This window comes from Paraburkholderia sp. HP33-1, assembly GCF_021390595.1.
GTDB lineage: Bacteria > Pseudomonadota > Gammaproteobacteria > Burkholderiales > Burkholderiaceae > Paraburkholderia.
The window spans coordinates 1-461373 of record NZ_JAJEJR010000003.1 but is presented as its reverse complement, the minus strand read 5'-3'; the positions used below and the strand labels follow the sequence as shown (position 1 = coordinate 461373).

General features: G+C 61.8%; 404 protein-coding genes, 1 tRNA gene and 12 pseudogenes (1 of these 417 only partly in view). 213 read left to right on the top strand and 204 right to left on the bottom strand.

The genetic code is table 11. From position 1 onward, the window contains the following. Positions 1-1331 carry the 3' portion of a carbohydrate porin gene (locus L0U81_RS29130; RefSeq protein WP_233808811.1) on the top strand. Its footprint begins 118 nt before the window's first position, so only the last 1331 of its 1449 coding nucleotides appear in the window; the start codon falls outside the window, past its left edge; the stop codon is at positions 1329-1331. 165 nt (positions 1332-1496) lie between these two features. Here L0U81_RS29130 and L0U81_RS29125 read toward each other — a convergent pair whose 3' ends face one another. From L0U81_RS29125 to L0U81_RS29070, 12 genes are all read right to left on the bottom strand, one after another. Then, a complete protein-coding gene (locus tag L0U81_RS29125; protein WP_233808809.1) occupies positions 1497-1790 on the bottom strand; it encodes a hypothetical protein in 294 nt (97 codons plus the stop codon). Between the two features lie 283 nt (positions 1791-2073). Continuing rightward, positions 2074-3633 carry a methyl-accepting chemotaxis protein gene (locus L0U81_RS29120; protein ID WP_233808807.1) on the bottom strand — a complete coding sequence of 520 codons (1560 nt, stop codon included), beginning with the start codon at positions 3631-3633 and terminating at the stop codon, positions 2074-2076. Positions 3634-3876: 243 nt separating this feature from the next. Next, positions 3877-4968, bottom strand: coding sequence for a porin (locus tag L0U81_RS29115; RefSeq protein WP_233808806.1), 1092 nt, complete (start codon positions 4966-4968; stop codon positions 3877-3879). 96 nt (positions 4969-5064) lie between these two features. After that, positions 5065-5382 carry a high-potential iron-sulfur protein gene (locus L0U81_RS29110; protein ID WP_233808804.1) on the bottom strand — a complete coding sequence of 106 codons (318 nt, stop codon included), beginning with the start codon at positions 5380-5382 and terminating at the stop codon, positions 5065-5067. A 60-nt stretch (positions 5383-5442) separates the two neighbouring features. Next, on the bottom strand, positions 5443-5832 hold the full coding sequence (locus tag L0U81_RS29105) for a c-type cytochrome (protein ID WP_233810037.1): 390 nt from the start codon (positions 5830-5832) through the stop codon (positions 5443-5445). After that, entirely contained in the window at positions 5832-7472 is a 1641-nt protein-coding gene (locus L0U81_RS29100; protein ID WP_233808802.1) for an FAD-binding oxidoreductase, read from the bottom strand. Before L0U81_RS29100 ends, L0U81_RS29105 begins: the two co-directional genes overlap by 1 nt. A 19-nt stretch (positions 7473-7491) precedes the next feature. Continuing rightward, positions 7492-7767: a hypothetical protein gene (locus L0U81_RS29095; protein WP_233808800.1), complete on the bottom strand. Its 276-nt coding sequence runs from the start codon at positions 7765-7767 to the stop codon at positions 7492-7494. Between the two features lie 238 nt (positions 7768-8005). Then, positions 8006-9481 carry a benzaldehyde dehydrogenase gene (locus L0U81_RS29090; protein WP_233808798.1) on the bottom strand — a complete coding sequence of 492 codons (1476 nt, stop codon included), beginning with the start codon at positions 9479-9481 and terminating at the stop codon, positions 8006-8008. Positions 9482-9499: 18 nt separating this feature from the next. Beyond that, positions 9500-10948, bottom strand: coding sequence for a carotenoid oxygenase family protein (locus L0U81_RS29085; RefSeq protein ID WP_233808796.1), 1449 nt, complete (start codon positions 10946-10948; stop codon positions 9500-9502). A 218-nt stretch (positions 10949-11166) separates the two neighbouring features. Next, the gene (locus tag L0U81_RS29080; protein WP_233808794.1) at positions 11167-13950 is read right to left on the bottom strand and encodes a LuxR C-terminal-related transcriptional regulator; all 2784 of its coding nucleotides are present in this window, start codon (positions 13948-13950) and stop codon (positions 11167-11169) included. A 332-nt stretch (positions 13951-14282) separates the two neighbouring features. Continuing rightward, positions 14283-15233 carry a PDR/VanB family oxidoreductase gene (locus tag L0U81_RS29075; protein WP_233808792.1) on the bottom strand — a complete coding sequence of 317 codons (951 nt, stop codon included), beginning with the start codon at positions 15231-15233 and terminating at the stop codon, positions 14283-14285. Further along, a complete protein-coding gene (locus L0U81_RS29070) occupies positions 15230-16279 on the bottom strand; it encodes an aromatic ring-hydroxylating dioxygenase subunit alpha (RefSeq protein WP_233808790.1) in 1050 nt (349 codons plus the stop codon). Before L0U81_RS29070 ends, L0U81_RS29075 begins: the two co-directional genes overlap by 4 nt. 193 nt (positions 16280-16472) lie before the next feature. Here L0U81_RS29070 and L0U81_RS29065 point away from each other — a divergent pair, with 193 nt between their 5' ends. Both L0U81_RS29065 and L0U81_RS29060 read left to right on the top strand, forming a co-directional pair. After that, entirely contained in the window at positions 16473-17414 is a 942-nt protein-coding gene (locus tag L0U81_RS29065) for a LysR family transcriptional regulator (protein ID WP_233810035.1), read from the top strand. Between the two features lie 402 nt (positions 17415-17816). Next, a pseudogene (locus tag L0U81_RS29060) lies at positions 17817-18242 on the top strand (phage integrase N-terminal SAM-like domain-containing protein); the annotation flags it as partial. An 870-nt stretch (positions 18243-19112) separates the two neighbouring features. Here L0U81_RS29060 and L0U81_RS29055 read toward each other — a convergent pair. The 15 genes and pseudogenes from L0U81_RS29055 to L0U81_RS28985 form a co-directional block, all read right to left on the bottom strand. Beyond that, positions 19113-20324 (bottom strand): MFS transporter, encoded by a 1212-nt coding sequence (locus L0U81_RS29055; RefSeq protein ID WP_233808788.1) that lies wholly within the window; start codon positions 20322-20324, stop codon positions 19113-19115. Between the two features lie 106 nt (positions 20325-20430). Beyond that, positions 20431-21075 (bottom strand): annotated as a pseudogene (locus tag L0U81_RS29050) (CoA-transferase). Positions 21076-21086: 11 nt separating this feature from the next. After that, entirely contained in the window at positions 21087-21554 is a 468-nt protein-coding gene (locus L0U81_RS29045; protein WP_233808786.1) for a MarR family winged helix-turn-helix transcriptional regulator, read from the bottom strand. A 164-nt stretch (positions 21555-21718) separates the two neighbouring features. Then, a complete protein-coding gene (locus tag L0U81_RS29040) occupies positions 21719-22009 on the bottom strand; it encodes a hypothetical protein (RefSeq protein ID WP_233808784.1) in 291 nt (96 codons plus the stop codon). Positions 22010-22042: 33 nt separating this feature from the next. Next, positions 22043-23761, bottom strand: coding sequence for a methyl-accepting chemotaxis protein (locus L0U81_RS29035; protein WP_233808782.1), 1719 nt, complete (start codon positions 23759-23761; stop codon positions 22043-22045). 229 nt (positions 23762-23990) lie between these two features. Continuing rightward, positions 23991-25262 (bottom strand): NADH:flavin oxidoreductase, encoded by a 1272-nt coding sequence (locus L0U81_RS29030; protein ID WP_233808780.1) that lies wholly within the window; start codon positions 25260-25262, stop codon positions 23991-23993. A 3-nt stretch (positions 25263-25265) separates the two neighbouring features. Next, positions 25266-26090 (bottom strand): SDR family NAD(P)-dependent oxidoreductase, encoded by an 825-nt coding sequence (locus tag L0U81_RS29025; protein ID WP_233808778.1) that lies wholly within the window; start codon positions 26088-26090, stop codon positions 25266-25268. A 7-nt stretch (positions 26091-26097) separates the two neighbouring features. Beyond that, a complete protein-coding gene (locus L0U81_RS29020) occupies positions 26098-26442 on the bottom strand; it encodes a c-type cytochrome (protein ID WP_233808777.1) in 345 nt (114 codons plus the stop codon). Next, positions 26439-28115: an FAD-binding oxidoreductase gene (locus tag L0U81_RS29015; RefSeq protein ID WP_233808775.1), complete on the bottom strand. Its 1677-nt coding sequence runs from the start codon at positions 28113-28115 to the stop codon at positions 26439-26441. Before L0U81_RS29015 ends, L0U81_RS29020 begins: the two co-directional genes overlap by 4 nt. Positions 28116-28119: 4 nt before the next feature. Next, positions 28120-28563 carry a hypothetical protein gene (locus L0U81_RS29010; RefSeq protein ID WP_233808773.1) on the bottom strand — a complete coding sequence of 148 codons (444 nt, stop codon included), beginning with the start codon at positions 28561-28563 and terminating at the stop codon, positions 28120-28122. Further along, positions 28553-29371: an SDR family NAD(P)-dependent oxidoreductase gene (locus L0U81_RS29005; RefSeq protein ID WP_233808771.1), complete on the bottom strand. Its 819-nt coding sequence runs from the start codon at positions 29369-29371 to the stop codon at positions 28553-28555. Before L0U81_RS29005 ends, L0U81_RS29010 begins: the two co-directional genes overlap by 11 nt. Before the next feature lie 60 nt (positions 29372-29431). Beyond that, the gene (locus tag L0U81_RS29000) at positions 29432-30901 is read right to left on the bottom strand and encodes an NAD-dependent succinate-semialdehyde dehydrogenase (RefSeq protein WP_326489875.1); all 1470 of its coding nucleotides are present in this window, start codon (positions 30899-30901) and stop codon (positions 29432-29434) included. A 10-nt stretch (positions 30902-30911) separates the two neighbouring features. Further along, positions 30912-31922 carry a dihydrodipicolinate synthase family protein gene (locus tag L0U81_RS28995; protein WP_233808769.1) on the bottom strand — a complete coding sequence of 337 codons (1011 nt, stop codon included), beginning with the start codon at positions 31920-31922 and terminating at the stop codon, positions 30912-30914. A 24-nt stretch (positions 31923-31946) separates the two neighbouring features. Continuing rightward, on the bottom strand, positions 31947-32951 hold the full coding sequence (locus L0U81_RS28990; protein WP_233808767.1) for an ornithine cyclodeaminase family protein: 1005 nt from the start codon (positions 32949-32951) through the stop codon (positions 31947-31949). Positions 32952-33015: 64 nt separating this feature from the next. Beyond that, entirely contained in the window at positions 33016-33549 is a 534-nt protein-coding gene (locus tag L0U81_RS28985; RefSeq protein WP_233808765.1) for a YceI family protein, read from the bottom strand. A gap of 88 nt (positions 33550-33637) precedes the next feature. Between L0U81_RS28985 and L0U81_RS28980 the strand changes: the two genes are divergently transcribed. From L0U81_RS28980 to L0U81_RS28940, 9 genes are all read left to right on the top strand, one after another. Beyond that, complete coding sequence (locus tag L0U81_RS28980) at positions 33638-34306, top strand: FadR/GntR family transcriptional regulator (protein ID WP_233808763.1); 669 nt, start codon at positions 33638-33640, stop codon at positions 34304-34306. A 110-nt stretch (positions 34307-34416) separates the two neighbouring features. After that, entirely contained in the window at positions 34417-35346 is a 930-nt protein-coding gene (locus tag L0U81_RS28975) for a 3-keto-5-aminohexanoate cleavage protein (protein ID WP_233808761.1), read from the top strand. A 38-nt stretch (positions 35347-35384) separates the two neighbouring features. After that, positions 35385-36497, top strand: coding sequence for an FAD-dependent oxidoreductase (locus tag L0U81_RS28970; RefSeq protein ID WP_233808759.1), 1113 nt, complete (start codon positions 35385-35387; stop codon positions 36495-36497). Positions 36498-36539: 42 nt separating this feature from the next. Further along, positions 36540-38186 carry a DUF1302 domain-containing protein gene (locus tag L0U81_RS28965; protein WP_233808757.1) on the top strand — a complete coding sequence of 549 codons (1647 nt, stop codon included), beginning with the start codon at positions 36540-36542 and terminating at the stop codon, positions 38184-38186. Positions 38187-38214: 28 nt separating this feature from the next. Next, positions 38215-39585, top strand: a complete 1371-nt coding sequence (locus L0U81_RS28960) for a DUF1329 domain-containing protein (protein ID WP_233808756.1) — start codon at positions 38215-38217, stop codon at positions 39583-39585. Between the two features lie 25 nt (positions 39586-39610). After that, entirely contained in the window at positions 39611-40168 is a 558-nt protein-coding gene (locus L0U81_RS28955) for a cupin domain-containing protein (RefSeq protein WP_233808754.1), read from the top strand. 22 nt (positions 40169-40190) lie between these two features. Further along, positions 40191-41126: a VOC family protein gene (locus L0U81_RS28950; RefSeq protein ID WP_233808746.1), complete on the top strand. Its 936-nt coding sequence runs from the start codon at positions 40191-40193 to the stop codon at positions 41124-41126. Next, a complete protein-coding gene (locus L0U81_RS28945) occupies positions 41127-41495 on the top strand; it encodes a Rieske (2Fe-2S) protein (protein ID WP_326489874.1) in 369 nt (122 codons plus the stop codon). 252 nt (positions 41496-41747) lie between these two features. Beyond that, the gene (locus tag L0U81_RS28940; RefSeq protein WP_233808729.1) at positions 41748-42149 is read left to right on the top strand and encodes a hypothetical protein; all 402 of its coding nucleotides are present in this window, start codon (positions 41748-41750) and stop codon (positions 42147-42149) included. A gap of 547 nt (positions 42150-42696) precedes the next feature. On the opposite strand, the gene L0U81_RS28935 is transcribed toward L0U81_RS28940, so the two are convergent. Further along, entirely contained in the window at positions 42697-43866 is a 1170-nt protein-coding gene (locus L0U81_RS28935) for an MFS transporter (protein WP_233808727.1), read from the bottom strand. A 264-nt stretch (positions 43867-44130) separates the two neighbouring features. Between L0U81_RS28935 and L0U81_RS28930 the strand changes: the two genes are divergently transcribed. Next, a complete protein-coding gene (locus L0U81_RS28930; RefSeq protein ID WP_233808725.1) occupies positions 44131-44754 on the top strand; it encodes a TetR/AcrR family transcriptional regulator in 624 nt (207 codons plus the stop codon). Here the strand turns inward: L0U81_RS28930 and L0U81_RS28925 are convergent. The 4 genes from L0U81_RS28925 to L0U81_RS28910 form a co-directional block, all read right to left on the bottom strand. Next, positions 44696-45169: a PaaI family thioesterase gene (locus L0U81_RS28925; protein WP_233808723.1), complete on the bottom strand. Its 474-nt coding sequence runs from the start codon at positions 45167-45169 to the stop codon at positions 44696-44698. The two genes, L0U81_RS28930 and L0U81_RS28925, sit on opposite strands and share 59 nt — an antisense overlap. A 14-nt stretch (positions 45170-45183) precedes the next feature. Beyond that, positions 45184-46191: a fumarylacetoacetate hydrolase family protein gene (locus L0U81_RS28920; protein ID WP_233808715.1), complete on the bottom strand. Its 1008-nt coding sequence runs from the start codon at positions 46189-46191 to the stop codon at positions 45184-45186. A 255-nt stretch (positions 46192-46446) separates the two neighbouring features. Next, positions 46447-46887 carry an azurin gene (gene azu, locus L0U81_RS28915; protein ID WP_233808713.1) on the bottom strand — a complete coding sequence of 147 codons (441 nt, stop codon included), beginning with the start codon at positions 46885-46887 and terminating at the stop codon, positions 46447-46449. 35 nt (positions 46888-46922) lie between these two features. Continuing rightward, positions 46923-47558, bottom strand: coding sequence for a TetR/AcrR family transcriptional regulator (locus L0U81_RS28910; RefSeq protein WP_233808711.1), 636 nt, complete (start codon positions 47556-47558; stop codon positions 46923-46925). Positions 47559-47729: 171 nt separating this feature from the next. Between L0U81_RS28910 and L0U81_RS28905 the strand changes: the two genes are divergently transcribed. Genes L0U81_RS28905 through L0U81_RS28890 form a run of 4 tightly spaced genes read left to right on the top strand, consistent with a single transcriptional unit; the run spans position 47730 to position 52946 of the window. Then, a complete protein-coding gene (locus tag L0U81_RS28905) occupies positions 47730-48797 on the top strand; it encodes a WD40/YVTN/BNR-like repeat-containing protein (protein WP_233808709.1) in 1068 nt (355 codons plus the stop codon). Beyond that, a complete protein-coding gene (locus L0U81_RS28900; protein WP_233808701.1) occupies positions 48794-51208 on the top strand; it encodes an efflux RND transporter permease subunit in 2415 nt (804 codons plus the stop codon). The genes L0U81_RS28905 and L0U81_RS28900 overlap by 4 nt, the downstream gene beginning before the upstream one ends. After that, positions 51187-51966, top strand: a complete 780-nt coding sequence (locus tag L0U81_RS28895) for an ABC transporter substrate-binding protein (protein WP_233808693.1) — start codon at positions 51187-51189, stop codon at positions 51964-51966. The genes L0U81_RS28900 and L0U81_RS28895 overlap by 22 nt, the downstream gene beginning before the upstream one ends. Further along, entirely contained in the window at positions 51963-52946 is a 984-nt protein-coding gene (locus L0U81_RS28890; protein WP_233808691.1) for a fumarylacetoacetate hydrolase family protein, read from the top strand. The genes L0U81_RS28895 and L0U81_RS28890 overlap by 4 nt, the downstream gene beginning before the upstream one ends. Before the next feature lie 214 nt (positions 52947-53160). Here L0U81_RS28890 and L0U81_RS28885 read toward each other — a convergent pair whose 3' ends face one another. From L0U81_RS28885 to L0U81_RS28865, 5 genes and pseudogenes are all read right to left on the bottom strand, one after another. Next, the gene (locus L0U81_RS28885; protein ID WP_233808690.1) at positions 53161-53349 is read right to left on the bottom strand and encodes a hypothetical protein; all 189 of its coding nucleotides are present in this window, start codon (positions 53347-53349) and stop codon (positions 53161-53163) included. A gap of 339 nt (positions 53350-53688) precedes the next feature. Continuing rightward, positions 53689-53826: pseudogene (locus L0U81_RS28880) on the bottom strand (VOC family protein); the annotation flags it as partial. A gap of 123 nt (positions 53827-53949) precedes the next feature. Further along, positions 53950-55569 carry a bifunctional 3-(3-hydroxy-phenyl)propionate/3-hydroxycinnamic acid hydroxylase MhpA gene (mhpA, locus tag L0U81_RS28875; protein WP_233808686.1) on the bottom strand — a complete coding sequence of 540 codons (1620 nt, stop codon included), beginning with the start codon at positions 55567-55569 and terminating at the stop codon, positions 53950-53952. A 54-nt stretch (positions 55570-55623) separates the two neighbouring features. Continuing rightward, complete coding sequence (hmgA, locus tag L0U81_RS28870; RefSeq protein WP_233808684.1) at positions 55624-56928, bottom strand: homogentisate 1,2-dioxygenase; 1305 nt, start codon at positions 56926-56928, stop codon at positions 55624-55626. A gap of 110 nt (positions 56929-57038) precedes the next feature. Further along, entirely contained in the window at positions 57039-58025 is a 987-nt protein-coding gene (locus tag L0U81_RS28865; RefSeq protein WP_233808682.1) for a fumarylacetoacetate hydrolase family protein, read from the bottom strand. A gap of 118 nt (positions 58026-58143) precedes the next feature. On the opposite strand from L0U81_RS28865, the gene L0U81_RS28860 reads away from it, so the two are divergent. The 4 genes from L0U81_RS28860 to L0U81_RS28845 all read left to right on the top strand — a co-directional run bounded on the left by L0U81_RS28860 (position 58144) and on the right by L0U81_RS28845 (position 62689). Further along, the gene (locus L0U81_RS28860) at positions 58144-58923 is read left to right on the top strand and encodes an IclR family transcriptional regulator (protein WP_233808680.1); all 780 of its coding nucleotides are present in this window, start codon (positions 58144-58146) and stop codon (positions 58921-58923) included. A gap of 185 nt (positions 58924-59108) precedes the next feature. Continuing rightward, the gene (locus tag L0U81_RS28855) at positions 59109-59699 is read left to right on the top strand and encodes a helix-turn-helix transcriptional regulator (protein WP_233808678.1); all 591 of its coding nucleotides are present in this window, start codon (positions 59109-59111) and stop codon (positions 59697-59699) included. 44 nt (positions 59700-59743) lie between these two features. Then, the gene (locus tag L0U81_RS28850) at positions 59744-60409 is read left to right on the top strand and encodes a hypothetical protein (protein WP_233808669.1); all 666 of its coding nucleotides are present in this window, start codon (positions 59744-59746) and stop codon (positions 60407-60409) included. 600 nt (positions 60410-61009) lie between these two features. Further along, positions 61010-62689: an ABC-F family ATP-binding cassette domain-containing protein gene (locus L0U81_RS28845; protein WP_233808667.1), complete on the top strand. Its 1680-nt coding sequence runs from the start codon at positions 61010-61012 to the stop codon at positions 62687-62689. Between the two features lie 324 nt (positions 62690-63013). On the opposite strand, the gene L0U81_RS28840 is transcribed toward L0U81_RS28845, so the two are convergent. Next, entirely contained in the window at positions 63014-63244 is a 231-nt protein-coding gene (locus L0U81_RS28840; RefSeq protein WP_233808664.1) for a hypothetical protein, read from the bottom strand. 426 nt (positions 63245-63670) lie between these two features. Between L0U81_RS28840 and L0U81_RS28835 the strand changes: the two genes are divergently transcribed. From L0U81_RS28835 to L0U81_RS28825, 3 genes are all read left to right on the top strand, one after another. Next, entirely contained in the window at positions 63671-64630 is a 960-nt protein-coding gene (locus L0U81_RS28835; RefSeq protein ID WP_233808662.1) for a DNA-binding protein, read from the top strand. Then, positions 64627-66111 carry a tyrosine-type recombinase/integrase gene (locus L0U81_RS28830; protein ID WP_233808660.1) on the top strand — a complete coding sequence of 495 codons (1485 nt, stop codon included), beginning with the start codon at positions 64627-64629 and terminating at the stop codon, positions 66109-66111. The genes L0U81_RS28835 and L0U81_RS28830 overlap by 4 nt, the downstream gene beginning before the upstream one ends. Before the next feature lie 466 nt (positions 66112-66577). After that, positions 66578-67054 carry a hypothetical protein gene (locus tag L0U81_RS28825; protein ID WP_233808649.1) on the top strand — a complete coding sequence of 159 codons (477 nt, stop codon included), beginning with the start codon at positions 66578-66580 and terminating at the stop codon, positions 67052-67054. 366 nt (positions 67055-67420) lie between these two features. Here L0U81_RS28825 and L0U81_RS28820 read toward each other — a convergent pair whose 3' ends face one another. Next, a complete protein-coding gene (locus L0U81_RS28820) occupies positions 67421-67663 on the bottom strand; it encodes a DUF6429 family protein (RefSeq protein ID WP_233808647.1) in 243 nt (80 codons plus the stop codon). A 5-nt stretch (positions 67664-67668) separates the two neighbouring features. Beyond that, positions 67669-68754, bottom strand: a complete 1086-nt coding sequence (locus tag L0U81_RS28815; protein WP_233808645.1) for an IS630 family transposase — start codon at positions 68752-68754, stop codon at positions 67669-67671. Positions 68755-68975: 221 nt separating this feature from the next. Between L0U81_RS28815 and L0U81_RS28810 the strand changes: the two genes are divergently transcribed. Continuing rightward, on the top strand, positions 68976-70298 hold the full coding sequence (locus tag L0U81_RS28810; RefSeq protein ID WP_233808643.1) for an IS5 family transposase: 1323 nt from the start codon (positions 68976-68978) through the stop codon (positions 70296-70298). Positions 70299-70411: 113 nt separating this feature from the next. On the opposite strand, the gene L0U81_RS28805 is transcribed toward L0U81_RS28810, so the two are convergent. The 4 genes from L0U81_RS28805 to L0U81_RS28790 form a co-directional block, all read right to left on the bottom strand. Then, entirely contained in the window at positions 70412-70672 is a 261-nt protein-coding gene (locus tag L0U81_RS28805) for a hypothetical protein (RefSeq protein WP_233808641.1), read from the bottom strand. Continuing rightward, a complete protein-coding gene (locus L0U81_RS28800) occupies positions 70654-70935 on the bottom strand; it encodes a hypothetical protein (RefSeq protein WP_233808639.1) in 282 nt (93 codons plus the stop codon). Before L0U81_RS28800 ends, L0U81_RS28805 begins: the two co-directional genes overlap by 19 nt. A 562-nt stretch (positions 70936-71497) precedes the next feature. Continuing rightward, entirely contained in the window at positions 71498-71986 is a 489-nt protein-coding gene (locus L0U81_RS28795; RefSeq protein ID WP_233808631.1) for a hypothetical protein, read from the bottom strand. Then, positions 71983-72891 carry an endonuclease/exonuclease/phosphatase family protein gene (locus L0U81_RS28790; protein WP_233808629.1) on the bottom strand — a complete coding sequence of 303 codons (909 nt, stop codon included), beginning with the start codon at positions 72889-72891 and terminating at the stop codon, positions 71983-71985. The genes L0U81_RS28795 and L0U81_RS28790 overlap by 4 nt, the downstream gene beginning before the upstream one ends. 587 nt (positions 72892-73478) lie before the next feature. On the opposite strand from L0U81_RS28790, the gene L0U81_RS28785 reads away from it, so the two are divergent. The 4 genes from L0U81_RS28785 to L0U81_RS28770 all read left to right on the top strand — a co-directional run bounded on the left by L0U81_RS28785 (position 73479) and on the right by L0U81_RS28770 (position 75158). Then, complete coding sequence (locus tag L0U81_RS28785) at positions 73479-73814, top strand: ArsR/SmtB family transcription factor (RefSeq protein WP_233808627.1); 336 nt, start codon at positions 73479-73481, stop codon at positions 73812-73814. Beyond that, positions 73807-74286: an SRPBCC family protein gene (locus tag L0U81_RS28780; protein ID WP_233808625.1), complete on the top strand. Its 480-nt coding sequence runs from the start codon at positions 73807-73809 to the stop codon at positions 74284-74286. The genes L0U81_RS28785 and L0U81_RS28780 overlap by 8 nt, the downstream gene beginning before the upstream one ends. A 69-nt stretch (positions 74287-74355) precedes the next feature. Beyond that, on the top strand, positions 74356-74784 hold the full coding sequence (locus L0U81_RS28775) for a VOC family protein (RefSeq protein ID WP_233808623.1): 429 nt from the start codon (positions 74356-74358) through the stop codon (positions 74782-74784). A gap of 2 nt (positions 74785-74786) precedes the next feature. Beyond that, positions 74787-75158 carry a YkgJ family cysteine cluster protein gene (locus L0U81_RS28770; protein WP_233808621.1) on the top strand — a complete coding sequence of 124 codons (372 nt, stop codon included), beginning with the start codon at positions 74787-74789 and terminating at the stop codon, positions 75156-75158. Here the strand turns inward: L0U81_RS28770 and L0U81_RS28765 are convergent. Further along, positions 75104-75430, bottom strand: a complete 327-nt coding sequence (locus L0U81_RS28765) for a DUF190 domain-containing protein (protein ID WP_233808619.1) — start codon at positions 75428-75430, stop codon at positions 75104-75106. The genes L0U81_RS28770 and L0U81_RS28765 overlap by 55 nt on opposite strands. Before the next feature lie 188 nt (positions 75431-75618). Beyond that, a complete protein-coding gene (locus L0U81_RS28760) occupies positions 75619-76401 on the bottom strand; it encodes an ABC transporter substrate-binding protein (RefSeq protein ID WP_233808616.1) in 783 nt (260 codons plus the stop codon). 140 nt (positions 76402-76541) lie between these two features. On the opposite strand from L0U81_RS28760, the gene L0U81_RS28755 reads away from it, so the two are divergent. From L0U81_RS28755 to L0U81_RS28725, 7 genes are read left to right on the top strand one after another with little or no spacing between them, the layout of a single operon-like run. Further along, on the top strand, positions 76542-77069 hold the full coding sequence (locus L0U81_RS28755) for a Na+/H+ antiporter subunit E (RefSeq protein ID WP_233808614.1): 528 nt from the start codon (positions 76542-76544) through the stop codon (positions 77067-77069). Next, positions 77062-77322, top strand: coding sequence for a monovalent cation/H+ antiporter complex subunit F (locus tag L0U81_RS28750; protein WP_233808604.1), 261 nt, complete (start codon positions 77062-77064; stop codon positions 77320-77322). Before L0U81_RS28755 ends, L0U81_RS28750 begins: the two co-directional genes overlap by 8 nt. 3 nt (positions 77323-77325) lie before the next feature. Beyond that, entirely contained in the window at positions 77326-77568 is a 243-nt protein-coding gene (locus L0U81_RS28745) for a hydrogenase subunit MbhD domain-containing protein (protein ID WP_233808603.1), read from the top strand. A 3-nt stretch (positions 77569-77571) separates the two neighbouring features. Next, positions 77572-77916 (top strand): monovalent cation/H(+) antiporter subunit G, encoded by a 345-nt coding sequence (mnhG, locus tag L0U81_RS28740; protein WP_233808602.1) that lies wholly within the window; start codon positions 77572-77574, stop codon positions 77914-77916. Further along, positions 77913-78617, top strand: coding sequence for a Na(+)/H(+) antiporter subunit B (locus tag L0U81_RS28735; RefSeq protein WP_233808601.1), 705 nt, complete (start codon positions 77913-77915; stop codon positions 78615-78617). Before mnhG ends, L0U81_RS28735 begins: the two co-directional genes overlap by 4 nt. Positions 78618-78647: 30 nt before the next feature. Continuing rightward, positions 78648-79022: a sodium:proton antiporter gene (locus tag L0U81_RS28730; RefSeq protein WP_233808600.1), complete on the top strand. Its 375-nt coding sequence runs from the start codon at positions 78648-78650 to the stop codon at positions 79020-79022. Continuing rightward, positions 79016-82120 carry a complex I subunit 5 family protein gene (locus L0U81_RS28725; RefSeq protein WP_233808599.1) on the top strand — a complete coding sequence of 1035 codons (3105 nt, stop codon included), beginning with the start codon at positions 79016-79018 and terminating at the stop codon, positions 82118-82120. The genes L0U81_RS28730 and L0U81_RS28725 overlap by 7 nt, the downstream gene beginning before the upstream one ends. A gap of 23 nt (positions 82121-82143) precedes the next feature. On the opposite strand, the gene L0U81_RS28720 is transcribed toward L0U81_RS28725, so the two are convergent. Beyond that, positions 82144-82818, bottom strand: a complete 675-nt coding sequence (locus L0U81_RS28720) for a Vgb family protein (protein ID WP_233808598.1) — start codon at positions 82816-82818, stop codon at positions 82144-82146. Positions 82819-82832: 14 nt separating this feature from the next. Further along, positions 82833-84062: a helix-turn-helix domain-containing protein gene (locus L0U81_RS28715; RefSeq protein WP_233808596.1), complete on the bottom strand. Its 1230-nt coding sequence runs from the start codon at positions 84060-84062 to the stop codon at positions 82833-82835. A 168-nt stretch (positions 84063-84230) separates the two neighbouring features. Here L0U81_RS28715 and L0U81_RS28710 point away from each other — a divergent pair, with 168 nt between their 5' ends. The 3 genes from L0U81_RS28710 (at position 84231) to L0U81_RS28700 (ending at position 86291) form a co-directional block, all read left to right on the top strand. Then, on the top strand, positions 84231-84995 hold the full coding sequence (locus tag L0U81_RS28710) for a DUF899 domain-containing protein (protein ID WP_233808595.1): 765 nt from the start codon (positions 84231-84233) through the stop codon (positions 84993-84995). After that, on the top strand, positions 84992-85825 hold the full coding sequence (locus L0U81_RS28705; RefSeq protein ID WP_233808592.1) for a DUF2182 domain-containing protein: 834 nt from the start codon (positions 84992-84994) through the stop codon (positions 85823-85825). The genes L0U81_RS28710 and L0U81_RS28705 overlap by 4 nt, the downstream gene beginning before the upstream one ends. Positions 85826-86024: 199 nt before the next feature. Beyond that, positions 86025-86291 (top strand): DUF4148 domain-containing protein, encoded by a 267-nt coding sequence (locus tag L0U81_RS28700; protein WP_233808590.1) that lies wholly within the window; start codon positions 86025-86027, stop codon positions 86289-86291. Positions 86292-86437: 146 nt separating this feature from the next. Here L0U81_RS28700 and L0U81_RS28695 read toward each other — a convergent pair whose 3' ends face one another. From L0U81_RS28695 to L0U81_RS28645, 11 genes are all read right to left on the bottom strand, one after another. Continuing rightward, a complete protein-coding gene (locus L0U81_RS28695) occupies positions 86438-87880 on the bottom strand; it encodes an aldehyde dehydrogenase family protein (RefSeq protein WP_233808588.1) in 1443 nt (480 codons plus the stop codon). Positions 87881-87919: 39 nt separating this feature from the next. Beyond that, complete coding sequence (locus L0U81_RS28690; RefSeq protein ID WP_233808587.1) at positions 87920-89107, bottom strand: fumarylacetoacetate hydrolase family protein; 1188 nt, start codon at positions 89105-89107, stop codon at positions 87920-87922. Between the two features lie 93 nt (positions 89108-89200). Next, positions 89201-90985 (bottom strand): IlvD/Edd family dehydratase, encoded by a 1785-nt coding sequence (locus tag L0U81_RS28685; protein WP_233808586.1) that lies wholly within the window; start codon positions 90983-90985, stop codon positions 89201-89203. Positions 90986-91296: 311 nt separating this feature from the next. Further along, positions 91297-92292, bottom strand: a complete 996-nt coding sequence (locus L0U81_RS28680) for a LacI family DNA-binding transcriptional regulator (protein ID WP_233808584.1) — start codon at positions 92290-92292, stop codon at positions 91297-91299. Between the two features lie 155 nt (positions 92293-92447). Beyond that, the gene (locus L0U81_RS28675; protein ID WP_233808583.1) at positions 92448-93332 is read right to left on the bottom strand and encodes an SMP-30/gluconolactonase/LRE family protein; all 885 of its coding nucleotides are present in this window, start codon (positions 93330-93332) and stop codon (positions 92448-92450) included. Beyond that, a complete protein-coding gene (locus L0U81_RS28670) occupies positions 93329-94096 on the bottom strand; it encodes an SDR family NAD(P)-dependent oxidoreductase (protein ID WP_233808582.1) in 768 nt (255 codons plus the stop codon). The genes L0U81_RS28675 and L0U81_RS28670 overlap by 4 nt, the downstream gene beginning before the upstream one ends. A 65-nt stretch (positions 94097-94161) precedes the next feature. After that, positions 94162-96567, bottom strand: a complete 2406-nt coding sequence (locus tag L0U81_RS28665) for a glycoside hydrolase family 3 N-terminal domain-containing protein (protein ID WP_233808581.1) — start codon at positions 96565-96567, stop codon at positions 94162-94164. A 192-nt stretch (positions 96568-96759) separates the two neighbouring features. After that, positions 96760-97890: an ABC transporter ATP-binding protein gene (locus L0U81_RS28660; protein WP_233808580.1), complete on the bottom strand. Its 1131-nt coding sequence runs from the start codon at positions 97888-97890 to the stop codon at positions 96760-96762. Between the two features lie 70 nt (positions 97891-97960). Next, positions 97961-98791, bottom strand: coding sequence for a carbohydrate ABC transporter permease (locus tag L0U81_RS28655; protein ID WP_233808579.1), 831 nt, complete (start codon positions 98789-98791; stop codon positions 97961-97963). A 3-nt stretch (positions 98792-98794) separates the two neighbouring features. Beyond that, positions 98795-99712, bottom strand: coding sequence for a carbohydrate ABC transporter permease (locus L0U81_RS28650; RefSeq protein WP_233808578.1), 918 nt, complete (start codon positions 99710-99712; stop codon positions 98795-98797). A gap of 59 nt (positions 99713-99771) precedes the next feature. Then, on the bottom strand, positions 99772-101004 hold the full coding sequence (locus L0U81_RS28645) for an extracellular solute-binding protein (RefSeq protein WP_233808577.1): 1233 nt from the start codon (positions 101002-101004) through the stop codon (positions 99772-99774). Positions 101005-101312: 308 nt separating this feature from the next. Here L0U81_RS28645 and L0U81_RS28640 point away from each other — a divergent pair, with 308 nt between their 5' ends. After that, the gene (locus L0U81_RS28640) at positions 101313-102389 is read left to right on the top strand and encodes a LacI family DNA-binding transcriptional regulator (RefSeq protein WP_326489872.1); all 1077 of its coding nucleotides are present in this window, start codon (positions 101313-101315) and stop codon (positions 102387-102389) included. Here L0U81_RS28640 and L0U81_RS28635 read toward each other — a convergent pair. From L0U81_RS28635 to L0U81_RS28590, 10 genes are all read right to left on the bottom strand, one after another. Continuing rightward, positions 102368-102757 carry a type II toxin-antitoxin system VapC family toxin gene (locus L0U81_RS28635; RefSeq protein WP_233808573.1) on the bottom strand — a complete coding sequence of 130 codons (390 nt, stop codon included), beginning with the start codon at positions 102755-102757 and terminating at the stop codon, positions 102368-102370. The two genes, L0U81_RS28640 and L0U81_RS28635, sit on opposite strands and share 22 nt — an antisense overlap. Continuing rightward, positions 102757-102987, bottom strand: coding sequence for a type II toxin-antitoxin system Phd/YefM family antitoxin (locus L0U81_RS28630; RefSeq protein ID WP_233808571.1), 231 nt, complete (start codon positions 102985-102987; stop codon positions 102757-102759). Before L0U81_RS28630 ends, L0U81_RS28635 begins: the two co-directional genes overlap by 1 nt. 407 nt (positions 102988-103394) lie before the next feature. Beyond that, complete coding sequence (locus L0U81_RS28625; RefSeq protein ID WP_233808570.1) at positions 103395-103634, bottom strand: hypothetical protein; 240 nt, start codon at positions 103632-103634, stop codon at positions 103395-103397. Positions 103635-103680: 46 nt separating this feature from the next. Further along, complete coding sequence (locus tag L0U81_RS28620) at positions 103681-104811, bottom strand: ABC transporter ATP-binding protein (RefSeq protein ID WP_233808569.1); 1131 nt, start codon at positions 104809-104811, stop codon at positions 103681-103683. 111 nt (positions 104812-104922) lie between these two features. Continuing rightward, on the bottom strand, positions 104923-106260 hold the full coding sequence (locus tag L0U81_RS28615; RefSeq protein WP_233808567.1) for a GH1 family beta-glucosidase: 1338 nt from the start codon (positions 106258-106260) through the stop codon (positions 104923-104925). Positions 106261-106318: 58 nt separating this feature from the next. Then, entirely contained in the window at positions 106319-107149 is an 831-nt protein-coding gene (locus tag L0U81_RS28610) for a carbohydrate ABC transporter permease (RefSeq protein ID WP_233808565.1), read from the bottom strand. After that, the gene (locus tag L0U81_RS28605) at positions 107146-108168 is read right to left on the bottom strand and encodes a carbohydrate ABC transporter permease (protein WP_233808564.1); all 1023 of its coding nucleotides are present in this window, start codon (positions 108166-108168) and stop codon (positions 107146-107148) included. The genes L0U81_RS28610 and L0U81_RS28605 overlap by 4 nt, the downstream gene beginning before the upstream one ends. A 119-nt stretch (positions 108169-108287) precedes the next feature. Next, entirely contained in the window at positions 108288-109535 is a 1248-nt protein-coding gene (locus L0U81_RS28600) for an ABC transporter substrate-binding protein (protein ID WP_233808563.1), read from the bottom strand. A 149-nt stretch (positions 109536-109684) separates the two neighbouring features. Continuing rightward, positions 109685-110776 (bottom strand): LacI family DNA-binding transcriptional regulator, encoded by a 1092-nt coding sequence (locus L0U81_RS28595; protein WP_233808562.1) that lies wholly within the window; start codon positions 110774-110776, stop codon positions 109685-109687. A gap of 206 nt (positions 110777-110982) precedes the next feature. Next, complete coding sequence (locus L0U81_RS28590; RefSeq protein ID WP_233808560.1) at positions 110983-112143, bottom strand: porin; 1161 nt, start codon at positions 112141-112143, stop codon at positions 110983-110985. 839 nt (positions 112144-112982) lie between these two features. On the opposite strand from L0U81_RS28590, the gene L0U81_RS28585 reads away from it, so the two are divergent. Together L0U81_RS28585 and L0U81_RS28580 are read left to right on the top strand one after the other, a co-directional pair. Then, positions 112983-113294 (top strand): BON domain-containing protein, encoded by a 312-nt coding sequence (locus tag L0U81_RS28585; RefSeq protein ID WP_233808556.1) that lies wholly within the window; start codon positions 112983-112985, stop codon positions 113292-113294. A 290-nt stretch (positions 113295-113584) separates the two neighbouring features. After that, entirely contained in the window at positions 113585-114769 is a 1185-nt protein-coding gene (locus L0U81_RS28580) for an endo-1,4-beta-xylanase (protein WP_233808555.1), read from the top strand. 51 nt (positions 114770-114820) lie between these two features. Here L0U81_RS28580 and L0U81_RS28575 read toward each other — a convergent pair whose 3' ends face one another. The 3 genes from L0U81_RS28575 to L0U81_RS28565 form a co-directional block, all read right to left on the bottom strand. Next, on the bottom strand, positions 114821-116386 hold the full coding sequence (locus L0U81_RS28575) for an alpha/beta hydrolase (protein WP_233808554.1): 1566 nt from the start codon (positions 116384-116386) through the stop codon (positions 114821-114823). Positions 116387-116672: 286 nt separating this feature from the next. After that, positions 116673-116888, bottom strand: a complete 216-nt coding sequence (locus tag L0U81_RS28570) for a YMGG-like glycine zipper-containing protein (protein ID WP_233808553.1) — start codon at positions 116886-116888, stop codon at positions 116673-116675. An 11-nt stretch (positions 116889-116899) separates the two neighbouring features. Next, complete coding sequence (locus L0U81_RS28565; RefSeq protein WP_233808552.1) at positions 116900-117274, bottom strand: hypothetical protein; 375 nt, start codon at positions 117272-117274, stop codon at positions 116900-116902. 843 nt (positions 117275-118117) lie between these two features. Between L0U81_RS28565 and L0U81_RS28560 the strand changes: the two genes are divergently transcribed. The 3 genes and pseudogenes from L0U81_RS28560 to L0U81_RS28550 form a co-directional block, all read left to right on the top strand. Next, positions 118118-118588: a helix-turn-helix transcriptional regulator gene (locus L0U81_RS28560; protein ID WP_233808551.1), complete on the top strand. Its 471-nt coding sequence runs from the start codon at positions 118118-118120 to the stop codon at positions 118586-118588. A 2-nt stretch (positions 118589-118590) separates the two neighbouring features. After that, a complete protein-coding gene (locus L0U81_RS28555) occupies positions 118591-119916 on the top strand; it encodes a type II toxin-antitoxin system HipA family toxin (protein WP_233808550.1) in 1326 nt (441 codons plus the stop codon). A gap of 66 nt (positions 119917-119982) precedes the next feature. Next, a pseudogene (locus tag L0U81_RS28550) lies at positions 119983-120138 on the top strand (MFS transporter); the annotation flags it as partial. Positions 120139-120239: 101 nt separating this feature from the next. Here L0U81_RS28550 and L0U81_RS28545 read toward each other — a convergent pair. The 8 genes from L0U81_RS28545 to L0U81_RS28515 all read right to left on the bottom strand — a co-directional run bounded on the left by L0U81_RS28545 (position 120240) and on the right by L0U81_RS28515 (position 127115). Then, positions 120240-120581: an RcnB family protein gene (locus L0U81_RS28545; protein WP_233808547.1), complete on the bottom strand. Its 342-nt coding sequence runs from the start codon at positions 120579-120581 to the stop codon at positions 120240-120242. Positions 120582-120956: 375 nt separating this feature from the next. Beyond that, complete coding sequence (locus tag L0U81_RS28540; RefSeq protein WP_442793482.1) at positions 120957-122147, bottom strand: arginine deiminase; 1191 nt, start codon at positions 122145-122147, stop codon at positions 120957-120959. Between the two features lie 115 nt (positions 122148-122262). Beyond that, complete coding sequence (locus L0U81_RS28535) at positions 122263-123684, bottom strand: basic amino acid/polyamine antiporter (RefSeq protein ID WP_233808541.1); 1422 nt, start codon at positions 123682-123684, stop codon at positions 122263-122265. A 471-nt stretch (positions 123685-124155) separates the two neighbouring features. After that, complete coding sequence (locus L0U81_RS28530) at positions 124156-125499, bottom strand: ATP-binding protein (RefSeq protein WP_233808538.1); 1344 nt, start codon at positions 125497-125499, stop codon at positions 124156-124158. Continuing rightward, complete coding sequence (locus L0U81_RS28525) at positions 125496-126236, bottom strand: response regulator (protein WP_233808536.1); 741 nt, start codon at positions 126234-126236, stop codon at positions 125496-125498. The genes L0U81_RS28530 and L0U81_RS28525 overlap by 4 nt, the downstream gene beginning before the upstream one ends. 7 nt (positions 126237-126243) lie before the next feature. Continuing rightward, complete coding sequence (locus L0U81_RS33605; protein WP_267957329.1) at positions 126244-126366, bottom strand: hypothetical protein; 123 nt, start codon at positions 126364-126366, stop codon at positions 126244-126246. Beyond that, positions 126363-126734 (bottom strand): GFA family protein, encoded by a 372-nt coding sequence (locus L0U81_RS28520; protein WP_233808533.1) that lies wholly within the window; start codon positions 126732-126734, stop codon positions 126363-126365. Before L0U81_RS28520 ends, L0U81_RS33605 begins: the two co-directional genes overlap by 4 nt. Positions 126735-126848: 114 nt before the next feature. Next, positions 126849-127115, bottom strand: a complete 267-nt coding sequence (locus L0U81_RS28515) for a hypothetical protein (protein ID WP_233808531.1) — start codon at positions 127113-127115, stop codon at positions 126849-126851. A 214-nt stretch (positions 127116-127329) separates the two neighbouring features. Between L0U81_RS28515 and L0U81_RS28510 the strand changes: the two genes are divergently transcribed. After that, positions 127330-128373: a patatin-like phospholipase family protein gene (locus L0U81_RS28510; protein WP_233808529.1), complete on the top strand. Its 1044-nt coding sequence runs from the start codon at positions 127330-127332 to the stop codon at positions 128371-128373. Positions 128374-128375: 2 nt separating this feature from the next. Then, complete coding sequence (locus L0U81_RS28505; protein ID WP_233808528.1) at positions 128376-129872, top strand: GntP family permease; 1497 nt, start codon at positions 128376-128378, stop codon at positions 129870-129872. A 105-nt stretch (positions 129873-129977) separates the two neighbouring features. On the opposite strand, the gene L0U81_RS28500 is transcribed toward L0U81_RS28505, so the two are convergent. Continuing rightward, positions 129978-131381, bottom strand: a complete 1404-nt coding sequence (locus L0U81_RS28500; protein ID WP_233808526.1) for a replication initiation protein — start codon at positions 131379-131381, stop codon at positions 129978-129980. Positions 131382-132434: 1053 nt separating this feature from the next. On the opposite strand from L0U81_RS28500, the gene L0U81_RS28495 reads away from it, so the two are divergent. Together L0U81_RS28495 and L0U81_RS28490 are read left to right on the top strand one after the other, a co-directional pair. Continuing rightward, on the top strand, positions 132435-133646 hold the full coding sequence (locus tag L0U81_RS28495) for a ParA family protein (protein WP_233808524.1): 1212 nt from the start codon (positions 132435-132437) through the stop codon (positions 133644-133646). Next, positions 133643-134617 (top strand): ParB/RepB/Spo0J family partition protein, encoded by a 975-nt coding sequence (locus L0U81_RS28490; protein ID WP_233810031.1) that lies wholly within the window; start codon positions 133643-133645, stop codon positions 134615-134617. The genes L0U81_RS28495 and L0U81_RS28490 overlap by 4 nt, the downstream gene beginning before the upstream one ends. Positions 134618-136734: 2117 nt before the next feature. Here the strand turns inward: L0U81_RS28490 and L0U81_RS28485 are convergent. Next, positions 136735-138789: an esterase/lipase family protein gene (locus L0U81_RS28485; protein WP_233808522.1), complete on the bottom strand. Its 2055-nt coding sequence runs from the start codon at positions 138787-138789 to the stop codon at positions 136735-136737. A 1352-nt stretch (positions 138790-140141) separates the two neighbouring features. Between L0U81_RS28485 and L0U81_RS28480 the strand changes: the two genes are divergently transcribed. The 21 genes from L0U81_RS28480 (at position 140142) to L0U81_RS28380 (ending at position 174184) form a co-directional block, all read left to right on the top strand. Continuing rightward, entirely contained in the window at positions 140142-141179 is a 1038-nt protein-coding gene (locus L0U81_RS28480; RefSeq protein ID WP_233808520.1) for an efflux RND transporter periplasmic adaptor subunit, read from the top strand. Beyond that, positions 141176-144235, top strand: coding sequence for an efflux RND transporter permease subunit (locus tag L0U81_RS28475; protein WP_233808518.1), 3060 nt, complete (start codon positions 141176-141178; stop codon positions 144233-144235). Before L0U81_RS28480 ends, L0U81_RS28475 begins: the two co-directional genes overlap by 4 nt. Continuing rightward, positions 144232-145728, top strand: a complete 1497-nt coding sequence (locus L0U81_RS28470) for an efflux transporter outer membrane subunit (protein WP_233808516.1) — start codon at positions 144232-144234, stop codon at positions 145726-145728. The genes L0U81_RS28475 and L0U81_RS28470 overlap by 4 nt, the downstream gene beginning before the upstream one ends. A 172-nt stretch (positions 145729-145900) precedes the next feature. After that, complete coding sequence (locus L0U81_RS28465; protein WP_233808514.1) at positions 145901-147337, top strand: basic amino acid/polyamine antiporter; 1437 nt, start codon at positions 145901-145903, stop codon at positions 147335-147337. A 131-nt stretch (positions 147338-147468) separates the two neighbouring features. Beyond that, positions 147469-148896 carry a basic amino acid/polyamine antiporter gene (locus L0U81_RS28460; RefSeq protein WP_233808507.1) on the top strand — a complete coding sequence of 476 codons (1428 nt, stop codon included), beginning with the start codon at positions 147469-147471 and terminating at the stop codon, positions 148894-148896. A 758-nt stretch (positions 148897-149654) separates the two neighbouring features. Further along, a complete protein-coding gene (locus L0U81_RS28455; RefSeq protein WP_233808506.1) occupies positions 149655-150305 on the top strand; it encodes a response regulator in 651 nt (216 codons plus the stop codon). A 257-nt stretch (positions 150306-150562) separates the two neighbouring features. Continuing rightward, the gene (locus L0U81_RS28450; RefSeq protein WP_233808504.1) at positions 150563-151108 is read left to right on the top strand and encodes a fimbrial protein; all 546 of its coding nucleotides are present in this window, start codon (positions 150563-150565) and stop codon (positions 151106-151108) included. Between the two features lie 90 nt (positions 151109-151198). Beyond that, positions 151199-151972 carry a fimbria/pilus periplasmic chaperone gene (locus L0U81_RS28445; protein WP_233808503.1) on the top strand — a complete coding sequence of 258 codons (774 nt, stop codon included), beginning with the start codon at positions 151199-151201 and terminating at the stop codon, positions 151970-151972. Positions 151973-151984: 12 nt separating this feature from the next. Continuing rightward, positions 151985-154822, top strand: a complete 2838-nt coding sequence (locus L0U81_RS28440) for a fimbria/pilus outer membrane usher protein (protein ID WP_442793480.1) — start codon at positions 151985-151987, stop codon at positions 154820-154822. Positions 154823-154835: 13 nt separating this feature from the next. After that, complete coding sequence (locus tag L0U81_RS28435; RefSeq protein ID WP_233808500.1) at positions 154836-155459, top strand: fimbrial protein; 624 nt, start codon at positions 154836-154838, stop codon at positions 155457-155459. Positions 155460-155484: 25 nt separating this feature from the next. Further along, positions 155485-157728, top strand: coding sequence for a DotU family type IV/VI secretion system protein (locus L0U81_RS28430; protein WP_233808498.1), 2244 nt, complete (start codon positions 155485-155487; stop codon positions 157726-157728). A gap of 212 nt (positions 157729-157940) precedes the next feature. Then, a complete protein-coding gene (gene tssB / locus L0U81_RS28425; RefSeq protein ID WP_233808496.1) occupies positions 157941-158474 on the top strand; it encodes a type VI secretion system contractile sheath small subunit in 534 nt (177 codons plus the stop codon). Positions 158475-158517: 43 nt separating this feature from the next. Continuing rightward, on the top strand, positions 158518-160023 hold the full coding sequence (gene tssC, locus L0U81_RS28420; RefSeq protein ID WP_442793466.1) for a type VI secretion system contractile sheath large subunit: 1506 nt from the start codon (positions 158518-158520) through the stop codon (positions 160021-160023). Positions 160024-160132: 109 nt separating this feature from the next. Continuing rightward, the gene (locus L0U81_RS28415) at positions 160133-160615 is read left to right on the top strand and encodes an Hcp family type VI secretion system effector (protein WP_233808488.1); all 483 of its coding nucleotides are present in this window, start codon (positions 160133-160135) and stop codon (positions 160613-160615) included. A 146-nt stretch (positions 160616-160761) separates the two neighbouring features. After that, complete coding sequence (tssJ, locus tag L0U81_RS28410; RefSeq protein ID WP_233808487.1) at positions 160762-161307, top strand: type VI secretion system lipoprotein TssJ; 546 nt, start codon at positions 160762-160764, stop codon at positions 161305-161307. Between the two features lie 5 nt (positions 161308-161312). Continuing rightward, a complete protein-coding gene (gene tssK, locus L0U81_RS28405) occupies positions 161313-162662 on the top strand; it encodes a type VI secretion system baseplate subunit TssK (protein WP_233808486.1) in 1350 nt (449 codons plus the stop codon). After that, positions 162659-163993, top strand: a complete 1335-nt coding sequence (gene tssL, locus L0U81_RS28400; RefSeq protein WP_233808484.1) for a type VI secretion system protein TssL, long form — start codon at positions 162659-162661, stop codon at positions 163991-163993. The genes tssK and tssL overlap by 4 nt, the downstream gene beginning before the upstream one ends. Positions 163994-164006: 13 nt before the next feature. After that, entirely contained in the window at positions 164007-167972 is a 3966-nt protein-coding gene (gene tssM, locus L0U81_RS28395; protein ID WP_233808482.1) for a type VI secretion system membrane subunit TssM, read from the top strand. Positions 167973-168040: 68 nt separating this feature from the next. After that, positions 168041-170380 (top strand): type VI secretion system Vgr family protein, encoded by a 2340-nt coding sequence (locus L0U81_RS28390; RefSeq protein WP_233808476.1) that lies wholly within the window; start codon positions 168041-168043, stop codon positions 170378-170380. Between the two features lie 86 nt (positions 170381-170466). After that, positions 170467-170733, top strand: coding sequence for a PAAR domain-containing protein (locus L0U81_RS28385; protein WP_233808473.1), 267 nt, complete (start codon positions 170467-170469; stop codon positions 170731-170733). Between the two features lie 16 nt (positions 170734-170749). Continuing rightward, positions 170750-174184, top strand: a complete 3435-nt coding sequence (locus L0U81_RS28380; RefSeq protein ID WP_233808471.1) for an RHS repeat-associated core domain-containing protein — start codon at positions 170750-170752, stop codon at positions 174182-174184. On the opposite strand, the gene L0U81_RS28375 is transcribed toward L0U81_RS28380, so the two are convergent. From L0U81_RS28375 to L0U81_RS28340, 8 genes are all read right to left on the bottom strand, one after another. Continuing rightward, on the bottom strand, positions 174089-175492 hold the full coding sequence (locus L0U81_RS28375; protein WP_233808469.1) for a UDP-N-acetylglucosamine-transferase: 1404 nt from the start codon (positions 175490-175492) through the stop codon (positions 174089-174091). The two genes, L0U81_RS28380 and L0U81_RS28375, sit on opposite strands and share 96 nt — an antisense overlap. Positions 175493-175532: 40 nt before the next feature. After that, entirely contained in the window at positions 175533-176543 is a 1011-nt protein-coding gene (locus tag L0U81_RS28370; RefSeq protein WP_233808467.1) for a fimbrial protein, read from the bottom strand. A 65-nt stretch (positions 176544-176608) separates the two neighbouring features. Continuing rightward, a complete protein-coding gene (gene tssA, locus L0U81_RS28365; RefSeq protein ID WP_233808465.1) occupies positions 176609-177670 on the bottom strand; it encodes a type VI secretion system protein TssA in 1062 nt (353 codons plus the stop codon). Between the two features lie 17 nt (positions 177671-177687). Next, positions 177688-178734: a type VI secretion system baseplate subunit TssG gene (tssG, locus tag L0U81_RS28360; RefSeq protein ID WP_233808457.1), complete on the bottom strand. Its 1047-nt coding sequence runs from the start codon at positions 178732-178734 to the stop codon at positions 177688-177690. Positions 178735-178736: 2 nt separating this feature from the next. Continuing rightward, positions 178737-180617 carry a type VI secretion system baseplate subunit TssF gene (tssF, locus tag L0U81_RS28355; protein WP_233808455.1) on the bottom strand — a complete coding sequence of 627 codons (1881 nt, stop codon included), beginning with the start codon at positions 180615-180617 and terminating at the stop codon, positions 178737-178739. A 1-nt stretch (position 180618) separates the two neighbouring features. After that, on the bottom strand, positions 180619-181137 hold the full coding sequence (tssE, locus tag L0U81_RS28350) for a type VI secretion system baseplate subunit TssE (RefSeq protein WP_233808453.1): 519 nt from the start codon (positions 181135-181137) through the stop codon (positions 180619-180621). After that, on the bottom strand, positions 181134-181970 hold the full coding sequence (locus L0U81_RS28345; RefSeq protein WP_233808447.1) for a type VI secretion system accessory protein TagJ: 837 nt from the start codon (positions 181968-181970) through the stop codon (positions 181134-181136). Before L0U81_RS28345 ends, tssE begins: the two co-directional genes overlap by 4 nt. Beyond that, on the bottom strand, positions 181954-182871 hold the full coding sequence (locus L0U81_RS28340) for a TagK domain-containing protein (protein ID WP_233808446.1): 918 nt from the start codon (positions 182869-182871) through the stop codon (positions 181954-181956). The genes L0U81_RS28345 and L0U81_RS28340 overlap by 17 nt, the downstream gene beginning before the upstream one ends. Before the next feature lie 311 nt (positions 182872-183182). Between L0U81_RS28340 and tssH the strand changes: the two genes are divergently transcribed. Beyond that, positions 183183-185852 carry a type VI secretion system ATPase TssH gene (tssH, locus tag L0U81_RS28335; protein ID WP_233808445.1) on the top strand — a complete coding sequence of 890 codons (2670 nt, stop codon included), beginning with the start codon at positions 183183-183185 and terminating at the stop codon, positions 185850-185852. 29 nt (positions 185853-185881) lie between these two features. Here the strand turns inward: tssH and L0U81_RS28330 are convergent, their stop codons facing one another. Further along, the gene (locus L0U81_RS28330) at positions 185882-189256 is read right to left on the bottom strand and encodes a hybrid sensor histidine kinase/response regulator (RefSeq protein ID WP_233808443.1); all 3375 of its coding nucleotides are present in this window, start codon (positions 189254-189256) and stop codon (positions 185882-185884) included. 459 nt (positions 189257-189715) lie between these two features. Between L0U81_RS28330 and L0U81_RS28325 the strand changes: the two genes are divergently transcribed. Together L0U81_RS28325 and L0U81_RS28320 are read left to right on the top strand one after the other, a co-directional pair. Continuing rightward, positions 189716-190099, top strand: coding sequence for a PLDc N-terminal domain-containing protein (locus tag L0U81_RS28325; RefSeq protein ID WP_233808441.1), 384 nt, complete (start codon positions 189716-189718; stop codon positions 190097-190099). 197 nt (positions 190100-190296) lie between these two features. Then, the gene (locus L0U81_RS28320; protein WP_442793465.1) at positions 190297-190851 is read left to right on the top strand and encodes a hypothetical protein; all 555 of its coding nucleotides are present in this window, start codon (positions 190297-190299) and stop codon (positions 190849-190851) included. A 21-nt stretch (positions 190852-190872) separates the two neighbouring features. Here the strand turns inward: L0U81_RS28320 and L0U81_RS28315 are convergent, their stop codons facing one another. Beyond that, positions 190873-192459 (bottom strand): phospholipase D family protein, encoded by a 1587-nt coding sequence (locus L0U81_RS28315; RefSeq protein ID WP_233808440.1) that lies wholly within the window; start codon positions 192457-192459, stop codon positions 190873-190875. A 285-nt stretch (positions 192460-192744) separates the two neighbouring features. On the opposite strand from L0U81_RS28315, the gene L0U81_RS28310 reads away from it, so the two are divergent. Then, positions 192745-193533 (top strand): hypothetical protein, encoded by a 789-nt coding sequence (locus tag L0U81_RS28310; RefSeq protein WP_233808439.1) that lies wholly within the window; start codon positions 192745-192747, stop codon positions 193531-193533. 102 nt (positions 193534-193635) lie between these two features. Here L0U81_RS28310 and L0U81_RS28305 read toward each other — a convergent pair whose 3' ends face one another. After that, positions 193636-194922, bottom strand: a complete 1287-nt coding sequence (locus tag L0U81_RS28305) for a hypothetical protein (RefSeq protein ID WP_233808438.1) — start codon at positions 194920-194922, stop codon at positions 193636-193638. A 460-nt stretch (positions 194923-195382) separates the two neighbouring features. Here L0U81_RS28305 and L0U81_RS28300 point away from each other — a divergent pair, with 460 nt between their 5' ends. The 3 genes from L0U81_RS28300 (at position 195383) to L0U81_RS28290 (ending at position 197739) form a co-directional block, all read left to right on the top strand. Then, a complete protein-coding gene (locus L0U81_RS28300; RefSeq protein WP_233808436.1) occupies positions 195383-196456 on the top strand; it encodes an AI-2E family transporter in 1074 nt (357 codons plus the stop codon). 351 nt (positions 196457-196807) lie between these two features. After that, on the top strand, positions 196808-197329 hold the full coding sequence (locus L0U81_RS28295; RefSeq protein WP_233808435.1) for a helix-turn-helix domain-containing protein: 522 nt from the start codon (positions 196808-196810) through the stop codon (positions 197327-197329). Then, positions 197326-197739, top strand: a complete 414-nt coding sequence (locus tag L0U81_RS28290; protein ID WP_233808433.1) for a VOC family protein — start codon at positions 197326-197328, stop codon at positions 197737-197739. The genes L0U81_RS28295 and L0U81_RS28290 overlap by 4 nt, the downstream gene beginning before the upstream one ends. Before the next feature lie 105 nt (positions 197740-197844). Here L0U81_RS28290 and L0U81_RS28285 read toward each other — a convergent pair whose 3' ends face one another. The 4 genes from L0U81_RS28285 to L0U81_RS28270 all read right to left on the bottom strand — a co-directional run bounded on the left by L0U81_RS28285 (position 197845) and on the right by L0U81_RS28270 (position 203517). Further along, positions 197845-198240: a 2-oxoglutarate dehydrogenase gene (locus L0U81_RS28285; RefSeq protein ID WP_233808432.1), complete on the bottom strand. Its 396-nt coding sequence runs from the start codon at positions 198238-198240 to the stop codon at positions 197845-197847. A gap of 51 nt (positions 198241-198291) precedes the next feature. Then, positions 198292-200127 (bottom strand): S10 family serine carboxypeptidase-like protein, encoded by a 1836-nt coding sequence (locus L0U81_RS28280; RefSeq protein ID WP_233808431.1) that lies wholly within the window; start codon positions 200125-200127, stop codon positions 198292-198294. A 551-nt stretch (positions 200128-200678) separates the two neighbouring features. Next, complete coding sequence (treA, locus tag L0U81_RS28275; RefSeq protein ID WP_233808430.1) at positions 200679-202355, bottom strand: alpha,alpha-trehalase TreA; 1677 nt, start codon at positions 202353-202355, stop codon at positions 200679-200681. Positions 202356-202716: 361 nt separating this feature from the next. Further along, a complete protein-coding gene (locus tag L0U81_RS28270) occupies positions 202717-203517 on the bottom strand; it encodes a transporter substrate-binding domain-containing protein (protein ID WP_233808429.1) in 801 nt (266 codons plus the stop codon). 634 nt (positions 203518-204151) lie between these two features. Here L0U81_RS28270 and L0U81_RS28265 point away from each other — a divergent pair. Beyond that, a complete protein-coding gene (locus L0U81_RS28265) occupies positions 204152-207322 on the top strand; it encodes an autotransporter family protein (RefSeq protein ID WP_233808428.1) in 3171 nt (1056 codons plus the stop codon). Positions 207323-207553: 231 nt separating this feature from the next. Here L0U81_RS28265 and L0U81_RS28260 read toward each other — a convergent pair. Further along, positions 207554-208104: pseudogene (locus L0U81_RS28260) on the bottom strand (DeoR/GlpR family DNA-binding transcription regulator). A gap of 31 nt (positions 208105-208135) precedes the next feature. On the opposite strand from L0U81_RS28260, the gene L0U81_RS28255 reads away from it, so the two are divergent. Then, on the top strand, positions 208136-208735 hold the full coding sequence (locus L0U81_RS28255) for an NUDIX domain-containing protein (protein ID WP_233808427.1): 600 nt from the start codon (positions 208136-208138) through the stop codon (positions 208733-208735). Here the strand turns inward: L0U81_RS28255 and L0U81_RS28250 are convergent. The 6 genes from L0U81_RS28250 to L0U81_RS28225 all read right to left on the bottom strand — a co-directional run bounded on the left by L0U81_RS28250 (position 208718) and on the right by L0U81_RS28225 (position 215269). Continuing rightward, entirely contained in the window at positions 208718-209452 is a 735-nt protein-coding gene (locus L0U81_RS28250) for a haloacid dehalogenase type II (protein WP_233808426.1), read from the bottom strand. The genes L0U81_RS28255 and L0U81_RS28250 overlap by 18 nt on opposite strands. Positions 209453-210004: 552 nt before the next feature. Next, entirely contained in the window at positions 210005-211096 is a 1092-nt protein-coding gene (locus tag L0U81_RS28245) for a porin (protein ID WP_233808423.1), read from the bottom strand. A gap of 56 nt (positions 211097-211152) precedes the next feature. Further along, positions 211153-211938: a 2-keto-4-pentenoate hydratase gene (locus L0U81_RS28240; RefSeq protein WP_233808422.1), complete on the bottom strand. Its 786-nt coding sequence runs from the start codon at positions 211936-211938 to the stop codon at positions 211153-211155. 79 nt (positions 211939-212017) lie between these two features. Then, positions 212018-213559 carry a bifunctional 3-(3-hydroxy-phenyl)propionate/3-hydroxycinnamic acid hydroxylase gene (locus tag L0U81_RS28235; protein ID WP_233808416.1) on the bottom strand — a complete coding sequence of 514 codons (1542 nt, stop codon included), beginning with the start codon at positions 213557-213559 and terminating at the stop codon, positions 212018-212020. Further along, positions 213556-214386 (bottom strand): alpha/beta fold hydrolase, encoded by an 831-nt coding sequence (locus tag L0U81_RS28230; RefSeq protein WP_233808415.1) that lies wholly within the window; start codon positions 214384-214386, stop codon positions 213556-213558. The genes L0U81_RS28235 and L0U81_RS28230 overlap by 4 nt, the downstream gene beginning before the upstream one ends. Continuing rightward, positions 214373-215269 (bottom strand): VOC family protein, encoded by an 897-nt coding sequence (locus L0U81_RS28225; RefSeq protein ID WP_442793464.1) that lies wholly within the window; start codon positions 215267-215269, stop codon positions 214373-214375. The genes L0U81_RS28230 and L0U81_RS28225 overlap by 14 nt, the downstream gene beginning before the upstream one ends. A gap of 479 nt (positions 215270-215748) precedes the next feature. Between L0U81_RS28225 and L0U81_RS28220 the strand changes: the two genes are divergently transcribed. Both L0U81_RS28220 and L0U81_RS28215 read left to right on the top strand, forming a co-directional pair. Next, on the top strand, positions 215749-217548 hold the full coding sequence (locus tag L0U81_RS28220) for a sigma-54-dependent Fis family transcriptional regulator (RefSeq protein ID WP_233808406.1): 1800 nt from the start codon (positions 215749-215751) through the stop codon (positions 217546-217548). A gap of 30 nt (positions 217549-217578) precedes the next feature. Continuing rightward, positions 217579-218025: an SRPBCC family protein gene (locus L0U81_RS28215; RefSeq protein WP_233808403.1), complete on the top strand. Its 447-nt coding sequence runs from the start codon at positions 217579-217581 to the stop codon at positions 218023-218025. A 49-nt stretch (positions 218026-218074) separates the two neighbouring features. On the opposite strand, the gene L0U81_RS28210 is transcribed toward L0U81_RS28215, so the two are convergent. Both L0U81_RS28210 and L0U81_RS28205 read right to left on the bottom strand, forming a co-directional pair. After that, entirely contained in the window at positions 218075-218767 is a 693-nt protein-coding gene (locus tag L0U81_RS28210) for a CBS domain-containing protein (RefSeq protein ID WP_233808401.1), read from the bottom strand. A gap of 650 nt (positions 218768-219417) precedes the next feature. Continuing rightward, positions 219418-220323, bottom strand: coding sequence for a cation diffusion facilitator family transporter (locus tag L0U81_RS28205; RefSeq protein ID WP_233808397.1), 906 nt, complete (start codon positions 220321-220323; stop codon positions 219418-219420). A gap of 532 nt (positions 220324-220855) precedes the next feature. On the opposite strand from L0U81_RS28205, the gene L0U81_RS28200 reads away from it, so the two are divergent. The 15 genes from L0U81_RS28200 to yicI all read left to right on the top strand — a co-directional run bounded on the left by L0U81_RS28200 (position 220856) and on the right by yicI (position 237185). Next, positions 220856-222127 (top strand): MFS transporter, encoded by a 1272-nt coding sequence (locus L0U81_RS28200; RefSeq protein WP_233808393.1) that lies wholly within the window; start codon positions 220856-220858, stop codon positions 222125-222127. 120 nt (positions 222128-222247) lie between these two features. Continuing rightward, positions 222248-223177, top strand: a complete 930-nt coding sequence (locus L0U81_RS28195) for a LysR family transcriptional regulator (RefSeq protein WP_233808391.1) — start codon at positions 222248-222250, stop codon at positions 223175-223177. A gap of 115 nt (positions 223178-223292) precedes the next feature. Beyond that, positions 223293-223787, top strand: a complete 495-nt coding sequence (locus L0U81_RS28190) for a hydroxyquinol 1,2-dioxygenase (protein ID WP_233808389.1) — start codon at positions 223293-223295, stop codon at positions 223785-223787. A 40-nt stretch (positions 223788-223827) separates the two neighbouring features. Then, on the top strand, positions 223828-224847 hold the full coding sequence (locus L0U81_RS28185) for a hydroxyquinol 1,2-dioxygenase (RefSeq protein ID WP_233808387.1): 1020 nt from the start codon (positions 223828-223830) through the stop codon (positions 224845-224847). A 46-nt stretch (positions 224848-224893) separates the two neighbouring features. Continuing rightward, positions 224894-226360, top strand: coding sequence for an aldehyde dehydrogenase family protein (locus L0U81_RS28180; RefSeq protein WP_233808386.1), 1467 nt, complete (start codon positions 224894-224896; stop codon positions 226358-226360). Positions 226361-226367: 7 nt separating this feature from the next. Further along, positions 226368-227435: a maleylacetate reductase gene (locus tag L0U81_RS28175; protein ID WP_233808377.1), complete on the top strand. Its 1068-nt coding sequence runs from the start codon at positions 226368-226370 to the stop codon at positions 227433-227435. 47 nt (positions 227436-227482) lie between these two features. Then, positions 227483-228355, top strand: coding sequence for an intradiol ring-cleavage dioxygenase (locus L0U81_RS28170; protein WP_233808375.1), 873 nt, complete (start codon positions 227483-227485; stop codon positions 228353-228355). 5 nt (positions 228356-228360) lie between these two features. Beyond that, on the top strand, positions 228361-228672 hold the full coding sequence (locus L0U81_RS28165; RefSeq protein ID WP_233808373.1) for a YciI family protein: 312 nt from the start codon (positions 228361-228363) through the stop codon (positions 228670-228672). Between the two features lie 3 nt (positions 228673-228675). Next, positions 228676-229032 carry a Rieske (2Fe-2S) protein gene (locus L0U81_RS28160; RefSeq protein ID WP_233808368.1) on the top strand — a complete coding sequence of 119 codons (357 nt, stop codon included), beginning with the start codon at positions 228676-228678 and terminating at the stop codon, positions 229030-229032. 279 nt (positions 229033-229311) lie between these two features. Continuing rightward, positions 229312-230349: a substrate-binding domain-containing protein gene (locus L0U81_RS28150; protein ID WP_233808362.1), complete on the top strand. Its 1038-nt coding sequence runs from the start codon at positions 229312-229314 to the stop codon at positions 230347-230349. A gap of 278 nt (positions 230350-230627) precedes the next feature. Next, on the top strand, positions 230628-231839 hold the full coding sequence (locus tag L0U81_RS28145) for an ABC transporter substrate-binding protein (protein ID WP_233808360.1): 1212 nt from the start codon (positions 230628-230630) through the stop codon (positions 231837-231839). A 92-nt stretch (positions 231840-231931) separates the two neighbouring features. Further along, on the top strand, positions 231932-232870 hold the full coding sequence (locus tag L0U81_RS28140) for a carbohydrate ABC transporter permease (RefSeq protein WP_233808359.1): 939 nt from the start codon (positions 231932-231934) through the stop codon (positions 232868-232870). 1 nt (position 232871) lies between these two features. After that, complete coding sequence (locus L0U81_RS28135) at positions 232872-233684, top strand: carbohydrate ABC transporter permease (protein WP_233808358.1); 813 nt, start codon at positions 232872-232874, stop codon at positions 233682-233684. A gap of 43 nt (positions 233685-233727) precedes the next feature. Further along, complete coding sequence (locus L0U81_RS28130; RefSeq protein ID WP_442793463.1) at positions 233728-234798, top strand: ABC transporter ATP-binding protein; 1071 nt, start codon at positions 233728-233730, stop codon at positions 234796-234798. A 62-nt stretch (positions 234799-234860) separates the two neighbouring features. Continuing rightward, entirely contained in the window at positions 234861-237185 is a 2325-nt protein-coding gene (gene yicI, locus L0U81_RS28125; protein ID WP_233808355.1) for an alpha-xylosidase, read from the top strand. Between the two features lie 100 nt (positions 237186-237285). Here yicI and L0U81_RS28120 read toward each other — a convergent pair whose 3' ends face one another. From L0U81_RS28120 to L0U81_RS28100, 5 genes are all read right to left on the bottom strand, one after another. Further along, positions 237286-238053, bottom strand: coding sequence for an ABC transporter ATP-binding protein (locus tag L0U81_RS28120; RefSeq protein ID WP_233808352.1), 768 nt, complete (start codon positions 238051-238053; stop codon positions 237286-237288). A 37-nt stretch (positions 238054-238090) separates the two neighbouring features. Beyond that, positions 238091-238804 carry an ABC transporter permease gene (locus tag L0U81_RS28115; RefSeq protein WP_233808351.1) on the bottom strand — a complete coding sequence of 238 codons (714 nt, stop codon included), beginning with the start codon at positions 238802-238804 and terminating at the stop codon, positions 238091-238093. Next, positions 238801-239490 (bottom strand): ABC transporter permease, encoded by a 690-nt coding sequence (locus L0U81_RS28110; RefSeq protein ID WP_233808350.1) that lies wholly within the window; start codon positions 239488-239490, stop codon positions 238801-238803. The genes L0U81_RS28115 and L0U81_RS28110 overlap by 4 nt, the downstream gene beginning before the upstream one ends. A gap of 82 nt (positions 239491-239572) precedes the next feature. Next, a complete protein-coding gene (locus tag L0U81_RS28105; protein WP_233808349.1) occupies positions 239573-240346 on the bottom strand; it encodes an ABC transporter substrate-binding protein in 774 nt (257 codons plus the stop codon). Positions 240347-240642: 296 nt separating this feature from the next. Beyond that, positions 240643-241560: a LysR family transcriptional regulator gene (locus L0U81_RS28100; protein ID WP_233808348.1), complete on the bottom strand. Its 918-nt coding sequence runs from the start codon at positions 241558-241560 to the stop codon at positions 240643-240645. Between the two features lie 444 nt (positions 241561-242004). On the opposite strand from L0U81_RS28100, the gene benA reads away from it, so the two are divergent. From benA to L0U81_RS28075, 5 genes are read left to right on the top strand one after another with little or no spacing between them, the layout of a single operon-like run. Next, the gene (gene benA, locus L0U81_RS28095) at positions 242005-243372 is read left to right on the top strand and encodes a benzoate 1,2-dioxygenase large subunit (protein ID WP_233808347.1); all 1368 of its coding nucleotides are present in this window, start codon (positions 242005-242007) and stop codon (positions 243370-243372) included. Continuing rightward, positions 243369-243860 carry a benzoate 1,2-dioxygenase small subunit gene (gene benB / locus L0U81_RS28090; RefSeq protein WP_233808345.1) on the top strand — a complete coding sequence of 164 codons (492 nt, stop codon included), beginning with the start codon at positions 243369-243371 and terminating at the stop codon, positions 243858-243860. The genes benA and benB overlap by 4 nt, the downstream gene beginning before the upstream one ends. Positions 243861-243885: 25 nt before the next feature. Beyond that, positions 243886-244908: a benzoate 1,2-dioxygenase electron transfer component BenC gene (gene benC / locus L0U81_RS28085; protein WP_233808343.1), complete on the top strand. Its 1023-nt coding sequence runs from the start codon at positions 243886-243888 to the stop codon at positions 244906-244908. Beyond that, complete coding sequence (locus L0U81_RS28080; RefSeq protein WP_233808342.1) at positions 244905-245696, top strand: 1,6-dihydroxycyclohexa-2,4-diene-1-carboxylate dehydrogenase; 792 nt, start codon at positions 244905-244907, stop codon at positions 245694-245696. Before benC ends, L0U81_RS28080 begins: the two co-directional genes overlap by 4 nt. Positions 245697-245728: 32 nt before the next feature. Beyond that, complete coding sequence (locus L0U81_RS28075) at positions 245729-246946, top strand: benzoate/H(+) symporter BenE family transporter (RefSeq protein WP_233808341.1); 1218 nt, start codon at positions 245729-245731, stop codon at positions 246944-246946. Positions 246947-247042: 96 nt separating this feature from the next. On the opposite strand, the gene L0U81_RS28070 is transcribed toward L0U81_RS28075, so the two are convergent. The 4 genes from L0U81_RS28070 to L0U81_RS28055 all read right to left on the bottom strand — a co-directional run bounded on the left by L0U81_RS28070 (position 247043) and on the right by L0U81_RS28055 (position 249334). After that, positions 247043-247432 (bottom strand): lysozyme inhibitor LprI family protein, encoded by a 390-nt coding sequence (locus L0U81_RS28070; protein WP_233808340.1) that lies wholly within the window; start codon positions 247430-247432, stop codon positions 247043-247045. A gap of 123 nt (positions 247433-247555) precedes the next feature. Then, positions 247556-247939 carry a lipocalin-like domain-containing protein gene (locus L0U81_RS28065; RefSeq protein WP_233808338.1) on the bottom strand — a complete coding sequence of 128 codons (384 nt, stop codon included), beginning with the start codon at positions 247937-247939 and terminating at the stop codon, positions 247556-247558. A 265-nt stretch (positions 247940-248204) separates the two neighbouring features. Further along, positions 248205-248579, bottom strand: coding sequence for a VOC family protein (locus L0U81_RS28060; protein ID WP_233808335.1), 375 nt, complete (start codon positions 248577-248579; stop codon positions 248205-248207). 32 nt (positions 248580-248611) lie between these two features. Continuing rightward, positions 248612-249334, bottom strand: coding sequence for a helix-turn-helix transcriptional regulator (locus L0U81_RS28055; protein ID WP_233808328.1), 723 nt, complete (start codon positions 249332-249334; stop codon positions 248612-248614). 534 nt (positions 249335-249868) lie between these two features. Between L0U81_RS28055 and L0U81_RS28050 the strand changes: the two genes are divergently transcribed. Further along, positions 249869-251395, top strand: a complete 1527-nt coding sequence (locus L0U81_RS28050; RefSeq protein WP_233810027.1) for a methyl-accepting chemotaxis protein — start codon at positions 249869-249871, stop codon at positions 251393-251395. Positions 251396-251425: 30 nt separating this feature from the next. On the opposite strand, the gene L0U81_RS28045 is transcribed toward L0U81_RS28050, so the two are convergent. Genes L0U81_RS28045 through L0U81_RS28025 form a run of 5 tightly spaced genes read right to left on the bottom strand, consistent with a single transcriptional unit; the run spans position 251426 to position 256714 of the window. Further along, positions 251426-252934, bottom strand: coding sequence for an efflux transporter outer membrane subunit (locus L0U81_RS28045; protein ID WP_233808327.1), 1509 nt, complete (start codon positions 252932-252934; stop codon positions 251426-251428). A gap of 12 nt (positions 252935-252946) precedes the next feature. Further along, complete coding sequence (locus L0U81_RS28040) at positions 252947-254098, bottom strand: ABC transporter permease (RefSeq protein ID WP_326489871.1); 1152 nt, start codon at positions 254096-254098, stop codon at positions 252947-252949. Beyond that, positions 254095-255078, bottom strand: a complete 984-nt coding sequence (locus tag L0U81_RS28035) for an ABC transporter ATP-binding protein (protein ID WP_233808326.1) — start codon at positions 255076-255078, stop codon at positions 254095-254097. The genes L0U81_RS28040 and L0U81_RS28035 overlap by 4 nt, the downstream gene beginning before the upstream one ends. Further along, positions 255075-256040 (bottom strand): HlyD family secretion protein, encoded by a 966-nt coding sequence (locus L0U81_RS28030; RefSeq protein ID WP_233808323.1) that lies wholly within the window; start codon positions 256038-256040, stop codon positions 255075-255077. The genes L0U81_RS28035 and L0U81_RS28030 overlap by 4 nt, the downstream gene beginning before the upstream one ends. Next, positions 256037-256714, bottom strand: coding sequence for a TetR/AcrR family transcriptional regulator (locus L0U81_RS28025; protein WP_233808321.1), 678 nt, complete (start codon positions 256712-256714; stop codon positions 256037-256039). Before L0U81_RS28025 ends, L0U81_RS28030 begins: the two co-directional genes overlap by 4 nt. Positions 256715-257028: 314 nt before the next feature. Here L0U81_RS28025 and L0U81_RS28020 point away from each other — a divergent pair, with 314 nt between their 5' ends. The 4 genes from L0U81_RS28020 (at position 257029) to L0U81_RS28005 (ending at position 260642) form a co-directional block, all read left to right on the top strand. Beyond that, the gene (locus tag L0U81_RS28020; RefSeq protein WP_233808319.1) at positions 257029-257307 is read left to right on the top strand and encodes a DUF883 family protein; all 279 of its coding nucleotides are present in this window, start codon (positions 257029-257031) and stop codon (positions 257305-257307) included. Between the two features lie 144 nt (positions 257308-257451). Then, positions 257452-258141 (top strand): potassium channel family protein, encoded by a 690-nt coding sequence (locus tag L0U81_RS28015; protein WP_233808317.1) that lies wholly within the window; start codon positions 257452-257454, stop codon positions 258139-258141. 216 nt (positions 258142-258357) lie between these two features. Further along, positions 258358-260043 (top strand): methyl-accepting chemotaxis protein, encoded by a 1686-nt coding sequence (locus tag L0U81_RS28010; protein WP_233808313.1) that lies wholly within the window; start codon positions 258358-258360, stop codon positions 260041-260043. 59 nt (positions 260044-260102) lie between these two features. Then, complete coding sequence (locus L0U81_RS28005; RefSeq protein WP_233808310.1) at positions 260103-260642, top strand: SRPBCC family protein; 540 nt, start codon at positions 260103-260105, stop codon at positions 260640-260642. 39 nt (positions 260643-260681) lie between these two features. On the opposite strand, the gene L0U81_RS28000 is transcribed toward L0U81_RS28005, so the two are convergent. Further along, positions 260682-261431, bottom strand: coding sequence for an SDR family oxidoreductase (locus L0U81_RS28000; RefSeq protein ID WP_233808308.1), 750 nt, complete (start codon positions 261429-261431; stop codon positions 260682-260684). 99 nt (positions 261432-261530) lie between these two features. Between L0U81_RS28000 and L0U81_RS27995 the strand changes: the two genes are divergently transcribed. Further along, positions 261531-262445, top strand: a complete 915-nt coding sequence (locus tag L0U81_RS27995) for an AraC family transcriptional regulator (RefSeq protein WP_233808304.1) — start codon at positions 261531-261533, stop codon at positions 262443-262445. 90 nt (positions 262446-262535) lie between these two features. Further along, positions 262536-263861, top strand: a complete 1326-nt coding sequence (locus L0U81_RS27990) for a DUF1214 domain-containing protein (RefSeq protein ID WP_233808303.1) — start codon at positions 262536-262538, stop codon at positions 263859-263861. A 121-nt stretch (positions 263862-263982) separates the two neighbouring features. On the opposite strand, the gene L0U81_RS27985 is transcribed toward L0U81_RS27990, so the two are convergent. Continuing rightward, positions 263983-264231, bottom strand: coding sequence for a hypothetical protein (locus tag L0U81_RS27985; RefSeq protein ID WP_233808302.1), 249 nt, complete (start codon positions 264229-264231; stop codon positions 263983-263985). 458 nt (positions 264232-264689) lie between these two features. Here L0U81_RS27985 and L0U81_RS27980 point away from each other — a divergent pair, with 458 nt between their 5' ends. Further along, a complete protein-coding gene (locus L0U81_RS27980) occupies positions 264690-265073 on the top strand; it encodes a TraR/DksA family transcriptional regulator (protein ID WP_233808301.1) in 384 nt (127 codons plus the stop codon). 65 nt (positions 265074-265138) lie between these two features. On the opposite strand, the gene L0U81_RS27975 is transcribed toward L0U81_RS27980, so the two are convergent. From L0U81_RS27975 to L0U81_RS27965, 3 genes are all read right to left on the bottom strand, one after another. Further along, on the bottom strand, positions 265139-265441 hold the full coding sequence (locus L0U81_RS27975) for a type II toxin-antitoxin system RelE/ParE family toxin (RefSeq protein ID WP_233808300.1): 303 nt from the start codon (positions 265439-265441) through the stop codon (positions 265139-265141). After that, positions 265438-265695, bottom strand: a complete 258-nt coding sequence (locus L0U81_RS27970; RefSeq protein ID WP_233808299.1) for a type II toxin-antitoxin system ParD family antitoxin — start codon at positions 265693-265695, stop codon at positions 265438-265440. The genes L0U81_RS27975 and L0U81_RS27970 overlap by 4 nt, the downstream gene beginning before the upstream one ends. Before the next feature lie 103 nt (positions 265696-265798). Next, positions 265799-266548, bottom strand: a complete 750-nt coding sequence (locus L0U81_RS27965) for an SAM hydrolase/SAM-dependent halogenase family protein (RefSeq protein WP_233808298.1) — start codon at positions 266546-266548, stop codon at positions 265799-265801. Between the two features lie 450 nt (positions 266549-266998). Here L0U81_RS27965 and L0U81_RS27960 point away from each other — a divergent pair, with 450 nt between their 5' ends. Continuing rightward, positions 266999-268111, top strand: a complete 1113-nt coding sequence (locus tag L0U81_RS27960) for a CapA family protein (protein WP_233808296.1) — start codon at positions 266999-267001, stop codon at positions 268109-268111. Positions 268112-268232: 121 nt separating this feature from the next. Here L0U81_RS27960 and L0U81_RS27955 read toward each other — a convergent pair whose 3' ends face one another. Next, complete coding sequence (locus L0U81_RS27955) at positions 268233-269183, bottom strand: acetamidase/formamidase family protein (RefSeq protein ID WP_233808294.1); 951 nt, start codon at positions 269181-269183, stop codon at positions 268233-268235. A 214-nt stretch (positions 269184-269397) separates the two neighbouring features. Here L0U81_RS27955 and L0U81_RS27950 point away from each other — a divergent pair, with 214 nt between their 5' ends. Both L0U81_RS27950 and L0U81_RS27945 read left to right on the top strand, forming a co-directional pair. Then, the gene (locus tag L0U81_RS27950) at positions 269398-269841 is read left to right on the top strand and encodes a GNAT family N-acetyltransferase (RefSeq protein ID WP_233808292.1); all 444 of its coding nucleotides are present in this window, start codon (positions 269398-269400) and stop codon (positions 269839-269841) included. A gap of 179 nt (positions 269842-270020) precedes the next feature. Further along, positions 270021-270410 carry a GFA family protein gene (locus tag L0U81_RS27945; RefSeq protein WP_233808289.1) on the top strand — a complete coding sequence of 130 codons (390 nt, stop codon included), beginning with the start codon at positions 270021-270023 and terminating at the stop codon, positions 270408-270410. 178 nt (positions 270411-270588) lie between these two features. Here the strand turns inward: L0U81_RS27945 and L0U81_RS27940 are convergent, their stop codons facing one another. Further along, positions 270589-271233 carry an HD domain-containing protein gene (locus L0U81_RS27940; protein WP_233808286.1) on the bottom strand — a complete coding sequence of 215 codons (645 nt, stop codon included), beginning with the start codon at positions 271231-271233 and terminating at the stop codon, positions 270589-270591. 367 nt (positions 271234-271600) lie between these two features. Between L0U81_RS27940 and L0U81_RS27935 the strand changes: the two genes are divergently transcribed. The 4 genes from L0U81_RS27935 to L0U81_RS27920 all read left to right on the top strand — a co-directional run bounded on the left by L0U81_RS27935 (position 271601) and on the right by L0U81_RS27920 (position 275197). Further along, positions 271601-272182 (top strand): hypothetical protein, encoded by a 582-nt coding sequence (locus L0U81_RS27935; RefSeq protein ID WP_233808284.1) that lies wholly within the window; start codon positions 271601-271603, stop codon positions 272180-272182. Next, on the top strand, positions 272179-272760 hold the full coding sequence (locus tag L0U81_RS27930) for a hypothetical protein (RefSeq protein ID WP_233808282.1): 582 nt from the start codon (positions 272179-272181) through the stop codon (positions 272758-272760). The genes L0U81_RS27935 and L0U81_RS27930 overlap by 4 nt, the downstream gene beginning before the upstream one ends. Positions 272761-273038: 278 nt before the next feature. Then, positions 273039-273692, top strand: coding sequence for a glutathione S-transferase family protein (locus L0U81_RS27925; RefSeq protein ID WP_233808280.1), 654 nt, complete (start codon positions 273039-273041; stop codon positions 273690-273692). A gap of 455 nt (positions 273693-274147) precedes the next feature. Beyond that, the gene (locus tag L0U81_RS27920; RefSeq protein ID WP_233808278.1) at positions 274148-275197 is read left to right on the top strand and encodes an NAD(P)H-dependent flavin oxidoreductase; all 1050 of its coding nucleotides are present in this window, start codon (positions 274148-274150) and stop codon (positions 275195-275197) included. A gap of 513 nt (positions 275198-275710) precedes the next feature. Here L0U81_RS27920 and L0U81_RS27915 read toward each other — a convergent pair. Then, a complete protein-coding gene (locus tag L0U81_RS27915) occupies positions 275711-276016 on the bottom strand; it encodes a DUF1330 domain-containing protein (protein WP_233808276.1) in 306 nt (101 codons plus the stop codon). A 158-nt stretch (positions 276017-276174) separates the two neighbouring features. Between L0U81_RS27915 and L0U81_RS27910 the strand changes: the two genes are divergently transcribed. Then, positions 276175-277074, top strand: a complete 900-nt coding sequence (locus L0U81_RS27910; protein ID WP_233808275.1) for a LysR family transcriptional regulator — start codon at positions 276175-276177, stop codon at positions 277072-277074. A 787-nt stretch (positions 277075-277861) separates the two neighbouring features. On the opposite strand, the gene L0U81_RS27905 is transcribed toward L0U81_RS27910, so the two are convergent. Beyond that, complete coding sequence (locus tag L0U81_RS27905) at positions 277862-278572, bottom strand: FadR/GntR family transcriptional regulator (protein ID WP_233808274.1); 711 nt, start codon at positions 278570-278572, stop codon at positions 277862-277864. Between the two features lie 246 nt (positions 278573-278818). Between L0U81_RS27905 and L0U81_RS27900 the strand changes: the two genes are divergently transcribed. From L0U81_RS27900 to L0U81_RS27875, 6 genes are read left to right on the top strand one after another with little or no spacing between them, the layout of a single operon-like run. After that, complete coding sequence (locus L0U81_RS27900; protein ID WP_233808273.1) at positions 278819-279841, top strand: zinc-binding alcohol dehydrogenase family protein; 1023 nt, start codon at positions 278819-278821, stop codon at positions 279839-279841. Positions 279842-279879: 38 nt separating this feature from the next. Then, entirely contained in the window at positions 279880-281010 is a 1131-nt protein-coding gene (locus tag L0U81_RS27895; RefSeq protein WP_233810023.1) for a mannitol dehydrogenase family protein, read from the top strand. A 26-nt stretch (positions 281011-281036) separates the two neighbouring features. Then, positions 281037-282320, top strand: a complete 1284-nt coding sequence (locus L0U81_RS27890) for an MFS transporter (RefSeq protein ID WP_233808270.1) — start codon at positions 281037-281039, stop codon at positions 282318-282320. A 48-nt stretch (positions 282321-282368) separates the two neighbouring features. Further along, entirely contained in the window at positions 282369-283916 is a 1548-nt protein-coding gene (locus L0U81_RS27885; RefSeq protein WP_233808269.1) for a UxaA family hydrolase, read from the top strand. A 60-nt stretch (positions 283917-283976) separates the two neighbouring features. Then, positions 283977-285254: an alpha-hydroxy acid oxidase gene (locus L0U81_RS27880; protein ID WP_233808267.1), complete on the top strand. Its 1278-nt coding sequence runs from the start codon at positions 283977-283979 to the stop codon at positions 285252-285254. After that, on the top strand, positions 285254-286672 hold the full coding sequence (locus L0U81_RS27875; RefSeq protein WP_233808265.1) for an FAD-binding oxidoreductase: 1419 nt from the start codon (positions 285254-285256) through the stop codon (positions 286670-286672). The genes L0U81_RS27880 and L0U81_RS27875 overlap by 1 nt, the downstream gene beginning before the upstream one ends. Before the next feature lie 32 nt (positions 286673-286704). Here L0U81_RS27875 and L0U81_RS27870 read toward each other — a convergent pair whose 3' ends face one another. After that, on the bottom strand, positions 286705-287109 hold the full coding sequence (locus L0U81_RS27870) for a DUF3564 domain-containing protein (protein WP_233808263.1): 405 nt from the start codon (positions 287107-287109) through the stop codon (positions 286705-286707). A 142-nt stretch (positions 287110-287251) separates the two neighbouring features. Here L0U81_RS27870 and L0U81_RS27865 point away from each other — a divergent pair, with 142 nt between their 5' ends. From L0U81_RS27865 to L0U81_RS27855, 3 genes are all read left to right on the top strand, one after another. After that, complete coding sequence (locus tag L0U81_RS27865) at positions 287252-288238, top strand: zinc-dependent alcohol dehydrogenase family protein (RefSeq protein WP_233808261.1); 987 nt, start codon at positions 287252-287254, stop codon at positions 288236-288238. Positions 288239-288348: 110 nt separating this feature from the next. Continuing rightward, on the top strand, positions 288349-289350 hold the full coding sequence (locus L0U81_RS27860) for a universal stress protein (protein ID WP_233808258.1): 1002 nt from the start codon (positions 288349-288351) through the stop codon (positions 289348-289350). A gap of 50 nt (positions 289351-289400) precedes the next feature. After that, the gene (locus tag L0U81_RS27855; protein WP_233808253.1) at positions 289401-289862 is read left to right on the top strand and encodes a universal stress protein; all 462 of its coding nucleotides are present in this window, start codon (positions 289401-289403) and stop codon (positions 289860-289862) included. Between the two features lie 34 nt (positions 289863-289896). Here the strand turns inward: L0U81_RS27855 and L0U81_RS27850 are convergent, their stop codons facing one another. From L0U81_RS27850 to L0U81_RS27840, 3 genes are all read right to left on the bottom strand, one after another. Then, complete coding sequence (locus tag L0U81_RS27850) at positions 289897-290997, bottom strand: PAS domain-containing sensor histidine kinase (RefSeq protein WP_233808251.1); 1101 nt, start codon at positions 290995-290997, stop codon at positions 289897-289899. A 123-nt stretch (positions 290998-291120) separates the two neighbouring features. Further along, positions 291121-291903, bottom strand: coding sequence for a helix-turn-helix domain-containing protein (locus tag L0U81_RS27845; protein WP_233808249.1), 783 nt, complete (start codon positions 291901-291903; stop codon positions 291121-291123). Positions 291904-291919: 16 nt separating this feature from the next. Continuing rightward, entirely contained in the window at positions 291920-292327 is a 408-nt protein-coding gene (locus L0U81_RS27840; RefSeq protein WP_233808246.1) for a two-component system response regulator, read from the bottom strand. Positions 292328-292566: 239 nt separating this feature from the next. On the opposite strand from L0U81_RS27840, the gene L0U81_RS27835 reads away from it, so the two are divergent. Continuing rightward, positions 292567-293028, top strand: coding sequence for a universal stress protein (locus L0U81_RS27835; protein WP_233808245.1), 462 nt, complete (start codon positions 292567-292569; stop codon positions 293026-293028). 46 nt (positions 293029-293074) lie between these two features. Here the strand turns inward: L0U81_RS27835 and L0U81_RS27830 are convergent, their stop codons facing one another. Beyond that, entirely contained in the window at positions 293075-293914 is an 840-nt protein-coding gene (locus L0U81_RS27830) for a universal stress protein (protein ID WP_233808244.1), read from the bottom strand. 190 nt (positions 293915-294104) lie between these two features. Between L0U81_RS27830 and L0U81_RS27825 the strand changes: the two genes are divergently transcribed. From L0U81_RS27825 to L0U81_RS27800, 6 genes are all read left to right on the top strand, one after another. Continuing rightward, positions 294105-294452 carry a polyketide synthase gene (locus L0U81_RS27825; RefSeq protein WP_233808243.1) on the top strand — a complete coding sequence of 116 codons (348 nt, stop codon included), beginning with the start codon at positions 294105-294107 and terminating at the stop codon, positions 294450-294452. Between the two features lie 64 nt (positions 294453-294516). Continuing rightward, the gene (gene phbB / locus L0U81_RS27820) at positions 294517-295263 is read left to right on the top strand and encodes an acetoacetyl-CoA reductase (protein ID WP_233808242.1); all 747 of its coding nucleotides are present in this window, start codon (positions 294517-294519) and stop codon (positions 295261-295263) included. A gap of 140 nt (positions 295264-295403) precedes the next feature. Then, positions 295404-295718, top strand: coding sequence for a hypothetical protein (locus L0U81_RS27815; RefSeq protein WP_233808241.1), 315 nt, complete (start codon positions 295404-295406; stop codon positions 295716-295718). A gap of 215 nt (positions 295719-295933) precedes the next feature. Next, complete coding sequence (locus tag L0U81_RS27810) at positions 295934-296542, top strand: TetR/AcrR family transcriptional regulator (protein ID WP_233808240.1); 609 nt, start codon at positions 295934-295936, stop codon at positions 296540-296542. A gap of 118 nt (positions 296543-296660) precedes the next feature. Then, positions 296661-297470 (top strand): oxidoreductase, encoded by an 810-nt coding sequence (locus L0U81_RS27805; RefSeq protein ID WP_233808239.1) that lies wholly within the window; start codon positions 296661-296663, stop codon positions 297468-297470. 49 nt (positions 297471-297519) lie between these two features. After that, on the top strand, positions 297520-298521 hold the full coding sequence (locus L0U81_RS27800) for an NADP-dependent oxidoreductase (RefSeq protein WP_233810021.1): 1002 nt from the start codon (positions 297520-297522) through the stop codon (positions 298519-298521). Positions 298522-298630: 109 nt separating this feature from the next. On the opposite strand, the gene phaZ is transcribed toward L0U81_RS27800, so the two are convergent. Then, positions 298631-299965, bottom strand: coding sequence for a polyhydroxyalkanoate depolymerase (phaZ, locus tag L0U81_RS27795; protein ID WP_233808237.1), 1335 nt, complete (start codon positions 299963-299965; stop codon positions 298631-298633). Positions 299966-300214: 249 nt separating this feature from the next. Here phaZ and L0U81_RS27790 point away from each other — a divergent pair, with 249 nt between their 5' ends. Next, a complete protein-coding gene (locus tag L0U81_RS27790) occupies positions 300215-300454 on the top strand; it encodes a hypothetical protein (protein WP_233808236.1) in 240 nt (79 codons plus the stop codon). A 50-nt stretch (positions 300455-300504) separates the two neighbouring features. On the opposite strand, the pseudogene L0U81_RS33865 reads toward L0U81_RS27790, so the two are convergent. Continuing rightward, positions 300505-300609, bottom strand: a pseudogene (locus L0U81_RS33865) (transketolase family protein); the annotation flags it as partial. On the opposite strand from L0U81_RS33865, the gene L0U81_RS27785 reads away from it, so the two are divergent. The 9 genes from L0U81_RS27785 (at position 300582) to L0U81_RS27745 (ending at position 308334) form a co-directional block, all read left to right on the top strand. After that, positions 300582-300749: a hypothetical protein gene (locus L0U81_RS27785; RefSeq protein ID WP_233808235.1), complete on the top strand. Its 168-nt coding sequence runs from the start codon at positions 300582-300584 to the stop codon at positions 300747-300749. The pseudogene L0U81_RS33865 and the gene L0U81_RS27785 sit on opposite strands and share 28 nt — an antisense overlap. A gap of 247 nt (positions 300750-300996) precedes the next feature. Beyond that, positions 300997-301833 (top strand): RNase A-like domain-containing protein, encoded by an 837-nt coding sequence (locus L0U81_RS27780; RefSeq protein WP_233808232.1) that lies wholly within the window; start codon positions 300997-300999, stop codon positions 301831-301833. Between the two features lie 8 nt (positions 301834-301841). Continuing rightward, positions 301842-302135, top strand: a complete 294-nt coding sequence (locus tag L0U81_RS27775; RefSeq protein ID WP_233808231.1) for a contact-dependent growth inhibition system immunity protein — start codon at positions 301842-301844, stop codon at positions 302133-302135. A 296-nt stretch (positions 302136-302431) separates the two neighbouring features. Beyond that, entirely contained in the window at positions 302432-302884 is a 453-nt protein-coding gene (locus tag L0U81_RS27770; protein WP_233808230.1) for a hypothetical protein, read from the top strand. Positions 302885-303046: 162 nt separating this feature from the next. Next, a complete protein-coding gene (locus tag L0U81_RS27765; protein ID WP_233808229.1) occupies positions 303047-304039 on the top strand; it encodes an ABC transporter substrate-binding protein in 993 nt (330 codons plus the stop codon). A 25-nt stretch (positions 304040-304064) separates the two neighbouring features. Continuing rightward, complete coding sequence (locus tag L0U81_RS27760) at positions 304065-305111, top strand: ABC transporter permease (RefSeq protein ID WP_442793479.1); 1047 nt, start codon at positions 304065-304067, stop codon at positions 305109-305111. Next, positions 305105-305896, top strand: coding sequence for an ABC transporter ATP-binding protein (locus tag L0U81_RS27755; RefSeq protein ID WP_233808228.1), 792 nt, complete (start codon positions 305105-305107; stop codon positions 305894-305896). The genes L0U81_RS27760 and L0U81_RS27755 overlap by 7 nt, the downstream gene beginning before the upstream one ends. 59 nt (positions 305897-305955) lie before the next feature. Further along, a complete protein-coding gene (locus L0U81_RS27750; protein ID WP_233808227.1) occupies positions 305956-306993 on the top strand; it encodes an ABC transporter substrate-binding protein in 1038 nt (345 codons plus the stop codon). 186 nt (positions 306994-307179) lie between these two features. After that, entirely contained in the window at positions 307180-308334 is a 1155-nt protein-coding gene (locus L0U81_RS27745; RefSeq protein WP_233808225.1) for a hypothetical protein, read from the top strand. 23 nt (positions 308335-308357) lie between these two features. Here L0U81_RS27745 and L0U81_RS27740 read toward each other — a convergent pair whose 3' ends face one another. The 7 genes from L0U81_RS27740 to L0U81_RS27710 all read right to left on the bottom strand — a co-directional run bounded on the left by L0U81_RS27740 (position 308358) and on the right by L0U81_RS27710 (position 315478). Beyond that, entirely contained in the window at positions 308358-309590 is a 1233-nt protein-coding gene (locus L0U81_RS27740) for an acyl-CoA dehydrogenase family protein (RefSeq protein WP_233808222.1), read from the bottom strand. A gap of 47 nt (positions 309591-309637) precedes the next feature. Beyond that, complete coding sequence (locus tag L0U81_RS27735) at positions 309638-310573, bottom strand: ABC transporter substrate-binding protein (protein ID WP_233808221.1); 936 nt, start codon at positions 310571-310573, stop codon at positions 309638-309640. Further along, on the bottom strand, positions 310570-312177 hold the full coding sequence (locus L0U81_RS27730) for a rhodanese-related sulfurtransferase (RefSeq protein ID WP_233808220.1): 1608 nt from the start codon (positions 312175-312177) through the stop codon (positions 310570-310572). The genes L0U81_RS27735 and L0U81_RS27730 overlap by 4 nt, the downstream gene beginning before the upstream one ends. Beyond that, positions 312177-312770, bottom strand: coding sequence for a cysteine dioxygenase (locus L0U81_RS27725; protein ID WP_233808218.1), 594 nt, complete (start codon positions 312768-312770; stop codon positions 312177-312179). Before L0U81_RS27725 ends, L0U81_RS27730 begins: the two co-directional genes overlap by 1 nt. Beyond that, positions 312770-313585: a class II aldolase/adducin family protein gene (locus tag L0U81_RS27720; protein ID WP_233808215.1), complete on the bottom strand. Its 816-nt coding sequence runs from the start codon at positions 313583-313585 to the stop codon at positions 312770-312772. Before L0U81_RS27720 ends, L0U81_RS27725 begins: the two co-directional genes overlap by 1 nt. Positions 313586-313603: 18 nt before the next feature. Then, positions 313604-314680 carry an LLM class flavin-dependent oxidoreductase gene (locus tag L0U81_RS27715; RefSeq protein WP_233808212.1) on the bottom strand — a complete coding sequence of 359 codons (1077 nt, stop codon included), beginning with the start codon at positions 314678-314680 and terminating at the stop codon, positions 313604-313606. A 273-nt stretch (positions 314681-314953) separates the two neighbouring features. Next, positions 314954-315478 (bottom strand): GlcG/HbpS family heme-binding protein, encoded by a 525-nt coding sequence (locus tag L0U81_RS27710; RefSeq protein WP_233808211.1) that lies wholly within the window; start codon positions 315476-315478, stop codon positions 314954-314956. Between the two features lie 564 nt (positions 315479-316042). Here L0U81_RS27710 and L0U81_RS27705 point away from each other — a divergent pair. The 5 genes from L0U81_RS27705 to L0U81_RS27685 all read left to right on the top strand — a co-directional run bounded on the left by L0U81_RS27705 (position 316043) and on the right by L0U81_RS27685 (position 320783). Then, positions 316043-317854, top strand: a complete 1812-nt coding sequence (locus tag L0U81_RS27705; protein ID WP_233810017.1) for an ABC transporter transmembrane domain-containing protein — start codon at positions 316043-316045, stop codon at positions 317852-317854. Between the two features lie 226 nt (positions 317855-318080). Further along, on the top strand, positions 318081-318449 hold the full coding sequence (locus L0U81_RS27700; RefSeq protein WP_233808209.1) for a YciI family protein: 369 nt from the start codon (positions 318081-318083) through the stop codon (positions 318447-318449). Further along, positions 318446-319708 carry an RNA polymerase sigma factor gene (locus L0U81_RS27695; RefSeq protein WP_233808207.1) on the top strand — a complete coding sequence of 421 codons (1263 nt, stop codon included), beginning with the start codon at positions 318446-318448 and terminating at the stop codon, positions 319706-319708. Before L0U81_RS27700 ends, L0U81_RS27695 begins: the two co-directional genes overlap by 4 nt. A 261-nt stretch (positions 319709-319969) precedes the next feature. Further along, entirely contained in the window at positions 319970-320419 is a 450-nt protein-coding gene (locus L0U81_RS27690) for a hypothetical protein (protein ID WP_233808205.1), read from the top strand. A gap of 13 nt (positions 320420-320432) precedes the next feature. After that, positions 320433-320783 (top strand): glycine zipper family protein, encoded by a 351-nt coding sequence (locus L0U81_RS27685; protein ID WP_233808203.1) that lies wholly within the window; start codon positions 320433-320435, stop codon positions 320781-320783. A gap of 139 nt (positions 320784-320922) precedes the next feature. On the opposite strand, the pseudogene L0U81_RS27680 reads toward L0U81_RS27685, so the two are convergent. Continuing rightward, positions 320923-321483 (bottom strand): annotated as a pseudogene (locus tag L0U81_RS27680) (LysR substrate-binding domain-containing protein); the annotation flags it as partial. A gap of 98 nt (positions 321484-321581) precedes the next feature. Between L0U81_RS27680 and L0U81_RS27675 the strand changes: the two are divergent. From L0U81_RS27675 to L0U81_RS27660, 4 genes are all read left to right on the top strand, one after another. Beyond that, positions 321582-321953, top strand: a complete 372-nt coding sequence (locus L0U81_RS27675; protein ID WP_442793462.1) for a DUF4148 domain-containing protein — start codon at positions 321582-321584, stop codon at positions 321951-321953. Between the two features lie 56 nt (positions 321954-322009). Continuing rightward, positions 322010-322876 (top strand): NmrA family NAD(P)-binding protein, encoded by an 867-nt coding sequence (locus tag L0U81_RS27670; RefSeq protein ID WP_233808201.1) that lies wholly within the window; start codon positions 322010-322012, stop codon positions 322874-322876. Positions 322877-322956: 80 nt separating this feature from the next. Further along, positions 322957-323976, top strand: coding sequence for an aldo/keto reductase (locus L0U81_RS27665; protein ID WP_233808200.1), 1020 nt, complete (start codon positions 322957-322959; stop codon positions 323974-323976). A gap of 377 nt (positions 323977-324353) precedes the next feature. Beyond that, positions 324354-324439 (top strand) — tRNA-Cys (locus L0U81_RS27660). 266 nt (positions 324440-324705) lie between these two features. Here L0U81_RS27660 and L0U81_RS27655 read toward each other — a convergent pair. Further along, positions 324706-325422, bottom strand: coding sequence for an SDR family oxidoreductase (locus L0U81_RS27655; protein WP_233808199.1), 717 nt, complete (start codon positions 325420-325422; stop codon positions 324706-324708). A gap of 223 nt (positions 325423-325645) precedes the next feature. Here L0U81_RS27655 and L0U81_RS27650 point away from each other — a divergent pair, with 223 nt between their 5' ends. Continuing rightward, positions 325646-326512 (top strand): helix-turn-helix transcriptional regulator, encoded by an 867-nt coding sequence (locus L0U81_RS27650; protein ID WP_233808198.1) that lies wholly within the window; start codon positions 325646-325648, stop codon positions 326510-326512. Between the two features lie 78 nt (positions 326513-326590). On the opposite strand, the gene L0U81_RS27645 is transcribed toward L0U81_RS27650, so the two are convergent. From L0U81_RS27645 to L0U81_RS27620, 6 genes are all read right to left on the bottom strand, one after another. Beyond that, entirely contained in the window at positions 326591-327310 is a 720-nt protein-coding gene (locus tag L0U81_RS27645; protein WP_233808196.1) for a DUF899 domain-containing protein, read from the bottom strand. A gap of 188 nt (positions 327311-327498) precedes the next feature. After that, the gene (locus L0U81_RS27640) at positions 327499-327666 is read right to left on the bottom strand and encodes a hypothetical protein (protein WP_233808195.1); all 168 of its coding nucleotides are present in this window, start codon (positions 327664-327666) and stop codon (positions 327499-327501) included. A gap of 303 nt (positions 327667-327969) precedes the next feature. Continuing rightward, on the bottom strand, positions 327970-328380 hold the full coding sequence (locus L0U81_RS27635) for an ester cyclase (protein ID WP_233808194.1): 411 nt from the start codon (positions 328378-328380) through the stop codon (positions 327970-327972). Positions 328381-328383: 3 nt separating this feature from the next. Further along, positions 328384-329091 (bottom strand): NADPH-dependent F420 reductase, encoded by a 708-nt coding sequence (locus tag L0U81_RS27630; protein WP_233808193.1) that lies wholly within the window; start codon positions 329089-329091, stop codon positions 328384-328386. After that, positions 329088-329744, bottom strand: coding sequence for an NADPH-dependent F420 reductase (locus tag L0U81_RS27625; protein WP_233808191.1), 657 nt, complete (start codon positions 329742-329744; stop codon positions 329088-329090). Before L0U81_RS27625 ends, L0U81_RS27630 begins: the two co-directional genes overlap by 4 nt. Further along, positions 329741-330454, bottom strand: a complete 714-nt coding sequence (locus tag L0U81_RS27620; RefSeq protein ID WP_233808190.1) for an aldehyde dehydrogenase family protein — start codon at positions 330452-330454, stop codon at positions 329741-329743. The genes L0U81_RS27625 and L0U81_RS27620 overlap by 4 nt, the downstream gene beginning before the upstream one ends. 102 nt (positions 330455-330556) lie before the next feature. Between L0U81_RS27620 and L0U81_RS27615 the strand changes: the two genes are divergently transcribed. After that, complete coding sequence (locus tag L0U81_RS27615; RefSeq protein WP_233808189.1) at positions 330557-331549, top strand: LysR family transcriptional regulator; 993 nt, start codon at positions 330557-330559, stop codon at positions 331547-331549. A 125-nt stretch (positions 331550-331674) separates the two neighbouring features. Here L0U81_RS27615 and L0U81_RS27610 read toward each other — a convergent pair whose 3' ends face one another. The 5 genes from L0U81_RS27610 to L0U81_RS27590 form a co-directional block, all read right to left on the bottom strand. Beyond that, a complete protein-coding gene (locus tag L0U81_RS27610; protein ID WP_233808187.1) occupies positions 331675-332679 on the bottom strand; it encodes a substrate-binding domain-containing protein in 1005 nt (334 codons plus the stop codon). Between the two features lie 29 nt (positions 332680-332708). Next, positions 332709-333749 carry an ABC transporter permease gene (locus L0U81_RS27605; protein WP_233808185.1) on the bottom strand — a complete coding sequence of 347 codons (1041 nt, stop codon included), beginning with the start codon at positions 333747-333749 and terminating at the stop codon, positions 332709-332711. Further along, positions 333746-334567 carry an ATP-binding cassette domain-containing protein gene (locus L0U81_RS27600; RefSeq protein WP_233808182.1) on the bottom strand — a complete coding sequence of 274 codons (822 nt, stop codon included), beginning with the start codon at positions 334565-334567 and terminating at the stop codon, positions 333746-333748. The genes L0U81_RS27605 and L0U81_RS27600 overlap by 4 nt, the downstream gene beginning before the upstream one ends. 272 nt (positions 334568-334839) lie before the next feature. Next, positions 334840-335472, bottom strand: a complete 633-nt coding sequence (locus L0U81_RS27595) for a LysE family translocator (protein WP_233808179.1) — start codon at positions 335470-335472, stop codon at positions 334840-334842. 121 nt (positions 335473-335593) lie between these two features. After that, entirely contained in the window at positions 335594-336526 is a 933-nt protein-coding gene (locus tag L0U81_RS27590) for a LysR family transcriptional regulator (RefSeq protein ID WP_233810013.1), read from the bottom strand. 342 nt (positions 336527-336868) lie between these two features. Here L0U81_RS27590 and L0U81_RS27585 point away from each other — a divergent pair, with 342 nt between their 5' ends. Together L0U81_RS27585 and L0U81_RS27580 are read left to right on the top strand one after the other, a co-directional pair. Further along, entirely contained in the window at positions 336869-337378 is a 510-nt protein-coding gene (locus L0U81_RS27585; protein WP_233808177.1) for a sigma-70 family RNA polymerase sigma factor, read from the top strand. Positions 337379-337521: 143 nt separating this feature from the next. Next, positions 337522-337965: a universal stress protein gene (locus L0U81_RS27580; protein WP_233808175.1), complete on the top strand. Its 444-nt coding sequence runs from the start codon at positions 337522-337524 to the stop codon at positions 337963-337965. Positions 337966-338044: 79 nt separating this feature from the next. On the opposite strand, the gene L0U81_RS27575 is transcribed toward L0U81_RS27580, so the two are convergent. Beyond that, complete coding sequence (locus tag L0U81_RS27575; RefSeq protein WP_233808173.1) at positions 338045-339412, bottom strand: NAD(P)-binding protein; 1368 nt, start codon at positions 339410-339412, stop codon at positions 338045-338047. A gap of 324 nt (positions 339413-339736) precedes the next feature. Between L0U81_RS27575 and L0U81_RS27570 the strand changes: the two genes are divergently transcribed. Next, on the top strand, positions 339737-340456 hold the full coding sequence (locus L0U81_RS27570) for an SDR family oxidoreductase (RefSeq protein ID WP_233808171.1): 720 nt from the start codon (positions 339737-339739) through the stop codon (positions 340454-340456). 63 nt (positions 340457-340519) lie between these two features. Here the strand turns inward: L0U81_RS27570 and L0U81_RS27565 are convergent, their stop codons facing one another. Beyond that, positions 340520-342193, bottom strand: a complete 1674-nt coding sequence (locus tag L0U81_RS27565) for an FAD-dependent oxidoreductase (protein ID WP_233808168.1) — start codon at positions 342191-342193, stop codon at positions 340520-340522. 163 nt (positions 342194-342356) lie between these two features. Between L0U81_RS27565 and L0U81_RS27560 the strand changes: the two genes are divergently transcribed. From L0U81_RS27560 to L0U81_RS27520, 8 genes are all read left to right on the top strand, one after another. Next, complete coding sequence (locus L0U81_RS27560; RefSeq protein ID WP_233808167.1) at positions 342357-342548, top strand: hypothetical protein; 192 nt, start codon at positions 342357-342359, stop codon at positions 342546-342548. 236 nt (positions 342549-342784) lie between these two features. After that, on the top strand, positions 342785-344671 hold the full coding sequence (locus tag L0U81_RS27555) for a pyruvate kinase (RefSeq protein ID WP_233808165.1): 1887 nt from the start codon (positions 342785-342787) through the stop codon (positions 344669-344671). Between the two features lie 118 nt (positions 344672-344789). Next, on the top strand, positions 344790-345827 hold the full coding sequence (gene pstS / locus L0U81_RS27550; protein WP_233808163.1) for a phosphate ABC transporter substrate-binding protein PstS: 1038 nt from the start codon (positions 344790-344792) through the stop codon (positions 345825-345827). A gap of 160 nt (positions 345828-345987) precedes the next feature. Further along, entirely contained in the window at positions 345988-346185 is a 198-nt protein-coding gene (locus L0U81_RS27545; RefSeq protein WP_233808161.1) for a DUF3562 domain-containing protein, read from the top strand. A gap of 304 nt (positions 346186-346489) precedes the next feature. Beyond that, complete coding sequence (locus tag L0U81_RS27540) at positions 346490-347503, top strand: Gfo/Idh/MocA family protein (RefSeq protein ID WP_233808159.1); 1014 nt, start codon at positions 346490-346492, stop codon at positions 347501-347503. 233 nt (positions 347504-347736) lie between these two features. After that, on the top strand, positions 347737-347994 hold the full coding sequence (locus L0U81_RS27535; RefSeq protein WP_233808157.1) for a hypothetical protein: 258 nt from the start codon (positions 347737-347739) through the stop codon (positions 347992-347994). A gap of 132 nt (positions 347995-348126) precedes the next feature. Then, positions 348127-348474 (top strand): hypothetical protein, encoded by a 348-nt coding sequence (locus L0U81_RS27530; protein WP_233810011.1) that lies wholly within the window; start codon positions 348127-348129, stop codon positions 348472-348474. Between the two features lie 473 nt (positions 348475-348947). Next, complete coding sequence (locus tag L0U81_RS27520) at positions 348948-351110, top strand: TonB-dependent siderophore receptor (RefSeq protein WP_233808155.1); 2163 nt, start codon at positions 348948-348950, stop codon at positions 351108-351110. 15 nt (positions 351111-351125) lie between these two features. Here L0U81_RS27520 and L0U81_RS27515 read toward each other — a convergent pair whose 3' ends face one another. From L0U81_RS27515 to L0U81_RS27495, 5 genes are all read right to left on the bottom strand, one after another. Then, positions 351126-351956 (bottom strand): ATP-binding cassette domain-containing protein, encoded by an 831-nt coding sequence (locus L0U81_RS27515; protein ID WP_233808154.1) that lies wholly within the window; start codon positions 351954-351956, stop codon positions 351126-351128. Beyond that, positions 351956-352966, bottom strand: coding sequence for an ABC transporter permease (locus L0U81_RS27510; RefSeq protein ID WP_233808151.1), 1011 nt, complete (start codon positions 352964-352966; stop codon positions 351956-351958). The genes L0U81_RS27515 and L0U81_RS27510 overlap by 1 nt, the downstream gene beginning before the upstream one ends. Continuing rightward, complete coding sequence (locus tag L0U81_RS27505) at positions 352966-354075, bottom strand: sugar ABC transporter substrate-binding protein (RefSeq protein ID WP_233808150.1); 1110 nt, start codon at positions 354073-354075, stop codon at positions 352966-352968. The genes L0U81_RS27510 and L0U81_RS27505 overlap by 1 nt, the downstream gene beginning before the upstream one ends. A gap of 352 nt (positions 354076-354427) precedes the next feature. Next, entirely contained in the window at positions 354428-355054 is a 627-nt protein-coding gene (locus L0U81_RS27500) for a uracil-DNA glycosylase family protein (protein ID WP_233808149.1), read from the bottom strand. Positions 355055-355105: 51 nt separating this feature from the next. Continuing rightward, positions 355106-355648 carry a DUF488 domain-containing protein gene (locus tag L0U81_RS27495; RefSeq protein ID WP_233808148.1) on the bottom strand — a complete coding sequence of 181 codons (543 nt, stop codon included), beginning with the start codon at positions 355646-355648 and terminating at the stop codon, positions 355106-355108. A 237-nt stretch (positions 355649-355885) separates the two neighbouring features. Here L0U81_RS27495 and L0U81_RS27490 point away from each other — a divergent pair, with 237 nt between their 5' ends. Then, a complete protein-coding gene (locus L0U81_RS27490) occupies positions 355886-357286 on the top strand; it encodes an MFS transporter (protein WP_233808146.1) in 1401 nt (466 codons plus the stop codon). A gap of 17 nt (positions 357287-357303) precedes the next feature. Here L0U81_RS27490 and L0U81_RS27485 read toward each other — a convergent pair whose 3' ends face one another. From L0U81_RS27485 to L0U81_RS27470, 4 genes are all read right to left on the bottom strand, one after another. Beyond that, the gene (locus L0U81_RS27485; protein WP_233808145.1) at positions 357304-358269 is read right to left on the bottom strand and encodes a sulfonate ABC transporter substrate-binding protein; all 966 of its coding nucleotides are present in this window, start codon (positions 358267-358269) and stop codon (positions 357304-357306) included. A 275-nt stretch (positions 358270-358544) separates the two neighbouring features. Next, positions 358545-358985, bottom strand: coding sequence for a MarR family winged helix-turn-helix transcriptional regulator (locus L0U81_RS27480; RefSeq protein WP_233808143.1), 441 nt, complete (start codon positions 358983-358985; stop codon positions 358545-358547). A gap of 27 nt (positions 358986-359012) precedes the next feature. Next, on the bottom strand, positions 359013-360908 hold the full coding sequence (locus L0U81_RS27475) for an FAD-binding monooxygenase (RefSeq protein ID WP_233808141.1): 1896 nt from the start codon (positions 360906-360908) through the stop codon (positions 359013-359015). Positions 360909-361010: 102 nt separating this feature from the next. After that, positions 361011-361214, bottom strand: a complete 204-nt coding sequence (locus tag L0U81_RS27470) for a hypothetical protein (protein WP_233808139.1) — start codon at positions 361212-361214, stop codon at positions 361011-361013. A gap of 153 nt (positions 361215-361367) precedes the next feature. Here L0U81_RS27470 and L0U81_RS27465 point away from each other — a divergent pair, with 153 nt between their 5' ends. From L0U81_RS27465 to L0U81_RS33600, 3 genes are all read left to right on the top strand, one after another. Further along, a complete protein-coding gene (locus tag L0U81_RS27465; protein WP_233808137.1) occupies positions 361368-362987 on the top strand; it encodes a glycoside hydrolase family 43 protein in 1620 nt (539 codons plus the stop codon). Positions 362988-363035: 48 nt separating this feature from the next. After that, positions 363036-364334 (top strand): MFS transporter, encoded by a 1299-nt coding sequence (locus L0U81_RS27460; RefSeq protein WP_233808135.1) that lies wholly within the window; start codon positions 363036-363038, stop codon positions 364332-364334. A 322-nt stretch (positions 364335-364656) separates the two neighbouring features. Continuing rightward, complete coding sequence (locus L0U81_RS33600) at positions 364657-364788, top strand: hypothetical protein (protein WP_267957321.1); 132 nt, start codon at positions 364657-364659, stop codon at positions 364786-364788. A 5-nt stretch (positions 364789-364793) separates the two neighbouring features. On the opposite strand, the gene L0U81_RS27455 is transcribed toward L0U81_RS33600, so the two are convergent. After that, positions 364794-365213: a WYL domain-containing protein gene (locus L0U81_RS27455; RefSeq protein ID WP_233808133.1), complete on the bottom strand. Its 420-nt coding sequence runs from the start codon at positions 365211-365213 to the stop codon at positions 364794-364796. Between the two features lie 680 nt (positions 365214-365893). Here L0U81_RS27455 and L0U81_RS27450 point away from each other — a divergent pair. Both L0U81_RS27450 and L0U81_RS27445 read left to right on the top strand, forming a co-directional pair. Beyond that, complete coding sequence (locus tag L0U81_RS27450) at positions 365894-366325, top strand: hypothetical protein (protein ID WP_233808131.1); 432 nt, start codon at positions 365894-365896, stop codon at positions 366323-366325. A gap of 40 nt (positions 366326-366365) precedes the next feature. Then, positions 366366-366836 (top strand): cell wall hydrolase, encoded by a 471-nt coding sequence (locus L0U81_RS27445; protein ID WP_233808129.1) that lies wholly within the window; start codon positions 366366-366368, stop codon positions 366834-366836. Positions 366837-367844: 1008 nt separating this feature from the next. Here the strand turns inward: L0U81_RS27445 and L0U81_RS27440 are convergent. After that, on the bottom strand, positions 367845-369170 hold the full coding sequence (locus tag L0U81_RS27440) for an MFS transporter (RefSeq protein WP_233808127.1): 1326 nt from the start codon (positions 369168-369170) through the stop codon (positions 367845-367847). 125 nt (positions 369171-369295) lie between these two features. Next, positions 369296-370255, bottom strand: coding sequence for an MBL fold metallo-hydrolase (locus L0U81_RS27435; protein ID WP_233808125.1), 960 nt, complete (start codon positions 370253-370255; stop codon positions 369296-369298). A 204-nt stretch (positions 370256-370459) separates the two neighbouring features. Between L0U81_RS27435 and L0U81_RS27430 the strand changes: the two genes are divergently transcribed. Together L0U81_RS27430 and L0U81_RS27425 are read left to right on the top strand one after the other, a co-directional pair. Then, positions 370460-371263 (top strand): IclR family transcriptional regulator, encoded by an 804-nt coding sequence (locus L0U81_RS27430; RefSeq protein ID WP_233808124.1) that lies wholly within the window; start codon positions 370460-370462, stop codon positions 371261-371263. Between the two features lie 5 nt (positions 371264-371268). Then, a complete protein-coding gene (locus L0U81_RS27425; RefSeq protein WP_233808123.1) occupies positions 371269-372120 on the top strand; it encodes an IclR family transcriptional regulator in 852 nt (283 codons plus the stop codon). A 19-nt stretch (positions 372121-372139) separates the two neighbouring features. On the opposite strand, the gene L0U81_RS27420 is transcribed toward L0U81_RS27425, so the two are convergent. Both L0U81_RS27420 and L0U81_RS27415 read right to left on the bottom strand, forming a co-directional pair. Next, entirely contained in the window at positions 372140-372349 is a 210-nt protein-coding gene (locus L0U81_RS27420; protein ID WP_233808122.1) for a DUF2783 domain-containing protein, read from the bottom strand. Between the two features lie 5 nt (positions 372350-372354). Then, entirely contained in the window at positions 372355-374040 is a 1686-nt protein-coding gene (locus L0U81_RS27415) for an FAD-dependent oxidoreductase (protein WP_233808121.1), read from the bottom strand. A gap of 817 nt (positions 374041-374857) precedes the next feature. Between L0U81_RS27415 and phbB (L0U81_RS27410) the strand changes: the two genes are divergently transcribed. Together phbB (L0U81_RS27410) and L0U81_RS27400 are read left to right on the top strand one after the other, a co-directional pair. After that, the gene (gene phbB, locus L0U81_RS27410; protein WP_233808120.1) at positions 374858-375601 is read left to right on the top strand and encodes an acetoacetyl-CoA reductase; all 744 of its coding nucleotides are present in this window, start codon (positions 374858-374860) and stop codon (positions 375599-375601) included. A gap of 709 nt (positions 375602-376310) precedes the next feature. Next, positions 376311-376686: pseudogene (locus L0U81_RS27400) on the top strand (hypothetical protein); the annotation flags it as partial. A gap of 188 nt (positions 376687-376874) precedes the next feature. Here the strand turns inward: L0U81_RS27400 and L0U81_RS27395 are convergent. After that, the gene (locus L0U81_RS27395; RefSeq protein ID WP_267957318.1) at positions 376875-377912 is read right to left on the bottom strand and encodes a LacI family DNA-binding transcriptional regulator; all 1038 of its coding nucleotides are present in this window, start codon (positions 377910-377912) and stop codon (positions 376875-376877) included. A 282-nt stretch (positions 377913-378194) separates the two neighbouring features. Between L0U81_RS27395 and L0U81_RS27390 the strand changes: the two genes are divergently transcribed. The 5 genes and pseudogenes from L0U81_RS27390 to L0U81_RS27370 all read left to right on the top strand — a co-directional run. Next, the gene (locus L0U81_RS27390; protein WP_233808117.1) at positions 378195-379226 is read left to right on the top strand and encodes a Gfo/Idh/MocA family protein; all 1032 of its coding nucleotides are present in this window, start codon (positions 378195-378197) and stop codon (positions 379224-379226) included. Then, on the top strand, positions 379226-380296 hold the full coding sequence (locus L0U81_RS27385; protein WP_233808116.1) for a Gfo/Idh/MocA family protein: 1071 nt from the start codon (positions 379226-379228) through the stop codon (positions 380294-380296). The genes L0U81_RS27390 and L0U81_RS27385 overlap by 1 nt, the downstream gene beginning before the upstream one ends. Then, on the top strand, positions 380283-381695 hold the full coding sequence (locus L0U81_RS27380; protein WP_233808113.1) for an MFS transporter: 1413 nt from the start codon (positions 380283-380285) through the stop codon (positions 381693-381695). The genes L0U81_RS27385 and L0U81_RS27380 overlap by 14 nt, the downstream gene beginning before the upstream one ends. Before the next feature lie 122 nt (positions 381696-381817). Next, positions 381818-384037, top strand: a complete 2220-nt coding sequence (locus tag L0U81_RS27375; RefSeq protein WP_233808112.1) for a hypothetical protein — start codon at positions 381818-381820, stop codon at positions 384035-384037. 81 nt (positions 384038-384118) lie between these two features. Beyond that, positions 384119-384271, top strand: a pseudogene (locus tag L0U81_RS27370) (IS5/IS1182 family transposase); the annotation flags it as partial. A 36-nt stretch (positions 384272-384307) separates the two neighbouring features. Here the strand turns inward: L0U81_RS27370 and L0U81_RS27365 are convergent. Further along, positions 384308-384652: pseudogene (locus L0U81_RS27365) on the bottom strand (GNAT family N-acetyltransferase); the annotation flags it as partial. Positions 384653-384880: 228 nt separating this feature from the next. Further along, a complete protein-coding gene (locus L0U81_RS27360) occupies positions 384881-385573 on the bottom strand; it encodes a phosphatase PAP2 family protein (protein ID WP_233808111.1) in 693 nt (230 codons plus the stop codon). 269 nt (positions 385574-385842) lie between these two features. Between L0U81_RS27360 and L0U81_RS27355 the strand changes: the two genes are divergently transcribed. Next, positions 385843-386631: a class I SAM-dependent methyltransferase gene (locus L0U81_RS27355; RefSeq protein ID WP_233808108.1), complete on the top strand. Its 789-nt coding sequence runs from the start codon at positions 385843-385845 to the stop codon at positions 386629-386631. Here the strand turns inward: L0U81_RS27355 and L0U81_RS27350 are convergent, their stop codons facing one another. From L0U81_RS27350 to L0U81_RS27300, 11 genes are read right to left on the bottom strand one after another with little or no spacing between them, the layout of a single operon-like run. After that, a complete protein-coding gene (locus tag L0U81_RS27350) occupies positions 386632-388143 on the bottom strand; it encodes an efflux transporter outer membrane subunit (protein ID WP_233808107.1) in 1512 nt (503 codons plus the stop codon). Between the two features lie 2 nt (positions 388144-388145). Beyond that, positions 388146-391370, bottom strand: coding sequence for an efflux RND transporter permease subunit (locus L0U81_RS27345; protein ID WP_233808106.1), 3225 nt, complete (start codon positions 391368-391370; stop codon positions 388146-388148). After that, positions 391367-392473: an efflux RND transporter periplasmic adaptor subunit gene (locus L0U81_RS27340; protein ID WP_233810009.1), complete on the bottom strand. Its 1107-nt coding sequence runs from the start codon at positions 392471-392473 to the stop codon at positions 391367-391369. The genes L0U81_RS27345 and L0U81_RS27340 overlap by 4 nt, the downstream gene beginning before the upstream one ends. Before the next feature lie 5 nt (positions 392474-392478). Continuing rightward, complete coding sequence (locus L0U81_RS27335; RefSeq protein WP_233808105.1) at positions 392479-394149, bottom strand: fatty acyl-AMP ligase; 1671 nt, start codon at positions 394147-394149, stop codon at positions 392479-392481. Positions 394150-394180: 31 nt separating this feature from the next. Further along, positions 394181-395170: a fatty acid desaturase gene (locus L0U81_RS27330; RefSeq protein ID WP_233808104.1), complete on the bottom strand. Its 990-nt coding sequence runs from the start codon at positions 395168-395170 to the stop codon at positions 394181-394183. Positions 395171-395221: 51 nt separating this feature from the next. Beyond that, positions 395222-397999 (bottom strand): phosphoenolpyruvate synthase, encoded by a 2778-nt coding sequence (locus tag L0U81_RS27325; protein ID WP_233808102.1) that lies wholly within the window; start codon positions 397997-397999, stop codon positions 395222-395224. Between the two features lie 15 nt (positions 398000-398014). Continuing rightward, positions 398015-399676: a nucleotidyltransferase domain-containing protein gene (locus tag L0U81_RS27320; protein WP_233808100.1), complete on the bottom strand. Its 1662-nt coding sequence runs from the start codon at positions 399674-399676 to the stop codon at positions 398015-398017. A gap of 18 nt (positions 399677-399694) precedes the next feature. Beyond that, positions 399695-400777, bottom strand: coding sequence for an SDR family oxidoreductase (locus L0U81_RS27315; RefSeq protein WP_233808097.1), 1083 nt, complete (start codon positions 400775-400777; stop codon positions 399695-399697). Between the two features lie 26 nt (positions 400778-400803). Continuing rightward, positions 400804-401721 (bottom strand): hypothetical protein, encoded by a 918-nt coding sequence (locus L0U81_RS27310; RefSeq protein ID WP_233808095.1) that lies wholly within the window; start codon positions 401719-401721, stop codon positions 400804-400806. After that, a complete protein-coding gene (locus L0U81_RS27305; protein ID WP_233808092.1) occupies positions 401718-402047 on the bottom strand; it encodes an acyl carrier protein in 330 nt (109 codons plus the stop codon). Before L0U81_RS27305 ends, L0U81_RS27310 begins: the two co-directional genes overlap by 4 nt. 17 nt (positions 402048-402064) lie before the next feature. Next, positions 402065-402835, bottom strand: coding sequence for a ubiquinone biosynthesis protein COQ4 (locus L0U81_RS27300; protein WP_233808090.1), 771 nt, complete (start codon positions 402833-402835; stop codon positions 402065-402067). A 594-nt stretch (positions 402836-403429) separates the two neighbouring features. Between L0U81_RS27300 and L0U81_RS27295 the strand changes: the two genes are divergently transcribed. The 7 genes from L0U81_RS27295 to L0U81_RS27265 all read left to right on the top strand — a co-directional run bounded on the left by L0U81_RS27295 (position 403430) and on the right by L0U81_RS27265 (position 411271). Then, positions 403430-404539 (top strand): hypothetical protein, encoded by a 1110-nt coding sequence (locus L0U81_RS27295; protein WP_233808089.1) that lies wholly within the window; start codon positions 403430-403432, stop codon positions 404537-404539. A gap of 49 nt (positions 404540-404588) precedes the next feature. Next, positions 404589-407615 (top strand): tryptophanase, encoded by a 3027-nt coding sequence (locus tag L0U81_RS27290; protein WP_233808088.1) that lies wholly within the window; start codon positions 404589-404591, stop codon positions 407613-407615. Positions 407616-407624: 9 nt separating this feature from the next. Further along, positions 407625-408368, top strand: a complete 744-nt coding sequence (locus tag L0U81_RS27285; protein ID WP_233808087.1) for a dTMP kinase — start codon at positions 407625-407627, stop codon at positions 408366-408368. 58 nt (positions 408369-408426) lie between these two features. Beyond that, on the top strand, positions 408427-408624 hold the full coding sequence (locus L0U81_RS27280) for a hypothetical protein (RefSeq protein WP_233808085.1): 198 nt from the start codon (positions 408427-408429) through the stop codon (positions 408622-408624). Between the two features lie 47 nt (positions 408625-408671). After that, a complete protein-coding gene (locus tag L0U81_RS27275) occupies positions 408672-409253 on the top strand; it encodes a hemerythrin domain-containing protein (protein ID WP_233808083.1) in 582 nt (193 codons plus the stop codon). Positions 409254-410199: 946 nt separating this feature from the next. Further along, on the top strand, positions 410200-410865 hold the full coding sequence (gene phaP / locus L0U81_RS27270) for a TIGR01841 family phasin (RefSeq protein ID WP_233808082.1): 666 nt from the start codon (positions 410200-410202) through the stop codon (positions 410863-410865). Between the two features lie 193 nt (positions 410866-411058). Further along, positions 411059-411271 carry a hypothetical protein gene (locus L0U81_RS27265; protein ID WP_233808074.1) on the top strand — a complete coding sequence of 71 codons (213 nt, stop codon included), beginning with the start codon at positions 411059-411061 and terminating at the stop codon, positions 411269-411271. Between the two features lie 604 nt (positions 411272-411875). Here L0U81_RS27265 and L0U81_RS33860 read toward each other — a convergent pair. After that, a complete protein-coding gene (locus tag L0U81_RS33860; RefSeq protein WP_442793461.1) occupies positions 411876-412097 on the bottom strand; it encodes a molybdopterin cofactor-binding domain-containing protein in 222 nt (73 codons plus the stop codon). 614 nt (positions 412098-412711) lie between these two features. On the opposite strand from L0U81_RS33860, the gene L0U81_RS27250 reads away from it, so the two are divergent. Further along, the gene (locus tag L0U81_RS27250; RefSeq protein ID WP_233808072.1) at positions 412712-413722 is read left to right on the top strand and encodes a GDSL-type esterase/lipase family protein; all 1011 of its coding nucleotides are present in this window, start codon (positions 412712-412714) and stop codon (positions 413720-413722) included. A gap of 578 nt (positions 413723-414300) precedes the next feature. Here the strand turns inward: L0U81_RS27250 and L0U81_RS27245 are convergent. Further along, positions 414301-415443 carry a DNA-binding protein gene (locus tag L0U81_RS27245; RefSeq protein WP_233808070.1) on the bottom strand — a complete coding sequence of 381 codons (1143 nt, stop codon included), beginning with the start codon at positions 415441-415443 and terminating at the stop codon, positions 414301-414303. A 294-nt stretch (positions 415444-415737) separates the two neighbouring features. On the opposite strand from L0U81_RS27245, the gene L0U81_RS27240 reads away from it, so the two are divergent. After that, on the top strand, positions 415738-417003 hold the full coding sequence (locus L0U81_RS27240; RefSeq protein ID WP_233808061.1) for an MFS transporter: 1266 nt from the start codon (positions 415738-415740) through the stop codon (positions 417001-417003). A 25-nt stretch (positions 417004-417028) separates the two neighbouring features. Here the strand turns inward: L0U81_RS27240 and L0U81_RS27235 are convergent, their stop codons facing one another. Beyond that, positions 417029-417832: a LytTR family transcriptional regulator DNA-binding domain-containing protein gene (locus tag L0U81_RS27235; RefSeq protein ID WP_233808059.1), complete on the bottom strand. Its 804-nt coding sequence runs from the start codon at positions 417830-417832 to the stop codon at positions 417029-417031. A 358-nt stretch (positions 417833-418190) separates the two neighbouring features. Between L0U81_RS27235 and L0U81_RS27230 the strand changes: the two genes are divergently transcribed. From L0U81_RS27230 to L0U81_RS27195, 8 genes are all read left to right on the top strand, one after another. Beyond that, complete coding sequence (locus tag L0U81_RS27230) at positions 418191-419057, top strand: FAD binding domain-containing protein (RefSeq protein ID WP_233808057.1); 867 nt, start codon at positions 418191-418193, stop codon at positions 419055-419057. A 23-nt stretch (positions 419058-419080) separates the two neighbouring features. Beyond that, the gene (locus L0U81_RS27225; RefSeq protein WP_233808055.1) at positions 419081-419602 is read left to right on the top strand and encodes a (2Fe-2S)-binding protein; all 522 of its coding nucleotides are present in this window, start codon (positions 419081-419083) and stop codon (positions 419600-419602) included. A gap of 16 nt (positions 419603-419618) precedes the next feature. Then, positions 419619-422030, top strand: a complete 2412-nt coding sequence (locus L0U81_RS27220; RefSeq protein ID WP_233808054.1) for an aerobic carbon-monoxide dehydrogenase large subunit — start codon at positions 419619-419621, stop codon at positions 422028-422030. Positions 422031-422116: 86 nt separating this feature from the next. Next, complete coding sequence (locus L0U81_RS27215; RefSeq protein ID WP_326489888.1) at positions 422117-422737, top strand: SRPBCC family protein; 621 nt, start codon at positions 422117-422119, stop codon at positions 422735-422737. Positions 422738-422752: 15 nt separating this feature from the next. Continuing rightward, positions 422753-423646, top strand: coding sequence for an AAA family ATPase (locus L0U81_RS27210; protein ID WP_233808052.1), 894 nt, complete (start codon positions 422753-422755; stop codon positions 423644-423646). Next, on the top strand, positions 423640-424848 hold the full coding sequence (locus L0U81_RS27205; RefSeq protein WP_233808051.1) for a vWA domain-containing protein: 1209 nt from the start codon (positions 423640-423642) through the stop codon (positions 424846-424848). Before L0U81_RS27210 ends, L0U81_RS27205 begins: the two co-directional genes overlap by 7 nt. A 10-nt stretch (positions 424849-424858) precedes the next feature. After that, a complete protein-coding gene (locus L0U81_RS27200; protein WP_233808050.1) occupies positions 424859-425917 on the top strand; it encodes an XdhC family protein in 1059 nt (352 codons plus the stop codon). Next, complete coding sequence (locus L0U81_RS27195) at positions 425914-426567, top strand: nucleotidyltransferase family protein (protein WP_233808049.1); 654 nt, start codon at positions 425914-425916, stop codon at positions 426565-426567. Before L0U81_RS27200 ends, L0U81_RS27195 begins: the two co-directional genes overlap by 4 nt. A 29-nt stretch (positions 426568-426596) precedes the next feature. On the opposite strand, the gene L0U81_RS27190 is transcribed toward L0U81_RS27195, so the two are convergent. Continuing rightward, complete coding sequence (locus L0U81_RS27190; protein ID WP_233808047.1) at positions 426597-427289, bottom strand: TetR/AcrR family transcriptional regulator; 693 nt, start codon at positions 427287-427289, stop codon at positions 426597-426599. Between the two features lie 409 nt (positions 427290-427698). On the opposite strand from L0U81_RS27190, the gene L0U81_RS27185 reads away from it, so the two are divergent. The 7 genes from L0U81_RS27185 (at position 427699) to L0U81_RS27155 (ending at position 436178) form a co-directional block, all read left to right on the top strand. Further along, positions 427699-428976 carry a Zn-dependent hydrolase gene (locus L0U81_RS27185; RefSeq protein ID WP_233808045.1) on the top strand — a complete coding sequence of 426 codons (1278 nt, stop codon included), beginning with the start codon at positions 427699-427701 and terminating at the stop codon, positions 428974-428976. A 115-nt stretch (positions 428977-429091) separates the two neighbouring features. After that, the gene (locus L0U81_RS27180) at positions 429092-430441 is read left to right on the top strand and encodes an NAD(P)-dependent oxidoreductase (protein ID WP_233808044.1); all 1350 of its coding nucleotides are present in this window, start codon (positions 429092-429094) and stop codon (positions 430439-430441) included. 62 nt (positions 430442-430503) lie between these two features. Next, positions 430504-431814, top strand: coding sequence for an NAD-dependent dihydropyrimidine dehydrogenase subunit PreA (preA, locus tag L0U81_RS27175; protein ID WP_233808043.1), 1311 nt, complete (start codon positions 430504-430506; stop codon positions 431812-431814). A gap of 47 nt (positions 431815-431861) precedes the next feature. Continuing rightward, complete coding sequence (locus L0U81_RS27170) at positions 431862-433373, top strand: NCS1 family nucleobase:cation symporter-1 (RefSeq protein ID WP_233808039.1); 1512 nt, start codon at positions 431862-431864, stop codon at positions 433371-433373. Positions 433374-433405: 32 nt separating this feature from the next. Then, complete coding sequence (hydA, locus tag L0U81_RS27165) at positions 433406-434857, top strand: dihydropyrimidinase (RefSeq protein ID WP_233808037.1); 1452 nt, start codon at positions 433406-433408, stop codon at positions 434855-434857. 197 nt (positions 434858-435054) lie between these two features. Continuing rightward, positions 435055-435477: a hypothetical protein gene (locus tag L0U81_RS27160; RefSeq protein ID WP_233808034.1), complete on the top strand. Its 423-nt coding sequence runs from the start codon at positions 435055-435057 to the stop codon at positions 435475-435477. Between the two features lie 176 nt (positions 435478-435653). Beyond that, entirely contained in the window at positions 435654-436178 is a 525-nt protein-coding gene (locus L0U81_RS27155; protein ID WP_233808032.1) for an AAA family ATPase, read from the top strand. Between the two features lie 214 nt (positions 436179-436392). Here the strand turns inward: L0U81_RS27155 and L0U81_RS27150 are convergent, their stop codons facing one another. Both L0U81_RS27150 and L0U81_RS27145 read right to left on the bottom strand, forming a co-directional pair. Next, positions 436393-437187 carry an SDR family NAD(P)-dependent oxidoreductase gene (locus L0U81_RS27150; protein ID WP_233808030.1) on the bottom strand — a complete coding sequence of 265 codons (795 nt, stop codon included), beginning with the start codon at positions 437185-437187 and terminating at the stop codon, positions 436393-436395. Positions 437188-437579: 392 nt separating this feature from the next. After that, on the bottom strand, positions 437580-438047 hold the full coding sequence (locus tag L0U81_RS27145) for a hypothetical protein (RefSeq protein WP_233808028.1): 468 nt from the start codon (positions 438045-438047) through the stop codon (positions 437580-437582). Between the two features lie 37 nt (positions 438048-438084). Here L0U81_RS27145 and L0U81_RS27140 point away from each other — a divergent pair, with 37 nt between their 5' ends. Continuing rightward, positions 438085-438555 carry a hypothetical protein gene (locus L0U81_RS27140; RefSeq protein WP_233808026.1) on the top strand — a complete coding sequence of 157 codons (471 nt, stop codon included), beginning with the start codon at positions 438085-438087 and terminating at the stop codon, positions 438553-438555. Positions 438556-439192: 637 nt separating this feature from the next. Here the strand turns inward: L0U81_RS27140 and L0U81_RS27135 are convergent. From L0U81_RS27135 to L0U81_RS27110, 6 genes are all read right to left on the bottom strand, one after another. Continuing rightward, on the bottom strand, positions 439193-440020 hold the full coding sequence (locus L0U81_RS27135) for an ABC transporter permease (RefSeq protein WP_233808024.1): 828 nt from the start codon (positions 440018-440020) through the stop codon (positions 439193-439195). A gap of 39 nt (positions 440021-440059) precedes the next feature. Continuing rightward, on the bottom strand, positions 440060-441316 hold the full coding sequence (locus L0U81_RS27130; RefSeq protein WP_233808022.1) for an ABC transporter permease: 1257 nt from the start codon (positions 441314-441316) through the stop codon (positions 440060-440062). Positions 441317-441358: 42 nt separating this feature from the next. Further along, positions 441359-442414, bottom strand: a complete 1056-nt coding sequence (locus L0U81_RS27125; RefSeq protein WP_233808021.1) for an ABC transporter substrate-binding protein — start codon at positions 442412-442414, stop codon at positions 441359-441361. Between the two features lie 2 nt (positions 442415-442416). Further along, positions 442417-443619, bottom strand: a complete 1203-nt coding sequence (locus L0U81_RS27120; protein WP_233808020.1) for an ABC transporter ATP-binding protein — start codon at positions 443617-443619, stop codon at positions 442417-442419. Positions 443620-443663: 44 nt separating this feature from the next. After that, positions 443664-444815: an SRPBCC family protein gene (locus tag L0U81_RS27115; protein ID WP_233808018.1), complete on the bottom strand. Its 1152-nt coding sequence runs from the start codon at positions 444813-444815 to the stop codon at positions 443664-443666. A gap of 119 nt (positions 444816-444934) precedes the next feature. Next, the gene (locus L0U81_RS27110) at positions 444935-445858 is read right to left on the bottom strand and encodes a LysR family transcriptional regulator (protein WP_233810007.1); all 924 of its coding nucleotides are present in this window, start codon (positions 445856-445858) and stop codon (positions 444935-444937) included. Between the two features lie 173 nt (positions 445859-446031). Between L0U81_RS27110 and L0U81_RS27105 the strand changes: the two genes are divergently transcribed. The 5 genes and pseudogenes from L0U81_RS27105 to L0U81_RS27085 all read left to right on the top strand — a co-directional run bounded on the left by L0U81_RS27105 (position 446032) and on the right by L0U81_RS27085 (position 450513). Then, positions 446032-447384 carry a flavin-containing monooxygenase gene (locus L0U81_RS27105; protein ID WP_233808012.1) on the top strand — a complete coding sequence of 451 codons (1353 nt, stop codon included), beginning with the start codon at positions 446032-446034 and terminating at the stop codon, positions 447382-447384. Next, entirely contained in the window at positions 447384-447815 is a 432-nt protein-coding gene (locus tag L0U81_RS27100) for a RidA family protein (RefSeq protein ID WP_233808011.1), read from the top strand. Before L0U81_RS27105 ends, L0U81_RS27100 begins: the two co-directional genes overlap by 1 nt. 11 nt (positions 447816-447826) lie before the next feature. Next, positions 447827-448504 carry a DUF1028 domain-containing protein gene (locus L0U81_RS27095; RefSeq protein ID WP_233808010.1) on the top strand — a complete coding sequence of 226 codons (678 nt, stop codon included), beginning with the start codon at positions 447827-447829 and terminating at the stop codon, positions 448502-448504. Between the two features lie 48 nt (positions 448505-448552). Then, positions 448553-448705 (top strand): annotated as a pseudogene (locus L0U81_RS27090) (acetylornithine deacetylase); the annotation flags it as partial. An 89-nt stretch (positions 448706-448794) separates the two neighbouring features. Beyond that, the gene (locus L0U81_RS27085; protein WP_233808009.1) at positions 448795-450513 is read left to right on the top strand and encodes an alpha/beta-hydrolase family protein; all 1719 of its coding nucleotides are present in this window, start codon (positions 448795-448797) and stop codon (positions 450511-450513) included. Positions 450514-450578: 65 nt separating this feature from the next. Here L0U81_RS27085 and L0U81_RS27080 read toward each other — a convergent pair whose 3' ends face one another. From L0U81_RS27080 to L0U81_RS27055, 6 genes are all read right to left on the bottom strand, one after another. Further along, on the bottom strand, positions 450579-453635 hold the full coding sequence (locus L0U81_RS27080; RefSeq protein WP_233808005.1) for an ATP-binding protein: 3057 nt from the start codon (positions 453633-453635) through the stop codon (positions 450579-450581). A gap of 146 nt (positions 453636-453781) precedes the next feature. After that, a complete protein-coding gene (locus L0U81_RS27075; protein ID WP_233808004.1) occupies positions 453782-454939 on the bottom strand; it encodes an enoyl-CoA hydratase/isomerase family protein in 1158 nt (385 codons plus the stop codon). Then, positions 454936-455727, bottom strand: coding sequence for an enoyl-CoA hydratase (locus tag L0U81_RS27070; protein ID WP_233808003.1), 792 nt, complete (start codon positions 455725-455727; stop codon positions 454936-454938). The genes L0U81_RS27075 and L0U81_RS27070 overlap by 4 nt, the downstream gene beginning before the upstream one ends. Further along, positions 455727-456620, bottom strand: coding sequence for a 3-hydroxyisobutyrate dehydrogenase (gene mmsB, locus L0U81_RS27065; RefSeq protein WP_233808001.1), 894 nt, complete (start codon positions 456618-456620; stop codon positions 455727-455729). The genes L0U81_RS27070 and mmsB overlap by 1 nt, the downstream gene beginning before the upstream one ends. Positions 456621-456680: 60 nt before the next feature. Next, the gene (locus L0U81_RS27060; RefSeq protein ID WP_233807999.1) at positions 456681-458210 is read right to left on the bottom strand and encodes a CoA-acylating methylmalonate-semialdehyde dehydrogenase; all 1530 of its coding nucleotides are present in this window, start codon (positions 458208-458210) and stop codon (positions 456681-456683) included. Between the two features lie 95 nt (positions 458211-458305). After that, the gene (locus L0U81_RS27055; RefSeq protein ID WP_233807997.1) at positions 458306-459439 is read right to left on the bottom strand and encodes an acyl-CoA dehydrogenase family protein; all 1134 of its coding nucleotides are present in this window, start codon (positions 459437-459439) and stop codon (positions 458306-458308) included. 309 nt (positions 459440-459748) lie between these two features. Here L0U81_RS27055 and L0U81_RS27050 point away from each other — a divergent pair, with 309 nt between their 5' ends. After that, on the top strand, positions 459749-460315 hold the full coding sequence (locus tag L0U81_RS27050; RefSeq protein ID WP_233807990.1) for a TetR/AcrR family transcriptional regulator: 567 nt from the start codon (positions 459749-459751) through the stop codon (positions 460313-460315). 61 nt (positions 460316-460376) lie between these two features. Beyond that, a pseudogene (locus L0U81_RS27045) lies at positions 460377-461373 on the top strand (squalene--hopene cyclase); the annotation flags it as partial.

The window sequence follows — 461373 nt, the reverse complement described above, 5'->3', positions numbered from 1 at the left end:
CGCCCGGCATGGCTACGCCGGGGACGACCCCTCCCGCGGGAATGACGCCTCCGCCCGGAATGGCGCCGCCGTCGGGAATGACGCCTCCGCCGGGAATGACACCCCCGCCGGGGATGGCGTCGGGGTCAGAGGGATGCTCCAGGTTTGATGCGCTTGCCACTACGGTCAATGCTTACCGGATGGCCCCCCCACCGTGCCTCACCTTCGAACCGAACGCCTGGGGGTTAAGACCGGCACTGGCGGAAAGGGGCATCGGCTTTAGTATTCAGAGTTCGGTGACGTTTACATACGATCTGCTGGGACATAATGCAAAGCCACAAACCTACGGCGGTCAGAATCCGACGTGGCAGGCCCAGTTTATTCAGCTTGACACAACGTACGATCTGAATCGAATAGGATTCACACCGGGCTCGCAGTTCCAGTTTTCGGCAAATTGGGGCTGGTCGACGTATCAGGCCGCCTTCCCGAACTTGACAAGTGTCTCCGCGATTGCAGTTCGCCAGCCGCTCGCTGATGGGTTGGTAGAGCTGCGATACGGCCTCCTTCCGCTCATCTTCAATTTTTATGGGTTGTCGCTGGCGGCGATTGGCTTCGGCGCGGCCCAGGGGCCGCTTAGCACCATCCCCTACGAAGTTGGCCTGAGTTTGCAGGAGCCTTCGCTTTCGGGGGAAGTTACGGTCCGCTACCCGGGAAACCGATTGTTCTATAACAGCTTCGCCGTAAGCCAGAGTACGACGCCAATGGCTGAACACCAGAATAATCCCTACGGGATCCGGCTCACGCCAGGTGGGACTCGCCCGCTCGTAATCGATGAGTTTGGATACGGGTCACCAACGGGGTCGACGTGGGTGCGCGCCGGTGCGATCTTCAACTGGACGCGCTATACCCATTTCGCAACCCAGGCAGACGTAAGCGGGAACTACGCGTTCTATGTGGGCCTGACACAGCAGCTGACCCAACTGGGGAACCCGATGCGGGGCCTCTTCATGGATCTGAAGTTGGATTATTCGCCTCAGGACCGCAATGTGTTTGCGCGGGACGTGCTACTGAGCCTTTACTACAAGGGCCCATTTGCCAACAGGCCGTTCGATATGGCTTCCCTAGGATTCGGATACGCTGCCTTCAGTAAAGATCTGCACAATGTATTGTCGATGATGACGTCCGGCCTCCCCACGAACACGAAGTCCGTCACAGCGTCGTACGCAGCACTTGTCAGAAGAGGGATATTCGCGATTACGACCCTCTCCTACACGACGGCTCCTGCAGGGCCTTTTTATGCACATCCGAAGAGTGCACTACTCTTCAGCGAGAATCTCTCGTTCGCGTTCTAAGGTCGGTCGGAATCAGCAGATAGCCCGCGATTCCAACTCTGAAAAAGTCTTTTATGGATGACCGCGAACTGGCACCGAACGGCCAGTTTGCGCGTCAGTGGCCTGTGTCGAAGCCCGAGCACGGGGCACTTCCCGAGAACAGCGTACTCCGTGCTGAAGAGCACCTCACGTCGACTCGTACTGCGCGGTGCGAATCGCATCGTCAAAGCTTCGACTGGTTGCGACATGTTTATGGTCGACCGTGACCAGCCAGGAGTCGTCGGCGTGTAGCCATCGGATCCGCCTGTCCTCCATCAATTCCGAAAACCAGCGCCATAGTGCCGCGTCCTCAGCATTCGCCGCGGCGCTCGCTACGCGTCGCTGGCTCTTCATATTTTCAGGACGTTCGAGCATTTGCAAAGAACAATCACGCTCGTGCGTAGGCGTCCAAGTTTGCGGGAATGTGGCTCTCTTGTTCACGAATAATCTCCAATCCATTGATCGCCCTCTTGTGAAACAGCGCGACCTCGTCTACTCGTTGGCCGGATCAGCTCGTTGGGGTGAGTTGACGAGCTGATGAACAGCGTGCTGCACAGTTGAGCATTCTTGTTTTGCGCGCTACACCAACTTCTACCAGCAGTTTACTTTCCACCGGATACCGGACAGGCAGCCGATGGATCACTTGCCCTTGCAATGTAGAGGCTGCACTGATGAAGTCCCCAGTGCGAGCGTCTCCCTCTTATGCTTCGCGGTAGCTGGGCTGTCATCGGCTAGCAGTTTCCAGCGTGAATTCATTGATAGAGTTCTTAAGTCTGCCCGCCTGTTCCTCCATCGACCGGGCCGCAGCAGCAGTCTGTTCAACCAGCGCAGCCTTCTGTTGGGTCACCTCATCCATCTGAGTCACGGCCTGTCCAACCTGCATGATGCTTCTGTTCTGCTCGTCCGATGCCGATGCGATCTCCGCCATGATGTCCGTCACGCTCGTGACTGCGCCAATGATATCGGTCATTGCGGTGCCAGTCCGATTAGCCAATTCATGCCCTTGGGCTGACACGGATACTGCAGCATCGATCAGCTCCTTGATTTCTTTCGCCGCCATTGCGGCACGCTGAGCAAGTGCACGTACCTCGGTCGCCACCACTGCAAACCCGCGACCCTGCTGGCCGGCCCGCGCCGCCTCGACGGCTGCATTCAGTGCAAGGATATTCGTCTGGAAGGCAACGCTTTCAATCATCCCCGTAATCTCGGCAATTTTTGCCGAGCCTTCGCTGACTTGCCGCATCACACCGACGACCTGCGCAACAACCGCGTTGCCGCGGCCCGCAGTCTCTGAAGCGTCAACGGCCAGTCCCGCTGCACGTTTGGCATTCTCCGTGTTTCGCCGGGCAATACCTGTCAGTTCCTGTATGCTCGCCGCCGTTTCTTCCAGAGATGCTGCCTGCGTTTCTGTGCGTGCGGATAAATCCGCATTGCCTGACGCAATTTCCATCGACGCGATAGTGACGGATTCCGCCGAGTTGCGCACAGCGCACAGCACCGCCGACACCCGCGCCATCAACTGGTTGAACGCATTGGCCGTCTGGCCAAGTTCGTCCAGGCGTTCGACTGGCGCGCGGTGCGTCAGATCGAGTGTCTGGTACGCCTTATGGAGCGTCGTTTGTATTCCGCTGACGCTGCGGCGAATCGTTCGAAGTTGCATCCACGCGTACCCGCCTACCACCAGCCCGCCCGTAACCAGCAGCGCGATCATCAGGGTCAGGATGTGTCGATAGGCGACCACATCGCGATCGTGAACGGCTCTCGCTTCAACATCCAGTACGCCGCCGAGTCTTACCACGTCCTGGAACAGCGCCACACCGGCGGGGCGAGCCTCGTCCGCTTCCGTTGCGATTGCATCCTGAGCTTTTCCTGCGCGGATCAAGCGCTCTACTTTCGAGAGGGCGGTGACAAACCGCTGGCGTTCCATCACGAGATTTTCCGCGATCGACTTGATAGCGTCCGCCTTTTCGCCGCGCTGGAACCGGTCGAACTGTTCATCGCTACCCTTTCGCAATTCCTGAATGATTTGAAGGCGCTGCTGCCTGGCCGCTTCATCCGTCGAACCCAGCACTTCCATCAACTGAACGCTTTGGCCCAGCGTCATGATGAACGAGTTTTCGATGTATTGTCCCGGGCGCGTGATGAGCTCGTAACTACGTTGCGCCCGCATGTTTGCATCTGCAAGGCCCCTGATTCCAAGAATCGCAACGAAAATTGAGAGCAGCCCGAGAGAGCACCACGCAGTTATGAGGCGTTGCTTCAGACTGAAAGTGGATCCGTTCATGCAACAGCCCTCCATTCCTGATTATTCATTTCAACGCTGCCACGCTGGCTGCACCGTCGAAGGTCAGATGGAACCAGTAAAGCCGGTTTGTGGAGGAGAACCTGAAAAAGCCTGCTTCAGCGTCCGGCGCCTGCGTGAATCCGACTTAGGACGTAGCCAAAGTGCTACCAATCGGCGCGGCACAGGCGACAACGCCCGCCGGCGGGCGGGCTGATTCGCGCATCTTCGGGCGGGTAGATTGCTCTAGAACGTGGTGCGTATGCCCACGCGAGCGATAAATTGCGTCGGCGTGGTAGATGCTCCCATCGGGTCCAGGATCCCGTTGATATTGGCGTTAGCGCCGGAGTTCGCGCGTTGATAGACGCCCGCGACGTAAACCCCCGTGCGCTTGGAAAGGTCGTAGCTGAGGGACGAACCGATCTGGTTAGCGTGATCATTGCCAAGCGCTGCGTTGCCCTTCATGTACATATAACTGACACCAACGGCCATCTCTGGCGACATGTGCAAGGATGCACCGATTTGCGCAGCATAGGCCGCAGTGCCGTTCAGGCTGTTTCGCACGGTAACGAGGTCGGCTGCCGTGAACAGCGGACCGAATGCGTAGTGCGCGCCAACACCCCAGTTCGTGATCGTCGTGAACGGTTCACCTCCAGTGAGGCTCGGATATTTCTTGTCGGTATAGGCCGCACCTAGCCCGAACGGGCCCGCTGTGTAGTTGAGGCCGAAACTGACTGCAGAGTTTCCCGAGAAATTTCCAGGCATGCCACCCGGTGCGTAAAGTGCGCCAACCTGCAGACCTGCAATGACAGGGGACTGATAGCGGATCGAGTTCGAGAGTGGAAGACCCGTGGTTCGGCTCCAGTCAAAGTAGCCCGTCGGATTCTGAGGAATTGCGAGTTTCTGGAAGGGACCTGACGCAAAGTTATAGAGACCACCTGAAAGCACCCCTGGAGCGTTTCCGGCTTGGGTCAACGAGGTAAACATGAATTCGTAGACGTTACCGAGCATCAAGGTTCCGAGCTTGACGCTCTCTAGTCCCACGTATGCCTGCCGACCGAACAGACCCGGCTGAAGAATCGATCCGGTACCTAGCTGAAACTGGTTCTCGAGCTTGAAAACTGCCTTAAGGCCACCGCCAAGATCTTCTTTTCCTTCCAGACCAAAAATGTTCGGTGTGTAAACGCCGTCGTCGAACTTCAGGACGGAATGTCCACCCTGGTTCGATACATAAGAAATGCCGGAATCAATCATTCCGTACATCGTGACGCTGCTTTGTGCTGTGGCGTCGACGCTGATGAGTGTTCCCAAAGCTATTGCGAGAGAGGTCTTACGCATTCATGTCTCCAATCGTTGTTCTGGTAATTTTGTGCCAAGAGCCAGTTCACCTCGCCGTGTCTATCCGACGAGGTGACAACATCGTTTCGGCGTCAATCAGGTTTTTTTGTTGTACACGCTACACCAACCTCTGCCAGCAACCTGCTTCGCACCGAAAACCGGACAGGGGGCCCATGCGTCAGTTGCCTTGCCGCCGTAGAGTCTGCAATTTCTGCAGTCCTGCCCGGCGACATAATTCGGGTTCCTGCTCTTGTCGACCGTGGTGGCATCCGCCACATAGTGCATCGTTTGAGCAGTGGGATCGGTTTCCGCAAGCCTGGCCGCTGCGCCTGACGAAAACGCCGGGCGCGAAATCAGAAGTGCCGATGCTGCACCAAGGCTCGTGAAGATAAAGGTTCGACGGGATGATTCCATGAAGATTGATCGTTTTGTAGGTGATGCTTTCTTGCAAATAGGTCTGTGCAGGCCCGAGTTCTATCGGGTCTGCTGAAGCTTGGCTGCACTGTCATTCAGATAAGCTGCGAGCGCTTCGATGTCGGAATCGCTGAGTTCCGTCTTGCGGAAGGAAGGCATCATTGATACGCCGCGGCGGACGAAGACCCGCAAAAGATCTGGCGTAAGGTTGCCCCGCTGTTCGAGCAACGGGGACACCGTATCGTTGTATTTGAAATGCAGCGCCATGGTCCCCGGCATATTCGGTCCTGCCCCGTGGCATGAGGCACACGAATGTGCGAATACCGCGTGGCCTCGCGCGATGGCCGCAGCCGGTTCTACCGCGGCGGCCGTGTGCGCATTTCCAGCGACTACAATACCAACCAACCACGCCGCCGGTAGTGCGGCTTTCCTACGAGTGTGAGCTGTCATCATGCGCTCCTTGCGTTGCGTAATTGCTTCGGCCAGATCCCATATCGGCCTGCCGCGAGAATTCCGTTCGGATCCACCGCATCTTTGAGCGCTTCGCAAAACCGCCGCAGCGAGTGATCATTGAAGCTATAGCTATCCATGATGTAGTCCTGCAGCACGGGGTGGGCGCGATATTCGCCCCAACCATTGGCCGCGCCGACGTCGACGAGATGCCTCAAGAGCTCTAGCCCCTTCTTGTTCGCGGCCTTATCGGATTTGAACAGGTAAACCGGGAAGATCATGAAGAACAGATGCGGGGCATAGGCGAGTGGCATCGGCGCGTTGAAGCCGATGTAGACGCCCATGTCCGAAATCGCTTTGCAGAACACGTTTTGCGCGCGCATTACCCCTTCTCCGGAGCGCGGAATCACTGGCGAAAACCAGAGATGGCCGTCCGCTGGCTGCGGAAACGCGGGTGAACGGGCCCCCACAGCGAAAATCTCCAGGTTGGGGATGCCGAAGTTGACCTTGCGCTCGTGGTCGAGCTCAGTCACCGCAAGTGCATCCTCCTGGTCCCGCGTCAGCGGAACTTGGTGCATCGTCTCGCCGAAGAATCGGCAATCGGGGATGGCCTTCCGGAATTCGCTCTTGGCGTATTCCCACTTGCCCTTCGCAATGTCCACCGGGCCATACGCACGAACGCGTAGGTTCCAATACGGCTTGCCCTTGGCGATGCGCTCCAGATCGGCTGGTCGGGCCCCTCCGGGAGTACCCAGAACTCTTGTGATTTCCGGATCGGGCGGCGCCATCAGGCCACCCAGTGCAGGGCTCGCCAACTGAGGCATGCCATCGCATAGGCCGGACGCTTCCAGACGGTTGAGTACGGCGATCAGGGGCACGATATCTTCGTATCGGGTGACTTCCACATAGCCCGCAACCATCGTTTCCGGCGCCGGCATCATGTGGATGCCCATTTTCGTCACGATGCCGAAGTTGCCCTGAGAAAAAAGTCCGTCGACGTAGGGCCCAAAACCATAGCGGTAGTCCTGCCATGTCGTGGCACCAGGCAGCGCGCCCATGCCCGTGCGCATCAGTTCGCCATTGGGGAGCACGACTTCCATGCCGCAGTGCGCACCGAAATGGTCCCGATAGTTCTGGCTCGTGTAACCGACGCCACGATCCAGCGCATTGCCCATTACGCTGCCCCAGCCTGGCTCCGGGCAATCGATCCAGAGCGGCAGTTTATGCTCCTGGATATGGTGATACAGATCGAAATACGACACCCCCGGCTCGACGAGGGCCGAGCAGCGTGTCGCATCGACCTCCAGGATGCGGTTCATGCGCTTGAGATCGACGACCACGCTGCCTGAGAGGTTGGGAGCCGATCCCCCGTAGCCGAGGTTCTTGCCGGTAGAGATCGGATATAGCGCGACGCGCAACTCGTTGGCGATCCGCACGATCTTCTGAACTTCTTCGACTGTAGCCGGGGCCACGGCGGCCGCGGCCCGACGCTCCTGCGGGTCGTCCCAGAGCGGTGAATACGAATCGCGATAGGTTTCGAGATCTTCTGCGCTGGTGAGTACCCATTCGCTCCCAACGGCCTCGCGAAATCGCTTGAGCGCTTTGTCAAACTTTTCAGCTGTAGTTCCTGGCGGAATCATTTGTATTTCCAAGATAGTTTCAAGTGGCCGAACGCGGCACGAGAGTCCAGGCGTAGGTTCGGCTCGACCAGCCGGCGACGCTGGGCGTTGGCTCCTCGTTGTAGCCTCCGATCTCGTGGCAGCCTTCGACTTTCCAGCCCATGTCGGCGGCCAACGTGCGCAGGCAAAACATCGCGTCTCCACGTGTGACTCCGACAAGCCGCGCGTCGCCGTTCGCGATGCGCGGGCGCAGTACGTCGAACCACGCGCGGGTTACGTCGCCATCGATGGGACACAGAGCGCCACCCTGCTTCACCTGCTCTCTCAGGGCCTGCGCGGCCGCGTCCCCGCAGCGTTTGTCGTAAACGAATATGGCGGCGGGTCGCGACGGTACCGCGGTCAACCTGGGGCTGGCGTGCGCGAACCCGAGCGCCGCCAGCGCGACGCCAGGTGTAGATCGCACTCCTAAAGAGAGAAAACTTCGACGATTCATTGTTGTTCCCGGTAGAGCGTTGCACCAGTGAGCGTGGGGCCCGTTCCGCGCGTGGGTAAGATCAGAAGGGATAAGCCGGCGGCGTGTCCTTGATCGTGAGCCACTGCCACTGGGTGTACTCTTCCCAATCGGCAGGCCCACCCACGCTGGTACCGTTGCCGGCGATACCGGGTCCGCCGAACGGGTTTACGCACTCGTCGTTCACGGTCTGGTCATTGATGTGAACCATTCCGGCGCGTAGGCGCTCGCCGATGGCCATGGCGCGGCCCACAGATTTCGAAATGACGCCTGCAGCCAGCCCGCCTTGCGAATTGTTCGCCAAAGCCACCGCTTCGTCGTCATCTTTGAAAGTGATCAGATTCAGCACAGGGCCGAAGGTCTCGTCGTCGAATACGGGCATGCCCGGCCGCACGCCTGATAGCACGGTCGGCTGATAGAAGAGGCCCTTGTAGGTTCCACCGGCCTCCAGCTTCGCCCCTGCCTTGACGCTGTCCTGCACGATGGCGTGTACCCGCTGCAACTGCTTCTCGTCGATGATTGGACCAAGAGCTACCTGGCCGCTCGCGCCGTCGCCTACCGGCAGGTTGCGCGCCTTGGCGACCAGCCGCTCGGTAATCGCCGCGGCAATGCGCTCATGCACCAGAATGCGGTTGGACGCCATGCAGATCTGACCTTGATGCAGGTAACCGCCCCAGGCGGCGTTGCTGGCGGCGAGATCGGGGTCCGCGTCGTCAAGGATGATCAGAGAGTTGGCACCACCCAGTTCGAGGGAAACCTTCTTCAGGTGCTTGCCGGCCAACTCGCCAATGCGCCGCCCCACCCCGGGCGAGCCGGTGAAACAGATCATCGGTACTCGTTGATCGACTATCAGCGCTTCGCCGGCGTCAGCACCGCCTGGCAGCACATGAAGCAGGCCGGAAGGCAATCCGGCTTCCTCGAACACGCGGGCGATCAGGATGCCGCCACTCACGGGCGTACGCACATCGGGCTTGACCACGACCGCGTTGCCCACGGCCAATGCGGGCGCAATGTTGCGCAGGCTGAGCACCAGCGGAAAGTTGAATGGCGAGATCACACCAATCACGCCGTGCGGAACACGTCGCGCGATGCTCACACGACCGGGTACGCTCGGCAGCACTTGGCCCTGCGCCTGAAGCGGCATGTTGGCGGCCAGATGACAGAGCGTGATGGCCTCGCGCACTTCGTGTTGCCCCTTGGGCAGGATGCCGCCGGTTTCCCGGGTGACGCACAGCGCCAGTTCATCAAAATGCTGCTGAAAAAGGGCCGCGGCGCGCAGAAACACTGCGGCACGTTCGCGCGGTGGCACGGCGGCCCAAGCTCGTTGTGCAAGTGCCGCCGCAGCGGTAGCTGCGCGCACGTCGGACTCCACGGCGAGACCAACCCGCGACAGGCGCTCGCCGGTAGCCGGCTCTGTCACCTCGACGGTTCCTCCCGCGGCCGCCACCCAGCTTCCGTTGAATACTTTGTCCGCCCAGCGTTGGTCGCCCAGCAACGTCGCGTTGGTGATTTCTGACATGTTCGTTTCCTTTCGGGTTTAGAAGCCGGGAATTTCGTGCGCAGGCACCCAGGTGCCGTGCAACGCGCCGCGAAGACGAATCGGCAAGTTGACGCGTGCGATGGGGCCGCTTTGCAGATCGTCGGCTTTGAAGACCATGACCGAAGCCAGCACGCCGTTCGCATGGTGCTCGGCCACGACCACGAGATAGCCCGGCCCACCATCGGCCGAAGGAATAAACTGCGGCTCCTGGAACACGGTGAACTGATCGGGCGCGAACACCTGCATCGCACCGTTTCGGACGTCCAGCCGCACCAGCTGGTTGGGGCCGATCGGAGCGGGGCCGGACGGGATGGCGGACAGTTCCGGATTGATCGCGACGTAGAAAATCGCTTCCGTGGGCTGAAAGGCTTTGCGGTCATCAATGCGCGGCAGCTCGCCCGGCAGCGGACTCAGCGGGACCACTTCGACCTCATCGTTGTCCGAAGAGAGGTCGTAGGAGAAGCGCGTGACCACGGGTACCAGTTCCATGGGGTCGAACGGCGCGCCATTGCTGTCGGGGATGTAGGTAAAGCCCACGCGCCGGGAAACGCACAGATCGACATGGACCTTCGGACCTTCATTGAATGCATTGGCAACATGGAAGGCGAAGCATGCCGGCTGGCGGAACCAGCGCAAATCCTTGACGCTACCCTTGCGCGGCATGATTCCGACCCACGTATCGAGCGAGCGGTCCCACGCCCAATGCGTGCCACCGGCCTTCATCCGCTCCAGATCCGCAGCACATGGGAACACCGGGAAGATGACGTAGTCGCGCGTGACCGCAAAGTCGTGCAGCATGCTGGTGTACGGAACGTCGAACCACTCTTCGCGGGTCAAGCGACCCTTGGCATCCGCGGTGCAGAACGCCACTTTCGTGCTCGCGAGGCCATCAGCCTCGTAGCCGAAAAATAGCCACTCACCGGTCTCAGGATCCACCTTGGGATGGGCTGTCACCGTGAGACTGCGCAGCTCGCCGCCGAAGTCCCACCGGCCTTTGGTGTCCAGGGTTTGTGCGTCCAGCTCGTAAGGCAGTCCGTCTTCCTTTAGCGCGAACAGCCTGCCACCGTGCCAGAACGCGGAGGTGTTGGCCGATGTACGGTCCTTGCCCGCTGCCTCGGGGTCGTCAGTGAAGGGATTGCGATACAGGCCGAACAGTGAACGGCGCGCGGCGCGCTCGGCGACAAGCCGCTCGGTGCGCACATAACGCGTCTTGTAATCAATGTGCCCGTTCTCGAAGCGGAATGCACTCATCATCCCGTCGCCATTGATGTAAATGTCGTCGCCAGTCTTTGGCGGGTATTGCGGATCCGGCCCGCAGCGAAACCAGGTGCCGCGTATCTCGGGGGGCAGCGTACCGACGACCTCGAGGTCGTAGAGATCGCCTTCCATGCGGAAGGGGGCGTTAGCACCGCTGAAGTCCGGCGTCGCCGGAAATGGGATAGTCATGGGGCGTCTCCTGCATGAGATTCGACGGGGCTGCTTCGCCCCGCTTTTTGTCGCAAACTCGACAACGAATCTTCGCCAGGAGCATTCGGTCCGCCACCTTTCGAAAGGAGGGGGGAGAAGGTAGGGCTAGTGCTGATAGCGCTTTCCCGCGCGATTTCGCGGGTGCTATGCGCTGGTGGTGCCGCCGCGGGAGATGCAGTCAGACGCCCGCAGCGGCGTCAGATCAGAGCGAGCTTGCGCGCAACGGAGATAGCTTCGGTACGGTTACCGACGCCGAGCTTGCCGAAGACATTGCGCAGATGCCACTTCACGGTGGTTTCGGAAATCTGCAACGTGGCGGCCAGGGCCTGGTTAGTCAGGCCACGCTCAAGGCATGCAATGATTTGCAGTTCGCGTTCGGTCAAGCGATCGGGCGACGCCTTGGCGCCGGACACTGCATCGGCAACCGGTGCGCGGCGCAATGGCTCTCGCGCGGGCGCAACGTGGCCCTTGCCGTGCACACTGCGAGCGACGCCCAGAAGGTACTCGTAGCGGGACTGCAGCGCATGCGATTCGTGCGGCGCCAGCCCCGCAATGAAACTGGGGCCCGCGTCTTCGATCAACGCGGCAGCATCCGGCCCTTCGTCGATGAAGGCACGGACAGCGCCGCCCTTTAAACCGACACGCAGGGCGGCACACATCTCGCCAATCGCCGCGCCGCCGCTTCCGTTCATCTGCAGCGCGATCGCATGCAGGATCGTGAGCTTGAGCCATCGCGGCCGGGAGCCGCCCGGCCTGAGCCGCGCCTTTAGATGAGCCAGCGCGTTGGTTACGCCTTCAGGCCGGCCTTGCCATAAAGCCATGCGCAAAGGGGCGATGTCGCGCACCAACTCATCCACCGGCGTCAGCAGCCCGCCAGTATCGGTGTCCGGAGGAATCTGGGCGGCCAAACGGGCTACTTCATCGTGGTCACCCTGGCTGCAGGCCAGGCGCACCATTTCCCATCTCACTGCGTTCACGATCCGCCGCAACCTGCGGCGAAGGCCGATTGTTTCGGCATCGAGCAGATAGGCCCACGCAGCCGCGACGTCACCCTCGTGCAAAACGATTCGCGCCATTGTGACGTGTGCCACGTAGATGGCGTCTGGCAAACCGCTTTCGCAGATCAAAGGCAAGTGGCCCTTCAGGACTTGTCGAGCGCCGGCCAGATCGTTCGTTTCATATAGCGTTTCTCCGAGAAATCCGGCGATGACCGCGCTGGCGTGCGAATAGGTTGGCCCGTCCTGGCGCGCCATCTCCATGCCGCGCCGAAGATGAGCCAATGCCGCATGAAGGCGCAACTCGGAGCCGAGCGCGACTCCCTCCAGCATTTCGAAGAAGACATTCCCGAATAGCTGCCCTCTTTCCATCACCACGGCACGAGCGTCGAACAACACGTTACGGGCGCGACCGAAGTCCCCCTGCGCCAGATGGCCATGGGCCACCGCCAACGCCAGCGCGCTGTGGTGGAAGGCGTCGCGCCGGGCCATATAGGAAAGAGCTTGCGGCCCTTCACGGCAGACTTTTTCCATATCATCGCTGCGTCCGGCCACGATCAGTTCAACGACGATCGCCGAATGCTCGAGCATACTGATGAAGGCTTCGCCGGACGCGCATTGGCGCAAGGTCTCTAGCATCTCGAGCGCCCGTCGCGGCTGCTCCGAGAAAGCCAGCGCCCACAGGTACGCGATTGACAGGTGCGGGTAGCTTTGCCAATCCCCCGGCGATATCGCCTCCGCCCAAGACACGACGACATTGAATTGCCCCCGCTGCATGGCCGCCATGGCAATGCTCTCGAGCAGTTCGATGCTGCGCTCACGTTGCCCACCGAGCCGCGCGTAGTTGGCCGCTTCAAAAGGCATCCCATTCGCGGCATACCACTCGCACGTGGCACGATACAGCTGTTGGGCCCGCTCGGGCTCCTTCGAGAGCCATTGATGCCGAAGGAAATCCGCGAACAGTGTGTGATACCTGTACCAACGTCGGCCGTCCTGTCCATCCACCCGCTTGATGAACAGGCGGCGCTCATGGAAATCGGCCAACAAGGCCTCGCTGTCCCGGCGCCCGGTGATGGCGTAACACAAGTCCCCATTGACATCTTTCAGTGCCGCAGTCAGAAAGAGGAACTCCCGCTCTGAGTCGTCGAGCCCAGCGATGACCTCGTGAGCGAGGTAATCCGCGATATGCCCCTGGCTGGCGTCAAACGTGCGCAGGTACCGGTCACCGTCGTCCTGCTCGAGCGCCGCGAGGCAGGCCAGTTGCAACCCGGCGACCCATCCGTCCGTGCGTTCGCACAGGAGCCTTGCATCGTCGTTGCCAATCGGGTTGCCCAGGTACGACTCCATCAGTGCGCGGGTCTCTTGAAGGTCGAAGCGCAGATCGTCCCCGTCCACTTCGAGCAGCGCGTTTTGCAACCGATGTCGAGCCTGGCCGAGGGCTGGCGTGCTCCTGCAGGTCACAAAAGTTCTGAAGTTCGACGAAGCCGTTCCAATGAGCGCGCGGATAGCAGCTAATGCGTCGTCCTGCACCAGCGCGTCACATTCGTCCAGGAACAGGACCACGCGTCGGCCCTGCTCCAATTGATGCTGCAGGTTCGCGATGACAGCGACCGATGAAGAAACGGGTGCGGACGAGGATGGCGCAGGTGAATTCTCCCAAACGCCCGCAGCGCTGAATGCGGCCTGCAACCCCTGTGACAGACGCTGCACATCGTTGTCCGCATCGTCGAGCGTGAGCCAGGCGCACTGCCACCCCCTGCGCTCGAGGTACCGATGGCATTGCTGCATGAGCGTGGACTTTCCTGAGCCCGCGGCAGCGCACAGCACCGTCAACTTCAAGGATTGCGCGCACAACTTTTCCACGAGGCGTCGTCGCGTCACATCTACAACGTCCTCTCGGGGGACTGTGATTTTGGTGACCAGTAGTGGCTCGACATTGACGGTACGCCCCTCGATGGGTGCGACGGGATCGGTCGGATGATTCATGCAAGTGATCTGGATTTGAATTTGCCCGCTAGTTCGAGAATTCCGACCGTACTTCTGGGGCCGGATGACGCCTGCGCCTTGCAATCAACTGCACTGCGAACGCACGCAGCTGTTCCGGACTTAGGGAGTCAAGATCGGTGGGTAAGATTAGGCAGGACAGTTTGCCAGAAGCCCCCACAGCGGTGAAGCGGGAACCATCCCATTAACACAGTCGTATGCCTACCCGCTATTTTAAGTGGGAGACTGTGTCCGGAGTTTGAGGGGGCCGCTCCAGCTCCGATCTCTTGCATTCCCCCTTGAAGGTTGCGAAGTATCAGTTGGCCAAACCATTTTCAGAGATCGATAACGATTTCTGGTGTGCGAGCCCGCGAAACGCAAATCATCAGCGCCTTACCCTCGCGCTGTTCATCCATGCTCAGCACATAGTCCCGATGGTCCACCTCGCCCGATATCAATGGCACTTCACAGCTCCGGCAGAGCCCCTCCCGGCATGCGAAAGGCGGAGTTATCCCATTCCGCTCAAGGCATTCAAGCACCGACTCGTCCGCCTCTACGAGACAGCGCTTACCCGTGCGAGCGAGTACAACGGTGAAGCTTTTGGCTTCTGCTGCAAGCTTCCGGTCAGCTGGTGCTTCGAATCTTTCGAAGTGGATGCGGCACGGATCCAGCGCCGCCGCTTGTGCATGAGCCTCTACTGCGGCCATAAGGCCGCTCGGGCCGCAGCAATAGACGTGCTCTCCTGGTCGTATCCGTTTCAGGACTGCGCAAATGTCTGCGCCCTCCGGCGCCTCATCATCAACATGAAGGTCGATTTCGCCGTCCAGCGACGCGATTTCATCAAGGTACGCCGCACGCGATCGCGATCGCACACAGTAGGTCAGCTTCCACGGGAATCCCTTCTCGACGCACGCTCGCACCATGCTCAATATCGGCGTGATACCAATCCCACCAGCAATAAAATTGTGGTACGTCGCCTCTCGTGACATGGCGAAGAGCGAGCGAGGTTCGCCGATTACGAGCTTGTCTCCGGCTCGGAGCGAATCGTGAATGTACGAGGATCCGCCCCGAGACGTCGCACTTCTCCCCACGCCGAGAAAATATCGCGTCGGGTCCGTTGCAGTGTTGCACAGCGAGTACTGCCGTATGAGACCGCCAGGAAGATGCACATCAATGTGCGCGCCCGGCTCGAACTCTGGAAGCGCCTCCCCATTGCATTTCTGCAGTTCAAGCCCGACGATGCCTTCGGCGAGTTGGGTGACACTGGTGACAACTACGTCGATCATGCCTGCACCCCAGTCTCCTCGCGAGCTTTTCGCTCCTGGTCGAGGCGCTGCGTGACCGCCCAGCGGAACTGGGAAAGAGCCCCGTCGATACCGAACGCCATCATCTTGAAGGATGGGTCGAGAACGAGGTTCTTATGTTGTGCAGTAATGATGTCGCGGTCTTCCTCGAAAGCATCCACCACCGATTGATGGATCGATTGCGTGATTTCGGGCTGGTCTATCGCGAAGTTGTGCGGATGAGAAAAGAAGTAGTGGGTGGAATTTTCCGTCTCAGGCGTCAACGCCTGACAGCCCCGAAATTCGATAGCCCCTTCTCGAGTGCCTGCTGACGCGCCGGTACCGGTTGGTGCCATCCCCGAATCCATGCGCAAGATAGCCGGTATCGTGAACTCGTAGATGTTCCAGCGATCGACATTTCCAGACCACTCTCTCACCGCCATCGCGAAGGGGGGCGGCTCCGTATCGATCGTCCAGCGCGTAATCAGGACGCCGTCCTTAAGGCGTTCAACTTTCGGCTGAATCTTCGCATAGTCTTCCCCACCGCCAAGTGTTGTCGGATGCACGTAAGGCAGGTGAGAGAAGTCGAGCAGGTTGTCGCAGATGAGGAGGTAGTTGACGTGGTAGTGGATATATCCCGGAAGGCCTCGCCAGTCAGGGTCATCGAGCCAATGCGTATCCGGAATTGTCGAGGGATCCGCCAACGCGGGATCGCCCATCCAGATCCAGATCCAACGATGGCGCTCCACGACGGGGAAAGTCTGTACTTTTGCTTGCGGCGGAATCCGTTCTTGCGCAGGCGCCTCCACGCATGCGCCGCGGCTGTCGAACTTCAACCCGTGATACATGCACCGCACGCAGTCCCCTTCCCTCCGGCCCATTGACAACGGCGCGCCGCGATGGCAGCAGCGATCGTGCAAAGCGACGACTTCTCCGCCGTCCTTTCGGTAGAGCATGATCGGCTGGCTGATGATGGTTCGCGACAGAATGTTGGAGCCTTCAACTTCGTGCGACCACGCCGCAACATACCAGGTGTTTTTGATGAACATATGACGTCTCCTATCGGCCAGAAATGACGCTTCAACGCCTTGTTGGTCGAAGCTATGGCTTTAGCCGTTACCCCGGTCCTATCTGGTCCCATTCAAGATGGGGTGATGTTTGGTTGTCCGCACGTATCTCGCGCTTGACGACACCTTAGGTCTGCGACGATCATGCGTCAATCCGATGACATTAATAGTTGGGATGCATGCTGTGCATATCCGTGATCTCGATCTCAATCTTCTCGTCGTCTTCGATGCACTGCAGCGCGAGCGCAGCGTCACGCGTGCTGCCGCAGAGGTAGGACTCTCGCAAGGAGCGATGAGTCATGCGCTCAACAGACTGCGGGCCTTTTTCGAAGACCCGCTCTTTGTGAAGACTTCGTCCGGCATGGCCCCAACCGCGAAGGCGGAGCTGATCGGCGGGACGATTGGGCAGATCATGACCGCATTGCAGCAGAACGTCGTCTCACAGGCGCGGTTCGACCCCTCGACGGCACGACGTTCTTTCGTCCTATGCATGACCGACATGGGCGAACTCGTATTTCTGCCACCGCTCATCAAGCGGCTACGCAAGGCTGCACCGCATTGCACGTTGCGATCGATGCAAATCCCCCTTGAGGAGATCGAAGCAACACTGGCTGCGGGTGAAGCGGATCTGGCACTCGGGTCTATGCACGTCGCGCCGGAAAGCCTTTTCCAGCAACAGTTGTTTCTCCATACGTTTGTCACTATGGTCAGCGTGCGCAACAAGGCCGTTGGCAAGACGATCAAGAAGGCGCAGTTCGAGAGCATGCCCCATATTGTGGTCTCGCTTACTGGGCGCGCAAGCGAAGCCTATGACCGAGCGTTCGACGACTACGGCATCAAACGCAACATTTATCTGACAACGCCGCATTTCCTTGCTGTGCCGCATCTGATCGATGCGCACCCAGAACTAATCGCCAATGTCCCGTTGGAATTGGGTAATGTCTTCGCAAAGCTCGGCACCGTGCGGATTGTTCCCCCGCCGATCCCTTTGCCCCCATTCGCACTCCGACAGCATTGGCACCCGCGGTTCCATGACGATCCGGCAAACATTTGGCTGCGACAAATCATCAAGGAGACGTTTGACCGCTATCCCAACTTGCCCGACGCTACGGACTAGCGTATGTATCTAACGAATCTTCCCGGCAACGCTGTTGACGGTTGGAGCGGTCCTACGAATGCGGAAATCACCAACTTGGAATTCGACATGGTGGACGCCAGCTACACACCCAAACTACAGATCCCATACGCCGAATTTGCGTCGCATATCCTGGACGGCCTTCAACCGCTACTTCGTCGAGACCATGAAGAACAGTTGCCACCGATAATTTAAATCCACCACTTTACGACGACGAAGGGACTTCAACTTATTCTCGAAGCTAAAAGACGCGCTTTGCGCGGAAAGCTCCTTCGTCGGCCGCATACCTCGTTGGTCAAGCACATGCACCGGCTACCTCGGTCCATTAAGTTCGGAAACCGCCCGACCAATCCATAGGGCTCAAGACGCGACAGTAGCCTTATCATGATGTGCTCCGATCCCGGAGTCAGCCCGCTGGGGCCGGCGCATGGTTGACGACATGCGCATGCGCAAGTTCGCACCCAAGACCCAGACCGGCTATCTGCGCGCCCTACGGGAGTTCGCCACCTTTCTCGGGCGTTCACCCGATACCGTCACCGTCGAGGACCTGCGGGACAACCAACTGCATCTGGTCGATCACGGTACCTCGCCGGTTTCGCTCAACGCTGCGATCAGCGGGCCAAAGTTCTTCTTCGGAGTCACGCTTAGCCAGCCTGAGCTGACGACGCGGATTCAGCCGGTACGAGTGCCCCGCACCCTCCCGGTGGTACTCAGCCCCGAAGGATGCGGCGGCTGATCGCAGCAGCCCGCAACGTGAAGCGCCAGACCGCGCTGTCAGTCGGCTATCGCGCTGGATTGCGCGCGAGCGAGCGATGAACGAATTGACTTCATCTGACTACGCCGTCGTATTGCGTACCAGTGCGGTAGACGGCAGCGTCGATATCTTCTGCGGTTACTTGAATCGGACCTCCTGAGCCGCAGTCGTTCACAGGTGGCAAGCGCTGGCTTTGCCACGTTTCCGACGCGGTATCGCAAGTTCGGGAATGAAGAGGACGAAATCGCTCCATCCGGGCTGCTTGCGATTCAGTGGACAGCAAGTTGAGCTTTCGGGCCGGCTCGAAGTCAACGGGGCAGACGTATCTCAGCGTTGAATGTCGGCGGCTCGGATGTTAGAAGCGTTGCAGAGCTGTCCACCGTCGCCCCGCTTTTCAAGAGTCTCTGCTCAAGAATCTCGACTCCGGCTTCCACCCAGCGGCAGTACCATGCGCTCTTTGCATCCGCGGCCAATCGCAACTCGCCCTCTAAATACGTCAATACGCGCAGATTGTTAATCGGATGGACTCTATAAGCCGCCTGCCGGGCAAGAGATCCCTCTTACACGCACCCATCAGGGGGCTGGCGGCAGTGCGGGCTCGGGCGTGCTTCTTCCGGATGTTCGATGATCGCAAGCGACTAGCTGGACGCCTCGGTCGCGTCAACCAATGCTGGAACCAGCGCATCGGGATTGACGTCACGAAAGGCCGCGGTCAATTGCTAGCCACCGTTTCGCACGAGGCGAATCGGAAGATAATCGTCTGGCAGGCCCTTCAGGTTCAGTGCATGCAGCTCAGCACGAAACCGCACTGCGACAGCAGCCATACAACTTCAAGAGACCGTTTCCCGCAAAATGGAAGCATCGTCCGTGACACTGAAGCCCGTGAGCAATTACTCGTCGAGCGGTAAAGAGATTCCGTTTGCTATTCATCCGTGAGATTGATCGCGACTGACACGTACCGGTTCCGACAGGTGTGCCAGATGGGCAGCGACAAGCGCCAGTGCCCCGCAGGTCCCGCCCGCTACGCCCAGGCCAATCCAGCCATATCGCCCCGCCACCGTGGCCCCTGCGATTGAGCCAATTGCCCCGCCGACGTAATATGAAATCATGAACACTGTGTTGAGGCGACCGCGCACCTCAGGCTGCAGCCCATACAGCCGTGTCTGATTTGCGATAAGGTTGGCGCGACTGCCCAAGTCAAGACCAATCACGCCGAGAACCAACAAGGCCAAGCAGTACCCCGACGCCGCAATCAGGGAAAAGGCGAGTATGACGAGAGTCGCGGCGATCGAAACAACATTGCGCGCACCCCAATGGTCAGAGAGACGACCAATCTTCGTAGAAGCCAGCATTCCCGCGAGGCCGACGAACCCAAACAAGCCCGTCAGGTCACTACCCCAACCATAGGGTGGCCGCTGCAACATCAAGGCCAACGATCCCCAAAGCACGTTGAGCGCCCCGAACAGCAAAAAGCCAGCAAGACAAGCCTCGCGTAATAAAGGCTGCCTGACGAACAACAGACCAAGCGACACCATCAACTCTGAATACGACATGTCGCTACTCGGCCTGATAGCCGGAAGACACAACCAGACTACGACGAACAGGAGGACGTCAATGACGGCTGCCAAGGCAAACATCGTTCGCCACCCCGCGTGCTCACCAACATAACCGCTAAGGGTACGGGCGAACAGCGTCCCGGCAAACAAGCCACTCATCAGACACCCTACGGTATGGCCACGTTTGGCGGGAGCCACCAGGCCTGATACCGCCGGGATAATGATCTGCGCAGCGACTCCCGTAACCCCGACGAGCATGCTCGCCGCGAGCAACCATGCTAACGAGCTTGCCGTCGCGCTTAGCATCAAGCCAGCAATATTCGCTGGAATCAGGCAAGCAACAAGCCTCCGCTGGTCAAGTCGATCGCTCAACGGACCGAATAGGAGCAGTCCGAGCGCATAGCCGATCTGGGTAAGCATGGTAATTGCCCCCTGGGCGGAGGCACCCGAGCCCACAGCGGCCGCCATCGCGGGTAGTAGCGGTTGACTATAGTAGAGCGTCGCGACGGCGAGCCCGCAGGCAACAGCCAACGCCGCGACGCGAGGACCGGATACTGGCAGAGAGTTCGAGTCTGATGTCACGTTTCAGATGGTATGCATTGGGGCCATCAGCTAGCAAACCCAGCTATCAGGCAAATCCACCGACCTTACCGCCGAGTGGCCTGTAATGAAAAAAACATTTGGACCGTTACACGACCGCGTTTACTTCCAGCTCCGCGCTGGTCTTGCCCTTGATCCCCACTACCGCCACACCCGGTGGCGAGTTCGGCAATCTTCAAACCTTTTCGGTGCCCTCGACTAAGCCGATGTCAGTGATGACCAGGTCCACCACGCACGTGAGCGGCAACGTACACTCCTTGAGTGGCTTGGGCTGGTCGCCTTTTGCGACATGTTCCATGAGCACGACCACCCGAATAACGCCAGCAACGAGGTCCATCGCCCGCCCATGCCCTTGATCATCTTGCCAGGGAAGAGCCAGCGCGCAAGATCGCCCTCTTTGCTCACCTGCAGTACTCCGAGGATCGCAAGGTTGATGTAGCCGCTGCGGATCATCGCGAACGAATCCGCCGACGAAAAAAGGACAAGCCCGGTAGCGTCCTCACCATCTGCTTGCAGGCATGATCATGAAGGCGTACACCTGCTCTTCTATCGGGACCTCGTTGATACCTGGCAGGCCGTTTTCCTGTTGCAGCCATACTTCCATCCCGTCGGGGACGGGATTGGCGACCAGCGTGGGCGTTCCGATGCCGAGACTCACGTAGAAGCCATCCGGCAGCTCCCTGGCTGCGCACGGTCGTTGTTCGACGCGGTTCTCCGGGTCCGCGTTGAGCACGATATGATCCCTCAGCGCCGGACTGCATCATCCAGTCCATTGCAGAGTAGTCGCTTTAGCATTTGAACCAATCTTGATTTTTCTTCTTCTGTGAAGATCGCGAAGAGATGAGCATCAAGTTGCCCAAATGTCGCCGAAAGCTCCTTCGCCAGCCGCATACCTTGTTGAGTCAGGCAGATACACCGGCTCCGTCGGTCCTTCAAGTTGGGAAACCTCTCGACCAATCCGGAGCGGTCAAGACGCGACAGTAGCCTGGACAGCGCCCCTTCATCGTAGTGCAAGTTCCTTGCTAGCTGCATCTGTGTCGTAGCCTGATAGCGCGTCAGATACATAATGAGCTTGGCCTGTGGCCACGATATACCAAAGTCATCGAGCGAAATCCTCTCCTTGATACGGCCAATAGACTTCTCGACATCGCTCAGAAGAAACAGGGAGCTGTAGTACAACGCTGGTCGATTGCTTTCAGCAATGTTCATCATTCGGCTTTCGTTCGCACCCAGCGTACGGCATTGTCTCCATCTGCTCGCCGAAAGTATGAAAATCATCTTCCGTTTTAGAGAAAACAATATTCAAAGACAATTTGTGCATGTCCGCCCGTGGCTCCCCCCCGCCAGTGCATTGACAATGTCGGGATATACCTTGTTCATGGTTCTTCCCCTCGCTTGCTTCGATACTTGTTACCGCACTTCCACCCATCACCAGCAAAGATGGCGGATCCGTTGATGAAATCCGATTCGTCCGCTGCCGCCGGAGTAGGGGCAGCAGACCATCCACGTGGATGCCATGATGGCTCCGTTCCATTGACATCCAGCACCGATGCATGCAGCAAAACCATACACTGTGCGTTCTCAAACCAGCCTTCCGCGATCCATTCCCCAGCCTGCGCCAACATCGAGCGCTTTGTATCGTCATCGACTGGCATGAGCACCTTCATACAAACGGATTTCCGATTTAATGGTTTGTTCAGTCATGGCATTACCGTTGGCGCCCAGTCAGCCTGATATGCCGTGGTCGCACCGCCTTCCGCGGTGCCGACGGCTGGCCGGGAGCATGAACTCTCATGCTCGATCTCGTGGACCGCACTCGCCGGCAACAGACTCTGTAGACCCGCAACCTTGAACACGGCGACAAGTTCGGCAAGCTGTTCCGATTGCTCCTGCAGACTGCTTGCCGCTTGTGCAGTCTCATTGACCAGCGTCGCGTTCTGACGCGTGACGCCCTCTATTTCGGCAGCGGTCTGGTTGATCAGGTCGATGCCGTTGCTTTGGTCCGTGGTCGCCCTGCTGATCTCACGCATGAGATCGGTCACGCGTTGCACGCTTTGCATGATTTGCTGCATGGTCTGTCCGGCTTTGCCGACCAGTTCGCTCCCTGCCTGCACGTGTTCGGCAGAATCCGCAATCAAGTCCTTGATTTCCCTCGCCGCATTTGCGGAGCGTTGCGAGAGATTCCGCACCTCGGTCGCAACCACGGCGAAACCCTTTCCCAGTTCACCGGCACGCGCGGCCTCCACCGCCGCGTTCAATGCCAGAATATTGGTCTGGAACGCAATGCCGTCGATGACCGCAATGATGTCGACGATACGCTCACCCGACGCGCTGATGGATTGCATCTTCCGCTCGACCTCGCTCACGACTTCGTGTCCCTGCTTCGCCACGGCAGACGCGGAAATGGCGAGCGTATCGGCAAGGCTCGCATTCTCGGCCGTCTGGCGTACGGTAGCCGCGAGATCGCCGATCGAGTCGGCAATGGCCTTCAGCGAGGCGGCTTGCTGTTCGGTCCGGATGGCAAGTTCGCGGTTGGCGTTGGCGATGCCGGAGGACGAACCCGCAATGGTTTCGGTGTTCAGGCGCACTTTTCCCACGATGCGTGCGAGGTTGTCCCGCATCGTGGCGACGGCGTGCAGCAAGCTGGAGCGATCGCCGTCCCGCAACGGGACTTCACCAGCGAGGTCGCCGTTGGCAATCTGCCCGGCCACGTCGGCGGTATGGACGGGTTCGCCGCCCAACTGCGCGAGCAGACTGCGCGTAATCAGCATGGAAACCGCAATGCCCGCAATGGTGGCGACGAAACCCATGACGATCATGCCGTTGCGGGCAAATTGCGATGCCTCCCTCGCTTCCTCGGTCGCCTGCTCGTTGTTCTTGTCCTCCAACGCAACCAGCTTGGAGAGCGCTTCCATCCACCTGAGCTGGACCGGCTTCAACTCGATCGCCAGAATGGTGTAAACCTGGTCCATCCCGCCGGCGCGCGCGAGAGCAATGGCCTTGCCGATCAACGGGCGCGCCTCGCTTTCATGCTGCCTGATCTCGGTGAGAATGGCGCGCTCGGTGCCCGAGCGCTCTTGATCGCTGGAAAGCAACGCAAGTAATCGCAGCTCCGTCTCGCCATACCCCCGCGCCTTTGCATCGATGAGGGCAACCTCTTCATCCACTTCCGACGCCGAACCCACCAGCGCAACATCCCGCAATGCGACCATGCGTTCGAACACCGTGTCGCGCATCGCCATCGCCGCACGCGACTTCATGTTGTTGACACCGGTGATCTCGTCCATGCGCGCCTGGTTAGCTGCCATGCGCGCGATCGCGACGACCGTGATTGCAGCCATCAACGCGAGCATCATGGCAAACCCGGTACGCAGCCGCGCGCCTATGGTAAGTTGAAGAAAGGCATTACCGATCTTCATGTCCTCTTCTCCTTTTCCCCTGTTACCGACTGACAGGAGCGTCGCACTTATTCCTGCCGTTGTGGCGTGAGTGCGTCGGTCGTTAAAAGTGGCCCGATAGGTATTACAGGTATTGCTTTAGCACTTTGAGCCTGAAGCGCTCGTCATGCTTCACCAGGCCCCCAAGCTTGGACTTCATCTGTTCAACCTTCGGGTTCAGTTTCATGACGAGGCCGCTGTCGGCGTTGTCTTATTTTTGCTTCATGCGCGCCAGCTTGTCGGCCAAGGTCATTAGCGTCCGATTCCCGGTGGCCCACACGATGGCCTCCTGGGCGAGGCTGGATCGTTTGGCGCGTGGGTCCTCGCGACCCATCTCCGGATTCTTGTGACAGGCGACCGGTAGGTTGAGAATCAGCCGGCGCAGGCAGGAATTCGCATGGTCGCACCACACGACGTCCCGCTCGCGACCCTCGATAACTTTCACGGCGTAGTCAGGGTCAGCCAGCATCTGGCGCGCGAGCATGCTCGCGTCGGCGTGCCCAGCATCGATGGCCTCGGCGGCCTGCTTCGGATCGGGCGTGCTGGAGAGAAACAGCCGGACATCGCGACCGACCGCCTCGCGGAAAGCCTGCGGCTCGCCGTGCGCGAGCATGTTGCCGGAAAGGCTCGTGGCATTCTCGCCCATGGACTCGTAGTTGCCCTCGCTGAGCGAAATGAAATCGACGCCGGCCTTGACGATGTGCGCGGCCACTTCCGCGAAGCCCTCCGGTCCCTGGCCGCCCGGCATGTGGTCATTGACGCTCATGCGGATGCCGACCGGATAGCCGGGGCCGACCTCGGCGCGCACCGCAGCGACCACGTCGCGCAGCGCCCGTGCGCGGTTTTTGGCTGGGCCGCCGTATTCATCTGTACGCTGGTTCGACAGAGGCGAAAAAAACGATGAGTAGAAATAGCACATGTGCGCGCCAATCTCGACGCCGTCGAAGCCGGCCGCCTTCGCGCGGCGCGCTGCAGAAACGACAGTGGCCTCAAGCTCCTTGATCTCGGCAATTGAGGCCTCTTTTGGCAGGGGCGTGACGCGGCCGCCCGGAATATAGAGGTTATCCGGCAGGCTGCCCGCGCCAATGTCCACCGACTTCGGACTGGCCGACGAAATCCAGTTGCCGTTGCGGGGTACACCCATCCGGCCGAAGCTCGGGAACAACTGCGCGAAGACCGGCGTGCCGGACGCATGCACGGCGTCCGTCAACCGCCTGAGATCGGGAACGAACTCGTCCTTGTCGAAACGCACGTTCGGAGAGAACGGTGATTCGTTCCACGCGCGCTCGCTCGCCACGGAACCGCCCACGATGATCAGTCCTACCCCACCCCTTGCTCGCCGAGTCAAGAACGCGATGGTCTGCTCGCTCGGCCGGCCGTCTTCGGTCGGACGCAGCACGGCCATCGGCCCGAGGATGATGCGGTTCCTGATTTCCAGGTTGTTGATCTTGAAGGGGCTCGCAAGGACATTGGTCGTTGTCATGACTCAGCTCCTTCCCATCATCGCGCCGACCTTGCTGGTAGCACCGCCGTCGATCGGAAGATTGACCCCGGTAATGAAGGTCGATTCGTCGGAAGCCAGGAACAAGCCCGCGTAGGCGATGTCCAGCGGATAGCCGTGCCTGTCGAGCGACGGCGTGCTGTCGAACAGCTTGCGGAAATACGGGCTTTCGTCATAGGGACGCTGCAATGCGGGGCCCATGATGGGGCCGGGCGAAATGCAGTTCACACGGACCCAGTGTGGCGCGCCTTCTAGCGACAACTGCCGGGTCAGTGCGATGACGCCGCCCTTGCCCGCCGCGTGCGCGGTGGTGCCCAGGCCCTCTGCGGCCAGCATGCCGGCGCAGGAAGCAATGTTGATGATCGAGCCACTCTTCTGGTTGGTCATGATCGGCCAGACGGCCTTGGTCGGCAGGTAGATGACGTCCAGTTCGAGCCGGATGGTTTCCTTCCACTGTTCGAAAGACATCTGGTCGAACGGCGCCATGTGCACTCCCGCGCCGTTGTTGTAAAGCACGTCGATGCGGCCGTGCCTTTGCATCACGCCGTCGATCCAGCTGTTCGCCTGCTCCGGCGAGGACGCGTCCACCGTGGCGATGTCGATCTTTAAGCCGCGCTGCTCCGCGAGGGCGCGTGTCTGTTCCAGTGTGGCCGGGTTGATGTCGCTCGCGCATACCTTGGCGCCCGCCTCGGCGAACAGCAGCGACACGACCTGGCCCTGGCCGCCGCCTGCTCCCGTCACCAACGCCACCTTGTCTTGCAGGCGGCCCCCGCATGGACCCCTGCTGATTTTGTCTGCGTAGTTCGTCATGATTTCGTTACTTTTTCTGATGGCTGAGATAATCGGCCAGTGCGGCCAGATCGGCGTCGCTGACTTCGGTCTTGCGGAAAGCCGGCATGATCAGCACGCCATTGCGCACGAAATAGCGGATGAAGTCCGGATTCAGGTCCGTGCGTTCTTCCAGCGCCGCGGGGATGCTGCCGCGGTACTTGGCCGCCAGCGACGCGGTGCCGGGCATGCGGTCGCCCACGCCGTGGCAGGAAACGCACCACTGGTCGAAAACATGCCTGCCTCGGTCCAAGGTCGCACCGTCGTCGGCCATGGCGGAACTAGCCCAAGTCACCATCGCCGCCAGCAATATCGTGTCGAGCTTCTTCATCATTTCGCGCTCTTCCGCAGGTTTTTCGGCCAGATGCCATAACGGCCCGGAGACAGGATGCCGTTCGGGTCGATGGCGTCCTTGATTATTTCGTGCAGGCGCAGCAGGCTGTTGTTGTTGAACGAATACAGACCCATGGCCTGATCCTGGAACTCCGGATGGCAGCGGTATTCGCCCCAGCCATGCTGAGCGCCGATGTCGAGCAGCGTGCGGTAGGCCTTGACGATGGACTTGTTCAATTCCTTGTCGTCGGTAATCGGGAAGCCGACGATGAACAGGAAATTGCGTTCGTAGAACGGCGCGGGCAACGCGAACGGCCTGAGGTTCCAGATCGGCACTTTCTGCAACGCGGGAATGGTGCGGGCGGCTTCGTCGAACACGCGGTTGGCTTCGAGGATGCCGTCCGCGGATTGCGGAATGACAGGCGAGAACCACATGTGGCCGCGCATCGGATTCGGGTTGCCGCCCGCGCGCGTGCCCATGCCGAAGAAATCCATGTTCGGCACGCCCACGTCCTGCGGGTAAACCGTCCACTCATCGGCGGCCTTGCGCGGATCGGTCTGGATCGGACCATCCCGGAAGGCGGCATTCTTGATGGACTTGCTCGCCAGCTCCTTCACGGCTTCCCACTGCGCCGCCACCACCTTCGACGGGCCGTAGAACTTCAGGCTCAAGCCCCAGTACGGAATCTTGTTGTCCGCCCCGTACCTCGCCAATTCATCGGAATAACCGACCCTGGATTGGGCGACGAGATCGGCCTGCAGCTTCGGCAACTGCGGCGGCCCCTTGTAGAAAGCTTCGACAAGGTTTTTGGTCTTGTTGCTGATGCCAAGCAAGGGGCTGAGCAACTCCGGCGTACCGGGAGCCAGGCCGGTGTTCTCGGCATACTTGAGCAATTCGACCAGCGGATGCAAATCCTCATAACGCGGGGCGAAAATCATGCCCTCCATGAAGGCTTCCGGCGCGGGCATCAGCCACATGCCGATCTTGGTGACAACACCGAAATTGGATTGCGAAAAAATGCCGTCCACCACCGGCCCCATGCCGTGCCGGTACTGCGCCCAGGTCGTGGACCCGGGCAGCGCTCCCATGCCGGTGCGCACCAACTCGCCATTGGCCAGCACCACTTCCATGCCGCAATGTGCGTCGAAGTGATTGCGAAAGCGCGACAGGGTGTGCCCGACTCCGTGGTCCAGCGCGTTGCCCATCACGCTGCCCCAGCCCGGGTCTGCCACATCCAGCCATAGCTTCAGGCCTTTTTCACGAATGTGGTTGTACAAATCGAAATAGCTCACGCCGGGTTCGACGATGGCGTAGGCATTGCTCTCGTTGACCTCGATGATGCGATTCATGCGCTTGAGGTCGAGCACCACGCTGCCGGAGTGGTTCGGCGCCGAACCGCCGTAGCCGAGGTTCTTGCCGGTGGAGATGGCGTACAGCGGAATCCTGTACCTGTTGGCGATGCGCACCACAGCCTGCACTTCCTCGACCGAGGCTGGGGCGACGGCGGCCGAAGCGCTGCGGTCTTCCGGTATGTCGCGCAACGGCGAATAGGCGTCCTTGTACGGGAACAGGTCCTCGTCGCTGGTGAGCACCCAATCTTTGCCGACGACCTGGGTGAATTCCTGCAGCGCGGTGACGAAGACTTGGGGAGATACGTTCGGTGGGGTTCTCATGGCGTCACGCGATGATCCAGGAAACAAGGTTGTCGGGGTGACCGTCGTTGTCGGCCAACGGAGTCAGTGCATGGGTGCGCAGCGCGTGACTGCGTGCTTGCTCGGCGAGGCACTGCCACACCGCGCGCGTGGTCAGCCCGGCGACGGCGCCTTCGCCCTGTTGCCATAGCGGTTGCAAGTGCTCCTGCCAAAGGCGGGTCAGGCCGTCGGTGACGTCGAGCGTCTTGCCGCTCTGCCCTGCCAACGCCCTCGCGTGCGCGAGAGTTTGCGGATAACGACTGTCCGTGACGATGTAGCGGATGTCGAAAAGACTGGGCCCTTGCGCCGACGCGGACGTTGCAGCGGGAACGGAAAACAGCGAAGGATGCGTAACTGCAGCCAGCGCCGCGGCACTGCCGGTGGCGATGAGCAGTGAGCGGCGGGTGATCCGGATATCCTCAATACCCATGCTCATCTCCGAAAAACTCGCGATAGGCTGAAAGACCCGGAATGTGGATCGACACGCCGCCATCGGCAACAAGCGTTTGCCCGGTGATGTTGCGTGCTGCATCCGAGGCCAGGAAGGCCACAGCTTCGGCGATGTCTTCCGGTGCGCCGATGCGGTCACGCGGGGTTTCATCCAACACCAGCTTGAGCATCGCCGCAGGAAAATCCTTGGCCACGGTTTCGGTCACCACCAGGCCCGGCGCGACCGCGTTGCAGCGCACGCCTTTGCGCCCGTACGCCGTGGCCACGGCACGCGTCATCTGCATCATCGCGGCCTTGGTCGCGCTGTAGGCATGAAAGCGGATGTTGCCCTGCAAAGCCATGCCTGACACGGTGTTGACGATGGCGCCATTACCGCTCTTGATGAGGTGCGGCAGCGCTTCGCGGGTCACGATCATGGTGCCGCGGCAATTGGTTTTGAAGAAGGTGTCCCAGGTTTCGGTCTCCATTTCGCCGATGCCGTTATCGGCCGCGACCAGTTGCTGGCCGACGGCTGTCGCATTGTTGTGCAGGATGTCGAGGCGGCCGAAATGTCCGACCGCGCGCGCGACCACAGCCTTGATCGAGGCCTCGTCGGTTAGATCCATACCGAATGCAATCGCGGCATTGCCGTACTTGACGGCAACCGCTTGCGCACGGTCCAGTGCGATGTCCGCGATGACGACGCGCGCGCCACGGCCGATCATCAGTTCGATGGTCGCCTGGCCAATACCGCCCGCCCCGCCAGTGACAATGGCGACCTTGCCCTCAAGGCGTAGAGCCTCGTACATGTGTTGTCTCCTTGTTTTTGTTGTTATTGTTATTCATATATAAACGAGTCGTATCGTATATTAAATCCCGCCAAGTGCGACGTACTTGATCTCCAGATAATCGTCGACGCCGTACTTGGAGCCCTCACGCCCCAGACCTGAAGTCTTGACGCCGCCGAACGGAGCTACCTCGGTCGAGATCATGCCCTCGTTGACGCCGACCATGCCGAACTCAAGCTCTTCTACGACGCGGAAAATCCGGCCAACGTCGCGCGCATAGATATAAGAGGCCAGGCCAAATGGGGTGTCGTTAGCCAGCGAGATCGCTTCCGCCTCGGTCTCGAAGCGGAACAGCGGCGCGACCGGGCCGAACGTTTCCTCGGAGAAGATCAGAGCGTCGCGCGGCACGTCGGCCAACACGGTGGGCTCGAAGAAGAAACCGCCCAGTTTGTGCCGCTTGCCGCCGGCGACGACGCGGGCACCTTTGGCGACGGCGTCGCTGATGTGTTCCTCGACCTTGAGCACCGCGTCCTCGTTTATCAGCGGCCCTTGCACTACGCCCTCTTCCATACCGTTGCCGACCTTCAGCGCAGCCGTGGCCTCAGCCAGCTTCTTTGCGAAAGTCTCGTAGATGCCGGACTGCACCAGCAAGCGGTTGGCCGCAACGCATGCCTGCCCGGCGTTGCGGTATTTGGCGGCCAGCGCGCCTTTCACGGCGGCGTCCACGTCGGCGTCGTCGAACACGATGAAAGGCGCGTTACCGCCCAGCTCCATGCTTGTCTTCTTGATGGTCGGCGCGCATTGAGCCAGCAACTGCGCCCCCACCTCGGTGGAGCCGGTGAACGACAATTTCCGCACGACAGGATTGGCGGTCAGTTCGCCGCCGATGGCGCGGGCCGAACCGGTGACTACGTTACATACGCCCGGCGGCAAGCCAGCGCGCTCCGCTAGCACGGCCAGCGCCAAGGCTGAAAGCGGTGTCTGGCTGGCGGGCTTGATGACACCGGTGCAGCCTACGGCCCAGCCTGGGCCAGCCTTGCGCGTGATCATCGCAGAAGGGAAATTCCACGGTGTGATCGCCGCAAACACGCCGATCGGCGTCTTCTGCGCCAGGATGCGGCGGCCATCGACGTTTTGCGGAATGATGTCGCCGTAGACGCGGCGCGCTTCTTCCGAGAACCACTCGATGAATCCAGCGGCGTAGAGAATTTCACCGCGCGATTCGACCAGCGGCTTGCCCTGTTCCGCGGTCATGATGACGGCCAGGTCCTCGATATGCTCATGCATCAGTTCGTAGAGCTTGCGCAGTACCTTCGCGCGCTCCTTTGGCAAGGTCTTGCGCCAACCACGCATCGCGCGCTCGGCCGCGTCGATGGCACGCCTGGTTTCGGCTGCGCCACCGTTAGGCACGCGCGCCACCAGGTCGCCGGTGGCAGGGTTGACGATATCGATGGTCTGGCCGCTGTCGGACTGCACCCACTTACCGTCGATCAGCATGGCCTGGCGCAGCAGGTCCGGATCCTTCAGGGGCAGTTTTTTTACGTCACTCATGAGCTACACCTCAGACTGGGTTGCGACCGATGAAGAATTCCTCGTCCGGCGAACTGGTCGGGTTCAGGCCGGCCGCTTGCGTGGCGTTTCGCAGGAGTGCCATATCCTTGCCATGCACGCGCGCAGTCGGATGACGAATCGGGCCACCGTTGTAGCCCTGCAGCCAGCTCTGGTATTTCCACAGCAGACGGTTCGATAAGCCTTGACCGCCGAAGCCGAGCGTAGACACGGCGCGACGCATTGGCTCAAGCTTGTAGTACAGCTCAGTGGCCTCGTCGAACTTGCCTTCGCGAATCAGCTTGTGCGCGCGCGGAATCCACGGACCGAAGAAAGCGCTGTAATTCGTCCCGCAAAACGGGATATCGAGGACCTGCGCCAGCGGGATGTATTCGTATTCCAGCGGCGAGGAGATCACCACTTCCTTGTGGAAATGGCGATGCACTTCAATAGCCGACATGAAGTACGGCATGCCACCTTCGGCTTTGATTGCCACCACGTTAGGGCAGTTGTCGACGAGCTTGCGGAGCACCGCCACCGGAATGTCTGCTGGATGAAGGCGACCGAAGCCCCAGGTCGGCACCGGGAAGATGATCACGCCGAGGTTGGTCGCGTCGCAGACAGCCTTGCTGTATTCGTACACTTCATCCAGCGATTTCGGGTAGAAGTGCGGCGGGTAGCCAAGTAGCACCAGATCGGCACCATTGGCTTCGGCGCGTTTGACCGCTGCAATGTTGTCTTCAAGGGTGTTGAAGACCGCGTGGTGCACGACCAGGAATTTGCCCTTGGCCTCGTCGACCATGATTTGCTGGAACTGGTCATGCTCTTCTAGCGATAGCGGCACTTCGGATACTGCCAATGAGCCGATGAACCCGTGCTCGATGGACAGGCGCACGTCGTGACGGATCGCCTTCTCATTGATGCGCGTGAAGTCATTGGTCATCGTCGGAATCGTGACGTTTGCGACGCCGACAAGGGTTTGTCGTGCCCACTCGCGGGCTTCCTTCCTGGTGTAACTGGCCATGATGCGTGTTCTCCTTGGTAGCGGTCAGATGCTCTTGTTTTCGAATTCGATGGGCAGGCTCATTGCCAAACCCTTTTCCAGCGCGCGGGTCAGGATGAGTTCGGCGACCACAATGTCCTGCAGGCCGCCGCCGACCGACTTGAACATGCGCCTTCGTGCGCCCCGCAGTTGATCTTCGAGCTTGCCGCTCATTAGGTCGACGATGCTGAAAGACTTGTCGTGGAAGGCGATGCCAGCATCCCTGGCGGCGAGCATGTCGCCGGTTTCCTCCAGAACTTCTTCCAGCATGTCGCACACGATGATGTCGCTGCAGTTCACGACCGACGCATCGATCTCACGTTGCGATGGCACGGTGGAACCGATGGAAACAATGGTTGCATCGGGCTTGAGCCAGTCGCCATATAGGATGGGGAGCTCGCCGCGGGAACGGGCCGCGCACAACACGAGGCCGGCACCATCCACGGCCTCCTGGCCTGAGGCAACGCCGCGTGCCGGCACGCCGAGGTCGCGTGTCACCGCGTCAGCGAACGCGGCGCGCTTCTCGGGCGTGGGACTGAACACCACTACTTCAGTCAGCTCGCGTACGCTGGCGATGGCGCGCACGTGCATCGAGGCCTCGAGCCCGCTGCCCAGCACGGCAAGGCGTGCTGGGCCTTGGGGTGCCAGTCGATCGAGCGCCGCGGCCGAAGTGGCCGCGGTGCGAAACCCCGTCACCAGCGCGCCATCGACGAAGCCCGCAATCCGGCTTGTCTCGCGGTCGAAAAGGATGATCACGTATTCCACAGCGGGCTTGGCGCTGCCCATCGCCGCGCCCATAACTTTGGCGCCGTAGTAACGCCCCTCTACCGGTACGGCCGACAACGTGCGCAACCAGGTCTTGCCGACGGCGGCCACGCTGCGAGCCGGCGTGGATTGGGGCGGAATGGGTTGGGAATAGGCGGCCTGCAGGGCGCGGATGGCGTCCATCCAAACAAATACGGACCGTGCCGTATCGTTTGAGACAAAAAAAGGGGAATGAGTTGTGCTCATGATGATGATGAAACTCGTGGAGGTCAGGCCAGATTAACTGGCACATTTGAGTACGTCAATTGTTTTATTGATTTGCATCATTTGCTACGGTTAGCTCCGTCGCAATTTTCAACTGCACACCATCCGACAGTGCCATGGGAAAGGCGCCCATACCGTACGCGCTACGACTGATGGTGGCAGCCGCCTCAAATCCGACCACGGGCATCTGAGTCCAAGGATTGACTGCGCGCCCCGTCAACGTGGCATCGAACGTCACCGGCAGCGTTACCCCACGAAGAGACAATTCCCCCTCTATCACATAGCGATCATTCCCGTCTCGCCGCACAATGCGTGACACAAACACGGCCGTGGGATGCGTGTGCACGTCGAACCAGTCGGCTCCGCGCAGGTGCTCGTCGCGCATTTCCAGAGCCGTATCTATCGAAGCCGTCTCGACCTCGAACGTCACACTGGAATCCTCAATATTCTGATCGGCGAACCACAATTGCACTACAAAGCGCTTGAACACGCCTGGCGTGCGAGTCAGCCCTAAGTGCCGCACCGAGAAGCCAATGTGGGTGTGCGCGGGGTCGACTGCCCACGCGGTAGGATTGGTCATTGGATCGTTCCTTTGATGAGAAAAATATGAATCAAGTCGGCGTGAATTATGTATCATTTACCGACATAGAACGCATCAATATTTCATCATGAACCTGATTGACGACGACGTTTCCCGGTTGCGCGCCTATATCGAGACCCGCGCCAGCAATGAAGACGATTTACGACTGCCGCCGGAGCCCAGACTGTGCGAAGCCTTGGGAATATCGCGGGGGCGGCTCCGCACGGTGCTCAAGCGACTGGAAAGCGAAGGCCTGATCTGGCGCCACGTCGGCAAAGGCACCTTCATCGGCCCGCGCCAGATCCGGGCGGACGACGCTAGCCTGTCGGCCGCAATCAGCATCGACGACCTCCTGGACGCTCGCCTGGTGCTGGAACCTCAACTGGCCGCGCAGGCAGCCATCCACGCCACCCCAGCTGACATCGCGGCGCTCGAACAGTGCCTTGCAGAGATGCAAACTGCGAAGCCTTTCATACACTGGAAGCGCCTGGATGAGCGCCTGCACAACACCATCGCCGAAGCCACGCACAATGCCCTGCTACTGATGCTGTACGGCACTATGCGCACCCAGATGCGCGTCAACCTGGACTCCCGCATCGAGGCGGTTTACTCCCCCATGACCGAGCCGCGCCAAGACACTGACGACGAGCATCGCAAGTTGATAGATGCCATTCGCGCGCATAACCCCGACCACGCGGAGCAGGCCATGCGTGAACATTTGCGCTCCGTCCGTGTCCGGCTGTTCGGCCAACGCTGACACCTATTCCTGCCCTCCCCTGAAAATATCAGCGTGAAATCCAATTGACCTGCTTGGCTGTTTATGAAACGATACGGCTCGGAAACTATTAGCAAGAACCGGAGACAACGATGAAGAAGGTCATCATCACCTGCGCCATCACGGGTGGCGCCCACACCCCGTCGATGTCGCCGCATCTGCCGGTGACGCCCGACGAAATCGCCCAGCACTCCATCGAAGCCGTCGAAGCCGGCGCGGCCATCGTTCACCTGCACGCGCGCGACCCCATTACCGGAAAACCCAGCGGCAGCCCCGATCTCTTCCGCCAATTCGTTGGCAAGATCAAGGACTCCACCGACGCGGTCATCAATATCTCCACTGGTGGTGGCGGCCCCAGCATGCCCATCGCCGAACGCGCCGAGGCCGGCCGCGCGCTCAAACCAGAGATGTGCTCGCTCAATATGGGCTCGATCAACCTGGTCCTCTCCGAAATGGCGCAAAGAGATCGACCCTGGAAGCACGACTGGGAAAAGCCCTTTCTGGAATCCACGCGCGGAATGATATTTCGCAACACTTATGAGGACATCGAATGGATCCTCGCCAACATCGGCGAGACGGGTGGCACCCGATTCGAGTTCGAATGCTATGACGTCGGCCACCTGTACACGCTGGCGTACTTCTTGGAACGCGGCCTAATAAAGCCGCCGCTGTTCGTTCAGAGCGTGTTCGGCCTGCGTGGCGCGCAAGGCGCCCACCCCGAAGACCTGATGCACCAGAAACGCACGGCCGACCGCTTGTTCGGCAACGACTACCACTGGTCCATTCTCGCCGCGGGCAAGAGCCAGATGCCGCTAGCAACCATGTCGGCGATTCTCGGCGGCAACGTGCGTGTCGGCCTGGAGGACAGCCTCTACATCGGCCGGGGCGAACTGGCGCAGTCCAACGCCGAGCAGGTCCGCAAGATCCGCAACATCCTGACCGAGCTAGGCCTGGAGATCGCCAAGCCCGACGAAGTGCGGCAGTTACTGCAGCTTAAAGGCAAGAACGAAGTCGCCTTCTAAGCCATCTTCCAATCAAAAAACTACTGGAGACAGGAATCATGTCAGACGTGAAAAGCGTCCTGATCGTGGGCGCCGGCATCGGCGGCGCCATGACCGCCTATACCCTGGCTCGCGCCGGGATCAAGACGCACTGCGTGGATATCGCGCCAAAAAGCTCGGTCGCCGGCACAGGCATCTGCCTGTTGCACAACACTATGCGTGCGATGAGCCAAGTCGAGCTGGCGGAGTCCTGCCTAGCATACGGGCAGCAAATCGATCATTTCCGTCAGTTCGATGCCACCGGCAACCAGATCAGCGAGAACCCAACGCCCCCCGGTATCGGCATCAAGCGTCCTGACCTGGCGTATGTGCTCGAGAGCGCCGCCGTCGAAGCCGGCGCGAAGATCGAATATGGCACCACCGTGACCGAGCTAGAAGACCTGGGCGACCGCGTCAAGGTCACCTTGAGCAACGGTGCGCTCGGTGAATACGACGTCGTGGTGGGGGCCGACGGCGCCTATTCCAGGATCCGCCATAAGGTGTTCGGTGCCCAGTACGACGCCGAGTTTGTCGGCCAGAGCTGCTGGCGCTTCTCGGCGCCCCGCCTACCTGAGCACGACGGTTTCTGGCTGTTCCGCCACAAGGGCGCTGGTGTCGGCGCAATCCCGACGTCCACAGACGGTTGCTATCTGTTCATCCTGGAAAACAGCGACAAGCCGCTGCACATGCCGGAGGACAAGCTGGACGTGCTGCTGAAGGACCGTCTGGCCGACTACACCGCGCCACTCATTCGCCAGGCGGTCGAGCAACTGACCCAACCCAAGCAGGTCCTGTTCCGCCCCTTTGACGCCCGCTTGATGCCCGGCCCATGGTGGCATAAGGGCCGCGTGGTGCTGTTGGGCGACGCCGCACACTCGCCGACGCCCCAACTGACCTCGGGCGGCGGCATGGCTATCGAAGACGCCGTGGTGCTTGCTGAGTGCCTAGGCGCCCCGGGCACGGCCGCGCAGGCACTTGAGGCCTACAGCAACCGCCGCATCCCGCGCGTCAAACGCGTCTGGGAGGCGTCGTTCCAGATTTCCCGTTGGGAACGCGAAGACCCGGTCGGCAACGCGCAGAGAACCGCATCGTTGCTGTTGGACACTTACAAATTTCTCGGCGAGCCAATTTAGGACACCAAAACACACAACACAACGCGGGAGAGGAGACAAACGGTGGAACACTGCAAGAAACCCAATCATCGCATGAGCATGCTGGCATTGGCGGCGGCGGTCTGCGCCACTCCCCAGGCGCATGCTTTCGATATCAACACTGGCAATGACGATCTTTCCGTCCGCTGGGACAACACGCTGAAATACAGCAATGCCTTCCGCGTGGAAGGTCAGAGCAACTCGCTGCTCACTGGCAACGCATTCTCCGCCAATACGGATGATGGCAATCGCAACTTCAACCCGGGTCTGATCTCCAACCGCGTGGACTGGCTGAGCGAACTCGATGTGGTCTATGCCCAGCGTTATGGCTTCCGCGTCAGCGGCGCGGCCTGGTACGACAGCGTCTACAACACGTATAACGACAACAACTCTCCGGGTACCGCCAACCGCTTCTCTGGCGCCTATAACACCTTCAACCCCACGACCCGCACCCTGGAAGGCCGCGACGTTGAGTTGCTGGACGCCTTCGTATTCGGCGGATTCGACATTGGCAGCACGCGCCTGAACGTGCGCGCCGGCCAGCACTCGGTACTGTGGGGCGAAAGTCTGTTCTTCGGCAGCAACGCCATCGCCGGTACCATGGCCCCCGTCGACGTCATCAAGCTGGCCTCCGTGCCCAGCACACAGTTTAAGGAAGCCATACTGCCCGTGCCGCAACTATCGGCGCAGTGGCAACTAACCCCCGCCGTTTCGGTGGGGGCCTTCTACCAGTTCACCTGGGAAGCCAACCGCCTGCCCCCAGCCGGTAGCTATTTCTCTGGCCTGGATTTCATGCCCGCGGGTGGCGAAGGCATGTACATTCCCGGCGCTCCCAACCCGTTGCTTCGGGGCCAGGACCAGGACGCGAAGAACAGCGGCCAGGGCGGCCTGGAACTGCGCTTCTCGGCGCTTGAAACCGACTTCGGCCTGTACTTCGTACGCTTCAACGACAAGAGCCCGCAGGTAGTCAATGACATCGGGCTCGGCGGCGTGCCAACCAACTACCACCTGGTCTACCAGCAGGGCATCACCGCGTTGGGCGCCAGTGCCTCGCACACCTTCGGCGACATCCAGTTGGCAATCGAGGCATCGATCCGCAATAACCAGGATCTGGCCTCCTCCGGCGCCAATGACGTGTCGGCGCTGACCGGCACGGCGGCCAACAACAACAGCGGCAACCCCGCCTATGCCGTGGGGCGCACCGCGCACATGAACGCCAGTACGCTCTGGACCCTGCCTTCATCGCCTCTCGCCCGTGAAGCCTCGCTGACCGCCGAAGTCATGTGGAACCGCGTGCTGTCGGTGACGAAGAATCCCCAGGCGCTCGATCCCAACTCCACGCGCGACGCCTGGGCATTCCGCATGGTGCTGGAGCCAACCTACCGACAGGTGCTGCCGGGCCTGGACATCAGCGTGCCCCTTGGCCTCGGCTGGAGCCCCCGCGGCTCACGTTCGCAAGCCTTGGGCCCCTCGCTGCCCGCAACAAACGGCGGCGACATGACCATCGGCGTGAACGGCACCTACCTCGACCAGTGGCACTTCAGCCTGGCCTACACGCACTTCTACGGGCCAGCCGCCAATGAGATGACCGGCTTCCCCCCGACCTTCACCTACGGACAGTTCATGAAGGATCGTGACTTCGTCTCGTTGTCCGTTAGCACTACTTTCTGATCCAAAAAAGGCAAGAGAGGAGCAATTCATGAAATTCCAGAAACTCGCCCGCGCCGCCACGGTGCTTTCAGCCCTGGCCGTAATCGCCCCCACCCAAGCCAGCGTTACTGCCGACGAAGCCGCCCACCTGAAAAGCAACCTTACCCCATTCGGCGCCGAAAAGGCCGGCAACAAGGAAGGAACGATCCCCGCGTGGACCGGCGGCCTGACCACGCCCACGCCCGGCTTCAAGAACGGTGACCGCCGCCCTGACCCCTTCGCCAATGAAAAGCCCATCCTGCAGATCACGGCGAAGAACATGAACGAATATGCCGACAAACTAACAGAGGGCGTGAAAGCGCTGCTGCAGAAATACCCCGACACTTTCCGCCTCGACGTTTACCCAACGCACCGCTCCGCCGCCGCGCCGCAGTACGTCTACGACAATACCTTCCAGAACGCCACGCGAGTGACGCTTACTGACTCCAGCGCAGGGCCGGTTCCCAACGGCGCGTATGGCGGTATTCCGTTCCCTATCCCCAAGAACGGTGCGGAAGTCATGCTCAATCACAAACTGCGCTGGCGCAGCGAGTCGTGGGTCAAGAACGCACACAACTGGCAGGTCACGTCCGACGGCAAGGCTGTGTTGCTTTCCGACATCACTCAGCAGAACAACACGCCCTATTACTTCAAAGACGGACCGTCTGACAAACTCGGCGACGACTACTGGATGGTGCGCCTGGACACGCACGGCCCGGCCATCCGCGCAGGCGAAGCCATCGTCGGCCATCAGACCATAGACGAATCCAACACCAACACCTGGGTCTACCTGGTGGGGCAGCGACGCGTGCGCAAGCTGCCGAACGCCTGCTGTGACACTCCAACCCCGGCCGCCGCTGGTGTCTTGTCATTCGACGAGATCGAAACCTTCAACGGCCGCATGGACCGCTTCGACTGGAAACTGATCGGCAAAAAGGAGATGTACATCCCCTACAACTCCAACCGCGTGCTGACGGCCCCAAAGGACAGCGATATTCTCGGCCCGCATCATCTCAATCCCGATTACATCCGCTGGGAGCTGCACCGTGTCTGGGTGGTGGAAGCGACGCTGAAGCCGGGCCAGCGCCATACCTCGAAGAAGTCGCTCTACTACGTCGACGAGGACACCTGGCTGGCTGTGCTGGCCGACCGCTACGACGCCAACGACAAGCTGTGGCGAATGGCTTACTCGACCCCGGTCGCCATGCCCGACGTACCCGGCGAGATCGCCTTCGGCTTCGGCGCCTACGACCTGTCGGCCGGCAGCTATGTCGCCATGGAGCTCGGTGCCGAGCAGAAGATGCAATACAAGATCAACACGACCCGCTATCCGGAATCCTTTTTCGCGCCAGAGAACATGGCTGGCGAGAGCGTGCGCTAACCCACACAACAACATGAGTATCACCATGGAAACAACGGAAAAGAAAGAAGGCCTGCGCCAGCTCGAATATCGCCCGGTGCGCCGCATCGTAACCGGCACCAACGCTCAGGGCCAGTCATATATACAGTCCGACGGCGACGCGCCCAACGTGTTCTGGGAACCCGGCCGCCCCGCCGCTCATGTGCTCTGGGCCACAGGCGAAGCGCGGGCGACTGGCGACGAGCCGGCGCCTCAGGGGCATAAGTTCCCGTTCCACTCGCCCCGCGGCTCCATCCTGCGGGTAGCCGACTTCGCTCCGGACTCGTTCTACAACCAGGAAGAGCTGCTGAAGTTCCTCGACGAGTCGGGTGTGCGCGACAACAACAAGCCGCGCCACTTCTGGTTTCACAAGACCGAGTCCCTAGACTACGCCATCGTGCTGGAAGGCGAGGTCTACGCCATGATGGACGAAGGCGAGGTGCTGATGCGCCAGGGCGACATCCTCATCCAGCGCGCTACCAACCATAGCTGGTCCAACCGCTCCGACAAGCCCTGCCGCATGGCTTTTGTGCTGCTGGACCTGGTGCCCGGCGAGCCGCTGTGAATCACCACACAAAGGACACGAAATGAATATCATCGGACCCGACTACCTGGTTTTTGCGGTTGACGACCTCGCGGCCGGCTCGCAGTTCCTGACAGACTATGGCCTGGAAGATCGGGGCAACGGCCTGTTCACGGCGCTCGATGGCACCGGCGTCATCATTCGTCACACCGACGACCCTGGCCTGCCCAAGTGGACCCAATCGACCTCTAACCAGCTGCGCAAAACGATCTACGGAGTGACCGACAACGCCACACTCGACACCATCGCTAGGGAACTAGCCAGGGACCGCGAAGTGAAGACCCTGACGGACGGCTCGATAGAGTCCGTCGACGACATGGGCTTCACTCTAGGTTTCCAAGTCACGGTGCGGCGCAAACTGGACCTGCCGGGCGAACAGGTCAACGCGCCCGGCACCCCGCAACGCGGCTTCAATGTCAACGGGGTCAACAGCAGCCTCAATGCGCCGCCGCCGAAGCCTCGGACCCTGTCACACGTCGTCTATTTTGTGCCCGACACTGACAAGGCCGAATCCTTTTACATCAAGCGCCTGGGGTTCCGCCTGTCCGACCGCTTCGTCGGCATGGGCCCGTTCCTGCGCCCGGCCGGCTGCGTCGACCACCACACGATGTTCCTCATCCAGACGCCGCCCCACATGCTGGGCTGCGAGCACTTCACCTTCCACATGGGCGGCCCCACCGAGGTGCTGCTGGCTGGCCAGAACATGCAACGCAAGGGATATGAATCATACTGGGGACCGGGCCGTCACGTCATGGGCAGCAACTGGTTCTGGTACTTCAATTCCCCATTTGGCTGCCACATCGAGTATGACGCTGACATGGATCTGCATGACGACAGCTGGGTGCCGCGCGTGGAGGATGCCAAAGCCGATCGTTCGCAGATCTTCCTCTTTAACTGGCGCGAAACATGGGCGCCAAATGGCCCCGACGGTCAACCCTGAGTGCTGAATGCAAGCGGTCACCTCCGACGCCCCGCCTGGACCCGGCTCTGCCAATTGAACGAGCTGCCCCAGCCAGGGGCGCGAGGTTTTGATCTCCAGTGTCGTGGCACCGACGACCTTTTCATCGTCCGCTGCGGCGACCTGCTGCGCGCCTACCGCAATTCCTGCCCGCATTGGCCGGGAGCGTCGATGCCCTGGCGCAAACATGCATACCTGGATAGCAAGGCCGAGCACATCATTTGCCACGGCCACGGCGCGCGCTTCACGCTCGAAGATGGTTTATGCGTACTGGGGCCCTGTCAGGGTCAAGCGCTGAAGGTTGTGCCTCTGCGCATAGAAGAAGGACGCTATGTCAGCGTCCTTTTTTGATACCAGCAATCAATCCATGATGCTTCCGTGCCTATCGTACCGATAGGCACGCTTGTCCAGCATCCACCTCGCACATCGCCGCGCCACCGAGAGCAAGCCAACTTCAGGAAGGTCGGCGGTATGGACCGGTACCGCCTTATCCCGAACACGCGCCAATCGTGGCACGCTAATGGCGAAGATCAGTCCAGGCAATGACTCGGTGATTGCAGCGGCGCCCAAGCCAACCGCGGCGGCAACGACACAAAGCAAGAGGTGATTTCTCCGTTCGCGCCGCTGATCAGAACTACGACTGACGAGCACGCGGGCCAGCGCCGCCAGCGCTGCCGGAACGAACGCGAACCAACCGATGGGGGAAAAGTCGCTCACGCCAATGCTGAGAATCAAGGCCAGAAGCCAGAAACGGATAGCGTAGCAGGTTGCCGCCCGCGCGAAATAGATAAAGTTCAGCGGATAGACCTGTGCGTCTTAGAATGTGCTGCTCTTCGGCGACGCGTTGATGTTGAGGTGACGCTCACGCTCTTCAGCCGCGATGTACTCTTCAATCAGAACGAGCTCTTCCTCAGAACGCCGTTTCCCGTGCGACGGGCGATCATCAAGGCAAAAGAAGCACAGCACACCCAGTCCGCAGGTCGGCAGTCCCAGCAACAAGAATAGGCGTTGTCATCCCTGTAGGCGTGGTCCTTCGCTCAACCATTCCATGATCGCGCCACACACTGGCGTCAACCACGGCGACTGAGAAGCCGTGAGGAAGAAACCCCACGTAGCGCCTCGGTTGGTGCGAGGAAGCCAGTAAGTGAGGTTCAACATTACGCCCGGGAAGAAGCCCGCCTCGAACGCGCCCAGCAAGAAACGCGGTCTGCACAACTGCCAGGACCGAGTGACGAACGCAGTGCTGTCAAGCACAGGCTTACAATCATGATGCGCGGGAAGGTCTCGCGCGCGCCAACGCAGCGAAACGACACGGTGCTGGGCACTTCAAAGATCTCATATCCAATGAAAGGTCCCAGCGGCTAGACAGTACTGAGCGTCCGTGATGCCCAGCGACTGCTTCATCTGCAGTTGCGCGAAAACGATGTTGACCCGATCAATGGATGCGAACAAATAGCACAAAAACAGCTGCGGCATAAATCGCAAGCGCATCCGGCTGTACATCGCATCGGTCGATGTAGCGCCGGGACTTGCGACTGCCACAATTTGGCAACTATGCGACCCTTGGCTGGCCGCTGGTTCCGCGCGATTCACCACGCACTGTTGCCAGGAAGAAGCCCACGCTGACCACTGCGAGCGCGACCACTATCCAGCCCAGACTCTCGTAGCCGAAGCGCTGCGCCACCGCACCGCCCAGGAACGGGCCGATGGCAGAGCCGGTCATCAGCATCACTGGAGTGGCGCCAACCGCACGGCCAGAAGGGTCCAAGCGCGCCAGGTACGCGAAAATGAAGGTGTGCGTGAAGGTCATCACCACGGGGAACAGGCATGCTCCCACTGTATAGACGCCATAGACCGTCGTTTGTGTCAGCATCAGGCACAGCACGGCGTGTAGCGCCGGGCCGAACACGATGACGACCTTAGGAGAGATCTTTTTCTCGAAATAGGTGGCGAGAATGCCAGGGGAAAGATTAACCAGACCAATCGCCAGCATAGTGTTCATAAGCTGCGCGCGGCTGAACCCGTGGGAATCGCCGACACGCTCGACGAAACCAAACATCATCGAATGATTCAGCAGCGCGAAGCTGGTACCGATCATGGCGAGCCACACCACTCGCGGCAGCTTGCCATGGTGAACCGACGCATTCGGGTGCGAGATGCCGGGCCGACGAGACGGGAAGCCGATGAGCGCGAACAATGCGGTCATCAGCATCATGCTGCCCAAGGCCAGAAACAGCGCAGGGCCGCCGTACACCACCACCAGCTTGGACACACCTCCCAAGAACCCCAATGACACCAGGGTCAAGACCAGGAAAGCGACGGCGATCAGGCGGTGCGGGCTGGAACTGGCTCCCATGGCGGCGTGCGCCATCGAAAGCCCTACGCCGACACCCAAGCCACCGACGAGATGCAGTGTGACCATCGTGTTGTAGTCGCGAGTCGTGGCCAAACCGATGAACGCCGCGGCGGCCACGCCGTAGCCCAGTGGCACCGCTAGCGCGCCCCGTATGCGGTTGACGCGCGGAGAAACTATCGCACTACTGATTACCGCTGCGCCGAGGAAGCACGAAACCAGGGCACCCGCACGTTGCGGGCTCAACCCATACATGCCGATCAGGACAATGCCGATCCACACCGGCATGGCAACGAGGTCGATCAACCCCGAGCAGTGGCACAACACAAGGGAGATCCAGCTTTTTGAGCTGTCCACAGGTCTGTTCATGATTGTCTCCATATTTATGGCCCTGAATTTTGATACTTCAATTTGCGATACTATACGACTCGTTTCAAATTTACATCGGGAAAAACCACATACGCGCGATCGGCCGAAAGTAGGCCCACCACTTCGGAATGCGCGTCATCGCCGAACACAAAAGGAAATGCGTCGGGGCGCGTAATTTTACGCGGGAATATCCAGCGGAATGACCGAACAACCGCCTGCCCCTGTAAAATAGCGCGGCATCTTCGTCAATCATCGAGGGGACCCGTGACGCAAGCAGCACAACGCTCTCCAGGGCGCACACGAAGCACCGCCTCACGCCTGGCGATTCTGAACGCCACGCTGAAACTGCTGGAAACGCAGCCGCTGCAGCAAGTCTCGATTGAGGCCATCGCACGCGAGGCTGGTGTCGGAAAGGCCACCATCTATCGCTGGTGGCCTACCAAGGCGGCGGTGGTAATCGAAGCCTTCTTGATTAACCATGTCAGCCGCGTCGCGGCGCCCAAGGGTATGAAACCCCGCGAGGCCCTGGCCCAAGTCATGCAGCTGCTGATCAAGGAATATGCGGGCCCGGAAGGCCGCATCGTGTCCCAGATCATCGCCGAAGGACAGAGCGATCCTGACGTGCTGCGCGAATTCCGTGAACGCTTTTGGTATGGGAGGCGCGCCATGGCCTTGGAACTCGTCCTCGAAGCACGCCGGCTCGGCGAGTTCCGCGACGACGTTCCGGCCGAGTTCCAACTGGAGCAGCTCTTTGCGCCCATCTATTTCCAGCTGCTCACGGCGCATTCGCCACTGACTCAAGAGTTCGCCCACGCCCATTGCGACAACGTCATGCGGCTGATGGCGCCGGACGCTCGTCAAACACAGACAAGGCCGAAGTCGCGCTAGCCAGCAGGTGTTCGCCGCTGGCGTCGAACAACGAAGCGCGGGCAAAACCCACAGTGCGCCCGAGGCGCTCAACACTGGCTGTGGCCACCAGCGGCCCGACCTTGGCCGCCGCCATCATGTTGACGGACAGATTGATCGTGGCGCAAACGCGGCCCGGCGGCAGCACCGACAGCAGGGCCATGGCCATGGCCAAGTCCAGCATGCTGGCCAGCGTGCCGCCACTGACCACGCCGTTGCCCTGCGTGCTCTCTCGTGGCGCGACAAAGCCCAAGCGCAGTTCACCCGGCTTGCCTTCGCGCAGCACCGCACCCAAGCTCGCCGAGGCGGGGTTAGTATCGAGCAGAACGTCGCGACGGCCAGCGATCACCGCCGCCGCGACATGGGCCCGTGTCGGATTGTCTATCAGTTCGCTCACGTGGGCCCCACGAATTACATGAAGGGCTTGCGGCGCTCGGGCCACCACAATCCGTCGATCGGCTGGCCCATGGTGGTGCGCAGCACGCCGACGCCACCAGCTTCCAGTTCGACAACATCGCCCGGCTTCAGCTCGCGACCCAATTCCAGCGCCGAACCACGGCCCATCGTGCCCGAACCGATCACGTCGCCCGGCAAGATCTTCTCGCCCAGCGAGACATATGCGACCAATTCGGCCACCGTCCACAGCTTGCCGCCGCTATTGCCCTTGCTCCAAGTTTCACCATTGACGCGCACTTCCATCGAAATGGCGTCCAGATCCTTGAATTCGTCCAAGGTGGTGATCCACGGACCGATCGCATGCGCGAAGTCCTTGCTTTTGGTGCTGCCCATACCGATCGGCAGTTCGTCGTGCTGCAGCTCGCGACCGCTGAAGTCGTTGTACAGGGTGATGCCGAAGACGTACTTCATCGCATCCTCGGGACGCACGCTGCCGCCCTCGCGACCGATTACGTAGCCCAGTTCGAGTTCGTAGTCCATCTTGTTCTTGATGTAGCCAGGCCATGGCACGACCGAGTTGTGTCCGATGACGGTGCTGGACGAGTTCTTTGTGAAGCCGGGGATGCGCAACATGCTATCTGGCACCTCCCGATTCATGCGCTCGTGCCAGCCCTTAATGTGACCGACGAAAGTCAGGCCATCGCGCAGCACCGGAGGATCGGAAGCCGCCAGCCAGGTGACGTCCTTGATATCGAGTGAGGCATCTTCGCCATAGCTTCCCTGAATCACTTCGGTGGCAGTCTCGACCAGGATGTCGCTCGCACCCAGCGCCTGGGCCATGCTACCTGGGAATTGGGCCCGGGCTAGGCGCGTCGCGGCGGCCTGCGTCGCGTGGCGCTTGCCCATCGCGTGCAACACGCCGGCACGAGCCAGATCAATCACGCGCCCTTTCTCGGGTTCAACGACGACCAAACGGGCGATCGCGCCGTCAGGACTCTCTCGGGAAATTCGTCCGAACTTCATTCACGTCTCCTTGTTAGAAGGTTTAGCGAGGCGGCGGGTTGTTACATGACTTTGAAATTCGCGCGCGCCCAGGATTTCACGTAGACTTCTCTATTAACGAACCTATACGTCTCGTTTCGCAAAAAGACTACGCAGAGAAGAGACCACTGTCAATTCATTTAATGCAAGATGCGCTCTCTACCGGCCGAAGGCTGGCTTGACCGGTGCAAGAAACTTCCTCGCTCGACGGAGCAAGGCATTACATGGGGCGACGACTTACGAGCCGAGCTTGAGCGCGCCTTTCATCATGGCCGAATGGCCGGGGAAGGAGCAGAAAAAAGTGTAGCCCTGACCCGCCGCCAACCTAGTCACATCGAAGGAAACGGTGGCGGACTCACCTCCTCCGATCACCTTGGTATGAGCAACTACGGCAGCATCGTCCGGCACGTAATCCCTGGCTGCGCCAGTAGACATGCCGGCCGTCACCACACGCTGGAAATCCGCCTCCCTGGTCAGCACCCAATTGTGGCCCATGGCGGTCCGAGGCAGTTTTCCCGTATGCTCGAGGGTGACGGTGAACCGCTTGCAGGCCTTGTCGACCGTGATCTCCTTCACGTCGAATTGCATGGCATCGTTAGCCTTGACGACCTGGTTGCAGCCTGCCCAGCTCGGCCCCGCGGCGACCGCCAGTGCGGCGACGATCAAATGCTTGCGCATGAAAAGCTCTCCTCCTTATAGATGTATTGGAAAAATCAGCAATGTGACTGCGCAGGTGGGCACAAAACGACCATTGCGCTTTCGGCTAGTTCATCAGCGAACTCCCGACTCAGCGGGAGGTGCCCCATGACGAGCCGGAAATAAACGGGCGAGTACACAATGTCCATGAGGAACTCTGAGTCCATATCAGTACGGAATTCGCCGTTGCGACGCCCTTCTTCGATGACTTCGCGAACCATGGCGCGACGGCCGTAGAAGAATCGCTCGCGGAATTCACGAAGAACCTCCGGATCCGACTGCCCTTCGGCCAGTATCTGAGCGACTAGCCGGCCGCCCCGCCCGCCATACTGTTCCACCATGCGATGGAGATGCACGGTGATAGCCTCTCGGCAACTGCCCCCTCTCGGCATGTGCGTCTGCACGATGTGGTTCTGCACGAAGGCCTCGATCACTACGGCCGCCTTGGAGGGCCACCAGCGATAGATGGTCGCCTTTCCAACGCCTGCTTCCTTGGCGATTGCCTCGATAGTGATCTGCTGCAACGAATGCGTTTCGAGCAAGCTCAAGGTGGCGTTCAGGATAGCGACGCGCGCGGCTTCACTGCGCGTACGTCCCGGCGATCGCGTGTTCCGAGCGGAGCTCGTCTTAGCGACGGTGATGCTCGAGGTCAATAGCTTTCTCCATAGCGGCGGGATGGTACTCGTCAAAACGCCTCGTTATTCATGTCCGGGCATACCCGAAGAACCGTCCCATAGGTTTGACGCGTACATGGTTCGCCTATATTCTAATACGACTCGTATCGATTTGATATCACCAAGATCTAACAAGCAGGAGACAATGTCATGTTTTATAACCCCACCCGGTGGCACGCGCGAGCTCTGCTTGCCGCCTGCTTCGGCGCATTCGGCGTTAGCGCGGCCTGGTCCGCCACGCCGATCGGCCCGGCGCTTGATCGCCCCGCTGTCATCTCGCAGCGGGCAGCGCAGTCGGTACTACTCGGCATCGCGCAGGCGGGCAACCGTCTGGTCGCGGTGGGCGAGCGCGGCATCGTGGTGGTGTCTGACAACGATGCCGCAACATGGCGCCAGGTGTCGGTGCCCGTCAGCGTAACGCTAACTGCGGTTCACTTCGCCGATAATAAACATGGCTATGCGGTCGGTCACAGTGGCACTGTGCTCGCCACCGCCGACGGTGGCGAGACTTGGACACGCGTGCTCGACGGCCGTCAGGCCGCGCAGATTTCCCTCGCCGCTGCCCAGACAAATGGCAACGCTGCAGCCCTGCGAGACGCCGAGCGCCTGGAGGCCGACGGCCCCGACAAGCCCCTGCTCGACCTGCTAGTGCTGGACGCACGGCGCGTAATCGTCATCGGCGCCTACGGCATGGCCTACTCCACCACGGATGGCGGGCAGAATTGGACGTCTTGGGCGGACCGCCTGGACAACTCTCGTGGCCTGCACCTGTATGCGATTCGCCGCCACGGCGAACGCATTCTCGTGTGCGGCGAACAGGGATTGGTGCGACTGTCAAAAGACGGTGGCCAGACTTTCGCGGCAATCAAGCCCCCTTATAGTGGCAGCTTCTTCACTGCCGAGCTTCCCTCCGACCACGAAATCGTGGTGGCCGGACTGCGCGGCAATATGCTGCGCTCCCTGGATGCCGGCGCGAGCTGGAAGCAAATCACGGCGCCAGACGCCGCGTCCATCACGGGCTCGGCCCTGCGTCCCGACGGATCGCTGGTGCTGGTGGACCAGGCAGGGATGGTGCTCAGTGAAAGCGAAGGCGCTCTCGTTGCACTGAACAGAACCCCGTTGCCATCTCTGACCGGCGTTTTCCGTGAGCGCGACGGTTCGCTGCTAACGCTCAGCGTTCGGGGAATCGTCCATGCCCCCAATGGAGGCCAGAAATGAAGTCTGGTCCCCCCATCGCCATGGACAAAGTCGGCACCTTCGATCCGCGCTCGGGCTCGCTCATAGAACGAGCACTGTTCAACCACCGTCTGGTCGTGGTGATACTGTGCGCCATCGTCACCGTGCTACTGGGCTGGCAGGCCGCCAAGCTGCATCTGAACGCCAGCTTCGAAAAGACCATCCCGTCCCACCACCCCTATATCCAGAACTACCTGAGCTACCAGAACGAACTCACGGGGCTCGGCAATGCAGTGCGCATCGCCGTGGAGAACCCCAATGGCACCATCTACGACGCCAACTATCTGCGAGCGCTGCGCGGTCTTTCGGACGAGATCTTCCTGCTGCCCGGCGTCGACCGGATGAAGATGAAATCGCTGTGGACGCCTTCGACCCGCTGGGTCGGCGTGACCGAGGACGGCCTCGAAGGTGGCCCCGTCATACCCGACGGCTACAGCGGGACGGCGAAAAACCTAGTGGCGCTCGAGGCAAACATCGCCCGCTCTGGCGAGATTGGCCAGATCGTTTCCCTCGATTCGCGGTCCACCGTCATCTTCGTGCCACTACTGGCCCGCACGCCCGACGGCCAGCCGCTGAGCTACGCCGCCTTCTCCGAAAAACTCGACACCCTACGCGCGAAATATGAGCAGCAGGGCCTGAAGGTGCACATCACCGGCTTTGCCAAGCTGGTGGGCGATCTCATCGACGGCGTGCACGCGGTGCTGATGTTCTTCGCATTAGCGGTAGCGATCGCGGCAATCATGGTCTTCTGGTACACGCGCTGCATCCGCTCTACTCTGCTGGTCGTTGCGGCTTCGCTGGTCGCCGTGGTGTGGCAGCTCGGCTTGCTGCCAACGCTCGGCTACACGCTCGACCCCTATTCCATCCTCGTACCCTTCCTCGTGTTCGCCATCGGCATGAGCCACGGTGCGCAAAAGATGAACGGCATCATGCAGGACGTCGGGCGCGGCATGGACAAACTGGTGGCGGCGCGCTTTACCTTCCGCCGCCTGTTCCTTGCGGGCCTGACTGCGCTGCTGGCCGACGCGGTGGGCTTCGCCGTGCTGCTGGTCATCGACATCCAGGTCATCCGCGAACTGGCCATCGCCGCTTCGCTCGGCGTGGCCGCGCTGATTTTCACCAACCTGATCCTGCTACCGGTCATGCTGTCCTACACCGGCGTCAGCGCCAAGGCCGCCGCGCGCAGCCTGCGTGCCGAAACCGCCGACGCCGCCGGCGAGGACAAGCATGCGGTATGGGCCTTCCTGGACCGGTTCACCCAGCGCAAGTGGGCTTCCATCGCAGTCGCCACGGCAGTGGTCATGAGCATCACGGGCCTGGCCGTTGGTGCCCATCTCAAGATCGGCGACCTCGATCCTGGAGCGCCCGAGCTGCGCGCAGACAGTCGCTACAACCGCGATGTGAGCTTCATGAACCGGAGCTACGGTGCCTCCAGCGACGTGCTGGCGGTCATGGTCAAGACGCCGGAAGGCGCGTGCGCCAAATACGATACGCTCAACAAGATCGACGCGCTGGAATGGCAACTGCGCCAGCTTAACGGCGTAGAAGACACCAATTCGCTTGCACTTCTGAACCGCCGCATGCTGGTCGGCCTGACCGAAGGCAATCCAAAGTGGTACGAGTTCCTGCCCAACCAGGACATGCTCAACACCGTCACGGCCGGCGCGCCGCGCGGCCTCTACAACGATAGCTGCGGCCTCCTCACCCTGTACGTCTACCTTCACGACCACAAGGCCGACACGCTGAACCGCGTGGTTGAGCACGTTGAGACCTTCGCCCACGAGAACAACACCAAGGATGTGCAGTTCCTGCTGGCCGCCGGCACCGCAGGCATTGAGGCGGCGACCAACATCGCGGTCAAGGATGCCTGGCGCAAGATGCTGTACCTCGTGTACGGCGCGGTAGTGGTGCTGTCCTTCATCACTTTCCGTTCGTGGCGCGCGGTGGTGGTGGCGGTGCTGCCATTGATGCTGACTTCCGTGCTTGCCGAGGCGCTGATGGTGGCTCTCGGCATGGGTGTGAAGGTCGCCACGTTACCTGTGATCGCTCTGGGTGTGGGCATCGGTATCGACTACGCACTCTACATCCTGTCGGTGACGCTGGCCCAGCTGCGCGAGGGCAAGAGCCTGTCAGAAGCCTACTACCGCGCCCTGCTCTTCACCGGCAAAGTCGTGATGCTCACCGGCGTCACACTGGCCATCGGCGTAGTCACCTGGGTCGCCAGCCCGATCAAGTTCCAGGCCGACATGGGTCTGCTGCTGGCCTTCATGTTCCTGTGGAACATGCTCGGCGCGCTGATCCTGCTGCCGGCACTGGCGCACTTCCTGCTAAAGCCGGCGCGCGGCGCGTCGTACCAAGAAGGAAACAGCACATGTCGAATCGCATCAACGTAATGTGGTTCGTGCCACTGCCTCTGGCTGTGATGGCAGGGCAAGCTCCACGGGCAACCGTCATCCAGGCCAGCCGCAATCCTTCTTCCGACGCCCAGTTCCAGGCATTGGTCGCGGGCGAAGTCGATGCTGTCGTGACGGCGATGGACAACGTCATCGGCTGGAATCGACGCCAGGGATCTAAGGATTTTCGCGTGGTGGCGCAAGTCGAGCGGACCACGCCCCTGGCGCTGGTCGGCGCTCCAGACCGCAAGAGCATGGCTAACCTGCGCGGTGCCAACCTGCTTGTCGACGCAGTGGACAATGGTTTTGTCATCGCGCTACGAGCCATGTTGCGCGAAGCTGGCATCGATGAAAACGGCTGCCGTTTTACCCCCGCTGGCGGAGTAACGGAACGATATAGGGCCCTACTGGACGGCCGCGGCGATGCCACGCTGCTGGGGCAGCCCTTCGCGACGCAAGCCGCCGAGGTCGGGTTGATGCAGATCGCCAGTGTGCAGCAAGCTTACCCGGCCTTTCCGGGGCAAGGCATCGTCATGTCCGTGGCCAGTCCGGCGCGTGAGCGCATCGGTGGATGGCTGTGCGAGCTGGAGCAGGCGCGGCAGCAGATTCAAGACCCGGATTCGCTGCGACCGACCCACGAGGGCGTCGCCCTGCTGATTGAGCACCGTCGCCTCCTAGGCCTGCCGGGCGGCGAGGACACCTATTCAGACGTCGTCGATACATCACTGCTTGACACCTTCCTGAGGAAAGCACAATGAAACCGTATGCATTGGGTACGTTCTCGCATGAGCACGATGGCCACAAGTTCGTGGGTCTCGTCATGGATGACCGCGTGGCAGATCTGGCAACACTGGCAAAGCTGCATGACGCACCGGCGCTGGCCGACGTTGGCTCGGTGCTGGCCTTGCTGGACACCTGGAACACCCACTGCGCCGCGCTCAACCGGTTGGCTCTCGCCATCGACGGCAAGACCGAACAGTGGCACGCACTAGGGGCGCTGCGCGTGCACCCTGCCATCGATCTGCCCCGGCAGATTTTCTGCACCGGCGCCAACTACCGCAAGCATGTGGTGGACATGACGGTTGACGCCAAAATCGGGCCGCCGGGGCTGGACGAAGCCGGTCTGCGCCGCTGGGCCGAGAACATGATGGACGAACGCGCTGCCACGGGTGAACCCTATGCGTTCACCAAGCCGGTTTCCACAGTGTCCGGTGCGTATGACCCGCTGGTACTGCCAAACACGACCACCCAACCCGACTGGGAGCTGGAGCTGGGTGTCGTCATCGGCCGGAGCGGCTATCAGATTCCGCGCGAACTCGCGATGAACTTCGTGGCAGGCTACTGCATTGTCAACGATGTCTCAGCGCGGGACCTGATACCACGCACCGACTACAAGATGCTCGGCACAGATTGGCTGCGCTCGAAGGGACAGCCCGGTTTCCTGCCGCTGGGCCCCTACTTCGTACCGAAAGCCTTTGTGGCCGACCCGCATCGCCTGAAAATGCGCCTGTCCGTTTCCGGCCAAGTCATGCAGGACGAGTCCACGGCCGATATGCTGTTCGGCATCGAACGCCAGATCGAATACATCTCGCGCTATTCGCGCCTGCTGCCAGGCGACATCATCTGCACCGGCTCACCCGCCGGCAATGGCACGCACTACAACCGCTACCTGAGGGCGGGGGACGTGATTGAAGCCGAGATCGAAGGTCTCGGTCGACAGCGACAGACTTGCATTTGATGCCGGCGAAACGATAAACCTTCGTCGAATGCAAGCTCCTCGATCCCGGTGCGTGTCTGGCGGCGCACCCTACTTCTACCGCCATCGCGGCCGAGCAGATAGCGAGCCCCGAGCACAGGCCATGTGCCGTCGGAAATGCACCTCAAGCGCAAATCGACACCCTCGATGTCCTGCGCGAAGTCGACGAGCTTACGGCCCAGAAACTCGCTGATATTCATGCCATAGCGCGGCTGACCGTTGCGCAACTTGGTTCGACTTCAGGCTGCAGGAATATGAACTTCGGCTCCCATGTCAGCGGCCGTACCGATGCAATGGGGTAGGAACGCTTGATGACTTGCCCCTGCAGGACAATATGGTCAGTTTCAGGGTGGGGAACGGTATCGGCAGCGATTTCCTCCGCCACGCTGCACTCCAGGAGAAGATGCGCATCACCTCGCGATCTGCAGTTATTGCACGCGGCCTCTCGGGAAAATGCCTATCTCTTTGTCGATGACGGTCGCGCGGTACCCCCGGGCGCGCGAGCAAATGGGCCATCGTGGCGCCGGCCGGCCATAGCCAGCAACGACAAAATCAAAGTTCTCCATAGTAATCCTATTCATTTAAGACACCGCAAAAAGCCCCTGTGTGCCCAACGCTCTCCGCTGTGTCCGGATGCAGGAAGATGTGTACGCGACCTCGTCCTGTCAGTTTTCGGTCACTGAAGCACGTTCACTCCCATGCGCGCAAGCTGCGTGCTGAGGTGCATTTTTGGCGTGCGATCCTCGTCAAACACGAATTCGAGCCGGTGGCCATTCGGGTCGAAGAAATAGATCGACTTGAAAAGCGTGTGATAGGTCGGTACCACGACGTCGATGCCTTCGTGTTGCAACCGCTCCTTGCTATAAGCGACCAGCGCCGAACAGCACGGCCAACTCCGTCCTCGCTCGAGTGCGCGGAACGAGCAATCAATCTGCTTCGTCTCCGCGCATTTATGTTTGTCCCAGGCCGATCTCTGGCCTGGTCATCACACAGCCGCTGCCCGCTCTTCAGGATGAGGTGCAAACGTGAGCGCCCTGCCGAGCGATACGATCATGTCCTTCAACTCGCCCTGATGCCGCGCCGTGCCATAGGCAAAACCATCGGGACGAACCACTGCCGCCACGGCTCTCGTCTCGGTCAGCCAGCGCACCACAAGATCCAACTCCTCGGTGACAGCAATCAGTTCTGTCTCGAGATTCGTGCTGCCCTGCCCCTCGTCCACCACGCAAACGACCTTGACATCGCTCAAGGATGCAGCCACGCCGAGCGAATCGCGCGCGGCCGCCGCAAGCGCCCGATCCCGGGTGACGACATAGAAATTGCCACGCACCAGATCGTCGAGGCGCATCCGACCGACGCCTTCGCTGCTCACCCATGGTTGCGGAAACAACTTACCCGCACCGGTGCTCAGCGTACCGATCACATCCCGATACAGCAGACCGGTTTCCAGGCCCGGGATGAACGACTGGCGAATCGTCTGTGCCGTACCGGCCGCCAACTCCGCGCCAAGACGACGATCCCGCTCGCGGGCGGCCTGCTCGTCGAGTTCGCCGATGATCAAGCCGAAGGATTTGGCGGTTTCGACGACCGTCTGCACGTGCGGGCGGCGCTCCTGCCCATAGGTATCGAGCAATGCATCCCCGGCCTTGCCACATAACACCGCGTCGAGCTTCCAGGCAAGGTTGTAGGCATCCCGTACCCCTGCACACAAACCCTGTCCCATGAAAGGCGGCATCTGATGAGCCGCATCGCCGAGCAGAAACACGCGGCCTTCACGCCATTTTTCGGCAACGACGGCGTGGAAGCGGTAGATCGCAACGCGCTTGACTTTGACACCGCTCGTGTCCACAAAGGTCGAGAGGACACGCTCTAGGTGCTCCGGGTCGTTGAAGGACTCTGGCGCCTCTCCCGGCAGTACCTTGATCTCCCAACGGCGCAGACGATCGGGCCCGACGATGTAAGTGCCCGGGCGCGCGGGACGGCAATATTGCACGCATCGTTCGGGCAGTACGACGTCGTCATGCAAGTCAGCATCGACCACCACCCACGATTCATCGAATGCAAGATCGTAAATGGTGGACTCAATCTGGCTACGCACCGCACTGCGTGCGCCGTCACACGCAAGCAGATACTTGCCCCGCAGCGTCTTGCTCAACTCACCCGGACCAGTGACGTCGACCTCCACCCCTTCAGCATCCTGGCGCAGAGAAATGAGCGTGTGTTCGACTAGTACATCGACCGATTCGAAGCGTTTGACCCCGTCTCTCAGCACACGCTCGAGGGTGGGCTGGTAGAACATAAAGGTCGGCTCCCAGCCGAGTGGACCGGGCGCCGGCAGCGGATAGAAACGTTTGATGACCTGCCCGTCGACACCGATGAAGTCGGTGCCGGGATGAGGACAGGTATCTTCCGTGATTTTCTCGGCCAGGCCGGCCGCTTGGAAAGCGCGCAGCGTCTCGTGGTCGGCGGTGATCGCGCGCGGCTTGTCGTAGATGTCCTTGTCGCGCTCGACTATTGCCACGCGCATGCCCATCGTGGCAAGCAGGTTGGCCACCGTTGCGCCGGTCGGGCCGTAACCCGAGATGATTGCGTCGTATGTATCCATGACTCTTTTACCCACCGCAAAAGTTCAATTGATTCTGTCGGTGACCGCGGCGACTCAAACCTTGGGCACTGCAAAACCGTCCCAGACCGTGTCGTAGGCCAGCTGGCGATTGACTGCCTCGAGTGAGCGGCGCGTGAGTTTGAATACGTGGCAGCTCTCGAACATGAAAGCCAGCGCGTTGTCGACCTTGTGCGGCTTGAGTTCCGCGCTGCTGGCCTTGTCGAAGGTCGTTGCATCCGGACCATGCGGCATCATGCAGTTGTGCAGGCTCACGCCACCCGGCACAAACCCCTCGGCCTTGGCATCGTAGACGCCATACACGAGACCCATCAGTTCACTCATCACATTGCGGTGGAACCAAGGCGGGCGGAACGTGTCCTCGGCAACCAGCCAGCGTGGTGGGAAGATCACGAAATCGCAATTTGCAGTTCCGGGCACCGTGGAAGGCGAAGTCAGCACCGTATAAATCGAGGGACCCGGATGATCGAACGAGATCGTTCCGATCGCCATGAACCGGGCCAGATCGTATTTGTAGGGCGCGAGATTGCCATGCCACGCAACGACGTTGAGTGGCGAATGGTTTTGCATGCCTTCCCAGAATTTGCCGAGGAACTTGCGCACGATCTTGACATCGCGCGGACCGTCCTCATAAGCGGCGACCGGCGTCAGGAAGTCCCGATGATTCGCCAGGCCGTTCGAGCCGATCGGGCCCAGCTCCGGAAGCCGGAACGGCGCACCGCAATTTTCGGCTATATAGCCGCTCGCCTCGCCGTCGTCCAGATCGACCGCAAAATGCAGGCCGCGCGGCACCACGGCGATTTCGCCCGGCGCAAGGCCGAGCACGCCCAGCTCGGTACGAATCGTCAGCCGGCCGAGTTGCGGCACGATCAGCATTTCCCCGTCGGCATTCAGCAGATAGCGGTTCGTCATCGAGGCGTTGGCACGGTAGACGTGCGCGCTTATGCCCGACTGTGCTTCGGGGCTGCCGTTGCCCGCGATCGTCACGATACCGTCGAGAAAATCGGTCGGTGCCGTCGGAGCCGGCCACGGATCCCAGCGGAAGCGGTTCGCCGGTGTATCCACTTCGCCAAAAGGTCCCGACTCCCAGGCGGGCTGCTCGATTTTCCGATAGGCGTCGTGCATGGCCGAAGGCAGTACATGGTACATCCACGTGCGCCGATTCTCCACGCGCGGCGCGGTAAACGCCGCGCCGGACAGCAATTCGGCAAACAGGCCATGCGGGGCACGCTGCGGCGAATTGCGCCCTTCCGGCAAGGCGCCCGGAATAGCTTCAGTAGAAAACTGGTTACCGAGGCCGCTCATGTAGATAAGGCCGTGCGGCGATGTCTGGGTACTCATCTGCTTGCTCGCGACTCTCTGTTCACGTTGCGGGGCGGCATCTCACGCGCCCCGAACTCGCATGCCCCTTTGTCTGCGGACATACGGTCTCTTTGTCGATCCCGGGTCGATCAACCCTGATATTTCTGGATCTCGTTGTCGATCGTGCCGAAGATCGAGGCGCCCTGCGCATCGAACATCTCCACACGCACGTGATCTCCGAAATGGAAGAACGGCGTGACCGGCTTGCCGTGCTCGACAGTCTCCAGCGCACGCTTCTCCGAAATGCAGCAAAAACCGTTGCTGCGATCGTGATTCGATATCGTGCCCGAACCCAGTACGGTGCCAGCACCCAGCGTGCGGGTCTTCGCGGCGTGCGCGATCAGCTGCGGGAAATTGAAGTACATGTCGACACCCGCGAGCGGCGCACCGAGCTTCTCGTTGTTGATATGCACCGTAAGCGGCAGGCTGATCTTCGAACCATCCCATGCCGCACCAAGTTCGTCCGGCGTCACAGCGACCGGCGAAAACGCCGTCACGCCCTTGCCGTTCACGAAACCAAAGCCCTTGTTCAGCTCTGCCGGAATCACGTGGCGCAGCGAGATGTCGTTGAGCAGCATCAGCAGCTTGATATGCGATTTGGCCTGCTCCGGCGTGGCCAACATCGGTACGTCGTCGGTGATCACCGCGATCTCGGCCTCGAGGTCCGCGCCCCATTCCTCAGTCGCGATATAGACCGGATCCTGCGGCCCCGTGAAATAGTCCGAGCAGCCCTGATACATCAGCGGGTCCTGAAGAAACGACGGCGGCATCTCGACACCCCGCGCCTTGCGCACGAGCTCGACGTGGCTCAGATACGAACTGCCATCCAGCCATTGGTAGGCGCGCGGCAGCGGCGACTCAGCCTTCGACTGGACAAAGGCAAATGCGCCGCTTGCCGTACCGGCATTGAGTGCTTCGTAGAGTGCCTTGAGGCGCGGTTCGACATCGTTCCAGTTTTCGATCGCTTCCTGCAACGTCGGGGCAATATCCGCCGCAGTCACGGCGCGCATGAGATCGCGCGACACCACGATCAAAGCACCGTCACGGGTGCCGTTTTTCAGCGATGCAAGTTTCATAGTCTAGATTCCACCGATTGGAAGGATTGACGACACTTCAGACACCTGCCAATCTACGCCGCGACCGTACACCACACGCCATCATTTCCACTCAATGAACATGCGATCCAGGACCGCAGTGAAACAGAGCGCAGACCCCGGTTCCATCGAACGCACATTCGAGCTGCTGAGACTTCTCGCAACCGCCGGCCGCTATGGGCTAGCGCTCACCCAGATCTCCGAATCGGCCAACTTACCCCATTCCACCGTACATCGGCTCCTACGTCGGTTGATCAAGGAGCGCATGGTCGTCCAGCGTGAATCGAACAAGCGCTACACACTCGGCGCACTCGCGTTCGAACTCGGGCTCGCAGCCTCCCAAATCTATGATCTGCGGCAACCGTGCCGTCCAATCCTGACGCAGCTTGCAGAAGAGATTGGCGACACCGTCTACCTCACGGTCCGCAGCGGCAATGAATCTGTCTGCGAAGACCGTTACGAAGGTCCGTCGGCGATTCGCGTCATGACGCTGGAGGTCGGGAGTCGTCGCCCGCTCGGACTCGGCGCGGGCGGCCTCGCCATCCTCTCGGCGATACCCGAGGACGAACGCGAGGAAACCATCGACTATCTCACCCACCGTTATGGCACGTACAAGGCACTTCATGAAAAGACCCTGCGCAACGCGATCGATGCCTGTAAGAGGCAGGGCTTTTCGCTGATTCACAGCCAGGTCACGCTGGGGACAACCGCGGTCGGCGTCGCGATCCTCGACACGCTGGACAATCCGGTTGCGGCGGTCAGCGTGGCTGCCGTGGACAACCGCATGTCGGATAGCCGAGTAATCACCCTTTCCCGTCAACTGCAATCCGCTGCCGCAAGCATCAAGAAAGCAATCCACAGCTTCCCGATCCGTTCTTGACGCTGACACGTCCCAATACAAAAAGATTTCCATCAAGCAAACAATCAGGGCCAAGCTCGCCGTTCACGGACGAGGATAGGGGTGTTGCCGTCAGCACACTGCCTTTCCAATATGAGAACAGCGATGATTATCGAACACCGTAGGTTGCCCAGACTGGCTGGAAACATTGGCACAGGGAAACTGCAGTGATTCCCACGTCGCTTGCTCTTATAGCGCCCAAGATTGATGCGAGAGTGCTGAATGACGCGCAGGAAGCGCTGGCACGCAAATTCCGCCTCACGGGCCGATATCGCTCAAAAGGCAGCGATGTGGCAAAGGAAGTAGTGTTGAATCCGCTTGGGCTTGTTGTCCGAGGACCCGTGCAGTATCTGATCGTCACCATGTTTGACTACACCGACGTTCAGCAAATCGCACTTCACCGACTTACAAACACGACAGTTCTCTCCGAGCCGCGCAAATCTCCGCCAGGGTTCGACTTTCAGCAATACGTTCAAGGTGCTGGCCAATATCACTCGCAGGGACCTATACGATTGGTCGCGTGGTTTGACCCGGTAGCGGTGGAACATTTACGAGAGACACCGCTTTCGTTCGATCAAACTATCAAGCCCGTAGGCGACAGTACGCTTTTTGAAGTTTCGGCAACAGTGGAAAATGATGAACCCTTGAGGTGGTGGCTGCTCGGCTTTGGCAGTCGTGTCGAAGTGCGGGAACCACATGATCTTCGAGCAGAGTTTTCGGTACACGCAAAACAACTGGCTGCTCGCTACATCGTCTAGCGGTGTTTCAATTTGGTATTTAACTGCGTCACCAGAGGACCGCTATGGCTGCAATTTATTCATCGGAAGTACGTTATCACCCGTGGGTCGGTAACCAATACAAGGACCAAAAGATCCGTTGGCTCATTCTCGGTGAATCTGGATACGGACTACGCCAAAACGAACCGCGTGAAACCGAATGGATGATTCGAGCGCATAACGGCGATCGGCAGGACGGCTGGGATCCAATGCGATATGACATTTGCACCGCCGCTGAAAGATTGATGACCGGTTCACCTCAGCTTGGCTACGATGCAAGGTTACGATTTTGGAACACTGTGGCGTTCTATAACTTTGTCCGTGAGAGCATGCCAAACGCACAAGTTCGTCCAACGACGAGGCAATTCACCGAGTCCCGTGGCGCATTCAGTGAAGTTATCCGGACGCACAATCCTCATGCCGTGTTGGTTATGGGTCTCAACCTTTGGGGCTATTTGCCCGGTACAAGAGATGGGTGGGAAGAGGGGCAAGAACGGGCCGACGTTGCAATGCCACGCCCGTACAAGCGCAGATTGCTCAACGTCTGGACAGGCTATTCCGATGGAGAGGCTAAAGAAAACCCGTTTGCCTGTTTCCAAGTCGCACATCATGCCAGTAGAGGCTTTGATGCAAACAACTGGACGACATGGATGGCAGCTGGAAAAGCAGAAATCTTGAAGCGGTTTGTTTGACAGTGGCGACTGCAACACGAAGGTGGTCGACCGTTACACGATACGAAATCAGCAACGCAACCCAAGCGAGATGGTTATGCTGGTCGCCCTCGCTTCAGCACGTATCGTCAGCCATTCGCGACGGCATTCTGGCCAGAGGCGGCGGCGGTTCGGACGTTCGTCTGAGATTCCTATCTCTGCAGCATTCCGAGATTCGACCCGGTGCGCGTGTCTGGCGTATTCCGCAGACGGAGTGGGTAGCCGATATCAAATGGGTCAAATGACCGAAACGCGCCGAATTTCAGTCATATGTCAACGTCTCGCGAGTGTCGCTTCGTGGCCAGAAGTACGCGTTCTCACGAACCGCCTGAAAGCTGCCATTGAGAATTCCAACATCCTCACGGCGGCACCTTCATCGAACTGGTGCTATCGGCCAGGAGCCGTCACTCACCGTCTGTTCGCTGGCCCTGCAGCCGGAACGCCCGGTGCGCCAGTGCCCGCCTCGCTTTGTGGCCGAGGGCGCCGCAAAGCGCAAGCGACTCTTCTCTCGAGCATCCAGAAAAGAGACAGCCCTGTACGTCCGGTCGGCTATCATGCCTATCCTCTCCGAAGTAGCTCCTTATGATTTCCGTCCGTAATCTCACGCTGCGCCGCGGCGTCAATGTCGTACTCGACCGCGCCTCCGTCACCTTCACCCCCGGCGAAAAGATTGGCCTTGTCGGCCGCAATGGCGCCGGCAAGTCATCCTTCTTCGGCCTTCTCAACGGCACGCTGCACGAAGACGGCGGCGAGTTCTCGATTCCCGCAGCATGGAAGATGGGCCAGGTCGCGCAGGAGATGCCGGAGACCGAGCAGAGTGCGACCGACTTCGTAATCGAGGGTGACACCGTACTGCTGGCTGCGCAGACCGAAGTAGCCGCCGCTGAGGCCAGCGACGATGGCATGCGCATGGCGCACGCCTACATGGCCCTGCACGACGCCGGTGCACATGATGCCCCCGCACGTGCCCAGGCGCTGATCCAGGGCCTTGGCTTCAGTGCTGCGCAGCTCAGCCAGCCGGTCAACAGTTTCTCCGGCGGCTGGCGCATGCGACTGCAACTGGCGCGCGCGCTCATGTGCCCGTCCGACTTGCTGTTGCTCGACGAGCCGACCAATCACCTCGACCTCGACGCGCTGGTCTGGCTGGAAGCGTGGCTTAAGCGCTATCAAGGAACCTTGGTAGTGATCAGCCACGATCGCGAATTCCTCGACGCGGTGACGCAGGTGACGGTGCACGTCGACAACGCCAAGCTCGTGCGTTATGGCGGCAACTACAGCAAGTTCGAAGACATGCGCGCTGAGCAACTGGTGTTGCAGCAGGCCGCGATGGCCAGGCAGGCGGACAAGATCGCCCACCTGCAGAAATTCATCGACCGTTTCAAGGCCAAGGCCTCGAAGGCGAAGCAGGCGCAGAGCCGGGTCAAGGCACTCGAACGCATGGAGAAGATCGCACCAGTGCTTGCCGACGCAGAGTTCAACTTCGAGTTCAAGGAGCCGCTCAACGTCCCGAACCCGCTGTTGTCGATGCTGGACGCGAGCTTCGGCTACGCAGCGCCGACCGGCGCACCGCCGGGCACGCCGCCGACGGTCGTCGTGCGGGGCATCAACCGATCCGTGCTGGCCGGGCAGCGCATCGGCATTCTCGGCGCCAACGGCCAAGGCAAGTCCACTCTGGTGAAGACGGTGGCGCACGAGCTGGCGCCGATTGCCGGCGAAATCAGCGAAGGCAAAGGCCTGAACATCGGCTACTTCGCACAGCAGGAACTCGACGTGCTGCGTCCGCTCGACACGCCGATGGAACACATGATCCGCCTTGCCAAGGACACGCCGCCGCACATGCGCGCGCCCGGCCAGAGTGGTACCGAACAATCGCTTCGCACCTTCCTCGGCACCTTCAACTTCAGTGGCGACATGGTCCATCAGGCGGTCAACACGATGAGCGGCGGCGAAAAGGCGCGGCTCGTGTTGTGCATGATCGTGTGGCAGCGCCCCAATCTGCTGCTGCTCGACGAGCCGACCAACCACCTCGACCTGGCCACACGCGAAGCGCTAGCCATGGCGCTCAACGAATTCGAAGGCACGGTGATGCTGGTCAGTCACGACCGGGCCCTGTTGCGCGCCGTATGTGATGAGTTCTGGCTCGTCACCAAGGGTGGCGTCGAGCCCTTCGACGGCGATCTGGACGATTACCAGCAGTTCCTGCGCGACGAAGCCCGTCGCATGCGCGAGCAGGCCGCCGGGGAGCAGAAGGTCATCGCCTGAGCTAAACCCCCTGGCAGTTCCAGTTTGGAAGCTGCCATAGCGCTCGCATCGAGTCGAAGGGCCGCTTAAGATCGGGGGTGTGAGCTCACTGATGCAGGATGCTGCCACCGGGTTGCTCGATGCCGCCATCGTCGGCAATCAGCCGCCACATTGCTGGGTAGAACCCAGCCCATCCCAATGACGGCTCCGGCCGAATTCTGCGCGTAGGCCGTCCGTCGGATTACGGAGTTGAGCCGTCGCTTGCCACAGGCACCCACTCGTGCGCAAGGAAATTGATACCTGCAAAAGCTAGTCGTCACCGCGCCCGTGTGGAGTCGACCGATTTCAGTCCATCAGGCGCATCTGGCCACGGGCCTCTAACTGCTGCTGCTCGGAACCTTTGACCTTGCGTCGCCTACGGGGCCCGTGGCGAAGGCACTCAACGAGGATCAGCCGGGCCTCGTCATCAGTACACGCGAGACCGTCTGGCCGCGTCACCGTGATCGTATATTCGTCGTTGAGTTCTGGCTGGTCCTGCCGCGCCTTTCCAGGCAGTTCAAGGAATATCTTGCGCATAGATGTGACCGGCACATGTTGTACGGATATGCGCACCTTCCTCCCGTCTGCTGATCCAGCTTACTCGCGCAGTTGCGCTGTCCGTATTGGACGATTGCCAAACAGTCCGCCGCGCCACAGAAGATGCACATCAATGCGTGCAATGTCGATCCGCAGTCTGGGCTAGTCGATGCGGTAGCCCACACTTAGCAAAAGTGGCTGACCGGCTGACGGGCCGCCGGGCCACCCGCGCGGTTGCGCCCCGCCCTGCATCGCGCTGGCCGTGATAAGGGCGTTTATCGCGGCATGGCCATCTTTAGTCACGACAAATCGGGTTGTCTTGCGTCAGGCTTGTGCGTAATCTAATGTGGAAATCCCGCCCTGCGCTGCATGCAGCGGGTTTTTGCCCGTCGCCCGGCGCGCCGCAGTGCCTTGCCGGAGTCCGCCATGGCCCGCCCCGCCGCTGTCACCCCCGATGCGATCCGTACCACCGTCCTCGCGATGCTCGCCGAGGCCGGCGAGACCGCGCCCGCCTCCGACGCGCGCTTCCGCAAAATTGTTTCCGTGCGCAAGCTGCGCGCGCGTCTGGGCGCCGGCGACCCCGCGACGCTCTCGCGGCATCTCAATGCGATCGAGGCGGAGATCGTGCAGGCGGGCCTGACCGGCTTCGCGGTGCCCGACGTGCCGCCCGCAATCGCCGCGCAGATGCGCGCGCTGTGGGAGGCCGCGGTCGCGACGCAGCTCGACGGCATCGTGCGGCTGCGTCACGAAACGGAAGCCAGGGTGGAAGCCTCGGTCGAGGCGCAGCGCAACGCCGGGCTGAAGGTCGAACTGCTGCGCGTCGAACTCGCCGACGTGCGCGCGCAGCTGAGCGCGCGCGACGCGGCGCTGGCGGTCGCCCGCGCCGGGTTTGAGGCGGCCGGGAAACGGTGCGCCGCCGCCGAGGACGGGGCGGCCGCGCTGCGTGCGCAGCTCGCGCACACCGAAGCCGCGGCGGCCGAGGCCGGACGCCAGCACGCCGGCGAACTGGCCACCGAACGTGCCCGCTACGACGGCCTGTCCCGGCAACTGCTGCGGGAAACGGCGCACCAGCGCGAGACGTTCCAGACCGAGCGGCAACGCCTCGAGAGCGAGATCGCCCGCGCGGCCGAACGTGTGGGCGCGCTCGAGTCGCTGCGCGAGCGGCTCCTGACGGAACTGGCGGAGCAGCGCCAGGCACACCAGCAGGCGGCGGCCGAAGCGGCCGCGCTCACGACGGTGGTGGAGCAGCAACGCCAGACGCTCGCGCTGCTGGGCAAACCCGCCACGAAAGAGGCCGCCACCGCCGTCCGCCGGCCGGGCCGCCGCCCCACCGCGCACGCCGGCCACGCCAGCCCGAAGCCGGCGTCACCCAGGAGAGCGCGATGAACCCGTCCGACTGGCTCGACACCGGCTGCCGCCCCCCACAGCGTCTGCCTGACTCCGTGGATGCCGCACTGGAATACCTGACCCACGCGCTCGGGCACCCGCTGTATACCCGCTGGACCCTTACGGCGCTCAAGCGCGGCTGCCCGTCGCTCGCCGACGCGAAGCGCGAGCACCCCGCCGTGTTCGCACTGCTGCTCGAGCACGATGCCGCCATCGAATACTGGGAGCGCGGGCGGTTGCGGGTCGCGCCGGAAGCCTCGGCCCCCTCCGACGTCACCGTGCTCGAGCGCACCCTGCGGCAGCACCGTCGGCGCTTCCGTCCCGCGACGCCAGATGAAGCACAGAACAGCACACCCGTCACGCGCGCCGGGGCCGTCAGCCAGGATCTCGCGCCGCTACCCGCCGGGGTAGAGCCGGCGTGGCTCGCGCGCGCCGGACGCTTCGCGAATCCGGTGCCGCTCACCAACACCCTGGGGGTGGCCGACGATGGGCAGGCCGTCAAACTCTTCCTGCGCGAACGCGCGTCGCACTCCCCGCACACCCGGCGCGCGTACGTGACGGAGCTGCGCCGCCTCGCCGCCTGGTGCCGGCACGAGCGCCTGGGCCCCTTCTCGGATCTCACCCGGCAGGAGCTGATTGCGTACCGGGACGCGCTGCAGGCGCCCCGGCCGGATCCGGCCGGCAACGTCACGCGGTCGGCGCCGGCGACTGTTTCCCGGGCGCTCGCCGCCGTCTCGAGCCTGTTCGCGTGGTGGCACCGCACCGGCTATCTGACGGTCAATCCGGCCGAGGGACTCGCCGCCGGGCGTCGCGCGCGCATGACCTGGACACCGGTACGGTTCCTCCCGGACGCCGCGCTCACCCACTGCGATGCCGTCGCCGCCGGGGACGCGCCACCCGATATACCGCCGGTTCTCTGGCTAAGGCGCTGCGCGATCTGGGCGCTCTACCGCTTCGCCGGCGTGCGGCTCGCCGAACTGGTCTGGGATGAGGAACGGGCGCTGCCGCACGTGGAAGTCGATGAGGCCGGACAGTGGACCCTGCACGTGCTGGGCAAAGGCCAGCGGCTGCGTGCGATCCCCCTGCCCACCGCCTGTCTGCCTGCGCTGCGGACGTACCGGCGCGCGGTGGGACTGCCGCCCGATCCGCCCGCGGATGAACGCCTGCCGCTGATCCACAGTGAGCGCGGCCGGGCGCTGGGACCGAGCGGCCTCTACGACGAGGTCCGGGCGTTATTTGCCTTGTCCGCGACCCGTGTGCCGGTGGAGGACCCTGCGATGCGCGCGGGCCTGGAGGCCGCCTCCACCCACTGGCTGCGGCACGGCTATGCACGCACGCTCGTGGTTGATCACGGCGTGCCGTTACCGGTCGCGCAGGCGCTGCTGGGACACGCGTCAGTGCAGACGACGGCGGCGTATGCGCGCACCGGACAGGCCGAGGCGCGGGCGTTTGTCGAGGGGAGTTTTCCGACACGAAGTTAGCCGGCGTTGAATCGAGACAAATACATCAGTAGACCGGAAGAGATGTCAGACATGACGCTTGTGACCGATTGACTCCAAGCGTTCCGTCTTGGATGCTCGTCGACCTTTGCAGACTTTCGGTGGGGGACGGTGGGACGACCGTTCGACGAACCACACCAGCCCTTCCTAGAGAAACCATGTCGACCAACAGCCATCACACAAGTACAGCCACATAGCTCGAAGAGTCAAGCGCCCAAACGGTCCAGTCCTTAGGCACTTACCTACCGCTACTGTCGACAGATATGCGCAACTGTCGAAGAAGTTCTGACTTCGTATCCCGTTCTTTCAAATTCGTGTGAATTAACATTGATTGAAAAATCGGGGACAAGCTCCTCGGAATGGACCCTGCGATCCTAACAGACTAACATCCCTTCATCGAGAATCCGTGAAGTAATGTTTTTCGAACCCTCATCTCACGGAGAAGCAAATGGTCCAACTGCCATACATGGAATTGGAGTTCGCCGATTTTGGCAATGACACTCGGATTTGGTTTATCACCACATACGCCGGTAAGTATGTAGGCGTTCCCTCTGCCAGCTGGTTATTCGTGTTCGAAATTCCACGCCCCTCCTGTTTATGCCTCAGGATATTCGACAATCCCGGATCTGCCTGGGAGCACAAAGCAATCTGTGAGTTGGCAGACAAGGACTCTCCACCGGACATACTCGTGACGGATAACGTCCGTTTGCAGCACGCTCTGGTCAGCGCAGGCAGCACTTTCTCAAAGCCGGCCAAAGCTTACATCGATAAAATGTTGACTAGATTCCCCGAAATAACAAGTTGCCTTCGGTCTCTCGAAGCGGTGCTCAACGATCGAGGATTCCAGAGTCAAACTCTTGAGGGAAAAAACGCGATGTTCGAGTTGTGGCGTACGACATTCAACGAAAACCTTGCGTCCGAATGAGATACTTGGAAGGTTCTTGCCACCACGTAGAACGCGCGCGTTTCGGCCAAAGTTGCCGCTGGCACAACTTTCCGCCTACGGTGGCTATGGTCAGCTTTCCTGAAATCGGACCCAGAGCGGTATGAGCGGCAGCTTCGCTTCCACTGGAGGACAGCACGACTCCGTTAGAGATACTTGTCCCTTCTATCTATATTTCTGATTCTGAGAGAAAAACTTTCTCCGGTGATCATGGAGAGGCAATGAGCGCCTCATACATATCGGTACCAGCAGGAGTCCAGCATCCTTGGCGGCAGGATCGGGAGCGCAAACATCCTAACCGCGATCAGGAAAGAATATCCTAGTGTCGTGAGTTAGAAGTTCATTGCATTAGTTGTTCGAGCGGTCCGGGATAACGAAATGTTGCCTGAATAGCCGCTCGGACTCACATAACCCTTCCTCGGTAAAGACCACCGACTTCGTCTTGTTGACCGGGTCGCAGATGAAGCCCTTTTCGTAAAGGCGATTCAGCACGTCCCAGTCGAAGCCCTTCCACGCGCGATACTGATCGTGCAGGGTCAGGTAGAGAAGTGCCAGGGCGGCTTCGTCGATCGCGTCGGTATTGATATTCATGACATTCATCCCGCGGCCTTCTGAACGCGCACACAAAACCGTTCGAGACTAGCCAGGATCTCGTCGGCCGACTTGCTCCAGATGAACGGCTGGGGGTGGGCGTTGTAGACGTCAAGGTAGTGCCGGATTGCATCTTCGAGCTGGCGCGTCGAACGATGCGTGCCGCGACGAAGGTACCTTTCGGTAAGCGTGGCGAACCAGCGTTCGACCTGATTGAGCCACGACGCCGAGGTGGGTGTGAAGTGAATCTGGAAGCGGGGATGACGAGCGAACCACGCCTTGATCGAGGGAGTCTTGTGTGTGCCGTAATTGTCCATCACCAGATGCACATCCAGGTGGGGCGGCACATTGGCTTCGATGGTGCGCAGGAAACGCAGGAATTCGCTGCTGCGATGGCGCCGGTGCACCTCGCCGATCACTTCGCCAGTGACAATGTCCAGCGCAGCAAATAGCGTGGTCGTGCCGTGACGCATGTAGTCGTGAGTCCGTCGCGCGGGAATGCCTGGGGCCAACGGCAATATGGGCTGCGTGCGGTCCAATGCCTGTATCTGGCTCTTCTCGTCAACGCACAGCACCATCGCCTTGAGCGGCGGATCCAGGTACAGGCCGACAATATCGCGCACCTTGTCGACGAACAACGGATCGCTAGAGAGCTTGAACGTCTCCTGCCGATGCGGCTGCAGTCCGAAGGCACGCCAGATCCGCGACACCGCCGTCTGCGAGAGCTTCATCTCCCGGGCCATCGTGCGCGTGCTCCAGTGCGTCGCCCCGGCAGGCACGGACTCGAGCGTCTTCGCGATGACCGCATCGACATGCGTGTCATCGATTGTCCTGGGTGCACCGGGGCGTGGCGCGTCAAGCAGTCCGTCTACACGGTCTGCGACAAATCGCGTGCGCCATTTAGAGACAGTTTGCTGCGTAAGCTGCAGTTTCGCCGCGACCGTCTTGTTGTCCATCCCTTCGGCACAAGCCAGCACGATGCGCGCCCGCAACGCCAACGCCTGTGCTGTCTTGCGCCGCATCGTCAGCGCCTTCAGTTGCTCGAATTCCGATTCGCTCAGCACGAGTTCCCGTTTGGGCCGTCCGCTCATCGCCACCTCCTCGTATCCGTGCCACACATAGCACTCTAGGACGCGGCGAAAATAATACAATGAATTTGTAACTCACCACACTAGAGTTGACACTAATTAGTCGAGCCTGAACAATTCGGCGAGCCCCGTGCAGCGGAGCTTTGAGGCCGAAATGGTGTTGTTATATTTGCAGGAACCTGGCACATTAACGTGAGAATCCTGCAAATTCTGATGAGGTGCGGATGGGTCCCAAGACGCCTGTGACTGAAGGAGATTTCTTCCGGCAACCGCTGCGCGAACAGATCAATCTGAAACATCCGCTGGTACGGCTGGCTGACCTGATCAACTGGGATAGGCTGGGCGTCGCGATGAGCGAAAGCTTCGTGTCGCGCAAGGGGCGACCGGCGACATCGCCCAGGCTGATCGCCGGTCTGCTGTATCTGCAGCACGCATTTGATCTGTCCGACGAAGAGGTCGTCTGGCAATGGGTGGAAAATCCGTACTGGCAGGTGTTCACCGGCGAGACGTACCTGCAGACCGAACCGCCAATCGATCCGTCGAGCCTGACGCGCTGGCGCAAGTGGCTGGGAAAAGCTGGTGTTGAAGAGCTGCTCGCTGAGACGATTGAGGCAGCAAAACGTGGCGGCGTGATCAAGGCTGCGAGCGTGAAGCGCGTGATCGTCGACACCACTGTCATGCAAAAGGCGGTCGCGCGCCCGACGGATTCACGCCTGCTCGAGCGGTGTCGCGAACATCTGGTGAAGGCTGCAGCGCGCCACGGCCTGAAACTGAGACAGAACTACAACCGCGAGGCGCCGCGCCTGGAGCGTCAGATTGGCCGCTACGCTCATGCAAAGCAATACAAACGCATGAAGAAGGTGCTGTGTACGCTGCGCTCGCGTGTGGGTCGAGTGATGCGTGACGTGGAGCGGCAGATTGATTCGGTATCCGAAGGAAGCCGTGTGTCCTTGGAGGAACTGGTCGGGCGCACGAAGCGGATCCTGTTGCAGAGGCCGAAGGACAAAAACAAGCTCTACGCGCTTCACGCACCGGAAGTTGAATGTCTGGCGAAGGGCAAAGCCCGAACCCCATACGAGTTCGGTGTGAAGGTGTCGATCACGACGACGCACAAGGAAGGCCTTGTTGTTGGCATGCGCTCGATGCCGGGCAACCCGTACGATGGACACACGCTTGCAGAAGCGCTGGAGCAGGCGGCGATTCTAAGCGACATCACGCCGGAAATCGCCGTCGTCGACCGTGGCTACAAGGGTGTGGACATCGAAGGGGTGAAGATCTACCACCCAGGGCTGCGGCGAGGCATTACGCGGGGATTACGGGCGATGATCAGACGGCGCAGTGCGATCGAGCCGGCCATCGGCCACATGAAGACGGACGGAAAGCTCGACCGGAACTGGCTGAAAGGTACGCTCGGTGACGCGATGCACGCGGTGCTGTGCGGCGCTGGCCACAACCTGCGAATGATCCTCAGGACGCTGCGGTTTTTTTGCGCCCTCGTTCTTGTCGCGTTGTTTGCTTCTGTCGATCAGACAACGCCCGTCGTCTGATGCCGACGACGGACAAAAAGCTTTATTCAGGGCGGACTAATTACAGCAGAGATCAATGAAAAATAATTGTCGACAATTTTTCGAATTTCGGAGTTATTTTTATTTATATTTTTTCACCATTTCATCTGCGTCCGTTTGTACTCAAAATCCAAATCATCCCCAAAATGATGATCTACACGACGGAATAGCGCCAAAGTCGCCACCGAATCGAGATCTTCATCCGTATACCGGCGCGCGTAGACGTGACTACCGCGTGCGCGGATGATCGTTTCTAGTGGTTCGTAAACAATCGTCCTCACCATTGAGGGAAGATCTGTATTTCGATACAAACGAGATATTTTGTTCGCATACGCAGTCATGCGTTGTTCCAGCATATATATCTCCTGCAGATGCGGAACTTTATGTAATCATCGTTTTTTACCTTATTGGATCGAGGCGAACGAACTGAGACCAATGTTGCGACCAGATCAAGTGCGTCGATTGTCGAAGTCATTTCTGTGTAACCAGAGAAAATATCGCGAAACGCGTTATCAGTTGCACGTTCAAATTCTTCGCGCGCATTTTTTGCCTTGACGATTGGGTCGAGGTATTCAGCAGCAAAATTTGCCATCATCGCCTGAAATTGTTGGAAATCCATTTTTCTCCTAGGCTGGCTTATATAGTGGCTATACGAATCTCGAGGTGATGTGAATGATGCATCACTGCAGGGAAATTCCGCAAACGAAACACCGCAGCGCAAGGTCGTTCGCATTGACGCGTCGCGGATGTTCAAGAGACGCCGCGTCCCGAGCGAGCTCCAGACGCGAACTTCGACAGAACGAAGATCCCTTGGCGGGACTTACTAGTCTCACTAGCATCGGCTCAGTTAGACGCTGTTGCCTTGCGGCACCAAGGTTCCAACTTGAGCGAACAAAGTTCCAAGTTGACTGTTGACGTTCATTCGCGCCGGAGGTACGCGGATCGAGGGACGTCCGGTTGTCTTTTATTGAGCAAACCTGCGCGACCAGTTCGGACAGGAGTACACGGGACCAGGAGTCAACAAGAATATCAAAAAGAAATTTCTAGCCGCGATGCGTGAGGCACTCGCCGTCTACCCGCAGGCCAACGTCAAGCAGGTAAAGGGCGAACTGATGCTGATAGCGTCGTCGTCGCCGATCCCGTTCAATGAAATCGAATGCAGTGAGGAAATTTTTTTGAGTTTAAGGTTCCGAAGGTTCCGTGTCACCCTGAGAATTCGGAGCTGACAATCTCTGTATTTGCTCCCCTACCCAGGCATTTGCGAGAAAGTTCGCTAATGCGGTTTCCAGGCTCGCTAGGTTATGAATATTGTCATCAACTTCTGAATACCGTATGTTGCAAGGATACCCAGAATCCGACTGCGTCCAACGTGCCAACTTCACCCGCTTGGCATCGGTTCCGTTAGTATTCCTTGCTATTATCCATTCTTCTGACGGAATTGGCTCAGCGTCGCGGATAAGCTTGGACGTGGCTAACGTTAGTGCTAGGAAAGCACTACCGTAGGCTCCTCCTTTGGGGAACGTCTGAAACTTCATCTCAATCGCACCGTTGGTGACATCGGCAATGTCTTTGAACAAGCGAGCGAAAGTCTGCAAGATTTCCTTCCTTGCGATCTTCGCGCGGTCAACCGCCTCTTGACCTTGTATAAATGCCTGTCTGAAGTCCGTCATGTTTTTTTGCTCCGCAGAGAAATGCAACTGAGAACGGGAAAATGGTCAAACCGTTCACGCTTAATCCGCAACTTTAGTTCGTCTGACGCCATCACGTCGGTGTATCGTTCCTCTAGTGTCATCTGTCCATTTCCCAAAAATGCGGAGGAAAAGATGACTTGATCGAAGGTATGCCATTGGGAGTAGTCCCCGCCACTGTAGAAGCAGGTTCCGCACACACTGTTATCCCCGGTCGAGTCTTCATGGTGTATCGATTCGCCAAGCTTCCGCCAGAAAGGGTTGTAGGGTGTGCGATCGCGCTTCGTCGCCAAAGTCCGATCTCGTGTAGCTCGTAGATAGTATGCTAGTGACGGAGAGGAAGGGTCGTCGTTGTAGTCGCCCATCAAGATATAGTAACCGTCTGCCGTCATGGTGCTATCAATCGCACCCCTGAGTGCGATCCCCAACTGTGCCCGTTTGGGATTCGATTCTTCCATCGTAAGTCGGCTCGGCCAGTGCGAGTAAAACACGTCTATCTTGCCGCCCAGAAACGTTTTGAACCTTGCACGTTTCGCAACTTTTAACCGTTTTCCATCGATGTTGGTTATATGTGTTCTTTGTGATTCCAAGGTCAGGCGGCTTGTGTCGTAGAGCAATGCCGTGTCATGTTTTAGCCTTTTGGTCCGATCCGTGCTGTCTACAAGCTCAATGCTTTTATCGTCCAATTTAGCCATAATTAACGACAGGTCATTTGAGCAGACTTCACCGAGCCCGAAAATACCAATCGGTGTCTGGCTATGCATCGTTTTGATTTCCTCTGCGACAAATTCGCGATCGGCGTCCGTACTATCAAGTTTCGGGATGGGCGGCGAAAGACCTGTGTTCCACCACATGACCGGAAGAAGCGATACCTGAGTCCAAAACATTAAAAAGTCGTAATCGAAATTGGTTGAAGGCGCTCACGGGTATTGGCACGCGTGGCCGTGCGTCACGGTCGGAATGATGCCATGCACTTACCGGATGCGCGAGGAAAGCTAGGTGCCGGATGCCGCGCGGCGCTCACCAAGGCGCTGCACTGCAGGCGATTCCGGTTCCACAACTCACGCCATTCTTCAGGCAGCGCGGGCGAAATCGGAATCAGACGTTGCGGCTCGATGATACTGCACAAAAACACAGAAATACCCCGTCATTGCGGGATCACACGCGTGTTTTCCGGCACGCCGAATCGGACACCCCTGGTCTCATCGAATCGCCCCCAAATAACCGTCACTGCGGAAAGCACAAAGACTATTTAAATCTCAATTTCAATAGTTTTTACAATACAAAATATTGCGCCGCACCACGATTTTTCCCGTTGCCGCAGACTTTGTTGCACCCGAACGACGAGTCTAACGATCCCGCAGACTTTGTTGTGCCCCGATATAAGCCCGATCGAAATTCCTCGCGTCACCTTGACATGCAAGCAATCTCTTGCCTATAGTAAATGCAACAGATTACTTGCCTATAGCCATTCATGGCCGAGCGCCCCGACGACACAGACCTGCTATTCAAAGCCCTCGCCGATCCAAGCCGTCGCAAGCTGCTGGACGTGCTGCACGCGCACGACGGCCAGACCCTGAACGATCTGTGCGAGCACCTCGATATGACGCGGCAAGGCGTAACGCAGCATCTGGACCTGCTGGAGGCGGCGAACCTCGTCGTTACGGTACGAAGCGGGCGCGAGAAGTTGCACTTCCTCAATCCGGTGCCGCTACAGCAGATCTACGAGCGCTGGATCGCCAAGTTCGAAAAGCCGCGCCTGAAGGCGCTCTCAACCCTGAAACGACGCCTGGAGAAAGGCAATGACTAGATCGACGTTCGTCTACGTGACCTATATCCGCACCACGCCGGAACAGCTATGGTCGGCATTGACCGACTCGGAGTTCATCAAGCAGTACTGGTTCGGCATGCACTGCGAAAGCGAATGGACGGCGGGTTCGGCGTGGAAACTCGTGTCCAGCGCGGGGGAGATTTTCGACGCAGGCGAGATCGTCGAGGCGGAGCCGCCACGGCGCCTCGTGATCCGCTGGCAACACCAGATTCGTCCCGAGTTGCAGGCCGAGGGCGATTCGCGCTGCACGATCGAACTCGAACCGAGTGGAACGGCGGTCAAGCTGACGCTCACGCATACGATCGAGCGCGATCCGTCGAAATTCATCGAGGCGGTGTCGGGCGGCTGGCCGAAGATCATGTCCAACCTCAAATCGTTGCTCGAGACGGGCTCGATTGCCCTGCAGGAGGCTTATCCGGCCAATGGCGGGAATCATGCCACGAAGGCATGAAGCGTGGCTTTCCGCCATATCACGCTGATAGAATCACCCGGCACCCCTCGACCATCTTGGGAAATCAGCATGGAAATACAGCCCTATCTGTACTTCAATGGCCGCTGCGAGGAAGCCATTGCGTTCTATCGTTCGGCGCTCGGCGCGCAGGAGTTGCTGAAGCTACGCGCGAAAGACGCGCCACCCGATCCCGCCCGCCCAGTGCCACCCGAACACGCCGACAAGATCCTCCACGCAACGCTCGTCATCGGTAACACGCACGTGCTGATGTCGGACGGCGATTACCGCGGCGGCAACACCGTGCATGCGGGCTTCAGCCTGTCGGTCACCGCCGACGACCAGGCATCTGGCGAGAAATATTTCAACGCCCTGTCGGAGGGAGGACAAGTCACGATGCCGTTCCAGCAGACTTTCTGGACCAGCGGCTTCGGCACCTTGATCGACCGGTTCGGCGTGCCGTGGATGGTCAACGTCCGGCACCAGGAGCCCGCGGCGTAGCCATGAGCTATGTCTGCCAGGAGTGCGGCGCCTGCTGCGCGCAGTTCCGCGTCTCGTTCTATTGGGGCGAAACCGATTCGACGACACCTGGCGGCGTCCCCGAGTCGCTGACGACACCCATCTCGCCTCATCGCGTAGCGATGCGCGGAACCGAGGCAAAGCCAGTGCGTTGCATTGCCCTCGTCGGCGAATCCGGCAAGTCAGTGGCATGCTCGATCTATGCGCAGCGTTCGAGTACCTGCCGGGAATTCGAGGCCGGTTCCGAGCGCTGTATCGAGGCGCGCAAGACTTTGGGATTCGGGCCGCTTCCCCCGGACTTTCAAGCCTCGTCGTCCTCGCCGATGACGCCAAACTCGGCCGTCGTCTTCACATAGAACAGATGCAGTCCCTCCGCGCGCAGCCGATCGAACAACCGATCGGCTTCGTCGCTCGTCACCGCCATCACGACGGACAATGGCTGATCGGCAAGCTCGAAGAAGTGCGCGGAGTGAATACGATGATGATGGCCGATGCCTTCGCAAGCCGGAATCACGGTCGCGCCGCGCAGGCCGAGCTCGCTCGCGAGACGCACAAGCCAGTCGGCAAGCGGCCTGCCGTGGTGGCTGCGCCCCTGCTGGGTGAAGAACGTAACCTGATAGCCGTGCATGTCGGTGCCTCCTGAATGCAGATCGCGCAAGCCCGAGGCCGCACTGAGCCGCCCTGTCCTGCCCGTTTACTTTTGTAAGCGGAAACATGCAGCGCCGCATCGCGCTTCAGGACGGTCACGAGACAAGTTTAGATGTCAGGCCGCGCGAGTGCCAGGTTGAAGCCGGCCACTCGCCGCGTAGTCCCGGCTCACTGACCGTACACGTCGAAATCGAAATACTTTTTCGCAATGCGGTCGTAAGTGCCATCGGCACGCATATCGGCAATGGCTTTGTCGATTTTTTCCTGCAGATCGGTATCTTCTTTACGCAAACCAATTGCCGTGCCGCTGCCGAGCGTTTTCGCGTCGTAAAGCGGATTGCCGGCAAATGCAAAGTCCTTACCGCGCGGTGTGCGCAAAAAGCCGATGTCCGCTTGCACCGCGTTTTGCAACGACGCGTCGATACGGCCGGCAAGCAAATCCGAGTACACGAGATCTTGATCCTGATACGGCACGACTACCGCGCCGGCCGGCTCCCAATACGTCTTCGCATAGGTTTCCTGAATCGAGCCCTGCTCGACACCGATGCGCTTGCCCTTCAGCGCTTCGGGTGTCGGCTCGATCGGCGAGCCTTTCTTCGCGACGAGACGCGTCGGAATACGAAACACCTTCGACGAAAACGCGATCTGCGCCTGACGCGCGGGCGTCATCGACATCGTCGACAGCACGCCGTCGAATTTGCGGCCTTTCAGCGCGGGAATCATGCCGTCGAACGAATTCTCGATCCACACGCATTTCGCGTCGAGCCGCCGGCAAATCTCATTGCCGAGATCGATGTCGAAGCCGACGAGCTTGCCGTCGGCGGCTTTCGATTCGAACGGCGGATAGCTCGCGTCGACACCGAACCGCACGGTCGACCAGTCCCTGGCGATCGCGCTCGCGGACGATACGGCGAGCAGCGCAATCGTCAGGGTTGCCAGCATGGCTTTCATTTCTGCTCCTTATTGGTTTTTTAAATGAATACAAACAGGCACGCGCGAAAGCGACCACTGGCGGACAACCGCGCTCCGGTTGATTTGCCATACATTGTCACTTAGAATTTTCCGCAGGGTCTCCTTCAGGAACCGATGCCGTGGCTTCGAACAACGGAAAACCGCTGTCATCGTATGCTCCTCGGGGACTGTTCGGCCTCTGGATCATCCTGTTCGTCATCTGGATGATCGCCAATGCGTCGCTCGCCATCGAACCCGCTCTCGTCGGTCTCGTCATTACCCTCGTCATCGCGCATGTCTTCGTATCATCGAGCGAAGCATGGCAGCGCCTTCGTCTGACGCCGCGCGCACTTTATCACTTCGCCGCGTATACCACGACCTTCGTCGTCGAACTCGTGCGCGCCAATCTGCACGTGATGGCGTTGGTCTACTCGCCACGTATCGACATCAAACCCGGCATCGTCAACGTTCGCACTCGCCTCGAAACACCGCTCGGCCGTCTCGCGCTTGCCAATTCGATCGCGCTCACACCGGGCTCGCTCGTGATGGATATTCGGGACGACATACTATTCGTTCACTGGCTCGACGTGAAGACGACCGATATCGACGAAGCAACCCAGGCACTCGTCGCGCCGTTCGAAAAGCATCTGGAGAAAGTCTTTGGCTGAGATCATGCTCCGGATCGCCGCGGTGCTGATCTTCTTCGCGATCCTGTTCGGCGTGATTCGTCTCGTGATCGGCAAAACCCTCGTCGACCGCATCGTCGCGATCGACATGCTGACGGTCATCTCGGTATCGCTGATCGCGCTGTACGCGCAGGTCTCGGGCCGTTTCGTCTATATCGACGTCGCACTTGTCTATGCACTGCTAAGCTTTCTGTCCGTGCTCGCGATTGCGCGCTTTCTCGAAAGGGGGCTGTGAGCCATGCTCGAAGTGCTCCTGCTGCTGATGTGCGCGAGCATCCTCGCGAGCGGCGTACTGGCCGTATGCCTGAAGAGTCTGCTGGCCGCGATGGTGAGCTCGGGGCTTGCGAGCCTGTTCGCGGCGGTGGCCTTCCTGCTGCTCGCCGCGCCCGACGTCGCGATGGCCGAAGCCGCGATCGGTTCGGGACTCGCGACTTTTATCTTCCTGTACGCAATCCGCAAAACCGGTTACCAGAAGGGCTAGCGCATGTTCGAACTGATCGGCAGCGTGTTCATTCTCGTGGGCGCGGTCTTTCTGTTCTCTGCCGGCCTCGGGATTTTACGCATGCCCGACGCCTATACGCGCATCCAGGCCGGCACCAAGGCGTCGACGCTCGGCAACATGCTGGTGCTGATCGGCCTCGCGTTCTATCACCCAAACTGGACCTTCCGTCTGATCCTGCTGATCTACTTCGTGCTCGTGACCAATCCGGTCTCCTCGCATGCGCTATCGCGCGCCGCCTGGCTGATCCGTACACCGATGACGCCGTCCGCGGTCGTCGACGCGCTCGCGGAAGAAGACGGGCGCACCGCGGGGGAGGCGGAACCATGATGCGTCGCGTGATCGCACTGCTGACGGTGCTGCTGTTCGCTGTCGTGTTCTGGCGGATCGTCGGCGGCTATACGGAGTTGCAGGCACTGCGCCCGCTCGCCTGGTATTACGTCGTGAGAGGGCCGATCGAACTCGGCGCGCCGAACATCGTGACCGGCATTCTGATCACCTTTCGCGGCTTCGACACGCTCGGCGAAGTCGCAGTGCTGTTCATGGTTGCGGCGAGCGTCGGCATGCTGCTGAAAGAGGAAAGCAACGCGGCGTCCGCCACCGCGGCAGACGAGACCACGCACGCGCGACGCCCCGCCGGCGAGATCGTGCATACCGGCAAGCAGGTGCTGCTGCCGATGATCTTCACCTTCGGCTGCTACGTGATCCTCAACGGCCACCTGTCGGCGGGCGGTGGTTTCCAGGGCGGCGCGATCGTCGCGTCGGCCGTGATGCTGATGATGCTCGCGCGACCCCGCTCGCCGCTGAACGTCGCGCTGCTGGGCGTCGTCGAGTCGCTGGCGGGTGTGATCTACGTTTGCATCGGCATTCTGGGCCTCGTGCTCGCGGGCGGCTTTCTCGACGCGCGCTTTCTACCGCGCGGCGAGTTCGGCGCATTCTTCAGCGCCGGCGCGATCCCGCTGATTTCCGCGCTACTCGGCGTCAAGGTCGGCGCGGAGCTTAGCGTCATCATCGACCGGTTCAGAAGCTGAACCGCTTTGCATGGGATCGGAGCACACCGTATGACTACCGGCATCCCGGTTTCGACGATCCTGCTGATCACGGGCTTCTGCCTTGCGCTGATCGGTCTGTGGGGCATGCTGACCCACCGCAACATCCTGCGCATCATCATCGGCTTCGCAGTGTTCGACACGGGGCTGCACATCGTGATGGTCGCGACCGGCTACATCACGGGCGGCACCGCGCCGATCATCGACGCGGCGCTCAGCAAATCCGCCGCCGCGCACCGGGCGATCGATCCGGTTCCATCGGCCCTCGTCGTCACGGCGATCGTGATCGGGCTATCGGTCACCGCCGTCATGCTTTCGTTCGCGATCCGTCTTTACGCCGCCAAAAAAACGCTTTCCATCGACGCCTTCACCGAGTCGAAATGGTAGCCACGCTCTTTCATCCGCTGCATATCTTCATTCTCGGGCTCGGCGGTGGCTTCGTCATTCCGCTGCTGTATCGGCTCGGCAAGCCGTGGCTCACGCTCGGCTTCTTCATCGCGCTGTGCGGCATCGTGCTCGTGTCCGGCGTATCGTTCTACGGCCTGCTCGACGGCGGCGAGACGATCGAGGTGCTGACCGCGGGCGCGCTGCCGCCGGTCTCGATCAATCTGCGCTTCGGCTTGTGGGAAGGCTTCTTCACGTTCAGCGTCAACCTGGTCGCGCTGCTCGGCGCATTGCATCTGTGGGACCGTCTGCGCGGCAACTATGCGGCGTTGCTGCTGTACCTGATTCTGGTGATGGGCATCGACGGCATGGTGATGACCCGCGACCTGTTCAACCTGTTCGTGTTTCTCGAGATCGTGTCGATCTCGACGTACGGGTTGTTCGGGCTCGACCGCACGCCTGCCGCGCTCGCCGCCGCGTTCAAGTACATCATCGCGACCGTGATCGCGTCGACGTTGTTCCTGCTCGGCGCGGTACTGCTCTACTACGCGAGCGGCACGTTGAACATCGACGAACTGCTGTCGTTGCGCGACCGGCTCGGCGGCCCGATCGGCACGACCGCGATCCTGCTCGTATTCGCGAGCCTCGTGATCGAGCTGAAGCCGTTTCCAGCGAACGGCTGGGGGCTCGACGTCTACGAAACCGCGCCGAGCGGCGTCGCCGCGATGGTGTCGGTCGGCGTGTCGGCGGGCGTGTTCTTCGCGCTCTTCAAATTGCTGCCGCTCTTCGACGGCCAACTCACGCTGCTCGCCGTGTCGGGCGGCGTCACGTTCCTGTTTTCAAACCTGCTCGCGATCAAGCAGACGAAGCCGCAACGCGTGCTCGGCTATTCGTCGATTGGGCAAATGGCGCTCCTGATGCTGTCGCTCGCACTGCTGCGCCAGGTCGGCGCGGACGCATCGATTCCGCTCGTCATCGCCGGCCTCTTCATCAACCATCTGTTCGCGAAGGCCGGACTCTTCTGGTTGATCGGCGTGCTGCGGCGGCACGGCGACGATGCCCGCGCGATCCTGTCGCGCAGCCCGCTCCTGATCGGCCTGCTCGGGCTCTTCCTCGTCGCGATCGCGGGGCTGCCGCCGTTCCCCGGCTTCTGGGCGAAATGGGAACTTGTCTTGCGCCTGACCGCCGCCGGCAAGCCCTACTGGATCGTGCTGATCCTGACCGGCTCGCTGCTCGAAGCGGGCTACATGTTCCACTGGTTCGTGCGCGCGCTCGCTCCATCCGAGAACGAAGCCAAAGCCCGTCCCAGCGTCGTCGCACTGCTGCCGCTCTTCGGCGTCGCGGTGCTGCTGATCGCGGCGGCCTATATGGCGGCCGTGTTCTCCGGCGTCGCGTCGGCCTGGATCTTCTCGCCGCTTGCGGCGGGCGCGCTGTTCTATGCGGCCGATCGTCTGCCGGGACGCGTGAAGGGCGTGCTCGCGCTGATCGCGATTGCGCTGATCGGCAGTCTGCTTTGCGAAGGCACGGACGGCATCGGCGGACTGTTCGCGTGGTTGCTGCTCGCGGGCAGCCTCGTGATCGCCGCGGCGAGCCTCTATCGCGACGACGTGCGCGCCGGCTTCTATCCGATGCTCGTCGTGCTGACGCTGTCGATTCCGGCGCTGCTGCGCTCATCGACGACACTCGAGTTCTTTTATAGCTGGGAAATCATCACGCTGTCGTCGTGCTTCCTGATCGCGAAGTGCCGCCGCGCGGGACCGCACGTGCTGACCTTCCTGCTGTTTTCACTGCTGGCGGCGTTCTTCCTGCTGGCGGGCTTCGCCAACGTCGCGGCGATCGACGACACGATCGCGCTATCCGCGCTGATTCACTCGGGACCGGAAGCGAACCGCGCGTTCGTGCTGCTTGCGGCCGGCTTCCTGATCAAGGCCGGCGCGATCGGCGTGCACGTATGGCTGCCGGGCGCCTACACCGAGGCGGAAGACGACGTGACCGCGATGCTGTCGGCGGTGGTCAGCAAGGTCCCGATGTTCGGCCTGCTGATCGGCACCTATCTGACGATACGCTCGGAGGTCGGCCTCGAACTCGCGCACGTCATGACATGGATAGGCATGCTCACTACCCTGTTCGGCGCACTGATGGCGTATCGGCAGAACGACTTCAAACGCATGCTGGCGCTCTCGAGCATGAGCCAGATCGGCTATATCGTGAGCGCGATCGGCTTGATGAGTCATCTCGGCTGGGTCACGGCGCTGTACCTGGTCGCCAATCATATGTTCGTGAAGGGCATTCTGTTCCTTGCGCTCGCAGGTGTGATCGTGCGCACCGGGACGCGCAATTTCGCCGATGTGGGCGGCCTCGCGCGCGAGATGCCGCTCACGTTCGCGATGGTCGTGATCGCGCTCGTATCGATGTCCGGCCTGCCGCCGCTGATGGGTTTCGGCGGCAAGTGGCTGCTGCTGAGCGCAATGACCGACAAGGGCTGGTACGGGCTCGTCGTCTGCGGGCTGATCGCGACCTGCGTCGGCTTTCTGTACATGCTGCGCCTGCTGAACGGCATCTTCCTCGGACCGCGCCCGCCGCAGCGGCCGAAAGTGCGCGAAGCACCGGTGATGCTGCTCGTGCCGCAGTTCCTGTTCGTGGTCGGCATCGTGATCCTGTCGTTCTTCCCGAAGCTGCTGATCGAGCCGGTGTCGGCCGCGATCGATCCGCAGTTCGCGGCGACACTGGTGTGGGGCGGTATGTCGCTCGAAAGCATCTACGGGTTCTGGAATCCGACACCTGTCGTAATCGTCGTGCTGATCGTCGCGACGATCGTGTTCGGGCTCGGCGTGCTCTACTATCGCAGCCGGCGCGGCAACGCGCGCAACGCCCCCGACTTTTACCACTTCTACCGGCCGATATTGAGCCGCACGGTGCCGCCGGTCGCGCAGCTATTCTGGCGTGGCATCTCGCACTACGCGCTGGTGGCGGCGGCCCGGATACGGCGCGTCTATACCGGCAATGGGCAGACCTATGCGCTGTATGTGCTGCTGTATTTTCTCGTGATCTATTTTGCAAGTACGGGGCTGAGCGGGGCGGGGATGCAATCAGGACAATGACGCGGCGCTGCGTGCGCCCCTACTCACTCGCTCGTCGACTCGACCGGCAATTCCGAGCCGCGATCTCGCGCGGGACGTTGCACGGCTCGAACGAGCCCGCTGCCGCCGCCTCCGCAGAAGAACAGATCCGCGCCATCCGACTCGAGTCCGGAGACGCCCGTGCCGGCCGGCATCTCGACGCGCTCGAGCACTTCGCCGGTGCGCGGATCGATATGTCTGAGCTCGCTCTCGTCACCTTCCCACGTGCCATGCCATAGTTCGCCGTCCACCCACGTGATGCCGGTCACGTAGCGATTCGATTCGATCGTGCGCAGCACCGCGCCAGTGTCCGGATCAACCTGATAGATTTTTCGTTCGGGGTACTGACCCACCCACAGCGAACCCTCGGCCCATGTCAGCCCCGACTGGCCGCCGTCGCCAGGCGCGGCGATCGTCGATAGCACGCGGCCGCTTTGCGGATCGATCTTCTGGATGCGGCCGTTCGCGATCTGGAACAGGTGCTCGCCGTCGAAGGCCGTGCCTGCGTCGGCGGCCACCGCGATCGAGCGCAGTGTCTCGCCGCTCGCGGGATCGATCGCGTCGAGCCGTTCGCCGGTCGCGATCCACACCTGCCGGCCGTCGTAGGTGACCCCATGCACTTTATCGACGCCCTTGAAGGGACCATATTCGCGGACGATCCTTGCGGCTGAGCGGTTCATGGAGGTCATCCTATTCATGAAGGGAACGGGGAAGGGAGTAACAAAGCTGTCGCGAATCCGGCGATGGGCGGCGTCATCCAGCGGCGCGCACGCCCGTCGCCCACCGGCTGTACCCTGCCGGCCGCGGCGAGCGCATCGAGCGCGCGCTGCACGGTGCGTTGACTCGCGCCGAGCACCAGAGCAAGCGCCGAACTCGACCACGATTCACCGTCCGATAGAAACGCAAGCAACGCCGCATGCTCGCCTTCGACCGGCGGCGCCAGCACGACGACCTCGCGCGCGTGACGCGGCGCGAACTCGAAGCCGCGCGTCGTTGCGCTGACGCTCGCGAGCGTGCCGAGCGCCGCGCGCAGCCGGCCGATTTCGACGCGCAAGCGCGCGCGATGCGATTCGTCGGCGCGTTTGGCGCGGAATGCGCGCGCGACGAGCGTGTCGCGCGGCACGTCATCAGGCCATGCCTCGCCGAGCATGCGTGCGAGCGCAAACAGGACCGGTCGGCTGCCGAGCGCAACCGTCGCGTTGGCATCGCGGATCGCGTAGCGGCAAGCGTCTACGATCAGCGGGCCGCCCGCCTGGTTGGAGGTCAGGAGCTTCTCGACCTGATCGAGCAGGATCGGTTCTTCTTTGCCATGAGCGATCATACGCGCCGCCGGTTTGCGCAGCGCCAACGAAGCGCTTTCGACTTCCCCGATCAACGCCGGAATGCCGGCCTCGCGAGCCGCGCGTTCGGCCCGCGCCAGCGCGGCTCGGGCAACGCCGCTGCGCAATCGTCGCAGCGCAACGCCCGCGACGACCAGCTCATGCGCGGCACGCAACGCGGGCGGAAAGAAGCGAGGATCGAGGGCGGCGAGCTTGCGCTCCGCTTCGTCGAGACGGCCGATCAGCAGCAGACGCCGCGCCGCCAGATACCGCGCATGCGCGGCATTGACGCGGTCCCCGTGTGCGTCGAGCGTCGCTGTGGCGGCGTCGAGTGTTCTGGCGGGCCACGCAAGATCGCGCGACGCGAGCGCGATCTCCGCTTCGGCGACCACACATCTCGCACGCGCCACCGCTTGCCGCGCGCCGAACGCGCGCGCGGCGCTGCGCACCAGCGCCCTGGCGCGCACGAAATCACCGAGCTGCGCCATCGCGATGCCGCGCAACGCGAGTGCCGGCGCGTCGTCGCGCAACGCGACGCGGTCGAGCGCCCCGAGCGGATCGCCGGCCGCGAGCGCGCGCGCCGCCGCCGAGATCAGCGCGTCCACGGCGTGTGAATCCGCGCGTAGCACATCAATGCATCAAGCAAATCCCGCCACACTTGTCACTCCCACCCGGTCGATGCCCGCCACTAATCTAGCATGACCATCAACCCTCACCGACGCCGTCGCGGCAAGGGCTCGCGCGGCGCGGCACGACCCACGGAGGAACCCGCCATGACCACGCATCCGACCGGAACACGCGAACAGTGGCTCGCCGCGCGACGCGCGCTGCTCGACGCGGAAAAGGTCCACACACGACGCGGCGACGAGCTCGCGCAGCAACGCCAGGCACTGCCGTGGGTGAGGGTCGACAAGGCCTATCGCTTCGATACCGACGAAGGCAGCGCGTCGCTCGCCGATCTGTTCGGAGGACGTTCGCAGTTGCTCGTCTACCACTTCATGTTCGGCCCCGACTACACGGCGGGCTGCCCGTCTTGCTCGTCGATCGCGGACGGCTTCGACGGCTTCGTCGTGCATCTCGCGCATCACGACGTGACGCTGATGGCGGTCTCGCGCGCGCCGCTCGCGAAGCTGCAGACTTACAAACAGCGCATGGGTTGGACTTTTCCGTGGGCGTCGTCGGCAAACGGCGATTTCAATTTCGACTTCAACGTCTCATTCACCGAGACGCAGCAGCGCGAAGGCGATATCGAGTACAACTACGCCCGCAACAGTCACGCGATGCACGTGACGCCCACCCCCAAACCCGTCTCGCAGTTCGCAGCGAGCTGCGGCACCGATGCGGCCACCTATGCGCGCGACCGGCCCGGCATGAGCGCGTTCGTGCTCGAAGACGGCGTCGTCTACCACACGTACTCGGCCTATGCGCGTGGCGTCGATGGGCTGTGGGGCATGAACCAGTGGCTCGATCGCGCACCGAAGGGACGCAATCAGACGGGCGTCTGGTGGCGCCGTCACGACGAGTACGAGCGGTCATGAGCCCGCTCGTGCGCGCTGCCCGCGCAAGCGGGCAGCGCCTCGCCACGCGGCGCGGGGCCGTCTCATCGGAGCCAGTGTTCCTTGGCCTCTGTGCGTTGCTGTTCGTCGTGAGCGTCGCGGCGACACTGGCTCACAACGCGTCGATGCCGGCGATGGGCGCGTTGCCGATGCCCGGCGGCTCGTCGATGTCGACGCTATGGATGCCGACCTGCGGGCGCACGTGGGCTCGCGCCGCCGCATCATTTGTCGGCATGTGGATCGTGATGATGGCGGCGATGATGCTGCCGTCGCTGATGCTGATGCTGCTGCGTTATCGCGACGCGATCGGCGCGCGGGCAACTGCGGGGCAACGCGCCCTGCTGACGAACCTAGTGAGCGGCGGATACGCCCTCGTATGGATAGCGCTCGGGGTCGCCGTGTTTGCGCTGGGCGCGTCGCTCCCGGCGCTCGAACTGCGGTGGCCAGCGCTCGCGCGGTTAGTGCCGCTAGTGGCCAGCGGGGTCGTATTGCTCGCGGGTGCGTTGCAGTTCAGCACATGGAAAGCGCACCGCCTCGCCTGCTGTCGCGCGACACCGAGCCTCGCTGCCGATGCGGCAAGCGCGTGGCGTTACGGTCTGCGCATGGGTATCGATTGCGCCGGCTGCTGCGCGGGGCTGACGGCAATACTGCTCGTCGTCGGCATGACGGATTGGCGCCTGATGGCCGTCGTGACGGCCGCGATCACCGCCGAGCGTGTCGCATCAGACGGCGCGCGCGTCGCGCGGGCGATCGGCGTCGTAGCCGTCGGCGGCGGAGGTTTGCTGCTCGTCAAAGCCGTCTCAGGCGGTTGACGCTCACGCCGCAACTGCCGCCGATCGCTTCGGAAATCGTTACGCGACGGCCTGGCCATCTCGACATTGTTTTAATTTTAGAAACAGTGATTTCGGAAATTAGGTATTTACCCTAGTTTCCGCTCCCCCTAGACTGTCATCACTGCTGCAGACAAATGCGTTTCGCAGCCTAACAAGACAAACTTGGAGGTAGTAAAAAATGAAATCGCTCGTTCAAGCTATCGTTATCGCCGCTACCCTCGCTGCTCCGGTCGCTGTTTTCGCTCAATCGAACCAGCCGCTGACCCGCGCGCAAGTCCGCGAAGAGCTGGCTCAGATCGAAAAGGCCGGCTACAACCCGGCACGTTCGAACCCGAACGAGTACCCGGCGAACATTCAGGCTGCTGAAGCCCGCGTGGCTGCGCAAAACAGCGCGGTCGGCGGCGTGACCAACGGTTCGTCGGAGCAAGGCCGCGCAGCGCAGTAACCTGCATCCCGGCTGGAAAGTTGCTGTAGCAGTACCTGCCGGAGCGCTCCGCCATAGCGCTCCCGCGGCTTCCCCTACTGGCCCGCCATCGCGATTGAATGCAATGGCGGGCCAGTTCCGTTTTGGGTGCCGCCAAGGGCTTCGTGTTAAACGGCGCCCGCGTTGATATAAGCGGTCTTCACCGTCGTATAAAACTCGCGCGCGTAGCTGCCTTGCTCGCGAGGACCGTAGCTCGACCCCTTCCTGCCGCCGAACGGTACGTGATAATCGACGCCCGCCGTCGCGGTGTTGACCATCACCATGCCGGCCTGCATATGGCGGCGAAAATGGCTCGCGTACTTCAGCGACGTCGTACAGATGCCGGCCGACAAGCCGAACTCGGTGTCATTGGCGACCGCGAGTGCCTCCTCGTAGTCCTTGACCTTGATGACCGACGCCACCGGCCCGAACACCTCTTCGCGGTTGATGCGCATTGCCGAGGTCGTCTCGGTGACCAGCGCCGGCGCAAGGAAGTAACCGCGCGTCGAGCCTTCGACGCGCTCACCGCCGAACACCGTGCCGCCCTCTTCGCGCGCGATCGCCAGATAGCGCTCGTCCTGTGCCAACTGCTTGTCGTCGACGACCGGACCGATGTGCGTGCCGTCCGCGAGTGCATCGCCGACCTTGAGCGCCTGCATGCGGGTCTTCATGCCGTCGATAAAGCGGTCATAGATTCCCGCGGTCACGATCAGCCGGCTCGATGCCGTGCAACGCTGGCCAGTCGAGTAGAACGCGCCGTTGATACAGGCTTCGATCGCGACATTGAGATCGGCGTCGTCGAGCACGACCATCGGGTTCTTGCCGCCCATTTCCAGCTGGAACTTCTTGCCCGACTCGAAGCACTTCGCGCCGATCGCGCGGCCGGTCGAAACCGATCCGGTAAAGCTCACCGCATCCACATCCGGCGAGCTCACGAGCGCCTCGCCGACCACCGAGCCGCGTCCCATCACGAGGTTGATCACGCCTGCCGGTGCGCCCGCGTCGGCGATGATCTTGACCAGCTCCCACGTGCTGGCCGGCACCAGATCGGCCGGCTTGATCACGACCGTGTTGCCGTACGCAAGCGCCGGCGCAATCTTCCACGCCGGAATCGCGATCGGGAAATTCCACGGCGTAATCAGGCCGACCACGCCGATCGGCTCGCGGGTCATTTCGACCGTCATGCCCGGGCGCACCGACGGCACCGTTTCGCCGCCAACGCGCAGCGCTTCACCCGCAAAGAACTTGAAGATCTGCCCGGCGCGGCCCACTTCGCCGATCGCCTCGGGCAGCGTCTTGCCCTCTTCGCGCGCGAGCAGCTTGCCGAGCTCCGCCTTGCGCGCGAGGATCGCGCTGCCCGCCTGGTCGAGCAGATCGAAGCGCTGCTGCGGTGTGGACAGCGACCACTGCGCGAAGGCCTTGCGCGCGGCGCTGATCGCGCGGTGCGTCTGCTCGGCGTCCGCCTGTGCGAATTCGCCGATCACGTCGTCGAGATTCGACGGATTGACGTTGCGAGAGACGCTGGCGCCGTCGACCCACTGTCCGTCGATGTAGTTTGCAAATTGGCTCATGTCCTGATTCTCCTTTCGAAAACTGCAGCGGCAATCCTGTTAAGCAGCAACCAGCAAGCCACGGGCCGCAAGATTGCGATACAGCGCGCGCACGCCGAACGTCCACGGTTCGATTTCCGTGGACAGGCGCACCGTGTTGGTCAGCGCGCCGAGCTGCGGCGTTGAAATCGTCACGCGGTCGCCAAGGTGGTGCGTGAAGCCGCCGCCGGGCGCGTCGCGATCCTTGATCGGCGAAAACATCGTGCCGAGGAACAGCATGAAGCCGTCCGGGTACTGGTGGTGACGGCCGCAGGTCTGCGCGACGAGGTCGGCCGGGTCGCGGCTGATCTCGGTCATGTGGCTCACGCCGTCGAGCACGAAGTCGTCATCGGCGCCTTCGACGCGCAGCGACACGCTCGCGGTGCGCACCGAGTCGAGCGAAAACGTGCCGTCGAACAGCCGCACGAACGGGCCGATCGCGCACGAGCCGTTGTTGTCCTTGCACTTGCCGAGCAGCAGCGCCGAGCGGCCTTCGATGTCGCGCAGGTTCACGTCGTTGCCAAGCGTCGCGCCGACGATGCCGCCGCGGCTATTCACCGCCAGCACGATTTCCGGCTCCGGGTTGTTCCACACCGACGCCGCGAGCAGGCCGACATCCGCGCCGAAGCCGACCGCCGACATCGGCTGCGACTTCGAAAATACTTCGGCATCCGGACCAATGCCGACTTCCATGTATTGGGACCACGCATCACGCCGCTCGAGTTCGGCCTTCAGCTTCATCGCGGCTTCCGAGCCCGGCTTGATTTTCGACAGGTCAGTGCCGATCGTCGACGCGATCGTCTCGCGCACTTCCTTCGCCTTCGCCGGATCGCCGCCCGCCTGCTCCTCGATCACGCGCTCGATCAGGCTCACCGCGAACGTGACGCCGCAGGCCTTGATCGCCTGCACGTCGCACGGCGCGAGCAGGCGCACGGAGGGCGCGTCGGCGCCAGGCAGGTTCGCCTCGATCAGTTGCGCGACCGGCCCGAGCGATACGCCCTGCGCGCTACGTGCCAGTTGCGCGGCATCGTCGCGCTCGAACAGATCGGCGGTGGTCGGCACGGTCGCGGTGATGTCGAACACCTCGCCGCCGCGCACGACGACCACGCACGGTCCTTCGTGCTGCTCGGTCTTGCGCCACACACGGCCGATGAGCAGTGCGTCGTTCAGATCGCCGGGAAGAAAGCTGGAGGGGGAAGTTGCGGACATGGGATTAACTCTTTCGGATAAGTTGGAAGACGGGCAACGGGGGCAACGCCGGGCGTCGCGTTGCGTGCGAAGCCCGGCCTTGTCACCTGCATGTCAATGCGAATGCCGCGGATTGCCGCGCTCGGCAATCACCTTCAGATATAGCGTCGCCGGTTCGAGACAGCCGCCGGTCGAAAGCTGGCCGACCGTCTTGCGATACAGCTCCTGCCACGGCGTTTGCGCGGGCGGAATCTCGAAGTGGACGGTTTCGCGGCGCCGCGCGAGTTCTGCTTCGTCGACCAGCACGTTGACGCTGCGCGAATTCAGATCGACGCGGATGCGGTCGTTCGTGCGCAAGAGCGCGAGGCCGCCGCCCACCGCTGCTTCCGGCGACATGTTCAGAATCGACGGGCTTGCGGACGTGCCGCTCTGACGGCCGTCGCCGAGCGTCGGCAGCGACGTGATGCCCTGGCGCACGAGCGCCGCCGGCGGCGCCATGTTGACGACCTCGGCGCTGCCCGGATAACCGACCGTGCCCGTGCCGCGAATCACGAGGATGCAATGCTCGTCGATTTCGAGCGACGGGTCGTTGATGCGCGCGTGATAGTCCTCGGGACCGTCGAACACGATGGCGCGCGCTTCGAAGGTGTTTTCCGCGCCGGGCTCGCTCAAATAGGTCTGGCGGAACGCTTCACCGACTACTGACATCTTCATGATCGCGCTGTCGAAGAAGTTGCCCGACAGCACCATGAAGCCTGCGCCGTGTTTCAGCGGGTCGTCGGTCGTCTTGATGACCTCGCGATCGGGCGTGGGCGCGGCGGCTGCGATTTCGCCCATCGTGCGGCCCGACACGGTCAGGCATTGCTCGTGCACCAGGCCGCCCTTCGCGAGCTCGCGCATCACGGCCGGCACACCGCCCGCGCGATGGAAGCTCTCGCCGAGATATTCGCCGGCGGGCATGCAGTTGACGATCAGCGGCACCGGCTCGCCGACCCGCTGCCAATCTTCGAGACTCAGTTCGACACCCATGTGACGCGCAATCGCGATCAGATGCGGCGGGCAGTTGGTCGACGCACCGAGCGCCGAGGCGACGACGATCGCGTTCTCGAACGCTTCTTTCGTCATGATCTTCGACGGCCGCACGTCCTCGCGCACCAGATCGACAATCCGCTTGCCGGTCGCGTAGGCCATCTGGCCGCGCTCGCGGTACGCGGCCGGAATGCTCGCGCAGCCGGGCAGCGACATGCCGAGCGCTTCGGCGAGGCTGTTCATCGACAGCGCGGTGCCCATCGTGTTGCAGTGACCGATCGACGGCGACGACGCAGTGGTCAGCTCCATGAAGCCTTCGTAGTCGATCTCGCCGGCTGCCAGCAGATTGCGCGCATGCCAGATCACGGTGCCCGACCCGACGCGCTTGCCGTCGTGCCAGCCGTCGAGCATCGGGCCGCCGGAGAGCACAATCGCCGGCATGTCGACGGTGGCCGCCGCCATCAGGCAGGCGGGCGTGGTCTTGTCGCAGCCGGTGGTCAGCACGACACCGTCGAGCGGAAAGCCGTGCAGGATTTCGACGAGCCCCAGATACGCGAGATTACGGTCGAGCGCGGCGGTCGGCCGGCGGCTCTGCTCGGCGAGCGGATGCACCGGAAACTCCATCGGAATGCCGCCCGCGTCGCGGATGCCGGCCTTCGTGCGTGCCGCGAGTTCAATATGATGCCGGTTGCACGGCGCGAGATCGCTGCCCGTCTGCGCGATGCCGATGATCGGCCGGCCCGACTGCAACTCTTCGCGCGTCAGACCGTAGTTCATGAAACGCTCGACGTACAGCGCCGTCATATCCGCGTGCGAAGGATCGTCGAACCATTCCTGGCTGCGCAGCCGGCGCGGGGTGGATGCTGACATGATGCTCATCTCTCTGTCATGGTGAATTTTGCTTCAGCGTGCCCAGCGTGTTTCTGTGCGCGCGCTGTCTCGCGGCCGGGTCCGCCGTCTTCTCCGGTAAATCGGCATCAAGCCGAGGATGCCAGCGGTGGCGATCGTCAGAAAGGTGATCGCGCACATCACATGATGCGCCAAAGCTGCGCTCATGATCCGAGTCCGCCAATCGCGTTACCGGTAACATTTCTGGTTGTGGATGTTACGCCCGGCCTACCATCCGGACAACCAAGGGATATCCCTGAGCCGTTTAATTAAGGGGAGTTCGGGTGCGCCATTTACGCGCTATCGCGCGCAATCACCGTGAAATCGATCTTCACCGCTTTCCTGCGCCGCACCTCGCCCGCGTCGCGATCCGCGAGCGCGGCGAGCAGCGTTTCGCCGGCGCGCAGGCCGATGCCGTACGCGTCGACCGACACCGTCGTGATGCTCGGCTGACAGCACCACGACACCTCGAAGTTGCCGAAGCCGGCAATCGCGATGTCGCCCGGCACCGACAGCCCGCGCCGATGACACTCCATGATCGCGCCGAACGCCGACATGTCGCTCACGCACATCACGGCCTCGGTATCGGGCCACGTGTCGAGCAATGCGCCGACCGCGGGCGCGCCGTGGCTCATGGTGATCGGCGAATCACCGAGCCGGATCACGCGCGGCTCGCCAAGGCCCAGCGCCTTTATTTCGGCGACGTAGCCGCGCATCCGGTCGTGCCCGCGCCGATCGCGCTCGCTCGCGCCAGCGATGAAGCCGATCCGCCGATAACCGCGCTCGTGCAGATGCCGGACCATCGCGCGCGCCGCCGCCGAATTCGAAAAGCCGACGACTGTATCGATCGGATCCTTGGGCAGATCCCACATCTCGACGACCGGAATGCCGGCGCGCTGCAACAGCATGCGCGTCGCCTCGGTGTGCCGTCCGCCCGTCAACGCGACGCAGCGCGGCTGATGACGCAGCATCGAGCGCACCAGCAGTTCTTCCTGTTCGAGGCGGTAGTCCGTATCGCCGAGCAGCAGTTGCAGACCATGCGGACTCAGCGCGGCATTCAGGCCGCGCACCGTGTCGGAGAAGTTGGAGCTGGACAGCGACGGCACCAGCACGGCGACGAACTCCGAGCGCCCCGACGACAACGCGCCCGCCGCCGCATCGGCGACGTAGCCGAGTTCGTCGATGACTTTCTGCACGCGTTCACGGGTCGCTTGCGACACGTTGCGGCCCGCGAGCACGCGCGACACGGTCATCTTCGAGACGCCCGCGCGTTCGGCAACATCGGACATGCGGGGCGGGACAGGTGGCCTGGACGTCATGATAGGAATTGGGGCGAATGCGCGAGGGTCACGGAACGCACATGATAGCGGGCCGCTCATTACGAAGCGACCAGGGCAACGTCAGGGTTGCGTTTTGCGGCGCGGGTCCTCGCGGTGGATTGGCTCTAGCGCTCGAAGCCCACCGTGCAGCGTGCCTGGATCTGCCCCGCCACCGGCGCGCGGAACGAAAACAGCCCGCCCGCCAGCGGCTGATGCTGCCGCTCGAGCGCCGTCAGTCCCTTCCATGCGGTCGACACATAGACCGTTTGCAGATCGTCGCCGCCGAACGCGAGCTTCGTCACGTTCGCGCACGGCAACGGCACCTGATCGACCAGCTCGCCCGCGGGCGAGTACCGTTCGATACGCCAGCCGCCGAACAGCGCGATCCACACGAAACCCTCGGCGTCGACCGCCATGCCGTCGGGATGGCCGTCGCCCGAGATCGCGGCGAAGATGCGCTTGCCCGACAGCGTGCCGTCCGCGGCGACGTCGAATGCGTAGACCACCCGGCGCATCGTGTCGTTGTGATACAGCGTGCGGCCGTCCGGGCTCATCGCGGGGCCGTTCGTGATCACGTAATCGTCGTCCTGCGCAAGCGCCGCGCCGTCTTCGTTCACGCGATACAGCGTGCCGCTCGGCGCCTCTTCCGCGTCATCCATCGAGCCGAACCACAGGCGTCCCCGTGCATCGACGAACCCATCGTTGAGCCGGTTGCCCGGCAGATGCGGTTCGACGTCGATGAGCTTGCTGAACTGCCCGCTCGCCGGATCGAAGCGATGCAAGCCGCCCGGCAGCCCGCACACCAACGTGCCGTCCGTCAGCGGCGCCAGAAAGCCGGGTTGGTCGGGCGCCTGCCACGTCCGCTGTTCGCCGGTCGCGACGGACAGCCGATGAATCCGGCGCCCCTTGATATCGACGAAATACACGGCGTTTTCGGCGGCCTGCCACAGCGGCCCTTCGGCGAGTTCCGCGCCGACTGCCCATACGCACACAGGGACCGGCATGCTCATTCTCCGTACCACCCTGCGTCGACGAAGTAATCGCGGCCGGAGCAACGGGATGCGTCATCCGACGCGAGGAACAGCGCCATGCGCGCGACGTGCTCCGGCTCGATGCGCAGTTGCAGACACTGACTCGCGACGACCTTCGCTTCGCTCTCCGCCGATTGCCACAGCTGCATCTGCCGCGGCGTCTTCACCGCACCGGGGATGATGCAGTTCACGCGAATGCCTGCGCCACCGAGGTCGCGCGCCAGACCGCGCGTGAGCCCTTCGATGCCGGCCTTCGCGGTCATATAGATCGCGAGGTTCGGCAGCGCGAGATGCCACGACACCGAGCCCAGATTCAGGATCACGCCGCGCCCCGCGCGACGCATGCCGTTCGCGGCGGCTTGCGCGCAGAAGAACTGGTGCCGCAGATTCACCGCGATCCGGTCGTCCCAGTAGCTCGCGGTGAGCTCACCGAGTTCGTGCCGGTCGTCGTTGCCGGCGTTGTTGACGAGCACGTCGATCGGGCCGGCCGCCTCGACGATCGCGGCAAACGTGCCTTCGATCGCGTCGACGCTGCGCAGGTCGCAGCGTCGGAACGTCGGCGGATGCTTCGCGTGGCGAAGCGTTTCCTGCAGCGCGAGCGAATCGTGCTCGGCGACGTCGAGAAAGAACACGCGCGCGCCCTGTTGCGCGAAGGCTTCGACCATTGCAGCGCCGATCCCGCTGCCGCCGCCGGTCACGACGATCGTTTTGTCCGACAGGCTCGGATAGATTGCGTAAGACATCAGATATTCCACTTGTTACGAGTAGGTCCACACACAGGGCGGCACATGCCGCCCTGCCCCGCCGCTTACGCCACGATCTCGACTTCGCTCAGCATGCGCCAGTTGCGTTCGAGCGTTCTCGTCGCAGAGCCCGCGACCGAGACCGTGCTCCTCAGATGAAGGTCGCGGCTCGAACTGCCGACCAGCAGATCGAAGTCGCCCGGCTCGACGATGCGCTCGCCGCGCGCGTCGGTGAAGTTCAGCATGTCGACCGGCAGCTTCACGCGCACACGGCTCGATGCACCCGCCGCGAGCGGCACGCGCGCGAACGCCTTAAGCTCGCATACCGGCCGCGTGACCGACGCGTGCCGGTCGCGCACGTAGATCTGCACGATCTCGGTGCCATCGCGCGCGCCGATGTTCCCGACGGTGAAGCTCAGTTCGATCGTGCCATTTTCGATCGGCACTTCGCTGTGCGCAACCGCGAGGTCACCGTAACGGAACTGCGTGTAGCCGAGGCCGAAACCGAACGGGTAGCGGCAACCGAAGTGGTACGCAATCGGCGTTCCCGCGCTCTTCAGACGATGGTTATACACATACGGCACAGCGCCGGCGCTCTTCGGCACCGATAGCGGCAAACGGCCGCTGAAATTGGCGCGGCCCACCAGCAAATCGGCCAGCGCTTCGGCGCCACGCTCGCCCGGCGCGAATGCCATGATCTGCGCGGCGATGCGGTCTTCGAGGCCGCCAAGGTTGTACGGGCGGCCGCCTGTCATCACGACGACCGTCGGCGTGCCGCTATCGACCACCGCCTGCAGCAACGCCTGCTGCACGCCCGGCAGATCGAGGCTGTCGGTATCGGACCCTTCGCCGACCGTGCCGGACTGGAACAGGCCCGCCAGATCACCGACGAACACCAGCGCGACACCCGCTTGCCGCGCGGCATCGACCGCGGCGGCGATGCCGTCGGTCTCCTTGCTGATCAGCTCGTCGCAATGCGCGTCGCCGGTCAGATCGAGCGACACGTCGCCCGGGAAAACCGGCGCGCCCGCGCGACGTTCCTTGATGATGTCGCAACCGTGCGCGTGAATCACGCGCTCGTCGCCGAGCAGCGCGCGTAACGCGCGCAGCGGCGTCGCGATCGAAGCAGTGGACTGCTCGCCACTGTTGATCAGGTGCACCGGGAAGCTGTAGCCCGCCAGCAGCGCGAGCGGATCGTCGGCGGTCGGGCCGATCACCGCGATCTTTTTCGCGCCGTTCGTGTCGAGCGGCAGCACGTCGCCTGCGTTGCGCAGCAGCACCGCCGATTCGACCGCGACCTGATACGCGGTATCGCCCGCAGCCACGCTTTTCACGTCGACGCGTTCGGGATCGACGTACGGATTCTCGAACAGGCCGATCTGGAATTTCACCCGCAGCACGCGCGAGACAGCGGTATCGATCGTTGCTTCGGTAATCTCGTTGCGTTCGAGCGCTTCTTTCAGATGCACCGCGCACTCGTGTCCGGGCAGCTCGACGTCGAGACCGGAGTTGAACGCGAGCGCCGCGGCCGACGCGCTGTCACGCGCCACCGCGTGGTGGCTGTACAGCAGGTCCACGCCCGCGTAATCCGCAACGACGAGACCGTCGAAGCCCCACTTCTCGCGCAGGGTGTCATGCAACAACGCACGGTCGCCATGACAGGGCACGCCATCGACGTCGTGATAGGCCGGCATCACCGAACCCGCGTTCGCGAGCTTCACGGCCATTTCGAACGGCAGCATGAACACGTCGTTCAGTTCGCGCGCGCCGACATGCACCGGCGCATGATTGCGGCCACCTTCGCTCGCCGAATGGCCGACGAAATGCTTGAGTGTCGCGAGCAGATCACGCTGTTCGCCTTGCAGGCCCTTCACGTAATGGCACGCGAGCACGCCGACCAGATACGGGTCTTCGCCGAGCGTCTCCTCGGTGCGGCCCCAGCGCGGATCGCGCGACACGTCGAGCACCGGCGCGAGCCCCTGGTGGCAACCGATCGAACGCGCCTGCTCGCCGATGATCGTGCCGACTTCGCCGACCAGTCGCAGATTCCACGTCGCCGCATAGTTCAACGGCGACGGGAACAGCGTCGCGTCCTTGATCATCAGCCCGACGAGACACTCCTCATGCGCCATCACCGGAATGCCGAGGCGCGTGTCCTCGACCATCTTGCGCTGCAGTTCGTTGAGCGCGCGCACGCCTTCCTTCGGGTCGACCGTGTGCGTGCCGAGCGGCCGCGTAATCTGGCCAAGGCCATGCTGCAGGATCTCGTCGACCGTGATCTGGTTGGCGCTCTGCGCGAAATCGATGCCACGCGCCTGGTGCTTGCCATCGGACGACAGCTTCAGCCACGCAGCGTGAAGCTGCGCAATCTTTTCGTCCAGTGTCATGCGCGCGAGCAGATCGGCCACGCGCTCCTCCACGGCTGCAGCGGGATTGCGGTAGAGCGGAACCTCACCTTGGCGAAGCAACATCGAGAACTCCTTTTTTATCCTTGTGTACGAAGCGCATGAAGCGCCGACAAATCCGTTTTTCTGACAGGCGTGCGGCAGGGCGTTGCTTCAGCCCAGATGCCACCCCTTTGCTTTCAGATACCTTCCCGTATTTCGCAGTCCTGCTGATTGACCGAATGCGATCGGGACTCGAAATCCGTGATCGCAAACGGATCAGTGCAGACGCGGCAGCGCGAAATCCTTGTCGTCGAACACGTGGCACGCGTGCGGTGCAAACGCCAACTCGATGCGCTCGTCGTGCGTCACGCCGCCATCGCCGGGCAGCTTGGCGATCATCGCGTTGCCGTCGCGCACGCCGCCGTCCAGATGCACGTAGCTGTGCTCGCCCATCCGTTCGACCAGACGCACCGCGCAGCGCATCGTCTGCACGCCCGGCTGCGTCGACGGCAGCGCGAGATGCTCCGGACGGATGCCGAGCGTGACCTGCGAACCGATACGCTGCTTGCGGCCGTCGACTTCAGCGCGCACGTGCTCGCCCGTCGTCAGTTCGACCTGAATACCCTTGTCGTCGACCGCGCGGACCGTGGCCGGCAGAAAGTTCATCTTCGGCGAACCGATGAACCCCGCGACGAAGCGGCTCTTCGGCCGGTGATACAGATCGAGCGGCGCGCCGATCTGCGCGACGCTGCCGTGCTTCTCCATGTCCGCGCCGGCGTGCAGCAGCACGATCTTGTCGGCGAGCGCCATCGCTTCGATCTGGTCGTGCGTGACGTACACCGCGCTCGCGCGGCTGAACTCGCGATGCAAACGCGCGATTTCGGTCCGCGTCTGCACGCGCAGCGCGGCGTCGAGGTTCGACAGCGGCTCGTCGAACAGGAACACGCCGGGCTCGCGCACGATCGCCCGGCCGATCGCCACACGCTGGCGCTGGCCGCCGGACAGCGCTGCGGGGCGGCGTTCCAGGTAGGCGTCGAGTTGCAGTGCGGCAGCCGCGCTGCGCACCTTCTTGTCGATGATGGCCTTATCGATTTTCGCCTGACGCAAACCGAACGCCATGTTCTCGTACACGCTCATGTGCGGATAGAGCGCGTAGTTCTGAAACACCATCGCGACCTGGCGCTTCGCGGGTTCGACGTTGTTCATCAGCTGACCGTCGATGCGCAGTTCGCCGTCGGTGATCGATTCGAGACCGGCGATCATGCGCAGCAACGTGGACTTGCCGCAGCCCGACGGCCCGAGGAACACGCAAAATTCGTTCATGCCGACTTCGAGGTTGGCGTCGCGGATCACCGCGTGACCGCTCGTATAGGACTTCTGTACGTTACTGAGGGAAATGCTTGCCATATCGTTTTATGCGAAGTTCGGTGCGCGGGCCTCTGCAGCCCGCACGATTCGAGGTGGTTTGCGATGCGGATCAGCCCTTGAGCGAGCCAGCCATCATCCCCTTGATCACGCGCTCCTGACCGAACGCGTAGGCAACGATCAACGGCAACGACGTGAGCACGAGGACAGCCAGCATCGACGGTATGTTCGACGCGTATTGCCCCATGAAGTCCCAGATCGCGAGCGGCAGCGTACGGTGCTCGGCCGTCGATGTGAGCATGTACGCGAAGATGAACTCGTTCCACAGACCAATGCCGTTGAAGATCGCCACAGTGGCGAGCCCTGGTGCCGAAAGCGGGAAGAAAATCCGCCAGAAGATGCGGAACGGACTGCAGCCGTCGAGCTGCGCCGCTTCTTCAAGCTCGCGCGGAATCTGGCGCATGAACTCGGTCAGGATGAAAATCGATACCGGCAGACTGAGCGCCACATAAGGGCCGAGCAGTGCAAACGCCGTATCGTAAAGACCGAGATTACGCGTGAGTAGATAGATCGGTACGAGCGTCGCATGCAGCGGTACGATCATGCCGGCGACCACGAGACCGAAGAGCATCTTGTTCAGCGCGAAGCGCATGCGCGCGAACACGTAGGCCGCCATCGCACTGATGATGACGATCAGCAGCACCGACACGCCGACCGTGAACACGCTGTTACGGAAATACGTGAAGAACGGCCCCTTCAGCACAGCCGCGTAATTGCCCCAATACAGCTGGCTCGGCGGCGCCCACACGGACGTCGCGAAGGTCTCTTCCTGGCTTTTGAAGCTTGACGCGACCATGAAGAGGAATGGGATCGTGGTAACGCCCAGCCAGATCAGCGCCAGCAGAGGAATGCCCACGCGGGGGAAGCGTAGTTTCTTGTTCATGGTTCAGACCTCGGTTGCATAACGACGGGTGAAGCGCATCGACACCGCCGCCACCGTGATGACGATAAGGAACATCGCCGAGCCGATGGTGCTGCCGTAGCCGAGTTGGAACGAGCTGAACACCGTGCGATACATGTAGGTGGCCATCAACTCCGACGAGCCTTCGGGGCCGCCACCGGTCATCACGAAGACCAGATCGAAGTAACGCAGCGAGCCGAGCACGGACAGGAGCACAGCCGTGCGCACCGTGCCTTGCAGGTGCGGCAGCTTGATGCGCCAGAAAATGGTCCACTCGGAAGCGCCGTCGAGGAGGGCAGCCTCGTTAACCTCGGCCGGCATCGACGAGAGGCCGGCGAGGAACAGAATCATGTAGAAAGGCGCGTTCTGCCAGATGATCACGGCGATGGTCGCGCCCAGCGAAAGATGCGGGTCGCCCAGCCAGTCCTTCGCGAGGCCATCAAGCCCGAATGCCTGCAGCGCGACGTTGAGCGGACCAAAATTCGGATCGTAGATCTGCTTGAACAGCACACCGATCGCCACGCTCGACATGAGCAGCGGCAGAAAATAGAGAACCTTCAGCACGCGCGAGCCACGGCCCGCCTTTTCCAGCAACACGGCAAGCGCGAGCGCGATCGGAAGCTGGATGATGATCGACGCGACAGCAAGGATCACGTTGTTCTTTAGCGACTGCCAGAACACCATGTCGTGGGCGAGTCGCCCCCAGTTCGCGAGCCCGATATAACGGGCAGTGTTGCCGAGGCCGTTCCAGTCGAGCAGCGACAGCCGCAGGCTGGAGACGAGCGGATAAAGCAGGAATACGGCCAGCAGCAGCAGCGACGGCGCAAGAAACACGACCGTGACGAGCGTTTGCGACGAGAGTCTCAGCCGGCGTTCGGGTGTAGCGGAAAGTGCGATATTCACAAGTTTTATGCCGACCGGAACCTCACGGCGCCGGCCGGACTCTTCTTTAGGACTGGAGATTAACCGCCCTTCTTCGAAGCGGCTTCCATTTGCTGCGCAGCAGCCTCAGGCGTCAGCGACAGACCGAACAGTGCCTGCGTCGTGTCCTTGTGCATTTCACCGAGGGCCGGCGGCAGTGCCTGGTCGTACCAGAGCTGCACGCTCGGAGCCGCGGCAAGCAGTTGCTGCAGACGCTGCGTGAACGGATCGTCGATCTTGACGTTATTGACCGGCGGGAGCTTGTGGTCATCCGACGCGCGAGCCTGCATCGCCTTGTCGTCGGTCAGTGCCTGGATCAGCTTGAACGCTGCGTCCGGTGTCTTGCACTCGGTCGAGATGCTCAGGAAGCCATCGCCCACCGTGCCGATCAGGTCGCGCGGATCGCCCTTGCCACCCGTCACGCTCGGGAACGGGAAGAAGTCGAGATCCTTCGAGAACGCCGGATCTTCGTTCGCGATCGTCGAAGCTTCCCAGGCACCCATCAGCTCCATGGCGGCCTTGCCCGAGTACAGCAGACGGCGCGAAGCACCCGAGTCGTAATCCAGGCCGTTGATGCCCGGCGCGAACGCACCAGCCTTCACGAGTTCCTGGATGCGCTTGCCGGCTTCGACGAACGCCGGATCTTCGAAGCCCTTGCCCTTGCCTGCGAGCGCGTCCTTCACGACTTGCGGACCACCGATACGGTCGACGAGGTACATGTAGTACATCGAACCCGTCCACTTGTTCTTGTTCGCGAGCGAGAACGCTGCAACGTTGTGCGACTTCAGCACCTCGACGACGTGCATCAGTTCATCCCACGTCTTAGGCGGCGTGATGCCGTACTTCTTGAACACTTCCTTGTTGTAGAAGATCACCGCAGCCGCTGCGTTCTCAGCAGCAACGCCGTAGGTCTTGCCGTCGAACGTCGTGACATCCCACGACGATTGCATGAAGCGGCCGCGATACGCCGGGTCCTTGTTCAGGTACGGCGTGAGGTCGACGATCTGGCCGGACTTCACGTACTCGTGCAGGCCACCGCCACCCCAGTTCTCGAACACACACGGCGGCTGGTTCGCGCCGAAAGCGACCTTCAGCTTCGTCTTGTATGCCTCGTTCAGGACGTGCGAATTCTCGACCTTGTAGCCTGGAACCGCCTTTTCGAATCGATCCGACGCGTCGCGAATGATCTTGCTCGACGACGCATTGGTCTGCTGGTCCCACTCCGTGATCGTGCTGCCGGATTCGGCCGCGACGGCCGCGACACCTGCAGACATCGAAAATAGCAGCGCCGTTGCGCCGATGATAGACCGCGCTTTAAACAAAGCCGGGTACGCCATGTGTGTGTCCCCTCTTCTGGATTTTTAGGAAACTGCCGGAACGTTAACGTTAGCCTTAACGTTACCGAATGTTAGGCTGACGCTTGAACTATGGCTATGCGGGATTTTACCTGGTCTCGCGACGCTCCCGCGCAACAGTCATATAAGATTGACCCATTGGGCGAAAGCCGAAATATAAAGGGTTCTGCTAGAATAGCCACTACATAAACGGTATCGCTAACGTTATTAGCGAGTCGACCCAGACAATGACCTCTCGCACACCTTCGACCCGCATGGCAAGGCAAACCCCCACTCTTGAGCACGTCGCCAAGCTTGCCGGGGTGTCCCAGATGACCGCGTCGCGCGCACTGAACGGCCGTCCCGGCGTGTCGCGCGAAACCCGCGACGAAGTACTGAGAATCGCGTCGGACATCGGTTATGTCGTCAACCGCACCGCGCAGAAGCTGTCGGGCGGCCGCAACGGCATCATCGGCATCATCACGCCGACACTCGACACACAATTCTCCAGCGAGCTGGTTCTGGGCGCGGGCCGCGCAACGCGTGGCGCGGGCTGCGAGATGCTGGTCTATACGGTGTTCGACGAAGACCGCGATACGCATCACGACCTGCTCGGTCTGATCCAGCAATTTTCCGACGGTATCCTCGCCATTCTTCCGCGCGAGTCGCTTTGCCTCGAAGCGCTCGCCACCGCGAAGGTTCCGGTCGTCGTCGTCGATCAGCGCGGCACGCTGACGGGCTTTCCGTCAGTATCGGTCGACAACTATGGCGGCGCCTGTCTCGCGGTCGAGCACCTTGCGGAACTGGGTCACAAGCGGATCGCGTTTCTGGCCGGCGACGAAACGATCGAAGGCGTGCGCGACCGGCAACGCGGCTATCACGACACGCTGGCTCGACTCGGCCTGCCACGCGAAGACTCGCTGGTGGCCGCGGGCGACCTGTCGCAGATGATGGCGTTCGACGTCACCTTCGACCTGCTGAACCTCGCCGAACCGCCCACCGCCATCTTCACGGCCAACGACCAGAGCGCGTTCGGCGTGATCGCCGCGATCCGCGAAGCGGGTCTTCGCGTGCCGGACGACATCTCGGTGATCGGCTTCGACGACATCCCAATGTCCGAGCAATTTCACCCGGCGCTCACCACGATCCGTCAGCCGTTCCAGCAAATGGCGCGCTCGGCGGTCAACACGCTGCTCGCGCAGATCGCCGGTATCGACGCCGCGTCTCAGCGGATCACGCTGCCGGCGGAACTGGTGGTGCGCGATTCCACCGGCCCAGTCCGCACGAAACAGCGCCGCAGCCGTCACCAGATGGTTTCGACGTAAGTCGACGCGCGCACCTTCGCATCCGAAGTGACGAGCGCGCCGCCATGCGTGCGCGCGGTCGCGACGATCAACCGTTGATGCGAGGTTAGTGACGGCGGCAGCGTGGCTGCGCGAAATGCGATCTCGGTGTCGACCGGAATCATCCGCACACCGTCGAGCGACAGAAACGTCGACACCCAGCTGCGCGCATCCATCGACAACCCGAGGCTGCCGGTCTTCACGAATTCCGCGATTTCGAACGCGCTGATCGCCGAGATCAGGATCTCGCCGCCGGCGAGCTCCCGATCGATCGCATCGTGCGCGGCCTGGCTCAGCGCTTTCTGCCTGCCGAGCCAGCACACGAGCGCAAGCGTGTCGAGCGTGATCATCAGTCTTCCTGGTCGGCAGTGACCGGCTGCAACGCGTGCTTCAGGTTGAAATGCGTGATCGACGCGCGCAGCAGCTCGAGCGGGTTCTCCTGCTTGCTGCGATACGGCCGGATCTCGATGGTAGGTTGTCCGCGGTCGGTGACGACGACGGTTTCACCCAATGCCTCGACCTGGCGAAACAACTCGCAGGCCCGGGACTTGAAAATGGCCTTAGATACTCGCTTTTCCATGACGCTCTCCACCCATCAAAATTTCAACGGTTATTTTATGTATCGGGCCGATGCGCTCGCATGCGATGCGTGGCCTGACATTCGTTATCAACCTTGCTTTTGTCGTTGCTTCCCAACTTACTGCAAGGAGCTCCTTCGAACTCCAGTCCTACTCGCGGCCGCGATGTTTGCCCGTGCTGTAGGCCTACGAAAAGATGCAAACATTTTAAACGTTACCCTTAACGTTAGGCGATGTTAATTGCGCATAATCGCCGCCGCCATGCGTGGTTTACCTAAGCTCCAGACTACTATCCGGGCACCCCGAAAACCTCCGCAAACCAAGTCCGGGAAGGCGAAATCAGTCAGCGAGACATCAACAGTCATACAAAAGATTGCACACGATCCGGCTAACGTTGGCCCTCCTTGCGTCACTCCTCATCGTTCGATCCAGGCGGCCCCGATGAACGCTCCGCATCGAAATGTACGATCCATGCATGCAGCGATTCGCGCGGCTTCTTCGGCCTGGCGCGCCGCTGTGGCTCGCGTTCGATAGCCGATTGCCCAGGGTCCGCGGCGGCTACCGTTTCGTCGGGCATCCCGGCGTGCCGGTGCCCGGACCGTCCGCTCACGGCGTCCTCGCAATCGTCCTTCGCTACTTTCTTCGCCATCGCATTGTCCGCCAGCGGTGCCCCGTCGCTCATCGGCATAGGCCCGTCAAACGATCGCGCCGACGTCCTCGCCGACTTCAGGTCGCTCGAGGGTCACTGCCGCACCGCTCGCATCGAACACCGTGACCGCCGCCGACGCCACCTTGATCCCCACACGCGTACCGACCGCGTGCTGCGCGTCTTTCCTGTCGAGCTTCAGCGCAATCGCGTGCGCCATGCCGTCGAGTCGGGCATGCAGGATCGACACGTCGCCGAGATGCTCGACCAGCTCGACCCGCGCGGCGAGTCCTTCGTCGAGCGAGCCGATGCCCAGATGCTCGGCGCGCACACCGAGCGTCAGCTCGCCGCTGACCGGCTGCGCGAGCCGGCCGGGCAGCACGATACGCTCGCTCGCGCCGGCGAGCATCACGACGGCTTGCGCATCGCTTTGCGACACCAGCTTCGCGGCCAGCATGTTCATCTGCGGCGAGCCGATGAAGCCGCCGACGAAGCGGTTCGCAGGACGCTCATACAGATCGAGCGGCGCGCCGGTCTGCTCGATGCGGCCTTTGTTGAACACGACGATCTGCTGGCCGAGCGTCATCGCCTCGACCTGGTCGTGCGTGACGTAGATCATCGTCGTGCCGAGTTCACGATGGAGCTTCGCGAGCTCGATGCGCATCTGCACGCGCAGCGCTGCATCGAGATTCGACAGCGGTTCGTCGAACAGGAACACGCGCGGCTTGCGCACGATCGCCCGCCCGATCGCGACCCGCTGGCGCTGACCGCCCGACAGCGCCTTCGGTTTGCGCTCCAGCAGATGCGTGATCTGCAGGATCTCGGCGGCACGGCCCACGGCCTCACGCACCTCCGCTTTCGACTTGCCCGACAGCTTCAGCGAAAAGCCCATGTTTTCCGCGACCGTCATGTGCGGGTAGAGCGCGTAGCTCTGAAACACCATCGAAATGCCGCGGTCCACGGGCTGCAGATCGTTGACCCGTACGCCGTCGATCATGATGTCGCCGCCCGTCACCGACTCGAGCCCGGCGATCATGCGCAGCATCGTCGATTTGCCGCAGCCGGACGGACCGACAAACACCGTGAACTGACCGTCCGGAATGTGCAGATCGATGCCCTGGATGACCTGCGGTCCTTCGCCGTACGTCTTCGAGACGTTGCGCAATACGAGTTCGCCCATTGAAACCTCCTCCTGAATCCTTGTGCTTGCAGACCCCGCGTGACGCTATCCCACTGCCCCACTACTGTCGCGCCACGCGAGGTTCGGTGCGCCCGGCGCCGTGCGCGCGCCTCAGCGCGCGGCTGCGATGCCGGCGTGTTGTGCGATCACGTCGCGATACCACAGCGCGCTGTCCTTCAGCGTGCGCTCCTGGCTCGCGTAATCGACATAGACCATGCCGAAGCGCTTGTCGTAGCCCGACGCCCATTCGAAGTTGTCCATCAGGCTCCATGCGAAGTAACCGGCCACGTCGACGCCTCGTTGCACCGCGTCCGACAAAGCGGCGAGATGCAGGTCGTAAAAGCGCACGCGCTCTGCGTCGTGCACACGGCCCTTATCGAGCACGTCCTTCGCCGCGCAGCCGTTCTCGGTGATGTAGATCGGCGGCAGCTTGTAGTCGGCGTTCAGCTGGGTCAGCAATTCGGTGAGGCCTTGCGGATAGACCTCCCAATCCATGTCCGTGAAGCCGAGCACGCCCGGCGGACGTTTGTCGCCCGATGCGCTCGCAAAGATCCGCGTGTAGTAGTTGATGCCGAGAAAGTCCATCGGCGTGCCGATCACGTCGAAGTCGCCGCTCAGGATCACGTCTTGCGGACCGTTCTCGCCATACCATTGCAGCGCCTCGGCCGGATATTCGCCCTTGAAAAGCGGGTCCATGTACCAGCGCACGAACTTCGCGTATTCGAGCGACGCGGCGGCCTGGTCTTCGGGCGAATCCGTCGCGCCATGCGCCGGCGACTGGTTCAGCACGATGCCGAGCGGCGCCTTCACGCCATCGGCGCGCAGTGCCTGCAATGCAAGACCGTGCGACAGAAGCAGATGGTGCGCAACGTGGGCCGCTTTCTTCAGATCGGCATTGCCGGGCGCGAAATAGCCGGTTGCGTTTCCGAGCCACGCGGTGCACCACGGCTCGTTGTGCGTCGCGATCGACGCGACGCGATCGCCGAGCACGCTACCGATCTTGCGGGCGTAGTCCGCAAAGCGATAAGCGGTGTCGCGGCTTTCCCAGCCGTTCTGCATGTGCTGCAGCGACAGCGGCAGATCCCAGTGATAGAGCGTCGCAAACGGCTGGATGCCGCGCTCGAGCAAACCGTCGACGAGGCGCTCGTAGAACGCGAGGCCCTTCTCGTTGAACGCGCCGCTGCCAGTCGGCTGCACGCGCGGCCAGGCGATCGAGAAGCGATAAGCCTTGACGCCGAGTTCGGCCATCAGATCCAGATCTTCCTCGAGGAGGTGATAGTGATTGCATGCGACATCGCCGTTCTCGCCGTTCACGACCTTGCCCGGCACGTTGCAGAACGCGTCCCAGATCGACGGCCCGCGGCCGTCCTCATGCGCTGCGCCTTCGATCTGGTAGGAACTGGTGGCGACGCCCCAGACGAAGTCTTCGTTGAATCGATACGTCGACATAGATGATGTTGTCCCGATTGGTCATGCCCGCGAGGGCGTGAAGATAAACGAAAGAAGCTCAGGCCTTGACCGCGCCGGTCGTCAGACCGTCGATCAAACGCCGCGAGGTGAACGCGAATAGCACCAGCAGCGGCAGCACCGCGACCGCGGAGCCCGCCATCACCGCGCCCCAATCCGAATTGGTCGGACTTTGGAGAATGCGCAGCGCGAGCGGCAGCGTGTACATCGACGGCGAACGCAGCACGACGAGCGCCGACAAAAAGTTGTTCCACGCCTGAATGAAGCTGATCAGCCCAAGCGTGCCCAGCGCCGGTCCCAGCAGCGGCATCACGATGCTCCAGTAGATGCGGAATTCGCCGCAGCCGTCGATGCGCGCCGCCTCGATCAGATCCGACGGAATCGCCGCCGCGACGTACTGGCGCATCAGGAACACGCCGAGCGCAGCGGCCGCGCCCGGCACGTACAGCGCGCGCGGCTGATCGATCCAGCCCAGCATGTTCATCGTCATGAAGGTCGGAATCATGCTGAGGAACGGCGGCACCAGCATCGCGGTCAGCGCGACCGCGAACAGCGTCTTCTTGAAGCGGAACTCGTACATCGCAAACGCGTAGCCGGCCATCGACGTGACGAGCAGCGTCAGCACGGTCTGCATCGCCGCCGTATAGAAGCTCCAGCCGAGATTGCGCCAGAACGGAATGTGCCGCATCAGCGAGGCCATGTTGTCGAGAAACGCACTGCCGAACCACAGCGGCGGCGGCATCGAGAAGATCTCGGAACTCGTGTGCGTCGCGAACACGAACATGAAGTAGAACGGCGAGAACATCAGCAGCGCGCCCGCCAGCACGATCGCGTAGCCGATATAACGGCCCTTGTTGTTCGACGATTTCATCGCTGTGTCTCCTCGTTCATGCCGCTGCGGTGAAAGATGCGCGTGTTCAACCACATCAACGCGGCGATCGAAATGAACAGCAGCCATGCGATCGAACTCGCGGTGCCGAAGTCGCCGTCGTGGAATGCGGTGCGATACATATAGACGGCCGTTGTCAGACCGGACTGGCTCGTACCCATGCCTTCGTTCGGTAGCAGGATGAACGGCTCTTCGAACAGCTGCAGCCCGCCGATGATCGACAGCGTGACCGCGAAGAAAATCATCGGTTTGATCAGCGGAATCGTGATGCGCGTGAACTGCTGCCAGCCATTCGCGCCATCGATGCGCGCGGCCTCGTAGAGGTCTTTCGGAATCGTTTGCAGCGCCGACAGATACAGCACCGTGTTCCAGCCGACATAGCGCCAGAAGATCACGACCGATACCGCCGGCTTGACGTTCTTCGGGTTATAGAGCCACTCGATCGGATGCGCGGGCACGATCCAGTGCAAACCGGGCAGCTTGCCGAGTTCGCCGATCGCGAGATTGATCATGCCGAAGTCGGTCGAATACAGCGACGAGAAGATCAGCGCGATCGCGACGCTCGACGTGATGAACGGCAGGAAATACAGGCCCACCACGAAATTGCGCCAGCGGCGAAACGCGGTTTGCAGAAAGAATGCGAGCGGCAGCGCAACCAGATGTTGCGGCACGCCGGACGTGATCGCCATAAACGCGGTGTTGTACAGCGACTTCCAGTACCACGGGTCGGTCAGCGTGAACGTGAAGTTCGACAGACCCACCCACTTCATGCTCGCGAGTCCCGCCGTCGCGTCCCAGCTCTGGAACGACAGAAACAGCGAAAACAGCAGCGGAAACGCGAGGAACATCGCGAACAGCAGGAAAAACGGGGCGAGAAACAGGTACGGCGCGAGCTTCACCAGATTGAGCCGCGATGTTCTGCGCGGCGCGGTCAAGCTTAGCGCGTCGCTCGCTTGCGCATCGCGGGCGAGCTCTTCGGTCGTGGGCAGCGGAGTGTTCATCAATAGTTCCGTCCAGTCGGGCGTGGCCAAGGTGGGAGCCCGGCCACGCTGTTTGCAGCACACTGCGACACACTTCATGTCGCGGCACGCAGCGTGCCGCGACCTTCCATCAGCAACGCTTAACGGCGAACGCGATGCGCGATCTGGTCCTGTGCTTCCTGCAACGCGGTGTGCACGTCTGCGCCGTCGTCGACAACCTTGTCGAGCGCCGAGTGGACCGCTTCCTCAGCGACCTGGTCGTACTTGCTACGCTGGATCGCCGGGATGTGGGAGGCCGCATCACGCCAGATCAGACGCGCCTTCTCGTTGCCGAGAAACGCGACCGGCTCCGCGAAGAACGAATCGTTCTGCGCGGCGAGCAGCGCGGGGAACGCATCGATCGAACGGAATGAAGCAAGCTGCGTGTCCTGGCGCGTCGTCAGGAACTTGATGAATTCCCACGACATCGCCTTTTGCGTCGCCTTCGCCGGAATCGCGTAGAACGTGCCGCCGAACGATGCGTACGCGTTGTTCGGCAGATTGGTCGCGCGCCACAGACCCTTCGTGTCCGGTGCGATCCACGACGACAGGTGGCCACCGAGCCACGCGCCCATCATCTGCGTCGAGACGGTGCCGCGCTTGAAGCTCTCGGCCCATTCGTTCGTCCACGGCGAGATCTTCGCGTCGAGACCGAGGTCGCGTGCCTTCTTCGCGAGTTCGAACGCCTTGACGAAGCGCGGCGACGTGACGACCGGATTGCCGGCCTTGTCGAAGTAAACGCCGTCGCCTTCCTTCAGGTCAGCGCGAATGTAGATATCCTCGATATCGCGCGACGATGCCATCAGGTACGCGCCCGTCGCCTTCTTGATCTTCACGCCGGCCGCGAGATACGAGTCCCACGACTTCGTCAGATCCGCTTCGGTCACGCCCGCCTTGTCGAGAATGTCCTTGCGATAGAACAGCGTGCCCGGACCGATATCGGCCGGCATGCCGACGATCGTGCCATCCTGCGTGGTCGCCTGCGCGAACGTGTAGTTGATGAACTGGCTCTTGTACTGGCCCGCGCTGTACGGCGGCTTCGACAGATCTTCGAGACCGCCGCCCGCGGCGAAGCGGCCGATAAAGCCGACCTCGACCGCCATCACGTCCGGCAGATCGGAGCTCGTCGCGAGCGCGGTGGTCATCGCGTTGTGGTGATCGCCAATCGCGAGCGACGACACCTTGATATCGACGTCCGGATGCAGCTTCTTCCACGCCGGAATCGCGTCCTTGATTTCCTGGTCCAGCTTCGGAAAGACCGCGACCGTCAACGTGGTGTTGGCCTGCGCGCCGACCGCGGCGAGGCTGAGCAGAACGGCGGCGGCAGAGCCTGAAAAACGGAATTTCATTACTCGTCTCCTTGTGAATCCTGTTTGAATTGCATCCGATGACTACCTGGTTGCTGCGGACCTACTTCCCCTGTTGTCCTTGTTACTGCTTTGCTTGTTGCCTGCTGATGCCTGAAAGCGCTTTCACGCCAAGGCGAAAAAAACATCCACTACGTGCGCGTATCCCCCCGCTTCACGGGCGACGTGATTCGCCGCGTCGTTTCACGCGTCACGAGCGTGAGCGGAATCGGACTGAGCGCGATGGTCTGCTTGCGGATCATTTGTACGATGCCCTGCGCGGCGAGGCGGCCGATTTCATAGGTCGGCTGGCGCACCGTCGTCAAAGGCGGAGTCATGTAGGACGAAGTCGGCAGATCGTCGAAGCCGACCAACGACACGTCCTCCGGCACCCGCACGCCGCGGCGGAACATCGCGAGCCGCGCGCCGTACGCGGTCTGATCGTTCGCGCAGAACACCGCGCTGAACGATGGATGGCGCGCCATCAGCCGCTCCATCGCGGCGACGCCGCCTGTTTCGAGGTAATCGCCCTGCTCGACGAGATCGGCATCGAAGCCGATGCCCGCTTCTTCGAGCGCGATCCGGTAGCCGTCCAGGCGCTCGATCGCATCCTCGTGACTGGCCGGCCCGGCGATGAACGCGATCTCGCGATGGCCCTGGTCGATCAGATGACGGGTCGCGTCGCGCGCGCCCTGCATGTTGTCGATCGGCAGGCCGGCGAGCGTCGCGCTGTTTCGTACTGAGCGGCCTAGCACGAGCATCGGCGCGTGGCGCGCGTAGTCGGTCAGGGTCGGTTCATCGAGTTGTGCGTGTAGCAGGATGATGCCGTCGACGCGCCGCGCGATGAACTGCTCGAGTCGTGCCTTTTCGTCGTTGATATTCCAGCGGCTGCTCACGAAGATCGGCGTAAAACCAGGCTCGTAAAGCGCCTCTTCGATGCCGCGCAACCACTCCGCATAAAACGGGCTCGACACCGCCTGCGTCAGTACCCCGATCGTTTCGGTCCGGCCGCTCGCGAGACTGCGCGCGAGCACGTTCGGCCGATAGTTGAAGCGCGCGATCGCCTCTTCCACTGCCCGCTGCTTGGCGGGAAGCACGCGCGCAGAACCATTCAGGATCCGCGATACGGTGCTCGGAGAAACACCGGCCGCGCGCGCGATGGCTTCGAGCGTCACGTTGGGCGCAGCGGGTACGTTCGGTACCGTGGGCACGCCGGGTTTATCGTTTGAGCCGTCGTCGGTCATGAGTTCTGCCTGAATCCTGTCCTGAAAGCGCTTTCAGATATTGAAAAAAAAGCGCGATTATATATATCCGGTGATGAATTCGAAATAGAAAAAGCAGCCGATGCGACGAGGGTGGAGGAGGCGTCGCACCGGCCTCTCTATGAAAGAGATTTAAACAGTCCTTGAAACACAGAGATCACTTCGATTGCTGGTCAGGCAACCTCAACTCAGAACGAGGTCATAATCCCGGCGAAGACGCCGGTCTGGCTATGACCGTAATTCGGGTTGCTGTTCGACGATGTACCCGTCACCGGATCGAAGTTGTTGTTGCCGTACGAGCCGTTGCCGAGGTTCAGGTTCGACGTCGAGCTGTTGTGCACATAGCCGGCTTCCGTGTACAGGAACGTGCGCTTCGACAGCGCGTACGTCGCGGCGAGCGTGAACAGCGTCGCGTTGCCGTTGCCGTTGTTCGCGTTGGCGTGATAGACCGCAGCCGTCAATGCCGTCGGCGCTGTGACCTGCCATGCGGCGCCGAACCATTCGTGGTTCACGCTCGTCGGCGCGCTCACGCCGAGCGGCTGATTGGTCACGCCCGCGCCACCGTTCACGGTAGCGTTCGTCGCGTCAGGCGCGCTCAGGTGCTGGTAGCCCGCGTACAGCTTCACCGGTCCGATCACATAGGTGCCGCCGACAAGGGCCATGCGCGAAGCCGCGTAGACATCGTTGAACGAGCCGTTGGCGCCACGCACTTCGTCATAGATCACACGGAAATCGCCGTTGCCCCACGTGTAGATACCTTCGACTGCGTTCGTACGACCCTGGCCGGTCGGCACACCCTTGGAGTTGACAGGCGCCGAGTTCCAGCTTGTGTTGTTGGTCAGCGAATACTGGCCCTTCAGCACGAGACCGCCCAAGAGCACCGGCGAGTTGTACTCCGCACCGTTGCTTGTGCTGGTCCAGTTACGGCCGCGCACCAGTGTCGAGATCGCGTAGCGCTGCATCAACTGCGGGTCGGTGCCCCAGCTGTCCTGCGCCAGTTCGCCGGCACCGAGGTTACCGAGCTTGAACAGACCCCAGTGGTCGTTCGTCAAGCCCACCGTTGCGTGACGGCCGAACAGATTGCCCGCCGACGCGCCGGTCATCGTATTGAGCTGACCTTCGAGCTGGAAGACCGTCTTCGTGCCGCCGCCGATATCTTCGGCGCCCTGGAGGCCGAACCACGAGCAGCCCCAGTCGCCGCTTTGGGCCGCCCACGCGTGGCCGCCCGGGAGGCCGGTTTCAAACTGGATGCCGTTGTCGATGCGGCCGTACAGCGTGACGCTGCTCTGTGCATGGGCCACCGTCGTCGCAGCTGCCATCACAGACACAGCAATAAGCTTCTTTTTCATTAGTCTTCCTATATATATATTGTGGCGTCTCCAAGCCCATCAGGACGCATGCGTTGCCACGCGTTCCCCTCTCGTCGAAATGCTCGCTTCACATTTCGAGGCGATTATAGGGATGACCTTGCGCCGTGCCTCTAACTAACGGCTCAGGGAAAACGCTGTTATCGATAACAGTTGCGTTCCGCCCGATCCCGAAGTAGCACCCCGTTTCGTGACCATCCCGTGATGGTCATAAGCGTCGGAAATACGTTTGAATTCATGCACCATCGCAATACGCGAATGCCGTCGATCGAGTCGCTCAGCGCCTGCTTTGCTCGGAGATCGCGCTCGAATGCAAGCAAAAATCGCTATCGCCGTTGCAAAGAAGCAACGGCCCGGTTTGCCTGTCTTGCCGGTTTTGGCTTGACGACCGGTCTTAGTGCTGCCAGCAGTGGCAGGAATTAGCGACTATCATCAATGCATACGATGCCGGGCAACGAGCCGGGCTCAGCCGCGTAGCCGGCTGAGTGCGGGACTGTCAGCGCATCCGTCTGGCTTTCGCGCTCCACCACGAACGCTCCATCCAGCTCCCATCCCTCGGCTCCCGCTGTTCCCCCGCCACGCCGCGCGCGCGACGTCCCGCTCGAACACGCTGCCCTTGCAGACTTTTCCGCGGGCGACGGCGCACGACCGCCCATCGCCCCAGCCGACAAAACCTCGACGCGCAACCGCGATCAGCGCCACCCGTGAAATGGGAAGAGGATTTTGTCCGATGTACTTCCGCGGCCTCGCATCGAGTGCGACCGGAAGAGGATTTGCCGGCGGAGTTTGCCGGCGCACCGTGGTACGTGTAAGGAGGTATCGTGAAAACAGTCCTTGTATCTACACTCGCGTTTCTGGCTGCAGCCGCAATCGCGCCGGCAGCCCATGCCCAGGGCGATTCGCAAGCCACTGACCAACAACTCGCCCATGCCGTGCGCGTCGCGGAGGCTCATGCCGGCGTCGGGATGTCACATGTGTTTGTCTTTGCCCACTCGGGACAGGTCACGCTGATCGGATGGGTGCCAGCGTGGGATCATGTCGCGCTTGCCGAGCGGAGTGCGATGTCGGTGCCCGGCGTCACCTCGGTGGACAACCGGCTCACCCCCGACGGTGGCTCGCTGAACGCGCACTGAACGGCTTCGGTTTTCCTGTCTCGCCAGTCGGGATTGATTGACTGGCGCTCTGTTTCGCGCAGTTCGTGGCGCGGGCGCGTTGCGCAATCTCCGCGTGAAAGCGCTTTCAACCCGCCGGGTCGCATCGGGCGACTCGACGCTGATGCGCCTCGCATCGTTTCTTCCATATGTCAGGTAAATCCCTCATAGCAGGTCCGGGGGGCGCTGCCTAACATCGCGCTTGTTACCGATAACGTGGTCAGTACAGAGAGAAACATCGGAACGAACACCACATCACAAGGAAACGAGGAATGCGTCCTTTGAGGACTTCGATGCGCATGCTCTGTGCAGCCGTCGCCATTTGCACGCTTGCATGGACCGCGGGCTGCGCGCACAACCCGGCGGCGACCGCTCACGACGGCCCGCCGCTGGCCGCCGCCCCCATCGAAGCGCTGCCGCCGCTGCGCAGTGTGATGGCTGCGCACTTCAAGGTCGGCGCGGCAATCGAACCCGATTCGATCGACAGTCCCGCCGACGCCGCGCTCATCGCGGCGCAGTTTTCGAGTCTCACAGCCGAGAACAAGATGAAGCCGGGCACGATCGGCGTCGCGCAAGGCCAATACAACTTCGAGCCGGCCGACAGGATCGTGGCGTTCGCTCAGGCGCACGGCATCGCGGTGCGCGGCCACACCCTGGTGTGGCACTTCAAGGCCGGCGACTGGACCGAAGCGCCGGCCTGGTTCTTCGCCGGCGATCCGAAAGATCCGCACTATCACGACATCGTCGCGGAGCGGCTCGATCGATATGTAACCGACGTGGTCACACACTTTCGCGGCAAGGTCTATGCGTGGGATGTGGTCAACGAAGTGATCAGCGACGACCCGCATCAGGTGTACCGCGAAGACAGTCCGTGGTATCGCGCGCTCGGCAAGGACTACATCGCGATCGCCTTCCGCGCGGCGCGCGCGGCGGACCCGAACGTGAAGCTCTACATCAACGAGTACAGCACCGACGATCCTGGCAAGCGTGCGAAGCTGCTCTCGGTGATCCGCGATTTACGCGCGCAAGGCGTGCCGATCGACGGGGTCGGGCATCAGATGCATATCAGCGTGAACTGGCCGCCGCTGCCGAACATCAAGCAGGCGTTCGACGACGTCGCTGCACTCGGCCTCGAAAACCAGGTGACCGAGCTCGACGTGAGTCTCTATAGCGATCCGGGCGAATGCTGGAACAATTCGCACGCATGTCTGCCGGACCTCGGCCATCCGGTGCCGAACGACATCATGCGTGCGCAGGCAGAGCGTTATCGCGCGGTGTTCGCTCTGTTCGAGCAGGAGCCGAGCATCAAGGCGGTAACGTTCTGGGGCTACTCGGACAAGCACACGTGGCTGACGTCGACGCCGGTGCCGCGCAACAACCTGCCGTTGCCGTTCGATGCAGACCTGAAGCCGAAGGCCGCGCTGTGGACGATCGTCGACTCGTCTTATCAGCCATAACGTCGATCTTCAAGCAGAAATGCCTTCAGCTCGACTCAGGCAACCGGCATCTCAAGGTTCATCGGAGCCGACCTGCTCGAGCGCGCTCAGATCCGCCGCGAAATCGTCGGGCTGACCGTCCGCAGTTTCATGCGTGCGTGGCGGCGACTTGACGACCGGCGGCGGCATCTTGCCGATGCCTTCATCGACACGTTGCAGCAGATACGGAAAGAACGGGTTCGACGCGATGCGGAACATCGAATCGAGCGTCAGAATCAGCGTGCCGCGTTCGCCGCGCGGCGCGAGCGTGCCAAGGTTCTCATTGAAGTTCTCCGAGTCGTCCGGCGCGATGCCGTACAGCGCGTCGGTGATCGGGAACGGAATCGCGACGTGCGACAACGAGAAAATATCCTGCGGGTAGTCAATATCCAGCGGCTTCACGCGCGTTTGCACTTCGCCCGCATAAACGCTGCGCTCGACGGTATGCGCCGAGTCCGGCGACGCGTTGGCGATCACCGTGGTCCGATAGTTCTGCGGACCGATGCGCAACAACCGCGACAACGCCGTGTACGACGCGACGCGCAGGAACGTCCTGAAGCGCACGCTGCGGTTCAAGTCGAACAGCACGACTTCGCTGCCGTTCTCGGGCAGCTTGTCGTAGAGCGCCGACATCACCGCGGGCGTGCTGACCGTGAAATCCGTCACCGACTGGAACGTCAGGATAGGCGGCAACGTATCGAGCCGATTCTCGCGCTCGAGCCTCGCGATCTGCTCCTGAATCACGCTCGTCAGCAAATGAGACTGCCGCGCGCCATTCACTGGAAACGAGTTGTACTTGAACGGATTGAACTCCGGCACGATGCCGAGCCATGCGGCGGGCGCAAAGGCCGGTAATAGTGCGGGCAATGCGACGAGACCGGCAAAGCGCGCGTAACGGGTGACGCCGATCATCGGCGAGATCAACACGACGCGCGTCGGACGCGCCAGCGCGGGATTCTCGATCGCGTCGAACGCGTACTGCAGCGCGAGCGCGCCGCCGTTCGAAAAGCCGACCAGTTCGATCGGTTTCCCCGGCCCCACGCGACGGCGCGCTTCCCGCACCGCGAGCCGTGTGGCCGCGGTCCATTCCTGCCAGTGGACGTCGGTGAGCCCGGCCGGCACCGTGCCATGTCCCGGCAGGCGGATGCCAATCGCGACGAAACCGCGATCGCGATAACGACGCGCGATATGCCGCATACTGAACGGCGCATCCGTCATGCCGTGCAGCAGCACGACGGCGCCGACGGGTGCCCCCGAGGGCTCGAGAATGTACGAGTGATTCCAGTTTTGGGCGAAATGCCACGGAAAGATCGGTGAGCCCTCGTAATAGCGGTTCGCCGGAATGCGCTCGGACGGCCGCAACTTTTCGACGACATTGACACGCACGTCCTCGAAAATCCGGTTCTCGGCCTTGATATACGCATTCCAGTCGGCGGTGTCCATTTCCTCGACGGTCATTTCGCGCGGCACATAGGTGTGCCATACCGACAGCTCCGGCCCACGCTTCGAGTACCACGCGCGCAGCCCGAATGCGAGCACTGCCAGCAGCACCACGACCCATGCACTTATCTTTATTACCTTCAGTGACGTGCGCAGCATTCGTGTTCTCTTGATGAGATGAAGGTTGCACCGCGCGCAGGCTGCTCTCTGCGTTGTGTGCGCATGCCGTCATCGCGACGGCTTCCGGTGTGGATATGCTAAGTGCTTTCAATCACCGGTTCAAACTTTGTCCCGTGGGCGCGCGACGCGGAATCATTAACGCATTGCCGGGAATAGCGATATGCCCGATGCGGGCATGGCGGTTCAGCGATGCGTCCGGTTCATTGACGAAAAGCCGGGGCGCGGCCCACGCCGCGCCCCGGCCTTGCCTGCTCGCGGGCAATGACTAACGGCCGCGGATATTGCCGGCGACGCCACCCGCCGCCCCGCCTATGAGCGCGCCGGTCCACGCATCGCCGCCGGAGATCGCCGCGATGCCTGCACCGGCACCCGCGCCGAGTGCCGCGCCGCCAACTGTTCCTTGCGTCCGCGGGCTCATGTCCGTGCAACCGATCATCGCGACCAGTGCGCCAATACTGACGATCCATCCAAGTCGTTTCATGATCGTTCTCCCTATTGATTTTTCTTCAGGCCGGGCACGACCATCTGGAACCAGAGGGTCTCGATCACCGGGTGCTGGATCATCGCGGGATTGGCGGCGTAGTAGCTGTCGAGGCCTTGACGCACGCTGTCGAGCGTCTGGCCCTGCATGCCCTTGCCGAAGCGCTGCGCGATGTCGTCGCTGTTCGCCATGTTGCCCGCATAGGCACGCTCGACGTCGATCACATTCGCGATACCGATCAGATACGCTTTCTTCTGCTCATCAGTGGACGCCATCCATTGCTGGCCCGTGACTATTGGAATCTCCGCTCGCGCGACATTGCCTATCATTGCCAGCGACAGGAATGTCAGAGATAACAGCGCTCGCCATTGTGATTTGATTGCCATCGCATGCTCCAAGGAAGTTACGTTCTCCAGCGGCCCACCGCCGACCGCAACGGGCGGCCTCGATCGGTCTATTTGGAAGAATGGTCTGTGTGCCTCGTCGAATCTCCTGTCCGGTTCAGCGGTCGGCGTGGGACGTCGGTTCGGGTTCTATTGGCGTCGGGTCGTATCAGTGAATAGACACCTTGATGTCGGAAAGTCTCGTGAAGGATTGGAATGATTTGCATACGTGCTGTACGCGCGCAACGAGTGGGCTCGTGGTGTCCTTGCCGCGTCAGACACGCTTTAGAGTCTATAGCCTTTTTTGCAATTTCCAAGTCCAATTCCGCGCGATGCGTACCGATGTGACATTGTGTCAAATGCCATTCGACCAATGAAAGGAAGCGACGCAACGCGCGTAAGCACTCACCGGTTTTTCGTTCGGCTTCCTGATTAGACTGCCAATTGATAGCGATTGGCATTGATTTATTTCCGGTCGAGTCGTTTCTTCTTCCGGTAACAGTACGAACCAATAGTGAAACCGATGCGATTTTCTATTGATGCGCTTGTGCATCATCTTTGTCGCTGATCGAGCAGATTTCTCACACCCTGCTCGAACGTCGAACAGCTCCCGGTTGATCGCGCCTGGCCCGCGCCGGAATGGCTGCGCAGCAGCGAAGGGCTTGACGACGCGTGGCTGACGGTTAGTTGCATTATTGACGAGGGTTGCCGGGGGCCATTTCGAATGCGCCCGTCCTCATCATTAACAGCCTTTAGCTTGTATTTGCAAAATACAGAGTATAAACTGTATCGATCACTTACAGGCTTTGACCTGTTACGCCGTCGCAGCGGAACCGGAGACCGACCGTGGACTACGCCATCAAGACACTGAGCCAACTGAGACCGATCCTGCAGGGCTTCAGGAAGGCCGCCGGCCTCACGCAGGCCGCAATGGCCGCGCATCTCGGGGTCACGCAACAGACCTACGCACAGCTAGAGGCAAATCCGGCGGCCGTCAGCGTCGAACGGCTCTTCAAGGTGTTGCGAGTCTTGCAGGTCGATCTGAAACTCACGCAGAGCGGATCCGCGCCAAGCGTCGCCGTGGAAAACGCCGCGCCGCCGCCGAACCGCACCCTCTCCCGCCGCGCCACGCACGTGCCGCTCAAACAGGCAGCGCCGGTGCAAAAGCAGGCTAGCGCACAAGGCCCGGCGCAACGCGCGGCCCGCACATCGACCCGGGAGGCCAGAGACAGCACCACGGCCAAAGCAGCCAAATCCGCCAGCGCTGCCCCGAAGACCACCGCGGCCAACCCCAGCAAGAAACGGGAGGACTGGTAAGCATGGCGCGCAGCACACCAAACCGCCTGAACCTGTGGATGAACGGCCTGCCGGTCGGCTCGTGGGAAACGACACGCAGCGGCGAACGTCTGACCTATGGCGACGAATGGATCCACGATCCGCAAGGACGCCCGCTATCGCTGTCGCTGCCGTTCACCCCGGGCAATCAGCCGTATCGCGGCCAGATCGTCGCCGACTATTTCGACAACCTGCTGCCCGACAGCGAACCGATCCGGCGTCGCATCGCCGCGCGCTACCGGACCGGCAGCACCGCGCCGTTTGCGTTGCTCACCGCGCTCGGACGCGACTGCGTCGGCGCGCTGCAACTACTGCCGCCGGATGAAGAACCGACCGATCTGACCAGCATCCGCGGGCGCGAACTCAGCGACCGCGAAATCGCGGCGCTGCTGCGTGGCACGACGTCGACGGCGCCGCTCGGGCAGCACGATCCGCTCGAAGATCTGCGTCTGTCGATCGCCGGCGCGCAGGAAAAAACCGCGCTGCTCCTTCATCGCAACCGATGGCTGCTGCCCGAAGGCAGCACGCCGACCACGCACATTTTCAAGCTGCCGCTCGGGCTCGTCGGCAACATGCGCGCCGACATGCGCACGTCGGTGGAAAACGAATGGCTGTGCTCGCAGATCGTCGCTGCATATGGGCTACCCGTCGCGCGCTGCGAAATCGCGCGATTCGACGAGCAGAAGGTATTGATCGTCGAGCGCTTCGATCGCCGTGCGTCGAGTGACGCCACGTGGATCGTGCGGCTACCGCAGGAGGACATGTGCCAGGCCACCGGCACGTCGGCGCTGCACAAGTACGAGTCGGACGGCGGTCCGGGCATCGAGGCGATCATGGAGATACTCGCGGGGTCCGCGCGCGCGGCTGCGGACCGACGCAACTTCTTCGCGACGCAGCTCGTTTTCTGGCTGCTCGCCGCGACCGATGGCCACGCGAAGAACTTCAGCATCGCGCATCTGCCCGGCAATCGCTACGAATCCACACCGCTTTATGACGTGCTGTCCGCGCATCCGATCATCGGCAGCGGCGCGGGGCGCCTGGCGGTGCAAAAAGTGAAACTGGCGATGGCGGTTCGCGGCAAGAACGTCCACTACCTGCTCAATCAGATCCAGCGCCGGCATTGGGTCGCCGAAGGGCAGCGGGTCGGCTTTTCCGCCGCGGATGTCGATACGCTGATCGATCAGTTGACCGCGCAAACGCAGACCGTGATCGACGCCGTGTCGTCGCAATTGCCCGCCGACTTTCCGCCGGACGTGGCCGATGCGGTATTCGAAGGCATGCGCCGGTTGAACCGGAAGCTTGCCCAGTAAAGCTCCATCGGCCTTCGCCGACGCGCGCCCCTGCACGCTCAGCAGATGCCCGCGCATGCATTGCGCGGCCGTTTCTGTTCGGGGGCAGCGCCGATCATCATCGGCTTTATCGCCACGCAGTTCTCGATTGGTCTTGGCTTTCTCGTGGTCGGCGCGGTGTTCTTTCTGAGCGGCCTGACTGCATTGTTCGTTCCTGATCGGCTACACGATACGCAGCAGTAAACCCATAGCGACAATGACGTAATCATGTCGTGTCAAAGCATTGCCCAGGTTATCCGGCGCTAATGCCCAGCGCCGCATAACCTGGGCACCAAGATGAAGCATTACTGCGTTCCTGAGACTATGTTGGAAATGGTCCAGTTGTTCGTCGTGACGAGCACATAGTCGCCATTGACACCTAGCCATTTATGCCCACGCGGCGGCGCATCGAGGCCGTGTCCACGCCAGTCGTCCATGATGAAGTTGTAATGACGGTATTCGGCGGGCACACGCTGGCCTTTATGCCAGTCACGATGCGGAATCGACGGCATCACCTGCTGACGGGGCATTCCTCCGGCCATCTGGCCACCGCCCTCGTCCTGCGGCGGCGGTCCAGCCGCAATCGCGAGCGCGGACAAGCCGGTAAATGACAAGGCGACGAGTGGCGCAACAATGCGTTTATTCATGTTCGAACCTCCGTACGGTGGATGGAAGAAAGCTCCGGGCATTCACGTGATCGACGTGAAAGTGATCATCCAGGTACTCGCAGATCCATTAACTCGAACTTTATTGCGGCGATCGCTGGTCTAGCGAATGCAATCCTTCTAAATCGCGAGATATCAAATTCGATATTTCAGGCGCGACTCGAAGTCGTTAAAAAGTATAGTAAAAGGAAGTTCGACTTCAAGGCGGACCTGCCCACGGCTACCGCGTGTCTCGACGCGGCGATTAGCCGAGCCGCCGATGCTCATCGACGCGACGGCGCAGATCGCGCCCGCTCGCCACTTCAGCGAGCGGGCGACACATTGGCAGTCACCCGCCAGATCGATTCGCCTGACTGATTAATAGTCGACCGGATCGCGGATGATCGGGCAGGTCATGCAGTGACCGCCGCCACGTCCACGGCCCAACTCCGCACCGACGATCGTAATCACCTCGATGCCCTGCTTGCGCAGCAGCGTGTTCGTGTAGGTGTTGCGGTCGTACGCATAGACGACGCCCGGCGACGCACACACGAGGTTCGCGCCGCTATCCCATTGCGTGCGCTCGCGCTGATAATCGCTGCCGCCCGCCTCGACCACGCGCAGCTCCTTCAGCCCGAGCCCCTCGGCAACGACGTCGGTGAACGGTTTGTTTTCCGGGTGCAATTCGACGCCGCTCGGATGGCTGCTCGGCCGATACGAATAGGTGCGGGTTTTCGCCATGAAGTCCGGGGCGACCAGCACGCAATCGCGATCTGCGAACGTGAACACCGTGTCGAGATGCATCGCCGCACGAATCTTCGGCATTGCCGCGACGATCACGCGCTCGGCCGCGCCCTTCTTGAACAGCGTCGCCGCCAGTTGACTGATGGCCTGACGCGAGGTGCGCTCGCTCATGCCGATCAGCACGATACCCTTGCCGATCGGCATCACGTCGCCGCCTTCCAGTGTGGCGAGACCGTGGTCCTGGGTCGGGTCGCCCCACCACACGTTGACCTTGCCCGCGAAGTCGGGGTGGAACTTGTAGATCGCCGTGGTGAGGATCGTCTCCTCGTGGCGAGCCGGCCAGTACAGCGCATTCAGCGTGACACCGCCGTAGATCCAGCAGGTGGTGTCGCGCGTGTACAGCGTGTTCGGTAGTGGCGGCAGCAGATATTCGGTGCCGCCCGCCGCTTCCTTCGCGACCTCCAGCGCCTTGCCCCCATGCGCTTCCGGGAAATCGTGGGTGGATAGCCCGCCAATCAGCGTTTCGGCGAGCTTGCGATTGTCGAGCCCTTCCAGATAGCTTCTCAATTCATCGATAAAGCCGAGGCCGACCTGATTCGGCACCACCTGGTTGTCGAGAATCCACTTCTTGCCTTCGGCCACCGCGACCGTTTCCGCGAGCAGATTGTGCATCTCCACCACTTCGACGCCGCGATCGCGCATCTTCGTAACGAAGTCGAAGTGGTCGCGCTTCGCGTTCTCGACCCATAGCACGTCGTCGAACAGCAGCTCATCGCAATTGCTCGGGGTAAGACGCTGATGCGCAAGCCCCGGTGCGCAGACCATCACTTTGCGCAGTTGCCCGACTTCGGAGTAGACACCCAATTCACCCGCTTTCGCGTCTGTGTTTGCCATGACGATCTCCTGAATATCAGTGTTGACCCGCTCTGTTCAACCAGATCTAGAGCGCGATCCTTCCAGTCGCGAGGCCAAAGATGCCGATGATCGCGCCAATGACCGCAACGATAAAAATGATCCAGTCGGAAGCGATGAAGACGTTCTTGTTCTGCTCGCGCCGGGCCCAGATATAGAGCGCCGTTCCCGGCGCATACAGAACGGCGGAAAGCAGAATGAATTTCAGGCCGCCCGCCCAGATCATGAAGACCGTATAGATCGCCGCGATTGCGGCCATGATCAGATCGCGCCGGCGTTCTTCAGGGCGCACGTCGTAACCATCGCCACGATTCGCGTTCATGACGCCGAACGCCGCGACGAACAGGTAAGGAATCAACGACATCGCACTCGTCAGATTCAGCATCAGCGCGAACGCATCTCGAGAGAAGTACGTACTGAAGACGAGCAGCTGCACCACGATGTTGGTCAGCCACAACGCATTGGCAGGTACCTTGTTGGCGTTTTCCCTCGCGAACACGGCGGGCATGTCTTCGGTCTTTGCCGCCGTGAACATCACTTCGGCGCAGATCAGCGACCAGGCGAGATAAGCGCCCAGCACCGAAACCAGCAGACCTATGCTGACAAAAACTGCGCCCCAATGACCGACCACCGCTTCGAGCACCGCCGCCATCGACGGCTGCCGCATGTCCGCGATGTCTGCGCGCTGGAGCACCGCGTAAGGCAGCAACGTCACGAGCACCATCAGCGAGGTGACGACGACGAAGCCCAGAATCGTCGCCTGGCCGACATCCGAGCGCTTCTTTGAATAACGGGAATAAACGCTCGCCCCTTCGATACCGATGAACACGAACACAGTGACCAGCATCGTGGCCCGTACCTGCTCGAAGATATTGCCTTCAAGTCCTCCACCGTAGAGGTTGGCCTGGAACAGGTCCATCCGGAAGCCGAAGATCAGGATCACGATGAACACCAGAATCGGAATGACCTTGGCGACCGTGACGACACTGTTGATGAAGGCCGCCTGCTGCACGCCCTTCAGGATCATGAAATGAAATAGCCAGATGCCGATCGATGCGACAACGATCGCGACGACCGTGTTGCCGTCGCCGAACACAGGAAAAAACGCGCCGAGCGTCGACTTGATCAGCACCCAGTACGACACGTTGCCGATACAGCTACCGATCCAGTAGCCGAACGCGGAGAGAAAGCCCGGATAGTCGCCAAAGCCCGCTTTCGCATACGCAAACACACCAGCGTCCAGCTCGGGCTTTCGTTCCGCCAGCGCCTGAAACACGCGCGCCAGCATATACATACCGGTGCCCGCAACGAGCCAGGCAATCACGGCGCCCAACGGACCGGTGGCACCAGCAAAAGTCCGTGGCAAGGAAAATATCCCGGCTCCGACCATGCCGCCCACCACCATCCCGGTGAGCTGCATCTTTGACATTTTTTGTGGAGTGGACGCCATTCGGATTCCTTTTAGTTGCCTTCTTAACAAGGATCTGTAATCAGATTCGAACGGAAAGTCTCTCTCGTCCAGTCCTGTCTCTGATCAGCCGCGTTACTCTGCAACCACCACACGAAAAGAATGGTCTGTCCGTTGACGTTTGTCAATTGACCGCGAGACCCGATAATGGTCTGCGGCGTGCTATTCGATCGAATCGATGATCAATGCTGCAGCGCCGAATTTCATTGAATGCGTGGATTAACAATTCGCGGTACCGCGTGTGTCATATGACACGCGATGCATACTTCTGAATCGCTCACGTCGATAAGTCGCATTCGTTATGGATGATTTAACAATGAGGCGACGTGCCGCATCATCAATGCGGTTTCTCAAATGATGGGGAATCGCTGAGGCGGGCCGAACCGATGGCCGTTCAGGAATGTCGTCAACAGTACTAACCTGATGCCGTGTGCCGCAACGCGGGACGGCCATCTATGACTCGCGCAACTTCCTCAACGTGAGCCGCGCTTCCAGTCCGCCGCCGACGCGGTTGTGCAGCGTGAGCGTCGCGTCCATCGCGAGCGCGAGTTGCCGCGCGATCGCCAGCCCCAGCCCCGTTCCGCCCGTTTGACGGTTGCGCGACCCTTCAAGTCGAACGAACGGCTCGAACACCGTCTCCAGCGACTCGGCCGGAATGCCGGGACCGCGATCGAGCACCGACACGGTAGCTTCGCCATCGTGCAACGTGCCGATATCGATCTGCGCGGCGCCGCCGAACTTCAACGCGTTATCGACCAGATTGCCGACGATGCGCCGCAATGCCTGCGGACGTAGCGTCAGCGACTGGCCGAAGTGGCCCTGCAAGGACACGCTTTGCCCGGCGTCGACGTAATCGCACACGAGGCTGTCGAACAGCGCATCGGGATCGATGCGGCGCGGCACCTCAGTCGTGCCCTGCATCGTGCGTGCATAAGTCACCCCTTCCTTGACCAGCGCTTCCATTTCCTGCAGATCCTGGCGCAGCTTCGGGGCCTCGGTCTCGTTGTCCATCGTGTCGACGCGCAGGCGCATGCGCGTAATCGGCGTCTGCAGATCGTGCGAAATCGCCGCGAGAATCTGCATGCGCTCGGTCATATACGTGGCAATCCGGTCCTGCATCGCGTTGAACGCGCGCGCGGCGCGCGCCACTTCGGACGGACCGACTTCGGGCAACCGCTCGGCCTTCAGGTCAGGGCCAAGCGTGTCGGCTGCGACGGCGAGCTGATTGAGCGGGCGCGTCGCGAGCCGCACCGCGAGCCAGCAGCAGGCGGCGAGCACGAGCAACTGCAACGTCAGTACGAGCGGCAGCCAGCGCGACAACGGTGCGCCGGGCATCGGCCGCAGGTCGATGGTGAGCGGCGTGCCGTCGCTCAGTTTCAGGTGCACCTGCAGACGCTCGCGATCGCCGGGCACCGCGTTGACGGTCAACGGATAACGCGTGCCGATCCCGTCGCCGATCGATTGCGCGACGCGCGCCGACAGGCTCGCGTCGACCGGGGCGCCAGGCACACCGGGACCGAGCACAAACTCGTAGCTGCGGCGCGCGAGCCGCGGCAGCCACTGCGCGCGCTCGTCGGGCGGCAGATGATCGAGCAGCGCGACCGAGCTCGCCACCTCGCGCTCGATGTAGCCCATCATGATGTTGGTCATCGTCTGATCGCGCTCGGTCATCGTGAGCCAGACCGACAGCGACTGCGCGAGCGCGAGCCCGACGAACAGGATCACCGCAAGCCGCGCGAACAGCGTGCGCGGCCAATGCGGCCAGCGCAGCAAGGACGGTGATGACGGCGCATTCATTGCGGATCCCCGCTCGCGGTCACCGTCGCCGAAAACACATAACCCTCGCTGCGCAGCGTCTTGATGTAGCGCGGTTCGCGCGCGCCGTCCCGCAGGCGTTGACGCAGGCGGCTCACCATCAGATCGATCGAGCGATCGAACGGGTCGGCCTGACGGCCTTGCGTGAGATTCAACAGCTGATCGCGCGTGAGCACGCGCTGCGGGTGATCGAGGAACACGCGCAACAGACGATACTCGGCGCCGCTCAACGCGACCATCGTGCCGTCCGCGTCGAGCAGATGGCGCGCGGTCGTGTCGAGCCGCCAGTCGCCGAAGCACAGCATCGGCGCCGATTCGGTCACCTGCATCCCGGGCGGCAGCATGCGCGCGCGGCGCAATACCGAGCGAATACGCGCGAGCAGTTCGCGCGCCGCGAACGGTTTGGTCAGGTAGTCGTCGGCACCCATCTCGAGGCCGACGATCCGGTCCGCTTCCTCGTTGCGTGCCGTCAGCATCAGGATAGGCACCGTGCGGAACTTGCCAGCGCGCAACTCACGACACAGCACGAGACCGTCTTCGCCCGGCAGCATCAGGTCGAGCACGATCAGGTCGGGCGCGCCGTTCTCGAGCGCGGCGCGCATCTGGCGCCCATTGGCCGCGAGGGAGACGCGAACGCCATTTTTCTCAAGGTATCCGGCGAGCAGTTCGCGGATGCCGCGATCGTCGTCGACGATCAGTACGTGGTCGCTGGTTTCCATCGACGGATTATCTGTTGCGGCGCTTGAGTTGCACGCCGCTCGCCTGGATGAATGAACACTGCAACGGATGCGCGAGCTCGGTCGCGAAGCCGCCCGCGACGAACAATGCGATGGCAAAGAAGCGTTTCATGCGTCCTCCAGCACGGAAAGACTCGCGCCGTCGGCCACGCCGGCTTCGAGCGCATACGGATCGACCCCTTCCAGGCAGCCGATATTGACGCGCCATTGCTGCGGATCCTTGCGCGTCTGATGAAACGGATAAATGCCGCAATGCTTGCAGAAGTAGTGCTTCGCGACCTTCGTGTTGAACTGGTACAGCGTGAGCGAGTCCTCACCACTCAGAATCTTCAGCTGGCTGGCGGGAAAGAGCGGCGTCATTAGCGCGCCCTTGCGGCGGCACAGGCTGCAGTTGCAACGGCCGGCCGGAACGATTTCTGTACGTACTTCGAACTTGACGGCCCCGCAGTGACAGGATCCTTGCAGCGACTCGGCGCTCATGGTGCTCTCCGTGATTTGACGATGCCTGCTTTATAGCCTGGTTCATCAGTCGAATTGTGTCGTAATGTATCTGGACGCCGAGTCGATACATTACTTTGCAACAAGTCGCGTCGATTAGCGCAAGGCGAAACCGCGGCGATAAACGCGCGGATTAACTTTTGAGCGGCACGCGCAAACGAATAATGCATGTCGCTTCATTGCCGCCGCATTGCCGTACTCCCCTTGCAAAGATACTCCGCTTGTCGATGAACAGGTAAGCTGCGCGGCGCGCCGGATTCCCTGCACACTGTTTTTGACCTCGGCATGACCAACCGGCTGTCCATAATCCGCAGGATTGGCCAGCACTGCCAGACGGGTCAGCAAGTGGGCAATGACGGCCACTGATCTATTGCCCGGATGGTCTGTGAATCGCGTTGAATATCCTTGACTTTTAATCACTAGCCACCTCCAATACCCATGGTGCACTGCGATGTTTCGCTTTTGAAACGCACTGCATGTCACTCGGTAGTTCAAAGCATTGGCCAGCAGTTCATTCGTCCGCCGTGCATGCGGCGTCGGCTCGCGAAATGGAGCACTCCTCACTACAGGAGTCGTCTTGGCTGCAACGCAAAACCAACCTGCGCACCGCGAACCCGCCCGCATCGACCTCGCGTTGCAAGGCGGCGGCTCGCACGGTGCCTTTACATGGGGCGTCCTCGACCGTTTGCTCGAAGAGTCGTGGCTGCAGATCGAAGGCATATCGGGCACGTCGGCCGGCGCGATGAACGCGGCGGTGCTGGTGAGCGGCTATCAGGCCGATGGCGCGGCCGGCGCGCGAGCCGCGCTCGAAGCGTTCTGGCGACGCGTGTTCGAAGCGTCGGTGTTCAGCCCGTTTCGCCGCAGCCCGTTCGACGTGGTCATGGGCCGCTGGACGCTCGACTACTCGCCGCTGTTCATCGCGATGGACCTCGCGGCGCGCCTGTTTTCGCCCTACGACCTGAATCCGCGCGGCGTGCATCCGCTGGCGAAGATCCTGCAGGACTCGATCGACTTCGCGCATCTGCGCGATGCGCCGATCAAGCTGTTCATCACCGCGACGCGGGTGCGCACGGGCCGCGCGCGCGTGTTTCGCAATGGCGACCTGACGCCGGACGTGCTGCTCGCCTCCGGCTGCCTGCCCACGCTGTTCCAGGCCGTGCAGATCGACGGCGAAGACTACTGGGACGGCGGCTACGCCGGCAATCCGACGATGACGCCGCTGGTACGCGAATGCACGTCGAGCGACACGCTGCTGATCCAGGTCAATCCCGTCGAGCGCAATGAAACGCCGCGCACCGCGCGCGACATCATCAGCCGCTTGAACGAGGTCGCCTTCAACGCGCCGCTGCTCAAGGAGCTGCGCATGATGGCGCTGCTGCGCCGCGCGGCGGACGCCGGCAGCGACGAAGGCCGCCATTGGGCAGCGATGCGCATCCATCGGATCTCGAGCGAAGTGATGACCGAGCTCGGCTACTCGTCGAAGCTGAACGCCGAGTGGAGCTTTCTGACGATGCTGCGAGACGAAGGCCGGCGTGCCGCGGAAGCGTTCCTGACCGAGCACGGCGATTCGATCGGCGTGCGCTCCTCGCTGGATCTTGACGCGTTGCTCGACGGAGTCTGACCATGGACGTCATCACCCTGTCACCGCTCGCGATCGGTCTCGGCCTCTTTGGCATGCTCGTGAGTCTCGCGCTGCTGATCGGCCTCGCGTATCGCGGCTGGACCGTGCTGCTGCTCGCGCCATTAGCCGCCATGCTGGCCGCCGCGATTTCGGGCGAACCGATTCTCGCGCATTGGACCCAAACCTTCATGCTCAGCGCTGCGCGTTTTCTCGCGCAGTTCTTTCCGTTGTTCCTGCTCGGCGCGCTGTTCGGCAAGCTGATGGAAGACAGCGGCTCCGTGAAGGCAATCGCCAGTTACATGACGGAGAAGCTCGGCGCGCATCGGGCGATTCTCGCTGTCGTGATCGGTGGCGCGCTCGTCACCTACGGCGGCGTCAGCCTCTTCGTTGCGTTCTTCGTGCTGGCGCCGATGGCCATTGCCCTCTTCGAGGCCGCCAATATTCCGCGCCGTCTGATGCCGGCCGCGATTGCTCTCGGCACCTCGACGTTCACGATGTCCGCGCTACCGGGTACGCCGGCGATCCAGAACGCGATCCCGATGCCGTTTTTCGGCACGACGCCGTTTGCCGCGCCGGGGCTCGGCATCATCGCAAGTATCGTGATGGTCGCCTTTGGGCTCTGGTGGCTGTCCCTGCAGCAATCGCGCGCGAAGGCAAGCAATGAAGGGTTCGACGGCTTCAGCACGGCGGCGAAATCCACCAGGCCGCCGGCCAGCGACAACCTCGTGCGTGAACGCGCGAGCGTATCGCAGAGTTTCGATCCGGAGGAGGCGAAGCGCGGGCAGGTCAGCGAGGCTCTGCCGTCGTTTGGCATCGCGGTCGCGCCGCTCGTGCTCGTCGTGCTGACGAACTTCGTGATGAACGTCATCGTGCTGCCGCGCATCGACGCCGACTATCTGGCCGAGGTGCGTTGGGGCGAGACCTCGCTTGCGGCCGTCGGTGGTGTGTGGGGCGTGAGCGTGGCGCTCACCGTCGCGATCGTCGTGCTCGTGCTGCTCAATCGGCGCCGCCTGCGGGCGCTGCGCGAGACCATTGGTGCGGGCGCGAATGCATCGGTGCTGCCGGTGCTAAGCGTCGGCAGTCTGGTCGGCTATGGTGCGGTGATCGCCGCGCTGCCCGCGTTCGCGCTCGTCCGCGAATGGGTGCTCGCCATCGGCGGTGGTCCGCTCGTATCGCTCGCGGTCGCAACCAATCTGCTCGCGGCGTTGACCGGCTCGGCTTCCGGCGGTCTCACCATCGCGCTCGACGCGCTCGGCAGCACTTATCTGCAGCTGGCCGGCCAATACGGCATCGACCCGGCGTTGCTGCATCGGGTCGCCGTGATTTCCTCCGGCACACTCGACAGCTTGCCGCATAACGGCGCGGTCGTGACGCTTCTCGCCGTGTGCGGTTCGACGCACCGGGAAGCCTATCGCGACATCGTGATCGTTGGGATTCTTGGTGCGCTGCTCGCGCTGGTGGTGGTGATCGTGCTGGGCTCGCTGCTTGGGTCGTTCTGAGCGTTCTGAAGTATCAAGGGGTCTTGCGCTGACGTTGCTGTTCGTCAGTGCAAGACCCCTTTCTTTTTGCTGGCCGGCTGGGTTTGGGCTGATTTCCGCCTGACTTCACGCCGACGCGCGCGCCGCACTCATGCGGCCAAACACGAACTGCCCCAGATACCAGACCAGCTCGGTATTCGCGAAGATCGCATCTTCGGTGACTGTCGACGGTTCGAGCTTCATCCGACGCAGCATCAGCTTGCCTTCGCGCGACGTCGTCCACGCATGCATCAGTTCCTTGCGCGTCTTCGCATCGGCGGCGTTGAAATGGTCGCGGCCCTTGCGCGAATCGTCGTTCATACGCGCGCGCACTTCTTCTTCGCGCGTAGCGATGCTGTGCTCAACGGTCTTTCTCGTTTCGGTCTTGACCGCCTGTTCCTGCGCGTCGTCGGCGAGCAGCTTGGCCTGTACGTCGACCATCGTGCGTTCGGCGTCCGAGATCTTCCAGTTGTCGCGTAGCGCGCGCATCAGATAGCCCGCGGGGCTCTTCTTGACCTGTCCGCGCTTGATTCTGAAGCGCGTGTATTCGACGGCCTGCTGGATACGCTCGTCGGTCCAGAGATCACGGTTTTCCGATATCTCGCTGAACTGCTTGGTCGACAGACCGAACTCGTCGGTGAGAATCTTGTACAAATGGCTCGCATCCGCGAGGCTCGCGAGCACCGCGTCGGCTGTGTCCTTGCGTTTGAGCAGAAAACGGATGCGGTCGATTTTCTTCGACGTCGTCGATGCGGTGCGGGTCTCGTAGGACAGATCGATGTCCGATACATCGTTGATCTCGCGCACGGCCGGCTCGAGCCAATCGCGCTTGAAGTACTTGAAGATGGCCGCGTTCGCGCCCATTTTGCCGGGCCAGTTGCGCATTTCCTCGAGCTGGATCCAGTCGGTGCGTCCCGCTGGAACGCTGGGTAAAACCTTGTCGTAGACCGCGCGGGCAAGACTTCGCGTGAACGCGGTGGAAATGCGCAAGCTCAGCCAGTGAGATTTCTGCGGATCGCGGATGTGCGGCACAAGTCGCGGATGGACGTCGAACCGCATGCGTCCGCGATGAAAGCCGACCATGCCGATCAACTGAACCTGCACCCACAGATCGTCTTCGCTGGGATCGCGATCGGCCGGTGTGTTCGTCACGCGGACTTTCGCGTTCTGCGCTTCGTCGGCGATCGTGCGCAGGTGCTTCAGGTTGCGGCTGTCGTAACGCATCAACCACTTGAAATAGTTGAGCTCGACGTCGTACTGGTCGCGCTGCTCGGGCTCCTGCGCGACGATAAAGTAGGCGGCATCGAGAAAGCGCCGTGCCGGCAGCCCCATGTTGACGATTTCAGTGAAGAAGTCGTTGCGCTGATAACCGATCTCGCGATTGGCTTCGTTGATGCGCAACCCCTGATCGAACATGTCCTCGAACAGCGCGAGCGCCATCTGTCGTGACGTTGCTTTCGACTTGCCCTCTTCCGGATGGTCCGCGGCCATGTTCTTCGTCCACTTTTTTTCGCTCACGGGACTGTAAGCACGCGCTGGTGAGCTGTCAACACACAGAACCTCACCATCGGAACGGCCGCTGCGAAGGCGCCTGTTCGGCTTGCACTCCGCGTTTTCGCACACAGAACCTCACCATGTTCACAATGAACCTCACCTTCAAGGATGCGCGTCGTGCAACAAGGCCTTATGCGACGGCCCTTTCGCTCGTGTTACGTCGCTCACGCACAACCCACCTCACCTTTTGGGTTGGGGGCTTCAGTCAAGCACAGCGAACCACACCTTGGTGAGGAATTGATCTCACCTTGCTGCACAATCAACCGCACCTCTGCGCACACCGAACCTCACCCTTGACACAACGCACCTCACCTTTTGGACCTTAACTGATTGAATGGATTGAAAATCGAGTCTGTGTGTAGGTTTGTTGGTTTGCTCTCGTTTTAAAGAAACGTACCAACCTAGCGGGGCAAACAAATGCCGCTAGAAATGTCGCGGCGCAGCATGGTGAGGTTGATTGTGCAATCGTGAACTCGCGCGTGAGGCGTTTTTCGGCCTGTGGTGAGGTTGGTTGTGCCTCTAACGTGATCGGGGTCTCAAATGCTGGCGTCATGCTTGCGGCGAAACGATCTTTCCGGGCGCTTTGACGTTTTGGTAGGTGAGGTTGATTGTGCATTGCTGCTATGAGTCGGGCACATCCCGGGCTGGACACGGCGAAATTGCGATCAAGGTGAGGTTGGTTGTGCTGTGAACCGCTGCGTCGGACGCGTTGAAAATGAGAAAGTGCACAAATGACCTCACCACGCGCCTTGATTTTAAGCAAGCACGAAGGTCTCATTGAGGGGATCGCAGGGGAAGGTGAGGTCATTTGTGCCTTCACGCACTTCAAATTTTCGAGGCTAGTTCAGTTTTGAGTGCGATTCGGTGGGCGACACGATGCGAAAATGCAGAAATTTGAAAAAAATCTGCATAAAAACAGTAATTTAAAAAGCTATTTTCAAGTATTTCCTGTATTCTGAGGTTTCCGGAATTTTATGGAAAAACCTCAGAATGGTCAGAACGAGCCAACTTCCTGCCGTGGACCGAACCGTTCACTTTGAGCAGATCAGCCAGTTCGCAGAAAAAGTCACCATTTTCACTAATGAGCTGCGCGACACGATCCTGGCCCCGCGCCCTCGAAAAACGGCTCCCGTTTTCAAGACTGGCGAGATTGCCGAGATGTGCAACATCTCCCACTCGCAGGTTCAGTATCTCGCGACAAAAGGCGATGGAGAACTGCCGTCAGGTACTGCGGCCGGCACGGGCCGAACCCGGACCTTCACGCTGGAGGAAGCGCGGATCTGGGTGCAGAAGATTTCGGACATCTACCAGACTCCACTGGTCACACGCCTGAAGGAGCCGGACGGCAAGATCATTATCACGGCTCAGCTCAAAGGCGGATCTGCCAAGACAACGACGACGATGTGCCTTGCCCAAGGGTTGTCGCTGCGGGGACGCAAAGTATTGGTGGTCGATCTCGATCCGCAGGCGTCTCTTTCCGAACTGTGCGGCCTGTACGCGGAGAAAGACGTGACGCCCGAAGACACGGTGTTGCCGTACGTGTACGACCAGGACATCGAAGGTGGCCTGGAGGGACGGGTTCAGTCGACGTACTGGGATGGCATCGACGTGATCCCCGCGCACACGGAACTGATCGGCGCCGAGTTCCATCTGCCGGCCATGCAAAAGATGCGGCCGGGTTTCCGCTTTTGGACTGTGCTTCGTCAAGGGCTCGAGCCGCTGCGCAAGAAGTACGACTACATTTTGATGGATACGTCGCCGTCGCTGTCGTATCTCAATCTGAACGCGCTGATGGCCGCGGATTCGATGGTGATGCCGATGGTGCCGGAAAACCTGGACTTCATCAGCTCGTTATCTTTCTGGCGACTCTTTTCGGACGTGTCCAAAAGTTTCATTAAATTTGAGAAGGACAAGAAATACGACTTCGTGTCGCTCGTGCTGTCGCGGGTCGATTACGGGCGGAACTCGTCTGCGCCGATCGTGCGCGCGTGGGCGCAAAGCGCGTACGAAAACTGGCTGCATTCCATTGAGGTACCGGCGAGTTCGGTGATGAGCACCGGGGCGTTGGCGTTCTCGACCGTCTTCGACATTAGCAGCAACCACAGCGCGGCTAAGTCGCTGCAACGCGTGCGGCAGCCTCTCGTCGATTATTGTCGCTGGATCGATGAGATCTATTCGGAAAAATGGAGGAACGCGCAATGAGCAATATGCGAGAACAGTTGCTGGCCAAGACGTCCGGCATTCGCAAAACTTCGTCGATCAACGAGGACGAGGTGAAGCGCAGCAACCGAACGCAAACGGCGCCTGGCCTGGCCGGCGCGCTTGCCGTTGCGCAACTTCGCGTGCAGGAATTGGAATCGACCGGCGTCGCGTCGCAACTGTCGGTTGCCGGTATTTTGCCGAATCCCTGGCAGCCGCGCCGCGTGTTCAACGAGGCGAAGCTGGCAGAGCTCGCCGAGTCGATTCGCGAAGTTGGGCTGATGCAGCCGATCGTGGTTCGGCGCGTAGCGGACGACTATCAGATCGTTGCCGGCGAACGGCGCTGGCGTGCGCACAAGATGTTGGATCTCGACACGATCAAGGCGGTAGTCGCGGATTGCTCCGATTCGGACATGGCTGTTCTGGCGATGGTCGAAAACATCAGCCGCGACGACCTTGCCGACTATGAGATCGGTGTTGCGATCCGTCGATCGGAAACAGAATTCCCGAATCGCAAGCGGCTCGCGGAAGCGATGGGATTGTCGCGCGCTGGTCTGTACCAGTTCCTCTCGTTCGAAAATCTGCCGGACTTCATCAAGAACGATCTCGATATCCAGCCGCGACTACTGGGCGGAACTGCGGCGCAAGCAATTGCGGCTGCTATAAAGAAGCATGGCGAGGATGGCGTTAAGGCGGCTCGAGAGATCTGGCCGCTGTTGGTCAGAGGCGAAATGGATCAGGGCAAGATTGCTGCGGCGATTACCGCGCTTGCGACGCGACAGACGACGTCGACTGGTACCAGCGGCCGCAGTATCGAGAAGTTTTTCGCTGGACGGGAGCACGCGGGGAGCATCACGAAGGACATCAGTAACTTCACGATCAAGATCAAAACCGGGGTGATTACCGAGGCGCAAGAAATTCAGATACGACAGTTGATTGGCCAGATGTTCCAGTCGCAGCCGAAGACGAACTGATTTGTGGTTGGTTTGTAGTGTAGAGAAGCCCGCTTGATGCGGGCTTTTTTATTGGGCAGCGAGGATAGGCGGCGAGCAGAGTGTCTAGAGTCTAGACACTCCCTTGGCACCATCCGAGTGTCTAGACTCTAGACACTCTTCCGCCTTACGTGGCAGCTAGTGCAAGAGCGCCGCTCCGGTGCGAACGAGCGTTCCTGACATCCAGCTCGATGTACGGGGAGATTCGACTAGTGGGGAGTGAATGCAGCGAGCGCCTACTGGCCAGCGGTGGGCGAGCCTACCAGCACCGGCAAAGCGATCAATCGCGTGGAATTGCTGAGGCGGCCCTTCGCGGGAATTTGTTGCACCAATGACGGGGGCGTTACGACGACAATCACCCACGAAATTCAATCGTCGAATGAGTGATGGGATGGCAGGGCGCGCGCGGCCTTCTCGTCTTTGAACGACAACTGTATCAAGCAGGCTTCCGCGGCCATTCGCTGCCATTCCGATGCTTCGCTGCTCAAGACCGGAGCTCCATCGATTGGCGGGGACGCCAGTCAAATTGCGAGTCATGCAATGGCCGTGGTTTTCCATAAAGCGCCGCGTTGACGATGGCATTGCCTGACGCAGTAACCCTGACACAAATCGTATAAAGCATCGCGCCGATGCGCGATCGTTCTGTGCTACGCGAGGCAACCGATATGCGCAGGGCCACGCCAACCGCTTATCCACCGCAATGTCAGAGGCCCTTTTTGCGGAACACTCCGTGCAGATTGGCCAGCGATGAAATTCGGATCGATGGCCGAGCAAAGGGACTTTTCTCGGTAGCGCTGTGAATCTGGCTTGCGCCTTGCAACCGGACAAGATGCGCCAGTTCTCGGCGGACGGCGCACTGGCGCGCGGTGCTGACGGTTGCCCAGCGCGCAAGAGGATGCTCAACCAGGCATCGAGATCGCCCATCAATCGACGCAGATCAAACTTTTCGCGAACGATATCCGCGTCAGATTTCGAATGGCCCCCGCTTGATGGGCGCGGTATCTCGTCGCTGCTGGATCCCCTTAACCGACGACCACAAAGTCAATGGCGGACACTTCTCGGATACGGAGCGTTTAGCTGTCCCGTTATTGCTCCGCAATCGCAACGAAGTCAGTAAGGCGGGTGCGTCAAAGCGCGCGATGGCCATGACAGGATCTACCCGTATCGTCGTCATGCCCTCGCGCGTTGCCCGACAGATCAGGACTCAGTTGCCGGCCTGAACGATACGTGAATCATTGCATTTGAACTCTGCATCCCGGTCCTGCCTGTCATCGCGTTCCCCTCGTCTGAATAACGAGGGCAGAGTCCAATAGCAAAAAGGTCGCAGGGCTAGCAACCTACCTTTGATCTTCGTTCCGTTTCGTATGCCGCGCCAACCGCATCGGCCTGCGCGATGGGCGCCAGGAAAGGGGGGCTATCTCACAATGACTGTAGACATTAAACCTCGCCACTCGAGTTGCCGTACGACGTTGATAAGGGAGAGGCTTGCGAATCACCTGACCGGCACTGCAAGCGGCTGCCAATCTCCATGAGAGATGCCCACCTCAACTTCAGCAGACCTGGCGATAGCGCAACAGCAAGGTGTCGCCATATGGGGGGCAGATCAAAAAGGCCTCGCTCACGAACTAAGTATCGAAAAAGGAGCAGGTTTTAGGCAATACGAGCGCGAACGCTTGATTCTTCGGCCAATCTCACCAGTTGACACGTCGTGAAACATATCCACGCGTCGTTGATGTCTTACAACCATTTGTTTTAAAAGACGTTTTTTATCCCGATCGGCCATTGTTTCACGAAAAATAATCAAATCGATGCGCGATTCCGCGCCCCTCCCGCAAAATGGGACGGAGCGCAGAAATATCTACACTAGCCTCTGTGATTTGTAGCATTTAATACGTAATTTGTAGCGAGTGATTTTCGACTGGTACGAACGATATTTCCAGCATTTCGGTACCATGATCGCCCAGACAATATCGAGCGTTCAAAAGCTGGAGCATTTCCGCATCCAGTTTTTGCCGTGCACCGCTGCGTGGAGCAAAGCGCTGCAACAGCGACCTGGCCAGATCCGACCCGACGCAACAGACGCCCGACGCCCTCAGCCATCACTTCTCCAACCCCGCCTCCCCGCAAACCTCTTCGGGCTCCTCGAGTTGCGCGATGTCCTCATGCAAGATCCGCCGGATCTCGAGGATCGCTTGCGGCGTCTCCTGCACGCTGTGGCCGGCCACGATCACCTTCTCCGACAGCGCGCCCGCGAGATGCGCGCTGCGATAAGGCACCACGCCATCGTCGGAGTCATCAAGCGGGCCGTATTGACGGCGCCGAGCGATGATCGAGTGGAAGCACACCTGCGGACTGATCGGCAATTGCGACGTCGCGCGAATCAACGGATCAGTCTCGCGCAACTGCTCGATGCTGTTCGGCACGTGAAAGGTCTGGCCCTGCGGTTCGATGTTCGTCGCCGTGTGTATCACTTCTTCGATCTCGTTGAGCAGAGCGAGCGGCAGGCGCACGAGGTTGGCCGCCCAGCGCGACAGCCGGTTGCTCGCGAACGGTGTGCCGCGATGCGGCGCCGCGATAAAGATCGCGCGCTCGACTTGCGGCATCGGCGTGAAGTTCAGCAGCCGGTTGAGTCGCTCGTCCTCGCGATCGATATCAGCGCCTTCGGGCACGTAGTTGTCTCTGAACGTCGCCCAAAGCTCGTCGCCGGAAGTCGACACGAGCAGTCGCGCGATAACGCCACCCATGCTGTGACCGATCAGCACCATGCCATGTGACGCCGGCGCCGTGCCGTTGGGATCGAAGTGCCCGAGCGTCTGCTGTGTGGCGCGCCGGATGCGCGCGAGGTTGACGAGGATCGGCACGTTGGTCGGGTAGTAGACCTGCCACACCTGGAAATGCTGGCGGAGCACTTCATCGCCCTGAAGATCGTTGGCGACGTTGACCCATGCCTCGGGGCTGCTCGCGAGGCCGTGCAACATCAGAATGATCCGGCGATTGGGGTCGAAGGGCTGCATCATGTAGATGCGCGGTGTATCGATGCCGCGCGCGCGTCCGAACAGCGTGCGCAAAGATTGACCGGCGAAACCCGAGCGCGCGAGCCAGATGCCATAGCCGGCGCTGAAGTTGGCCGAGAGCGGCACCGTCTGGCCATGTCGCTCGACACTCTCTTCGCGAAAGGGATCGTAGACGGACAGCACGACATCGTGCGTGGCCAGCACCTGTTCGAGCGTGCCCTGGCTGAACCACATCAATGCAGTGACGTTCGGCGACGGCATCTCGCTGAAAAAGCTCGCCGCGGGCCTCGGCTGTCGTGCGGCCTGCGACGAGATACCGGCGTTGAACGGCGCGTTCGCGTCACGATCGACGCGGGCGGTCACACCCGTAGCGGTGCCGGTATTGGCATCGGCATTCTCTCCAGGCGGCGGCACGTTCATCACAGCAACAAGTTCCGCGCCCAAACCATCGCGCCGATAAATGCTACGTATCCCCGCGAACGACAGTCGCGACGCCGGGATCACTTCGCGCGGTTCGCGCACGCCCTCGGGCAGCCGGACGTGACTCAGGTCGAGCTGAATGGTCCAGCCTGCAATGGACTGCATGCCCAGCTCGCCGTTGCCTGTATCGGTATCGAGTGCGCCACGCAGAAACAGCGCGCGCGCAAGCTCCTGCACCGCATAGTTGTAATAGTCGCGAACCTGGGTCTGACGATCTTCGAATGCACGTTCGCCGGCGGTGCGCTGACCCAGGAATAGGAATGCATACGCGAATCGTGCGGTCCTGAGCCAAAGATCGAATTGCGCGTCGCTCCATTCGGTGGCGTTGATCGGCGTGTGCGCGATGGCCATCTGTAACGACAGTTCGGCGAGGCTCGACAATCGCCGGTCGGTGTTGATGCCACCAACGGTCGAGATCGTATTGATGCAAGCGAGCGGCTCGCGTTGGCACGTGTTCTCATCAAGTGCCGCGATGTGGAGCGTGTCGCGCGTCGCCGCGCTCAGACGGCCGGTGGACAGAATATCTCCACGGCGCATCGCGATGTACTGCTCGGGGCCTTGCAAACTGACGGTCACCATCGCGCAACCGGACAGAAGACTGCCAGCGAGCAGCGCGAGCACCACGCAACGTGATATCCATGTTGCGAGCGCGCGCGTCATGATGCGTCGAAGCGGTTCGACCGATACGGCTGCCGCGCTGCGCTGCTGGACCGGCAAACGATGAACGCGCCCGCGGCTGCTTGCGACGTTGCAACTGACAAGTGTCTTCTCACGCAGACTCGACTCACAGGCCGTTGCCTCATGCACCCGATCGATAAAGCTCAAAGCCCGTTATTTGTCCGCTGAGTACTGTACGCCCGGCAAATTGCTTGTGCAACCGGCGCCGTACGCCATAGCGCGCATTGGCTTCAATATGAAATAACGCTGATTTAACAACTACGGTCGCGCCATTGGCGAAACACAATTCCTTTACACCTATACCACTTTTATGCGCTTCGCCATTAGTACAGCAGAATAGCTATGCCCATCCTTTCGTCGACCGAAGTCAAAAAAATCATGGAATGAATTTGCGTAGCCGCGGCAAGAGTTGCGAAGCGATTGACGGCTAGAGCATTGATCGGCCATGATGCCTTTGACGAACTCTGAAAGGCGACAATGACGCACGCATGACACGGTCAGATCAACAGTGAACTGCGCGATGTCTCGAACGTCCATTGATGACTTTGATATACCGCTTTCGAGAGTAAAACAACCTGACGAACGTACTCTTCTGAAAGATTCTTCTCGATTCGAATGTGCTGTGGCGCTGAAGATCTTGACAATGGATTGTTTGGAAACTTAAATACTTTTGCAGCAGGCCTCATTCGAAGAGACCCGATTCCATGCTGCAACCCGCGCGCGCATGCATTCGTCTTCAAGTTGTGCTGGAATCGTCGTGCATTCCATGGAGGGTGCGCTCGCCCATTTCCTCAGTCTTCCATCGGCGTGACGAAGCAGTTTGGCAGTTAGACAGGATGCCTGATAAATTGAGCCGGAATGACGACGCTTATGTTGCGGCCGTAGTCACGGTCCTTTAACCCCAGTGGGTAATGCGTCGGGTCGCCCAGCTGATCAGACGGACAGGACTCGATATGTACGGCGAGGAACCAACATGACAAAAGAGACCCGAGTCGCGCAAGTCCCGATAGCCACAGCACAATCGTAGCCAATAGACTGATTTGAACGACGGTGCCGGGACCGCAGAAGGGACGCAGCAGCCCCTGACCCTGACCTGGCCGTGGAAGTCGGAGTGGATCTCCAATCATCGATCCACTGTTACGGATCCCTATGAATTCCTGAGCAACCTGTAGAGCCCCGTATCCGCCGGACCGCGATCCGCGTCGCCGCCGTGTGGACAAGATGGGTTCGGCCAGTAGTCAGCCGAGGACGTCATGATCGCAAACCGCTCCGATGCACCGCCGGTTCCCCGATTAGCCGCAATCGCATTGTCCTGCGCGCTAACTTGTGCGCTTGTGCTTTCACTGTCGGGATGCCAACGGCAGACAGAAACGCAGAGCGGCGATACGAGACCGGTCGTTCAGCTCGCCAAGGTCGAACCGGCCGACGCATCCTCCATTCGTATCTTTACCGGGCGGGTCGAGCAGACCAGCATCTCGCCGCTTGCCTTCGAAGTATCGGGCCGTGTCGTGCAGATCGCGGTGCTCGAAGGCGTGTCGGTGAAACGCGGGCAGCTGATCGCGCGGATCGACGAGGAACCCTACAAGCTGCAGCTGCAGCGCGCGAACGCCCAGTATCAGCAGCTGAGCGACAACCTGAAGCGCCAGGCGGTGCTGCGCAAGGACGGTATCCTGTCGCAGGCAGCTTATGAGCAGCTGTCGGCTGCCACGGACGCCGCACGCGCGGCACGCGACATGGCGAGCCGCGACCTGCGCAATACGCAACTCGTCGCACCGTTCGACGGCCGGATCGCTCGTCGCAACATCGAGATCCAGCAGGTCGTGCAGGCGGGGGCGCCCGCGTTCAATCTGGAAAACATCGGCCGTGTCGATGTCGGCGTCGATCTTCCTCAGAGCATCGCCGAGCGGCTGTTCGTCGACAAGACGCTAAGAGCCGAAGCCTGGCTGCCCGAGCGTCCGCAGAACCGCTTCCCGCTCGTGTTCCGCGAACGGACCACGCAGACCTCGCCGACGTCGGCGGCGTACCGCCTCGTTTTCTCGATCGAAGGACCGCAAAGCGCGATGTTGTTCCCCGGCATGGCGCTGCGCGTGCAGATCTCCGACACGGCACGTCAAGTCGCGCAAAACGACAACCACGGCTACTTCGCGATTCCGATCGCCGCGGTGTCGATCGGCGCGGACGGCCAGCGCAGTCTGTGGCGCTACGATGCCGCGTCCGGCCGCGTGCATGCGGTGCCGGTCAGCGTGCGCGAAATTCGCAATGATGATGTGGTCGTCGCAGGCGCGGTGGCCGAGGGTGATCGCGTGGTGGCAGGCGGATCGCAGTTCATGAAAGAGGGAATGGCGGTCCGTCCGGTGGATGCACCTCAATGAATCTCGCGCGCCCCCTTATTGAAAAGCCGCTGATCGCGTGGGTGCTGACGCTCATCTCGCTGTTGGGCGGCATCTTCGCGTACTACAACATCGGTCGGCTCGAAGACCCGAAATTCACGATCAAGACGGCGGTCGTCGTGACGCTCTATCCTGGCGCGAGTGCGCACGAGGTGGAGCAGGAAGTGACGGACCGGCTCGAAAGCGCGATCCAGCAGATGCCGCAGGTCGAGAAGCTGACCTCGCGCTCGACGCCGGGCTACTCTGAAATCCGCGTGCAGATTCGCGACCAGTACACGTCGGCGCAATTGCCGCAGGTGTGGGACGAGTTGCGCAAGTCGGTGTCGGATGCCCAGGTACGACTGCCGCCCGGCGCGGGCCCGACACTCGTGCTCGACCGCTTCGGCGATGTCTACGGGATGTTCTACGCGCTGACCGGCGAGGGCTACACGCAGGCGCAACTGTATGGGTACGCGCGCGAACTGCGCCGCCAGCTGCTGACGCTCGGCGACGTGTCCGACATCGTGATCGCCGGTGACCAGCAGGAGCAGATCTCGGTCGACGTCGACCAGTCGCAACTGATCGCCAACAATCTGTCCACCGACGATCTCGCGCAGACGCTGTTCCTGCAGAACGAGGTTCGGCCCGCGGGCCGCGAGCGCGTCGGCGATCTGTCGTTGCGGATCGCGCCGACCGGCTCGCTGGATTCGTTGCGGGCCATCCGTTCGCTGCCTGTCAACAATACGCCCGGCCCGCTGCTGCTCGGCGACATCGCGCGCGTAAGCCACGGCTACGCGACGATTCCGAACCACGTCATTCATTACAACGGTCAGCCCGCGATCACGATCGGTATCAGCGCGCGGCCGCGCGTCAACGTGGTAAGGGTCGGCGAGCAGATCAAGGCGAAGCTCGCGGCACTGGAGCGCGACCGTCCGATCGGGATGAAGCTTTACTCGCTTTACGATCAGCCGCAGGTCGTCGACGAGAGCGTGCGCGGTTTTATCTTCGACGTGTTCCTGTCCGTGGCGATCGTCGGTGTCGCGCTGGGTATCGGGCTCGGCTGGCGGGCGGGTGTCGTGCTCGGCGTCGAGCTGTTCCTGTCGATCCTCGGCACGCTGCTGGTCATGTACGCGGCGGGCATCGAGCTGCAGCGAATCTCACTCGGCGCGCTGATCATCGTGATGGGTATGCTGACCGATAACAGCATCGTGGTGGTCGAGGGCATGCTCGTGAAGGTGCAGCGAGGCATGTCGCATCTCGAGGCGGCGACCGAAATTCTCAAACAAAGCCAATGGATTCTGCTCGCGTCGACCATCGTGGGGATTCTGGCTTTCTCGGGCATCGGCCTGTCGCCGGACGCGGTCGGCGAATTCTGTGCGTCATTGTTCGCTGTCGCCGCGATTTCGCTGCTATTTAGCTGGGTGATCGCGATCGCCCTGACACCGCTGTTCGGTACGTATCTTTTCAAGCCCGCGGACATCATCGATGAAGACCCCTTCAGGTCGAAGCTGTACAAGCGTTATGGCGAGCTGTTGTCATGGGTGACCGGACGGCGCGTGCTCGTGGTCATCGGCCTCGCCGTGCTGACGGTGCTCGCCGGATGGGCGTTCCGTTTCGTCGAGCAGAGCTTCTTCCCCGCGTCGACCACGCCGATCTTCTATGTCGATATGCGTTTTCCTCGCGGCGCCGATATTCGCGCGGTGGTCGAAAAGAGCCGCGACGTGGAGAAGGTGCTGCTCAGGCATGCGGACGTCACCAACGTGCAGACGTATATCGGCGGGGGGGCGACGCGTTTCTTCCTCGTCTACGATCCGGAGACGCGCGATCCGTCATACGCGCAGTTCATCGTCGGCGCGAAGGACCAGCGCCTGATCGACGACATGATTCCGGAGATCGAAGCGGACCTGAAGAAGCGCTTCCCCGAACAGCATTGGACGGTCACGCGCCCCAACTTCGGTCCCGGTGGTGGCGCGGCCATTCAGGCCCGCTTCTCCGGACCCGATCCGGCCGTGCTGCGCCGGTTGTCGCAGGAAGCGCAGAGCGTGCTGAAGGCGGACGGCCGCATCATCGCGATCCGCGACGACTGGGAGACTCCGATCAGCATCGTGAGGCCGGAATTCGACGAATCGCGTGCGCGCTCGCTCGGGGTGACGCGCCGGCAGGTCACCGACACGATGGCGTATGCAACCGAAGGCCTGCGGGCGGGCCTCTATCGCGAAGGCGATCAGTTGCTGCCCATCGTGCTGCGCTCGCCCGACTACACGCGCGGCGTCGCGGGCCTGCAGGACCTGCAGGTGTTCAGCGCGGGGCTGCGCCGTTACGTGCCGCTCGGCGACGTGGTGAGCGGCTTCACGGTCGGCACCGAGGAAGGCCAGATCGCGCGCGAAGACCGGATCCGCACGCTCACGGTTTCGGCCAACCCGATCTATGGACAGAACAGTGTGGCGGCGTTCAACCGCATCCGCTCCGGCATCGAGAACATCAAGCTGCCACCCGGCTATAGCTTCGAGTGGGGCGGCGAGCACGAATCGTCGACGCGCGCGCAGGAGAGCCTGTTCCGTCAGCTGCCGCTCGGCTTCATTGCCATGGCGCTACTCGTGATGATGATGTTCGGGCGCCTGAAGCCCGCGCTCGTCGTGCTGCTCGTCGTGCCGATGTCGATCTGCGGTGTGACGGTCGGTCTGCTGCTGTTCCGCGGCGCATTCGGCTTCATGGCGTTGCTCGGTCTGTTGAGTCTGATCGGCATGCTGATCAAGAATGGCGTTGTGCTTGTCGAGGAGATGGATACGCAGGTCGCCGCCGGCGTGCCGCGCATGCAGGCGGTGACGCACGGCGCGATGAGCCGTCTGCGTCCGGTGATGCTGTCGGCCGGCACGACGGCGCTCGGTATGGCGCCCTTGTTGTGGGATCCTTTCTTCAAGGACATGGCGATAACGATTATGTCCGGCCTTGCCTTTGCTACCGTGCTGACAATGGTCGCCGTGCCGGCGCTGTATGCGATGCTGTTCTCGATCAGGCAGGCGGAATGGGAGCCGGGTCAACACCCGGAAGCAAAATGATCCGCGCGCGCCGTTATCTTTTCGCCATCGCGGTCCTGCTGCTCGATGCCGGGTGTACGGGTTCGTTGCAGCTGGAGAAGCCCGCCGCGTTTCCGCCACAGTATTCGGAGGCGCAACCGGGCGCGGCGACACCGATGTCCGCGCAGGATCTCGCGACCTGGTGGACGCAGTACAACGATCCGACGCTGAACAAACTGATCGAACTCGCGCTCGCGCACAACTTCGACATCGCCACCGCTTACGCGCGCGTCGATCAGGTGCAGGCGGGGATCCGGCTGGCTCGCTCGCAACTATTGCCATCGGTCGGCGCAGGCGTGAGCGCCGCGAAGTATCACGGCGGCGAGACGCAGCTCGAGTTCCAGGAATTTCTCGGTATCAACAATCTCGATGCTCAGTTCTGGCGTGTTGGCTTGCAGGCGCAATGGGAGATCGACCTGTTCGGCCAGGGACGCGCGCGGCTCTCGGCGGCACGCGAACAGGTGCGTGCCGCCGCGGGCGATGCGGAGGCGGTACGCCTGAGCGTGGTGTCGGGTGTCGCGGATCTGTACGTCACGTATCGCGGACTGCTGCGTCAGCGCACGATTCTGCTGCAGAGCCGCGCTATCGCCGACGACTTCGTCAACATCGCCGAAAAGAGCTTTACCGCGGGCCTGGTACTTAGTACGGATATCGAAGCAGCGCGCGCTGGCCGCGCGCAGGTGGATGCGCGATTGCAGGACGTGGAGAACGGCATCGCGCAGGCGCGGCTGAATCTGCAGAACCTATGCGGCGCGCAGCCTGCGGACTTCGCCGGCGTTCTCGACGAAAGCGACAAGCTGATGATCGCGCTGCCGGGTATCGAGCCGGGCCAGCCCGTCGATCTGCTGATGCGGCGCCCTGATCTGATCGCGGCGCAGGCGCGCGTGAATGCGGCGGTCAGGCAGTCGGATGTCGCGCGACTCAATTACTGGCCGACCATATCGCTAAGCGGTCTGCTCGCGCGCAATGGTTGGGAGATCGCGGGCCAGGGCCTCGGGCCCAGCACGTTCTGGCTATTCGGCGCGGCGATGACGATGCCGCTGATCGATTTTGGCGCGCGCCGCTCGCAGGTGGAGTCGTCGGATGCGCAGGCACAGCAGGCGATGTTCAACTACGAAAAGACCGCGCTCGGCGCGTTCTATGACGTTGACCGTGCATTGGCGCGTTTGAACCGGCAGGACGAGTTGTTCAAGGCGCGCAACGAAGAGGTCGCGCGACGTACCACGCAGTTGAGCCAGGTGCAGCGTCGCTATGAGGTCGGCGATACAGGCCGGGTCGATATCGATCAGGTGCGGGTTGCACTGCTGGAAAGTCAGTCGTCGCAGGTGAGGGAAGAGGTGGGCAAACTGCAGGCGCAGTTCGCGCTGTTCAGGGCGATGGGTGGCGGCTGGCTGGCCAATCCGCCGGCGGTCGCGAACACACCGACACCGGCGGGACCGGCGCCCGCCACCACAAGTGCGCCGGCTTCGCAGTGAGCGGCCGCGAGGCGCCTTGAAGGCCGGAAGCTTCCGCTAGCGATTGCGCAGTTTGCTATACGCAAGGCCGGTGGCTTCAGTCGGGAGGGCTACCGGGAGCAGCGCAACATACGCGTGGCTGCTCCGCGTGAGTCCCTTTCTGAAAGTAACCCGCTTCTCTGAATGGTGAACGATGGCAACCCAGCTCGAGACGAAACTGTCGTTGCCCGCATTGACCGCGATGGTCGTCGGCTCAATGGTGGGCGCAGGAATTTTCTCCCTGCCGCGCAATTTCGCGCGCGCGACCGGCCCGTTCGGCGCGGTCATTGCGTGGTGCGTGGCGGGTATTGGCATGTACGCGCTGGCCCGCGTCTTTCAGGCGCTCGCGCAGCGGCGGCCCGAGCTCGATGCCGGTGTGTTCGCGTACGCGCGAGCGGGCTTCGGCGACTATGCGGGCTTTCTGTCTGCATTCGGTTACTGGATGGCCGGCTGCTTCGGCAATGTGTCGTACTGGGTGCTGATCAAGGCGACGCTTGGCGCTTTCGTCCCCGCATTCGGCGACGGCAATACGGCGACCGCGATCATCGTGTCGTCGGTGGGCATCTGGCTGTTTCATATGGTGATGCTGCGCGGCGTGCAGCAGGCCACGATGATCAACACGATCGTCACGGTCGCGAAGATCATCCCTATCGTGCTGTTCATCGTGATGCTGATCGCGCTGTTTCGCGCCGATATGTTCCGCGCGAATCTGTGGGAAGGCAGCGCTCAGATCGGCACGGGTCTTTTCTCGCAGGTTCGCGCGACGATGCTCGTCACCGTTTTCGTGTTCGTCGGTATCGAAGGGGCGAGCGTGTACTCGCGCTACGCGAAAAAGCGCTCGGACGTCGGCGCGGCGACGATCAGCGGCTTCGTGGCCGTGCTGTGTCTGCTGGTGCTGGTGACGCTGCTGCCTTACGCGAGCTTGCCGCGCGCCGACATCGCGGTGATGCGCCAGCCGTCGATGGCCGCGGTACTCGGCGCGCTGCTCGGCCCATTCGGCGTCGTGTTCGTCAGCGCCGGTCTGATCATTTCGATCCTGGGCGCGTACCTCGCGTGGTCGCTGATCTGTGCCGAGGTACTGTTCGCCGCCGCACGTCTCGAGACGATGCCGCGCATCTTCACGCGACAGAACGAGCGCAAGGTGCCTGCCGCCGCGGTTTGGCTCACGAGTAGCGTCGTGCAGATGTTCGTGATCAGCACGTACTGGTCGAACGATGCATTTGCGCTGATGCTCAAGCTGACAAGCTCGATGGCGCTGATTCCTTATTTTCTCGTGGCCGCATACGGCACCAAGGCCGCGCGTCACGATAGCGAACAAAGCGGCGGCACCTTGAGCGGCGCGTTGCGCACCGAGTATTTCGTCGCGATGTTCGCGACGTTGTACACGGCCTTTCTGCTGTTCGCGGGTGGTCTGAAATTTCTGATGCTGTCGGCAATGCTCTATGCGCCGGGTACCGTGCTGTACGTAGTGGCTAAACGCGAGCGCGGCCTGCGCGTGTTTTCGAAAGTCGAGTGGATCATCTTTGCCGTCGCGGCCTGCGGCGCGATTGCTGCGTTGATTGGCCTCGCGACCGGCACGATTGTCATCTGAGCGGTCGATCATCGTAGTCGCACAAGCGCGGTTCAGGCGTTGCGGTCGTGAGTGCGAATGGGTGCGCTGATTTGCGTGGTTCGCACGGCGGCGGCTGGATCGGAACGTGTTCGCGGGAGAGCGATTGCAGAATGGACAAGCGCGTCAGACTTTCAGCACTGGGCCTGATGGCGATGGTAATCGGCTCGATGGTTGGGGTGGGGGTCTTTTCGTTGCCGCAGGCGCTCGGCAAATATACCGGCGTCGTCGGATCGTTGATCAGCTGGACCATCACCGGCTCCGGCATGCTGATCCTCGCGCTGATCTTTCAACGACTCGCATGGCGCAAGCCCGAGCTGGACGTCGGCGTCTATACGTATGCGCGCGTCGGCTTTGGACGCTATACGGGCTTTCTGTCGGCGTTCGGCTACTGGTGCGGCAGTTGTCTTGGCAACGTGACCTATCTCGTCCTGATCAAGTCGGCGCTCGCGATTGTCGTGCCTGCATTCGGCGCGGGTAATACGCTGAGCGCGATCGTCAGTTCCTCGCTGATGATCTGGGTGTTCCACTATCTGATCCTGCACGGCGTGAAGGGCTCGTCGCTAGTGAATGCGTCGATGACGGTCGCCAAACTGCTTGCGATCGGGCTGTTCGCGGCGCTCGTGCTACCCAGCGTCAATTGGCAACTGTTCGTCGCGAATCTGTGGACCGTTCCCGAGCCGTCGGCGGCCAGCCTGTTCGGCGAGGTGCGCAAGACGATGTTGGGCACGGTCTTCGTGTTTCTCGGCGTCGAAGGCGCGAGCGTTTATTCCCGTCACGCGCGCGAGCGGCGCGACGTCGGCGTCGCGACAGTGCTCGGCTTTCTCTGCGTGCTCGCGTTGATGGTCATCGTCACATTGTTGTCGTACGGCGTGTTGCCGCTCGAGCAGTTGGGCACGCTGAAAAATCCGTCGATGGCAGGCGTGCTGAGCGCCGCGGTCGGCGCCTGGGGCGCGGTCGTGGTCAAGCTCGGTCTGCTGATCTCGGTGCTCGGTTCCTATCTCGCATGGACGCTGCTCGCCGCCGAAATTCTGCACGCGGCAGGCAAGAGCCGTACGATGCCGGCGTTTCTCGCGCGAGAGAACCGCAACCACGTTCCGGTCGCCGCGCTATGGATGACGAGCCTCGTGATCCAGGCGTTTCTGATCGTGACGCTGTTTTCGCAGGAAGCGTTCACGTTCGCCAAGGAGTTCACGACGTCGATGAATCTGATCCCGTACCTGTTCGTCGCCGGATACGGGTTGAAGCTCGCATCGAGCGGCGAATCGTATGCGGGGCAGCCGTGGTCGCGACGCATCGATTTCATGCTCGCGCTGGCGGGTTGCTTCTACGCGCTATTTCTCGTGTACGCAGGCGGCCTGCATTATTTGTTGATGTCCACCGTGCTTTATACGGCGGGGACCGGGTGGTTTTACATCGCCGAGCGTCGCAAGGGGACACGGGCCGTGTTTACGCTGCGCGAGCGCTGGCTGTTTGTGGTGGTCCTGCTCGCCGCGCTAGCCGCGTTCGTGGATCTCGTGCGCAATCATTTTGCGACTTAGGGTACCGTTAAGGGCTGACCATGCGCTCGGCCTGCTCGGACGAAATTGGAGGGCGTGGACCTTCCCATCTTGTTATTCGCATATTTCGTCCGCATCGAATCTGTCGAGCACGCGACGGCCTCGATTACAACTTGATGGTCGCCGGTCAGGGCGCCATTGCGTAGGGCAACGGTTCGACCGCAATCGGGCAAGGCGCGGCCCTTGTGTTCCTAGAAGACATATAGGATTTCGCTGAGTTTTTTGATTTTTTTGTTTCGTACAATCTGACTCCGTCCTACGCGAGGATGTTTCAATTCCTCGCTGACGAGTGCGGCGCGCTGCGCTATCCCTCTCCCTTGATTGTTGATCCATGCCACGTTGCATGGGAAGACTTGATTGGTCTCAAAGAACGCAACGACCTTCTCATCGAGTTTTCATCGTTTTAAAAAATAGCAATTTGAATCTTTAATTTCTGTAAAGCCAAAACGGCTGGCGGAATGATCAAGGCATTTTTTGATATGCGCTAGAGGCCCTGTTGTTTTCGACGAAGCTTGTTGCTCGGTCTTCGCTGCCGAAATTTGCCGGATTGGTCCGGGCAAAGGCGGCATCCCGTAGCTTGCGAATACAGACCGGCTCGGGCACGTCGGCTAGTAGCATGGGTGTATATCCCGCTTTCTTCTCGTCACAGAACCGTGTGGAATGACATTGTACTTTGGCAAGAAAGCATGCATGTGTTTTGGTACGAAAAAAGTCTTCACCAGTATTGCGATGGAGTGTGAGTGAACAAAATCAGAGTGGGTATTGCCGACGATCATCCATTCATTCTCCTCGGCGTCGAGCATGTTCTTCAGCCCTGTCCGGACATCCGGATCTGCTTCAAATGCGAAAGTATTGGCCGGTTGCTCGAGCTGCTGGTTGAAATACCCGTTGACGTTCTTGTGTGCGATTACGAATTCGAAGGCGATCCGTATGCCGATGGTCTCAGCCTTCTTGACCGGATCCGGCGTGTTGCTCCAGCCATAGGAGTTGTCTTTCTGAGCGCACACTCTTCGACGCACATCATTTCGGCTGCGCTCAATGCGGGCGCGGCCGGCTTCGTCGGTAAGGGCCCCGAGGGTTTCGCCAGCCTTACCACCGCCGTTCGCGTCGCCAAAAATAAGAGCGTCTTCCTACCCGATTCCATTGCGACCAGGTTGATGTCCGCAACGGGGCGCGCAGCGGAAGGCCGATCTTCTCTCAATTCGCTATCTGAAAAAGAATCGACGGTCGTGCGAATGATTTGCGATGGGATGTCGATTGGCGCGATCGCCGAGCGGCTCAATCGCAGTCGGAAGACCGTTAGCAATCAGAAGAACGCTGGCATGAAGAAGCTTGGTGCCAGAAACGACGTCGAACTCGCCACGATCGTGCGCGAGTGGTCCTGCTCGTAACAATTACCGCGCTTCTCAGGCGGCGCCTGTAGTTCTCGTTGTACCTTCTACCGCGCTTATAGCTGACCCTGTGATCGGCCCAGTTAGAGAAACCGACATGCCGCTTCCCGGCTGACCAATGTGGTCTTTCATTTTGGGTATCGGCCCATTAACAGTGGTCCCCTTCAATGACATCATTCCTCTGCCTTGACGATCGCCGGAAGCATTGGCTTTACAAGGGTTTGTCGTTTTCAAAAATAGCAACAGAGAGGACTCTGATGAAAAAACAAGTCACGCAACTCATGATCGCGCTGATGGGACTGTCCGTCGCGCCGATGGTTTTCGCTCAAACTGCACCGGGCACCGGTAAGGTAACGTTCAACGGCCAACTGACCGACGACACCTGTGTAATCAACGCGGGCGACGAGGACCAGACGGTCACGCTGCCCACTGTGTCTGCGAAGTCGCTGCCTACGGCTGGCGCCGCCTACGGCTCCAAGGCGTTCACCATTTCAGTGTCACAGTGCCCTTCAACGCTGAGCAAAGTCGCGGCGCATTTCGAGACCACGAACATGGACCCGAAGACGGGTAATGCAATTAACCTGGCAGTCGCTACGCCGGCCCAGAATGTCGAAGTGCAATTGCTTGACCGCAATGGCACGATGGTGGGGGACACGCCACTTCTGCTGGGTAACACGGGTGCGTATGTTTCTATCACCAACCAGGCCGCAACGATGACCTACGCCGGCCAGTACTACGCAACGGCCCCAGCAACGGCCGGTAACGTGACTGCTGTTGTTCGCTACACGTTGGCATACCAGTAAGTCAATCCAAGCCGGATGGCATCGGGCTGCTTTCCTGTTTCGGAGGCAGCCCGAAGTGACATTCCGCTTATCTGTCGCGTGGAGGAGCGAATGTCTTCAATGAAGTTTCCTATTTTGTTGGCCGCAGCGGTCGCCTGCAGCGTGGCCTCGTTTGCTGCGCAAGCTGCTATCACCATTACCGGTACGCGAGTCGTCTATCCGGCGCAAAACCGCGAAGTCAATGTTCGCTTGAACAACGTTGATAACCGCCCGGTCCTGGTTCAAGCATGGCTGGACGATGGCGATGCAGCAGCTGCGCCGAATGAAATCAAGGTGCCGTTCACCCTGCTGCCGTCGGTATTTCGAGTCGAGCCTCACAGAGGTCAGGCTTTGCGCATCATGTTCGCGGGCGGCGACATGCCGAAGGACCGCGAATCCGTCTATTGGTTGAACGTTCTGGAGGTCCCGCCGAAGCCTAAGGACGCTGATGACCGGAACATGATCCAGCTCGCGTTCCGTACTCGAATCAAGATGTTCTACCGGCCCGCGTCGCTGCTAGATGATCCAACGGCCGGGCGGGCGCAATTGAAGTGGCACGTCGAGTCGGACGACAAGGGTCAGAGCGTCGTTCGTCTGGAAAATCCTACGCCATACTACATTTCCGTCGGTATGGCTGAAGTGGAAACGGCAAACAGGAAAGTCGTTCTTGTGCCCAATATGGCGCCACCGTTCGGTCACGTTGATTTCCTTCCAGAAGAAGGAAAGCTCGATATCAAAGCTCCTGCCACGGTTTCCTATACGGTTCTAAACGACTTCGGTACAGAGATCAAGGACTCGGCGGAACTCGGTAGCGCTCAAAGCGCGGAAGCGAAAAAGAATCAATAATTGGAATACGGGATGTTGGGCGTGCGGAATAGTAAGGCGGCAATCGAGGCAGTACTTGGTAATGTCCCGTTCAGGTTCCATCCATTGGCTTGGGCGGCAATTGTAGCGTCGGGCTGGGTCTTTTCCGCGAATTCCGCGGTCGCCGCGTGTGCTCCGGACTCGTCGGCAAAGTCGTCCAGCGACTGCGCAGTGCCCGAGTTGCCGCAACAGGCGGCCGTTGCCAACGGAGAAGTTGCGCCTACGGGTGCGTCGGCTACCATGCCGACTTCGAATGTACCTTCTGCGGAGGCCCCGCAGGAAGTTGAGTTTAATCCAGCATTCTTTACGGGCAACGTCGCCGATTTGTCGCGTTATACGCGAGGCAATCCCGTTGCTCCCGGTGTCTATCCGCTCGAACTGTTCATCAACGGCAAGAAGCGCGGACGCTTCGATGTTCTGTTTCAGGCGGTACCGGGTTCGGATATCGCTGCGCCCTGCTTCACGACGTCGAGCCTGGACCGGGCTGGCGTAGATACCGAGCGCGTGCTCGAGCGCTTAAAGGAAGCGGAAAAAAGCGACTTTGACGACACGAATGCGTCATTGCGATGCATCCCGCTGGCGGATGCGGTACCGGGATCGGTCGCATCGTTCAACACCGCGGATCTGCAACTCGATCTGTCGATTCCGCAGATTGAATTGCGCAAGGAGGCAGCGGGGTACGTCGATCCATCGCGTTGGGACAACGGGATCAACGCGGGCTTCGTGCAATACAGTCTCGCCAGCTATACCACTCACCAGAACAGTGGCGCTGGAGATTTCAGCAGTGCCTATCTCGGTCTGCAAAGTGGGATCAACGTGAACGGCTGGCGTTTCCGCCAGTGGTCGACCGCAAGCTGGCAGAACCGGGGTTCCGGCACGCACTGGCAAAGCGTTGCACTGTTTGCGCAGCACGATGTCACGGCGCTTAAGAGTCAATTGACGATCGGCGACAGCTCGACGAGCGGCGACGTCTTCGACTCATTCAATGTGCGCGGCGTCCAGCTTTCCAGCGACGACCGCATGTTGCCGGACTCCATGCGTTCCTACGCACCGGTTGTGCGTGGTGTGGCTGATACCAATGCACGCGTCACCGTGCGTCAGAACAACATCATCGTGGCCGAGACCAGCGTGCCGCCCGGGCCGTTTGAACTAAACGACCTGCCGGCTACAGGTTACGGCGGCGACCTTCGGGTCACTATCACGGAAGCCGACGGCCGTCAGCGGACTTTTCTCGTGCCGTTTGCATCCGTGCCGCAGTTGCTGCGGCCAGGCGTCTCGCGTTTCAATCTGACGACCGGTGTCTATCGCGATACCGTGCTGAATAACCATCCGTGGGTGGCGCAGGCGGTTTATCAGCGCGGCCTGACAAACCTGTTGACCGGCTACACTGGTGCACAGTTCTCTGAAGGTTACTGGGCTGCTCTGGTTGGTGTCGCGCTCAATACGCCGGCCGGCGCATTCGCGCTCGATGTAACCACGTCGGGAACGAATATCCCCGGCGTGTCGGGTGGCCGTCCCGGCTACAGTACCCGGATCAGCTACAGCAAGCTTCTTCCAGGTCCGAACACGAATTTCTCCGTTGCGGCTTATCGCTACTCGACCGCACGCTTCTACAGCCTGCATGACGCGATCTACGCGCGCTATGACCCGCGAGACACCTCTGGCCAACACGACTACCGTACGCGCAGCCGTCTGCAGTTGAATATCAACCAGCCAATCGGTGAGTCGAGTTCCGTTTACATTGCCGGCAGTTCGCAGAACTATTGGGGCGCATCGAAGGGCTACGATCTTCAGTATCAGGTTGGCTTCAACAGCTTGTACAAGCGGTTGTCCTACTCGCTATATGCGCAACGCTCGCGCCTGCAGAACTCGCAGCTCAGCACGCAGGTTGGTTTGAATCTCACGATTCCACTGGGTAAGGTCGACTCGAACGAGCATCATACGTTCGACTATCTGACAACCAATCTTTCGCGCAGCTCGAACGGAGACAGCACGATACAGGCCACAGCATCGGGCAACACAACGGGAGCCACGCCGATCAGCTACGGTGTCAATGCGTCGCGCATCGTATCCGGCGAAAATCGGAGCGTTTCCACGGGGGGGTACGCGATATATCGCGCGCCGTTCGGTACCTACAATGGCAACGCATCGATCAGCAATCAGACGCGTCAGGCCGCGTTCAACGCCGACGGTGCGGTCGTCATTCACAGTGGCGGCGTCACGTTGAGCCCGCCGCTTGGCCAGGCGTTCGCGCTAGTCGAGGCGAAAGGGGCAAATGGTGGCCGGATCATCAATGGTCAGGGCGCGCGGATTGACGCAAATGGCTATGCGGTGGTGTCTTCGCTGACGCCATACCGCGTCAACACGGTGGCGCTGGATCCAAGCGACGTGCCGCTTGACATTGAACTGGGCAACACGAGTGAGGAAATCGTGCCGCGCGCGAATTCGCTCGTGAAGGTGAAGATTGCGACCACGCAGGGCACACCGATTTTTGCCGAGGTCTCGGATCGCGAAGGCAAAGCCATGCCGATGGGCACTGAGCTGTTCGACGAATCCGAGAAAGCGGTGGGCATCGTCGGCCAGGGGGGCCTCGCGTACCTGCGCGGCCTCGAGCACGAAGGCAAGCTGCTGGCGCGCTGGGGCAACGGCGCAGCGCAGCATTGCGTGATGCCCTACACGGTACCGGACGACGACAACGCGGACAGCAGTCAGCACGTGGGGATCGTCGCACGCATCAAGCTGAGCTGTGATCCAACGCTCATCTGGTCTCCGCCGGCAAAGTCCGTGGCACAACGTTCAGCGGGCGCGGCGCTCGTCAGTTCTCTTCGCTGACGTGCAAAGGCCGATGAGTGGGCAGCTCCAGCGCTGCGGATTCGAAGATTCCGCCGACAGTGGAGGTCAGGAAATGAAAAATATTTGCAGATACTTTCGAATTGCCGGACTCATTCTCGGCGTGATCGCGGGCGCGCTGTCGGGATCTATTTGCGCACATGCGCAAGGCTCGCCTTCGGTCACGCTCAACTTTAGTGGCACCTATAACGCGACGACGTGTTCACTGATCAGTTCGCCTGACATGACGGTCACGTTGCCGACGCTCTCGACGAAGTCGCTGCCGACGGCCGGCCCGGTAGCCAACGGCACAAAGGGCTTCACTATCACGATGCAATGCGAGAGCGGCGTGACGGGTGCGCGCGTGTATTTCGAGAGCGGTTCATCGACCGATCCCAATACCGGAAATCTAAAACTGCAGAGCGTGAGCGGCACGACGTCGGCAACCAATGTGCAGGTCATGTTGGCCCATGCCGACGGAACGCGGATCAAGGTCGGCGACCGGTCCACGATGAAAATCGTTCCGATCACGTCCACAAATCCGACGTCGGTCGATTTCGTCGCCGGCTACTACGCAACTGGGCAACCCACGGCCGGTATGGTCAACACATTCGTCACCTATGTCGTCGAGATGCCATGACGTTGCCGCCGGGAATACTTTTTCCATGATGTTTGATTCAACGATCGCGCTGATGCGAGCGACCGCGTTGCATGCAGCGCTGCTGTCCGCCGGCGCGCAGATCCCGGCTATTCCTTTTTGGCGTGCGCGTTGTTGCACGTTGGTCGAGACGCTACAGCAGGAAATGCAGGACCGAACCTTTCCGGCAACGGACATTCGGGAAATCAGCCTCGCGCAATGCGTTCTGCTCGATGAATTGACGTTGCATGCATTGCCCTCCAGGCAACACGAGGAATGGTTGCGTGACCCGTTGCAGGCGCGCTTTCACGGCGTGCGCGATGGGGCCGCACGGGTATGGGAACGGATCGACGCGGTGGTGAACGGTGGCCGTCAGGACGTAGCCCGATTCGAGTTCTACAGCGTCTTGCTGGAGCTGGGCTTCGACGGGGGACGAGAAAACGTCGCAACCTATCTCGAACGGATGAAGTCGGCGTTGAGCTCGCATAGGCGTGGCACAGCGGTGTTATCCATACCCGACTCGGCGGAAACCGCGTTGTTTGCCTCAAACACCGGCCACACAGAGCAATCCAATCCAGACGGAGCGTTTGCAATGATTTACGTAGACCGCTACCGTGCAGCGCTGATCTGGATCACTGTTTCGATAGCGGGCCTGATATGGCTAGGTTTGCCACTCGCTCTCCAACCCGGGTGGCCCGTTGTGCTCGGCCTTGTCCTGTTGACGGCACTAGGCGCCGCCGTCTTGCCAGCTTACGGGCAACGGAGGGAGACGCACGAAGACGAAGACATTCACATCGGCAACGTGCGTGAGTTGTTGATTGTTCTCGTCATCGGGCCACATGCTGGTGCGTTGTTCGCACGTGATGGGCAAGCATCCACGTTGCGCCGCAACGGCGATGCCGTGTGGCTGCCTGTTCGGACCCCGCAGGAGCTGTCTGGCGTGATAACCACGGTGATGGAGTCGCATCAACGTCCGCCGGATGCCGTGCTGATGCCTCTCGTTCCTGACGGCGATTGCGATGACGCGGTGATTCGCCGCGAGTTTTCGCGCTGGAAGCATGAACTCGACGCTAGCATCGGTCCAAAAGCGTTCGTCTTACCCTGCTATTTCGCGATATACGCGTGCCTCGGCTCAAATGGCGACCCCGCTGTGAAACCGGTCTGGATCGGCAATGCCATCGATATATCGGCGATGCACCCTGCGACTGGAAGCGCACGGAAACATGTGCAAGCGCTCAGGGAACAGCTGGATCAGGCATGGCTCACTGCCGCACACCCAGAGCGGGCGTCGCGTGCCGGTCTGGGGCATGCGGTATTCGACTGGCTAGAAGATGCGGCACTGTTGTCGATCCTTTCATCGCTGGCAAACACCGCGCCTTTCTCGTTGCGCGGCTTGCTGTTGGCCGACATCGGACACCCGCCGATGCGCCCCGGCGCATGGACGCGATGGTTGACCGGTAAAACGGGGCTTCGGCCGCCGCTGACGACGCCGAAGGCACATCCGAAGCCGCTGTCTCTGCCTCCGCTTGCGACCGTTGCGCGAAAGGCGAGCGTTCGACTTCCAAAGGCCAGGTGGTACAAGCGGTACGACGGGGCGTTGCACACGGTGGCTGCGTCGGCCTGCGTTTTGATGGTGTCGATCGGTGTGTCGGCATGGTCGAACAGCCGGTTGGTTACGCGAGTCGCCAACGATCTCGATGCCTACACGCGCATACCTGCGGCCTCTGCGGATGCGAAGCGTGAGCGATTTGAATCGTTGCGCAGACAGTCCAACGAGCTTGCTCGCTATGCGAGCGGCGACGTGCCGACAGGGATCGGTTGGGACCTGTACCGGGGGAATGCGTTGCAAATCGCGCTCGAACAGGCGACCGCGACATGGCATTCACCATCGATCGCCACACATTCGCCGCTATCTGCTGTAACGATCGACAACCTCTCATTGTTCGACAGCGGGAAGACGACGCTGAAGTCAGGTGCAGAGCCACGACTCAACGGTGTACTCGATCTGATTCGCGCGAACCCGGACAAGCGGATCGTGATCGCGGGCCACACTGATAACGTGGGTCCGAGCGCGGCGAATCAGGCACTCTCCGAGGCGCGCGCGCGGGCGATTCGCGATTGGTTTGTCAACAGCGAGTCGTTGCCCGTCACGCGTTTCGCAATTCAAGGATATGGCGATACTCGCCCGATCGCCAGTAATGCAAGCAGCCAGGGGCGCGAGACCAATCGCCGTGTCGAAATCACGCTTGTTCCCGACTCGTCGACGCGCTAAAGACATCTGTCTCGGATCGGTGTTATCGCGCTTCCATTTCTGAAACAGATCGTACCAGGCATCTGTACAGGCGAACACGATAGACATTTGGGCAATGGCCCATATCTTCCCGCAGGATTGAGACTTACCATCATCCCGTTACAGATTTTCATGCAAATGGTTAGCAGTACTGCTGCTTATCCTTTTCTTTGAGCGAATAACGTCAGAGCACCATGTCAGCTTCTAACAGTTCTCAAAAATTTATCGCACGTAATCGTGCTCCCCGCGTCCAGATCGAATACGACGTGGAAATTTACGGTTCAGAAAAGAAGGTCGAGCTTCCGTTCGTGATGGGCGTCCTCGCCGACTTGTCGGGTAAGCCGCTCGAACCGTTGCCTGCCGTTGGTGATAGAAAGTTCTTCAATATCGACATCGATAACTTCGATGAGCGAATGAAAGCCATGAAGCCACGTGTTGCGTTCGCGGTGCCCAACACGCTAACGAACGAGGGTCATCTGATGGTCGATATCACGTTCGAAAGCATGGAGGACTTCTCGCCCGCAAACATCGCGAAGAAGGTTGATGCGCTCGCGCAACTGCTCGAGGCGCGTACGCAACTCGCCAATCTGCAAACGTATATGGATGGCAAGAGTGGCGCGGAAGGCCTGGTCAGCAAGGTGTTGAGAGACCCTGCATTGCTCGAGGCGCTCGCCAAGGCGCCGAAGCCGCAAGCGGCATCCGCCGACGAGCCGGTCACTAACAAATGATTATCGCTTTCCGCGTGAAAGCACAGCCAGAAACAATGGGGAAATGATGGCCGAACTTCAAGCGAAGACGAGCGCCAAAGCAACGGCGAGCGTTACCAATCAGTCTGATTTCAACGCGCTCCTGTCGCGCGAATTCAAGCCCAAAACGGAGCGTGCGCGCGAGGCGGTCGAGGGTGCTGTCCGGACACTCGCTCAACAAGCGCTGCTCACATCGGTAACGGTGTCCGACGACGCGTACAAAAACATCGAGTCGATCATTGGTGAGATCGATCGTAAATTATCCGAACAGATCAATCTGATCCTTCATCATGAAGAATTCCAGAGTCTGGAAAGCGCATGGCGGGGACTTCATCACCTCGTCACGAACACTGAAACGGACGAGAAGCTGAAAATCCGCTTCATGGATGTGTCGAAGGACGACCTGCGTCGCACGATGAAGCGCTATAAAGGCATTGCGTGGGACCAGAGTCCGTTCTTCAAGCAGATTTACGAGGAAGAGTACGGGCAATTGGGTGGCGAGCCGTACGGCTGTCTTGTTGCCGACTACTACTTCGATCACACGCCGGCAGATGTCGATTTGCTCGGCTCGATTGCGAAGGTCGCGGCGGCGTCGCATGCGCCGTTTATCACGGGCGCCGCACCGTCCGTGTTGCAGATGGACTCGTGGCAGGAGCTCGCGAATCCGCGCGATCTGACCAAGATCTTCACGCAAAACCTGGAGTACGCGCCTTGGAACGCGCTGCGCAATTCGGAAGACTCGCGTTACATCGGCCTTGCTATGCCGCGTTTTCTCGCGCGTCTGCCATACGGCATCAAGACGAACCCGGTCGACGAGTTTGACTTTGAGGAGACGACCGACGGCGCGGATCATCAACGTTATGTTTGGTCGAACGCAGCCTACGCCATGGCGGTGAACATCAACCGTTCGTTCAAGCAATATGGCTGGTACACGCTGATTCGCGGCGTGGAAAGCGGCGGTGTGGTGGAAGGCCTGCCCTGCCACACGTTCCCGACCGACGATGGCGGTATTGACATGAAGTGCCCGACGGAGATCGCGATTTCGGATCGCCGCGAGGCGGAATTGTCAAAGAGTGGTTTCATGCCGCTCATCCACCGCAAGAACACTGACTACGCTGCGTTCATCGGCGCGCAATCGTTGCAGAAGCCGGTCGAGTATCTCGATGCAGACGCAACTGCGAACGCAAATCTATCGGCACGTCTTCCGTATTTATTTGCATGCTCGCGCTTTGCTCACTACCTGAAGTGCATTGTGCGCGACAAGATCGGCTCGTTCAAAGAGCGTGACGAAATGCAGCAATGGCTCAACGAATGGGTCATGAACTACGTTGACGCCGATCCGGCGAACTCGTCGCAGGAAACCAAAGCGCGTCGCCCGTTGGCCGCGGCCGAGGTGGTCGTCGAGGACGTCGAAGGAAATCCTGGCTATTACCAGGCGAAATTCTTCCTGCGTCCGCATTTCCAACTCGAAGGTCTGACGGTTTCTTTGCGTCTAGTCGCGAAGCTGCCCCTCGTGAAGGAAGCGGCCTGATCTCGCGTCTATCGTTTATCCGGTAATTGAGCGAAAAACAGGCGCTCACTAAATATGCCTGACTTTCATTGAGCATCTCTAAAACCAATCTGTACCAAGGAGTACTTTCATGGCGCAAGACATTTTTCTGAAGATTAACGGGATCGATGGTGAGTCGGCAGACGCTAACCACAAGGACGAAATCGATGTTCTGAGCTGGGATTGGGGCGTTACGCAGCAATCGAACATGCACGTTGGCTCTGGCGGCGGCGCGGGCCGAGCAACGGTTGAAGACTTCACGTTCGAGCATTTCATCGATCGTGCAACGCCCAATCTGACGCAATACTGCCTGACCGGCAAACACATCGACGAAGCGAAGCTCGTCGTACGTAAGGCCGGCGGAAATCCGCTCGAATACATCAAGTTCACGATGAACGACGTGCTGGTTACTTCGGTGCATCCCTCGGGAGTCAGCGATAGCGAATCGCGTCCGCTCGAAAAAGTGTCTCTGTCGTTTTCTCGGCTGAAGCAGGAATACGTGGTGCAGAACGCGCAAGGCGGTAGCGGCGGCGCGATTACGGCGACATTCGATATCAAGAAGAACACAGCCTAAGTCGCATATTTTCCTGAATCGCGGCACCACCGTTTTTTTGGTCTGGTGAGTTGTGTCGCGGTGGCTAGCCGGGATGCGGGGGCTGGAAGCGAGCATCCTGGCTAGTTCATTCAGGGCGACGTGCGAGATCACCTTGATACCGTCAGATGGTTTCGAACTTATTTTCCCGCTTCGGGGTATGGCTTCGTATCGCGAGCTGGCTGATTCTCAGCGGGGCGAGCATAGCTCTGTCCGCGTGCGCGAGCACGCCCGCTCCCGTTGTCAAGGAGCAAACGAACCTTCGGCTACAAATCGCGGCAAACGAGAACGTCAATCCGAACGAGTGGGGAACGGCAGCACCGATCCTCGTGCGGGTCTACGAACTGAAGGCTCCGACGGCATTTGAAAACGCCGATTTTTTCACGCTGCAAAGCGACGACAAAAAAGTCCTTGGCGACGACGCGCTGGTCGTCGACGAATTCATTCTGCGTCCCGGCGACACACGCGAGATCGTCCGCAAGTCGAACCGTGCCACCACAGCAATTGGTGTACTGGCTGGCTACCGGGATCTCGGGAAATCGGTCTGGCGCGCGGTTTACCGGTTGCCAGCAACGCCGGACGCTGCGTGGTACAGGATGGCCCTTCCAAACAAGGAACAAAAGCTGTCTATCCAGCTTGACCAGCGCAATGTTTCGATTTCAAAGTCAGACTAATTTCAATGAGTTGGTATAGCAAGGTTGTTTGGAGCGAGGGACTCTTCCTGCGTCCGCAGTTGTTTCAGCAGCAGGAACGGTATTTCGAGTCGTTCGCGCATCGCCGGAGTGCGCCGTTGAGCCCATTTTTCTGGGGCTTCAGCCGTTATGAGATCGATCAGGAGTCGCTCGCGTTCGGCAAGCTGGTGTTCAAGAGCGGACTCGGCGTGTTTCCTGACGGCACGCCGTTCGAAGTGCCAGGCCTGACGCCGCCCCCGCCACCATTGACGATCGGACCGGAACATCAGGACCAGGTGATCTACCTGGCGGTCCCGCTTCGCTTGCCGAACACCGAGGAAACTGCCTTCACCGAACAGAGCGGATCGCTGGCCCGTTACCATGCGTACGACATGGAGCTGCGAGACAGCAATGCGATCGGGCAGGGTCCGAAGCCGGTCCAACTCTCGCGTCTGCGCTTGCGGCTGCTGCCCGAAAAAGAGCTTACGCAGTCGTGGATTGGTATTGCCCTGACGCGCGTAAAGGCGCTGCACGCCGAGGGCGCCGTGTCGCTGCACAGCACCGACCATATTCCTCCTGTGACCGGCTACGGTGCGAATCCATTGCTGCGAGAATGGGCGATGCAGTTGCGCGGCCTCGCGCGATTGCGCGCCGACGCGCTCGCCGCCCGTCTGTCAGGTACCGATGGCCGTACGGGCGCAGCGGCCGAAGTGGCCGATTACCTGCTGCTCCAGGTGCTCAATCGCTATGAGCCGCTGCTCGAGCATATCTGCCAAATCGAGGAGACAGCGCCGCTGACCCTGTATCGCGAGCTCGCGCTTCTTGCCGGCGAGCTTTCGACCTTCGTGCGTCCGCAAACGCGGCGTCCGAAGCCGGCTCCGGGCTATGACCACGCGCAGCTGTACCGCAGCATCAGACCGCTTGTCGACGAAGTGCACTTTCTGTTGAATCAGGTGCTGATTCGCGGTGCACAGCCCATTGCGCTCACGGAGCAGGCGCACGGCATTCGTACGGCCGCCATGCTGCCCAACGAATTGGCGGGCTATTCGAGCCTTGTGCTCGCGGTGGGTGCGCAGATGCCTTCCGAATTGCTGCAGCAGCAGTTTCTCGCCCAGACAAAGATCAGTCATCCGCAACGTTTACCAGAATTGATCCGTTCGCACCTGCCTGGCCTGACGATGGCGGCGCTGCCGGTTCCTCCGCGCCAGATTCCATTCAACTCGGGCTTTATCTATTTCGAGCTGTCACGTACGGGACCGTTCTGGGAGCAGATCGCGCGCCACGGAGGGCTTGCCATGCATATCGCCGGGCACTTCCCCGAACTCAAGCTTGAACTGTGGGGCGTGCGTCAAAAATGAGTACAGGTGCCTACGGGGACGGCGCGTTCGACTTTCTGTTGAACCCCGACAGCTCAGGTTCTGGTCAGAGCCAGCCGTCTGTGTTTCCCGCTGGGCGTCCCGCAGATGCGGGTGTCGCCAATACGGAGCCAGTCGTCGATGTGGCCGCGTTCGATCCGCCGGAAGAAATGCAGGCGCGCCTCGAACGGATGAAGACCGCGCGCAATCCATTGCTTGAAGCCGCGCAGCCTCTGTTGCGCGTGTTGGCGGACATGCCTGCTGCGCTCGATTCGCTTGCCGCGGTTGCAAGCTTGCGCTCGCTGTTGGTGCGTGAGGTCGCGGCATTCCAGAAGGTCTGCGACAAGGAGAATTTGCCGTGGAAGCACGTGGCGGCAGGTCGCTACGCGCTGTGCACCGCGCTCGACGAAGCCGCCAATCGGACGCGTTGGGGTAGCGGTGGGATTTGGGCCGCGCGCGGCCTGCTGCTTACGTTCGAAGGAGAGGTGGACGGTGGCGAGAAGTTCTTCCTGCTGATCGGCCGCATGGCGACCGCCCCCCAGGAGTACATCGACGTGCTCGAGGTGCTGTACCGAATTCTTAGCCTTGGATTCGAAGGACGTTACAGCGTTGCCACAGAGGGTCCACGTCATCTGGAACAGATCCGGCAGCGGATGCTGACGCTTATCAGCGGCACGCGCGACACGATTCGGCTCGAACTGTCGCCGCATTGGCGCGGCGAGGAGCCGGGCAGGATGCGGCTGCTGAAAAGCGTGCCGGTCTGGGCGACAGCGGGCGTAGCTGCGCTATGTGTGTTCTCGCTGTTCGCCTGGTACAAGTATCGGCTTCTGGCGCAAGGCGACGTGTTGGCGGCGAAGATTCTCGCAATCGGAGAGCCGATCAAGGTCCCGACTCCGGCAGCCCCCGAGCGCTTGCGTCTGTCGATTCTGCTGAAGGATGAGATTGCTCGCGGCCAGGTCTCCGTCGACGAGAACGAGCGCAGCAGCCGTGTCGTGTTGCGTGGCGACTACGTGTTCCTTCCGGGACAAAGCCGCGTTCGCCCGGAACTCGATCCGGTGTTGAGCAAGGTTGCTCAGGAGGTGGTGCGGGTCGGCGGCAACGTCACGGTGACCGGACACACTGACAACCAGCCGATTCATACGGTGGAGTTTTCTGACAACAAGGTGCTATCGGAAAAGCGCGCCGCGTTCGTCGCCGACGTATTGAAGGCGCGTGGCATGCCAGCCGACCGCATCGTTGCCGTTGGCGAGGGCGATACACAACCTGTCGCTGACAACAGTACGCCGGAAGGTCGTTCCCGCAATCGACGCGTGGAAGTCTTCGTCACGCAATAACGGGAAAGCCTTGATGTCTTATTTGAACCGCTTATCGAAACTTGTGTTGACGCGTCAGACGCTGGTACTCGCGGCGATCCTCGTCGCCGCCGTGGCCATCTGGTTCGTCGGACCGCTGGTTGCATTCGGCGACTACCGTCCGCTCGAGAGCGTGCTGTCGCGCACGCTGTCGATTGTCGTGCTGTTGCTGCTCCTGCTGTTCTGGCTGCTCGGCTGGTCGCCGAGCGTCATCGGCGTCGCGCTACTGTGTCTCGCGCTCTGGTATTTCGGACCGGTGCTTGCGTTCGGCGAAGCGCATCCGCTTGGCACGACGTGGTCCCGCGTGCTGCTCATCGCGGTGCTGCTTGCCTGCTATGCGATCTACGCGCTGTATCGCCTGTGGCGGGCGGCGCGCAGCGACGACGTGCTGCTGCAGCGCATTCTGAATCCGTTCACGAAGAAGTCGGCCTCGAGCCCTGTCGCGCGAGACGAAATCCGCGCGCTTTACTCGGTCGTCACGAAGGCCATCGAAAAGCTCAAGCGCATGCGCGGTGGTCCGGCGGGACTGCGTCGCCTGCTCGAAAGCCAGCGCTATCTGTACGAGCTGCCGTGGTACATGGTGGTGGGCTCGCCAGGCGCCGGCAAGACGACTTTGATCCTGAATTCGGGCCTCGATTTTCCGGATGCGGACCAGATGGTCGCGGCGTCGCTGAGAAGCCGCGTCGAAACTGTGAATTGCGACTGGTGGTTCGCGAACGAGGCGGTGTTGATCGATACCGCCGGCCGCTATACGGTGCAGGACGCCGCGGCGCAAGACACCGCGCCGCTTGACGCGAAACCGGACGACCTGAAGAGCGCCAATGCGGCCGAATGGCATGGTTTTCTTGGGCTACTGCGCAAGCGGCGTCCGCGCGCGCCGATCAACGGTGCGTTGCTCGCCGTTTCCGTCGAAGAGCTGCTGACACGCCCGGCGTCCGAACGAAAGGCGCTCGCAGCGTCATTGCGCGCGCGGCTTGGCGAGTTGCGCCAGCAGTTGGGGATTCGCTTCCCCGTGTACGTGCTCGTCACGAAGCTCGATCTGTTGCCCGGCTTCGGAGAGTATTTCCAGGCGTTGACGGCCGAAAGCCGCGCGCAGATTTTCGGCTTCACGCTGCCTTATCAGGAAGAGGCGGAAGAGCACGGCCGCGACACGCTGCGCCTGAGCTGCGCGGCCGAGATGCGTGAATTGGTGCAGGGACTCGAAGACGGCATCAACACGCGGCTGCAGGAGGTGTACGAGGTCGATCTGCGCAAGAAGCTGTATGCGCTGCCGGCCGAATTCCGCTGCCTGTGCGCGGACCTCACGGAACTACTCGCGCTGGTGTTTCTCGATTCGAAATACGACGACACGCAGTTAAACAACACGCTGCGCGGCGTCTATTTCACGAGCGCGGCGCAAACTCACGAAGCCGTGTCCGCCGACAGCACCACGCTGCTGCAGCGGCTGCGTCGCGGGCTTGCCGACTCGATCGGGGTTGCACCGAAGACGCGCTCATCGTCATCCGCGGACGCTGCGCCTACTGGGTATCGCGGCTATTTCCTGCGCAATCTGTTCCAGCGGGTGATTCTGGCCGAGGGGCATCTGGTACGCCCGAATCTTTACTGGGAAATCCGCTTTCGCGCGCTGAGCATTGCCGGGCATCTGCTCGCGATCGTCGTGGCAGTGTGGCTGATCGGCGCGCTCGTCGTGAGCTTCAGCAATAACCGCGAGTATCTCGCCGCGATCGACGGCAAGGCTACTGCGCTCGCCTCGCGTGTCTCGTCGCAGCGTAAGGCACCGCAGCCCGGGGCGATGGGGGCGATACTGTCCGCTTCGCATGAGCTGCCTCGGTTCCAGGGCGTCGATCTCGACAGTCCCGGTCTCGCATGGCGCTACGGGCTCTACACGGCGCCCGCGATCAGCGACGCCGCCGGCGAGACCTACAACAATCTGCTGAAGAAGATGCTGCTGCCGCGAGTGGTCGGCCGGCTCGAAACGGTCCTCGACACGCAAATCGGCGCGCAGGACGCGGATGGCGTTTATCGCACGCTGTCGGTCTATCTGATGCTGTTCGATCGCTCGCACTATGACGCGAAAGCGATCAAGGCATGGGTGCTCGCTGACTGGGAACACGCCAACAGCGTCGCACCGCTCGGCGAGCGCAACGTGATGGCGCGTCACCTCGACGCGCTGTTCGCCAACGACGTTCCCGCGGTGCCGGCGAGCCCGGCGAATTCGCAGCTGGTGCGTCGCGCACGCGAGTTCCTCGCCCGCAACCCGGCGTCCGGACGGCTCTACGAACGGGCAATGAACGCCATGACTCCCGAGGCACCCGAGAACGTCACGCTGCTGAGCGCCGCGGGTCCGCAGGCCACCGCCGTGTTCACACTGGCCGACGGCTCGACGCTTGCGCGGGGCATCCCCGGTCTCTATTCCTACGTCGGCTATCACACGGTTTTTAACAAGCGCCTGCCCGAATTTCTCGAGCAGGCGCAAAAACAGGACGCGTGGGTGATGGGCAAGGCCGATGCTTCGGCGCGGTGGCGGCAGATGGCAAACGGCAACGTGCTGCGCAAGGACAGGCTCGCCGACGATATCCGCCGCCAGTATCTGACCGACTACGGCAATTACTGGAGCCAGTTTCTCGACGACGTGAGACCGGTGTCCGGCGGCAACGGCACGCTGGCTCCTGATCTGCAGACGCTGCGCACGCTGGCCGCGCCCGATTCGCCGCTGGCGAGACTCGCGCGAACGGCCGCGCGCGAGACGTCGCTGTCGGTCGCCGACGGCGCGGACGAACCGTCGCTCGCCGATGGTGCAATGAACGAGATCACGCGTCGCTCGCAGGCGGCGCGCGCGGCGAGCGCCGTGGCCGCAACCGCCACGATCGGACAGCTCGCGCAGCAGAAGATGGAACGCGATCTGGTCGACAAACGCTTTGCCGCGCTGCGCGAAGTCGTGACCGGCCGGGCCGATAACGCAAGCGCGCCATCGGGCAGCAGCGGCGTACTTCAGCTTGGCGGCATCATCGGACTGATCAACGAGCAGTACACGCGTCTGATGACGGCCGGCGACGTGCTCGCCACCAACGGCATGCCGCCCACCGACGACCTCGGCTCCACGATGCAGCTCGAGGCGCAAAAGCTGCCGGCGCCGTTTCGGGCGGTGCTCGCGGGCATCGCGTCGCAGTCTATGCGCAAGGTGGGCCGTGGCGTCGGGTCCGTGCTCACGATGCAGGTCGAATCGAGCGTCGGCGCGCAATGCCGCCGCGCGGTCGACGGCAAATATCCGTTCGCCGCGAGCGCCCAGGAAGTCGACATCGAAGATTTCAACCGCGTGTTCGCGGCAGGCGGCCTGCTCGACGACTTCTTCCGCAAGACACTCGCTGGCCGAGTCGATACAGGCATGCGTCCGTGGCGCTACAAGCCGGTCAGCCCCGGCATGCCGCCGATGCAGGGGCCGAGCCTCGAACCGTTCGAGCATGCCGCGGTGATCCGCCAGACGTTTTTCCGCGATCCGGGCGCAACCCGGATGTCGTGGAGCGCGGGCCTCAAAGTTGTGTCGCTGGACCCGGAAATTACTGATCTGCTCATCGACATCGACGGGCAGAGCCTGCGCTATGTGCACGGTCCGGTCACGACGTTCCCGATTACATGGCCGGGGCCACGCGGAGGATCGATGGCCGGTCTCACCGCGAATCCGCGCGTGCGTCCGGACACGTCGACCATCATTACCGAAGGTCCTTGGGCGCTGTTCCGGCTGATCGACCGGGGCCGCGTGACATCGACGTTGTCGTCGAGCCGCTCGGCAGTGGACTTCAATTTCGACGACCGGCACGCGGTCATCGAGCTGACGTCCGGTGGTCAGTCGGGGCCGCAGTTGACGGCGCTGCTGAGGGGATTTCGTTGCCCCGGCAGCGCAAACATGGTGGCGAGGCGGATGGACGCATCGGTAGGGTCCGTATCCGCTGATGCTCTGTAGCGTTTTCGAAAATCCCCGCGCTCAATCGCGTGCGGCATTGTTTTCGATGAAGGAATCTAGAGGAGTTCATGTCAAGTAATCTCTTGAACGCCATGCGCGTGCAGAGCCGCGCAGTCACGGTATCCAGCGCGGCGATACCTCAGTGGCCGGACCAGACCGCGGATGGACTGACGCGGCCGGCGCTGGAGTTCATGTCATTGAGCGGCAGCGAATATCTGGGCAAGCTGTTCAGATACGAACTGCAATTGCGCACGCCCGACGATTACACGGTGCCGCTTGCCGCCAGTGCCAACATCGACCTGAAGGCACTGATCGGCAAGGAAATGACTGTCACGGTCGACCTCGAAGCACCTGCCGGCCTGAGCGGTGATAGCGAAGCACGTCAGCGTGAAATCACCGGACTCGTCGTCGCGGCGGAATACGTCGGCCGGGAGGGCCGCTACAACGTCTATCGCGTCGTGCTGGAGCCCTGGCTGTCGCTGGCCATGCTGACGACCGACTACAAGATTTTCCAGAACAAGACGGTCATCGAGATCATTGACGAGGTTCTGAAGGACTACCCGTACCCCGTCGAAAAGCGCCTCGACGTGAGCCGATATACGGTCGAGGGTGAAAGCCCGCGCAACGAGCCGCGTGCATTCCAGGTCCAGTACGGCGAGACCGACTTCCACTTCATCCAGCGGCTGATGGAAGAGTGGGGCATCTACTGGTTTTTCGAGCATGTCGATGGCAAGCACCGGCTCGTGCTGTGCGATCACATTGGCGCGCACCGCCAGTCGCCGAACCCGGCGTATCAGACGCTGGCGTTCCAACCGCAGGAAGGCAAGACCGACACGGAATACATCAGTGTGTTTTCGACGGCCGAAGTCTTGTGCACCGGCCATTACGTGACGAGCGACTTCGACTTCATGCGTTCGCGCGCCGACATGCGGTCGATCAATCAGCAGCCGCGCGACACGAGCTGGAACCTGCTCGAGCGCTACGATTGGCCAGGCGATTACACCGACGGCACGCATGGTGAGCTGCTGGCGCGTACGCGCATGGAAGCGCTTCGCGCGCCGGGCACGCGAGCGAAGGGCGAAGGTAACGTGCGCGGGCTTGCGTGCGGGCAGACGTTCGTGCTGACCAATTACGACTATGCCGCCGCGAATTGCGAATACCTGGTCGTCGGTACGGAATTCGAATTGACCGGTACGCCGGACGAATCGGGCAGTGGTTACCACTACACGTGCAGCAACAAGTTCGACGTGCAGCCGACCAGCGAAGTGTTCAGGTTGCCGCAGGAGACCCTGAAACCGACCGTCAGCGGGCCGCAGTCCGCTGTCGTCGTGGGCCCCGCGGGCAAGGAGTTGTGGACCGACGAATTCGGCCGCGTGAAGATCCGCTTCGTTTGGGACCGTTACGGCCAAAACGTCGAAACGGACTCCTGCTGGGTCCGTGTAAGTCAGGCATGGGCCGGTCAGGGTTTCGGTGGCATCTACATTCCGCGCATCGGACAGGAAGTCATCGTCGATTTCTGGAACGGCGACCCCGATCGTCCGCTGATCACCGGCAGTCTGTACAACACGGCTACACCTCCGCCTTATGACTTGCCGGGCAACGCGACGCAGAGCGGTTTCATGAGCCGGTCGATGGAAGGGGGCATGCAGAACTACAACAGCATTCGTTTCGAGGACAAGGCGGGTGCTGAGGAGTTTACGTTACAGGCGGAACGGGACATGAACCGCTTGACGAAGCTCAATGAATCGCACGTCGTCGGTGCCGACTACACGATTGGCGTGGCTGCGGCGCACAGCATGACAGTGGGGGCAGCGTCCAGCACTGTCGTTGGCGGCGAGTACTCGGTCAAGGTCAAGGATGTCGCCTCCTATCACGTCAGTCTTGCGCAGTGGACGAAGATCGGGGGCGCCGAAGGTACCGCGATTGGCGGAGCGTCCACACTTACAGTGGGCGGACTGCGTTCCGTCACGATCGGTGGCGCGTCTACGCATGCGGTTGGTGGGGCTTATTCGCTGTCCGCCGGTGGTGTGCTGTCTATCGTGTGCGGTGCGTCGTCGCTGACCATGACCCCGGGTGGCGAGATCAAGCTGATCGGCACGAAAATTCGCATCCAGGGTGGCGAGCGTGTGGTGGTAACGGGTATGCCGCTAGAGCTCAATCCTGGTGATATGGAAATGGGCAATGCGACGACCGTTCCTGTTCCGGTCGTGGTATGCGACGCACTGGATGTTCCCTGCATATATAAGCCCGATCCGTGCGAACCAATCGTGTGCCCCCCGCCGCTGCCGATCATTACGCCGGAGCCGTCGGATGAGACACCGGAGCCATCGGATGAGGAACCGGAGCCGTCGGATGAGGAACCGGAGCCGTCGGATGAGGTACCGCCGCCAACCGGCGAGGAAGCGTAACAGCGAACCTCGCCATCCCATGCATCGGCGAATGCGTTCGCGCACAGCCCTGCACGGGCCTTCTTCTTCTCACGAGAATATCGATCATGTATCCAGTGGTTCGCAAAGGCGATCCGATCGGCGACGGTGGTGCCGTCGTCGGTGGGTCACCATCGGTCTTTGTCAATGGAATACCGGCGGCGCTCGTCGGCATCAGTTCCGTGGTTTGCTCGCTGCACCCGTCCGTGCAATGCGTGATTGCCGGTTCGGGCTCCGTATTCATCAACGACGTGCCGGCGGCAATCGTCGGCGGCTCGGTTTCGTGTGGCTCGGCGCTGCCCGTTGGCTCGCCGGACGTGCTGATCGGCGGGTGACGCCGAGGATGGTCAAGTGACGGCTGGGATCGCTGGAATCGGCGGGGAGCTGGTCAGGCTGCCCGGCGCTGTGTTGCCGCTCGCGAGTGCCGGACCGCTGCTCGACCGTTGTGAGCGGCTTGGCGACATGGTGGACCGGTATCGGATGCGTCGCGCGCTGTCGGGCATTCTATGCGCCTCCGTCGACGTGATCAGCGGCAGCAAGATATGCCTGCCCGCCGACGAAACCGATTTCCGGCTGCGTGGCCGGTTTCCGATCGAATGGTCGCGCTGCTACTCGAGCGCGCAGCACGCGGTCGGGCTGCTCGGCGTCGGCTGGCGCATGAGTTGGGAAATCACGCTGCGCAAGCTGGACGATCAACTCGTCTATTCCGACGAATTCGGCAGCACACTGAGCGTGCCGTTTCCGCCGCGCGGGTCGCAGGTGATCGCGTCGTCGGCGCAATTGCACATCGCGCATCTGAGCGACGGACGCCTGGTCGTCGCGGATCTGACGCCGCATTACCGCGTGTTTGGCGAGTTCGACGCGAACGGGCTTTCCAGGCTCAAGTATGTCGAGGATCTGCGTCAGCAGCGGATCGGTCTGATCTGGGATACCGACGGGCGCTTGCTGCGCATGCGCGGCATTTGCGGCCACGAGTTGCGGATGCACTACGAGTCGCGGATGGGCGCGCGTCTGGTTGCCGTCGAGTGCGTCGAGGGTGGGCCGACCGGCGCGCTGGTCCAGTACGGCTACAGCCAGCGTGGCGAACTCACCGAAGTGCGCAACCGCGTCGGCGAAATCGTGCGCCGCTTTGCGTACCGTGAAGGACGGATCGTCGAGGAGGCCGACGCGCTCGGAATGGCGACACGCTACGTATGGCAATCGATCGGGGGCGCGGCGCGGGTGGTTCAACGCGTCACGTCGGAAGGCGCGCTCGAGCACTTCGCCTACGACGTCGATAGCCGGACCAGCGTGGTTAGCGACGTGTTCGACAACGAGGCGCACTGGCAATATGACGAGCAGAGCCGCGTGCTGTCGCACACGGATTTCGACGGCCGGAGCTATCGCTTCGACTACGGCGAGGCCGTCGCGCCGCTCATCGTTCAACTGCCCGGCAAGCGCGCGGTTCGCCTTGAATACGACATGCTTGGACGCGTCGTGCACGAAACCGATCCTCTGGGCGAGACCCGCTCGACGCAGTATGCGTTTGCGTCGCGCGAACCCGTGTCGGTCGCGCTGAGCGATGGGCGTACGTGGATGTGGGCGCGCAACGATCGCTTGCGGCCGGTGCACTATCAGGCGCCGTCAGGAGAAATTACGCGCTTTGAATATGATGCCGATGGTGAGGTCGCGCGCTCGACAGATGTGCAGGAAATCGCGACCACCTACACGCGTAATGCCTGGGGACAGGTGACACGACGCGCGGGAGCAGGTGGCAGCACGACCACATACGAGTACGACGTCAATGGCTACGTCGTCAGCGTGACTGACGCGCTCGGCGCCGTTACGCGAATCGGGCGAGACGGCCTCGGCCGGCCGTTGACGGTCACGCGTCCGGATGGACAGATCGAGCGTCATGTGTGGAATGCCAAGGGTCAGCGAATCTCCTTCGCTGGTCCGAGCGGCCGCAGCCGGCACTGGTACCGGGACCGGCGCGGCAATATCGTTCGCGCGGTCGACGAAGAAGGTCACGTGACCGTGCGTCAGTACGATGCACATGGGCGTCCGGTTCGAATCGAAAGTGCGAACGGCGCGGTGCAGTCGCTGCAGTGGGACGCGAGCGGTTGCCGGTCAATAACGGATGCAGACGGCGTCGAGCGCAGTTTCGACTATACGGACGGCGGCCAGATCCGTTGCATCACGTGGAAGGCGGGCGCGCAGCAGCGTCGCGAAACGTTCGACTATGACAGCGCTGGCCGCCTGATTGGGCGCGAAACCTTGCACAACCGCTATACGTATCGCTATGGGCCGCGCGGATCGCTGGAATGCGTGAGCCGTGTACCGACCCAGGAAGGTGAGCTACTCGGCATCAGCGCCGATGAAATCCGCTTCGAGCGCGACACCGGCGGCCGGGTCGTCGCGGAGCACGGCGCGAACGGCACACCGCGTTATACGTACGACGCCGCGGGTCGCCTTGTCGCGACGCTGCTGCCGCAGGGGCAGGAGGTGCGCACGCGTCGCTTCGAAACCGGCGACATCGCGTTCGTCGAACTGGACGAGCGGCGAATTGCGCGATTCTGGTACGACCCGATGCGCCGCCAGGTTGCGCGCACGCAGGGCAGCTTGCGTACGCATACGGGCTATTCGCCACCCGGCTTGCCAGTATGGTGGCGCTCGGTCACGGGATCCGACCTGGACACGCCGGGCGCCGCGACCGAACCTGTGATCGAGTTGTGGCGCGAGGCCGACTACAGTCTCGCAGACGTGATCGTCAGAACGGGCGGCGCGGCTGGCGGCCAGACATGGTACGACTATGACCGGCGAGGGTGCCTGTTGCGGTGCGTCTCGGAGAAGCTGGACATCGAGTACTTCACGTGGGACGCCGCGAGCAATCTGCTCGATGCGCCCGGCGGCAACTGGTTCCCGGCCGTCTATCCGGATCATCGGCTGCGGGAATGTCGCGGCCATCGTTACGAGTACGACGCGTGGGGACAACTGGTGCGTAGAAGCGGCCGCGATCATACGCTGTCGCTCGATTGGGATGCCGAGGGGCACCTTGTTGCCGTGCATCGCAAGGACAGCACGGTGCGCTATCACTACGATGCACTGGGCCGGCGTATCGCCAAGCTCATGGAGCCGGCTTCGACGCGACGAGCGCAGCAACTACCGGCGCCGGTCCAGGATGACGTCACGCGCTATTTGTGGCAGGGATTCAGACTGATTCAGGAGCAGAACGCAGCGGCACTGCGCACGTACCTGTATCAACCCGAACCCGACCGCTCGATCGGCCTCGCGCCGCTCGCTTGCGTAGACCAGACACTCGCGGACGATGGAACGCCAGAAAACACGCAGGTCTATCACTACCACACGGACGTGGCCGGTACGGCTGTCGCGCTAACCGACGAAACCGGGCAGGTGGTGTGGCAAGGGCGTTATCGCGCGTGGGGCAATCTCGTCGCGCCAGAGTGGGGCAGCAGCGACGCACTGACACAGCCGCTTCGTTACGCCGGTCAGTATTCGGACGATGAAACCACGCTGCATTACAACGGTGCGCGGTTTTACGATCCTCACTCGGGTCGCTACATCAGCCCCGATCGCACCGGTGACGGCGGCGTTAGTCCGTATCGCTACGCGCCGAATCCGCTGACATGGTGCAATCCTCTCGGCCGCGCGACGCCGGCAAGGTTTCCGTACGTTGCGGGCGGGGACGCGTCATGCGTCGACGGTGCTTCGAACCCGGCTCAAAACGTTGCCGTCGTGGTCGAGCAATTCCAGGACGTAATAGGCTGGGATCTGCTCAAGCTCTGATTCGAACGTCGCATGGAAGTCGAGCCAGTCGTTATTGCGGTGTCGGGAAAGGCGGCTAGCATCGACGATTTCGCGGCGCAGCTCGGTGTCACCGTGGTCGTAGATTACGGCGATGGCGGACGTGGCGACCGGCAATGGGTGCTCGATGCCGTGCATGAGCGCATGTTTGTCGAAGCTATGCCGATGCACGCACACGCGCACGTCATTTGCGCGTTGCAGTGAGGCCTTCCATGTCGCCTCGCCGACAGGCCGCACGCCCGGAACGGGCGCCTCGTCGTTGAGCACCGACTTCTGGATACCGCGCAGCGCAAAGCTGATGCCTGCGTACACCTCGTATTCGGCCAGCGTGCGTTCGGCGCCGAGCCCATACTTGCCGAAATCTTCCTGCGGCCGCGCCTCTCCGTCGACGCCGAGCAGCGCCCGATTGCGCTGAAACGAGCGTTGGTTGCGCTCGTTCCAGGGCTCCTCGATATCTCCCCGTTGCTTGGCCTCCTGAGTATGGTCGTTCCAGATCTTGAAGCGATACGAGCGCTTATATTCGTGCCAGGCGATCAACCGGTGCGGACAGTACAGGTCATAGCCGTGAGTGAAGGCGCGGACGGCGATCGAGATCTCCTCGCCGAGAAAGAAGTAGTGCGGATCGTGTTGGACCACTTCGGCAAAATGGCCGTCGGCGAATGCGAAGTGAGCACTGAAGAAGCGCGTTCGGACGGGCTGACTGCGCGTTCTCCAGTCGGCGAGCCTCTTCGAGCGAAACACCACCACCCCCTCACGATTGAAGCTCGAGTAAGCCAACATTCTCGGCTCATCGCTTCTTCGAGAGTCGTGATTCTCTGGGTCGTACATCGGAAGATAGGTGGTCAGCACCGGCTTCGGACTTTCGTCGCGCAATGATTCCAGCATGTCGATCACGAGCGTGTCCCAGCCGTCGACGAAGCGGTGATGCGAGTCGAGCTGCAACGTGTAACGCTCACCGCCGTAACGCTGTTGGAGCAGGTTACGGGCCCAGCATGCACCTTGCGACATCATGTGAGGCACGTCGATTAACTCGATTTTCGCGTCACGATAACCGAGATGCTGGATGGTCCAGCTGTCGGCCTGTTCGGTCCTCCATTTGCCAAAACCCTGTTGCCAGAACTGGCCTATGCTTTCGTCGGGTGCATGCTGCCAACACACGACGATACGTAGCAGATCCGGCTTTCTTGCCTTATGGATGAAATCAAGCAGAGTGGGAATCAATTGCGGATCGCGATAACTTGCGATCTGCACGAAGATTGAATTCGGCGGTGTGACGGATAAATCGGTCATGCTGGTCGCTTCGAGAACACGTCCGTAATGGATAGTCCCTTTAGATAATGGTCATGGTGATCGTTGCAGTTGCCTGGATCTTGCCTGCGGTCGGCGTCGCAGTTCCGACGCGCAATACCGTGGCTTCGAGTTCGAATGGCGACTGCATTGCGCCCTGCGGCATATGGACGAGGGTGCTGGTCGGATCGTTGGGCCTCAAAATCGTTTTTGTCGACTTTTCCTGCAAACGGATGGCGAGATTGTTCGCGCCGGTGTTTTTCAGCATGCTGCTGTCGTTTGTGTCGGGCGTTCCGGAAAGTGCGGCGGTGATCGAAGCCGCGGGCGTGGGGCCGGTGCAGAGCACCGTGAAGTCGACAGGTTGGGTCGGGCCGATTGTGTTCGTCACGTCGCTTGGGCCGAAAGTACCGAAGTCGATGTTTAGTGTGCTGGTATTGACCGAGCAACTTGGCAGGACCTTCACGTTGATGCCGCCGCCCGTGATGGTCACGACCTGGCTGCCGTCGCCATTGGCGATGCCGGCTCCTATCGTGTTGAACATCACGTTGACGTTGCTCGCGATGTTCCCCGTTTTAATCAGCTCGATCTGGAATTGCGAGCCAATGCCAAAGCGGCCGTAGATCACCTGATTGGGTTCGCCAGCCGAAAAGGTCGACGTGAACGGAAGTGACGAATTCGTGCCGGTCGCACGAAGATAGGTCACGCGAAAACCGATTCCAGGGATGTTGGTGTTGTACACCCCAGTAACAGTGGACGGTGTGGCGCTCAAATAACCGAATGCTACCGTGCCGCCGTTAGTGCAGTCCGTGAAATTCGCAAAGGTGGCGTACGCCGGCTGCAAGCCGGTGGCGATCACGGTGCCGATTGGCACCGCTGGATCGATCGATACCGAGCTTTGCTGGAATGGTATGTTGACCACTAACGGATGTGCCGCGATATAGCCTTGAGACAGCAGTTCGGCAATCTGCGCCGACTTCAGCTGCGTGCATGCGGCGAACGCGAAATGGGGAATAGCGAGGCAAACCAGGACGAAAAACTGGACGAGTCGTTTCATTGGAGATTGTTGGTTGACCAGCGGACTAATTGGGCTAACAGCAAAGGAATTGCGTGCTCGATTCCTCAACTGTCGATCTCGTCCCATTTAGCGAGTAAATCGGCGGGAATGATATGGGCGAGTTCTGAAAACCGTTTGCCCACCATTCGCTCTGACTGGCGCAGCAAAACAATGACGGGGCTGCTCGGTTCGTTTCGCTCGAACCACATGCGGGTTTCCTGAATGGCCGCGAGCGCGCTCCAGCGATCCATTGGAGGCATGGTGGCCATCGGCAGATCAGGCGGCGCATCGGACTGCGAAATCGCCGCCGTAGGGGCGGCAGCCGGCGGCGCAACAGGTTCGGCGTCGTTCTCCGCCTGGACGGCTCGGGCGGCCATCGGCGCGGACGCGCCACCGCCGTCCACCTGGTGCTGCGCGAATGGTTGCAGCGCTCGGGACAACGCGCCAAGATCGGGTGCATCGACGCCGAGCGTCTGATCGCACCATGCAGTAATGCGTTGCGTCAGACGTTGCGCTTCGACGAACGCGGCAATCGTCGCGTCGCGTCGGCCCCACAATTCCTTTAGCAACCGAACGACGGATTCAGGGGCGAGCGCATCCTTCTGGCGCGGTGTCGCGAATGATTTTTCGATATCGCGCAAATGCAGTTGCAGCCCCGCAGCCCTCGGCATCGGGATGTCGCGTGCATCGGCCAGCGTGCCATCGGGCTCGACGAGTCCTCCGATCGCGTTCGCAAACATCGCCGGATCGCGTTCGCCATCGAACACGGGCAGCGGGTGGAGCGCTTCGCCGTAGCATTCGAACATCGCCATCAGTAAGGCCAGTCCGTCGCGCAAGCCGGCCGCGCCTGCAAGCCGGGTTCGGCACCGTAGCAGGATCACCGCGAGACGGATGTCTTTCGTGCGCAGCAGCAGCGCGCGGCAATCGCGTTCGATTTCGGCCCAGTTGGCCGATGGCGGAACGTCGACGAAGTCACCGTATTGCGCTTCGACGCGCGGGGCCGCGGCCGCCTGCAGCATCACGAAAGCCGGATCGTATTCGAGATCGGGGCCGCAAGGCGCGTCCGCCGAGACCGGCTCGAGCAGGTCCGCGTAGCGCAGCACGGCGGCGGGAGTGTTGGCGTTCATGCGAAGGAACTCCGAGGTCAGTCGTTGTACTGTTCAGGTTCGAAAACCATGCCGACGACGGGAAGGTCGTCGAGGGAATCACCGAGCCACGTCGAGTAGCCGAGTCTCTGCGACGTGCCGATGCAGGCGGGCGGTGCCGCCCGCGGTTTGACGAGCAGTTTGACCTCCCACGCATATTCGTGGCCGACGAAGGCCCGCACCCATTCGACGAACGTCGGCAGGTCTTCTCCATGCGGCGTGAGGCGCAGATACTGGTCGAGATCGAGCGGACCGACGACGAGCCGGAATTTGTGCTGCTGGTCAGGAATCGCCTCACCAAGCTGCGAGCATTCACCGATGATCGCCGCGGGCCCCGGCACACCGAGCTTTGTATGTTCCGATGCGCAAAGATGGATCCAGTGCGGCACGAATTCTTCGATGGACATCGGGACACCGAAGTAATGCGAGAGCGTCGCCGCGACACCGTGCGGATTGCGCGCCTCGCGCACGAGGTGCGCCGCCGCGCTGTAGCGCGAGTGCGTGGGCAGACACGACTGTTTCGCCTCGGCCGGGTCGACGCCGGTCAGACTGGCGACATAGAACGAGAACGCTTCGTCGCCGGCGCGGTCGAGCGACGCAGTGGCTTGCCCCGACGCCCATGCACGATAAAACTGCGACAGCGCGCGGTGATGGAACAGATCGACGAGCCCGACTAGCGCATGATCCTGGTGGCTTTCCACCCGGCTGTGGGCCAGCTCCGTCATGTGCAGTGGCAGCGGCCCTTGCGGTCCCCACAGGCCGAGTCCGAACAGACGCACGTCGAGGCGGCCGTTGCGCGTGCCGAGCGACGCGATCTCGCGCGGCGCAAAGGCCAGTGTGGGTTGCTGCCCGATCCGGAACGGCTCTTCTTGCGGCAGGCGTGCGGTACCGGGCAACGGCATCAGCGGGTCGCGGGCGGCGATCGCGCGCAGCAGGCTCAGGAAGCCGGATTGCCACGGCGCGTCGGGATCGAACCACGCGTCGAGCGATTGCGGATCGAGCGATGATCGCATTGGCGCGACGGCGCTCACCAGTGGCACATCCATGCTCATACCGCTCCGCGTCCGCCCATGCGTGGCCGCCACTGCGTGATCGGGCCACGTTGCATCGAACGGAGTTCAGTTTCGGTGAACACGTTGATCGATACGTGACGCGCGAGGTAATGCTCTAGCACGAGGCCGAACAGATACGGGCTGATACCGGAAAAGCCCGTTTCGTCGACCGTCAGCTCACAGCGCACGCCACGCCCGTAAACGAGCAGTCCGTCGCCGGGCAGACGCCGGACCACAGGTTCGGTGCGCGCGCCGACGAGCGCCTCGATCTGACGCGCCTGTTCGTGCTCCCCCGGGGTGATGAAGAGGCCGAGCATGTTCCGCAGTGCCTGGCCGCCGTCGCCGTGATCGAGTTCGGCGAGCGGCATGTAGTTGAAGCTCAACTGCCGGATCAGACGCCACGCCGTTTCACCGCTCGCGTACGGCGCGCGAGGCGCGCTCGGTGCAACGACGAGACGCACGCCCCCGACCGGCACGGAGTCCGACATCGTGAGGTCGGTCGCACCGTTACGCGGGATCAGGCGTGGCAGGTCGCGGTTGGTGACCCATGCTTCGACCGACAGGTAGCGGATGTCGTCATCGTACGGCGCCTCCGCCTGATCGACGAGCGATACGTAGACCTCGGTGCCGATATATGGCGTACGGGTGCCGTACTTGCGTGTATTGGCCGACAGCGCGCGCTGCTCGCGGCGCACCGAAAAATAGCGGCCGTAGTTGCCGACGTCACTGTGCAGCGTCTGATAGAGCGGATTGAACTCGACTTCGAGCGATGTTTCCGCTCGCTGGCCGAATACGCGCGACACCGAAAAGATTTCGTAGTCGAGCGGCCTGGTGCGGTCGGCGAGCAGATGGAAATCGGTTCGCGCGCGGTTGATTTCGACGCGGTCGGTGCGCTTGCGAAACAGGTTGACGACCGGCGTACAGAACAGCAGGAAACGCGATGCGTCGACGTGCGTGGCCAGCTCTTCCGGCAGACGGTCGAGCAGCAGCACGATCTCGGCTTCCTTGCTGTCCACGCGCGCGAGCCCCGCTGCGAGCTGCGTCAGCGCGAAGAAATAGAAGCGCTGGCGGCACGCGAAGTATTCCTGCAGCAGGTTGTGGCCGTGAAACGTATTCCACGTGAGCGGCAGCAGGCCCTGGTTCGCTTGCAGACCTTCAAATTCGACCGGCGTTTTCGCGACCACGAGCCCTTCGTCTCTCGACGCGCCATACGCGCGCACGACCGAAGCGACGCTACCAGCGTGGATCAGTTCGAACAGATGCGAAGCGATGCGTTCGTCGCCTCCAAGGTAAATAGGCAGCCGGTCGAAGCTTGTCATCTGGTTGAACTTCACTTCGCCGGTGGTGCGCAGGCGAAGGCGTAACGCGCCGCGCAATTGCATGTGCGGCAACAGATGTCGATCGGTGTCGGGAATATCCGGTGGCACGGCGGTGAGCCGCGCTTCGGCGATCTCGATCGGCCATAACGTGACGTCCTGGCTGCTGCGGAACTCGCACGCGGTTTGCTCGCCGGGCGGGATTGCCGAGCGCAGCATGCTGTGCCGGGGTACCTTCAGCCCCTTCGTGAAATCGCCTTCGCGCAGGCTGGGACGCTGCTGCGCGACCGCGATCGACGGCGTGGGCGCGACGTAGTTCGGATAGACCACTTCGAGCAGGCGCTGCGTGAAGCGCGGAAACTCGGCGTCGAGTTTGATCTGCGTGCGCGCCGACATGAAGCAGAACGCCTCGATGAGCCGCTCCACGTAGGGGTCGGCAACGTCGATGCCCTCCATGCCAAGGCGGCGCGCGATTTTCGGGTGTTGCGCGGCGAACTCGCCGGCCATTTCCCGCATGTACGTTAGTTCGCGGCTGTAGTAATCGAGAAATTGTGGATCCATGTCAATTTCCCCTGCCGGTGTCCAGATCGAACGTGACGTGATTCATTTCGATGTCGAACGCGCTCTGGATACGGAATTCCAGCGGATAGGGCGACCAGCACATGAGGCCGTGAATCTCGAACATGAGCTGGTTGTAGCGTATCGGGTCCTTGCTATTGAGCGGCCGGATGCGCAGTGATTCGGGAATCAGACGCGGCTCGAAGCGGATGATCGCGGTGCGGACCAACTTCTCCACGGTTTCCCAATTACGACTGACGAGGTAGCTGCCGGACAACGCGGGAATACCGTAATTGACGACCGACGCGGCCAGCATCGGGTAGTGCGTCATGTCGATCTCGTCGTCGAGGTTCGTCGTGTTGAGCAGCAGGCTCAGGTCACGCTGGATGATGCGGCGCATGCCTTCGCTGTTGGGCGCGTACACGTCTGGCCGCTCGCTGCGCCGCGCGGGTGCATCGTCGAGCAGGCGGTCGATCAGCGACGGCATGTAGGCTTGCCGGTGTCGGGCGTCGGACGTGTTCATGCCCGCTCGTCGTGATTGAACCGGCATTCGCCGATGTCGAGCAGGCCGAAGTCGCCCTTCCCGGTGCTCCAGGTTTTCTGGCCGAGCGCGATCACGCCGGTTTCGCCGACGTCTTTCCAGGTCGTTTCGCGCGAGAGCCTGATGGCAACGGGACCGCTTTCCGAGCCGGGATAGCGCACCGACAGGTAGCCGCGCAGGACAGTCGCGTCGCGTAGACCCACGACGGCCGAGCGCCAGACGAGGTCGCTCAGCGTGGCGATCGGACCGAGCGTCAGTGATTTCATCGAGTCGAACGGCACCCAGCGATAACCGCCCGCGACGGTCAGCTCGCAGACGGGACCCAGCCGGCTATCGCTGTCGGTCAGCCATTCGAACTCGCCGATCTGCGTGCTTTCGCCGCGCGTGGCCGGCGCTGCGTTCAACGCGGCGCTGCGCAGTTCGTCGGCGGCGGCGAGGTTACCTTCGCCGAGCTTGACGTTGGCCTGCAGCAGAGATTTCACCCACGCGGGCAGCGGGTCGATCTCGCCCGGCGTGCGCTGCCCCGCAAACACCTCGGTGCGGAACATCTCGCTACGAATCAGGCCGCGATACATCTGGGCGCGCGACGTGCCTTCGGGTTCGAGCGTGGCCCACGTCTGAAGCTGTCGTAGCGCGCGTTCCCATTCGCCGTCGAGGCACAACAGCTCGAACAGAAGCCAGCGTTCGCGCACGCTCGACGGATGCTTGCGCACGTTCTCAATGGTTCGCGCCATGAGTTCGCCGTAAGCCTGCGCGTCCAGCAGGCTGTGAAGTGTCGGAGTGCCCGACGTGGTCAGGTCAGCGGCTATTTTCATCAGGGCATTCGGGCTCTTCGTACTCGATCGAATCAGGCATGGCGATGTGGCTGTCCATGCTGACCGTGTGGTGTTCCTCGCGTGCGAGCTGCGCGGTCCGGCCTGCACGGTGTCCGGTAATGTCGCGCGGCGCGAGCAGCCCGAGGATTTCGTGCGTTTCGTCTGCCTTGAAAATCTGCCCGGCATCGAACGGGTCAAGGCTCTCGAGCAGCGTGTCGATGTTCTTCCCCTTTGTGAGCAGGTCGGATACTGACAATTCGGGATGCGAAGGATCAACAAGCTCGGCAAACGGGTCTTGCGGCGACCGGATGGCCGGCTCGACGCGATCCTCGGTCGCTTTGGGCTCGTGCGCGCTGCCGATCTTCTGGCTCAGCAGCGCGTGACGGTATTCGAGCGTGAGCGCGGCGAGCGGATCCGATGCGTCGATCCCGTCTGTCAGGAGCATGGCCATGCCGTCGTGGTCGCCGTGCTCCGGCGCATGCGGATCGCGCCGCAGCTGCAACGGATCGTCATCGTCCTCATTGGCGAGCGCGATCAGGTCGCTGAAATCATCCGGCCTGGTGAGCGCGGGCTCGATCCGGTGCGCGGCAGGAGTCACACCGGAAGGTTGCGCCGGGAGAAAGTCTTCAGCCGCGTTCAAAGCTTCGCGCGGCGGATCAAGAAAAAAATCGGGCATAGGCTGAAGGTCTGCATGCTTGGCTGGCCGAGCGCAAGGCGAACGCTCCGCGCCAGGGTGACTGGTGCTGCCTGCGAAGGCTCCCGGACTTGCCTCACTCCTTTCCGACAGATCGTTCCGCGAAACAGCAGGCGCGGCCCCGATGGATTGGATTGTCCGTGCGAGCGTTCTGAGCGCGTGTGCTTCAACGGGCGAATGCTCCCAGCGAGCCTGATATCCAGTCATGGCCTGACCGGTAAGCAACGGCGAATCAGATTGGCCTGGAAAGCGTGCATTCGAAAAAAATCTCTCGCCGCAGAAATAAAAGAATCACCAGCGGAGAGTGCGGGCTGGTGCCTGAGAGATGTGAATGCTACTTCGCGCAACTCGAGCGGAATATGGGCGACGGCCCAAATACAGGCAGCGACCGACCGGCTATGCTTTGTCGCTCGATCAGTCTGGCCTGCGGGCTTGTTCCGATACCTGAGCGCAGCGCGCCGGATGTCGAGGCAAAGCCGCGCCTTCCCGCTACAAACATCTTTACCCGCAACCTCATCATGTCCATTTCACGCCACGCGCTGTTCGGCAAGCTCGGCGCGACGCTCTTCCGGAGCATCGAATCCGCTACGGCGTTTTCGAAGCTGCGCGGCAACCCCTATATCGAGCTCGTGCACTGGCTGCATCAGTTGTTCGCGCAGTCCGATAGCGACCTTCACCGCATCGTCAGGCACTGCGGCATCAGCCGCGAACTGCTCGAGCGGGACCTGCAGGCCGCGCTCGCCGCGCTGCCGTCCGGTGCGAGCGCGCTCACAGATTTTTCGCATCACGTCGAGGCGGCGACCGAGCGCGCGTGGGTGGTTGCGACGCTGGCATTCAGCGACCGTCGGATTCGCGGCGCATGGCTGATGGCGGCGCTTGTCGAGACGCCGGAATTGCGGCGCGTGCTGCTGGCCATTTCGCCGGAGTTCGGTAAGGTTGCCGTCGACGGCCTTCACGACGCGTTGCCGGCGTGGATTGCCGGTTCCCCCGAAGCGGAGGACGCTCCGTACGACCAGAGTGACTTTTCGTCCGCGGTGCCGGGCGAGGCGTCCGGTGCGCTCGCAGCAACTGCGAAGGGTGCGGCGCTCGCCCAGTTCTGCGCGGATCTCACCGCACGCGCGCGTGCCGGTGAAATCGATCCGGTGGTCGGCCGCGAGGTCGAAATTCGCACGATGATCGACGTGCTGTTGCGCCGGCGCCAGAACAACCCGCTACTCACCGGCGACGCCGGGGTCGGCAAGACGGCGGTCGTCGAAGGACTCGCGCGCGCGATCGCGGCCGGCGAGGTGCCGCCAAAACTCGCCGACGTGCGGCTGTTGAGCCTCGACGTCGGTGCGCTACTTGCCGGCGCGAGCATGAAGGGCGAGTTCGAGGCCAGGCTGAAGTCCGTGCTCGAGGAGGCGGCGAAGTCGCCGGCGCCGGTCGTATTGTTCGTCGACGAGATTCACACGTTGATCGGCGCGGGAGGGCAGGCCGGCACCGGCGACGCGGCGAACCTGCTGAAGCCGGCGCTTGCCCGCGGCACGCTGCGCACGATCGGCGCGACCACGTGGGCCGAGTACAAGCGGCACATCGAGAAAGACCCGGCGCTCACGCGGCGCTTCCAGGTGCTGCAGATCGCCGAGCCAGAGGAACCGTCCGCGATCGATATGGTCCGCGGACTCGCGCGCACGCTCGCGAGCCATCATGGCGTCGTGGTTCTCGACGAGGCGATTCGCGCGGCCGTGACCCTGTCGCATCGCTATATTCCGTCGCGTCAGTTGCCGGACAAGGCGATCAGCCTGCTCGACACCGCCTGCGCACGGGTCGCGCTATCGCAGCATGCTCCGCCGCGCGAATTGCAGCGGATTCGCGAACGGTTGCAAGCCGCGCGCGTCGAAGCCGAACTGCTCGGTAACGAGGCCCGCATCGGCCTTTGCAACGAGGCCGCGTTGGCCGACGTCAACGCGACCATCGCGACGCTCAAGGTCGAGGAACATGTCGTCGAAGCCGCGTGGCAGGCGCAGTCCGATGCGGCGAAAGCGCTGGCGAGCGCGCGCGACATAGCGGGCGAGCGCCCCGCCGAAGCCGAAGCCGCGACGTCGCTGGAAACATTGCGCGAGCTGGAGCGGACCTTATCGAACCTGCAGGCGGACACGCCGCTGGTGTTCCCGGAAGTTGGCGAAGCGATCGTCGCTGAAATCGTCTCCGACTGGACCGGCATTCCGGTCGGACGCATGGTGACCGACGAGGTCAGCGCCGTTCAGGTGCTGCCCGCCACGCTCGCGGCGCGCGTCATCGGTCAGCACGACGCGTTGCAGCAGATCGGCGAGCGCGTGCAGACGGCGCGTGCCGGCCTCGCGGACCCGCGCAAGCCTCTCGGCGTGTTCCTGCTCGCGGGGCCGTCCGGCGTCGGCAAGACGGAAACCGCGCTTGCATTGGCCGAGGCGCTCTATGGCGGCGAGCAGAACCTGATCACGATCAACATGAGCGAGTACCAGGAGGCGCATACGGTGTCGGGACTCAAGGGTGCTCCGCCCGGCTATGTCGGTTACGGCGAGGGCGGCGTGCTGACCGAAGCGGTACGCCGGCGTCCGTACTCGGTCGTGCTGCTCGATGAAATCGAAAAGGCGCACGGCGACGTGCACGAAATGTTCTACCAGGTGTTCGACAAGGGCTACATGGAAGACGGCGATGGGCGCTATATCGATTTCCGCAATACGACGATCCTGATGACCAGCAATATCGGCTCCGATCTGACTTCGAGCCTATGCGTGGACGAAATGCTCGCGCCCGACATGGATGGTCTGCGTGCGGCGCTTGCGCCGGAATTGCTGAAAGCGTTTCCGGCTGCGTTTCTCGGCCGCGTGACGGTGGTGCCGTATCGTCCGCTGGGCTCGGAGTCGATCGCCCAGATCGTGCGCTTGCATCTCGATCGAGTCATTCAGCGTATGGCGGACAATAATCGCATCGCGCTGAGTTATGCGGCGGAGGTGGTCGACTACATCGTCGGGCGCTGCCTCGTGCAGGAGACGGGCGCGCGCCTTTTGATTGGCTTTATCGAACAGCACGTTCTGCCGCGTCTCGCAAGACAGTGGCTCGATGCGATTGAATCGAAAAGCGCGCTTACACATATGACAATCGAGGTGGCCGACCCGGCCACGGCGCCTTCTGCGGCACTCGTGTTCCGGTCGTCCTGCCTCGCGTAGTCGAGGGACCGTAACCGACGCGCGCCGCCTTACTCATCAGTCAGTTCGCTATCCTGCGCATCGCGCAGATAAGCCGCGATATCGAAGCCGTGAAGGCTCGCGAGCCCAGCGCGCTTGAAACGGTCTTCGAGCACCGCACAGCGCTCGGCGAGCGCATATTGCCGGAACACGCCGAGCGCGCCACGCAGCGAATGCAGTTCCGCGAGGAGGCGCGGCGTGTCGTTGTCGTGCTGTGCGATGGCGATGGACGCGAGCGATTCGTCCAGAGAATCGACGAAGATCTGACGCAACGCGGCAGGCAGCGTAAGGCCGCCTAGCAGGCCATCGGTGTTTTCGTCGTTGGCTTGAGCGGCGTTCGCGGCTTCAAATTCCATAACCGGGGTCATCGGTGATCCGTCGGTCGGCAGTCCAGCAACCTCCGCGAGGATCGCCCGCAGCCGCGCGAGCGACAACGGCTTCGTGACCATTCGCGTAATTCCCGCCGCCTCACAGCGCTCGCGCTCCTCCGGGGTCGCCGACGCGGTCGCCGCGATCACCGGCATACGCGGCCAGCGATGGCGCACTTCACGCGCGAGCGCGTAGCCGTCCATCAGCGGCATCGACAGGTCGGTAAGGAGCACGTCGAAGGATTCGCGCGACAGCCACGCGAGCGCACACGCGCCGTCCTCGACGACCGTTGCGTGGCAGCCGAGGATCGTCAACTGTTCTTCGAACAGGCGGCGGTTGGTCGGATTGTCTTCGGCGCCCAGCACCCGGAGCTGGCGCGACAACTGTTGGGGCGCTTGAGTCATCACCGCAAGCGGCGCGGCGCGAAGCGTATGCCGCAACGCTTGTGCAAGCGCCGCAGGGCTGAGAGTCGACACCCGTACGAAACGGCCCGTCGCAACCGGATGCAGCGGAGCATCGGTAGTGCAGTCGATGACCCACGATGCGCCCTCGATCAGCCGGTTTTCGTCGTCAGCATCCCACCTATCGCGCTCGCCGAACAGGATCAGCGTGCGCGTTTGCTCGAGCTTCGACGCATCGATTTGCGCCACATGCTGGTACGCGTTGACCGTGAGCCCCCATGCCCGCAATGCGGCCGACACGCATGCGTGCTCGCTTCCGGTGGCGGCCACGAGCGTTACCGTTTCGCCGGCGAATTGCGGCATCTCGGCGGCGGTGTGCGGCTCGCCGAGCGGCACGCGCACGGTAAAGCAACTGCCACGGCCTGGCTCGCTGCGCATCGCGATGCTGCCGCCCATTGCCCGCGTGAGCCGCGCGCACAGCGCGAGTCCAAGACCTGTGCCGCCGAAGCGACGGTTGATCGACGGGTCCGCCTGGCTGAACGGCTGGAACATCGCGGCCTGCTGCAGCTCGTTCATACCGATGCCGGTATCTTCGACCTCGATCTGCAGATGGCGCCCGTCGGCAATCGCCATGTCGGGTACTGAGACCCGCAGCGTGACCTCGCCACTCGCGGTGAACTTGATCGCATTCGACAGCAGATTGTTGATGACCTGTCCGAGCCTGATCGGATCGCCGCGCATCGGTTGCGACACGGTGACGCCGAAGTTGCCGACGAGCCGCAGGCCTTTCGCCTCGGCGAGGGACGCGAACATCGCCAGCGCGTGCGTCATGACGTCGAGCGCGTCAAACTCGATGTGCTCGAGCGTCATCTCGCCCGCCTCGATTTTGGAGAAATCCAGCACATCGCTGATGATCGCGAGCAGTCCTTCCGACGACGCGCGGATCGTCGCGAGCCGGTCATGTTGCAGCGCGTCCAGCGACGATTGCGCGAGCAGCTCCAGATTGCCGAGCACCGCATTCAGCGGCGTGCGGATCTCGTGACTCATTGCGGCGAGGAACGCCGATTTCGCCGCGCTGGCCGCGTCAGCAGCTTCCCGTGCATCGCGCAGATGCTGCTCGAGGCGCTTGCGCGCGGTCACGTCGGTGACGGCGACCACCAGCACGTCCTCGCCCTGGTAGCGCGACGGCGTCGCGCTGACGGCGAGGTTGACCGGATCGTTGTCGCGGGTGGGCAGCGTTATCTCTGCGTGCATCGTTTCGTCGCCATCGTGCTCGCCGCTTTGCGCACAGGCGCGATAGCGGGCGGCTAACTCGGCCGACAGCGTCGGCGCCGGCACGACGACGCGTCGCGCCGTCTCGACCAGCATCGGGCTGCGCAGCAGCGGCGTGCCGTCCTGCAGTGCGATCAGCCCGAGACCGACGGGCGCGGTTTCGATCAACGTGCGGCTTAGCTGCTCGCTTTCGAACAGGCGTTGCGAACGATCGAGCGCCGGACGAAATGCGCGCTTGCGGAAGAACATCAGGAATGTCCACGCGGCGATCAGCGTGCCGAGCGTCATCACCGCGCCGATGCCCAACTGCGGTCCGATGCTTGCGACGATTTCGCGCCACGTGCATGCACGCAAGAGCATCCAGCCGGTGTCGCCGAGCGGTTGAGTGATCGTCAGCACTCCGTCGTGCCATGTTTCGCCCGCCTGTCTGGTCATCGCGAGCGTGCGCTGTCGGTCGGAGAACATTTCGTCGCGCGTTTGCGGGATCGTGCTGTCGACCACCGTGCCGTCTCCGGCGACGATCATGTAAGGGCCGCCGAAGCGCGCATCGGCGGCGAGCGGTGCGCTCAGGAAATCGGCTTCATACTCGGTGACCAGCATCGCGACCGGGGTGTCCTTGTAGAGCAGCGGCGCGACGAGGCGGATCGTCGACTTGCCGGTCAGAGGGCTCTTCGCGGGCGGCATCCAGAACACGCGCCGTTGCGGCTCGGCCTGCGCGCTGGGGAGGCTGCCGGCGAGGCTGCCGAGGCCGTCGGCCAACGCAACCATGAGCCGCTCGCGATCGGCCGCCGTTGCGGTGGCGGGCCATGCGCCGCCGGACTGGGGCGACGGCATGATGCCCGCCATGTCGTAGCCGATACCGTAGAAATAGCCGGGCAGATGCCGGCCGCGCGCCAGCGAATGAATGGTACGGGCCCGGCCCAGTTGTGCGGCGAGCGACAGATAGCGGCGGATGGTGTTGTCCTGCAGCGCATTGGAGTCGACCGCGAACACGCGTTGCCGCCCTTCCTCGGGCGTCGGCTGAAGCTCGATTTCGCCGTTCTGTTTGCGGAACCGGTCGACGAGCGCCGGATCGACTTTCGTGTCGTTCGGCCACGCCAGCTCGGCGTCCACGAGCGCGATGCGGAACGACGCTTCGCTCGCGCGGATCTGCTCCATCATCTGGCTGTGATAGACGACGAAGGCCTGGCGCTCGGAGGCAACGTGCGCGCGCACTGCCGACAGTATCGCGAGCGTGAATGCGACCAGCAGCATAAGGGTCGTGACTAAGCCGCCGCCGAACACAAGCAGCCGCTTATAGCGGCGCAACTGATTCAGTACGCTGAAGGGGGAGGTGGACGACATGGCAATACCGTAAGCATGGTCGTGATGGGCGGCGCGCAGGGACAGCTTGTGCCGCGACCGGCTTCTTCGCGATTGTGAATGCCGACGAGTTAGCCACAATCCGGGGGCCAGATAAATGGGACAGGGACTAAGAAAAGCCGATAATTTCGGACGAGTACAGGATTTGCAGGCTTCAGACTCGATCGTTCCCTGAGCGTCCGACGGTCCGTGAAGAGGGCGGAATCCTTGAAAATGCTCGCGTTACTGCGCCGGGATAGTCTATAAAGACAAAAAGGTCCGCATCATGAATGTGCCACGCGCCCTTCGTACGACCGGATGAACGCGCGTGCGCAACTGACATGCGGTCATGGTAAATTTTCAGCGCCGCTGCGCTGATCGCATGCGCCATCCATAGCTGGCAAGCATAGTTCGAAATCCGTTAAGCCTTTCAATTGCAACTGGACTGACTGGAGAACAACAATGCTTTTCTTTAATGATGGTTTCACATTCCCGAATTTTCTGGCCGACGTTTTTTCCATCTTCATCTTTATCCTGTGGTTCTGGCTGCTGATCACGGTGTCGAGCGACCTGTTCCGCCGTCATGATGTGTCCGGATGGGGCAAGGTTCTGTGGGTGATCTTCCTGATCATCCTGCCGTATATCGGCATCTTCGCGTATCTGCTCACGCAGCATCGCGGCATGGCGGAACGCGAACAGGCGCGGGCCAAGCAGATGCGCGAAGATCTGCGCAATGTGGTGGGCTTCAGTGTCGCCGACGAACTCGACAAGCTCGACAAGCTGAAAGCGTCCGGTTCCATTTCCCAGGAAGAGCACTCACGTCTGCGCGCCAAGCTCGTGCAGTAAGCGGCAAGTACCTGATTGCAGCCATGAGCGGGCGGGCGCGCAGCCTGTCTCGCCGTGGCTTTGGAGCGGTAAGTGGTTCCCCCGTTCGACGCGGCGTAAGCGCAATGTACGAGCCTGTCGGCTGCATCAGGTGACGCCAGGTTTTCAGACACGTCGCACGCGACTGATCGCGCGATCGAACGTAATGGGAGGAATCCATGAGTATCCGCCTCGCCCACGTTCCGGACTTTGCCGCGCGAACCGCACGCACGTCGCTGGTTTTGCGCCGCGCCGCGCTCACCTGTGTGACGGCGTTGATGCTCGCGGCCTGCGCGCAACCGTGGCAGCAATTCGAGGCCGGCCAGGATCAATCGGCGATCATCGCCCGGATGGGTCCGCCGCGCGAAGTCTATGACCTGCCTGGAGGCGGCCGCCGGCTGATGTGGCCGACCCAGCCGATGGGCTCGACCACCGTCGCCGCGGACGTCGACGCCGCGGGCAAGATCGTGAACGTGCGCCAGGTCTTGCAGCTGAACGAATTCAACCGCGCGGAAATCGGCAAATGGACGCGCGACGATGTGCTGATCAATTTCGGCCGCCCCGTGCAAACGCAGTTTTTCCGCCTCTCGCAACGCGAAGTCTGGTCGTATCGTTACATCGAAAACAACATCAACCACATGCTGTTCAATTTCGCGTTCGACACCAATGGCGTATTGCGCGAGATGCAGCGCACGCCCGATCCATTGCGCGAGCGCGATTTGCGGCGATTCTGAGCGTTCTTTCCGTCGCGGCGGCTACAGCAACGATTCGATTGGCATAATCGACAACATCCATACGCCGAGCCGTCCGTACCACGTCGTATTCGGCTCGGTGTCGTGGCGGATTTCGATGTCGCCGTTGCTCTCGATCCAGTACAGCTTGCCGTTTTCGTCGAGGTGCACCGCATAGGCGACCTTCGGCAGCAGTGCGAGAAACTTGCTATCGACCCGCGTCGCGAGATCGGGGCTGTCGATCACGAGGCCAAGCTCGGTATTCAGATGCGCGGAGCGCGGATCGAAGTTGAACGAGCCGACGAAAACCCGTTGGGAGTCCACAACGAAAGTCTTCGCATGCAAGCTCGACCCGGAGCTGCCGAATGGTCCCGGCGACTGTTCTTTCTTGTATGCCACGCCCGCTACGCGCCGCAATTCGTACAGCTGAACGCCGTTTTGCAACAGCTCCACGCGCCGCCTCACATAGCCGGAATGCACGGGGACGACATCCGTCGCTTCGAGCGCGTTCGTCAACACGCGCACATCGACGCCCTGGGCCGCGAGCCCGCTCAAAAACTGCGTGCCCGAACTCGCCGGCACGAAATACGGCGATACGAGGTCGAGCGACTCGGTGGGCTGGCCCATCACTTCGCGTAGCTGGTGGGCAATCAGCGCTTCCGGTGGCGCGTTGTTCAGACCTTTCGCGGGGTCGTCGCTGATCATCTCCGTTTTGGCCCAGTCCAACGACAGCTTGTCGTCGAGCAGCTTCTGCACGACGCGAGAACCGCGTAGCGCTTCCTTATAGGCCACGGCCGCGGGATCCTGCTCGATCGCGTGCGCTTTGCGCTCCAGCTCGGCCAGCTCGTCGACGCTCTCGTGCTGCAGAATCCGCTCGACCGGATACGCCGAGGCGCTGGCCCAGTAGCGGTCGAAATCGCGCGAGACGTCGGCCGCGGCCGGCCCGATCGCGAGCACGTCGAGGTCGGCGAAGACGACGCCGTCGGTGGCATCGAAGTACTCGTCACCGATGTTGCGGCCGCCGAGGATCGTCGCGGTGGCGTCGGCGGTCAGGGACTTGTTGTGCATGCGCCGGTTGGCGCGCGAAAAGTCGGTCACGAAGCCGAGGAATTTCGGGCTGCGCACGACGAACGGGTTGAACAGGCGCACCTCGATGTTCGGATGCGAGTCGAGTGCTGCGAGCGTCGGGTCGAGCGCGGAGGCGATGCCGAGATCGTCGAGCAGCAGGCGCACCCGCACGCCACGGTCCGCCGCTTCATGGATCTGTTCGAGCAGCAGCGTGCCGGTCAGATCGTCGCGCCAGATGTAGTACTGGATGTCGAGCGTGCGTTGCGCGGAACGGATCAGGTCCATGCGCGCGGCAAATGCGACATGCGCATCCGCCAGCGGATAAATGCCCGCCATCCCCGCGTGCGCGGCAAGCTCAGGCGCGACCGCGCGACCGAGATCCGTGGTGGCGGCTACCGCCGGCGACAACGCGTGTGACTCCGTGCGATCCTCGAGCGACGGCAGCGCTGCGCAGCCGGCGAGCAGGCTTGCGCACAGCAGCGCGCAGAGTGCGCCGCTCCAGCGACGAGGCAGCAACGACAGGTGGTGTGTCTGCGCGTGCATGGAGTCCAGGTCTTCCTTTGGGTCGCGCGCATACTCGCACGCAGCTTGCATTGGTTGAGAAGAATACTATGAGCGCATGCCCGTCGGTGCGCGGCCCGACGCTCTTGTTGCGCAAAGCGCTTTGTCCGATGATACGGGGAGGCTGCGCGAATTCGAACGGGGGCCAACCCGGCCGCGGATCGACCGGACGGGTCCTGTGCGATCCACGGTAATTCGGTCCGCGCCGGCGTAATGGGGCGGCTCATGGCACCTTCGGGCGTTTCGCCCACTCTGGAGTCGAGCAACGTGAAGATCTCCCGCTTGCTGCTTGCCAGCGTGCTGCTTTTCGTGGCGGGCACCGCGCTGCAGATGATATGGCCACTCGCGCAGCCGGCCTCGTATCACCACTTCGCCGATCAACGCGCGTTGGGGTCTTTGCACAATGCAGCGGACGTGCTGTCGAATGTCGTTATTCTGATCGCCGGCCTGCTCTGTCTCGGCTGGGTCAGGCGGCATGCGTCGAACCAGCCGGCGCAATTTCCCGGCATGGTCGCCGCCGCGTTCGGGCTGCTGTTCACCGCGTTCGGCTCGGCGTACTACCACATGGCGCCAACCGATGCGACGCTGGTCTGGGATCGTCTGCCGATGACGATCGTGTTCGCCGGCATCCTCGCGATGCTATGGACTTCGTGGAGCGGACAGCGCGTCGGCTGGCCGCAGATGCTGATCATGGTCGTGGTTTCGCCCGCCACCGTCGGCTACTGGCTCCTGTTCAACAGCCTGTGGCCTTACGCGATTCTTCAGTTCGGCGGGCTGATGCTGATCGTCGGCATGACGCTCACGCGCAAGGTGAACGGCGTGTTCGCGTGGACGCTCGTGATCGTCTTCTATGGCGTCGCCAAGATTTTCGAAAGTCTCGATTGGCAGATATGGGAACTGACGCATCACGTGATCGCCGGTCATGCGTTGAAGCATGTGTCGAGCGGTCTCGCCGGCGCGGCGATGATTCTGGTCGCGAACGCGCCACGGCGCTCAATCGCGGGCATCGTGCCGCAGCAGCCGGGGGGCATCGGGCATTCGCGTACACCGCGCTGAAGCCGCGCCATTGCGACGCGTTGCGCCGTTCGGCCAGCCGGGTCGCGCTGTAATGTGCGGCTGCGGCCGCGTCACATCGATGACGTTCCTTCTTTGCCAACGTCACTGCGGCACATACCACGAATACGTCGGCAACGTAGTCAGCTGCGGCGTGCCGATCTCCAGCGTGACGGCGCGCAGCGACGTCAGCTCGATACTGCGCAAATCGCCCATATAGCGACGAGCATCCCCGTTGTCGTTGATATACGCGACCACGTCGCCCGTGATGCCCGCGACGTTCGTGTTCGTCAGCGGCTCGCCCCAGATGTCGAAGAAGTCGCCGAGCGTGAAGTTCCTGACGACCGGCGCTTCGATATGGATGATGCCGGTGTTGTCGTGCGTATGCATCTCGTACGTGCACTGCGACAGGATGCCCACGTGCAGCGGTAACGCGAGCCACTGGCCGTCCTTGATGATCGCGAGGTGAGCGTGCACGTGATACAGCACGTTCATGGCCGGCGAGCAGGTCAGGCCGTCGACCGGCGTGCCTGTGCCGCCCGTCGCCGTGGTTCCGTTCGGCCAGTACGAACTGCCGACCACGCCAAGGTAGACGAGCGTGGTTATGTTCGGGTCGAACGGCGGCGGATCGGTCCAGGTGTAGGTGGGCACCTGAGTGAGCGGCGTGCCGATCATGATCGTGATTTCGGCGCGCGACGTCAGCACGAGGCTGGCGGGGTCGCCCGTGTATTGCGTCAGCCCGCCGCCGTTATTGACGTAGATCGCGATCGGCGAGCCGGTCAGACCCGCCACGTTCGACGTACTGAGCGTCTCGCCCCAGATCGAGAAGAACTGGCCGAGCGTGTACGTCGCGCCGGTCGTCGCGTCCATATGGATCTTGCCGCTCGAATCGACCGTATGCACCGGATACGCGCAGCCAGTCGGCGCGGCGATGGTCGGCTGGACCATGCCGATGTCGGGTGGCAACGTTAGCAAACGCCCGTTCTGATAAATCGACAGATGCGCGTACGTGTACGCGGTGCTTCGCAATGCGCAATTCAGGCCGCTGACTGGCTGTCCGGTTCCGCCCGTAGGCGTGACGCCTGTGGGCCAGTTGGTGTCGCCGAGCGTCGTGCCGTCGATGATCGGCGTCGCGGCGGCGAGCTTCGGCGTCGTGCCATTCGCGTCTGAAGCGCTCGATGGGCTCGACGCCGGTGTCGGACTCGACGCTGCTGTCGGACTTGACGCCGATGTCGGACTCGATGCCGACGTCGGACTCGATGCCGGCGTGGCCGCGCCGGTCGAGCCGGTGCTGCTTGGGTTCGTTCCGCTGCCACCACCGCCACCGCCGCAAGCGGCGAACGTCAACACCACACCCATTGCGACCAATCGCGACACCAGCCGTTGCAGCATCTCGTACTCCGTTCCGTGAGGTAAGAGGGATGCGTGCAGGCGATATCACACACACAAGAAGTGCGTAGATATCATGTGGACACACGCGGCGCCGGTTTCGCTGCGTGGATTTCGGTCGTGCGCTGCCACCGCGTGGCGCAGGCGCTCGCGTCGGATCACGTCAGGGGTTGAAACCAATTAACTCAGCGTAGCAGATGGGTTTCCCGAGCGAAGCTGGCGCATCACAACGTTTCGCGACATTCTGATGGCGCATTTCGAGGTGCCGGCCTGGAGTTTGCCAACGGAACGATCTGTCGCGCTTTTAATGTGGGCGGTCGTCGTTCTGTGCGAAGATCAGTGCTGTCCATCGCACGACCGGCCATGTAAGCGGATCGTACGGCGGGCGCGTGCGCGGCCATCGACCTCGTCCTCGGGGCGATCCCCAGGCGCACCTCTTTGCGGATTCGTGGAGCACTGACCGATGACCGACAGATTGCAAGCGTCCGTATACGTAGTGGTGCTGCTGCTGATTGTGGGCTGGGTGCTGTATATCGGCCGCGTGGTTTTCGTGCCGATCGTATTTGGTGGGATGGCGGTGTACGTGGTGGTCGACTTTACGCGGCTCCTGCAACGCATTCCGGTGATCGGCCCGCGACTGCCAAAGCAGTTGCGCTACGGACTCTCGATGTTCCTGATCGGCGCCGCGATCTTCTTCGCGGTCGACATGCTCGTCGCGAACTACGACGCGCTCGTCGCGCTCGCGCCGCGCTACCAGGACTCGGTCCTGCTGATGATCCACAAGATCTCGACGCTGCTGCACCTCGAAAGCGAGCCGACCTGGGAGTCGCTGCGGCGGAACATGCTCACCCAGCTGAACATTCAGGCGATGGTGACAGGCATGCTGGCGTCGCTGTCATCGGTGATCATCGACCTCTTCGTCATCGTGCTGTACGCGAGTTTTCTGCTGGTCGAGCGCAGGACATTCGGCGAGAAGCTGACGAACATGACCGCCACTTCGGCCAACGCGGCACGGATCAGGGGAGTCGTCACCGATATCAACAGGCGCATTGGCGCTTATCTCGCGCTGAAGACGTTTCTCGGCGTGCTGCTCGGCGCGATCTGCTGGCTCGCGATGCGCAGCATCGGCCTCGAGTTCGCCGGGCTGTGGGCGATGCTGACCGCGCTGCTCAACTATGTGCCCTACATCGGCTCGGTGCTCGCGGTCATGTTTCCGGTGCTGATGTCGGTGCTGCAGTTCGGCGACCTCAATTCGATCCTGGTCGTGCTGGTGTCGCTGAGCGCGATTCACTTCGTGATCGGCAACATCCTGGACCCGTATCTGACGGGCAACTCGCTGAACCTGAGCCCGTTCGCGATTCTTGCGAGCATGGCGGTGTGGTCGGCGCTGTGGGGCGTGCCGGGCGCCTTTCTGGCGGTGCCGATCACCGTCAGCATGACGATCATCTTTTCCGAGTTCGAGATGACACGGCCGCTCGCGGTGCTGCTGTCGAAGAACGGGCGGCTCACTTACGGCAAGACCGAGCAGACTGTGTGAAGCGGCCGTCGCGGCAATGGCGAACGCGCCTACCCACCCAGTGCATGAAATGAATACGGCCCGTGCGAAATATTCCGCACGAGCCGTCGAATGAAACACGTCTACCTCGACGCGTGCGGCCTGTAGCTGCCGCGCGAGGATGAGCTTCCCGCCGCTTCCCACGCTCAGCCTGACGACATTGAGTCCCTGTCGTCTCCATGAATAAATCGGAAATTTTTTGTGCGGTTTTCGACGCAGCGTTCACGCAAACCCATGCAACAATGGCTTCAGGTTGCGGCCGGGGCGAGTGGTGGCAGCTTGTGCGTCTTTCCATCACCGCGAGGCCTGCCACTCGATGACTAAGGCGAACTCATGCCCCGCTCACTTGACCCTCACCTCCCGCCGTTCGGCACTGACGCGCTCGAAGACCCGGCGCTGCTGCGTCGCCTCTTGCGCGCGAAAGACCGCATCGATGCCGCCTCGCACGAAGCCTGGCCGGTGCGGCGCTTAGCCGTCATCAGCGGTGTGTCGGAGGCACACTTCGCGCGTTCGTTCAAGCGGGCCTTCGGTCTGCCGCCGCACCGGTATCTGTTGACGCGGCGCATCGAGCAGGCTACCGCGCTGCTGCGCGACACCGACCTCGGCATCACCGACATCGCATTCGCGACCGGCTGGGAAAGCCTCGGTACCTTCGGGCGCATCTTTCGCGACATCACCGGCCTGAGCCCGAGCGAGATGCGTCATCGGGCACGCGCCAATCAGGCTGAACTCGATCGCGTGCCCGCCTGCGTGCTGAAGGCCTCGCAGCGCCCGGACCTGACGATCGCAGTTTTGGAGAAGCGCCGCCGCGTGGCCGGCGATACAGTCGAGCCCTCAACCAGGGAGGAGTCATGAACCAGGGTATCAATGTGGTCGGTTTATACGTCGACGATCAGGACGCGGCGCTTGCGTTTTACGTCGACAAACTCGGATTTCGCGTCCACACGGACGTACGTAACGGTGCCTACCGCTGGCTTACCGTCCAACATCCGGAGCAGCCCTCTTTTCAGTTGGGTCTGTTTACACCCGGGCCGCCGGTCCACGATGAAGCGACCGCGCAAACGCTGCGCGCGATGGTCGCCAAAGGCGCCATGCCGCCATTGGTGCTGTCCGTTGCCGACTGTCGCGCGAGCTACGAGCAGTGGAAGGCGCGTGGCGTGGAATTCACGCAGGAGCCGGTGGATCGTTTCGGCAGCGTCGATGCGGGCTTTCGTGATCCCGCGGGCAATGGATGGAAGATGATCCAGGCGCCTGCGGGGAAGTGAGCGTCAGGGAAGCGTCATCACAGCCGCACGGTGCGGGTACGGCCGACGGCACGTCGCACGATCGCAACGCACCGTCGGCCGTCATGCCGTGCTAATGGACCATCACTACTGATGCTGCAGCAGATACTGCCTGACGTCGTTCAATGTCACACGGCCCGAATGCGCGGTATCGATCTCGTCAAAATGCTTCGCGATATAGCCGAGCCCATTGCTTTGCGCCTGGGCCTTGGTAATCGACGAGCCGTTGCTGAGCACGGAGTTCGCGCCCAGCCGGTTCTCGACACGCTGCTGAGCCTGCTGCTGCAGCGTCGAGCCGGTTGTCGGCGCGACAGCGGTAGCACGGTTACGAGGAAAGAACGGACCGTCCACGCCGTGTCCGCCGTTGGGTAGCGTGACGGGCGCCACCGGCTGGGGCGGCAGCGCGTGAGCGCTGCCGACGACCACACCGAGGACGATCGACGCCAGCGTACGTCGCAAGATATCGATTGAAGACATGATCATTCGCCATAGAGAGTAGTCGGAGGGTCTCGCGCGAAGCGAAACCACCATCAATCAGGGCGCGGCCGCGGCGACCGCCTCGCTCGTCGGCGTACCGGCTGGCGCTTCGTCGGCCCACGGCTGCGGCAGCGTCGCGAGCGTGAGTGCGCCTGCTATCGGTGCGCCGCCATAGAAGGCCGCGAGATCCGCCTTCATTTGCGGGCGCGCCACGTCATCCAGATAAATCATATGTCCGCCCTGGAAGAAGTTGACCTGCAGATTCGGGTTGAGACCCTGAACAGTCTTTAGCCGCGCGAGCTGCTTCTCGGTATTGAAGAACGGCGTGGCGAGATCGTGAAAGCCGTTTTCCGACAGTACCTTCAGCTGCGGATTCAGCTTCAGCGCGCCAAGCAGATCGGGGATCGTGTCGGGCAAGGGCTGGCCAGCGTGCGAGAAGTCCCATACCTGAATGATCGCGTCGTTCAGCGGCTGGTACGCCGCGTTCGGCGCCGTGTAGCCGAGGTAATCCGGCATCTGCGTCGCCAACGCATTGGTGAACGGCAGCGAGATCAGGATGTCCGACGGGTCGCCATCGCTCTGCAGACGCGTATCCGAGTTCGGTAACGACACGCGCCCGTCGTAGCGGCCAATCGTCGAGCCCGGCACCAGCGTGATGTTGAACGGATTGATGTTGAAGTAGCCTTGCATCGCCTGCAACGTGAGCCCGGATTCGGCGTCCCAGACCTTCTCGAGCCACGTCGGCGGGAAGTTCGGCGGTCCCGCGTAAGTGGGTGCGCCGAGTTGGCTCAATGTCCAGTACAACGAATAATTCTTGAACAGGTTGTAGTTGGCAGACACGAACACCTCGCTACGAAGCGCGTAGAGCGCCTGATTCGCGGGCGTTGGCGATACCTGGTTGTAGTACGCCGCGACCGCGGCATAGCCCGGCATGTAGCCGGCGAGCGTATCGGTTTCGAGCGCGAGCTGAGCGGTCGAACCCGTGATGGCCACCGCCTCGATTGCATCGGCGAAGTAGTTCAGGATCGAAGACTGCAGCGTGACCCCCGTCAGATGCACACCGGCCGATTCAAGCGCGAGCGCGAGAATGTCGGTGCGAGGCGTGCCGTACGATTCGCCGTACAGATAAATCGGCGAGCTGCTGCGCGAATTGACCGTCAGGTAACGGACGATGAAGTCGCGCATGATATTGGCGTCCGCATCGGTGCTCCAGTAGGTCTGGTTCGTGTTCGGCAGGATCGCTTCCGAGAGGCCCGTGCCTGGAGGATCGATGAACACGAGGTCGGTCGTGTCGATCAGGCTCTCGGTGTTGTTCACGAGCGGGAAGTTCGGCCAGCTGGTGCCGTTCAGCAGCGGATCGGTGGTGGCGACGCGGGTCGGCGCGAACGATCCGAGACGCAGCCAGATCGACGAAGAGCCCGGGCCGCCGTTATAGACGAACGTGACCGGGCGCGGCTTGCCATTCGTGCTCGGCGCCGTGTAGGCGACGTAGGACATCGTCGCTTCCGGTGCGCCGCTGGTCAGATCCATTGCGATCAGGTGACCGGTGGTCGTCGTGTAGTTGACGGTGGTGCTGCCGGACGTCCATTGATAATGCATGATCGCCGCTTTCTCCGCGACCAGCGATGCGGCGATGCCGGACGCCGCGCTCGTCGAATAGGAGGTGAGATCGGTGTAGGGCTGATTCGCGGACGGCGTCTGAGGCGCGGACGCAGCTTGCGCCTGATTGGCGACCTGCGCCATGCTGCTCGGTACCGCAGACGCCGACGGACCACCTTCGCTGCCGCCGCACCCCGAGAGGATGACGAATCCGAGCGTCGTCGCGCATAGCGCGGCTAGTCGGCCATGACGACGGACGCGACCATCGTCAGTATTCCTTCTGTCTGGTTTCATCACGTTCCCTGGTGAGTGATACCGCTACGCAAAGACCGCTTTTCCCAATGCATTAATTCAAAACACCTGCATTGATATTTCTATTTGCTTTCCGTAATTTTCTATTGAATGGCCAAAGGAATTCCCTGTCGATTTGGCTCGACATTTCAAGAGGAATTTAAAAATTGAATCTTTCCGATAATTACGACAAAAATGAAAATAGGATGCGAAATAAGGTCTTGTCAAGGATCAAGCGGCGATTATGCGATTCGGCATAGAGATGACGCACCGGCGAGACTAGGGCGTGGCGATGCAGTACTGGGGCGCTTGCGGTAACGTGGGGGCAGAAAAGTGCGGACCTGATTTATCTAGGTCGCATTGAATACGAGCGCTCGACTGCGATTTCTCGTGGTTAGGTTGATCGGAATTATTTTCGCGTGAAAAATATTATTAAATGGTAAATTCAACCGGTAAAAATGCGTTTTCAATAGAATTAAAAATGTAACCGCCGCATTTCAATTTAACGAACCGCCGGCGCAAAGCCGGCGGTTCCTCCGTCACGATCCAGCGACTCACTGCCCATTTCCGTACAGATCGAGAAGCATCAACGTCACGCCATTGGTCCAGCCGAAGCCGTCCTGCAACGGGTACTCGCCACCCCCTCCGCCGCCTTCTCCCGCACCTTCTACGACGTACTTCTCGACGAGCTTCTGCTGCGTCTTGTAGACGTTTTCCACGTCCGCGAGAAAGCGCGTGCCGATCGGCTTCGCGAGGTCCGCGCGTCCATAGCGCTTGAGGCCCTGAATCGCGATCCAGTGCAACGGCGCCCAACCGTTCGGTGCATCCCATTGCTGCGTGGTGTCATAGATCGACGTCGCGAGGCCGCCTTGCTTGAGCAGCACGTTCTGCACGGTCTGCGCGGTCTTCCACGCGCGCTCGGGCCACGCCACACCGGCCATCAACGGATACAGCATCGCCGGCGTCTGGTTGTCCCGTGCCTTGCGCAGTTGCCAGTCGTAGTCGCCGTAGTAGCCGTTGCTATTCCACAGATAGCGGTTGATGCCTTCCGCGCGCCGCGCCGCGTGGCCGATGAACTGCGCGACGCAGCCGAAGTCGCGTGTCACCGAGCAGCCGCGCGCGATCGTCGTCTCGAGATGGAACAACAGGCTGTTCAGATCGACAGGGACGATCGATGTCGTTCGCACCGTGGCGAGCGTCTGGTTGTCGCCGAACCAGCGCGAGCTGAAATCCCAGCCGCTTTCAGCGGTCGCGCGCAGATCGCGATAGACCTGGTTGGCAGGCCGGCCGCTTGCCTGCTTCGCTGTCTGTATATCCTCGAGATAGGACTCGTCGCGCGGCGTGTCCAGTTCGTCCCAGTAGCGGTTCAGCACGGTGCCGTCGTTGAGCACGACCACATTGCGCGTCGCGCCGCCGCGCGGCGTGCTGGTCGCACCCTGCATCCAGTACGCGTACTCCTTGCGCAACTCGGGCAGGTACTTCTGATAAACCGTATTGCCTTCCTTCTGCGCCGCAAGCTCGACCATGTACGAATAGAAGGGCGGCTGCGAGCGGCTCAGATAGTACGTGCGATTGCCGTTCGGAATATGCCCGAACGTGTCGATCATGTACGCGAAATTGTCGAGCATGTCGTCGACGAGATCTTCCCGTCCGGATTCCTGCAGACCGAGCATCGTGAAATAGGTATCCCAGTAGTAGCCTTCGCGAAAGCGGCCACCGGGCACGACGTATGGTTTGGGCATCGGGATCAGCGAGCTGTAGTCGGGCACGCTCGTCGTCGTGCGCGTGAGGCCGGACCACAGCCAGTCGATGTGCTCGCGCAGACTCTGGTTTGGCGGCGGCGTGATGCTCTGATCGGGTGGAGGCGTGAAGTACTGGTTGACAAAGGTCTGCAGCGAAAAGCCCGGCTGGTTCTTCTGCGTTTCGTACAACTGCACGATCGCGGCGGGGCTGCCGTTCGGCGTCGCGTCGACGAACGTCTTCTGGTCGCTGAAGATCTGCGCGGTTTGCACGGCAACGAACAGATCGCCATACAGAATATCGGGCGCAGGCGGCAGCGGGGCGCCCACCTGGGTATCGGCCAGACAGCTTGCGGACGCGAAGACGAGCGTGGCGACGCATGCGATGCCGATCGTGATCGGAGACCACGGCGGCATGAAGTACTGATCTGGGCTGGAGGAACGATGCGGGTTGGATACGGCGGGGGTGCGAGACAGTGACGGAATGCTCATGATGCCTCCAAGGTTGTGGGCATTTCACTGGTCTCTTCGCATGCCATTCGATGCCGTCTCCCGGCGGCATGCGAGTCCGACACGAGACGGCCGGTTTAATGGCCCCGAAAGCATCGCACGCTTTCGCAGCAGCAGGCAACTGCGACGCAGCACATCCTGTATGCACTCAGCATGACGCACGGAACGTGATGAACGAAGGGGACGATGCGCGCAATGGCGGATTTGCGCGTGCTTCGTGATTCGAAGCAATGGAAGCGTTGATAGCGAGCGATTGCGCGGAAGAAACCGCTCGTCGAGCAAGCGACGTACCTGCGCCGGCGATTCGGAAAGTCGGCGCAGGTACGCGAGAACTACGAAAAAATTACTGTGCAATAGGCTGCGTCACATCCGTGCCGAACCAATGGATCGAGATCTTCTTCAGCGTGCCGTCCTGCTTCAGTTGGGTCAGCGCATCGTCGAGGGCTTTCGCGAACTTGGGATTGTCCTTGCGGAACGGGATGCCCATTTCCTGATCGGCGCCTTTGAGCACCGCGCCCGTACGCAGAGGCAACTGCGAGTTCTTGATGATATACGGCAGCATCAGCCGGTCGTCGATCGTCGCGTCGATACGCTTCGCGGCGAGATCGCGCAGCTTCTCGGGCGCGCCGGGATAAGTCAGCACGTTGATGCCCGGCACGGCGCGCGCCATCTGGTCGTAGTTGGTACCGAGCGTCACGCCGATCTTCTTGTCGCCCTTGAATTCGTCCAGCGACTTGAACTCGCGCTTGTCGTCTGCGCGCTGGATCAGCTGCGCGGCCGAGTACGTGTACGGCTGGCTGAAAGCGAGAATCTGCTTGCGTTGCGGCGTAATGGTGACCTGATTGATGATCACGTCGAATTTTCCGCTTTGCAACGCCGCGATAATGCCGCTCCACTCGGTAGGAATGAACACCGGCTTCACGCCGAGCCTGGCTGCCACGGCCTTCGCGACATCGACGTCGAAGCCTTCGAGCTCACCGTCCTTGTTGCGCGAGTCGAACGGCGGATAGGTGCCTTCGAGCCCGATCTTCAGGACTCCGGCCTGTTTGACCGAGTCGAGCAGATCTTCGGCATGGGCCGCGACCGCGGTGAAGCTGAAGGCAGAGAGCGCCAGCGCGCTTATAAGCAGGTTCGAAAGTTTCATTGGGTGTCTCCTTCGTAATTGAGTATCAGGCTACACAGCGCAACGATTTCACCATCGTGTGCGCAACCCGGCAGTGTCGTTTCGCAGAACACGTCGGGTTGCGCGCGTCATCCTAGCACTCCAAAAATCGCCCGTTTTGTCTTTGTTCGGAAGTGGGGGCCGCGGATGAAACTCCGGCTTCAAAAATCGCGGAACACGCGCGTGAGACTCGCGAAGCGGCCCGTCGCTGCGATAGACCGCGCAGTACCGCACCGGCGGCAGTTCCGGCTGCGAATGCCGTAGCGTGAGTTCGCCTTGCCGAACGGAATCGGCGAACTACTGCGCGGGCAAGTAGCTGACGCCGACTCCTGCGGTCGTCAGCGAATACGGCGAGATCAGGCGGTTGCTCGCGAAGGCGCGCTGTATAGATGGCCGACAAACGATGGCACGAAGCACCCATGATGTCCTGAAAATGACAATCGGCATTGTCTGATTGCGTCTCGAAACAAAAACTGAAGAATCGGGGTAGGGCGGCGCGATTTTTCCGCGCGGCCCTGCCCGGTGACTCTCCTCTCCGGGGACAACGAAAAAATGCCGGACTTGGTCATGATTCCAGGCTCCCGTTTTCCAGATCGTAAATAGAGATATACAAGAAATGAGCAATAAAGATTACCCATCAATGGGCCTGTCGCTTAGTCATGCTATGCGTCCGGCGCAAGTGCCTTTTCCCTTACGCAGCGCTGCCATTGCCGTCGCGCTGCTGATTTCCCCGTTGGCCCATGCGCAGGCGCTGCAAATTTCGGATGGTTCAACACAGGCCATTTCCGGGACCTACACGACATTGGGCGCAAACCAGCACGCACTGGTTGTAACGAACCGCAGTGTCGTAAGCGGATCACAGGTTACGTTGCTCACTACCGGTCAAGGCGCGCACGGAGTCTATGCATCAGACGGCGGAAACGTTTCGCTGACTGACAGTGTTATCGGTACGACGGGCTACGGGGCAAACGGCGCCTTCGCTTTCGCAGGCAATGCAGTTCTGTCGCTTGACAACACTTTGGTGCGGACAGGGGGCAAGTGGGCAGCCGGCGTTCAGGCCAATAACGACAGCACCGTGACGATTCACGGCGGCAGCGTGACGACCAGTGGAGACGATGCCTATGGGCTTTACAACATCGGATCGGGTGCCAATCTGTCGGCAAGTGGTACCGTGGTTTTGACCTCCGGCGCTGCGAGCGCAGGCGCCTACAATCAGGCGGGCGGCCTGATGACTCTGGATGGAGTCTCGATCAACACGACCGGGAATAGTTCTCCCGGTGTGCAGATTGGTTCGCGGGGTGTCATTGGGGACGGCTCAACCTCCAACACCACCCTGATATCGAACAGTTCGGTGACTACGCTGGGCTCCAGTTCGGCTGGTCTGCTGGCATCGGACAATGCGACGCTGAACGCAATCGACGTCACCATCAGCACGGCAGGCGCAGGAAGTTTCGGCGCCGAATCGCTCTTTGGCGCACAGGGCAGCATCGAGGGCGGTTCCATCAGAACAACGGGGGATCAGGCTGCCGGCCTGCTGATAGCGGGTATGCCCGCCACGTCCGGCGATCCCGGAACGAATGCCCCGACCATTATCGCGAGCGGACTGGATGTCGGTACCAGCGGCGCGGACGCGCCGGCCGCCTATCTCGCGGGCGGTGCCATCCTGTCGTTCACGAATGGCACACTGTCGGCAAGCGGCGCAGATTCGGATGCGCTCGACGCGACCTACCTCGACACAACCGCCCCGGCCATCGCGAACATCACCAATAGCACGCTGACGTCGACGCAGCGTGACGGGGTGCTCGTGGACGAAGGGACGCTGGACCTCACGCTGACCAGTTCGACTGTGACGGCTGGAATGAACGCCCTGGAAGCTGTGGACCACGGTGTCCTGAATGTCGTTGCAGATGCCTCAACCCTGACCGGTACAACGAATGCCGATCCGACCTCGACGCTCAACGCCACGCTGCAGAACGGCTCGGTCTGGAACGTGACCGGTCCGTCGAACCTGACCTCTCTCACACTCGACAGCGGAACCGTCCAGTTCCTGTCACCAGCGCAGGTCAATGCGGGTAGCGCGGTACTGGCTGGCGGTGGCGGTACATTCGACACGAACGGCTTTGCCGCGGCGTTTGATGCCCCCCTAAGCGGCCCTGGTGCGCTAACCAAGACAGGCAGCGGGACATTGACCCTCACGGGCGCAGGCACCTACCTGGGTGCAACCAGCGTCGATGCGGGTACCCTCCAGGCGGGAGCGGCAGACGTTTTCAGTCCTGCGTCGAGCTTTAACGTCAATAGCGGCGCGGTACTGGACCTGAACGGGTTTGGCCAGACAGTCGCCGGGATGGGCAATGGCGGCACCATCCGGTTCGGCCAGACAGCCGGAACCACATTGAACGTAACGGGCGACTATGTCGGCAATGGTGGCCTGCTGGCAATGAACACCGAGCTGGGCGATTCGTCGTCACTCACCGACCTGTTGCATGTCTCGGGTTCGACTTCCGGCAGTAGCGGCGTGCAGGTAACCAACACAGGTGGCCTGGGCGCACAGACCACGGGAGACGGCATCAAGGTCATCCAGGTTGACGGCGCATCAAACGGTCAGTTCAGCCAGGTCGGAGAGGTCCAGGCGGGGGCGTACCAGTACACCCTGTACAAGGGCGGCGTGGGCGCAGATTCATCCAGCGGGAACTGGTATCTGCGTTCGACCCTCGAAAGCCCGCCGCCGTCCCAGGCTGATGACGACAGCGATCCGCCCCACTCGCACGACGGGGAGAATGGTCCTGCGGCACCTGTCGCCGATGCACCCGTGGCTTACCGTCCGGCAACGGTGGGCTACGTCATGACGCCGCAGCTCAACGTGAACTACGGCTTTGCAATGCTGGGTCGCCTCGACCAGCGTGTCGGCGATGTGCCCGACGCGGTACACCCATCTGGTGGGAATGCCAGTACCAACGGATTGTGGGGGCGTATCTACGCCTGGAGTACGGAGACTGACGCATTGAGCCGCTTCTCGGCTGATGACCGGAGCGTCTTCGCGCAGTTCGGCAAGGACTGGACACTAAGCGCTTCTTCGACGGGCGGCAGCACGCATGCAGGGATCACCGTCACCTTCGGCAACGCATCGATGAACTTCTCTGACATGTCGCGCGCTCAGGCGGGACTGGACACCGCGACGGGCTCCGCAGAGACGCAGGTTCAGGCGCTCGGTGGGTACTTCACGCGCTATCTGGCGAATGGGGCCTATTCCGACACTGTCGCGCAGGTCTCGCATTATCACAACCGGTACAACGACAACGGAGGCAATACACCGGGCCAGAATGGTTTTTCCGTCGCGGTCTCTGAGGAAATCGGCAGGCCGTTCCAGATCGCCAGCTTGCCGGTCGCATTCGAACCGCAAGCGCAACTCATGTACCAGTACATGCATCTGGGTGCGTTCAACGACAACGTTTCCGCGATTTCATCAACGGTGACCAACGCCCTGCGTGGCCGGATCGGATTTCGCATCATTACGGATGACATGGCGAACGCGAGCGGCACGAGCAAGGCGAGGCCCTATTTCACTGCCAATGTGCTGCACGACTTTCTGGCTCCGGGACAGACCACTGTCGGCGAGACACCGTTCAACGTGAATTTTGCCCGTACCTGGATGGAAGTTGGTTTGGGCATCACCGCGACATTCGGCAGGCAGGGCGAGTTTTACGCCGCCATTGACTACAACCATAGCCTCGGCGGACAGACTGCCCACGGTGTAACTGGCAATGCCGGTTACCGGTACAGCTGGTAACCATCAGGTGACCTGTCGCATTGCGTTGCCGGACCTGTGCCGCCAGCGCATGCGGCGGGTCCGTACATGTTGTTTTCATTGCACCGCATTTTTGCTGGTCCGTCGCCATCGGAAATATGCAAAAGAGAAAATGGCGCAATCACGGTGAACATTTGTAAAGAATCGCTCATCTCAAATTGATCCTGTTGACCCGTACCGATCTAAATGGTCAATTTATCCGGATGACACTCCTTACGCCCTCACCACAGTCACCCCCGCCGCTTCGATGGGCTTCGTCAATTCCGCGCTGGTCTTCTTCTCGACCACAATGGTTTGCGCGAGCGTGATATCGCCGATTACGAACCGCGACGCGGCGTTCAATTTCGATGACGAAGCGAGCACGACCGTCTCCGCTGCGCGCCAATCAGAATCACCTCGACACAAGGATGCGCGGCAAGCGCGGTGGCAACGCTCGGACTATGCGTGACGATGGTCGCGTGCAGATCGGACGGCAGTTTCTGGACCAGTGGCGCCGACTTGGTGCCGCCATCGACGATCACGGTTTGTCCCGGCTCGATCAGCTCGACCGCGCGACGCGCGATGCGCCGCTTGGCGACCGTTTCGATGTCCTGACGCAGCTCGAAGGACGCGAGCGCGGCAGACGCGGGCAACGCGCCGCCGTGAACCCGCCGCAGCCGTCCCTCCGCGGCCAGCTCGCGCAAATCGCGGCGAATTGTGTCTTCCGATATGCCAAACGCCGCGCTCAGTTCGCCGGCCAGCACCTGGCCGTTGCGCGATACCATGAATCATTGTCCATGGCCGAAAGGAGGCGCCATGACCGCAACGAAAGACCGGGTTCGCATCGTCGGTACGACCTTGCTATCGGACGACTGGTACACGCTGAAGAAGGTGACGTTCGACTTCCTGCGCCGGGACGGCACATGGCAGCGCCAGAACCGCGAGACCTACGATCGCGGCAACGGCGCGACGATCCTGCTGCACAGTCCGCGCACCGGTAACGTCATACTCACGCGACAGTTCCGCATGCCCGCGTTCGTGAATGGACACGACGGCATGATGATCGAAGCGCCGGGCGGATTGCTCGACAACGCTTCGCCGGAAAATCGCATCCGGCTCGAAGTCGAGGAGGAAACGGGCTATCGAGTGGGGCAGGTCCACAAGATTTTTGAGGCCTACATGAGCCCTGGGTCCGTGACCGAAAAGGTCTATTTCTATGTCGGCGAGTACGACGCGTCGATGCGGGTGAACGATGGCGGCGGCGTCGAGGATGAAGGGGAGGACCTCGAGGTGATCGAAATGCCATTGCAAACCGCGTTGCGAGCGATCGACGAAGGGGACATTGTCGACGGCAAGACGATCATGCTGCTGCAATACGTTGCTTTGCGCGGGCTCGCTTCAGTGCGCGCAGCCTAATTGCGTCGCGAGTTCGTGCAGGTCGCCGACGACGAAGTCCCAAGCCTCGTTCGCCTTCAGATCGCTCGTCTGATGGGGCCCATGCTCCGTCGGCCGCAGCACGAACGCGGTGCTCAGGCCGACACGTCGCGCGGCGGCGAGATCGTTGTTATGTGCGGCGACGAGGCATAGTTCGCACGGCGTGATGCCGAGGATCTCCGCCGTTTCACTATAGACTCGTGGCGAGGGCTTGTAAGCGCGGACGACCTCCGCGCCGAGAATGGCATCCCACGGCAGACCGGCACGCTTTGCGATGTCCACCATCAGGCGGATGTTCCCATTCGAGAGCGGCGCAATGATGAAGCGCCGCTTCAGTCGATGCAGAGCGTCGACGGCATCCGGCCAAGGGTCCAGGCGATGCCAGGCGAGGTTCAACTCATCGATCTCCGGGTCGGAAGCGTTGGCGATGCCGAAATGCGCGAGCACTTTGACGAGGTTTTCGCGGTGCAGGACGTCGAGCCGCACATAGGGTCTGCGTCCGCCACGCACTTCTTCCATCGCGGGCGAATACTCGCGACGCCACGCGTCAGCGAATTCGGACGCGTCGAGGTCCGGCGCGTGCCGATTCAGAAACGGGCGCGCTTCGCGCGCGACACCGCTGCGCCAGTCGACCACGGTCCCGAAGATATCGAATACGAAAGCCTTGATGCTGGTTCGATTTGTCGAGTCAATGCCCATGACCTTCCTCTGTGGTTGTGACGGGAGCAATCCATCTTAGGCGAAGAGAAAGCATGCGTTGATGTCATCGATCACCAAAAAGGGACGGGGAGTCTCAATGTCGACCGTGGACCTCGCCATTGTGGCGAACCGCCGCGACGGCAAACGGGTCGCCACGAACGGATCAATCTCAGCGATCACGAATTGTTCACGACCTTCGCGCTCGACGCGAAAAGCGCTCCGAACCAGCGACTGACACCCCACGATGCATCGAACCTTCTCGCTGATGTGGCGCGCAGCGTGAGCGAAAAACTTTCGTTCAGGCTCATTTGCCGTTGGACAACGCTCTTGACACGGCGAGACTGAAGAACAAGCCGAGGCGGTCTTCGTTTGAAGCGGTGAAGACTCGGCGAGAGCGAGAAGGCCTTTGTGCGTGGCCGCTTATGTGACGTGCACTTCTCGACAAGATTCGCGCGCGGCATGACACCAGCCATGCTCACGCGACGTTTGACTCTTATCCAGCGGCACCGATCCGTCCCCGCTGCCGGACGGATCGGGAAATACCGCGAGGCGTTAGAAGGTAGTATGCAGACCGACGCGGGCAATCGCTTGTGTCGCGCTGCTCGACGATTCTGCTGGGTCCATGATGCCGTTGATTGCTGCCTGTGCACCTGAGTTTGCGCGCTGGAAGACGCCTTCAGCGTACACCATCGTTCTCTTCGACAGCGAATAGTTCAACGTTGCGCCAAACTGGTTCGCATGGTTGTTGTCGAGAACGTCGTTCCCCTTCATGTACATATAGCTCGCACCCAACGACCACGCGGGCGCGATCTGCCAGCTTGCGCCAACTTGACCAGCGTAAGCCGCAGCGCCGGAAAACGAATTGCGTACGCTCACGAAATCAGCAACGGTGTAGACCGGGCCCAAAACATAGTGCGCCCCGACGCCCCAGTTCCAAACGGGAATTTGCGGAGAACCACCGGTCGATCCAGGATATTTCTTCTGCGTGTACGCCGCTCCGAGGCCAAACGGACCCGCGACGTAGTTCAAACCAAAGCTCATCGCAGAGTTCGATCCGAATGAGCCTGCGACGCCACCAGGCGCGTATAGAGCACCGGCGGACAGGCCCGCGAATACAGGCGATTGGTATCTGATGGAATTCGACAGCGCCATTCCGGTGGTTCTGCTCCAGTCAAACCATCCAGTGGGGTTTTGGGGAAGGTTGAGTTTCTGGAACGGACCGGCCGCAAAGTTGTACAGGCCGCCGGAGAAAAAACCCGGGGCATTGCCGGCCTCGGTTAGCGACGTGAACATGAAATCGTAAATGTTGCCGAGGCTCACCGTACCGAAACGGGCGTTCTCGAGTCCGACGTAGGCGTTTCGGCCGAATAGGCCTTGCTGCAGCAGGGCACCCGTACCAACCTGAAACTGGCTTTCGAGCTTGAAGATTGCTTTTGTTCCGCCTCCCAGATCCTCGCTACCCGAGAGCCCGAATAGATTCGGGGCGTAGATGCCATCGTCGAATTTGGTAACCGAATGTCCACCCTGATTCGACACGTACGAAACGCCGGCGTCAATCAGGCCGTACAGCGTGACGTTGCTTTGTGCAAAGGTGCTTTCAATGGGAAGGACTGCAAAGAGTACGGCAAGGTAGCGTTTCCGCATTTGAGTCTCCAGATTAGTTTTGTAATGTATTCACCACGCCGGCATCCCGGCCTGATTCAAGCAAAGTTCGCGCGCACGCTGCCGAGTCCTTCGATCCGTGCCGTGTAAATGCCCGGCTGCGTCACCGCGACCATCGGGCCGAGCGCGCCAGTGAGCACCACGTCGCCCGCACGCAATGGCGTGCCCAGCTGCGCCATGCGGTCGGCAAGCCACACCGCCGCGTTGAGCGGATTGCCGAGACAGGCCGCGCCGCTGCCGCGTGATAGCACTTCACCGCCGCGCTCGAGCGTCATCGCAGCTGCCACGAGGTCGACATCGGCGAGCGAAACCGGACGGCTACCGAGTACGAACAGCGCGCTCGATGCGTTGTCGGCGACCGTGTCGACGAAACGGATGTCCCAGTTCTGAATCCGGCTGTCCACCACTTCGATGGCGGCCAGCGCATAGGCGCTCGCGTTGATGATGTCGGCGAACGTGTGTTTCTCGTGCGTGAGATCGTGCTTGAGCACGAGTGCGATCTCAGCCTCGATCTTCGGCTGGATCAGGCTCGCGAGCGGCATCGGTTGACTGTCGCCGTAGGCCCTGCCCGCGAACAGCGCGCCGAAGTCGGGCTGGTCCACGCCGAGCTGCGCCTGCACGGCGAGCGAGGTCAGGCCGATCTTGCGCCCGACAATGCGCTCGCCGGCGGCCACGCGGGCGTCGACATTCGCCTGTTGCACGGCATACGCCGTTGCCATGTCATCGAGCGCGATCCTGTTACGGACCGCGGGGATCGGCGTGCGTGTTGTTTCCGCCTCGCGCAACGCGCTGGCGGTCGTCTGTATCAAGGTCGAATTGGACATAAAGACTTTACTGGTGGGCCAGGGTACATCGGCGAAACCGCTGAAATATTCGAGCGGTTCGCCGTCTTCAGCTATCAAGTCACAACGCGGGTACGCCGAGATTGCCGCTGGCCGCGGCGATGATCTTGTCCTGGCGCACTACGACGACATCGACGTCTTCCTTTTGCATCCAGGCGATGAGTTCGCCGTTGATGTCCACCACGTCGTTGTCGGCTTGTGCGGGCTGGTCGGCCGAACGGACCGCGATGAACGTCGCGCCCAGTTTTTCCCAGCCGGCTTTCTGTTCGGCATCGAGCTTGCTCGCCGGGTCCGTGTTCGCACCGAGCACGATGAGGCCATTGCCGGTGAGATCGTCGAGCCGGTCGACCTGTCCTTTGCAGTTGGCCGCGAGCGGCTGCGGCAGAAACTTGCCGACCACGTTCTTGCTGCCTTTGCCTTTTTGCAGCCAGCCTTGCTGGTAGTGGGGCGGGCGCAACACCATCGGCAGGTCGCCTGAGGCGCGTTCTTCTTCCATCATCGCGGCGACTTGTTCGTCGCTCAATTCGCGCTTGATGATCATGCCGAGGCCGACCGAGATCTGCGTGTAGCGTTCAACGTCCGGCGCGCGTTCCTGCTCGTAGGTGTCGAGCAGTTTTTCCGGTAAGCGGCCTTCCAGCACTTCGACCAGCTTCAAGCTGGCGTTCTGTGCATCGCGTATGCCGGACTGCATGCCGTTGCCGGCCCACGGCGGCATCAGGTGCGCGGCATCCCCGCACAGCAGTACGCGGCCGACGCGCCAACGATCGGCATAGCGCACGTGATGGTTGTAGAAAGCATGCTGGTGAATCTCGACTTCGTTCTCTGTCACGCCCAGCGAATTGAGCAGCTTCCACAACTGCTCATGGCTTTGGAAATCCTCATCGCTTTCATCCTGGTTGAGCGGGAACTCCCAGCGGTGGTTGCCGAGGCCGAGCGGAATGTCCACCACCGGACGGCGCGCATCCGACCAGAACGTGTGCATATGGCGATTCGGCCACCAACGCTTGACCCGGCAGTCGATCACCACCCAGCGCACCGACAAGGTATCGCCGATGAGCTTGACGCCAAGTTGTTCGCGCGTGCTGCTGGAACCGCCATCGCAGGCTAGTACGTACTTCGCGCGAATGGTTTCGGTCTCACCGGTGACAAGATTCTTCGTCTCGATGGTGACGCCATCCTCGTCCTGCCTGATCGAGGACATGTCGCGCTCGTAGCGCACCTCCACATTCTTGTAGCGCTCCGTGCCTTCACGCAGCACACGCTCCATGGCCGGCTGGTACAGGCAATAGGACGTGGCAAAGCCGAAGGTGCTGGTCGGAAACGGCATCCATGTGAGCTGACGTCCTTCGTAGTCGACCCAGCGCATCGAGTGCACGTCGTCCATCACGGCCAATTGCTGCTGCGCGAGGCCCATATCCTGGACGATGCGCATCGTCCAGTCATTCACCGTCACCGCGCGGGCGCGGGCATAGATGTCCTTGAACCGCTCGATCGCAATGGTCTTGATGCCGCGCTTGCCCAGCACATTGGCGGCGACCACGCCGCTCGGGCCGTAGCCGATGATGGCGACGTCGGCGTCGTATTTCTGATTCGTCTCAGTCATTTCTTAAGGAACCCCAACACGGTCTTGTTGAACTCTTCTGCGTGCTCCCACTGCGCCCAGTGACCGCACTGCGGCATCACGAGCAAGCGTGCACGCGGAATCTGCTTCATCAGCACGAAGCCGGTATCCAGCGGCATGACGCGGTCTTCGCGGCCCCAGATGATCAAGGTTTCATGCGGCAGCCTGGCCATGCGCGGATCGCGCCATAGTTCTTCGAAGGCGACGCCGGGACCAGGGCGCATCGGCGGTTGCGCGATGACGCGCGGGTCCATTGCCGCCTTGAGACGTTCGGCGAGCAGCTCTTCCGTGATCTGCGACGGGTCATAGACGAACTGGTTGATGAATGCCTTCAACCGCTCCAGTGAGGGGCCGGGGCCATCGTAAAAGCTCACGAGCGTCTTGATGCCTTCGGTCGGGAACACCGACGTGACGGGTGTACCGCCGCCAGGCCCCATCAGGATCATGCGATCCACGCGCGCCGGGCTTTCCATGGCGATCTTGAGGGTGATTGCGCCGCCCAGCGAATTGCCGACAAAGTGAGCCTTCCCTATGTCGAGGTGGTCGAGCAGTTCGACGATCTTGTCGGCCCACCAGCCCGGAATCGGCGTGCCCGCCGGCTTCATGTCGGATTGGCCGAATCCCGGCAGATCCGGAACGATCACACGGAAGTCCTTCGACAAGGCTTCGATGTTTCGGATGAAGTTCGCGCGACCGCTGGCGCCGGGGCCCGAGCCGTGGATCAGGATCAGTGCCGGCCCTTCGCCCACGTCGTCGTAATGCAGTTTGATGCCGCCGAGATCGGCGATTTTCATTTCAGCCATTTGCATGCGCGCGCTCCTCGGGCTTGATGGTCAGGTCGTGGCCCCAGATGCTGATGGAATCGTGACGTTCCACCGTCCAGGTCGCGTCGTCGATCTCGCGCGCACCCCAGCCGTACTCCAATTCCCATTTCGACGGTGACAGCATGTAAAACGAAGTCATATGGTCATTGACGTGACGGCCAATGTCCCAGGCGATCGGCACGCCGGCTTTTTTGGCGCGATCGCGTGCCAGACCGACATCGTCCAGATGATTGGTCTGCAGCATCAGGTGGACGATTTTCTTGCCGCCCGGAACAGCGGCAAAGGCGAGGGTGTGGTGGCGCGGGTTGCAATGCATGAACGTCACCTTGACATCCATGCCCGGCGCAGGCTGGAACTCGATGTAGTCGCTCAAACGGAAACCGAGCCTGGTCCAGAATGCTTGATAAGCGTCCGCATCGGGCACGGCGATCACGATATGACCCATGCCCTGTTCGCCGGTCAGGAAACCCTTCACGCCGACGGGCGACACGAACGGTTTCTGGAACGTTCGCGTGGCTCCGTAGAAGACTTCGACTTTGACGCCGGCCGGGTCAAGGAAGCTCGCCAATTCGACTACGCCGCGCTGCTTCGCGAGCGCAGTGTCCAACGTGCACTTCACGCCTTGTGCTTCCAGCGTGGCCAGAACGTTGGCGAACTCCACAGGCGTGGACGTCTCGAAGCCGACGGCCTTCAGGTCGTCCGAAGGACCTTGTTCGACGCGAAGGCGCCAGGCGCGGTCGTCGATGCGCAACTCGAGCGCGCCGTCAACTTCGTTGCACTCGACACCCAAAATGTTTCGCGCGTAGTCGGACCACGCTTTCAGGTCGCTCGCTTCGACGACCACGTAACCCAATGCGGAAATTGTCATGCGTGTTTCCTCGTTATGTTTCAGAAATGCCGCGCTGCCAGGCAAAGCGCGGCTAGAGGTGTCATTGCGGAATGTGTGAGACGCGCCAGGAACTCGACCGTCGAAGCTGGCTTTTGAAAACGATGTGTCCGAGGCTTGAAAGCTCCGACATGATGTCTGTCTCCTGTAGATCGAATTTTTGGCACCCGCGCTTGAGGATCGCGGCGCGGACCTCTCAGAGCAACGGTCGTGCCAATCGAAGGATGTTGCGTCGCATAGGGCCAATTTGCCGCGAAGATCCCAATGGAATCATGGGAGTGGCGAAATCCGGCACGCATAAAATGACCGCAATGCAGCAAAACGCCACTGGGGGATTCACCGCTTGAGATTTTGCGGGCGATGTCAAAAAATAGACGCCGACTGAAAAATTTTGTGGGTGCGCCACCAGGCACCGAGCGCAATCGACGCAATCAAACGCGCCGCAAGCCACGAGAACGAACATGGAGACGAGCGTGCAAAGCGCGAACGCAAATCAAGCTTTCCCGGACATGGCACCGATGCGGGAGCGGCTGCACTTCAGGACCGAGCGTGCCGAAATTGCGCTGGGCGACCAGCGCATGATCCTGATGCACACTGCCGCGATCAACGACCTGCGCACCGAGTTGATTGCGTCGCTCGGCAGTCAGACCGCACGGACGCTGCTGACTCGCATCGGCTTTTCCATGGGCACGCGCGATGCGCAACTCGCGTTGCAACTCCATTCGCCCGAGGAAGGCATCTTCGAACTGCTTGTGCGCGGCGGGCAATTGCATGCCCTGCAGGGTGTCGCGCTGGTGGAGCCAATCAGTGCGGACCTCGACATCGAGAACGGCCGTTGTTCACTGGAGTTCTTCTGGAAGCACTCGTTCGAGGACGAGCGTCAGGCGTTGGAGCACGACACGCAGGCCACGCCAGTGTGCTGGCTCGAAACCGGCTATGCGAGCGGCTACCTGAGCGCGTGCGTGGGCAAACTGATCCTCGTTCGCGAGGTGGAATGCCGTGCGATGGGCTTCGATGCGTGCCGGGTGATCGCGCGGCCGGCGAGCGAGTGGGATGACGCAGAAGCTGATCTGCAATTTCTCGAGGCGCCGGTATTTCCCGAAGCGCTCGCGCCGAAGGGGCGCGGGCAGGCTGGCAAGCACCGCAGCGCACTCGCTGCCCTCGAACGGTCGAAGAGCCGCTCAGACATCGTGGGCCTTTCACCCGCGTATCAGGCCGCCATCGGCAAGATCAATCGTGTTGCCGCGACCGGAGCGACGGTGCTGCTGCTCGGCGAGAGCGGAGTTGGCAAGAGCACGTTTGCGCGACTGCTGCACGAACAGAGCCGGCGCGCGGACGGTCCGTTCGTCGCCATCAATTGCGCGACGATACCGGAAACGCTGATGGAGTCGGAACTGTTCGGGGTCGAACGCGGGGCTTTTACCGGTGCGGATGCGGCGCGCGCAGGGCGCTTTGAGCTGGCCGAAGGCGGGACGCTATTTCTCGACGAGGTGGCCACGCTGCCGCTCGTCGCACAAGGCAAGCTGCTGCGCGTGCTCGAGACCGGGCAGTTCGAACGCCTCGGCAGCGGCACTGCGCGGCAAGCTGACGTTCGCATCGTCGCCGCGACGAACGAAGACCTCTGGCAGGCGGTTCGCGCGGGGCGCTTCCGCGAGGATCTCTTCTTCCGGCTGCACGTATTTCCGATCGAGATTCCCCCATTACGCCAGCGCAAGGAGGATCTGCCGGTTCTGATCGAGCATTTCATGCAGCGCTTTACCCATGCCTATGGTCGAAACGCTTACGGCCTCACACCTGAAGCGATGTCGATGCTGCTTGGCTATTCGTGGCCGGGCAACATCCGTGAGCTCTCGAATGTGGTCGAGCGCGCGGTCATACTCTGCGAGGATGGTCGTGCCATCGACGCAGTTCACGTGGTGCTCATGAAGGACCTGAGGCGCGGTGCGGCGGTGAGTGCGGAGCGGGCAGCACCCGAGCCGCTCGCGGCACTGGCTGCGACAGTTGCGCCGGAGCAGCCGTCGCGTTCGCTGCTGGAGATCGTCGGCGGCTTGATGAAGGATCGTGGACTGACGCTGGAAGACATGGAGAACACGATGGTCGATGCCGCCATCCAGCGCTCGGACGGCAACATGACGCGCGCGGCAGCGTTGCTTGGTATCTCACGGGGCCAGTTGCTTTACAGGCGCAAGCGCACGGCGGACGACAACACGACGACCGACGAATCCGTTCGCGGCGATCTTCTCGGGTCTGTTGTGCAGTGACAAACCCCTCCAGCGAAAGGCACACTCATCATGGCTACAGGAACCGTCAAATTCCACCGCGTTCTACGCACGACACCCGAGCGCATCTATCGCGCGTTCCTCGAACCCGCTGCGATGGCGAAATGGCTGCCGCCGTATGGCTTCACCTGCGAAGTGCATCAGATGGATGCGCGCGTCGGCGGCACCTACAGCATGTCGTTTCGTAACTTCGGCTCTGGCAAGGGTCACTCGTTCGGCGGCGAGTACCTCGAACTGGTGCCGTTCGAAAAGATTCGCTACTCGGACCATTTTGATGATCCGAACCTGCCCGGTCAGATGCACACGACTGTTTCATTGCGGCAGGTCTCGTGCGGAACCGAGCTGAACATCGTGCAGGAAGGCATCCCCGAGATGATTCCGGTCGAGATGTGCTATCTCGGCTGGCAGGAGTCGCTTGCGCAACTGGCGAAGCTGGTCGAGCCGGAAATTCCGGACTGACACAGCGGGACGGGTGAACGAAACGTTCGGCACATAGACGACGTCCCGGCTACATCGATGGAATCACAGTCGGCGATTCGAGGTGGCTCTCCACGCGCTTGATGCCGGGCACGCCTTCCGCGGCGATGCGGATTGCACGCTTCTCCTCTTCGAATTCGACGATGCCCCACAGATGCGCCACGCCGTCCTTGACGAACACGCCTTGTTTCGCAAGTCCCCAGGGCTGTCCGTGCATCTCGCGCAGGATTGCGTCGCGCAGGCTGGCATCGTCGTGGGAGCCCGAGTCGACCACCGGCTCGACGCTCGCGAGCGCACGAATCAGGTTCGAGCGGCTCACGATGCCGACGAGCTGTCCATCTTTCAGCACCGGTACGCGCTTCAGATGGCGGCGCTCCATCAGATCGGCGATCTGGTGCAGCGGCATGTCCTCGGGAATCGAAATGACCTTCTCGCACATCACGTCGCCGACGATATGCCCATGCTCCTTCACATACCTCGCGGCCTGCTCGCGCGCCGATGACGACAGCAGTTCGAGCCACCATCGACGCCTGCCGCGGCCGGTGCCGTTTTCCACCCGATGCAGCAGATCGCCCTGGCTGACGATGCCTATCATCCGTCCGTCCGCGTCCAGCACCGGCATGCCGCTAATGTGGTGATCGACGAACAGTTTCGCTGCGTCGTGGATGGTCATATCCGGTGTGGCGGTGATGACCGAAGAAGTCATGATGTCGAGCGCGCGCATGGTCTTCTCCTCTGCGGGTCAACGGTGACACGCACAGAGTGTAGGTCAACTTTGCCGGACAATCCCTACGACAAGGCAGACTTCCCGGCCGCGGATTGGCCGTCGCGCCGCAGCGCTGTGGCGCGGGAATTCATATCTAAGTGTGTTGCGAAACCCGTCATGCCTGAATGCGCGAAATTGCTTAGTGATCCGTGATGTTTCGCAAAAACGGCGTCGCACGTGCGTGTTAGAAACGGGAATGGCCGGGTAAGCTTCCGGAAACTTCCAACGGCGCAATAGCCCTGTTCGACGCGGTAAGGTCGTTGACGTTGTCGCAGCGGCGACGTTCGAACAAGGACTGGTCGATGAAAAGCAGGCTCGTAGCGCTCACGCTGGCCGCGTGCGCGCTTGGCGTATCGGTGACGGCGCATGCGCAATCGGATGGCAGCAATCGGCCGCCGCCGCCATGTTTCGATCATCCACCTGGACCGCCTCCGTCAGACTCGGGGCATCCACCGCCTCCGCCTCCACCGCGCGACGGCGACGGCAATCAACCGCCGAAAGGGCCGCCGCCCGATTGCGCCCGGTCGTCGAACTGAGTGCTGCAAGTATCGGCGGATCACCCTGCCGACTCCGTTTCGACGGCTGGCGTTGCCGCAGCAGCGCTCGGGTTACAACCAGCGCGGATCGCGCGTGAACTCGACCGTTAGCCAGCGGTCCGGGCCAACCTCGCCGATCGCGCGTGAGATCCTGTCGCGGATCTGATCGAGCTGACGCACGCCGGCGTGCTCCATTGTTTCGGGTAGCACGATGTGCACCTCGACGAACAGCCCGCGGCCGACGCGCGTCGCGTAGTGCGAGTGCTTGACGAAGCCATAATCGGCGGTCAGTTGCCGCATCAGGGCACGTAGCTCACGCTCCAGTTCCGGCGGCGTGATCAGCAACACTTCCTTGACCGCACCGATCACGGTACCGATCGGCATTGGAATCAGTACGAGCGTCAGGATCGCGAGCACGCCGGGGTCGATGTACGGCGTCAGGTGGCCGTGCCCAATGCGTTCGAGCAGCCACGCAATCGAAAACGCCAGCAGCAGCGCCGCGCTGATGCAGGCCGACATCAGCCAGCTCTTGATGTCGAGCGCGATCAGCTCGGAGTCGACCGCGCGATTCACGCGCCGTTCGCGTAGGAACATGAAGAAACAGAACGTGGCGACGACCACCGCGTAGAACACGCCCCAGCCAAACTCGAGTTCGTGGCCGCCCTCGAGCAGGCCTTTGACCGCGTTGATGAACGCGTAAAAGCACAGCACCGACAGCAGACTGCCGTTGAACACGAGCACGAGCGGCTCGATGTGCCAGAAGCCGCGCTGGAAGCTTCGACTGGTCTCCTGCTGAAGCAGGCGGGTAACGAGCAGCGACAGGCTGCACATCGCGGCGTCGAGCGCGGAGAACATGCCGTCGAAGATGATCGCCAGCGAGCCGCTCAGAATCCCGACCGCGATGCCGAGTCCGGCAATCATCACGGTGCAAAGCAGCGATTGTTTGAGGATGCGCTGTTCGAGGTCCGTTGCTTTCATGGTCCGAGTGGTCGCCCGCGGCTGAAAGACGTTCAGGGAAGAGGGGAGTATATCGAGCCGCAGTGGCTGGGAATATTGCGGCTCGGTTGATCACTTTTGAGCGCAACTAACGGTCAAGCCCGTTAGCGCTCTGCACGGTTAGCCATCGGCGAGAAGCACGCACCACGCGGGTAGCCAGATTGATTGCAACAGGCGCCCCGCGCCCCTACCGCGCGCCACCCAAGCGCGCGTCTACCCGGGCTTGTCCTGGGGTGGCTTCAGGCCCATCCAATTCGCGCCCGGCGCTTGCCGCTGAGCCTTGCCCACGCGCGCTGCCGCGCCGTCCGGCGTGATTATTTGCGATTCGCAAATGCCGCATTCGCCGCTTGTCCCGTATCTGACCCGCCGCACTTGCGCCAATCTTGGCCGCGTCGGTGCTGCATCGATGAAGTGCGGCACGGCACCCGTTATTGCATCCGACGAACCCGGTGGCGCATCCCCCGCGCCAGCGAATGCCGTCCGCGCGCAAAGCGGCCGGCCTATGGAGACACAGATGAAATCGAACGACTGGGACGTGGCCTACGAATGGAAGGCCGTCGTGCTGCTGGCCCTCGGCTTCGGCCTCGTGGGACTCGACCGGTGGCTGATCGCGCCGCTTTTTCCGGCCATCATGAAGGACCTGCACCTGGATGCGCAGGACGTCGGCAATTGCATCGGCATCCTTGGCTTGTCGTGGGGTATTTTCGCGGCGCTGATGGGCGGCATCTCCGACAAGATCGGACGCCGCAAGGTGCTGATTCCGGCGATTCTGGCGTTTTCGCTGCTGTCCGGTTTCTCCGGGCTTGCCGGCGGCCTGATGAGCCTGCTCGGGGTGCGCGCGTTGATGGGCGTCGCCGAAGGTTCGTTTTGCCCGACCAGCTTCGCCGCGACGGCCGATGCGTCGCATCCGAAGCGCCGTGGTTTCAATCTTGGCCTCCAGCAAAGCGGTTTCGCGCTGTTCGGCCTCGCGCTGTCGCCGATCATCGCGACGCAGTTGCTGAGTGTCGTGACGTGGCGCTGGGTGTTCGCGCTGGTGTCGGTGCCGGGGCTGATTCTCGGTGTGCTGATGTTCTTCGTGATTCGCGAACCGAAAGCCAACCCGCTAGCGACACCGAAGCGCACGGCGAGCCCGGCCGAACGCGCTAACTGGCGCGACGTCCTGAAGAGCCGCAACATCCCGATCGCGATGGCCGCGCTGTTCTGCGCGATGACTGGCGTGTTCGTGCTCGGGGCGATGCTGCCGCTGTACCTGACCGAGTATCTGTCGCTCGACACGCAGCGCATGGGCGTCGTCGTCTCGGCGATCGGCTTCGGCGGATTTATCGGTCAGTTCGGTTTGACGGGGTTGTCGGACCTGACCGGGCGGCGCGTCGCCAGCATCGTCGGCTTTGCGGGCACCGCGGTGATGCTGTACCTGTTTCGCGGACTCGGCGCGCAGCCGCTGCAGCTGTTCGCGGTGCTGTTCGTCGCGTCGTTCTTCACGCTGGGACTTGTTTCGCTGCTGTCCGGTCCGGTTGCGACTGAAGCCGCGCCGGTCGGGATGATCTCGACGTCGATCGGTATCGTCGTCGGCGCGGGCGAGATTTTCGGCGGCGGCATCGCGCCGGCATTGGCGCGCTTCGTCGCGACACATTTCGGCATCCAGAACATCTTGTGGCTGCCGATCTGCGCGGTACTGCTCGGCATTGGCGTGAGCCTGCTGCTGGAGGAGACTGCGCCGGCCCGGATGCGTCGCCGGAGCGCCGCGCCGACGCTCGATCTGCCGGCAAGCGAGCAACCCGAATGACGCGCGGCAATCAGTCGGCGATCGCGGCAATCACAAAGCCGTTGTCGCCGGCCACGTGGCGTGTTCACGCACCCCAGCCCATATACACTGAAAGGCTGGACGAGTGGACAAGGACGCAGCATGGACCGCTTTCTGAGCATCGAGGCCTTCGTACGCGTGGCCGAGACGAGCAGCTTCGCCGAGGCGGCGCGGCAGTTGGGCGTGACGAGTTCAGTGATCACGACGCGCATCCAGCAACTGGAGAAGTTCGTCAACGCGCCGCTCTTTCATCGCAGCACACGGCATGTGCGCCTGTCCGAAGTGGGAGAGGCGTTCTATCGCGAATGCGCGGAAGTGGTTGGACGCGTCAACGAACTGACCGACCAGATGCGCGAGCTGCGCGCCACACCGACCGGCCGATTGCGTATCCAGATGCTGCCGGGCTTCGCGCTCGGCCACTTCGCCGCGCCGCTCGCCGAGTTCAACCGGCGCTATCCGGGCATCCAGCTCGACGTGATCGTCAACGACCGCGTGGTCGATCCGATCGAAGAGGGCTTCGATGTCGCTTTCCAGATTTTTCCGCCGATCGCCGAATCGCTGATCGAAAGACGGCTGTTCAAGGTGCGGCGTCTTTTCTGCGCGACGCCCGCGTATGTGAAGGCGCATGGCGCGCCGCAGCACCCGCGCGATTTGCTGCGACACACCACGGCGCTTTATTCGGGCTACCCGTCGCGCAATCGCTGGACGATGGCGCACGGCGACGAGGTCGTCGAATTGGAGTTGCCCGGCATGATCCGCTCGAACTCGGTCCATCTGCTGCGCGACTATGCGCTGACGGGCGGCGGCGTCGTTTGTCTGCCGACGCTCGTCGCAAGCACCGCGCTGCTCGACGGCTCGCTCGTGCCGATCCTCACCGACTACACGCTCTCGCCGCTGAATTTCGCGGCCGTGTACCCCGCAACGCAGCGACAGGCGCTGAAGGTGAAGGCGCTGGTCGAATTCCTGGCCGAGTACCTGGGTCCCGAACCCGCGTGGGACCGGCCGCTTATCGAGCGCGGCTGGGTGACGTAACGCGACGATTATTTGCAAAGTGCAAATGCTGTAATCGCCCGATCGCCGGTTGTTGCCATCCTGTTGCGCTCCTAAAGTGGTTCCAACAACACCCCGCTTCCAACAGGAGACAGCAATGACCGAGTCGTCATTCCACACCGTCTTTGGCTCGCTCGACGGCTACCGCAAAGGCGAAATCGAAATCACGAGCGGCGAAGCGCGCCACTACGTGTTTTCCAACATCTTCGAAGTCGCGGCCGAAGCCTCGCCCTATGAAAAGGTCGTGGTCGGCAAGAACCTCGACTACGTGATCGAGGCGCTGCGCACCGAAGGGCAATCGCAATGGTTCGCCTGCGCGCACGACGAGTTCGCGATCCTGATGGACGGCGAAGTGCGCATCGACTTCATCAAGCTCGATAACCCGCCGAAGAGCGGCACAGGCACCGTCGCAGCGGGTGCGCAACCAGCCGGCCGCACGATTGGTTACGTGGTGCTGCGTCGTGGTCATCAGGCCTTGCTGCCGGCCGGCTGCGCCTATCGCTTCACCGCGCAGAAACCCGGCGTCGCGCTCGTGCAAACGATGCTCGGCGAACTGTCGGTAGAGAAGTGGGCCGACATCTGCCTGCACTGATACGCACGCGAACCACATCCGCCTATATAGGAGACAGAACATGGCATCCCTCGAAACCCTAGATCACCCCACCAGCTTCGCCGCCGACACCGTGCGCGCAAGCGAACCCGACGCCATCACCGGCTATCGCCGCTTCACGCTCGGCGCCTTCGAATTCCTGCGCGACGAGTACTTCGTCAAGATCAACTGGCCCGCGAAAGGCCAGACCCGCACCCACGCGGTACCGGCCGATGCGTTCCTGCGCGCGATGATGCGCGACGTCGCATGGGGCTTCTTCTACGGCTGGGTCAACTTCGATCACGTGTTCGGCACGCGCAATCACTACGGCAAGGTCGACGTATATGCGGGCTCGTTCAACGGCATCATGAAGGACGCGGGCGTCGACTTTATGGAGACCTTCGAGACGCCGACGATCATGGCGACCTTCAAGGCGATCCTGCACGACTGGACCAACGAAGGCTTCGACCCGTTCGCCGCGCCCGAGGAAACCGGCACCGCGTTCGGCCGCAAGCATGGCGACAACGATGCCGCGATCGAGCGCACGCGTGTCGCGACGCGCCGCATGCCGGGCCTCGAAGGTGACTCGCCGCTGCGCGACGATCTGCCGGTGAACCGTGCATTCGCCGACGTCGCCCAGGACGATCCCGAGGTGCATGTCGAGCCCGGCTTCGAGGGCCAGCTGCATGCGTTCAACCTGTTCAAGTATCTGTCGCGCTCGGACGTCACGTGGAATCCGTCGGTCACGTCGGTGTGCGGCCAGAGTCTGTTCTGCCCGACCACCGAGGAATACATCCTGCCGGTCTTTCACGGCAACGATCGCGTCGAGTGGTTCCTGCAACTGTCCGATGAAATCGTCTGGGACATCGGCGACAAAAACACCGGCGCGCCGCGCGCCCGGATCACGATGCGCGCGGGCGACATCTGCGCGATGCCGGCCGATATCCGCCATCAAGGTTATTCGACCAAGCGCTCGATGCTGCTCGTATGGGAGAACGCGACGCCGAATCTGCCCACGCGCTACGAGAGCGGCGAGCTGAAGCCGTACCCCGTCGATTTCTGAAGGTTCGATTGAAGAGCCCCGCGCCCGCATTCACCGAGGACCATTCATGCAAACGCAACTGTTCATCGACGGCCGCTTCACGGACGCCGTCGAAGGCGGCACGATCGACGTGCTCAATCCGCACGACGGCTCGCTGATCACGCCGATCGCCGCGGCCACCGCCGCCGATGTCGATCTCGCCGTCGCAGCCGCCGCGCGCGCGTTCCCGAAGTGGGCCGCGCTGCCCGCCGCCGACCGCGGCCGCCTGCTGCTGAAGCTCGCCGACGCGATCGAGGCCAACGCCGAAGAACTAGCGCAACTCGAATCGCTCGACACGGGCCACCCGATCCGCGATTCGCGCTCGCTCGACGTGCCTCGCACCGCCGCATGCTTTCGCTACTTCGGCGGCATGGCCGACAAGCTGCAAGGCTCGGTGATTCCGGTCGAGGCCGGCTTTCTGAACTACGTGCAGCGCGCGCCGATCGGCGTGGTCGGGCAGATCGTGCCGTGGAATTTTCCGCTGATGTTCACGAGCTGGAAGATGGGCCCGGCGCTCGCGGCCGGCAACACGGTCGTGCTGAAGCCGTCGGAGATCACGCCGCTGTCCACGCTGCGCATCGTCGAGCTGATGGCCGAGGTCGGCTTTCCAGAGGGCGTCGTCAACATCGTCGCGGGCTATGGTCACACGGCGGGGCAGCGGCTCGCCGAGCATCCGGGCGTCGGCAAGATCGCCTTCACCGGATCGACCGCGACCGGGCGGCGCATCGTCGAGGCCTCGCAGGGCAATCTGAAGCGCGTGCAGCTCGAACTCGGCGGCAAGGGCGCCAACATCGTGTTCGATGACGCGAATCTCGACGACGCGATCAACGGCGCCGCGTGGGCGATCTTCCACAACCAGGGCCAGGCGTGCATCGCGGGTTCGCGGCTGATCCTGCACGAGCGCATCGCCGATCAGTTCCTCGAACGTTTCGTGTCGCTCGCGTCGTCGATCCGGCTCGGCAATCCGCTCGACGCCGACACTGAGATGGGGCCGCTCACGTCGAAGCAGCATCAGGAACGCGTGCTCGCCTTCGTCGACATCGCGCGCCAGCAGGGCGGCCGCGTGCTGACCGGCGGCACCGCGCCGAGCGACGCAGCGCTGGCGAACGGTTACTACGTGCGCCCGACCGTCGTCGAAGCCGCGAGTTCGAACGACCGCGTCGCACAGGAGGAAGTGTTCGGCCCGTTCGTCACGGTGCTGCGTTTCCGTACCGACGACGAAGCGCTCGCGATCGCCAACGGCACCGACTACGGCCTCGGCAGTGGGTTGTGGACGCGCGATCTGTCGCGCGCGCACTCGATGGCCGCGCGCATCCATGCGGGCATGTGCTGGGTCAACTGCTACAAGCGCGTGAATCCAGGCAGCCCGTTCGGCGGCGTTGGACAGTCGGGCTATGGCCGCGAGATGGGCTTCGAGGCGATGCACGACTATACGGAAGCGCGCTCGGTCTGGGTCAACGTCGACGGCAACGTGCCGCCGTATTTCAAGCGCTGAGGCCAGCATGGAGCGCTTCGTCTATCAGGGCACGCCGTCGCGTGTCGTTTTCGAGTGGGGCGGGCTCGCGACGTTGCCCGCTGAGGTCGAGCGGCTCGGCGCGAAGCGCGCGCTGATTCTCGCGACGCCCGAGCAGCATGCGTTGGCCGATCAGGTCGCGCACGTGCTCGGGGCGCGCGCGGCGGGCGTGCATGCGCAAGCCGTGATGCATGTGCCGGTTGAAGTCGCGCGGGCCGCGGTCGACGCGGCCGCCGCGCTCGATGCCGACTGCTGCGTCGCGGTCGGCGGCGGCTCGACGATCGGCCTCGGCAAGGCGATCGCGCTCGAATCGTCGCTGCCGATCATCGCGGTACCCACCACCTATGCGGGTTCCGAGATGACGCCGATCTACGGTCTCACTGAAGGACGTCTGAAGCGCACCGGCCGCGATATGCGCGTGCTGCCGCGCACGGTGATCTACGACGCGTCGCTGACGCTATCGCTGCCAGTGCCGATTTCCGCTGCATCGGGCATCAACGCGATGGCGCACGCGGTCGAAGCGCTCTATGCCGAAGACGCGAATCCGGTAATCAGCCTGATGGCCGAGGAAGCGATCCGCGCACTCGGCGAAGCGCTGCCCGCAATCGTGCGCGCACCGGATGATGCCGCAGCGCGCAGTCGCGCGCTGTACGGCGCATGGCTCGCGGGCACCTGTCTGGGCGCGGTCGGCATGGCCCTGCATCACAAGCTGTGTCATACGTTGGGCGGCACGTTCAACCTGCCGCATGCGCAAACGCACGCAGCGATGCTGCCGCATACTGCACACTACAACCACGGGGCCGCGCCCGATGCGCTCGTGCGCGTCGCACGCGCGCTCGGCGGCAAGCACGCGGCCGACGCGGGGCCGCTGCTGTTCGAACTGAACCGCGCGCTCGGCATTCCGGTGGCGCTCGCGCAGATCGGCATGCCCGAGCAGGGTCTCGATGAAGCGGCCGATCTCGCGTGCAAGAATCCGTACGCGAACCCGCGTGCCGTGGAGCACGACGCGATCCGTGCGCTGCTGCAACGCGCGTGGCAGGGCGCCGAGCCAGCCTGAGCGCAGGTACACCACAACACTGCATAAAACAATTCATGGAGGAAGACATGCCGACGGACAGCAAAGAGGCCGAACAGGCCCTGACCGAGCAGGTGGTAGCAAGCTTCGCGGGCACGCCCGACGAACGGTTGCGCACGCTGATGCAAAGCCTCGTGCGGCACATGCATGCGTTCGTGCGTGAAGTGGAGCCGACCGAGGCCGAGTGGATGTCGGCCATTCGCTTTCTGACTGACACCGGCAAGATGTGCGACGACCTCGTGCGCCAGGAATTCATCCTGCTGTCGGATACGCTTGGGGTGTCGATGCTCGTCGACGCGATCAATCACCGCCTCGCGACGGGCGCCACCGACACCACCGTGTTCGGCCCGTTCTATATTCGCGGCATGCCCGAGCGTGCGTATGGCGAGAACATTGCGTTCACACCCGGCGAACCCGCGCTCGTGCATGGCCGCGTGCTGTCGACGGACGGCGAGCCGCTCGCGAACGCGGTACTCGACGTCTGGCAGACCGCCGAGAACGGCATGTACTCGGGGCAGGACACCGAGCAGCCGCACGGCAATCTGCGAGGACGTTTCCGCACCGACGCCGAGGGCCGCTACGCGATTACGACGATCGTGCCGGTCAGCTATCCGATTCCTACCGACGGCCCGGTCGGCCGTATGCTCGAAGCGACCGGACGGCATCCGTGGCGGCCCGCGCATCTGCATTTCATGATCGATACGCCGGGGCATCGCACGCTCGTCACGCATGTGTTCGATCGTGAGGATCCCTATCTGGGCTCCGATGCGGTGTTCGGCGTGAAGCCGTCGCTAATGGTCGACTATCGTGAGCGCTCCGCGGATCACGAACTCGCGCGTCGCTTCGGCTTCGATGGACCGTTCCGCGAAGCGCGCTACGACTTCGTTCTGGACCGGAGCTGACGACGATGGCACGTTTTTTCGCGGTATTCGCCACCGACAAGCCCGGCATGCGCGAAGTACGCGAGCGTGTGCGTCCGGTGCATCGGAAGTGGCTGCGCGGCAATACGCATCGTGGCGTGTTCGTGCGCCTAGGCGGTCCGACGCTCGCGCCGCAGTGCGATTCGATGAATGGCACGTTGCTGATCGTCGAAGCGGAACGTATCGACGACGTGATGGAGTTCGTCGGCAATGATCCGTATATGCAAGCGGGGCTGTTCGATCGCGTCGAGATTCGTCCGTGGGACTGGAGCCTCGGCAATCCGGAAAGGAGAGTCTGAGCGATGAACGGAACGCCGCTCTGTCCACTGACGGACGTGCCCGATGGCGGCGCGCGGGTCGTCGATGCGACGGCCGCAGGCGTGCCGGTCGTGGTCGTGCGGCGTGGGGAGCAGGTGTGGGCGTATGTGAATCGCTGCCCACATTTTTCGGTGCCGCTCGATTTCGAACCCGGCGATGTGCTGTGCTATCGCGCCCAGGTACTGATGTGCGCGCATCACAGCGCGCTGTTCCGCTTCGAGGACGGTCACTGCATCGAAGGACCGTGCGCGGGGGCGAGCCTCGATGCGGTGAACATCGCGGTCGACGGGAACGCGTGGATCGTGTTGAACCCCTCGTCGCGCACACTCAGAGCAGGCTGAAGCCGAAGGCCAGATCGAGATCCGGCGGCGGGACTACAATGAGACGCGGCCTCACATGGCACTCGACAACGACACGACGCCCGGCGAATTCGTCCGGCTGCGACGCCAGCGGCCGAAGGCATCAAAAGCATCGAAGACTCACACTTGACCCTGTCCAGGCCATTCGCGCCGCCTCGTCCGAGTCTCGACAGCAGCCCCCCGGTGACGTACCGTTATGGCCTTCCGCATCCGGCTCGCTCCGCAGGCCCGGGCAGATTTCCTTCATCAATAGACAGGCGCATGGATATTCGGGAATTAGCCAGAGAGCTCAAGCTCTCCATTTCGACCGTTTCGCGCGCCCTGAACGACGCCGACGAGGTGAGTGCCAAAACGCGCGAACGTGTCCGCGCGGCGGCGCTCGAACTCGGCTACGCGCCCAGCAAGTCCGCTGCAAGTCTGCGCCGGGGCCGGCTCGACATTGTCGGCCTGATGCTTCCCGTGCGGCGTGAAGAAGAGACCTACACGCTCGGCATCTTCATGAGACTGGCCGACGGACTGCAATCGGTGCTGTCGCGGCATGGCATCGACCTCGTGATGTACTCGAGCGAGTCCTGGGACGACGAGTTCGCGCGACTGCGGCGCATCGTCGATCGGCGCCAGGCGGACGGCGTGATTCTCGCCGGCACACGGCGGCACGACGAGCGGCTCGACTATGTCGCGAGCCGCAATTTTCCGTTCGTCGCATTGGGCCGTAGCGAGTCGGGCGGCGAGCACACGTGGGTAGATCTCGACTTCGAAGCGGCTGCTGCCGCGGGCGTCGCTCGACTCGTGGCAGGCGGGCATCGGCGCATTGCGCTGGCGATTCCCGACGGCGACGCCATGCAGGCGCACATCTATTTGCGTGCATGGAAGAAGGCGATGAAGAAGCACGGGCTGGAAGTACCCGCGGGATACGTGCAGCGCAACAGGTTGTCCGAGCGCGGCGGGTATCTGGCGACCGAGGCGCTGCTTGCTCTCGACGATGCGCCTGACGCGCTGATGTTCCAGAGCGACTGCATGGCGATCGGCGCCTATCGAAAGCTTCACGAGATGGGCCAGATACCGGGCCGCGATCTGGCGATCTCGGGCGGTGTGCTGGCCGGTGAGGTCTCGGAATATCTCGCGCCGCCTCTGAGCGGATTTACGCTGGATGCCCATGGACTGGGGCAGCGCCTCGCCCGGGCACTGCTCGGCCAGCTTCCCGATCTCGCCGAAACCTATCGAGCCGAGCGCGAGCCGGTGCTGTGGCCGCTGACCCTGCGCGACAACGACGGCGCTCCGCCTCAGGCCGGCCGATAGCAGTCGGCCCGCACGCATCGAGCTCTGTGTCGTGCGGTCGCCACGGCGGCGGGTATTGTGGTTTGCGCCAGATGCCATTGCGATTTTCGTGGGCGGCTTGACGACGCCTCCCTCCGGGACGATCATTCAAGCGTTTCCGGAAACGTTTCCGGAAACGCGATCGCGAGGGCACGAACCCTCGTGCTGCTTCGCCAACTGAACGAGCGGGCTCCCGCACGGCTCGAAGAAAAAAATCTGAACAAAGCGCGGTCGCGGCGCGCAAAAAAAACGGAGACAGCATGAAGAAGCTACTTGCCGCATCCGCGGCCATCGGTCTGGCATTCTCGCTTTCTTGCGCGCCGCTGCATGCGGCGTCACTGTCCGTCTGGGCCGTGGACGAGCCCGACGACTACACCGCGAAGATGGCGCAGGAATTCGCGAAGCTGCATCCCGATGTCCATCTGCAAATCCGCAAGGTGGGCTTTGCTGCGCTGAACGACGAAACCATGCGCGCCGTGATGTCCGGCAACATGCCGGACGTCGTGCCGATCGACAACCCGAATACGGCGATGTTCGCCTCGAAGAATGCGCTGCTCGATCTCGGGCCGTACCTTGCGAAGTCGAAGGTCATCGACGCGAAGACGATCTTTCCCGGGCCGCTGAAGAATGCCACCTGGAACAGCAAGGTGTATGCGATTCCGCGCGGCACCAACACGCTGGCCATGTACTACAACAAGGACCTGTTCAAGGCCGCGGGGCTCGATCCTGAGCACCCGCCGCAGACGTGGGACGAGCTGTACACAGACGCGCAAAAGCTGACCGACGCGAAGAAGGGCGTGTACGGCATCGCGTTCTCCGCGATCAACACCGAAGAGGGCGTGTTCCAGTTCCTGCCGTTCGTTCAGGAGGCGGGCGCCGACTGGAACCGCTTGAGCGATCCGGGCGCTGCTCGGGCGGCGGCCTTCTGGCAAAAGCTGCTGGACAGCAAGGTCGCGTCGCAGGACACGCTCACGCATAGCCAGTCGGAGGCGGCCGCCACGTTCATCAACGGTAATGCCGCGATCGACATTGACGGTCCGTGGGAACTGAGCGCCGTCGACCAGGGCGCGAAGTTCAAGTGGGGCGTCGCGCTCCTACCGGTCGAGAAGACCGGTGGCCCGCGCGCATCGGCGCTGGGCGAGCAGAATCACGCGATCCTGCGCGGCGCAAAAAACCCGGATACGGCCTTTCAGTTCCTCGAATACATGTACGCGCAGCGCGACCGGAACTGGAACGACTTCGGCATGCAGCCGCCGTCGAAAGACACCAATACACAGAACCCGAAGTGGCCGCAGGCGTATCAAGTCTTCAACGAGCAGATGCAGTACGCCCGTCCCCGCGGACCGAACCCGCAGTGGCCGAAAATTTCGAAGGCGATCTCCGATGCGATCCAGTCTGTGATCACGCATCAGGCCACACCGCAAGAGGCGATGGCAGCAGCGGCAAAGACCGTGCAGCAAGTCCAGAACTAGGCACCGCGAAGGACCTGATCGAGGTGGCCGAGCGCCGGGCACCTGGCGCCGGCCGCCCTCGGACACCGTCCCGTCTGTGAGCGATGAACGCTATGAACACACTGTCACGACGAACCCCGTCCGACCAGGTCTCCGGGATTTTGAGCCGCATTCCGCGCGCTCACGCCTTCGAGATCTCGCTGGCGGTGTTCGCCCTGCTGTATCTGCTGGTCTTTGCCGGGCTGCCGCTCGTCTACAACATCGTGCTGTCGTTTCAGCAGGTCGATCTGATGGCGCCTGCCACGTTGCTGCGCCCGTTTGTCGGACTCGCGAATTACCGCGATGTGTTCAGCCGTCCGGAGATGCATCAGGTAGCCGTGAACACGGTGCTGTTCGTCGGGCTGTCGCTGACCTTCCAGGTGCTGATCGGCTTCCTGCTGGCGCTGCTGTTTGCCCAGGACTTCCCGTTCGCAAGCCTGATGCGCGGCCTGTTCCTCGCAGGCTGGATCATGCCGGGGCTCGTGGTGGGTGTGATCTGGAAGCTGATCTTCGCCGGCGACTACGGTGTGCTCAATCATGTGCTGATGCAAATGCACGTGCTCGACGACAAGATCTTCTGGTTGTCCGATCCTCGCTGGTCACTCTATGCCGTGATCGCAGCCAACGTGTGGCTCGGCGTGCCGTTCAACATGCTCCTCCTTTCGGTCGGACTCGCGGCCATTCCGGCGGACCTGTACGAAGCGGCGGAACTCGACGGCGCGAACGCGCTGCAACGTTTTACCGGCATCACGCTGCCGATGATGAAAGCCACACTGGGCGCCGTGATCGCGCTAGGCGCAATCATGACGATGCAGCAGTTCGATCTGATCGCGGCGCTCACGCAGGGTGGTCCGGCCAACTCGTCGCAGGTTGCGCAATTCTGGTCGTGGCAGCTCTCACTGCAGACATTCGAAGTCTCGGCGGGCTCCGCGGTTGCCACGATGATGCTGGTGCTCGTGCTGATCGTCGCAGTGATCTACGTGCGCTCGACGCGCAACGAAAGGATGCTCTGACATGAAGCGCTACGTCCTGTTCGTCATCGCACTGTGCATTACCGCGGCCTATCTGTTCCCGCTGTACTGGATGTACATCACAGCGTTCAAGAGCGCGGGCGAGATGTTCCACTTCCCGCCCACATTCTGGCCGCAGCATCCGCAGTCACACCTGTGGCGGGTGTTCAGCGACAGCGGCATGGGCAACTTCCTGTGGAACTCGTTCGTGACCGCGTGCGGTACCGTGACAGTGACGGTGTTGATCGGCACGGGCGCTGCCTATGCGTTGGCGTTCGTGCAGAACCGGTGGACCAGCCTGGCGATCTTCACGGTGCTGGTGTTGCAGGCCCTGCCATCGAGCCTGATGGTGACGCCGATCTTTACGGCTTTCAAAAGCCTCGGTCTGCTCGATACCCCTCGCTTCGCGGTCGTGCTCGCGCAGATCACGAAGACGCTGCCGTTTTATATCGTGCTGTGTCGCCCGAGCTTCGTACAGGTGCCACGCGAGATGCGCGATGCGGCGCTCGTCGACGGTGCGTCACCGATGCGGGCATTTTTTAGCGTGATTCTGCCGCTTGCGGTCAACGGCATTCTGGTTTCGGCGATCCTCGTGTTCCTGCAATCGTTCGGCGAGTACGTCTACGCCCGTTCGCTGATTCTCAATGACCGTTACCAGACCGCCACGGTGGGCCTGTCCGCGTTCGTCGGGGCAACCAAGGTCGACTGGATCGGCATCATGACGTACTCGGCCATCTTCGTCACGCCTATCCTCGCGGTCTTCATGCTGCTGCAACGCAGGATCGTTGCTGGCCTGACCGCCGGCGCGCTCAAGTAACACATATCTTTTTTTGCCGGTGTCAGCCGGTTGGAGAATGGCTGTGGATCGCATACAGATCGAGCGCCTGAGCAAGAGCTACGGGTCCGTTCAGATTTTGAAGGACATCGACATCAGTGTGCCGGAAGGGTGTTTCGTCGCGCTGGTCGGCCCATCGGGCTGCGGCAAGTCCACCTTGTTGCGCACCATCGCCGGGCTCGAGCCGATCACGGGCGGCACGCTGCGCATCGACGGCAAGGTCGTCAACGACGTGCCGCCGCGCAAGCGCGATGTCGCGATGGTGTTCCAAAGCTATGCGCTGTACCCGCACATGAACATCGAAAAAAACATGTCCTACTCGATGCGGCTGCGGCGCGCGGCGCCACGTGCGATTCGGGAAAGCATCGATAACGTCTCCCGCACGCTGGGGCTGGAACATCTGCTCGCGCGCATGCCGCGCCAGCTATCGGGCGGACAGCGCCAACGCGTGGCGATGGGCCGGGCCATCGTCCGGAATCCGAAGGTGTTTCTGTTCGACGAACCGCTGTCGAATCTCGATGCAGCCTTGCGCGTGCACATGCGCACGGAGATCCGCAAGCTGCACCAGCGCCTTGGCGCGACCTCGGTGTACGTCACGCACGACCAGATCGAGGCGATGACGATGGCCGATCACGTCGTCGTGCTGCGCGCGGGACAAGTCGAGCAGCAGGGCGCTCCGCTGGCTCTGTATCACCGGCCCGCCAACCGGTTCGTCGCGGGTTTCATCGGTTCCCCGGGGATGAACTTCATCGAGGCCGTGATCGGTCCCGACGGATACACCGCGCAGTTCGGCGGCGCGAACGGGCAGACGCTCGCGCTGGGCCGCTCGCTGCCGGCGGGCGCCGAGGTCTGGATCGGCCTGCGTCCCGAGCACCTGCGCCTGCAGCGCGGTGCCGGCGGCCTGCGTGGCGTGGTCGATGTGGTGGAGTCCACCGGTTCGATGAGCTTCGTCACGGTGAAGCTTGATGGCGTTGCGGCGCCCGTGCTGGTTGCGCAAGCCGGGGTATGCGCGATCGAAAGCGGCGAGGCGTTCGGTCTCGACATCGCGAGCGAGCACGTCCATGTTTTCGACCGCAACAGCGAGCGCGCGCTGTAGGCGAACAGCAGGCGTTCCGCGTTTCGCGGAACCAGCAATGAATACATATCGAGAACAGGTAAATGAAAATCAGCGATGGCAACTGGTTGATCCGTGATGGCCTGAACGTGTCGTATTCGGCGGCACCGCACAGCGTGGAGATCGTCGGCGACGAACTGCTCGTGCACGTGGCGCCCCGTGACGTATCGAACCGCGAACGACAGCTCGATACCGGGCTCTTTACGTGGCGCTTCTTTTCGCCGCAAAGCGGCGTGATCGGTGTGCGCGTCGAACACTATTCCGGCGCGCTCGACCGTGGCCCGCATTTCGCGCTCAACCGCGAGCCTGGGGCCGTGGTGACGAGCAACGCCGCGAATGAGGCGAGCCTTACCAGCGGCTCGCTCACAGTGCGCGTCGTCAAGTCGGGCGACTGGTCGGTCGATTTCCTGCGTGACGGCGAGCGGATCACCGGCAGCGGCTTTCGCGCGAGCGGCCAGGTCCACGATGGAAACCTGGGCGGCGCCGCATTCATGTTCGAGCGGCTCGATCTGGGCGTTGGCGAAAACGTCTATGGCCTCGGCGAACGCTTCACCGCATTCGTGAAGAACGGCCAGGTGGTCGAGAGCTGGAACCGCGACGGTGGCACGGGCACCGATCAGGCGTACAAGAACGTGCCGTTTTATCTGACCAACCGCGGTTACGGCGTGCTGGTGAATCACCCGGAGAACGTGTCGTTTGAAGTGGCGAGCGAGAAAGTCGCGAAAGTGCAGTTCAGCGTGGCCGGAGAGCGGCTCGAATACTACGTGATCGACGGTCCCACGCCGAAAACCGTGCTCGAGCGCTTCACGCAACTGACCGGGCGGCCCGTGCTGCCGCCCGCGTGGTCGTTCGGCCTGTGGCTCACCACGTCCTTCACGACGAATTACGACGAAGCCACCGTGAACCACTTCATCGACGGCATGGCCGAACGCGGCATCCCGCTGCACGTGTTCCACTTCGACTGCTTCTGGATGAAGGCCTTCCACTGGTGCGATTTCGAGTGGAACCGCGAGACCTTTCCGGACCCGCGAGGCATGCTGGCTCGGCTGAAGGCGCGCGGACTGAAGATCTGCCTGTGGATCAATCCGTATATCGCGCAACCCTCGCCGCTCTTCGCTGAAGGCAAGGCGAAGGGCTACCTGCTGCGCAAGCCGAACGGCGACGTCTGGCAGTGGAACCGCTGGCAGCCCGGCCAGGGCATCGTCGACTTCACGAACCCGGCCGCGGCGCAATGGTACGCGCATCATTTGCGGCGACTGCTGGAGATGGGTGTCGACTGCTTCAAGACGGACTTCGGCGAGCGAATTCCCACCGACGTGGTCTACCACGACGGCTCCGACCCGCAGAAGATGCACAACTACTACAGCTACCTCTACAACAAGGTGGTGTTCGACGTGTTGCGCGAGGTGCGCGGCGAGGGCGAGGCGGTGGTGTTCGCGCGTTCCGGGACCGTGGGCAGCCAGCAGTTGCCCGTGCATTGGGGCGGCGACTGCAGCGCGACCTACGAGTCGATGGCCGAGACCCTGCGCGGTGGCCTCTCGCTAGGCTTGAGCGGCTTTGGTTTCTGGAGCCACGATATCGGCGGATTCGAGCACACCGCGCCGGCTGACGTCTACAAGCGCTGGTGCGCATTCGGGCTGCTGTCGAGTCACAGCCGCCTGCACGGTAGCAAGTCGTACCGCGTTCCATGGTTGTTCGACGAAGAAGCGGTAGACGTGGTGCGCCATTTCACCGAATGGAAGTCGCGCCTGATGCCCTATCTGTTCGACGCCGCGCGGCAGGCGGTCGATCACGGTACGCCGGTGTTGCGTGCCATGCTGCTGGAGTTTCCGGACGACCCGGCCTGCGATTACCTGGACCGCCAGTATCTGCTCGGCGACGCGCTACTGGTGGCGCCGGTGTTCAATGCCGCGGGCGACGTGGACTTCTGGCTGCCGGCGGGGCGCTGGACCCATCTGTTCACCGGCACGCAAGTCGAGGGCGGCAGGTGGGTGCGCGAACAGCACGGATTTCTGAGCCTACCGTTGTACGTGCGGCCGAACACGCTGCTCGCGATCGGAACCGAGAACCAGCGCCCTGATTACGATTATGCGTTGCACAGCGAGCTGCACCTGTTCGAGCTGGATTCGGGCAAATCGGCTAGCGTGACGTTGCGCGGCCCGGACGGTGCGGCGGTGACGAAAGTGAGCGTGACGCGCAGCGACGATATCCTGCAGATTCGAAGTCATGGCGTCAAAGCAGGATTGCCGTTGGTTTTACGGCAGTGGCCGGCGTTGCGCGATGCGGGCGGCCTCGAGGCGCGGTCACACGAGTCGGGCATGATGCTCGTGCTGCCGGAGGGAGACAGCGAACACACGGTGTATCTGTGAACAGCGCGCAGACCAGTGCAACCTGGTGAGTGGCGCAGTCGTTCTGGAGACGATTCGGGGTAGGGTGCGAGGCTGAACGACGCGCCATACCCCGCCGCCCCTATTTCAACCGCCCCGCCAAAAACTGCTGCAACCGCTCACTACGCGGATTCGTCAGCACTTCATGCGGATGCCCTTGCTCTTCGATCTTGCCCTGGTGCAGGAACACGACATGATTCGATACGTTGCGCGCGAAGCCCATCTCGTGCGTGACGACGATCATCGTGCGGCCTTCCTCGGCGAGCGCCTGCATCACGCGCAGCACTTCGCCGACGAGCTCAGGGTCGAGCGCCGAAGTCGGCTCGTCGAACAGCATTACCTCGGGCTCCATCGCAAGCGCGCGGGCAATCGCGACGCGCTGCTGCTGACCGCCCGACAGATGTGACGGATATTTCTTCTCGGTGCTGGCCGGCAAACCCACCTTGGCCAGATACATGCGAGCGCGCTCTTCGGCTTGCGCCCGGCTCAATCCCAGTACGCTGATCGGCGCCTCGATGATGTTCTCGAGCACCGTCATATGCGCCCACAGATTGAAATGCTGGAACACCATCGACAGACGCGTGCGCATCGTCTGCAACTGCTTCGGGAGGGTCACGCGCAGCGAGCCGTTGCGATCCCTGCTCGTGTTGATTTCCTCTCCGTTCAGCGTGATACGCCCGGAGCACGGCGATTCGAGAAAGTTGATGCACCGCAGGAAGGTGCTTTTCCCGGAGCCGCTCGACCCGATGAGGCTAATCACGTCGCCCGGCTTCGCCTTCAGCGAGACGCCCTTCAATACCTCGTTGTCGCCGAACTTCTTGTGCAGGTCGTCGACCGTCAGCTTGTACATGCTCGTATGCTCCATCATGGCGCGAAGGCGCCCGGGTTTAATGCCCCTGCGGTTTCAGATAAGCCAGCAAACGGATTTCCATCTTGCGGAAGCCCCAGATCAGCGCGAACACGATCGACGCGTACAGGATCGCCGCGATGCCGTACGCCTGGAACGTCGCGTAGGTGGCGGAGTTGACGTCGCGCGCCACCTTCAGGATGTCCGGGACGGTTGCGGTGAACGCGAGTGTCGTTGCGTGCAGCATCAGGATCACCTCGTTGCTGTACGAGGGCAGTGCCCGCCGCAGCGCCGAAGGCAGGATGATGCGCGTGTACAGCTTGAATTTCGACATGCCGTAAGCCTGAGCCGCCTCGATCTCTCCGTGCGAGGTCTCCCGGATCGAGCCCGCGAAGATCTCCGTGGCGTACGCGCACTCGTTCAGCGCGAACGCGAGTAGCGTGCAGTTCATCGCATTGCGAAAGAAGCCGTCGAGCAGTTCGTGCGAATGAACGAAATGCAGACTGTAGAGCCCCGTGTAGATCAACAGCAGCTGAACGTACAACGGCGTGCCGCGGAAAATGTAGGTGTAAAGCCAGACGGGCCCGGAAATGTAGCGGTTGCGCGACGCGCGCGCGATCGCGAGCGGCACGGCCAGCACGAAACCCAGCACGATCGAGGCGACCAGCAGCCACAGCGTGATGACGAGGCCGGTGGTGTTGAATCCGTCCGTGAACAGGTAGTTCTGCCAGTATTGACGAGTCAGTTCGATCACAGCGCGGCCCTCCGTACGCCGATCGAGTAGCGCTTCTCGAGGCGGTTCAGGACCAGATTCGAAATGGTGGTGATGGCGAGGTAGATGGCGCCGGTCGCCAGCGTGAAGAAGAAGAACGACTGCGTGCTCTTGCCTGCGTCCTGCGATGCCTTGACCACGTCAGCGAGACCGATGATCGACACGAGCGCGGTGGCCTTCACGAGCACCTGCCAGTTGTTGCCGATGCCGGGCAGCGCGAAACGCATCATCTGCGGAAACAGGATGCGGGTGAACACGCGCCGCGCGCTCATACCGTACGCGAAGCCCGCTTCGATCTGCCCACGCGGCACGGCGAGAAACGCGCCGCGGAAGGTTTCGGTGAAGTACGCGCCGTAAATGAAGCCCAGCGTGATGACGCCGGCGAGAAAAGGATCGATGTCGATCTGCTCGATGCTGAACATGTCGGTCAGCTCATTGAGCCAGATCTGGATGCTGTAGAACAGCAGCAGCATCAGCACGAGATCGGGCACGGCGCGGATCAGCGTCGTGTACAAGGTGCCGATGCGCGAGATCACGCGGTTGGTCGAGAGCTTCGCGGCGGCGCCGACGAGACCCAGCGCAAAAGACGCCGCGAGCGACAGCACCGCGAGCTTGATGGTTACCCACGTGCCCGCAAGGAGCAGCGGACCGAAGCCGTGAAAAAGCATGGGAGTGTCCTTGATGAAGGAGCGAACCGCGCGCATGCGCGCGGTGCCTGCCGATCGGGGGAGCGGGCTCGTGGGTGCGGACTTAGCCGCCGTACACGTCGAAGTCGAAGTACTTCTTCTCGATCTTCTTGTAGGTGCCGTCCTTGATCATGTCGGCGATCGCCTTGTCGACCTTCGTCTTCAGATCTGCGTCTTCCTTGCGCATGCCGATGCCGGCGCCGTTACCGAGGATCTTCGGATCGTCGATGTCCTTGCCGACGAACACGAAGCCCGCGCCGCGCGGCGTCTTCAGGAAGCCCTGGTCAGCCTGCACCGCGTCCTGCAGCGCTGCGTCCAGTCGTCCCGAGATCAGGTCGGTATAGACCTGGTCCTGGTTCTGGTACGGCACGACCTTCGTGCCCTTCGGCTCCCAGTAGGTCTTCGCGTAGGTTTCCTGGATGGTGCCCTGTTCGACGCCCACCGTCTTGCCCTTCAGCGAGTCGGCGCTCGGCAGGATGCCCGAGCCCTGCTTCGCGACGAGACGTGTCGGCGTGTTGAACAGCTTCGACGAGAAGGCGATCTGTTCGGCGCGTTGCGGCGTCATCGACATCGACGACAGCACGCCATCGAACTTCTTTGCCTTCAGCGCCGGGATCATGCCGTCGAAGTCCTGCTCGACCCACACGCACTTCGCGTTCAGACGGCGGCAGATTTCGTTGCCGAGGTCGACGTCGAAGCCGACCAGCTTGCCATCGGTCGCTTTCGATTCGAACGGCGCGTAGCTCGCATCCACGCCGAAGCGGACCGTGGACCAATCTTTGGCGAAGGCGCCGCTGGCAGCGAGCGCGAGGACGAGGGACAAGGCAAGTTTCTTCATAAAGTCTCCGGGATGGATGTCTAACGTGAAATCGAGAGCGGGGCGGCCAGGCCATGCTCCGATGTGCGATGTTGTATAGACAAATTATCCCGGGCGAGTAGCGAGCGGCAATCAGGGTTAGTGCCTACAGGGGTGTTGAGATGAAGGCGGAAATTGGAGTGAAAGCCTTTATGGACATACTTCGCAGGAAGATTGAAAGGGTGCGGATACAGTCAGGATTTTCGCGTATACCCGCGGTCTATACCGTGACCGGTATCTTGTCCATACAACTTAGTTGCGACGACGGTCGGCCCGAGCTACTGATGCGCAGGCGGCAGATACCTCATCTGCTCTTCGTCGTACAACGCATAGATGAGCTCGAGCATGCGCTGGATATCGGCCGATTCATCGAGCATGCGCATGCTCATGATGATCGGCGACACGAGATTCTGATCGTCGAGATCCTTGTACGCGACGTCGCCGCGCTGCAAGCCGTACACGCTGGCCGGCACGATCGAGATACCTTCGCCCGCGCCGACGAGGCCGAGCGCGATCTGCAACTCGCGCGTCTCGTAGAGCCGCTGCGGTTTCAGGCCGCGATCGTGAAACGCGGCGAGCACCTGGTCCGCGTAACTCGGCCGCGGCGCCTTCGGGAAGATGATCAGCGTTTCGCTCGTCAGCTCGTGCAGCGACAGCACCGGCTTCGCGTCGATCAGCGGATGGCCGAGCGGCAGCGCGACGATCATCCGTTCCTCGCGCAGCACGACGCGCCGGATGCTGGGGTCTTCGTGGCGAATGCGGCCGAAGCCGACGTCGATGCGGCCTTCCTTGAGCGCCTTGATCTGATCCATCGTCGACATCTCGTGCAGGCTCAGCTCGACCGTGCTGTTCTCGGTGCGAAAGCGGCGAATGATTTTCGGCAGCATGCCGTACAGCGTCGAGCCGACGAAGCCGACCGACAGACTGCGCTCGATCTTGCCGACGCGCCGCGTCATCGCCTCGATTTCCGACGTTTGCGCGAGCAGCTGGACTGCGTGCGAATAGAAGAAGCGGCCGGCCTCGGTCAGCTTCAGCGGCCGCGAGTTGCGCTCGAACAGCTGCACCCCGAGCATCTCTTCGAGCTGCTGGATCTGCCGGCTCAAGGGCGGCTGCGCAATGTGCAGACGAAGGGCGGCCTTGGTGACATTGCATTCCTCGGCGACGGCCACGAAGTAGCGCAGGTGGCGCAATTCCATAGAAATACCTTCTAAGTATCGTCGCGATACTAAATCAGTGTTGGACGATGCAAATGGCGGGCAACTATCCTTCAGTTACCGCAGACGCCCCGCAAATTATACCTCCCGAGCATTGACACCTCGGCCCGGTCTGAAGCGTCGGTCGGTCCCCACGGAGACTGCGCAGGCCAGCCCTCGCGCATGGGATCCAAGACCTAGAAAGAGTCCAGGAGCAGCAATGCGACATGCTGAAATCGAAACCCTGATGAAAGGGTTGTCCACCGATAGCCCACTTCCCGTGCCGAAGGTCGAGCGCCCGCGCGCCACGGACTGACGCCATACCAGAGGCGCACCGCCTCCTCTCCCCGACGTGAAAGACCAACCGGCCCCGGCCTCCCTGCAGGCAGGCCGCTCCCTATACGCGTGCGTCGCACGCATACCGACTGTCCGAATCAGGAGACACGCATGATTCCGATCTACCCGGATCACACTCCGCAACTGAAAAACATCGACGACTTTCTCGTGGAAGACCGCGAGCGCGGCGACTACCGCCTGCATCGCAGCGCCTTTACCGACGAGCGTCTGTTCGAACTCGAAATGCAGCACATTTTCGAGGGCAACTGGATCTACCTTGCGCACGAGAGCCAGATTCCGAACAACAACGATTACTTCACGACCTACATGGGCCGTCAGCCGGTCGTGATTGCGCGCAACCGTCAGGGCGAGCTGAACGCGTTCATCAATGCCTGTACGCACCGCGGCGCGATGCTGTGCCGCCACAAGCGCGGCAACAAGGCGACCTATACGTGCCCGTTCCACGGCTGGACCTTCAACAACAGCGGCAAGCTGCTGAAGGTCAAAGACCCCGCGGACGCGGGCTATCCCGACTGCTTCAACAAGGAAGGCTCGCACGACCTGAAGAAGCTCGCGCGCTTCGGCAACTATCGCGGCTTCCTGTTCGGCAGCCTCAGCGATGACGTGCCGCCGCTCGAGACCTTCCTCGGCGAGGCCGCGCGCATCATCGACATGATCGTCGACCAGTCGGAAGAGGGCCTCGAAGTGCTGCGCGGCTCGTCGACCTATACGTACGAAGGCAACTGGAAGCTGACCGCGGAAAACGGCGCGGACGGCTATCACGTGTCGGCCGTGCACTGGAATTACGCGGCGACGACCAACCATCGCAAGGAAGAGAACGCGCGCGAAGACAAGATCCGCGCGATGGATGCCGGTAGCTGGGGCCGTCAGGGCGGCGGCTTCTACGCGTTCGAGCACGGTCACATGCTGCTGTGGACGCGCTGGTCCAATCCCGAAGACCGCCCGAACTTCAGCCGACGTGAGGAATTCGCCGCGCGCTGCGGCGCCGAGCGCGCGGACTGGATGATCCAGAACTCGCGCAACCTGTGCCTCTATCCGAACGTTTACCTGATGGACCAGTTCGGCTCGCAGATTCGCGTGCTGCGGCCGCTGTCGGTCGACAAGACCGAGGTGACGATCTACTGCATCGCGCCGAAGGGCGAATCCGACGAAGCGCGCTCGCGCCGCATCCGCCAATACGAGGACTTCTTCAACGTGAGCGGGATGGCCACGCCAGATGATCTCGAGGAATTCCGCGCCTGCCAGTTGGGCTACGCGGGCCGCGCGGTCGAATGGAACGACATGTCCCGCGGTTCGAAGCACTGGATCGACGGCGCCGACGAAGCCGCGCAAAAGATCGGCCTGAACCCCGTGATGAGCGGCGTGAAGACCGAGGACGAAGGTCTCTACACGGTGCAGCACCGCTACTGGATCGACACGATGAAAAAGGCGTTGAACGCGCCGGGGAGCCGCGCATGAGCAACATCGCCATCACCGATATTCAGGCTTTCCTGTTCCGCGAAAGCCGTCTGCTCGACGACGAGCAGTGGGACGAGTGGCTGACCTGCTATCACCCGGACGCATCGTTCTGGATGCCGTCGTGGGACGACGAGGACAAGCTCGTCACCGATCCGCAGCGCGAGATCTCGCTGATCTACTACCCGAACCGCCAGGGTCTCGAAGACCGCGTGTTCCGTATCAAGACCGAGCGTTCGAGCGCGACGATGCCCGATACGCGCACGAGCCACAACGTCGCCAACGTCGAAGTGGAGAGCGAGGACAACGGCGTCTGCACGGTGCGCTTCAACTGGCACACGCTGAGCCATCGCTACAGGACGAACTACAGCTACTTCGGCATGTCGCGCTACGTGATCGACTTCAATGGCGCGCAGCCGCAAATCCTGAGCAAGTACGTCGTGCTGAAGAACGACTACATCAATCAGGTCATCGATATCTACCACATCTAGCCGGTGCGGTCGCAGGAGACAGGTCATGGAACACACTATTGCTCTTCAGTTCGAAGACGGCGTTACGCGCTTTATCAGCTGCCGCGAGAATGAAACGCTGTCGGATGCCGCGTACCGGCAGAAGATCAACATCCCGCTCGATTGCCGCGAAGGTGCGTGCGGCACGTGTCGCGGGCTGTGCGAATCGGGCGCGTACGAGATGCCCGAGTCGAGCTATGTCGAGGATGCGTTGACGCCCGAAGAAGCGAGCCAGGGCTATATCCTCGCGTGCCAGACGCGGCCGCGCTCGGATCTCGTGATTCGCGTGCAGGCGTCGTCGGCTGCATGCAAGACCGGTGTGTCGCGTTTCGAAGGCACGCTCGCGGCGGTTGAACGGCTGTCGGATTCGACGATTCATTTCTCGATCGACATCGACGGCGCGAGCGCGCCGAGCTTTCTCGCGGGTCAATACGTGAACGTCGAGATTCCGGGCGTGAGCGGCGAGAGCCGGTCGTATTCGTTCAGCTCGGCGCCGGGCGCGACGCGCGCGGCGTTCGTCGTGCGCAACGTGCCGGACGGCAAGATGAGCGGCTATCTGAGCCGGGACGCGCAAGCGGGTCAGCGCATCGGCTTCACGGGTCCATATGGCAGCTTCTATCTGCGCGATCCGCAGCGTCCTGTGCTGTTCCTCGCGGGCGGCACCGGCATCGCGCCGTTCCTGTCGATGCTCGACGTGCTGAAGGCGAGCGGCAACACGCAGCCGGTGCGGCTCGTGTACGGCGTGACCCACGACATCGATCTGGTCGCGCTCGAACAGATCGAAGAAGCGCAACGCACGCTGCCGGATTTCAGCTATCGCACTTGTGTCGTAGATGCCGCGAGCAATCACGAGCGCAAGGGCTATGTGACTGCGCACGTCGACAGCGAATGGCTGAACGACGGCGACGTCGATGTCTACCTGTGCGGCCCGGTCGCCATGGTCGAAGCGGTGCAGGGCTGGCTGCGCGACAGCAGCGTCGAGCCCGCGAACTTCTACTACGAAAAATTTTCGGCGAGCAACGTAGCATGACTTCGACCTTCATCGATCGCTTCAAGGGCAAGGTGCTCGTCGTGACTGGCGCGGGCCAGGGTATCGGCCGTGGCGTCGCGTTGCGCGCGGCGCGTGAGGGCGCGGCAGTGGTGCTGGTCGACCGCTCGCCGATCGTGCACGAGGTGGCCGAAGAGATTACGCGCGCAGGCGGCGACGCGCGCGCGTTTATCGCCGACCTGGAAACCTACGAGGGCGCGACCGCGATGACGGCGTTCGCGATCGATGCGTTCGGCCGCATCGACGCGCTCGTCAACAACGTTGGCGGCACGATCTGGGCAAAGCCGTACGAGGAGTACGAAGCGCAGCAGATCGAGGCAGAGGTGCGGCGTTCACTGTTCCCAACGCTGTGGTGCTGCCATGCGGTGTTGCCCGCGATGTTGAAGCGTGCGAGCGGGGCGATCGTCAACGTGTCGTCGATTGCGACGCGCAGCATTTATCGCGTGCCGTATGCGGCGTCGAAGGGCGGCGTCAACGCGCTGACCGCGAGCCTCGCGTTCGAGCATGCCGGGCACGGCATCCGCATCAACGCGGTCGCGACCGGCGGGACCGAGGCGCCGCCGCGCCGCGTGCCGCGCAATACGGCACCGCAAAGCGAGCAGGAAGCGGCGTGGTATCAGGGCATCGTCGATCAGACGATCGCGTCGAGCCTGATGCATCGCTACGGCACGATCGACGAACAGGTCGGCGCGATCCTGTTCCTCGCTTCCGACGAAGCGTCGTATATCACCGGTACCGTGCTGCCGGTTGGCGGCGGCGATCAGGGCTAACGGGCGGCGGGCCGCCTTGACCCACATCGACAATGAACCCCACCCCTAGCCAGGCGCCGAGCACGCGCGCCGTTGCGGCCGACTGGTCCGTGTCCGCCATCGTGGCCGGCTTTCTGGCCGTGCTGATTTCGTACGCGGGCCCGCTCGTGATCTTCTTCCAGGCGGCGCAAGCGGCACACATGCCCAACGAGATGGTCGCTTCGTGGGTATGGGGCATCTCGATCGGCGCGGCTGTCTCCGGCATCTTCACGAGCTGGAAGCTGAAAGTGCCCGTCGTCACCGCGTGGTCCGCGCCCGGCACCGCGCTGCTCCTCGGATTGTTTCCGGTGTTGACGTTGCATCAGGCGGTGGGCGCGTACCTCACCGCGGCCGTGATCATCCTGCTGATCGGCGTGTCGGGCTATTTCGACCGGCTGGTGCGCAGCATTCCGAAGGGCATCGCCTGCGGGATGATGGCCGGCATCCTGCTGCAGTTCGGCACGCACGCGTTCAAGGCGGCGTCGTCGATGCCCGCGTTGGCGTTCGGCATGATTGGCGCGTACATCGTGTTCCGGCGGCTGCTGCCGCGCTATTGCATCGTGCTGGTGCTGCTGACGGGCACGGCGCTCGCCATCGCGCTCGGCGCCGCGCATCTGGGCGCGCTACCGCTGCAGCTCACGCGGCCGATCTTCATCAAACCCGAATGGACGCTGAGTTCGACGCTGAGTCTTGCGTTGCCGCTCGTCGTCGTCAGTCTGACGGGGCAGTTCCTGCCGGGGATGGCGATTCTGCGCGTGTCCGGCTATCACACGCCGGCCCGGCCGATCATCACCGCAACGAGCATCGCGTCGATCGGCGTGGCGTTTTTCGGCGGTATCACAATCGTGATCGCCGCGATCACTGCGGCGCTATGCACCGGCAAGGATGCGCACGACGACCCGGACAAGCGCTATATCGCGGGCATTGCGAACGGCGTGTTCTATTTGATCGGCGGCACGTTCGCCGGCGCGATCGTCGCGCTGTTCAGGATGCTGCCGAAGGAGTTCGTCGCGATCCTGGCGGGCCTCGCATTGATCGGCGCGATCACCTCGAATGTGATGGGCGCGATCCAGGACGAGGACCATCGCGAGGCCTCGGTCATTACGTTTCTGGCAACCGCGTCGGGTATGACGTTCCTCGGACTCGGTTCCGCGTTCTGGGGCATCGTGATCGGCTCTTTCGCTTACCTCGTGCTGAACAAGGTGCGACGCGAGGTGCTCGCGAACCGATGACGAATCGATGACTTAAGGTTCTTCGAGCAATTCCGGGGAAAGGGACGGCTGCCGACCCGGAACGGTCCTTCCAGTTTGCCGATAGCGGCCGTTCAGCTACGGTAGCCAAAGCTGTTTCAGCTCTTTGGTCCGTTGTTCTGTCAAATCCTTTAGACACGACTGCACAGTCGCTTCGCGCATTGTTCCATGTTGAAAGATGCGATCCTGCACCTGACAGTCTGCGTCACGGAACCTGATCCATTCCCGTTGTGCAGCCACCAACGCTGCTCTCGCATCGGCTCGTTCGCTATCGGCACCTACCATGTTGAGCGCTGCTTGGTAAGCATCGTTCAACTGCGCGTCAGCCCGCACGAAATCTTCGTGCGCACAGACGGCAGCATCAACGCCCGATCCGTCATTGTGGCAAACAGGCTGCTGCGCATCGGCGATCATGGTGAAACTAGCGGCAGCGATACACACCAGCTTCCATAGCAAGCGGGTCTTCATTTGGGAGCTTCTGTTCCTTGATGATTATCGAACGGGGCACGCCGTTGATTCTGCCGAAAGCATACCGTTCCAGCGTCATTGTCATCGATGTAACTGCGACCGCTGACTGACCGTTGATGCCCGCTAGCTGATCCTTTCCCACACAAACTTCAGGCCTGCATCTCGGCCTATTACTCTGTTCTTTGGCGTAATGGCAATGCGCGTGGGGCTCTCGAAATGTATGTGACGGATCTGCTGCTGCACCAGATCAGGATCGGATGCGCCGTCAACGCTTGTAACAAGTTCCATTCCATCAAAGCTATACCTGCCGCTGTAGGCGGCGAATACCCTCTGAATATCTGTGGGCAGTGAGGAACTTCCATCAATCACAGCCACGATCATCCGTTCGGCCTCGAACATGACGACACCCATCGGGCATTTCCCCAGCGGGGGCGACAATTCGTGCCCCTCTTCATCGAAGGCAAATGCTTCGACCAACTTCCATGTTGTTCCAGATAGAGTTTGCATCTGATGTCCTCAGAAACGTCCACGAATTTGGCAAGATTTGGTTCGATTACTGGATCGGCTAACCGTCCAATGGCATTTGCAAGCCGAAGCTGACCGTCCGCTCGTGGCCGCACTGCGTCCCACAATCCGACGCGCCACTCATCTCGTCGCGAAATTTATTCATAAGGCATAAGTCGACCCACAAGGAACGGTCGCGTCTCCCCGAAGCGGCCGCTCGCGAACGAACAAACAACAACGCGGCCGGCAGTCGTGACGGCGGGCTTCCTCAACGCTCGGGACGAGAAAATATGTTGACGAGATTGCCGTCCGGGTCGCGCAGCAAAAGCGAACGATTGCCCCACGGCATCAATGTCGTCGGCATCACGATGTTTGTCCCGGACGCGTTCATCCGTTCGAACACCGCGTCAACGTCCTCCACTTCGAACTCCAGGATCGCCGATCGATTTGCAGCCGCAGTGGCAGCACCGACATTGAAAAGCTCGATCAGATGCTCAGACGATATCGCAAGCGTCGCTCCTCCGAATCGTATTTCTGCAAATCCATCTGCCGGACGTACAGCCTCGATACCGGAAAGCCTTTGATAAAACTCGACCAGACCGTCGGTATCCCGGGTAACAACGCGAACCGATGCTAACTTCATTTAGAGCTCCTCGCCAGGAAAGGAAGCTCAGTCTAATCGTCGATGCTGTCAGATTCTGGCAGTATTGTGCGGCTGGCGACGTGGTTCAGCCTGCGCCACTCACGAAGCAGTGTTAACCGCCTTTTCGGGTAGCGTTCTTTCAACTGCTCGACGCCAGAGATCCGGTCCGAACGGAAATTCCGAAAATCAGCTCGAAGCTCGCACCAACACATCAGGACTCGCGCCTGGTCGAAATACACCAAGGCAAAGGGCCAAACGACACGCTGCGACTGAAAACCGCTGGCGTCCACGTATGTAATATTGAGCTTATGCTCTGTTCGGACTGCGGCACGCAGAAGGTCAGGCGAGACTTTGTGGGCATGTCTCTTCAACGGCGCGCCGACTAGCAGCGAAGATTCCTCCAGTTCACGACGGAGTTCAGTGGGCAGTACGGCTGCTATCTTCGCGAGCGTACTCAGCGCACCGAACGATAGCGTCTTGTCGCAGCGATCGGCCACCCAGCGCATGCCAAGAATCAAGGCATCGAGTTCCTCTGAGCGGAACATCATGGGCGGCAGCATGAAACCCGGTTTCATAACGTAGCCAACGCCTGGCTCCCCTTCGATCATTGCACCTTGTGCCTGCAAACTGGCGATGTCGCGGTACAGCGTACGGATGCTCACGCCGAGCTCCTCGGCCAGGGCTTGACCACGCACGGGACGTCGATAACGACGTAATTCTTGCAGGAGATGAAGGAGACGTTCGGAGCGGGACATACGTGAATCCTGATATCGGCACTGAAGCAGATCGACGACGCTATCGGTTACTTCAAGTCGAATGCGATAGGTCGCGTCCAGCGAGACATTGCATTGTTGACGATCTATGCGGCTCTGTCGAACGTCTCAATATGGCCGACAGTCTGTCCGTAAGCGGTCTACCCGGAAATCCGCTGCGGATTCAACCGGTCAATGAGGCTCGTGAGGATCCCCCATTCAACGATTGTGAGCACTGCCATTCGTCGACGCCGGTTGCGAATACCCACAAAGCTTTCGCTCTCCTCACACGATTCCGGCGACAGTCGACACATTGTGTCAAGTACGGCGCGCACGTGATCGTTTCTGCGAAGGTTTTGGCTGTACGCGAATGGGGTCTCCGACTGATAGCGCTTCCAGCGGAGGTTTCCACCTTATTTCTGGGGCCGGATTCAGATCGTCCCTCGGTGGCCGTAAACCCCAAGGGTAATCGCTGACATGCAGGCTGTAGTCCTCCACGTCCCTGTCGACATGGTCTCCCCCCTTTGCCCACCTCGCATGAAACTGACTGTCAAGCTTCCCCTCGCCTTTGCCGCTGCACTCTTTCTGATGTTCGCCGGCGCGATGTACGGCCTCTACTCGATGCACCGTTCGCTTGACGACTATGACGAACTGGTGCGCGTCCACGTGGCAAATGAACGGATAGCCGCCACTATCCTCGTCAATTTCAAACTGCAAGTCCAGGAATGGAAAGACGTCCTGTTACGCGCCAAGGACCCGGCGAAGCTCGATAAGGGCTGGGCGGCCTTCGAGAAACAGGAGCGCCTCGTGGACGAGCAGACAAAAGCGTTGCTTTCATCGCTCGATGACAATGCCACCCGCGCGCTAGTCGAGCAGTTCGCTACCGCGCATGCGAGCATGGGCGGCGGCTATCGAAAGGGCCTTGAGGCGTTCAAAGCCGCGGATTTCGAGCCGACGGCAGGCGACCGGGCCGTGGCGGGCGTCGACCGCGAGCCGGCGCGTTTGCTCGGCCAGGCCGTCGAGCGGATCGCGGCGAAAACGGCCGCGATGTCCGCGCAAGCCGATAGCGACGCCCGCCGCGCCGGGACGATCAGTCTGCTGTCGATGATGGTGGCGTTCGCGGCAGGACTGGGCGGCGCGGTTGCCTTCAGCCGCACTATCACCCGGCCGCTTACCGCTGCGGTGGACGTAGCGCGCAGGGTGGCGCAAGGCGATCTGACCTCGCGAATACATGCGGTTCGTCCCGACGAGCTCGGTGCGCTGATGGGTGCACTTGCCGATATGCAGTCGAGCCTGTCGGGCGTTGTGAGCATAGTGCGCCGCAATGCGGACGGAGTCGCAACGGCAAGTTCGGAAATCGCAGCAGGCAATTTGAACCTGTCGGCCCGCACCGAGGAGCAGGCCGCGTCGCTGGAACAAACGGCGGCCAGCATGGAAGAATTGACGGGCACCGTGCGCCAGAACGCAGGCAATGCGAGCCTCGCCTCGTCGCTTGCTGAAAAGGCGTCCGACACTGCGACGCAGGGCGGTGCCGTGATGCGCAGTGTCGTCGAGACGATGGCTGGCATCAGCGAGAGTTCGTCGAAGGTCGGTGAGATTATCGCGGTAATCGAGGGGATCGCTTTTCAGACCAACATTCTCGCGCTGAACGCCGCCGTGGAGGCCGCTCGCGCAGGCGAACAGGGGAGAGGATTCGCGGTCGTCGCCGGCGAAGTACGTGCGCTCGCGCAGCGAAGCGCAACGGCAGCGAAGGAAGTGAAGGCGCTGATCAGCAAGTCATCGGAGCGCGTGGCGGCCGGTTCCGATCTCGTGCGAAGCGCTGGCGGGATCATCGACGACATCGTTGGTTCGGTACATCAGGTAAAGACGATCGTTGCGGATATCTCGGCAGCGTCGAACGAACAGAGTACCGGCATCGAGCAGGTGAATCACGCCGTCGTGCAAATGGACGAAGTGACGCAAAAGAACGCTGCGCTCGTCGAAGAAGCCTCCGCGGCGGCGCAGGCGATGACGGAACAGGCGCGTTCTCTGCGCGACGCCGTGGCCGTTTTCCGTACGGATTAGGCGCCGCATCAGCTCTCCGAAGCACCTGACTTAAGGCCGCGCCCCGAGCGCCTGATACAGCGCGGCGGTATCGGCATAGCGCTGTGCGGCGGCTTTCGTGCGATCGAGTCCGGTTTGCAACTCCTGCCGCTGCGTATCGAGCAACGTCAATTGACTGATGCCGCCCGCCGCATAGCGCTGACCGGCAATGCCGGCACTGCGTTGCGCGCTGCGCTGCGCGGCGTCGAGCGCCTGCAATGCGATGGCGTCCTGATCGAGCGCGCGCAGCGCGTCGGCGACCTGTTGCAATCCCTGCAGTACGGTTTGCTTGTAGACGGCGAGCGCCGCCTGGTAGGCCGCTTCGGACGAATGCTTGCGCGCGAGCAGTTCACCACCGTGAAAAAGCGGCTGCGTGAGACCCGCGCCGAAATTCCACACGTTGAAACCCGTCAGCACGTCGGACACATTGATGCGTTCGGTCGCCGCGTTGCCCGACAGCGTGATGCGCGGATACAGGTTCGCGGTCGCGACGCCGATGTTCGCGCTCGCCTGATGCAATAGCGCCTCGGACGCGCGGATGTCGGGCCGCTGCTGCGCGAGCGTCGACGGCAACGTCAGCGGCAAGTCGGCCGGCAGCACGAGCGTATCGAGGTCGAGCGCAGTGAGGTCGTGCGTGGCGGGCAACTCTGCCGGCGCACGTCCCAGATAGATCGCGAGTTGATGATCGGTCTGCGCGAGTTGCGTGCGTAACGGCGGTAACGTCGCGCGGGTTTGCTGAACGAGCGTGCGCTGGCTCAGCAGATCGACCTCGGAGATGCCGCCCGCCCGATAGCGGTGTTCGGTGATGTCGAGTTGCTGCATCTGGTTCGCGAGCAGCGCTTCGGTGAGTGCAATCTGCCGCGCCAGCGACGCGCGCCGGATCGCCGCCGTCACGACATTGCCGGCGAGCGTCAAACGCGCGGCCTCGAGTTCATATTGCTGATAGTCGACCTGCGCGGCCACCGCTTCGAGCGCGCGGCGATTCGCGCCGAACAGATCGAGCGTGTACGACACCGTGACCTGTGCGCTGTACAGCGTGAACGGCGCAAACGAGCGGCCCTGCGCGAGCTGACCGAAGCCGAGCGCCTCGGGATCGATTTTCTCGCGCGTGGTCGACAGGTTCGCATCGACTTGTGGCCACAGTGTGCCACCCGCCTGCGCGCGATAGTCCTGCTGCGCTTCGTCGAGTTTCGCGCGGGCTTGCGCGAGGGTCGGGCTATCGTCGAGCGCCTGTTGCACGAGCGCGTTCAGCACCGGCGAGCCGAACGCCCGCCACCAGCCGTCGCCGGGCACATCGGTCGGCACGAAGTGCTGCGCGGTGCCGCCGGGTCCCTCGGCGGTGACGGTGCGTGCCGGAAGCGGTGCGGCGGAATAGCTCGACGTGCTGGTCACGTCGGGACGATGGAAATCCGGGCCGACCGCACACGCGCACAATGTCGCGCTGGCGCCGAAAGTAGCGAGCCAGAACGCGGCGGACCGACAGGTCGCACTCCGAAAAACTACGGGAGGAACAGAACCCATTGCAAGCCTTCCTCAATCGAGCGTGCGTCGATAGAACTTCACGGCGACACCCATCACGACGCACAGAAAGACCAGCAGCGGCCACACATGCGGCCACATGTCGGCCCAGCCGACGCCTTTGAGCAGAATGCCGCGCACGAGCCGGTTGAAATAGGTCAGCGGCAACAGATTGCCGATGTATTGCGCCCATTTCGGCATACCCGCGAACGGGAACATGAAACCTGAGAGCAGGATATTCGGCAGAAAATAGAACATCGTCAGTTGCATGGCCTGCAACTGATTCTGTGCGAGCGACGAGAGCGTAATGCCGATCGTCAGATTGGCCGCGACGAACAATAGCGCTGACAGATACAGCGCGATCAGACTGCCTTCGAACGGCACGTTGAACACGAAGCGCGCGGCCGCGAGAATGATGCTTACCTGAACCAGCCCGATCGCCACGTAAGGCACGATCTTGCCGGTCATGACTTCGAGCGGCAGCACCGGCGTGGCGAGCAGATTTTCCATCGTGCCGCGCTCGCGTTCGCGCGTGATCGCGAGGCCCGTCATCATCACCATCGTCATCGTCAGGATCACGCCCATCAGGCCGGGCACCACGTTGTACTGGGTGAGGCTTTCGGGGTTGTAGAGCCGGTGCAATTGAACGTCGAAAGCGGCGGGGCCGACTGCGAGCGACGACAGCGGACCCGTGAGGTCCTTCTGCAACACCGACTGCGCGATCGACGGCAGCGCGCCCAGCGCGGTGCCCACCGCGGTGGGGTCCGTCGCGTCGGCTTCGACGAGCAGCGATGGACGCGCGCCCTTGGCCAGATCGCGCGTGAAGCCGACCGGGATATTCAGCACGAACAGCACCTTGCCCTGCGAGAGCGCGCGGCGGCCGGACTCTTCGTCGGGCAGCGTTGCGACGATGTCGAAGTAGTCTGAGTTGCGCATCGCCATCATGAAGCTGCGCGTGAATTCGCTGTGATCGGCGGCAATGACGGCGGTCGGCAGATGCTTCGGGTCGGTATTGATCGCAAAGCCGAACAGCGCCATCTGCATGATCGGCAGCACGATCATCATCGCGAACGTGATGCGGTCGCGCTTCAGTTGCAGAAACTCCTTGCGCACGATGCTCCACCAACGCATCAGCGAAAAGCGTGGGAGGCGGCGCGCGGAATTCATGATGCCTTGCCTGCGGCCGGGGTGGCGTAATTGTCGGTCGAGCGGTTCATCATGAAGATGAACACGTCCTCGAGGCCGGTTTCCTGTCTTTCGATCCGCAGCACCGGGTCCGAGTGAGCCAGCCGGTCGATCGTCGCGTGGAGTTCGGGCGTGTCGGGACCGCTCACGTGTAGCGACGAACCGAACGCCACCGTCTGCTCGACGCCGGGCGAGCGGCGCAGCCGGTCGCCGAGTTCGACGAGATTCTGGCCGTACACGGCCCACGTCACGAGCCCTTGCGAATCGATCACCTCTTTCGAGGTGCCTTGCGCGAGCAGCTTGCCGTAGGCGATGTAGGCGAGCTTGTGGCAGCGTTCCGCTTCGTCCATATAGTGCGTGCTGACGAGCACCGAGATGCCGCGCGCGGCGAGACGGTGCAACTCTTCCCAGAAGTCGCGGCGCGCGCTCGGGTCGACACCCGCGGTCGGTTCGTCGAGCAGCAGCAGTTCCGGCTCGTGCAGCATGCACGCGGCGAGCGCGAGACGCTGCTTCCATCCGCCCGACAACGCACCGGCCAGTTGCTTCGCGCGGCTTTGAAGACCAAGCTGTTCGAGCGCGCGGTCCACCGCTTCGCGGCGGTTCTTCATCTCGTAGATGCGTGCGACGAAGTCGAGGTTTTCGCGGATCGTCAGATCTTCCCAATAGGAAAAACGCTGCGTCATATAGCCGGTGCGCCGCTTGATCTGCGCGCTGTCATGCACGATGTCGTAGCCGAGACACGTGCCGCTGCCGGAGTCGGGCGTCAGCAAACCGCACATCATCCGGATGCAGGTGGTCTTGCCGCTGCCGTTCGGGCCGAGAAAGCCGAAAATCTCGCCGCGCTGCACGCGTAGCGTTACATCGTTGACCACGTGCTTCGTGCCGAAATGCTTGTTCAGCCCGTGCACGTCGATCGCGTACACGGGATGGTTCGCGTTGCCGGTGGTTTCGGGTGAACTCATTGCAGTGTGACCGTGACGGGTTGGCCGGGTCGCAGCTTCGGCGCATCGGCGACCTGGGGTCTGGCTTCGACCATGAACACGAGCTTCGCGCGGCTTTCGTTGCTGAAGATCACGGGCGGCGTGTACTCCGCCTGGTCCGAAATGAAGCTGAGCACGGCTGGCACATCGGCGGCGCAACCGTCGCAATGAATCGATACGCGACGGCCCGGCGCGAGCGAACCGACCACCCCTTGGGGCACGAAAAAGCGCACCTTGACGTTCTCCGGCGGCAGCATGCGTACGACGGGGCTGCCGGCCGGCACCCATTCGCCGCTGCGATACATCGTGTCGAACACGAGGCCCGCGTGCGGCGCGTGTACGCTTTTCTGATCGAGCTTCCATTGGGCCTGGCCGAGCTGGGCCTGCGCTGCATCGACCTGTGCCTGTTGCGCGCGGATCTGTTCGATCCGCCCCGGCAGACGCGAGACGGCGAGCTGGCTCTGCAGTTCGCGCACGTGTGCTGCGCTCGATAGCGCGTTCGCGCGCGAGTCGTCGAGCTGGCTTTGCGCGATGCCGCCCGCGCCGAACTGCTGTTCGTCGCGACGGAACTGGGTCGCGGCACGCGAGGCGTCGGCTTCGGCCTGCACGAGTTGCGCGCGCGTCACGTCGACCTCGGGGGGACGCTTGCCGGTTCCAAGATCGGCAAGCTGGGAGCGAGCCGCGCGCAGTTGCTCGTTGGCCTGTGCCACGGCCTCGGTCTCGTTCTGCGCTTCGAGCGCGAACAGCGGCGTGTCCTGCGCGACGGTCTGCCCGCGCGAGACCGCGAGCTCGGTCAACTGCCCAGCCTGCGAAGACGCGAGGTACAGGAACTCGCCTTCCACATAACCTTGCCACGTGTTCGCCGGTTGTTGCGAACAGCTCGCGAACGCGATACAGAGCGCGAGCAACGCGACACGCATGGATGAGCTGGCAGACGCATTCATGACGGTTTTCCTTTCGCGCGCCGTGCGGTGGACGTCGCCTTCACCTGCGCCGCCGCGGTCACGCTCATGCCCTGCGTGAGCAGCGCAACGACGTGGCGTTCGAGCGTCGCGCGATCGAACGAGGTGGTCGGATTCAGGCGCTGCCAGATCCTGGCGGTTGCCTGCGGCAGCATCACGAGCGCGAGCACCGAGTTGAACAGCAGCAATGGTTCGAGCTGCGCGTTCAACTGGCCCGACGCGCAGCCCCGCGCGATGTTCTGACCAAACGCGGCGAGCTTTTGCAGGGGGATACGCGCAAACGCGCGCTCGCGCAGCAGACCGCCTTCGTTGACGACCTCGCGCAGCCACAACGAAGGCAGCCACGGCATGGTTTCGGTGACGTCGAACATGCGCTTGACGATGCCTTGCGTCAGCGTGAGCGGATCGTCGTGTTCGGGATCGACCGGATCCCAGATCGCGCCGAACGCGGCGACGATCTTTTCCTCGAACAGGGCGTCGAGCAGCTTTTCGCGGGTCTGGAACCAGTAGTGCACCATCGCGGACGTCACCCCGCTCGCCGCCGCGATCTGCGCAACCGTCGTGTTGGCGATACCGCGCTCGGCGAACAACGCCACCGCGACGGCGAGCAGATGTTCGCGTGCGTCGAAGTCCTGCGCATGAGGACGGCGACCCATTCTGGAACGCGCGGCTTGGGGCATGTGCACCACACTAATTGACGAGTTAGTTAGTTTTAACTGATTGATATTAGGATATTTTCGGGTGTGGCGAAGCAGGGAAAACCCTGGCGGAAGCCGCTTCCGGTGCTCTCCTTGATCCGCATCAAGAGGACACGTAACGACGCAACACGTGGTTGTCGTTCGGCAGCCGTCTGACCGGGTAGTGGGCGAATAGGACCAAGGTCCAATTGCAACGCATCATTCGCAAGTCATCATGCTATTGGTAAGTGTGTCGGGATGTATTCACGTTGAGAATCAACAGGGAGAAACCGATGTCTGACGCCAATGCCACGCCCGCCGAACTGGAAAATCAGGTCCCTCAGACCGAAAGCGCTCCCCCAACCGAAGGGACTTCGAAACTACTCGAAAGGGCGCTGGAGCGCCTGCAAGGCGCCAGGAAAAAGGCCATGGATGTGCAGGTCGTGGTGGTCGAAACCAGCAAGAAGGCTGCCCACACTACCGACGACTACGTACACGAGCATCCGTGGGCATCCGTCGGGATAGCGGCCGGTGTCGGGCTGCTGGTAGGTCTGCTGATCAATCGCGATTGACGGGCGTCGAACTCGCGTAAACCCCATTTTGTCAGCGTCGGAAAAGGTACGACTGCGCGCGAATTGGGAGTCCGTTTATGCGTCGCCTGCTGGAACCATAGGCGTAGACCGAGATACTCTCAGCGAAGCAGGGGAGAGGTCACCATGGCCTTGCGTACCACGCGCGAAGCGCTGTCTCGCATCTTTTACCAGCGCTGCTTCTGGCTGTTCGGCGTGCTGGTTATTCTCATCGGCGCGGTGTCGTTCGTGCCGGCGAGCGATAGCGGCCGGCTCGTTCTGAACGTCGTCAACATGTTCCTCCTCATAGCGACCGTGGCAGCGGTCGGCCGCACGACCCTGCCGTTCGTGATGGCGCTGGTTTTTGCCATTCCGGCCATGTGGTTCCAGTACCTCGGCCTGTGGCACGACGACGATCGCAGCCTCGCTGTATCCTGGATGTTCAGCACCGTGCTGTATTTCATCACGGTCGTATATCTTCTGCGCTACGTGTTCCAGCCCAAAATCATGACGCCGGACAAGCTGTTTGGCGCCGCGGCGGCGTATCTGTTGATCGGTGTCCTCTGGGCGTACGTCTACGCGAGCATCGGATTTTTCTATCCGCAGTCTTACATGATCGTCGGGCAGCCGGGGCGGCTCGTTTATTCCGACGCGCTTTACTTCAGCATAACCGTCCTCACGAGCACGGGCTTCGGCGACATCACGCCCCTCACGCGTCCGGCACGCGGCATGTGCATGGTCGAACAGATCACCGGCAGCTTGTTCGTCGCGATCCTGATCGCCCGCCTCGCCGGCGTGTACCCTCCGCGAGAGAGTTATACCGACGACAAATCCTAGGTACCCGCACCGTTTGCGCCACGGGCTCTTTGCCAAACGTTTGCGTGATTACGCGCTGTATTTATCCCGGGATATGCGGCTTCGCCTCGCTGAATTTCGATTGAGATTAGCGACGATAATCTATTGCCATCTCAAGCAATATTCTGTCTAATGCATTCAAACTAATAAGTCTGATTTATTTTGGCTCGCTGACACAGTCGACCGGGGGTTCACTCCATGCACTCTCTGCTGCCACTTAAGACGCAGGTGCGCCGTCATGCGCGTACGCTCGCCGGGTATTTTCCAGCTCCATTCACACGCGACGCATCGAACGGTGTCGACATCCTCGGTGTCATGACCCCCAGGTTGCTGAACGGCAACACGCTGCTGAACCTCAACTACAGCGAAGTGGACCGCTTCACCGACAAGACCCGCGCGACGGGCACACTGTTCGTCGGAATAGGCGAAGACTTCGTGCGCGTCGCTACTTCGGTCAAAAAGCAAACGGGCGAGCGAGCTGTGGGCACAGTACTCGACCGCTCGCACCCCGGCTATCGGATGCTGCGCTCCGGGCAACCCTATACCGGATACGCCACGCTATTCGGCAAGCAATACATGACACGGTACGAGCCGATCCGGGATAGTACCGGCGAGGTCATCGGCGCGATGTACGTCGGACTCGATGTCAGCGATGTGTGGAACCTGTCGATTGGAGGCAGACTCGCGCTGCTGACCTTGGCCGCCAATAGCGCATTCCTGCTGGGCTATGGCCGGCTGCTGCAGGCAGTGATCCCCGCCGACCGGCCGGGACCGGCAGCGGCGTTGTCTCCTTTCCTGCAAACCGAGGTGATCGGCTTCGGGTTACTCGGCGCGCTGCTGGTCAGCGCGCTGGTCTACGTGACGACCCGGCGCGGTCTCGGCATGCAACTGCTCGAAGCCAAAGCCGCCGCGGAAAAACTGGCGGCCGGCGACTTGACCGCCCAGGTGCATGTCAGCCGGCGTGACGAGTTGGGCCAGTTGATGCAGGCAATGAACGGCATCAGTGTCGGTCTGGCCTCGGTAGTCGGCAACGTGCGACGTGCCTCCGATATGATCGCCACGGGCGCGCGCGAAATTGCAGCCGGCAACGCGGAGCTTTCCTCCCGCACCGAGGCGCAGGCTGGCTCGCTCGAGGAAACCGCTTCGACGATGGAGCAATTGACGGCGATGGTCCGCGCCAATGCTGACCGCGCTGCGCACGCCAACCAGCACATCGCCTCGGCCTCCGATCTCGCGGTCAAAGGCGGCGACGTGGTGGGCCATGTGGTCACGACCATGTCGTTGATCCGCGGCAGTTCACACAAGATCGTCGACATCATCGGCATGATCGACTCAATTGCTTTTCAGACCAATATCCTTGCTTTGAACGCGGCGGTCGAGGCGGCACGCGCCGGCGACCAGGGACGCGGCTTTGCGGTAGTCGCCGCCGAGGTACGCAGCCTGGCCCAGCGCAGCGCCATGGCCGCCAAGGAAATCAAGGCGCTGATCACTGACTCGGTCGGCAACGTCAAAACAGGCGGCGAACTGGTCGACCAGGCTGGCCGGGACATGACCGAAATCGTCACGGCCGTCGATAGTGTGGTCGCCCTGATGGGCGAGATTACCCACGCGAGCAACGAGCAAAGTACCGGCATCGGGGAAATCAACCGCGCGATCGGGCAGATGGATGAACGGCTCCAGCAAAACGTTGCCCTGGTCGAGCAGGTGGCAGCCGCGGCCGCCAGCATGCAAGAACAGGCGTGCACACTGGAAGATGCCGTGCAGGTATTTCGCCTGGTAAGCGATGCGCCAAACCGGCATTCGCGGCCAGTGCCGCCATCCCCGGTTACCGTGGAGCAACGCAGAGTACCGCAGGTTCGGCAGCGAGGTGGATCACTAACCTGAAAGGGGGGAATGTAGCGGCACGGCCGCCTACGTGTGCGCGATACTTCCCAGAGTCGTAAATGAAATCGCCATTGAGATGGGTCAGTGCGATCCTGGCAGCCTTAACGGTCTTTGCCCTGTTTGCCCTGCCGTTGCCTGGGTTCGTCAACCTTACGACGAAGATTGTCACCGTGATCTCGATCGAACGACCGGACACGGTCGTTTTCGACTACGTGACGACACCGTCGCACTGGCCCAATTGGCACCCGTCGTCGCTATCCGTTAGGGGGGCGACCGATCACTCGTTAGACGTTGGCGAACAGGTCACGGAAGAATTTCGCGTCGCGGGTCGCCGGGGGAGCGTCGTGTGGACGGTTGCCGTGCGGGATCGTCCGCGCGAATGGGTGATTGTCGGCACCATAGATGGCAAGTCCGCCGGCCTGGTGAGCTACTCGCTCACTCCCGAAGCGTCCGGGACGCGATTCGAGCGTGAGTTCATATACCGCGCACCGTCACTCTGGTTTGAGGCGGTGAATGTCTTGTTCGTGCGAGCGCGAATCCAGCAGGAATCAGACACGGCGGTCGCACGGCTGAAGAAAACGTTGGAAACGATGCCGTAGATCTCACTGCACGACATCCACGGCCAGAACTTCCCGGCGCTATTTAGCGCGCGCGTTGTACCACTCGACAGCGTCTTCGCCGGCGGGGATGTTGAACGGGCTCGATGAATCGGTGGCGGCGAGCCAAACGGCTTCGGCGACATCCGATGCGTGGGTGACGGTCGTCTCATTCTCCCAGTGCGCAAAAATCTGCTGCACGAGTGCGCTGTACGGCTCGGGAAAGCCGCTTTTCATGCGTGCCTGCGCGTTCTCGCCGAAGCGCGTGGAAGGTGCGCGTCCTGGCAGCACGACACGCACGCGCACATTGAACTGCTCCAGTTCGAGCGCGAGCGATTCGCTGAACGCGTTGACCGCGGACTTGCTCGCGGTATAGACGGACAGCAAATGCAGCGGTCTGCACGTGACGGTCGAGGTGACGTTGACGATCACGCCTTCGCGGCGCTCGCGGAATTGCGGCAACACAGCCTGTGCCATCGCGATGGTGCCGAGCGTATTGGTCTCGAAGATATCGCGCGCGGTGTCCATCGGCGTACCTTCGAGAGCGTTCAGAAAGCCGATGCCCGCGTTGTTGACCAGCACGTCGATGGGACCGGCTGCATCAATGGCGGCGCGAGTGCTTTGCGGATCCTTCACATCGAGCATGAGGATCGAAAGACGATCGGAGCGCGGCAAAACATCTTCGCGCGGCGTGCGCATCGTCGCGATCACGCGCCAGTCGCGATCCAGAAAATAACGCGCGATTTCGAGGCCAAATCCGGACGAGCATCCGGTAATCAAGACGGTCTTCATGTCGACTCCTGTGGTCGGTGACAGTCCCTCCACGATACGTCGTGACCGGCCGGATTAGCTACAATCGAAAGTCCACGTTTCATTCGAGATCGTCCGATCATGATCGACCCGCTAGCCGAAGTCGTCACATTGCTCCAGCCGACACCCACGTTCTCGAAAGTGGTCAGCGGCGCGGGGCGCTGGCGCGCGAGCCGCACGGAAGTCGGACAGCCGTTCTATTGCGTGGTGCTCGAAGGGTCGCTTCGACTATCCGTCAATGGCGGCGAGCCGCACATTCTTCAGGCCGACGACTTCGTGCTCGGGCCCCAGGTTTTCAGCTTCGCGATGTCGAGCATCAATCCGCCCGACGATGACGACGTCTCCGATATTGCGCCCACGCTGCTGCCCGACGGCAGTTTTCGTTTCGGCGATGCGTCGGCCGCGCCGGAAGCTCAATGGCTTGCTGGCCTCTGCGCTTTTGGTTCGCCGGATGCGGCCTTGCTCGTCTCGCTTCTGCCCGAGCTCGTGCTCGTGCGCGGCGATAGCAGGCTGGCGACGCTCGTCAAGCTCGTGCGGGACGAATCGCGCGCGCAGCGGCCCGCGCGCGAGGTCGTGCTGGCGCGCCTGCTCGAAGTGCTTTTCATCGAAGCGTTGCGATCGACGCAAACGGGTGCATCGCCCGGGCTCGTACGCGGTCTCGCCGATGCCCGTCTCGCGCTCGCCATCCGCCAGATGCACGAAAGCCCGGAAAAGCCCTGGACGATCGCGCAACTCGCGAAAGCCGCCGCGCTTTCACGCTCGTCTTTCTTCGATCGATTCAGCCGCGCAGTCGGCGTCGCGCCGATGGAGTATCTGTTGTCGTGGCGCATGGCCATCGCCAAAAACCTGCTGCGCCGAAACGAAGTTGGCGTCGCGACGATCGCGGCGCGCGTGGGCTATAGCTCGGCAAGCGCATTCAGCGTCGCGTTCACGCGTCATGTCGGCCTGCCGCCGACGCAGTATGCTCCGAAAGGAAGTGGCATAGCCGAAGAATGACTTTCCATATTCGTTTTTCTTGGTTCTGCTGCGCCTCAACCCCCTATAGATTGTGCGTTCAAAAATTTTAATAACTTACGCACGCTCGACATGTTCAAAAGACGTCTGATAGCTCTGGTCGCACTTCCATTCATCGTGGATGCCTGCGGAGGAAGCAGTATTACGGATAGCCCAAACCCTTTGGCGACCCAGGATCAGCTGGCCGCCGAGAAACTCGCAATCGCTGTCGTTCAAGCGCCCGCTGTGATTGCGGCGAAAGCGACGCTTAAAGCAACGTGGCTAGCGGCTGCTCAGGCAACCGGCGGTGTATCAGATGAGGCGTTGACAAATCTCGATGAAGCGGTCGATGAGAGCTTGTTCGCCTACGCGCTATCGCTTGCTTCGGGCGACGCCAGTGCCCCGAAGGTGGTTTCGTTTCTTGCAGCTCCGCACAATTGGCACGGAATGAACGTGCCGGGATCGCGGACAACATTTGATAACCCGGACACCATCTACCGCAAGATCCCGGTCGACTCGGCTTCGAGCTACGTCATCACCGGAACAGTCCACGCGCAAAAGCCAGTCGATTTCAATTTCAGCCTCTATAGCAGCACGAGCGCGACGCTCTCCAACCTCGCCGGCGACCAGCTCGTTACCAGCGCGGACGGAAGTTTCGTCATTAACGCTGACCCGTCGTCGGGCGGGTCCGGCAATCATATCCAGCTGGTGTCTGGAGCAGCGTCTATCTTCGTGCGCGATACGATCAACGAATGGGGAGTACAACAGTTCAACAGTCTGGCGATACAGCGGGTGCCGAGTGTCTCGACGCAAGCACAGACCGCGGATACGCTGGCTGCGACCCTCGCAGCGACGCTACAAACTTCGGCTGCGGCGGCGCCCTTCATTGCCTACAACACCCTTGGGTACGCTCAACCGGTCAATACGCTCCCCGCGCTGTCGCTTGGCGGAACGGGCGGGCGCCTCGCGAACCAGGCGGCCACCTATAGTGCATTTCAACTTGCCGACGATGAAGCACTCGTTCTCAACGTCAACCTCGGCGGGGCAAAATACTTCATCGCGCCGGCCTACGGGCGGTGGACGATCACGACCGACTACATTGACCACACCCAGACATTAAACAACACGCAAGCAATACCCAACCCGGATGGCACGTACACGTTCGTGGTATCCCCCAAAGATCCTGGCGTCTACAACTGGGTTGACACTGTTGGTCTGCACCAGGGCTTCCTTAACCTGCGCTGGCAAGGGTTGCCCGCGACAGCCGCTGCGGTGGGACCATCGGCGACGGCCCAGCTTGTGAAGCTGAGCGACCTTCTCAGTGTTCTTCCCTCGACGACAAAGTACGTCACTGCGGCGGACCGGCAAGCACAATTGGCTGCGCGTGCCGCGAGTTACGCATCGCGATACGCACCCTGAGTTTTCGCGTTGGCGTGAATGGAGGGCCAGACGGCGACACTGGATGTCGCCGCCTGCAATATATCGGGGTTATTCGACGCCTGCCCTCATTCAGATGGCTGTGAGTGTGTTGCGGCGCAGCTCAAGCCGCAAGCCGATGAGCGGTCATCGACGGTTGCGCGTTCTGGGGCGGAAATACGCACCAGCAGCCGTCATCGTGCAGAAAGAAAAAGATGGCACGGGTGCCACTCGGCGCCGATGCTTCGACATGCACGTAGCGCCTGCTGCCTCCCTGAATACGGCCAAACTGGACCACACGGATCCGCACGGATGGAGCGGGAGCAAGCCACTTGTCGACCAGATAATGCAGAGACTTCTCGGTGGTGTTCATGGCCATCTCCTTCGACTTCGCCCCTTGGTCAAACTGCCGGCGGCTCGGGTGCAGTGACCGGAGCGCGGCGTGAAGGGTTGATTAAAGACTAAGGCTGCCAATCAATTTATGATAATTAATGTTTTTAACGCAATCTATAAGCTATCAGTTATGTATTCTGATCCGACCATGCACCGCTACCCGATCAAGCCATGCATGCATCACACCAATGCACGGAGATGTTCGACCAGCCGTTTGTGACGACGTCAGAGTTGCGCGAAATCGGAGCACACGTGAACTCGCCGAAGGAAGCAACGGCTCCTGCCCGGAGCGGGCAACCAGGTTCAGAAGCTCGGCGTCGATGCGCTCAATGCGGCCTTCAGGAGGATGAACTGTCCCGAACCATCCGATCATCTGCAAAACCTATACTTGATGTATGCCCGTCGTGCGGGGCGTTACAGAACACATCGAACCTGTCCATGATCACGCTCACCTCTTCCGAACTCGCGCTCTTACAGCACCGGCTCGGCGAGCGCCGTCGCGAGTTGCTGGCGGCGCTGCACGGCGAATACGGAGATCTCGCCGGGGCCCGACCGCCCGAAGCGCTAGGCCCCGAGTCGCATCCCGACGAGACCGCCTCGCGCAAGGCCGGCGACGAGTTGCGCGCGGCGCTCGCGCGGCACGACCGCAACGAACTGCTGCAGATCGACGCCGCGCTGGCACGCATCGCCGCCGGCCTGTACGGCGCCTGCGTCGAGTGCGGGGACCCAATCGGCTATGAGCGGCTTGCCGCCGCGCCCTACACGGCCCGCTGCGTGTCATGCCAGACCGCGTTTGAACAACACCGTCACATCCGCCAGTAAGATGCTCAACGGCGAAACTCCACCGGCAGAAGCAGGCGGATCGTTGTCGCGTGGCTCAGGTGAATTCAGGGAAAAAGGATGGCGGCGTAGTTGCGCGCGCTGTGCAGGACGTGAATGACGTCGATGCGCGCGGGAGGCTCGCCAACGACGCGGTAGAAAATCTGGTGACCGCCATAAACCCGGTGACGCACGCCACGCTCTTCGTAGCGCGGTACGATCGGGAATGCAAAACAGATGTCGGCCAGCCGCGTGCACTTCTCGCGCAACTCGCGCACGAAACCCAGCGCACGACGGGGGTTGTCGCGGGCCATGTAGTCGCCGATCGCCTCAAGGTCGGCCTCAGCGTCAGGAAGAATCTGGACAATCATGGCCTGGTGCTCGCCATCGCACGATACTTTGCTTCAAGCCGGTCGAACACATCTGCGGCGGGCTTGCCCCGTCCTGCCTCGGAGTCGACAATGCCGCGCTCGATGACCGCATCCAGCGCGTTGAGTTGCATTTCGCGATCCTGAATGAGCTTCACGCCTTCGCGCAGGACCTCGCTCTGGGAGCCGTAGCGCCCCGAATTAACCAGCTTCGCGACGTAGCCCTCAAGCTGTTCCCCAAGATCCGCATTGATCATGGCCGTGCCCCGGAACGTTCATCCGCCCATACGCCCCATAAAATATTATAGGTCGATGCTGCGCAGCCGGTCTGCGGGCAGACGCCGGGATATTTGCCTGGCGCTATCTCGCCGATTCACGGCCCCTGTTCACTTGAACGGGAGATCCGATACGTACCCCAAGCTGCGTAGCGGCGCTGCCACGATTCACGGCGATCTCGACGAGCCCGATCGAGTTTTCGTACCAGAAGGCTTGACCGGCCATGACGTCGGAAAAGACCCGGGCATATTCGACGTCGGCATCTGCGATGCTCAGCCGTGCAGTCCTCGGCACCGCTCCAGCCCGCAGCCCCGTCAGTGCATTGCCGTAGTGATCGATGTAGATGATCTCGGCGAGATCCCCCGCATCCAACTGCACACGCAAGCCTGTCGTCTCAACGAGCTTGTCGGGCGGCGACTCGCCGCGGCTGACCCATGCTGCCATCGGGGCGAACAGGTCGCGACCATGAAATGAGGCGGAGAGCGCGGCGGGACGCCAGATGATCCGCCAGGTCCGGGTACGCGCCGCGCGCCCCGCCACGACCGACAGCAGCCCGTTGTCCGGCCCGACGAACCGCTGCCCGTCGGCTTGCAGCACGACGGCATCCCGCTCACTACCCACGCCGGGATCTACCACGGCCAGAAAGACACTATCTGGCGGATACCACGGCGCAAGCGCCGCGAGCAGATGCGCGCCTGCCTGCGAGTTGTAGTTTGGGGCGGTATGCAGCACGTCGATGATGGGGGTGCCGGCTGCAGCATGTCGCAGCAAGGCGACACGTACCTGTCCGACATAGATGTCGTCGGCGCCGAAATCGGTAAAGAGTGCGAGCATCGCATAGCCTCCCTTGGAGTCCTGTACCGCCTTTCAGGTCAGCGTTCCTCGCATCGAGGCGATGAGTAACCGCGATGCGCCTGTCTCCTGTTCCGTTCTGGCCGGGGCAGGGCCTGGCGACGCGTCGCCGTGCGCGGGACAGGTCCCGATTGTAAGACCTCGCTTCGCGGCGGCGAAGTGGTGGCGGACCGCCGTCCGATACCGAAGCCCGACGGTCGGGAACGACATGCGCAGCGCCACTGCGCGGATGTCCTGTCTGGACGCTGAAATGTCGGCGAACTATGCTGAAAGCGTCGCGGCGGTGCGCATTCCGGCGATGGCCTCGCAAAGAGCTTGCTACCTCGAGACGAACGTGACGCCAGGTCGTAACCGGATGCCATCCACACGCCGGAGTGGCGCTGCTGAGATACTCGACTACTGGCGGCGCTGGGAATTGCTTTGGTCTAATGCATGAACTGCATCACGCTGTTTCTGTGCGGGGACGTGATGTTGGGGCGTGGTATCGATCAGATATTGGCGCATCCCAACCGGCCCCATCTCTTCGAGCCGTGCGTGCGTTCGGCGAGAGACTACGTGAGCCTCGCCGAGGCGAAATCCGGCCCCTTGCCGGAGTGTGTCCCATTCGACTATGTGTGGGGCGATGCGCTGCACGAACTGGAGCGAGTGAGTCCTGACGCACGCATCATCAATCTGGAGACGGCCGTTACATGCAGCGAGGACGCATGGCCGGGGAAGGGCATCCATTACCGCATGCATCCTGCCAACGTACCTGTCCTGTGCGCTGCGAAAATCGACTGCTGCTCGCTCGCGAACAATCACGTGCTCGACTGGGGCTACCGTGGGTTGACCGAAACCCTGGATACCCTGCATGCCGCCGCTATTCATACGGTGGGCGCAGGGCAGGACGAGGTCGAGGCGGCCACGCCCGCGCTGATCGACCTGGCGGGCGGCGGCAGAGTGCTGATCTTTGCCTATGCGACGGAAAGCAGCGGCGTGAGTGAGAACTGGGCTGCCGTCCGGGGCCGCGCTGGCGTGAACCGGCTCAAGGATCTGTCCGCCGATTGCGTACGCGCGATCGCGGCACAGGTGCATACGGTCAGGCAGCCTGCCGATATTGTTGTCGTCTCGATCCATTGGGGTGCGAATTTCGATTTCGACATACCCGTGTCGCAGCGACGTTTCGCGCGCGGCCTCATAGATTCGGCAGCGGCTGATGTTGTACACGGGCATTCATCGCATCACGTGAAGGGCATCGAGGTGTATCGGGACAAGCTCATCCTGTACGGCGCCGGCGACTTCATCAACGACTACGAAGGCATCAGCGGTGAGGAATCGTATCGCGGCGACCTCGCGCTGATGTATTTCCCTACCCTCGACCCTGGTACGGGCAAGCTGGTCGAGCTGTCGATGACACCGGTCCAGATACGGCGCTTCTGCATCAACCGGGCGCCTGAAGAAGGCATTCGATGGCTCGAAGAAACGCTCAATCAGGAGAGCCGACCTTTCGGCGCTGGTGTGAAGCGGGGCGCGGACGATACGTTGGTGTTGCGTGCGGTGACTTAGGGCGGTGTCCATTCCAACTCGATCGAATCCAGCCTGATGCCTGGGCAGGAGCATACCTGGGCCGCCTTTATCGATGCACCATCGAATAACTCTGGCGAGCCATGAGATCTCCTTGATGATGTCACTCGAATACGATACGCGGGAAGTAGAGCGAGACGATCCAGTTAGGTCGGTCGACGATTTCGTTGATGCGCAAGTCGGCGCAAACACTGCACAGCAGGTAAGCATCGATTGCACTGATATGGTGTTGTTTCGTCAGCAGGTCGATCATCCCGGATACTGCAGCCCTGGCTCCTTCCATCAGATCCGGACCAATGCCCGTGGTGACCTCGTAGCCGTTTGCGTCCAGGTGACGACTCACGGGGCCCGGCGTGGTGAATCGGGGAAACGGGAGGTTCGCCCCTTTGATCAATTCGAACTCTGCCGCCAGAGATACGGGACTTTCGATCGCCGTTCCGCACACCTCGCCGTCCCCCTGCGCGGCATGCGTGTCGCCGACGGAGAACAACGCACCGTTCACCTCGACGGGAAGATAGAGTTCGGTGCCGGCACAAATGTCGCGGATATCCATGTTGCCACCGACACGGCGGGGTGGAATCACACTATGTACACCCGCTTCATTTGGGGCGAGGCCAATCGTGCCGCAAAATGGCTTCAACGGAACGCGGCCTCCTGGTCCGAACATCGCCGGGGCCGTCAGGTCCGGCTCATATTTCCAGATATGCAGCGCAGGCTCCGGAAACTGATCTGCCAGCAGGCCAAAACCGGGAATGTTCGCCGTCCAACCCCAGCCCGAAGGGGCGAACGATAAGAGCGTCACCTTGACGGCGTCGCCCGGCTCTGCGCCGTCGATATACACTGGGCCGACAACCGGGTTCACCCTTGCAAAGTCCAACCTAGGAATGTCGGCGACAGTCGAGTTGGCGGTGAGTTGTCCGCCGGAAGCGTCTACCGGAAAGAACTCGACGGTTTCGTGTGGCGCGACGGTCAGTACCGGCCTTAGCGAGTTGTCCCATCCCAGGTGGTTCTGATGCTCATGAATCGTGTGGCGCGTGCCGGGCTTTTCGTGCATTGCTCGCTCCTTGGAATGCCGGCTACCAGTCGTTTTATCGGAGCACGAACACCGATCAGCGATCTGTTCGTTGGCCCACGTCACGCATGAAGGTCTTTGCGCGGCCAGGAGCGGACCTTCGCCATCAAAGCAGAAATCGTCGACAATCGACGCGACGTACTCGCAGAAGAGATAAGCCTCGCCAAAACAATTCTTTGATCAGAAGTCGCTCCCAATGAACATCTCCTTCCCTACAACGACGCAATCCGATGTCGACACACTGGTTGCCATTCGTATCGCCGCGATGCGCGAGAGCTTGGAGAGAATCGGTCGTTTCGACCCCCAACGTGCTCGCGAGCGCTTCCTCGCATCGTTCGACCCTGCGCTGTGTCGATTCATAGAGGTCGATGGTGTTCAGTCAGGATTTATTCTGATTCGCCCACAGGAAGGCCACTGGCTCTTGGACCACCTTTACATTCTGCCCCAGCATCAAGGCAAAGGGATCGGCGCAGCCGTCTTGCGGGATGTCTTCGCGAACGCCGACGCGCAACGCATGCCAATCCACGTGGGTGCTTTGCGCGGCAGTGATTCAAACCGCTTCTACCTGCGGTATGGCTTCATACAGAGTGACGAAGCAGAATGGGACATCTACTATGTGCGTGAGCCTGGCCCAGCCTGAAGTAGAACGCTAGCTTGGGTTAGCAGTCATAGTGCGCGGCCGGTCGTTAGTGTCGGCTACAGAAGTTCGAGCATCGCGAAGGCTCGCCATATGCTGCCGAGTGCGGCCAGTTTCGGTCGCTCGACAAGCTACCCTGGATTGCCGACAATCCGTTCAGGAACGATAGGTCGAGGGATTTGATGCTGACAGGTGGATGCTACTGCCGTGCCATCCGGTATGAGATTCATTCGACTCCGTTCGACACGACGCTTTGCCACTGCGCCACATGCCGGAAGGTATCGGCAGCGCCAGCGGTTGCCTGGTTCAGTGTAAGCAAGGACGGACTCCGTTGGGTACAAGGCACTCCAAAGACGTTTGAATCCAGCCCGGGGGTTCTTCGCGCGTTTTGCGGTGATTGCGGGACGCCATTGGCTTATGCAAACGCCGAATCGCCCGACGTGGTGGATGTTTCGACCTGCTCCCTCGATGAACCTGGCGAAGTTCCTCCAGCGACTCACACCTGGATCAAGTACCGGCTAACCTGGGATAGGACAGCGGACGGTCTGCCTGAATATCCCGAAGCCGGTTAGCCCTGCCGTTTGTTGACATATTCCAATGTCCTACTGCTGACAAATCGATCGTCCACGATAACTCGTGAGATTCCGACCAAGTGAGGCAGTACGCGGCCAGGAAGCGACCTTCGATGATGATAGCTAGATCCTCGACAATCGGCCCTCAAAACGCCGCCGTACGTTCCTAACAATGCAATCAAATTTCATCGGCGAATTCGTCAAGAAATCGCTGCAACCGGTCGTGGCGAAGCTTGGCCAAACGGGCGCCGGTGACGGTTTGAAAGTCGGACGCAAGCTTCAGTAATTTCGTGTGGAAGTGATCGATCGCATATCGCGTGTCATCAAGAGCTCTTTCCGATGCGTGGGGATCTGTGGAGTCATACAAAGCACTGCCCATTCGCCCAGCAACATAGAAGCAACGCGCAACCCCTAGCATTCCGATCGCATCAAGTCGATCGGCATCTTGTAGCGATCTTGCCTCGACTGTCGTCGGCACGACACCGGCCGAAAAGCTATGTGCCTCGACAGCATGCGCCACAGCTTGGATCTTCGCCTCCGGCCAATCCAGGGACTTCAGCACTTGAGCAGCCTTTTCGGCCGATAGGCGCGATGCCTGCGCTCGAAGCGGCGAATTTTTCTCTACCGCCACGCAGTCGTGCAGTAACGTTGCCGCAAACAAAACTTCGGGATCTCCGCCTTCCTCAGCATGTATAGCTGCCGCGTTTTTCCAGACACGTTGTAAGTGCGAAGTGTCATGGGAACCGTCACCATTAGCCTCGCTCCAGTAAGCCAGCAAGGATTTGGCCAGTTCTTGAAATGGTGCAAACGCAGCTGTCGTCATAGGTGTCGTAGGTTAAAAGCGGGACGTTAATTATCACCTGGAAGTTAACCATACGAGCTGCCGGCTAAATCGAGAAACTGCGACTTACGAATGTCGGCTTCCGGGGATTCCGACTGTCCGCCGTGGGCGGCGGATGCCTTTCGGATATTCGCTGCAATCAGCGATTGATCAGGGGCTGCGTTGGACCGGGGTCGGCCAGTTGCGGACATAGGTCGGCGAACAGTGAACGTCTGCTAGAGCGCGGAGAACGGCCTGAGTTAGACATCGTTGTTATCCCTCCCTATCCACGAAATGGATACTCCCTTAAGAAATGCCTTTCGCTGCCGTAGTTAAGAGAATTACTCTTAGTTGAACGGCGGAGGTAAGCTTGAAACTGTGGTTTTGGATATCAATCAGTGTACTTTCCATAGCTCTGACCGGATGCGCGAGCCCTCCGCTTGTTGCAACGCCGTTGCCCGAAGCGCGCGTTGGCGTCCACAGCTTTGCCGAGATGTCTTATCTACCACTTTCGCTAAACGACGCGAAGACCATTAGATTCGATGCGGATACATCGCCGGTCGGTCGATTTCCGGACGGACTCGGCGTGTATGCAGCTTTTTCAATCGAGCAACAGCCGTCCGTGTCTGTCTTGCGTATACGAACGTGGGCTTCAAACGAGTGGTTGCCGCTCGCAACGATCCTCAAACCCTACGTAATGTTCCTTGACGAAAGCAAGCGCGTCATCAGCGACGTCGAATCATTCAAAGGCAGAGAGGGGGTGAGCTTCTTTGCGGGAGGTTACAAAGAAGGTTATTTCCCCATTCCGCGCACAGCTCGATACTTCATTGCGTATTCGGCTTCGTCGGAGTCTGATCGGTTGGTGCTGTCGAGTGCAAACGGAAAGCTGTGGGCGATCCCCAATGCGTACAGCGGCAAGATCGAGGTCAGACAGGAGTTGTTGCCGCAATGAAAGCAACAGGACGAGCAATGAGCCTCTTGGCTCGCATATCGATGTTGGCATCCTGCTGCCTCGCTGCTGGTTGCGTCACAACAAACTACGTGCCTCCTCCCGGTGTACCGACGGCAAATATTCGCTTCCGAGAGATTGGCGAAGGAGCGTTCTTTCTTTATCAACCGCCTGCATTGCCGGGTTGCTATCTGCCTAGCGATCCACTGGGCGGTGCGCTTGGTGGCGAGCCCATCGGCGTGGCGGACGTTCCTCCCAAGAACGACCATACAATAATTCTCATTCCTGGCCATCGACAGCAGCCGCGACTGGATATGCCAATCGACGGCGCCTATATCGCGCGGAGTTACTTTGAAATCAGGATGCAAGCGGATCATTTGCTGACCCTGCGCGTCGTCCTTCCGGGGCGAGATCAATTCGATAATGCATTCCGCTTTACGCCGAAATCTGGGGAAAACTATGAAGTAACGGTTCAGCCGGGGACGCCACTTAAGGTCAATGTCTATCACATTGACAACCACGACGGACGCTACAACGAAAAGCCAGTTGATGATCTTGAAATCATTCGACGATGTTCGTGAACGTCCCACACGAGCGGCCGTTTCGAAGAGAGGTTCAGTCATATAGCGTGATGCGACGAGCGTCCACAACGGGTGGCGTGCTGCCGATCGCAGCCTTGCGAGGCTCAGGCTGTGTATGCGAATTGCCTCAGGCTGTACCCGGCCCTGATCGGCCAGTCAACATCGGCGCGTAGACCGTCAACAATTGCCCGGATGTATATGTGCAGTGGGAGCACGTGAGTTACCGCAGTATCATCATGCGCGCAAGCCAATCTAGACATCAGCAATCGACGTCAAACATGACCACTAAGAAACTGTTCTATTACCCCAGCAACGCAAGCATGGCCCCCCACATTGTTCTGGAAGAAATCGGCCAGCCTTTCGGGTTAGTGCTTGTAGATCGCACGCTGGATGAGCATAAGTCGGCGGACTATCTACGACTGAATCCCAACGGATTGATTCCTGTATTGGTTGATGGCGACATGGTGCTGTATGAGACGGCAGCCATTTGCCTGCATTTGGCCGACACACATCCAGAAAGCGGAATGGCGCCCGCACTGGCAACGCCGGAACGGGCCCAGTTCTACAAATGGCTCATGTGGTTGACGAACACACTGCAAACGGCGTTGATTGTCTATTTTTATCCCGAGCGTTGGGTGGATGCCAACAACGTGCTGGGCGCGAACCAAGTGCAAACTCATGCCGAATCGAAGATCGGCATCTTGCTTGACCAGTTGGAGTCGCAACTTCAATCGAGCGATGGCCCTTGGTTGCTGGGGGACCAATACACGATCCTTGATCCGTACGTATTCATGCTCTGCCGATGGACAAGGGGCTTCACGAAACCCGCGCGCGTATGGCCACTGCTCGGTCAGTATTTGCAACGGATGCTAACGCGACCTGCGATCCAGCGCGTGATTAAAACGGAAGGGCTTGCAGCGCCATTGGTGTAATACGATGTGGCCTCACGACCGACGAGTGACCGACCGCTTTCGAGAAGTTCGACCGACCGATCCGGGTCGACTTATGCCTTCCGGATATTTGCTGCAATCAGCGATTGATCGGGGTCAGTGTCGGACCGGGGTCGGCCAGCTAGAGACGTTCGACGTTGCGATGACGATCGTCGACAATCGGTGCCCCCTGTATGTCAGATGCCGGGAGAGGGGGCGCCGCTTGGCTGCATCACGGCGCACAACGCGGTATGGGCACTATCAAGCGGCTGCCTTCCCTCTCGCGCGAGGTTCACTGCCGGCGCCATCCAGGAATGAGCGCGTGCAACCCGCGAACAATGCAGATAAGATCGCCTCTCGCCACCGGCCAAGGCAGGATGCACAAACAGCAGGGTATCTCACCTCCAATACCTGCGAAGTCGGCCTCGGAACATATTAGCCTTCTTGCAAACGAGATAATGACGCTTCCTTCCCGCCTTCCTCTTGTTCAAGCGCCGATGGTCGGTTCTCTGAGCCCTCTGACAATCGCCGTCAGCGAGGCAGGTGGTCTGGGTTCGCTTGCTTGTGCCGCGCTCAGCCCGGCACAACTACGCGAACAGATCGCCTCAATTCGCGCGGGAACGTCAGCTCCGTTCAACGTCAATTTCTTCTGTCACACTCCGCCGAGCCTGGATGAGGGAGCCGAAGCGAAATGGCACGAATTACTCGCCCCCTATTACAGGGAAATCGGCCTTGATTTGTCCGCTGTCCGGAGAGGACCGGGTAGGGCGCCTTTCGACGAGGTCATGTGCGATGTGATAGAAGAGACTAGGCCACCTGTTATCAGCTTCCATTTTGGGCTGCCCGACGAGGACCTGCTTGCTCGGGTAAGGAATACCGGTGCGATGATTCTGTCTTCCGCGACGACGGTCGAAGAGGCGCGCTGGCTTGCGGATCGCGGTGTCGACGCTATCATCGCGCAGGGCGCAGAGGCTGGCGGCCATCGCGGCATGTTCCTTACCAGCGATATCAATGCGCAGCCCGGTTTGTTCGCGCTTTTGCCGCAGATCGTCGACGCGGTGAGTGTGCCCGTCATTGCGTCGGGCGGGATTGCTGACGGAAGGGGGATTGCAGCGGCCTTTGCGCTCGGCGCGAGTGCTGTGCAGATAGGAACGGCCTACTTGCTAACACCTCAGGCAGGCAGGTCCGGCATTCACCGCGCAGCCTTGCGTGCCGCGCGTGACGACATGACAAGGCTGACTAATCTTTACACGGGTCGGCCGGCACGCGGATTGATGACCCGCTTCATGCTCGAACAAGGGCCGATGAACGCCGTTGCCCCCTCATTTCCGCTGGCAACTGGCGCCGTGGATCCGCTTCGCGCCGCGTTCGAACAAAGTGGATACAGCGATTTTTCGCTTCTCTGGGCCGGTGAAGCGGCAGCACTGGCGCGCGAGGACGATGCGGGGCTTTTAACACGTCGATTCTGGGAGGAAGCGCTGAAATGCGCATCTGGTCTTCAGTTGTAGCAGAGCATGAGCTAGAGGCGACAGGAACCGGCCATACGGGTGCAGACATCGTTCACAGCGCTTTCATCCGGTGCCACGCAGGTTCAAAGACGACACGTCTGCTTAACCGTAGGTGTGATCTGGACCACTCCGATAGGCTTCTCTGCGGCTTCGACGAGATTGCAATCCGTGGAGACTGCCTGACCTTAGTAGACACCCGGCAGCTTGGCACTCGTTGATGCGGATCACCTTAAGACGTAGGAGTGAATGTCTGCTATTGAAGAAGTCGAGGGATTACGGTGGGCAAAAGTCGGCCCGTTGGAGCCGTACAAGCCAACGTCACAACTGCCCGTTCACGAAAGAATATGAACCAGTAGCAATCGTCGTGATACCGCAATGAATCTGCGTTTGAGAAGGCGACGAAAAGAACGCACCGGCAAGCACCGTCGCGCGCCCAACAAATATCCGCCTCACGCGACCGTCTAACAGTTGTACGGCTCTGCGGCTGGCGATAGAGGGGCATCGAGCTTTCTATCAAGCGACTTGCGGTCCGCCGTATCCCTCGATAATTACGAGGTCTAGTATCGCAGCCTGCAATCTATGCAAAAGGGCAGCTTGATACTCATCCGAGCGCCAACAATCCAGAGCAGCCTGGTATGACGGGAACTCCACCACTGTGTTGCGTGACCGGCTGGTCCCTTCGGGATTCTCGAAAGTACCGGCACGAACCAGAAAACGCGCCCCATACTTCTCCAATGCCGCGACATTAGCGCCCGCGTAAGCATTGAATTTCTCCTGATCTGTAACGTCAACCCGCACGATCCAGTAACCCTTGTTCATATCGTTTCCCCGATTCTTTAGTCATGCGCCAATATTCCGACGGTCTCTAACCCGCGTGCACTGCCGCGCGCGCTGTAGCTTACGAAGCTGGTGGATCGCACTGTATAATTTCGGCGGTGCAACGTAAATGCGCAACACTGAAAACACTCATTGCGACTGTGCAATACGAAATTAGCCCAACCGATTTATCTATCCTGCTTGCGCTGGTGCGCGCTCGGACCTTGGCCGACGCTGGTGCACTTCTGGGTATGAATGCCTCAACGGTTTTTCGTGCTGTGCAGCGTCTGGAACGCGGCGCGGGAGAACGACTTTTTGAGCGAACGCGTGCCGGATATCGTCCGACCGAATTAGCTACCCAGCTTTCCCTTCATGCGGAAATCATCGAGACCGCGTTGGCGCAGGCGCAGAGTGATTTCGCCTCGCCCGATCATCAGTTGACCGGCACAGTTCGTGTCAGTGCGGTAGACGCAGTGCTGCAAGCGTTTGTCGTTCCCGCATTGGTGGCGATTCGGGCGGAGCATCCCCGGCTCAACATTGAGCTATTGGCGTCAAATGAGCCCTTCAGCCTTACTCACCGCGAAGTCGATATCGCGTTACGCTCGACTAACCGTCCACCGCAACACGTAATTGGCAAGCAGCTCGGCTCAATCCGGTTTGGCGTCTTTGGTGGGCGAGCTTTGGCGCGCAACTTCGAGCGTGATTCACCAATTTCCGCGCAGGGGCTGGCCGACCTCCCTTGGATAACCGTGGACTACACCATGCCTGAGCATCCCGGGGTCAATTGGCGGAAACGGTTCTTTCCAGATGTGAGGCCCGCGCTACAGGCCAATACGATGCAGATGGTGGCACACATGATCGAGCAAGGGCTAGGAGTCGGAGTCCTTGCGCTCTTTCATGCCCGGGGAAACAAAAACCTGGTCCCCCTCAAGCTTCCGCTAGAGGACTGCAAGATTGACCTGTGGTTGCTGACACATCCTGAGTCGAGGCATTTACGGCGCATAGCGGAAGTTGCCGCTCGCATCGAAGCGCATGTGTTGCTTGATGGTGGGCTTCCGTGAAATAGCAAAAGCTCCAGTAGCAAAGCAGCGATGCGAAGTTCTGACCGCGATCTGTGAGCGTTTCGGCCATGAAGCGCTGCGCGGGCCGCACGAGTGAAAGACCGATTCTCGGCAAGATTTTTGACGTTCGGAGCAGATCGATGAACGGCAGCTTCGGGTCGACCTGAACCGGAAGCTATCGGGCAGTGACCCGCCTCATTGAGGCGTTCGATGCAGTCGCGTAGATGATTGACAATCGGTAGGCCTCTGCCACTATCGCGCCCGTTCATACGGCGAAAGATCAAAGCATGAAGCGATTTGCAACATTACTGTTTTCTCTATGTGCGATCTCCGCGCTTGCACAGGCAGGCACGCAAAACGACTCGGGCGCTGAAGCTCTGCCAACATCTGCCCGGTGGGTATCTGCCAACGAAATACCTTGCCAGTACGGCTTGCCGACAAACACTTCCTACGGGACAGTGCCGCAACGGAACGCCGACTGACATTAAGTCCACCTTGACATGCCTCGCGGTTCGAGACGGCGTCAATGATTGATCGCTCACAACTGAAACAACACGCGGTTGACGGTGCTTGAGCGACTGCTTCGGAAAAGTGTGACCGTCTGTAGTGGCGATACCGTTCAGCGCAGGGCGGTCGTGAACCGTACGCCGTCGACCGCCTTTGGGGGATGGTTCGAATACCGGAACCAATGGTTAAGCGCCCCCCACAATTCGTTGCTGATTTTTCGTTTCGCCATGTCGCCAAGATGTGGCGTCCACGGCTTGATGTCCAGCTTGTGCAAGCGGTTCTAAGTCGCCCGCTGCCCCCCCGCAATCACCCGCTCCAACGACAGCTTCAAATGACGCTGCATCGCCGCCTGCGCCTGAATCGCGTCATGCGCTTCCAGCGCTTCGAGAATCACGAGATGTTCATCGGGCACAGCACCCCACGTCGTTTCGTTTTCGAAGTGGCCGCGCAGCTTTTCCGACAGCGGACTATGCCGCGCATCGAATAGCGAGCTGACGGTGCGCACGAGCACTTCGTTGCCGGACATCTGCGCGATCGCGAGATGGAACGCACGATCGGACGCGACCGGAATTCTGCCGGCCTTCACTTCGCGCTGCATCTCGTTGTAGATGGCGCGCAGCATCTTCAGGTCTTTCGGTTTGCAGAACGGCGCGACGCTCGCGACGATCGAGCCTTCGATCAGGCAGCGCGCGCCGAGGATGTCGAGCAGGCTGTCGCCGAGTTCTGCCTGCGACAGCGACGCACCGCTCTGCACGGACGGCGCCGCGCACAGATAGACGCCCGAGCCCATGCGAATCTCGACGAGCCCTTCCAGTTCGAGCGCGACCAGTGCTTCGCGCACCGACGGCCGCGACACGCCGAGTGTCTCCGCCAGCGCGCGCTCGGGCGGCAGGCGGCCGTTCGGCGCGAAGTCCGGCTGAGCGATCAGATCGCGCAGTTTTTCCGCGATCTGAAGATAGAGACGGCGAGTGTCGGCAGGTTTGGCGGTCACGAAACGTATTCCGGCGATAGAGCTTGTGCAAGCCCGATAAGGCGAGCGCCGATTGTAGATCGAAGCGCCCGGTGCGCAAACCGTGGCCCTCGGGCAGCCTGCGGGTTTCCCCAATTTCTCGTAAATTGGCTTGACCAGTATCGCATGTGCCGTTATTTTTGCAAATTGGTAAGGCCGGATTGGCGCTCGACGAGTCGCCTTCCGGTTCGCTTCGCATCCCGATACCCGATCAATTCCTCCACGACGATGAAGACAGTCATTTGCGAACAACCCGGCCAGCTCGCGCTCGCCGAACGTGCGATGCCCAACCCCGGCCCCGACGACGTGCTGATCCGCATCCGGCGAGTCGGCATCTGTGGTACCGACTTCCATATCTTCACCGGCAATCAGCCGTATCTGTCGTATCCGCGTGTGATGGGGCACGAGCTTGCCGGCATCGTCGAAGCGGCGCCGGCCGGCGCGCGCGTCAAGAGCGGAGATCAGGTGTACGTGATGCCGTATCTGTCGTGCGGGCGCTGCGTGGCCTGCCGCGCGGGCAAGGGCAATTGCTGCGTGAACATCCGCGTGCTAGGCGTCCATACCGACGGCGGCATGACCGAGTACCTCGCGGTGCCGCAGGCGTTCGTCTTCAAGGCCGACGGCGTGACGCTCGACGAAGCCGCGATGCTCGAGTTTCTCGCGATCGGCGCACACGCGGTCGCACGCGCCGACGTGCAGGCTGCGCAGCGCGTGCTGGTCGTCGGGGCCGGTCCTATCGGCATGGCCGCGACGATCTTCGCGAAGCTGCGCGGCACCGAGGTAAGCGTGCTCGATGGCCGCGCGGATCGCTTGTCGGTGTGCGCCGGCGCGTTGCAGGCGGATCACACGGTGCTGCTCGACACCACCAACGCCGCGACCGATGCCGCCGAACTCGCCGCGTTGACCGATAACGAATTCTTCGACGTGGTGTTCGACGCCACCGGCAACGTGAAGGCGATGGAGCGCGGGCTGCAGTTCGTCGCGCATGGCGGCAAGTACGTGCTGGTGTCGATCGTCACCGAGCGCATTTCGTTTGCCGATCCCGAGTTTCACAAGCGCGAAACGACCTTGCTCGCGAGCCGCAATGCGACCGTCGCCGACTTCGAAACGGTGCTCGCCGCGATGCGCGCGGGCAAGATTCCGACGGCGGCGCTCAATACGCATCTGGTCGAACTCGGCAATCTGCCGAGCGAGTTTCCCAGGCTGCTGAAACCGGATGCCGGCGTCATCAAGGCGCTGGTCGCCTGCTGAGCGAGCGGGGGCAACGGACGATGCGGACGATGCGGACGATAGGCAACCCGATTCTTCAATTTGGCACGAGCCGCTTTCTGCAGGCGCACGCCGATCTGTTCGTCTCGGAGGCACTCGATGCGGGCCGCGCGCTAGGCCACGTCACCGTCGTGCAGACGACGGCCAATCCCGAGAGCCTCGCGCGCATCGATGCATTGCGCGCGCACGGGCAGTACGACGTGCGCATCCGCGGCGTGCGCCGCGAAACGGTGATCGATACGACCACGGGATGTCACGCGATCACCGAGGCATTGAACGCGAATACCGATTGGCCGACGGTGGTCGAGCGCTTCGCGCGCGATGCGCGAGTCGTGATCTCGAACACCGGCGACCGAGGCTACGAGTGTTTCGCCGACGACACCGCCGAGCTACTGCGCAACGCGGCAAGCGTGCCGCGTGGCTTCGCGGCGAAGCTCGTGGTGCTGCTGCATGCGCGCTTCAAAGCCGGCGCCCCGCCGCTGACGCTGCTGCCGTGCGAACTCGTATCGGGCAACGGCGACACGCTGCGTGGCCTCGTCGCCGATATCGCGCGTGGCTGGGGCGCGGGGTCCGAATTCGTGCGCTATATCGAGCACACGTGCATCTGGGTCAATTCGCTGGTGGACCGCATCGTGTCCGAGCCGATCCGGCCGGTCGGCGCGGTTGCCGAACCCTACGCGTTGTGGGCGATCGAGCGGCGTGCCGGCATGGTGCTGCCGTGCGAACACGAAGCGATGATCGTCACCGACGACCTGTTGCACTACGAGCGCCTGAAGCTGCTGCTGCTCAATCTCGGTCATACGTGGCTTGCCGAGCGCTGGCAGGCCGACGCACGCGATCCGGACGAGAACGTGCTGCACGCAATGCGCGATCCGCTGTTGCGTGCCGATCTCGAATCGCTATGGCGCGACGAGGTGCTGCCGGTCTTCGATGCGCTCGGTCAGGGCAGTGCCGCGCGCGTCTATCTCGACGACGTGCGCGAACGTTTCGAAAACCCGTTCCTCGATCATCGCCTCGCCGATATCGCGCGCAATCACGAGCAAAAAAAGCAGCGGCGTTTCAAGCCGCTGATCGAGCTCGCGCGCGAGCTTGGCGTGCAGGTCGAGCAACCGCGTCTGAACGCGGCGCTTGCCGCGTGGTTCATCAAATAGATGCCAGCCAAGGAGGAGACAGTTTCATGAAGAAGATGCGTTGGGTAGTGATTTTTCTGTGCTTTCTCGCGATCGCCGTGAATTACATCGATCGTGCGAATCTCGCGGTCGCCGCTCCGCAAATCGAAAAGGCGCTCGGCATCGGCCCCGCCGAGATGGGCTTCATCCTGAGCGGCTTCTTCTGGACCTACGCGTTGATGCAGATGCCGTTCGGCTGGTTCGTCGATCGTGTCGGCGCGCGCATCGCGCTGCCGCTCGCGGTCGGATGGTGGTCGGTGTTTACCGCGGCCACCGCGGTCACGACCAGCGTCGCGGGGATGTTCGGCTGCCGGCTGTTGCTCGGCGTCGGCGAGGCGGGCGCGTATCCGTCCTGTACGAAGCTCGTCAGTCAATGGTTCCAGTCCAGGGAGCGTGCACTCGCAACGAGTATCTTCGATAGCGGCTCGCGGGTCGGCTCCGCGCTGTCGATTCCCGTGGTCGCGCTGATCATCGGCACGCTCGGCTGGAAGGCGGCTTTTATCCTCACCGGCTTGCTCGGCGCGGTGTGGATCGTCGGCTGGTTCGTGATTTATCGCAATCCCACGCATGACGCGATGGAAACCACACGCGACGCTGCGCCAGCGGCTCATGCAAGAGGAGGCAAGAACGTGACGTGGGCGTCGCTGTTTCGTCACCGCACACTGTGGGGGATGATGCTCGGCTTCTTCTGTCTGAACTTCGTGATCTACTTCTTCATCACGTGGTTTCCGAGCTATCTCGTGCAGACGCGCGGCTTCTCGCTGAAATCGCTCGGCACGCTCGGCATGATTCCGGCGCTGATCGCGATTCCAGGCGGCTGGCTCGGCGGCTATGTGTCCGACGCGCTGTTCCGGCGCGGCTGGAGCCTGACGGCCGCGCGCAAGACCTGTATGGTCGGTGGCATGCTGTTGTCGTCGGTGATCACGCTGTCGGCGTTCACGGAGAACACCTATCTGATGCTCGCGTTCTTCGGCATCGCCTATGGCAGCCTCGCGTTCGCCGCGGCGAGCATCTGGTCGTTGCCCTGCGACGTCGCGCCGACGCCGCGCCATGTCGCATCGATCGGCGGCATCCAGAACTTCGCGTCGAATCTGGCGGGGATCGTGATTACCACGTTCACCGGCGTGATGGTCGCCATGACCAAGGGCTCGTTCACGATTCCGCTCGTTGTGGCGGGCGGTTTCTGCTTTCTTGGTGCGTTCAGCTATCTTGTCATCGTGGGGCGCATCGAGCCGCTGTCGCTGGAGTCGGACAGTCGCGATTTGCCGGAGGGCGCCCGCTCCACGGTGTGACGTATTCTGTTTCAACGCTTTTGAATAACCCTGCTTTCGAGGCTCTTCATGTCGACTCAAGCTAGCGTCGCGTCCGCGATCATCCGCCTGCATCCCGGCGACGACGTCATCATCGCGACCCGGCAGTTGTTGCCGGGCACGCGCATCGACGCGGAACAACTGGTCGTCGCCGGGCTGATTCCACCGGGGCACAAGGTCGCGACGCGCGACATCGCGAAAGGCGAGCCGGTCAAGCGCTACAACCAGATCATCGGCGTCGCGCGTGAGGCGATCGCGCGCGGCCAGCATGTTCACACGCACAATCTCGGCATGTCCGAGTTCGCCCGGGAGCACGCGTTCGGTGTCGATGCGCGGCCGACGGTCTATGTCGACGACCCGGCGCATTTCATGGGCATTCGTCGCGACGATGGACGGATCGCGACGCGTAATTACATCGGCATCCTGACGAGCGTGAACTGCTCGGCCACGGTCGCGCGCGCGATCGCCGATCATTTCCGCCGCGACGTGCATCCCAACGCGCTCGCCGACTACCCTAACGTCGACGGCGTGATCGCATTGACGCACGGACTCGGCTGCGGCATCGACATGCAGGGCGAGGGGATTGCGATCCTGCGCCGCACGCTCGCCGGTTACGCGGTGCATCCGAACTTCGCGTCGGTGCTGTTCGTCGGGCTCGGCTGCGAGACGAACCAGATCGACGGCGTGCTCGCGGCGGGCGGCCTCGACGCCAGCACGAAGAAACTGCGCAGCTTCACGATCCAGGACAGCGGCGGCACGCGCAAGACGATCGAGCGCGGCATTGCGATGGTGCGCGAGATGCTCGCCGACGCGAACCGCGTGCAGCGTGCGCCGGTGCCGGCCTCACATCTATGCGTCGGTCTGCAGTGCGGCGGGTCGGACGGCTACTCGGGCATCTCCGCCAATCCCGCGCTCGGCGCCGCGGTCGATCGGCTCGTGCGGCATGGCGGCACGGCGATCCTGTCGGAAACGCCCGAGATCTATGGCGCCGAGCATCTGCTGACGCGCCGCGCGACGAGCGCGGCGGTCGGCGAGAAACTGCTCGCGCGCATCGCGTGGTGGCAGGACTATTGCGCGCGCAATGGCGGCGCGATGGACAACAACCCATCGGCGGGCAACAAGGTGGGCGGCCTGACGACGATCCTCGAAAAATCGCTCGGCGCGGTCGCGAAGGGCGGCACGACGAATCTGGTCGACGTCTACGAATACGCGCAGCCGATCGCGGCGAAGGGCTTCGTCTTCATGGATTCGCCGGGCTACGACCCGGTGTCGGCGACGGGGCAAGTCGCCTCGGGCGCGAACCTGATCTGCTTCACGACCGGGCGCGGCTCCGCTTATGGCTGCGCGCCGTCGCCGTCGCTGAAGCTGGCGACCAACACCGCGTTGTGGCAGCGTCAGGAGGACGACATCGATATCAATTGCGGTGGCGTGATCGATGGCAGCGCGAGCATCGATGAACTCGGCGAAGCGATCTTCCGCATGATGCTCGACTGTGCGTCCGGCACGCGCACGAAGAGCGAACTGCACGGCTATGGGCAGAGCGAATTCGTGCCGTGGCAGGTCGGCGTGGTGACCTGAGCCGGTGCATGGCAGCGACACGACTGAATAACTACATAGATCACGCACTGGAGGCTGCAATTGGAACGCCGCCTATATTCAGGCCGCGACTTGAAGCGCGCGCACGGCATCGACGATCTGCGCGCGATGGCGCGCAAGCGCCTGCCGAATTTCTGTTTCGAGTATGTCGAGGGCGGCGCCGAAGATGAAGCGACGCTGCGCCGCAATCGCGATGTGTTCGGCGAAATCGCTTTTTTGCCGCGCACGCTGGTGAACGTCGAGCGGCGCAACCAGAGCGTGACGCTGTTCGGCGAGCGCAGCGCGGCGCCGTTCATGATCGGGCCAACCGGCTATAGCGGACTGATGTTTCGCGAAGGCGACGTCAAGCTGGCCAGTGCCGCGGCGGCGGCCGGCATTCCGTTCGTGCTGAGCAATGTGTCGACGGTCGCGCTGGAGGAGGTCGTGCGGCGCGCCGGCGGTCGCGTGTGGATGCAGGTCTACATGTACCGTACGCGCGAATTTCTCGCGAAACTGGCGCAGCGCGCGAAGGCTGCGGGCATCGAGGCGCTGGTCGTCACGACGGATAGCGCGGTGTTCGGCAAGCGCGAATGGGATCTGCGCAACTACATCCAGCCGTTGAAACTCGACTGGCGCAACAAGTTCGACGTGCTGCGCCATCCGCGCTGGATGGCCAACGTGCTGTGGCCGAACGGCATGCCGCGCTTCGCGAATCTCGGCGACCTGCTGCCGCCGGGGCAGGACAGCGTGAAGGGCGCGACGATCACGCTGGGACAGCAACTGGACCCGTCGCTATCGTGGGACGATATCCGATGGCTGCGCGATCTGTGGCCGAACCGGCTGATCGTCAAAGGCGTGCTCGGTGCGCCGGATGCACTGAGGGCCGTGGAGGCCGGTGTCGATGGCATCGTGTTGTCGAATCACGGCGGGCGGCAACTCGACAGCGCGGTATCGGCGATGGACGTGCTGCCCGAGGTCGTCGAGCAGGTCGGCGGCAGACTCTGCGTGATGCTCGACGGTGGCTTTCGTCGTGGCTCCGACATCCTGAAGGCGGTCGCTCTGGGCGCCGACGCGGTGCTGCTCGGACGCGCGACCACCTACGGTCTGAGCGCGGGCGGCCAGCCGGGTGCCGAGCGTGCCATCGAGATTCTGAAGACCGAGATCGACCGGGCGCTCGGGCTGTTGGGCTGCAGCGATATTGCCGGGCTCGATCGCAGTTATCTGCGCTGGCTGCGGCATGAGGCGCCGCTGTCGCGGGCGCGAACGGAATCGCCAACACAAATGCAAATGGGGCAGGCGCAGGCCGCGGTTCTGCCCGCCTGCCGAACTGGAGATATCTGATGCAGCACGAACAGACTGCGGCGAGCCGCGGTAACGAAGCCGTCGCCGCGCTGCGCACGGCGCTTGGCGCGGACATCGTGAGCCTGCCGGACGAGTTCGGCGGGCGGCAGTTCACGGACTGGAGCGGCACGCCATCGACCGATCCGGTCGCGCTGATCCGTCCGCGCACGACGGAACAGGTCGCCACCGCGCTCAGGATCTGCCATCAATTCCGTCAGCCGGTCGTCACGCAAGGCGGCATGACCGGGCACGCGGGCGGTGCCTGCGTGCTAGGCGGCGAAGTCGCGCTGAGCGTCGAGCGGATGAACGGCGTCGTCGAGATCGATCCGGTCAGCGCGACGATGACCGTGCTCGCCGGCACACCGCTGCAGGTCGTGCAGGAAGCGGCCGATCGCGCCGGCTTCATGTTCGCGCTCGACCTCGGCGCGCGCGGCAGTTGCACGATCGGCGGCAACATCGCGACCAACGCGGGCGGCAATCGCGTGATCCGCTACGGCATGATGCGCGACCAGGTGCTCGACGTCGAAGCGGTGCTCGCCGACGGCAGCGTGATCGGTGCTCAGCGCAAGATGATCAAGAACAATACCGGCTACGACCTGCGCAATCTGCTGACGGGCAGCGAAGGGACGCTCGCGGTGATCACGCGAGCGGTGCTGCGTCTGCGCGCCAAACCGCGCGCGATATCAACGGCATGGTGCGGGATGCCGGACTACGCGGCCGTGACCACGCTGCTCGGCCGTGCGCAGGAGCGCCTGCCGGCCGGCGTGTCCGCGTTCGAGGTGATGTGGCCGAGCTATTGCGACTTCGTGCGGCAACGCCTGCCCGAGTTGCGTGTACCGCTCGCGGGCGATCACGCGTACTACGTACTGCTCGAGAGTTGCGGCGCGGACCCGGAGCGGCAGTCGGCGGCGTTCGAGGAGTTCCTCGCCGACATGCTCGACGCCGGCGTCATCGCCGATGCCGCGATCGCCCAATCGGACGCGGACGCCGCGGCGTTCTGGGCGATTCGCGATGCGCCAGCCGAATATCCGCGTCTGATACCGGGGCGCATCTCGTTCGACATCAGCTTTGCGGTCGCGCAGGCGGGCGACGCCGCGCAGCGTTGCGACGAGCGCCTGCGCGCGCGCTGGCCACACGCGACGATCCTCGTGTACGGCCATCTCGGTGACGGCAATCTGCACGTGGTGGTGCAGGAGCCGGGCTGGACCAACGACGCGGTCGCCGACGTCAAGCAGGTCGTCTATGAACTCACGGGGGAAATGGGCGGCTCGGTGTCGGCCGAGCATGGGATCGGCGAGGAGAAGCTGAGCGTGCTCGGCTTGTCACGCTCGCCGGCCGAGCTTGCGGCGATGAAGGCGATCAAGCTCGCGCTCGATCCACACAATATCCTGAATCCGGGCAAGGTGATCGCGGCGTAGCGCGGGCGGGGTCAAGGCATCGCGCATCGAACTCAGGCGCGTTCTCCGGCCTGATCGGCCTGGTCGGTGTCTTCGCCGGTTGCGAATACGCCGTTTTCCGGCTCGGTCTGTTCGACGTCGATGCATTGCACACGCCAGTGACCGCTCGTCATGTCGCAGCCGCGTTCGGCGCACCATTGCACCCGGCCCACCTCGCTTTCGAATGGCCCTTCAACCTGGTTCAGATCGAGCCCTTCGAGCACGCAGACCGGCACGGTGCTGTGCGCAGCGCAGACGAGCGTATTGCCGCAATCCACATGCAACGCGCCCCATTCGGGCAGATCGAGCCCGAAGTGACCTTCGCGCGACCATTGCCGCGTCTCCTTGTCGAGCCAGAGAATGGCGAAGGCCATCGGGTTGACACGATCGAACGTGTCGAGATGAACGGTCAAACGCATGACAAGTCTCCGCAACATACACGACTGATCCGGTCTTATACGGCACGTGCCCCGTATCAGGAATAAGATCAGTGTAAGGCCGGGGAAGCGCTACTTGTTGACCTCGATCAAACTGCCCACGGCGTGTCTCAAGGAGAACACGATGCGAGCGATGGTGTTCGACGGCACCTCGGCGACACTGACCGAGCGGGAAGTGCCGGATCCGCGACCCGGTGCCGGCGAGATTCTGATCGACGTGCATGCTTGCGGCGTGTGCCGCACGGACCTGCATCTGGTCGACCGCGAGCTGGAGCATCCGAAGCGGCCGGTCATTCCAGGCCATGAAATCGTCGGCGTGGTGGCTGAATTGGGCGCGGGCGTGACCGGCTTCGCGGTGGGCGAGCGCGTCGGCGTACCGTGGGTCGGCCGCACGTGCGGCCACTGCCGCTACTGCCTGTCCGCCCGCGAAAATCTTTGCGACGACGCTGGCTTCACCGGCTACACGATCGACGGCGGCTACGCCGAGCGCACGGTCGCTGATAGCCGCTACTGCTTCCATCTGCCGTCGCACTACAGCGATATCGAGGCCGCGCCGCTGCTGTGCGCGGGTTTGATCGGCTATCGCACGCTGAGCATGGCAGGCGACGCCGAACGGATCGGCATCTACGGTTTCGGCGCGGCCGCGCATCTGGTCGCGCAGATCGCGCGTCATCAGCAGCGCTCCGTCTATGCGTTCACGCGTCCGGGCGATCGCGCGGCCCAGCAACTCGCGCTGCGCCTCGGCGCGGCGTGGGCCGGCGGCAGTGACGAGACGCCGCCCGCCGAACTCGACGCGGCGCTGCTGTTCGCGCCGGTCGGCGCACTCGTGCCGCGGGCGTTGCAGGCGGTCGTGAAAGGCGGTGTGGTGGTGTGCGGCGGCATCCATATGAGCGACATACCCGCGTTCCCGTACGCGTTTCTGTGGGGCGAGCGGCGCGTAGTGTCGGTGGCGAATCTGACCCGCGAGGATGGGCTTGCATTCATGCGCAGCGCCGCCGAGATCCGGCTCGCGATCGAGACGACCACCTATGCGTTGCGCGACGCGAACCGTGCGCTCGACGATCTGCGCAGCGGCAACCTGACCGGCGCGGCCGTGCTCGCCGTTCATTGACGCTTGATACAGATCAAGCCGCCCTTCGCGTCGGCGTTCATCATGTAAGCGAACCGTTGAGTGCCCGCCGTCGCTGGCCGCCGCGCGGTGCGACGATCCGAGGAAAGCTGATGACCACTCCGACTGAGCCCAACACCTTCCGCCGCGTGATGATCGCATCCGCGGGCGGCACCGGATTGCCGTCGGGGACGCGCGTGGCCCAGCAGTTCGCCGCCGCGGATGCGCGCTTTCGTCTCGTCAATATCGTCTGCAATCCCGCCGCGCTTTATCCGACGTTGATGCTCAGCTTTCCCGACTGGTGCGAGGCGCATCGCGCGATGCTGCACGGCGCGCAGGTCGCACTGCGCGATGCGGTGATTGCGTTGCACGGTGTCGTCGCGGCGACCGACGCCGAGATCGTCGATCTGACCGCGTTGCATCAGGGCGCGGCCGAAGCGCTCGCTCACACGGCGGCGCAATGGAACGCGGATCTGGTCGTGGTGGCCGCGCATCCGCGCGAACATCACTGGGATAGCCGCATCGATCCCGAGGAACTGGTCGCGTTGATCGGTCGTCCGGTTCTGTACTTGCCCCCGGCGTCCGGCGGCGCGAGCGATGCCCCGGCTGCGAGCCGCGTGCTGGTCGCGATCGATGGCAGTGACACCGCGCTCGACGCGCTGCGCACCGCACTCGATGTCGCGCCGCCGGGCGCGCGGATCAAGGTCGTCTACGCGGCCGACGACCGCTTCGCGTGGTGCGAATGGCTGCCGTTCGAAGTCGTGTCGCAGCATCGAATCGATGTGTTGCGGCGCGGCGTGGCGATGCTCGAACAAGGCGGGCGCGCGGCCGAAACCGCGTTGCTCGAGTTGGACGATGAGTCCGGCGATGCGTCGAGCGCGATTCTCGGCGAAGCGCAACGCTGGCACGCGGATCTGATCGTGATGGGTTCGCACGGCATGCGCGGCGCGCCGCATCCGTTGCCGGGGCACGTGACGTCGCGCACGCTGCGCGATGCGGCTTGTCCCGTGCTCGTGTGCGCGCGCAGCGCGTCGTCGTTGCGAGCGGTCGCGACACCACGGATCGGGTTGTCGGAGCCGCACCCGGGCAGCGCAGGCGGGCTCTTTTATCAGTAGTAGCGGCGCGCCCGGCGCGTCGAAAAATCCAACCTCAGTGGAGAATCGGCATGTACCAGCATATCCTCGTCGCGCTCGACGGCAGCGACTTCTCGAAACGCGCGCTCAAAGAAGCGGTGAGTCTCGCCGCGTTGACGAAGGGCGTCGTGCATCCGGTCTACGTGGTCGACAAGACGCCGCTCTTTTCCTATGCCGGCTACTACGACCCGCTCGCGCTGGTCGAGGCGATGCGCAAAGACGGCCAGTCGGTGCTCGAAGAGGCCGAACAGGCCTGCGTCGACGCCGAAGTCCCATGCCGCGCCGAAATGGTCGAATCGGAGAGCCTGTCGGACGACGTCGCCAGCACCGTGCTGCGCCATGCGGAGCAGATCCACGCCGACCTGCTCGTGCTGGGCACGCATGGACGGCGCGGCGTGCGGCGCCTCGTGATCGGTAGTGTGGCGGAGCGGGTGTTGCGCTTCTCGCGCTGTCCGGTCTTGCTGTTGCGCGAGCCGGGCGCTCATGATGAGTAGCGCCGCGGCGGCGAGGCGCCGACGCGCGTGAGCGTTACAGAAGCGCGTCGGCCGGTATCTGGATCGAGATCCTGAAGCCGTTGCCCGGCGAACTGGTGAACGAGACGTTGCCGCGCAATTGCCGCACGCGTTCGCGAATGCCAACCAGACCGAACGAATTCTTTCCGGGCGGCTGATCCAGCGCGACACCCACCCCATCGTCGTCGATATCGAGCGAAACGATGGGGCCCGCGCAGGCCATGTCGATGCGCACGCGCCGTGCGTTCGCGTGCCGCGCGACGTTCGTCAACGCCTCCTGAACGATGCGAAACAGGGCAGTTGCCGCGAATTCGCCGCATGCCGGTTCGGCCGGTTCCAGGTGAACGCTCGCCCGTACGCGATAGCGTTTCGTGAAATCTTCGACCAGCCAGTCGAGTGCGGCGGCGAGCCCGAGGTCGTCGAGCAGCGGGGGCCGCAGGTCGGCGGCGATACGCCGCAGCGAAGCGGCCATCCAGTCGATCTGCGTTTGCAGTTCATGCGTTTGCACGGCGAGCGGCGCGGTGTCGGCTTGCCTGTTCAGGTTCGCTTCGAGCAACGCGACGCTCATTTTCAGCGCGGTCAGCCGTTGGCCAAGATCGTCGTGCAGTTCGCGCGCAATGCGTTTCTGCTCGTTTTCACGGGCAGTCTGCACGTGCATGGATACTTCGTTCGCGCGTTCGAGTTCAGCGAGGCGCATGCGCTCGGTCAGGTCACGCGTGACCTTGGCGAATCCGAGCAAGGCGCCCGACGCATCGTGCACGGCGGAAACGACCACGTTGGCCCAGAAACGCGAGCCGTCGCGACGAACGCGCCAGCCTTCGTCCTCGGCGCGGCCAACGGCCGCGGCGGTTTCCAGTTCGCGAGCGGGCTTGCCGGCCGCAATGTCTTCCGGGGTATAGAACTTCGAGAAATGCTGGCCGATGATTTCGTCGGGCGTGTAGCCCTTGATGCGCTGTGCGCCGGGATTCCAGCTCGTGACACGGCCGGACACGTCCAGCATGAAGATCGCGTAGTCCTGAACCGCCTCGATCAACATGAAATAACGATCTTCGACGGCTATGTCCGACGCGGACGCCGCACCAGCGAAGCAGGAAGATTCGCCACTCGGCACACCCATCGCTCCTCCAAGCGGTCCGGCAAGGTCGCGCACCGCGGTTCACCGAGTTATATCAGTTTGGGAGCGCTTATTCCATCCGGTATGTCGCGTGAACGAGCGTGAGGCGAGCGTCGCGCGTGGCGCTCAAACCCGGGCTAGTCCTTCCGCGTCCTCGATGCGGATCGTTTTGCCATTCGCGCGCACGAGGTGCTCACGCTGGAACTTCGAGAACATCCGGCTCACCGTTTCGAGCTTCATGCCGAGAAAGCAGCCGATTTCCTCGCGCGTCATGCGCAGATGAAACTCCGCGGCGGAAAAACCGCGCGCCTTGAAGCGTTTCGACAGGTTCAGCAGAAACGTCGCGACGCGCTGTTCGGCGGTCATCGTACCGAGCAGCAACATCTGGCTCGATTCGCGCACGATCTCGCTGCTCATCATCTGATAGATGTGATGCTGCATCGGCTTCATCTCGCGGCAGACCGCCTCGAGCTGCGCGAACGGAATGATGCACACGACGCTGTCCTCGAGCGCGATCGCATCGCAATTCTGTTTGCCCGCGGAGATGCCGTCGAGGCCGAGCGTGTCGCCGGCGATCTGAAAACCGGTCACGTGCTCGCGGCCGTCGCGATGCATGACCACGGTCTTGAACGACCCGGCGCGTATCGTGTAAATGCTCTGAAACGTGTCGGCCGCGCGATACAGTGCGTCGCCACGTTTGATCGAGCGCGTCGAGCAGATGACCGCGTCGAGCTGGGCGAGTTGGTCGCGTGTCAGATCGGGCGGCATGCAGATCGCGCGCATCGCGCAGGTGGAGCAGCGCGGCAGATCGTGCCGTGTGGCGGCGGCGCGCGGCACGACGTGAATCGGTACGACGCGCGAGGGGCGGGGCGCGTCGTGGCGAGCTTCTGAGGCTGCGGCAACTTGCATGTTCGGCTCCTGACGGTCAGGTCGATTGCGCACGACGCACGTACGCAATCGCTTCGATGGCATGGCAGGCGAGGATGAACTCCGAGGTCTTGTCGAAGAAGAAGTCGGCGCCTGCCGCTTCGCACGCGCGGCGAAACGCCGTCGCGCAATGGTTGGTCAGTACGATACTGACGATGGACGGCCGCACCCGTGACAGCGCCCCGAGCAGCACGAGGTCCGTTTTGCCCGAGAAGCACGGGTCCAGCACCGCAACGTCGGCGCGGCTCGCGACGATGTCGTCGAACGCGTGCTCTGCGCCCGTGGACTGGCCGGCGATTTCGACGCCGGGAATCAGCGCGATCAGGCACGCGAGCCGGCGCCGGACGTCAATCGCGTCGTCGACGAGGAAAACTCTGGAGACGGTGGCTGACATGGTGGTGTCCATGTCGACCAGTATTGGTCAACTTATCTCAACAATGTATCGGCGGTGCTTTAAGTGGTACCAGGAGTTCAGGTAGTCTTTGTAGGAATATTCCTAGCGAGGGGGCGGATGCGGCGAGGCTGGACGAGCGGCGACCCGTTGACTTGCGTCAAGCCGCGCGCCGGCGCGCACTCCACACTGTCGTTACAGACGCGCGAGGGCACCACTTCGGGTCATGCCAGCGCTTTCAGAGGGAGTCCAACATGTATCAACGAATCCTGGTTGCGCTCGACGACAGTCCCAGCGCGCAGCGCGCCTTTGCCGAAGCGCTACAGCTCGCGAAGCTGACGGGCGCCACACTCGAAGCCTGTTGCGTGGTTGGGCACGGCAAGTGGTCGGACACCGCCGATGCGGCTTTCGAGCCGGAGCCGCCGACCGCGGCGCAAGAATTCGCCAGCCGCGCGCTCGATTCGCCGCGCGAGATGATGCGCGAAGCGCAGGTGCCCGGCAGCGTGCGCGTGATTGACGCCTACGCCGAAAGCGTGTCGTTGGTGCTCGCGCGCGTCGCCGACGAGATCGACGCGGATCTGATCGTGATGGGCACGCACGGCCGGCACGGCGTGCAGCGGTTTCTGCTCGGCAGCGTCGCGGAGTCGCTCGTGCGTGCGACCGACAAGCCCGTGCTGATCGTGCGGCATGATTCCGCCGGGCAGGCGCAGCCCTGAAACGCGGCGCGGCGGCGCAACAGGGCGGTTTCCTTAAGCGCGGACTTCAATGCGACAACAGCACCGGCACGGTCATCGACTCGAGCATCGTGCGCGTCGCGCCGCCCAGTACGACTTCGTGCAGACGCGAATGCGCGTACGCCCCCATCACGATCATGTCGCAGCCGAGCTCGTCCGACTGCGACAGCAGCGCATCGCCGACCGGCGTGTCAGCTCCGATGGAGAGATCGCGCACGTCGACTTTCACGCCGTGACGCGCGATGGTCAGCGCGATGTCCGCGTCCGGAACCGTGTCGCGTGGTGGCCGGTCGGCTGGCGAATGAACCGTCAGTAGCGTGACTTTGGCTGCGTGCGCGAGGAACGGGAGCGCGTCGTGGATCGCGCGGGTGGCTTCACGGCTGCCGTCCCATGCGATCAGCACGTGCCGGCCCGGCGGCGCGAAGGTGCCAGCCGACGGCACCAGCAACACCGGCCGTCCGGCCGACAGCACGATGTGCTCGACGAACTGTTCGGCGACGAAGGCCTCGGGATCGACCGGGTCCGTCTGCCCGAGCACGATCAGATCGGCGAGACGCGCGTACGGCGGCACGACGTCGTTCGCGTAGCCCTGCGCGGCGATCCACTGGCCGTCGACGTTCGCGCGCGCGAGCTCCGCGCGAAACAGCCGTTCGAGCGCGCCGGCACGCTCGAGCCGCAGGCGTTCGTGCTCCGCGTAGTAGTCGGCGGTGCCGGCCATCACGAAGAATCCGTGGCGCGGCGGCACGTAGGTCGAAAACAGGCCGGTCAGCGTCGCATGAAAGCGATGCGCGAGCTGCAACGCGAGCTCGAGGCGAGGATGTGCACGAACGCTCGTATCGAGGTGAACGAGAATGCTTTTGTAGCTCATCGCCGGGGCTCCGTGACAGAACGTGGGAACGGGCGCGAGCCCGTCGTCAAATGGAGTCTATGGGCCCGGCGGGCGCGGCCGTTGACGCAGATCAAGCGGGGGCCGTCGCGCGCTCAACATGTGGCAGGCGCGGTCGATGCTTTGCAACCGCTCCTGGCAGTCCTATGCTGTGCTCTGGAGGGCAACGATCATGGCTTCTGAATCCGATGCACCGCGCATGCGCCCGGCGTCAGCGTGGGCCGCGACGGCATCCGCGCTGCCCCAAGGCTGGCTCGATTGCGCGGTGATGTATCAAACCGCGCACAGCGCGGCCCGCGAGTGCGCGGAGCGCATCTTCGCCGACTGGAGCAAGTCGATCGCCTTCGCCGCACAGCGCGAGGCGGACTGGTTCGACGAAGCCAACCGGGCCTTCGCCGCCTGGTACGCGTGGTGGCAGGCGGCGTACGCGAACGTGCCAGGTGGCGCGCCGCTAGCCGGCGGCCTGAGTGCATGGTGTTGGAGCTCGCAGAACGCGGTGCCGTTCGCGGGCGTCGTTTAGCGGTGCGAGTCGGCAAAGCCGGGGCGCGCACCGTCAATCACAGACACAGCAAGGAGGAGATCAGATGGGAACGGATCGCGTGGCATTGGTGACAGGCGGGATGGGCGGCTTGGGCACGGCGATCAGCCGGGCCCTGCATGACGCGGGGATGACGGTCGCGGTGTTGCACTCGACGCGCAACGATCACGTGTCGATCTGGCTGCAGAACGAGCGCGACGCGGGTCGAGAGTTTCACGCGTATGAAGCCGACATCGCCGACTTCGATTCATGCGCGCGCTGCGCGCAAAGCGTTCTCGGCGAGCTGGGCGCGGTCGACGTGCTGATCAACAACGCTGGCATCACGCACGACACGAGCTTCGCGAAGATGACAAAGGAACATTGGGACGCCGTGCTGCGCACCGATCTCGACGGTCTGTTCAACATGACCAAGCCGCTGCTGCCCGGCATGCTCGAGCGGCGCCACGGGCGTATCGTCAACGTGGGGTCGGTCAACGGTTCGCGCGGTGCCTACGGGCAAACCAATTATTCGTCGGCCAAGGCGGGTGTGCATGGCTTCACGAAGGCACTCGCGCTCGAAACCGCGAAGCACGGCGTCACGGTGAATACGGTATCGCCCGGGTATCTGGCGACCGCGATGGTCGAAGCGGTGCCACGCGAGATTCTCGACAAGAAGATCCTTCCCCAGATTCCGGTCGGGCGGCTGGGGCGTCCGGATGAAGTGGCGACGTTGATCGCCTTTCTGTGCTCGGAGCAGGCGGCTTTTATCACCGGTGCCGACATTGCGATCAATGGGGGCATGCATATGCAGTGAGGGGGGAGGGCCGGCCTTCGCCACGCTTGACGCACGTCAATGAGCGCCTTAAATGTAAGAACAGGATAAGCCCATAGCGAGGGCCTGGACCTCGATCTACGCGGAACAGGCCCGATCGATATTCGCAGCGGGAGGCGAGGATGGGCATCGGCATGCAGATCGTCTACCTCGGCTTCGCGGGCGCGGGGCGGCTCGAAGCGCAAGCGGGTGTGCAACTGGTGCGTCTCGCGCGGTTTGGCGTGCTCGTGTCGAACTGCCATCTCGCCATCGAGGCGTTGCGTCTGGGATCGGCCCATCCGCTGTATGACGTGCGGCTCGATCTGCTCACACCGGCGCACGAACTCAGGCCCGTTGCGCACTGCGCGGGCGACGACGCTGAAGTGGCCATCCGCTGCGCGTTTGATGCGGCGGAGAAGGCGCTCGAAACGGCGGCCGCCCTGGAGCGCGGCCAGTGAGCGTTGCAGCTCGCCCAACGAGGAACCGTCACTGTCTGTCCTCGCGAGTGTTAGCCAGGAAGCGCGCGATGGCCATCCCTGCCAAGACCACCGTAATCAGACACCGAGCTCGGGCTCAGCATCTTGAACAGAGTTGCGCACGCTAGCGCTGCCTGGTCGACACCTTGATTCCCTTCGAGATTTTTACCCCGCAGCAAATCGTGCCCAAATAGTATATGATGACCATCATGCAGAAATCATCCCTCGCTCGGAAAACCGCCAGCCGTAAAGAAATCACGCACGAACGCATCGTCGAGGTTGCCGCGCGCGCGATTCGGCGAAGCGGGTACGACGGGACGGGAGTGGCCGACATCATGAAGGAGGCTGGCCTGACCCACGGCGGCTTCTACGCACACTTTCCATCGCGCGAGGTGCTGCTTGCCGAAGCGGCTGACCGCGCCGGTGCTGAGGCCGTGGCCCTGTCGGAACAGATCGCCGCCTCCGTGCCGCCGGAGCAGGCGTTACCGTCAATCGTGCGTGCCTATCTGTCGAAGGAGCACCGTGAAGCGATAGAGACCGGCTGCCCGGTCTCCGCGCTTGGCTCGGAGATGCCGCGTCAGGCGCCCGTCGTGCGGCGCGCAGCCACCCGCCGCATCAAGCAGATGATCGACGTGGTTGCTCGCCAGTTGCCCGATTGGGGCCAACCGGGCGCCCATGAGCAGGCACTTTTGACCGTTGCGACTATGGTTGGCACATTGGTGCTGGCGCGCGCTGTCGACGACCCCAAGCTGTCGGACAGTTTTCTTGAAGCCGCATTGAAAAAATTCGCACCCGCTGATGAGTAAAGCCGCGTGCCCTCCGTGCGCTTTTGATGGACCCTAAATATGACGATCATCATATTCAAGGCGAAGTGAATGTTCGACCAAGCGCCTGAAGATCATTTCTCACTACCCGAAGGACATCATGAAAACAGGAATAGCGCTCGTTACAGGTGCCTCTTCAGGCATCGGCGAAGCCACAGCGACCCGCCTTGCGAAGGCCGGATACAAGGTCTACGGCACCAGCCGGCGCGGCGTACAAGCTGGCCAGCGGACGTTCGAGATGCTGCCGCTGGACGTGACTAGCGACGAATCAGTTGAAGCAGCCGTCAAGGAGGTACTGCGCCTGCACGGCCGCATCGATCTCCTCGTGAACAACGCTGGCTTCGGGGTCGCCCCCGCCGGCGCGGAAGAGAGTTCGCTTGATCAGGCCCGTGCAATCTTCGATACGAACTTCTTCGGGATTGTTCGCATGACGCGTGCCGTGCTACCCCATATGCGGCAACAAGGTCGCGGCCGCATCATCAACATCGGCTCCGTTCTGGGTTTCTTGCCGATGCCATATATGGCGCTGTATTCCGCCACCAAGCATGCGGTAGCAGGCTATTCGGAGTCGCTCGATCACGAGTTGCGCACGATGGGCATCCGGGTGTCGCTCATTGAGCCGGCCTACATCAAGACGCCTTTCGACACGAACTTCATGGCACCCGACGCTCCCCTCGACGCGTACCACGAGGTACGGGCGGCCGTGGATAAGCGAGTAAAGGAGGTGGTCGAGCGCGCTGACGGTCCTCAGGTTGTGGCCGAAACCGTATTGCAGGCCGCACTCGCGGCTCGCCCGAGACTTCGTTATGCAGCGGGCGGCCTCGCCGGACGACTGCGATTGCTGCGCAGATTTACGCCTGCAGGGCTGGTGGACGCCGGCATTCGCAAAGATCTGAGGCTCGCAACGTAGAAGCTGTTACCTGACGCAACAAGCAACTGACAAGGAACAATCACCCATGATGAAGGCATTCGTCGTCGATCGATACGGACGCAAGAATGGCGTACGAGCCGGCAATATGCCGGTCCCTGAACTGCGTGAGGACGACGTATTGATCCAGATTCACGCCGCTGGGGTGAACCCGCTTGATTCAAAGATCAGGGATGGGGAGTTCAAGCTCATTCTGCCCTATCGTTTGCCGCTGATTCTGGGCAACGACCTGGCCGGGGTCGTTGTCCGAGCCGGATCGCGCGTGCGGAAATTCAAGCCGGGCGATGAGGTCTATGCGCGGCCGCCCAAAGATCGCATCGGTACTTTCGCGGAATTCATCGCGATTACTGAAGATGCCGTGGCCCTCAAGCCCAAAACGCTCAGTATGGAAGAAGCGGCTTCAATCCCGTTGGTGGGCTTGACCGCCTGGCAGGCGCTGGTCGAGCGAGGGCAACTGAAGAAAGGGCAGAAGGTACTCATCCACGCCGGCTCGGGCGGCGTTGGCACCTTTGCCATTCAACTGGCGAAGCATCTGGGCGCGACGGTCGCGACGACAGCGAGCGCCGCGAATGCCGGATTGATGAAGCAGCTCGGTGCCGACACCGTCATCGACTACAAGAAAGACGACTTTGCCGCTGTATTGAAAGACTGCGACGTGGTGCTGGATACGCAGGGCGGAAATACGCTCGAAAAATCACTACAAGTGCTCAAGCCGGGTGGCAAGCTCATCGGAATCGCCGGTCCGCCCGATCCTGATTTTGCGAGGCAGATGGGTGCCTCCTGGTTCCTGAAAGCGGCGATGCGGTTTCTAAGCTATCGCATCCGAAAGGCGGCGAGACGTCGTGACGTTGGTTACTCATTCCTCTTCATGCGCGCCGATGGAGACCAGTTAGCCCAAATCGCGAAGCTCGTCGACATAGCTGCGGTAAGACCCGTGATTGATCGGATTTTCCCGTTCGAATCAACACAAGAGGCTGTGGCTTACGTCGAAACAGGGCGTGCAAAGGGTAAGGTCGTCGTTAAGATCCGATAGTAGGAGGGGTCGATGTCTGTTTCCTCGCAGAAGCAACGGCGCCTGCTCGATGCGAAGTTCTTGCGACGTCGTGACAATTCAACCGTGGAATACAGATCCCCTTTGCGCGTCACGAAATCCGGACTGCCGACGGTTTCGCTGCCGCCTCACGCCGTTTTCGGCTCGCCGACCCCCTGGCCGCGCGGGGCGGCCGGCGAATCTCCAACGCGGTGTGTTCGACCTCGCGCCAGAATTCGCAGAGCGCCGGATAAACCGCATCGCGCCAACGCGGACCGATAAACAGGTCGTAGTGATTGCACTGCTCAACGGTGAACTGCCGTCTGGGCCGCATCGGCGATGCTTCGTACAGCGCATGCGCGCAATGCGTTTGCCCCGCGCCCGTGATCTCGTCGCTGTCGCCTTCGATCGTGCACAGCGGCGTATCGCGCAGCGCGGCGATCCGCACCTGACGCCCGGCGACCGACCATAGATTGCGCGGTAACAGATGCTCGTGAAACACCACACGAAGCATGTCGAGGAAGTAGCACTCCGCCATATCGAGGACCGCGGCATATTCGTTCGCCGTGCGCAGCGCTTGCTGTGCACCGGAGATATCGCCGGCCAGCCACCTGGACCAGTAATCCGCTTCGAGGCGCAAATGCCGCTCCGGATGCGCGGCAAAGAGCGCCGCCTGCTGGATGAAACCCGGATACACGAGGCGTCCCGCGCCGCGATAGGGCGGAGGAACGAGATCGATCGCATTATCGTGAAACCACTGGAGCGTATGGGAGCTCGCGAAGCGGTCCGTGACGGTCGGGTTCAAACGGGTATCGATCGGACCGCCGAGCAGCGAGACACTCGCGATCGGCGCGGTATCGTCCTTGGCGAGCAAGGCCGCGGCGGCGAGCGCGGGCACGCTCGCCTGACAGATCGCGACCACATGAACGGGCGAGCCGAACGCGCGGGCGGTGCCGACGAAGCTTTCGAGCGCCCGCACGTAGTCGTCGAGCGACAGCGGGCCGGCTTCGCGCGGAACGTCGCGCGCGTCGGCCCAGTCGGTCACGAATACGTCACGTTCCTGGAGCAACGTTTCGACCGTCTCGCGCAGCATGACCGAATGATGTCCGGCGAGCGGCGCACACAACAGCACCGGCAGCTTTTCGTCAGCTGATGACGTAGGCGGTTTGCGTTTGAATCTGAGCAGCGCGCCGAGCGCAGGCGACGCGACGACGCTTTCCTCGACGGCCACGCGGCTATCATTGGCGAGAACGGAGTGGATCGCGAACGGTGGCGTCCGCTCGAAAGCGCAGGCGGACCTGAGCAGCCAGTAGCTGAACGCGTCGACCGCCTGTTCCGTGCTGAGCCAGGCCGCTTGCGCGCCCGGCGCCGAGCCGGATTCGGATAGCACTCCTCCGGCCATCGCGCGCGCGAGGCGTTGCTGGGCATCGATGAAGGCGTACCACATGATGAACTCCGGCGTTCGTCGATCATGAGGGCAGCGTTGCCTCACCGACGCGAACGCGTGATGCGGATACCGCGGAAAGCTTACCGCGAAACGTCGGCGTGCGTCTGCAACGAAGCTGAAAGCAGCGCGCGAATGACATCGAGCGTGACTCACGGTTCGCTTTGACGCTTGACCAGGATCAACGAGAGAGGCATTGCACGGCATTACGCTGACGGTGGCAACCGTTCGCGCCAACCCGAGGAGCATCCAATGACCATATCTGCAAACGCGCAGCAAGGAAGCTGGTCCGTGAGCGTCGAGACAGAGGCGGCGCCGGAAGGCGGATTTCAGGCGACGATCCATGTCAAACACGAGTCGCCCGAGGGCGACTTCGAACACACCTTTCATCATGCACGTGTGTTCATCGTGGAAAGAGAAGCGGTACTCGAAGGACTGCGCGAAGGCATGACATGGATCGCGCTGAAAACGACGCGGACCATCGGCGTGTGAAAACGCGAGGCGGCGCGCGGCTGCGCGCAAGCTCATCTCAAGCAATGACCGCGACCGATCGTGGCGCGGTCATTGCCCATATCCTCCGGCACGTGCGGCACGCCAACACCGACCTTGTCCGCCTCCAGTGCTTTCGCGACTTCGAGCGAGCGCATCCGCCCACGGCTACCGTTCGAGTTTCCTGAGTTGGGTCAGCGAACACGGCTATGCGCGCGACCTCGCCGAGCGGGCGCTCGCGCATACCGTGGCGAACAAGGTCGAAGCGGCCTATCACTGCACTGATTTGCTGGAATAGAGCCGCCCGCTTATGGAAGCATTGGGCGCACGTCTGCACATCGGCCTGACTCCGCAAAAAACACCGATCTGCTGGACGAAACCGGCATTATCCCGCCTGTCCCTACGTACCACGGCGTGCATTCCGGCGTGAACAATATCGCCGTTCGTTGACGCTGCGGGACACTGAAATCATCCATCGCCCATTCCCTGTCCCTGTAGTCGCCTGCTAGGTTGGCTATTCGCCAACAGGTACAGAGGAATACGGAATGTCGTATCAACAGGATTCGGACGGCGTGCGCGTCGTGCTCAGTGCGCCGCAACTCGCAGCAGTGCTCACCCGCCAGTCGATCAGCCACACGGACATGCTTTCCAACCGGCTATGGGGCGGGTTGCAACTCGTAGGGGGCCTGCTGGAAATGGTCGGAGCCGGGGTGCTGTGTGTGATGCCGGAACCGACGATGGCAAGCAAGGCCGGATGTATCGTGTTCGGCGCACACGGGTCTGACACGGCGGCAGCGGGTTTGCGTCAGGTCTGGACAGGACAGGATACGGCCACGCTGACCCAGCAGGGCACGACGAAGCTGGCTGAGGCGATGAAGGCCAGTCCCGACATGGCGAACAATATCGGCCTGTCGCTCGATATGGTCGTGCCGTTCGGCTTTGCTGGCTCGATCAAGGCTGCGCGCGCGGCCAGTGTCACAATGGGCCGGATCAATCTGCGCATGCACGAGGCGAAAGCGTTCAAGCCCAGGCTCGGGGGGCACACACTCCTGAAGCAAGTCGAAAAGGACGAGGCGTGGCTACTGGATCGACTTAAACGGGAACCAAAAAGGGAGATTGTTTCGTCGTTCTATAACCTTCGCGTAGCAGAGTTAGCTATATCGGATGTTATGAATTCAAATGCGATAAAAATCCGGAATTGGGCGCGTTCATCGAACAACAATATTCCTCTTACTTTGGTTAAGCGGGTTGAGGGAAATATTGGGTATGGAATAAAAAGAAAAAACCTCAAGTTTACGCAAATGAATCTAGTTACGGTCGTGCTGAAATATCAAACATACAACAATATGCCGTATTATGTGCTCACTGCCTACGTGGAATAAGGAAAGTCATGTTATCAGATCGCTATCCTCGGATGTATGAACTTTTTGGCGCATATTTCAATCAGGATTTCGATTTATGGGGAGACACGATTCCTGAGATCGCTTCCTGTTATAAAAGGGATAGTCCGCCGGACTATCATCAGGAAATAATCAATGAAATAAATTTATTCATGAACGAGCACCCTGGCGACTTGGACTCCGCATTTGAAAGAGATTACGGCCCGGGGTTTAACCCGGAATTATGGGGCCACACGACCGCGTCGTTTCTTGAAGAATTAAAACGTCTCTTTAGCGACTCTTAGTGCGCGTCGAATTCTCGTCATTTCACCTCTGCTGCGCGGCGGGTGGCCGACAGCCGATTGACGGGGATCGAGCGGGTCCATGACGAGACTCCTGATTTCGACGGCATATCTGCTCCGCCGCGAGGCGCGTACCTGCCCTATGCGTCTGAAGAGTGGATTTTTTTTCGAACCGCGAATGCATGACGCTGCACAGCCGCCCTCGCATCGGGCCGGATAGCGCCGATGCAAGATTCGAAGACTAGAATAAAAGGACCCCGTGTCGTGGCGGGCGCGTTGCACCCGAATAGGGAGCGATCATGCGCTCTGGAATCCTTGGTCTGTGCATTGGCGTGGCGGGCACACTCGCGCTGTCTGGCTGCGTCTATTCTGGCCCGTATTCATACTACCCGGGCGCAGGCGGCTATTACACCTGCACCAGCGCCACTGCAGAATCAACAGCTAGCAACGGTCCAATGCCGGCAAGCGGTACCGCCGGCGCGAACGCGACGCGAAACGACCTTGCGTTGTCGGGACAGAATTGCACGTATATCGCGGTACCTCCGCCTGCTTATTACGGCTACCCAGGCTACTACGGCTATCCCGGGTACTACGGTTATCCGGGCTATTACGGTTACCCCTACGGCTATCCATGGCCGGGCTACTACGGATGGTGGGGACCTTCAGTGGTGATCGGAGGCTACTGGGGAGGTGGCTACGGACATGGAGGCTACTACGGCCACTGGCACGGACATGGTGGGCACTGGCATTGAGAAGCCGTCAAATGCCTTAAGAGCTTGGCGAAGCGTGCACGCCCACTCGCCTCGCAAGATGCAAAACATAAATATCGAATCGATATAAACATATCGAAATAGAATAATTCTCAGCGCGGTTGTTCGTCGCTACGCTGTGCTGCATATCGACAGCGAGGACCTATGACCGCATTCGTTCCAACGTCCATGTCGACGCGGCGGCGCACGCTGCTGCGTGCGCTTGCCGCGACACCGTTCGCCTCGGCTTGCGCGTTCGCGGATGCGAACGACGCCCACTCGACGGACGGCGTGACGCTCATTCTCGGCGATCAGGCGGGCGGCACGCGCGCACTCGTCGAAGCCGCGAAAGTGCTCGACGGCACGCCGTACGCGTGGCGCTGGGCCAACTTTCAGGGCGCGGCACCGCTGTTCGAAGCGCAACGGGCCGGTTCAGTCGATCTCGCGCCAGCGGGCGACTTGCCGGTACTCGCGGCGGCCGTCGGCGACCCATCGCTGAAAATCGTCGCGACGCGAGTAGGCTCGGGCGCGCAACTCGGCATTCTGGTCGCGCCGCGTTCCACGATTACTTCGGTATCGGATCTAAAGGGAAAGACGGTGTTCGTGTCGTCGGCGCGCGGCAGCATTTCGCAGTTCCAGCTGTATGGCGCGCTGGCCGAGGCGGGGTTGTCGAAAGACGACGTGTCGGTGCGCTTCATTCTGCCCGTCGATGCGTTCGCCGCGTTCGCATCGGGTTCGATCGAAGTATGGGCAACATTCGATCCGTACTACGGCATCGCCGTGCAGCGCGGCGGGCGTGTGCTGCGCGACGGCACCGGCATCAACAGCGGGCTCGGCTTCATCACGGCATCGGGCGGCGCGCTCGCGGACCCGCGCAAACGCGCCGCGATCGCGGACTTGCTGCGGCGTTATCAACGCGCGGGAGACTGGGCGATTGCGAACCCCGAGGCCTACGCGCAGATCTACGCAACGCTCACGCGTTCGCCACTCGATGCGGCGCGGCAGATCACGAAACGCGCGTCGCTGAAGCAGCATTTCGTCAACGACAGCGACATCGACGCGCTGCAAAAAGTCGCGGACCGCGCGCAGCGCGACGCGATCCTGCCAGGCCGCATCGACGTGCGCGCGATTTCGGAGACCCATCTTGCCAACGCATGATCTCGCCCTGACGGAGCGTGCCGCCGTGTCGACTCAATCGCAGACGCTTGAACTCGCCGGCTTTGCCGACGCCGCAGAACCTGCCGCGCGTGAACAAGGCAAGCGTGTCGTCGCTGTGCTGGCTGCGCTTGGCTGGCTCGCGGGCGCGGCGCTCACGCGATGGTGGCCCGCGCTCGACGATTGGCCGTACACGCGCGAACTGCTGATTCTGAAGCTGGTGCTCGCAGCGGCGTCGTTGGCAATCGGCATTGCCGGCCGCCGCGCAGGCACGGCGGCGAAACTACGCCCGGTCACCACAAGCTCCCGTCTCGACGCATGGCTCGATGCGACGCCGTGGCTGCTCGCGCTGTCGCTCGGCATCACCGGATGGGAAATCGTCACCGCGCAACTCGAATGGCTGCCGCGTCCGTTCTTCGCGCCGCCGCAAGCCCTGATCGCCGTCTACGCCGACGATCTGCCGCGGCTCGCCGCGAGCGTCGGACATTCATTCGTGCTGCTTGCTTATGGCTATGTCGCCGGTGCGTTGACCGGCTTCGTCATCGGCGTCGCGATCGGCTGGTCGAAGGCGGTCGGCTACTGGGTGCATCCCGTGCTGCGGCTGATCGGGCCGCTACCTGCCACCGCGTGGCTTCCGCTCGCGTTCTTCTTCTTTCCGTCGAGCTTCAGCGCGAGCGTGTTCCTGATCGCGCTGGCCACTGCGTTTCCGGTTGCCGTGCTCACGTGGTCCGGCGTCGCGAGCGTCAACTCCGCTTACTACGACGTGGCCCGCACGCTTGGCGCGCGACCCACCTTCCTGATCCTGCGCGTCGCGATTCCCGCCGCGTTGCCGTCCGTGTTCGTGGGCCTTTTCATGGGCCTCGGCGCGTCGTTTGCCGTGCTGTTCGTCGCGGAGATGATGGGCGTGAAGGCCGGACTCGGCTGGTACCTGCAATGGGCGCAGGGCTGGGCCGCCTATCCGAACATGTATGCCGCGCTGCTCGTGATGGCACTGATGTGCTCCGCCCTCATCACGCTGCTGTTCCGCGCGCGCGATCGTCTGCTCGCCTGGCAAAAAGGAATGCTGAAATGGTAGCCGCTTCTGAAGCGCAATTCGTCGCCGACACGCGGCAAGGCGCGCGCATCGACGTGCGCAACGTCAGTCATCGCTTCGTGCTGCGCGGCGCCGCCTTGCCGGTGCTCGACGACCTCAGCCTCTCGATCGAGCCCAGCGAATTCGTTGCGCTGCTGGGGCCGAGCGGCTGCGGCAAGTCGACGTTGCTGCGACTCGTGGCCGGCCTGGAAGCGCCGGTACAGGGGGCGATCCATGCCGACGGCGAGCGCGTCAGCGGACCCGACCCGTCGCGGGTGGTCGTGTTTCAGGACCCGACGCTGTTCCCGTGGCGCACCGTGCGCGACAACGTCGGGCTTGGTCCCGAGATGCGTCGCGCGAGGCGCGACGGCGCCGCGCGCATCGATGCCGCGCTCGAACTGGTCGGGCTGTCCGCATTCGCGAACGCGTTTCCGCATCAACTGTCGGGCGGCATGGCGCAGCGCGCGGCGCTCGCACGCGCGCTCGTCAACGATCCGCAATTGCTGGTGCTCGACGAACCGTTCGGCAAGCTCGATTCGCTGACGCGCATGCGCATGCAGGGCGAGCTCGTGCAGCTGTGGCAGGCGCAGGGGTTTTCAGTGCTGCTCGTCACGCACGACGTCGAGGAAGCGCTGTACGTCGCGAATCGCGTGATCGTGCTCAGCGAGCGGCCCGCGCGCATCGTCGCGCAGGTGCGCAACGACGCGCCGTATCCGCGGCATCGGGACGACCCGGCGCTCGTCGCGCTACGCCGCCAGGTGCTGGCGCAACTGGGCCTCGACACCTGAGACGCGCGCCGACAACTCGCTCATTCATTACCACACCACACCTCTGGGAAAACACAGCAATGAACCATTTCGACGACGAGCGCGCGCCGACGAACCTCGCGCGCCGCGCATGGCTCGGCCGCGCCGCGCGGACAGCAGGCGCGGCCACGCTAGGCGGCGCCGCGTTCGGGCTGCCGGGGCTGCGCGCATCGGCCGATGAAGCGGTGAAGCCGCTCAAACTGTCGTGGAACGCGGGCGCGATCTGCACGGCGCCCGTGCCGGTCGCCGCGCAGCAAGGTTTTTTCCGCAAGCATGGGCTGCAAGTGGAACTCGTCAACTTCGCGGGCTCGACCGACCAGTTGCTCGAAGCGATCGCGACGGGCAAGTCCGATGCCGGCGTCGGCATGGCGCTGCGCTGGATCAAACCGCTGGAACAGGGATTCGACGTAAAGCTGACGGCGGGCATCCACGGTGGCTGCATGCGGCTGCTCGCGACGCGCGCATCCGGCATCGTCGATCTGCAAGGGCTCAAGGGGCGCACCGTCGGCGTCAGCGACATGGCGAGCCCGGCGAAGAATTTCTTCGCGATCACGCTGAAGAAGATCGGCATCGATCCCGACAACGACGTGCGCTGGCGCCAGTACCCGGCACCGCTGCTTGGCGAGGCGCTCAAGAAAGGGGAGGTGCAGGCGATCGCCGATGGTGACCCGACCATCTGGACGCTGCGCGAGACCGATCACCTGCAGGAGGTGTCGAACAATCTGTGCGGCGAGTACGCGAACCGCGTGTGCTGCGTGCTGGGCGTGCGCGGCTCACTGATCCGCAAGGACCGCTCAACCGCCCAGGCACTCACGCAGGCGCTGCTCGAAGCGACCGAATGGACCGCCAACCATCCGGCCGAGGCGGCGGCGATCTTCGCGCCGAACGCGCCGGGCGCGAACGTCGCGCAACTGACCGGGATGTTGAAGAGCCACACGGATCGTCACCATCCGGTCGGCGATGCGTTCAGGAAGGAAATCGCGCTTTACGCGGACGATCTTAAATCGGTCGGCGTGCTCAATGCGGGCACGAGTTCGGATCGCTTCGCGACGCGGGTGTTTTCCGACGTGTTGGCTTGACATAGAGTCGGTGCAAATGATTGCGCGGCGCGTGAGTTTTGCGCGCGCCGCGTTTCTTTGTCGGCCTGCCAGCGGCGGCCGTTCGTATGGGCCGCGGCTCCCGCCCAAAAGACAGGAAGTAAACAGAGATTTTCAAATGAAATAGACCCCTCGACTTCCAAAAGGCACTTTGATATTGTCGCCGCCATGAAGATAACCAATCATCGCGCGCGGGGCGCACTCGTCTTTCTGTTCGCTTTTCTCATTGTCTGGTCTCGTGCAACTACCCGGCTCGAGCACGGATTCCTGTGGGCGGAGGACGCCCCCATCTTTATTCTCCAGGCGCATCAGTTGGGCTTGCGCGCCATCCTGACAAACTATTCTGGCTATTTGCATCTGGTACCTCGGCTGATTGCCGAAACGCAGCGCGCTATCGTGCCATTCAGCGCGACTCCCTACTTTTTCGTATGGTGCTGCGCGGCTGTCACGTCAGGCGTATGCGCATACATCGCGTTCGCTCTTCGCCAGTTCACACCGGTCACTGCTGTATTCATGGGCCTTGCGCCGGTCCTCGCTCCTCAGAACGGCGAGGTGCTGCTCTCGATCACATACCTGCAATGGATTCTGCTGCCTGCGCTGCTCGTGCTGCTCTGGGAAGCAGTATTTGAAAGCCAGGGTCGCCGGTCGCTGCCGCGAGCCACCGCAGTTGGATTGTTGACGCTGACCGGGCCGTTCGGTGTTCTCCTCATGCCGATCGTCGCGATAGCTATTGCGCTGCGCCGGCTGAGATCAAGATCTGCGTCGATAAACTTGCCGATTTTGGCGACATATTTCGTCGCTGTTGCAGTGCAGACCATCGTCATGCTGCGCAATCCGCAGCCACCGAAAGGAATACACGATATCCCCTGGGTCACCTGGATGATTCAGGCGATGTTTACGGATTTCCTGCCCTCGGTGATCGCCACCACCACGGCCGGCTGTCTATTCGCCGTGCTTGTGATTGGTGTTTGCGCTCTGTCGCGTGCGCGGCTGGTGTTTGCATTTCTGCTTTACTTTGGCGTGCTTCTCTGGGGTCTGGGTGTCACGAGGGTGGCACCGGCCGTACAAATCGCCTGGTACGGAACTGGCGCGCGCTATGTATATCCGTGGGGCATTTTCATGCTATGGACGTTGACGCTGTCGATTGCCAACACGAGGATTACATTGCTCAAACCGGTAGCTGCGGTTCTGATTTTCCTGATTCTGCTTGCTTCCGGCGAACGATTCGAAGCGCAGCTTCTGCAGCAGTGGGAAATTCAATCGAACTCCACGTCCTATCACGTGACTGTTCCGCCGGGCTGGTCCATCGATTTTGCGCGGTAGAACAGGTGTTGGCGTCGTACGCCTTATCGACCGCGAGCCGCAGACGCGGATGCTGCAACGCCGGCAAATGCGGCCCGCCCGAGATTGCCGAGCACCGTATCGTCCTGCGGCGTATGAATGCGCGCGCACAGCACGTCGCGATAGTGGCGCTCCAGCGGGTTGTTGCGGCTCAGTCCGGGATTGCCGCTCGCTTCGAGCGCGAGCTGCACGGCTTCGATCGCGTGCCGGCTGACCAGATACTTGATGGCCGGCGCTTGCGTCGCGTCGACGTGACCGGCCGCGCCCGCATCGAGCAACGCGCGGTTGTTGAATAGCAGCGAGTCGATGCGGCCCGCCGTCTGCTGAAAGCGCTCGAGGCTCGACAGTGGCGCGTTGAGGCCAGACGGTGCGCGCTGCGCAGCCCATTGCACGAACCAGTCGCGCGCGGCCCGTGCCACGCCGTCATAGATCGACGGCAGCAGCACGTTCATCCAGATGCCGGTCAGCGGGTCCATTCCCGTAGCCTGCTGCGCCGGTTGCAAATCGACCGCATGGTCGAGCGGCACGAGCACATTGTCGAAGATCACCTCGTGACTACCGGTCGCACGCATGCCGAGATGGTTCCACGGCTCGCCGAAGCGGATGCCCGGCGTATCGCGATGCACGAGCCACGCGCCGACGCGCGGCGAGTCTTCGTCCGTGCGGCCCCAGACCGCGAACCACGTGAGCCCCGGGCTGCCGGTCGAATAGAGCTTGCGGCCGTTCAGCAGCCAGTGATCGTCCGCGCGCCGGCCGATCGTCGCGGGCAGGCCGCCGCGCGACGGTGAACCAAGCTCGGGCTCGACGCGTAGCGAGTTGATGAGCGCACCACGCTCGACGGCGTCGCGTGCGATGCGTTCCTTGAGCGCGGCAGGCCAATTCGGATTGGCCTGCAACCGCAGGTGATACAGGCATTGCATCACGAGGATCAGCGCCGTCGACGGTTCGCCGCGCGCAATCGCGCCGACCACGCGCAGCGTTTGCGCGAGCGTAGCCTCGCGTCCACCGAGCGCGCGAGGCACGGTCAGCGACAGCAGGCCCGCGCGACGCAGGCGCGCGAGGTTGTCGTGCGGGAACAGCGGGCCAGCGTCGAGCGCGGCCGCGCCGGCCGCGAACTCGCGGGTCAGCGCGTCGAGCCACGCGGCGGCTTGCGGACTGTCGAGATCTGCCAACGCATCGAGCGCGGCGGCGTCGCGCTCGGCTTCGGCAAGCGCGTTATCAGGGGGACGGCTCGTCATTGTGAACAGATCGGTTGCGATTGCGGGTTGCCGGGTTGCGAGCGATCTCATCGCGCGTCGAGCGGGAATTGCCGGTCGAAGCTTGGCGTGACGTCGAGGCGCGTCTTGATCACGTCGGCGCGGTGATAGAGGTCGGCGGTCTTTTGCTGCTCGGCGACGAGGCCGTCGTCGATCGTGACAGGATGCAGCTGTGCGCGTTGGTAGACGGTCTTCAGCACGTCGGGCGGCAAGCCGGTCACCTTCGATTGCATCGCGGCGACTTCGTCCGGATGCGCGAGCGCCCAGCGCTGCCCTGCCGCTACGCGCTTGAGGAAGTCGGCGATTTCAGCATGCTTGTCCTCGATCGACGTCTGCGTCGCCGCCTGAAAACTGAGACCCGACGACAGGCCGATACCGTTGGCGATGCTGCGGTCATGATCCTTTTGCTCGGCGAGCGCGACGTATGGGTCCCACGTGGACCATGCATCGACATTGCCCGACGCGAGCGCTGCCTTCGCATCGGCCGGCTGCATGAAGCGCAGCGACACGTCGGAGAGCTTGATGCCGGCCCGCTCCAGCGTCGCGATCGCGAGATAGTGGCCGATCGAGCCGCGCGTCGTCGCAATGCGCTTGCCCTTGAGGTCGGCGGCCGTTCTGATCGGCGAGTCGTCGGGCACGATGATCGCGAGGTCACGCGGAATCGAGCGCGTCGCCGCGACCGCGCGCACTCGCGCGCCCGCGGCGTAGGCGAAGATCAGTGGCGCATCGCCGAGACCGCCGACGTCGATCGCGCCCGCGTTGAGCGCTTCGCCTAGCGGTTGCGCAGCCGGGAAGTTGAACCATTCGATCTTGTACGGCAGATTATTCAGTTGTCCGGAGGCTTCGAGAATGCCGTGCGTCTGCAACTGCTGGTCGCCGACTTTCAGCGTGGAATCGGCCATAGCCGCAAAAGGCACGCACGCGACGAGCAGAACCCCGGAGAACTTCAGTAGAAGCCGATTCATAGCACGAAGAACCCATGTGTGCCGTCGCGCTCGAGCTGCGCGACGAGGCCGTACTCCCATTCCAGATATGCGTTCATTGCCTCGCGCGCGTTGTCGGTGCCTTCATAGGGACGCCGGTAACGATCGATGCGCGGCGACGCGAGATGCGCATCGCCGCTTTCGGTCGGCAAGCCCGCGCGGATCCACGCCGACGTGCCACCTTCGAGAACCTGCACCGGCTTGCCAGTCAGCGAGGCAATCTCCGGCGCGGCGAACTTCGCGAGCGCGCTCGTCGCGCACGTGATCACGTAGCGTTTCGCATCGGGTAGCGTGCGCAGATCGTCGATGGCGCTCGTGAGCCGCGAGCGCACGAGCCACCAGGCGCCCGGAATATGGGCTTTCACGTGATTTGCGCTCGCCGTGACGTCGATCACGAGCGTGCCGCTCGAAGGGTCTGCGAGGAGCGCGGTTAGTTCCTGCGCGGACACGGTAGGCGTGGACGCCGGCTCGGGCTTTGCGCCACGCCACGCGCCGCTTGCGGTGAGGTCTTGCGGTGCGGCGCCGTCGACGACATACACGTCGATGTTCATCTGCGCGAGCCAAGAGGCGGTCATGTTCGCGCGCACACCATCGTCGTCGAACAGCACCACGCGCGCGCCGCGCACGGGGGCAAACATGTCGGTTTCCTGAACGAGCTGGCCGCCCGGTGCGCCCTGAAAGCCCTGCGCATGCGCGCGTTCGTATTCGGCGGGCGTGCGCACGTCGAAGCGATAGGTGGTGCGCCACGCGTCGACGGCCCAGCGCGCGGCTTCGCCGAGTGTCGTGCGGCCCACCCCTGCGCGGTCGGCAAGCGCGCGCGCCGCGCCACGCGACGCGCCGAGGTTGACCGCGTCCAGCCCGGCTCGAGGATCGAACTGCCGGTCGCTGCCATGTTCGAGCGACTGTCCCGCGAGCGTCCAGCCGATCGTGCCGTTGCGCAGCGCCGCGACGGGATTCGGCAAACCCGCATTGACGAGCGATTGAGCGCCGATGATGCTGCGCGTGCGTCCCGCGCAATTGACGATCACGCGCGTCTTCGGGTCCGGTGCGAGCGCACGCGCACGCAGCACGAGTTCGGCACCGGGCACGCTGATGCTGCCGGGAATGTTCATAGTCTGGTATTCGTCGAAACGTCGCGCGTCGAGCACGATGACGTCGTCGCCATCGGTTAGCAGCGTCTCGACGGCCTCAGCCGACAAAGACGGCGTGTGCCGGCGCGCTTCGACGAATTCGCCAAACGCCTTGCCTGGCACGTTGACGTCGCAAAACACCTCGCCGCCGGCGCGAATCCACCCGTCGAGGCCACCCGCGAGCAACGCGACCTGGGTGTAGCCAAGCGCCGTCAGCTTGTCGGCGGCGCGTGTGGCAAGTCCTTCGCCGGCATCGAACAGCACGATCGGCACATCGCGGCGCGGCAGACGCGTATAGGCGTCGAGTTCGAGTTTCGACAGGGGGAAATTAGCAGCGAAAAGCGGATGAGCCTGCGCATGCGGGTCTTCTTCGCGCACGTCGAGCAGCGCGATTTCGCGGCGCGCGAGAAGTGCTTCGCGCACATCTTCGTAGGTGCGAACCGGATAGGTCGTCATCAGGGGTGCTGTTCCTTGCTGAGGTCCCACAGGTTGGGGAGCGCGTCGTTCGAGTAACCGGAGATGAAGGGCTTGGCGAGGCCGTCGGGCGTATAGGTCGAGCGGCGCACCGCGCCGATGTTCGCGCCATACACGTGGATGCTGATCGACGTGCGGTCGTCATACGCATTGCGCACGCGATGAATATCGCCGATCCCCGGTGACACCGCTTCGACGTCGCCCGCTTCGAGGCGCACTTCGGCACCCGTCTGACGCAGCGTGCCGTCGTCGTTGCGCGCGTACGGCGCGGCGAGTTCGGCGCCGCGCAGCACACCGATCAAGCCCCAAACCGTGTGGTCGTGAATCGGCGTCTGCTGTCCCGGTCCCCACACGAAGCTGACGACGCTAAAGCGCTGGCGAGCATCGGCATACAACAGGAATTGCTGATAGCGCTCGACGGACGGTTGCAGATAAGCGTCCGGTAGCCAGTCGTCGACACGGATTAGCTCGCGCAATGCGTGCGCGCCCTGTTCGAGCAACCCGGCTTCGTTCACGCCTGAATCGACGAGGTGCGCAATTTCGCCAACAAAACGGCGCAGTCTATGAATGGCCATCAGTCGAGCAGCTCTGGTTCGGCCTCGACGAGCCCTTCATAGAGGCTATCGAACGCATGTCGTGCGCCGTTCGCGCGGCCGACCTGCTGATGCGTGAGGGCCGCCATGTCGTGCGGGATCGGTTGCGGCGTGCCGGCCGCCTGTGCGAGCAGTTGGGCATGGCACGCGTTGTCGAACGCGATGTACCACCATGCGGCGGCTTCCACGGAAGGACCGGCCGTGAGGATGCCGTGGTTCTTCAGGATCACGGCCTTGTGCGACCCGAGTGCGTCTGCAATGCGTGCGCCTTCGGTGGTGTCGAGCACGACGCCGCGAAAGTCGTCGAACAGCGCATGGTCTTCGTAGAAAGCGCAGGAGTCTTGCGTCAATGGATCGAGCTTGCGTCCGAGCGTCGACCATGCCTTGCCATACAGCGAATGGGTATGCGCGGCGGCCACCACGTCGGACCGTGCCTCGTGAATCGCCGCATGAATCGCGAACGCGGCCTGATTCACCGGAGCGTCGCCGATCACGATCTCGCCGTGACTGTTGACGAGCAACAGATCCGACACGCGGATGCGGCCGAAATGCCGGCCAAGCGGATTGACCCAGAAATGATCGGTCCATTCGGGATCGCGCGCGGTGATGTGACCCGCCAGACCCTGCGCGAAGCCGTAACGCGCGAACAGACGGAATGCGCCGGCAAGACGCTGCTGCCGGTGCAAGCGCTCTTGCGCGAGCGAGCGGGGCGGCTCGGCGTCGTCGTCGAACCAGAATTTGCGTAGCGGCGTGGGACGAAATGCAGGCGAACGCGTATCGGCGAGTACGGTGCTCATGGTGTCGTCGCGCTCGCGTTACGCCGCGTGGCGTGCGCGCGACGTCAGTTCGCGCGTCGCGGGGATCAGTTCACGGCCGTAGTCGATCGCGTCTTCGAGCGGATCGAAGCCGCGGATCAGGAACGTCGTGACGCCCAGCGCGTGATATTCGGCGAGCGTTTGCGCGACCTGCGCCGGTGTGCCGACGAGCGCGGTCGAATTCGAACGGCCGCCGATCTCTTTGGCGACCGCGGTCCACAGCCGCTCGTCCGCGTGCACGCCGTCGCCGGCAGCTGCAAGCAGACGCCGCGCGCCTTCGCTCTGTTGCGGACCGCCACGCGCGAAGCCTTGCTCGACGCGAAGCCGGCGCGTCTCGTCGAGAATGTGTTCGGCGCGTTCCCATGCGGCTTTTTCAGTCGACGCGAGGATCGGCCGGAACGACACCGAGAAGCGCACGCTACGGCCGTGTTTCGCGGCTTCGGCTTGCACGCGCCTGATCTGCTCGTGGACCTGCTGTTTCGATTCGCCCCACAGCGCGTAGACGTCCGCGTGCTTGCCCGCGACTGCGAGCGCAGGTGCCGATGCGCCGCCGAAATAGATCGGCACGTGTGGCGTCTGTTTCGGTTTGACTTCGGAGAACGCCTTTTCGAAGCGGTAAAAACGGCCCTCGTGATCGAACGGACCCGCTTCGGTCCAGAGACGGCGCAGGATCTGCAAATACTCGTCGGTGCGCGCGTAGCGCTCGTCATGGCTCAGGAAGTCGCCGTCGCGCCGCTGCTCTTCGTCGCTGCCGCCGGAGATGAAATGCACGGCGAGGCGGCCGCCGGAGAAGTGATCGAGCGTCGCAATCTGTCTTGCCGCGAGTGTCGGCGCGACGAAGCCCGGCCGATGCGCGAGCATGAAGTGCACGCGCGACGTCACGCTCGCGGCGTAGGCGATCGTGATGGTCGCGTCGGCGCTGGTCGAACCGTGGGGTACGAGGATGCGGTCGAAGCCCGCGTTCTCATGCGCCTGGGCGAAAACGCGCACGTAGTCGGTATCGATCGCGGGGCCTTGCGGAGCATGCGTCTCCGAGACCTTGCGTTGCTGGATCATGCCGATGAATTCGACGCTCACGATAGCTCCTTTCCGGATATTCGTTTCTATGGAGAAATGGAAGCAGAAGCAGACGTGACGCGGTGCACGCCTGTGCGATGAATTCAGGCTAACACCGGGTTATGCGAACGCTAAATATTAGATTTAGCTAAAGATATAGGGCGTGCTTGTTAGGGGCGTAGGCGGGTGTTGATCTTTCAGGCCAATGCGTCGGCTTCATGCGACGCTAGCCGCTCTCTGCTGATAACGGCAATAAGTTCGCCCGATGAAAAGTTGTCTGGAAGGTGCACGGCACTATTTGATCGTGTCAGCGGCAACCTTGCACACCGCGGCGTCCTGGTCGCCCGTGCCGCCACTGCATCCGATCGCGCCGACCACCTTTCCTCCCTCTATAAGCGGAAATCCTCCCGGCGACGCGACCAGTCCCGGCTCCAGCGTACCGATGTAAGCATGTCCGGCCTCGAACTGGTTGTAGAAGACCCGGGTTTCGCGACGAAATCGTGCTGATGTACTGGCTTTCCTCTGCGATACCTCAATCGATGCGTACTGCGCGCCGTCCATTCGTTCAAACGCAAGGAGGTCGCCATTCGGATCGACAACAGCTATGTTCATTTTCCAATCGCGCCGCTTCGCTTCTGCTTCTGCAATCGAGAGCAGCTTCTTCGCGGCGTCTACACCGATTGCAGTGCCATAGGGAATGTCGAATGGGATCTTGTCGGGCGTCCCGCCCGCAGAGGGTTGAGACGCGGGGGGTTGCGCCGCTGCAGCGGTCGCTATGGCGAGGCAGGCCACGCATGCGATCTGGACGAGGTTTTGCATCGGACCATCTCCTGTTGGTGGTCGGAAGGTTCGCGCTGCGGCGCTGTCGTCGCCGCGCTTTTGACCCTATTGATCGTAGCTCACGCCGTTAGCCCGTTGACACCGTGGATACCCCGACTCTCTGTTCTTTGGCGCACACAAACATGGCGTGAGTTCGCATAGCGCTGCGCCGGTGGCTTGTCGTAGTCAGCGACGCCCGCTGCGGCCCCATACATAGCGCACCCACCGTTGCCACCGGCTCTGCGGCGGCGCGGATGAGTCGTGCGCAGCCTGCGCTTTGCGGTCGCGCTCGGCGCTCTTTCGCACCTGTTCGTGGATCTGCCGCAACGTCATGCCGCCGGGGCCTTTCAGTTTGTCGGCATCGGAATCAGGATCGGAATTGGGATCGTCTGTCATAGGAGTCGTCTGTTCCTCATGAGGCGACTTGATCTTGATACAGACGCGGTGTCGCAGCAAGCATGCAGACGCGGATCGCTGAGCGGCGCTCAGTCTTGCAGACGGACTCACTTCGAGTCAGCGGGACTGGCACAATCAAGGGGATTCACAAGCCGCTCAGGAACCCTCATGCCAGATGTCGCCCCGTCTACTGCGCGTATCAGTCCGCTGTTTGCCCTGTTGCCCTTTCTGCGCCGTTATGCCGGACGCTGGGCGCTTGCCTTCATGGCGCTGGTGACGTCGGCGGGTGCGACGCTGGCGTTGCCGGTGACGTTCAGATATCTGATCGACCGGGGCTTCGCCGGCGGCAACCGGGCGCACATCGATCGCTATTTCCTCGCGCTATTGGCCGTTTCGTTGGTGCTGGCCGGGGCCACGGCGCTACGCTTCTATCTGGTGTCGTGGCTCGGCGAGCGGGTCACGGCGGACTTGCGCAAGGCGGTCTACGAGCACGTGCTGGGGATGAGTCCGCAATTCTTCGAGACCACGCAGAGCGGCGAGGTGCTCTCGCGACTGACCACCGACACCACGTTGATCCAGACGGTGGTGGGCACCAGTCTGTCGATGGGCTTGCGCAACTTCTTCCTGCTTACCGGGGGCGTGGCGATGCTGGCCGTGACGAGCCCGGTGCTGTCGGGCTACATCATGGCCACGCTGGTCGTGGTGGTCGCACCCATCGTCATTTTCGGGCGGCGCGTGCGCAGACTCTCGCGTGCGAGCCAGGACAAGGTGGCGAACGCTAGCGCTTTGGCGGGGGAGGTGCTCAATGCCATGCCGACCGTGCAATCGTTTTCGCAGGAGACCCGCGAGGCGCAGCGGTTCGCCGGCAGGGTGGAAAGCGCATTCGAGACGGCACTCACGCGCATTCGGGCGCGCGCCTGGCTGACCGCCGTGGTCATCGTGCTGGTGTTCGCGGCGATCGTCTTCGTGCTGTGGCTCGGCGCGCAGGCAGTGCTGGCCGGGCACATGACGGCTGGCCAATTGTCCCAGTTCATCCTCTACGCGGTGGTCACCGCCGGAGCAGTGGGGGCAGTCGCCGAGGTGTGGGGCGATCTGCAGCGGGCTGCCGGCGCCACTGAGCGACTGCTGCAACTACTGGCAGCGCGCTCGCCGGTGGCGCAGGCCGAGGCCGCCGCCCGGTTGCCGACGCAGGGGGACGGCATCCGCTTCGACAACGTCAGCTTTTCGTATCCGTCGCGCCCCGGCATCGCCGCGCTTTCCGGTTTGTCGCTCGATATCCGCCCGGGCGAGCATGTCGCATTGGTCGGACCGTCCGGCGCCGGCAAGACCACTCTGTTCCAACTGCTGCTGCGCTTTTACGACCCGCAGGCCGGCAGCATTCTGATCAACGGCGTCCCGACACGGCAAGTGCCGCTTGCGGAGTTGCGCCGGGAAGTCGGGGTGGTACTGCAGGAGTCGGTGATCTTCTCCGGGAGCGTGCTCGACAACATCCGCTACGGCGCACCCGAATCCACGCTCGGTCAGGTTCAGCAGGCCGCCGAAATGGCCGCCGCGGCCGGCTTTATCGAAGAACTGCCGCAAGGCTACGACACATTTCTCGGCGAGCGCGGGGTGCGGCTTTCTGGTGGACAGCGGCAGCGCATCGCGATTGCGCGCGCGATCCTGAAGAATCCATCCGTCCTGCTGCTCGACGAGGCCACCAGTGCGCTCGACGCCGCCAGCGAACGACTGGTGCAACGGGCGCTAGACAATGCCGCGCAGAATCGCACCACGCTGGTCATCGCGCACCGTCTCGCTACAGTGCAGCAAGCTGACCGCATTGTCGTGCTGGAACAAGGCCGCATCGTCGCGCAGGGCCGACACGCCGATCTCCTTCAGGCCTCGCCGCTCTATGCACAGCTTGCCGCGCTGCAGTTCGGCGAGACGCCAGGGCAGACGGAGCAGCGCGGCGCAGTGCGCGATCACGTCGACTCTGCGTGAAGACAGGATCGGACAGGTCGACAAGGCGCGTCGCCCGCCAGACAATGGCTTGAGAAACGCGCTCGAACTGGCTTGAATCCAAACGTCTTTTTCCAATGCAGCGTGGGTTTCAGCGGCCGTCCGCGATTTTTTTTGGCGCCACCTGTCCATCAGCATGCGGCCTGCGCGTCATTGTGATGGCGGCCCGATTCAATTCATCCGCCTCAACCCCATGACGGAGGCTCAAATGGAATACCTGTTGATGATCTACTCGGAAGAAAACAGCTGGAACAAGATGACCGACAGCGAGCGGCAACAAGGCGTTGCCGCCTATCACGCTTACACCGAATCGTTGAAAAAAGCGGGGGCTCTGGCGGGCGCCAACCGGCTGCAGCACTCGAACACGGCCACCACGGTGCGGCTCGTCGACGGCAAGCCGCAGGTGCTTGACGGACCGTATTCCGATTCGAAGGAGCAACTCGCCGGCTACTACCTGATCGACGTGCCCAACCTGGACGCGGCGATGACGTGGGCGTCGCGTTGTCCGGGCGCGGCGCACGGCATCATGGAGGTGCGCCCGGTCTGGACCGCTCCCTACGAAGCGCCATCAGCATGAGTTCGTCCGGCGGCGCCGGTGACGGCGCCGCGCGTTCGATTGCCGAGGCGGTCGCCCGCCGCAGCTACGGCAAGCTCGTCGCGCTGCTGGCGATGCGCACGCGCGACGTCGCCGCGGCCGAGGACGCGCTCGCCGACGCATTCGCGGCGGCGCTCGCCGACTGGCCGAAGCACGGCTGCCCCGCGAGTCCCGAAGCGTGGCTGATGACGGTTGCGCGCCGTCGGGCGATCGATGGCGCGCGCCATCGTCAGGCCGGCGACCAGGTTGCGAACCAGCTCCTGATCCTCGCCGACGAGATCGACGAGTATGAAGCAGGCGCTTTGCCCGACCGGCGGCTTGCGCTGCTGTTCGCGTGCACGCACCCCGCGCTCGAGGCGGCGATTCGCACCCCGCTGATGCTGCAAGTGGTGTTGGGGCTGGAAGCGAAGGCGATTGCATCGGCATTCCTGATGTCGCCCGCCGCGATGAGCAAACGCCTCGTGCGGGCGAAGACCAAGATCCGCGAAGCGGGCATTCCGTTCAGCGTACCCGAGCGCGAGGAACTGCCCGACCGGCTTGCCGCGGTGCTTGAAGCAGTCTATGCGGTGTATGCGGAAGGTTGGACGGACCCAGTCGGCGGCGATACGGAGCGGCGCGACCTCGTTGACGAGGCGCTGTATCTCGCGCACCTGCTCGTCGAACTGCTTCCCGAGGAACCAGAGGCGCTTGGTCTGCTCGCGTTGATGCTGTTTGCGCAGGCACGGCGCGATGCGCGACGCGATGCGGGCGGTGACTACGTGCCGCTGTCGGCTCAGGACCCGGCAACATGGAACGCGCCGATGATCGACGCAGCCAACGCACTGCTGAGGCGCGCGAACGCGTTCAATGCAATCGGGCGCTTTCAGCTGGAGGCCGCGCTGCAGTCGGCGCATGTGCATCGTTGCCGGACGGGCTGCCTGAACTGGAATGAGATCGTCCAACTCTACGATGGGTTGCTCGCCATTGCAGCGTCGCCGGTGGTCGCGGTGAACCGCGCGCTCGCGTTGGCGGAACGTGATGGCCCGCAGGCGGCGCTCGACGCGCTTGCGCCGTACGCGGACGATCGGCGGCTGGCCGACTACCAGCCATACTGGGCCGCACGCGCCAATCTGCTCGCGCGTGCCGGCGCAACGGCGCAAGCACTCGACGCGTACGATCTGGCGATCGGCCTCGAGCGCGATCCGGCTGTGCGCCGGTTCCTTCAGCGCAAGCGAATGGAGCTTGCACCGGCGAGCAGCTAGCGGCGCGCATTGCGTTTGCCGGTTTCGTCACGTCGTTGGTTGCGTGGCCGCTTCGCCTAGAAAAAGCACGATGGGAAGTCGGGTCCGGTTGACGGAATAAGTCCGGCCTGTCAGGTGTTTACGATATTGCGGAGCCCCATACCAGCAGGCACCGCCGGTGTCTTGCCGGTGATAGTAGTAACGCCTCATTTTCAGTGGCTCCATGGCCGGGCGCAGGTCCCGAGTGACCCGCCCGGCAGGCAGCAAGGCGGGAGACACATCATGAACGGCCGCAGGCTTTGCAAGATTGCCTTGGCACTGGTGGCAGGGGCGGCGATGGCCGCCAGCGGTCCGACGCTGGCCGGCGATCATGGTGGCGGGGGCGGCATGCACGGTGGCGGCTTTCATGGTCATGAGGGCTTCTTCCACCATGACGGTTTTCACCATGACGGCTTTCACCATGGGCACGGGAACGTGGCCTTCGTGGTAGGCGGCGGCTGGCCGGGCTGGTGGGGATATCCATACTACGGCTGGCCGTACCCAGTTTCCTACCCCGGCTACTACGCGCCCGCGGCGCAATACGCGGCGCAATACATCGAGCAAGGCGATGGGTCGGACGGTGCGTCGGCGAACGCATGGTGGTACCGCTGCGACCAGCCCAATGGCTACTACCCGTACATCAAGGACTGTCCGGGCGGCTGGCAGACGGTACCGGCCCAGCCGTCGCCGTAATGCGGAGGTACTGATGAAACCGCGTACCGTTCCCCTCCTGATGGCGGCTGCGGTCGTTGTGGCCGCCTGTACGGCGATGCCGTCGGGCCCCAGCGTGATGGTGCTCCCCGGCAGTACCAAGAGTTTCGACCAGTTTCTCGGTGATGACCACGACTGCCGCCAGTTTGCGCTCGGACCCAGTCACTCAAGCGACTCAGGATACGGCGCGCAGTACCAATACGACACCGCCTACATCCAGTGCATGTACGCGCGCGGACACCGGGTCCCGGTCTATGGCCTGATGCTTGCGGCGCCACCCGCGACTCCACCTGCCAACTACAAGCCGTACTACCCGCCGCCGGCACCGGAAGGGAACGCCCCCTGAGCGCTGTGGCGAATCTTCGAAGCGATTGGAGCAAGGGACCGCGCAAGATCGGCGCAACGGCGACTGCGGTCGAAGCGGCGCCGCGCCGAGGCCAAAAAATGGAGCAAAGCGGCAAGCAAAAGCGCGGCCCGAGGGCTCGTCAATCGTCGATGCGAGGCGACAGCAGATCCTGCAGTCCAATGGCGACATACATCTCGCGCCGCATTCTGTCCGCTACCGCGTTGACGATTTCAGCGCCGTCTTGCGACGGATCGACATGCACGCGGAACGGCCGCTTACCGAAGGGCATATTCACGACGTTGACGATCTGGCGTGCTACTTCCTCAGGATCGGCATCGGCCGGCTCCAGACTTGCCAATCCCTTGAGGGCCTGGTCGGCAACGCCCGCGTAGGGGCCGTTTTCGTATTCACCCACAACGCCGGTGTCCGCCGGTTTGCCGGAATGAGCGAAGTGATTGGTGCCCCGCGTGAAAGCGCCCGGGACCATGATCGTACTTTCAATGCCCCAGCGCGATACTTTGGGTTCGCCGAAACGCAGGGCGAGGTCGAAGCCGTCGATGACGAGATCGCCAAGATTGTCTCGCGCGATCAACTCGATTTCGAGATCGGAATGCGCATCCATGAACCTATCAAGCTGTTGCCCGAGAATGGTCCGATAGAAGACGGGGTCCAGATTGATTCTCAGCTTTCCGCGCACAGCCACGCTGGATATCGAAGGCAGTCACGCCTCATTGGTGACTAACAGTCACTTATCTAGTGCCATCCATATCATTTCGTTTCGGCCGCCGTTTCCCGAGAATGCACCTCACCGAGACATTTCGCCTCGGCCAAAGAAAGGAAATTGCCATGAACATCCGCCTTCTCATCGTTTCCGTCGCGGCCGCCGTTTCTCTGCCTGTAGCTGCACATGCACAGCCCGACGGGGCCAGCGTGACGCGCGAGCAAGTGCGCAAGGAACTCGTCCAACTGGAGCGCGCCGGTTATCAGCCCGGTCGAAACGATCCACATTACCCGGACCACTTGCTGGTTGCCGAGGCGCGGATTCACGCGGCTGCCGGCGCCGATCCGTATGCCGTCGACGCCGTAGGCGGCGCAACGGATGGTCGGTCCGCTTCCGGAAGCCGCGTCGGCGCGAATGTGACGCAGAACGCGTTGTACACGCATCACTGAGCCACCGTGATGCCACGATTTGGCCACCCTATTCACCCATGCAAGGAGAGTGAGCAATGTATGCAATTACCGGAATCACAGGCAAGGTCGGCGGCGCAGTGGCCCGTCGGCTTCTGGCGGCTGGTCAGCCAGTGCGAGCGGTCGTGCGCGACGTCTCACGGGCAGGTTCGTGGGCGGAGCGCGGCTGCGAACTCGCGACGGCCCAGATGGACGACGCGGCGTCGCTCGCCGCTGCGTTCGAAGGCGCGACAGGCGTTTTCATCCTGCCTCCTTCGGAGTTCGATCCGGAGCCGGGGTTTCCCGAAGCGCAAGCGGTGATCGACGCCGTGTCCGCGGCGCTTGTGAAGGCGCGGCCCGAAAAAGTGGTTTGCCTGTCAACGATCGGTGCACAGGCTGGTGAGATCAATCTGCTCACGCAACGCACGCTGATGGAGCAGGCGTTGCGCGATATGCCGATGCCGGTGACATTCCTGCGGCCTGGCTGGTTCATGGAAAACGCCGCACTGGATGTCGCGTCCGCTCGTGACGATGGCGTCATCGCCAGTTACCTGCAGCCGCTCGACAGGCCCGTGCCAATGGTGGCCACCGCCGACGTAGGGCGCGTTGCGGCCGAACTGCTCATGCAAACATGGAGCGGCGTGCGCATCGTCGAACTCGAAGGTCCGCGCCGCGTGAGCCCCAACGACCTCGCATCGGCTTTTGCTCGCGTGCTAGACCGCCCGGTAACCGCCGACGTTGTCGACAGGCAGACCTGGGAGGTGCAGTTCCGCTCGCAGGGCATGAAGCATCCGCTGCCACGGATGCGGATGCTGGATGGATTCAACGAAGGTTGGATCGATTTCGAAACGCATCCCGACGAAGTTACCCGCGGTCAGGTCGAGCTGGATACGGTTCTGGGCGAGATGGTGTCGCGTCCGGTCTGACTGGAACCGGTCGGGCGACACGGGCAGCTGCGCTGCGCCCGACCATTGCATGACATTCACATTCACGCAAGGAGTGCACGATGGAATACAGCACGCTTGGTAGAACCGGCCTGCGCGTCTCACGACTGAGCCTGGGCACAATGACGTTCGGCGCAGGGTCGGGCATCTGGGGCGACATTGCCGGACTGGACAGCGATCAGGCCACCCGCCTCGTTGCGACGGCCGTGGAGCGCGGCGTCAACCTGATCGACACGGCGGACGCCTATTCACAGGGCCGCTCCGAAGAAGTCGTGGGGCAGGTGCTAAACGCGCTGGGCCTTGACGAAACGCGAATGCTCGTCGCCACCAAGGTCCGATTGCGCACCGGCCCCGGCCATAACGAAGTGGGGCTGGGCCGCTCGCATATCATGCGTTCAGTTGAGACCAGTCTGAAGAGAATCGGTCGCGATCACATCGACCTTTTCCAGTTGCATGATCGTGACGCGCTTGTTCCACTCGACGAAACGCTTCGTGTCCTGGACGACCTCGTTACGCAGGGCAAGGTCCGCCACATCGGCGTGTGCAATTTCAGCGCTGCCGAGCTCGAGCGTGCCTTCGGCATAACCTCCCGCACCGATCGTGTACATGTCGCGAGCAATCAGGTGCACTACTCGCTGACGAGCCGCGACATCGAGCACGAAATCATGCCTGTTGCGGCGACAAATTTGATGGGCCTTCTGGTCTGGAGCCCGCTGGCAGGCGGCTACCTGAGCGGCAAGTACTCTGAGAAAGGCGAAGCTACCGGGCGCCGTACGAAGCTCGACTTTCCTCCGGTTGACGCAGTCAGGGCCGAGCCGATTCTCGCAGTATTGCGTGAAGTCGCCGGCGAACTGGTGGCTATGCCAGCTCAAGTCGCACTGGCCTGGTTACTCGCACGCGAGCAGATCACTTCCGTCATCGTCGGAGCCCGCACGTCCGAGCAGCTCGCGCTCAACCTCGATGCGCAGAATCTCCTGCTGACCTCTGAACAGCTCGCGCGCCTCGATAGGGTCTCCGAGACGCCAGTGCCATTCCCCCACTGGATGCAACGCTTCCATGACCGGGATCGCGTCGCCGCATGATTGGCAGGGCGTCGGGAGTTTTGCCTGAGCGGGCCCTGTTGTCTTCGATACGTCTGCCGGCACGCGCCGCAGCATGTTCACCGTCATGCCGACCTCGGCAGGCACCGGACAACTCCTCAACCAGCTGAGCCGGAGGTGTGGGGCGCGGTTCCACCATGATGCGTCGTTCGTCTATATCGAGAATCGGACACTTGGGCCACTGCTTCGCTGAAGGAGCAGACCTATGCGCGCCGCAAAGAAGGTCGTCCGCAAGCTTTCGCGGTGACTCTTGCAGCCAATCACGAGAGCCGCCTGGACGATTCAACCGAGGATTTGTGCGGAAGCGCACGTCGGTGGGGTCGAATCGTAAGGTGGGTTGCGTAGATTGTAGGAGCGACGCAGGTGTGGCCGAGAGCTTGAAGGCACTGGTCTGCAAAGCCAGCGACAAATGTCCACGCGGGTTGGAATCCTGCCACCTGCTCCAGATTCTCAGCTTCGCCACGGGTTCACTGTGACGACTTTCGCAGTGCTGATGATTGCAGGCAGGGGGGCGGCCATCTGCGGCCGTTGACTAGCGCTTCCGGACGGCCGTCCAAGTGTCGGCTTCCCTCAGGCAGCTGCCCTTCGTGCGTCTGCAAGCAAATGAGGCAGTTGCCGCTCGATGGCTGCGGCCTCTTCTTTGATGATTGCAACGACGTGACTGCGACAGGGTTCTTCGAGCCGACTGGTGATCGCTGTCAATCTCCAGCATCATGACGAACCTAGACCAATTCCCCCGTCGCATGTGATGGTCTGCCCGGACATGAACGAGTTCGAAATCAGAAACTCGATCGCGCGGGCAACGTCGTCAGGCTGGCCAATTCGTCCTACCGGCGTTTTTGCCACATAACCGGCAAAAACCGATTCCCTATCGTTCGCTGAGAGAAAGTCCCACCACGGCGTATCAATGACACCAGGCGAAACCGCGTTGATCCGCAACGGCCGTAGTTCCATCGCCAGGATCGGCACGATCGCGGCAATCGCTGCATTCGCTGCACCAAGGCCCGCTGAGCCGGGCATGGCCCAGTGTGCCGACACCGCAGAGAGAAAAGTGATACTTCCAGTTTTCGCAATCGACGAAAGGGCCGCCTGAGCACATGCGAAATGAGGAAACACTTTCTCATCGAATCCCATGCGGACCTCGTCGAGACTAACGGCAGAAAATGGGCCTCCGCCCTTGCTACTGCCCAGCGCGAGAACCAGATGATCCAACGCGCCAATCTCAGCGAACCCACTGACGATGGTCGATACATCGGATGCATCGAATCTCAGCGTATTGGCGGTGCCGCGCAACGCGACTTTTGCTTTGGCCAGTTTCGCAGAATCGCGCCCAGCAATCGTAACCGTGTATCCCTGATCCAGAAGCCGCCGGGCTGTAGCCAGGCCAATTCCGGAAGAGCCACCGACGATGAAGACATGTTGTGACATGATTGAAGTCTCCGTGCTTTGAAAATGCCGGGTATCGGAACCCGGGCGGACCAACATCGAAGCTCGATGTATCAATGTGCGAGGGACGGGGCGCGCAACTGAAAGCTGAGCTGACTCGTCATGTTCATGATTGAATAGATGGGTAATTGACCTTACCCACATCCTCTGCGCTTTCAGACCCCGCAAGCAGTATTGAACCGATTCTGGTATTGGCACTACCACGATGACGATGAACGACAGAACCCCCATCCCCGAAGGTCGCCGCGCCGAGCTAGGCGCATTCCTGCGGTCACGGCGCGAGAGCCTGAGTCCGGCCACGGTCGGATTGCCGGACGGCTTTCGACGACGCACGCCGGGCCTGCGTCGCGAGGAAGTCGCGATGCTCGCGGACGTTGGCACGACGTGGTACACCTGGCTCGAACAGGGACGCGATGTCCGCGCGTCAGAAGAGGTGCTGGCGGCTATCGCGAATGCGTTGCGACTGGACGCCGTTGAGCGGCAGCATCTGTTCGTATTGAGTGATCGTCCGTCGCCGCAAGTCGGGTCGACGAATCCAGACAAGCTCGAAGAACCGCTACAACGGATGCTTGCCAGCCTGTCAGGCCAGCCCGCTTACGTAACCGACCGCCGCTGGGATATTCTGGGCTGGAATCGAGCCGCCGCACTCATATTCGGAGACTACGAGCGGCTTGCAGTGGATGAGCGGAATCTGATGTTTATGGTTTTCGCCAATGCGCGGCACCGTCATTTGCTCGTTGACTGGGAGGAAACGGCGCGTACGTCCCTCGCAATGTTCCGCCATGACAGTGCGCGGTATGCGGGCGATCCTGATTTTGAACGACTGATTTCGACGCTGCGTCGCAGAAGCGACGAATTCGATGCGTGGTGGCCCAGGCACGAGGTGCTCAATCCGTTGTCGAATATCAAGCGCATCAGGCATCCGCGAAAAGGCTTGATGGTATTCGAATACACGAGTTTCGCACTGCAGGACGGTTCCGACCGCAAACTCACGGTCTACACGCCGCTTAACGAATGCAGGACCGTAGACAAGCTGGACGCTCTCATTGAGTCCGCTAAGCGCCTACTTTAAGACCCGAGGCGATCAAATAAGCGCGATTGCGCGCCGCCTTTCCGACGGCGCGGTGCGAATCCATCATCGCTGGCCTTGCTACGCGGTGTAGCGGTCATGGTGACGAATCCAGGCTTGCGGATTCGGCCCGTCGTCGTCCTGCCGTCCTAGCGGCGTCAGGTCGAGATAGTTGTACGTGTTGAGCAACAGGTCGAGGCCGCGCTGGTATGCCGAATACGTATGGAACACGTTGGCGCCATCGCGAAGAAAGACGCTCAGGCCGGGCAACTCCCCTTGTGCCGCCCAAAGCTTGCCCGCCTTCACGAGCGTGGCGGCGTTCTCAAAGTTGTGCTCGACGCTGCCGGCAGCTTCATCCAGTGTCACGTGGAAGTCGTAGTTGAAGTCGCTGCCCGCCGATGAATACCACGGGAAAGTCCACCCCATGCGCTTCCTGAACGCCTCGATTTTCTCAAGCGGCGCACGGGATACGACTGCGAACGCTGTATCGCGGGCATTCAGATGAACAATGGCACCGGCGAAATTGTCGGCGCAATGCGAACAGCTCGGACAGCCCGCCTCCCATTCGGGATCGAACATGAAGTGATAGACGATGAGCTGACGGTGGCTGCCGAACAGATCGCGCAACGTCGCGCGGCCGTTCGGCCCGTCGAACGTGTAGGCCTTGTCGAGCTTGACCATTGGCAGATCGCGGCGCGCGGCGCTCAACGCATCGCGCTGCCGGGTGAGTTCCTTTTCCCTGGCGAGAAGCTGCTTTCGGGCAGCCAGCCACTCAGTCCGTGACACCACCTGGTAGTCCATGGCGACCTCCTTGGGTCTGCAGTGAAGGGTGACCGGTTGTCTTGCCGCGGCGTGCGATGTACTTCTTCACTGCGAGCACGGCGAGGCTGCCACCGGTGGACCCCGCCGCTTTTCCAAGAAAGGCGACGGCGGCCGAAGCACAAATCGGACACATAACGCGGTCCTCCTGTCGTTCGAATGGATTGGACTCAGGCTGGCGGCATCAGGCACGGCCGCGTTTCGATCACGCCTGCGTCCTGTAACGCCTTCGTGTAGCGAGGCCACGCCGACATATAGGCTTCGCGCCTGGCAGCATCCGGTTCGGCGCGACGCGCGAAAGCGGCCGGGCCTTCATAGATCAGCATCGGGAAGTTCATGGCAGTCCTTTTGAGAGGTGCGAGCGGCAAACTCGCCGCTCAATGCAATGACGCGCCGACGCAGATGGTTTGGACAAGGGCCGCAAAAAATCGCCCGGTCGAGAGGCGTTTCAATGACTATCAATTCGCCGAACTGAAGCCTGGCATGGCGCCATGGGTCGTTCCGGTCATGCATGGAACGAAGGGGCCCCTTCGTTATGACCGTTTGTCACGAGCGCTGGTAAGCGGCTCGTAGAGGTCAACGAACAGCTGATCCGGCGTGTAATAAAGCCGTCGCACGCGGCGTAGTGACGGCAGCGTTGGTCATGCTGCCCGCGGTGCTGTCACCGTAGCCCATCTCTCGACAATCTGACGATTCGCAAACCGCCACAGCACAAAGCCGTGGAACTCGATCTCCTGTCCGGACGCCGCGTCGGTGGCGCGCCAGGTGTTTCTGACCATCACCTTGTCCCGCTCGGCGATGATGTCTTCGATGGTGACATGCAGATCCGGCCATTTTTTGTAGAGCCCCGTCATCATCGCAATCGCAGCTTCGGGCCCGATTTGGGGGCCCGACGGTTCGTCATGGTCCAGGAAATCGGCGCTCAGGTTTTGCCGCGCGACGTCCGCTTTCTTCCGGTTCACGAAGTCTTCGAAGTGTTCGATCACGAATTGCTTCATTTCCTGGAGACTGAAACCCGGATCACCTTCCGGCGGTACTGGAAACGGCTGCATGGTTCACTCCTCGTTGGTCAAGAGCTTGAACGCGTGCCGCCATTCGTTGCGCAGGAAGCCCGGCAGACACCACAGCATGCAGAGCGGTTCGAGCGCACGTGCCGAGACGATGCTTCCGCAGTCGTAAGGCTCCCAGCCGAACTCACGGATGATCCCGGCAACACGTGCCTTCGCCTCTTCGTTGTCGCCGCAGAGGAACATCGTCGGCATGCCTTGCGGGAATTGCGGATCCACCATCAGCGCATTGCCGACGCTGTTGAATGCCTTGACCACGTGTGTGCGGGGAATCTGGGCTTGAATCTGCTCACCCACTGATTCGTTCGGACCTGTCGTGTATTTCAGCACGCCGTTGACCGGCGGCGCGTCGGCGAGCGGATTGGTGGCGTCGATCAATGTCTTGCCGGCGAGATTGTCCGCTCCCGCAAGCTCGATCACGTTTCCCGCAATGCGGCCGAGGACTGCCAGCACCACGATGTCGCCGAAGCGGGCCGCCTCGTCGAACGTACCGGTCCTCGCGCCGGCGTGATCGCGCGCCCATTCCTGTATGTCGGTCTTGCCGGGGCTGCGCGTACCCAGCATCGCCTCGTGGCCATGTTTGAGGAAGCCCGCCGCCAGCGCCCGGCCGACCTCACCCGATCCCAATACGCCAACTTTCATTTCATCCTCTCCTTTGCCGGCGATCGCCGGCGTCGCCTCCGCGATCAGGATCACACGCCGTCAGGCGCATTTCCCGCTGCGTCGCGCAACAACGAGAAGCCGATTGCCGTGCCGAACCCGCGTGTGTAAGCGAGTTGCACGAGCAGCATGGCTGCAGGTTCAGTGTAGCGCGCAAGCACGAGGGGTCCGGCGTCGATCGGCTCGGCGCCTATGTCGCCAACCAGTCGCCCGACGATCGTCCGCGCATTTGCATCGTCGCCGCAAACAAACACGCCTACACGTTTCCCGCCGACCAGCGCCTCCGGGGAGTGCAGCAACTCCGCGAACGGCGGGATGGCCTTGATCACTGTTGCCCAAGGCGCCAGCTTCGCGATCTCTTCCGCGCCGGAGGTCGTCGTGCCGACGAGCAGACCGCTCATGTCGGGCTTCAGCGCATTCGTGCAGTCCCATAAGACCTTTCGTTCGGGTGGCGTGCCGACCTGCGCAAGCGCGTCGGCCGCTGCGGTCCAAGGCGTCGCCAGTACCGCGACATCGGCAAATCGCACCGCTTCGGCGACAGTGCCGACATCCGCACCCAGCGCCGCTGCCGTCGTCCGGAGTTTCTCCATGTCGAGACTGAAACTCAGCATCACTGAATGCCCTTGGGCTATCAGATGCTTCGTGAGGCCGGTTCCGACATTCCCCGCGCCGATGATTCCGATTTTCATGGTCGAGCCTCCATCCCTATCGTCAGGCCTGGGCTATGTTTGCCCAGATGGTCTTGTATTGGGTATAGCTCTAGAGCGCCTCGGCACCTTGCTCGCGTCCGTAGCCGGACATCCTGTAGCCGCCGAACGGTCCGCTCGGGTGGTACTTGTGCTAGGTGTTGATCCAGACCGAGCCGCAACGCGCGCCCCAGATCGCGAGTCTGAATACCCGAGGCGAGCCCGTACGGCGTGTCGTTCGCGATGTGCACGGCCTCCGCCTCGCCCTGGACGTGCGGTTCGTATGACCCGCGATAGGCGCCTCCCATCGCGTGCATCGCGATTCCGCCGAAGAAGCGGAAAAGCCCCGCGCAGTGGGGCATGATGATATCGAGGAAATCACGGTACGGCATGTCCATATCCATCGATTCGCGCAACGCAAAATCTTCCGCCCTCTCTTCAAGCAGGTCGGCCACACGGAACAGGATTTTTGCACGCGCTTCATGATGCATGCGCGGCCAGGCGCCTGTTTCGAATGCCCGGCGTGCCGATTCGACCGCAGCATCGGTGTCTGCCACAGTCGGCTTCGCGAACTCCGTGACCGTTTCTTCGGTGGTCGGATCAATGCTTGAAAGCGTCGATCCGTCGGATGCATCGCGCCAGGTGCCATCGATGAGAAGTTGACCGCGCGGCATACGCTTGCGCTGCGGGAGCGCCATCGATTCCTGGATCATGATCGACCTCCTGACCGTTGCCCAGTGGAGGCCATTTTCTGCGCCGATGCGGTGCTCGTCTACGCTGTCTGGCGATGAAACAGTTGTGAGCGGAGGTGCAAGATGAAAGCGGACGGAGCCGGCTCGATCGACCTCTTGAGGTCATTGAAAACATTCACGGCGACGGTCGAGCTGGCTAATTTCTCGGCCGCCGGCCGCCAGCTCGGGATCACGCCCGGGGCAGTGAGCAAACAGGTCGGCATGCTCGAGGCGCGGCTCGGCTGTCGGCTGTTTCAGCGCACGACGCGGCACCTGTCGGTGACCGAGCAAGGGCGGCGGCTCTACGCGATGGTGCAACAGCCGACGCAACAGATCGACGAGGCGATTGCGACGCTGTCGTCCGACGAGACGCAGTTGAGCGGACCCGTGAAGGTTTCGCTGCCGATCGCGTTCAGTCGCGTTGCGCTGCTGCCCGCGCTGGCTCGATTCAGGGAGCGCTTTCCCCAGATCGAGCTCGACCTGCGGTTCGAGAATCGCCGCGTGGACCTGGTTTCAGAGGGCTATGACTGTGCGATTGGTCAGCTCAAGGATACGGATTCAAGTGTTGTCGCACGAACGCTTGCGCCGTTGACGTTGATCCTATGCGCGGCACCGGCATACCTTGAACGGCACGGCGAACCCTCGTTAGTCGAAGAGCTGGAGCAACACGAGCTCATTTCGTTTCGTTCACCGAATTCAGGGAGAATTCAAACGTGGAAGTTTCAAGCGCGCGCGAGGGAGATTGTGCTTCAGCCTCATTCCCGCCTCGTTGTGACGGACACCGAGGCCTTGACCGAACTCGCCGTCGCGGGTTGTGGCATCGCCCTGTTGGGTGCACATCACGCGGCTCCGTTGATCGATGCCGGCAAACTGAAGCATGTGCTGCCGAGATACGCCGAGCGACGCAGCGACATCTGCGTCTACTACCCTGCTCGCAGGCATCTGCCGCCACGCGTCTCGGCATTTGTCGAGTTTGTCGTGGCGCAAGTGCGGGAAAGTGAAACGGTCAAGCGCGCGACCGCGATAGGCCGAAGACCCTTACCGCACAAGGCTCCGACTCGACTTCCCAGCACGTGATCCCTTCTCATCGAATCGGAAAAAAGTTCGACGAGAAGGGGGAAGCAGTCGCTGAATCATTGCGTAGGGCGGATTCGGATGGGCGAGGGCAGCACCCACGCCATGCGATCTCACATCATCCGGCCTTAGCGGATCCCGCGTTTGATCAGCGGAATGAGCGAGTCGATCGTCGCGGGTGTCTGGACACCTGCGCCGGTGTTGATGGTCAGTCCCGCGAAATGATAAGCAGCCGAGAGCACGCATTGCGTGACCGGCAGGAAGCCCTGCAGATAAAGTTGCTGGTCGAGCGTCGCGGTGATGAATTTGCTTTGCAGCCCCGAAATCGTGGCCGGTGCCAGATCGATACCACCAACGATGATTTGCCCCGGCTTCTTGCCAGCCTGCTGGAGCGCCTGCGGAATGAACCCGGTCACGCCGCCGTGCTGAGTGCCAATGGCCTTCAGATTAGGGTGCGCCTGGATAAAGGCGACCAGGATCGGCACGGCGAGCGATGAATCGGAATCCACCTGAGGTGAGATATTGAGCCTGGTCACCTTCACACCGGCCTTCTCCAGCGTTTCGGAAAGGCCACGGTCAGACTGGCTGCGCACACTCTCGTTGAACACACCGTATTCCAGCGCCTCGTCGCCCTTCTTGAGCCCAGCGTTGAGCATCGCTTGCGCGGTGATCTGCCCGCCCACGTAGAGTTCGACGCCGGCGTAGCCGAAGCCCTTTGCGTCGTAGAGTGCCTGGTTCTCGGGTAGCGGCGTATTGCCGACGGTAACGATGATGCCTTGGTCTACCGCCTGCTTGATCAGCGGCGCGAAGGCTGGATCGCCCGGATGGCCCATGATGCCGATGCACGTCGGATGCGCGGCCATAGCCTGGCGAAACTGCGCAAGCATCGTCTCTGGACTCCAGGCCGAGAACTGCTCGATCACCTTGATGCCCAAGGCATGCCCCGCGTCCGCAGCCCCGGTCTGACGTGGCAGAGTCGCGCCGTCGCCAGGGTTTCCGCCCATCTGCATATACATCGTCATACCGGCGCCGAGCGGCCCCGTCGAGGTCGGCTCGGTGGCACCGGCCTTCGGCGCGAGGCCAAACGCAAGAACGCTCAGCCCCAGGAGGAATCCCGTCATGATCTTGATCATTTCTGCTCCTTTCTCCTGATTTAACGGCTTTATCGCCGCCCAAGCCTGAACCTTTCGCGCAACACGCGCAGCTTGGCGGGATTCTCTACCAACAGATGCAGCGTCACGGCGACGATGAACACCACTCCTTCGATCGCCTGTACCCAGAAGCCGGCGATACCTGTCGCAACGATTCCGGCCTCCAGCATGCCAATCACGAAAGTGCCGAAGAAAGTACCCACGATCGTCGCCGTGCCACCGAACACTGAGGTGCCGCCGATGAACACACCGGCCAGCGCAGGCAGCAGGTAGCCCTGCCCCTGGGTTGAAAAATAGTTCAGATTCTCGAGCGTGAGCAGCACAGTCGCGAAACCGGCCAGCACACCCATCAGCGTGAACAATTTCATCGTCTCACGCACCACATTGATGCCCACGACCTTTGCTACGTTGCGGTTGTCTCCGATGAACAGCACGTGCTCGCCAAAACGATGGCGATTGAGGATGAACCACATGAACACTGCGAGCCCGAGCGCCCAGAGCGCTTGCATCGGGATCACACCGAACAGCGTGCCCGCGAATACTGCATAGGCTGAACCGTTGGCGAGTTCCTGGAGCGCATTGGAGAGCCCGCCGGACAGGATCGAAGCAACACCAGCCCAGAGGAACTGCGTGCCGATTGTCACGATGATTGAAGGCACACCGACCACCGCGACCAGCACCCCGTTCACCACGCCGACCAGCGCGCCGCCAGCCAGCGCCGCGATCACGGCTAGCCAGGCTGATCCAGTGGTGTTCACGCACCAGGCGAACAGAAAGCCCGAGAATGCCATCACGGAGGGGAAGGACAGATCGATCTCCCCCGCCGCGACCACGAGAGTAAGCCCAATCACCAACACCGCCAGCGGCGGCACGGTGGTCAGGAAAGAGAAGTAGATCGGCCAGCCTAAAAAGACGCGCGGTGCGGTTGCCATGAACAGGCCGACCACCAACGCGAACACGACGAGGCTCGGCACTCCCTCGAGGCGAGCAACACCCGGCAGGCGAAAACACACTAACCGCGCCGGCTGTTTGTCTTTTATGGGATCACTCACGTCCCTGTCCCCGCGGCCGGCGCCGGCCCGTGCCCGCTCTGCTGCAGCGAAATCAAATACCGGGTGAGTTCCTCGAGGCTCATCTCACCCGACTTGATATCCGCGACGATCCGGCCACGATCGAGCACGACCATCCGGTCGGCGAGTTCGTGCACGTGGGCGAGGTTATGTTCGATGTAGATGCAGGCGCGGCCGGACTCCTTGATCGAGCGCACGAAGTCGAGAACCTTGCGGACCTCGCTGACGGCAAGCGCCACCGTTGGTTCATCGAGAATGATCAGATCGCTGTCGAAATACATCGCCCGTCCGATCGCGATGCCCTGACGCTCGCCGCCGGAGAGTTTCGCAATCAGCGAATCCGCGTCGACCCCCACGCCGCGGAAACCGAGCTGGCGCTTCAAAATCGCGTTGGCAATGCGCCGCTCTTCAGCAACCCTGATGAAGCCGAACCGGTTGATGATCTGCCGGCCGACAAAGAAATTGCGCCATAGCGGCTGCTTCTCGCCCAGCGATTTCTCCTGATATACCGTCTCGAAGCGCAGCCGGTGCGCCTCGCGCACCGAAAAGCGGCTCCAGTCGACCTCCTCGTCCCGGATGAACAGCTTGCCCGTGCTCGGCCGCACGACACCAGTCAGCACTTTGATGAGCGTCGACTTACCCGCGCCGTTATCACCGATCAGGCCGACGATCTCATTGCGCCCAATGGCAAGATCGATGCCGGACAGCGCGCGTATCTTGCCGTAGGACAGGCTGATGCCCTGCGCGCGCACGATATGCTGAAAGGCGCACGTACCTGGCGCTGCCTGGCTCGCCTTCACGCTACGCTCCAGCTCGAATGATCCACAGCGACGTTGTGTACGAGGACAGCCATAAAACTTTCCCCTTTGCTTATCGATCGCCGCATCAACTTGCTTTGGAAAGTCTCTACAATTTAGCAACACTTAGAGTCCAGTTCAAGGATCGCCTGGACTGGACTGCTGCCGGTTTCATGGGCACCAGGATAAGGTGGACAATGGAACCGGAGGCATTGAATGAGAACCAGAAGTGCAAATAGACCGATGCGCACGCATTTCATGCCACCCGTTCTTTTTCAATTGCGGCTCGCGACGGCGAGTCTCGCTGCCAATCCGGCGAAAACTGACGCAAGCAGATATTGAGGGGCCCGCGATTGACGGCGCCGGCTAGCCCAGCGCTGGCTGAGTTGACTTGCGGAAAGTATGACGACGCCGTTCACGATCAGACCGATGAAGTTGAGCACTGTCGCGAGCGTCATGATCTGAACGGCCACTGCGCCATCTTGCGGACTCACGAATTGCGGAAATAGTGCGAGGACGAACAGCGCCATCTTCGGATTGAGCAGATTGGTTAGCAACCCCTGCGCGAAAATCTTTCGAATGGGAAAACGAGCTTCGCTTCGTGCCGGTGCAGTCGAGATTGGGGATGCGCGAAACGTCTTCCACGCGAGATAGAGCAGGTAGGTTGCGCCAGCGAACCGGACAATATCGTAAGCAATTGGAACAGCAAGAAATAACTGGGACAGGCCAAACGCTGCCAGCATTGCGTGACAGTAGGTTCCCACCAGAATTCCGGCAAGCGATGCAAAGCCGGCAGATCGCCCCTGGGTTACGCTTCGGGACGCTATTAGCAGCATATCCGGACCAGGCGTCATGGTAAGGGCGACACATGCCCCCGAGAAGAGTCCGAGCGTAGTGAGGCCGAGCATGAAATCCCCTTTCGTTTTGTTGGCAATACAAAAGGGATCTCAGTTTAGTGAACGAATGTTAAGGGGTCAATCAGCTTGACTGGCTGCTTTCGGTTGCGGATTCGACCGGCATTGCGAACCGCTAACTCGCGCCAACGCGCCGGCTAGTGCTCGTCAACTCGACAACAAAGTCAAGAAACGCTCTCGTCTTCGCCGGCACATGATGTCGCGATGGGTAGTAGGCGTATAAGGGATACCGCTCGTCTGCCCATTCGGGAAAGAGATTGATCAATTTGCCGTCGGCAATCAGCGGCTCGGCAACGAGAAGGAGCATCTGCGCAATTCCGGAACCGGCGAGGCATGACTTGATAATCGCACTCGGATCGTTGACCGTGAGCCGTCCCCGCGTGTCAACCACGATGCGCTTTCGCTTGCGATGGAATTCCCAGGGGAACGGTTTGCCCGTTTCCGGGTTGCGAAATTCAATGCATTTGTGGCTTCGGTTTTCAAGGTCCTCGGGTTTTGCGGGGCGTCCCCATCGAGCGACGTACGCGGGCGCTGCGACCGTAACAATACCGGTATCGAGCAGCTTTCGCGCGATCAGGGTGGATGCTTTGGGCTCGCCGAATCGCACGGCGAGGTCGAAGCCGTCCATGACGAGATCGCCAAGATTGTCCCGCGCGATGAACTCGATTTCGAGGTCGGGGTGCGCGTCCATGAATCCGTCCAGCTGCTGCCCGAGAATGGTCTGGTAGAAGACGGGATCCAGATTGATTCTCAGCTTGCCGCGCACAGCCGACGCGCCACCTGCCGCGGCCGTGGCTGCTTCCTCCAGCCCGGCGAGGTGGGGCATGACCTGCTCGTAAAAGCGACGGCCCTCTTCGGTCAGGGAGACGGAGCGCGTCGTTCGGTTGAAGAGCCGGATCTTCAGCCTCGTTTCCAGCCTCGCAATCGCCCGGCTGACGCCCGGCGGCGACATTCCTAACGCCTCCGAAGCGGCTGAAAAGGTCCCCGCATCAACGACGGCGGCGAACACGCCAATACCACTGGACAGCTTCTCGCTACTGGATCTCATGGTCGCGCGGGTGGATGCGGGTGACTGATCGCAACGGATCAACGGAAGGTCAACACGGCAACGCTGCACCGGACAGGCGTGCTGGATACCCAAGTCCATCATGCCTCATTGGTGAGTCGGTGTCACTTGTCTAGTGCCATTCATGTCATTTCGCTACGTCTGGCGGTTCTCCAGAATGCATTTCAACGAGACATTCCGTTTCGGCGAGTCGAGTCGGCGCAATCGGTTCGCAGACTGCGTTGTTCGCGCATCACTGAGGCATTACGATGAATCGCTCTGCAGCGCGTAGGCACCTGGGAGCCGCTAATTCAACGCGGCGCCACTTTGTTGCAAAGGAAGGCAATGTCGTCCACAGCCGGTCTTCATGACGTGCTTCCGGCACTCCTGCCTCGGCTGCGGATATTCGCGCTGCACCTCGCACGCGATAAGCACGATGCCGAGGACCTTTTGCAGCGAACCTGCCTGAGAGCACTTGAGCGCGCCCATCAATTGCAGGCGGATACCGCACCGTTAAGTTGGATGTATTCGATCATGCATAACTCGTGGGTCAGCGAAATCCGGGCACGCAATGTTCGAAGTCGGGCCCGCGTCGATTGGGATGAGAGCTTCGTGGACACTGTAGCGGACCCGCAGGGGGCAGATCCGCAAAGCGCGGTCTTTGGCACACAGATCATGAATGCGGTGCAGCGTCTGCCCGATGCGCAGCGCGCGGTCTTGCTGCTGGTCGCCGTTGAAGGTCTGAGTTACCAGGAGGCAGCGGACGTGCTAGGTGTGCCGATCGGCACGGTGATGAGCCGCCTTGCGCGTGCCCGCATTGCGATCAGCGCCCGATTCCGGTTGAGGAATATGTAGTTTGAGGCCACAAAACGCGGAATATTTTCCGACGCTTCGGCGTTGTATTGACTGAATTGGTTTGACTGACTACATCCAGACTTCATTGAACGTCACGCACAAGCGCCGTCTGGTCCTATAGCACGTAAATACTGCGAATACCTGTGTCAAATTCTTCCAAGATACTACTGTTCTATGATGGAACAACCGAAGCAAAAACTGCTTTGATTCGGTGTGCACATCTTTCCGTTGCGCTTTCGGCCCTTGTCGACGTCATCACAGTTGTCGATTACGTGGGGACAAACGCCATGACTGGAGGCATGTTGAGCGATGTCCTGATATCGCGGATGGAAGAGAACGCCCGGTCTGCCTTGAAAGACGCAATCGACGAGTTAGGCTTGCATGGTGTGTTCGCACGCGGCCACGTCGTATTTGGCCACGCTGCAGACGCAATAACACGGATGATCGAGATATTGAGTTCTGATCTGATCGTCATCGGCCACCGTACGAAAGCAGGCCTCGCACGCTGGGTCGGAACCCGTCCGCTTCACATCGATCTGGTGGAAAGGTTGGCGGGGATGATGATCGTCACCGTTACGCCTGATTGAGTATCTGGGTTCGCATGCGCGGTGCTAACCGGGCCGTGATATCGACCCGGTATTCGTTGCACTTATCTTGTGGATCGGCCTACGCTGTTATTTCCAGCATCGGACTTTGATTGCCTCGTACCTTATCCATAACTTCCTGCGAATGTAGAGCACTGACTGGTTTAATCAAATGCAAGACTTCGTAGAGCAGTTTGTGAACGTCCGAATCATGAAATGCCACACGACCGACTGCCGACTGATATTCAAGCACCTCTTCCAGATCGGTCGGCCGTTCACCTTCTGCGTCTGGGTGTGCGAGGTCGGGAAATGCGGACAAGGTCCACGGGTTCTCGATGATCGGCTGTATCGCCGAGAGATATTCCTGCCCCAGCGTCGCAAATGGAACCTGTTGAGTCGCCCGCGCGGCAAGAAGATTTCGTAGAACCACAGCCTCTTGCAGTGCGGCACTCATACCCTGGGCGTGGACGGGATTAAAGCGGCACACGGAATCGCCAATTGGGATCAGACCACGCGGGAAATCCTCGATACGATCAAAGTGCCGCCGCCAACTTTCAGGAAATGCGAACTGCGTGATCTTGCCGTGGAGCGTTGAATCCTTGATGGCGTTGTACAAGGTGGGGCGGTCGAGGCTCGAAGCGAGCGCAAGAAATTCCTCTCTGTTGGCCGGTAGCCGATCAACGCCTCGCTGTACGAGGGTAACAAGCCAGTAGCCATCCTCACGCAGGACCATGACGCCACGGCAGCATCGCGCCGGGGCCTTTGGCGATGTCACCAATGCCTTGAAAAGGAGTTTCGAATCGTCGGCTATCTCAAGGACCGCGGTCGCATAAGAAAGGCCCACACCAATGATCGTTTCTTCGGGCATCGGGTGGCCTGTCGAATTCAGGAAATCCAGTGTGGGGATCCCGCGGCCAGACGCGTCCACCACCACGTTTGCCGGAGCTTCCTCGAGTTTCCCTTCAGCGGTAATGAACGACACCGAGCAGACAGATCTTCCGTCAGGCTCGCCAACTATACCAACCACTCGACATCCGCCGCGAAAAACGACGTTTTTCCGCTCCTCTACGCGCTGACGCACTACACGTTCAAGTAACGGCCGCGTCATTGTGAAGAATGGCACGTCAAGATAGCGTCGCGGTAAAGCCTCCTGTTCCGGCATTTCCACCCGTAGATGAAGTCCGGCGTCCCCGGCGTGTGCCCCCGCATCCGCGAGTGAGGCTGTGAAGTTCGGGAACAGGTCGCACAGCGCACCAAGTCCACCAGAGAGCAGACCGTGCGGATGCTTGCCTTGCGGCACGCCACGCCGCGGACGCGTGTCGGACGGCAAGTGATCTCGTTCGAGAACGATCACCTGGTCGAAATGATCGGCGAGTGCTTGCGCGGCCGCAAGTCCGCCGATTCCTGCGCCGATGACCACGGCGCTTTTGTATGTAGGGTTAGTCGACATCAGAGTTCCTTATTTGTTCAGGGTGACGAGCTGATTCGCCGAAGCGGAACGACGCAACGGCTTCAATACGAGCGTCGATCGGTCCAGCGAATCAACTCACCTGATTAGAACGCCGATGATCTCCTCTATATTCCGCTTTACGAATTGCACTCAATTAAATAGAGCCACTACAACAAGGAAGAAGTGTTTATTGACGGAATCGAAAAACCGGCTTGCGCGTTCCTGGAAGTAGATGTCGGTGTTCTTCCGCCCATGCCGCACTGTTGGCATTCGACAGCTTTTCCGGTCCTTATTCGTTGTGTCGTACTAACTGATGAGGTTGAAATGAAAATCGAAGATTCCGTAGTTTTCGTGACCGGCGCCAGCCGCGGACTGGGTCTTGCATTCGCACGTGAGGCGCTTGCCCGCGGTGCGGCGAAGGTTTACGCGGGTGTCCGTAACCCGGCGGTTTTCAGCGAGCCCGGCATCATTCCCGTCAAGCTTGACGTGACGGACCCCGCTTCGGTCGACGTGGCCGCCCGTAACGCATCGGACGTGACCCTATTGGTCAACAACGCGGGAATCGGGGAAATAACCGGTTCGCCGCTCGCCGATTGCGCGGAAGATCACGCGCGCCGCACCTTCGAGACGAACTACTACGGCGTCATGCGAACGACGCGCGCGTTCGAGCCGTCACTTCCCGGCGACGGCAACGGCGCCATCATCAACGTGCTTTCCGAGGCCGTATGGCGAGTGGTCCCAATGCTGGCGCCGTATTCGGCGTCGAAGGCCGCAGCCTGGAGCTACAGCAACAACATCCGGGCCCAGCTGAAGGAAAGGAATATCCGGGTGTTGGGCTTGCACGTCGGCTTCGTGGATACCGATCTCACGAAGAACCTCGACGTTCCGAAAGCGAATCCCGTCGATGTCGTCCGCCAGACGTACGACGCGCTTGAAGCGGGTGAGAGCGAAGTGCTAGCGGATGCCGGCGGCCGGGCGCTGAAGCAGACTCTCTCGCTGGCGGTTCCGGGCTACATCGATCCCGATGTCGTCGAACGGAAGTGAGTGGGGGAGAAGCTGCGCCGGTTTTGCGGGGCAGCGCTTGATGTCCAGGATGGCCGGCACAACTCACCCACCGCGAGCAAGATATTGGTGAACTGCCTGAATGGCGGCTGCCCCTTCGCCCACGGCCGCCGCTACTCGCTTGACGGAACCGCTGCGCACATCGCCGGCCGAAAAGATGCCGGGCCGGCTGGTCTCGAGATCATGCGGCGGCCGATCTGCTGTCCAGTTCCCGCCGGCCTCGGCTCCTGTTAGCACGAACCCATCCTTGTCCAGGGCGACACAATTACCAAGCCACGAGGTATTGGGCTCCGCGCCCAGAAAAAGGAAAACGTGCCGAATGGGCTTGAGTTCGATCTGCCCCTGCCGGTCCCAGCATATTGCCTCGAGTCTCGACTCGCCGTGTAACTCGACGATTTGTGTTCTCGTCTGAACCGTGATATTGGCCGCCGCGTTGATCCGGCTGATCAGATACGCCGACATGCTTGCACGGAGTCCTTCGCCACGAACGACGACGTGGACATGACGCGCGAACCTCGCGAGGAATACCGCAGCCTGTCCGGCCGAATTCCCGCCGCCCACCACGATCACCTCTTCGTTTTTGCAGAACCCGCCCTCCATGAATGTCGCACTGTAGTAGACACCGCGACCTTCAAAATGCTCGAGACGGGCAAGCGCCGGCTTCCGATAGCGCGCACCGGTGGCAATGACGACAGCGCGAGCATAAACGCGCTCGTCATGATCGAGGCCAAGGTGAAACGATTGGGTGTCCGTACAGTCGATCGACAGTGCCTCGATGGGCACGCCGACCTCTGCGCCGAACTTGCGGCATTGAGACAGGCCGCGACCGGCTAGCGCCTGCCCGGATATGCCAGTCGGAAAACCAAAGTAATTTTCGATCTTCGAACTGGTGCCGGCCTGACCTCCCGGGGCCTTGGCGTCCAGAACCGCCACCTTCAATCCCTCTGATGCAGCGTACACCGCGGCTGCCAGCCCGGCCGGCCCCGCACCCACCACGACGAGCTCGAAGTGCTCGCCATCGAGCCGGTCGGGACTCAGGCCGATTGCGTCTGCGACGGCCCTGTGGCTGGGTCGCGTCAGCACGATGCCTTGCATCGTGACCACAATCGGAATATCGGCTTCCGTTACGCCATAGCGTGTCAGGAGTTCTTTTGTCTCGGCGTGCTCGATAGTATCGAAGTAGGCCGAGGGTTGACCGTTTCGGCTCAGAAAGTGGCGCAGGCTAAACGTAGGGGCTGAGGACGTACTGCCGATCACTATCAAGCCTACTTGTTCACCCTGGATGAAAGCGACCCGGCGCAGGATATAGGCGCGCATGATGGTTTCGCTTAACTCTGCTTCAGCAATCACGAGCGCGTGGAGCGACTCCTCATCGATGACGATGACCTCGCAATCGCACAGCGCGCGCGTCGTGGCCACCGCGGCCCGGCCGGCGAGCGTGCCGACTTCGCCGGTGAAAGTGCCGGGGCCATGTATGCCGAGAGACCGAGGGCCTTGAACGGACCGTCTGGTGGCCTCGATCGTTCCGGAAAGAATGGCGAACATGCCCGTGTGCCGGTCGCCTTCGGAATAGAGGATGTCGTTGGCTTTCAGCTTGCGCAGCTCGCCATATCGCTCCAATATCGCCAGTTGCGCTTCGTTCAGCGTGGGGTATACCTGATGGTGGCGGCTTCCGCCTGATGACAGCTCGTTGGGATTGCCTGAAGTGTCCTTGTCCATGGCGGATTCCATCAAGTCAACATGAGGTACTCGTCGTGGATGTGCTGCATCCGGTGTAGGGATGATATCTCTGTTGAGCATTACGGAAACGGCGTTGCGAACCGTGTGCAACCCTTCCGGCCTGCTAGACTGGAAGTTCCCCATGCAAGTCATGGAGGGAGACATGACAATCGTCTACGTCGTGAAGACCGGCGAGAAGTTCCTCTGTACCGCAGAGGACGGCGATATCGGCCTGGCACCGGAAATTAAAGAAGCCACGTCCTTTCTCTCGTACGAGGAAGCGAATAAGGTCGCGAACGAGCACGCTGATCCCGGATACGAAATCGTCACCGTCAACCTCACGAAACGCGGATGAGGAGTCCGCTCCTCGGCGTTCAGTGATAGAGGGCTAGCAATTTAGCTAGCACCATGCGACATGGTGCCCCGGTCTTCTGCGCCCGAAATAATCTATCCACATGCTTGAGAGTGAGTCGCTCCCTGTCAGCGAACTGTCACTCGAACCGCCTAGCTTGTTCCCCATGACGAACGCCGCACTCGCCATGCGTACTTCGTTGCGGACATCGTTACTTATCACTCGGGGAGGGGCATGGTATGAAGGTCGAACAATGCACGGAGCGCGAGGCTTCCTGGGTGGCGCAGTTCGGGCAATCGAAAAGCGGCGTCGAGGAATTGTGGCGTGCTGCCCTCGCTGCAGAGCAGGAATTTAGCGCCGAGTTCGAGCTGGTGGCGCCCTCGATGCGCGAGAGCGCCGTCAATCTCGTTCACTACCTCGCGGTACGACGCCATGATGTGCGTGCCCTTCAGGACGAGTTGGCGCGCCTGGGACTCAGCTCCCTCGGACGCATGGAGGCGCACGTCATCGCCTCGCTCCAGGCCGTGCTCCGAATCCTCTACGTGCTGCTGCGCGAACCCTTCCCCCCTGATCTCGTCGAGGATCCGCCGATCACGTTCGATACCGGGCCCGCGTTGCTCGCCGAGCACACCAACGCCATCCTGGGTTTGGCGCCGCAAGGTCGGCAGACCCGGATCATGGTTACGATGCCCGGGGAAGTGGCCGACGACCCGGATCTGATTCGGGCGATGGTTGAAGCAGGCATGGGAATCATGCGCGTCAATTGCGCACACGATTCGCCACCGGTCTGGGAGCGGATGGTCAAGCATCTGCGTGAGGCGGAGCGAGACCTGGGCAAGCGTTGCCTGGTTTCGTTCGACCTTGCCGGCCCGAAACTCCGCACGGGTCCGATCGCGCCCGGACCGGCCGTCGTCAAATGGCGGCCAACCCGCAATGCATTGGGACAGGTGACCGAACCCGCCCGCGTGCGACTGGTGGCGGACAACAGTCCGCCCGATGCGGATATGCCGACGATTCCCGTCGAAGCTACGCTTCTGAACAAGGCCAAACCGGGCGATTCCTTTGCATTCGTTGACACGCGCGAGCGCAAGCGCGTGCTTCACGTCGTTGAAGTTCGTCCGGGCGAGTGCCTGTGCGAAACCGACAGGCCTGCATTTGTCGTACCCGGAACGTGCCTGACGTTGCGGCGAGAGAAATCGTCCATCGCGAAGGGCGAAGTGGGCGCGCTGGCGACGCTTGAGCAGTGGATCGCGCTGCGCGTCGGCGATACCCTGGAAGTCGTGCACGGGGAAGCACCCGGTTGCGGTGCAACCTACGATGACGACGGCCAGGTCATTGAACCGGCATTCATCTCGTGTGCGCTCGCTGAAGTGTTCAGTGGAGCGCGTATCGGCGAGCCGATCCTGTTTGACGATGGGAAGCTCAGAGGTGTGATTCGCGATGTCACCGAGGATCGCTTGCGGGTCGAGATCACCGGCGTGGCAGGAGGCATGGCAAAACTCCGGTCCGAGAAGGGCATCAACCTGCCGGATACGGACCTTGCGCTGCCAGCAATGACGCGCAAGGACATCGAGGACCTGGCGTTCGTCGCGAAGCACGCCGACGCAGTGGCGATGTCGTTCGTACAGCGTCCCAGAGACATCGACGACTTGCTGCGCGAAATCGGGAAGCTCAACGCGTCACACCTCGGCATCGTTCTCAAGATCGAAACGAAGACCGCGTTCAGCCGGCTGCCGGACCTTCTGTTGAGCGCGATGCGTCATCCGCCGATTGCCGTGATGATCGCCCGTGGTGATCTGGGCGTGGAGGTGGGTTTCGAGCGGCTGTCCGAGGTGCAGGAGGAGATGCTGTGGTTGTGCGAAGCGGCGCACGTGCCGGTCATCTGGGCCACGCAGGTGCTTGAATCGCTAGCCAAGGGCGGGCTGCCTTCACGCGCCGAGGTCAGCGACGCAGCGATGGGCAGCCGCGCCGAGTGTGTGATGCTGAACAAGGGACCTTACATTCTTGAAACGCTCAAATTCCTCTCGGACGTGCTGGAGCGGATCGAGGAGCACCATCGCAAGAAGTCCGCGCTCCTGCGCAAGTTGCAGGTGGCCATCCGCAAGCCGCCCGGGTCGGATGCGTAGCCGTGCGATTCTGCACGGGAGCACGACTGGGTTAAAAGAAGTAGTCACGAAATTGACACAACTCGTGCCTAGCTTGCTAGAACATTAACGCTGTCAATTCATTTAGCGGAGGCGGGCCATGCTGTTCAAACGAGGATTCGCAGTTCTTGCCATTGCACTGCTGCCCGTCGCGGCCGCGCAAGCGCAAACCGTCGATATCACCGGAGCGGGCAGCACTTTTGCAGCCCCGATCTACAACAAGTGGGCCGATGCCTACCACAAGGCGGGGGGCGGCAAGGTCAACTACCAGGGCATTGGTTCGGCGGGCGGCATCAAGCAGATCCTCGCGAAGACTGTCGACTTCGCAGGCTCCGACGCGCCGATGAAGGACGACGAACTGGCGAAGACAGGCCTGTTTCAATTCCCGACGGTGGTTGGCGGCGTGGTTCCGGTCGTGAATCTGGCGGGCGTCAAGCCGGGGCAACTTGTTCTGTCGGGTGCAGTGCTCGGCGACATTTATCTGAACAAGATCAAGAAATGGAACGATCCGGCGATCGCCGCGCTGAATCCGAATATGAAGCTGCCTGATACGGATATCGCCGTGGTGCGCCGCGCCGACGGCTCGGGCACGAGCTTCATCTGGACTAACTTTCTGTCGAAGGTGAACCCCGAGTGGAAGTCGAAGGTCGGCGAAGGCACGACGGTGAACTGGCCGACCGGTACGGGCGGCAAGGGCAATGATGGCGTTGCCGCGTTCGTGCAACGCCTGCCGGGCGCGGTCGGCTATGTCGAGTGGGCGTATGCGAAGCAAAACAACATGGTCTACACCAGCCTGAAGAATGCGGCGGGCGCCGTAGTTTTGCCGAAGACGGAAACCTTCAAGGCCGCCGCATCCGGCGCGGACTGGAAGACCTCGTTCTACCAGATACTGACGAACGAGCCGGGTAAGGATGCATGGCCGGTCGTCGGCGCGACCTTCGTGCTGCTGCATGCGACGCAAGAAAAGCCGGCGCAAGGCGCGGCGACGCTGAAGTTTTTCGACTGGGCGTTCAAGAACGGCGGGCAGGCTGCCAGCGATCTCGACTACATCTCGATGCCGGATTCGGTCGTGCAGGAAATCCGCTCGCAGTGGAAGACGAAGGTCAAGGACGCTTCGGGGAAGCCGGTGTTTCAGTGAAGGTAGCGGCTAGTACAGAGCATGGACGGCCAACCGGCTACGCCAACCAATTCGTGATCTATCATGCAGGGAGTCAATTGACTCACGTCAATCGACTCATGTACCGAGGCGGGTAATGTGTGAGTGGCGGTCTTTTATCACCGCGCGCCAGGAGCAAGATATGGTCACGCCCAACGTCGAAGATGTCATCAGGCAGATTGCCACTGCTACCAACATCCCAGTGGAAACGGTCTCGCGGATGTACGAGGAGACGTGGACGGAATACAGCGAGGGCGCACGAATCACGGACTACCTGACGGTCCTCGTCGCTCGTCGTGTCAAGGACAATCTACGTCGTTGGCAACGAGAATCGCATTGAGGGCCTGTGCGGGGCACTCAACAGCATGTATCGGCACGCTCAATGCAGTGTCTAACCGTATTCAGCCAGTAGACGACATTCGACCGCAGTTTCACTCAGTCACTCAGACATCAGCTCCACACCAGCACACAGCCGTTCGATCGCGAAGGCGCTCGAGTGCGCTCGGGTATCCGGAATCGCAGGCACCGAGGTTAAACTGACGCGATCGGGCGCTTGAGGCCGTTCGCGGGTTCATGGACCTGTCGACTCCCGCGAATGTTCAGCCTGCCCGAGTTCTGGAATGCTCAATCGGAAAAGGGATGTGATGGCAAAGGATGAAATTGTCTGGGGAATTTTGGGTGCAGCAAAGATCAACGACAAGGTGGTCGTGCCCACACACAACGCGCCGAAGTGCCGGGTGAAGGGCATCGCGTCGCGATCGCCGGAGAAGGCGCGGGAAGCCGCGGCCAAATATGGTTTGGCTGTCGCATACGACAGTTACGAGGCGCTCCTGGCGGACCCGGAAATCGACGCGGTATATATTCCGTTACCCAATCATCTCCACGTGGAATGGGCGGTCCGATCCGTCGAGGCGGGCAAGCACGTCCTATGTGAAAAGCCGATTGGTTTGGACGTTGAACAGGTTGAACGACTCATCGCTGCGCGCGACGCGAATGGCCGATACATACAGGAAGCCTTCATGGTTCGCACGCATCCGCAATGGATGAAGGTGCGCACGCTGATTGACGAAGGTGCAATTGGCGAATTGCGGGCGGTGACCGGCGGTTTCACCTATTACAACACGATCGCAAACAATATCCGCAACCAGAAAGAGTTCGGTGGCGGCGGTCTGCTCGATATTGGTTGTTATCCAATCACAACGTCGCGCTTCACTATTGGGCGTGAGCCAAAGCGGGTGGTTTCGCTGATGGAACAGGATCCCATCTTCAAAGTGGACCGGCTCGGCTCCGTGCTGATGGATTTCGATGGTGTGCAGGCGAGCTTCTTTTACTCGACCCAGACCTATCCCTATCAGCGGATGCAATTTCACGGTACCAAGGGGCGGATCGAGGTCGAGATTCCATTCAATGCACCTAATGATCGGCCGACGCGCCTTTTGATCACTGAAAACACCAGCGACGGTGTCGCGGCTGATCGCTGGCTGGAACTGCCGGTGTGCGATCAATATGGCGTGGCAGCTTCCACGTTCGCCGAGGCGATCCTGAGTGGAAATCCGCAGGCTATTCCGCTAGAAGATGCGCGCGCAAATATGCGAGTGATCGATGCGGTGTTCCGCTCGGCCCGATCGGGCGCGTGGGAGAGCATCCAGCAAGGTTGAAGTGTTTCGCGGGCGCAATTTCCGTCGCGCCGGCCGTAGGGTTTTACATCTTGAACGCACGTGCGTTCAAGATGTAAACAGACCCTAGGACTTAGGTCCGATTGACTCGGGATCCACGCGTGGCACCCTTCTACAAAGCCGCTCCCACGTTCCAGAACAACCGTGTTTCCAGCGAGAAGCCTGCTCACCAGGCACCAGCGGCATGAACACGACAACAGAATACGGAGGTCACCATGTTTTCACGGAGCCGGGAGTTCGCGGTTGCGGTCATTGCTGTGTCCGTGATGGCTTCCGCGGGAACCTCCTGGGCAACCGAGCAGGCTCAGCAACGTCGCGCCGGGCGTGACGTTCGCCAGGAGACACGCGAGGGCGCCCGGCATACGAAGCAGGAGTGCAGGGCCACGGACCAGAAGAGCAATTCGCAATGCCGGCAGGACAAGCGGCAAAGTAAACAGGGCGGCCGACAGGCGGCCAGGAACATCAAGTATTGAGCGTTCGCCTTCAGGTGCGCCAGCCTGGCACTGAACCAGCGACAGCACGGGCGGGACTGACTAGCTGTATCAGATCAAGTGGGGAACCTGATGCGAGCCTGCCGATTTGTAGCGATCTGCACCTTGCCGTTCATGATCGTTGGCTGTAACACACCTCCGATCCCACCAGGCAAGCCGGTTGATATCCCGACTGCTCTCGAGCAAGTTCTCACGGGCCTGTGCAATTTCAGAAAAGATCAGGCCGGCCGGAAACCGGATTTGGGCGCTGCGATTGACTCGGTCACCGTGGAGCTTGACCTGACCGTCGACGGGGCCAGAAATCCCCCTGTGGCGGTTGCGCCGGATATCCAGTTTATTCCGACGGTTAGCTATGGTCAGATCCTCACGACAAACAGAGGGAGCAGACTTGTGCTTACCCTGAAAAACACCGGCAGCGGCGCCCACCCCGGCGACTGCGATATCACGCCACCCGCCAGGTAGAGACCGCCATATATTTCGCATAACGCGAACTGCCACTGATCTCGCAGGAAATATGCATCGCTCCTGATGCGGAAAATCCGCCACGCGGCGGCCCCGCCGCGAGCAGCAAATACTCGCTCGCGCTCGTTGATGACCCAGCCGAAGCTCCTGATTCTCGATGAGCCGACGCTCGGGATCGCCCCCGTCATTCTCGAGCAATTGTCGAAAGCGCTGGAATTCCCCCAACCGGCGCAACCGTGCAGGCGACGCCAAAGCCGTGCAGGCCGAAGGCCGTCATGACTGTGGCGTCGCTGCCACTGCAAGCCATCCGAATCTCGCCGTAATGCTTTCAAAAGGCGGAAGCCTTTGCTACCATCGCGCTCTCTCGCAATGCGAATCATTCGCATTTACAAACTGACCGAGGCGCTTGCTCGATGGTAGACATGAAGAATCAAACAACCGCACGTCCAACAAGGCTCACACTCCATCGTTCCATGCAGATTGCCGTCTGGCTGGCCTTTGCCGGCGCCGCGCAATCCGCTTTCGCGCAGAGCGCCGCCAGCGGGGAAGCCGCGGGGCCGGCCGCCAGTTCGGGCGCTACGGCGTCGGCCGCGCCGGCGGCTAACGGCGGCGGCCAGGCCCTACCGCCCGTCAACGTCAGCGCGGCCGCCCAGACGGATTCGCCCATGCACTTGCGCACGCCCGTGTCGATCGGCGCGCTCGGCACACGTTCGCAGCTCGACACGCCGTTCTCGACTACCGTCGTGACCGGCGAGGAACTCGCCGACCGTCAGGCGAACAAGCTCGGCGAAGTGTTCGCGGGCGACGCGTCGGTGACCGACAACAGCAACGCGTATAGCGCGTGGGCCACGTACATCTCGATTCGCGGCCTGCCGATCGACTGGCAGAATGGCTTTCGCATCGACGGCAATCCGCTCATCTCGTACGGCATCACGATGCCTTATGAAAACCTCGAACGCGTCGAGCTGCTGAAGGGCCTTGGCGGTTTCATGTACGGTTTCGTGCAGCCGGGCGGTGTCGTCAACTACGTGACCAAAAAGCCTGCCGATCAACCGGTGACGAGCGTGTCGGCCGGCTACCGGATGGACAGCGTGTTCAGCCAGCACGTCGACTTGAGCCGGCGTTTCGGTCCGGACGACATGTTCGGCGCGCGCATCAACTACACGCACGAGGCGGGCAAGACTTACAACGCGGGCAACATCAATCGCAATTCGCTGGCGGTGTCGCTCGACGGCCGGCTCACGCGCGACCTCGACGTCTACTTCGACGCGATCTATCAGCAAAGCCGCTCGAGCGGCCAGACGCCCGCGGTCTATACGGGCCGCTATACCGGCACGAGCCTGCCCGCGACGATCAGCGGCGGCACCAATCTTCTCGGCGGCACCGATCAGCACCTGAACACGAACCTGCAGCTGTACACGGTGGGCGTCAACTATCAGATCACGCCGGACTGGTCGTTCAGGACGTCGGCGAGCTACAGCAAATCGGCGCGCGACCGCAACGAAAGCACACTGACGCTGCTGAACCAGGCGGGCGACTATATCGACAACCGTTGGAACGGCGACGAAGGCCACCAGGACATCTACTGGCAGGGCGTGCTCGAAGGCAAGGTGAAGACCGACATCTTCACGCATCAACTGGCGCTCGGCGCGTCGTGGCAGTACCAGACGAACGACTACAGCGCTGTTTCGCACTACTTCACATTGGGCGACGGCAACCTGTATCAGCCGAACCCGTGGCGCTACTATTCGGGCGCCGGTCTCGACAAGTACCGCGCGAGCGAGATCACGCAGAAGGCGCTGTTCGCGAGCGACACGATCCAGCTGACGGATCGCTGGTCGCTGCTCGCGGGCCTGCGCTACACCAACTACGATCAGCAGTCGTACAACGTCAACGGCTCGCTGGCGTCGTCGTACGGGCAGAACGGCGTGCTGACGCCGACCGTCGCGCTGATGTACAAGCTCGAACCGCACACTACGCTTTACGCGAGCTACGTGGAGGCGCTCGAGCAGGGCGCGATGGTGGCCGACATCTACGCGAACGCCGGCGCGCTGCTGCGTCCGCTGCGCTCGCGTCAGTACGAGCTCGGCGTCAAGAGCGCGCATGAGCGCTGGAGCGCGACGGCCGCGCTGTTCCGCATCGAACGTGGCGCCGCGTACGCGAACAGCCAGAACGTCTACGTGCAGGACGGCAACTCGATCTACGAAGGTCTCGAAGCGGGTGCCAGCGTGCGCCTCGGCCGCAGCTGGCAGGTGGCCGGCAACCTGATGCTGCTCGACACCTGGTACGCGAAGGGGCAGGCCTATAGCGGCAATCGTGTGGCCGGCGCGCCGCAGTTCGTCGCCGCCGGCCGTGTGACCTACGACGTGCCCGCCGTGCCGGGCCTGCAGGTCGGCGCGGACGCGAAGTTCACGGGCAGCACGAAGGTGCGTCCGGCGGGCGACCTGGAGACGGGCGGCTACATGATCGTGAACGTCGGGGCGAACTACATGATTCGCGTCGGTGGTCACGACGTGACGCTGCGCGCGGCGATCGACAACATTGCGAATCGCCGCTACTGGATGTTCCAGTACTCGGACTACATCGGGCCGGGCGATCCGCGGATGGTCAGCTTGAACGCGAAGATCGACTTCTGATCCTGATCGACGGGCTCACTGCACGCCGCCAGTGCGCATGGCCCGGTATTCCCGCTGCACGATGTTCATGAGTTCCGCCACTGAAGTCAGCGCGCTCTGTTGCTCGTAGGTCACGCGGCCTCGCTGCATCAACATGATGCGATCCGCGATATCGAGCGTCTGCGCATAGTTGTGCATGATCATGATGATGGAAAGGCCGCCTTTTTCCTTCAGGCGCATCAGAAGATCGATGATGAGCCCCGCTTCGCGCGCGCCCATCGCGGCGAGCGGCTCGTCGAGCAACAGGATCTTCGCATTCGAATGCACGGCGCGCGCCACGGCGATGGCCTGGCGCTGGCCGCCCGAAAGACGCTCGACGGGCAAATCGACCGAAGGCACGTGCACGCCGATATCGTCGAGACATTGCGCCGCGCGCTCGCGCATCTGCTTGTGGTCGAGCAGCCTGAACGGTCCGCGCCGCACAAGTTCGCGATTCAGGAACATGTTGTGGTAAATGCTCAGCGAATTCGCAAGCGCGAGATCCTGATACACGCATTCGATACCGAGTGAACGCGCATGATCGACCGAGCGCAACAGCGTCTCCTCGCCGTTGATATAGAGCGTGCCGCCCGTTTGCTGATGAAAGCCGGTGAGGATTTTCACGAGCGTGGACTTACCCGCGCCGTTGTCGCCGAGTATGCCCAGAATTTCGCCTTCGGCGAGCGTGAGCGAAACGCCGTCGAGTGCCGTCACCGCGCCGAAGCGTTTGACGAGGTTCTCGCCGCGCAGCGCGAGCGGAGGGGTGGCCGCGCTGTTCGCGGCGGTCGTGGCATTCGCGCCCGCGGAGGAGGTTTGCGATTCGTCCATCAGCGTCCTGCCTTGCGGCGAATGCGCCCGACGTGGATGTTGAAGATCATCGCCGCCAGAATCGCGGCGCCAAGAATGATGTTGAACGTGAACGCGTTGATGCCGATGAGCGTGAAGCCGTCGTTCAGTATGCCGAGCACCGCCGCGCCGATGAGCCCGCCCACGATGGTGCCGGAGCCGCCCGTGAGCGGCGTGCCGCCGATCACAGCGGCGGCCACGGCAAGGAACATGATCTGGTTGCCGCCCGCCTGCGGGTCGATCGAGGTAATCCGAAAGGCTTCGAGCATGCCGGTGAAGCCCGCGAGCACTGCGGCGAGGATGAAGTTGCCGAGGCGCAGCCGCCTTACATGAATGCCGGCCTCGCTCGCGCCCAGTGGATTCGCTCCGGCGGCCTGCGTATGCAGGCCCCAGCGCGTATGCCGCAAGAGCACGTGCATCGCGAACGCGATCGCCAGGGTCCAGATGATCTCGCTGTAGCCCCACGCGCCCATGAAGCCGGCAAATGTAGGAGACCCCGGCGTAGGCGCTGGCGTGCCGCGCGAGATGGTGAGCGTGATGCCGTTGATCAGAAAGAGCGTGCCGAGCGTAGTGACGAACGAGGGCAGCCGCAACCACACCGTCACGGCGCCGTTTGCGAAGCCGACGATCGCCGCGGCCACGAGCCCCGCGATCACGGCGAGCCACATGGGCGCGCCGGCGTCATTCGCGAACACCATCATGAATGGCGCGAAGGCGAACACCATGCCCGCCGACAGATCGATGTCGCCGCCGATCATCAACATGATTTCGCCGAACGCGATGATCGCCACCGGCGCGATGAACTGCGAAAGGTTGACGAGGCTCGCGTTGGTGAACAGGAAATCGTGATTCGCGAATTCGAAGTAGGCGGCCAGAATCACGGCCACGAGGAGGATGCGCAGCTCGGCCGCCCATTGCGACGCGAATGAAACACCCGCGCGCCGGGGCGCGCGGACCGCTTCGGTGTTGCTGGATTGGTTCACTGTATTCATCAGGACTTGATTGCGCCGGACCTCGGAACGATTTGCTGCTTGTCGGTCTTGCCTTCAAAGCGTGTCGAGGTAGTGAGGTACGGCTCGACGTTATCCTTCGTCACGAATTTCAGGCCGGTGTTGATTTCGGCCGGCCCGACGAGGCCGCCCGAGCTGAGGAACACGAACGCCTGCATCACAGTATAGAAACCCTGGACGTAGGGTTGCTGATCGATGGTGAAGTCGAGGAAGCCTTCGTGGATCAGCTGGATCGTGGTCGGCAGCAGGTCGAAGCCGCCGCCGTGCACGCCCTTGGCGGGAAGGTTCGATTCCTTCATCACCTGCGCGACGCCCTGCGTGCTACCCGCATCCACGGCGAACATGCCCTTCAGGTCCTGGTGGCCCAGATAGAACGCCTTGATCTTCGATAGCTCCTCGTTGACAGTCGCGCCCGTGGCCACGGTCTGAATCTCGATCTTCTTGCCGGACTTCTTGATGGCGTCGCTCGCCCCGTCCATACGCGGCTGGATGTTGAGTTGCCCCGGCGTCGCGATGAAAAGCCCGACCAATCCGCTGTCGATGAGGCTCACGATGCGCTCGCCCATCTGGTAGCCGGAAAGATACAGATCCTGGCCGATATAGGCGAGGCGCGGATTCTTCTTGTCGCGCGGCGCGTCGGCGTTATAAGCGAACACCGGGATGCCGGCATCGAGCGCGGCCTGGATGGGCTTGTCGAAAGCGCTCGGATCGACGATCGGCACGGCGATGGCGTCGGCCTTCGCGGCAATCGCCGAGTTGACGGCGCGGACCATTTCACCCGCGTCCGAAGTGGCCGAGCCGGTCCACTGATAATCCATGTTGAGCAGCGAGCAGGCATCCTGAATACCGTACTGCGTCGGCACGAAGAACGGGTTGGTGGTGACGTGATTGACGAACACGATCTTCCACTTCTTGTGCGGGGGAAAAGCCGTCCCCGCGGCCTGCGCGGTGCCGATCAGGCCGCCTGCGCCGCCTAGCGCACCCATCAGCGACAGCGCCGCGCCGAGTCCTGCTCCCTGCATCAGCCCCCGCCGCGTCGTGCTGATAGCGTTACTGCTGTGTTCCTGGTCGTCATCCCGTTGCTGTGCCATCTCTTCCTCCGGTTCTTTTCTTCGTGGGTCGATGCGGTCGACGATGAGTCGATCGCGTGCAGATGCTGGACGGCACCGGGAATGCGCTGGGCAGCACGGGACTTTGGCGTGGCGACGTGCAACCCCGATTCGGAAGTGCTCGATACGCGCCGTGCGGTACCGCAAAAATGTTAGTGCAGTGCGGTTGCGCCGCCTAACCCATGTATACCCCTAACTAGTTCGACTATTGGGACGCCGGGTCAGTGGAGTTCGGCCCGTGGCGCGCTGCAGCAGACAGGAGGCGCAGAGCAGGGCGCCGATCGCGATGCGTGTTTACCACGAACGGTCGGTCGCGCAGATCGGTGCGCGGCGCTCAAAGCTCCCGACCCGCCAACGTCGCCGCTACACGCTCGCGCAACGTCGGCAATACCTCGGCTTCGAACCACGCATTGCGCTTAAACCACGCGATATTGCGCGGCGACGGATGCGGTAGCGGCATTACATGCGGTCCAAACTCGGCCCACCTGACGAGCGTATCGGTCGAGGTTGGGCCAAAAGCGTCGCCGAGGCCGAAGCGCTGCGCGTACTGTCCGATCAGCAGCGTCAATTTCACCGAACGCAGATGTGCGAGCAATTCACGTTGCCAGCGGCTTGCGCACTCGGGCCGAGGCGGCAGATCGCCGCTCGCGCCGCGACCCGGAAAACAGAAGCCCATCGGCACGATGGCAAATATCGAATCGTCGTAAAAGGTCGTATCGTCGACGCCGAGCCACCCGCGCAGACGCGCGCCGCTCGCGTCGCTCCACGGCACCCCGGATGCATGCACGCGCGCGCCTGGCGCCTGACCGACGATCAGGATGCGCGCCCGGACGGACGCCGCGAGCACGGGGCGGGGCGCGTGCGGCAGGTTCGGTGCGCACAGCGTGCAGGAGCGGATGTCGTGAAGCAGCGCGTCGAGCGACGCGCTGTTTTTCGACGTGCGTTTGGTGGTGACAGCCATAAAGCGATGCAAGGTGACTGGCGGGCAGTCGCGTCGTGGGGCTGCCTGGTTCTACGTCTGAACCGGATAGATCAGCGTGCCATCGGCCTGGGGCTCGGCGCCCGGCGTCATCGTGGCAGCGTTCGTGTGATGCGCGTCCATGATGTGCAGCACGGTCTCGTCGTGCATCAGCAGATAGTCCGTGATGATACGCCGGTGGCAACGCCACCAGACCGCTTCCGAGCACATGATCGCGCAGCGCTGCCGATGACCGAGCGTCAGAAGTTGCGCGAGTCCTTCGCGGAACGCGTCGCTCATTGCATAGTCCGCGTAGTTGCGAAAGGCCGGATGCGTCCAGTACGCGTTCGGCGACGGCGCGTCGTCGTTGCGCTTGCCGCGGCGTCCGCCGAGTGCCGGGAGATGCACGTAGCCGATATGTTCCGCTGCGAGCGAAGCGGGCAGCGTGTCACGATTGAACTGCGGGTTGGTCCGCGAGCGCGGGATGCTGCGCACGTCGACCAGCAAGGCGATCTGCTCGCCTTTCAGCAGATCGACGAATTCCTGCAACGGGTGCGTCGAGTGGCCGATCGTGAAAAAAGGGCGTTTCGTTTCCATGCATGCGTCGCCGACGACGATAGCGGCGGCGATCGCTACAGGTTTACAACGTGGGACGCAGTAACGTCAATCGCGGGTGGAATCAGGTGTCGCACGTTGGCGATACGAGCCGGGTAGCCAACATCCCAGTATCCAGGCCAGCCTTGCTCCCGCGAGTCAGAGTTGCAACAATGCAGCCCCGCCGGCGTCCGCGCAGCACGCCGCCGCCCGCGCATACTCTTTCGACCCGCTTGCACCATGACCGACGGCTTGCCCAATCCCCAACGTGCGTTTGCTTTCATCGCGATCGCCATCGCGATGACGATGTCGGTTCTCGACACCTCGATCGTCAACGTCGCGCTGCCCACCATCTCCAACGACTTCGCGGTATCGCCCGCAGACGCAATCTGGGTCGTCAGCGCGTATCAGCTGGCGATCACCGTGTCGTTGCTGCCGCTCGCGGTGCTCGGCGACAGCCTCGGCTACAAGCGGGTCTACTGCTACGGACTCGCGCTTTTCACGGTGGCGTCGTTCGCCTGCGCGAATGCGCACACGCTGCCGTTGCTTGCCGTCGCCCGCGTGTTTCAGGGCTTCGGCGCGGCCGGCATCATGAGCGTCAATATCGCGCTGGTGCGCTTCATCTTTCCGAAGGCGCGGCTCGGCGTCGGCGTCGGTTATGCGTCGCTGGTCGTGGCCGTATCGTCGGCGGCCGGGCCCAGTATCGCGTCGGCGATTCTGTCGGTCGCGCACTGGCAGTGGCTGTTTCTGGTCAACGTGCCGCTCGGCGTGCTGGCGCTGTCGATCGGCGCGCGCACGTTGCCCGCGACGCCGACTTCCGGCGCGCGCCTGAGCGCCTTGAGCGTCGTGCTCAACGCGCTCAGCTTCGGCCTGCTGATCTCCGGTCTCGCCGCATTCAGTCAGCCGGGCGCGACGCAGCGAGGCGTCGTGATGGTCGCGGTCGCACTGTCGGCCGGCGTGCTGTTGGTGCGGCGCGAAAGCCGGCTCGCGACGCCGATGCTGCCCATCGACCTGCTGCGCATGCCGGTATTTTCATTGTCGATGGCGACATCGATCTGCTCGTTTGCGGCACAGACGATGGCGTACATCGTGCTGCCGTTCTATTTCGAGCAGACGCTGAAGCTGTCGGAAACACAAACCGGCCTCCTGATGACGCCGTGGCCGCTCGTGACCGCGTCGATCGCACCGGTCGCGGGCCGGTTGTCCGACCGGATGCAGCCGGGTCGCATCAGCAGCATTGGGCTCGTCGTGTTCGGGTGCGGTCTCGCGATGCTGTGCCAACTCGGCGATACGGCGACGCGCTTCGACATCGTGTGGCGGCTGGCGATCTGCGGCCTTGGCTTCGGTCTCTTTCAGTCGCCGAACAATCGCGTGATCATCGGCAGTGCGCCGAGGCATCGCAGCGGCGGCGCGTCCGGGCTGCAATCGATGGGACGTCTGCTCGGCCAGTCGAGCGGCGCCGTGGTGGTCTCCGTCGTGTTCGGACTCGTACACGGCCAGCACGTCACGCTGATCGCGGGCATTGCCGCGGCGCTCGCGTTGATCGCGGCCGGCGCGAGTTCGGTACGGCGCATGACGGACCACAGCGAGGCCCTGCAGGAGCGACAAGCCACGCCGAAGCGGCCGGTCTCCGAGCGTTGACGTGGTGATGGAGCCGCCTAAGCGAGATTCGAAGGCGCCGCTTTCAGCACGTCGACGTGCTTCGGAATCAGGCCGAGATCGAGGAACGTATCGGCAATCTGTTGCTGCTCGCCGAGAATCGCGCGAGTAATCGGCTGTGTGCCGAACTGCTGGCGTTGCACCGCCACGTCCACGACCGCCTTCGGCAGGCCCCATAGCTGCGCGAGTTCGCTCGCGAGCTGATCCTTGTTCTGCTGACCCCACAGTTCGACCTTGTCGAGTTCTTCGATCACGATCCGGATCACGTCGGGATTGTTCGCCGCGTAACTTTGCGACGAAAAGTAGAACCCGCGATCGCCGACCACGCCGCTTGCATCGGCAATCACGCGCGCGCCCAGCGAATGCTCCGCCGCGGCGAAGAACGGATCCCAGATGACCCACGCGTCGATCGACGCCCGCTCGAACGCCGCGCGCGCATCGGCGGGTGCGAGGAAAACGAGCTTCACGTCGCCGTATTGCAGACCGTGCTGACGGAGCAGCTTGACGAGAAAGTAGTGGACGTTGCTGCCTTTGTTGAGCGCGATCCTTTTGCCCTTCAGGTCCGCGACCGAGCGGATCGTCGATTGCGGCGGCACGAGCACGGCTTCCGACTGCGGCCGCTTGACGGTCGCCGCCACATAGGCCAAAGGAGCGCCGGCGGCCTGTGCGAAGATCGGCGGCGCCTCGCCGACGTCGCCGAAATCGATCGAGCCGACGTTCAGCGCTTCCAGTTGCACGGGGCCTGCCGCGAACTCGGTCCACGTCACCGATACGTTCAGCGGCGCGAGCCGTTTTTCAAGCGTGCCGCGCCCCTTCAACAGATTCAGATCACCCTTCTGGTTGCCAATGCGCAGCGTGCGCGCGTTACCTTGCGCGAACGAAAGCGGTGCTGCGGCAGCCGCTGCGGCACCGAGCGAAAGTTTCAGGAAGGTGCGGCGGTCGTGGAGTGTTCTGGTAATGGGCATGACGGGCAATACGATCAAGAGGGCAGGATTTGCTGCGGCCGAAGCGCCGCCGCTTGCGTCGTGCGATGTCACCAGATCGTAGAGAGGCGCCCGTTAGCGCACAAACAATATCGAGTGCTATCGATATCGTGATTGAACGGAAGCGCCGGTGCGAGGTTTGCGGACGCTGGATCGAGCGAATGTCCGCTGGCGCGGACTTCGTTTCGGGTGGCGTGCCCGAATGGTGCGGTTATCTGACAGACCGCGACGGCAGGCGGTCTTCAGGAGCAAGCGCCCTAAGCTTGCGGCGGCAAAAGTGCCGAAAGCAGGCGGCGCAACTGCGCCAGTTCCGCCGGTGTCAGCCTTGCAGTGAGAATGCGCTCGACCTGCTCGACTCGCGGACGCAAGGCCGAAAGCTGCTTTTTACCGGCGGTGGTGAGAAACAGCACGTAACTGCGCTTGTCGACAGGATCGTCCGCGCGCTCGATCAGGCCGTTGCGAACCATGCGCGCAACGAGATCGGCAATCGTCGAACGGTCTACGTCGAGTTGATCCCCGAGTTGCCGCTGACTGACACCAGGCGTCTCCTGCAAGAACTCGAGCGCCGCGTACTGGACGCTCGTGATCTCTGTGGAAACCTCACTTAGCCAGACTGCTGCATGGCGCTGTTGGGCACGGCGCACCAGGCTGCCCGTAAATTTGGGGAGCGCGCCGGCGTCTTCAGATTTGATCGGCAATTTCGGGGTTTCGGGTTTCGAAGTGGTTTAACGCGCGCGGAAGATGGGCTCGAAGAAAGCGTTCAACTCCGCGTATGCGTTCAATGGAAGAACATGGGCCACGTATTGATCGGGACGGACGATAACGAGCGCGCCTCGTTCTCGATCGATGCCGCGCTCGTCGAAGATATCAGTCGTCGCGTCGCTCGTAAATGCCTTTTCGTAGTCGATGAGACCGTGGCGCCCCTTGCGCGGCAGCAGGAGCGCGGGCAGAGCGTCGAGACGGACTTCGCGATGCGGCTGCTGCAGCACCGCGCGCAGATCGAGGACGCTGTCCACGTCGGCGTCCTTCGGCGTGACTAGCCGCAAAACCGAATCGGGCGACGTGTCGAGATGCTCGCACAGCGCATTGAGCGCACGGCCGGACGCGTCCGCGAAAGCATACAGGCGCCAGCGGCCGTCCGCGCGACCGGCGTGCCCGAGATGGAACGGTTTGGCATCCGCGAGGCGAACGACTGGCGACGAGTGAAAGCGCGTGCCGATCGAAAAGCCTTTGGCGAGCGCCTGATGCGTCGCTTCGCCCGTCAAGGTGGCCGGCCGGTAACGCGTTGCGATGCCAGCCGTGTAGCGGCCGGCGCGAACGAAGTACGCCTGAAGCTCCGCGGGATCGACGCCGCTTGCCTCGGGCCGGTTGGGGTCCTTCGGCGGAGCGGCCATCATCGCCGACCATTCCTTGTCGAAATCGATCAGCTCCTGCGCAATGGGTTGGCGCTCGTCTGAATAGGTGCGCAGCAGATCGGCGTCGCTACGCCCCTCTAGCACCGCGCCGAGCTTCCAGCCGAGATTGAAGCCGTCCTGCATCGACACGTTCATGCCTTGGCCCGCTTTTGCGCTATGCGTATGGCAGGCATCGCCCGCGATGAACACGCGAGGTTCGCGGGAGGTGCCATCGGCGGCAACGGCGTCGTCGAAGCGGTCGGTGAGGCGCTGCCCGACCTCATAGACCGAGAACCACGCCACTTCTTTCACGTCGAGCGTGTAGGGGTGGAGAATGCGCTGAGCCGTCTCGATGATGCGATCGACCGTGATCTGTTTGATGCTGTCGCGGTTCTCCGGGGTGACATCGCCGAGGTCGACGTAGAAGCGGACAAGATAGCCGCCCTCACGCGGAATGATGAGCAGGTTGCCCTTGCTCGCGGACTGAATCGCCGCTTTCAGCCGGATGTCCGGAAAGTCGCTGACGGCCAGCGCGTCCATCACGCCCCACGCGTGATTGGCCGCGTCACCCCGCAGCGTTTGTCCGATCGCAGTGCGTACCCGGCTGCGAGCGCCGTCGCAACCGACGACATAGCGCGCACGCACGGTCACGGTTTCGTCGAGCCGCGCGGGATCGGTATGGCGCAACGTGACTAGCACTGGATATTCATGCGTATCGTCGCGCTGAACGTCGACGAATTCGAGGCCGTAATCCGGTTCGATCCGTCGCGCGGAGCGGCGCATCACATCGAGCAGATATTCCTGGATGCGGGCCTGATTGACGATGACGTGCGGAAATTCAGAAAGACCTGTTTCGGTATCCTGAACGCGCCCGGTACGACTGATCGCGCCGCGGTCATTTGCATCGGGGCGCCAGAATACCGTTTCGTTGACCCAATAGGCTTCCTGCAGCAGGCGATCACTGAGGCCGAACGCATTGAACATCTCGACGGTCCGGCACGCTACGCCATCTGCCTGGCCCATCTGCAGGGGGCCATCGCGGCGCTCGACGATGCGCGTGCTGATCGACGGGAATTGCGACAGTTGTGCCGCCAGCACGAGTCCAGCAGGGCCGCTTCCGACGATCAGCACGTCGACCGTCCCGGGCATCTGCGCCGCATGGCCGTTACCGATGGCTGGCTCGATCGTCGGATCGCCGACGCGGAAACCGTTGAGATGAAATTGCATGACATCCTCCTCCGTTCTGTAGATATCTACTGAACGCAAATATACTCCGTACACCAACCATTTTGAAGTACTTCTTGCGAGGATGATGTTTACCCTGGTGGTCTATCGACCATGCCAACCGCCGCCGTGGCCACCCCAGTAGCCGCCAACGCCGATACCCAAACTGACGGACGGTGCGACGTAATACCCGGGACCATAGCCATAGACGGGCGCTGGCTCGTAACCGTAGCCATAGCTGGGGGGTGGGGCGACGACGCAGCCCGCCAGGCCGATCGATAGGACTATCGCAAAGAGTAGTCTGGTCATGATTCTTTCCCTCCGGTCATCGGGGATGAGCAGTACCAGCAATCATCGTACCCAAGGGAATACCCCCCATCATTGCGCTTGAACAGCCCGCAGGTCACATGCTAAGTTAGGCTGGTATCGGTAACATCAGCACGTCAGAAAATATCTCTCCCGATGAGCACTATTCAAAATCCAGTTCTGCGCGGCTTCAACCCAGATCCCTGCGTATGCCGTGGCAAGGACGCGTGGTACATCGCGGTATCAACATTTGAGTGGTATCCGGGCGTTCTCATTTACGAATCTGAAGACTTCGTCAACTGGGAACTCAAGGCCACGCCTCTGGACAGGCTATCGCAATTGAACCTCATCGGAGAGCAGCCCTCCGGTGGCATATGGGCGCCCGCGCTGTCCTATCACGACGGCCTTTACTGGCTCGTCTATACCGACACCAAGGCATGGAAAGGCGAGCAGAAGATCTCCCCGCTGCGTGACATGCACAACTACCTCGTGACCGCCCCCGACATCACCGGACCCTGGTCGGAGCCCGTGCATCTCGTGTCCGGTGGATACGATCCATCCCTGTTCCACGATGAATCCGGCAAAAAGTGGCTGGCCTATATCCGGCGCGATTTCAGAGGTATCTACGAAGACCTTTTCGCCGGAATCATTCTGCGCGAATACTCGGTGCAGGAAAAAAAGCTGATCGGCGAAGAGCGCGTCATCTATAAGGGCGCCAATCTGAAGACTGACTACTTCATGAAGTGTCAGATCTACGAAGCGCCGCATTTACTGAAGAAGGGAGACTGGTACTACCTGATCACGGCGGAAGGGGGCACGGGCTATACGCATGCGACGTGTGTATCGAGGTCCCGCGAGATTTTCGGTCCGTACGAGCTTCATCCCGACACGCCGATGCTCACGTCGCGCGACGTGAACGGACGAATCCAGCGGACCGGCCACGGCAATCTGGTCGAGGGTCCGCACGGCCAGTGGTACATGACCTACCTCGGATCACGACCCATCGATGCGCACACGAAGCGCTCGCCGCTAGGTCGCGAGACCTGCGTCGCACCGATCGAATGGCATGCGGACTGGCCCCGTCTGGCCAGTGGCGGAGTGGTTCCCCGCGAATCTTTCGCGATCGACTCGGACATCGAGCAAAGGCTCGACAGCAGTTGGGCGATCGACTTTGGACAACGTGCAGAGTTGCCCCTGGAACTGCAGAGTCTGCGAATTCCTATCGGCGATGACTGGTGCAATCTTCACGAACGTCCGGGCTATCTGCGGATCCGGGGCCAGGAGTCGCCGACTTCGCGGTTCCATCAAAGCCTGCTGGCCTGTCGCATCCGTGACTGGCAGTTCGAAGTCGAAACAGAGCTGGAATTTTCTCCCATGTCGTATCTGCACATGGCTGGGCTCATGGCGCGTTACGACGAGAACACTTTCTACTATCTCTTTGTCACCCGCGACGACGACGGCACAAAAATACTCTCCTACATGGAGATGGATGCCGGCAGCTTCGCCTACAGCAATCGACTCGCGACGCTGCCGGAGGCCTCCGGGATCGGTCTGCGGGTTCGCGTCGTGGACGCGAAACTGCGCTTCTTCTATCGCTCGACGGACGGTGACTGGAACGATCTCGGACTGGAAAAAGATTTCACGAAACTGAGCGATGAATATGCAACCCCCATCGGCTTCACGGGGGCTTTCGCCGGTATCACCGTCAACGACATGCTTGGCTTTCGCGAACCTGCCGACTTCAAGTCATTCTCCTACCGTCAACTGACCGGATAGAACCGGGATTTCGTGTCATCGCTGTTGTTTAATAATAAGGAAGACCTCATGCGCTTTCGTTGGAGACATCGCTATCTCGTGCTGCTGATCCTGTTTGCGATCTATCTGCTCTGTTACATGGACAGAATGATCATGGCGGCGGCTATTCCATTTATTGCGTCCGAGTTTCATCTGTCGGCGATGGAAATGGGCGGAATCCTCAGTGCGTTCTTCTTCAGCTACGCGCTATGTCAGATCCCAGCTGGCCTGCTCGCAGACAGGTTCGGCCCGCGGCTCATGACGACAATCGGCGTCACGTGGTGGACGATCTTCACCGCGCTCACCGGACTGTGCAATTCGCTCGGCTTGATGCTGGTGGTGCGGGTCGCGTTCGGCATCGGCGAAGCGCTGTTTCCCCCCGCCGCGTTCAAGGCACTCTCGGCATGGTTCCCAAAGCGCGAAGTGGGACGGGCGACCGGGCTCATGATGACCACCAATGCGCTCGGACCCGCACTGGCGCCGCTGTTTGTGGCGGCCGTCATGGCCGCGTGGGGGTGGCGCGCGATCTTCACGAGTCTGTTCATACCCGGCATCGCGATGGCCGTATTCGGCTGGATTTATATCAGAAACAGCCCGAAGGACAGCAAGCACGTTTCGGAAATCGAATTAGAGGAAATCGGCAACAGCGAAAAGAAATTGCCCACCTCCGTCGGCAAATCCGATTTCGCTGGATTGATGAAAACGCCACTGGTCTGGTGGTGCTTTGTCACCCTGTTCGTTTTCAGCATCGCGTCGTGGGGGATCATGAGCTGGTTCCCGACGTATCTGCTGAACGCACGCGGCCTTTCGACGGCGAGGATGGGCATTATGGCGTCGGTGCCATTTCTCGTCGGCACGATCGCCTATTGCATCACGGGCTTTCTTTCCGATAAGTTCTTTCGCAATCGTCGCGAGTTGCTTGTCGTGCTCGGCTGCGTCGTGGCCGCCATCTTTGCCTATCTGACGGCCCATGCCGAAACTGCGGAAACGGCGGTGTTCGATCAGACGATCGGCTATTTCTTCTCGACCATGGCCGGCTGTTCGCTGTACACCATCCCGAACGCTGCGCTGCCGAACAAGGTCGTCGGGTCGGCAATCGGCTTTGTCAACGCAGGGGGGCAACTGGCGGGATTTCTTTCTCCGCTGATCGTCGGTTACATCCTGACCAGGACGAATAACGACTTCAATGTCGTGTTCCATCTCTTCGTCGGCTGCTTTTTGCTGGCTTCGGTGTCCGCATGGTTCATCAATACGAGGACGGACCTCAGCGGTACGGACACGCAGACCGCCGGGAGAGAGGTGAGCGCACAGAATCAGACAGCGGGATAAGCGGAGCGACCGGGGCCTAAGCTAGTGATACCTTCGGTAAAGGAGCCGGGGAGATGAAGAAGTGAGTCCGGCGGACGCGGTCGGTGATGGACAAGGGAACCTGCCGCGTGGCACGATCCGCAAATACATGAACCGACCTGACTTGTTCATGGGGCCGGTCAACACGAAGCGTGGCAAGGTATACGGCGTGTGGCATCGACCGTTCCTGCGCGAACGTGGAACGGACGTTTCAGACCTTGTGTGGCTGCGCAAAAAGTGGCGTGGCGAGCACGCCGGCCTATTGCCCTGAGGCCCCAATACGACCGGCAGACTGAAGCTGCTGGTGGCGTTCCACGCGCCCGTCGAAACCCGCAAGCGTCTGGATTTCGACGAGCGAGCAGAGAAGGTCGTAGCCGTGAACTTCGACAAGGTGTTCGGCCGGGAACTGGTGAAGGCCGTTGCAAGTGCGAAGTAACACAGTCATCTCAGTTTGTGCTTACGCAACCAGGAGCGCAATTTCGTGGTGGTGATTTCTCCTGTCTCAGTATCGACAGCCTGTACGATCCGATCGATCCGAAACGTCCGGTCCGCATTGCGAAGGTGGCAGCGCGCCAGGATATAGCCGCCTTCGGGGTCATAGTGACGTGTCGTGATATTCCGGGAAGTGACCTCGCCGATCCCGTCCCTGTACTCGATGGTCAATCGTTCAATAACCGTTATTGCACTTTCAGACTGCACGTAACGGTCTGTCGGTCCGTATGTGTCGTTGAAGGAGCGGCGATGCTCCGAACTGACTTGACTGGACGGTGTTGCTTTGTCTTTCGCGCCACGCTTATGCATCCCGAAAAACATTCCAAGTACGAACAAGGCTATCTCGAAAATTATGTAGTACAACGTCATATATTTTCCTTGTGTCTTGTTCGCGCGATTCTATCCAACAACCTGCTACCGACTGCGCAGGTCGGCGCAGTTTGCGCCGATTTTGCTGAGACTGGTGCGAAAGGTACTTTTCTGCCCTCGGGAAAATGTGGGCATTGCTCGCCGCGGCTTTTCCCTGGCGACAGCTTTCAAAAAGTCTTTGCACCGTGGCTGACGGCCTCATGGACCCGACGCTCGTCGGCACTCCGTCGCGCGCGATCGCATTGGCGCAGCGGCCCGCAAATGACGTCGCAAAGGACACTTTGCAGACGGGCGACGGTGCAAAGGGACTGGTTTATGGTGAGGCGTTACGGCTGAGAGAAGGAACTGCGCGGCACTGCTGCGCCTCCTTGAATACGAGAAGAAGTCCGGCGCGCTGGTCGAGGTGGCCGTCGCGAAAGGTGGCCGTGCGTACCTGCTCGCTCAAGGGACTTCCCGATCGCCGACCGGTACCGGTGAACACTGCAGCGCTTCTCGCTGACGCTGCTCAAGGCTGCTTTTTTTGTTGAACCGCGAACCGGACAGATGCACCTGAAAATGAGATGCCCGGGATTATCGTTAATTTTCGTCAAAACAGCTCTATCCCAAATTAAAGCTGTTGACCGTGACCCGTCTGGATGATTAATTCTTCAGGTATTGTCTGGTAGATAGGAAGAGGTCGAATGGAGCAGCAGACACAGAAATACACCGGAGGCAAGGAGGAGTGCCTTCTTTGCCGGATCACATATTCAATATTTTCCAACTTCCCGTCAATGCCGTCTGCGATGGCTCTGAACGTCGAAACGGGCGTATGGTTTCCGCACGATAGGCTTCGCTCATATTCGACCGGATACCAAATGGCCGACGCCCTGGGTTACGCATGGGCGTGCAAATGTCGCGAACGCGCCAGTAAGCGGTACGACGAGCAAGTGACGTTGGTGGATCGCGTTACGGGTCAACCCCTTCGGAATTTTCCTTACCGGTTTCGTGCTGAGGGCGGAACCGTGATGCAAGGCATAACGGGAGCTGATGGTCTTACGGGTCGCGTCAAGACCGCCGAAGCAATTGACCTCGATTTGGAACATACGATAGGAGAAGGTGATGGCTGGGAGTAGACTCACGACGGTAACTACGAACACAACGGCTAACTCAAAGGTGACCGTCAAGACGGACCCAACTGAACTCATCTATCTCGCCAAGACGATATACGGCGAAGCGCGGGGGACAAATCACGAGTCGAAAGTAGCAGTGGGCTGGTCAATCCGAAATCGTGTCGAACGCAAGTTTCGCGGTAGCACCTATAAAGAGGTGGTGACTGCGCCGTGGCAGTATGACGCGTGGCTAAAGAATGATCCGAACTACCGCGAGGTACAGCATCCAAGTAACAAGGCGGCTTGGAATGACAGCCTGGACGCAGCGAGGGAAGTCTATTACGCTGCGTCCGCTTCCAATCCGATACCAGGGGCGACGCATTATTACAGCCCTGATGCGCAGGCCCAGCTACATAAGAAAGATCCGAAAATGTATCCAGCGGTGCCCCGCTTTCTTACACTTGATGCTATACAAGTCCCAAATCCTTCGGGGGTTTCTGAACATGACCTCAAGTTTTACAAGAACGTTCGCTAGCGTAATTTTGTCGTGTTTGACCGCCGTCAGCTACGCTCTCCCCTTGGCGGCATATGGTCCAGACGAGCCTGTCAATGATCTGTATCGAGGTCCCGGTGGATGGGCGATATCTGTGAAATGCAAGCACAGCGGAGCGCCCGATGATTGTGTTGTCTCTGTGTTAAAAAACGGAAAAACAACTCAGACAATTATCAAGACATCAGTCCGACCAGGAGTTCAATGGTACGGGGACATCGCGATGATGCGGTTCCCTTGCGGTACTGGCTGCCGCAACGATATGTTCTTCAGTCCGCCGAACAAGGTTGACGGGCATGAGTTAGTCGCGCAAGACGCGATTGATTTCAAGCGCCGTCTGGTTGTTAGTGTGGCGTCTAACCCGCTCGAGGTTTTTAGACTCTTTGCAGGCAAGGGGCCTGTGGCGACACTGCACCTTGCGACTTCGTACACTCAACCGGACGTTGAAAGACTTCGCTGGGGGCGTGATCGTCTCGATGTTTGGTATCGAGACGATTCAGGGGCGTTGAAACGAGCGTCGGTCGCAATTCCGCGAAATTGATCTTCCTGCTCCGCGATGGCTGTTAGAGACTATGCAAAGACACGCCCCGTTTCGGCGGGGGTCTCTAACGAACAAAAATCACACCCTGTGATTTTCACGCTGTTTCGGGCAGGGCGGGCGCGTCCTCGGGGCCGAGGTCATAGCCTTCGTACTCGGGATTCGGCAGCTGCGGTACTGGCACTTAGCGTCCTGACCAGAACGAATAACGACTTCAATGTTGTGTTCCATCTCTTCGTCGGCTGCTTTTTGCTGGCTTCGGTGTCTGCAAGGTTCATCAATACGAGGACGGACCTCAGCGGTACCAGCACGCAGACCGCCGGGAGAGAGGTGAGCGCATAGAATCAGACAGCGGGATAAGCGGAGCGACCGGGGCCCACGGCGGTGATACTTCCGACAAACGAATCAGGGGCCGTCCCCGGCCCCTGCCACTCGCCCCGCCCTGCGAAAACGCATCAGCGCCGCACCGCGTCACCTTTAACACCCACCATCAACGCGACCCCGCTAACCACAAGCAGACCCGCAAGCAGATAAACGGCGAGATCCATACTGCCCGTCGTCGTACGTATCTGACCGATTACCCACGGGCTGACGATGCCGCTAGTGATCCCGATGCTGCTAATGAACGCAATACCCGACGCAGCCGCTTTGCCGGATAGATAGCTGGTGGGAACCGCCCAAAAAATCGGCAGCGCAGCAAAGATCAACACGGCGGCCAGCGACAGAATCGCCAGCATCGCGGGAAAGCTGCTCAGGTGCAGGGTGAGCGCCGCGAGAGCGAGCCCGCCGCCCACCGTGCAGAATGCGAAATGCTTGCGGCGTTCCCCGGTTCGATCCGAGCGGCGCGCAATCAGAATCAGGCCGACCGCGCCGATAGCATTCGGCACCACCGTGTAGAGACTCACTGCCACGACATCCTGAACGCCGAAATCGCGGATCATCAACGGCATCCAGAAGTTGAGCGTCAGCGAGGCACAGGTCAGCGAAAAATAGATGAACGCGAACAGATAGACGCGCGGATTGAGCAACGCGGCAGAGAAGCTGCGAGCGTCATGCATGCTGTCTTTCGCCTGGCCTTGCGCGCAAAGCGCGACGAGCCGTTCCTTTTCGGCCTGCGTGAGCCAGCTCGCGTCGTGAGGCCTGTCGACCAGATAGCGCCAGGTGAGCAATCCGAGGATCACAGCGGGTGCGCCTTCGATCGCAAACATCCACTGCCAGCCGAACAGGCTCAGCACGCCACTCATGTCACGCATGATCCAGCCGGAGAAAAGTCCGCCTAGCACACCCGCCACCGCCACGCCCGCGAAGAACACCGAGATCACGGCGGCACGCCGGCTGGCAGGAAACCAGTACGTCAGATACAGCACGATGCCGGGGAAAAAACCCGCCTCGAACACGCCCAGCATGAAGCGCAGAATGTAAAAGTGCGTGGGCTTCGACACGAACATCATGCTCATTGACGCAATGCCCCATAGCAGCATGATCCGCATGAAGGTTTTGCGCGCACCGTATTTGGCGAGCAGGATGTTGCTCGGCACTTCGCACAGCACGTAGCCGACGTAGAACACGGCTGCGCCGAGTCCGTACATCGCGTCGCTGAAGCCGAGATCATGCTTCATCTGCAGTTGCGCGAAGCCGATGTTGATCCGGTCCAGAAAGGACACGACGTAGCAAAGAAACAGAAACGGCACGATGCGCCAGGCGACCTTCTGAAACATCGAATCGTCGCTCGCGACAGGCGCGATGTGGCCGATGGCGTCGCCATCGAGGGAGTGTTGCATGTCTCGCTCCAGGTGCGGGACGCGCCTGTGCGAAGACGAGCGCGCCCGAGGCGTCTAGCGCGCCTTCATGGTTTGAACGGTAAAAAGGAAAGACCGGACGGCCTTTCCTCGAGTGCGGGAGGCGATCAGTTCTGCAGCGCGTCCCACATTTCCTTGTCGCGCTGCGCGGTCCAGATGCGCGGATGGCTGATGCCGCTTGCCTCGTCGTAGGCTCGCGACACGTCGAACGGCAGGCAATGCTCGTAGATGAAGACATTCCCGAACTTCGGGTCCATTGCCTTGCGCGTGAGCGCCATTGCACCCTTCAGGTCGAGCTTGTCCTTGAATGCGTCACGGCCTGCCTGCAGCAGCGTGGTGACGAAGTCTTTCGTGTAGTCGATGCCTTTGTTCACTTCCGCGGGCGTCAGCAGCGCGGGGCCGCGCCCCGGCACCAGTTTGTCCGCGTTCAGCGCGCGGAGTGCTTCAAGCGTCGCCGGCCATTGTTCGAGTTGCGCGTCGCCGCAATAGCAGGCCGCGTCGTACTCCACCAGGTCGCCGGAGAACAGCACCTTCTGCGACGGCAGCCAGACGACCGTGTCGCCCTTCGTGTGGCCCGAGCCGAGATGCGCGATGCGCACTTCGAGCTTGCCGAGAAAGAGCGTCATTTCCTTTTCGAACACCAGCGTGGGCCACGTCAGACCGGGCACCGTTTCGGCACCGGCAAAAAGGCGCGGGAAGCGTTGGATCTCCGACTTCATATCGGCTTCGCCGCGCTCGACGATCATCTCGTAGGTGCCGCGGCTGGCGATCACCTGCTGCGCGCCTTCCTTGAAGTAGGCCGATGCGCCCAGCACGCGCACCGCGTGATAGTGCGACAGCACGACGTATTTGATCGGCTTGTCGGTGACGCTGCGGATCTTCGCGATCAGGTCTTGCGCCATGGCTGGCGTGGCAGTGGTGTCGACGATCAGCACGCCGTCGTCGCCGATGATCACGCCCGAGTTCGGGTCGCCCTCGGCCGTGTACGCGTACGCGTTTTCCGACAATTGGGTCCACGTGATCTTCTTTTCTTCCAGGTCGGCCTGGGATGCGAAAGCCTTCGCCATGAGTGTCTCCGTCTGACGACTTGTTGGAGGATGACTAATAGTCGTCGTCGCTCTAATATTTGTCAATGACAAAATACCTTGTCATTCACTAACATAGGGTAAACGCCGTTGGTTGGACGGAGCGGTCCGATCGGATACCATCTAGGCCTTCCACGGCGACACCGAACGGGTCGAATTTCCTTCGGGTCAGGGTTGGGCAACACGATGGCTGATACGACAATCGAAAAGAAACAGCGGGGCATTCAGAGCGTCGAGGTTGGCGGGCGTCTTCTGCAGGCGCTGGCGCGACAGCGCGAACCGCTCGGGCTGACAGAACTCGCCGGCGAGGCGCAACTGTCGTCGGCGCAGGCGCATACGTATCTGGTGAGCCTGACGCGCCTCGGCCTCGTCAAGCGTGACGCACTGACCGGCAACTACGAGCCGGGGCCGCTCTCGTTGCGGCTTGGTCTCATGCATATCGAACAACAACCGGTCTATCGCATCGCGGCGCCCTATGCGGCCGCGCTCGCGGAGCGGATCGGTCTTAGCGTGGCGATCTGCGTGGCGGGCGTGCAGGGTCCGGCGATCGTGCGATACGAGCGCAGCGGTTCTCCGCTGCATGTGAATCTGCACATCGGCACGGTGATGTCGCTCGAGGCCACGTCGACGGGCCGTGTCTTTTGCGCGTTCTGCGCGCCCGAGCAGGTCGCGGCAATGGCGAGAAGCCAGGCGCAGTCGATGGACCCGGCGCCGGCCCGCGGCCGTGCAGCCAAAGGGCCGGCTAGCGCGGAGTGGCGCAAACGCTTCGATGAGATCCGCGCGCGCGGCATCGAGCGCGGCATCGATGCACCGAGTCCGGGCATCAGCAGTCTGAGCGTGCCGGTGTTCGATGGCGAGCACCGGATGCAACTCGCGTTGACGGCGATCGGCTCGTCGGGCTCGATCGACGTCGAGTGGGACGGCACGGTCGCGCGTCAGTTGCTGGAAACTTCCCGACGTATCACCGAAGCAGTGGTCACACCCACCTGAGAACCATGCAGATCGAATCCCCGGGCGCGTCCGACGCGAACTCGCCTCAACTCAACGACACGAAAGCTCAGCGCGGGATCAGCGCGCTCGACAACACCGGCGAACTGTTGCTGGCACTCGTTGCCGCCGGCCGCCCGCTGTCGCTGCGCGATCTGGCCGCTGCCGCAGGGATGCCCGCGGCCAAGGCGTTTCCGCATCTGGTGAGTCTGCTCAAGGTGGGCTTGCTGAGCCGCGACGACGCGGGTCTTTTCAGCGCGGGACCGCTCGGCATGGAACTGGGCCTGATCGCGTTGCAGCGCATGTCGCCGATTCGCGATGCCGAACCGGAGATCGTCACGCTCGCGTCGGAGTCCGGCATGAGCGTCGCGGTGGCGATTCTTGGGCCTCTGGGTCCGACCGTGATTCGCTTCGAAGAGTCGGCCAGACCGCAACACGTGAGCCTGCGGGTGGGCACCGTGATGTCGCTCGTCAACACGGCGATAGGACGCGTGTTCGCCGCGCATCTTGTGGACGACGTATTGGTCGGCCTGCTGTCGCAGGAATCGATCAGACTCGCGGGCGCGCCGCTCGCCGAGGTGCTCGTGTCGCCGAAAAAGGGCGCGCCGTCGTTGGCTCCGGCCTATCTGGCACGTCGCGCGAAGATTCTGAACGAGGGTATCGATGACGCGCTCGATGCGCCGGTGCCCGGCATCGGCGCGTTGGCCGCGCCTGTGTTCGATCACACAGGCAGCGTCAGTCTGGTGGTTGCCGTGATTGGTCCGTCGGGCAGCTTCGATTTCGGCCTGCACGGCACGACCGCACAAAGGCTGCTCGCCACGACCAGGCGGCTGTCGTGGCGGTTCGGCTGGATTGGGTAGCCGTACAGCGTCGGATTGGTCACTCAGGCGTCGGTGCCACACCCGCGCGCGCCAGCGCGAGCGCTTCGAGTAGCACGTCGGCATCGCCAATGTGGTTCGCGAGCAGCAGCACCAGCTTCGCGTTCATGAAATGGCTTTGCTCGTCGGTCAGTCCATTGTGCGCGTCGATGAGCTTTTCGTAGAACGCGTCGGGGTCCGCAATATTCGTTTCGATGTTCAGCTTGTTCATGATGGTTATCCGTTGCAGGTTGCGCGATCGACGGCCTTGGCGACCGACGCGGTGTCGAGGGCGCGCCAGCGCGCGCAGACGTGCTGATCCGGACGCAGCAGATAGAACGTGCCGGGCCGGGCATCGAAGCGATGCGTGACGATGCCTTCGACGTCCTCGACCACCTTGACGTGCGGCATGTCGGGCAGAGCGGTCACGGCCGCGCCACGCGGCACGACGATCAACGAACGCACAGGAACCGCGAGGCGTGCGAGCGCGCGAAGCTGTTCGGCGCATTTGGTCAGGTCGTCGCCCTGTCCGCAAAAATACACGCCTGTGAAGTCGCTGTGGCCTGTCTGATTCAGCAGCCATGCGTCGTCGCCTTCGAGTTTGACGGGCGCGTCGGTGCATGCTGTGCCCGGCACCATCGTGCCTGTGAAAGCGTCGGCGTCGGGCGTGTTCAATGGTGAGTCGCGCAGCACCGCCGGCACCGACAGACGGCCGCTGTTGACGATGCGCCGCGCGAACGGACACTCTTTCGCGAGCCTCAGCGTGGCATCGCGGAACATCCGCGAAACCGCGCTTTTTGGCGTGATGAAGTCGGTGGCGCGCGATGAGTTCAGGATGTTTTCGTCCGCCGCATATTCGCGCTCCGAGGCATAGGTATCGAGCAGGGCGGGCGGCGCGTCGCCGTTGACGACCAGACGCAGCTTCCAGGCCAGATTGTCGGCATCCTGCACGCCGCTATTTGCGCCGCGCGCGCCGAACGGCGACACGCCGTGCGCCGAATCGCCGGCGAACAGCACGCGGCCATGCCGGAAACTGTCCATCCGCAGACATGAGAATGTATAGACGCTGACCCATTCGAGCTCGAACTCGGCATCGTCGCCAAGCAGTGCTTTCACGCGAGGAATCACTTTTTCAGGCTGCTTTTCCGCGACCGGATCGGCGTCCCAGCCGAGCTGGAAATCGATGCGCCAGACGTTGTCAGGCTGCTTGTGGAGCAGTACTGATTGATTGCGATGGAAAGGCGGATCGAACCAGAACCAGCGTTCGGTCGGAAACGGCGCCTTCATTTTCACGTCCGCGATCAGGAAGCGGTCCTTGAAGGTGCGCCCGTGGCTGTCGAGACCAAGTGCCTTGCGCGCTGTACTGCGCGAGCCGTCGGCGGCGATCACGTATTGCGCGCGCATCGGATAGATGCCGTCGGGCGTTTCGACCTGCAACTCGACATGGTCGTCTTGTTGGGTCAGGCCAATCACATTGCTTTTCCAGCGCATCTGCAGATTCGCGGTTTGCTTCGCGCGGTCCGCCAGATAGCCTTCGACGTAGTACTGCTGCAGGTTGATGAATGCAGGGCGCGCGTGGCCTGTCTCGGGCAGCAGGTTGAACGTATAGATCAGCTCGTCCTGCAGGAACACCTTGCCGACATTCCAGCTCACGCCTTTATCGACCATCTGCGCGCCGCAGCCGAGCCGGTCGAAAATTTCCAACGTCCGCTTCGCGAAACAGATCGCGCGCGAACCGCTCGACAGCGTGTCGTCGTTGTCAAGCAGCACGGTGCGAACGCCCTGCTGGGCCAGATCGATGGCCGCGGATAGCCCGACTGGGCCCGCCCCGATCACGACGACCGGGTAGGTGAGCGGGGCATCGGAATCGTGGTCGGCGGCTCGCTCGTAGTCGAACCGCATCGTTTGGTAGTCGATCTGCATGGCGTCTCCAGATTCTGCGGCGTCTTGATTAATATATAGCAAGGCGTTTTGCTCCTTGCTAATATTTGACCATTCTATAAAGCTTTTCGAGCGCTCGTATCTGTATTTACCCTGGTGCCGGGCGTACCTGCCTCAAAAAGCCTTCGCTTTTCACGACGCGAGATCGTTCGATTCGCCCGCGACACGAAGGGCGGGTTGGCGGAAGCTAGACGGGCGACAGAGGTTCCACGTTTTCAGGTAGAACCGCGTGATCGTCGGCTCCCTTACGCCTGCGCGGCGGCAACTGGCACTATCCCGAACAACGTGTCGACCTACAGCGCGCTGCTCGAGAATGTACAAAAACTACATTTAAGGCGTTGCAATGATGTAGTTTATCTACTACTATTGCCTCGTCGGTCGAATCGACCGACTGCGCAATACCTGCCTGATGCAGTGCGCGTGCGCTTGCCGCAAGCGGCGAAGCAGTTCCGAAGGTATATTTACACTCTTGCCTGTTACCGGTAACAAAAACGGTAAAAGGCGGCTCTGACGCAGCCGTCAGAATCGTGCAATGTTTCCGGTCAGGAGGCATTGATCCGGTCTTCAGCGTCTTCTAATTAATTAGTCGTACTAAAGCGAATTTGGAAGAGAAATTCATGGCGTGATGCGCGCAACCATCGTGGCGAGGTGTGCGGATTTCTCCGCAGCGGAGACAACGAGCGCATTTTCGTCTGACGAACTACAGGCTATGCGTTGTGGCAAAGCAATGGCTGGTTGTGCGAGACGGCTATTGGGTTATTCACGTTCCTCGCAGACATGACGATTACGGATGAAAAGAATGACGAAACGAATTGCTGTAGTGACCGGCGGTATGGGCGGTTTGGGAGAGGCGATTAGTATGAAATTGCACGATGCCGGCTATGCGGTTGTAGTCACGCACTCGTTGAGCAACGCCAGCTCAGCTGGATGGCTGGCGAACATGGAAACTCAGGGCAGGAACTTTCGTGCGTATCCGGTCGATGTGGCCGACTACGATTCATGCCAGCACTGTGCGGCCCGGATCCAGGCCGAAGTCGGTCCGGTTGACATTCTGGTGAACAACGCCGGAATTACCGAGGACATGACACTGCGGAAGATGGACAAGGTCAGTTGGGACGCGGTCATCCGCACCAATCTGGATTCGGTATTCAACATGACGAAGCCGCTGTGCGAAGGGATGGTCGCACGAGGCTGGGGACGCATCGTCAACATTTCTTCTGTCAACGGCTCGAAAGGCTCGATCGGCCAAACCAACTACGCCGCGGCCAAGGCCGGCATGCACGGCTTCACGAAATCGCTGGCACTGGAAGTGGCGCGTAGAGGGGTTACTGTCAACACGGTTTCGCCGGGCTACCTGGCGACGAAGATGGTTACGGCGATTCCACAGGAGATTCTCGATACAAAGATCCTGCCGCATATCCCTGTGGGACGTCTGGGCAGGCCCGACGAAGTGGCGGCGCTCGTGCTTTACCTCTGCTCGGACGATGCCGGCTTTGTGACCGGAGCCAATGTTGCGATCAACGGCGGCCAGCACATGCAGTAACAGTCATGCGAAGCCCGCATGAGCCGCTCACGCAACAACCCTATTGCTCCTCGAGAGAAACGTGACATGAGTGAAATCTGGATGGGCCTGATTATCGGAGGCTCGGCCCTTTGTATCGCCGTGTTCATGGTGATTGGTCACTATCGCCGTGAGCGGTCGCGGGCACGGATGCTACGAGATCTGAATGATCACGAGTGCTGGCATCAAACGCGCGAAAGAATGTGATCGCACCGCCGCACACGGATATACGGACCGGACTTATTCGGTCACGACATCGAGAAAAGTGGATGAAGACGACAATCAAGAAACTATCTGGAGACACGGAGAGCCCTTACACGCCCCAGACTGCCGAGGATCCGATTTCACATCTCGAACAGATCCTGTCGTGCAATGGCGCAGAATCATTGTTCGGCCGGACCTACTTGCGCGCACGTGTTCAGCAGGTGAGCGCTACGCGAGGGCTGACTCCGCTGCAAAGAGCAAGGCTTATGAGGCTACTTAGTCGGGTCTGAATAATTCGAAGCGCCCAGTGCAGCAAGGGTTTGAAGTGGAAAGTGGTTGGTGCATGTGCAGGAACCTGGCAGATTATGGGTAGTTTCCTGCAAATTCTGTCGAGGTCTGGATGGGCCCGAAGACAGCGGTGAGCGAAGGCGATTTGTTCCGACATTCCCTGCGCGAGCAGACTAACCTGAAGCATCCGCCGGTACGTCTGGCTGAAGCGCTGGAGCAGGCGACGCTCCTGAGCGACGTGCAGCCGGAAGCGACCATTGTTGATCGCGGCGACAAAGGCGTCTTCGTCGATGGCGTGATGACCTATCACCCGGGATTGCGACGCGGGATCACGCGCGGCGTGCGCGCGATGATCCGAAGGCGAAGCGCGATCGGAACTCGCTCAAAGTGCGCTCGGTGATGCGATACACGCAGTGCCGTGCGGCGCCGGCCATAACCTGCGGATGATCCTCGGAATACGGAGGCCTTATTACGCCCTTGTTCTGATCGCTTTGCTCAACCGCCCAATCACTGTGGTCTTCCAGCAGTTAGGACAACGGCCGACCAAAGCGAATAATTCAGACACGACTACTTAACCTTATCGCGACGCAACCGGCCTTCATGCGGAAGCCCTGGAGTGGAACGCGACACGCTTGACAAAGAAGGGGGATTCGCCGATGATAAATTTAGAACGTTCTAAATTTATCATCGAAACGAACCGAGTCGGACAGACATAATGAGTGGAGACAACCGGATCGCAAACGCCGTGGGATCCGATACGGTATTACCTCGCGCGACTGACCCGTGGTGGACAAGTCGAGCCGCGGGTTTCGAGCCGCACTGGCAGACTGACATGCTGACGCTCGATTGCGGGGTTATCGATGCGGCGCAACAGCATCGCGGCGGCTTGCTCGCCGAGTTGATCGAAATCGATCGACACGGTCGTCAGCGCGGGAGTCCACAGCGCCGATTCGGCGACGTCGTCATGGCCCGTGACGGAAAAATCGATACCCGGTTCCAATCCCCGTCGGTGCAACGCGAGCATCACGCCGAAGGCAACCGTGTCGTTCGCGCATGCGGCCGCGGTCGGAGGCTCCGGCAACGCGAGCGCTTGATCGAGCAACGACATGCCGGAATGTCGTGTGAGTTCGCCTTCAATTTCGAGGGCGGCGTCGCGTCGGATCTTATAACGTCGCAAAGCATCCCGGTAGCCGGCGACGCGTTCGCGGCCGACCCACGTGGAGGACGAGCCACCCAGCAACGCGATCCGCCGATGCCCAAGCGCGATCAGATGTTCAACCGCGACACGCATCCCGTATCGATGATCGTACCCGGCGTAATCGAGGCCGCTGTCGGGCAGGTCACGCGACACAAGTACGCAGGGCATGCCGGCTTTTTTCAGATGCGCAACGAGTTGATCGGATTCGGTGCGATGCGCCGGACACAGCAATAGGCCATCGACATTGTGCTCGCGCATTTTCTCGATGAAATGCGTCTGTCGAGATGTGTCTTCCCGTACATCGGAAATCAACACGGTCCGATCGATTTGGTAAAGCGCACGTTCCACGGAGGACGCGAGGCCCGCGAAATAGGGATTGGCAAGATCGTTGACCGATACGGCAATGACACCGCTACGACGCGATCGCATCGATGCCGCATTGCGGTTATACACGTATCCGAGTTCCTGAATGGCGGCCTGCACCTTTGCCACCGTCTTCCTGGCGACCAGGGGACTTTCGCGTAATACGAGCGACACGGTGGGAACGGACACGCCTGCCCGTTCGGCAATATCTCGGATGGTGACTCTGGGGGGAGCCTGCATGAGCGGCAACGCGACAACAAAAAGATGGACGGAAGGGGGTGGCTTTTCGATTGGGGATCATACATGACAATCCGGGCGGAAAACCACCCGACCGGGACGACGACCTTGACGGCGCGGAGCGTTGTTGCGAATTCCCTCGACGTGATCTGGCGGTCCGCCACGGCGATCCCTGTCGCCTGATTGCTTGTCAAGATTATCCGTAACCCGGACCGTTCGCCCGAGCAGCATGGGTTTCTAGCGTTGTAGCGGAAGACCGGTCTGTCAAAATGAGGTAAATCAATAATGAGTAATTATCCGAAACTACGTTTCGGTGTGGTCGGTATTGATCATCGACATATTTACGATCAGGTAAAAAGTCTGCTGGAGATTGGCTCTGAATGTGCCGGGTATTGGACGGCAGGCGAAACCTATATCGAGAAAGGGTTCGTCGAACGATTTCCGGATATTCCGCGTATCGATGATCGCCAGCAATTGCTGGAAGACCCAAGTATTCAGCTGATAACCTGCGCGGCCATTCCATACCAGCGTGCTGATTTCGCCATTGAGGCGATGCTGCACGGTAAGGATTTCATGGTGGACAAGCCCGGTGTGACCACGCTCGACCAACTGGAGCGGGTTAAAAAAGTCCAGCGGGAAACGGGGCAAATCTATTCCATCAATTTTACCGAGCATTTCGAGGTGCGGGCCGTGACAACCGCGACCGAGCTCGTGCGCTCCGGCGCTATTGGACGCGTCATACAAACAGTGGGTCTGGGTTCTCATCGGCTTAATCGCGCCACGCGGCCTGCGTGGTTTTTTGATCCGGTTCAATATGGTGGCATCCTGGTTGATATCGCTTCGCACCAGATTGAACAATTTCTGCATTTTACGGGCAGCGCCGACGCGGAAATTGTTAGCGCCCGTTATGGGAATGTCGGCCATCCTGATGATCCCGGATTGCAGGATTTTGGCGAGATCGCGCTTGCCAATGAGATGGCGGGCGGCTACATACGGGTCGATTGGTTTACACCGGATGGTCTGGCGACCTGGGGGGATGGAAGATTAACCATTCTAGGTACCGAAGGTTATATAGAGCTGCGCAAATATATCGATATCGCAGGACGCCCCGGCAAGGATCACTTGTTCATCGTCAATCAAAACGAAACGCGTTACATCGACTGCTCGCAGGCTCGGCTGCCTTATTACACAGATCTAAAACGCGATATTTTCGAAAGAACCGAAACGGCAATGACGCATCGTCACTGCTTCAAAGTATGCGAGTTGGCCTTGACGGCTCAAGCCGTTGCAAAATCCATCAACAGGAAGGATGTCTGATGCGCGTGGGTAAAAATGAAACGCTAGGATTCGGCTTGATTGGTGCGGGGATGATCGCTGGATTTCATGCTAAAGCCATTCAGGCAGCGAGCCGCCAATACGATATTCGCCTGATGGGGGTATGGGGGAAGACACAGGAGCAGACTGCCGAGTTCGCGTCAAAAAACGAAATACCGTTTTATACGACTCAGCTCGATGAATTGCTTGAAAGACAGGATATCCATGTCGTTTGCATCGTCACGCCAAGCGGCGCTCATTTGGAGCCTGCATTGAAGGCAATTCATGCCGGCAAACATGTGATTATCGAAAAACCACTTGAAATCACGATTGAGCGGGTGGATGCGATGATTGAAGCCGCGCAAATGGCCGGCGTGAAGATTTCGGCGATTTTTCAGGCGCGCTTTGCGTCTGGCGCGCAAGCTGTAAAAAAGGCACTGGAATCGGATCGTTTTGGTCGGCTATGTTTGTGCAGCGCCTATGTCAAGTGGCATCGCACCGAAGAATATTATTCCGGATGGAAAGGCACCCTGGCTTTGGATGGTGGCGGAGCGGTAATGAATCAGGCTATTCACGCCCTCGATTTATTGCATTGGTTTGCGGGCATGCCGTATGAAGTTTATGCGTGGGCAACGCGTGCGGTTCATAAAAAAATCGAAGCAGAAGATACGGCTTGTGCGACGTTCAAATTTCCCAATGGCGCGTTGGGCGTGTTCGAGGCAACAACCGGGGCCTACCCAGGCTGGGAGCGACGCATAGAAATCTGTGGCGAGCGCGGCTCGGTATCCATCGAGGATGATCGGATCGTGCGGTGGGAGTTTATGGATACCCAGCCTGAAGACGAAATATTGCGTGGTCAGCAGGAAGGGAAAAATTCCTCGTCCGGCGCAGCAGCGCCCGATCAGATCAGTTACCACGGCCACCAAAAGCAGATCGAGGAGATGGTGGAGGCTATTCGCTTGGGGCGGCCGCTAAGTGTAGACGTGAAGGAAGCGCGTAACACGGTCGCTTTGGTCTGTGGGATATACCAGTCAGCAGAAGAACATTTGCCGATCAAAGTTGACGCGCTTTGATTTTTATCAGGAGGAGAGCGATATGTCAGGTGGTGCATCCGAGCCTATCCAGGCTATTGATAGAGAAGATGAGAAGCCTTGGTGGCGGATTTTCAATCGAACCCATTGGATGATTTTTGTCGTCGCATCGATGGCCTGGATGATCGATTGCATGGATCAGCAAATATTCAATCTGGCGCGCGATCCCGCAGTTGAGTTCTTGGTGAATAAAGAACTGACGAACATTTACGCACCCTATACAACCTCCGTATTTCTGGTTGGCTGGGCGATCGGCGGACTGATCCTCGGTTCATTGGGCGACCGTTATGGTCGGGCAAAAATGCTACTCGTGGCCATATTGATGTATGCGGTCTGTACAGGGTTGAGCGCATTTGCTAAAGGATTCTGGGATTTCAGCTTTTATCGCTTTATTACCGGCTTGGGCGTCGGAGGTGTTTTTGGTTTGGCGGTGGCGTTGGTGTCCGATTCGGTCCCTGATCGCTCGCGTGCTCCCGCTCTGGGGATGCTTCAATCCCTTTCGGCGCTGGGTAATATTTCTGCCGGATTGATCGGCATCGGTGTAGGCTTTTTGGCAATTCGTCAGGCGCTGCCAGCGAATCTCCAGGCCTGGCAGATATTGTTCCTGATTGGTGGAATTCCGGCATTGTTTCTGGCTCCGCTTCTTTTAAGGATCAACGAGCCTCAAAAATGGGTCGATGCGAAAAAAGAGGGGGAGCTGAAAGGAATCAAGTTCGGATCATATGCAAACCTGCTAGGACACCCGGTCTGGAGAAAACACGCCTGGTTGGGGCTCGTTGCCTGCGGCGCAGGCATTATTGGCTTGTGGGGGATTGGTAATTTCCATCCGCGCATTGTGCGTTCAATCGTGGATGCCCACCTTGCCGCGTCGAACTTGACGCCGGAGGCGATCGCCGCCGAGAAAACCTACTGGGGTTCTGTCGGCTTGTTCCTGCAGAATATCGGTGGTTTTCTGGGCATGCTGGTGCTGTCTAAATTGGCACGAGTCAAAGGACGCCGAATTGCGCTTGGATTGGCTCTGTTGTTGTCGTTTTTGACGACAGTCATGGTTTTCAGGTTCATGCGTGAAATCGACCAGATGTACTGGATGTTACCCGTCATGGGGTTTGGTCAGTATTCGGTGTTCGGCGTTTATGCCATTTATTTGCCCGAGCTTTTCCCCACCAGTCTGCGCGGCACTGGAACGAGTTTTTGTTATAACTTCGGTCGGCTATTGGCCGCGACGGCGCCTTTCACTATCGGCCAGGTGACACGCAGCCTGGGTGGCAATATCGAGGCTTTCAGGACAAGTGGAATTGCGGTGAGTTTCATTCTCCTGTTGGGAATCATAGTATTGCCATTTTTGCCGGAAACAAAAGGAAAGCCATTGCCAAAAGATTGATGCCGTGCTTTTCGAGATCCATTTTGATTTGGTCGATTGAATCCAGACGTTCGGTTAGCCACCAATGGTGGCTGATCGCGATTTCTAAGTTTGCAGATTTCTTATATAGATGGAGACATGTGATGCGGCAACGCATGATTTGTGCAATCCAACGATTATTTGGGCTGGCGGCGGTATTGTTACTGCTTTCAGGTTGTTCCGGGGGGGACAATCTAATCTCGTCAGCCGCGAATGGCGTGTCTGAAAATCAATCGGATGAGAGCCAACAAAACGTCAGCGGTGCCGCCGATTGCGATTCAACGCCTTATATTGCGGCGGCCTCCCGCTCCCAGAAGGTTGCTCAATCGCGAATGTCGGTGCAGCCTTACGTGTTGACCGGCGATACGGTGACGGTGGACAGCGTCGCTTCCACCGGTACCCAGGGCAAGCTGGCCGCTGCGTTGACAGCGAAAGGATACGGTACTCAAGCGGATCTCGAACGCATCGGTAAACTGGTCATCAACGCTGGCACGCTCAGCGGCAAGGACAGCGCCGTTTTTTATAGCGCGAAAGACGGCACCGGGATGAAGAACCTGCAGGAACTGGAAGTCGTGGGTACGGCGAATTTCCTGGGCAACGGCACGAATCCCTGCTACTTCCCCGATCTCTTTCCCGGTCAGGATCAATCCGGCTGTAGTCTGGAGGGGACGCCGACGTCCAATGCCGCTTCCGATGTGCAACTGGGCGTCATTCCCAAGGCCATGTTCGCATCGCATCCGTCGCTGCGCCGTGTCACGATCGCCAATGCTACGCAGGTGGCGAGCCAGGCATTTTCACTGATTCCTACCTTGCAATATGTGGATTTGCCCAATGTGGAAATCCTGCAGTCTCAAGCCTTCGCCATGGAGAAATTCAGCAACACCAGTCAACTCTCCGAAATCCATCTGCCCAAGCTCAAAACCAGTTGGGAACGGACGTTTTATTACAACGTAAGCCTGAACAAGCTTGTTCTTGGCGACACGCCCCCTTATTTCAGCCGGCCCGCCAGCAAGGAGGGGCTATGGTTCAGCTATGCCACTCAAGTTGAAATTTATGTGCCAAGCAAAGCCAGCTACGATGCCAATTATCTTAACAAGGCCTATATTTCGGAAGTCGATTTCAGCAGTTTCCCGGCGCATGCCAGCAGCGGGGATGTCATCGTCACACCGCCAGCAATCAATGCCTATCAAGATGGTTGCTTTCAATCATTGCGTGCAAAATACCCTGGTTCTGGGCTATACGGTGGCAGTTATAAATACAGCTTGCAACTCTATTCCTTCAACTCCGCACTCAATCGCGCCATCAAGGACGGCACCACGAGCAGCACGCTTGCCGATGGCAGCCCAGGCTGGGGTATGACCAACGGCAACCAGATCAATACGCTCGATGCGATGGAATGGGCGAAAATCAACGGCTTTGACCAGGTGGACATTGCGTTCTATTACCTACCCGGCTACAGCAACACCGATATGCCTCCTTTGGCTGCCGCAGCCGGCTGCAAACCGGGCGAATGCGTCAGTCAGGACACTATTCGCGCACGCATCGATGAGCTAAAACAGTGGGGGCAAACTATCGGCATCGATATCAGCGGCACCGGCATTCAAAATAGCTTTTCAGACTCGTTGGAAAAGCGCCGCGATCTGGACTTGGAACGCTCCAAATTCTATCTGGAGATGACTGCGCGTTTGGGCGCCCCCATGATGCGTATCTTCACGGGACCGCCGCCGGTGCAAATCAGCCGTATCTCATGGAAAGATTTGATGGACACGCAAATCATTCCATTGGTGAAAGAACTGGCGCAATACGGCATCGATCATAACTTGCGTGATAAGCATGGAAACTATGTGATCATCGGCGTGCAGAATCATGGGGACATGCTCTCCACGGCCAATCAGGTTCTGTATTTCTACAGCCGTATGAACGATGCGTCTGGTCGGCAGTATCCCAATGTACGGATGATTAATGACACGGGGTACTACCGTCCGTTCAACAGTATCGATTCGTCGCAAACCAACTGGTACGACGAAATCGCGACGGCGAGTCCAGTCAGTGTGAGTCTGCAAGTCAAGAAAAAGCCCGGCGGCGCCGAAACCAGCACGATGATGGACCTGCCGCGACTCTTTGCGGGGGTGCGCGGAAAAGGTTTTGGTTCTTTCCAAACGCCGAGCTACCAATACAACACGGTCCAAATCGAAGTATTGTGGGCGCCGGGTGACGAGGACAATCCTGAAAATGTCAGCGACAAGAACAATGTCACGAGTGCCTACTATGACCGGGTGATGGAATACACCCGTTCCGTTTGGGCGGCGGGCGGTAAACGATAAGTGTGGGCAAACGATTGTCGATCGTTGGGGCAGTCCGGAGGGTACTGTCGACTCAATCGCGGCGATACAGTAAGCGTGGCATGGCTCAAAGGTGCGCTCGGTGATGCGATACACGCAGCGCCGTGCGGCGCCGGCCATAACCTGCGGATGATCCTCGGAAAACTGAGGCTCTTTTACGCCCTTGCTCTGATCGCTTTGCTCAACCGCCCAATCACTGTGGTCTTCCAGCAGTGAGGACGACGGCCGACCAAAGCGAATTGTTCAAACCCGACTACTTAACATACCGTGGCGTTCAGCGAGTGCTACCGCAACAGCGTTGACCTCCGGGACGTCGAACGCAATGACTTCACCTGCGACGCTCGCGACCAGTCCGTCGAACAGATGGCTGGCATTCTGCGCGTCGTCGGCAAAGAGCGGACCTATCTTGTAGCCTGTCCTGCAACGGCGCAGCACGCCGTACCCTCTGATCTGATCGTTGCGGACATCCGCCAGAGCCAGAGCCAGCGCATGCGGTTGCGCGATCCAGCCCGCAAGGAACTCGGAACGCGTGGCCGAAAAGCATGCGCTGTCGTAGGCAACTAGCTGCGCGAACGGCACATGTCGCGCGTTCGTCAGAAATGAGGCGGGTCGCAAAATCGGCGTTGGTTTTTATCGAAGTTGTGACGGGGTCGGTGATCGTAAAGCTCGGATTTGTCGTGTACGAAAGTCTCTTCAAGCGCGGCCGGAAGGACGCGCGTTTCGAAAGCCGTCCCGCTCCGGCTGTGCGAAATGCAGAAGCAGGAATGCAGAGGCCATAGCCTCGTGCGTGCCACGGAGGATGCGTGTCGTCTATGCCAGAGCCGTTCAGAGATGTTTGAACACGCCGCTCGCCACCTTGCGCAGTTCGTCGAACTGCGTGACGAGTTCGAGGCACAGAATAAAGGCCAGCATCGCTGACGGCCCCGGCCAGCGTTCGATCCATCGCAGCATCGGAGTCGCGTAGCGCACGCGGATCGCATCTCGCGTCATGACCACGGCAATCACCATTCCCACGGCAGCACCGACCAGCAAATCGGTTGGGTAGTGAAAGCCGAGATAGGCGCGCGGAAGGCAAATGAACAGCGCGGTATAGAGAATCGCCAGCACACCGATACCGCGCGACACGAGGAAGATGCCGGTGGCGACCGCCATCCATAGCATCGCGTGATCGCTCGGGAAGGAACTCCAGCTTGTCAGCAGTGCGTCCTTGATCGCGCCATCCGCAAAGTGCAGATGCAATTCAGGGCTATAGATGGGGCGTACCCTGAACGGCAACCAGTGAGTCAGCAGTCTGCCGACAAAAAGCGCCACGATGCCGCTGAGAAGCGTCGCGAGAACCATCTCTCTGCGCCATTCGCGGCGTTGGTCTTGCTGAAACCACATCCACCACAGCACGGGAATGAGTACGAGACCTTTGAAGCTGTACAGATCGGCGATGGCCTGTATGGATTGGGTCGCGAAATGACCGAAGTGAAGGTTGGACAGATATGTTTCGATAGACGAATCAAAGCCGTTCATTATTTTGTAAGAAGATTGGGGTCATCGCAAAATGCCGTTAGCATAGCGTATTGGATACGCCGCATTTTGCGATGCTTACTTTCACTGACAATCTTTACCGCGAATTTTCATTGCTAACTTTCAGTGACGGCTTACGGGGCGAACTGATCGTTAAAAATCCCACACCTCAACTCGTTTAACTTCGGTAAAAAGTTTCCGCTGACAAATGCTGATCGAGGGTGCGTCATGGAAAATGCCGGTATTCAGTTAGCTCGGTTGCCCGCGTGACCATGCGACGCCTGCATCTGCTCGAAATCGAAGACGAGCCGTGGTGCCCCCGGGCCATCCGTGACGGCGCTACCGACTGGCTGCACTTTCTGGCCAATGCCCACAAGGGATTCAACGTCATCTCAGTCAAGCTGCGCGAGGCGATGCGACGGGTCGGCAGCGACCGGATCGTCGATCTCTGCTCGGGCGGCGGCGGCCCGTGGCAGACGCTTGCACCGTTGCTCGCGCAGTCCGGATGCGTGACGGTGCAGTTGACGGACTTCTATCCCAATCGCGCCGCGCACGAGCGGGTATCTGCCGCGTCGACCGCGCGCGTCACCTATGTGAGCGAACCGGTGGATGCGATGGATGTGCCGTCGGGATTCGACGGTGTGCGCACGATGTTCAACGCTTTCCACCATTTCCGGCCGCACGATGCGCGGGCGATCCTCGCCGATGCGGTGGCGAAGCGCCGTGCGATCGTCATCGTCGAGGGCGCCGACCATCGCCTGCTCGGAATCCTGTTCATTCTGCTGATGCCGCTGATGATGCTCGCGCTGACTCCGCTGATCCGGCCGTTTCGCTGGTCGCGACTCGGGCTCACTTATGTCCTCCCGGTGATCCCGCTGCTCTGTCTGTTCGACGGCATTGTTTCGATGCTGCGCATCTACAATCCCGACGAATTGCGCGAGATGGTCGCGAGTATCCCGGACGAACAAAGCTTCGAATGGGACATCGGCACGCAGCCGGTGCACGGATCGCCGCTCGGTCTCACTTACCTTGTCGGCGTTCCCCGGGGACCAGCGGGCTGATCACTTGCGGGCCAGGTGGTCAGATGTCGCGTTGCTACCCGCCGGCAACTGGCCCATCGCCTGAAACAGTGTCGCCGTATCGGTCAGACGCCTGCCGATCAGGCGGATTTCTTCGAGCCTCGCAGTTTCGTACTGCTGCTCGCCGCCGCGCGCGGATGAAGCCGGTAGCGCGCCGAGCCGGTGGCGTGACGTGGCTTCGTCGAACGCCTCGCGTGCAGCATGAGTGGCACCGCTCGCGGCTTCGAGTGCCTGCGCGTCGTGTTCGAGCGACGCGAGCGTGTCCGCGACGTTCTCGAACGCGGCCAGCACAGTCTGCTTGTACTCGAACACGGCCGCCTCGTAGGCGTCGATTGCCGCGCGCCGCTGTGCGACGAGCGCGCCGCCATGAAAAAGCGCTTGCGACAAGGTCGCGCCGATGCTCCAGATCGCGCCGGCGCCCGACAGCGCGAGCGGCCAGCTGAACCCGCCTTGTCCCATCGATGCGTTCAGCGTCAGGCTCGGAAAGAGCTGGGCCGTTGCGACGCCGACGTCGGCTGCGGCGGCTTTCAGCGCCGCCTCGGCTGCCTCGATATCGGGCCGCGCGCGCAACAGGTCGGATGGCAACACGACGGGCAGGTCCTGCGGCAAGTGCAGGCTCGCGAGATCGGGCTCGGGCGGCGCCGCGTCGGGCGTGCGGCCAAGCAGCACCGCGAGCGCATGTCTTGTCACCGCCAGCCGCTGCCGCAACTCGGCCACGCTGACCTCGAGCGTGGCGATGCTTTGCCGCGCGGCCAACACCTCGCCGTGCGTCAGCGATCCGAGTTCGTAATGCCGTTCGGTATCGTGAGCCTGATCGCCCGCAAGCGCGACCATGCGCTCGGTCGCGTCGATCTCGGCGCGCAACATCGCCGCCTCCATCGTTGCCGTGACGATGTTGGTGGCCAGTGCGCGCCGCGCGGCTTCGCGTTGATACGCTTCGATGTCGACACGCGCGGACCGGGCCGCGTTGGCCTGGCGCACCGCACCGAACAGGTCGAACGTATATTGCGCCTGGACGACGCCGATAAACTCGTTGTAAAGCAGCGTATTCGGGCCGCCGGGGACCGGAATGCCGAGATCGCGCCCGCGCGACGTCTGCCCGACCAGATCGACCGTCGGCAGCAGCGAGCTGTGAATTTGGCCCCGCAGTTGTTCGCGCGCGGCGGCGAGGCGTTTGTCGGCGGCGGCGAGCGTCGGGCTGTTGCGCAAGCCCTCTTCGACGAGGGCATTCAACGTCGTCGATCCGAACAGCCGCCACCATTCGGGCACAGGTTGCACGCCGATGGTGAAGCGCTGCGCGACACCGAGCGCCTCGACCGTTTGCGCGGGCTGCGGCTCGACGCCGTAATGGACGGGAACGGGCATCGCAGGCGGCTCACCGCTGGGGCCGAACGTGCATGCGCCAAATGCGATCGTCGCCGCGGCACCGCACGCCGCGCGCCAACGATCGATCGCCGACGCCGGCCCGACAACGGGGTTGCAGTCTCTACCCACGATCAACTCCACGTATATGCGACTGTCGCGGCCGCCGTTTGCCCACCGCGTTCGCCATGCCGTACCTTGAACGCGGTCGCGTATAGCGCGGGCAAAAAGAACAGCGTCAACACGGTGGCACCCGTAATGCCGCCCATCAGGGCGGTCGCCATCGGTCCGAAGAAGGCCGAACGCAGCAGGGGGATCAGGGCGAGCACGGCTGCCGCGGCGGTCAGCATGATCGGGCGGAAGCGCCGGAGCGTTGCGCCAATGATCGCGTCGAAGCGCGCGTGGCCCGCGGCGATATCGCGTTCGATCTGGTCGACGAGAATGACCGAGTTGCGCATGATGATGCCGGACATCGCAATGACGCCGAGCATCGCCACGAAGCCGAACGGCTTGCCGAACAGCAGCAGCGCGCCGACCACGCCGATGAGCCCGAGCGGCGCGGTGAGCACGACCATCAGCACGCGCACGAAACTGCGCAGTTGCATCATCAGCAGCGTGAGCACCACCACGAGCATCAGCGGAAGCTGCGCGATCACCGACGCCTGCGCCTGGCCGCTGATCTCGCCCGCACCGCCGGTCTCGATCCGGTAGCCGATCGGCAACGACGCGCGTAGCGGCGCGAGCGTCCGATCGATCGCCTGGATCACGTCGAGGTCCAACGCATTGCCGCGCACGTCGGACTGGACCGTGATCGTCGGAAGACGGTCGCGGTCCCAGATCACCGCGTATTCGAGCTCGTTGTTCAGGTGTCCGAGCGTGCCGAGCGGAACCGGGCCGTTCGGCGTCGGCATCGCGAGGTTCACGATCCCGGCGGGATCGACCCGCTCGCGCTGGGGCGCGCGCAGGTCGACGCTGATCAACCTGTCGCGAACCCGGAATTGCGTGAACGTATAGCCCGACAGCGTCATCGCGAGGAAGCTCCCCACGTCTTCCGACGTGACGCCGAGTTCGCGCGCCTTCTGCTGGTCGATCTCGAAGCGCACCGAGCGTTCGCCGGGTTCGTCCCAGTCGAAATGGACGCCCGTCGTGCGGACATCGGCTTTCATCGTCGCCGCGACTTGTTCCGCGATCTCCCGCACGGTGCCGAGGTCGCTTCCGCTGACGCGAAACTGCACCGGATAGCCCACCGAAGGCCCTGTCTCCAACGGCGAAACGCGCGTACGCACGGCGGGAAAGCTCTTTTGCAGTGTGCTCGCGAGCCAGCGCTCGAGCGTCGCACGATCGTCGACGGACTTTGCGGTGATCACGAACTGCGCGAAGTTGGGTTGGGTCAGCTGGACGTCGAGCGGCAGATAGAACCGGGGCGCGCCCGCGCCGACGAAGTCGACCAGATGATCGATCTCGGGCCGGCCGGCCAGCGTTTTTTCGAGGCGCGCGGCTTCGCGCAGCGTCGCTTCGAACGACGCACCTTCGGGCAGCCGCATGTCGACGAGCAGTTCGGGCCGCTCGGAGCTCGGGAAGAACTGTTGCGGCACGAGCGCAAAGCCGGCCAGCGCGGCAACGAACAGCGCAGCCGTGACGCCGAGCACGACGAGACGCCGCTTCAGGCACCACGCGATGCACTCGCGCAGGCAGCTATGAAAGCGGGTGACGGGCAGCGCCGTCGCCGGGGCCGGGCCCGTCTGCGTGTCGTCGTGCCAGCGGTTCTTGAGAGCCGCGTGGCGCATAGGCCCGCGTGCGGTGTGCTTGCGATGGGGCAGCAGGTGATAGCCGAGCAACGGAATCAGCACGACTGCCGCGAACCACGAGGCGATCAGCGCAATCGCGGATACCTGAAAGATCGAGCGCGTGTATTCGCCGGTGGCCGATTTTGCGAGCGCGATGGGCAGAAATCCCGCCACCGTAACAAGGGTCCCCGTCAGCATCGGAAACGCTGTGCTGCTGTAGGCGAACGCCGCGGCCCTTGCGCGGCACCATCCCTGTTCGAGCTTCACGGCCATCATCTCGACCGCGATGATCGCATCATCGACGAGCAGGCCCAGCGCGAGGACGAGCGTGCCGAGCGAGATCTTGTGCAAGCCGATGTCGAACCCATCCATGCCGAGCGCGGTGATCGCAAGCACGACCGGGATCGAGATCGCCACCACCACGCCGGCGCGCCAGCCCAGTGAGATGAGGCTTACGGCCAGCACGATCGCAATGGCTTCGGCGGCGGCCTCCAGAAAAGCGTTGACCGAATGCGAGACCGCGTGCGGCATGCTCGACACCTCGACGAGCTTGAGTCCCGCCGGCAGACGCGCACGCAATTCGGCGGCCTGCGCATCGAGCCGCTTGCCAAGCTGAATCACATCGCCGCCAGCCTGCATCGTGATGCCGATGGCGAGCACGGCGCCGCCGTCGGTGCGAACCTGCGAGACCGGCGGATCGTCGTAGCCGCGCCTGATCGTCGCGATGTCACCGAGACGAACGAGTCGATGGTTGATATCGATCAGCGTGTCGGCCATCGCCTTCAGATCGGTGAACTGGCCGCTCGGACGCACATACACGCGATCGAACGCGGTGGTCAGCGTGCCGCTCGGCGTGACCGCGTTTTGCGCATTGATCGCCTGCGCGAGCTGTTGCGGCGTGATACTGAGCCGCGTCAATTGCGCGTTGGGAATCTCGATCGTGATGTGCTCGTCGGGGTCGCCGAAATAGTCGACCTTCGCGACACCGGGCACGCGCAGCAGCACGCTGCGCAGTTCGTCGGCGTAGTCGTGCAATTGGGCCGGCGAGAACCCGTCGCCCGCGAGCGTATAGATGTTCGTGTAGACGTCGCCGAACTCGTCGTCGAAGTACGGCCCCCGCGCGCCGGGCGGAAGCGTATCGGCGATGTCGGCCACTTTCTTGCGCACCTGGTACCACGTCTCGCGCACCTCGTTCACCGGCGCAGAGTCTTTCATCGTGAAGACGATCAGCGATTCGCCGGGACGCGAGTAGCTGCGCAGATAGTCGAGATGGGGCGTTTCCTGGAGCTTGCGGCCAATCCGGTCGGTCACCTGCTCCTCGACCTGGCGTGCGGTCGCGCCGGGCCAGAAGGTGCGGATCACCATCGCGCGGAACGTGAACGGCGGGTCCTCGGATTGTCCGAGCCGGGAATAGGCGAGCACGCCGAACAACGTCGCGAGCACGACGGCGAAAATGACGACCGCCTGATTGCGGATCGCCCACGCGGACAGGTTGAAACGGCCAGTGTCGTCCGCCGCCGGCCGTCGCGGTCCACCGGCTCCGCCGGACCCCTGGCTGAACAGTGCCTTCATGATGCGAAGTCCTCGGGATGCAACGGCGCGACCGCGCGCACGGTTTCGCCGGCGCTGACGGTATGCACGCCTTGCAGCACGACGCGCTCGCCGTCCGTGAGGCCTCGCGAGACGGAGATCGTGCGGTCGTCGTAGCGGCCGACCTGGACCCGGCGCAGCTCCAGCGCATGGTCGCCGGGCCGAACGACCCAGACGGCCGGCGTGTTGCCCTCGTGAAAGAGCGCGGTGGCGGGCAGCGTGATCGGATCGTCCGCTTGCGCCTCGCCCGCCGCCTCGGCGAAGGTGACGTTGGCCGTCATGCCGAGGTGGACCTCGGGACCCGGCGCATCGAGCGTCAGTCTCGCGCGATAGGTGCGGCTGCCGGGATCCGCGGCCGGCGATAGTTCCCGCACGCGCGCCGCGTAACGCCGGCCGGTGACGGCCGGCAGTGAGATGCTGGCTGCGCTGCCGACCGCGAGCGCCTTCAGCAGGCTCTCTGGCACGTCGCAGAGGATATCGACCTCGCCGGACCAGGCGAGATGGTAGACCGGTTGTCCCGCCGCGAGGTTCTGCCCGGTGTCGGCGTCTTCGCTGGTCACGACGCCAGCATGGTCTGCCGTGAGGACCGTGTATTGCACCTGATTTTTCAGCAGCGCGAACTGCTCCACTGCCTGATCGCGTTGCGCAACGGCCGCCACGTACGCGTCCTGGGTTTGCTCGAGCTGTGTCGTCGCGATCAGCTGTTCCTGCGCCTGTGCCCGGTCGCGATCGAGTTGCTGCTCGGCGAAGGTGAGCCGATGCTGCGCCGCCATCAATTGGGCCTGCGCGCTCGCGAGGCTGCGTTGCGCGTCGTCGGGATCGAGCCGCGCGATCACGTCGCCGGCCTTGACCGTATCGCCGAGATGCACGTTCCGCACGATCAGTTTGCCTGCGATGCGAAACGACAGCGGCGTTGCATAGCGTGCGTTGACTTCGCCCGGCAGCGTCGCGAGAACGGGCCTGCTGTCCCGATGCACAGCCACGGCGATAACCTGGGGCGGCAGCGTCACCTCGGCTTGTTTCGCGTGACAGGCGGCGAGCGCGAGCGCGCCTGACACCGTCAGCATGATCCCGTGCCAGCGCATGCGGCTCACGAGTGTTCCTCCAGCTCGCCGGCTTCGAACTGTGCCTTGGTCCGGCGGCGCTGCACTTTGCCGCTCGAAGTCCGCGGCAAGCTGCCCGACTGCACGATCGCCACGTGACCGACCTGCAGGCCCGCGCTTTCGGCGACCTTCTGGGCGATCGCGCGGCGCAGCGTCGCGGCTTCGGCCGGCTTGCCCTCGGCACAGACAACGAGCGTCTCGTCGCCGTCGCGCATCACGCTGAACGCGATGACACCGCGGCTTTGCACGCTCGGCAACTCGGCCACCGCCCATTCGATGTCCTGCGGATAGTGGTTCGAGCCGTGAATGACGATCAGATCCTTGCTGCGGCCGCAGATATAAAGCTGGTCGCCGACGAGGTAGCCGAGGTCGCCGGTCTGGAGCCAGCCGTCGCGGTATGCGTCGGCAGTCGCGTCGGCCAGGCCGTAATAGCCCGCGGTGATGCTGGGCCCGCGCGTGACGATTTCGCCGACGCAGCGTTCGGGCAACGCTTGCCCGGATTCGTCGACGATCCGCAGCTCGTGCCCGGGAAACGGATGGCCGCAGCCGACCAGTTCGATCGAGCGCAATCCGCTGTCACGCGTGGCCGGTATGGCTCGACCGAGGCCCAGCGTCGACGCATAGACGACGTCGGTGACGATCGGCTGGCCGTGGTCGTGAAACGTGATCGCGAGTGTTGCCTCGGCCATCCCGTAGCACGGCAGCAGCGCTTCGGCGCGAAAGCCGGCCGGCTCGAAGCGCGCGCAGAACTGGCGCAACGCTTGCGCGTTGATCGGCTCGGCCCCGCAGCCGGCTACGCGCAACCGCCGCAGGTCCAGCCCTTCGAGGTCGGCGTCGCGGGTACGGCGCGCGGCGAGCGCGTATGCAAAGTTCGGCGCGAAGCTGATCGTGCCGCCGTACTTCGTGATCGCCTCCATCCAGAGCCCAGGGCGGCGCACGAACGCTTCGGTTGCCAGCAGCACGCTCGGCAAGTCGCAGATGAGCGCGCCGAGCACGCTGATGAGCCCCATGTCGTGGTGCAGCGGCAGCCAGCTGACATAGACATCCTGTTTGCGCAGATCGATGCCTCGCGGTCCGAGGAACGCGCTCGCATTCGCGACCAGATTGCGATGCGTGACCATCACGCCTTTCGGCAGCGACGTGCTGCCCGACGTGTATTGCAGGAAGCACAGGTCGTCGGGATGCACTGTGGGCAAATCGCAGGCGGGCGGCTCGCTGTCGCCCAGCGCTTCAACGGTCACGATGCGTTCGAGGCCGGTGTCGACGGCCAGCACATCCTCGATGGTCTCTCTTGCCGAGTCCGATGTGAGTAGTATCCGCGCGCCCGCCGAGCGCACGATGTGACTCACCGTTTCGGCGTAGCGCGTGCGGGTCTTGAAGTTGAGGCTCCCGCGAGGAAAGATCGGTACCGGGACGAGACCGGCGAACGATGCGCCGAGGAAGCTCAGGATGAACGCTTCCGGGTCGAGGATCACGAGCGCGATGCGCTCGCCCTTGTTCAGGCCCAGTGCCGCGAGCTTCCTCGCACGCTTGCGTGCTTCGCGTTCGAGCGCCTCGTAAGGATAGTAGTGCTCGTCGCCGTTCGAGGAGACAAAGCGAAGGCCTCGAGCGTCGCCGCGCGGCAGCGCTGAAACGGCATCGACTAGCGTCTGGTCCATGTTGACGGCTCCCCGGTCATGTCATTGAGCATCAGCGATCAAGCGACGCAGCCGGCGTCCAGTCGCGGATCGGCTGCAGTCGGCGACGCAGCAGTGCGATCACCTCGTCGTCGTTGCGCGCCGGCGCGCCCGGCAGGCGCACGAAATGCGTCGCGAGCTTGCGATGCTGGCGCGTGACGAGCAGCAGCCAGATCTGCGCGATGTCGATGCGATCGAAAACGACCGCGTCCTCGCGGCCGTACTTTTCGAGGTTCGCCGCGAATTCCTTCGTGAGCTCGCTGTAGTGCGTCCCTTTGCGGACGTGGTGATAGATGTGATAGCCGGCGTTGAAGACGCGCGCATTGAAACGCGAGTCGATCGTGTTGGTGCTGCTCGTATACGGGTTATCGGGATGATCGGGGTCGATGAACGCGTGCTGGACCCAGTTGCCGATCATCATCATCAGCCGCACGAACACGAACGGGAACACGAACACGACGAGCGTCGCCCGCAGGTTCCAGTACGCGGCGGCGGTGATCGCTGCGTAGAACGCGACCTCGCCCACGAGCAGTTGCCGGATCAGCTTCGTATTGCGCGAGCGCCACAGATAGACGGTGAGCTCGAGCGGGACCAGCGCGGCGAAGCGCAGGTAGTAGTGCAGAAAGCCGCTCACGCTATCGCGCTGGAACGGCATCGTGGAGCTCAGATCGCGCGGCAGGTTGTCGTCGATGTGATGCATGCCCATGTGATGGACATAGAAAGTGCCTGGCGTCTGACCGAAGAACGGGCACAGCACCCAGTCGAGCAGGATCTGGCATGCCCGGTACTGCTTTCTGAAGAGCCGCCGATGCAGCGTGCAGTGGTAGCTCATCGTGAAGCGGTCGCCGAACGCGTTCCAGACGAGCACATACGCAACGCCCAGCCACCACGGAAAGTGGCCGAGGCCATACAGCACGCCCGCGGCGGGGATGAACAGCAACGCGCACTGGACGTAAAGCCACAGATGCGGCAGGTCGCGACGATCGTTGAGCAGGCGGTACATGGCAATTTCCTTCAGGGGCAGTTTCAATGGTCAACGGGCAGGCAGTTCATTTCAGGTCGGCTCGGGCAGTTCGATCACGCCGCTATGGCCATCGACCTTCAGCTGCATCCCCGAACGCACGCGCGTGGTAAGGCCCGGAATCTGGACGACGGTCGGAATGCCAATCTCGCGCGCGACGATCGCGGCATGGGTCAACGGACTGCCGCGCTCGATCAGCAGCCCGGTCGCCGCCGCGAATACCGGTACCCAGCCGGGGTCGGTCCGATAGGTGACGAGGATGCCGCCGTCGAACTCGTTGGCCTCGCGCACGACCTTCGCCGGCCCTTCCGCGAAGCCCGGCGAGCAGGGCGTGCCGCGCAGCGTCGCGCCGGGCGCGTGGGCAGGCGCCGCGTGGAGCGCGGCGAGGTTCGCGGGTTGGCTGAGCCAGGCCGCAACCGGGCCATGCGTGACGAAGCGTGGCGGCAGGTCATCCATGTCACGATAGGCCGCATCGTCGCGCTTGCGCTGCTCGACGAGCGGGCGCAGTTCGCGGTGAGAGACGGTGCCTTCGAAGCACCCCCGAATTTCTTCGAGGCGCAGATGGAAGATGTCGCGGCCGGTCGCCAGCACGCCGTCGCCGGCGAGACCCTCGCCGATCGCGCGGAACATGCGGCGCGCGACGCCGAACGCGCGCGAACGGCAAAAGCGCACGGTCTCACGCGCCCGGATGGCGGCGCGCACGCGGCTGCGCGCGCGTGCAAAAATCCAGCGCTGCAGCGGATTGAGCCGCTCACGCAACAAGGCGTCGATGCGCGCTTCGATGGCGGTGCGATCGATCGACGCGGCACCATGCGCCAGCGAGACCTTCAACATATCGAACAGCACGCCCGGGTCTTCGCGCAAATCGGGCTCTTCGAGCTTCAGTTCGTTCTTGCTGCGGTAGGCGAAATCGGCGAGGTAGCGCTCGATGGCGGCGACGATCTCAGGCGCGCCGCATCCGCGCAGCGCCGCATACGCTTCGGCCGACGGCGTGTTGCGGATCAGCGTTTCGATCTGCGGTTTCAACCGCACGGCTTGCGCAATCGCGGCCAGCCTGCGGACCGGCTCGATGGACTCGATGTCGTCCATGCCCCCGACGACCGCCACTTCGAGCCAGTCAGGCGCATCGGGCATCCACCGCTTGATCAGGCGCCGCACGACGCCGTAACTGAGACCGATCGCCGATTCGAGCACGATCATCATGCCCCAGCGCGCGAGCAGCGCCTGTTCGAAGCGACGGTAGTGCGCATAGACGGCGTCGGCGGGAAGCGAGCGATAGTCGAGCGCGTCGAACTCGTCGTAGACCGGATAAAAGAACGCGCGAAATTGCTCGACGTTGCGCTCGAGACGCGCGAAGTGCCACGTGAACTTCGCGCCGCTCAATGCCCGGATGCAGGCGAGTGCGGCGCGCGAGCCGGCCTTGTACGGCGTGATCAGCGCGGCGAAGCTCGCAAGATCGAGCGGCTCGCCGACGCCCATCTGGACTTCCATCATCTTGCGCCCGAGATCCTGGAACGGCGCGAGCCCGGAAAGCTTGTACCAGTGCAGCAGGTTGTAGTACACGCGCCCGTTCAGGAACGCGAGCGTCGAGCCGAGGAAGCCATCCATCTCACGGCGCTGTTTGTGCGGAATTGCGAGCAGCCGGCAGAACTCACGGAACACCTGCGCATAGACGTGCTGCGCGAATGTGAACGTCAGCTGCGTCGTCACGCCAGGATAGTTCTCGACGATGTTGGAGTTGTCCCACAGCTGGAATTCGCCCGTCCGCGTGGGGTCCGCTGCGACCGGTGTGGTCACCGGGCGCGCTTGCAGGATCCACAACTGGTTCTGCGCAATACACCATTCGATATCGAGCGGCTCGCCAAGCGTGGTTTCGAGCGTGCGGGCCGTCGCAACGACGCGCTCTATCTCGTCGTTGGACAGGGCTGCTATATCGCGCAGCTCGGCCGGAACTTCGCTGATGTGGCGGCCGTTATGACGCTCGCGCTTTTCGCCGATCACTACCTGCTTATGCTGTCCGCTGTGGCGGTCCACGGTGATCGTGTCTGCGTCGACTGCGCCCGACACGAGTCCTTCGCCGAGCCCGTAGACGGCGCTCAACACGAGCTCGTCGCGGTTGCCGTTCGCCGGATTGATCGTGAACACGACGCCGCTCGTGTCCGCCTGAACGAGGCGCTGCAGGATCACGGCCATGCCGGCGCCGGCGATATCGAGTCCGTGCTGATGCCGGTAGCGTAGCGAGCGCTCGGACCAGGCAGAAGCCCAGCACCGGCGCACATGTTCGAGCGTCGAGTCGAGACCGCGGACGTCGAGGAACGTGTCGAACTGGCCTGCAAACGAGAAGCTCGCGCTGTCTTCTTCGACACCGGACGAGCGCACCGCGAGCGGCCCGTCTCCGATGCTGTCGTACGCGCGTGCGATGTCGGCGCGCAACGCGGCGCTCATGTCACAAGTCAGCACGGCCTCGCGGATCGTGCTCGCGATCGCGGCGGCATTCGCGGGCGTGAAGTCGCGCAGCAGCGCGGCGATGGTTTGATCGAGGCCCGCATCGCGCCGGAAGTCCGCGAAGCAGTCGGTACCGAGGATCGCCCAGTGCGGCACCGCTACGCCGAGGTTCGCGAGCCGATGGAGCGATCTGCCCTTATTGCCGGCGAGCCGCTCGATGGTGTCGGCCGGACTCGCCGCGGTCAGGATCACGCGTGACGATGCTGCCGGGGCGGCGCTGCCGCTCGCGGGGTGGACCTCGTGTGGCGCGCAGCTTCCTGCCGCTTCGAATTGCCCGCGTGCAGGCGTAATGGTGTCTAACTTCATTGCGGTCCCCGTTGGTCAGGTGCTCGACGAAGCGAGCAGATCTCTCGCTTCCTCGGCGGTACCGCGTCCGCCGTGAGCGGTCTGCGGGAAGCGCGCGTGCAGATGCGCGCCGAGGTTGATCCAGTCGTAGGCGGCGTGGATCGTGCCGCGCCAACCCGACGCCGTATCGAAGCTCGCTGGAAATTGCGGGTCGCCGCCGAGGTTGCGCAGACGCTGCGCGAGCTCATCGGCCAGCGCGACGTAGCGCTGCGCATCGCGTGCCGATCCGATCGAACACTGTTCGAGTTCGCGGATGCCGTCGATCAGCACCGCATCGAGCGGCAGCAGCCGGATCGCGTCGAGCGTCGCTTCTTCCATCGTCGACTGCGGCGTCACACCGTGCGCCCCGAGCGTGACCATGCAGGCGGTCTGCATCATCCGTTGCAGCGCGTATTCGAGCACCTTCCATTGGCCGCGCTGGAGTGCGCCTTGGGCGTCCTCACGCGCGTTCTCGAGGCCAATGTTGGCCCAGATCATCTCGAGCCCCGCTTCGGCGAAGCGCCCGGCGGGCATCGGCAGCAACTGGGCACCGCTCGCGCGGCCGGCCGCGAGACGCGCACCGTCGATTGAGATCAGGGGCGCACGGGACACCGGCGTCGACGTCGCCTGCTGACGGGCGTGGATTTCTCCGCCGCCCTTCCAGCGCAGGCTCACGAGGCCGAGCCGGCTGAAGTCGGCGATCAGCGCGCGGCGCCGGCTGGCCGCCTGCGCGTCGCCACGGCTGGCGATCGCCGTGCATGGCGCGTCGAAGGTGATCGACCGCCAGGCCTGGGCGGCTTCGTCGTCGAGCGCAAACACGTCGCTGCCTCGCAGCACATGGACCCGTTCGCCGATCTGCCAGGTCGTCGTGTCTTTGCCAGGGCCGATCAGCACGTTGTCGGCCACGAGGCTCACACCGTTGACGCCGAACTCGCGGATCAGCGCGACGCCCGCCGCGAGCAGCCCGCTTTCGGTGCCATGCTCGCGCGGCGCGTGCAGCAGGTTCCAGAGACGGCCGGCGCGCCCTGCATCGACGGCTGCGCGTTCGAGTTGCAGCGACAGCCATTTCGGGCTCATGTAGCACTCGCCGAGGCGCGCCACGTGACTCTTGGCCGCGTGAAACGCGGCGGTCCCGATCCAGGCGCGGGCGTAGTCGGGCTCGCCGAGCGCGAACATCGCCACCGCATAGCGGCCGGTCTGACGCGCGAAATCCTCGAACCACAGCGCTACCGCCTCGCAGAGCGCCTCGCGGCCGAGCTCCGCTTGCAGCGTCTCGATCAACGCCGGGTTGTCGATCGGCAGCGCGCCGATAAAGCGCTGGCAACGCTCGAGCAGATTCCACGACAGCCGCGCGACCGCGCGACGGCCTTTGCCGAGCGCTTCGCGAACTTGCGCGAGTTCGCGGCGCAGGCGCGCCGGACTCAGCAACCTTACTTCGACGCGGCGGCCGTCGATGAACAGGATGTACGGCATCGTGGCCGGCTCAATCCCGCTATCGACGATCGCGACGAAGTCGACGTCGGAGCGCTCATTACCGAAGCCTTCGGCGATCGAGCCTTCGAGAAAGACGGCGCTCGGTGCTCGCTGTTCGAACTGGGCGCCTAGCGTGGCACGCGATTTTTGCCAGAGGTCGGCGAGCATCGGATCAGTCATCAACATGGTGAGGTTTCCTGAACGTCAAGCCGTGCGCGGCACGAAGTAACCCGCCGCGATCCCATAACGAAAGATCCTGCGCAGCAGCGTTTTGCCGGTCGCGCGAGGCAGGGCGGGCAGGATGGCGGCGGTCGCGTCTCGCGCAAAGCGCACCTGGCGCGTCAGGTACGACTCGTAGAGCTTGACGACCTCGTCGTAGTAACGCCGCTCGAGCGGCTTCATCGCGGCGGCGTCGAAGACATGCCGCGGCACATAGCGAGGCACGTGAAACGAGGGAAACTCTGCGCATACGTCGTTGATTTCGCGCAGCGTCGTGGGCGTGCCCGACGTCAGATGCAGCGTGCGTCCGCGCACCAGTGGGAACTTCGCCAGCGCCTCGGCCACGCAGTCCGCGACCCAGTCGATCGGCACGATGTTCAGCGTCGCGCCGTAGTCGCCGGGCATCGTGCGCACGATGCCCGCGGCCGTCAGGCGCACGACGGTGTAGAGCGTGTCGAACTTGCGGATCACGCCGCTCGCCGAGTCGCCGACGATGATCGACGGGCGCAGGACCGCCGCCGGCAGACCGCTGCGCATTGCCGCTCGCACCGACTGTTCCGCGCGGTACTTGCTCTGCTCGTACGGGTTGCCCAGACGCTGGCCAAGTTCGAGATCGTCCTCGCTGAACACGCCGGGGCGCTCGCCGCAGACGTACGCGGTGCTCACATAGAGCAGCGGAATCGGCGCGTCGCCGCTACGTTGCGCGAACTCGACGATGCGCTGCGTGCCGCGAAAGTTGATCGCCTCGTAGACCTCGGGCTTGCGTCCAAAGCTCGTTAGCGCGGCACAGTGGACGATCGCGGACGTGGTCGCGCGCAGTGCCTCGTAGGTGTCCGGATCGAGTCCAAGGCGGGTTTCGGCGACGTCGCCGTGCACACATGCGAAAGTTCCGGCGGCTGGCGTGTGGCCGCGGTAAGCCGTTGTCGCGAGCGGTGTGCCGTCGTTGCGGACCACGGGTCCATCGGAGCGCAGAAAGGCGACGACCGGATACCCCATCGCCGTGAGCCGGGCGATCACTTCAGCGCCCAGCAGACCTCGTGCACCGGTGACGAGAACGTGCTTGTTCATAGTGAGTGACGATCCAGGGTTGCGTGTCATTTGAGGAGCAGTGCGGCCAGCAGTCCGAGCTCGACGGCGACGACGAAGCGGGTGCCGGCCCAGCGTGGCCGGCCCGGTCTGCTCGCGGGGCCTGGCCAGGAAACGTTGAGCAAGACGAGCCACACGAGCGGCAGCAACGCGGCATAGATCAAGTACGTTTGCGACAGGCCCGCCAGGCGCGCAAGCGCTACGTTGATGCCGAGCGAGAGAATCAGGAGGGCATTCAGCGCGACCCGGATTCCGCGCGCCGTGAGGTGATAGGGCTGCAGCGCGGTGGTGCCCACCTTGCGCGAGAACTTCCAGAATTCGTAGCCGGTCCACATCGAACCCGCTACGCACACGACGACGTAGACGCTCAGATCGCGCTCAGCCATGTCGCGCCAGAAGAAATAGCTGTAAGTGAAGATGGCGAATGGCGCGCCCTCGAAAGCGGGTAAGCAGAGTAACGGCCGGGTCGGAAACAGCCGCTTGAAAACGAACGGGGCGGCGAAGGCCAGGGCGGTGGCGGCAGCGGCGGCTGTCCACGCGTGCTTCATTCCGGCGTTCAGCGCGACGAGCAGGACGACGATTGCCGCGAGGCTGGCGAGGAGGCGTACGCGCAGTGCCGCGCGTCGCGCCGCCAGCGCGTGCCCGGCGGGATAGTCGCGGTCGAGGTCGTCGAGGTCGTCGATCAGGCGCAGCTGGACGAACAGCAGGAAGAATGACGCAAGGCCGGCCAATACACGCCAGCCCGGTTCGAGGGCGACGCCGGCTATGCGTCCGTACAGCAGAAGCGAGCAGACAAACGCGCCGGCAATCGGCACCGCCTCGCACGCCAGCGGAATGCGGCCGAGCGTGTTGCGCAAAGCGTCTGCCGCAACGGCAAGCCGGTCACGCCTGGCACCCGAGGTGGCCAGCGAAAGGCGCGGGCTCATGTGCGCATCCCCTCATCGGCGGCTACACGGACTGCGGTGTGGCGGATGCACAGGTCGACCAACGATCCGACTGTGAAATGCGCTTCGCCGGATCCTTCGCTCAACGCTTCCAGCGGCAGGCGCTCGATGCCGAACGCCTGCTCGATTGCGACCACCGCTTCGACGAGCGACAGCGAATCGAGTCCAAGATCGGCGATGAGCGAACTCTCGAGGCGAATCTCGGCATCGAAGTTGCGATGATGCTCGCGGCAGACGCCAAGAAGCTGCGTGCGTACGACTTCGAATACGCTGTTTCGCGTCGACGCATTTTTCGGTGCGGTGGCCATGCTGGGTTCCTTTCCGTTCACGCGTTGCTCGACGCGGCGTAGCGCCACGGCAGCGTCTGGCCGCCGGCCAGAATGCCGTGTGGGTGGGCGATCGCGAGCGGCTCGATCGCGAGCTCGGAGCGGACGGTTTCGAGTGGCCACTGCAATGCTTCTTCCCACGGGAACGAAAGGGGAATGCGGGCGTGCTTGCCACGCAGCCACGCGCGGCGCAGAAACCGATGGACCCAGAAGTTCGGCCACCAGGGCGCAGTCAGCGCGGTGCCGAGCAGACCCACGATGCGCGCACGCATCGGCTCGAGGCCGCAGTCGAAGGCGAGAAGCGAGGTCTCGCCAGCCCAGTCCTGACCATAGCCCGTCAGCACATGCAGCAGGTCATGAATGCAGCCGCTGCGCTCGATGAACCACTGACGGTCCGGGCCGGGGAGGATTTCTTCGAGGCCCGCGGCCAGCCGGCTCGCCTGGAGCAGACCATCGGCGCTGTAGCCGCTGTGCTCCATCATCGCCATGTAAGCGCGGCCGAACGAGCCTGGCGGCAAGCGGCGCAGCGTGTCGGAGTCGGCGAGCGTGGCGAGCAGTGACGGCTGCTCGGAAAGCAGCGCGCCGGCGTCCGGCTCCCTGAGAAAACGCTGGTACATCGTCTCCATCTGGCCGCCGTCGAGCGCGATCATCACTTCATAGGCATGCTGAATATCGTCGACGTTCGCCCTCAGCGCCTTGATCGCCCGCAAGGCGCGCGGCCAGTCGATGTGGCGTCGCGCCATCGCGTTGTTCTTCAGGGTTGCTGTCATGTGCGGCTCCGGGCAAAGCTCATGAGGGCGAGTCACGAATGGCGATCGACCGATGCCACTCGATTCGGGTTCGGATACGGCGAAGAGGAATCGTGCTGAGACGGCTACTGCCTGCGGATGCTTTTTGCAGGGTTCATGCCAGTCATCCGTCGGCGGCACGGAGGTCGTCCTCTAACCATGCAATGACGGAATGGAGTGCCCGGATCTCAAAAGGCGGGCGCGGGTATCGCGCGGATTCGGATGGGGTCTGCGATGTCCCGAGCCACGTTCGGGGAGACCGTCGCCGCTGTCTCGATGTCGGTGCTGGGCCAACAGGTGGAGGGAATCTGTTGGTCGCGGGTCGACTGTGGGACGTTTGATACCGAGCCCGTTCGCACACCAACGTCCGAACGTCTAAACGTGCGGATGTATCGCGCTGCCCTTTGAAATATGGCTGTCTGCTTGCGTCATTGCATCGGACGAGGACTCACTGCGTGCTGCAAAAGAATGCCTGGCACGAACCGTGCGCGAGGAGCGCGAACAATCGATGGCGGCGGGGCACCGCGTCCGCGAAGCGTTTGGCTTGGGAATGTTCAAGAGGATGGGGGTGGAGTAATGAATCAGGCGTGGAAGGCAAAAGCGGGGCAGTTCCTGCCGGGAGCGAATCTGACTGTGTTGCCGCACTGGGAGCGCGACGCGGTACCGAGCTATGACCGTGCCGAGGTCTCGGTGCCAGGGCGCCTTCACTTCGCCGTATTCGACTTTATGCAGATGGCGCCTGGCTTCGGCGGCGGCGGACTTGGCGTGTCGACGAGCACGGTCGGACACCGGATCACCGTCACGAAGACGACGAGCGGCGAGGGCGGCTGCGACGTGCCGAGCGGGCGACACATGCTCGAGTTGTTCAAGCGGACCGTTGGCTACGCACGCGACGACATCCGTGTCGATCGGGTGCGCAGCATCCAGCACAAGCACAGCGGCTTCGGCTCGAACGTGTCGTTCAACACGGCGACGCTCGCGGGCCTGAACGCCTTGTTCGGCTCACCGTTTTCGCCGCACGACATGTGGGAAATGATCACCCGCAACTACGTCGAGAACGCGAAGGATGACGAGCACGTGTATTTCGGCCTCGAGACCGGCGTCGGCGAAGCGTGCCTGTTTTTCGGCGGGCTGGTCTGGGTCGACGAGAAGCACGGCAACGGCCGTTTCCTCGGCAATCTGAGTTCGGAAAACCTGTGGGTGACGACCGCCGTCGGCAATTACGACACGCTATCGACCGAAGCGCTGCGTGCCCACGGCGAAGGCGCGGACATGTCCGGCACCACCGAGGCGGGCTTCGTGCCGACGCATTTTGTCGAGTGGCAGAAGCACTACGGGATCGCGTGGCGCAACTTCATCGAAATGAAATTGCGGCCGGCACTGCATCGCAACGACCTGTTCGCGTTTCTGAAGCACGGTTGGGAGCTCAACAGCATGAGCAACATGAAGGTGCTCGAGGGCATTTTCCGGACCGACGTGATGCGTGAATTCGACGAAACGATGCAACGCGAAGGCGCGGTGTATGCGGGGATGAGCAGCGCTGGCCCGGGCTTCTATGCATTCTCCGATTGCGAGGAAAAGGCGCAGCACCTTGCAGCGGTGATGATGCATGGCTTCAGTGAGTTCATGAGCGAGACGACGGTGGCCCGCGCGGGCCAGAAAATGTCCATCGACGTCGCCGTCTAGCCGCGTTTTAGCGAACCCTCGCGAACCCTTGAACCGGAGCCGATAGAACATGGCCAAGCGCGTCACCTTCGTCAACACGAACCAGATCAAACCGGCGATTGCGCCGATTGCGTTCGACTACCTGTCGGCACCGATGGAGCGAGCGGGGTTCGAGCTCAATCTGCTCGACCTGTGCTTCTCGGACGACTGCGAGGCGGCCATTGCCGCGCACTGCCGCACGGCCGCGCCGGATTACTGGGGTGTGACGCTGCGAAATACCGACGACGTCTACTTTTCGAGCGGCTACAGCTTCCTCGATAGAATCAGGGACATCGTCGCGTTGCTTCGCCGTGCGCGCCCGGTCCCGGTCGTGATGGGCGGCGCGGGTTACTCGGTGATGCCGGACAAACTGCTCGCCTATCTCGGTGCCGACTTCGGCATCGTCAGGGAAGGCGAATTCAGCTTTCCCGAACTCCTGACCTGCCTCGAAGAAGGCGGAAGTTTCACGCACATACCCGGCGTTGTGTACCGCGATGCGGCCGGCGTGCACGCTACGCCGCTCGCCCCGAACGCATGCGGTCCGCTGGCCAAACTTGGGCCCCACAAACGTGAACTGGTCAACAACCCGCACTATTTCGCCAAAGGCGGCCAGATCGGCATCGAGACGAAGCGCGGCTGCAATCGCTCCTGTATCTATTGCGTCGAGCCGCTGATCAAAGGCCGCACGGTGCGCATGCGCGAACCCGATGATGTCGTCGCCGAGATGGCATCGCTGGTCGAGCGCGGGGTCAACGTCTTTCACATCAACGACTCGGAATTCAATCTGAGCGTCGCGCATCCTCTCGCGCTGTGCGCGGCCATCATCCGGCACGGGCTCGCCGGCAAAATCCAGTGGTATGCGTATGGTATGCCGCGGCCGTTTCCCGATGAGCTGGCGGCCGCGATGAAAGCAGCCGGTTGTGTCGGCATGAACTTCGGCGTCGACAGCGCCAGCGAAACGATGCTGAAGATACTCCGTCGGACCTTTGGCGCCCCCGACATCGAACATGCGGTCAATACGGCGAAGCGCCACGGCCTCGAGCACATCATCGAACTGTTGTTCGGCGCGCCGGGTGAGACGCAGGAAACTGTGCGCGAAACGATCGAGTTCATCAAACGGGTCGATCCCGAGCGCGTTTCGGTGACGGTCGGGCTCAGGATTTTCCCGGGAACCGAACTCGAACAGATGATCCGCCGCGAAGGCCTGAACGTCGGGAATCCGAATCTTCACGGCCGGATCGAAGGCAACGACGATCTTCTGCATCCGGTGTTCTATCTGCCGACCTCACTGGGCCCGGACCCGCAGAAATTCATTGCCGATCTGATCGGCAATGACCGGCGATTCTTCGGGGCCAATGCGAGTCTCTTCAACTACAACGCGAACGACGCGCTGGTCGAAGCGATCGCGCAAGGCGAGCGGGGCGCGTACTGGTCGATTCTGAACCGGATCGAGAAACGCTTCGAAGCGGCCCACAACGGTCACGGCGGTCACTGCGCGTCCGCGCATGGCGGCGAGCCGGAGTGGGCGCCGATCGCGGTTTTGCCGATCGAATCAGGCCCGATGCGGCGTGCGATGCCCGAAGCGGCCAATCACCCGATGGCCCGCGTACTTTCAACGCAGGAGCAGTCCATGCTTTCAGATGACGGCCCGCCTGAGCCGTACCGGATCAAGATGGTCGAGCCGATCAGGCTGATCGACCGTGAGCAACGGCAGGCGCGGCTTGCCGCTGCCGGGTACAACGTCTTTCACCTCGAAGCGGACGACGTCTACATCGATCTGATGACGGACAGCGGCACCTCCGCGATGAGCGCGAACCAGTGGGCGGGCATCATGACCGGCGATGAGTCGTATGCCGGTTCCCGCAGTTTTACGAAGTTGAGGCAGGCCGTGCGGGACATGCTCGGCTTCGAGTACGTCTTGCCGACCCATCAGGGGCGGCCGGCCGAGCACTTCCTGTTTCGGACCCTCGTGCGGCCGGGACAGGTGGTACCGTTCAACGCGCCGTTCGATTCGACCGAGGCACACGTATCGATTGCCGGCGGGACCGCGATACCGTGCGTCGCCGAAATCGGCTACCAACCCGCTGTCGAGCACCCGTTCAAGGGCGACGTGGATGTGCAGAAGCTGCGCAACGTGATCGAGAGCGAAGGGCGCGACAACGTTCCGCTGATCATGGTCTCGCTGACCAACAACGCGGGCGGCGGCCAGCCGGTATCGATGGCGAACCTGCGCGCGGTGAAGGCGTTGGCCGACGAGTTTGCGATTCCGGTCTACTTCGATGCAGCGCGCTGCGCGGAGAATGCCTACTTCATCCAGCAGCGCGAAAGCGGCTATGCGAACCGGTCGGTAGCGGACATTCTCAAGGAGCAGTTTTCCTATGCCGAGGGCTGCACGTTCAGTTGCAAGAAGGATGCGCTAGTCAACATCGGCGGCTTGCTCGCGACACGGTCGAGGACGCTCTACGAGCAGGTCGTGCCGCTCCTCGTGCTGCACGAGGGCTTCGTCACCTACGGAGGGATGGCCGGCCGCGATCTCGAGGCGCTCGCGATCGGTCTGCGCGAAATGGTCGACGACGAATACCTTCAGCACCGCGTGCGGCAGGTCGAACGGCTAGGGGACCGACTGCTGGCCGGCGGCGTTCCGATCCTGAGGCCGACCGGCGGACATGCGGTGTATGTCGATGCGGCCGCCTTCCTCCCGCACCTGCCGCGCTCGGAGTTCCCGGCCGAGGCGCTGGCTGCCGAGCTTTATCTCGAGGGCGGGGTTCGCGCTGTCGGTCTTGGCTCACTGGCGTTCCTGAAAGAAGAACCGTCGACGGGCACCGCCAGCCCCCCGAGGCTGGAACTGCTGAGGCTGGCCGTTCCTCGCCGCGTCTACACCGATAGCCACCTCGCAGTGGTTGCCGCTGCGTTGATCCGCGTCTACCAACGACGCGATGCGATTCGCGGAATGCGCATCGTCTCTGCACCGGCAATGCTCAAGCACTTCACGGCGGTCCTCGCGCCGATCGAGGCGCATGACGAGATGCTCGCGGAGCCTCGCGAAGCCATGGTCTGAGGTGATCTCATGTCGGACAGTGTCTTCGAAGCGCTCAAGCTCAAACCGCACGATTATCCGGGCGTCCTCGTGACGTTGTGCGGTGTGGATGGAGCGGGGAAATCTTCGCTGATGGCAAGGCTCGAAAGCGCGTGCACGCGTGCGGGGCTCAACTGCGTGACGACGTTTACGCCGACCCGCCGGATCCGGAAAGATGCGGTGTTCCGGCAATTGGTCGACAGCCACTGGCATACCTCGAATTCTGGTTCCGGACCCGATGGAAGCGCACGGCGCGTCGACATGCTCGGCATTCTGCTGTCCATCATGGGGGACCTCTTCCAGCATATGACCGACACGGTGATCCCAGCACTGGAACGCGGTGACGTCGTCTTTTGCGACCGCTACGTGTACACGTCTCAGGCTGAAATCGGTACGCGCTCCGATCCCGCCGAGACTGCACCGGTGCTCCACAGCATCGCTGGCCATCTGCTGCGTCCCGACGTCGCCTTTGGCCTGAACGTTTCTGGCGCGACTTCACACCGACGCGTGCGGGCAAGGAACGACGAGAACGACCAGCCGCCGCCGATGCGCTTTCTGATGCGTCAGGTGGCGGCCTATCGCGCCGTGTTCGAGGTCAACGGCGTGGTCGCGCTGGATGCGGAGCGCAGTATCGACGAGACGTTCCGCACGGCATTCAGTCATATCGTTGCTATCGAACGGTTGAATCGGGGCTTTCAGGTATGCGACAAAATGCGCGTCGACAGGTTTGGATGAGCATCTATCCTTCGAGCAGGACCATGATGCATGGAACATCAGACCAACGGAGACGACGATGCTCAGTCCACATGAGATCGCAACGCTCATGCTGCTCGAGACAAACCCGAGTTCGGAAAATTTCGATCCTGGCGATCTTGACGCGCTGTGTGAGCGCCAACTTGTTTTGCTGGAACAGCTCACGTCGGGATATGCGCATGGGCGGCTGACTGCGCAAGGCCGCTCGGTGTTGAGATCGGTCGGGAGGGTTCACTAGTTCCCGGGTGTGCAGAACCGGGAGCTTTGGCGTTCAGGAGCGATCACATGCAATACCCAACGGCGCGCCGGGCGGTACAGACCATTGTGCGCGAACATCAGCAGCTTTCGGCGGTGGTCAATGGCATGGCCCGTTATGTCGAGTCATTGTCGGAAGGCGGGCATGCGCCCGAACCGATGGTGATGCGGGCCATGCTTTACTACATTCGGGAATATCCGGAGCAGATTCATCATCCCAAGGAAGACAAATATCTGCTCGCGCGCTTGCGAACGCGCACGGACGAACTGGACGACGTCATCGAAGAGCTGGAGGCGCAGCATGTAGCAGGCGAAGCGCGGGTACGTGATCTTGAACGCGCGCTGACCCGATATGAACTGAGCGGATCTGCCGAGGCGCCGGCACTGCGGGCCTTGGTTGGAGAATACGCGGCGTTTTACAGCCATCACAGGCGGCTGGAAGAGGAAGTGATTTTACCGGCCGCGTTGCAGTTTCTGACCGCGGCCGACTGGATGGAACTGGACGAGGTGTTCGGCGAAAATCACGATCCGTTCAGCGGCAGCGAGATTCAAGGGGAATTGGACCGTTTGTACTCGTTGATCTTCAGTACGGTCTCCGGGACGATTCAATAAGAAAAATCACCGTTTAAACGAACGCACGGACACGCTGCTCGGGCGAATACCTCGAGCAACGAACTTTTAATGTCGAGCGACGACGCTTGCCCGAGCTTCGCGTAGTCATTTTTGAACCATACGGCCGCCACTTCGCGTCCACGCGCGAAGTGCGTTTTTAGCAAACACAGCGTGCGTTCTACGGTCCGACGTGCGAGACGCCAGATCGCCCGAGGGGAACCGCACGGATTTCCTCGGTTACCGTGACGCGCGTTGGTGTTAAATCCCCGGCGAACTGGACGCTCGCAGGGAGTCTCGCTGGACGTCGGGGGTCTGCCCCGTGCAGAGCCAGTGAATGTCGAGATCGAAAGCGGCGGCGAGACGGGTACACGCATTGAGCGGAGGCACTGTAATTCCGCTGCGCCAATACTGCACGTCGTATTCGCTTACGCCTAACCACTTCGCTGCGTGCGCTGAACTGATTCGGGCTCGCTTGAATGCCCTGTCAAGGCGCGCGGCGAACGCGCGCCTCAGGCGGTCGTCCTCGACGCTACGCTCGAGATGGCCAATATGTTGCAAATGCAGATTCATTCCTCGGATCTCTCAGTTTTATTTTCTCAGAGATATTTCAACGGCCCGTTGTTCACTCCGCGGCGAGACATTACTGGTCGGGCATGACAGCCGCGTGACCGAATGTGCGCATCCGCACACTTTTGCATCGCTTTTGAATCGGCACGTCGAAAGAGGATGACTCTATAGGATTTGCCGCGTTGCACAAGGTCGCGCTAACCCTGAATTTTCTGAAGATTAGGCCTTTCCGAAGGTCTAGGGTTTTCACTGATAACGTCGTTCATCCTTTTACAGAAAGGCTTTCCGCGTTGTCAGCTGCCGCCGCGCGCGATGCAAGCCGCTATGTCATTGACATTTGATCACTCCACCCTAGAATGAAATTGCTGCGTCGCATCAAATGATCCGTTCCGCACTATTCGTGGCTGACAGCCATGTTCTGTGCATGCGGCTCAAAGACGCCGATTCCGCATCTTCCATGGAGCTAGTGATGAACAGTATTACCCCGGAACAAATCGTCGCTGTACAGAAAGCGAATGTCGATACAACGTTCGACTTCCTGAACAAAACCGTCAATGCAGTCGAGAAGCTCACCGGGCTGACTCTGCAAGCCGCGAAGTCCGGTCTCGCGGAAAGTCAGGGCGCCTTGGTGAGGGCGTTTGAGGCGGGCGCGCCGCACGCGTTTATCGCGCAACAGGCAAGCCAGGCACAACCTGCGATCGAAAAGGCACAGTCCTATTGGCGCCAGGTTTACGAAATTGCATCGGGCACCCGAGCGGAATTTCTGGCGGTTGCGGAAACGCAGCTCAAGAAGTACCAACACGATGCGCAGCTCTACGCCGAAAACCTGGCGAAAACTGCACCCGCAGGAAGCGAAACCGCTGTGACGGCATGGAAGACGTTCATCACGACGCTCATCGAGACGGCGAATACGGCCTATGACACTGCGACGAAGGCCGTGAAGCAGGCGGGCGCGAGTGCGGAGACCGATATCAGCGTGGCGGCGTCGAGTTCCACCAGGCGCGTTCGACAACTCGCGGCGCCGGTCGAAACCAGCGACGAGTAATCGCTTCGTCGCCACCGGACGCGGTCAAAGTCATGGACGAGCCACGCGCCAGCTTCGCTGGCAGTGGCCGTCCGGGTTGCCTGAAGTGGTTTCAGCACCGGGCGCGCAGCGCCCGTACTCCCGGATGCACAGGTACATCGACGTGAATGCGGCGGATCGACGCGAAGATGCCCACAGACTGCAGGAGGTGCGCATGATGACGGCAAAGAAGACCCTGCGTTCATCGGTTGAAAAATGGCTGATGCCTGCGACGTCCGTCCGGCTCACCCGATTCGGCCACCGGGACGCGAGCCACAGGCGTTACATCCTTGTCGAGGCGCAGCGGCCGCAAGGTCCAGTCGGGCTGTTCTTCTTCCATCATGATGACGGCACGTGGCAGGTGTTTCCACCCGGCAAGGAAGGGTAGCAACGGTGACGCAGTCGTAGCAGGCTGTTTTTTTGTAAGTTGGCGTGCGTCGATGTCGTTATATAAGTTACAACAACAAGACTGAATAGCGGCATTCACCCACGCGCAACCGCGCATGAGAACCGGATTAATCAGAGATCAATGTGATGTCCGCTGCAAACGAAAGTCGTGACCCTAGCCCATACACGTTTCACAATATCGACCCTGCAATTGCCCACCTCGAGCAGGCGCTGGGTGCGCAAGGAGCCGATTCTCTCTTTTCCAGAACTTATTGGCGGGGGCGAGTACTTCAGGCACTGGCAACGACGGGCCTTTTGCCGAGGCAGCAACAAAGGCTGCAGAAACTGCTGGACGCCATCGACGCTTCCTGCTCGAACCGGGCAGCGATTTCGTCCTCTCCGCCGTTCGACGAACGACGTCAGTGGGATACACATCTATTGCAGCTACGCAAAGAAGATCCACCGGAAAAGCCCTCATGAAACCTCATGCCTTGAGCGCGTTCTTTCCCTTCGGACCGAGCAACGGCAAGTCGCGGATCCGCACGCCGGTTGCGTCGTCGATCGCATTCGCGAGCGCCGCAACGGGCCCGACCTTGCGCCGCTTCTCAAACACCGATGAACGGCAGGCCAGGCCGGTCTATCAACAGCACGTCCACGCGTTTGGGCACGGACGGGAAGCGCATCATCGAGTAAGTGCTCCAGTCGAAGCTCGTGATGCGTTGCCGGTCGAAATGGGTTTCCTCATAGAGCGTCCAGCTCGAGGTTTGCAGGATCCCGCCTTCGATCTGATTGCGCACGCCGTCCGGATTCACCATCTGCCCGCTCATCGTCGTTTTGGACAGACTTCCTCACAGCTCTGATTCGCACAAGCAGCGCTCCTGATCCAGCCGACGGTTGAAATGCGCCGCTACTACTTTACAAATGTTCTGGCGAGGCATCGGCATACACACGTTCGATCGGTCAGTCGGAATGGATCTACCCACCGACTGATATTCCTGGTGCATCACCGCTATTTGCCAGAGTTCATCGACCATATCGATGGTAACTCCAGAAACAAACATATAGAGAAGACCGCGCAGTGAGTTGCGAGCCAGTTCATGATGGGCGAACCACGGTCAATCCAGGCTTGAGTTTGGCGGATTAATAAGTGAGCGTAAGGAAACAATTAGATCTGCAAGTTTGGAGTCGAGAACAAACAACCGCAAGAAGAACAATCATAAAGACCCGAGGAATAACCATGAACAGAAGACAATCGCTCCTGGTGGCGTTTGCTACCGCACTAATCCTAGGTGCTTGTGGAGGGGGCGGTAGTTCGCCGACCGGAAGTTCGACGACCGGCTCTCCGTCTGCGACAACTCCAGCTACGCTCACTCCAACTGCTACAAGCGGCCACTATGGGGCATATTCACAGTTGGTCTCTGGCAAATATCAAGTATTTGTCGTGGACACAAGCACTAATGTTACGACCCAAATCACAAGCATCGGGAATAACACGTCGCCCAGTTTCAGTGCGGATGGCACAAAGGTTTTCTATACGACAGACAGAAATGGCACATCGGAACAATACTTCGCGCCCGTGACTGGCGGAACTGAGTACCCGGCCGTATCGTCGTCAAACCTGTTTGCTGTGGGAGACAGTCTCACCTTTGGTGTTGGCTCATCCGGCGGCGGCTACCCAGCGCAACTGTCCGCTCTGCTCAATAACCGAACTTATGTGAACGTCGGCGTCGGGGGCCAGACCTCAACGCAGATCGCCGCACGGATTGGGGCAGAGTCGTCAACAATGACGCTCGATAACAATGCGATACCGTCGAGCGGGCCTGTGAATGCCTCTAACTTATCGACCAGCCTGCTTTCGACACCCGCAGACGATGTGACCCGAAGCGTGCCAGGAACAATCTGCTCCGTTCACGGTGTGCTTGAGCGCACGGCGGCTGGCGGACCTCCTTCTACAAGTGAAACGTACACGTTCACCCGCGATACCACCGGGCAGGCGGTGGCCTGTTCAGCGGGGTCCAGCTTCGTCGCCGACGCGCAGGGATATGACACGTGGACCGCGCTCATTTGGGTCGGTCGAAACAACTATACGAATGCGACAACCGTTGTCGCTGACGCCAAGGCCATCGTGAACTGGCTAAAGCCATACACGACGCACTTTGCCGTGTTGTCCGTGATCAAGGGCGAATACAGCTACGAATACGCGGGCCAACCTGGCGCACAGCAGATTGACGAGCTTAACGCTACGCTGAAATCGACATTTCCCGACAATTTCATTGATGTCGAGTCCGCGCTGGTCAGCTCTTACAACCCGAGTCTCACACAAGACGTTCAGGACCATGCAAACAACATCCCACCCACGTCCCTGCGCTCCGACACGGTCCATTTAAACGACGCGGGATACGCGATAGTCGCTCAGCAGGTCAAGTCATTTCTTACGTCAAAAAACTGGTAGTGCGAGCGGAGAGAGTCAGGAACCTTGGGTTCCTGACTCTTTCTTCATCTCCAGTTGAACTGGTTGAAACTCCGACCGAATGTCAATGCAAGTTCTCGCGATCAGGATGCTCACAAGCAATGCTAAGCCTGATTGCGAGCACGGATTCACCCATTGATTTCGCGAGTGATAGCTGACGCGCGGTGATATTGGTCACGCCAGCGGTTCCGGCCGCTCCACCGCACTGCTTCGCTGTGATCGTCAATACATTGGTCGCAGTGGCGAACGCCGCTGTCCGAATGTCAATGCAAGTTCTCGCGATCAGGATGCTCACAAGCAATGCTAAGCCTGATTGCGAGCACGGATTCACCCATTGATTTCGCGAGTGATAGCTGACGCGCGGTGATATTGGTCACGCCAGCGGTTCCGGCCGCTCCACCGCACTGCTTCGCTGTGATCGTCAATACATTGGTCGCAGTGGCGAACGCCGCTGTCAGAGTCGCAGAGCCGACCGGAGAAGACCCCGTGGACACCGCCGTAGCCCCGAGCTGCATCATGCCGTTGGCGGTGTAGCGGCCTGCGGTCACATCACCGGACGATCACGCCGGCGTGCTTTCGGCGTTCAGCTTCGACACCGCACCCGTCGTCTCGTCGAAGCGATAGCCTTGATTCTCGAGGTGAGCGTTGATCGTTTTCATTTTCTCGGTCGCCTGAGTCAGTTGCTGCTTCAGGCCGTTCGAGTAGTCGGCCCATTTCCTGACGGTCTCCCTGGCTTCGGCAATCGCGGCGGCATGCGCTTGCGCGTCGCGCGCAATCTGCGCCTTCAATGCATCGAGCTCCTGCGAGTCGATACCTGCCGGCGACCCCGACTCGGCGGCGCTCGCCGCTGCGGCTTCGGCACGCTCCTGCGCATCGGACAAGCTGGCTGACAGCGTCGCGATTTGCGCCTGGGCAGTCTGCAATTCAACTGTGGCGGCATCGCGTTCAGCATGCGCGCCCTCGACCTCTTCGCGTCGGGCTGCATGCGCTTCCTGTTCGGCCTGCAACTCCGCGCGAATCGCATCGAGCTCGGCTTCAAGACGAGCGACCGCTTCCGAATGCGCAGCGTCCAGCGTTTCGGAGACTGACCCGGCCGACTCGTCCTCGCCCGCGGCGTCGGTCCCCTCCCGCGGGGACGCTTCACGCTCCGCGCTCGCCAGTTCCGCTTCAAGGAGCGAAACGCGCTCAGCAAGCTCCTGCGCGCGCTTTTCCGCTACGTCGGTCCGTTGCACCGCGAGCGCGATGTCCTCTTCGAGCACCGCCGCTGCATCGACCTTCTCGTCGTAAGCGCTCGTCATCTGATCCAGCTGGACTTGCAGCGCATCGAGTTCCTGAACGGTGGTTTGCAGTTCCGCGAGTGCATCGTCGCGCTCGTTGCTGGCATCCTCGACACGTTGGCGCATCGCGGCGAGGCGTCGCGCCACTGCACGTTCAGCTTCGTCCTGCGCCGACGTCCACAGCCGGTCGAGTGCATCGCGCATCGTGTCCGTCACGGTTTCGGGCAAAGCGGGACGTTCGACGACCTGCGGCACCCGCGGGGCGCGCGTTTCGCGCCATTTACGCAATGCCGCGGCGACCGCGACCACCGAACCGGTATGGACTTCGGACCAGATGGCTACGGGAGACACCTTCTGGCCTTCGTCAGCCATCCGGTTGGCGATTTCGGCTACGAGATCGTCCGTGATCGTAATGTTGCTTGACATGTCTGCCTCGGCAAAGTGCACGTAGTGACGAATACCGTTTCGTCGTTCGGGAGGCCGCCGCGCTATGGGACTCGCCTCGTATCGTTACGAATTGTCGGATACCTGCCCGGCGGTCAATCGGTCGAAAAGCCGAGGTTACGGCGGGGTATTCATGGGATTGCGCCGCGACCGCGCGACTCCCGAAGAGGTAGCAACGATACCAGGATGATGGGTTGACTGCCTGATGGCGCGGCAGCCCGTTACGATGCCCGGGAGAGCGTGAACCGACGCTCACCACCATGGAAAGTCGCGAAGATGAATCGCAAGCTCGACGTACCATCGGCCGCCACGGCCGCCCCGCCGGCCGACGACGAAGCCGCCGCGCACTGGCAGCGCAACCTTTGCGTGTGCGTGTTCGGCTCGTTCACGACCATCGTCGCGATGACGTTGCTGCTGCCGTTCCTGCCGCTCTACGTCGAGCAGCTCGGCGTGACGGACCATGCGGCGATCGTGCAGTGGTCGGGCGCCGCGTTCGGGGCGACTTTTTTCAGCGCTGCGCTCGTCGCGCCGCTGTGGGGCAAGCTCGCGGACCTCTACGGCCGCAAGCTGATGCTGATCCGTTCGAGCCTTGGCATGGCGGCCGCGATGTCGCTGATCGGCATGGCGCACTCGGCTTGGCAACTGGTCGCGTTGCGGCTGCTCGCGGGGCTGCTCGGCGGATATGCGTCGGGCTCGATGATCCTCGTGGCGACGCAGACGCCGAAGTCGCGTTCGGGCTGGGCGCTCGGCGTTCTGTCGTCGGGGATCATGGCAGGCAATCTGGTCGGCCCGCTGTTGGGCGGTTTCCTGCCGCCGCTGATCGGCATTCGCGCGACTTTCTGGGCATCGGGCGCGGCGATCTTCGTCGCCTTTCTCGCGACGGCGTTCATGATCCGCGAAACGCCGGTCCGCAAGCGCGCGGACAACGCACGGAAGCAGGGCGCTTGGGCATTGGTGGACGACAAGGGGCCGGCTATCGCGATGCTTGCCACGGGTCTGTTGCTGATGGTCGCGAACATGTCGATCGAGCCCATCATCACCGTTTACGTCGCCCAGCTCACGAAGCCTCAAAGCGTGACGATGGTCGCGGGCTTCGTGATGTCGGGCGCAGCGCTCGGCAGCGTGATCTCCTCAACGCGGCTGGGCAGGTTCGCCGATCGTGTCGGGCATTGGAACGTGCTCATCGGCTGCCTCGCCGTAGCGGCGGCGCTGCTCGTTCCGCAGGCGTTCGTCACCGCGAGCTGGCAACTGATCGTGCTGCGTTTCCTGATGGGAATGGCACTGGGCGGCCTGTTGCCGTGCATCGCGAGCGTGATCCGCCACCATGTGCCGGCGAGCGTGACGGGTGCGATTCTTGGGTACTCGGTGTCGTCGCAGTACGCGGGACAGGTGGCCGGGCCGCTGTTAGGCGGTTTCGTCGGCGGACACGTCGGAATGCGCGCGGTGTTTCTCGGCACCAGCATGCTGATGGCGCTCGGCGCGCTCGCGAACTGGCGCTTGAAGTCGGGCAGGGCACGGGCAGCGGCAGCTCGCGGATCGTGAAGTGGCGCGGATGCCGCTCGGCATCTCACGCCACGCCAAGGAGTTCCTTCAGTTGCGCCGTTTTCGATCGGCTGACCGGCACCTGGCTCTGCTCCGCGTCGTCCATCACGAGATTGACGCTTTCGTCCAGCTTCACCAGTTCGACCGCGTACTGAAGGCTCACGATGTGGCTGCGGTGAACCCGCAGGTAGATGCCGCTGTCCAGACGCAGTTCGAGATCGGCCAGCGAGAGATTGGACAGATAGCGCTCATCTTTCGTGACGATCGTCGTGTAATGACCGTCGCCCTGGAAACGCACGATGTCCTTCAGATCGATCAGAATCACGCGGTTCTTGAGGTACACGGGAATTTTGAAAAGGCGGCGCGGCAAAGCCGTGTTGGAGCCCGCCGACGGGCTGGACGGTTCAGTGGTCAGATCGGTGACATCGTAGAAGATCATGCAGGTGCCGCAGGCGCCCCCGGCGCCCGTCATCTTGGATACCTTGATCATCAGGATCCGGTCGGGAATGTTGATCATCATCGCCACCGGCGGCGGCGACCTGACGGGACAACCGCCCACGTCCTTCGACTGCAGCAAAAAGCGAAGTTTGTCGCGGCTCTTTTCCGGGTGCAACTGCACGACGTCGATGCCGAACAGACTGTCCTGCGCAACGCCGAGTGATTGTTCGCCGGCCGGACCCAGAATTTGCAGCGCGACGTCGTTGAACGCTGTCACCCGGCCCTGTGGATCGAGCCAGACAATGCCCGGATTGAACTGCTCGAGCTTGTGCTGGAACGTTTCCGCGCGGCGCTCGCGCGCGAGCGCAGCCGCGGGCTCAGAAGGTTTCACGTTGGGTCTCCTGTCTTTATGCGCTGTTCACGCTCTGTGGCGGAGGGACTTTCCGGGTAGGTGTGTGCCGATTTTCGCGCAAATTTCCCGGGCGTTCACGCAGGTAAACCCGTCGTTCAGGCGAGCGGCATTGGAATGCCGCCGCAATCCGCGAAATGGTCCCGCCCGGCGCGCGTGCGAAGGATGGCGCAAGGGCCGGATCGTTCGCGAGAGCCGGGTTTCAGGTCCGTTTTCCGGTAGTTGACGCTCACGAACCACCGTTCGGGAAATCGCGTTGAATTGCTGCATTGCATTGTGAAATCCTTGATTGCGTCGATGAAGCGCCCGCTCGCAGGTGCATGACGACAAGGAGGCCCGTGTGATCCCTCGCCCATTCGAATACCACGCTCCGAGCACCTTGCCGGAGGCCATTGCGCTGCTCAACGAGTATGGCGCGCAGGCGAAGGTGCTGGCCGGCGGCCACAGTCTGCTGCCGATGATGAAGCTGCGTTTCGCCGATCCCGGTCATCTGATCGATCTGGGCAAGCTGGCGGAACTCAAAGGCATTCGGGAAGCCGACGGCGAGATCCGCATCGGCGCGATGACCACCGAGAACGAATTGATCTGGTCGGAACTGTTGCAGACCAAGTGTCCGGTGATCGTGGAGGGCGCCCGGCAGATTTCCGATCCTCAGGTGCGTTACCGCGGCACGCTCGGTGGCGACCTGTCGCATGCCGATCCGGGCAACGACCACCCCGCGCTGATGATGGCGCTCGACGCTTCGTTCGTGCTGGCGGGCGAACACGGCGAGCGCATCGTGTCGGCCGACGACTTCTTTCTTGGCACTTACGCGACGCTGCTCGAACCCGGCGAAATCATGACGGAAATCCGCATCCCGACGCCGCCGGCGGGCACCGGCTATTGCTACGCGAAGCTCAAGCGCAAGACCGGCGACTTCGCGACGGCGGCCACGGCCGTGACGCTGCGCGCGAGCGCGGGAACAGTCAGCGCCGTGCGAATCGCGCTGACGAATGTCGCCGACAAGGCCATCCGCGCGCTCGATGCGGAGCAGTACCTGCAGAGCAAACCGCTCGATGAGCCAGCGATCGCCGAAGCCGCCCGGCTGGCGATGGGAGTCTGCGCGCCGGTCGCCGATCTGCGCGGCGACATCGACTACAAGACGGCAATGGCGGGCGAGATGACGCGCCGGGCCCTGACGACCGCTTTCGCGCGGGCGGCACACTGAAATCCGTTCCTGGAGACCGTGAGATGACCAACAGAACCGTCGTGTCGTTCAAGCTGAACGGTAAGGAAACCGATGTGATCGTCGAGCCTCGCGAACTGCTGATTCATACGCTTCGCGAAAAGTGTTTGCACACCGGACCGCACATCGGCTGCGAGACATCTCATTGCGGCGCCTGCACGGTCGATTTCAACGGCATGTCGGTCAAGTCCTGCACGTTGCTGACGGTGCAGGCGGAAGGCGCCGAGGTGCTGACCGTCGAAGGCCTCGCGCAAGGCGGCGAACTGCATGCGCTGCAGGAGGGCTTCATGCAGGAGCATGGGCTGCAATGCGGCTTCTGTACACCGGGCATGCTGATGCGTGCCTATCGACTGTTGCGGGAAAACCCCTCGCCGAGCGACGAAGAGATCCGCTACTGGATGGCGGGCAATCTATGCCGCTGTACGGGCTATCAGAACATCGTGAAGGCGGTGCAATACGCGGCGCGCAAGCTGCGGGGCGAAGCGGTGGAAACATCGCATCCGTTGATGACAGCGGATACCCACTGACGACCGGGAGAACGTGATGGGCAATCTCGACACCAATCTCGACCGTCTCGCCGCGCTGGAGGGCATGGGCTGCTCGCGCAAACGCCGCGAGGACCCGCGCTTCATCCAGGGCAAGGGCACCTACGTCGATGACGTGAAAATGCCGGGCATGCTGTTCGGCGTGATGGTGCGCAGTCCCTATGCGCATGCGCGCGTGAAGCGCATCGACAAGTCCCGCGCGCTCGCGCATCCAGGCGTGCACGCGGTTCTGACCGCGGACGACCTGAAGCCGCTCAAGCTGCACTGGATGCCGACGCTCGCCGGCGACGTGCAAGCCGTGCTGGCCGACACGAAGGTCTGCTTCCAGAACCAGGAAGTCGCGTTCGTCGTCGCCGACGACCGCTATGTGGCCGCGGACGCCGCGGAACTGGTGGAGGTCGAGTATGAGGAATTGCCGGCGGTGATCGATCCGCTCGCGGCGCTCGCCGCCGACGCACCGGTCATTCGTGAGGACATTCAGGACAAGCAGGCCGGCGCGCATGGCGCGCGCAAGCATCCGAACCACATTTTCACCTGGCAGATCGGCGACCGGGACAAGACCGACCGCGTGTTCGACAACGCGGAGGTCACGGTCGAGCAGACCATGCTGTACCCGCGCGTGCATCCGTGCCCGCTCGAAACCTGCGGCTGCGTCGCGTCGTTCGACAAGGCGCGCGGCGATCTGACGGTCTATATCACATCGCAGGCGCCGCACGTCGTGCGCACGGTGGTGGGTTTGCTCTCGACGATCCCCGAATCGAAGATCCGCATCATCTCGCCGGATATCGGCGGCGGCTTCGGCAACAAGGTCGGCGTGTATCCGGGCTACGTGACGTCGATCGTCGCGTCGATCGTGCTGGGGCGGCCGGTCAAGTGGATCGAGTCGCGTGCCGAGAACCTCAGCAGCACCGCATTTGCGCGCGACTATCACATGACCGGCGAACTCGCGGCGGATCGCGACGGCCACATCAAGGCGCTGCGCGTGCAGGTGACCGCGGACCACGGCGCGTTCGACGCATGCGCCGACCCGACCAAGTGGCCCGCGGGCATGTTCCACGTCTGTACGGGCTCCTATGCAATTCCGAACGCGTTCGTGTCGGTGGACGGTGTCTATACCAACAAGTTTCCGGGTGGTGTTGCGTACCGCTGCTCGTTCAGGGTCACGGAGGCGGTCTATCTGATCGAGCGGATGGTCGACGTGCTGGCGCAAAAGCTTGGCATCGACAAGGCCGAAATCCGTCTGCGCAACTTCATCCGCAAGGAGCAGTTCCCGTACACGACGCCGCTCGGGCTCGAATACGATTCGGGCGATTACGAGCCGGCACTGAAGAAAGTGCTCGCCGCCGTCGACTATCCGGCGCTACGTGCCGAGCAGGCCGCGCGGCGCGCGGACCCGACCGCCGAATGGCTCATGGGCATCGGTGTCGTGAACTTTACGGAGATCGTCGGCGCCGGGCCGTCGAAGATGTGCGACATCCTCGGCGTCGGCATGTTCGACTCGTGCGAAATCCGCGTGCATCCCGACGGCTCCGCGGTCGCGCGGATGGGCACGATCACGCAAGGTCAGGGCCACCAGACCACTTACGCGCAGATCATCGCGTCCGAGGCGGGCATTCCGGCGTCGGTGATTACCGTGGAAGAGGGCGACACGTCGACCGCGCCCTATGGGCTCGGTACCTACGGCTCGCGTTCGACGCCGGTCGCGGGCGCCGCGGTCGCGCGCGCGTCGCGCAAGATTCGCGAGAAGGCCCGGCACATCGCCGCGCATCTTCTCGAAGCGAGCCCCGGCGACGTCGAGTTCGATCTCGACCGCTTCGTGCTCAAAGGCTCGCCCGGCCAGTTCAAGACCGTCAAGGAAGTCGCGTGGGCGGCTTATAACAACGTGCCCGAGGGGATGGAAATGGGGCTGGAGGCAGTCGATTATTACGACCCGCCCAACTTCACGTTCCCGTTCGGCGCGTACGTATGCGTGCTGGATGTGAGTCGTTATACCGGCGAAACGAAGGTGCGCCGCTTCTATGCGCTCGACGATTGCGGTACGCGAATCAATCCGATGATCATCGAAGGGCAGATCCACGGCGGTTTGACCGAGGGATTTGCGGTCGCGATGGGTCAGGAACTGCCCTATGACGAATCCGGCAATCTGCTGGGCGGCACGCTGCTCGATTACTTCGTGCCGACGGCGGTCGAAACGCCTCACTGGGAGACCGACTTCACGGTGACGCCTTCGCCGCATCATCCGATCGGCGCAAAGGGGGTGGCGGAGTCGCCGCACGTCGGCTCCATTCCGTGCTTTACGGCCGCCGTGGTCGATGCGTTCGCCCATCTGGGCGTCACGCATATGAACATGCCGCACAACGCGTATCGCGTCTGGCAGCAATGCCGCGCGCTGGGGCTCACGCGGCAGTGATCGCGACGCGCGTCGGCGACGCAAAGGCCGCGGTGCTGAAGGCCCGCACCGCGGGGCGCACGCACATACATGCGATGGGGGCATCGATGAAAGTCGTACTGGAAAAGGTGTTTCCGCTGGCCGCCACGGCGGATAACGCGTGGCAACTGATGCAGGACATCGAGGCCGTGGCCGGCTGCATGCCGGGCGCGAAAATTACCGAACGCGTCGACGCCACGCACTACAAAGGGACGATCACGGTACGGCTCGGGCCGGCTGTGATGTCGTTCAAAGGCGATATCGAGGTGGTGGAGCTCGACGCGGCGGCGCGCCGCTTGCATCTGACCGGCAAGGGCGCGGACACGACCGGCACCTCGGCGGCGTCGATGGATCTGGTTGCCGCCGTGCAGGCCAGCGGCGAGGCCTGCGAGCTGGTGGGCAAGAGCGAGGTGACGATGAGCGGCAAGGCCGCTTCCCTCGGTGGCCGGCTGATGGGCCCGGTGTCGGAGCAGATGCTCAAGCAGTTCGTGGCGAACTTTGCGGCGCGGCTGCAAAGCTCGCAGCCACGGCCTGAAGCGGCGCCGGTCAGCACCACGCCAGGCGAGCCGCAGCCGCCTGCTGCCGCATCGGACGTCAACGCGCCGCCTCCCGAACTGAATGGCCTCGCGCTCGCGTGGGCCGTGGTGCGCGACTGGTTACGCGGGCTTTTTTCCCGCAAGACGGCTTAAGGCCGGGCAGCGATCATGGCCAGCGACCGCATGGGCGACGTCGTCGAGCTGCAGGCTCGGCTTGCGCGGCAGGGCTTCATTTGCGAGCGCAGCTTTGCCGCGACCTTGCTGCTGACGATGGAAATGCGCCGGCCATTGCTGCTCGAAGGCGAGGCCGGAGTCGGCAAGACGGAAGTCGCCAAGGCGCTCGCGCGGCTACTCGATACGCGGCTGATTCGCCTGCAATGCTACGAAGGTCTCGACGCGCATTCGGCGCTCTACGAATGGAACTACCAGCACCAGTTGCTGGCGATCAAACTGCTGGAACAGGACAGGCGGCCGATTCCGGACAAGGAACAGGACATTTTCTCGGAGCGCTATCTGCTCAAACGGCCGCTGCTCGAAGCGATCACGACGACCCCTGCGCCGGTGCTGCTGATCGACGAGATCGATCGCACCGACGAGGCGTTCGAAGCCTATCTGCTGGAGTTGCTGTCCGACTTCCAGATGTCGATTCCGGAACTTGGCGTGATTCGTGCCAACGAGCGGCCGTTCGTCGTTCTGACGTCCAACGGTACGCGCGAAATCTCCGACGCGTTGCGCCGTCGCTGCCTCTATCAGTACGTCGACTACCCGGGCTTCGAAAAAGAATTGCTGATCGTGCGCAGCCAGATCCCCGAGGTGCCGGAGAAGCTCGCGCGGCAGATCGTCGAATTCGTCCAGTCGGTACGGCAAATGGATTTGCAAAAGAAACCGGGGCTGGCTGAAACGCTCGACTGGGTCGCCGCGTTGCTGCGCCTCGGCGTCAGTTCGATCAATGCGGACGGCGTCGATCGGATCATGGATTCGCTCGCCGCGCTGGTCAAAACCCGCGAGGACCAGGCGGGCCTCACGCGGCCCGTCGTCGAAAGACTGGTGGCGTCATGCTGACCGGGATCGACTGCACCGCCGCGCGAGCCCGCTCGCCCTCGGCCCTCGAAGAGGCGCTGGTAACCCGCTATACGGGTTTTGCCGGCTGGTTGCGCGCGAACGATTTCCGCGTCACCAGCAGTGACGTGGCTGCGTCGATGGACGTTGCGTTGCGCATGGGCCAACTGGACAGCGAGGTGTTGCGCTGGAGCCTGCGCGCGTTGCTGTGCTCGAATGCGCAGCAGTGGCGGCGCTTCGACGAACTGTTCGACGCTTACTTTTTCGTGCCGAATCGGCGCAGTCTGGTCGAAACGCGGGCCGGCGGCGCGGGCCGCATCGACATGGCAAAGAGCGCAGGAGCGCGCGACGGTAGCGAGGGCACGCCGCTTTCACTTGCGGCGGGGCGCGGGGCCAGCGCGGCGCAGCCAAACGGCAGGACGGCCGAGCAGGGCGCCGCGTGGGAAGAGTCTTTGGCGCACGCGGATTTCCGCCATTTGCATCAGCCCGACGAACTATTCGCGATCGATGCGGCGATCCGCCGTTTCGCTCAGCGCCTGCAAGGCATTGCGGTGCGCCGCGAACGGCGCGCGTGCAGTGGCCGCACGATCGACATCGGGTGGACGATCCGCCGCAGCGTGTCGCATGGCGGCTTGCCGCTCGATCTCGGCTGGCGCCGCAAGCGGCGGCTGCGGCCGCGCATCGTGCTGCTGCTGGACGTGAGCCGCTCGATGAGCCTGTACAGTTTTTTCTATCTGCGACTCGCCCGCGTACTGAGCGCACGGGTTTCCGACGTGCATTGCTTCATCTTCCACACCCGGCTGGTGGGCATCGGACAGGCGTTGCGCGACCCGGACCCGTGGCGTTCGCAGGAGCGGCTGCAACTGCTGTCGGCGGGTTGGGCGGGCGGCACGCGCATCGGCGACAGTGTCGATGAATTCAACCGGCAGCACGCGAGGCGGCTGCTCCATTCGCGCACGGCGGTCGTGATGGTCAGTGACGGCTACGATGCCGGTGAGCCCGAACGTCTGCGGCAAGCGCTCGCCACGCTGCGGCGCCGTTGCCGGTGTCTCGTGTGGCTCAATCCGCTCGCGAGCCGCGCCGATTTCACGCCGGCCAGCGCCGGCATGCAGGCGGCGCTCCCTTATATCGACCTGCTGGCCGGCGCGCGCGACCTGACGAGCCTCGAGCGCGTGCTGCCCCGGGTGTTGACGATTCTGCAATGAGTATCCCGCGATGAGCACCGAGACCCTTCTCCAACTTGAACAACGGCTGATCGAACAGGCGCGGCCGTTCGCTGTGGTGACCGTGATACGCGCGGCGCCGCCGACCTCGGCGTGGGTGGGCGCGCAGGCGCTGGTCGAAGACGACGGCACACTGCACGGCTGGATCGGCGGCGGCTGCTCGCGCGCGCTTGTGATCGAGGCCGCGCAACAGACGATCCGCGCGGGCCGGCCAAAGCGCATACGCATCAGCAACGAGCCCGACCGTGCGGAAGCGGACGTCGAAGCGCATGCGATGCCGTGTGCCAGCAATGGCGCGCTCGAACTGTTCATTCAACCGACGCTGCCCGCGCCCGCGGTGCTGGTACTGGGCTCGACGCCCACTGCGCTCGAAGCCTGCGTGCTGGTGCAGCGGATGGGCCTGCGCGTGTGCGCGGCGGCGAACGTGACCGCGCCGTTGGCGGCGTTGGGTCTGCCGCGCGTCCTGCAAGGTTTCGAGGTGGCCGCGTTCGAGGCGATCAAGCCCTTGTTGGTTCTGGTCGCCACTCAGGGCGACGGCGACGAAGAGGCGCTCGAATCAGCCTTGCGCAGCACGGCCGCTGCCGTGCTGCTGGTCGCGAGTCAGCGCAAAGCGGACCGGTTGCGTGACACGATGCGCGTGCGTGGCATCGCGCCGGAGCGTCTGGCAGCGCTGCATGCGCCCGCGGGTCCGCACATTCACGCGCACACGCCGCAAGAGATCGCGTTGGGCGCGGTCGCCGGGTTGGTCGCGTTGCGCGGCGAGCTGGAAGAGGCCGCCGCTGCCGGGGCCGATGCACAGGCTGATGCCTGCGGTGAAACGGTGCCACCGTTGTCGCCGTGCGAAGCATCCAATCAGGCTGGCGCGCCGCTCGCGCGTTATCTGAATCCCGTGTGCGGGATGGAGATCGACATCGCGTCGGCCAAACATGTGCTCGACTTTGGCGGCGAGCGTTTCTACTTCTGTTGCGACGGTTGCAAGCAGGAGTTCGAGCGCCAGCCCGCGAAATATCTGGCGATCGTCCAGACCAAAGCCCATCTGGAGAAGACGTGAACGACGCGGGGCAGAGCGCCGCGTGCCGCGAGCCGCCGGCGTTCTCGGCGGTCGTGCTTGCCGCCGGTCTGTCGTCGAGGATGCAGGGCCGGCATAAGCTGCTGCTGCCGATCGGCGGTCAGCCGGCCGTCAGACGCACCGTGAGCGCGCTGGCGGGGGCGGGGCCTGTCGAAATCGTGGTCGTCACCGGTTACGGCGGCCGGGCGGTGATGGAAGCGCTCGACGGGCTGCCGGTGACGTTCCGGAACAATCCGCGCTATGAGGAAGGGCAGATGACTTCCGTCGCGGTCGGCGTGGCCGCCCTGAGCGCGCCCTGCAACGTCGTGATGGTGTGTCTGGCCGATCAGGTGCTTCTCGATACCGCCGACTATCGCGAGTTGATCGACGCGTTCGCCGCGATGCCACGGGGCTCGATTCTGGTGCCGTTCTGCAACGGACGACGCGGCAACCCCGTGGTGTTTTCCGCAAGCTATGCGGCCGAAGTCGTCAGTGGTCACGTGAATCCGGGATGTCGAAAACTGATCGAGGAGCATCGCGACGAGGTGTTCATTCACGCCGCTGCCCACGATCGTTTCGCGCTCGATATGGACACGCCGGAGGACTATGCGAACGTCCTTGCCCGACTCGGCGGCGCGAACGCTTTAACGTGACACTGCCTGCACGGGACCTGAATTCAACGCTAGATCTTCGCTGACGGAGACCTCGCGCCGCACGCGCGAATCACAAGTTGCACGACCTGCTCAGTGGCCGCATCGAACGCCTTTTGCGACAGCGCACGCTTGCCGCTGAGCGCGCGTATCTGCACATCGAAATCCGCGTAGTGCTGCGTCGTGGCCCAGATCATGTACATCAACGTTTTCGCATCCACGTTCGCGAGCAGGCCCCGCGCGACCCAGTCGTCGATGACCCTCACGCGGGTATCGAGCCACGGCTTCACGCGATGCGCGAGGATGTCCTGCATGTGCTCGGCGCCGTGAATGATTTCGTTTGCCCATACCTTCGATCCGAGCGGCCGCCGCCGCGACAATTCCATCTTCGCGCGCACATAGCCGCCGATTGCGTCGACAGGGTCGTCGCTGCCTTCGAACGTATTCGCCGCCCGATGCCAGTCTTCGAACAGGTTTTCGAGCACGCGGCGATAGAGTGCGAGCTTCGTCGGGAAGTAGTAATGGACGTTGGCTTTCGGTAAGCCCGCGCGTTCGGCGATCATCGCCGTGCTCGCGCCTTCGAAGCCGCGCTCCGCAAACACGGCCTCCGCGCACGCGAGCAGATGGGCTTCGTTGCTCTCGCGAATGTGAGCCTTGCGACGCCGCAAAGGCGGTGCCGCTTCGTCGTTGTCCGTTTCGCTCAACATTGTGTCGTGGTGTTTCATCGTGGGCCTCGGTGCTGCGTCGCGCTTTATTCTAGCCGCTCGCGTGCGCATCGACATAACCGTTCGCGCCGACTTGTCATTCGGGCAAAAAGACATGCTGCATCGCAATGGCATGCTTCTCGCTCTTATGTCGAACTGTTTCGGCGCGCACAAAAGACATTGCTTTGATGATTTTAATCAGCTACAACCTGTCCAATCGGACAGGATTCGAAGCAGGCATCACGGCCAGGGTTTACCAACGCATCAATCGGACGCTTCAGGCATTTGCGCTATGCACGCCTCGTGTGCATCGATGCCCAAAAGTGAATCCTTCTGCGCCACCGATGCACCAGTTTCACTTCGTCGCGAGGCCATGCACAGTGTCTCGCATTTGGACTGCAAGGCGTGTTGATCCAGAGGAGCAAGACGAATGAATGCGGTATCCGAAGCGTTGAAACAAGGACTAGATACGTCGATCACGATTAACGGCAATCGGCTGTGGGATAGCCTCATGACGATGGCGAAGATCGGCGCAACGAAGAAGGGCGGCGTCTGTCGTCTCGCGCTCACCGATCTCGACAAGCAAGGGCGCGACCTCATCGTTAGTTGGGCGAAGGAGGCGGGCTGCACGGTGAGCGTCGATCAGATGGGCAATGTGTTCATGCGGCGCGCGGGCACGAACCCGAATGCCTTGCCTGTGCTGACGGGCTCGCATGCGGACTCGCAACCCACCGGCGGGCGCTTCGACGGCATCTACGGCGTGCTCGGCGGGCTCGAAGTGATTCGCAGCCTCAATGACCGCAACATCGAAACCGCGCATCCGATCGAAGTCGTGATCTGGACCAACGAAGAAGGCTCGCGCTTTGCGCCCGCGATGGTGGCGTCGGGCGTGTTCGCGGGCGTCTTTACGCTCGACTACGGCCTCTCTCGCAAGGACGTCGACGGCAAGACGATCGGCGCAGAGCTCGAACGGATCGGCTATGCGGGCAACGTGCCGTGTGGCAGCCATCCGCTGCACGCGGCGTTCGAATTGCATATCGAGCAGGGTCCGATACTCGAAGCCGAACAGAAGACGATCGGTGTGGTCACCGATGCGCAAGGTCAGCGCTGGTACGAGATCACGCTAACGGGCCAGGAAGCGCATGCGGGCCCAACGCCGATGCCGCGCCGCAAGGACGCATTGCTGGGTGCGGCGCGCGTCGTCGATCTCGTGAACCGTATCGGGCTCGCGCACGCGCCGCTCGCGTGCGCGACGGTCGGCATGATGCAGGTGCATCCGAACTCGCGCAACGTGATTCCGGGCCGAGTGTTCTTCACGGTCGATTTCCGTCATCCGGACGATGCCGTGCTCGCGAAGATGGATGCCGAATTGCGCGAGGGTGTTGCGAAGATTGCAGGCGGCATCGGCCTCGAAACCGAGCTCGAACAGATCTTTTACTACGAGCCCGTCAAGTTCGACGCGGCGTGTGTGAAGTCCGTGCGCGCCGCTGCCGAACGCTTCGGTTATTCACATCGCGACATGGTGTCGGGCGCGGGTCATGACGCGTGCTATCTCTCGCAAGTCGCGCCGACGTCGATGGTGTTCGTGCCCTGCGTGGATGGGATCAGTCACAACGAAGTCGAAGACGCGACGCCCGAGTGGATCGAGGCTGGCGCGAACGTATTGCTGCACGCGATGCTGGAACGCGCTTGCGAGAGCACCCCGTAAGCGCTCGATGAAGCGGTAGCGCCGCAACGCTTCACCCATAAAACACGCCGTCCCGGCTTCGATCACGCGAAGCCGGCAGGCACGGCGACGTCCTCACTTTGACGAAGGAACGTGTATGGCCATCAAGCAAACCGGCGACATCGCCGCGCACCGTCTGTCGTCCGAACAGCTTTCGTGCGAATTTGCCGATATTGCACCGCTGCTCGACCCGACGGCCGCCGCCGCGGCTGCGAGCCGCTGTCACTACTGCTACGACGCGCCGTGCGTGCAGGCCTGTCCGACGCAGATCGACATTCCAGGCTTCATCCGCAAGATCGGCAACGGCAATCTGAAGGGCGCTGCCACCGACATTCTTTCCGCGAATCCCCTGGGTGGCATGTGCGCGCGCGTGTGCCCGACGGAGATCCTTTGCGAAGGCGCCTGCGTGCGCAATCATCAGGACGCGCAGCCCGTGGCGATCGGCGCGTTGCAACGTCATGCAACGGACTGGGCGATGGCGCGCGATGCCGTGCAGTTCAAACGCGCAGCGGCCAGCGGACGCCACGTGGCCGTCGTCGGCGCCGGGCCGGCGGGACTCGCGTGCGCGCATCGTCTTGCGGTGGCCGGTCATCGCGTGACGATCTACGACGCCCGCGATAAAGGCGGCGGCCTCAATGAATACGGAATCGCCGCCTACAAGACCGTCGATGACTTCGCGCAACGGGAAGTGCAATGGCTGTTGTCGGTAGGTGGTATCGAGCTGAAGACTGGCGTCGCATTGGGCCGCGACACCACGCTCGATACGTTGCGGCAGCAACACGATGCCGTGTTTCTTGCCGTCGGACTCGCGGGTGTGCGCGCTTTGGAACTCGAAGGTGAGTCGTTCGATGGTGTGATGAACGCCGTCGATTTCATCGAGCAGGTGCGTCAGGCGAAAGATCTTTCGACGGTACCGGTCGGGCGCCGCGTGATCGTGATCGGCGGCGGCAATACGGCTGTCGATGCGGCCGTGCAAAGCCGCAAGCTCGGCGCGACGAGCGTGACGATGGTGTATCGGCGCGGCGTCGAATCGATGAGCGCGACATGGGCCGAGCGCGAATTCGCGCAGAAGCAGAGCGTGACGCTCGTCACACATGCGAAGCCGGTGCGATTGATCGGCAGCGATGGATCGGTGACCGGCGTCGAATTCGAACGCGCTGTGAATGGCCGCGGCGCGGAGCGCTTCACAGTGGAAGCCGATATGGTGCTCAAAGCAATCGGGCAGACGCTGGTACCCGTCGGGCTCGATCGCGAACTGTTGACGCTCGACCAAAGCCGCATTGCGGTCGATGCGGACATGCGTACGTCGTTGGTCAACGTTTGGGCGGGCGGCGATTGCGCAGCATCGGGCGGCGTCGATCTGACCGTGCAGGCCGTGCAGGACGGCAAGCTCGCGGCGGCATCGATCGATGCGGCCTTCGCGCTCGCCGCCGTCAAGGCGGCCTGAAACCCGAACGCACGCCAACGCACGCAACGTTACCTGAAAAGCGAATCCCCACGGAGCCGAACATGGCCGATCTACGCTGCACGATTGCCGGCATCACTTCGCCGAATCCTTTCTGGCTCGCCTCCGCGCCGCCGACCGACAAAGCCTACAACGTGAACCGCGCATTCGAAGCGGGCTGGGGCGGGGTCGTGTGGAAGACGCTCGGGCTCGATCCGCATGTGGTCAACGTCAGTTCGCGTTACGGCGCGGTGCAATGGAACGGCCAGCGCATGGCGGGCCTGAACAACATCGAACTGATCACGGACCGTCCGCTCGACGTCAACCTGCGCGAAATCAGGGAGGTCAAGCGCGACTGGCCCGACCGCGCGCTGATCGTCTCGCTGATGGTGCCTTGCAATGAGCGCGACTGGAAATGGATTCTGCCGCTCGTCGAGGACACGGGCGCCGATGCCGTGGAACTGAACTTCGGTTGTCCGCATGGGATGAGCGAGCGCGGCATGGGTTCGGCTGTCGGCCAGGTGCCCGAGTATGTCGAGATGGTCACGCGCTGGGTGAAGCAAGGCACGAAGCTGCCGTGCCTCGTGAAGCTCACTCCGAACATCAGCGACATCCGCATGGGCTCGCGTGCCGCCTACAAGGGCGGCGCGGACGGCGTGTCGCTGATCAATACGATCAACTCGATCGTCGCCGTCGATCTCGACCAGATGGCGCCGATGCCGACCGTCGATGGCAAGGGCACGCACGGCGGCTACTGCGGTCCCGCCGTGAAGCCGATTGCGCTGAACATGGTCGCTGAAATCGCGCGCGATCCCGAAACGCCGAATCTGCCGATTTCGGGCATCGGCGGCATTTCGTCGTGGCGCGATGCGGCCGAGTTCATGGTGCTGGGCGCCGGCAGCGTGCAGGTGTGTACGGCGGCAATGCACTACGGCTTTCGCATCGTGTCCGATCTCGCGGACGGCCTGTCGAACTGGATGGACGAAAAAGGCTACGCGACGCTCGACGAGATTCGTGGCCGCGCCGTGCCGAACGTCACCGACTGGAAGTATCTGAACCTCAAGTACGACATCAAGGCGCGCATCGATCAGGACAAGTGCATCGAGTGCGGCCTCTGTCATATCGCCTGCGAAGACACGTCGCACCAGGCGATCACGCGTGAAAAAGACGGCAAGCGTCATTTCGAAGTGATCGATGCGCAATGCGTCGGGTGCAATCTTTGCATGCATGTGTGCCCGGTCGAGCAATGCATCACGATGGAGCGTGTCGATAGCGGCGAGTACGCGAACTGGACGACGCATCCGAACAATCCGGCGCGAGTCATTGCGGACACACCAGAAGCGACCGATGCACTACAAGCGGCCAAAGCGGCCTGAAAGACCGCGGCCCCACCCTCAACGAGCGTTCAAGTGGAGATCCATCGATGAAGCAGACAGCGCAATCCGCCGACGCGTCGCATGCGACCGTCGCGCACGGCAGCAGTCTCTATAACGACGACCTCGCGCCGACCGGCCCGGCGCAGCGCACATGGAAGTGGTATCACTTCGCGGCGCTGTGGGTCGGCATGGTGATGAACATCGCGTCGTACATGCTCGCGGCCGGCTTGACGGAGCAGGGCATGTCGCCGTGGCAGGCGGTGTTGACGGTGTTGCTCGGCAATCTGATCGTGCTGGTGCCGATGCTTCTGATCGGACACGCGGGCGCAAAGCACGGCATTCCGTACGCGGTGCTCGTGCGCTCGTCGTTCGGCACGCAGGGCGCGAAGCTGCCCGCGCTGCTGCGTGCGATCGTCGCGTGCGGCTGGTATGGCATCCAGACGTGGCTTGGCGGTAGTGCGATCTTTACGCTGCTCAACATCCTGACCGGTAATGCGCTGCATGGCGCGGCGCTGCCGTTCCTCGATATCTCGATCGGCCAGCTCGCGTGCTTTCTCGCGTTCTGGGCGTTGCAGATCTACTTCATCGTGAATGGCACCGATTCGATCCGCTGGCTCGAAAGCTGGTCCGCGCCGATCAAGGTCGTGATGTGCATTGCGCTGGTGTGGTGGGCGACGTCGAAAGCGGGCGGCGTCGGCTCGATGCTGTCAGGGCCGTCGCAGTTTGCGGCGGGCGGCAAGAAAGAAGGGCTTTTCTGGGTGACATTCTGGCCGAGCCTGACCGCGATGGTCGGCTTCTGGGCGACGCTCGCGCTCAACATTCCGGATTTCACGCGCTTTGCGAAGACGCAGCGCGATCAGGTCGTCGGCCAGGCGATCGGCTTGCCCGTGCCGATGGCGCTGCTGTCGATGATTTCGGTCGTCGTGACGTCGGCCACCGTCGTGATCTACGGCAATGCGATCTGGGACCCGATCGATCTGACGAGCCGCATGACGGGCATCGGTGTCGGCGTCGCGCTCATCATCCTCACGCTCGACACGATGGGCTGCAATCTCGCCGCGAATCTCGTCGGCCCTGCCTACGACTTTTCGAGCCTGTGGCCGAAGCGCGTTTCGTATCGTACCGGCGGCCTCATGACGGCGAGCCTCGCGATCGTGATGATGCCGTGGAAGATTCTCGCGACGACACAGGGCTACATCTTCGTTTGGCTCGTCGGTTATTCGGCGCTGCTTGGACCTGTCGCGGGCATCATGATGGTCGACTACTTCTTCATTCGCGGCACGCGGCTCAACCAGCGCGAACTGTTCGACGAAAACGGCGAATACAGCTATACGGGCGGCTGGAACATGGCCGCCGTCGTCGCGCTCGCGATCGGCGTGCTGCCCAATCTGCCGGGCTTTCTGCACACGGCGTTCCCCGCATCGTTCCCGAACGTGCCCGCGTTCCTCAATACGCTCTATACGTATGCATGGTTCGTGGGACTGGTGCTCGCATCGATCGTGTACGGCACATGGATGAAGCTGCGCCGCAGTGCGGGCGCGAGCATGGCGAACGCGTGAATTGCGTGATCTGACGAAGGAGGAGGCAACAGATGACAACCCTGATTCGCGGCGGCACAGTGATCGATTCCGACCGCACGCACCGAGCCGACGTGCTGATCGCGGACCCGCAAGACGGCGGCACGATCCTGCAGATCGATCGCACGATCGATCCGCCCGAGGGCGCGAAAGTCGTCGATGCGCACGACCAGTACGTGATGCCCGGCGGTATCGATCCGCACACGCACATGGAACTGCCGTTTATGGGCACCACGGCCAGCGACGACTTCTATACGGGCACGGCCGCAGGCCTGTCCGGCGGCACGACGAGCATCATCGACTTCGTGATTCCGAGCCCGAAGCAACCGCTGATGGATGCGTTCAGGGAATGGCGTGGCTGGGCGGAAAAGGCCTCGGCGGATTACGGCTTTCATGTGGCCGTGACGTGGTGGGACGACTCGGTCTATCGCGACATGGGCACGCTCGTGCACGAGCATGGCGTGTCGAGCTTCAAGCACTTCATGGCCTACAAGAACGCGATAATGGCCGATGACGAAGTGCTCGTGAACAGCTTCTCGCGTTCGCTCGAACTCGGCGCGCTGCCGACCGTGCATGCGGAGAATGGCGAGCTCGTGTTCCAGTTGCAAAAGCAGCTATTGGCAAAAGGCTTCAGGGGACCGGAGGCGCATCCGCTGTCGCGTCCGCCCGAAGTGGAAGGTGAAGCAGCCAATCGCGCGATCCGGATCGCCCAGGTGCTTGGCGTGCCTGTGTACATCGTGCACGTCTCGGCGAAAGAGGCCGTCGAAGCGATATCGCGCGCGCGCAACGAAGGGCAGCGGGTGTTCGGCGAAGTGCTGCCGGGGCATCTGGTGATCGATGAATCCGTTTATCGCGACCCTGACTGGACGCGGGCGGCCGCGCATGTGATGAGCCCGCCGTTTCGCACACACGAGCATCGCGAGGCGCTGTGGCGCGGCCTGCAATCGGGCCAGTTGCATACGACGGCCACCGACCACTGCGTGTTCTGCGCGTCGCAGAAGGCGATGGGACGCGAGGACTTCACGAAGATTCCGAACGGTTGCGGCGGCGTCGAAGACCGGATGTCCGTGCTATGGCACGAGGGCGTCAATCGCGGACGCATCACGCCGAACGAGTTCGTGCGCATCACGTCGGCGAATGCCGCGCAGATTTTCAATCTGTATCCGCGCAAAGGGGCCGTGCAGGTGGGCGCCGACGCGGATCTCGTCATCTGGGACCCTGCTGCGACGAAGACGATCTCGGTGAAGACGCATCATCAGAAGGTCGACTTCAACGTCTTTGAAGGGATGACGGTGCAGGGCGTCGCGATGCACACGTTCACGCGTGGCGCGCATGCGTGGGCGGACGGCGATCTGCGCGCGCAGCGTGGCGCGGGACAGTACCTGAAGCGGCCGCCGAATGCTGCCTACTACGACGCGGTGCGTGTCGCGAATAAATTGAAGGAGCCGCACCCCGTCGAACGTTGACGTACTGCGGTTCTTGTCTGCGACTGTTGGCCGATCGTTTCGCGTCGCGGAGGTTCGCCCTCGCGGCGCGAACGCGTGCATAGTCAGTCAAGAACCTGGCCGCTCTGCTGGTCTATCACGGCAGCAAGAGCAAGCCCGTTACACATGCGACTTTCCAGTGTGGCGAAGCGGCACGGGAAAGGTTCCTCGCCGGCGTCGTGCGTCAGTACGACGACCGCGAGCGCGCAGCACATGAGCGCCGCACGGCGGCACACACTTTCAAGCTTGGCGACATTCTTTGCTTGATCTGGGGCTGCGAGCAGACCAATGTCGACTTCTGCCAGGTGATCGCGGTTCCCTCTTCGCGTTCGGTGACGCTTCGCCAGTTGTGCGCCGAGGTTGTGGAGGACGGGCCGGGGACCATGAAGGGCCGCAAAACACCCAGTTGGGCCGTGTATGAACCGGGCTCAAATCCGTCCACGCATCGCGCCACCGGGCCGAATAGCGTGAGCGCCGGAGCCGGCAAAGCGTACTGTCGAGTGACGCGGCAAGTGAAATCCGCGACGCTGATTCCGAAAGGCTTTTTCACTAACGGTGGCACGCATGTCCTGGCCTGTGCCGTGGAATGTGAAAATTCCTGATGGTTGCGCCACAAATGATGGAAATTCCAACGGAGGGCAGCAGGTCTAAATCGACCGGGCAGATTGCAAACCTATGCAGGCGGCATGCGGCAATATGCGGCCAGGAGGAGACAGTCGACCTCGTGACGTAGATCGATAACAATCTGTCTGCGTCTACTGATCAGGGAGCATCGAAAGTGTTGATCGCCTTCGGCGGACTACCAGGCACCGGGAAGACAACAGTAGCGCAAACACTCGCACGCAGGCTCGCGGCCGTTTATCTGCGCATAGATACATTGGAACAGGCAATCAAGGCGTGCAAAAGCGGCCAATCGGATATCGGGGCTGCCGGCTATCTGGCCGCATATGCGGTTGCCGGCGATAACTTACGGCTTGGGTCGACTGTCGTCGCGGACTCGGTCAATTCGTTGCAAATTACGCGTAGCGCCTGGAGAAATGTGGCGTTCGAGGCAGGTGTGCAGATTTTCGAGATCGAGTTGGTTTGTTCGGATGCTGCAATGCACCGGCATAGGGTCGAGGGGCGAAAGGCCGATATCCCCGATTTTCAGTTGCCGACATGGCAGAGCGTGCTTAAACGTCAATACGACCCATGGGAATCGACGCACCTCGTCGTCGACACCGCAAAGTTTTCGGTTGAGCAGGCCGTCGAAGGAATCATGCAACGACTGCCGTTGGCCCCTCCTGGGAATCGAATCGTTTAGCGCAAAGCACGCCGAATATGCTGATTGCATGAGGCGACGTTCGGCCATCAGCGGTCAGTCGACGATCCGGGTGAAATCGTCGACAACCTTCGAGACCTCGCTTGGTTGAGCGAGGTCGCGAACGCGCTTCCACCATCGGCCAACCTTTCCTCGGAAGTTGCCATGCCACTACCGCTCGTCAATGGGCGAAACCGCCGGGCGAGAATCGGCCTTATTACGACCAGCCACCCGTCACCATGACATCCTCCGACGTGATCATGCGGCTGTCGTCGGCCGCGAGGAAGAGCGCCATGCGCGCGAGATCGCCGGGCTCCATTTCCTCGTCGATGCACTGGCCGCGTCGTATCTCTTCGCGGCCTTCGTCGGTGAGCCACAGGTCGCGCTGCTTCTCAGTCAACACCCAGCCCGGCACGAGCGTGTTCACACGGATCCCATACGCGCCGAGGTCCTTGGCGAACCCGCGCGTCAGGCCCTGCACTGCCGCCTTGCTCATTGCGTAAACCGGGAACTGGCTGCTCTTGAGCATCCAGCAATGCGAGCCGAGATTAATAATCGAGCCCGCGCGTGCGGCCTTCATATCCTCGACCACGGCCTGCGCTGCGAACAACTGATGCCGCACGTTAACTGCAACGCCTGCATCGAACGACTCGGGCGTAACGTCGGCGAGCGCGTGGCGGCGATCGTTCGCCGCGTTGTTCACGAGCACCTCGATCGGTCCGAATGCTGCCCGCACTTCGGCGATGGCCGCGTGCAACGCGGGAATGTCGGTGACGTCGCAGGCGACGAAGAGCGGTTTATGGCGCGCTTTACCGAGCGATTTGGCAAGAGCTGTTCCCGCGTTCGTGTCGATGTCGAGAAAGCCCACACGTGCGCCTTGCGCAACGAAGTGCTCGACGAACGAAGCGCCAATGCCACTCGCGCCGCCCGTAATGAGCACGACCCGGTCTACTAGACTGGGATAGCTCGCGTAACGTGCTTGTCCCGAAGATTTTTCGCTAGAAGTTGCCATTCACATCCCGTATTGATTAATCGCTGCGACGACGAAACCGACTGTGCGCCATGGAAGTTTTCTTGTGAGCTAAGCAGGTCCGGCTTCGTGGCGCCCTCCCGTCTGACGCCCAAATGACGCATTGTCTACGAGAAGGTGGCGATCCGCAAAGACGTGCTCGTCGTCGTGCGTTTCCAATACAACGCCGCCGAGCAAGCGACATGGGGGCCAGTGATCAAGCTGATGGACGACCCGCTGCGCCTCGGGGCCGGCCGGCAGCCCGCGAAGGATGCATTTTCAACCCGAAGCGACCTTTGTAGGCTCTCCCGCAATAAGAAAATGTCTGGCTATTCAAGAGACCGCGTCGCGTCTTGCGCTCTTGCACGGTGTCCAGTGAGTGCACCTCGGCGTTGTCATGAGGTCGTCCCTTGGCAAACAGTGGCGGCGTTTGAACGACCGCTTTGGAGAAATGTGGCCGTCCGCAGTGGGTCGACTGCTGCCGAATGCAGTCGGGTCGACGACAGCCGCTGTCGCCGGTTCAGCATCAGACCGTGTACGGCCACAAAGAGTAATTCGACTGCGTCGCCGGAATCGTCGACAACCCACCCACCGGGGGGGCGGTCTCGTGAAGCGAGCGGATTACTCAAGAATTTCCACTGTTTGCCGATATGAAAGTCGAGCGTTTTTTCATTGAAGCCGAAACTCATGACCCTGCGATTCAAATTATGGCCGCTGGCGTTCGCCTTGAGCGCAGCGTGTGCCGGTATCGTGGCATGCCTGAACGCCTGATTTAAGCATTCGACGTTTTCGATCTTCCGACCGCGTTCAAGATCTCTTTCTCGCGCGCCCTTGTCGCGATGGCGATCGGCGTGATCGCCCACCGCTTACCACCACGTACCGCGAATTCCTGGACCAACCATGCTACGCCACGACACCTCGAGTCTCCGACACGCTTTCACCGGCATCATGTTGGTTGCGATTTCCTGGCTGGTAACCGGCTGTAGCGACGGGATATCAGAGGCCGACGTTGCATTCGTTACCGCCGGGACACCGCCCCAATTCGAATCACTACGGATGTACGGCGCCGCCCCGGACAGCATCGCCCCGGGCCGCGGCAACGCTCATACCGCTGGCGGGCTTCACCAGGGATGCCAGGCGATCATCCGCTCCGGGGGCCGCGTTGTGCGCGAGACGGTGATTTTCGAGGACGCGCCGGGCATCTCCTTCGATCTTGATGTCACCCGTACACCCAACGGCTGGAACGTTACTTCGGACGGACTCACACCGCCGAGCACCGATCCCGTCGGTTTCCGCACGCGGTTCACCAACTGCGTGAACGCGATCCGGGACAAGTATGCAGCCGAACCGGAAAAGGCTCCGTTCAAATGAGCTTCGATGGTGCTGTGCGCTCGGTTTTTTTCGCAGTGTCGAGTCTTGATCTGTGTGACGGGTGGGCTGCAACAGACACCCGGCAAAGCGAGCGACCGTTTTCCGGCGACTCGAGAGATCGCTGTGGGTCGAACTGAGACAGCCACGGCCCGCGCACGCTCCGATTGAACGCCGCCCGCCGGAAACTTTTCACCAACTATGTCAGCAGTTTTTCACTTACCTGGCACGGTTTTCACTTTCTGTGGCACCCGACACGTACAGGGGCGACCTGTTGCGCTGGAACGGCGAGCTGAAGCGCGTCACCTCGTACGTGTAAGACCATTGCGCACACGTAGCCGACTACCACGCGCGGCCATTCCTTGCGGGGTGCAAGGTTATCAACGACATTCGCTGCACGCTTCGCATGCTTGGACTTACCAGCCCCGCTGGGACTGGTAGCGTGAATATTCGCGTACGCGAAAAATTCTTTGCTGCGTGCCAATGCCGGTAACTGGACTTCCCGGCATTGCGTTTCGGCTGTGATAACTGCCGGGATCGTCAGGCACCTCGCCTGAAGCCTTGTGCGACAGGCGTTTATCGGAAACGCGTGTGGCGTCACTTACGCTCAGTCATGGTGGTGTTTGCCGTTACCCACCACTCACGCAAATGCCCGGCTAGCCGCCCCGGCGCGCTTGCGAAGCCAGCTCAGGCAGGCGAACAGGGCGATAGCGAAAATCATCAGCAGCGTCGCAACCGCGAGAATCGAAGGGTTGATCGAATCGCGAATGCCGCTCCACATCTGACGCGGCACCGTGCGCTGCTCCGGGCCGCCAATGAAAAGAATCACGATCACTTCATCGAACGACGTGGCGAACGCGAATACGCTGCCCGTTGCGACGGCGGGCGTGATCAGCGGAAGCGTCACGCGCCGGAACGCGATCCACGGCGGCGCGCCAAGTCCCGACGCCGCGCGTAACAGCGATTGATCGAACGACAACAGCGACGCGGTGACCGTGATCACCACGAATGGCGTGCCGAGCGCCGCGTGCGCTAACACCACGCCGAGATACGAATTGACGAGTCCGAGCGGCGCGAACACCAGATAGAAGCCTGCGGCGACCACCACGATCGGCACGATCATCGGCGACACGATGATCGGCATCACGATCGAGCGGAACGGAAACTGCGCGCGGCTCAAGCCGAGTGCCGCCAGCGTGCCGAGGACGGTCGCGATCAGCGTAGCCGCCGCACCGATGCCGATACTGTTCGTGAATGCGCGTTGCCAGTCCGGCGAGCCGAGCGCCTGCGCATACCAGCGCAGCGAGAAACCCTGCATCGGATACGAAAAGAACGAACCGGAATTGAACGACAGCGGCACGATTGCAAGAATCGGCGCGACGAGGAAGAAGAAAACGATCGCGCAATGCACGCGCAATCCCGCGCCTGCGATGCGTTCGGAAAGAAGCCGGGTGCGCCCGTCTTTCATGTGGATGCGCCTCCTGATCACGAATGTGCGACGGTTCACTCAACCGAAGCGCAGGCGGTCGATGCCGACCAGCCGGTTGAAGATGAAATAGAACACCGCGGTAAACGCCACGAGATAGAGCGACAGCGCGCCCGCGAGTCCCCAGTTCAAGCGCTCGTTGGTCTGCGAGGCGATCAGCTGGCTGATCATTTCGTCGCCGGCACCGCCGAGCAGCGCCGGCGTGATGTAGTAGCCGAGGGCAAGCACGAACACCAGAAAACAGCCCGCTCCGACGCCTGGCAGCGTCTGCGGAATATAGACGCGTACGAATGCGACTGCCGGATGGGCACCGAGCGACTGCGCCGCGCGCATATACGACGGCGACACGCTTTTCATCACCGAGTAGATCGCAAGGATCATGTACGGCAACAGGATGTGCGTCATGCCGATCAGCACGCCGGTCCGATTGAAGATGAGCGGCACCGGATGACTGACGAGACCAAGACTCATCAGCAAGCTGTTGATCACGCCGCCCGGCTGCAGCAGCACGTACCACGCGGTAGTGCGCACGAGCAGCGAGGTCCAGAACGGCACGATCACGAACAGCATCAGACGGTTGCTTTGCCGGTCCGGCAACGTCGCCAGCAGATAGGCCACCGGATAGCCGAACAGCAGGCACAGCACCGTCACCGTCGCGCCGATCGCCACCGTGCGCAGGAACGCCGCGCGATAGACGGCACTATCGGCGGGCACTGGTGCGACCGAGCCGTCCGGCGCGACTGTTGTGTCGACGGCGTTCAGCAGGTAATCGGGCGTCGGCGAGATGGACGCCCGTTTCAGCAGCCGCCACGGCTCCGGGTCGTTCCACCGCGCGTCGAGACCGATCAGCACAGGCTTCCATTGCGCAGGCGTTTGCGAGCGGGTCGCGCGCGCGGTTTTGAACAGCAGGCTGCGAAACTCCGGCTGATAGAAGTTCATGCGGTGCGCGATATTGCCGAGATTGCCGGACGCGGCAGCGTCCTTCAGATCGTGCGCGAGCGCGGCAAACACGGGTTCGTCCGGTACGCCCGTGCCGTTCCACGCGTCAAGCGCCGCGGTGAGCTGCGGCATGCCGTGGCGAACTTCAGGATTTTGCACGCTGCGCGCGAGCAGACTGGCGATCGGTCCAACGAACGTAGCAAGCAGGAACACGAGGAGTGGTACCGCGAGCAGCAGCGCACGCAGCGCCGCCTTGCGGCGCACGGCCTGGAACGCGGCGCGGTCCGCGGCGGGCGTGCCGCGGCCGAATGGGGCAGTGGACGGAAGCGGCGTGTTCATCGGTGCGCGGGGCTCCTCGTGACTCGTGGATCGACGTTCGACTTATTGCGCCAGCCAGTTCTGGAAGCGCTTGTTGATCGCATCCGAATTGTCGGCCCAGAATTGTGCATCGATCTGCACCGGGCGCTTGAAGTTGGCCGGCGCGGTCGGCAGGTCGTTCAGTCGTGCCTTGTCGATCAGCGCAATGGCGTTCTTGCGCGGCGGCGCATACGCGATGTATTTCGTCAGATCGGCATAGGCCTGCGGCGTTGATGCGGACACGATGAACTTCGTCGCGGCGTCAGCGTGCTTCGCGCCGTTCACGACGCCCCACCACTCGTAGTCGTACACCTGTGCGTCCCAGACCACCTTGAACGGCTTCTTGTCCTTGTGCACCGCGTCGTCGATCCGGCCGTTGTAGGCCTGCGTCATCACGACGGCGCCGTCGGCGAGCAACTGCGGCGCCTGCGCGCCCGCTTCCCACCAGACGATGCTCGGCTTGATCGTATCGAGCTTTTTAAACGCGCGATCGATTCCGGCTGGCGTGGCGAGTTCCTTGTAGACATCCTTCGGCGCGACGCCGTCGGCGATCAGCGCCCACTCCATGGCCACCTTCGGCGACTTGCGCATGCCGCGCTTGCCCGGATATTTCTTCAGGTCGAAGAAGTCGTTGATCGAGGTCGGCGCGGTCTTGAGCTTCGTCGTGTCGTACGCGTAGACGGTGGACCACACCATCGCGGCGACCGCGCAATCGCTGATCGAGCCGGGCAGGAAGTCGCTGGTGTTGCCGAGCGACTTCCTGTCGAACTTCATGAGCAGGCCTTCATCGCAGGCGGTGATGGCGTCGTTGGTTTCGAGGTCGATCAGGTCCCACGTCGGATTCTTCGCCTGTTCCATCGCCTGGAGCTTGGCGAGGCCGCCGTCATACGACTCGGTGGCGAACTGAGTGCCCGTCTTGGCGGTGAACGGCTCGAACCAGGCCTGTTTCGCGGCGTTTTCATAGGCGCCGCCGAAGGTGACGACTGAAATCGTATCGGCCGCGTGAGCCGTGGCCGCAGCGAGGACGCTGAGCGTGCCAGCAGCGACGGCGATCCGGAACACAGAACGGTTGCTTTTCATGTCTAGTTGACTCCTGCGATGAGTGGCGAAGCGGACGAAGAAGACGAGGAAGCGGAATGGCTGGCGTCATCGGGCGACGCGGCGTCGCGCGCGGCGGCGGTGGCCGGCAGAACCTTGCAGTCGTCGCGCCGCCACACGACGGCGGTCTGATGGCCCAGTACGGGCAGGTCCTGATGCTGCGTATTCGGTACCTTGACCACCACGGTTTCACCATGCCCGAGCTTCAGATGGACGCGGTGATGGTCGCCGCAGTAGACGAGTTCCTGCACGAGCCCGTGTACGACATTCATGTTCTGTTGGGCGGCCTGCGCGACGCTTTCCGGCGTCGCGGCGATGTGCGCGCGTTCGGGGCGCAGCGCGAGCATTGCGGTATCGCCGTTGCCAAGACCGCTGCCCGCGCGGCCGTGGACGATGCTGCCGTCGGCAAGCTGCAGCGCGGCCCAGTCGGCGTCGTTCGGCGTGACGCGGCCCATGAGGCCGTTGTTCTCGCCGACGAAGTTCGCGACGAAAGCATTCGCCGCGTTTTCGTAGAGTTCGGTCGGCGTGGCGGCTTGCTGGATGCGGCCATCGGAAAACACCGCGACGCGGTCCGACATCGTCAGCGCTTCGTTCTGGTCGTGCGTGACGTAGACGATCGTCAGCGACAGATCGCGGTGAAGACGCATGATTTCGTATTGCATCGTCTCGCGCAGACGTTTGTCGAGCGCGCCGAGCGGCTCGTCCATCAGTACCACGCTCGGTTCGAACACCAGCGCGCGAGCCAGCGCAACCCGCTGCTGCTGGCCACCTGACAGTTGCGCTGGCCGGCGACCCGCGAGATGCGCGAGTTCCACCATCTCTAGCGCGCGCAGCGTGCGCGCCTTCTGTTCGCTGCGGCTCACCCTGCGCACCGAGAGCGGAAACGCCACGTTCTCCGCGATCGTCATGTGCGGAAACAGCGCGTAGTTCTGAAACACCATGCCGATGTCGCGCCGATGCGGCGGCTTGTCGTCGAGGCGTTTGCCCGCGAGCCGGATTTCGCCGCGGGTGGGCGATTCGAAGCCGGCGAGCATCATCAGCGTGGTGGTCTTGCCGGAGCCGGACGGCCCGAGCAGCGAAACGAACTCGCCGCGGGCGACCTCGAGGTCGAGCCCTTCGACCACGCTGTGCGTGCCGTCGTATGACTTGCTGACGCCCGAGAAAGAGATGAACGATTGATCAGGCATAGGAGTGTCGGCGATGGGTCGGCTATTCGTGCGCGGCAGCGGCGTCATGCCGTGCCGATGCGTTGCGCGAGATAGCGCGCGAAATCGTAATTGGGCCGCTCGAGGGGGCTCAGATGACCGGGTTTCGCGAGCGGTGCGTGCACGCCCCGAAACACCGCCTCGACGCCGCGCCGGTCTTCGGCGTTCACTTCGTCGAGCAGCGCCTTGAGCGTGCCCATGTACTCGGCGGCCTTGGGGTCGTCGATGAACTCCGGCGCGAGGCCGCCGCCGAAGCGGATATGCACACGGCCGACGCCCTGCGGCTGCAGGATCAGATACCAGAAGTAGCCTGGTGTGAGCGTGACGAGATGCGTCGGGTAGATTGCCAGCAGCGCGGTGGTACGGCGCCAGTGTCCCTCGAGCCGTGTGTTGGCTGGATGCGCGTTGCCGATCGGCAGCGTCGCTTCCTTGGTGATCCAGTGATAGTTGAACGCGGGCCGCCCCGGCGGACACTCCATTTCCTCGAGCTTCGAATGCGGCCCTACCGTGGCGCGATGCAGCATCGGCAGGTGATAGCTCTCCATGAAATTTTCCGCGAGGATCTTCCAGTTGGTATCCCACAGATGTTCTTCATGGAATGTCTCGACATAGCCGGTCATCCCGTATGGCTCGATCAGCGACGTGAGTTCGGCAAGCCGTGTCGATACCGATGGCGCGTCGTCGTTGAGCGTCACGTAGATCCAGCCTTGCCACGTCTCGCAGCGCACCGCCGGCAGTGCGTAGTTGTCCTTGCAAAAGCCGGGCTGACGTTCCATCAGCGGTGCACCGGCGAGCGTGCCGTCAAGCGCGTAGTTCCACGCGTGATACGGGCAAACGATACGGCGCACGTTGCCGCGTCCCTCGAGTAGCACCGACATGCGGTGCAGGCAAACGTTGGAGAACGCGCGCAAGTTGCCGCCGGCCTCACGCAGCACCACGACGGGCTGGTCGCCGATCTGCGCGCTCAGGTAGTCGCCCGTTTGCGGAAGCGCGCTCGCGCGCCCCACGCATAGCCATTCGTTGCTGAACACGTCACGCTGTTCAAGCGCGAGAAACGCCTCCGACGTATAGACCCCAGGCGGCATGGCGCGCGCGTCTCCGAACGGGCGCTCGCAGTTGGCGCGTAGCGCCCGGACCAGGTCGGGGCCGGTTTCTGTCGAAAACGAAAGCGCTGCCATGTGGCCTCCGCGTCAGCGTCTGCATTGCGATGAGTATCAATCTAACAATCCAAATTTCTAGTCAAAATACTGTTTTTTGATGCATTGCATAGACATAAGCAATGCAGACCCGCTGCTGGCTATTCGATGTGCAAGCGCCGGATAAAGGTCTCGCAAAAGGCCGAGAACCGCTTCACGATTTCGCGCGGCTTCATCGAACTGGACATCGCGATGCCGAGCGTGGTCGCATTGACGTTCTCCTTGAAACGCTTAATCACGAAGTCTTCGCCGTCGACCGTGCGGCTCGACTTGAGCGGAAAGTTGAGGATGCTGTAGCCAAGACCGTTGGCCACCATGCCGCGCACCACCTCCGGTTGGGACGACCGGAATGCCGCCACCGGACGGCCGCCGACCGCATCGAATAGCGCCGAGAAGTACTCGCGGCTATGGGGCAGATCCAGCATCACATAAGGCTCGGGAAGCAGGTCCGCCAGCGAGATCCGGCGCGCACGCGCAAGGCGGTGCGTACTCGGAAGAATAGCGTACGGAGGCAGCGAAAGCAGTGGCTTGAACGTGATGCCGTCCGTGATGTCGAGGCTATACGTCAGCGCAATATCGAGCGAGCCATCGGCGAGGCCGCTTAACAGCGTGTCCTGATGCGCCTCAGTGGTGCGGAACGTGATCGACGTGTGATCCTTGACGAAGCGGCTGATGATTGCCGGCATCAACGGTGGCGCGAGCGACACCATGCAGCCGAGCGAAATCGAACCGGACATGCCGCCGTCGAGCTCTTTCGCGGTCAGTTGCAACTCCTCAGCGTTCTTAAGCAGATTGCGAGCGTGGCCCAGCAGGTCCCGCCCCGGTTGCGTCAGCGACAGTCCGCTCGCATGATGGCGAATGAAAAGCTGGACTCCGAACGACTCTTCCAGATCCGCAAGGGCGGTGGAAATGGACGGCTGCGAGATGTGCAAGCGTTTCGCCGCAGCGGTGAATGACAGCGTTTCCGCAGTGACCACGAAGTATCGCAGCTGACGCAACGAATACCGCACCGGATGGCCTTCCATCTGCCTCTCCTCACGTCCGAACGACACGAATTCTCCGCCCGAAAAAAATCTTTGCATAGGTAAAAGCAATGCATAGCATTTTTTGAATGTATTTTTGATTGCCGAGCGCCGAGCGTACATTCTGTCCGGACCTAACCGTAATGAACCTCGTGCTGCTTTGAAAGGAGACGGCCATGATGGCTGAAACAATGTCGATCGACACGCTGGTCATAGGCGCGGGGCAGGCCGGCGTGGCGATGAGCGAACACCTCAGCAAGCTGGGCGTGCAGCATCTCGTGCTGGAGCGCGGCCGCATCGCCGAACGCTGGCGCACCGCGCGCTGGGATTCGCTGGTCGCCAACGGACCGGCATGGCACGACCGCTTTCCCAATCGGGAATTTGCAGGCGATCCAGACGGATTTCCGGGCAAGGAGCAGGTGGCGGACTACTTCGTCGCCTACGCGCAGCAGTTCAACGCGCCGATCCGCACCGGCGTGGAAGTGACAGGTGTCGCGCGCCGCGAGGGGCGGCCGGGTTTCAGCGTCGAGACCTCCGACGGCACGTTCACGGCGAACCGCGTGGTGGTGGCGACCGGCCCGTTCCAGCGCCCGGTGATTCCACCCATCGCGCCGCGCGATGCGTCCATCACGCAACTCCATTCGGTGGACTACCGCAATCCCGCGCAGTTGCCCGACGGCGCCGTGCTGGTGGTGGGGGCGGGCTCGTCGGGCACGCAGATCGCCGACGAATTGCGGCGCGCGGGTCGCACCGTGTATCTGTCGGTCGGCGCGCATGATCGTCCGCCGCGCAGCTATCGCAATCGCGACTTCTGCTGGTGGCTCGGCGTGCTCGGCGAATGGGACAAGGAAGTCGCCACCCCCGGGCGCGAACATGTGACGATCGCGGTGAGCGGCGCATATGGCGGCAAGACCATCGATTTTCGCCGCCTCGCGTACGAGGGCATGACGCTCGTCGGCGTGACGAAGTCGTTCGAGAACGGCGTGGTGAGATTCGAACAGGACCTTGCTGCGAACCTGAAGCGCGGCGACGAGAATCTGATGTCGCTGCTCGATGCCGCCGATGCCTACGTGGCACGAAACGGAATCGACCTGCCCGCCGAGCCGACAGCGCGCGATATTCCGCCTGATCCCGAATGCGTGACTCATCCGTTGCGCGAACTCGATCTCGCGAAGGCGAACGTCAACACCATTATCTGGGCGACCGGCTATGCGCTCGACTTTAGCTGGCTGCACGTCGATGTGTTCGACGAGCAAGGCAAGCCGAAGCATCAGCGCGGCGTCTCCAAAGAACCGGGCCTCTATTTTCTTGGCTTGCCGTGGTTGTCGCGCCGTGGGTCGTCGTTCATCTGGGGAGTGTGGCACGACGCGAAGCACATCGCCGATCACATCGTCACGCAACGCAAATATCTGGACTATCGCGACGCGGCGCAACGCAAGGACGATGCGCAGCGCGCGCAGGTTCGCGACACGCCTGACGCGCCCGACGTTTCGAATGTTCTGAAAGCCAACGAACAAGGAGTGATCTGATGCCGACCCATACTCGCATCCGGATGTTCAACACGAAGGACACGTATCCGAACCAGTCGCTCGATAACGATCTTTGCCAGGCGGTACGCGCCGGCAACACGGTCTATGTGCGCGGCCAGGTCGGCACGGACTTCGAAGGCAATCTCGTGGGTCTCGGCGACCCGCGTGCCCAGGCCGAACAGGCGATGAAGAACGTCAAGCAGTTGCTCGAAGAAGCGGGCAGCGATCTGTCGCACATCGTCAAGACGACAACCTACATCATCGACCCACGCTATCGCGAGCCTGTGTATCAGGAAGTCGGCAAGTGGCTCAAGGGCATATTCCCGATTTCGACCGGTTTGTGCGTCAGCGCGCTCGGCCAGCCGCAATGGTTGATGGAGATCGACGTGATCGCGGTCATTCCGGACAACTGGACGCCGTCTCAGGCTTAAGGAGCGATGCCATGACGTTCTCGATCGTCGGACGCTGCCGGCAGAGCGGCCAGCTCGGCATTGCCATCAGTTCTTCGAGTATTGCAGTGGGCGCGCGCTGTCCGTGGGTGCGCGCGGGCGTCGGCGCGGTGGCGACGCAAAACGTGACCCTGCCGGCACTGGGTCCGCAGATTCTCGATCTCATCGAAACCCGCGGGCTCGCAGCCCACGCGGCGCTCGACGCGGCGCTCGGCGCGCACGAATGGCGGGCATACCGGCAGGTGAGCGTGGTCGACAACGAAGGCCGCACAGCGATGTTCACCGGCGACGAGGCGCTTGGTCTGCATCACGCGGTCGCCGGCGACCAATGTGTCGCGGCGGGCAACCTGCTCGCGAATACGCAGGTGATCGATTCGATGGTCAAGGCATTCGAGTTATCGGCGGGCGCGCTGGCCGACCGGCTGCTCGCCGCGATGCACGCAGCAGTGAAAGCGGGCGGGGAAGCCGGGCCCGTGCATTCGGCTGCGCTGAAGATCGCCGATACGCAGGTCTGGCCTATCGTCGATCTGCGCGTCGATTGGGCCGACGACGATCCGATCGGACGGCTCGACGCGCTTTGGCAGGCATATCGTCCGCAGATGCAGGACTATGTGACGCGCGCGCTGAATCCGACTGCCGCGCCAAGCTATGGCGTGCCCGGCGATGAATGATCACACGAGCCGCACCCTGCTGGAACGACTGATCGGATTCGCGACTGTCGCGCAGGCATCCCGACGGTCGTGTGCGGGCCGGGCAGCATGGATCAAGGATACAAGCCCGATGAATTCGTGACGGTCGATCAGTTGCAACGCTGCGACGCGATGCTGGTTCGGCTGGCGCGCTACGCGGGTGAGGAGGCTATGCCGGATTGAAACAGCGGACGGACTTCGACTCTCATACAATTGTTCGCAGCTGACCCACGGGAACGGGGTGACAGTTGTGCCAATCTGAGCGAGCGCGCATGCGGAATTCCCACAAGGCAGTAGCTCCCGAGCTTCGAGGCGCGCATGGTACGCCTACGCTCAGCGGCTCGTTGCTCGCGCTTCTGTTCTGGTGGCAGTCACTGACGCCAACGCTGATTCCGCGGTCGTGGGGAACGCAGACTGTGATCGGCGCGATCTGCCTGGCCATTGGCTATGGGCTAGGCACATTGGCCGATCGTGGCGTGCATCGACTCATCGCGCGATGGCGGCGCTCGCCCGGCAGCGAGATCCGCCGGCGTAGCTGGATCGTTCTGGCAGTGGCCTGGCTCATTGCGCTAGTCCTCGGCTCGAATCTATGGCTCGGCTGGCAGAACGAACAACGCAGTTTCATGGGGATGGCATCCCTCGTCTGGTTGGACGGTCTGCTGGTTGGCGTGCTGTCGCCGTTCGCCGCAGCGCTCCTCGTGGTCGTCGGGCGGGTAGTGGCCCGCGGTGTCGGCGCAGTGAAGCGGTTCATCCAGGGCCACGTGCCGTCGATCATCTCGCTGCCGGCAACAGCGCTGCTCATCGTCGTGATCGGCATGGCGCTCGGTCGCGGAGTCGCGCTTCCCGCTCTCACCAGGTTCTCCAACTTCGTCCACGCGCAGAGGAACGAGGACACGACTGAGGGAACCGTGGCACCCGAGTCGTCAGCAGTGTCCGGCAGCAGTGGATCGTTCGTCGCATGGGACACCTTGGGACGCATGGGTCGCGACTTTGTGGCAACAGTCACAACCAGGCGGCAGCTCGCGATGTTTCACGGGACTGATGCCGGGCTCGTTGATCCGGTGAGAGTCTACGTAGGTGTGCGTTCTGCGGACTCTCTCGAGCAGCGCGCGCAGCTCGCGGTCCGCGAGCTCGAGCGCGCGGGCGGGTTTGATCGGAAAGTACTGGTCGTGTGGGTACCCACCGGCACGGGATGGATAGTCCCCAATGGGTCAGCTTCGCTTGAGCAGTTATACCGTGGCGACACGGCGATCGTGGCGATTCAATACTCTTTCCTGCCTAGCCGGCTCGCCATCTTTATGGACGCAGGGCTCGCGGACGAGGCGGGTATCACGCTCTTCAACGCCGTTCGGGCACGGTGGTCAAAGCTCCCGCCGCAACGACGGCCGAAGCTCATTCTGTTCGGCAAGAGCCTCGGCGCCGCGGGGGTGGAAGCGCCTTTCGTGGGGGTGAATGCATCTGCCTCGGTGGCCAACATGGTGGCCGGCACGGATGGCGTGCTCATTGCCGGTGCCAAACAGAGCAATCTTATCCATTCGCAACTTACTCGCGAGCGCGATCGCGGGTCGCCCTTCTGGCAGCCGATCTTCGATGGGGGTCGCTCAGTACGGTTCCTGAACCGTGATCCGCATCAAGTGGCATTGGACGCCGACTGGCCGTCCCCGCGAATCGTCTATCTTCAGCATCCGGCAGATCCGGCCGTCTTCTGGAGTGTCGAGGCGTTCTGGTGGCCGCCGGAATGGATGGCTCGGCCCCGCGGCTTCGACATGCCTGACGCCATGCGTTGGTTTCCCGTCGTCTCGGGCGTGCAGGCAGTGGGCGACCTGATTCACCAGCTCGACGTGCCGCAGGGTTTCGGGCACAACTACTCGTTGGAGGACTACGCCACGGGTTGGTCCAGCGTGGTACCTCTCGAGGGCTGGACGGACGCCGACACCGAACGACTGGCCAAGTTCCTCGACGAGATCCCTGGCGACGAATCAGAGCCGTGACCGAGCAGAACAGGAAAGTCTGTGCGCGGCTTCTGCTTACGCTGATTCAGGGCTGAAGCAAAAACTCACGCGTCGGGTTGTGCGCTCATCACGCGCCGCGCGAGGGTCGCATAAGCAAGCGGTTCAAATCGATTGAGCCCATCCTTAACGGCAGGAACGTCGTGATCTCTGGCTTGCTGCTCCATCTGTGCGCACGCATCCGCCATTTCGGGCTCCTGAATCATCGCGAAGGAGCCGCGTACCGCATGAAGCTGGGCAAGCACCGTTTTGATATCACCTCGTTCAATGGCGGCGTGCAGCGCAGCAAGCGATTCTTTCAGCGACTGGATCATCGCGGCATGGATGCGCTCGGGCAATGGCCCTTGCGATATGTCGCGCCTCGTCGCGGTGTTGCTCGCGGGACGCTTGCCGGCCTCGCTGACGAGCCGCCGCACAGTCGCATCCATGGTGCCAAGCAGGACAGGCTTGAGCAGGATCTCGTCGATTCCGGCTTGCGTGCATTGCGTACGCTCTTCCGCTGCCACATGCGCGGTAATCGCGATGATCGGCACAGTTGCGCTTTGGTCGCGCAGGCACCGCGCGAGCGCGTACCCGTCCATCCCCGGCATATTGATGTCGGTCATCACGAGATCATAGTGGCGCTCGTTGAAGCGCCGCAATGCCGTTCCGCCACTATCGGCCATATCCGCCTCATATCCTAGCGTAGCGAGTTGCGCGACGATCAACTCCCGGTTTGCAAGCTGATCGTCGACCACGAGGATGTGAATGGCGTGTGTGTCGATCCCGGCAGACTCCCATTGGGTTTTGCCATCTTCTGGAGCGCTGACCGGTGTGCCTGAACTCACCGGAATGGGCAACGTCACGACAAAGGTACTGCCGGCATTCAACTCACTCTTCACCTGGATCGTGCCATGCATCAAGTCGGTCAGCCGCAGACAAAGCGCGAGTCCGAGTCCTGTTCCGCCATAGCGCCGCGCAATCGAAGAATCAGCCTGTGTAAATGCCGAAAAAAGCGTCTCCTGCTGCTGGGGCGTCATGCCGATGCCGGTGTCGCTCACGCCGATCACGATCGGAGAATCATCGGCCGTGTCGTCCTTGAGATAGACCTCGAGCAGCACCTCGCCCGTGGCCGTGAATTTGATCGCGTTACTGACCAGATTGACCGCGATCTGCCGGATTCTGGTTGGGTCACCGAGATAGTGCGGCGCGAGCGCATCGTCGATGACGCAGTCGAATTCGAGGCCCTTCGCATGCGCGACGGGTTCGAACATCGCGCCCACTTGTCGAATGACATCACCGAGGTCGAAGCTGATCGATTCGAGCGTCATCTGCCCAGACTCGACCTTCGAAAAATCGAGAACGTCGTTGATGATCCCGAGCAGCGCAGTGGACGACGACGTGACGACCCTTAGCCGATCCTCCTGCGACGGTGACAACGGCGAGCGTCCGAGCAACTCGAGGTTGCCGAGAATGGCATTGAGCGGCGTACGGATTTCGTGGCTCATCATCGCGAGGAACGCCGACTTCGCCTGATTGGCCGCATCGGCTGCCGCACGCGCCTCATTGAGCTTGCGTTCCGTGTTCTTGAGAGACGTGATGTCGGAGAAGCTGCACAGCAGCACGTCATGCCCCTGGTATTTGGTTCGAACCAGGCTTACCAACAGATCGTCGACACGGCCGTCCTTCAGTCTGAGAGGCATCTCGAGATCGGACTGCCACGCGGGGGCTCCTTCGGCGCGGTCGTAGAGACCATGCAACTGGATGTGCAATGGTGGATCATCCGGATGTGTGTTCGACCCGACGGTACGCATCAAGTCGTTCTGCAACAGCACGTCACCGCGCTCGAACGATAGCAGTGCAAATCCCGAAGGCGCCGCGGCCACCATGGTGCGGTTCAGGTTCTCGCTTTCGAAAACCCGCTGCGAGCGCACATAGCCTGGGGTGAATATCCTGTGATCGAGCAGAAGCAGGAGTGTCCACAAAAAAGCCGTCACCAGCAGCATCGCCGCTGTGTAGCCTAGGAGGCCTGGCCAAAGATCGACCAGGATCGTGCGCCAGGTAAAGCCGTACACAAGCTTCCAACCCGTGCTCGTCACCGGACCGCTGGCAATATAGAGGCCCCTCAGATACTGACGAGTCACTCTCGTGGATGATGTGGCATGCAGTTCCGCGCTGAGAATCTGATCTGTGAGCCCGCGACCGCCGCCTGTTGGGCCCATGGCAAGGAAGATCGGCTTGCCTGCGGCATCGACGATTATTGACGCTTCGTCATGGCGCTCCGAGGCAATCGCCGCGCTCAGCAGACTCGCAGGAACGGTGCGAACGGCGACGAGGAATGGCCTGCCCTGCGCAAACGCCGGCATTACCAATTTGAACGCTGGTTCCTTGCCAAACGCATCTGCGGACGGTGGGAACCACACCGGATCACGATTGGCAAACAATCTGGCCGCAACTACCGGGTCTGCCAGATTGCCGATGTCCGGCGCGAAGCGGTGCACGAGTTCATCGACGCTTTTCACACCATTCGATTGGAGCAGGTCGCCGTCCTTCGGTGCCGGAAAGATGAAAATGAGTCGGTGATCTGGCGTATACACATACCCTGCCGAACCGTTGGGCTGCACCCTGGCGATCGCGCCAAGGCGGTAGTTCAGCTCTTGCGCAAGCGCCAGATACCGGCTGACTTCCGGGTCGGGTTGCTGCTGGGTGATATCGCCTAACACCATCATTGCGTCTAACCGCTGGCTCTGCCGCAGAACAATGCGTCCATGTTGCGCGGCAAACGTTTTGAGAAGCACGTCTGGAGCGGCAAGATGCGTATTCCACCTCTCTTCTGCCTGCAGAACAAAGGACTGCGTGAGGAGTTTCCAGTCGAGAAAATCTAGCTGCAGGCGCGTGCGCCGAACGGTGAACTCGGTGTAGCGGTGTTCGATGTAGTCGTTGACCATCGAATACAGCAAAACCCCAGTCAGCAGCACGATGATCAACGAAATCGCAATGCCAGCGCTGTAGAAAAACGTGCGCTGATAGCGACTCAGAACACTGGGCTCGTGATCTCCTGGCTGGCCTGTGGGCGCCCGAAGCGCACTGCCGTGCTCATTGGATTTCCCGATCTGCGATGGCATGATTGCCTTGCATCCAGCGAAAAAAGAGAGGGTCTTTCAGCATCATAAGGCTGTTCTCGCCGTTCTGTTCCGCTATCCGATCTGGCTGCCGCGACCTCTCACCGGGACAAGCGCAATCGTCCGTCCTGCCCGGGCCAATACAAGGGTTACGACGCGAGCGTCGCCTGCGCGCCCAGATCCGCGAGTGGGTGCGCGCACGGCCGCCACGGCGACGCCAGAAACTGCAGCACACGTTCAGGTCGTACTGCAGCAAGCGTTGCTGGCGCCCAGCGCGGCTTACGGTCCTTGTCGACGAGATGCGCGCGCACGCCTTCGCTAAAGTCGCCATCTTCGATGGCCCGCGAAACGATGCCCAGCTCCATCCTGAAGCACTCGGCAAGCGTCATCTGACGGCCACGGAGCAGCGCATCGCGCGTGACGTACAGCATGGTCGGCGAATGCGACGTCATCGCGTCATAGGTCGTCTGCAGCCATTGACGCACTTCTCGCGGATGCTCGCGGTCCATATCCTGGCGCAGCGTCGCGACGATGCGCTCGACGTCCGCGCAGCGGTCGAAGTGACGCTGAATCCACGGCATGAACGTACTCAGGCTCGCGTGCGGCACGATATTGCAAGGCGGCTCGAACACCGTGCGCAGCGCGTGCGTCAGGTCGTCGGCGCTCGCGTCGGCTGTCGCGATGTGCAACAGCCGCTCTTCGAACGTCTCGAGCCATTCGGACGGCACGCACACATCGGCCAGCCCGACATGCAGCGCCTCCGCACCCGTGAGTGACACGCCCGTGAGCCCGACATACAGTTCGACCTCGACGGGCATCACGCTGAGAAAACGCGTCGCGCCGACGTCAGGCAGAAAACCGATGCGCGTTTCGGGCATTGCAATCTTCGTGCGTTCGGTGACGATGCGCAGTCGCGCCGCCTGGCCGAGCCCCATGCCGCCGCCCATCGTGATGCCGTCGAGCAGTGCGACAACAGGCTTGGGAAACGTATGTAACGCGTGGTCCAGGCGGTATTCGTCAACAAAAAACTGTTGCCAGCTGTTGTCATTGCGTCGGCGCGTCTCGTACAGCGAACGCACGTCGCCGCCTGCGCAGAAAGCCTTCGTACCGGCGCCGCGCAGCACGAGCGCAACGATATCGCCATCGTCGCGGCAGCGTTCGACGATCGCGGCCAGGTCGCGCACCATCTCGTGCGACAGCGCATTCAGCGCGGCCGGCCGGTCGAGCGTGACGATCGCGACGCGATTGATGACGCGAAACAGCACATTCTGCCCGGTGGCCGACCGCTGTTCGAGAACGGCGCTCATCGCTGTGACTCCTTCGCCGCTTGCCACTGGGGGGCGCGCTTTTCGAGGAACGCGTTGACGCCTTCGCGCTGGTCGGCGCCGTCGAACAGATCGACGAAGCGCTCGCGCTCGACGGCGAGCGCCGCCGAACGTGGCACGCCGTTTCGAGCCTGCTGGATCAGCTCCTTGCTGAACGTGACGGCCTGCGGACTGAGCCCCGCGACGCGTGTTGCCATCTGCAACGCGAACTCGCGGGCCGCCCCCTTTTCGACTACTTCTTCGACCAGACCGATGCGCAACGCGGTCGCTGCATCGACGCGCTCGCCCGTCAACACGATGCGCTTCGCCCAGCCTTCGCCGACGAGCCACGGCAGCGTCTGCGTGCCGCAGCCGCACGGCAGCAGACCGACGGCCGTTTCAGGCAGCGCCATGACCGCATGCTGTTCGGCGATGCGGATATCGCAGGCGAGCGCACATTCGAGGCCGCCGCCCATCGCATACCCGTTGATCGCCGCGATCACGACAGGTCGCGCGTTCTGCAATGCTTCGAACGCCGCGCCGAAACGCGCCGCCGCGATACGCGCCACTTCCTTGTTGCCATCGGCGAATGTGTTGAGATCGGCGCCCGCGCTGAAGAACTTAGGACCGCCGCCCGTTATCACAATGGCGCGCACCTGGGCTTCGCCGTTCAGGCGCCCGATGGTCTGCTGCAACTGCAACAGACCATCGGGCGTGAACGCGTTGGCAGGCGGCCGCTTCAAGGTCAGCAACGCAACGCTGCCCTCATGCGCGTATTCGAGTTCGATCATCACGAGTCTCCATCCTTGCGGTAGAGCTTGATGACGGCGGAGAAGTCGAGCTTGCCCGCACCCTTCGTGCTCATCGTCTGATAAAGCTGCTGCGCGAGCGCGCCGAGATAGACGGGCTGACGTGCGCTCTTTGCGGCATCGGTGGCGAGGCCGAGGTCCTTCAGCATCAGGTCGGTGCCGAAGCCGCCCGAATAGCCCCGCGTCGACGGCGCCGTTTCGATCACGCCCGGAAACGGGTTATACGTGTCCGAACTCCAGCAGCGCCCCGTGGAGGTATTGATGATGCCCCCGAGCACCTTCGGATCGATGCCGAGCGCTTCGCCGAGTGCCATCGCTTCGGAGACGCCCGCCATCGTGATGCCGAGCACGAGGTTGTTGCAGATCTTCGCGACCTGGCCAGTCGAGGTATCGCCGCAATGGACGATGTTCTTGCCCATCGCCGACAGCACCGGCTTGACGTGCTCGAAGACGGCAGCGCTGCCGCCGACCATGAAGGTCAGTGTGCCCGCTGCCGCTCCGCCTGTGCCACCCGACACGGGCGCATCAACGAACGTATTTCCGTTTTGCTTCGCCAGATCGGCGAATGATTTCACGCTGGCAGGGTCGATGGTGCTCGAGTCGATGACAGTGACGTTCTTCGCGATGCCGGCGAGAATGCCGTCATCGCCTGTCAGCACGCTTTTTACGTGTGCCGCTGCGGGGAGCATCGTGACGACGAACTCGACGTCCGTCGCTGCTGCCTTGGGCGATGTCGCTGCCTTTGCGCCTGCGTCGACCAGCGATTGCACTGCCTGGGTATTCAGATCGAAGACGTTGAGTGCGTGGCCCGCCTTCAGCAGATTTAGCGCCATCGGCGCGCCCATGTGGCCGAGTCCTACGAAGCCGATTTTCATATGGAGTTGTCCTCTATTTTCCGACTGTGGCAAAGAAGGTCACAGACGACCAGGCAGGCGCTACTTCAAGGTAATCGTGGTATTCACGCCATCGCTGACAGTCGCATCGTCAAACCACCGGGCTGTCACCGTCTTCGTCTGCGTGTAGAACTGCACGACCTGCTTGCCATAGGGTCCGAGATCCCCGAGCTTCGAACCACGGGAGCCCGTGAAGCTGAAAAACGGCACAGGTACGGGAATCGGGATATTGATGCCGACCTGGCCGATATCGATCTCGCTCTGGAACTTGCGCGCCGCCGCGCCGCTTTGTGTGAACAGACCAACGCCGTTGCCCATCGGATTGCTATTGACGAGCGCGATGGCATCGTCGAGCGTTGGGACCGTCATGACGCACAGCACGGGACCGAAGATTTCCGACTTGTAGACGTCCATGCTGGTCGTCACGTCGCTGAAGATCGTCGGGCCGACAAAGTTGCCGTCTTTATAGCCCGGCACATTGACGTACCGGCCGTCGAGCACCAGATTTGCGCCTTCTTTCACGCCGGCATCGATAAGATTTAGGATGCGCTTCTTCGCTGCGCGCGAAACCACCGGGCCAACGTCCGTCTTCGGTTCGTGACCCGCGTTCACCTTCAGCGTCCTGGCCTTCTCGACCAGCTCCGGCAGCCAGTCCTTCGACGCACCGACCAGCACGACCACCGACGTCGCCATGCAGCGCTGGCCCGCCGCGCCGAAGCCCGCGCCCGCAAGCGCATTGAGCGTTTGCTCGCGGTTCGCGTCGGGCAGCACGACGGCGTGGTTCTTCGCGCCCATCATCGACTGCACGCGCTTGCCGTGCTCGCTCCCGAGGTTGTACACGTGTGTGCCCACAGCCGTCGAGCCGACGAACGAGATCGCTTTGACGTGTTCATGCGTGCACAGCGCGTCGACGACTTCCTTGCCGCCATGTACGACGTTGAGCACGCCCTTTGGCACACCGGCTTCGAGCGCGAGTTCGACGAGTTGCATCGTCGACAGCGGGTCCTGCTCGGATGGCTTCAGCACGAACGTGTTGCCGCAGACGAGCGCCATCGGAAACATCCACAGCGGGATCATCGCCGGGAAGTTGAACGGCGTGATACCCGCACACACGCCAATCGGCTGACGCAGTGTGTACGTGTCGACGCCGCCCGCGACGTTCTCCGCGAACTCGCCCTGCTGCAGCGTGCCGATCGAGCACGCATGCTCGACCACTTCGAGGCCGCGGAAGATATCGCCCTCCGCATCGGGCAGCGTCTTGCCCTGTTCAGCAGTCAAGGTCTTTGCAATGCGCGGCATGTTCTCGCGGATCAGCGCCTGGTACTTCAGCATGATGCGCATCCTTGCGCCGATGGGCGTGTTTTTCCACGTGGCGAACGCGGCGTGCGCGCAGCGGATTGCGGCGTCCACTTCCTCTTTGGTCGCGAATGGTACGCGCGCAAGCACTTCCTGCGTCGCCGGATTCACGACGTCGCGCCACTCGGTCGTATTCGACTCGACGAACTCGCCGTTGATCAGCAGTTTGACGGACGCGATCTTGCGGTCCGGGGTAGTCATTGGAATTGCGCTCATACTCAATGTCTCCAGTTCAGGGTCGCCGCTTGCATACGGCCCGGGCATGATGAATCGAATCGCGGCAAGTGCCGCCTCTGCGCGGTTTGTTACGCTCAAACGTGCCGCGCGATGACCATTCTTTGTACTTCGCTGGTCCCTTCGTAGATTTGCGTGATTCGGGCGTCGCGATAGTGCCGCTCGACGGCGTAGTCTTCGAGGTAGCCATAGCCGCCGTGGATCTGGACTGCCTTCGAGCAGACCTCTTCGGCCAGTTCCGACGCATACAGCTTTGCCTGCGACGCTTCTGACAGACACGGCCGGCCGGCGCTGCGCAGCCGCGCTGCGTGATGGACGAGAAGGCGCCCGGCGTTCAGGCGCGTGGCCATGTCGGCGAGCATGTTGGCGATGGTTTGATGCTCTTTCAGCGGTTTGCCGAACTGGATGCGCTCGTTCGCATACGCACGGGCTGCGTCAAAAGCCGCGCGTGCAATGCCGATGGCCTGCGCCGCGATGCCAATGCGTCCACCTTCGAGATTCGACAGTGCGATGCGCAAGCCTTCTCCTCGCGCACCGAGCAGGTTCGCTTCGGGGATTGCGCAGTCGTCGAGCGAGATAGGGCAGGTATCCGACGCGCGAATGCCGAGCTTGTTCTCGGGACGGCCCACGTTGAAGCCCGGCGTATCCGTCGGCACGATGAAGGCAGAGATGCCGCGTTTGCCCGCGTCGGGGTCCGTGACGGCGAACACGATCGCGATACTCGCTCGCGCGCCGTTCGTCACGAACTGTTTGCTGCCGTTGATGATCCACTGACCGTCGCGCAGCACGGCGCGCGTGCGCAGGTTGTTCGCTTCACTGCCTGCCTGCGGTTCGGTGAGGCAAAAGGCGCCGATGCGCTTGCCCGTCGCAAGATCGGCGAGATAGCGGTCTTTCTGCGCCTCGGTACCAAAGTTGAGAATCGGTCCACAGCCCACCGAGTTGTGCACGCTCATTAGCGTCGCACAGGCTGCGCAGCCGGCGGCGATCTCTTCCAGTGCGATCGCATAGGCGATGTAGTCGCTGTACGAGCCGCCCCATTCGGACGGCACGATCATGCCAAGAAAGCCGAGTTCCCCCATCTGCGTGACGACGTCTGCAGGCAACTTGCCATCACGGTCCCATCGCGCAGCGTTAGGGGCAAGGCAATTGACCGAAAAGTTGCGCGCCGCGTCGCGAATCATCCGTTGTTCGTCGGTATAGAAATCGTCCATGCATGTAGCCTCGAGTCTCTGGAACTCATGAGCGAACCAGTGTAGGCGCCCAGGCCATGACATTCCGATGCCGTGTTCGATCATTTTTGATGAGCGGATTTGCCACACATCGCGACAGACTGGACGAGTGCGTTGATATTGTTTAAATTAGAATCGTGTGTCTAATTTTGAAGGAATCTGCGATGACCGATGTTTGGCTGAATGCGGGCGAAGACGAGCGTCTCATGGCGTCTCATGGCTGAGTCGTCCGCAACGAAAAGAGCCCGGGGAGTCGCCCGGCGGCCCAGTCAGTCAAGGGGCCACGTGCGGGTGGAGGCGATCCTTGATGCAACGGCATCGAGTATCGCGCAGGACGGTCTGGCCGGAATGACGATGCATGGCGTGGCTCAAAGGGCGAAGACGTCAATCGGCTCTCTGTATCACTTCTTTCCCGACCGAGCCAGCTTGTTGCTCGGGCTAGTCAGCAGGCACGACACGGCTATTGCGGCGATCAACAGTGAAGTGATGGAAGTGTCTGCCGAAGTCTGGCAGCAGCTTTCGGCTGCGGACGCGATCAATCATCTGATGACGCCTTATGTCGACTATGTTCGGGCGCATCCAGACTACTTCCTTCTGATGCACGACAGGCGTTCGCTGCAGAACGAGGAGAGGTTCACCGAGGGGCTCAGGCGATTGGTCAATGCCCGTCTGCCCAAAATCAAGCCCGCTGCCCGAGGGCGGCACACAGCCATGCTGTATGCAATCGCGGTCGGAATTATGCGTGTGGCCTTTGACGTCGAGCCTAAACAGTTGGGCTTTTATCTGCGTGAATTGCCGAGGGTGATGTCAGCCTATCTTGCCGATGTTGAGTCTGAGGCGGGCGCCAGCAAGAAGTAGGTGATTGTCGCTGGAACGGGCGACAGATCCATCGACTCGACAATTGTTCTACAAAATAAAAATGACTGAAGATCTACTTCGTGCGAATGCGATTGACACACAGTTGTGCGCTGTCGGAAACGGCGATTTGTGTGAAGACCAAACAGCAGAATGGGCGGACGCGGCAAGGCCCGTCGCGGTTGATTCATTAGACGGCGCGCTCGCGCGTGCCACGGCAGCATTGCTCGGCACGCAGCGTGCCGACGGCCACTGGGTCTTCGAGCTTGAGGCGGACTCGACGATCCCGGCAGAATATGTGCTGTTCGTCCACTATCTTGGTGAGACGCCCAATCTAGAGCTTGAGCAGAAGATCGCTCGCTATCTGCGCCGTATTCAACTTCCCCAAGGCGGCTGGCCATTGTTCACTGGTGGGGCGCCGAACATCAGCGCGAGCGTGAAGGCCTATTTTGCGCTGAAGATGATCGGTGACGACGAGAACGCCGAGCATATGCGGCTGGCAAGACGCGCGATTCACACCATGGGCGGCGCCGAAATGTCGAACGTGTTCACGCGCATCCAACTCGCGCTATATGGTGCGATTTCGTGGCAAGCAGTGCCGATGATGCCCGCTGAGATCATGCTGCTGCCCAAATGGTTTCCGTTCCACCTGACGAAGGTGTCCTACTGGGCACGTACGGTCATTGTGCCGCTGCTCGTGTTGAACGCGAAGCGGCCCATCGCGAAGAACCCGCGGGGCGTGCGCGTCGACGAGCTGTTCATCGAGCCGGCCATGAAGGTCGGCCTGCTACAGCGCCAATCGCACCAGAATGCGGGCTGGTTCGCATTTTTCCGCGGAGTCGACCATGTGCTACGCGCGGTCGATGGACTGTTTCCGAAATACACGCGTGAACGCGCGATCCGTCAGGCGGTTGCATTCGTCGACGAGCGCCTGAACGGCGAAGACGGACTTGGAGCAATCTACCCGGCGATGGCCAATGCGGTGATGATGTACGACGCGCTCGGTTATCCGGAAGATCATCCGAATCGTGCGATTGCGCGGCAGTCGGTCGAGAAGTTAC

What these genes read in the sequence shown, in the direction of transcription:
- L0U81_RS29120 (WP_233808807.1), bottom strand. Translation starts at nt 3,633, where the DNA reads ATGAACGGATCCACTTTCAGTCTGAAGCAACGCCTCATAACTGCGTGG.
- L0U81_RS29115 (WP_233808806.1), bottom strand. Translation starts at nt 4,968, where the DNA reads ATGCGTAAGACCTCTCTCGCAATAGCTTTGGGAACACTCATCAGCGTC.
- L0U81_RS29110 (WP_233808804.1), bottom strand. Translation starts at nt 5,382, where the DNA reads ATGGAATCATCCCGTCGAACCTTTATCTTCACGAGCCTTGGTGCAGCA.
- L0U81_RS29105 (WP_233810037.1), bottom strand. Translation starts at nt 5,832, where the DNA reads ATGACAGCTCACACTCGTAGGAAAGCCGCACTACCGGCGGCGTGGTTG.
- L0U81_RS29100 (WP_233808802.1), bottom strand. Translation starts at nt 7,472, where the DNA reads ATGATTCCGCCAGGAACTACAGCTGAAAAGTTTGACAAAGCGCTCAAG.
- L0U81_RS29090 (WP_233808798.1), bottom strand. Translation starts at nt 9,481, where the DNA reads ATGTCAGAAATCACCAACGCGACGTTGCTGGGCGACCAACGCTGGGCG.
- L0U81_RS29085 (WP_233808796.1), bottom strand. Translation starts at nt 10,948, where the DNA reads ATGACTATCCCATTTCCGGCGACGCCGGACTTCAGCGGTGCTAACGCC.
- L0U81_RS29080 (WP_233808794.1), bottom strand. Translation starts at nt 13,950, where the DNA reads ATGAATCATCCGACCGATCCCGTCGCACCCATCGAGGGGCGTACCGTC.
- L0U81_RS29075 (WP_233808792.1), bottom strand. Translation starts at nt 15,233, where the DNA reads ATGATCGACGTAGTTGTCACCAGTGTCACCCAACTCGCCGAAGGCATC.
- L0U81_RS29070 (WP_233808790.1), bottom strand. Translation starts at nt 16,279, where the DNA reads ATGTTCATCAAAAACACCTGGTATGTTGCGGCGTGGTCGCACGAAGTT.
- L0U81_RS29065 (WP_233810035.1), top strand. Translation starts at nt 16,473, where the DNA reads ATGCATGCTGTGCATATCCGTGATCTCGATCTCAATCTTCTCGTCGTC.
- L0U81_RS29045 (WP_233808786.1), bottom strand. Translation starts at nt 21,554, where the DNA reads ATGATGAACATTGCTGAAAGCAATCGACCAGCGTTGTACTACAGCTCC.
- L0U81_RS29040 (WP_233808784.1), bottom strand. Translation starts at nt 22,009, where the DNA reads ATGAAGGTGCTCATGCCAGTCGATGACGATACAAAGCGCTCGATGTTG.
- L0U81_RS29035 (WP_233808782.1), bottom strand. Translation starts at nt 23,761, where the DNA reads ATGAAGATCGGTAATGCCTTTCTTCAACTTACCATAGGCGCGCGGCTG.
- L0U81_RS29030 (WP_233808780.1), bottom strand. Translation starts at nt 25,262, where the DNA reads ATGACAACGACCAATGTCCTTGCGAGCCCCTTCAAGATCAACAACCTG.
- L0U81_RS29025 (WP_233808778.1), bottom strand. Translation starts at nt 26,090, where the DNA reads ATGACGAACTACGCAGACAAAATCAGCAGGGGTCCATGCGGGGGCCGC.
- L0U81_RS29020 (WP_233808777.1), bottom strand. Translation starts at nt 26,442, where the DNA reads ATGATGAAGAAGCTCGACACGATATTGCTGGCGGCGATGGTGACTTGG.
- L0U81_RS29015 (WP_233808775.1), bottom strand. Translation starts at nt 28,115, where the DNA reads ATGAGAACCCCACCGAACGTATCTCCCCAAGTCTTCGTCACCGCGCTG.
- L0U81_RS29010 (WP_233808773.1), bottom strand. Translation starts at nt 28,563, where the DNA reads ATGGGTATTGAGGATATCCGGATCACCCGCCGCTCACTGCTCATCGCC.
- L0U81_RS29005 (WP_233808771.1), bottom strand. Translation starts at nt 29,371, where the DNA reads ATGTACGAGGCTCTACGCCTTGAGGGCAAGGTCGCCATTGTCACTGGC.
- L0U81_RS29000 (WP_326489875.1), bottom strand. Translation starts at nt 30,901, where the DNA reads ATGAGTGACGTAAAAAAACTGCCCCTGAAGGATCCGGACCTGCTGCGC.
- L0U81_RS28995 (WP_233808769.1), bottom strand. Translation starts at nt 31,922, where the DNA reads ATGGCCAGTTACACCAGGAAGGAAGCCCGCGAGTGGGCACGACAAACC.
- L0U81_RS28990 (WP_233808767.1), bottom strand. Translation starts at nt 32,951, where the DNA reads ATGAGCACAACTCATTCCCCTTTTTTTGTCTCAAACGATACGGCACGG.
- L0U81_RS28985 (WP_233808765.1), bottom strand. Translation starts at nt 33,549, where the DNA reads ATGACCAATCCTACCGCGTGGGCAGTCGACCCCGCGCACACCCACATT.
- L0U81_RS28980 (WP_233808763.1), top strand. Translation starts at nt 33,638, where the DNA reads ATGAACCTGATTGACGACGACGTTTCCCGGTTGCGCGCCTATATCGAG.
- L0U81_RS28975 (WP_233808761.1), top strand. Translation starts at nt 34,417, where the DNA reads ATGAAGAAGGTCATCATCACCTGCGCCATCACGGGTGGCGCCCACACC.
- L0U81_RS28970 (WP_233808759.1), top strand. Translation starts at nt 35,385, where the DNA reads ATGTCAGACGTGAAAAGCGTCCTGATCGTGGGCGCCGGCATCGGCGGC.
- L0U81_RS28960 (WP_233808756.1), top strand. Translation starts at nt 38,215, where the DNA reads ATGAAATTCCAGAAACTCGCCCGCGCCGCCACGGTGCTTTCAGCCCTG.
- L0U81_RS28955 (WP_233808754.1), top strand. Translation starts at nt 39,611, where the DNA reads ATGGAAACAACGGAAAAGAAAGAAGGCCTGCGCCAGCTCGAATATCGC.
- L0U81_RS28950 (WP_233808746.1), top strand. Translation starts at nt 40,191, where the DNA reads ATGAATATCATCGGACCCGACTACCTGGTTTTTGCGGTTGACGACCTC.
- L0U81_RS28935 (WP_233808727.1), bottom strand. Translation starts at nt 43,866, where the DNA reads ATGAACAGACCTGTGGACAGCTCAAAAAGCTGGATCTCCCTTGTGTTG.
- L0U81_RS28920 (WP_233808715.1), bottom strand. Translation starts at nt 46,191, where the DNA reads ATGAAGTTCGGACGAATTTCCCGAGAGAGTCCTGACGGCGCGATCGCC.
- azu (WP_233808713.1), bottom strand. Translation starts at nt 46,887, where the DNA reads ATGCGCAAGCATTTGATCGTCGCCGCACTGGCGGTCGCCGCGGGGCCG.
- L0U81_RS28905 (WP_233808709.1), top strand. Translation starts at nt 47,730, where the DNA reads ATGTTTTATAACCCCACCCGGTGGCACGCGCGAGCTCTGCTTGCCGCC.
- L0U81_RS28900 (WP_233808701.1), top strand. Translation starts at nt 48,794, where the DNA reads ATGAAGTCTGGTCCCCCCATCGCCATGGACAAAGTCGGCACCTTCGAT.
- L0U81_RS28895 (WP_233808693.1), top strand. Translation starts at nt 51,187, where the DNA reads ATGTCGAATCGCATCAACGTAATGTGGTTCGTGCCACTGCCTCTGGCT.
- L0U81_RS28890 (WP_233808691.1), top strand. Translation starts at nt 51,963, where the DNA reads ATGAAACCGTATGCATTGGGTACGTTCTCGCATGAGCACGATGGCCAC.
- mhpA (WP_233808686.1), bottom strand. Translation starts at nt 55,569, where the DNA reads ATGGATACATACGACGCAATCATCTCGGGTTACGGCCCGACCGGCGCA.
- hmgA (WP_233808684.1), bottom strand. Translation starts at nt 56,928, where the DNA reads ATGAGTACCCAGACATCGCCGCACGGCCTTATCTACATGAGCGGCCTC.
- L0U81_RS28865 (WP_233808682.1), bottom strand. Translation starts at nt 58,025, where the DNA reads ATGAAACTTGCATCGCTGAAAAACGGCACCCGTGACGGTGCTTTGATC.
- L0U81_RS28850 (WP_233808669.1), top strand. Translation starts at nt 59,744, where the DNA reads ATGGCTGCAATTTATTCATCGGAAGTACGTTATCACCCGTGGGTCGGT.
- L0U81_RS28845 (WP_233808667.1), top strand. Translation starts at nt 61,010, where the DNA reads ATGATTTCCGTCCGTAATCTCACGCTGCGCCGCGGCGTCAATGTCGTA.
- L0U81_RS28840 (WP_233808664.1), bottom strand. Translation starts at nt 63,244, where the DNA reads ATGCGCAAGATATTCCTTGAACTGCCTGGAAAGGCGCGGCAGGACCAG.
- L0U81_RS28835 (WP_233808662.1), top strand. Translation starts at nt 63,671, where the DNA reads ATGGCCCGCCCCGCCGCTGTCACCCCCGATGCGATCCGTACCACCGTC.
- L0U81_RS28830 (WP_233808660.1), top strand. Translation starts at nt 64,627, where the DNA reads ATGAACCCGTCCGACTGGCTCGACACCGGCTGCCGCCCCCCACAGCGT.
- L0U81_RS28825 (WP_233808649.1), top strand. Translation starts at nt 66,578, where the DNA reads ATGGTCCAACTGCCATACATGGAATTGGAGTTCGCCGATTTTGGCAAT.
- L0U81_RS28820 (WP_233808647.1), bottom strand. Translation starts at nt 67,663, where the DNA reads ATGAATATCAATACCGACGCGATCGACGAAGCCGCCCTGGCACTTCTC.
- L0U81_RS28815 (WP_233808645.1), bottom strand. Translation starts at nt 68,754, where the DNA reads ATGAGCGGACGGCCCAAACGGGAACTCGTGCTGAGCGAATCGGAATTC.
- L0U81_RS28810 (WP_233808643.1), top strand. Translation starts at nt 68,976, where the DNA reads ATGGGTCCCAAGACGCCTGTGACTGAAGGAGATTTCTTCCGGCAACCG.
- L0U81_RS28805 (WP_233808641.1), bottom strand. Translation starts at nt 70,672, where the DNA reads ATGCTGGAACAACGCATGACTGCGTATGCGAACAAAATATCTCGTTTG.
- L0U81_RS28800 (WP_233808639.1), bottom strand. Translation starts at nt 70,935, where the DNA reads ATGGATTTCCAACAATTTCAGGCGATGATGGCAAATTTTGCTGCTGAA.
- L0U81_RS28795 (WP_233808631.1), bottom strand. Translation starts at nt 71,986, where the DNA reads ATGACGGACTTCAGACAGGCATTTATACAAGGTCAAGAGGCGGTTGAC.
- L0U81_RS28790 (WP_233808629.1), bottom strand. Translation starts at nt 72,891, where the DNA reads ATGTTTTGGACTCAGGTATCGCTTCTTCCGGTCATGTGGTGGAACACA.
- L0U81_RS28785 (WP_233808627.1), top strand. Translation starts at nt 73,479, where the DNA reads ATGGCCGAGCGCCCCGACGACACAGACCTGCTATTCAAAGCCCTCGCC.
- L0U81_RS28780 (WP_233808625.1), top strand. Translation starts at nt 73,807, where the DNA reads ATGACTAGATCGACGTTCGTCTACGTGACCTATATCCGCACCACGCCG.
- L0U81_RS28775 (WP_233808623.1), top strand. Translation starts at nt 74,356, where the DNA reads ATGGAAATACAGCCCTATCTGTACTTCAATGGCCGCTGCGAGGAAGCC.
- L0U81_RS28770 (WP_233808621.1), top strand. Translation starts at nt 74,787, where the DNA reads ATGAGCTATGTCTGCCAGGAGTGCGGCGCCTGCTGCGCGCAGTTCCGC.
- L0U81_RS28765 (WP_233808619.1), bottom strand. Translation starts at nt 75,430, where the DNA reads ATGCACGGCTATCAGGTTACGTTCTTCACCCAGCAGGGGCGCAGCCAC.
- L0U81_RS28760 (WP_233808616.1), bottom strand. Translation starts at nt 76,401, where the DNA reads ATGAAAGCCATGCTGGCAACCCTGACGATTGCGCTGCTCGCCGTATCG.
- L0U81_RS28745 (WP_233808603.1), top strand. Translation starts at nt 77,326, where the DNA reads ATGCTCGAAGTGCTCCTGCTGCTGATGTGCGCGAGCATCCTCGCGAGC.
- mnhG (WP_233808602.1), top strand. Translation starts at nt 77,572, where the DNA reads ATGTTCGAACTGATCGGCAGCGTGTTCATTCTCGTGGGCGCGGTCTTT.
- L0U81_RS28735 (WP_233808601.1), top strand. Translation starts at nt 77,913, where the DNA reads ATGATGCGTCGCGTGATCGCACTGCTGACGGTGCTGCTGTTCGCTGTC.
- L0U81_RS28730 (WP_233808600.1), top strand. Translation starts at nt 78,648, where the DNA reads ATGACTACCGGCATCCCGGTTTCGACGATCCTGCTGATCACGGGCTTC.
- L0U81_RS28725 (WP_233808599.1), top strand. Translation starts at nt 79,016, where the DNA reads ATGGTAGCCACGCTCTTTCATCCGCTGCATATCTTCATTCTCGGGCTC.
- L0U81_RS28720 (WP_233808598.1), bottom strand. Translation starts at nt 82,818, where the DNA reads ATGAACCGCTCAGCCGCAAGGATCGTCCGCGAATATGGTCCCTTCAAG.
- L0U81_RS28710 (WP_233808595.1), top strand. Translation starts at nt 84,231, where the DNA reads ATGACCACGCATCCGACCGGAACACGCGAACAGTGGCTCGCCGCGCGA.
- L0U81_RS28705 (WP_233808592.1), top strand. Translation starts at nt 84,992, where the DNA reads ATGAGCCCGCTCGTGCGCGCTGCCCGCGCAAGCGGGCAGCGCCTCGCC.
- L0U81_RS28700 (WP_233808590.1), top strand. Translation starts at nt 86,025, where the DNA reads ATGAAATCGCTCGTTCAAGCTATCGTTATCGCCGCTACCCTCGCTGCT.
- L0U81_RS28695 (WP_233808588.1), bottom strand. Translation starts at nt 87,880, where the DNA reads ATGAGCCAATTTGCAAACTACATCGACGGACAGTGGGTCGACGGCGCC.
- L0U81_RS28690 (WP_233808587.1), bottom strand. Translation starts at nt 89,107, where the DNA reads ATGTCCGCAACTTCCCCCTCCAGCTTTCTTCCCGGCGATCTGAACGAC.
- L0U81_RS28685 (WP_233808586.1), bottom strand. Translation starts at nt 90,985, where the DNA reads ATGTCAGCATCCACCCCGCGCCGGCTGCGCAGCCAGGAATGGTTCGAC.
- L0U81_RS28680 (WP_233808584.1), bottom strand. Translation starts at nt 92,292, where the DNA reads ATGTCCGATGTTGCCGAACGCGCGGGCGTCTCGAAGATGACCGTGTCG.
- L0U81_RS28675 (WP_233808583.1), bottom strand. Translation starts at nt 93,332, where the DNA reads ATGAGCATGCCGGTCCCTGTGTGCGTATGGGCAGTCGGCGCGGAACTC.
- L0U81_RS28670 (WP_233808582.1), bottom strand. Translation starts at nt 94,096, where the DNA reads ATGTCTTACGCAATCTATCCGAGCCTGTCGGACAAAACGATCGTCGTG.
- L0U81_RS28665 (WP_233808581.1), bottom strand. Translation starts at nt 96,567, where the DNA reads ATGTTGCTTCGCCAAGGTGAGGTTCCGCTCTACCGCAATCCCGCTGCA.
- L0U81_RS28660 (WP_233808580.1), bottom strand. Translation starts at nt 97,890, where the DNA reads ATGGCAAGCATTTCCCTCAGTAACGTACAGAAGTCCTATACGAGCGGT.
- L0U81_RS28655 (WP_233808579.1), bottom strand. Translation starts at nt 98,791, where the DNA reads ATGAACAAGAAACTACGCTTCCCCCGCGTGGGCATTCCTCTGCTGGCG.
- L0U81_RS28645 (WP_233808577.1), bottom strand. Translation starts at nt 101,004, where the DNA reads ATGTCTGCAGGTGTCGCGGCCGTCGCGGCCGAATCCGGCAGCACGATC.
- L0U81_RS28640 (WP_326489872.1), top strand. Translation starts at nt 101,313, where the DNA reads ATGACCTCTCGCACACCTTCGACCCGCATGGCAAGGCAAACCCCCACT.
- L0U81_RS28635 (WP_233808573.1), bottom strand. Translation starts at nt 102,757, where the DNA reads ATGATCACGCTCGACACGCTTGCGCTCGTGTGCTGGCTCGGCAGGCAG.
- L0U81_RS28630 (WP_233808571.1), bottom strand. Translation starts at nt 102,987, where the DNA reads ATGGAAAAGCGAGTATCTAAGGCCATTTTCAAGTCCCGGGCCTGCGAG.
- L0U81_RS28625 (WP_233808570.1), bottom strand. Translation starts at nt 103,634, where the DNA reads ATGGCGAAGAAAGTAGCGAAGGACGATTGCGAGGACGCCGTGAGCGGA.
- L0U81_RS28620 (WP_233808569.1), bottom strand. Translation starts at nt 104,811, where the DNA reads ATGGGCGAACTCGTATTGCGCAACGTCTCGAAGACGTACGGCGAAGGA.
- L0U81_RS28615 (WP_233808567.1), bottom strand. Translation starts at nt 106,260, where the DNA reads ATGTCGACGTATCGATTCAACGAAGACTTCGTCTGGGGCGTCGCCACC.
- L0U81_RS28610 (WP_233808565.1), bottom strand. Translation starts at nt 107,149, where the DNA reads ATGAAATCGTCGAACAACAAGGGCCGTTATATCGGCTACGCGATCGTG.
- L0U81_RS28605 (WP_233808564.1), bottom strand. Translation starts at nt 108,168, where the DNA reads ATGAACACTCCGCTGCCCACGACCGAAGAGCTCGCCCGCGATGCGCAA.
- L0U81_RS28600 (WP_233808563.1), bottom strand. Translation starts at nt 109,535, where the DNA reads ATGAAATTCCGTTTTTCAGGCTCTGCCGCCGCCGTTCTGCTCAGCCTC.
- L0U81_RS28595 (WP_233808562.1), bottom strand. Translation starts at nt 110,776, where the DNA reads ATGACCGACGACGGCTCAAACGATAAACCCGGCGTGCCCACGGTACCG.
- L0U81_RS28590 (WP_233808560.1), bottom strand. Translation starts at nt 112,143, where the DNA reads ATGAAAAAGAAGCTTATTGCTGTGTCTGTGATGGCAGCTGCGACGACG.
- L0U81_RS28580 (WP_233808555.1), top strand. Translation starts at nt 113,585, where the DNA reads ATGCGTCCTTTGAGGACTTCGATGCGCATGCTCTGTGCAGCCGTCGCC.
- L0U81_RS28575 (WP_233808554.1), bottom strand. Translation starts at nt 116,386, where the DNA reads ATGCTGCGCACGTCACTGAAGGTAATAAAGATAAGTGCATGGGTCGTG.
- L0U81_RS28570 (WP_233808553.1), bottom strand. Translation starts at nt 116,888, where the DNA reads ATGAAACGACTTGGATGGATCGTCAGTATTGGCGCACTGGTCGCGATG.
- L0U81_RS28565 (WP_233808552.1), bottom strand. Translation starts at nt 117,274, where the DNA reads ATGGCAATCAAATCACAATGGCGAGCGCTGTTATCTCTGACATTCCTG.
- L0U81_RS28555 (WP_233808550.1), top strand. Translation starts at nt 118,591, where the DNA reads ATGGCGCGCAGCACACCAAACCGCCTGAACCTGTGGATGAACGGCCTG.
- L0U81_RS28545 (WP_233808547.1), bottom strand. Translation starts at nt 120,581, where the DNA reads ATGAATAAACGCATTGTTGCGCCACTCGTCGCCTTGTCATTTACCGGC.
- L0U81_RS28540 (WP_442793482.1), bottom strand. Translation starts at nt 122,147, where the DNA reads ATGGTCTGCGCACCGGGGCTTGCGCATCAGCGTCTTACCCCGAGCAAT.
- L0U81_RS28535 (WP_233808541.1), bottom strand. Translation starts at nt 123,684, where the DNA reads ATGGCGTCCACTCCACAAAAAATGTCAAAGATGCAGCTCACCGGGATG.
- L0U81_RS28530 (WP_233808538.1), bottom strand. Translation starts at nt 125,499, where the DNA reads ATGAATGCGCCGTCATCACCGTCCTTGCTGCGCTGGCCGCATTGGCCG.
- L0U81_RS28525 (WP_233808536.1), bottom strand. Translation starts at nt 126,236, where the DNA reads ATGGAAACCAGCGACCACGTACTGATCGTCGACGACGATCGCGGCATC.
- L0U81_RS33605 (WP_267957329.1), bottom strand. Translation starts at nt 126,366, where the DNA reads ATGAAACGCTTCTTTGCCATCGCATTGTTCGTCGCGGGCGGCTTCGCG.
- L0U81_RS28520 (WP_233808533.1), bottom strand. Translation starts at nt 126,734, where the DNA reads ATGAGCGCCGAGTCGCTGCAAGGATCCTGTCACTGCGGGGCCGTCAAG.
- L0U81_RS28505 (WP_233808528.1), top strand. Translation starts at nt 128,376, where the DNA reads ATGGACGTCATCACCCTGTCACCGCTCGCGATCGGTCTCGGCCTCTTT.
- L0U81_RS28500 (WP_233808526.1), bottom strand. Translation starts at nt 131,381, where the DNA reads ATGGCCGCGGACCATCCGGAAGAGGGCAAGTCGAAAGCAACGTCACGA.
- L0U81_RS28495 (WP_233808524.1), top strand. Translation starts at nt 132,435, where the DNA reads ATGGTCAGAACGAGCCAACTTCCTGCCGTGGACCGAACCGTTCACTTT.
- L0U81_RS28490 (WP_233810031.1), top strand. Translation starts at nt 133,643, where the DNA reads ATGAGCAATATGCGAGAACAGTTGCTGGCCAAGACGTCCGGCATTCGC.
- L0U81_RS28485 (WP_233808522.1), bottom strand. Translation starts at nt 138,789, where the DNA reads ATGACGCGCGCGCTCGCAACATGGATATCACGTTGCGTGGTGCTCGCG.
- L0U81_RS28475 (WP_233808518.1), top strand. Translation starts at nt 141,176, where the DNA reads ATGAATCTCGCGCGCCCCCTTATTGAAAAGCCGCTGATCGCGTGGGTG.
- L0U81_RS28470 (WP_233808516.1), top strand. Translation starts at nt 144,232, where the DNA reads ATGATCCGCGCGCGCCGTTATCTTTTCGCCATCGCGGTCCTGCTGCTC.
- L0U81_RS28465 (WP_233808514.1), top strand. Translation starts at nt 145,901, where the DNA reads ATGGCAACCCAGCTCGAGACGAAACTGTCGTTGCCCGCATTGACCGCG.
- L0U81_RS28460 (WP_233808507.1), top strand. Translation starts at nt 147,469, where the DNA reads ATGGACAAGCGCGTCAGACTTTCAGCACTGGGCCTGATGGCGATGGTA.
- L0U81_RS28450 (WP_233808504.1), top strand. Translation starts at nt 150,563, where the DNA reads ATGAAAAAACAAGTCACGCAACTCATGATCGCGCTGATGGGACTGTCC.
- L0U81_RS28445 (WP_233808503.1), top strand. Translation starts at nt 151,199, where the DNA reads ATGTCTTCAATGAAGTTTCCTATTTTGTTGGCCGCAGCGGTCGCCTGC.
- L0U81_RS28440 (WP_442793480.1), top strand. Translation starts at nt 151,985, where the DNA reads ATGTTGGGCGTGCGGAATAGTAAGGCGGCAATCGAGGCAGTACTTGGT.
- L0U81_RS28435 (WP_233808500.1), top strand. Translation starts at nt 154,836, where the DNA reads ATGAGTGGGCAGCTCCAGCGCTGCGGATTCGAAGATTCCGCCGACAGT.
- L0U81_RS28430 (WP_233808498.1), top strand. Translation starts at nt 155,485, where the DNA reads ATGATGTTTGATTCAACGATCGCGCTGATGCGAGCGACCGCGTTGCAT.
- tssB (WP_233808496.1), top strand. Translation starts at nt 157,941, where the DNA reads ATGTCAGCTTCTAACAGTTCTCAAAAATTTATCGCACGTAATCGTGCT.
- tssC (WP_442793466.1), top strand. Translation starts at nt 158,518, where the DNA reads ATGATGGCCGAACTTCAAGCGAAGACGAGCGCCAAAGCAACGGCGAGC.
- L0U81_RS28415 (WP_233808488.1), top strand. Translation starts at nt 160,133, where the DNA reads ATGGCGCAAGACATTTTTCTGAAGATTAACGGGATCGATGGTGAGTCG.
- tssJ (WP_233808487.1), top strand. Translation starts at nt 160,762, where the DNA reads ATGGTTTCGAACTTATTTTCCCGCTTCGGGGTATGGCTTCGTATCGCG.
- tssK (WP_233808486.1), top strand. Translation starts at nt 161,313, where the DNA reads ATGAGTTGGTATAGCAAGGTTGTTTGGAGCGAGGGACTCTTCCTGCGT.
- tssL (WP_233808484.1), top strand. Translation starts at nt 162,659, where the DNA reads ATGAGTACAGGTGCCTACGGGGACGGCGCGTTCGACTTTCTGTTGAAC.
- tssM (WP_233808482.1), top strand. Translation starts at nt 164,007, where the DNA reads ATGTCTTATTTGAACCGCTTATCGAAACTTGTGTTGACGCGTCAGACG.
- L0U81_RS28390 (WP_233808476.1), top strand. Translation starts at nt 168,041, where the DNA reads ATGTCAAGTAATCTCTTGAACGCCATGCGCGTGCAGAGCCGCGCAGTC.
- L0U81_RS28385 (WP_233808473.1), top strand. Translation starts at nt 170,467, where the DNA reads ATGTATCCAGTGGTTCGCAAAGGCGATCCGATCGGCGACGGTGGTGCC.
- L0U81_RS28375 (WP_233808469.1), bottom strand. Translation starts at nt 175,492, where the DNA reads ATGACCGATTTATCCGTCACACCGCCGAATTCAATCTTCGTGCAGATC.
- L0U81_RS28370 (WP_233808467.1), bottom strand. Translation starts at nt 176,543, where the DNA reads ATGAAACGACTCGTCCAGTTTTTCGTCCTGGTTTGCCTCGCTATTCCC.
- tssA (WP_233808465.1), bottom strand. Translation starts at nt 177,670, where the DNA reads ATGAACGCCAACACTCCCGCCGCCGTGCTGCGCTACGCGGACCTGCTC.
- tssG (WP_233808457.1), bottom strand. Translation starts at nt 178,734, where the DNA reads ATGGATGTGCCACTGGTGAGCGCCGTCGCGCCAATGCGATCATCGCTC.
- tssF (WP_233808455.1), bottom strand. Translation starts at nt 180,617, where the DNA reads ATGGATCCACAATTTCTCGATTACTACAGCCGCGAACTAACGTACATG.
- tssE (WP_233808453.1), bottom strand. Translation starts at nt 181,137, where the DNA reads ATGAACACGTCCGACGCCCGACACCGGCAAGCCTACATGCCGTCGCTG.
- L0U81_RS28345 (WP_233808447.1), bottom strand. Translation starts at nt 181,970, where the DNA reads ATGAAAATAGCCGCTGACCTGACCACGTCGGGCACTCCGACACTTCAC.
- L0U81_RS28340 (WP_233808446.1), bottom strand. Translation starts at nt 182,871, where the DNA reads ATGACTGGATATCAGGCTCGCTGGGAGCATTCGCCCGTTGAAGCACAC.
- tssH (WP_233808445.1), top strand. Translation starts at nt 183,183, where the DNA reads ATGTCCATTTCACGCCACGCGCTGTTCGGCAAGCTCGGCGCGACGCTC.
- L0U81_RS28330 (WP_233808443.1), bottom strand. Translation starts at nt 189,256, where the DNA reads ATGTCGTCCACCTCCCCCTTCAGCGTACTGAATCAGTTGCGCCGCTAT.
- L0U81_RS28325 (WP_233808441.1), top strand. Translation starts at nt 189,716, where the DNA reads ATGCTTTTCTTTAATGATGGTTTCACATTCCCGAATTTTCTGGCCGAC.
- L0U81_RS28320 (WP_442793465.1), top strand. Translation starts at nt 190,297, where the DNA reads ATGAGTATCCGCCTCGCCCACGTTCCGGACTTTGCCGCGCGAACCGCA.
- L0U81_RS28315 (WP_233808440.1), bottom strand. Translation starts at nt 192,459, where the DNA reads ATGCACGCGCAGACACACCACCTGTCGTTGCTGCCTCGTCGCTGGAGC.
- L0U81_RS28305 (WP_233808438.1), bottom strand. Translation starts at nt 194,922, where the DNA reads ATGCTGCAACGGCTGGTGTCGCGATTGGTCGCAATGGGTGTGGTGTTG.
- L0U81_RS28300 (WP_233808436.1), top strand. Translation starts at nt 195,383, where the DNA reads ATGACCGACAGATTGCAAGCGTCCGTATACGTAGTGGTGCTGCTGCTG.
- L0U81_RS28295 (WP_233808435.1), top strand. Translation starts at nt 196,808, where the DNA reads ATGCCCCGCTCACTTGACCCTCACCTCCCGCCGTTCGGCACTGACGCG.
- L0U81_RS28290 (WP_233808433.1), top strand. Translation starts at nt 197,326, where the DNA reads ATGAACCAGGGTATCAATGTGGTCGGTTTATACGTCGACGATCAGGAC.
- L0U81_RS28285 (WP_233808432.1), bottom strand. Translation starts at nt 198,240, where the DNA reads ATGATCATGTCTTCAATCGATATCTTGCGACGTACGCTGGCGTCGATC.
- L0U81_RS28280 (WP_233808431.1), bottom strand. Translation starts at nt 200,127, where the DNA reads ATGAAACCAGACAGAAGGAATACTGACGATGGTCGCGTCCGTCGTCAT.
- treA (WP_233808430.1), bottom strand. Translation starts at nt 202,355, where the DNA reads ATGAGCATTCCGTCACTGTCTCGCACCCCCGCCGTATCCAACCCGCAT.
- L0U81_RS28270 (WP_233808429.1), bottom strand. Translation starts at nt 203,517, where the DNA reads ATGAAACTTTCGAACCTGCTTATAAGCGCGCTGGCGCTCTCTGCCTTC.
- L0U81_RS28265 (WP_233808428.1), top strand. Translation starts at nt 204,152, where the DNA reads ATGAGCAATAAAGATTACCCATCAATGGGCCTGTCGCTTAGTCATGCT.
- L0U81_RS28255 (WP_233808427.1), top strand. Translation starts at nt 208,136, where the DNA reads ATGACCGCAACGAAAGACCGGGTTCGCATCGTCGGTACGACCTTGCTA.
- L0U81_RS28250 (WP_233808426.1), bottom strand. Translation starts at nt 209,452, where the DNA reads ATGGGCATTGACTCGACAAATCGAACCAGCATCAAGGCTTTCGTATTC.
- L0U81_RS28245 (WP_233808423.1), bottom strand. Translation starts at nt 211,096, where the DNA reads ATGCGGAAACGCTACCTTGCCGTACTCTTTGCAGTCCTTCCCATTGAA.
- L0U81_RS28240 (WP_233808422.1), bottom strand. Translation starts at nt 211,938, where the DNA reads ATGTCCAATTCGACCTTGATACAGACGACCGCCAGCGCGTTGCGCGAG.
- L0U81_RS28235 (WP_233808416.1), bottom strand. Translation starts at nt 213,559, where the DNA reads ATGACTGAGACGAATCAGAAATACGACGCCGACGTCGCCATCATCGGC.
- L0U81_RS28230 (WP_233808415.1), bottom strand. Translation starts at nt 214,386, where the DNA reads ATGCAAATGGCTGAAATGAAAATCGCCGATCTCGGCGGCATCAAACTG.
- L0U81_RS28225 (WP_442793464.1), bottom strand. Translation starts at nt 215,269, where the DNA reads ATGACAATTTCCGCATTGGGTTACGTGGTCGTCGAAGCGAGCGACCTG.
- L0U81_RS28220 (WP_233808406.1), top strand. Translation starts at nt 215,749, where the DNA reads ATGGAGACGAGCGTGCAAAGCGCGAACGCAAATCAAGCTTTCCCGGAC.
- L0U81_RS28215 (WP_233808403.1), top strand. Translation starts at nt 217,579, where the DNA reads ATGGCTACAGGAACCGTCAAATTCCACCGCGTTCTACGCACGACACCC.
- L0U81_RS28210 (WP_233808401.1), bottom strand. Translation starts at nt 218,767, where the DNA reads ATGCGCGCGCTCGACATCATGACTTCTTCGGTCATCACCGCCACACCG.
- L0U81_RS28205 (WP_233808397.1), bottom strand. Translation starts at nt 220,323, where the DNA reads ATGAAAGCAACGGACCTCGAACAGCGCATCCTCAAACAATCGCTGCTT.
- L0U81_RS28200 (WP_233808393.1), top strand. Translation starts at nt 220,856, where the DNA reads ATGAAATCGAACGACTGGGACGTGGCCTACGAATGGAAGGCCGTCGTG.
- L0U81_RS28195 (WP_233808391.1), top strand. Translation starts at nt 222,248, where the DNA reads ATGGACCGCTTTCTGAGCATCGAGGCCTTCGTACGCGTGGCCGAGACG.
- L0U81_RS28190 (WP_233808389.1), top strand. Translation starts at nt 223,293, where the DNA reads ATGACCGAGTCGTCATTCCACACCGTCTTTGGCTCGCTCGACGGCTAC.
- L0U81_RS28185 (WP_233808387.1), top strand. Translation starts at nt 223,828, where the DNA reads ATGGCATCCCTCGAAACCCTAGATCACCCCACCAGCTTCGCCGCCGAC.
- L0U81_RS28180 (WP_233808386.1), top strand. Translation starts at nt 224,894, where the DNA reads ATGCAAACGCAACTGTTCATCGACGGCCGCTTCACGGACGCCGTCGAA.
- L0U81_RS28175 (WP_233808377.1), top strand. Translation starts at nt 226,368, where the DNA reads ATGGAGCGCTTCGTCTATCAGGGCACGCCGTCGCGTGTCGTTTTCGAG.
- L0U81_RS28170 (WP_233808375.1), top strand. Translation starts at nt 227,483, where the DNA reads ATGCCGACGGACAGCAAAGAGGCCGAACAGGCCCTGACCGAGCAGGTG.
- L0U81_RS28165 (WP_233808373.1), top strand. Translation starts at nt 228,361, where the DNA reads ATGGCACGTTTTTTCGCGGTATTCGCCACCGACAAGCCCGGCATGCGC.
- L0U81_RS28160 (WP_233808368.1), top strand. Translation starts at nt 228,676, where the DNA reads ATGAACGGAACGCCGCTCTGTCCACTGACGGACGTGCCCGATGGCGGC.
- L0U81_RS28150 (WP_233808362.1), top strand. Translation starts at nt 229,312, where the DNA reads ATGGATATTCGGGAATTAGCCAGAGAGCTCAAGCTCTCCATTTCGACC.
- L0U81_RS28145 (WP_233808360.1), top strand. Translation starts at nt 230,628, where the DNA reads ATGAAGAAGCTACTTGCCGCATCCGCGGCCATCGGTCTGGCATTCTCG.
- L0U81_RS28140 (WP_233808359.1), top strand. Translation starts at nt 231,932, where the DNA reads ATGAACACACTGTCACGACGAACCCCGTCCGACCAGGTCTCCGGGATT.
- L0U81_RS28135 (WP_233808358.1), top strand. Translation starts at nt 232,872, where the DNA reads ATGAAGCGCTACGTCCTGTTCGTCATCGCACTGTGCATTACCGCGGCC.
- yicI (WP_233808355.1), top strand. Translation starts at nt 234,861, where the DNA reads ATGAAAATCAGCGATGGCAACTGGTTGATCCGTGATGGCCTGAACGTG.
- L0U81_RS28120 (WP_233808352.1), bottom strand. Translation starts at nt 238,053, where the DNA reads ATGTACAAGCTGACGGTCGACGACCTGCACAAGAAGTTCGGCGACAAC.
- L0U81_RS28110 (WP_233808350.1), bottom strand. Translation starts at nt 239,490, where the DNA reads ATGCTTTTTCACGGCTTCGGTCCGCTGCTCCTTGCGGGCACGTGGGTA.
- L0U81_RS28105 (WP_233808349.1), bottom strand. Translation starts at nt 240,346, where the DNA reads ATGAAGAAACTTGCCTTGTCCCTCGTCCTCGCGCTCGCTGCCAGCGGC.
- L0U81_RS28100 (WP_233808348.1), bottom strand. Translation starts at nt 241,560, where the DNA reads ATGGAATTGCGCCACCTGCGCTACTTCGTGGCCGTCGCCGAGGAATGC.
- benA (WP_233808347.1), top strand. Translation starts at nt 242,005, where the DNA reads ATGATTCCGATCTACCCGGATCACACTCCGCAACTGAAAAACATCGAC.
- benB (WP_233808345.1), top strand. Translation starts at nt 243,369, where the DNA reads ATGAGCAACATCGCCATCACCGATATTCAGGCTTTCCTGTTCCGCGAA.
- benC (WP_233808343.1), top strand. Translation starts at nt 243,886, where the DNA reads ATGGAACACACTATTGCTCTTCAGTTCGAAGACGGCGTTACGCGCTTT.
- L0U81_RS28080 (WP_233808342.1), top strand. Translation starts at nt 244,905, where the DNA reads ATGACTTCGACCTTCATCGATCGCTTCAAGGGCAAGGTGCTCGTCGTG.
- L0U81_RS28075 (WP_233808341.1), top strand. Translation starts at nt 245,729, where the DNA reads ATGAACCCCACCCCTAGCCAGGCGCCGAGCACGCGCGCCGTTGCGGCC.
- L0U81_RS28070 (WP_233808340.1), bottom strand. Translation starts at nt 247,432, where the DNA reads ATGAAGACCCGCTTGCTATGGAAGCTGGTGTGTATCGCTGCCGCTAGT.
- L0U81_RS28065 (WP_233808338.1), bottom strand. Translation starts at nt 247,939, where the DNA reads ATGCAAACTCTATCTGGAACAACATGGAAGTTGGTCGAAGCATTTGCC.
- L0U81_RS28060 (WP_233808335.1), bottom strand. Translation starts at nt 248,579, where the DNA reads ATGAAGTTAGCATCGGTTCGCGTTGTTACCCGGGATACCGACGGTCTG.
- L0U81_RS28055 (WP_233808328.1), bottom strand. Translation starts at nt 249,334, where the DNA reads ATGTCCCGCTCCGAACGTCTCCTTCATCTCCTGCAAGAATTACGTCGT.
- L0U81_RS28050 (WP_233810027.1), top strand. Translation starts at nt 249,869, where the DNA reads ATGAAACTGACTGTCAAGCTTCCCCTCGCCTTTGCCGCTGCACTCTTT.
- L0U81_RS28045 (WP_233808327.1), bottom strand. Translation starts at nt 252,934, where the DNA reads ATGGGTTCTGTTCCTCCCGTAGTTTTTCGGAGTGCGACCTGTCGGTCC.
- L0U81_RS28040 (WP_326489871.1), bottom strand. Translation starts at nt 254,098, where the DNA reads ATGAATTCCGCGCGCCGCCTCCCACGCTTTTCGCTGATGCGTTGGTGG.
- L0U81_RS28035 (WP_233808326.1), bottom strand. Translation starts at nt 255,078, where the DNA reads ATGAGTTCACCCGAAACCACCGGCAACGCGAACCATCCCGTGTACGCG.
- L0U81_RS28030 (WP_233808323.1), bottom strand. Translation starts at nt 256,040, where the DNA reads ATGAATGCGTCTGCCAGCTCATCCATGCGTGTCGCGTTGCTCGCGCTC.
- L0U81_RS28025 (WP_233808321.1), bottom strand. Translation starts at nt 256,714, where the DNA reads ATGGGTCGCCGTCCTCATGCGCAGGACTTCGACGCACGCGAACATCTG.
- L0U81_RS28020 (WP_233808319.1), top strand. Translation starts at nt 257,029, where the DNA reads ATGTCTGACGCCAATGCCACGCCCGCCGAACTGGAAAATCAGGTCCCT.
- L0U81_RS28015 (WP_233808317.1), top strand. Translation starts at nt 257,452, where the DNA reads ATGGCCTTGCGTACCACGCGCGAAGCGCTGTCTCGCATCTTTTACCAG.
- L0U81_RS28010 (WP_233808313.1), top strand. Translation starts at nt 258,358, where the DNA reads ATGCACTCTCTGCTGCCACTTAAGACGCAGGTGCGCCGTCATGCGCGT.
- L0U81_RS28005 (WP_233808310.1), top strand. Translation starts at nt 260,103, where the DNA reads ATGAAATCGCCATTGAGATGGGTCAGTGCGATCCTGGCAGCCTTAACG.
- L0U81_RS28000 (WP_233808308.1), bottom strand. Translation starts at nt 261,431, where the DNA reads ATGAAGACCGTCTTGATTACCGGATGCTCGTCCGGATTTGGCCTCGAA.
- L0U81_RS27995 (WP_233808304.1), top strand. Translation starts at nt 261,531, where the DNA reads ATGATCGACCCGCTAGCCGAAGTCGTCACATTGCTCCAGCCGACACCC.
- L0U81_RS27990 (WP_233808303.1), top strand. Translation starts at nt 262,536, where the DNA reads ATGTTCAAAAGACGTCTGATAGCTCTGGTCGCACTTCCATTCATCGTG.
- L0U81_RS27985 (WP_233808302.1), bottom strand. Translation starts at nt 264,231, where the DNA reads ATGAACACCACCGAGAAGTCTCTGCATTATCTGGTCGACAAGTGGCTT.
- L0U81_RS27980 (WP_233808301.1), top strand. Translation starts at nt 264,690, where the DNA reads ATGATCACGCTCACCTCTTCCGAACTCGCGCTCTTACAGCACCGGCTC.
- L0U81_RS27975 (WP_233808300.1), bottom strand. Translation starts at nt 265,441, where the DNA reads ATGATTGTCCAGATTCTTCCTGACGCTGAGGCCGACCTTGAGGCGATC.
- L0U81_RS27970 (WP_233808299.1), bottom strand. Translation starts at nt 265,695, where the DNA reads ATGATCAATGCGGATCTTGGGGAACAGCTTGAGGGCTACGTCGCGAAG.
- L0U81_RS27965 (WP_233808298.1), bottom strand. Translation starts at nt 266,548, where the DNA reads ATGCTCGCACTCTTTACCGATTTCGGCGCCGACGACATCTATGTCGGA.
- L0U81_RS27960 (WP_233808296.1), top strand. Translation starts at nt 266,999, where the DNA reads ATGAACTGCATCACGCTGTTTCTGTGCGGGGACGTGATGTTGGGGCGT.
- L0U81_RS27955 (WP_233808294.1), bottom strand. Translation starts at nt 269,183, where the DNA reads ATGCACGAAAAGCCCGGCACGCGCCACACGATTCATGAGCATCAGAAC.
- L0U81_RS27950 (WP_233808292.1), top strand. Translation starts at nt 269,398, where the DNA reads ATGAACATCTCCTTCCCTACAACGACGCAATCCGATGTCGACACACTG.
- L0U81_RS27945 (WP_233808289.1), top strand. Translation starts at nt 270,021, where the DNA reads ATGCTGACAGGTGGATGCTACTGCCGTGCCATCCGGTATGAGATTCAT.
- L0U81_RS27940 (WP_233808286.1), bottom strand. Translation starts at nt 271,233, where the DNA reads ATGACGACAGCTGCGTTTGCACCATTTCAAGAACTGGCCAAATCCTTG.
- L0U81_RS27930 (WP_233808282.1), top strand. Translation starts at nt 272,179, where the DNA reads ATGAAAGCAACAGGACGAGCAATGAGCCTCTTGGCTCGCATATCGATG.
- L0U81_RS27925 (WP_233808280.1), top strand. Translation starts at nt 273,039, where the DNA reads ATGACCACTAAGAAACTGTTCTATTACCCCAGCAACGCAAGCATGGCC.
- L0U81_RS27920 (WP_233808278.1), top strand. Translation starts at nt 274,148, where the DNA reads ATGACGCTTCCTTCCCGCCTTCCTCTTGTTCAAGCGCCGATGGTCGGT.
- L0U81_RS27915 (WP_233808276.1), bottom strand. Translation starts at nt 276,016, where the DNA reads ATGAACAAGGGTTACTGGATCGTGCGGGTTGACGTTACAGATCAGGAG.
- L0U81_RS27900 (WP_233808273.1), top strand. Translation starts at nt 278,819, where the DNA reads ATGAAGACAGTCATTTGCGAACAACCCGGCCAGCTCGCGCTCGCCGAA.
- L0U81_RS27890 (WP_233808270.1), top strand. Translation starts at nt 281,037, where the DNA reads ATGAAGAAGATGCGTTGGGTAGTGATTTTTCTGTGCTTTCTCGCGATC.
- L0U81_RS27885 (WP_233808269.1), top strand. Translation starts at nt 282,369, where the DNA reads ATGTCGACTCAAGCTAGCGTCGCGTCCGCGATCATCCGCCTGCATCCC.
- L0U81_RS27875 (WP_233808265.1), top strand. Translation starts at nt 285,254, where the DNA reads ATGCAGCACGAACAGACTGCGGCGAGCCGCGGTAACGAAGCCGTCGCC.
- L0U81_RS27870 (WP_233808263.1), bottom strand. Translation starts at nt 287,109, where the DNA reads ATGCGTTTGACCGTTCATCTCGACACGTTCGATCGTGTCAACCCGATG.
- L0U81_RS27865 (WP_233808261.1), top strand. Translation starts at nt 287,252, where the DNA reads ATGCGAGCGATGGTGTTCGACGGCACCTCGGCGACACTGACCGAGCGG.
- L0U81_RS27860 (WP_233808258.1), top strand. Translation starts at nt 288,349, where the DNA reads ATGACCACTCCGACTGAGCCCAACACCTTCCGCCGCGTGATGATCGCA.
- L0U81_RS27855 (WP_233808253.1), top strand. Translation starts at nt 289,401, where the DNA reads ATGTACCAGCATATCCTCGTCGCGCTCGACGGCAGCGACTTCTCGAAA.
- L0U81_RS27850 (WP_233808251.1), bottom strand. Translation starts at nt 290,997, where the DNA reads ATGGGTGTGCCGAGTGGCGAATCTTCCTGCTTCGCTGGTGCGGCGTCC.
- L0U81_RS27845 (WP_233808249.1), bottom strand. Translation starts at nt 291,903, where the DNA reads ATGCAAGTTGCCGCAGCCTCAGAAGCTCGCCACGACGCGCCCCGCCCC.
- L0U81_RS27840 (WP_233808246.1), bottom strand. Translation starts at nt 292,327, where the DNA reads ATGGACACCACCATGTCAGCCACCGTCTCCAGAGTTTTCCTCGTCGAC.
- L0U81_RS27835 (WP_233808245.1), top strand. Translation starts at nt 292,567, where the DNA reads ATGTATCAACGAATCCTGGTTGCGCTCGACGACAGTCCCAGCGCGCAG.
- L0U81_RS27830 (WP_233808244.1), bottom strand. Translation starts at nt 293,914, where the DNA reads ATGAGCTACAAAAGCATTCTCGTTCACCTCGATACGAGCGTTCGTGCA.
- L0U81_RS27825 (WP_233808243.1), top strand. Translation starts at nt 294,105, where the DNA reads ATGGCTTCTGAATCCGATGCACCGCGCATGCGCCCGGCGTCAGCGTGG.
- phbB (WP_233808242.1), top strand. Translation starts at nt 294,517, where the DNA reads ATGGGAACGGATCGCGTGGCATTGGTGACAGGCGGGATGGGCGGCTTG.
- L0U81_RS27815 (WP_233808241.1), top strand. Translation starts at nt 295,404, where the DNA reads ATGGGCATCGGCATGCAGATCGTCTACCTCGGCTTCGCGGGCGCGGGG.
- L0U81_RS27810 (WP_233808240.1), top strand. Translation starts at nt 295,934, where the DNA reads ATGATGACCATCATGCAGAAATCATCCCTCGCTCGGAAAACCGCCAGC.
- L0U81_RS27805 (WP_233808239.1), top strand. Translation starts at nt 296,661, where the DNA reads ATGAAAACAGGAATAGCGCTCGTTACAGGTGCCTCTTCAGGCATCGGC.
- L0U81_RS27800 (WP_233810021.1), top strand. Translation starts at nt 297,520, where the DNA reads ATGAAGGCATTCGTCGTCGATCGATACGGACGCAAGAATGGCGTACGA.
- phaZ (WP_233808237.1), bottom strand. Translation starts at nt 299,965, where the DNA reads ATGTGGTACGCCTTCATCGATGCCCAGCAACGCCTCGCGCGCGCGATG.
- L0U81_RS27790 (WP_233808236.1), top strand. Translation starts at nt 300,215, where the DNA reads ATGACCATATCTGCAAACGCGCAGCAAGGAAGCTGGTCCGTGAGCGTC.
- L0U81_RS27780 (WP_233808232.1), top strand. Translation starts at nt 300,997, where the DNA reads ATGTCGTATCAACAGGATTCGGACGGCGTGCGCGTCGTGCTCAGTGCG.
- L0U81_RS27775 (WP_233808231.1), top strand. Translation starts at nt 301,842, where the DNA reads ATGTTATCAGATCGCTATCCTCGGATGTATGAACTTTTTGGCGCATAT.
- L0U81_RS27770 (WP_233808230.1), top strand. Translation starts at nt 302,432, where the DNA reads ATGCGCTCTGGAATCCTTGGTCTGTGCATTGGCGTGGCGGGCACACTC.
- L0U81_RS27765 (WP_233808229.1), top strand. Translation starts at nt 303,047, where the DNA reads ATGACCGCATTCGTTCCAACGTCCATGTCGACGCGGCGGCGCACGCTG.
- L0U81_RS27755 (WP_233808228.1), top strand. Translation starts at nt 305,105, where the DNA reads ATGGTAGCCGCTTCTGAAGCGCAATTCGTCGCCGACACGCGGCAAGGC.
- L0U81_RS27750 (WP_233808227.1), top strand. Translation starts at nt 305,956, where the DNA reads ATGAACCATTTCGACGACGAGCGCGCGCCGACGAACCTCGCGCGCCGC.
- L0U81_RS27745 (WP_233808225.1), top strand. Translation starts at nt 307,180, where the DNA reads ATGAAGATAACCAATCATCGCGCGCGGGGCGCACTCGTCTTTCTGTTC.
- L0U81_RS27740 (WP_233808222.1), bottom strand. Translation starts at nt 309,590, where the DNA reads ATGACGAGCCGTCCCCCTGATAACGCGCTTGCCGAAGCCGAGCGCGAC.
- L0U81_RS27735 (WP_233808221.1), bottom strand. Translation starts at nt 310,573, where the DNA reads ATGAATCGGCTTCTACTGAAGTTCTCCGGGGTTCTGCTCGTCGCGTGC.
- L0U81_RS27730 (WP_233808220.1), bottom strand. Translation starts at nt 312,177, where the DNA reads ATGACGACCTATCCGGTTCGCACCTACGAAGATGTGCGCGAAGCACTT.
- L0U81_RS27725 (WP_233808218.1), bottom strand. Translation starts at nt 312,770, where the DNA reads ATGGCCATTCATAGACTGCGCCGTTTTGTTGGCGAAATTGCGCACCTC.
- L0U81_RS27720 (WP_233808215.1), bottom strand. Translation starts at nt 313,585, where the DNA reads ATGAGCACCGTACTCGCCGATACGCGTTCGCCTGCATTTCGTCCCACG.
- L0U81_RS27710 (WP_233808211.1), bottom strand. Translation starts at nt 315,478, where the DNA reads ATGCAAAACCTCGTCCAGATCGCATGCGTGGCCTGCCTCGCCATAGCG.
- L0U81_RS27705 (WP_233810017.1), top strand. Translation starts at nt 316,043, where the DNA reads ATGCCAGATGTCGCCCCGTCTACTGCGCGTATCAGTCCGCTGTTTGCC.
- L0U81_RS27700 (WP_233808209.1), top strand. Translation starts at nt 318,081, where the DNA reads ATGGAATACCTGTTGATGATCTACTCGGAAGAAAACAGCTGGAACAAG.
- L0U81_RS27695 (WP_233808207.1), top strand. Translation starts at nt 318,446, where the DNA reads ATGAGTTCGTCCGGCGGCGCCGGTGACGGCGCCGCGCGTTCGATTGCC.
- L0U81_RS27690 (WP_233808205.1), top strand. Translation starts at nt 319,970, where the DNA reads ATGAACGGCCGCAGGCTTTGCAAGATTGCCTTGGCACTGGTGGCAGGG.
- L0U81_RS27685 (WP_233808203.1), top strand. Translation starts at nt 320,433, where the DNA reads ATGAAACCGCGTACCGTTCCCCTCCTGATGGCGGCTGCGGTCGTTGTG.
- L0U81_RS27675 (WP_442793462.1), top strand. Translation starts at nt 321,582, where the DNA reads ATGCACCTCACCGAGACATTTCGCCTCGGCCAAAGAAAGGAAATTGCC.
- L0U81_RS27670 (WP_233808201.1), top strand. Translation starts at nt 322,010, where the DNA reads ATGTATGCAATTACCGGAATCACAGGCAAGGTCGGCGGCGCAGTGGCC.
- L0U81_RS27665 (WP_233808200.1), top strand. Translation starts at nt 322,957, where the DNA reads ATGGAATACAGCACGCTTGGTAGAACCGGCCTGCGCGTCTCACGACTG.
- L0U81_RS27655 (WP_233808199.1), bottom strand. Translation starts at nt 325,422, where the DNA reads ATGTCACAACATGTCTTCATCGTCGGTGGCTCTTCCGGAATTGGCCTG.
- L0U81_RS27650 (WP_233808198.1), top strand. Translation starts at nt 325,646, where the DNA reads ATGACGATGAACGACAGAACCCCCATCCCCGAAGGTCGCCGCGCCGAG.
- L0U81_RS27645 (WP_233808196.1), bottom strand. Translation starts at nt 327,310, where the DNA reads ATGGACTACCAGGTGGTGTCACGGACTGAGTGGCTGGCTGCCCGAAAG.
- L0U81_RS27640 (WP_233808195.1), bottom strand. Translation starts at nt 327,666, where the DNA reads ATGAACTTCCCGATGCTGATCTATGAAGGCCCGGCCGCTTTCGCGCGT.
- L0U81_RS27635 (WP_233808194.1), bottom strand. Translation starts at nt 328,380, where the DNA reads ATGCAGCCGTTTCCAGTACCGCCGGAAGGTGATCCGGGTTTCAGTCTC.
- L0U81_RS27625 (WP_233808191.1), bottom strand. Translation starts at nt 329,744, where the DNA reads ATGAAAATCGGAATCATCGGCGCGGGGAATGTCGGAACCGGCCTCACG.
- L0U81_RS27620 (WP_233808190.1), bottom strand. Translation starts at nt 330,454, where the DNA reads ATGATCCAGGAATCGATGGCGCTCCCGCAGCGCAAGCGTATGCCGCGC.
- L0U81_RS27615 (WP_233808189.1), top strand. Translation starts at nt 330,557, where the DNA reads ATGAAAGCGGACGGAGCCGGCTCGATCGACCTCTTGAGGTCATTGAAA.
- L0U81_RS27610 (WP_233808187.1), bottom strand. Translation starts at nt 332,679, where the DNA reads ATGATCAAGATCATGACGGGATTCCTCCTGGGGCTGAGCGTTCTTGCG.
- L0U81_RS27595 (WP_233808179.1), bottom strand. Translation starts at nt 335,472, where the DNA reads ATGCTCGGCCTCACTACGCTCGGACTCTTCTCGGGGGCATGTGTCGCC.
- L0U81_RS27590 (WP_233810013.1), bottom strand. Translation starts at nt 336,526, where the DNA reads ATGAGATCCAGTAGCGAGAAGCTGTCCAGTGGTATTGGCGTGTTCGCC.
- L0U81_RS27585 (WP_233808177.1), top strand. Translation starts at nt 336,869, where the DNA reads ATGTCGTCCACAGCCGGTCTTCATGACGTGCTTCCGGCACTCCTGCCT.
- L0U81_RS27575 (WP_233808173.1), bottom strand. Translation starts at nt 339,412, where the DNA reads ATGTCGACTAACCCTACATACAAAAGCGCCGTGGTCATCGGCGCAGGA.
- L0U81_RS27570 (WP_233808171.1), top strand. Translation starts at nt 339,737, where the DNA reads ATGAAAATCGAAGATTCCGTAGTTTTCGTGACCGGCGCCAGCCGCGGA.
- L0U81_RS27565 (WP_233808168.1), bottom strand. Translation starts at nt 342,193, where the DNA reads ATGGACAAGGACACTTCAGGCAATCCCAACGAGCTGTCATCAGGCGGA.
- L0U81_RS27560 (WP_233808167.1), top strand. Translation starts at nt 342,357, where the DNA reads ATGACAATCGTCTACGTCGTGAAGACCGGCGAGAAGTTCCTCTGTACC.
- L0U81_RS27555 (WP_233808165.1), top strand. Translation starts at nt 342,785, where the DNA reads ATGAAGGTCGAACAATGCACGGAGCGCGAGGCTTCCTGGGTGGCGCAG.
- pstS (WP_233808163.1), top strand. Translation starts at nt 344,790, where the DNA reads ATGCTGTTCAAACGAGGATTCGCAGTTCTTGCCATTGCACTGCTGCCC.
- L0U81_RS27545 (WP_233808161.1), top strand. Translation starts at nt 345,988, where the DNA reads ATGGTCACGCCCAACGTCGAAGATGTCATCAGGCAGATTGCCACTGCT.
- L0U81_RS27540 (WP_233808159.1), top strand. Translation starts at nt 346,490, where the DNA reads ATGGCAAAGGATGAAATTGTCTGGGGAATTTTGGGTGCAGCAAAGATC.
- L0U81_RS27535 (WP_233808157.1), top strand. Translation starts at nt 347,737, where the DNA reads ATGTTTTCACGGAGCCGGGAGTTCGCGGTTGCGGTCATTGCTGTGTCC.
- L0U81_RS27530 (WP_233810011.1), top strand. Translation starts at nt 348,127, where the DNA reads ATGATCGTTGGCTGTAACACACCTCCGATCCCACCAGGCAAGCCGGTT.
- L0U81_RS27520 (WP_233808155.1), top strand. Translation starts at nt 348,948, where the DNA reads ATGCAGATTGCCGTCTGGCTGGCCTTTGCCGGCGCCGCGCAATCCGCT.
- L0U81_RS27515 (WP_233808154.1), bottom strand. Translation starts at nt 351,956, where the DNA reads ATGGACGAATCGCAAACCTCCTCCGCGGGCGCGAATGCCACGACCGCC.
- L0U81_RS27510 (WP_233808151.1), bottom strand. Translation starts at nt 352,966, where the DNA reads ATGAATACAGTGAACCAATCCAGCAACACCGAAGCGGTCCGCGCGCCC.
- L0U81_RS27505 (WP_233808150.1), bottom strand. Translation starts at nt 354,075, where the DNA reads ATGGCACAGCAACGGGATGACGACCAGGAACACAGCAGTAACGCTATC.
- L0U81_RS27500 (WP_233808149.1), bottom strand. Translation starts at nt 355,054, where the DNA reads ATGGCTGTCACCACCAAACGCACGTCGAAAAACAGCGCGTCGCTCGAC.
- L0U81_RS27495 (WP_233808148.1), bottom strand. Translation starts at nt 355,648, where the DNA reads ATGGAAACGAAACGCCCTTTTTTCACGATCGGCCACTCGACGCACCCG.
- L0U81_RS27490 (WP_233808146.1), top strand. Translation starts at nt 355,886, where the DNA reads ATGACCGACGGCTTGCCCAATCCCCAACGTGCGTTTGCTTTCATCGCG.
- L0U81_RS27485 (WP_233808145.1), bottom strand. Translation starts at nt 358,269, where the DNA reads ATGCCCATTACCAGAACACTCCACGACCGCCGCACCTTCCTGAAACTT.
- L0U81_RS27475 (WP_233808141.1), bottom strand. Translation starts at nt 360,908, where the DNA reads ATGCAATTTCATCTCAACGGTTTCCGCGTCGGCGATCCGACGATCGAG.
- L0U81_RS27470 (WP_233808139.1), bottom strand. Translation starts at nt 361,214, where the DNA reads ATGACCAGACTACTCTTTGCGATAGTCCTATCGATCGGCCTGGCGGGC.
- L0U81_RS27465 (WP_233808137.1), top strand. Translation starts at nt 361,368, where the DNA reads ATGAGCACTATTCAAAATCCAGTTCTGCGCGGCTTCAACCCAGATCCC.
- L0U81_RS27460 (WP_233808135.1), top strand. Translation starts at nt 363,036, where the DNA reads ATGCGCTTTCGTTGGAGACATCGCTATCTCGTGCTGCTGATCCTGTTT.
- L0U81_RS27455 (WP_233808133.1), bottom strand. Translation starts at nt 365,213, where the DNA reads ATGACGTTGTACTACATAATTTTCGAGATAGCCTTGTTCGTACTTGGA.
- L0U81_RS27450 (WP_233808131.1), top strand. Translation starts at nt 365,894, where the DNA reads ATGGAGCAGCAGACACAGAAATACACCGGAGGCAAGGAGGAGTGCCTT.
- L0U81_RS27440 (WP_233808127.1), bottom strand. Translation starts at nt 369,170, where the DNA reads ATGCAACACTCCCTCGATGGCGACGCCATCGGCCACATCGCGCCTGTC.
- L0U81_RS27435 (WP_233808125.1), bottom strand. Translation starts at nt 370,255, where the DNA reads ATGGCGAAGGCTTTCGCATCCCAGGCCGACCTGGAAGAAAAGAAGATC.
- L0U81_RS27430 (WP_233808124.1), top strand. Translation starts at nt 370,460, where the DNA reads ATGGCTGATACGACAATCGAAAAGAAACAGCGGGGCATTCAGAGCGTC.
- L0U81_RS27425 (WP_233808123.1), top strand. Translation starts at nt 371,269, where the DNA reads ATGCAGATCGAATCCCCGGGCGCGTCCGACGCGAACTCGCCTCAACTC.
- L0U81_RS27420 (WP_233808122.1), bottom strand. Translation starts at nt 372,349, where the DNA reads ATGAACAAGCTGAACATCGAAACGAATATTGCGGACCCCGACGCGTTC.
- L0U81_RS27415 (WP_233808121.1), bottom strand. Translation starts at nt 374,040, where the DNA reads ATGCAGATCGACTACCAAACGATGCGGTTCGACTACGAGCGAGCCGCC.
- phbB (WP_233808120.1), top strand. Translation starts at nt 374,858, where the DNA reads ATGACGAAACGAATTGCTGTAGTGACCGGCGGTATGGGCGGTTTGGGA.
- L0U81_RS27395 (WP_267957318.1), bottom strand. Translation starts at nt 377,912, where the DNA reads ATGCAGGCTCCCCCCAGAGTCACCATCCGAGATATTGCCGAACGGGCA.
- L0U81_RS27390 (WP_233808117.1), top strand. Translation starts at nt 378,195, where the DNA reads ATGAGTAATTATCCGAAACTACGTTTCGGTGTGGTCGGTATTGATCAT.
- L0U81_RS27385 (WP_233808116.1), top strand. Translation starts at nt 379,226, where the DNA reads ATGCGCGTGGGTAAAAATGAAACGCTAGGATTCGGCTTGATTGGTGCG.
- L0U81_RS27375 (WP_233808112.1), top strand. Translation starts at nt 381,818, where the DNA reads ATGCGGCAACGCATGATTTGTGCAATCCAACGATTATTTGGGCTGGCG.
- L0U81_RS27360 (WP_233808111.1), bottom strand. Translation starts at nt 385,573, where the DNA reads ATGAACGGCTTTGATTCGTCTATCGAAACATATCTGTCCAACCTTCAC.
- L0U81_RS27355 (WP_233808108.1), top strand. Translation starts at nt 385,843, where the DNA reads ATGCGACGCCTGCATCTGCTCGAAATCGAAGACGAGCCGTGGTGCCCC.
- L0U81_RS27345 (WP_233808106.1), bottom strand. Translation starts at nt 391,370, where the DNA reads ATGAAGGCACTGTTCAGCCAGGGGTCCGGCGGAGCCGGTGGACCGCGA.
- L0U81_RS27340 (WP_233810009.1), bottom strand. Translation starts at nt 392,473, where the DNA reads ATGCGCTGGCACGGGATCATGCTGACGGTGTCAGGCGCGCTCGCGCTC.
- L0U81_RS27335 (WP_233808105.1), bottom strand. Translation starts at nt 394,149, where the DNA reads ATGGACCAGACGCTAGTCGATGCCGTTTCAGCGCTGCCGCGCGGCGAC.
- L0U81_RS27330 (WP_233808104.1), bottom strand. Translation starts at nt 395,170, where the DNA reads ATGTACCGCCTGCTCAACGATCGTCGCGACCTGCCGCATCTGTGGCTT.
- L0U81_RS27325 (WP_233808102.1), bottom strand. Translation starts at nt 397,999, where the DNA reads ATGAAGTTAGACACCATTACGCCTGCACGCGGGCAATTCGAAGCGGCA.
- L0U81_RS27320 (WP_233808100.1), bottom strand. Translation starts at nt 399,676, where the DNA reads ATGTTGATGACTGATCCGATGCTCGCCGACCTCTGGCAAAAATCGCGT.
- L0U81_RS27315 (WP_233808097.1), bottom strand. Translation starts at nt 400,777, where the DNA reads ATGAACAAGCACGTTCTCGTCACCGGTGCACGAGGTCTGCTGGGCGCT.
- L0U81_RS27310 (WP_233808095.1), bottom strand. Translation starts at nt 401,721, where the DNA reads ATGAGCCCGCGCCTTTCGCTGGCCACCTCGGGTGCCAGGCGTGACCGG.
- L0U81_RS27305 (WP_233808092.1), bottom strand. Translation starts at nt 402,047, where the DNA reads ATGGCCACCGCACCGAAAAATGCGTCGACGCGAAACAGCGTATTCGAA.
- L0U81_RS27300 (WP_233808090.1), bottom strand. Translation starts at nt 402,835, where the DNA reads ATGACAGCAACCCTGAAGAACAACGCGATGGCGCGACGCCACATCGAC.
- L0U81_RS27295 (WP_233808089.1), top strand. Translation starts at nt 403,430, where the DNA reads ATGAATCAGGCGTGGAAGGCAAAAGCGGGGCAGTTCCTGCCGGGAGCG.
- L0U81_RS27290 (WP_233808088.1), top strand. Translation starts at nt 404,589, where the DNA reads ATGGCCAAGCGCGTCACCTTCGTCAACACGAACCAGATCAAACCGGCG.
- L0U81_RS27285 (WP_233808087.1), top strand. Translation starts at nt 407,625, where the DNA reads ATGTCGGACAGTGTCTTCGAAGCGCTCAAGCTCAAACCGCACGATTAT.
- L0U81_RS27280 (WP_233808085.1), top strand. Translation starts at nt 408,427, where the DNA reads ATGCTCAGTCCACATGAGATCGCAACGCTCATGCTGCTCGAGACAAAC.
- L0U81_RS27275 (WP_233808083.1), top strand. Translation starts at nt 408,672, where the DNA reads ATGCAATACCCAACGGCGCGCCGGGCGGTACAGACCATTGTGCGCGAA.
- phaP (WP_233808082.1), top strand. Translation starts at nt 410,200, where the DNA reads ATGATCCGTTCCGCACTATTCGTGGCTGACAGCCATGTTCTGTGCATG.
- L0U81_RS27265 (WP_233808074.1), top strand. Translation starts at nt 411,059, where the DNA reads ATGATGACGGCAAAGAAGACCCTGCGTTCATCGGTTGAAAAATGGCTG.
- L0U81_RS33860 (WP_442793461.1), bottom strand. Translation starts at nt 412,097, where the DNA reads ATGAGCGGGCAGATGGTGAATCCGGACGGCGTGCGCAATCAGATCGAA.
- L0U81_RS27245 (WP_233808070.1), bottom strand. Translation starts at nt 415,443, where the DNA reads ATGTCAAGCAACATTACGATCACGGACGATCTCGTAGCCGAAATCGCC.
- L0U81_RS27240 (WP_233808061.1), top strand. Translation starts at nt 415,738, where the DNA reads ATGAATCGCAAGCTCGACGTACCATCGGCCGCCACGGCCGCCCCGCCG.
- L0U81_RS27225 (WP_233808055.1), top strand. Translation starts at nt 419,081, where the DNA reads ATGACCAACAGAACCGTCGTGTCGTTCAAGCTGAACGGTAAGGAAACC.
- L0U81_RS27220 (WP_233808054.1), top strand. Translation starts at nt 419,619, where the DNA reads ATGGGCAATCTCGACACCAATCTCGACCGTCTCGCCGCGCTGGAGGGC.
- L0U81_RS27215 (WP_326489888.1), top strand. Translation starts at nt 422,117, where the DNA reads ATGAAAGTCGTACTGGAAAAGGTGTTTCCGCTGGCCGCCACGGCGGAT.
- L0U81_RS27210 (WP_233808052.1), top strand. Translation starts at nt 422,753, where the DNA reads ATGGCCAGCGACCGCATGGGCGACGTCGTCGAGCTGCAGGCTCGGCTT.
- L0U81_RS27205 (WP_233808051.1), top strand. Translation starts at nt 423,640, where the DNA reads ATGCTGACCGGGATCGACTGCACCGCCGCGCGAGCCCGCTCGCCCTCG.
- L0U81_RS27200 (WP_233808050.1), top strand. Translation starts at nt 424,859, where the DNA reads ATGAGCACCGAGACCCTTCTCCAACTTGAACAACGGCTGATCGAACAG.
- L0U81_RS27190 (WP_233808047.1), bottom strand. Translation starts at nt 427,289, where the DNA reads ATGAAACACCACGACACAATGTTGAGCGAAACGGACAACGACGAAGCG.
- L0U81_RS27185 (WP_233808045.1), top strand. Translation starts at nt 427,699, where the DNA reads ATGAATGCGGTATCCGAAGCGTTGAAACAAGGACTAGATACGTCGATC.
- L0U81_RS27180 (WP_233808044.1), top strand. Translation starts at nt 429,092, where the DNA reads ATGGCCATCAAGCAAACCGGCGACATCGCCGCGCACCGTCTGTCGTCC.
- preA (WP_233808043.1), top strand. Translation starts at nt 430,504, where the DNA reads ATGGCCGATCTACGCTGCACGATTGCCGGCATCACTTCGCCGAATCCT.
- L0U81_RS27170 (WP_233808039.1), top strand. Translation starts at nt 431,862, where the DNA reads ATGAAGCAGACAGCGCAATCCGCCGACGCGTCGCATGCGACCGTCGCG.
- hydA (WP_233808037.1), top strand. Translation starts at nt 433,406, where the DNA reads ATGACAACCCTGATTCGCGGCGGCACAGTGATCGATTCCGACCGCACG.
- L0U81_RS27150 (WP_233808030.1), bottom strand. Translation starts at nt 437,187, where the DNA reads ATGGCAACTTCTAGCGAAAAATCTTCGGGACAAGCACGTTACGCGAGC.
- L0U81_RS27140 (WP_233808026.1), top strand. Translation starts at nt 438,085, where the DNA reads ATGCTACGCCACGACACCTCGAGTCTCCGACACGCTTTCACCGGCATC.
- L0U81_RS27135 (WP_233808024.1), bottom strand. Translation starts at nt 440,020, where the DNA reads ATGAAAGACGGGCGCACCCGGCTTCTTTCCGAACGCATCGCAGGCGCG.
- L0U81_RS27130 (WP_233808022.1), bottom strand. Translation starts at nt 441,316, where the DNA reads ATGAACACGCCGCTTCCGTCCACTGCCCCATTCGGCCGCGGCACGCCC.
- L0U81_RS27125 (WP_233808021.1), bottom strand. Translation starts at nt 442,414, where the DNA reads ATGAAAAGCAACCGTTCTGTGTTCCGGATCGCCGTCGCTGCTGGCACG.
- L0U81_RS27120 (WP_233808020.1), bottom strand. Translation starts at nt 443,619, where the DNA reads ATGCCTGATCAATCGTTCATCTCTTTCTCGGGCGTCAGCAAGTCATAC.
- L0U81_RS27115 (WP_233808018.1), bottom strand. Translation starts at nt 444,815, where the DNA reads ATGGCAGCGCTTTCGTTTTCGACAGAAACCGGCCCCGACCTGGTCCGG.
- L0U81_RS27110 (WP_233810007.1), bottom strand. Translation starts at nt 445,858, where the DNA reads ATGGAAGGCCATCCGGTGCGGTATTCGTTGCGTCAGCTGCGATACTTC.
- L0U81_RS27105 (WP_233808012.1), top strand. Translation starts at nt 446,032, where the DNA reads ATGATGGCTGAAACAATGTCGATCGACACGCTGGTCATAGGCGCGGGG.
- L0U81_RS27100 (WP_233808011.1), top strand. Translation starts at nt 447,384, where the DNA reads ATGCCGACCCATACTCGCATCCGGATGTTCAACACGAAGGACACGTAT.
- L0U81_RS27095 (WP_233808010.1), top strand. Translation starts at nt 447,827, where the DNA reads ATGACGTTCTCGATCGTCGGACGCTGCCGGCAGAGCGGCCAGCTCGGC.
- L0U81_RS27085 (WP_233808009.1), top strand. Translation starts at nt 448,795, where the DNA reads ATGCGGAATTCCCACAAGGCAGTAGCTCCCGAGCTTCGAGGCGCGCAT.
- L0U81_RS27080 (WP_233808005.1), bottom strand. Translation starts at nt 453,635, where the DNA reads ATGCCATCGCAGATCGGGAAATCCAATGAGCACGGCAGTGCGCTTCGG.
- L0U81_RS27075 (WP_233808004.1), bottom strand. Translation starts at nt 454,939, where the DNA reads ATGAGCGCCGTTCTCGAACAGCGGTCGGCCACCGGGCAGAATGTGCTG.
- L0U81_RS27070 (WP_233808003.1), bottom strand. Translation starts at nt 455,727, where the DNA reads ATGATCGAACTCGAATACGCGCATGAGGGCAGCGTTGCGTTGCTGACC.
- mmsB (WP_233808001.1), bottom strand. Translation starts at nt 456,620, where the DNA reads ATGAAAATCGGCTTCGTAGGACTCGGCCACATGGGCGCGCCGATGGCG.
- L0U81_RS27060 (WP_233807999.1), bottom strand. Translation starts at nt 458,210, where the DNA reads ATGAGCGCAATTCCAATGACTACCCCGGACCGCAAGATCGCGTCCGTC.
- L0U81_RS27055 (WP_233807997.1), bottom strand. Translation starts at nt 459,439, where the DNA reads ATGGACGATTTCTATACCGACGAACAACGGATGATTCGCGACGCGGCG.